This is a genomic window from Afifella marina DSM 2698 (assembly GCF_900102695.1).
GTDB lineage: Bacteria > Pseudomonadota > Alphaproteobacteria > Rhizobiales > Afifellaceae > Afifella > Afifella marina.
In genome coordinates this window covers 514,764-967,528 of record NZ_FMVW01000001.1, presented here as the reverse complement: position 1 = coordinate 967,528, position 452,765 = coordinate 514,764, and the positions used below count along the sequence as shown (strand labels likewise).

Annotated in this window: 440 protein-coding genes and 3 tRNA genes (2 of these 443 cut by a window edge); 164 read left to right on the top strand and 279 right to left on the bottom strand. The window is 63.6% G+C overall.

What is annotated here, in order from left to right; genetic code table 11:
• The 5 genes in view from BLP76_RS04535 to BLP76_RS04515 are tightly spaced (at most 7 nt apart) and all read left to right on the top strand, a layout consistent with a single transcriptional unit that may run on beyond the window.
• Positions 1-602, top strand: partial view of an amino acid ABC transporter permease gene (locus tag BLP76_RS04535; RefSeq protein ID WP_170130380.1) — the 3' portion only. It extends 547 nt beyond the left edge of the window; only the last 602 of its 1,149 coding nucleotides appear in the window; its start codon lies beyond the left edge, outside the window; the stop codon is at positions 600-602.
• 1 nt (position 603) lies between these two features.
• A complete protein-coding gene (locus BLP76_RS04530) occupies positions 604-1,728 on the top strand; it encodes an amino acid ABC transporter permease (protein ID WP_092809898.1) in 1,125 nt (374 codons plus the stop codon).
• A gap of 2 nt (positions 1,729-1,730) precedes the next feature.
• A complete protein-coding gene (locus tag BLP76_RS04525) occupies positions 1,731-2,483 on the top strand; it encodes an amino acid ABC transporter ATP-binding protein (protein WP_092809897.1) in 753 nt (250 codons plus the stop codon).
• A 7-nt stretch (positions 2,484-2,490) separates the two neighbouring features.
• Positions 2,491-3,708 carry an aminotransferase class V-fold PLP-dependent enzyme gene (locus BLP76_RS04520; protein WP_092809896.1) on the top strand — a complete coding sequence of 406 codons (1,218 nt, stop codon included), beginning with the start codon at positions 2,491-2,493 and terminating at the stop codon, positions 3,706-3,708.
• Positions 3,705-4,763, top strand: coding sequence for a threonine aldolase family protein (locus tag BLP76_RS04515; RefSeq protein WP_092809895.1), 1,059 nt, complete (start codon positions 3,705-3,707; stop codon positions 4,761-4,763). The genes BLP76_RS04520 and BLP76_RS04515 overlap by 4 nt, the downstream gene beginning before the upstream one ends.
• Before the next feature lie 70 nt (positions 4,764-4,833).
• On the opposite strand, the gene BLP76_RS04510 is transcribed toward BLP76_RS04515, so the two are convergent.
• The 6 genes from BLP76_RS04510 to BLP76_RS04485 all read right to left on the bottom strand — a co-directional run bounded on the left by BLP76_RS04510 (position 4,834) and on the right by BLP76_RS04485 (position 10,747).
• Complete coding sequence (locus BLP76_RS04510) at positions 4,834-5,427, bottom strand: hypothetical protein (RefSeq protein ID WP_139163684.1); 594 nt, start codon at positions 5,425-5,427, stop codon at positions 4,834-4,836.
• A 406-nt stretch (positions 5,428-5,833) separates the two neighbouring features.
• A complete protein-coding gene (locus BLP76_RS04505; protein WP_092809893.1) occupies positions 5,834-7,036 on the bottom strand; it encodes a pyridoxal phosphate-dependent aminotransferase in 1,203 nt (400 codons plus the stop codon).
• 45 nt (positions 7,037-7,081) lie between these two features.
• Positions 7,082-8,578 carry a tripartite tricarboxylate transporter permease gene (locus tag BLP76_RS04500; RefSeq protein WP_092809892.1) on the bottom strand — a complete coding sequence of 499 codons (1,497 nt, stop codon included), beginning with the start codon at positions 8,576-8,578 and terminating at the stop codon, positions 7,082-7,084.
• A gap of 27 nt (positions 8,579-8,605) precedes the next feature.
• Complete coding sequence (locus tag BLP76_RS04495) at positions 8,606-9,067, bottom strand: tripartite tricarboxylate transporter TctB family protein (protein ID WP_092809891.1); 462 nt, start codon at positions 9,065-9,067, stop codon at positions 8,606-8,608.
• A 22-nt stretch (positions 9,068-9,089) separates the two neighbouring features.
• Positions 9,090-10,046: a tripartite tricarboxylate transporter substrate binding protein gene (locus BLP76_RS04490; RefSeq protein WP_092809890.1), complete on the bottom strand. Its 957-nt coding sequence runs from the start codon at positions 10,044-10,046 to the stop codon at positions 9,090-9,092.
• Between the two features lie 26 nt (positions 10,047-10,072).
• Positions 10,073-10,747, bottom strand: coding sequence for an RraA family protein (locus BLP76_RS04485; RefSeq protein ID WP_170130381.1), 675 nt, complete (start codon positions 10,745-10,747; stop codon positions 10,073-10,075).
• Between the two features lie 142 nt (positions 10,748-10,889).
• Here BLP76_RS04485 and BLP76_RS04480 point away from each other — a divergent pair, with 142 nt between their 5' ends.
• Positions 10,890-11,786 (top strand): LysR substrate-binding domain-containing protein, encoded by an 897-nt coding sequence (locus tag BLP76_RS04480; RefSeq protein ID WP_092809888.1) that lies wholly within the window; start codon positions 10,890-10,892, stop codon positions 11,784-11,786.
• 12 nt (positions 11,787-11,798) lie between these two features.
• Here BLP76_RS04480 and BLP76_RS04475 read toward each other — a convergent pair whose 3' ends face one another.
• Positions 11,799-12,659, bottom strand: a complete 861-nt coding sequence (locus tag BLP76_RS04475) for an urea carboxylase-associated family protein (protein WP_092809887.1) — start codon at positions 12,657-12,659, stop codon at positions 11,799-11,801.
• A 119-nt stretch (positions 12,660-12,778) separates the two neighbouring features.
• Between BLP76_RS04475 and BLP76_RS04470 the strand changes: the two genes are divergently transcribed.
• Complete coding sequence (locus BLP76_RS04470) at positions 12,779-13,855, top strand: DUF2793 domain-containing protein (RefSeq protein WP_170130382.1); 1,077 nt, start codon at positions 12,779-12,781, stop codon at positions 13,853-13,855.
• A gap of 111 nt (positions 13,856-13,966) precedes the next feature.
• Positions 13,967-14,866 (top strand): dihydropteroate synthase, encoded by a 900-nt coding sequence (gene folP, locus BLP76_RS04465; protein WP_092809885.1) that lies wholly within the window; start codon positions 13,967-13,969, stop codon positions 14,864-14,866.
• Between the two features lies 1 nt (position 14,867).
• On the opposite strand, the gene BLP76_RS04460 is transcribed toward folP, so the two are convergent.
• Entirely contained in the window at positions 14,868-16,040 is a 1,173-nt protein-coding gene (locus tag BLP76_RS04460) for an aminotransferase (RefSeq protein WP_092809884.1), read from the bottom strand.
• A 280-nt stretch (positions 16,041-16,320) separates the two neighbouring features.
• Between BLP76_RS04460 and BLP76_RS04455 the strand changes: the two genes are divergently transcribed.
• The 3 genes from BLP76_RS04455 to BLP76_RS04445 all read left to right on the top strand — a co-directional run bounded on the left by BLP76_RS04455 (position 16,321) and on the right by BLP76_RS04445 (position 19,670).
• Positions 16,321-16,701 carry a PRC-barrel domain-containing protein gene (locus BLP76_RS04455; protein ID WP_092809883.1) on the top strand — a complete coding sequence of 127 codons (381 nt, stop codon included), beginning with the start codon at positions 16,321-16,323 and terminating at the stop codon, positions 16,699-16,701.
• Positions 16,702-16,897: 196 nt separating this feature from the next.
• Positions 16,898-18,442, top strand: a complete 1,545-nt coding sequence (locus tag BLP76_RS04450) for a GH3 family acyl-acid amido synthetase (RefSeq protein WP_092809882.1) — start codon at positions 16,898-16,900, stop codon at positions 18,440-18,442.
• 151 nt (positions 18,443-18,593) lie between these two features.
• A complete protein-coding gene (locus BLP76_RS04445; protein ID WP_092809881.1) occupies positions 18,594-19,670 on the top strand; it encodes a zinc-binding metallopeptidase family protein in 1,077 nt (358 codons plus the stop codon).
• Positions 19,671-19,770: 100 nt separating this feature from the next.
• Here BLP76_RS04445 and BLP76_RS04440 read toward each other — a convergent pair whose 3' ends face one another.
• From BLP76_RS04440 to BLP76_RS04395, 11 genes are all read right to left on the bottom strand, one after another.
• Positions 19,771-22,020, bottom strand: coding sequence for an aldehyde dehydrogenase family protein (locus BLP76_RS04440; RefSeq protein ID WP_092809880.1), 2,250 nt, complete (start codon positions 22,018-22,020; stop codon positions 19,771-19,773).
• A gap of 10 nt (positions 22,021-22,030) precedes the next feature.
• Positions 22,031-22,957 carry a deoxyribose-phosphate aldolase gene (deoC, locus tag BLP76_RS04435; RefSeq protein ID WP_244514434.1) on the bottom strand — a complete coding sequence of 309 codons (927 nt, stop codon included), beginning with the start codon at positions 22,955-22,957 and terminating at the stop codon, positions 22,031-22,033.
• A 227-nt stretch (positions 22,958-23,184) separates the two neighbouring features.
• A complete protein-coding gene (locus BLP76_RS04430) occupies positions 23,185-24,213 on the bottom strand; it encodes an energy transducer TonB family protein (protein WP_092809878.1) in 1,029 nt (342 codons plus the stop codon).
• Positions 24,210-24,611 carry an ExbD/TolR family protein gene (locus tag BLP76_RS04425; protein ID WP_092809877.1) on the bottom strand — a complete coding sequence of 134 codons (402 nt, stop codon included), beginning with the start codon at positions 24,609-24,611 and terminating at the stop codon, positions 24,210-24,212. Before BLP76_RS04425 ends, BLP76_RS04430 begins: the two co-directional genes overlap by 4 nt.
• Positions 24,612-24,622: 11 nt before the next feature.
• Positions 24,623-25,018 carry an ExbD/TolR family protein gene (locus BLP76_RS04420; RefSeq protein ID WP_092809876.1) on the bottom strand — a complete coding sequence of 132 codons (396 nt, stop codon included), beginning with the start codon at positions 25,016-25,018 and terminating at the stop codon, positions 24,623-24,625.
• Entirely contained in the window at positions 25,008-25,772 is a 765-nt protein-coding gene (locus tag BLP76_RS18740) for a MotA/TolQ/ExbB proton channel family protein (protein WP_170130383.1), read from the bottom strand. The genes BLP76_RS04420 and BLP76_RS18740 overlap by 11 nt, the downstream gene beginning before the upstream one ends.
• A 278-nt stretch (positions 25,773-26,050) precedes the next feature.
• Positions 26,051-26,539, bottom strand: a complete 489-nt coding sequence (locus BLP76_RS18735) for a hypothetical protein (RefSeq protein ID WP_170130384.1) — start codon at positions 26,537-26,539, stop codon at positions 26,051-26,053.
• Positions 26,540-26,816: 277 nt separating this feature from the next.
• Positions 26,817-30,053: an efflux RND transporter permease subunit gene (locus BLP76_RS04410; RefSeq protein ID WP_092809874.1), complete on the bottom strand. Its 3,237-nt coding sequence runs from the start codon at positions 30,051-30,053 to the stop codon at positions 26,817-26,819.
• Positions 30,050-31,129, bottom strand: coding sequence for an efflux RND transporter periplasmic adaptor subunit (locus tag BLP76_RS04405; RefSeq protein WP_092809873.1), 1,080 nt, complete (start codon positions 31,127-31,129; stop codon positions 30,050-30,052). The genes BLP76_RS04410 and BLP76_RS04405 overlap by 4 nt, the downstream gene beginning before the upstream one ends.
• A gap of 63 nt (positions 31,130-31,192) precedes the next feature.
• Positions 31,193-31,396: a YgaP family membrane protein gene (locus BLP76_RS04400; protein WP_092809872.1), complete on the bottom strand. Its 204-nt coding sequence runs from the start codon at positions 31,394-31,396 to the stop codon at positions 31,193-31,195.
• Between the two features lie 29 nt (positions 31,397-31,425).
• On the bottom strand, positions 31,426-32,718 hold the full coding sequence (locus BLP76_RS04395; RefSeq protein WP_092809871.1) for an NAD(P)/FAD-dependent oxidoreductase: 1,293 nt from the start codon (positions 32,716-32,718) through the stop codon (positions 31,426-31,428).
• A gap of 173 nt (positions 32,719-32,891) precedes the next feature.
• On the opposite strand from BLP76_RS04395, the gene BLP76_RS04390 reads away from it, so the two are divergent.
• Positions 32,892-33,212: an ArsR/SmtB family transcription factor gene (locus BLP76_RS04390; protein WP_338081678.1), complete on the top strand. Its 321-nt coding sequence runs from the start codon at positions 32,892-32,894 to the stop codon at positions 33,210-33,212.
• A gap of 118 nt (positions 33,213-33,330) precedes the next feature.
• Positions 33,331-34,476, top strand: coding sequence for an MFS transporter (locus BLP76_RS04385; RefSeq protein ID WP_092809870.1), 1,146 nt, complete (start codon positions 33,331-33,333; stop codon positions 34,474-34,476).
• A 20-nt stretch (positions 34,477-34,496) separates the two neighbouring features.
• On the opposite strand, the gene BLP76_RS04380 is transcribed toward BLP76_RS04385, so the two are convergent.
• The 5 genes from BLP76_RS04380 to BLP76_RS04360 form a co-directional block, all read right to left on the bottom strand.
• Positions 34,497-35,168: an SDR family oxidoreductase gene (locus BLP76_RS04380; RefSeq protein ID WP_092809868.1), complete on the bottom strand. Its 672-nt coding sequence runs from the start codon at positions 35,166-35,168 to the stop codon at positions 34,497-34,499.
• Positions 35,169-35,283: 115 nt separating this feature from the next.
• Positions 35,284-35,889 carry a DUF2087 domain-containing protein gene (locus BLP76_RS04375; protein WP_092809866.1) on the bottom strand — a complete coding sequence of 202 codons (606 nt, stop codon included), beginning with the start codon at positions 35,887-35,889 and terminating at the stop codon, positions 35,284-35,286.
• A 225-nt stretch (positions 35,890-36,114) separates the two neighbouring features.
• Positions 36,115-37,119 (bottom strand): 2-hydroxyacid dehydrogenase, encoded by a 1,005-nt coding sequence (locus tag BLP76_RS04370; RefSeq protein WP_092809864.1) that lies wholly within the window; start codon positions 37,117-37,119, stop codon positions 36,115-36,117.
• Between the two features lie 136 nt (positions 37,120-37,255).
• Positions 37,256-37,471 (bottom strand): tautomerase family protein, encoded by a 216-nt coding sequence (locus tag BLP76_RS04365; RefSeq protein WP_092809862.1) that lies wholly within the window; start codon positions 37,469-37,471, stop codon positions 37,256-37,258.
• Between the two features lie 66 nt (positions 37,472-37,537).
• Entirely contained in the window at positions 37,538-38,278 is a 741-nt protein-coding gene (locus BLP76_RS04360) for an SDR family oxidoreductase (protein WP_092809860.1), read from the bottom strand.
• Positions 38,279-38,385: 107 nt separating this feature from the next.
• Between BLP76_RS04360 and BLP76_RS04355 the strand changes: the two genes are divergently transcribed.
• Complete coding sequence (locus tag BLP76_RS04355) at positions 38,386-39,279, top strand: LysR family transcriptional regulator (RefSeq protein ID WP_092809858.1); 894 nt, start codon at positions 38,386-38,388, stop codon at positions 39,277-39,279.
• 52 nt (positions 39,280-39,331) lie between these two features.
• On the opposite strand, the gene BLP76_RS04350 is transcribed toward BLP76_RS04355, so the two are convergent.
• Entirely contained in the window at positions 39,332-39,646 is a 315-nt protein-coding gene (locus BLP76_RS04350) for a polyhydroxyalkanoic acid system family protein (RefSeq protein ID WP_092809856.1), read from the bottom strand.
• A gap of 68 nt (positions 39,647-39,714) precedes the next feature.
• Here BLP76_RS04350 and BLP76_RS04345 point away from each other — a divergent pair, with 68 nt between their 5' ends.
• Entirely contained in the window at positions 39,715-41,037 is a 1,323-nt protein-coding gene (locus BLP76_RS04345) for an NAD(P)/FAD-dependent oxidoreductase (RefSeq protein WP_244514411.1), read from the top strand.
• Between the two features lie 7 nt (positions 41,038-41,044).
• On the opposite strand, the gene BLP76_RS04340 is transcribed toward BLP76_RS04345, so the two are convergent.
• From BLP76_RS04340 to BLP76_RS04330, 3 genes are all read right to left on the bottom strand, one after another.
• Entirely contained in the window at positions 41,045-42,079 is a 1,035-nt protein-coding gene (locus tag BLP76_RS04340; RefSeq protein WP_092809854.1) for an aldose epimerase family protein, read from the bottom strand.
• Positions 42,080-42,297: 218 nt separating this feature from the next.
• Positions 42,298-42,696, bottom strand: a complete 399-nt coding sequence (locus BLP76_RS04335) for a response regulator (protein ID WP_092809852.1) — start codon at positions 42,694-42,696, stop codon at positions 42,298-42,300.
• Positions 42,697-42,970: 274 nt separating this feature from the next.
• On the bottom strand, positions 42,971-43,999 hold the full coding sequence (locus tag BLP76_RS04330; protein WP_092809850.1) for a TRAP transporter substrate-binding protein: 1,029 nt from the start codon (positions 43,997-43,999) through the stop codon (positions 42,971-42,973).
• A 547-nt stretch (positions 44,000-44,546) separates the two neighbouring features.
• On the opposite strand from BLP76_RS04330, the gene BLP76_RS04325 reads away from it, so the two are divergent.
• Genes BLP76_RS04325 through BLP76_RS18970 form a run of 3 tightly spaced genes read left to right on the top strand, consistent with a single transcriptional unit; the run spans position 44,547 to position 49,769 of the window.
• Complete coding sequence (locus BLP76_RS04325; RefSeq protein WP_092809848.1) at positions 44,547-45,131, top strand: PadR family transcriptional regulator; 585 nt, start codon at positions 44,547-44,549, stop codon at positions 45,129-45,131.
• Positions 45,132-45,135: 4 nt separating this feature from the next.
• Complete coding sequence (locus BLP76_RS04320) at positions 45,136-46,275, top strand: efflux RND transporter periplasmic adaptor subunit (RefSeq protein ID WP_092809846.1); 1,140 nt, start codon at positions 45,136-45,138, stop codon at positions 46,273-46,275.
• The gene (locus BLP76_RS18970) at positions 46,272-49,769 is read left to right on the top strand and encodes an efflux RND transporter permease subunit (protein WP_092809844.1); all 3,498 of its coding nucleotides are present in this window, start codon (positions 46,272-46,274) and stop codon (positions 49,767-49,769) included. Before BLP76_RS04320 ends, BLP76_RS18970 begins: the two co-directional genes overlap by 4 nt.
• Before the next feature lie 135 nt (positions 49,770-49,904).
• Here BLP76_RS18970 and pssA read toward each other — a convergent pair whose 3' ends face one another.
• From pssA to BLP76_RS04295, 4 genes are all read right to left on the bottom strand, one after another.
• Positions 49,905-50,693 carry a CDP-diacylglycerol--serine O-phosphatidyltransferase gene (gene pssA, locus BLP76_RS04310; RefSeq protein WP_244514410.1) on the bottom strand — a complete coding sequence of 263 codons (789 nt, stop codon included), beginning with the start codon at positions 50,691-50,693 and terminating at the stop codon, positions 49,905-49,907.
• An 80-nt stretch (positions 50,694-50,773) separates the two neighbouring features.
• Positions 50,774-51,499, bottom strand: coding sequence for a phosphatidylserine decarboxylase (locus tag BLP76_RS04305; RefSeq protein WP_092809840.1), 726 nt, complete (start codon positions 51,497-51,499; stop codon positions 50,774-50,776).
• A 93-nt stretch (positions 51,500-51,592) separates the two neighbouring features.
• Entirely contained in the window at positions 51,593-53,506 is a 1,914-nt protein-coding gene (locus BLP76_RS04300; RefSeq protein WP_092809838.1) for an ABCB family ABC transporter ATP-binding protein/permease, read from the bottom strand.
• A 159-nt stretch (positions 53,507-53,665) separates the two neighbouring features.
• Positions 53,666-55,033, bottom strand: a complete 1,368-nt coding sequence (locus BLP76_RS04295; RefSeq protein WP_111328805.1) for a LysM peptidoglycan-binding domain-containing protein — start codon at positions 55,031-55,033, stop codon at positions 53,666-53,668.
• A gap of 255 nt (positions 55,034-55,288) precedes the next feature.
• Between BLP76_RS04295 and BLP76_RS04290 the strand changes: the two genes are divergently transcribed.
• The gene (locus tag BLP76_RS04290) at positions 55,289-55,900 is read left to right on the top strand and encodes an LOG family protein (protein ID WP_092809834.1); all 612 of its coding nucleotides are present in this window, start codon (positions 55,289-55,291) and stop codon (positions 55,898-55,900) included.
• Positions 55,901-55,933: 33 nt separating this feature from the next.
• On the opposite strand, the gene BLP76_RS04285 is transcribed toward BLP76_RS04290, so the two are convergent.
• Positions 55,934-56,194, bottom strand: a complete 261-nt coding sequence (locus BLP76_RS04285) for a hypothetical protein (protein WP_092809832.1) — start codon at positions 56,192-56,194, stop codon at positions 55,934-55,936.
• 178 nt (positions 56,195-56,372) lie between these two features.
• Here BLP76_RS04285 and BLP76_RS04280 point away from each other — a divergent pair, with 178 nt between their 5' ends.
• On the top strand, positions 56,373-56,885 hold the full coding sequence (locus tag BLP76_RS04280; RefSeq protein ID WP_092809830.1) for a CreA family protein: 513 nt from the start codon (positions 56,373-56,375) through the stop codon (positions 56,883-56,885).
• Between the two features lie 19 nt (positions 56,886-56,904).
• On the opposite strand, the gene BLP76_RS04275 is transcribed toward BLP76_RS04280, so the two are convergent.
• From BLP76_RS04275 to BLP76_RS04265, 4 genes are all read right to left on the bottom strand, one after another.
• The gene (locus BLP76_RS04275) at positions 56,905-57,399 is read right to left on the bottom strand and encodes a GNAT family N-acetyltransferase (protein ID WP_092809828.1); all 495 of its coding nucleotides are present in this window, start codon (positions 57,397-57,399) and stop codon (positions 56,905-56,907) included.
• 9 nt (positions 57,400-57,408) lie between these two features.
• On the bottom strand, positions 57,409-57,714 hold the full coding sequence (locus BLP76_RS04270; RefSeq protein WP_092809826.1) for a type II toxin-antitoxin system TacA family antitoxin: 306 nt from the start codon (positions 57,712-57,714) through the stop codon (positions 57,409-57,411).
• Between the two features lie 72 nt (positions 57,715-57,786).
• Positions 57,787-57,924: a hypothetical protein gene (locus BLP76_RS18730; RefSeq protein ID WP_170130385.1), complete on the bottom strand. Its 138-nt coding sequence runs from the start codon at positions 57,922-57,924 to the stop codon at positions 57,787-57,789.
• 71 nt (positions 57,925-57,995) lie between these two features.
• Positions 57,996-58,679, bottom strand: coding sequence for a ceramidase domain-containing protein (locus BLP76_RS04265; protein ID WP_092809824.1), 684 nt, complete (start codon positions 58,677-58,679; stop codon positions 57,996-57,998).
• A gap of 112 nt (positions 58,680-58,791) precedes the next feature.
• On the opposite strand from BLP76_RS04265, the gene BLP76_RS04260 reads away from it, so the two are divergent.
• The 5 genes from BLP76_RS04260 (at position 58,792) to cimA (ending at position 63,913) form a co-directional block, all read left to right on the top strand.
• Entirely contained in the window at positions 58,792-59,262 is a 471-nt protein-coding gene (locus tag BLP76_RS04260; RefSeq protein WP_092809822.1) for a hypothetical protein, read from the top strand.
• 77 nt (positions 59,263-59,339) lie between these two features.
• Entirely contained in the window at positions 59,340-60,821 is a 1,482-nt protein-coding gene (gene cysS, locus BLP76_RS04255; protein WP_244514409.1) for a cysteine--tRNA ligase, read from the top strand.
• On the top strand, positions 60,818-61,786 hold the full coding sequence (pip, locus tag BLP76_RS04250) for a prolyl aminopeptidase (protein WP_092809818.1): 969 nt from the start codon (positions 60,818-60,820) through the stop codon (positions 61,784-61,786). Before cysS ends, pip begins: the two co-directional genes overlap by 4 nt.
• Before the next feature lie 31 nt (positions 61,787-61,817).
• Positions 61,818-62,306 (top strand): GFA family protein, encoded by a 489-nt coding sequence (locus tag BLP76_RS04245; RefSeq protein ID WP_092809816.1) that lies wholly within the window; start codon positions 61,818-61,820, stop codon positions 62,304-62,306.
• Positions 62,303-63,913 carry a citramalate synthase gene (cimA, locus tag BLP76_RS04240; RefSeq protein ID WP_092809814.1) on the top strand — a complete coding sequence of 537 codons (1,611 nt, stop codon included), beginning with the start codon at positions 62,303-62,305 and terminating at the stop codon, positions 63,911-63,913. The genes BLP76_RS04245 and cimA overlap by 4 nt, the downstream gene beginning before the upstream one ends.
• 51 nt (positions 63,914-63,964) lie before the next feature.
• Here the strand turns inward: cimA and BLP76_RS04235 are convergent, their stop codons facing one another.
• Complete coding sequence (locus BLP76_RS04235; RefSeq protein WP_092809812.1) at positions 63,965-64,318, bottom strand: hypothetical protein; 354 nt, start codon at positions 64,316-64,318, stop codon at positions 63,965-63,967.
• Positions 64,315-65,343 (bottom strand): fumarylacetoacetate hydrolase family protein, encoded by a 1,029-nt coding sequence (locus BLP76_RS04230; RefSeq protein ID WP_092809809.1) that lies wholly within the window; start codon positions 65,341-65,343, stop codon positions 64,315-64,317. The genes BLP76_RS04235 and BLP76_RS04230 overlap by 4 nt, the downstream gene beginning before the upstream one ends.
• 291 nt (positions 65,344-65,634) lie before the next feature.
• On the opposite strand from BLP76_RS04230, the gene BLP76_RS04225 reads away from it, so the two are divergent.
• Positions 65,635-66,882, top strand: a complete 1,248-nt coding sequence (locus BLP76_RS04225) for a DUF2865 domain-containing protein (RefSeq protein WP_139163683.1) — start codon at positions 65,635-65,637, stop codon at positions 66,880-66,882.
• Here BLP76_RS04225 and BLP76_RS04220 read toward each other — a convergent pair.
• Entirely contained in the window at positions 66,782-68,173 is a 1,392-nt protein-coding gene (locus tag BLP76_RS04220) for a glutamate--tRNA ligase (RefSeq protein ID WP_092809805.1), read from the bottom strand. The two genes, BLP76_RS04225 and BLP76_RS04220, sit on opposite strands and share 101 nt — an antisense overlap.
• Before the next feature lie 78 nt (positions 68,174-68,251).
• Positions 68,252-68,431, bottom strand: a complete 180-nt coding sequence (locus BLP76_RS04215; protein WP_092809803.1) for a hypothetical protein — start codon at positions 68,429-68,431, stop codon at positions 68,252-68,254.
• A 272-nt stretch (positions 68,432-68,703) separates the two neighbouring features.
• Here BLP76_RS04215 and BLP76_RS04210 point away from each other — a divergent pair, with 272 nt between their 5' ends.
• Complete coding sequence (locus BLP76_RS04210) at positions 68,704-69,153, top strand: hypothetical protein (RefSeq protein ID WP_092809801.1); 450 nt, start codon at positions 68,704-68,706, stop codon at positions 69,151-69,153.
• A gap of 14 nt (positions 69,154-69,167) precedes the next feature.
• On the opposite strand, the gene BLP76_RS04205 is transcribed toward BLP76_RS04210, so the two are convergent.
• From BLP76_RS04205 to BLP76_RS04190, 4 genes are all read right to left on the bottom strand, one after another.
• Complete coding sequence (locus BLP76_RS04205; RefSeq protein WP_092809799.1) at positions 69,168-70,832, bottom strand: NAD+ synthase; 1,665 nt, start codon at positions 70,830-70,832, stop codon at positions 69,168-69,170.
• A 134-nt stretch (positions 70,833-70,966) separates the two neighbouring features.
• Positions 70,967-71,404 (bottom strand): diacylglycerol kinase, encoded by a 438-nt coding sequence (locus tag BLP76_RS04200; RefSeq protein WP_170130386.1) that lies wholly within the window; start codon positions 71,402-71,404, stop codon positions 70,967-70,969.
• 34 nt (positions 71,405-71,438) lie between these two features.
• A complete protein-coding gene (locus BLP76_RS04195) occupies positions 71,439-71,831 on the bottom strand; it encodes a GFA family protein (protein ID WP_092809795.1) in 393 nt (130 codons plus the stop codon).
• A complete protein-coding gene (locus BLP76_RS04190) occupies positions 71,832-73,214 on the bottom strand; it encodes a class II 3-deoxy-7-phosphoheptulonate synthase (RefSeq protein WP_092809793.1) in 1,383 nt (460 codons plus the stop codon).
• Positions 73,215-73,406: 192 nt separating this feature from the next.
• Here BLP76_RS04190 and BLP76_RS04185 point away from each other — a divergent pair, with 192 nt between their 5' ends.
• The gene (locus BLP76_RS04185) at positions 73,407-74,603 is read left to right on the top strand and encodes a carboxylate-amine ligase (protein WP_092809791.1); all 1,197 of its coding nucleotides are present in this window, start codon (positions 73,407-73,409) and stop codon (positions 74,601-74,603) included.
• A 190-nt stretch (positions 74,604-74,793) separates the two neighbouring features.
• On the opposite strand, the gene BLP76_RS04180 is transcribed toward BLP76_RS04185, so the two are convergent.
• Both BLP76_RS04180 and BLP76_RS04175 read right to left on the bottom strand, forming a co-directional pair.
• Positions 74,794-75,141, bottom strand: coding sequence for a DUF4440 domain-containing protein (locus BLP76_RS04180; protein ID WP_092809789.1), 348 nt, complete (start codon positions 75,139-75,141; stop codon positions 74,794-74,796).
• Positions 75,142-75,245: 104 nt separating this feature from the next.
• A complete protein-coding gene (locus BLP76_RS04175; protein WP_092809787.1) occupies positions 75,246-75,830 on the bottom strand; it encodes a gamma-glutamylcyclotransferase family protein in 585 nt (194 codons plus the stop codon).
• Between the two features lie 168 nt (positions 75,831-75,998).
• Between BLP76_RS04175 and BLP76_RS04170 the strand changes: the two genes are divergently transcribed.
• Together BLP76_RS04170 and BLP76_RS04165 are read left to right on the top strand one after the other, a co-directional pair.
• Positions 75,999-77,213, top strand: coding sequence for an MFS transporter (locus tag BLP76_RS04170; protein WP_092809785.1), 1,215 nt, complete (start codon positions 75,999-76,001; stop codon positions 77,211-77,213).
• Positions 77,214-77,364: 151 nt separating this feature from the next.
• On the top strand, positions 77,365-77,994 hold the full coding sequence (locus BLP76_RS04165) for a LysE family translocator (RefSeq protein ID WP_092809783.1): 630 nt from the start codon (positions 77,365-77,367) through the stop codon (positions 77,992-77,994).
• A gap of 65 nt (positions 77,995-78,059) precedes the next feature.
• Here BLP76_RS04165 and BLP76_RS04160 read toward each other — a convergent pair whose 3' ends face one another.
• The 4 genes from BLP76_RS04160 to rpiA all read right to left on the bottom strand — a co-directional run bounded on the left by BLP76_RS04160 (position 78,060) and on the right by rpiA (position 81,648).
• Positions 78,060-78,725: a tyrosine-protein phosphatase gene (locus BLP76_RS04160; protein WP_170130387.1), complete on the bottom strand. Its 666-nt coding sequence runs from the start codon at positions 78,723-78,725 to the stop codon at positions 78,060-78,062.
• A gap of 93 nt (positions 78,726-78,818) precedes the next feature.
• Entirely contained in the window at positions 78,819-80,222 is a 1,404-nt protein-coding gene (gor, locus tag BLP76_RS04155) for a glutathione-disulfide reductase (RefSeq protein WP_092809779.1), read from the bottom strand.
• Positions 80,223-80,318: 96 nt separating this feature from the next.
• The gene (locus BLP76_RS04150; RefSeq protein ID WP_139163682.1) at positions 80,319-80,882 is read right to left on the bottom strand and encodes a DUF2059 domain-containing protein; all 564 of its coding nucleotides are present in this window, start codon (positions 80,880-80,882) and stop codon (positions 80,319-80,321) included.
• Between the two features lie 73 nt (positions 80,883-80,955).
• On the bottom strand, positions 80,956-81,648 hold the full coding sequence (rpiA, locus tag BLP76_RS04145) for a ribose-5-phosphate isomerase RpiA (RefSeq protein WP_092809775.1): 693 nt from the start codon (positions 81,646-81,648) through the stop codon (positions 80,956-80,958).
• Positions 81,649-81,847: 199 nt separating this feature from the next.
• Here rpiA and BLP76_RS04140 point away from each other — a divergent pair, with 199 nt between their 5' ends.
• Positions 81,848-82,687 carry an AraC family transcriptional regulator gene (locus BLP76_RS04140; protein WP_092809773.1) on the top strand — a complete coding sequence of 280 codons (840 nt, stop codon included), beginning with the start codon at positions 81,848-81,850 and terminating at the stop codon, positions 82,685-82,687.
• Between the two features lie 68 nt (positions 82,688-82,755).
• Positions 82,756-83,742 carry a porphobilinogen synthase gene (gene hemB, locus BLP76_RS04135; RefSeq protein ID WP_092809771.1) on the top strand — a complete coding sequence of 329 codons (987 nt, stop codon included), beginning with the start codon at positions 82,756-82,758 and terminating at the stop codon, positions 83,740-83,742.
• Positions 83,743-83,854: 112 nt separating this feature from the next.
• Here hemB and BLP76_RS04130 read toward each other — a convergent pair whose 3' ends face one another.
• Together BLP76_RS04130 and BLP76_RS04125 are read right to left on the bottom strand one after the other, a co-directional pair.
• Complete coding sequence (locus BLP76_RS04130) at positions 83,855-84,793, bottom strand: alpha/beta hydrolase (protein WP_092809769.1); 939 nt, start codon at positions 84,791-84,793, stop codon at positions 83,855-83,857.
• Between the two features lie 214 nt (positions 84,794-85,007).
• The gene (locus BLP76_RS04125) at positions 85,008-86,027 is read right to left on the bottom strand and encodes a zinc-dependent alcohol dehydrogenase family protein (protein WP_092810152.1); all 1,020 of its coding nucleotides are present in this window, start codon (positions 86,025-86,027) and stop codon (positions 85,008-85,010) included.
• Between the two features lie 142 nt (positions 86,028-86,169).
• On the opposite strand from BLP76_RS04125, the gene BLP76_RS04120 reads away from it, so the two are divergent.
• Complete coding sequence (locus BLP76_RS04120; RefSeq protein WP_092809767.1) at positions 86,170-87,096, top strand: LysR family transcriptional regulator; 927 nt, start codon at positions 86,170-86,172, stop codon at positions 87,094-87,096.
• A gap of 3 nt (positions 87,097-87,099) precedes the next feature.
• Here BLP76_RS04120 and BLP76_RS04115 read toward each other — a convergent pair whose 3' ends face one another.
• Positions 87,100-87,969, bottom strand: a complete 870-nt coding sequence (locus BLP76_RS04115) for a helix-turn-helix domain-containing protein (RefSeq protein ID WP_092809765.1) — start codon at positions 87,967-87,969, stop codon at positions 87,100-87,102.
• A gap of 169 nt (positions 87,970-88,138) precedes the next feature.
• Here BLP76_RS04115 and BLP76_RS04110 point away from each other — a divergent pair, with 169 nt between their 5' ends.
• Positions 88,139-89,044: a DMT family transporter gene (locus BLP76_RS04110; protein WP_092809763.1), complete on the top strand. Its 906-nt coding sequence runs from the start codon at positions 88,139-88,141 to the stop codon at positions 89,042-89,044.
• A gap of 212 nt (positions 89,045-89,256) precedes the next feature.
• Here the strand turns inward: BLP76_RS04110 and cowN are convergent, their stop codons facing one another.
• The gene (cowN, locus tag BLP76_RS04105; RefSeq protein WP_092809761.1) at positions 89,257-89,544 is read right to left on the bottom strand and encodes a N(2)-fixation sustaining protein CowN; all 288 of its coding nucleotides are present in this window, start codon (positions 89,542-89,544) and stop codon (positions 89,257-89,259) included.
• Positions 89,545-89,635: 91 nt separating this feature from the next.
• On the bottom strand, positions 89,636-90,259 hold the full coding sequence (locus BLP76_RS04100; protein WP_200170540.1) for a Crp/Fnr family transcriptional regulator: 624 nt from the start codon (positions 90,257-90,259) through the stop codon (positions 89,636-89,638).
• A gap of 221 nt (positions 90,260-90,480) precedes the next feature.
• Between BLP76_RS04100 and gph (BLP76_RS04095) the strand changes: the two genes are divergently transcribed.
• The 3 genes from gph (BLP76_RS04095) (at position 90,481) to BLP76_RS04085 (ending at position 92,091) form a co-directional block, all read left to right on the top strand.
• The gene (gph, locus tag BLP76_RS04095; protein WP_092809757.1) at positions 90,481-91,173 is read left to right on the top strand and encodes a phosphoglycolate phosphatase; all 693 of its coding nucleotides are present in this window, start codon (positions 90,481-90,483) and stop codon (positions 91,171-91,173) included.
• Positions 91,174-91,225: 52 nt separating this feature from the next.
• Positions 91,226-91,300, top strand: a tRNA-Val gene (locus BLP76_RS04090).
• Positions 91,301-91,470: 170 nt separating this feature from the next.
• On the top strand, positions 91,471-92,091 hold the full coding sequence (locus tag BLP76_RS04085) for a hypothetical protein (protein ID WP_092809755.1): 621 nt from the start codon (positions 91,471-91,473) through the stop codon (positions 92,089-92,091).
• 32 nt (positions 92,092-92,123) lie between these two features.
• Here BLP76_RS04085 and purU read toward each other — a convergent pair whose 3' ends face one another.
• Positions 92,124-92,981: a formyltetrahydrofolate deformylase gene (gene purU, locus BLP76_RS04080; RefSeq protein ID WP_092809753.1), complete on the bottom strand. Its 858-nt coding sequence runs from the start codon at positions 92,979-92,981 to the stop codon at positions 92,124-92,126.
• A 246-nt stretch (positions 92,982-93,227) separates the two neighbouring features.
• Between purU and BLP76_RS04075 the strand changes: the two genes are divergently transcribed.
• Positions 93,228-93,830: a L,D-transpeptidase gene (locus BLP76_RS04075; RefSeq protein ID WP_092809751.1), complete on the top strand. Its 603-nt coding sequence runs from the start codon at positions 93,228-93,230 to the stop codon at positions 93,828-93,830.
• Between the two features lie 86 nt (positions 93,831-93,916).
• Here the strand turns inward: BLP76_RS04075 and BLP76_RS04070 are convergent, their stop codons facing one another.
• Positions 93,917-94,273: a gamma-butyrobetaine hydroxylase family protein gene (locus BLP76_RS04070; RefSeq protein WP_092810150.1), complete on the bottom strand. Its 357-nt coding sequence runs from the start codon at positions 94,271-94,273 to the stop codon at positions 93,917-93,919.
• 228 nt (positions 94,274-94,501) lie between these two features.
• Between BLP76_RS04070 and moaA the strand changes: the two genes are divergently transcribed.
• The 3 genes from moaA (at position 94,502) to BLP76_RS04055 (ending at position 97,773) form a co-directional block, all read left to right on the top strand.
• A complete protein-coding gene (moaA, locus tag BLP76_RS04065; protein WP_092809749.1) occupies positions 94,502-95,491 on the top strand; it encodes a GTP 3',8-cyclase MoaA in 990 nt (329 codons plus the stop codon).
• A gap of 69 nt (positions 95,492-95,560) precedes the next feature.
• Complete coding sequence (locus BLP76_RS04060) at positions 95,561-96,481, top strand: DMT family transporter (protein WP_092809747.1); 921 nt, start codon at positions 95,561-95,563, stop codon at positions 96,479-96,481.
• 74 nt (positions 96,482-96,555) lie between these two features.
• A complete protein-coding gene (locus tag BLP76_RS04055; protein WP_092809745.1) occupies positions 96,556-97,773 on the top strand; it encodes a multidrug effflux MFS transporter in 1,218 nt (405 codons plus the stop codon).
• Positions 97,774-97,776: 3 nt separating this feature from the next.
• On the opposite strand, the gene apbC is transcribed toward BLP76_RS04055, so the two are convergent.
• Positions 97,777-98,988 carry an iron-sulfur cluster carrier protein ApbC gene (gene apbC, locus BLP76_RS04050; RefSeq protein WP_092809743.1) on the bottom strand — a complete coding sequence of 404 codons (1,212 nt, stop codon included), beginning with the start codon at positions 98,986-98,988 and terminating at the stop codon, positions 97,777-97,779.
• 282 nt (positions 98,989-99,270) lie between these two features.
• Here apbC and mobA point away from each other — a divergent pair, with 282 nt between their 5' ends.
• The 5 genes from mobA (at position 99,271) to BLP76_RS04025 (ending at position 103,138) form a co-directional block, all read left to right on the top strand.
• Positions 99,271-99,948: a molybdenum cofactor guanylyltransferase MobA gene (mobA, locus tag BLP76_RS04045; RefSeq protein WP_280139904.1), complete on the top strand. Its 678-nt coding sequence runs from the start codon at positions 99,271-99,273 to the stop codon at positions 99,946-99,948.
• 11 nt (positions 99,949-99,959) lie between these two features.
• Positions 99,960-100,475, top strand: a complete 516-nt coding sequence (gene mobB / locus BLP76_RS04040; RefSeq protein ID WP_092809741.1) for a molybdopterin-guanine dinucleotide biosynthesis protein B — start codon at positions 99,960-99,962, stop codon at positions 100,473-100,475.
• Between the two features lie 196 nt (positions 100,476-100,671).
• Positions 100,672-101,445, top strand: coding sequence for an ABC transporter substrate-binding protein (locus tag BLP76_RS04035; RefSeq protein ID WP_092809739.1), 774 nt, complete (start codon positions 100,672-100,674; stop codon positions 101,443-101,445).
• Between the two features lie 68 nt (positions 101,446-101,513).
• The gene (locus BLP76_RS04030; RefSeq protein ID WP_409976979.1) at positions 101,514-102,224 is read left to right on the top strand and encodes an ABC transporter permease; all 711 of its coding nucleotides are present in this window, start codon (positions 101,514-101,516) and stop codon (positions 102,222-102,224) included.
• A gap of 11 nt (positions 102,225-102,235) precedes the next feature.
• Positions 102,236-103,138, top strand: a complete 903-nt coding sequence (locus BLP76_RS04025) for an ABC transporter permease (RefSeq protein ID WP_092810146.1) — start codon at positions 102,236-102,238, stop codon at positions 103,136-103,138.
• 11 nt (positions 103,139-103,149) lie between these two features.
• On the opposite strand, the gene ade is transcribed toward BLP76_RS04025, so the two are convergent.
• The gene (ade, locus tag BLP76_RS04020) at positions 103,150-104,946 is read right to left on the bottom strand and encodes an adenine deaminase (RefSeq protein ID WP_092810144.1); all 1,797 of its coding nucleotides are present in this window, start codon (positions 104,944-104,946) and stop codon (positions 103,150-103,152) included.
• Between the two features lie 150 nt (positions 104,947-105,096).
• Here ade and BLP76_RS04015 point away from each other — a divergent pair, with 150 nt between their 5' ends.
• From BLP76_RS04015 to BLP76_RS04005, 3 genes are all read left to right on the top strand, one after another.
• Positions 105,097-105,999 carry an NAD(P)-dependent oxidoreductase gene (locus tag BLP76_RS04015; protein ID WP_280139908.1) on the top strand — a complete coding sequence of 301 codons (903 nt, stop codon included), beginning with the start codon at positions 105,097-105,099 and terminating at the stop codon, positions 105,997-105,999.
• Positions 106,000-106,299: 300 nt separating this feature from the next.
• Positions 106,300-106,668, top strand: a complete 369-nt coding sequence (locus BLP76_RS04010; RefSeq protein ID WP_139163681.1) for a hypothetical protein — start codon at positions 106,300-106,302, stop codon at positions 106,666-106,668.
• Between the two features lie 81 nt (positions 106,669-106,749).
• The gene (locus tag BLP76_RS04005) at positions 106,750-108,783 is read left to right on the top strand and encodes a B12-binding domain-containing radical SAM protein (protein ID WP_092809731.1); all 2,034 of its coding nucleotides are present in this window, start codon (positions 106,750-106,752) and stop codon (positions 108,781-108,783) included.
• On the opposite strand, the gene BLP76_RS04000 is transcribed toward BLP76_RS04005, so the two are convergent.
• The 3 genes from BLP76_RS04000 to BLP76_RS03990 all read right to left on the bottom strand — a co-directional run bounded on the left by BLP76_RS04000 (position 108,746) and on the right by BLP76_RS03990 (position 110,594).
• Positions 108,746-109,234 carry an Lrp/AsnC family transcriptional regulator gene (locus tag BLP76_RS04000; RefSeq protein WP_092809729.1) on the bottom strand — a complete coding sequence of 163 codons (489 nt, stop codon included), beginning with the start codon at positions 109,232-109,234 and terminating at the stop codon, positions 108,746-108,748. The genes BLP76_RS04005 and BLP76_RS04000 overlap by 38 nt on opposite strands.
• A gap of 63 nt (positions 109,235-109,297) precedes the next feature.
• Positions 109,298-109,981 carry a uracil-DNA glycosylase family protein gene (locus tag BLP76_RS03995; RefSeq protein WP_244514408.1) on the bottom strand — a complete coding sequence of 228 codons (684 nt, stop codon included), beginning with the start codon at positions 109,979-109,981 and terminating at the stop codon, positions 109,298-109,300.
• Between the two features lie 4 nt (positions 109,982-109,985).
• Positions 109,986-110,594 (bottom strand): glutathione S-transferase family protein, encoded by a 609-nt coding sequence (locus BLP76_RS03990; protein WP_092809725.1) that lies wholly within the window; start codon positions 110,592-110,594, stop codon positions 109,986-109,988.
• 123 nt (positions 110,595-110,717) lie between these two features.
• On the opposite strand from BLP76_RS03990, the gene BLP76_RS03985 reads away from it, so the two are divergent.
• Positions 110,718-112,277 (top strand): sensor histidine kinase, encoded by a 1,560-nt coding sequence (locus BLP76_RS03985; RefSeq protein WP_092809723.1) that lies wholly within the window; start codon positions 110,718-110,720, stop codon positions 112,275-112,277.
• A 68-nt stretch (positions 112,278-112,345) separates the two neighbouring features.
• On the opposite strand, the gene cobT is transcribed toward BLP76_RS03985, so the two are convergent.
• Positions 112,346-113,392 carry a nicotinate-nucleotide--dimethylbenzimidazole phosphoribosyltransferase gene (gene cobT, locus BLP76_RS03980; RefSeq protein ID WP_420867618.1) on the bottom strand — a complete coding sequence of 349 codons (1,047 nt, stop codon included), beginning with the start codon at positions 113,390-113,392 and terminating at the stop codon, positions 112,346-112,348.
• 165 nt (positions 113,393-113,557) lie between these two features.
• On the opposite strand from cobT, the gene cobS reads away from it, so the two are divergent.
• The gene (gene cobS, locus BLP76_RS03975; RefSeq protein WP_092809719.1) at positions 113,558-114,343 is read left to right on the top strand and encodes an adenosylcobinamide-GDP ribazoletransferase; all 786 of its coding nucleotides are present in this window, start codon (positions 113,558-113,560) and stop codon (positions 114,341-114,343) included.
• A gap of 19 nt (positions 114,344-114,362) precedes the next feature.
• Entirely contained in the window at positions 114,363-115,013 is a 651-nt protein-coding gene (locus tag BLP76_RS03970; RefSeq protein ID WP_092809717.1) for a TIGR02281 family clan AA aspartic protease, read from the top strand.
• A 42-nt stretch (positions 115,014-115,055) separates the two neighbouring features.
• On the opposite strand, the gene dusA is transcribed toward BLP76_RS03970, so the two are convergent.
• The 3 genes from dusA to BLP76_RS03955 all read right to left on the bottom strand — a co-directional run bounded on the left by dusA (position 115,056) and on the right by BLP76_RS03955 (position 118,261).
• Positions 115,056-116,054: a tRNA dihydrouridine(20/20a) synthase DusA gene (dusA, locus tag BLP76_RS03965; protein ID WP_280139903.1), complete on the bottom strand. Its 999-nt coding sequence runs from the start codon at positions 116,052-116,054 to the stop codon at positions 115,056-115,058.
• A 273-nt stretch (positions 116,055-116,327) separates the two neighbouring features.
• Positions 116,328-117,632 carry an NAD(P)/FAD-dependent oxidoreductase gene (locus tag BLP76_RS03960; protein ID WP_092809713.1) on the bottom strand — a complete coding sequence of 435 codons (1,305 nt, stop codon included), beginning with the start codon at positions 117,630-117,632 and terminating at the stop codon, positions 116,328-116,330.
• Between the two features lie 23 nt (positions 117,633-117,655).
• Positions 117,656-118,261 (bottom strand): helix-turn-helix domain-containing protein, encoded by a 606-nt coding sequence (locus BLP76_RS03955; RefSeq protein ID WP_092809711.1) that lies wholly within the window; start codon positions 118,259-118,261, stop codon positions 117,656-117,658.
• Between the two features lie 376 nt (positions 118,262-118,637).
• Here BLP76_RS03955 and BLP76_RS03950 point away from each other — a divergent pair, with 376 nt between their 5' ends.
• The 4 genes from BLP76_RS03950 to BLP76_RS03935 all read left to right on the top strand — a co-directional run bounded on the left by BLP76_RS03950 (position 118,638) and on the right by BLP76_RS03935 (position 123,826).
• Positions 118,638-120,197, top strand: coding sequence for an ABC transporter ATP-binding protein (locus tag BLP76_RS03950; protein ID WP_092809709.1), 1,560 nt, complete (start codon positions 118,638-118,640; stop codon positions 120,195-120,197).
• A 44-nt stretch (positions 120,198-120,241) separates the two neighbouring features.
• Complete coding sequence (locus tag BLP76_RS03945; RefSeq protein WP_092809707.1) at positions 120,242-121,900, top strand: peptide ABC transporter substrate-binding protein; 1,659 nt, start codon at positions 120,242-120,244, stop codon at positions 121,898-121,900.
• Positions 121,901-121,971: 71 nt separating this feature from the next.
• Positions 121,972-122,922, top strand: coding sequence for an ABC transporter permease (locus BLP76_RS03940; protein WP_092809705.1), 951 nt, complete (start codon positions 121,972-121,974; stop codon positions 122,920-122,922).
• A 16-nt stretch (positions 122,923-122,938) separates the two neighbouring features.
• Complete coding sequence (locus tag BLP76_RS03935) at positions 122,939-123,826, top strand: ABC transporter permease (protein WP_092809703.1); 888 nt, start codon at positions 122,939-122,941, stop codon at positions 123,824-123,826.
• Between the two features lie 101 nt (positions 123,827-123,927).
• Here the strand turns inward: BLP76_RS03935 and BLP76_RS03930 are convergent, their stop codons facing one another.
• Entirely contained in the window at positions 123,928-126,081 is a 2,154-nt protein-coding gene (locus BLP76_RS03930; protein WP_092809701.1) for an alpha/beta hydrolase family protein, read from the bottom strand.
• A gap of 197 nt (positions 126,082-126,278) precedes the next feature.
• On the opposite strand from BLP76_RS03930, the gene BLP76_RS03925 reads away from it, so the two are divergent.
• Positions 126,279-127,655 carry a class I adenylate-forming enzyme family protein gene (locus BLP76_RS03925; RefSeq protein ID WP_092809699.1) on the top strand — a complete coding sequence of 459 codons (1,377 nt, stop codon included), beginning with the start codon at positions 126,279-126,281 and terminating at the stop codon, positions 127,653-127,655.
• On the opposite strand, the gene menC is transcribed toward BLP76_RS03925, so the two are convergent.
• From menC to BLP76_RS03845, 16 genes are all read right to left on the bottom strand, one after another.
• The gene (gene menC / locus BLP76_RS03920) at positions 127,584-128,675 is read right to left on the bottom strand and encodes an o-succinylbenzoate synthase (protein ID WP_092809696.1); all 1,092 of its coding nucleotides are present in this window, start codon (positions 128,673-128,675) and stop codon (positions 127,584-127,586) included. The genes BLP76_RS03925 and menC overlap by 72 nt on opposite strands.
• Before the next feature lie 45 nt (positions 128,676-128,720).
• On the bottom strand, positions 128,721-129,557 hold the full coding sequence (gene menB, locus BLP76_RS03915) for a 1,4-dihydroxy-2-naphthoyl-CoA synthase (protein WP_092809694.1): 837 nt from the start codon (positions 129,555-129,557) through the stop codon (positions 128,721-128,723).
• Positions 129,554-131,248: a 2-succinyl-5-enolpyruvyl-6-hydroxy-3-cyclohexene-1-carboxylic-acid synthase gene (menD, locus tag BLP76_RS03910; RefSeq protein ID WP_170130388.1), complete on the bottom strand. Its 1,695-nt coding sequence runs from the start codon at positions 131,246-131,248 to the stop codon at positions 129,554-129,556. Before menD ends, menB begins: the two co-directional genes overlap by 4 nt.
• On the bottom strand, positions 131,245-132,570 hold the full coding sequence (locus BLP76_RS03905; protein ID WP_092809689.1) for an isochorismate synthase: 1,326 nt from the start codon (positions 132,568-132,570) through the stop codon (positions 131,245-131,247). The genes menD and BLP76_RS03905 overlap by 4 nt, the downstream gene beginning before the upstream one ends.
• Positions 132,571-132,694: 124 nt before the next feature.
• Positions 132,695-133,432, bottom strand: coding sequence for an aspartate/glutamate racemase family protein (locus tag BLP76_RS03900; RefSeq protein WP_092809687.1), 738 nt, complete (start codon positions 133,430-133,432; stop codon positions 132,695-132,697).
• A 73-nt stretch (positions 133,433-133,505) separates the two neighbouring features.
• Positions 133,506-133,817, bottom strand: coding sequence for a heme-degrading protein HmuQ (hmuQ, locus tag BLP76_RS03895; protein ID WP_092809685.1), 312 nt, complete (start codon positions 133,815-133,817; stop codon positions 133,506-133,508).
• A gap of 167 nt (positions 133,818-133,984) precedes the next feature.
• Entirely contained in the window at positions 133,985-134,668 is a 684-nt protein-coding gene (gene gph, locus BLP76_RS03890; protein WP_092810142.1) for a phosphoglycolate phosphatase, read from the bottom strand.
• Positions 134,668-135,219, bottom strand: a complete 552-nt coding sequence (locus BLP76_RS03885) for a thioredoxin family protein (RefSeq protein ID WP_092809683.1) — start codon at positions 135,217-135,219, stop codon at positions 134,668-134,670. The genes gph (BLP76_RS03890) and BLP76_RS03885 overlap by 1 nt, the downstream gene beginning before the upstream one ends.
• 21 nt (positions 135,220-135,240) lie before the next feature.
• A complete protein-coding gene (rpe, locus tag BLP76_RS03880; RefSeq protein ID WP_092809681.1) occupies positions 135,241-135,924 on the bottom strand; it encodes a ribulose-phosphate 3-epimerase in 684 nt (227 codons plus the stop codon).
• Positions 135,925-135,959: 35 nt separating this feature from the next.
• Positions 135,960-136,919, bottom strand: a complete 960-nt coding sequence (gene cbbX / locus BLP76_RS03875) for a CbbX protein (RefSeq protein WP_092809679.1) — start codon at positions 136,917-136,919, stop codon at positions 135,960-135,962.
• Positions 136,920-136,992: 73 nt separating this feature from the next.
• Positions 136,993-137,409 carry a ribulose bisphosphate carboxylase small subunit gene (locus tag BLP76_RS03870; RefSeq protein WP_092809677.1) on the bottom strand — a complete coding sequence of 139 codons (417 nt, stop codon included), beginning with the start codon at positions 137,407-137,409 and terminating at the stop codon, positions 136,993-136,995.
• 33 nt (positions 137,410-137,442) lie between these two features.
• A complete protein-coding gene (locus BLP76_RS03865; RefSeq protein ID WP_092809675.1) occupies positions 137,443-138,900 on the bottom strand; it encodes a form I ribulose bisphosphate carboxylase large subunit in 1,458 nt (485 codons plus the stop codon).
• Positions 138,901-138,935: 35 nt separating this feature from the next.
• On the bottom strand, positions 138,936-140,018 hold the full coding sequence (fba, locus tag BLP76_RS03860) for a class II fructose-bisphosphate aldolase (RefSeq protein ID WP_092809673.1): 1,083 nt from the start codon (positions 140,016-140,018) through the stop codon (positions 138,936-138,938).
• Positions 140,018-142,060: a transketolase gene (tkt, locus tag BLP76_RS03855; protein ID WP_092809671.1), complete on the bottom strand. Its 2,043-nt coding sequence runs from the start codon at positions 142,058-142,060 to the stop codon at positions 140,018-140,020. Before tkt ends, fba begins: the two co-directional genes overlap by 1 nt.
• 15 nt (positions 142,061-142,075) lie before the next feature.
• Positions 142,076-142,951 (bottom strand): phosphoribulokinase, encoded by an 876-nt coding sequence (locus BLP76_RS03850; RefSeq protein WP_092809669.1) that lies wholly within the window; start codon positions 142,949-142,951, stop codon positions 142,076-142,078.
• A 9-nt stretch (positions 142,952-142,960) separates the two neighbouring features.
• Positions 142,961-144,013 carry a class 1 fructose-bisphosphatase gene (locus tag BLP76_RS03845; protein ID WP_092809667.1) on the bottom strand — a complete coding sequence of 351 codons (1,053 nt, stop codon included), beginning with the start codon at positions 144,011-144,013 and terminating at the stop codon, positions 142,961-142,963.
• A 114-nt stretch (positions 144,014-144,127) separates the two neighbouring features.
• Between BLP76_RS03845 and BLP76_RS03840 the strand changes: the two genes are divergently transcribed.
• Positions 144,128-145,078 carry a LysR substrate-binding domain-containing protein gene (locus BLP76_RS03840; protein WP_244514407.1) on the top strand — a complete coding sequence of 317 codons (951 nt, stop codon included), beginning with the start codon at positions 144,128-144,130 and terminating at the stop codon, positions 145,076-145,078.
• A 7-nt stretch (positions 145,079-145,085) separates the two neighbouring features.
• On the opposite strand, the gene ureG is transcribed toward BLP76_RS03840, so the two are convergent.
• The 10 genes from ureG to BLP76_RS03790 all read right to left on the bottom strand — a co-directional run bounded on the left by ureG (position 145,086) and on the right by BLP76_RS03790 (position 151,397).
• Positions 145,086-145,730, bottom strand: a complete 645-nt coding sequence (gene ureG / locus BLP76_RS03835) for an urease accessory protein UreG (protein ID WP_244514427.1) — start codon at positions 145,728-145,730, stop codon at positions 145,086-145,088.
• A gap of 2 nt (positions 145,731-145,732) precedes the next feature.
• Complete coding sequence (locus BLP76_RS03830; protein ID WP_092809665.1) at positions 145,733-146,407, bottom strand: urease accessory protein UreF; 675 nt, start codon at positions 146,405-146,407, stop codon at positions 145,733-145,735.
• Positions 146,400-146,681, bottom strand: a complete 282-nt coding sequence (locus BLP76_RS03825) for a YrhK family protein (RefSeq protein ID WP_092809663.1) — start codon at positions 146,679-146,681, stop codon at positions 146,400-146,402. The genes BLP76_RS03830 and BLP76_RS03825 overlap by 8 nt, the downstream gene beginning before the upstream one ends.
• A 22-nt stretch (positions 146,682-146,703) precedes the next feature.
• Positions 146,704-147,144, bottom strand: coding sequence for an urease accessory protein UreE (locus tag BLP76_RS03820; RefSeq protein WP_092810136.1), 441 nt, complete (start codon positions 147,142-147,144; stop codon positions 146,704-146,706).
• Between the two features lie 80 nt (positions 147,145-147,224).
• Entirely contained in the window at positions 147,225-147,833 is a 609-nt protein-coding gene (locus BLP76_RS03815) for a LysE family translocator (RefSeq protein WP_092809661.1), read from the bottom strand.
• A 63-nt stretch (positions 147,834-147,896) separates the two neighbouring features.
• Positions 147,897-148,421 carry a GNAT family N-acetyltransferase gene (locus BLP76_RS03810; RefSeq protein ID WP_092809659.1) on the bottom strand — a complete coding sequence of 175 codons (525 nt, stop codon included), beginning with the start codon at positions 148,419-148,421 and terminating at the stop codon, positions 147,897-147,899.
• Positions 148,422-148,443: 22 nt separating this feature from the next.
• Positions 148,444-150,156, bottom strand: coding sequence for an urease subunit alpha (gene ureC / locus BLP76_RS03805; RefSeq protein ID WP_092809657.1), 1,713 nt, complete (start codon positions 150,154-150,156; stop codon positions 148,444-148,446).
• A 7-nt stretch (positions 150,157-150,163) separates the two neighbouring features.
• Complete coding sequence (locus BLP76_RS03800; RefSeq protein ID WP_170130389.1) at positions 150,164-150,559, bottom strand: PIN domain-containing protein; 396 nt, start codon at positions 150,557-150,559, stop codon at positions 150,164-150,166.
• Positions 150,556-150,972 carry an AbrB/MazE/SpoVT family DNA-binding domain-containing protein gene (locus BLP76_RS03795; RefSeq protein WP_171904366.1) on the bottom strand — a complete coding sequence of 139 codons (417 nt, stop codon included), beginning with the start codon at positions 150,970-150,972 and terminating at the stop codon, positions 150,556-150,558. The genes BLP76_RS03800 and BLP76_RS03795 overlap by 4 nt, the downstream gene beginning before the upstream one ends.
• A 17-nt stretch (positions 150,973-150,989) precedes the next feature.
• Positions 150,990-151,397, bottom strand: a complete 408-nt coding sequence (locus tag BLP76_RS03790) for a lysozyme inhibitor LprI family protein (RefSeq protein ID WP_092809651.1) — start codon at positions 151,395-151,397, stop codon at positions 150,990-150,992.
• A 193-nt stretch (positions 151,398-151,590) separates the two neighbouring features.
• On the opposite strand from BLP76_RS03790, the gene BLP76_RS03785 reads away from it, so the two are divergent.
• Positions 151,591-152,049 carry a hypothetical protein gene (locus BLP76_RS03785; protein ID WP_092809649.1) on the top strand — a complete coding sequence of 153 codons (459 nt, stop codon included), beginning with the start codon at positions 151,591-151,593 and terminating at the stop codon, positions 152,047-152,049.
• A gap of 108 nt (positions 152,050-152,157) precedes the next feature.
• On the opposite strand, the gene BLP76_RS03780 is transcribed toward BLP76_RS03785, so the two are convergent.
• From BLP76_RS03780 to BLP76_RS03735, 10 genes are all read right to left on the bottom strand, one after another.
• The gene (locus tag BLP76_RS03780; protein WP_092809647.1) at positions 152,158-152,463 is read right to left on the bottom strand and encodes an urease subunit beta; all 306 of its coding nucleotides are present in this window, start codon (positions 152,461-152,463) and stop codon (positions 152,158-152,160) included.
• A 47-nt stretch (positions 152,464-152,510) separates the two neighbouring features.
• Complete coding sequence (locus BLP76_RS03775; RefSeq protein ID WP_092809645.1) at positions 152,511-152,813, bottom strand: urease subunit gamma; 303 nt, start codon at positions 152,811-152,813, stop codon at positions 152,511-152,513.
• 9 nt (positions 152,814-152,822) lie between these two features.
• Positions 152,823-153,677: an urease accessory protein UreD gene (locus tag BLP76_RS03770; protein ID WP_092810134.1), complete on the bottom strand. Its 855-nt coding sequence runs from the start codon at positions 153,675-153,677 to the stop codon at positions 152,823-152,825.
• Positions 153,678-153,736: 59 nt separating this feature from the next.
• The gene (locus tag BLP76_RS03765; RefSeq protein WP_244514406.1) at positions 153,737-155,596 is read right to left on the bottom strand and encodes an acetyl-CoA hydrolase/transferase C-terminal domain-containing protein; all 1,860 of its coding nucleotides are present in this window, start codon (positions 155,594-155,596) and stop codon (positions 153,737-153,739) included.
• A complete protein-coding gene (locus BLP76_RS03760) occupies positions 155,583-157,700 on the bottom strand; it encodes a 3-hydroxyacyl-CoA dehydrogenase NAD-binding domain-containing protein (RefSeq protein WP_244514405.1) in 2,118 nt (705 codons plus the stop codon). Before BLP76_RS03760 ends, BLP76_RS03765 begins: the two co-directional genes overlap by 14 nt.
• An 11-nt stretch (positions 157,701-157,711) precedes the next feature.
• Complete coding sequence (locus tag BLP76_RS03755) at positions 157,712-158,998, bottom strand: acetyl-CoA C-acetyltransferase (protein WP_092809638.1); 1,287 nt, start codon at positions 158,996-158,998, stop codon at positions 157,712-157,714.
• Positions 158,998-161,286 carry an acyl-CoA dehydrogenase gene (locus BLP76_RS03750; protein ID WP_092809636.1) on the bottom strand — a complete coding sequence of 763 codons (2,289 nt, stop codon included), beginning with the start codon at positions 161,284-161,286 and terminating at the stop codon, positions 158,998-159,000. The genes BLP76_RS03755 and BLP76_RS03750 overlap by 1 nt, the downstream gene beginning before the upstream one ends.
• A 117-nt stretch (positions 161,287-161,403) precedes the next feature.
• Positions 161,404-162,726 carry a TRAP transporter large permease gene (locus tag BLP76_RS03745; protein WP_092809634.1) on the bottom strand — a complete coding sequence of 441 codons (1,323 nt, stop codon included), beginning with the start codon at positions 162,724-162,726 and terminating at the stop codon, positions 161,404-161,406.
• Positions 162,723-163,352 (bottom strand): TRAP transporter small permease, encoded by a 630-nt coding sequence (locus tag BLP76_RS03740; RefSeq protein ID WP_092809632.1) that lies wholly within the window; start codon positions 163,350-163,352, stop codon positions 162,723-162,725. Before BLP76_RS03740 ends, BLP76_RS03745 begins: the two co-directional genes overlap by 4 nt.
• Positions 163,353-163,439: 87 nt before the next feature.
• On the bottom strand, positions 163,440-163,856 hold the full coding sequence (locus BLP76_RS03735; protein ID WP_170130390.1) for a GFA family protein: 417 nt from the start codon (positions 163,854-163,856) through the stop codon (positions 163,440-163,442).
• Between the two features lie 213 nt (positions 163,857-164,069).
• On the opposite strand from BLP76_RS03735, the gene BLP76_RS03730 reads away from it, so the two are divergent.
• The 5 genes from BLP76_RS03730 (at position 164,070) to BLP76_RS03710 (ending at position 170,146) form a co-directional block, all read left to right on the top strand.
• Positions 164,070-164,783 carry a tetratricopeptide repeat protein gene (locus BLP76_RS03730; protein ID WP_170130391.1) on the top strand — a complete coding sequence of 238 codons (714 nt, stop codon included), beginning with the start codon at positions 164,070-164,072 and terminating at the stop codon, positions 164,781-164,783.
• 199 nt (positions 164,784-164,982) lie between these two features.
• Complete coding sequence (locus BLP76_RS03725) at positions 164,983-166,242, top strand: sarcosine oxidase subunit beta family protein (protein WP_092810132.1); 1,260 nt, start codon at positions 164,983-164,985, stop codon at positions 166,240-166,242.
• 37 nt (positions 166,243-166,279) lie between these two features.
• A complete protein-coding gene (locus tag BLP76_RS03720) occupies positions 166,280-166,549 on the top strand; it encodes a sarcosine oxidase subunit delta (RefSeq protein ID WP_092809626.1) in 270 nt (89 codons plus the stop codon).
• Positions 166,549-169,548: a sarcosine oxidase subunit alpha family protein gene (locus BLP76_RS03715; RefSeq protein ID WP_092809623.1), complete on the top strand. Its 3,000-nt coding sequence runs from the start codon at positions 166,549-166,551 to the stop codon at positions 169,546-169,548. The genes BLP76_RS03720 and BLP76_RS03715 overlap by 1 nt, the downstream gene beginning before the upstream one ends.
• Positions 169,541-170,146: a sarcosine oxidase subunit gamma gene (locus BLP76_RS03710; protein WP_092809621.1), complete on the top strand. Its 606-nt coding sequence runs from the start codon at positions 169,541-169,543 to the stop codon at positions 170,144-170,146. The genes BLP76_RS03715 and BLP76_RS03710 overlap by 8 nt, the downstream gene beginning before the upstream one ends.
• A gap of 128 nt (positions 170,147-170,274) precedes the next feature.
• Here BLP76_RS03710 and BLP76_RS03705 read toward each other — a convergent pair whose 3' ends face one another.
• Positions 170,275-171,453 carry an iron-containing alcohol dehydrogenase gene (locus BLP76_RS03705; protein WP_170130392.1) on the bottom strand — a complete coding sequence of 393 codons (1,179 nt, stop codon included), beginning with the start codon at positions 171,451-171,453 and terminating at the stop codon, positions 170,275-170,277.
• Between the two features lie 323 nt (positions 171,454-171,776).
• Entirely contained in the window at positions 171,777-173,504 is a 1,728-nt protein-coding gene (locus tag BLP76_RS03700; RefSeq protein ID WP_092809617.1) for an ABC transporter substrate-binding protein, read from the bottom strand.
• Between the two features lie 397 nt (positions 173,505-173,901).
• On the opposite strand from BLP76_RS03700, the gene BLP76_RS03695 reads away from it, so the two are divergent.
• Positions 173,902-174,516, top strand: a complete 615-nt coding sequence (locus BLP76_RS03695) for a YitT family protein (protein ID WP_092809614.1) — start codon at positions 173,902-173,904, stop codon at positions 174,514-174,516.
• Here BLP76_RS03695 and BLP76_RS03690 read toward each other — a convergent pair whose 3' ends face one another.
• Both BLP76_RS03690 and BLP76_RS03685 read right to left on the bottom strand, forming a co-directional pair.
• The gene (locus BLP76_RS03690; protein WP_092809612.1) at positions 174,517-175,617 is read right to left on the bottom strand and encodes a ribonuclease T2 family protein; all 1,101 of its coding nucleotides are present in this window, start codon (positions 175,615-175,617) and stop codon (positions 174,517-174,519) included.
• Positions 175,618-175,758: 141 nt separating this feature from the next.
• Positions 175,759-176,238: a DUF992 domain-containing protein gene (locus BLP76_RS03685; protein WP_092809610.1), complete on the bottom strand. Its 480-nt coding sequence runs from the start codon at positions 176,236-176,238 to the stop codon at positions 175,759-175,761.
• Between the two features lie 184 nt (positions 176,239-176,422).
• On the opposite strand from BLP76_RS03685, the gene bmt reads away from it, so the two are divergent.
• Positions 176,423-177,427 carry a betaine--homocysteine S-methyltransferase gene (gene bmt, locus BLP76_RS03680; RefSeq protein WP_092809608.1) on the top strand — a complete coding sequence of 335 codons (1,005 nt, stop codon included), beginning with the start codon at positions 176,423-176,425 and terminating at the stop codon, positions 177,425-177,427.
• 107 nt (positions 177,428-177,534) lie between these two features.
• On the opposite strand, the gene BLP76_RS03675 is transcribed toward bmt, so the two are convergent.
• On the bottom strand, positions 177,535-178,038 hold the full coding sequence (locus BLP76_RS03675; protein ID WP_092809606.1) for an invasion associated locus B family protein: 504 nt from the start codon (positions 178,036-178,038) through the stop codon (positions 177,535-177,537).
• 306 nt (positions 178,039-178,344) lie between these two features.
• Here BLP76_RS03675 and coxB point away from each other — a divergent pair, with 306 nt between their 5' ends.
• The 14 genes from coxB (at position 178,345) to BLP76_RS03610 (ending at position 190,612) form a co-directional block, all read left to right on the top strand.
• Positions 178,345-179,268, top strand: a complete 924-nt coding sequence (gene coxB, locus BLP76_RS03670) for a cytochrome c oxidase subunit II (RefSeq protein WP_092810130.1) — start codon at positions 178,345-178,347, stop codon at positions 179,266-179,268.
• 36 nt (positions 179,269-179,304) lie between these two features.
• The gene (gene ctaD, locus BLP76_RS03665; protein ID WP_092809604.1) at positions 179,305-180,954 is read left to right on the top strand and encodes a cytochrome c oxidase subunit I; all 1,650 of its coding nucleotides are present in this window, start codon (positions 179,305-179,307) and stop codon (positions 180,952-180,954) included.
• Between the two features lie 189 nt (positions 180,955-181,143).
• A complete protein-coding gene (locus BLP76_RS03660; RefSeq protein ID WP_092810128.1) occupies positions 181,144-182,037 on the top strand; it encodes a heme o synthase in 894 nt (297 codons plus the stop codon).
• Positions 182,034-182,201 carry a hypothetical protein gene (locus BLP76_RS18725; protein ID WP_170130393.1) on the top strand — a complete coding sequence of 56 codons (168 nt, stop codon included), beginning with the start codon at positions 182,034-182,036 and terminating at the stop codon, positions 182,199-182,201. Before BLP76_RS03660 ends, BLP76_RS18725 begins: the two co-directional genes overlap by 4 nt.
• Positions 182,201-182,788, top strand: coding sequence for a cytochrome c oxidase assembly protein (locus BLP76_RS03655; protein ID WP_092809602.1), 588 nt, complete (start codon positions 182,201-182,203; stop codon positions 182,786-182,788). The genes BLP76_RS18725 and BLP76_RS03655 overlap by 1 nt, the downstream gene beginning before the upstream one ends.
• Positions 182,789-182,831: 43 nt before the next feature.
• Positions 182,832-183,665 (top strand): cytochrome c oxidase subunit 3, encoded by an 834-nt coding sequence (locus BLP76_RS03650; RefSeq protein WP_092809600.1) that lies wholly within the window; start codon positions 182,832-182,834, stop codon positions 183,663-183,665.
• A 46-nt stretch (positions 183,666-183,711) separates the two neighbouring features.
• Entirely contained in the window at positions 183,712-184,101 is a 390-nt protein-coding gene (locus BLP76_RS03645; protein ID WP_092809598.1) for a DUF983 domain-containing protein, read from the top strand.
• On the top strand, positions 184,098-184,865 hold the full coding sequence (locus BLP76_RS03640) for an SURF1 family protein (RefSeq protein ID WP_092809596.1): 768 nt from the start codon (positions 184,098-184,100) through the stop codon (positions 184,863-184,865). Before BLP76_RS03645 ends, BLP76_RS03640 begins: the two co-directional genes overlap by 4 nt.
• Before the next feature lie 58 nt (positions 184,866-184,923).
• Positions 184,924-185,883, top strand: a complete 960-nt coding sequence (gene ispH, locus BLP76_RS03635; protein ID WP_092809594.1) for a 4-hydroxy-3-methylbut-2-enyl diphosphate reductase — start codon at positions 184,924-184,926, stop codon at positions 185,881-185,883.
• A 9-nt stretch (positions 185,884-185,892) separates the two neighbouring features.
• A complete protein-coding gene (gene thrB, locus BLP76_RS03630) occupies positions 185,893-186,858 on the top strand; it encodes a homoserine kinase (RefSeq protein ID WP_092809592.1) in 966 nt (321 codons plus the stop codon).
• The gene (gene rnhA, locus BLP76_RS03625; protein ID WP_171904365.1) at positions 186,855-187,343 is read left to right on the top strand and encodes a ribonuclease HI; all 489 of its coding nucleotides are present in this window, start codon (positions 186,855-186,857) and stop codon (positions 187,341-187,343) included. The genes thrB and rnhA overlap by 4 nt, the downstream gene beginning before the upstream one ends.
• Positions 187,344-187,398: 55 nt before the next feature.
• The gene (locus BLP76_RS03620) at positions 187,399-188,415 is read left to right on the top strand and encodes a magnesium transporter CorA family protein (protein ID WP_092809588.1); all 1,017 of its coding nucleotides are present in this window, start codon (positions 187,399-187,401) and stop codon (positions 188,413-188,415) included.
• Positions 188,416-188,615: 200 nt separating this feature from the next.
• Positions 188,616-190,085, top strand: coding sequence for an MFS transporter (locus BLP76_RS03615; RefSeq protein ID WP_092809586.1), 1,470 nt, complete (start codon positions 188,616-188,618; stop codon positions 190,083-190,085).
• Positions 190,086-190,189: 104 nt separating this feature from the next.
• Positions 190,190-190,612, top strand: coding sequence for an MAPEG family protein (locus BLP76_RS03610; protein WP_092809584.1), 423 nt, complete (start codon positions 190,190-190,192; stop codon positions 190,610-190,612).
• Here the strand turns inward: BLP76_RS03610 and BLP76_RS03605 are convergent.
• On the bottom strand, positions 190,569-191,000 hold the full coding sequence (locus BLP76_RS03605; protein ID WP_092809582.1) for a DUF4345 domain-containing protein: 432 nt from the start codon (positions 190,998-191,000) through the stop codon (positions 190,569-190,571). The two genes, BLP76_RS03610 and BLP76_RS03605, sit on opposite strands and share 44 nt — an antisense overlap.
• A 177-nt stretch (positions 191,001-191,177) precedes the next feature.
• Positions 191,178-191,840 (bottom strand): hypothetical protein, encoded by a 663-nt coding sequence (locus BLP76_RS03600; RefSeq protein WP_244514404.1) that lies wholly within the window; start codon positions 191,838-191,840, stop codon positions 191,178-191,180.
• 58 nt (positions 191,841-191,898) lie between these two features.
• Between BLP76_RS03600 and BLP76_RS03595 the strand changes: the two genes are divergently transcribed.
• The gene (locus tag BLP76_RS03595; protein ID WP_092809578.1) at positions 191,899-192,525 is read left to right on the top strand and encodes a glutathione S-transferase family protein; all 627 of its coding nucleotides are present in this window, start codon (positions 191,899-191,901) and stop codon (positions 192,523-192,525) included.
• Between the two features lie 537 nt (positions 192,526-193,062).
• On the opposite strand, the gene BLP76_RS18545 is transcribed toward BLP76_RS03595, so the two are convergent.
• Both BLP76_RS18545 and BLP76_RS03590 read right to left on the bottom strand, forming a co-directional pair.
• On the bottom strand, positions 193,063-193,767 hold the full coding sequence (locus BLP76_RS18545) for a hypothetical protein (RefSeq protein WP_139163677.1): 705 nt from the start codon (positions 193,765-193,767) through the stop codon (positions 193,063-193,065).
• A gap of 99 nt (positions 193,768-193,866) precedes the next feature.
• Positions 193,867-195,438, bottom strand: coding sequence for a trimethylamine methyltransferase family protein (locus BLP76_RS03590; RefSeq protein ID WP_092809576.1), 1,572 nt, complete (start codon positions 195,436-195,438; stop codon positions 193,867-193,869).
• 223 nt (positions 195,439-195,661) lie between these two features.
• Here BLP76_RS03590 and BLP76_RS03585 point away from each other — a divergent pair, with 223 nt between their 5' ends.
• Complete coding sequence (locus BLP76_RS03585) at positions 195,662-196,366, top strand: corrinoid protein (protein ID WP_092809574.1); 705 nt, start codon at positions 195,662-195,664, stop codon at positions 196,364-196,366.
• 164 nt (positions 196,367-196,530) lie between these two features.
• Here the strand turns inward: BLP76_RS03585 and BLP76_RS03580 are convergent, their stop codons facing one another.
• Both BLP76_RS03580 and BLP76_RS19025 read right to left on the bottom strand, forming a co-directional pair.
• Positions 196,531-196,680 (bottom strand): entericidin A/B family lipoprotein, encoded by a 150-nt coding sequence (locus BLP76_RS03580; protein WP_111328809.1) that lies wholly within the window; start codon positions 196,678-196,680, stop codon positions 196,531-196,533.
• Between the two features lie 95 nt (positions 196,681-196,775).
• Entirely contained in the window at positions 196,776-197,243 is a 468-nt protein-coding gene (locus BLP76_RS19025) for a BrnA antitoxin family protein (RefSeq protein ID WP_244514403.1), read from the bottom strand.
• Between the two features lie 81 nt (positions 197,244-197,324).
• Here BLP76_RS19025 and BLP76_RS03570 point away from each other — a divergent pair, with 81 nt between their 5' ends.
• The 5 genes from BLP76_RS03570 to BLP76_RS03550 all read left to right on the top strand — a co-directional run bounded on the left by BLP76_RS03570 (position 197,325) and on the right by BLP76_RS03550 (position 202,160).
• Positions 197,325-197,975: a DUF1638 domain-containing protein gene (locus BLP76_RS03570; protein WP_092809570.1), complete on the top strand. Its 651-nt coding sequence runs from the start codon at positions 197,325-197,327 to the stop codon at positions 197,973-197,975.
• Positions 197,976-198,097: 122 nt separating this feature from the next.
• A complete protein-coding gene (locus BLP76_RS03565; protein WP_092809568.1) occupies positions 198,098-198,397 on the top strand; it encodes a virulence factor in 300 nt (99 codons plus the stop codon).
• A 126-nt stretch (positions 198,398-198,523) separates the two neighbouring features.
• Entirely contained in the window at positions 198,524-199,486 is a 963-nt protein-coding gene (locus tag BLP76_RS03560) for a methyltetrahydrofolate cobalamin methyltransferase (RefSeq protein WP_092809566.1), read from the top strand.
• A gap of 60 nt (positions 199,487-199,546) precedes the next feature.
• A complete protein-coding gene (locus BLP76_RS03555; protein ID WP_092809564.1) occupies positions 199,547-200,047 on the top strand; it encodes an endonuclease domain-containing protein in 501 nt (166 codons plus the stop codon).
• Between the two features lie 58 nt (positions 200,048-200,105).
• Positions 200,106-202,160 carry an ASKHA domain-containing protein gene (locus tag BLP76_RS03550; protein ID WP_092809562.1) on the top strand — a complete coding sequence of 685 codons (2,055 nt, stop codon included), beginning with the start codon at positions 200,106-200,108 and terminating at the stop codon, positions 202,158-202,160.
• A gap of 136 nt (positions 202,161-202,296) precedes the next feature.
• Here BLP76_RS03550 and BLP76_RS03545 read toward each other — a convergent pair whose 3' ends face one another.
• Positions 202,297-202,485: a ribbon-helix-helix domain-containing protein gene (locus BLP76_RS03545; RefSeq protein WP_092809560.1), complete on the bottom strand. Its 189-nt coding sequence runs from the start codon at positions 202,483-202,485 to the stop codon at positions 202,297-202,299.
• Positions 202,486-202,971: 486 nt separating this feature from the next.
• Here BLP76_RS03545 and BLP76_RS03540 point away from each other — a divergent pair, with 486 nt between their 5' ends.
• Positions 202,972-203,829, top strand: a complete 858-nt coding sequence (locus BLP76_RS03540) for a hypothetical protein (protein ID WP_139163676.1) — start codon at positions 202,972-202,974, stop codon at positions 203,827-203,829.
• 57 nt (positions 203,830-203,886) lie between these two features.
• Here the strand turns inward: BLP76_RS03540 and BLP76_RS03535 are convergent, their stop codons facing one another.
• The 5 genes from BLP76_RS03535 to BLP76_RS03515 are packed head-to-tail and all read right to left on the bottom strand — an operon-like array spanning position 203,887 to position 209,923.
• Positions 203,887-204,504, bottom strand: coding sequence for a class I SAM-dependent methyltransferase (locus tag BLP76_RS03535; protein WP_092809556.1), 618 nt, complete (start codon positions 204,502-204,504; stop codon positions 203,887-203,889).
• 42 nt (positions 204,505-204,546) lie between these two features.
• A complete protein-coding gene (locus BLP76_RS03530; RefSeq protein ID WP_092809554.1) occupies positions 204,547-205,242 on the bottom strand; it encodes a sarcosine oxidase subunit gamma in 696 nt (231 codons plus the stop codon).
• Complete coding sequence (locus BLP76_RS03525) at positions 205,235-208,297, bottom strand: sarcosine oxidase subunit alpha family protein (RefSeq protein ID WP_092809552.1); 3,063 nt, start codon at positions 208,295-208,297, stop codon at positions 205,235-205,237. Before BLP76_RS03525 ends, BLP76_RS03530 begins: the two co-directional genes overlap by 8 nt.
• Entirely contained in the window at positions 208,297-208,662 is a 366-nt protein-coding gene (locus BLP76_RS03520) for a sarcosine oxidase subunit delta (RefSeq protein WP_092809550.1), read from the bottom strand. The genes BLP76_RS03525 and BLP76_RS03520 overlap by 1 nt, the downstream gene beginning before the upstream one ends.
• A 10-nt stretch (positions 208,663-208,672) precedes the next feature.
• Positions 208,673-209,923: a sarcosine oxidase subunit beta family protein gene (locus tag BLP76_RS03515; RefSeq protein WP_092809548.1), complete on the bottom strand. Its 1,251-nt coding sequence runs from the start codon at positions 209,921-209,923 to the stop codon at positions 208,673-208,675.
• Between the two features lie 160 nt (positions 209,924-210,083).
• Here BLP76_RS03515 and BLP76_RS03510 point away from each other — a divergent pair, with 160 nt between their 5' ends.
• The 4 genes from BLP76_RS03510 (at position 210,084) to BLP76_RS03495 (ending at position 215,252) form a co-directional block, all read left to right on the top strand.
• Complete coding sequence (locus BLP76_RS03510) at positions 210,084-210,551, top strand: MarR family winged helix-turn-helix transcriptional regulator (protein ID WP_092809546.1); 468 nt, start codon at positions 210,084-210,086, stop codon at positions 210,549-210,551.
• Positions 210,552-210,556: 5 nt separating this feature from the next.
• Positions 210,557-211,915: an HlyD family secretion protein gene (locus BLP76_RS03505; RefSeq protein ID WP_244514402.1), complete on the top strand. Its 1,359-nt coding sequence runs from the start codon at positions 210,557-210,559 to the stop codon at positions 211,913-211,915.
• Positions 211,916-211,917: 2 nt separating this feature from the next.
• On the top strand, positions 211,918-213,465 hold the full coding sequence (locus tag BLP76_RS03500; protein ID WP_092809544.1) for a DHA2 family efflux MFS transporter permease subunit: 1,548 nt from the start codon (positions 211,918-211,920) through the stop codon (positions 213,463-213,465).
• Positions 213,466-213,602: 137 nt separating this feature from the next.
• The gene (locus BLP76_RS03495) at positions 213,603-215,252 is read left to right on the top strand and encodes a tetratricopeptide repeat-containing sulfotransferase family protein (RefSeq protein ID WP_092809542.1); all 1,650 of its coding nucleotides are present in this window, start codon (positions 213,603-213,605) and stop codon (positions 215,250-215,252) included.
• 138 nt (positions 215,253-215,390) lie between these two features.
• Here the strand turns inward: BLP76_RS03495 and BLP76_RS03490 are convergent, their stop codons facing one another.
• Together BLP76_RS03490 and BLP76_RS03485 are read right to left on the bottom strand one after the other, a co-directional pair.
• Positions 215,391-216,149, bottom strand: coding sequence for an SDR family oxidoreductase (locus BLP76_RS03490; protein WP_092809540.1), 759 nt, complete (start codon positions 216,147-216,149; stop codon positions 215,391-215,393).
• 80 nt (positions 216,150-216,229) lie between these two features.
• Positions 216,230-217,900: a formate--tetrahydrofolate ligase gene (locus BLP76_RS03485; protein WP_244514401.1), complete on the bottom strand. Its 1,671-nt coding sequence runs from the start codon at positions 217,898-217,900 to the stop codon at positions 216,230-216,232.
• A gap of 281 nt (positions 217,901-218,181) precedes the next feature.
• On the opposite strand from BLP76_RS03485, the gene BLP76_RS03480 reads away from it, so the two are divergent.
• Positions 218,182-219,117 carry a GlxA family transcriptional regulator gene (locus tag BLP76_RS03480; protein WP_092810120.1) on the top strand — a complete coding sequence of 312 codons (936 nt, stop codon included), beginning with the start codon at positions 218,182-218,184 and terminating at the stop codon, positions 219,115-219,117.
• Between the two features lie 15 nt (positions 219,118-219,132).
• Here the strand turns inward: BLP76_RS03480 and BLP76_RS03475 are convergent, their stop codons facing one another.
• A complete protein-coding gene (locus BLP76_RS03475) occupies positions 219,133-219,951 on the bottom strand; it encodes a DUF1194 domain-containing protein (protein ID WP_092810122.1) in 819 nt (272 codons plus the stop codon).
• A gap of 178 nt (positions 219,952-220,129) precedes the next feature.
• Here BLP76_RS03475 and BLP76_RS03470 point away from each other — a divergent pair, with 178 nt between their 5' ends.
• On the top strand, positions 220,130-220,813 hold the full coding sequence (locus BLP76_RS03470; protein WP_200170542.1) for an HAD family hydrolase: 684 nt from the start codon (positions 220,130-220,132) through the stop codon (positions 220,811-220,813).
• 66 nt (positions 220,814-220,879) lie between these two features.
• Here the strand turns inward: BLP76_RS03470 and BLP76_RS03465 are convergent, their stop codons facing one another.
• From BLP76_RS03465 to BLP76_RS03435, 7 genes are all read right to left on the bottom strand, one after another.
• Positions 220,880-221,218 (bottom strand): chorismate mutase, encoded by a 339-nt coding sequence (locus BLP76_RS03465; RefSeq protein ID WP_092809534.1) that lies wholly within the window; start codon positions 221,216-221,218, stop codon positions 220,880-220,882.
• A 53-nt stretch (positions 221,219-221,271) separates the two neighbouring features.
• A complete protein-coding gene (locus tag BLP76_RS03460; RefSeq protein WP_092809532.1) occupies positions 221,272-221,526 on the bottom strand; it encodes a type II toxin-antitoxin system HicB family antitoxin in 255 nt (84 codons plus the stop codon).
• A gap of 15 nt (positions 221,527-221,541) precedes the next feature.
• Entirely contained in the window at positions 221,542-224,058 is a 2,517-nt protein-coding gene (locus BLP76_RS03455; RefSeq protein ID WP_092809530.1) for a GcvT family protein, read from the bottom strand.
• Positions 224,059-224,219: 161 nt separating this feature from the next.
• Complete coding sequence (locus tag BLP76_RS03450; protein WP_092809528.1) at positions 224,220-224,942, bottom strand: di-trans,poly-cis-decaprenylcistransferase; 723 nt, start codon at positions 224,940-224,942, stop codon at positions 224,220-224,222.
• A 28-nt stretch (positions 224,943-224,970) separates the two neighbouring features.
• The gene (locus BLP76_RS03445) at positions 224,971-225,393 is read right to left on the bottom strand and encodes a winged helix-turn-helix domain-containing protein (RefSeq protein WP_092809526.1); all 423 of its coding nucleotides are present in this window, start codon (positions 225,391-225,393) and stop codon (positions 224,971-224,973) included.
• Positions 225,386-225,997, bottom strand: a complete 612-nt coding sequence (locus BLP76_RS03440) for a hypothetical protein (protein ID WP_092809524.1) — start codon at positions 225,995-225,997, stop codon at positions 225,386-225,388. Before BLP76_RS03440 ends, BLP76_RS03445 begins: the two co-directional genes overlap by 8 nt.
• A 92-nt stretch (positions 225,998-226,089) precedes the next feature.
• Positions 226,090-226,521, bottom strand: a complete 432-nt coding sequence (locus tag BLP76_RS03435; RefSeq protein ID WP_092809522.1) for a hypothetical protein — start codon at positions 226,519-226,521, stop codon at positions 226,090-226,092.
• 150 nt (positions 226,522-226,671) lie between these two features.
• On the opposite strand from BLP76_RS03435, the gene BLP76_RS03430 reads away from it, so the two are divergent.
• The 3 genes from BLP76_RS03430 (at position 226,672) to BLP76_RS03420 (ending at position 230,596) form a co-directional block, all read left to right on the top strand.
• Positions 226,672-227,817, top strand: coding sequence for an amidohydrolase (locus BLP76_RS03430; RefSeq protein WP_092809520.1), 1,146 nt, complete (start codon positions 226,672-226,674; stop codon positions 227,815-227,817).
• 144 nt (positions 227,818-227,961) lie between these two features.
• A complete protein-coding gene (locus tag BLP76_RS03425) occupies positions 227,962-229,443 on the top strand; it encodes an alkaline phosphatase D family protein (protein ID WP_244514400.1) in 1,482 nt (493 codons plus the stop codon).
• Between the two features lie 214 nt (positions 229,444-229,657).
• Positions 229,658-230,596 (top strand): alpha/beta hydrolase, encoded by a 939-nt coding sequence (locus BLP76_RS03420; RefSeq protein WP_092809518.1) that lies wholly within the window; start codon positions 229,658-229,660, stop codon positions 230,594-230,596.
• 12 nt (positions 230,597-230,608) lie between these two features.
• On the opposite strand, the gene BLP76_RS03415 is transcribed toward BLP76_RS03420, so the two are convergent.
• The 4 genes from BLP76_RS03415 to BLP76_RS03400 form a co-directional block, all read right to left on the bottom strand.
• Positions 230,609-231,319: a DUF938 domain-containing protein gene (locus BLP76_RS03415; protein ID WP_092809516.1), complete on the bottom strand. Its 711-nt coding sequence runs from the start codon at positions 231,317-231,319 to the stop codon at positions 230,609-230,611.
• A 22-nt stretch (positions 231,320-231,341) separates the two neighbouring features.
• Positions 231,342-232,277 carry a bifunctional methylenetetrahydrofolate dehydrogenase/methenyltetrahydrofolate cyclohydrolase FolD gene (gene folD, locus BLP76_RS03410; protein ID WP_092809514.1) on the bottom strand — a complete coding sequence of 312 codons (936 nt, stop codon included), beginning with the start codon at positions 232,275-232,277 and terminating at the stop codon, positions 231,342-231,344.
• 263 nt (positions 232,278-232,540) lie between these two features.
• Entirely contained in the window at positions 232,541-232,711 is a 171-nt protein-coding gene (locus BLP76_RS03405) for a DUF1328 domain-containing protein (RefSeq protein ID WP_092809512.1), read from the bottom strand.
• A gap of 117 nt (positions 232,712-232,828) precedes the next feature.
• Positions 232,829-233,395 carry an NUDIX domain-containing protein gene (locus BLP76_RS03400; RefSeq protein ID WP_170130394.1) on the bottom strand — a complete coding sequence of 189 codons (567 nt, stop codon included), beginning with the start codon at positions 233,393-233,395 and terminating at the stop codon, positions 232,829-232,831.
• A gap of 191 nt (positions 233,396-233,586) precedes the next feature.
• On the opposite strand from BLP76_RS03400, the gene pepN reads away from it, so the two are divergent.
• The 4 genes from pepN (at position 233,587) to petA (ending at position 240,476) form a co-directional block, all read left to right on the top strand.
• Entirely contained in the window at positions 233,587-236,277 is a 2,691-nt protein-coding gene (gene pepN, locus BLP76_RS03395) for an aminopeptidase N (RefSeq protein ID WP_092810116.1), read from the top strand.
• A 148-nt stretch (positions 236,278-236,425) separates the two neighbouring features.
• Entirely contained in the window at positions 236,426-238,708 is a 2,283-nt protein-coding gene (locus tag BLP76_RS03390; RefSeq protein ID WP_244514399.1) for a sensor histidine kinase, read from the top strand.
• Between the two features lie 121 nt (positions 238,709-238,829).
• Positions 238,830-239,744 (top strand): LysR family transcriptional regulator, encoded by a 915-nt coding sequence (locus BLP76_RS03385; RefSeq protein ID WP_092809506.1) that lies wholly within the window; start codon positions 238,830-238,832, stop codon positions 239,742-239,744.
• Between the two features lie 162 nt (positions 239,745-239,906).
• Positions 239,907-240,476 carry a ubiquinol-cytochrome c reductase iron-sulfur subunit gene (gene petA, locus BLP76_RS03380; protein WP_092809504.1) on the top strand — a complete coding sequence of 190 codons (570 nt, stop codon included), beginning with the start codon at positions 239,907-239,909 and terminating at the stop codon, positions 240,474-240,476.
• 58 nt (positions 240,477-240,534) lie between these two features.
• Here the strand turns inward: petA and BLP76_RS03375 are convergent, their stop codons facing one another.
• The 26 genes from BLP76_RS03375 to BLP76_RS03250 form a co-directional block, all read right to left on the bottom strand.
• A complete protein-coding gene (locus tag BLP76_RS03375) occupies positions 240,535-243,540 on the bottom strand; it encodes a bifunctional [glutamine synthetase] adenylyltransferase/[glutamine synthetase]-adenylyl-L-tyrosine phosphorylase (protein WP_170130395.1) in 3,006 nt (1,001 codons plus the stop codon).
• Positions 243,470-244,960, bottom strand: coding sequence for a sensor histidine kinase (locus tag BLP76_RS03370; RefSeq protein WP_244514398.1), 1,491 nt, complete (start codon positions 244,958-244,960; stop codon positions 243,470-243,472). The genes BLP76_RS03375 and BLP76_RS03370 overlap by 71 nt, the downstream gene beginning before the upstream one ends.
• The gene (locus tag BLP76_RS03365; RefSeq protein WP_092809500.1) at positions 244,953-245,630 is read right to left on the bottom strand and encodes a response regulator transcription factor; all 678 of its coding nucleotides are present in this window, start codon (positions 245,628-245,630) and stop codon (positions 244,953-244,955) included. The genes BLP76_RS03370 and BLP76_RS03365 overlap by 8 nt, the downstream gene beginning before the upstream one ends.
• A 160-nt stretch (positions 245,631-245,790) precedes the next feature.
• Complete coding sequence (locus BLP76_RS03360) at positions 245,791-247,326, bottom strand: Do family serine endopeptidase (RefSeq protein ID WP_092809498.1); 1,536 nt, start codon at positions 247,324-247,326, stop codon at positions 245,791-245,793.
• Between the two features lie 241 nt (positions 247,327-247,567).
• Complete coding sequence (locus tag BLP76_RS03355; protein ID WP_170130396.1) at positions 247,568-248,005, bottom strand: GtrA family protein; 438 nt, start codon at positions 248,003-248,005, stop codon at positions 247,568-247,570.
• 16 nt (positions 248,006-248,021) lie between these two features.
• Positions 248,022-250,133: a hypothetical protein gene (locus BLP76_RS03350; protein ID WP_092809494.1), complete on the bottom strand. Its 2,112-nt coding sequence runs from the start codon at positions 250,131-250,133 to the stop codon at positions 248,022-248,024.
• Positions 250,130-251,107, bottom strand: a complete 978-nt coding sequence (locus tag BLP76_RS03345) for a glycosyltransferase family 2 protein (protein ID WP_092809493.1) — start codon at positions 251,105-251,107, stop codon at positions 250,130-250,132. The genes BLP76_RS03350 and BLP76_RS03345 overlap by 4 nt, the downstream gene beginning before the upstream one ends.
• 212 nt (positions 251,108-251,319) lie before the next feature.
• The gene (locus BLP76_RS03340; RefSeq protein ID WP_420867639.1) at positions 251,320-251,784 is read right to left on the bottom strand and encodes a cytochrome c-type biogenesis protein; all 465 of its coding nucleotides are present in this window, start codon (positions 251,782-251,784) and stop codon (positions 251,320-251,322) included.
• A gap of 32 nt (positions 251,785-251,816) precedes the next feature.
• Complete coding sequence (locus tag BLP76_RS03335) at positions 251,817-253,811, bottom strand: heme lyase CcmF/NrfE family subunit (RefSeq protein ID WP_092810114.1); 1,995 nt, start codon at positions 253,809-253,811, stop codon at positions 251,817-251,819.
• A gap of 8 nt (positions 253,812-253,819) precedes the next feature.
• Complete coding sequence (ccmE, locus tag BLP76_RS03330; RefSeq protein ID WP_092809489.1) at positions 253,820-254,272, bottom strand: cytochrome c maturation protein CcmE; 453 nt, start codon at positions 254,270-254,272, stop codon at positions 253,820-253,822.
• Positions 254,269-255,522 (bottom strand): c-type cytochrome biogenesis protein CcmI, encoded by a 1,254-nt coding sequence (ccmI, locus tag BLP76_RS03325; RefSeq protein ID WP_092809487.1) that lies wholly within the window; start codon positions 255,520-255,522, stop codon positions 254,269-254,271. Before ccmI ends, ccmE begins: the two co-directional genes overlap by 4 nt.
• 168 nt (positions 255,523-255,690) lie before the next feature.
• Positions 255,691-256,167, bottom strand: a complete 477-nt coding sequence (locus BLP76_RS03320; protein ID WP_171904364.1) for a glycine zipper 2TM domain-containing protein — start codon at positions 256,165-256,167, stop codon at positions 255,691-255,693.
• Positions 256,168-256,294: 127 nt separating this feature from the next.
• A complete protein-coding gene (locus BLP76_RS03315; protein ID WP_092809485.1) occupies positions 256,295-257,737 on the bottom strand; it encodes an ATP-binding protein in 1,443 nt (480 codons plus the stop codon).
• Complete coding sequence (locus tag BLP76_RS03310; protein WP_092809483.1) at positions 257,730-258,416, bottom strand: response regulator; 687 nt, start codon at positions 258,414-258,416, stop codon at positions 257,730-257,732. The genes BLP76_RS03315 and BLP76_RS03310 overlap by 8 nt, the downstream gene beginning before the upstream one ends.
• A 127-nt stretch (positions 258,417-258,543) precedes the next feature.
• On the bottom strand, positions 258,544-258,819 hold the full coding sequence (locus BLP76_RS03305; protein ID WP_200170626.1) for a PepSY domain-containing protein: 276 nt from the start codon (positions 258,817-258,819) through the stop codon (positions 258,544-258,546).
• Between the two features lie 110 nt (positions 258,820-258,929).
• On the bottom strand, positions 258,930-259,424 hold the full coding sequence (locus BLP76_RS03300) for a DUF2335 domain-containing protein (RefSeq protein ID WP_092809481.1): 495 nt from the start codon (positions 259,422-259,424) through the stop codon (positions 258,930-258,932).
• A gap of 339 nt (positions 259,425-259,763) precedes the next feature.
• A complete protein-coding gene (locus BLP76_RS03295) occupies positions 259,764-259,964 on the bottom strand; it encodes a hypothetical protein (protein ID WP_092809479.1) in 201 nt (66 codons plus the stop codon).
• Positions 259,961-260,782 carry a peptidoglycan-binding protein gene (locus BLP76_RS03290; RefSeq protein ID WP_092809477.1) on the bottom strand — a complete coding sequence of 274 codons (822 nt, stop codon included), beginning with the start codon at positions 260,780-260,782 and terminating at the stop codon, positions 259,961-259,963. Before BLP76_RS03290 ends, BLP76_RS03295 begins: the two co-directional genes overlap by 4 nt.
• Before the next feature lie 53 nt (positions 260,783-260,835).
• The gene (locus BLP76_RS03285) at positions 260,836-264,726 is read right to left on the bottom strand and encodes a baseplate multidomain protein megatron (protein ID WP_092809475.1); all 3,891 of its coding nucleotides are present in this window, start codon (positions 264,724-264,726) and stop codon (positions 260,836-260,838) included.
• The gene (locus BLP76_RS03280) at positions 264,726-265,199 is read right to left on the bottom strand and encodes a DUF6950 family protein (protein WP_092809473.1); all 474 of its coding nucleotides are present in this window, start codon (positions 265,197-265,199) and stop codon (positions 264,726-264,728) included. Before BLP76_RS03280 ends, BLP76_RS03285 begins: the two co-directional genes overlap by 1 nt.
• Positions 265,200-265,210: 11 nt before the next feature.
• Complete coding sequence (locus BLP76_RS03275) at positions 265,211-266,110, bottom strand: DUF2163 domain-containing protein (RefSeq protein WP_092809471.1); 900 nt, start codon at positions 266,108-266,110, stop codon at positions 265,211-265,213.
• Positions 266,107-266,748, bottom strand: coding sequence for a DUF2460 domain-containing protein (locus BLP76_RS03270; RefSeq protein ID WP_092809469.1), 642 nt, complete (start codon positions 266,746-266,748; stop codon positions 266,107-266,109). The genes BLP76_RS03275 and BLP76_RS03270 overlap by 4 nt, the downstream gene beginning before the upstream one ends.
• A 6-nt stretch (positions 266,749-266,754) precedes the next feature.
• A complete protein-coding gene (locus BLP76_RS03265; protein WP_092810108.1) occupies positions 266,755-267,342 on the bottom strand; it encodes a phage tail tape measure protein in 588 nt (195 codons plus the stop codon).
• 6 nt (positions 267,343-267,348) lie between these two features.
• Entirely contained in the window at positions 267,349-267,678 is a 330-nt protein-coding gene (locus BLP76_RS19230; RefSeq protein ID WP_092810106.1) for a rcc01693 family protein, read from the bottom strand.
• Positions 267,573-267,938 (bottom strand): gene transfer agent family protein, encoded by a 366-nt coding sequence (locus BLP76_RS03255; protein ID WP_092809467.1) that lies wholly within the window; start codon positions 267,936-267,938, stop codon positions 267,573-267,575. Before BLP76_RS03255 ends, BLP76_RS19230 begins: the two co-directional genes overlap by 106 nt.
• 12 nt (positions 267,939-267,950) lie before the next feature.
• A complete protein-coding gene (locus tag BLP76_RS03250) occupies positions 267,951-268,358 on the bottom strand; it encodes a phage major tail protein, TP901-1 family (RefSeq protein ID WP_092809465.1) in 408 nt (135 codons plus the stop codon).
• A gap of 174 nt (positions 268,359-268,532) precedes the next feature.
• On the opposite strand from BLP76_RS03250, the gene BLP76_RS03245 reads away from it, so the two are divergent.
• Positions 268,533-269,546 carry an oxidoreductase gene (locus tag BLP76_RS03245; RefSeq protein ID WP_092809463.1) on the top strand — a complete coding sequence of 338 codons (1,014 nt, stop codon included), beginning with the start codon at positions 268,533-268,535 and terminating at the stop codon, positions 269,544-269,546.
• A 154-nt stretch (positions 269,547-269,700) separates the two neighbouring features.
• On the opposite strand, the gene BLP76_RS03240 is transcribed toward BLP76_RS03245, so the two are convergent.
• From BLP76_RS03240 to BLP76_RS03200, 10 genes are all read right to left on the bottom strand, one after another.
• Positions 269,701-270,303, bottom strand: coding sequence for a hypothetical protein (locus BLP76_RS03240; RefSeq protein ID WP_139163674.1), 603 nt, complete (start codon positions 270,301-270,303; stop codon positions 269,701-269,703).
• Positions 270,296-270,661: a hypothetical protein gene (locus BLP76_RS03235; RefSeq protein ID WP_092809459.1), complete on the bottom strand. Its 366-nt coding sequence runs from the start codon at positions 270,659-270,661 to the stop codon at positions 270,296-270,298. The genes BLP76_RS03240 and BLP76_RS03235 overlap by 8 nt, the downstream gene beginning before the upstream one ends.
• Positions 270,662-270,797: 136 nt before the next feature.
• Complete coding sequence (locus BLP76_RS03230; RefSeq protein ID WP_092809457.1) at positions 270,798-271,211, bottom strand: DUF3168 domain-containing protein; 414 nt, start codon at positions 271,209-271,211, stop codon at positions 270,798-270,800.
• A complete protein-coding gene (locus BLP76_RS03225) occupies positions 271,211-271,543 on the bottom strand; it encodes a head-tail adaptor protein (RefSeq protein WP_170130397.1) in 333 nt (110 codons plus the stop codon). Before BLP76_RS03225 ends, BLP76_RS03230 begins: the two co-directional genes overlap by 1 nt.
• Before the next feature lie 41 nt (positions 271,544-271,584).
• Positions 271,585-272,139 carry a head-tail connector protein gene (locus tag BLP76_RS03220; protein WP_092809453.1) on the bottom strand — a complete coding sequence of 185 codons (555 nt, stop codon included), beginning with the start codon at positions 272,137-272,139 and terminating at the stop codon, positions 271,585-271,587.
• 143 nt (positions 272,140-272,282) lie between these two features.
• Positions 272,283-273,602 carry a phage major capsid protein gene (locus tag BLP76_RS03215; protein WP_420867638.1) on the bottom strand — a complete coding sequence of 440 codons (1,320 nt, stop codon included), beginning with the start codon at positions 273,600-273,602 and terminating at the stop codon, positions 272,283-272,285.
• A gap of 29 nt (positions 273,603-273,631) precedes the next feature.
• Positions 273,632-274,228 carry an HK97 family phage prohead protease gene (locus BLP76_RS03210; RefSeq protein WP_092809451.1) on the bottom strand — a complete coding sequence of 199 codons (597 nt, stop codon included), beginning with the start codon at positions 274,226-274,228 and terminating at the stop codon, positions 273,632-273,634.
• Complete coding sequence (locus tag BLP76_RS18720; protein ID WP_170130398.1) at positions 274,225-274,392, bottom strand: hypothetical protein; 168 nt, start codon at positions 274,390-274,392, stop codon at positions 274,225-274,227. Before BLP76_RS18720 ends, BLP76_RS03210 begins: the two co-directional genes overlap by 4 nt.
• Positions 274,393-274,407: 15 nt before the next feature.
• Complete coding sequence (locus tag BLP76_RS03205) at positions 274,408-274,596, bottom strand: hypothetical protein (RefSeq protein WP_092810102.1); 189 nt, start codon at positions 274,594-274,596, stop codon at positions 274,408-274,410.
• Positions 274,597-274,655: 59 nt separating this feature from the next.
• Complete coding sequence (locus BLP76_RS03200; RefSeq protein ID WP_092809449.1) at positions 274,656-275,435, bottom strand: LysR substrate-binding domain-containing protein; 780 nt, start codon at positions 275,433-275,435, stop codon at positions 274,656-274,658.
• 127 nt (positions 275,436-275,562) lie between these two features.
• Between BLP76_RS03200 and BLP76_RS03195 the strand changes: the two genes are divergently transcribed.
• Positions 275,563-276,402 (top strand): DMT family transporter, encoded by an 840-nt coding sequence (locus BLP76_RS03195; RefSeq protein ID WP_092809447.1) that lies wholly within the window; start codon positions 275,563-275,565, stop codon positions 276,400-276,402.
• A 47-nt stretch (positions 276,403-276,449) separates the two neighbouring features.
• Here BLP76_RS03195 and BLP76_RS03190 read toward each other — a convergent pair whose 3' ends face one another.
• Positions 276,450-277,601, bottom strand: a complete 1,152-nt coding sequence (locus tag BLP76_RS03190; protein ID WP_092809445.1) for a phage portal protein — start codon at positions 277,599-277,601, stop codon at positions 276,450-276,452.
• 175 nt (positions 277,602-277,776) lie between these two features.
• Positions 277,777-278,646 (bottom strand): SDR family oxidoreductase, encoded by an 870-nt coding sequence (locus BLP76_RS03185; RefSeq protein WP_092809443.1) that lies wholly within the window; start codon positions 278,644-278,646, stop codon positions 277,777-277,779.
• Between the two features lie 115 nt (positions 278,647-278,761).
• Between BLP76_RS03185 and BLP76_RS03180 the strand changes: the two genes are divergently transcribed.
• Positions 278,762-279,172 carry a winged helix-turn-helix transcriptional regulator gene (locus tag BLP76_RS03180; protein WP_171904363.1) on the top strand — a complete coding sequence of 137 codons (411 nt, stop codon included), beginning with the start codon at positions 278,762-278,764 and terminating at the stop codon, positions 279,170-279,172.
• A gap of 995 nt (positions 279,173-280,167) precedes the next feature.
• On the opposite strand, the gene BLP76_RS03170 is transcribed toward BLP76_RS03180, so the two are convergent.
• Both BLP76_RS03170 and BLP76_RS03165 read right to left on the bottom strand, forming a co-directional pair.
• Positions 280,168-281,427 (bottom strand): DNA-packaging protein, encoded by a 1,260-nt coding sequence (locus tag BLP76_RS03170; protein WP_092810098.1) that lies wholly within the window; start codon positions 281,425-281,427, stop codon positions 280,168-280,170.
• Positions 281,428-281,566: 139 nt separating this feature from the next.
• Positions 281,567-282,178, bottom strand: a complete 612-nt coding sequence (locus BLP76_RS03165) for a hypothetical protein (RefSeq protein WP_092809439.1) — start codon at positions 282,176-282,178, stop codon at positions 281,567-281,569.
• 579 nt (positions 282,179-282,757) lie between these two features.
• On the opposite strand from BLP76_RS03165, the gene BLP76_RS03160 reads away from it, so the two are divergent.
• The gene (locus BLP76_RS03160) at positions 282,758-283,342 is read left to right on the top strand and encodes a hypothetical protein (RefSeq protein WP_139163673.1); all 585 of its coding nucleotides are present in this window, start codon (positions 282,758-282,760) and stop codon (positions 283,340-283,342) included.
• Between the two features lie 173 nt (positions 283,343-283,515).
• On the opposite strand, the gene BLP76_RS03155 is transcribed toward BLP76_RS03160, so the two are convergent.
• The 3 genes from BLP76_RS03155 to BLP76_RS03145 form a co-directional block, all read right to left on the bottom strand.
• Positions 283,516-285,591 (bottom strand): putative bifunctional diguanylate cyclase/phosphodiesterase, encoded by a 2,076-nt coding sequence (locus BLP76_RS03155; RefSeq protein ID WP_170130399.1) that lies wholly within the window; start codon positions 285,589-285,591, stop codon positions 283,516-283,518.
• Positions 285,592-285,750: 159 nt separating this feature from the next.
• Positions 285,751-286,779 carry an LLM class flavin-dependent oxidoreductase gene (locus BLP76_RS03150; protein WP_244514396.1) on the bottom strand — a complete coding sequence of 343 codons (1,029 nt, stop codon included), beginning with the start codon at positions 286,777-286,779 and terminating at the stop codon, positions 285,751-285,753.
• A 129-nt stretch (positions 286,780-286,908) separates the two neighbouring features.
• Positions 286,909-287,370, bottom strand: a complete 462-nt coding sequence (locus tag BLP76_RS03145; protein ID WP_092809433.1) for a YcgN family cysteine cluster protein — start codon at positions 287,368-287,370, stop codon at positions 286,909-286,911.
• 136 nt (positions 287,371-287,506) lie between these two features.
• Between BLP76_RS03145 and BLP76_RS03140 the strand changes: the two genes are divergently transcribed.
• From BLP76_RS03140 to BLP76_RS03130, 3 genes are read left to right on the top strand one after another with little or no spacing between them, the layout of a single operon-like run.
• Entirely contained in the window at positions 287,507-289,654 is a 2,148-nt protein-coding gene (locus BLP76_RS03140) for a transglycosylase domain-containing protein (RefSeq protein ID WP_092809431.1), read from the top strand.
• A 10-nt stretch (positions 289,655-289,664) separates the two neighbouring features.
• Positions 289,665-290,240: a DUF1214 domain-containing protein gene (locus tag BLP76_RS03135; RefSeq protein ID WP_092809429.1), complete on the top strand. Its 576-nt coding sequence runs from the start codon at positions 289,665-289,667 to the stop codon at positions 290,238-290,240.
• The gene (locus BLP76_RS03130) at positions 290,237-290,848 is read left to right on the top strand and encodes a DUF1254 domain-containing protein (RefSeq protein ID WP_092809427.1); all 612 of its coding nucleotides are present in this window, start codon (positions 290,237-290,239) and stop codon (positions 290,846-290,848) included. Before BLP76_RS03135 ends, BLP76_RS03130 begins: the two co-directional genes overlap by 4 nt.
• 24 nt (positions 290,849-290,872) lie before the next feature.
• Here BLP76_RS03130 and BLP76_RS03125 read toward each other — a convergent pair whose 3' ends face one another.
• The 3 genes from BLP76_RS03125 to BLP76_RS03115 all read right to left on the bottom strand — a co-directional run bounded on the left by BLP76_RS03125 (position 290,873) and on the right by BLP76_RS03115 (position 292,207).
• Entirely contained in the window at positions 290,873-291,058 is a 186-nt protein-coding gene (locus tag BLP76_RS03125; protein ID WP_092809425.1) for a hypothetical protein, read from the bottom strand.
• Positions 291,059-291,154: 96 nt separating this feature from the next.
• Entirely contained in the window at positions 291,155-291,538 is a 384-nt protein-coding gene (locus BLP76_RS03120) for a DUF1491 family protein (RefSeq protein ID WP_244514395.1), read from the bottom strand.
• Between the two features lie 45 nt (positions 291,539-291,583).
• On the bottom strand, positions 291,584-292,207 hold the full coding sequence (locus BLP76_RS03115; RefSeq protein WP_170130400.1) for a peptidoglycan-binding domain-containing protein: 624 nt from the start codon (positions 292,205-292,207) through the stop codon (positions 291,584-291,586).
• Positions 292,208-292,548: 341 nt separating this feature from the next.
• Here BLP76_RS03115 and BLP76_RS03110 point away from each other — a divergent pair, with 341 nt between their 5' ends.
• Positions 292,549-293,073, top strand: coding sequence for a DUF5330 domain-containing protein (locus tag BLP76_RS03110; protein ID WP_139163672.1), 525 nt, complete (start codon positions 292,549-292,551; stop codon positions 293,071-293,073).
• A 40-nt stretch (positions 293,074-293,113) separates the two neighbouring features.
• Here BLP76_RS03110 and BLP76_RS03105 read toward each other — a convergent pair whose 3' ends face one another.
• Positions 293,114-293,572 carry an Lrp/AsnC family transcriptional regulator gene (locus BLP76_RS03105; protein ID WP_092809419.1) on the bottom strand — a complete coding sequence of 153 codons (459 nt, stop codon included), beginning with the start codon at positions 293,570-293,572 and terminating at the stop codon, positions 293,114-293,116.
• Between the two features lie 101 nt (positions 293,573-293,673).
• Between BLP76_RS03105 and BLP76_RS03100 the strand changes: the two genes are divergently transcribed.
• Together BLP76_RS03100 and BLP76_RS03095 are read left to right on the top strand one after the other, a co-directional pair.
• The gene (locus BLP76_RS03100) at positions 293,674-294,354 is read left to right on the top strand and encodes an AzlC family ABC transporter permease (protein ID WP_092809417.1); all 681 of its coding nucleotides are present in this window, start codon (positions 293,674-293,676) and stop codon (positions 294,352-294,354) included.
• The gene (locus BLP76_RS03095; protein WP_092809415.1) at positions 294,351-294,647 is read left to right on the top strand and encodes an AzlD domain-containing protein; all 297 of its coding nucleotides are present in this window, start codon (positions 294,351-294,353) and stop codon (positions 294,645-294,647) included. Before BLP76_RS03100 ends, BLP76_RS03095 begins: the two co-directional genes overlap by 4 nt.
• Before the next feature lie 172 nt (positions 294,648-294,819).
• Here the strand turns inward: BLP76_RS03095 and BLP76_RS03090 are convergent, their stop codons facing one another.
• Positions 294,820-295,203: a hypothetical protein gene (locus tag BLP76_RS03090; protein WP_092809413.1), complete on the bottom strand. Its 384-nt coding sequence runs from the start codon at positions 295,201-295,203 to the stop codon at positions 294,820-294,822.
• 286 nt (positions 295,204-295,489) lie between these two features.
• Between BLP76_RS03090 and BLP76_RS03085 the strand changes: the two genes are divergently transcribed.
• Positions 295,490-295,909, top strand: coding sequence for a SufE family protein (locus BLP76_RS03085; RefSeq protein ID WP_092809411.1), 420 nt, complete (start codon positions 295,490-295,492; stop codon positions 295,907-295,909).
• Positions 295,910-295,961: 52 nt separating this feature from the next.
• On the opposite strand, the gene BLP76_RS03080 is transcribed toward BLP76_RS03085, so the two are convergent.
• Together BLP76_RS03080 and BLP76_RS18715 are read right to left on the bottom strand one after the other, a co-directional pair.
• Positions 295,962-296,780 (bottom strand): DUF6456 domain-containing protein, encoded by an 819-nt coding sequence (locus BLP76_RS03080; protein WP_092809409.1) that lies wholly within the window; start codon positions 296,778-296,780, stop codon positions 295,962-295,964.
• Positions 296,777-296,929, bottom strand: a complete 153-nt coding sequence (locus tag BLP76_RS18715) for a hypothetical protein (protein WP_170130401.1) — start codon at positions 296,927-296,929, stop codon at positions 296,777-296,779. The genes BLP76_RS03080 and BLP76_RS18715 overlap by 4 nt, the downstream gene beginning before the upstream one ends.
• A 109-nt stretch (positions 296,930-297,038) precedes the next feature.
• Between BLP76_RS18715 and BLP76_RS03075 the strand changes: the two genes are divergently transcribed.
• Positions 297,039-297,929, top strand: coding sequence for an AbiTii domain-containing protein (locus tag BLP76_RS03075; RefSeq protein ID WP_092809407.1), 891 nt, complete (start codon positions 297,039-297,041; stop codon positions 297,927-297,929).
• 141 nt (positions 297,930-298,070) lie between these two features.
• On the opposite strand, the gene BLP76_RS03070 is transcribed toward BLP76_RS03075, so the two are convergent.
• From BLP76_RS03070 to BLP76_RS03015, 11 genes are all read right to left on the bottom strand, one after another.
• The gene (locus tag BLP76_RS03070; protein WP_092809405.1) at positions 298,071-299,087 is read right to left on the bottom strand and encodes a hypothetical protein; all 1,017 of its coding nucleotides are present in this window, start codon (positions 299,085-299,087) and stop codon (positions 298,071-298,073) included.
• 5 nt (positions 299,088-299,092) lie between these two features.
• Positions 299,093-299,305 (bottom strand): tail protein X, encoded by a 213-nt coding sequence (locus BLP76_RS03065; protein ID WP_092809403.1) that lies wholly within the window; start codon positions 299,303-299,305, stop codon positions 299,093-299,095.
• Positions 299,302-299,709 carry a hypothetical protein gene (locus tag BLP76_RS03060; RefSeq protein ID WP_092809401.1) on the bottom strand — a complete coding sequence of 136 codons (408 nt, stop codon included), beginning with the start codon at positions 299,707-299,709 and terminating at the stop codon, positions 299,302-299,304. Before BLP76_RS03060 ends, BLP76_RS03065 begins: the two co-directional genes overlap by 4 nt.
• 2 nt (positions 299,710-299,711) lie before the next feature.
• Positions 299,712-302,927, bottom strand: coding sequence for a phage tail tape measure protein (locus BLP76_RS03055; RefSeq protein ID WP_092809399.1), 3,216 nt, complete (start codon positions 302,925-302,927; stop codon positions 299,712-299,714).
• 441 nt (positions 302,928-303,368) lie between these two features.
• Positions 303,369-304,631 carry a GGDEF domain-containing protein gene (locus BLP76_RS03045; protein WP_170130402.1) on the bottom strand — a complete coding sequence of 421 codons (1,263 nt, stop codon included), beginning with the start codon at positions 304,629-304,631 and terminating at the stop codon, positions 303,369-303,371.
• A gap of 295 nt (positions 304,632-304,926) precedes the next feature.
• Complete coding sequence (locus BLP76_RS03040; RefSeq protein WP_092809393.1) at positions 304,927-305,403, bottom strand: discoidin domain-containing protein; 477 nt, start codon at positions 305,401-305,403, stop codon at positions 304,927-304,929.
• Positions 305,403-305,963 (bottom strand): DUF4376 domain-containing protein, encoded by a 561-nt coding sequence (locus tag BLP76_RS03035; RefSeq protein WP_170130403.1) that lies wholly within the window; start codon positions 305,961-305,963, stop codon positions 305,403-305,405. The genes BLP76_RS03040 and BLP76_RS03035 overlap by 1 nt, the downstream gene beginning before the upstream one ends.
• An 11-nt stretch (positions 305,964-305,974) precedes the next feature.
• Positions 305,975-307,534: an NHL repeat-containing protein gene (locus tag BLP76_RS03030; RefSeq protein WP_092809390.1), complete on the bottom strand. Its 1,560-nt coding sequence runs from the start codon at positions 307,532-307,534 to the stop codon at positions 305,975-305,977.
• Positions 307,535-310,774 carry a DUF4815 domain-containing protein gene (locus BLP76_RS03025; protein ID WP_092809389.1) on the bottom strand — a complete coding sequence of 1,080 codons (3,240 nt, stop codon included), beginning with the start codon at positions 310,772-310,774 and terminating at the stop codon, positions 307,535-307,537. It abuts the gene before it with no gap.
• On the bottom strand, positions 310,774-311,694 hold the full coding sequence (locus tag BLP76_RS03020) for a glycoside hydrolase family 19 protein (RefSeq protein WP_139163670.1): 921 nt from the start codon (positions 311,692-311,694) through the stop codon (positions 310,774-310,776). Before BLP76_RS03020 ends, BLP76_RS03025 begins: the two co-directional genes overlap by 1 nt.
• Positions 311,695-311,774: 80 nt before the next feature.
• On the bottom strand, positions 311,775-312,176 hold the full coding sequence (locus BLP76_RS03015; protein ID WP_092809387.1) for a helix-turn-helix domain-containing protein: 402 nt from the start codon (positions 312,174-312,176) through the stop codon (positions 311,775-311,777).
• Positions 312,177-312,342: 166 nt separating this feature from the next.
• Between BLP76_RS03015 and BLP76_RS03010 the strand changes: the two genes are divergently transcribed.
• Entirely contained in the window at positions 312,343-312,825 is a 483-nt protein-coding gene (locus BLP76_RS03010) for a hypothetical protein (RefSeq protein ID WP_092809386.1), read from the top strand.
• Positions 312,826-312,848: 23 nt separating this feature from the next.
• Here the strand turns inward: BLP76_RS03010 and BLP76_RS03005 are convergent, their stop codons facing one another.
• The 12 genes from BLP76_RS03005 to BLP76_RS02950 form a co-directional block, all read right to left on the bottom strand.
• Complete coding sequence (locus BLP76_RS03005) at positions 312,849-313,262, bottom strand: thermonuclease family protein (protein WP_170130404.1); 414 nt, start codon at positions 313,260-313,262, stop codon at positions 312,849-312,851.
• Positions 313,259-313,480 carry a hypothetical protein gene (locus tag BLP76_RS18540; RefSeq protein WP_139163669.1) on the bottom strand — a complete coding sequence of 74 codons (222 nt, stop codon included), beginning with the start codon at positions 313,478-313,480 and terminating at the stop codon, positions 313,259-313,261. The genes BLP76_RS03005 and BLP76_RS18540 overlap by 4 nt, the downstream gene beginning before the upstream one ends.
• Positions 313,455-314,201, bottom strand: a complete 747-nt coding sequence (locus tag BLP76_RS03000; RefSeq protein ID WP_092809384.1) for a DUF3164 family protein — start codon at positions 314,199-314,201, stop codon at positions 313,455-313,457. Before BLP76_RS03000 ends, BLP76_RS18540 begins: the two co-directional genes overlap by 26 nt.
• Entirely contained in the window at positions 314,198-314,731 is a 534-nt protein-coding gene (locus BLP76_RS02995; RefSeq protein WP_092809383.1) for a helix-turn-helix domain-containing protein, read from the bottom strand. Before BLP76_RS02995 ends, BLP76_RS03000 begins: the two co-directional genes overlap by 4 nt.
• Positions 314,728-315,126: a hypothetical protein gene (locus BLP76_RS02990; protein ID WP_146612143.1), complete on the bottom strand. Its 399-nt coding sequence runs from the start codon at positions 315,124-315,126 to the stop codon at positions 314,728-314,730. The genes BLP76_RS02995 and BLP76_RS02990 overlap by 4 nt, the downstream gene beginning before the upstream one ends.
• The gene (locus BLP76_RS02985) at positions 315,119-315,523 is read right to left on the bottom strand and encodes a transcriptional regulator (protein WP_092809381.1); all 405 of its coding nucleotides are present in this window, start codon (positions 315,521-315,523) and stop codon (positions 315,119-315,121) included. Before BLP76_RS02985 ends, BLP76_RS02990 begins: the two co-directional genes overlap by 8 nt.
• The gene (locus tag BLP76_RS02980; protein ID WP_092809380.1) at positions 315,520-316,155 is read right to left on the bottom strand and encodes a helix-turn-helix domain-containing protein; all 636 of its coding nucleotides are present in this window, start codon (positions 316,153-316,155) and stop codon (positions 315,520-315,522) included. The genes BLP76_RS02985 and BLP76_RS02980 overlap by 4 nt, the downstream gene beginning before the upstream one ends.
• Entirely contained in the window at positions 316,155-316,901 is a 747-nt protein-coding gene (locus BLP76_RS02975) for an AAA family ATPase (protein WP_092809379.1), read from the bottom strand. The genes BLP76_RS02980 and BLP76_RS02975 overlap by 1 nt, the downstream gene beginning before the upstream one ends.
• Entirely contained in the window at positions 316,901-319,240 is a 2,340-nt protein-coding gene (locus tag BLP76_RS02970) for a DDE-type integrase/transposase/recombinase (protein ID WP_092809378.1), read from the bottom strand. The genes BLP76_RS02975 and BLP76_RS02970 overlap by 1 nt, the downstream gene beginning before the upstream one ends.
• On the bottom strand, positions 319,237-319,722 hold the full coding sequence (locus BLP76_RS02965; protein WP_207145439.1) for a hypothetical protein: 486 nt from the start codon (positions 319,720-319,722) through the stop codon (positions 319,237-319,239). The genes BLP76_RS02970 and BLP76_RS02965 overlap by 4 nt, the downstream gene beginning before the upstream one ends.
• Entirely contained in the window at positions 319,722-320,546 is an 825-nt protein-coding gene (locus BLP76_RS02960) for a ParB/RepB/Spo0J family partition protein (protein ID WP_092809377.1), read from the bottom strand. The genes BLP76_RS02965 and BLP76_RS02960 overlap by 1 nt, the downstream gene beginning before the upstream one ends.
• 219 nt (positions 320,547-320,765) lie before the next feature.
• On the bottom strand, positions 320,766-321,077 hold the full coding sequence (locus BLP76_RS02950) for a helix-turn-helix domain-containing protein (RefSeq protein ID WP_092809375.1): 312 nt from the start codon (positions 321,075-321,077) through the stop codon (positions 320,766-320,768).
• Positions 321,078-321,326: 249 nt separating this feature from the next.
• Between BLP76_RS02950 and BLP76_RS19015 the strand changes: the two genes are divergently transcribed.
• Both BLP76_RS19015 and BLP76_RS02940 read left to right on the top strand, forming a co-directional pair.
• On the top strand, positions 321,327-322,055 hold the full coding sequence (locus BLP76_RS19015; protein ID WP_244514394.1) for a S24 family peptidase: 729 nt from the start codon (positions 321,327-321,329) through the stop codon (positions 322,053-322,055).
• Positions 322,056-322,198: 143 nt separating this feature from the next.
• The gene (locus BLP76_RS02940; protein ID WP_092809374.1) at positions 322,199-322,396 is read left to right on the top strand and encodes a hypothetical protein; all 198 of its coding nucleotides are present in this window, start codon (positions 322,199-322,201) and stop codon (positions 322,394-322,396) included.
• 169 nt (positions 322,397-322,565) lie between these two features.
• On the opposite strand, the gene BLP76_RS02935 is transcribed toward BLP76_RS02940, so the two are convergent.
• Positions 322,566-322,907 (bottom strand): helix-turn-helix domain-containing protein, encoded by a 342-nt coding sequence (locus BLP76_RS02935; protein ID WP_092809373.1) that lies wholly within the window; start codon positions 322,905-322,907, stop codon positions 322,566-322,568.
• A 165-nt stretch (positions 322,908-323,072) separates the two neighbouring features.
• On the opposite strand from BLP76_RS02935, the gene BLP76_RS19010 reads away from it, so the two are divergent.
• Positions 323,073-323,450 carry a DUF6477 family protein gene (locus tag BLP76_RS19010; protein WP_244514393.1) on the top strand — a complete coding sequence of 126 codons (378 nt, stop codon included), beginning with the start codon at positions 323,073-323,075 and terminating at the stop codon, positions 323,448-323,450.
• 144 nt (positions 323,451-323,594) lie between these two features.
• On the opposite strand, the gene BLP76_RS02925 is transcribed toward BLP76_RS19010, so the two are convergent.
• From BLP76_RS02925 to BLP76_RS02890, 8 genes are all read right to left on the bottom strand, one after another.
• Complete coding sequence (locus tag BLP76_RS02925) at positions 323,595-324,008, bottom strand: Ros/MucR family transcriptional regulator (protein WP_092809372.1); 414 nt, start codon at positions 324,006-324,008, stop codon at positions 323,595-323,597.
• Positions 324,009-324,250: 242 nt separating this feature from the next.
• Positions 324,251-324,616 carry a monovalent cation/H(+) antiporter subunit G gene (gene mnhG, locus BLP76_RS02920; RefSeq protein ID WP_092809371.1) on the bottom strand — a complete coding sequence of 122 codons (366 nt, stop codon included), beginning with the start codon at positions 324,614-324,616 and terminating at the stop codon, positions 324,251-324,253.
• A complete protein-coding gene (locus BLP76_RS02915; protein ID WP_092809370.1) occupies positions 324,613-324,945 on the bottom strand; it encodes a cation:proton antiporter in 333 nt (110 codons plus the stop codon). Before BLP76_RS02915 ends, mnhG begins: the two co-directional genes overlap by 4 nt.
• Positions 324,942-325,415: a Na+/H+ antiporter subunit E gene (locus tag BLP76_RS02910; protein WP_092809369.1), complete on the bottom strand. Its 474-nt coding sequence runs from the start codon at positions 325,413-325,415 to the stop codon at positions 324,942-324,944. The genes BLP76_RS02915 and BLP76_RS02910 overlap by 4 nt, the downstream gene beginning before the upstream one ends.
• Complete coding sequence (locus BLP76_RS02905) at positions 325,415-327,001, bottom strand: Na+/H+ antiporter subunit D (RefSeq protein ID WP_200170623.1); 1,587 nt, start codon at positions 326,999-327,001, stop codon at positions 325,415-325,417. The genes BLP76_RS02910 and BLP76_RS02905 overlap by 1 nt, the downstream gene beginning before the upstream one ends.
• Positions 327,001-327,378: a Na+/H+ antiporter subunit C gene (locus BLP76_RS02900; protein WP_092809368.1), complete on the bottom strand. Its 378-nt coding sequence runs from the start codon at positions 327,376-327,378 to the stop codon at positions 327,001-327,003. Before BLP76_RS02900 ends, BLP76_RS02905 begins: the two co-directional genes overlap by 1 nt.
• The gene (locus BLP76_RS02895; RefSeq protein ID WP_092809367.1) at positions 327,378-327,794 is read right to left on the bottom strand and encodes a Na+/H+ antiporter subunit B; all 417 of its coding nucleotides are present in this window, start codon (positions 327,792-327,794) and stop codon (positions 327,378-327,380) included. Before BLP76_RS02895 ends, BLP76_RS02900 begins: the two co-directional genes overlap by 1 nt.
• Positions 327,791-330,139 carry a putative monovalent cation/H+ antiporter subunit A gene (locus BLP76_RS02890; protein WP_092809366.1) on the bottom strand — a complete coding sequence of 783 codons (2,349 nt, stop codon included), beginning with the start codon at positions 330,137-330,139 and terminating at the stop codon, positions 327,791-327,793. The genes BLP76_RS02895 and BLP76_RS02890 overlap by 4 nt, the downstream gene beginning before the upstream one ends.
• A 534-nt stretch (positions 330,140-330,673) precedes the next feature.
• Here BLP76_RS02890 and BLP76_RS02885 point away from each other — a divergent pair.
• Positions 330,674-332,785 carry a S9 family peptidase gene (locus BLP76_RS02885; protein ID WP_092809365.1) on the top strand — a complete coding sequence of 704 codons (2,112 nt, stop codon included), beginning with the start codon at positions 330,674-330,676 and terminating at the stop codon, positions 332,783-332,785.
• A gap of 29 nt (positions 332,786-332,814) precedes the next feature.
• Complete coding sequence (locus tag BLP76_RS02880; protein ID WP_139163668.1) at positions 332,815-333,036, top strand: hypothetical protein; 222 nt, start codon at positions 332,815-332,817, stop codon at positions 333,034-333,036.
• Positions 333,037-333,094: 58 nt separating this feature from the next.
• Here BLP76_RS02880 and BLP76_RS02875 read toward each other — a convergent pair whose 3' ends face one another.
• Together BLP76_RS02875 and BLP76_RS02870 are read right to left on the bottom strand one after the other, a co-directional pair.
• Complete coding sequence (locus BLP76_RS02875; RefSeq protein ID WP_092809363.1) at positions 333,095-333,709, bottom strand: NIPSNAP family protein; 615 nt, start codon at positions 333,707-333,709, stop codon at positions 333,095-333,097.
• 32 nt (positions 333,710-333,741) lie between these two features.
• On the bottom strand, positions 333,742-334,086 hold the full coding sequence (locus tag BLP76_RS02870) for a YciI family protein (RefSeq protein WP_092809362.1): 345 nt from the start codon (positions 334,084-334,086) through the stop codon (positions 333,742-333,744).
• 111 nt (positions 334,087-334,197) lie between these two features.
• Between BLP76_RS02870 and BLP76_RS02865 the strand changes: the two genes are divergently transcribed.
• Positions 334,198-335,151 (top strand): LysR family transcriptional regulator, encoded by a 954-nt coding sequence (locus BLP76_RS02865; RefSeq protein WP_092809361.1) that lies wholly within the window; start codon positions 334,198-334,200, stop codon positions 335,149-335,151.
• A gap of 10 nt (positions 335,152-335,161) precedes the next feature.
• Here the strand turns inward: BLP76_RS02865 and BLP76_RS02860 are convergent, their stop codons facing one another.
• The 3 genes from BLP76_RS02860 to rnk all read right to left on the bottom strand — a co-directional run bounded on the left by BLP76_RS02860 (position 335,162) and on the right by rnk (position 336,303).
• Positions 335,162-335,428, bottom strand: coding sequence for a hypothetical protein (locus BLP76_RS02860; RefSeq protein WP_092809360.1), 267 nt, complete (start codon positions 335,426-335,428; stop codon positions 335,162-335,164).
• On the bottom strand, positions 335,428-335,715 hold the full coding sequence (locus BLP76_RS02855; protein ID WP_092809359.1) for a GreA/GreB family elongation factor: 288 nt from the start codon (positions 335,713-335,715) through the stop codon (positions 335,428-335,430). The genes BLP76_RS02860 and BLP76_RS02855 overlap by 1 nt, the downstream gene beginning before the upstream one ends.
• Before the next feature lie 132 nt (positions 335,716-335,847).
• The gene (gene rnk / locus BLP76_RS02850; RefSeq protein ID WP_092809358.1) at positions 335,848-336,303 is read right to left on the bottom strand and encodes a nucleoside diphosphate kinase regulator; all 456 of its coding nucleotides are present in this window, start codon (positions 336,301-336,303) and stop codon (positions 335,848-335,850) included.
• A 390-nt stretch (positions 336,304-336,693) separates the two neighbouring features.
• Between rnk and BLP76_RS02845 the strand changes: the two genes are divergently transcribed.
• The 3 genes from BLP76_RS02845 to BLP76_RS02835 all read left to right on the top strand — a co-directional run bounded on the left by BLP76_RS02845 (position 336,694) and on the right by BLP76_RS02835 (position 338,860).
• Positions 336,694-336,993, top strand: a complete 300-nt coding sequence (locus BLP76_RS02845; RefSeq protein ID WP_092809357.1) for a type II toxin-antitoxin system RelE/ParE family toxin — start codon at positions 336,694-336,696, stop codon at positions 336,991-336,993.
• The gene (locus tag BLP76_RS02840) at positions 336,990-337,334 is read left to right on the top strand and encodes an addiction module antidote protein (RefSeq protein ID WP_092809356.1); all 345 of its coding nucleotides are present in this window, start codon (positions 336,990-336,992) and stop codon (positions 337,332-337,334) included. The genes BLP76_RS02845 and BLP76_RS02840 overlap by 4 nt, the downstream gene beginning before the upstream one ends.
• A gap of 278 nt (positions 337,335-337,612) precedes the next feature.
• A complete protein-coding gene (locus BLP76_RS02835) occupies positions 337,613-338,860 on the top strand; it encodes an MFS transporter (protein ID WP_092809355.1) in 1,248 nt (415 codons plus the stop codon).
• A 124-nt stretch (positions 338,861-338,984) separates the two neighbouring features.
• Here the strand turns inward: BLP76_RS02835 and BLP76_RS02830 are convergent, their stop codons facing one another.
• Positions 338,985-341,147, bottom strand: coding sequence for an SEL1-like repeat protein (locus BLP76_RS02830; protein WP_092809354.1), 2,163 nt, complete (start codon positions 341,145-341,147; stop codon positions 338,985-338,987).
• A gap of 224 nt (positions 341,148-341,371) precedes the next feature.
• On the opposite strand from BLP76_RS02830, the gene BLP76_RS02825 reads away from it, so the two are divergent.
• From BLP76_RS02825 to BLP76_RS02805, 4 genes are all read left to right on the top strand, one after another.
• Entirely contained in the window at positions 341,372-341,971 is a 600-nt protein-coding gene (locus BLP76_RS02825) for a superoxide dismutase (protein WP_092809353.1), read from the top strand.
• A 395-nt stretch (positions 341,972-342,366) separates the two neighbouring features.
• On the top strand, positions 342,367-343,407 hold the full coding sequence (locus BLP76_RS02820) for a tetratricopeptide repeat protein (RefSeq protein ID WP_092809352.1): 1,041 nt from the start codon (positions 342,367-342,369) through the stop codon (positions 343,405-343,407).
• A gap of 139 nt (positions 343,408-343,546) precedes the next feature.
• Positions 343,547-344,029: a tetratricopeptide repeat protein gene (locus tag BLP76_RS02815; protein ID WP_092809351.1), complete on the top strand. Its 483-nt coding sequence runs from the start codon at positions 343,547-343,549 to the stop codon at positions 344,027-344,029.
• A gap of 723 nt (positions 344,030-344,752) precedes the next feature.
• A complete protein-coding gene (locus BLP76_RS02805) occupies positions 344,753-345,664 on the top strand; it encodes a hypothetical protein (protein ID WP_139163667.1) in 912 nt (303 codons plus the stop codon).
• 283 nt (positions 345,665-345,947) lie between these two features.
• Here the strand turns inward: BLP76_RS02805 and BLP76_RS18895 are convergent, their stop codons facing one another.
• Entirely contained in the window at positions 345,948-349,046 is a 3,099-nt protein-coding gene (locus tag BLP76_RS18895; protein ID WP_244514392.1) for a transporter substrate-binding domain-containing protein, read from the bottom strand.
• Positions 349,047-349,597: 551 nt separating this feature from the next.
• Between BLP76_RS18895 and BLP76_RS02795 the strand changes: the two genes are divergently transcribed.
• Entirely contained in the window at positions 349,598-351,031 is a 1,434-nt protein-coding gene (locus BLP76_RS02795; RefSeq protein WP_092809348.1) for a DUF2252 domain-containing protein, read from the top strand.
• A 35-nt stretch (positions 351,032-351,066) separates the two neighbouring features.
• On the opposite strand, the gene BLP76_RS02790 is transcribed toward BLP76_RS02795, so the two are convergent.
• The 4 genes from BLP76_RS02790 to BLP76_RS18705 form a co-directional block, all read right to left on the bottom strand.
• Positions 351,067-351,825 (bottom strand): site-2 protease family protein, encoded by a 759-nt coding sequence (locus BLP76_RS02790; protein WP_092809347.1) that lies wholly within the window; start codon positions 351,823-351,825, stop codon positions 351,067-351,069.
• A 172-nt stretch (positions 351,826-351,997) separates the two neighbouring features.
• Positions 351,998-353,194 carry a hypothetical protein gene (locus tag BLP76_RS02785; RefSeq protein ID WP_092809346.1) on the bottom strand — a complete coding sequence of 399 codons (1,197 nt, stop codon included), beginning with the start codon at positions 353,192-353,194 and terminating at the stop codon, positions 351,998-352,000.
• Positions 353,195-353,312: 118 nt separating this feature from the next.
• Complete coding sequence (locus BLP76_RS02780; protein ID WP_139163666.1) at positions 353,313-355,355, bottom strand: hypothetical protein; 2,043 nt, start codon at positions 355,353-355,355, stop codon at positions 353,313-353,315.
• A 303-nt stretch (positions 355,356-355,658) separates the two neighbouring features.
• On the bottom strand, positions 355,659-356,081 hold the full coding sequence (locus BLP76_RS18705; protein ID WP_170130405.1) for a hypothetical protein: 423 nt from the start codon (positions 356,079-356,081) through the stop codon (positions 355,659-355,661).
• A 130-nt stretch (positions 356,082-356,211) separates the two neighbouring features.
• Here BLP76_RS18705 and BLP76_RS02770 point away from each other — a divergent pair, with 130 nt between their 5' ends.
• Together BLP76_RS02770 and BLP76_RS02765 are read left to right on the top strand one after the other, a co-directional pair.
• Positions 356,212-356,691 (top strand): c-type cytochrome, encoded by a 480-nt coding sequence (locus tag BLP76_RS02770; protein ID WP_092809343.1) that lies wholly within the window; start codon positions 356,212-356,214, stop codon positions 356,689-356,691.
• A gap of 7 nt (positions 356,692-356,698) precedes the next feature.
• The gene (locus BLP76_RS02765; protein ID WP_244514391.1) at positions 356,699-357,664 is read left to right on the top strand and encodes a cytochrome c; all 966 of its coding nucleotides are present in this window, start codon (positions 356,699-356,701) and stop codon (positions 357,662-357,664) included.
• A 526-nt stretch (positions 357,665-358,190) separates the two neighbouring features.
• Here BLP76_RS02765 and BLP76_RS02760 read toward each other — a convergent pair.
• Together BLP76_RS02760 and BLP76_RS02755 are read right to left on the bottom strand one after the other, a co-directional pair.
• Positions 358,191-358,541, bottom strand: coding sequence for a hypothetical protein (locus BLP76_RS02760; protein WP_092809342.1), 351 nt, complete (start codon positions 358,539-358,541; stop codon positions 358,191-358,193).
• Positions 358,542-358,642: 101 nt separating this feature from the next.
• Entirely contained in the window at positions 358,643-359,497 is an 855-nt protein-coding gene (locus BLP76_RS02755; RefSeq protein ID WP_092809341.1) for a branched-chain amino acid aminotransferase, read from the bottom strand.
• Between the two features lie 296 nt (positions 359,498-359,793).
• Between BLP76_RS02755 and BLP76_RS02750 the strand changes: the two genes are divergently transcribed.
• The gene (locus tag BLP76_RS02750) at positions 359,794-360,453 is read left to right on the top strand and encodes a haloacid dehalogenase type II (RefSeq protein WP_092809340.1); all 660 of its coding nucleotides are present in this window, start codon (positions 359,794-359,796) and stop codon (positions 360,451-360,453) included.
• Between the two features lie 197 nt (positions 360,454-360,650).
• Here BLP76_RS02750 and BLP76_RS02745 read toward each other — a convergent pair whose 3' ends face one another.
• Complete coding sequence (locus BLP76_RS02745) at positions 360,651-363,959, bottom strand: Eco57I restriction-modification methylase domain-containing protein (protein WP_092809339.1); 3,309 nt, start codon at positions 363,957-363,959, stop codon at positions 360,651-360,653.
• 461 nt (positions 363,960-364,420) lie between these two features.
• Between BLP76_RS02745 and BLP76_RS19005 the strand changes: the two genes are divergently transcribed.
• The 3 genes from BLP76_RS19005 (at position 364,421) to BLP76_RS02730 (ending at position 367,283) form a co-directional block, all read left to right on the top strand.
• Complete coding sequence (locus tag BLP76_RS19005; protein WP_244514422.1) at positions 364,421-365,392, top strand: ABC transporter substrate-binding protein; 972 nt, start codon at positions 364,421-364,423, stop codon at positions 365,390-365,392.
• Between the two features lie 140 nt (positions 365,393-365,532).
• A complete protein-coding gene (locus tag BLP76_RS02735) occupies positions 365,533-366,513 on the top strand; it encodes a FecCD family ABC transporter permease (RefSeq protein WP_092809337.1) in 981 nt (326 codons plus the stop codon).
• Between the two features lie 5 nt (positions 366,514-366,518).
• Entirely contained in the window at positions 366,519-367,283 is a 765-nt protein-coding gene (locus BLP76_RS02730; protein WP_092809336.1) for an ABC transporter ATP-binding protein, read from the top strand.
• A 620-nt stretch (positions 367,284-367,903) separates the two neighbouring features.
• Here BLP76_RS02730 and BLP76_RS02725 read toward each other — a convergent pair.
• A complete protein-coding gene (locus tag BLP76_RS02725; protein WP_092809335.1) occupies positions 367,904-368,839 on the bottom strand; it encodes a LysR family transcriptional regulator in 936 nt (311 codons plus the stop codon).
• Between the two features lie 152 nt (positions 368,840-368,991).
• On the opposite strand from BLP76_RS02725, the gene BLP76_RS02720 reads away from it, so the two are divergent.
• Entirely contained in the window at positions 368,992-369,831 is an 840-nt protein-coding gene (locus BLP76_RS02720; protein ID WP_092809334.1) for a VOC family protein, read from the top strand.
• A 370-nt stretch (positions 369,832-370,201) separates the two neighbouring features.
• On the opposite strand, the gene BLP76_RS02715 is transcribed toward BLP76_RS02720, so the two are convergent.
• From BLP76_RS02715 to BLP76_RS02700, 5 genes are all read right to left on the bottom strand, one after another.
• Positions 370,202-370,642, bottom strand: coding sequence for a GFA family protein (locus BLP76_RS02715; protein ID WP_092809333.1), 441 nt, complete (start codon positions 370,640-370,642; stop codon positions 370,202-370,204).
• A 107-nt stretch (positions 370,643-370,749) separates the two neighbouring features.
• Positions 370,750-371,532 carry a hypothetical protein gene (locus tag BLP76_RS02710; RefSeq protein ID WP_092810082.1) on the bottom strand — a complete coding sequence of 261 codons (783 nt, stop codon included), beginning with the start codon at positions 371,530-371,532 and terminating at the stop codon, positions 370,750-370,752.
• 312 nt (positions 371,533-371,844) lie between these two features.
• Complete coding sequence (locus BLP76_RS02705) at positions 371,845-372,762, bottom strand: hypothetical protein (protein ID WP_139163665.1); 918 nt, start codon at positions 372,760-372,762, stop codon at positions 371,845-371,847.
• 338 nt (positions 372,763-373,100) lie between these two features.
• Positions 373,101-373,700, bottom strand: coding sequence for a hypothetical protein (locus BLP76_RS18530; protein WP_111328795.1), 600 nt, complete (start codon positions 373,698-373,700; stop codon positions 373,101-373,103).
• Between the two features lie 418 nt (positions 373,701-374,118).
• On the bottom strand, positions 374,119-374,697 hold the full coding sequence (locus BLP76_RS02700) for a TetR/AcrR family transcriptional regulator (RefSeq protein WP_092809331.1): 579 nt from the start codon (positions 374,695-374,697) through the stop codon (positions 374,119-374,121).
• A gap of 186 nt (positions 374,698-374,883) precedes the next feature.
• On the opposite strand from BLP76_RS02700, the gene BLP76_RS02695 reads away from it, so the two are divergent.
• The 3 genes from BLP76_RS02695 to BLP76_RS02685 are packed head-to-tail and all read left to right on the top strand — an operon-like array spanning position 374,884 to position 378,690.
• Positions 374,884-375,378 (top strand): (2Fe-2S)-binding protein, encoded by a 495-nt coding sequence (locus tag BLP76_RS02695; RefSeq protein ID WP_092810080.1) that lies wholly within the window; start codon positions 374,884-374,886, stop codon positions 375,376-375,378.
• On the top strand, positions 375,375-376,448 hold the full coding sequence (locus BLP76_RS02690) for an FAD binding domain-containing protein (RefSeq protein WP_092809330.1): 1,074 nt from the start codon (positions 375,375-375,377) through the stop codon (positions 376,446-376,448). Before BLP76_RS02695 ends, BLP76_RS02690 begins: the two co-directional genes overlap by 4 nt.
• A complete protein-coding gene (locus tag BLP76_RS02685; protein ID WP_092809329.1) occupies positions 376,441-378,690 on the top strand; it encodes a xanthine dehydrogenase family protein molybdopterin-binding subunit in 2,250 nt (749 codons plus the stop codon). The genes BLP76_RS02690 and BLP76_RS02685 overlap by 8 nt, the downstream gene beginning before the upstream one ends.
• Before the next feature lie 253 nt (positions 378,691-378,943).
• Here BLP76_RS02685 and BLP76_RS02680 read toward each other — a convergent pair whose 3' ends face one another.
• Together BLP76_RS02680 and BLP76_RS02675 are read right to left on the bottom strand one after the other, a co-directional pair.
• Positions 378,944-379,453, bottom strand: a complete 510-nt coding sequence (locus BLP76_RS02680) for a PIN domain-containing protein (RefSeq protein WP_092809328.1) — start codon at positions 379,451-379,453, stop codon at positions 378,944-378,946.
• The gene (locus tag BLP76_RS02675) at positions 379,450-380,529 is read right to left on the bottom strand and encodes a helix-turn-helix domain-containing protein (RefSeq protein ID WP_200170475.1); all 1,080 of its coding nucleotides are present in this window, start codon (positions 380,527-380,529) and stop codon (positions 379,450-379,452) included. The genes BLP76_RS02680 and BLP76_RS02675 overlap by 4 nt, the downstream gene beginning before the upstream one ends.
• A 102-nt stretch (positions 380,530-380,631) precedes the next feature.
• Here BLP76_RS02675 and BLP76_RS02670 point away from each other — a divergent pair, with 102 nt between their 5' ends.
• From BLP76_RS02670 to BLP76_RS18525, 3 genes are all read left to right on the top strand, one after another.
• Positions 380,632-380,856, top strand: coding sequence for a DUF2188 domain-containing protein (locus BLP76_RS02670; RefSeq protein ID WP_092809326.1), 225 nt, complete (start codon positions 380,632-380,634; stop codon positions 380,854-380,856).
• An 18-nt stretch (positions 380,857-380,874) separates the two neighbouring features.
• Positions 380,875-381,084, top strand: a complete 210-nt coding sequence (locus BLP76_RS02665) for a hypothetical protein (protein WP_092809325.1) — start codon at positions 380,875-380,877, stop codon at positions 381,082-381,084.
• A gap of 552 nt (positions 381,085-381,636) precedes the next feature.
• Positions 381,637-382,269: a hypothetical protein gene (locus tag BLP76_RS18525; RefSeq protein ID WP_139163664.1), complete on the top strand. Its 633-nt coding sequence runs from the start codon at positions 381,637-381,639 to the stop codon at positions 382,267-382,269.
• 223 nt (positions 382,270-382,492) lie between these two features.
• Here the strand turns inward: BLP76_RS18525 and BLP76_RS02655 are convergent, their stop codons facing one another.
• From BLP76_RS02655 to BLP76_RS02635, 5 genes are all read right to left on the bottom strand, one after another.
• The gene (locus BLP76_RS02655; RefSeq protein ID WP_092809323.1) at positions 382,493-383,038 is read right to left on the bottom strand and encodes a DUF1284 domain-containing protein; all 546 of its coding nucleotides are present in this window, start codon (positions 383,036-383,038) and stop codon (positions 382,493-382,495) included.
• A complete protein-coding gene (locus tag BLP76_RS02650; protein ID WP_200170476.1) occupies positions 383,035-383,292 on the bottom strand; it encodes a DUF1413 domain-containing protein in 258 nt (85 codons plus the stop codon). Before BLP76_RS02650 ends, BLP76_RS02655 begins: the two co-directional genes overlap by 4 nt.
• A 7-nt stretch (positions 383,293-383,299) precedes the next feature.
• Positions 383,300-383,881: an LOG family protein gene (locus BLP76_RS02645; protein ID WP_092809322.1), complete on the bottom strand. Its 582-nt coding sequence runs from the start codon at positions 383,879-383,881 to the stop codon at positions 383,300-383,302.
• Positions 383,882-383,893: 12 nt separating this feature from the next.
• Positions 383,894-385,288: a dipeptidase gene (locus BLP76_RS02640; protein WP_420867605.1), complete on the bottom strand. Its 1,395-nt coding sequence runs from the start codon at positions 385,286-385,288 to the stop codon at positions 383,894-383,896.
• Between the two features lie 160 nt (positions 385,289-385,448).
• Positions 385,449-386,234 (bottom strand): glutaredoxin, encoded by a 786-nt coding sequence (locus BLP76_RS02635; RefSeq protein WP_244514389.1) that lies wholly within the window; start codon positions 386,232-386,234, stop codon positions 385,449-385,451.
• A 389-nt stretch (positions 386,235-386,623) separates the two neighbouring features.
• Between BLP76_RS02635 and BLP76_RS02630 the strand changes: the two genes are divergently transcribed.
• Positions 386,624-388,000, top strand: a complete 1,377-nt coding sequence (locus BLP76_RS02630; RefSeq protein WP_092809320.1) for a TIR domain-containing protein — start codon at positions 386,624-386,626, stop codon at positions 387,998-388,000.
• Here the strand turns inward: BLP76_RS02630 and BLP76_RS02625 are convergent.
• Positions 387,972-389,033, bottom strand: a complete 1,062-nt coding sequence (locus BLP76_RS02625) for a UDP-N-acetylglucosamine 2-epimerase (protein ID WP_170130344.1) — start codon at positions 389,031-389,033, stop codon at positions 387,972-387,974. The genes BLP76_RS02630 and BLP76_RS02625 overlap by 29 nt on opposite strands.
• A gap of 1,013 nt (positions 389,034-390,046) precedes the next feature.
• Here BLP76_RS02625 and BLP76_RS02620 point away from each other — a divergent pair.
• The 6 genes from BLP76_RS02620 to BLP76_RS02595 all read left to right on the top strand — a co-directional run bounded on the left by BLP76_RS02620 (position 390,047) and on the right by BLP76_RS02595 (position 397,392).
• On the top strand, positions 390,047-390,427 hold the full coding sequence (locus tag BLP76_RS02620; RefSeq protein WP_092809318.1) for a DUF2267 domain-containing protein: 381 nt from the start codon (positions 390,047-390,049) through the stop codon (positions 390,425-390,427).
• A 184-nt stretch (positions 390,428-390,611) separates the two neighbouring features.
• Positions 390,612-391,022, top strand: a complete 411-nt coding sequence (locus BLP76_RS02615) for a DUF4332 domain-containing protein (protein ID WP_338081406.1) — start codon at positions 390,612-390,614, stop codon at positions 391,020-391,022.
• A 417-nt stretch (positions 391,023-391,439) separates the two neighbouring features.
• Positions 391,440-392,915 (top strand): methylmalonyl-CoA mutase family protein, encoded by a 1,476-nt coding sequence (locus BLP76_RS02610; RefSeq protein WP_092809316.1) that lies wholly within the window; start codon positions 391,440-391,442, stop codon positions 392,913-392,915.
• Positions 392,912-395,077, top strand: a complete 2,166-nt coding sequence (gene scpA, locus BLP76_RS02605; protein ID WP_092809315.1) for a methylmalonyl-CoA mutase — start codon at positions 392,912-392,914, stop codon at positions 395,075-395,077. Before BLP76_RS02610 ends, scpA begins: the two co-directional genes overlap by 4 nt.
• A 217-nt stretch (positions 395,078-395,294) precedes the next feature.
• The gene (locus BLP76_RS02600; protein WP_092809314.1) at positions 395,295-396,122 is read left to right on the top strand and encodes a glucose 1-dehydrogenase; all 828 of its coding nucleotides are present in this window, start codon (positions 395,295-395,297) and stop codon (positions 396,120-396,122) included.
• Complete coding sequence (locus BLP76_RS02595) at positions 396,115-397,392, top strand: D-mannose isomerase (protein ID WP_092809313.1); 1,278 nt, start codon at positions 396,115-396,117, stop codon at positions 397,390-397,392. Before BLP76_RS02600 ends, BLP76_RS02595 begins: the two co-directional genes overlap by 8 nt.
• Before the next feature lie 68 nt (positions 397,393-397,460).
• Here BLP76_RS02595 and BLP76_RS02590 read toward each other — a convergent pair whose 3' ends face one another.
• From BLP76_RS02590 to BLP76_RS02580, 3 genes are all read right to left on the bottom strand, one after another.
• Positions 397,461-397,760: a hypothetical protein gene (locus BLP76_RS02590; protein WP_092809312.1), complete on the bottom strand. Its 300-nt coding sequence runs from the start codon at positions 397,758-397,760 to the stop codon at positions 397,461-397,463.
• Between the two features lie 94 nt (positions 397,761-397,854).
• Positions 397,855-398,538, bottom strand: coding sequence for a hypothetical protein (locus tag BLP76_RS02585; RefSeq protein WP_092809311.1), 684 nt, complete (start codon positions 398,536-398,538; stop codon positions 397,855-397,857).
• Between the two features lie 133 nt (positions 398,539-398,671).
• On the bottom strand, positions 398,672-399,382 hold the full coding sequence (locus BLP76_RS02580; RefSeq protein ID WP_139163663.1) for a hypothetical protein: 711 nt from the start codon (positions 399,380-399,382) through the stop codon (positions 398,672-398,674).
• A gap of 237 nt (positions 399,383-399,619) precedes the next feature.
• Here BLP76_RS02580 and BLP76_RS02575 point away from each other — a divergent pair, with 237 nt between their 5' ends.
• From BLP76_RS02575 to BLP76_RS02565, 3 genes are all read left to right on the top strand, one after another.
• Positions 399,620-399,946: a heavy metal-binding domain-containing protein gene (locus tag BLP76_RS02575; RefSeq protein WP_092809309.1), complete on the top strand. Its 327-nt coding sequence runs from the start codon at positions 399,620-399,622 to the stop codon at positions 399,944-399,946.
• Positions 399,947-400,004: 58 nt separating this feature from the next.
• Complete coding sequence (gene meaB / locus BLP76_RS02570; protein WP_092809308.1) at positions 400,005-400,991, top strand: methylmalonyl Co-A mutase-associated GTPase MeaB; 987 nt, start codon at positions 400,005-400,007, stop codon at positions 400,989-400,991.
• Between the two features lie 113 nt (positions 400,992-401,104).
• Entirely contained in the window at positions 401,105-401,329 is a 225-nt protein-coding gene (locus BLP76_RS02565; RefSeq protein ID WP_139163662.1) for a hypothetical protein, read from the top strand.
• Here BLP76_RS02565 and BLP76_RS02560 read toward each other — a convergent pair.
• The 10 genes from BLP76_RS02560 to BLP76_RS02515 all read right to left on the bottom strand — a co-directional run bounded on the left by BLP76_RS02560 (position 401,322) and on the right by BLP76_RS02515 (position 414,747).
• The gene (locus tag BLP76_RS02560; RefSeq protein WP_092809306.1) at positions 401,322-402,329 is read right to left on the bottom strand and encodes an asparaginase; all 1,008 of its coding nucleotides are present in this window, start codon (positions 402,327-402,329) and stop codon (positions 401,322-401,324) included. The genes BLP76_RS02565 and BLP76_RS02560 overlap by 8 nt on opposite strands.
• Before the next feature lie 15 nt (positions 402,330-402,344).
• Positions 402,345-403,088 carry an SDR family NAD(P)-dependent oxidoreductase gene (locus BLP76_RS02555; RefSeq protein WP_244514388.1) on the bottom strand — a complete coding sequence of 248 codons (744 nt, stop codon included), beginning with the start codon at positions 403,086-403,088 and terminating at the stop codon, positions 402,345-402,347.
• Between the two features lie 154 nt (positions 403,089-403,242).
• Positions 403,243-404,601 (bottom strand): adenylate/guanylate cyclase domain-containing protein, encoded by a 1,359-nt coding sequence (locus tag BLP76_RS02550; RefSeq protein WP_170130345.1) that lies wholly within the window; start codon positions 404,599-404,601, stop codon positions 403,243-403,245.
• An 8-nt stretch (positions 404,602-404,609) separates the two neighbouring features.
• Entirely contained in the window at positions 404,610-405,362 is a 753-nt protein-coding gene (locus tag BLP76_RS02545) for an MBL fold metallo-hydrolase (RefSeq protein ID WP_244514421.1), read from the bottom strand.
• 103 nt (positions 405,363-405,465) lie between these two features.
• A complete protein-coding gene (locus BLP76_RS02540) occupies positions 405,466-405,927 on the bottom strand; it encodes a cyclic nucleotide-binding domain-containing protein (protein WP_244514387.1) in 462 nt (153 codons plus the stop codon).
• Positions 405,928-405,943: 16 nt separating this feature from the next.
• Entirely contained in the window at positions 405,944-408,670 is a 2,727-nt protein-coding gene (locus tag BLP76_RS02535; protein WP_170130346.1) for an ABC transporter transmembrane domain-containing protein, read from the bottom strand.
• Positions 408,648-409,823: an ABC transporter permease gene (locus tag BLP76_RS02530; RefSeq protein WP_092809301.1), complete on the bottom strand. Its 1,176-nt coding sequence runs from the start codon at positions 409,821-409,823 to the stop codon at positions 408,648-408,650. The genes BLP76_RS02535 and BLP76_RS02530 overlap by 23 nt, the downstream gene beginning before the upstream one ends.
• The gene (locus BLP76_RS02525) at positions 409,820-410,845 is read right to left on the bottom strand and encodes an ABC transporter permease (RefSeq protein ID WP_092809300.1); all 1,026 of its coding nucleotides are present in this window, start codon (positions 410,843-410,845) and stop codon (positions 409,820-409,822) included. The genes BLP76_RS02530 and BLP76_RS02525 overlap by 4 nt, the downstream gene beginning before the upstream one ends.
• 27 nt (positions 410,846-410,872) lie before the next feature.
• The gene (locus tag BLP76_RS02520) at positions 410,873-412,831 is read right to left on the bottom strand and encodes an ABC transporter substrate-binding protein (protein ID WP_092809299.1); all 1,959 of its coding nucleotides are present in this window, start codon (positions 412,829-412,831) and stop codon (positions 410,873-410,875) included.
• Positions 412,831-414,747 (bottom strand): dipeptide ABC transporter ATP-binding protein, encoded by a 1,917-nt coding sequence (locus tag BLP76_RS02515; protein ID WP_244514386.1) that lies wholly within the window; start codon positions 414,745-414,747, stop codon positions 412,831-412,833. The genes BLP76_RS02520 and BLP76_RS02515 overlap by 1 nt, the downstream gene beginning before the upstream one ends.
• A gap of 421 nt (positions 414,748-415,168) precedes the next feature.
• Here BLP76_RS02515 and BLP76_RS02510 point away from each other — a divergent pair, with 421 nt between their 5' ends.
• The 6 genes from BLP76_RS02510 to BLP76_RS02485 are packed head-to-tail and all read left to right on the top strand — an operon-like array spanning position 415,169 to position 421,717.
• Positions 415,169-416,365 carry a glycosyltransferase family protein gene (locus BLP76_RS02510; protein WP_092809297.1) on the top strand — a complete coding sequence of 399 codons (1,197 nt, stop codon included), beginning with the start codon at positions 415,169-415,171 and terminating at the stop codon, positions 416,363-416,365.
• Between the two features lie 23 nt (positions 416,366-416,388).
• Positions 416,389-417,642 carry a glycosyltransferase family 4 protein gene (locus tag BLP76_RS02505; RefSeq protein ID WP_092810072.1) on the top strand — a complete coding sequence of 418 codons (1,254 nt, stop codon included), beginning with the start codon at positions 416,389-416,391 and terminating at the stop codon, positions 417,640-417,642.
• On the top strand, positions 417,639-418,727 hold the full coding sequence (locus BLP76_RS02500) for a glycosyltransferase family 4 protein (RefSeq protein WP_092809296.1): 1,089 nt from the start codon (positions 417,639-417,641) through the stop codon (positions 418,725-418,727). The genes BLP76_RS02505 and BLP76_RS02500 overlap by 4 nt, the downstream gene beginning before the upstream one ends.
• Positions 418,727-419,869, top strand: a complete 1,143-nt coding sequence (locus BLP76_RS02495) for a glycosyltransferase family protein (protein WP_092809295.1) — start codon at positions 418,727-418,729, stop codon at positions 419,867-419,869. Before BLP76_RS02500 ends, BLP76_RS02495 begins: the two co-directional genes overlap by 1 nt.
• Positions 419,866-420,648: a polysaccharide deacetylase family protein gene (locus BLP76_RS02490; RefSeq protein ID WP_092809294.1), complete on the top strand. Its 783-nt coding sequence runs from the start codon at positions 419,866-419,868 to the stop codon at positions 420,646-420,648. The genes BLP76_RS02495 and BLP76_RS02490 overlap by 4 nt, the downstream gene beginning before the upstream one ends.
• A 19-nt stretch (positions 420,649-420,667) precedes the next feature.
• Complete coding sequence (locus BLP76_RS02485) at positions 420,668-421,717, top strand: Stf0 family sulfotransferase (RefSeq protein ID WP_170130347.1); 1,050 nt, start codon at positions 420,668-420,670, stop codon at positions 421,715-421,717.
• Positions 421,718-421,747: 30 nt separating this feature from the next.
• On the opposite strand, the gene BLP76_RS02480 is transcribed toward BLP76_RS02485, so the two are convergent.
• Together BLP76_RS02480 and BLP76_RS02475 are read right to left on the bottom strand one after the other, a co-directional pair.
• Complete coding sequence (locus BLP76_RS02480; RefSeq protein ID WP_170130348.1) at positions 421,748-422,695, bottom strand: polysaccharide lyase family 20 protein; 948 nt, start codon at positions 422,693-422,695, stop codon at positions 421,748-421,750.
• A gap of 151 nt (positions 422,696-422,846) precedes the next feature.
• A tRNA-Gln gene (locus BLP76_RS02475) sits at positions 422,847-422,921 on the bottom strand.
• A 192-nt stretch (positions 422,922-423,113) separates the two neighbouring features.
• Here BLP76_RS02475 and BLP76_RS02470 point away from each other — a divergent pair.
• Positions 423,114-423,190, top strand: a tRNA-Pro gene (locus BLP76_RS02470).
• 409 nt (positions 423,191-423,599) lie between these two features.
• Here the strand turns inward: BLP76_RS02470 and amaB are convergent.
• The 10 genes from amaB to BLP76_RS02420 form a co-directional block, all read right to left on the bottom strand.
• Positions 423,600-425,102, bottom strand: coding sequence for an L-piperidine-6-carboxylate dehydrogenase (gene amaB / locus BLP76_RS02465; RefSeq protein WP_092809291.1), 1,503 nt, complete (start codon positions 425,100-425,102; stop codon positions 423,600-423,602).
• 162 nt (positions 425,103-425,264) lie between these two features.
• Positions 425,265-426,269, bottom strand: a complete 1,005-nt coding sequence (locus BLP76_RS02460; protein ID WP_170130349.1) for an ornithine cyclodeaminase family protein — start codon at positions 426,267-426,269, stop codon at positions 425,265-425,267.
• A complete protein-coding gene (locus tag BLP76_RS02455; protein WP_092809290.1) occupies positions 426,266-427,570 on the bottom strand; it encodes an NAD(P)/FAD-dependent oxidoreductase in 1,305 nt (434 codons plus the stop codon). The genes BLP76_RS02460 and BLP76_RS02455 overlap by 4 nt, the downstream gene beginning before the upstream one ends.
• Positions 427,571-427,689: 119 nt before the next feature.
• Positions 427,690-429,507: an ABC transporter permease subunit gene (locus BLP76_RS02450; RefSeq protein ID WP_092809289.1), complete on the bottom strand. Its 1,818-nt coding sequence runs from the start codon at positions 429,505-429,507 to the stop codon at positions 427,690-427,692.
• Entirely contained in the window at positions 429,500-430,606 is a 1,107-nt protein-coding gene (locus BLP76_RS02445; RefSeq protein ID WP_244514385.1) for an ABC transporter ATP-binding protein, read from the bottom strand. Before BLP76_RS02445 ends, BLP76_RS02450 begins: the two co-directional genes overlap by 8 nt.
• A gap of 59 nt (positions 430,607-430,665) precedes the next feature.
• Entirely contained in the window at positions 430,666-431,730 is a 1,065-nt protein-coding gene (locus BLP76_RS02440; RefSeq protein WP_092809288.1) for an ABC transporter substrate-binding protein, read from the bottom strand.
• 648 nt (positions 431,731-432,378) lie between these two features.
• On the bottom strand, positions 432,379-433,578 hold the full coding sequence (locus tag BLP76_RS02435) for an NAD(P)/FAD-dependent oxidoreductase (protein WP_092809287.1): 1,200 nt from the start codon (positions 433,576-433,578) through the stop codon (positions 432,379-432,381).
• Positions 433,575-434,945, bottom strand: a complete 1,371-nt coding sequence (locus tag BLP76_RS02430; protein WP_244514384.1) for an FAD/NAD(P)-dependent oxidoreductase — start codon at positions 434,943-434,945, stop codon at positions 433,575-433,577. Before BLP76_RS02430 ends, BLP76_RS02435 begins: the two co-directional genes overlap by 4 nt.
• 34 nt (positions 434,946-434,979) lie before the next feature.
• The gene (locus tag BLP76_RS02425) at positions 434,980-435,294 is read right to left on the bottom strand and encodes a (2Fe-2S)-binding protein (protein ID WP_092809285.1); all 315 of its coding nucleotides are present in this window, start codon (positions 435,292-435,294) and stop codon (positions 434,980-434,982) included.
• A gap of 106 nt (positions 435,295-435,400) precedes the next feature.
• Positions 435,401-436,183 (bottom strand): IclR family transcriptional regulator, encoded by a 783-nt coding sequence (locus tag BLP76_RS02420; protein WP_244514383.1) that lies wholly within the window; start codon positions 436,181-436,183, stop codon positions 435,401-435,403.
• Positions 436,184-436,327: 144 nt separating this feature from the next.
• On the opposite strand from BLP76_RS02420, the gene BLP76_RS02415 reads away from it, so the two are divergent.
• The 3 genes from BLP76_RS02415 to BLP76_RS02405 are packed head-to-tail and all read left to right on the top strand — an operon-like array spanning position 436,328 to position 439,813.
• A complete protein-coding gene (locus BLP76_RS02415; protein ID WP_092809283.1) occupies positions 436,328-437,092 on the top strand; it encodes an enoyl-CoA hydratase/isomerase family protein in 765 nt (254 codons plus the stop codon).
• Positions 437,093-437,105: 13 nt separating this feature from the next.
• The gene (locus BLP76_RS02410) at positions 437,106-438,725 is read left to right on the top strand and encodes a class I adenylate-forming enzyme family protein (protein WP_244514382.1); all 1,620 of its coding nucleotides are present in this window, start codon (positions 437,106-437,108) and stop codon (positions 438,723-438,725) included.
• The gene (locus BLP76_RS02405) at positions 438,722-439,813 is read left to right on the top strand and encodes a hypothetical protein (RefSeq protein WP_092809282.1); all 1,092 of its coding nucleotides are present in this window, start codon (positions 438,722-438,724) and stop codon (positions 439,811-439,813) included. Before BLP76_RS02410 ends, BLP76_RS02405 begins: the two co-directional genes overlap by 4 nt.
• 61 nt (positions 439,814-439,874) lie before the next feature.
• Here the strand turns inward: BLP76_RS02405 and BLP76_RS02400 are convergent, their stop codons facing one another.
• The 9 genes from BLP76_RS02400 to metC all read right to left on the bottom strand — a co-directional run bounded on the left by BLP76_RS02400 (position 439,875) and on the right by metC (position 450,535).
• Positions 439,875-442,256 carry a transketolase-like TK C-terminal-containing protein gene (locus tag BLP76_RS02400; protein ID WP_092809281.1) on the bottom strand — a complete coding sequence of 794 codons (2,382 nt, stop codon included), beginning with the start codon at positions 442,254-442,256 and terminating at the stop codon, positions 439,875-439,877.
• A 104-nt stretch (positions 442,257-442,360) separates the two neighbouring features.
• Complete coding sequence (locus BLP76_RS02395) at positions 442,361-442,756, bottom strand: carboxymuconolactone decarboxylase family protein (RefSeq protein ID WP_092809280.1); 396 nt, start codon at positions 442,754-442,756, stop codon at positions 442,361-442,363.
• Positions 442,749-444,161 (bottom strand): FAD-dependent oxidoreductase, encoded by a 1,413-nt coding sequence (locus BLP76_RS02390; protein ID WP_092809279.1) that lies wholly within the window; start codon positions 444,159-444,161, stop codon positions 442,749-442,751. Before BLP76_RS02390 ends, BLP76_RS02395 begins: the two co-directional genes overlap by 8 nt.
• On the bottom strand, positions 444,158-444,469 hold the full coding sequence (locus BLP76_RS02385; RefSeq protein WP_092809278.1) for a 2Fe-2S iron-sulfur cluster-binding protein: 312 nt from the start codon (positions 444,467-444,469) through the stop codon (positions 444,158-444,160). The genes BLP76_RS02390 and BLP76_RS02385 overlap by 4 nt, the downstream gene beginning before the upstream one ends.
• A complete protein-coding gene (locus BLP76_RS02380) occupies positions 444,453-445,571 on the bottom strand; it encodes an NAD(P)/FAD-dependent oxidoreductase (RefSeq protein WP_092809277.1) in 1,119 nt (372 codons plus the stop codon). The genes BLP76_RS02385 and BLP76_RS02380 overlap by 17 nt, the downstream gene beginning before the upstream one ends.
• Before the next feature lie 3 nt (positions 445,572-445,574).
• Positions 445,575-446,288, bottom strand: coding sequence for an aspartate/glutamate racemase family protein (locus BLP76_RS02375; RefSeq protein WP_092809276.1), 714 nt, complete (start codon positions 446,286-446,288; stop codon positions 445,575-445,577).
• Between the two features lie 9 nt (positions 446,289-446,297).
• On the bottom strand, positions 446,298-448,211 hold the full coding sequence (locus BLP76_RS02370) for a TRAP transporter permease (protein ID WP_092809275.1): 1,914 nt from the start codon (positions 448,209-448,211) through the stop codon (positions 446,298-446,300).
• Between the two features lie 56 nt (positions 448,212-448,267).
• Positions 448,268-449,269, bottom strand: a complete 1,002-nt coding sequence (locus tag BLP76_RS02365; RefSeq protein ID WP_092809274.1) for a TAXI family TRAP transporter solute-binding subunit — start codon at positions 449,267-449,269, stop codon at positions 448,268-448,270.
• A gap of 57 nt (positions 449,270-449,326) precedes the next feature.
• The gene (gene metC / locus BLP76_RS02360; RefSeq protein ID WP_092809273.1) at positions 449,327-450,535 is read right to left on the bottom strand and encodes a cystathionine beta-lyase; all 1,209 of its coding nucleotides are present in this window, start codon (positions 450,533-450,535) and stop codon (positions 449,327-449,329) included.
• Between the two features lie 230 nt (positions 450,536-450,765).
• On the opposite strand from metC, the gene BLP76_RS02355 reads away from it, so the two are divergent.
• From BLP76_RS02355 to BLP76_RS02345, 3 genes are all read left to right on the top strand, one after another.
• Positions 450,766-451,518: a GntR family transcriptional regulator gene (locus BLP76_RS02355; protein ID WP_092809272.1), complete on the top strand. Its 753-nt coding sequence runs from the start codon at positions 450,766-450,768 to the stop codon at positions 451,516-451,518.
• A 35-nt stretch (positions 451,519-451,553) separates the two neighbouring features.
• Positions 451,554-452,528 (top strand): quinone oxidoreductase family protein, encoded by a 975-nt coding sequence (locus BLP76_RS02350; RefSeq protein WP_092809271.1) that lies wholly within the window; start codon positions 451,554-451,556, stop codon positions 452,526-452,528.
• A gap of 106 nt (positions 452,529-452,634) precedes the next feature.
• Positions 452,635-452,765, top strand: the 5' end (the start) of a protein-coding gene (locus BLP76_RS02345) for a molybdopterin-dependent oxidoreductase (RefSeq protein WP_092809270.1). The gene runs 2,218 nt beyond the window's last position; 131 of the gene's 2,349 nt are visible here — the first part of the coding sequence; its start codon is at positions 452,635-452,637; its stop codon lies beyond the right edge, outside the window.

Genomic DNA, 452,765 nt, shown 5'->3' with positions numbered 1-452,765 from the left:
CTCTCGCCTGGTGGGTGGCGCATCTCGCCGACCGTCGCCGCAGGCGCACCGGGCAAAAATGGAAGTCCGCAAAGCCGGTCCTTCTCGCCACCATCTTCGTTCCGGCGCTCCTCGTCTGGCTCGCCTTCGGCATGCCGCTCACCTGGTCGATCCCGGAACTGAAGGGATTCAATTTCGCCGGCGGCATAACGCTGTCGCCGGAGTTCCTCGCCATCTATTTCGGCCTCTCCTTCTATATCGCGGCCTTCATCGCCGAGATCGTCCGCGGCGGCCTTCTCAGCGTCGATTCCGGGCAGATCGAGGCGGCCAACGCCATCGGCCTCACCCGCATCGACCTTTATCGCCGCGTGGTGGCGCCACAGGCGCTGCGCGTCATCATCCCGCCGCTCGCAGCACAATATGTGAGCCTCTTGAAGAACTCCTCGCTCGGCGTGGCCGTCGGCTACCCGGATCTCTTCTCCGTCTCCAACACCATGCTCACCTATTCCGGCCGCACCATCGAGGTCCTGTGCATCATGGCGGCCGTTTATCTCGCCTTGTCGCTGGCGATCGGTGCGGTCGCGAACTTCGTCAACGGCTTCGTGCAGATACCGGAGCGCTGAGATGACGGAAGCACCAGCATCCTACGCAACAATCGGCGGCGCGCCGGCACGTCTGCCGCCCCTCGGCAGCACGGGCTTTCTCGCCCGCCTGCACAAGCGTTATTTCGCAACGCCCTTGATGAGCATCGTTACGATCGTGCTTGCCGCGATCACCGTCTGGGCGCTTGCAGGCCTCTTCCGCTGGGCCATCTGGGACGCCGTCTGGTATGCGCCGGAGGGCGCCGCCTGCCGGGATGCGGCCGGGGCCTGCTGGGCGGTGATTGCCGAAAAATACCGTGTCATGCTCTTCGGCGCCTTCCCATACCAGGAGCAATGGCGGGGCGGCGCCATCATCGCCCTCTGGCTCGTCTGGGGTGTCTTGACGGCCACCAACCTCTTCGCCGTCTCGCTGCGCCTTATCGGCTGGCTCATCGTCTTCATCGCCACGATCGCCCTCCTGCAGGGCGGCATCTTCGGCATGCCGCATGTCGGAACGGATCTTTGGGGCGGGCTTCCCCTCACCTTCCTCATCTTCGGCGGCACCGTCGCCGGCGGTCTGCCGCTTGCCATCCTGCTCGCACTCGGACGTCGCTCGCAGCTGCCTGCCATCCGCTTCCTGTCGGTCGCCACCATCGAATGCGTGCGCGGCATTCCGCTTCTCGTCGTCCTCTTCTTCGCGGCACTCATCCTGCCGCTCTTTCTGCCCGATCAGCTCAATGTCGATAAGCTGGTGCGGGCTGAGATCGGCATGATCATCTTCTTCGCGGCCTATGCCGCAGAGGTGGTGCGCGGCGGCCTGCAGGCGCTGCCGGACGGACAGGAGGAAGCCGCCAAGGCGCTCGGCCTCAGCTACTGGCAACGCATGCGCAAAATCGTGCTGCCGCAGGCGCTCGCGATCTCCATTCCCGCGCTCTTCAACGACATCATCCGCGCCTTCAAGAACACGACCTTCTTCTCCATCCTCGGCCTCTTCGACGTGCTCGGCGCAACCAAGGCCGCCCTGCAAGATCCGAACTGGGTGCGCTACGGGCTCGAAGGCTATCTCTTCGTCTTCCTGCTCTACTTCCTCATCTGCTCCGGCATGTCGCTTTACGGCCGGTCTTTGGAACAGGCCAACGCCAGACGTGGCCGCAAGGTGGAGCGCTAACGATGACGGCTCAAAAAGACTTCGTCGTCAGCATGCAGGCGGTCAACAAATGGTTCGGCAAGCACCACGTGCTGCGCGATGTCTCGCTCGGGCTCGCGGCCGGAGAGCGCATCGTCTTGTGTGGGCCGTCAGGTTCCGGCAAATCGACACTGATCCGCTGCATCAACGGGCTCGAGGGCTTTCAGGAAGGCACACTCACCGTTTGCGGGGCGACGCTCGACGGCACACAGGAACGGCTCGCAGAGGTGCGCAGCCACACCGGCATGGTGTTCCAGAACTTCAATCTGTTTCCCCACCTCTCTGTCATGGACAATCTCACGCTCGGCGCGATCTATGCGCGCGGCGAGCCGGAAGATGCGGCGACGGAGCGAGCCAAAGGGCTGCTCGAGCGCGTCCAGCTCACCTCGCAGACATGGAAATATCCTGGTCAACTGTCCGGCGGCCAGCGTCAGCGCGTGGCGATCGCCCGTGCCCTCATGCTGGAGCCGGAAGTGATGCTCTTCGACGAGCCGACATCGGCGCTCGACCCTGAAATGGTGCACGAGGTGCTCGGCGTCATGGAGGAGCTCGCGCAATCCGGCCAGTCGATGATCGTCGTCACGCACGAGATGGGCTTTGCGCGTCGCGTCTCCGATCTTGTCGTCTTCATGGATCAGGGCGAGATCGTCGAAGCTGCCCCGCCAGAGACCTTTTTCTCCGCCCCCGCCACTGACCGCGCCCGCGGTTTCCTCGGCCAGATCTCCCACGCGACCTAGGACCTCAATGAACGATCCGAAAGCCGAAGCCGGCCTCGTCGGCGAACACCCCTCGCCCCTTTTTCTTGCCGACGGCACGCCGAACTGGCGGAAAATCCGCGGACTCTTCCCGGCGACCGAGAAGATCGCCTACCTCGATATCGCCCGCAAAGCGCTGCTGCCGGCTTTGGCCGAAGAGGCTGCTTATGAATGGTTCGCCGACATCGCGTCCTCCGAGGCCGGCCGTCATTCCTTTTCCATGGAGGGTGTGGAGGCGACGCGCCGCCAGGTCGCCACGACTTTCGGTGCCGCCCCTGAGACGATTGCGCTCGTCAAGAACACCTCCGAAGCGATCAATATCGTGGCGCAGGGCTTCGACTGGCGCGACGGCGACAATCTCGTCATCTCCGAGGCGGAACACGAGAACAACACCTTTCCGTGGCGCCCGCTCGCACATCGCGGCATCGAAGTGCGCGTCGTCCCCGCCGACCCCTCCGGAATGGTGACGACGGAAGCGCTCACGGCCGCCGTCGATGCACGCACCCGGATCCTTTCGGTTGCCTGGGTCGCCTACGGTCTCGGCCAGCGCGCCGATCTCGACGCCTTGTCGGCATTCTGCCGGGCGCAGGACATCCTTTTTGTCGTCGATGCGATCCAGGGGCTCGGCGTCCTCGACCGACGGCTCGACGATTTCGGCGCCGATGTCGTCGCCGCCGGCGGTCACAAGGCACAAATGAGCGTCACCGGTGCCGGGCTCATGTATGTCGCGCCGCGGGCGCTCAACCGTTTCCAGCCGCCCTTTGCCGCGAAATACTCTTTCGACACGCTCGACCGAACGGTTGCCGATCCCGTCTATGCGCCGGATGCGCACCGTTTCGAATATGGCAATCCGAACTTTCTCGGGCTCGCCATTCAGCGTCGCTCGGCGGAATTCATCGCCGCCATCGGCCTCCATGCGATCGAAGAACGGGTGCACGCGCTCACCGACCTCATCATCGAGGGGGCCGACCGCATCGGCGTCAAAGTGCGCACGCCCCGGGCGTGGGACGAACGCGCCGGGATCGTAAGCCTCGATCTTGGCGGCGTTTCAGCCGAACGGGTGGAGGCGGAGCTTGCCGAGGATGGCATCCGCGTTGCCGCGAAAGACGGGCATCTGCGCGCCGCCGCGCATTTCTACAACAACGAGGAGGACGTCGCGCGTCTGTTCGACCGCCTCCAGCACCATTTGAGTAAAGCCGGACAATGACTTCTGCGACCTCCGCGATCGACATCGACCTCGTCTCCGACACCGCCACCCGCCCGAGCCGCGACATGCTCGCTCGGATGATGACGGCCGAAACGGGCGACGAACAGCGTGGCGAAGACCCGACGGTTCTGCAGCTTTGCGAACGGATCGCCGACCTTCTCGGCATGGACGACGCGCTCTTTCTGCCGTCGGGGACAATGTGCAACCAGATCGCCTTCCTCGTGCATTGCCGGCCGGGCGACGAGATCATCGCGGCTGACAGCGCCCATGTCTTCGGCTCCGAAGGAGCCGGGGCTTCTGCGCTTGCTGGCGCGCAATTCCACACCATCGCCACGCCGAACGGCATCTTCGACGCTGCTGCAGTGGCGGCGCATATTCGGACACCGCGTATGCGCCGTCCGCGCAGCCGGGTTGTCGCAGTCGAGCAGACGACGAACCGGGGCGGCGGTGCGATCTGGCCGGTCGAAGAACTTGCCGCCATCGTCGCACTCGCTCGCGAACACTCGCTTGCCGTCCATATGGACGGTGCGCGCCTCTTCAACGCCGTCGTCGCCGCCAACACACCTGCGAAAGCCTTCACCGCCGGCTTCGACAGCGCCTGGGTCGATCTTTCCAAGGGCCTCGGCTGCCCGGTGGGCGGCGTCCTTGCCGGCTCGAAAGACTTCATCGCCGAAGCCTGGCATTGGAAGCACCGTCTGGGCGGTGCCATGCGCCAGTCCGGAATCCTCGCCGCTGCCGGGCTCTACGCTCTCGACCACAATATCGAGCGCCTCGCCGAGGACCACGCCAATGCCCGGCTCTTCGCCGACATCGTGCGCGGTCTCGATGGCGTGACCGTCTCGCCGGAAAATGTCGTCACCAATATCCTGTTCCTGGAGCTCGGTGCGCGGCTCGACGCCGCCGACATTGCGGCGCGGCTGAAGGAGCATGGAATCCGCATCGGCGTCGAAGATCCGCGCCGCATGCGTGTCGTCACGCATCTCGACGTGACACGCGCCGGCGTGAAGCAGGCCGCCGAGGCTTTCGTCGAGATCGTTCAAGGCATGGCTGCCTGAATCGCCTGCGTAGGCAGCTCGTTCAAAAACCCGCTCGCGCTGCTGTTGCAGGACGGGGCGCGGGCGGTTTCTAGAACGGGCTTTTCGGGCAGTAATTCTCCTGGAAATGCGCGAAGGCCTGCCGGATCTCGTCTTCGCTTGCCGCGACATAACCGAAGCGGTTGCCGTCGAAATGCTCGCAGGCATGCCCCTTCTGCGGCTCGCAGCGCTCAACATCCGCGCCGACGACATCGATTGAGATCATACCCGGCGGCGTCGGGTTCTGATCATGGCGTATCTCAAGATCGTGCGCGCCGGAAAAATCATACTTCATCGTCACGACGGTGTCGTTGCCACGGATCTTGAGGTCGTAGCGGCAGGCCGTGACCTGCTTGAGCTCGTAATCGAGCGACATCGTATAGGTCTTGTCGCCAAAAGAGCGTGAGTATTCGAAGCGCCAGACACCTTCCTTGGTCGTCGGCGTGACGGTGCGCACAGCGTCGTCCTCGTCGACGACGCGCTTCGTCTCCCCGCCCGGCCGCACACCGGCCAGCAGGAACTCCACCGTCGCCTCCGCCGATTGCGCCTGCGCGGTGCCGCTGAGGCCTGCGACCGCCAACATGGCGCAAGCCAGATGCGCGCCGCGCCGGCGGACCTGGCCCAGTCGAAGATTATGCGTAGGCATGACGCCTCCATCGTTGACGGGAAGCGGGAGCCGATCCGTCTTGCTGCGGATCCGATTACGAAGTGACGGACCGGATTGCGCTTGCCGCATATGTTTGTCCCACGAGGGATAACACGGCCGCTCATCGCATTCAGCCGGTCTTAGCGTCGCCCTTCAATCCGGGGACGTCTCATGTCCAAGGCGCCCCGATCTGGGCAGCTCGTCAGGAGCGGATGGGTGCGGGGGAAACGAAAGCCGACAGCTGACGCCTCCTCGATGAGGGCGGCGTCGGCGCGGGTCATGTCGAGACAGGGCGTCTGTGGGGGCAACACCGCTCGTCTCGACGAACCAACCCGCGCCAACCTCTTCGATCACATCGGAGGGGCCTTCGGGGACGCCCCTCCGACAAATCTCGCCGGACCGTGTCTCAGGCGTGCAGCGCCGCGCAGGTGCGGGCGATGCGGTTTGCCGCTTCCGTCAGCCTGTCGTCATCGACGGCAAAGCTCAGCCGCACATAACCCGGCGCGCCGAAAGCGGTGCCCGGAACCATTGCCACCTCACCCTCTTCCAGGATGACGCGGGTGAAGTCGGCATCGGTCTCGATCTTCGTGCCGGCGGGTGACGTCATGCCGAGGAATTTCTGGCAGCCGGCGAGGATATAAAACGCCCCCTCCGGTGCCTCGCAGGCGAGCCCGGCTTCGACCAGTTTCGGCAGAACGAGGTCGCGGCGACGGCGATAGACGGCACGGTGACTCTCAAGATGATCTTGCGGGCCTTCGAGTGCCGCGAGCGCTCCAGCCTGGCTGATCGAAGAGGCGCAGGAGGTGCTTTGCGATTGCAGCTTGCGCACTTCGCGCATCACCTCGGCCGGGCCGCCGCCATAACCGAGCCGCCAGCCGGTCATGCAATAGGCCTTGGACACGCCGTTGACGGCGACCGTGCGCTCCAGAAGCCGCGGCTCCACCGCCGCAATCGAACGGAACGAGGTCTCGCCAAAAACGATGTGCTCGTAGATGTCGTCGCTCAAAACGCCGACATGGGGATGGTCGAGAAGCACATCGGCGAGTGCACGGAGATCGGCCTCGCCATAGACCGCGCCGGTCGGGTTGCAGGGCGAGTTGAGAACGAGCCAGCGGGTCTTCTCGGTGATCGCGGCCTTGAGCGTCGCAGCCGACAGCTTGAAGCCGTCTTCTGCCCGACATTCGACGACCACGGGCGTGCCTTCTGCGATCCGCACCATGTCGGGATAGGAGACCCAATGCGGCGCCGGGATGATGACCTCGTCGCCGGCATCGAGGGTCGCCAGAAGCACGTTGAAGATCACTTGCTTGGCGCCGGTCCCGACGACGATCTGATTGGCCGCAAAGTCGAGGCCATTCTCGTCCTTGAACTTGCGGATGACGGCGGCCTTCAGTTCCGGCGTGCCATCGACATTCGTGTAACGCGTCTTGCCGGAGGCCATCGCCTCGCTGGCGGCGCGGACGATATGCGCGGGCGTATCGAAATCCGGCTCGCCCACCGAGAGATTGATGATGTCGCGGCCGGCTGCCTTGAGCTCACGCGCACGGGCGGAGGCGGCGCTGCTCGCCGAAGGCAGAACAGCTGCCATACGAGAAGAAATCTTGTTCATGGATTCTCTCTGGATGCTTGAAGAAGAAAGGCGACGGGGAGAGCGCTAGCTCGCGTCTTGCTCGCGCTTTTTTTGCTGCCTGCGCGCGAAGATCGGATAGGCGAGCGTCAAAACGATCAGCGCCATGATCGCGTAGGAGAGCGGGCTCGTGAAAAAGATCATCCAGTCGCCGCCGGAGATCTGCAGCGAACGGCGGAGATTGGTTTCCAGGATCGGACCGAGCACGAGCGCGATGACGAGCGGCGCACCGGGAATGCGCCAGCGTTCCATGAAGTAACCGAGAACGCCGAAACCAAGCACCAGCCAGACATCGAAGAGACTGTTGCGCAGCGCGTAGGAGCCGATGACGCTGAAGACGATGATCGTCGGTCCGAGGACGGCGCTCGGCACTTTGACGACGCGCGCCACCCAGGGTGCTGCGAACAAGCCCAACGCCGCGAAGGCGAGGTTCGCCAGGAAGAGCGACAAGATCAGCGTGTAGACGATCTCCGCGTGATCGGTGAAAAGCCTCGGCCCCGGCACGAGACCATGAATGGTCAATCCGCCGAGGAAGACCGCGGTGACGGCGTTGCCCGGGATGCCGAGCGTCAGCGCCGGCACGAGCGAACCGCCGGTGACGGCGTTGTTGGCCGCCTCGGGTGCGGCGACGCCCTCGATTTCACCCTTGCCGAAGGCTTCCGGCGTCTTGGAGCGCCGGCGCGCCTCGTCGTAGCTGATGAAGGCGGCGACGCTGGTGCCCGCTCCCGGGAGAATGCCGATGGCGGAGCCAATGAGAGAGGATTTGAAGAGCGTGCGCCCGCAGCGTCGGATCACCGACCAGGCGGGCAAAGTCCGGCCCTTCGTCTTGATCATATTGCCGGCGCCGATATCGGCCTCGCCCGTGCACAGCGAGATCGCCTGCGAGACGGAGAAGATGCCGATCAAGGCCGGAAGCAGCGGCACGCCTTCGAAGAGTTCGTCCTGGCCGAAGGTGAGCCGCGGATATCCGGTAAAGAGATCGAAGCCGACCGTCGCCAGCAACAGCCCCAAAGCGGCGCTGATGAAGGCCTTCGTGGGGTTGCCGCCCGAGACGCCCAGGATCGAGATCATCCCGAAGATCGTCAGATAGACGTATTCCTGCGGACCGAAGAGGAGCGCCAGACGCGACAGAGGCGGGGCGACGAAGAGGAGGACGCAGACGGAGAATACGCCGCCGACGAGGGAGGCAACCAGCGCCATACCGATCGCCTGCGCCCCCTCCCCGCGTTGAGCCATCGGATAACCATCGAAGGTCGTGGCGATAGAAGCGTCGGTGCCGGGCGTTCGCAACAAAATCGCGGTGATCGACCCGCCGAAAACCGAGCTCGTATAGATCGCTCCGAGGAGCACGAGCGCGTTCGCCGGGTCCATGCCGAAGGTGATGGGAATGCAGAGCGCAACGCCCATCGTTGAGGACAGGCCCGGCAACGCACCTACGAACAGCCCGACCACGGTGCCGATCCCTAAGACGAGCAGGGTCGAGGGCTCAAAAATATTGGCGGCTGCCGCGAGGATCGCTTCCATACGCTCAGTTCCGTCGGGATCAGGGGATTAAAGATAAGGGGCGAGCGGCCCGACCGGCGTCGGAACCGCAAGAAGCAGCGAGAAGATGACGTAGATCAGCCCGGTCATGGCAACGGCCACGGCAAGTCCTGCCGGTCGGCTCAACTCCGAACGAAGCGCGAAGAAGACGGCGAGATAGAGAAAGGTCGCCGGATAGAAGCCGATCCACGGCATCGCCAAGGCGAAAAGCGCCGTCAGGACAACCACTTCCACGAGCGGCAACCAGATCCGCTTCGGTGCTTCGTCGGTTTCAGAGCCTTCCTGTGCGACCTCGTCTTGCGCCTTGCGCGTACGCAGGCTCGACACGAAGAGAACGGCACCGCCGAGAAAGAGCGCAGAGCTCATCAACAAAGGAAAGAGCGCGGCGCCTCGCTTGAGGCCGTAGACGTCCCAGGCGGCGAAGGCTGCGACCGCCATGACGGCGATCGCTATCCATGTATCGCGTTTCATTGCGCCTGAAATCGCCAGGAGCTTACTGCCACGGGCTTTCGGCCCAGAGCTTCTTATAGCCCTCGTCCTGCTCCTGCATGAAGGCGCGATAATCGTCACCCACGAGGACGTCGAGAGGCATGTTGAGCTTCTTCAGGTCAGCCTGGAAGTCCGGATCTTCGGTCACCTTCACCATCGCATTGCGAAGCTTGGAGAGCGCATCCTCGTCCATGCCCTTCGGTCCGCCGAGGCCACGCGAGGAGGAAGCGACGATGTTGTAGCCGAGTTCCTTGCCGGTCGGGGTGTCCGGCAGATCCGCATTGCGCTTGGAATCCCACACAACGAGCGGCTTCAGCTGACCGTCCTCGACGAGTTCCACCTGCTCTGAGACGTTGCCTTCGATGGCATCGATATGGCCGCCCATAAGCGCGGCTTTGGCCTCGGCATCGCCGTTGAAGGCAACCAGATTGAATTCGACGTCGGCTTCACTTTCCAGCTGCAGAACCGCCAGATGATCGCCACCGCCGACGCCTTCGTGGCTGACGGTGAGCGTCTTTTCCTTCGCGGCTGCAAGGAAATCCTCGAGAGAGGCGTAATCTGAGGTGCCGGCCACCGCAAGCACACCCGGATCGGTCACGATATTGGCGACGTAATCGAAGGTGTCGATGTTGAAGGTCACGTCAGGACGCACGATCGGGCTCGTCAGAATGCCCGAATTGATCCAGCCGATCGTGTAGCCGTCGGGCTTGGCGCTGGCGATCGCCGCAAAGCCGATCTGGCCGCCGGCGCCCGGGCGGTTCACGACCACCATCGGCTGGCCCAGATACTTCTCGCCATATTCGGCGACGAGACGCGCGAGAACATCGGTGCTGCCGCCCGCACCGTAAGGCACGATCATCTCGACCGGCTTCTCAGGATATTCCGCGTAGGAGGGAGAGGCAAAAATGGCGAGCGAGGAGGCCGCGAGGGCCAAGGCCGCCAGACTGGACTTGAGGTGCATAAGAGTTCCTTTCCTCTTGAATATGCTCAGGGACGACCGCTTTTGCGGATCTTTTTGCGCCGGAGGAGATCTTCGATCACTTCCAGCGGGGCTTGGGAGGCGAGCGCAGCTTCCTGATCGCGCTCGAGCTGTTCGATATCCTCGATCTCGACGAGAACGGCGTCGATGAAATCCTGCGGAATGACGACGACACCGTCGGCATCGGCGACGAGATAATCACCGGGGCAGACGCGGGTGCCGGCGCATTCCACCGGCACATCGACATCGACGAGGACGATTGCCGGGGGGCGGGCCGAGATGCCGCGCGTGAAGACGGGGAAGTCCATTTCCCGGATGAGGCTCGCGTCACGCGCCAGAGAATCGGAAACGATGCCGCCAAGCCCCTGGAAGAAGGCTGCATGAGCCACGTTCTCGCCGAGGATCCAGGTGTTGGCACATCCTGTATCGAGCACGAGAATACGCCCCTCAGGCGTGCTGCGGATGGCGGAATAGATATTCGTTTTGGCTTTGGCCGCGCCGGTCTTCGGAGCGTATTTGACGGTGCGGGCACGCCCGACCAGTCGGTTCGCTTCGCCGAGCGGGAGGACGCCGTCCATCCAGCCGCTCAGGCCGAGACGAACGAGTGCGTCGGTGACTGCGCCCGACTCCACATTGCGCAGGCGCTCTAGGATTTCCACTTCGGTCCAGCTGCTTTCCGTCATTTTCCGGTTATCGCCTCTCACATCGTCATGGGAGCGTCTTTGCTCCTCATTATTAGCGTAATTCCATCCTGAAATAGTGTTTGGGCAGCTTGCAAATATCGTCTTGCCATGCTCCGATAACCTGTAGTTATTGGATGCATTCATGAACTTTCGGCAGATCGAGGTCTTCCGTGCGGTGATCGAGGCTGGTTCGATGACCGGGGCTGCGGCGGCGCTCAACATCTCACAACCTGGCGTCACGAAGACGATCGCCGCCCTGGAAGCTTCCTGCGGCTATCCCCTGTTCACCCGCAGCGCCGGGCGTATCACGCCGACACCGGAAGCCCGGCAGCTGCATCAGACCACCGAGCGCGTCTTTGTCGGCATCGACGAGATCAAGCGCGCCTCATCGAATATCCGCGACCGGGTGGCGGGCCATCTGGCGATCGCCTCCTTTCCGGCGCTCGCCTCCCGCTATCTGCCGAGAGTCCTGTCGAGCTTCCTGCATGATCGCGGGGGCGTGAAACTCTCCCTGCAGGGGACCGCTTCGCGGCAGGTCATTCTCGCGGCCGCGGCACAGCAAATCGATGTGGGCATCTCGATCCTGCAATCCGACGATGCCGCGATCGAAACGGAACATCTCCACCGCCTCGAGCGCGTCTGTGTGCTGCCGGCCGGCCATCGCCTCGCCTCTGCGGAGCGCATTCGTCTCTACGATCTGCGCAACGAGCCCTTCATCTCGCTCGACGCTTTCGATCCGGAGCGCCTCGCGATCGAAAAGATGTTTTCAGATCTCGGCGTCGGGCGTCACGACCAGATCGAAACGCGCCATTCCGACAGCGCCTGCGCCTTCGTCGCCAATGGGCTCGGCACGACCATCGTCGATCCGTTCACCCCGCTCGCTTTCGGCGACGCGGTCGTTGCGCGGCCGCTCACGCCGCCGGTCTATCTCAACGTCTGGACGCTGTGGCCGAGGCACCGCATCCGCTCCAAGCTCGCCATCGAATTCGTGCAGACGCTGCGCCGCTCGCTTCAGACGCATACGCCCGGGAGCTTGTGAGGCGGCAACCCCTCACATGCCGTGGCGTCGGCTGTAGGCGTTCGGCTCGGCCGGCCGCCATCCATGCGGCTTGTTCGCGGGCGCGTAGACTTCAACAAGAAGCGGATGGCAGGTCGCGGCATCGCTTGAATGCTCGCTTGCACAATCGCCACCCGGGCAGGCGGAAAGCGCCCCAAGCAGGTCGATCTCGGCGAAGAATTCCAGATAATCGCCAGGCCGCACCGGCGTCGCCTTCATGAAATACTGCCCGGTGTCGCGCGTGAAGCCCGTGCACATGAAGACATTGAGGACGTCATGCACATGCCGCTCCGCCTCATCCATTCCGATTCCGGCCGCTTGCGCGAGTGCACGGATGAGATTGGAATGGCAGCAGAAATGATAGTCGCCGCCGGACAAAAGCCGGTTGGTATAAGGGTCACAGCGCGTGCCGATGACATCATGGACGGACCCGCCGAAGCGGTCGAAGCCATACCAGTCGAGCGTGTCGTCGGTGATCGTCGCCATCGGCCGCAGAAACGGCAGGCAGGACCAAAGCCGATCGCCGGTCGACAAATGCGTGCCGTGGAGCGCGCGCGTCTTGCCGGAATAGAAGCGCTCGGTGAGATCCGCTTCGTGCCAGAGGTTGAGATCGCCGACCTGCGGGCCCTCGACCGAAACGATGCGAAAGAAATGCCCGGCCGGCACGCGGAATGTGCGGGCATCGCGCGGCGGCACCAGCGTTTCTGCAATTTTTCTCCAGCCGTCCCGCGCCGCGCGATAGGCCGTGAGATCGACGGCCGGTAAAGTCGCCGTCGGATAGCAGATCACCGGTTCGACATCCCGGCGCGCCACGGCATCATCCGGTGCCGCATGCTCTGGCTCGTTCAGCTTCATCGCATCCTCATCGTCAGAGAAGTCCCACCGCGCTCCGAGTTTCTCCAATTATCCCCGTCGCATCCGCCGCGATTAGCTTGGACGTCCTTCGGGCTCAGGCCAACCCAGGGATGGCGACGATGGACACAGAAAATCTCTCTCTTCCGACGATCCTTTCCGCACAAGCACAGAAGCATGTCACACACAACGAAGCGCTCAGGATGCTCGATGCGCTGGTACAGCTCGCCGTAACCCGCGGGGATCTCACGGCCCCGCCGGCCGATCCGTTGCCGGGCGCCCGCTATATCGTGGCGGCAGGAGCCGAAGGCACCTGGTCGGGCCACGACAACGAAATCGCCGCGTTCCAGGATGGCGCGTGGACATTCTATACGCCCAGGCCCGGTTTCCTCGCTCTTTCGATCAACGAGATGCTGCCGCTCGTCTTCGATGGCGTTGCATGGGTGGCGTTCACGGCCAACCCGCCCGACAGCCTGCCCTCTCTCGGCATCAATACGGGTTCGGAGATCAGCAACCGCCTCGCCGTCAAATCCGACGCCATTCTCTTCAGCCACGACGACGTGACCCCGGGCAGCGGCGACATGCGCGTCGCCCTCAACAAGGCGACCGCGGGAAGCGACGCCGGCTTCACCTTCCAGAGCGATTATTCGGCACGGGCGCTCTTCGGGCTTTTGGGCACAGACGATCTCACACTCAAAGTCTCGCTTGACGGGTCGAGCTACCGCACCGGCTTCGTCGTCGATCGCGCAAGCGGCGCCGTCACCATGCCGGCGAATGCCCGTTTCAGCGCCTACCTGAACTACGGGCAGAATTATGCGGCGGGCGCCTGGCGGGACATGTTCTTCAACAATTTCCGTCACAACGATCAGCTCGCCGCCTCCGTCGCGAGCAACGTCCTGACCTTCACGGCCCCAAGCGACGGGATCTATCTGTTCGGGCTCGCAGGCACCTTCGAGGCGGGCGCGGGCACACCCTCGAAACTGCAGGTCGGGCTCTCCGTCAACGGCACGTCACCGGCCGCCGACACGATCGGCACGACGGGCGATGCCACCTTTGTCTCCGGAGAAACTCAGGTGCAGGTGAGCGCCCTCCTCAAGCTTGCCGCCGGCGATACGATCAACCCGAGGATTTTTCCCACCGGCGCGGCCGCACGTATCCTTGCCAACGAGAATTTCTTCTGGGGGACGCGGCTTCCCTGAACCGCCGCCCAGTCGGGAGAAGCGCGTTGGCAGACATTCGCCGGCCGGGGATCGTCAATACTCGCGACTCGATGTCTTGTGTGCCCGTCGCCGGCGTGTACCATCGCACAAATGACACACTCTGCCTCGTCCGCACGCGCCCAACCTCTCGACCATGGCGTCGGGGACGGCTTTGCAAACCTCCTCAGATCCTGGCGCGAGGCGGGGGATGCGCGGGTGCCGATCGTCATGGGCATCGTCAACGTGACGCCCGATTCCTTCTCCGACGGCGGGCAATTCTTTCGCACCGAAGCCGCGATCGAGCACGGACTGAGACTTCATGACGAAGGCGCCGTGATCCTCGACGTGGGTGGAGAATCGACCCGCGCCAATGCTGAACCGGTCGCGGCGGACGAAGAGATCCGGCGCATCCTCCCCGTGATCGAGGCGCTGACCGCAAACGGCATCCTCGTTTCCGTCGACACCATGAAGGCCGAAGTCGCCAGGGCCGCAATTTCGGTCGGCGCGCAAATTCTCAACGATGTGCGCGGCCTTCTCGGCGATCCGGAGATGGCGGCGGTCGCCGCACGCAGCGGTGCCGGCGTCATTGCCATGCACAATCAGGGCGTCTTCGGCTCTGCCAAGCCAATGGAGATCGATCCGGTCGCAGGCTGCATCGCCTTCTTCCGGCGCGCCCTGGACGTGGCACGCAAGGCAGGCGTTGCCGAAGACAGGATCGTCCTCGATCCGGGCTTCGGCTTCGGCAAATCGCCGGAGCAGAACCTTCAGCTTCTTGCGCGTTTCGGCGAATTGGAGACGCTGGGTCTGCCGCTCCTCGCCGGCACCTCGCGCAAATCTTTCATCGCCAAGATCGCCGGTGCCGACGACACCGACCGGCTTGCCGGAACGCTTGCCACCAATGTCGTGGCGGCGCTGGCGGGTGCTGCGATCGTGCGCGTTCACGATGTGACGGAGCATGTGGCGGCGATGCGCATCGCCGCCGCCATTCGCGGAGCCGACACCAGCAAATGACCTAGCCGACGGCGGCCAGCCTTTCCCGCTTCTCCCGCCAGGCGACGATCCGTTCGACGGCCGCGCGCAACGTTTCCTCGCGCTTGGCGAAGCAGAAGCGGATGTGCGAGCGCATATCGCCTTTGCCGTAGAAGGCGGAGAGCGGCACGGCGGTCACGCCCGCCTCAAAGGTCATCGCCCGGCAGAAGGCGACATCGTCGGACTTCGCCTCGCCGGTCGCTGCGATGGCGAAATAGGTCGCCTCGACATTCTCGACATCGAAACCGGCGGCACGCAGACCACCGACCAGAAGATCACGACGCCCCTGAAGCTCGGCGCGCAGCCCGTCGAAATAGGCGTCCGGCAGATTGAGCCCGAAGGCAACGGCGGCCTGCAGCGCCGGCGGCGTCGTGAAGGTCACGAATTGATGCGCCCGCATGATCGGCTTCAACAGCGCCTCGCAGGCGGTGATGTAGCCGACTTTCCAGCCCGTGACCGAAAACGTTTTGCCGGCGGAGCCGATGCGCACCACCCGGTCGCGCACCTCCGGCAGGGCAAAGAGCGTGCGGTGCTGCCGGCCGTCGAAGACGAGATGCTCGTAGACCTCGTCGCAGATCGCCACGAGATCGTGTTTCAGCATGAGATCGGCGAGGAAGCGCAATTCCTCATCGTCCAGGATTCGCCCGATCGGATTCCACGGCGTGTTGAGAATGAAGGCGCGCGTCTTCGGCGTGATCGCGGCTTCGAGGCGCTCAAACGGCACCCCCCAGTCGGGCGGGGCGATGCGCACCGGCACGGGCACCGCACCGGCCCGGCGGATGATCGGCTGATAGCTGTCATAGGCGGGCTCGAAGACGATCACCTCGTCGCCCGGCTCCAGGAGACCGAAGAAGGCATCCGCCAGAGCTTCGGTCGCGCCGGAGGTGACGAGCACCTCCTTTTCCCAGTCGACGTCGAGGCCGAGAAAGCGCCTGGCATTTTCTGCCACCGCCTGGCGCAGAGCCGGCAGGCCGGCCATCGGCGGATATTGGTGCGGGCCTGAGCGCAGGGCGGCAATTGCGGCCTCGACCACCTCCTCCGGCTCGAGGCCTTCCGGGAAGCCCTGACCGAGATTGATGGCGCCGGCCTCGGCGGCCATGCGCGACATGGTTTCAAAGATGGTGGTGTCGAGCGCACCGAAGATGGAATTTGCCATTGATTGTCCGCCTGGCTGCGAAGGAGGTTGCGGCGGGATGCCCACCAGCAGCGCATCGCTCCTTCTAATTGCCTGAGGCTGATCAAGAAAGAGCGCCCACGCCGCACTTTTGGCGCGAGGGGATGCGCGCCTCACGCGCAGAGGCTGATCCTCTCCAAGGCTTGGATGCGCCCCTCAGCCGCAGAAATCTGGGCTCCTGGCATTGAACAAAAGCCCGTCCCGACCGTTCGTCCTCCGTATCATTCGAAGGGCAAAGCCCGACACCCGTGGAGAAGCATTCATGAGAATCAAACTCGCCGCCATGTCCTCTGCCGCCTTCTTGCTGGCGACTGGCCTCGCGTTTGCGCAAGGCGCCTGGGTCGAGGTCGACGACGACGATATGGCCGTCAACATCCCGGTCGATCCCCCGACCTATACGGTCGGAGATCTCGACGACATGGAGATCGTGGGTCAGGACGGCGAGGAGATCGGCGACGTGGATGAGATTCTCGCCTCCGGCGACGGATCCTCCATGGCGGTCGTTACGGATGTCGGCGGCTTCCTCGGGATAGGCCAGCGCAATGTCGTCATCCCGCTCACCGACGCCCGCATCCACAACGACAAGATCATCATCAACATGACGAAGGACCAGATCGAGTCCCTCGACGAATGGTCGAAATAAGCCTGAGATAGGCTATGATCCGGTTCCGCGGCGGCGATGTGCCCGCCGCGGAGCAGCGCCCACTTCTCTCATCGACCGGTGAGCCGACGAGGACCGGTGAGCAGACGAGAAAGCGGGTATATGTCTTGGCGAAGGCCGCGCCCAAGCAAATTTCGGGTACCCTCGGGCGGCGGCCGGCTGTAAGCAGCGCGCAGCAATGCTCGACGCCACTCCCCTTTTGCGCATCTATGCGCGCCACCGTCTTTCTCAGCTTTCGCGGCAACATCCGGACGAGGTCCAGGGCCGGCAATTGCTCGCGCTCACACGCCATGCCCGCGAGACACGTCTCGGTCAGGCCCACAGCTTTGACGAGATCCGGTCGGTTGAAGATTTTCAGGCCCGCGTGCCGCTCCGCCGCTATGAGGATTTCTGGACCGAATACTGGCAGGCGGCATTTCCCGTTCTCAAAGGCCTGACCTGGCCAGACCAGATCGCAAACCTCGCCGTGACGTCCGGAACGTCGACGGGGCGCGTCAAATATATCCCAATCAGCCAGCAGATGGCGCGCTCCAACAACCGCGCCGCCGTCGATCTCCTCGTCCACCACGTCGCTCATCGGCCGCAGAGCCGCGTCATGGCTGGCAAGAACTTCATGCTCGGCGGGACGACGGCCCTCAAAGACCATGGCAGCGGTGTCGTGAGCGGCGATCTCTCCGGTATTGCCCGCCTCGAAGTGCCGCCGCTTCTGGCAGGCTTCGTCTTTCCCGATCCGGAGTTGGCACGCGAAACCGACTGGGCACGCAAGGCCGAGGCGATGGCGCGCGCATCGCTGTCGGAACCAATCCGTAGCATCGCCAGCATCCCGAGCTGGATGCTTCTCTTCTTTGAGGAACTCGCCAAAATCACGGGCAAGAGGCGGCTCGTCGACATCTATCCGGGCCTTGAGCTCGTCAGCCATGGCGGCGTGGATTTTGGCCCTTACCGGGAAGCCTTTGCCGAATGGATGGAGGGTAGCCATGCGGAGCTGCGCGAGGTCTATCCGGCAAGCGAAGGTTTTATCGCGCTTGCCGACGAAGCCCCGGGGGACGGTCTCCGCCTCTTCCTCGACAACGGCCTCTTCTTCGAGTTCGTGCCGGTGGAGGAGCTTGGGCGCCCCGATCCCACACGGCATTGGATCGGAAACGCCGAGATCGGGCGCAACTATGCGCTCGTTCTTTCCAACAATGCGGGACTTTGGGCCTACATCCTCGGCGATACGGTTCGCCTCGTCTCGCTCGATCCGCCGCGCATCAAAGTCACGGGGCGCATCTCTGAGTATCTGTCGGCCTTCGGCGAGCATCTGACGCCCGAAGAAATCGCCAAGGCACTCCTCGGTGCCGCGGCCAATGCCGGATTGCAGATCAGCGATTATTCCGTCGGTCCGGTTTTTCCCTCACGCGGCAACGCCTCACGCGGGCGCCACGTCTACGTCATCGAATTCCGCGGCCGGCAGCCTTCGGAAGCCGAGCTTGAGAGCTTTGCGGCCGAGTTCGACTACACGCTCATCCTGAACAACGACGATTACGATTCACACCGCCAGGGCGATTTCGGCATGGACGCGCCGGAGGTGATCGCCGTTGCCCCCGGCACCTTCGCGGAGTGGATGCGTCGCCGCGGCCGGTTCGGCGGCCAGAACAAGGTGCCGCGCATCATCAACGATCCGGAGATCCTCACGAGCCTCGTAGGCCTCGCCCGCGAGAGCAAGGTCGCCCACCGGCGCTGAGCGGCTTGCATACCCGCCGGACGGGAACCACAGCGGCGCTCATCCATTCATGGCGAGCCGGGCATTCATTGCGAACCAGCCTTCAAAGCGAGCCGGGCGTCGATTGCGATCCGGCGGTGATCGCGCGCGCCCGCAATCCAGGTCATTGACGATGAAGCTCTTCTCCTGCCCCGTCTGTTCACAGATCCTCTTTTTCGAGAACACGATCTGCGAGCGCTGTCGTTCCACGCTCGGCTACGAACCTTATTCCAACGCCATGTTGGCGCTCGAAGATCGCGACGGCGATTTCGAGGCGGTCGGGGACGGCGCGCCAGAGGGACGCTGGAGATATTGCGCCAACGCGGCTTTCGGCGTCTGCAATTGGCTGCTCCCGGCCGACAGCGGCGAGACATTCTGCGCGGCCTGCCGCCACAATCTCACCGTTCCCGATCTGTCGAGGGTGGAGAATCTCGCGTTATGGCGACGGATGGAGGCAGCCAAGCACCGCATGATCTATACGGCCATGCGGCTTCGCCTGCCGCTTTTGACGCGCGCAGAGCATCCGGAAGGTCTCGGCTTCGCTTTTCTCGCCGACACGCCAGATGCCGATGCGCCGGTCATGACCGGCCACGACAATGGCGAGATCACCATCGCGCTTGCCGAAGCGGACGATGCCGAGCGCGAACGCCGCCGCGTCGTCATGGGAGAACCCTATCGCACGCTCCTCGGCCATTTCCGCCACGAGGTCGGGCACTGGTATTGGGACCGACTGGTGCGAGACGGCAATACTTTGGAGGCCTGCCGCGCCATCTTCGGCGACGACCGCGCCGATTACGGCCAAGCACTCAAGATCCATTACGCCCGGGGCCCTCGTCCCGACTGGCAGGATTATTTCGTCTCCGCCTATGCCGGCGCTCACCCCTGGGAGGATTTCGCGGAGACCTGGGCGCATTACTTCCATCTCGTCGACACAGTTGAAACCGCCTCACATTGGGGGATCTCGACGGCGCCTTCAGTCGATGCCGACGGGCATCTGTCGGTCACGGTCGATTTCGACGTTTTCGCCGACGACGTCGCCATCACCACGATCATGGAGGCGGGGCATGCCGTCACGGCGGCACTCAACGCCTTCAACCGGGCAATGGGCCTGCAGGATCTCTACCCGTTCGTGCTCTCGCCCACGGTCATCGGCAAGCTCGGCTTCATCCACGACCTCGTGCATGGCCGGGCGGGCGACGTCGCCCATTGAACCTCATGGTTATCAGAAGGTTAACGGGAGATCTGCACATCTTGAGTCAAGATCGTGGGGCGAGTCGTGCTTTCTTCAGAAAATGATTCAAGTGCCGCGGCTAGGCCCCATAAGGCACGCAGATATTTTTCACCTGCGTCGCATGGACGAGATAGTGGCGTCCCTGCCCCTCACCGGCATCGCGCCAGTCGATCCGGCGACCGTCGACGGACCAGATTAACTTGAGATTGCCCGCGGCCTCGCGCTCGCAATCGGCAAGTCCGTCCGGGCCTGCGAAATGCCAGCACGCGGCGACATCATCATGCCCGCCAAGTGTTGCCGAAACCTCAAGAGGATCGCCGGCGACGACATTGACGACGCCTGCCGGCACGCCGCTCGCATCAAGCATCTGCGAAAACTCCAGCGCCGCGAGCGGTGCCGCCGCCGAGGGAACGACGACGACACGATTGCCCATGGCGATTGCCGGCGCCACCAGCGAAACGAGCCCTAAGAGCGGAGCCTGCGGCGGGCACAAAATGCCCATCACGCCGACCGGCTCGTGGACGGCGATCGTCACATGGCGCGCCAGCGTGGAATGCACCGCACCGTCAAATTTGTCGGCCCACGCCGCGTAATAGGCGATGCGCGCGGCCGAAAGCGCCACCTCCTCGGCAGCGGCGTCGGCGCTTCCGCCGCTCACGGAGGCGAGACGGGCCGCAAGCTCGCTCGCACGTGTTTCCAGCTTTTCGGCAAGGCGATAGAGCCGCTGCGCCCGCTGATGGCCGCTCATCGTCGCCCAGCCCCCAGCCTTGGCCGCGGCGTCGACAGCGCTGTTGATATCGTTGGTTTTCGCAGTCCCGGACAAATCGCTCTTCGGCAAATCAGCGGGGACGCTCCCTCTCGGCCATGCCGGTTTCAAATAGCCCGCAAACCCTTCGCGGCCGCCATCGCGACCGAAGCCGCTTTCCTTCACACCACCGAAACCGACCGCCGCATCGAAAAGGTTCGTCCCATTCACCCAGACGAGGCTCGCCTGAAGCTTGGTCGCCATATCGAGCGCGAGGCCGACATTCTCCGAGAAGACCGCCGCGGTACGGCCATATCGAGAGTGGTTGGCAAGCTTCAGCGCCTCATCCGGCGTGCGGAAGGTCGTGGAGCAGATGAGCGGACCGGCGATCTCCGCGTCCGCCACGCCCATGGCGGGCGCCACATCGCTCACAAGCGTCGGCGGGAAAAAGCGGCCCTCTCCCGGCATGTCGGCGTCCGCCTGCCAGACATCTGCGCCTTCGGTGCGCGCCGTCTCCACCAGCGTCGTGAGACGCGCAAGATCAGCATCGTCTGCGAGCGGTCCGCAATCGGTCGATGTCTCCAGCGGATCACCGAGTTGCAGCTTCGCCATGCGCCGCTTCAGCTTTGTGTGAAGCCTCTCGGCCACGCCTTCCTGGACGAGGAGCCGTATGCCGGCACAGCAGCTCTGTCCCTCGCTCAGAAAACTCCCGTCGACGAGGCTTTCCACGGCCGCATCGAGATCGGCATCCGCGCAGACGAGGAATGGCGTCGTCGCACCGAGGTCGAGGGCGAGTTCCTTGCCGGTTCCGGCCAGGGCCTGGCGGATCTCGCGGCCACGCGCCACCGGCCCGACGAAGCCGATCCGCGCGACATCCTCGTGGGCCAGCAGTGCCTCGCCGGCCGCCTCACCGCCCGTGACGATGTTGACGACGCCGCCCGGCAACCCGGCCTCCGCCACGACCTCGGCAAAGGCGAGCGCGGAGAGCGGCGCACACTCAGACGGGACAACGACAACACTGTTGCCGGCGGCGAGTGCCGAGGCGATTTTCCCAGCAAGCGTCGCGAGCCCGCCGGCACGGCTGCTGATCTCGGCACACACGCCGAGAGGACGGTCACCGGCAAACTCACTATCGACGAGCTCCGCCCATCCTGCAGCATAATCGAAATGCTGGATCGCGAGCGGCAGATCGATATCGCGGCCGTCGCGGAGCGGACGTCCCGTCTCGATCGCGATGAGCACGGCGAAGAAGCCCGCCCGCTTCTCAAGACGACGCGCCAGCGCATGGAGATGGCGGGCGCGCCGATGGCCAGGCAGCCCCGACCAGGCCTCGAAGGCGGTTTTGGCCGCGCCGACCGCCGCTGCGATCTCCGTCGCTCCTCCGGCCTCGACCCGCGCCAAAACCTCGCCCGTCGCAGGATTGCTCACGACCAGGCACTCGCGATCCGCGGATGCGGAGAAGCCGCCATCGATAAACGACCCAAACGCGCCATCGTGGCGAGCGAGCCAGTCGCGCGCGGCCGCGTCGCTCTCGCGTGCCAGGCCGTAATCCATCGTCTCCAGGATGTCGGTCACCGCTGCCATCCTCGTCTCCTCATCCCACCGCGTGGCGCATCGCAGACGAAGGGCGCCCGGTGAGGAATTGTTCGATGTGCCGTTCGATGTCGCCCAGAAGTGAGCTCGCGCCGATGCGGAAGAGATCACGCTCCAACCAGTCCCGGCCGAGTTCTTCCTTCATCAGGATCTGCCAGGCGAGCGCATCCTTCGCCGTCTTCAGCCCGCCCGCCGGCTTGAAGCCGATCTTCACCCCCGTGCGCTCCAGGTAATCGCGGATTGCACGCACCATGACGAGCGAGACCGGCAGGGTGGCGTTCACGTCCTCCTTGCCGGTCGAGGTTTTGATGAAATCGGCGCCGGCCATCATCGCCACCATGGACGCACTGTAGACATTCTGAAACGTCTTCAGATCGCCGGTCGCCAGGATCGCCTTCATATGGGCAGCGCCGGAGGCCTCGCGCATCGCCGCCACCTCGTCGTAGAGCGCCTGCCAATCCTGCGCGAAGACGTGGGCGCGGGTGATCACGATATCGATCTCGCTCGCCCCCTGTGAAACGGCATAGCGGATTTCCTCAAGCCTGAGCGGCAGCGGCATCAGCCCGGCAGGAAAGCCCGTGGCGACGGAAGCGACGGGAATGCCGGAGCCGTCCAACGCCTTCACGGCCGGCCCGACCATGGTCGGGTAAACGCAGACGGCAGCAACCTTCGGCATTTCGGCAAGCCCGAGCGCCTCGACGAGATCGGTGCGGAGCGGTCGCCGTGCCTTGGCACAGAGCCGCCGTACCCGCGCCGGCGTGTCGTCGCCCGCCAAAGTGGTGAGATCGATCGACATCAGCGCCTTCAAAAGCCATGCCGCCTGCCATTGCTTTTTCAGACCGCGACGCGTCGCCAGGGTCCCGGCTCGCCTCTCCACGGCCGAGGCATTGATGCGCATCTCCTCGAACCAGTCGGTCTTAAGCGGCATGCCCGGATTGCGCCCGTGGTCTTGCGACGACGTGCTCTCCTCAGCGCCGTCCGCTGCGGGCACCCGCCCGATGGCGAAAGGGGCGCCGAACGGAAAGACGCGCTCTTCAGACATTTCTCGCTCCCGGTTTTCGCAGGCACAGCCGCGTTACGTGCCCACATAAGGCGGATCGGAGCTGCGCCGAGCCCTTTTCGGACCTCGCCAGCTTTGACCGCACTCGGACGACCTTAGCGGCGCGTATAGCTGACGGGAACGGTAAAGGTCATGGAGCTGCGCCCGAACTCGCGCGGGATGCGCGGGAAGGGCGAGGCACGAGTGACCATGGCCACGGCCGCCTGATCGAGCGCGGCATCGCCCGAAGAACCCGTGAGGCGCACGCCTCCGGCCGCACCCGAGGCGGAAATGGTGAAGCGCACGGTCACTGTGCCGTTGCTGCGTCCGCCGGAAGGATAACGCTTGTAGCGCGCCAGATGGGCGTAGATGCGGCTGTTGTAGGTCGCCACGGCGCGTCGGCTCGGCCCCTGCGCCTGGCTGCCGCCGCCACCGGCGCGGGCCCCGCCACTCGGCGCTGGACGGCTGCGAGCGGCGTCCCGGCGCGCCGCCTCCTGCGCCTCCTCGCGGCGACGGGCTGCCGCCTCGGCGCGCTCACGTTCACGCCGTTCGGCGGCTTCGCGCTCGGCCTGCTTTTCGGCGCGATAGGCTTCCAGTACCTCCTGCGGCACGGCGTCGGGTCGCGCCTGCGGCATCGCCACCTCGGGCTCCGGCGACAGCGCAGACATCTCCGTCACCTCCTCGACCGGCTGCAGCACCTCTTCGACCGGCTCCACTTCCTCCGCCGGGCGCGCCTCTGCGACCTCATCGGGCTCGCTTGGCAAAACCTGTTCTGGAGGCACCTGTTCCACGGTCTCCGGCGCGGGCGGCTCGGCCGTTTCCTCGTCTTGAGACGGCGGCACCTCTTCCGGCACGACCTCCTCCAGCGTTTCCGGCGCAACGGCTTCGACGACCTCTGTCTCCTCCACCGGATCGAGCGGCTCGCCCGTTTCGACAACGTCGCTCGGGCTTTCCGCGTCGTTGGCGCTCACATCGCTCATCATCTGGAAGAAGTCCGCCTCGGCGATGCCGGCGACGGCTTCGGGCTGGCCGGCGCCGCCATCGAGCGCGGATTCTGGCGAAGCCATAAACGTGACCAGAACCGCCGCATGCAGTGCGACGGCGACAACAGCCGCGACGATCCAGGCCACCCGGTCCTTCGTCACCGTGCGCTCCCTCGCACCGTCATCAGTTCGACCTTCGCAAGTCCCGCGGCGGTCAGATCATCGAAGACAGGCTTCAATCGCTCCATGGTCACGCCGCGATCGAGCACGAGTGGAATTTTGCCGGCACCGGGCTCAGCGGCCGCAAGACGCCGGCGCAGGGCTTCGCCCGTCAGCTGCTCGCCGTCGAAATAGGTGAGACCCTCCGCATCGACATAGACGGCATTGGCCGGGATCGATGGCGCCGGCTCGGCACCCGCCCTCACGTAGTCCACCGGAGCGGAGGGAGCCGGCATCAGCGTCCCGGCGAGCAGGAAGAAGATCAGAAGCAGAAAGACGACATTGATGAGCGGGACGAGGTCATCGCCCGGCGCGGATTTGCGTGGTTGGGTGAGCCGCATCGCCGCCCCGCTCAGTGCACCAGAAGGACCGGGCCGATCGCCGCCCGGCGCGCCGCATCGACGGCCGAAACGATGTCCTGCGCGACGGCACCGGAAGAGGCACGCACGATCACCCGGGCTTCGTCGTCACCGCCCTTGTCCTTCAGCCGCCCACCGAGTGCTGCAAGCTCCACCGGCGCCCCATCGACGGCATAAAAGCCGTCTTCGCGGACCGAGATCAGAACATTGCGCATCGGCGCCGCCTGGCGCGACGAGGCGCCCGTCTCACGCGCTAGGGTGACATCGACCGAGCCGAAGCGCGCAAAAGTCGAGGCCAGCATGAAAAACAGGAGCAGCAGAAAGACGACGTCGATCAACGGCGTCATGCTCATGGCACGGTGGCGGGGCGCCCTGGCGCTAATGCGCATGAGCGGGCTCCGTCAGATGCGCAGAGAGTGCCTCTTCCTCACCCGCCCGTTCGCCCAGATGAAGACGCGCCTCGGCCGTCGTCAGTACGGAGGTGGCGAGGTTCTCGATTGCCTGCCGTTCCTGGTCGATACGTCCTTCGAACCAATGGAGGGCGAGGTTGCACGGAATGGCGACGGCAAGGCCGACCGCCGTCGTCAGAAGCGCCACCCAAATGCCGCCGGCGAGCATCGCTGGATCGACATTGGAACCCGCCACCTGCAGCGTCTGAAAGGCCTCGATCATACCGAGAATGGTGCCGAAGAGACCGAGAAGCGGCGCCACCTGCGCGATCGCCTCAAGCCCGCGCAGATGCCGGCGCAGACGGTAGAGCTCCTCGTTCGCCACCCTCTCCACCTCTTCGCGGAGGACGGAGGGCGCAACCCGCTTCATGGAGAGCGCCATCGCTGTTGCGACCACCGTCGCCGTCGGTCCCTTGAGGTCCCGCACCTTGGCGAGCGCCTCGCGCCGCTCGCCCTGCCGCCAGTCGCGCACGGCACCGGCGACACGGCCGCGCCGGCCGCCGGCCAACGGCAGAATGTCGAAGAGCTTACGAATGATGATGGCGAGCGCCACGATCGACAGGACAACCAGGATCGCCACCACCGGCCCGCCGAGATCGAGGAGCCCGAGCGCGCGGTCGAAATCGAGGCCTAAGAAATGATGGCTGCCGGCGGCCGTCATGTCCGGCGTTAGAGCGTTATCAGCTGCGCCCATCGGCGCCGCCGCTGTCCCAGGATCGGCGCCGAACGCATCGGGCCCCGTGCCATCCGGGGCTCCGGACGGCGCGGCCGCATCTGGCGCCGGCATATCCGGAGAGGCAGTTTCAGGAGTGGATACCGCCCCGTCGGCGCCTGGGGCGTCAGCTGGAGGTGTGGCCCCATCCATCGAGGGCGTCGCATCGGACGGCGCCGTTGCACCGGGCGAGGCAGCGTCCGGGGTCGCTTGAGCGAGGCGCATCGGGGCTTCGAAATCTGCGGGATTCGTCATCGCATTCACTGTGTTGCCTCCGCCCCATCCGTGGCGGTCTTGCCTTGATCGGAAACAGTCAGGATCAATGCGGCATCGGTGCGGCTCGACGGCGCCAGCTTGGCAAGGCAGGTGGCCGGTCCGAGCCCCTCCCCCTTGCAGCCGACCACGTCGTTGATCAGCACCGAACCGACATCGCTGCATTGCGTATCGGCGAGATCATATTGCGAGACGCGGATCTTGCCGGGGATGAGCGGCTGCGATTTCAGGACAAGAAAGCGCATGGCGCCCCCGTCCGGATCGAAGAGCACGGTTTCCAGTTCGAGCTGGTCGATCGTCACGTCGAGGCGGTTGGTGAAGACGAGCGACAGGCGGCAGGTCGCGTCCATCTGCTGCAACCGGTTGAGCTCGACCCCGATCTTGCCGTCGGCGGCGGAAGCCGAACCGGCGAGCCCGAAAGAGATGAGAGCCGCACCCAGCACAACCCTCGTTCCCGACCATGTGGTTTTCGACACCGGCAATTCTCCAAGAACGTCTCGCACGCCGATCGAGGCTCGGCCCCGACCGCTGACCTCACGCGCTACATAAGTTGACTATAAAGGTCAACAATTTGCGACATGACCTTTCGGCCCGGCAGGGATCGCTCATCCAAAGATGCTCGCAAACAGGCAGTCGCGTGCTTCGCAACGCCCGGTCCCTTTCGCCCGCGCGCCCAAAGCCGAATCCCTGCCGAGACTTAAAAGACGCGGCTCAGGATTCGATTCATGGGCTTCACACGCCGATTCAGATCCTTCAAGCGTCCTGTGAAGCAATCTCCCGTCTCGGCCGACGCTTGTGGCCTTTGAGTGCCACATAGATCGCCGGAATGACGAGAACGGTGAGCGCCGTCGAGGAGGCGAGGCCGAAGAGAAGCGAGATCGCCAGCCCCTGGAAGATCGGATCGGCGAGGATCACGGCGGCCCCGATCATGGCGGCGAGCGCCGTCAGAAGGATCGGCTTGAAGCGGATCGCGCCGGCCTCCAGGAGCACGTCGAGAAGCGGCCGTTCGGGGTCTGCCGCCTGCGCGTGTCGGATGAAGTCCGCGAGCAGGATCGAGTTTCTGACGATGATGCCGGCGAGTGCGATGAAGCCGATCATCGAGGTCGCCGTGAAGGGCGCATGAAAGAGCCAGTGGCCGAGCATAATGCCGATGAAGGTCAACGGGATCGGCGTCAGGATGACGAGCGGCAGCTTGAAGGATCCGAACTGCGCCACGACCAGGATGTAGATGCCCAGAATGGCGACGCCGAAAGCTGCGCCCATGTCGCGGAAGGTCACCCAGGTCACCTCCCATTCGCCGTCCCATAGAAGCGTCGGATGGGCTTCGTCCTGCGGCTGACCATGCAGCTTGACCGTCGGCTTCGGCAGATCACCCCAATCGGTCTCGTCGATCTTCTTGTCGACGGCGAGCATGCCGTAGATCGGGGCTTCATATTCGCCGGCAAGCTCCGCCTGCACCATCACCGCCGCGCGGCCATTGTGGCGGAAGATCGGATAGGAGGCCTGCTCCTCGGTGACGTTGACCACATCGCCGAGTTCCACGATCGAGCGGTTGCCAGGGAGCGCATCGGCGGCCACCGGCGTCGACAGGGCGCGTTCATCGAGCACCTTGTCGCCCTTCGACAGGCGCATGACAATCGGGATCGGATGCCGCCCGCCGCCGCGATGCGAATAGCCGAGCGTGGAGCCCGAATAGAGCGCGCTAATCGTGTCGTACACGTCGCCCTGCTCCACCCGGTAATATTCCAGATTGTCCTGATCGATGGCGATGCGGCTGCGCTCGGCCGGAGTGCCGAAGCTGTCGTCGACATCGACGATGAAGGGCACGTCCTCGAAAATCTGGCGGACTTTTCGTGCCACCGCACGACGGGTCTCGCCGTCCGGCCCGTAGATCTCGGCGAGAAGCGTGGACAGGACCGGAGGCCCGGGTGGCGGCTCGACGACTTTGAGCACAGTGCCTTGCGGCAGATCGAGACCGACAAGGGCCTCGCGCATGGCAAGCGCGATATCGTGGCTCGAACGGTCACGCTCATCCTTGCCAAGGAGATTGACCTCCACGTCGCCCTGCTCGGGATTGGCGCGGATATAATAATGGCGCACGAGCCCGTTGAAATTGAAGGGGGCAGCCGTCCCCGCATAGGTCTGAAAGGAAACCACCTCCGGAATATCGGCAAGCCTCGTGACGATCTCCAGCAGCGCCCGATCGGTCGCCTCGACGGACGATCCTTCCGGCAGATCGACGACGACCTGAAGCTCGGTCTTGTTGTCGAACGGCAGGAGCTTCACCGTCACATGCTTCGTATAGAAGAGCGACAGCGAGGCGAGCGTGGCGATGCCGACGACAATCAGGAAGACCCAAGCGCCCGCGCGGGTCACCAGGATCGGCCGCGCCACGGCGATATAGAAGCGGCCGAGAAGACCGATCTGATGGCCGGCATGTGCGCTGGCCGCGCCCTCGTCGCGGCGCCCGAGCTTCATCATCAGCCAGGGTGTCAGCGTCACCGCGACGAAGAACGAGAAGAGCATGGCACCCGACGCATTCGCCGGGATTGGGCTCATATAGGGTCCCATCATGCCGGACACGAAGAGCATCGGCAGAAGGGCTGCCACCACCGTCAAGGTCGCCACGATCGTCGGATTGCCGACCTCCGCCACCGCTTCGATCGCGGCCTGACGTTTCGACCGGCCGTCGCGCATCGCCCAGTGGCGGGCGATGTTCTCGATGACGACGATCGCGTCGTCGACCAGGATGCCGATGGAAAAAATCAGCGCGAAGAGACTGACGCGGTTGAGCGTGTAACCCATCAGGCGAGAGGCGAAGAGCGTCAAAAGGATGGTCGTCGGGATGACGACCGCGACCACCATCGCCTCGCGCCAGCCGATCGCGATCGCCACCAGAACGACGATCGAAATCGTCGCCAGGCCCAGATGGAAGAGAAGCTCGTTCGCCTTCTCGTTCGCCGTCTCCCCGTAATTGCGGGTGATCGTCATGGCGATATCTTCGGGGAAGATTTCGCCCTTCACCTGATGCAGACGATGGACGATCTCATCGGCGATGACGACGGCATTCGTGCCGTGGCGCTTGGCAATCGCGAGCGACACGGCCGGCACGCGCGTCAGACCGGCATCGGTCTTGGCAATATTGGCGACACGCGTCTCGTTCGGATCGGTCGCGAGCGTGATGTCGGCGACGTCGCGCACATAGACGGGGCGGCCGTCGCGCGCCGTCAGAAGCAGATTGCCGATCTCCGGCAATGTCTGCAGCGTCTGGCCGCCGACGACAACGCGCTGCCCGCCATCGGCACGCACGGTTCCGGCCTCGAAGGAACGGTTGGCACCTTGAAGCTTGCCGGAAAGCTGTTCCAGCGTGATGCCGTAAAGCGAGAGTTTTTCGGGATCCGGCTCGATGCGGATCTCTTCCGGCTGTTCGCCGACGATATAGGTCAGGCCGATATCGGGAAGCTTGGCGATCTCCACCTGCAATTCGCGCGCGATGCGGGTCAGGTCGTTCTCCGACCAGCGCCCGGCCGCATCGGGCTCGGGCGAGAGCGTGACGACGACGATCGCCACATCGTCGATGCCGCGGCCGACGATCAAAGGTTCGGGGATCCCGGTCGGGATCTCGTCCATATTGGCCCGGATTTTTTCGTGAACACGCAGGATGGCCGCATCCGAAGACGTGCCGACTTCAAAACGCGCCGTCACCATGGCGGCGTCGTCACCGGTCTGCGAATAGACGTGTTCGACACCGTCGATGCTTTTGACGATCGTCTCCAAGGGCTCCGTCACGAGCTTGACGGCGTCTTCAGCCTTCAGCCCGTCGGCCCGCACATGGATGTCGACCATCGGCACGGAAATCTGCGGTTCCTCTTCGCGCGGCAGGGTGACGAGGGCCACCAGGCCGAGCGCGAAGGAAGCGAGCAGCAGAAGCGGTGTGAGCGGCGATGAAATGAAGGATTTCGTCAGGCCGCCGGCAAGGCCGAGCTTCATGGCAGGACCACCCGGTCGCCCGCTTCGAGGCCGCTCAGGATTTCGACCGTTTCGGCGTTCGCGTCTGGGGCGCTCGTATCGGCGGCCTCATCTTTCGCCTGCGGCGCAAAACGCCGGCCGAGAACCACGGCGACCTCGACGGGCCCCTCTTTCGTCTGAAGCGTGACGTAATCGATCCCGTGACGGGTCGTCACCGCCTGGCGCGGCACGGTGAGAACCTCCCGCGTCGCCACCGGAATCCAGACGAGCGTACGCTCGCCGACGAAATAATTGCCGAGGCCGTCAACCTCGACATCGGCCTTCACCTTGCCGTCCTCGATCTCCGGATAGACTTTCACGAGACGGCCGATGCGCGGCTCGATTTTCCGGGCCGCCCCGTCGGCGCTCAACACCCGATCGCCGACCTTGACCGTGTCGCCCTCGGAGATCTCCGCCGCGTGGCGTTCGGGCAACGACAACCTCAGGAAATAGCCGCCGCCGGCGACGGTCGCGATCTGATCGCCGGCCATGACGACGGAACCCGGCGTCACCGGCACGTCGAGCACGCGCCCCGAGGCGGGAGCAAGCACTTCGCCTTCGCGGGCATTCTGTTCGATGACGGCGCGTTCAGCCTCGGCCGCCGCGAGCTGGTTGGTATAGACCTGGACCTGGGTCGACGCCTCATCGAGACGCGATTGCGAAACGGCACCGGTGGTGCGCAATTGTTGGGCGCGCTCCAGATCCGTATTGGCGTTGGCAAGCTGCGAGCGCAGGACTTCGATCTTCGCGTCGGCCGCCCTCTTCTGGATCGGGATCTTGTCGTCGATGATGACGGCGATGACCTCGCCCTTCTCGACCTCACTCCCTTCGTCGACGGAGATCTTCTCGATCGTTCCACCGATGCGTGCCCGCGCCGCGACGACATCGCGGCTCTTGACCTGGCCGAACACGGCCTTGGTCTCCGGCACGATACGCGGAGCCAGCTTCATTTCGGCAGCGGCCGCAGCTGAGGCCGCCATGGGCAGGGCAATCAGAGCGAGGACGATCGCGGCAAAGGCTTTCGCAGCAGCAGAACTCTGCCGGGCAACATTCAGCATGACGGTCTCAGAGAGGGAGGGTTAAAGCCGCCGGCTTGAGCCGGCGGCAGGATTGAATAAGGCTTATGAGAAAGCGACGCCCGGCTGCATGCCCATCTTCTTGAAGATGAAGGCGGCCGGGCAGAAGCCCGTAAAGGATGCCTGCAGCAGGTTGAGGCCGATGAACGCCGTCAGAAGGTACCAGTACGGCGAGGCCGCATAGCCCAGAAGCAGCGACAAAAGGATCACGCAGCCAGCAAAGGCGAGAACGGCACGGTCGACTGTCATTTCACTTTCTCCTTCGTTGGGCCGCTGATCTATTCAGCGGCCTCCATGTGGATTTCTTTGAGTTTCTTGATGCCAAGAGCATCGAGCACGACGTTTTCGAGGAAGCTCGCGCTCTGCCCCTGGCGGATCTTGCGCAGGAAGTAGCGCTCGAAGCCGATCTTCGCGGCGTGCACCCACCGCCCCTGCGAAGACCAATTGACATTGCGCGGCGGGATCTGGGGTTGAGCGATGAAGGCGATGCCGTCATCGCCGAAATCGGCAAGGCAGACGGCATTCCAGGAGGCAATGGCATGCGGCTCCTGACCTTTCAGGAGGGCGGAAATGTTCTCCGCCGTCGCCGTCACCATGGATTCGATCATGAAGCCGGTCTTGGGCACGCCCACCGGCAACGCCGTCTTGCTGACGGGCGGGATCGCCACGCACACACCGATCGCAAAGACATTCGGATAGGTCTCGTTGCGCTGGTGGCGGTCGATGGTGATGAAGCCGCGCGGATTGGTGAGGCCTTCGATGCCGTAGACAGCGGGCACGCCGCGGAAGGCCGGCAGCATCATGGAAAAGGTGAAGGGCAGCTCGTGCGTCGCCTTCATGGTGCCGTCGTCGTGGAGTTCCTCCACGACCATCGTGCCACCTTCCGCCTTCACCGTGCGCGCATTGGTGATCCACTTGATGTGGTGCTCACGCAGCGCGCTCTCCAGAAGGCCCTTGGTGTCGCCGACGCCATCAAGGCCGAGATGGCCGATATAGGGTTCCGGCGTGACGAAGGTCATCAGCACCTGGTCGCGCTTCTTGGCGCGGCGGAGCGCCGTGTCGAGCACGAAGGCGAATTCGTAAGCCGGACCGAAACAGGAGGCGCCCTGGACGGCCCCGACGACGACCGGGCCCGGCTTCTTCACCAATTCGTCGAAGGCCGCCTTCGCCTGGACGGCATGTTCGATCTGGCAGATCGATTGGGTCCCCGCCTCAGGCCCCATTCCTTCGATTTCGTCGAAGGCGAGATCCGGGCCGGTGGCGATGATGAGGTAATCGTAATCGAGGAACGTCCCGTCGTTGAGCTCGACACGGTTTTCTTGCGGGTGGACGCGGCGCGCACCTTCCGGCCGAAAACCGATCCCTTTGCGCGCCAGAACCGGCCCCACCTCCACCGTGATCTCGGACGGCTGCCGCCAGCCGACGGCCACCCACGGATTGGACGGCACGAAGGAATATGTGCCGCCGAGATGCACGACGGTCAGTTCGTCTTCCCGATTGAGCTTTGCCCTCATCTCGTAGGCCATCACGATGCCGCCGAGGCCGGCTCCCATCACCACAATCTTCGCCATTAAACCCTCCCTCTCCGGCCCTGCGGCCTGTGCTCCCTCGCAGGCGGCAAAGCCCTGAAGGCCACCGCCACCGGCCGCCAAGCGGTCCGGTGCGAGGTGAGACGGCTCCCGATTTTTCGGTGTCATCCGCCCCATCTGTCTTGCGTTTAACATTCAAACATTCTAATTTCAAGATGATGAATGTAAACGACATGATCCCAGCATCAGAGCGCGCAGCCGACCTCATGCGCAGCCTCTCGCATCCGCAGAGGTTGCTCGTTCTGTGTGCGTTGGGGCGGGAAGAAAAATCGGTCAGCCAGCTGCGCAAAGAGCTCGGCGGCATCGACCAAGTGCCTATGTCACAACATCTTATGCGACTGCGGGCGGACGGCCTCGTGCTCTCCAAGCGCAAAGGCACGAACGTCTTTTACCGCATTGCCAGGCCCGAGGTTCTCGTCGTGATCGAGACCCTGCACGGCGCCTATTGCACCCCGCCCGTGTCGGCGGAGGACTAGGCGCGCCCGTCTTCACCGTTTTGTGTTGAAGGCGTGAAAGACCCGCCTGCGATTGACCGCCTGTCGGGCGAAAGTTAGGACGGCCAAGGGTCCCCCACCCCTGCGGCAGCATTCCCCGATGACCATATCCATTCCGTCCGGCGACACGCCCGGCACCCGCCTTGCGACGCGGCTCTCTTTCTTCATCGCCGGCTTCGGCACCGCCTGCTGGGCCCCGCTCGTGCCCTATGTGAAAACGCGCCTTGGCGTCGACGAGGCCGGGCTTGGCCTGCTGCTCTTATGCCTCGGCGTCGGCTCGGTGGTGACCATGCCGGCGGCGGGCGCTTTGTCTGGCCGGATCGGGGCGCGCGCGGTCATTCTCGCCGGCTCGCTCGGGCTTGCCGTCACCCTGCCGCTTCTCGCCGTCGCACCGACGAGTGCGGCAATCGCCGTCGTGCTCTTCGCCTTCGGCGCCTCCATCGGCGCTGTCGATGTCGGCGCCAATGTCCATGCCGTCGAGGTGCAGGAGGCCGCCGGCATTCCCCTCATGTCGAACTTCCACGGGCTTTACAGCGTCGGCGGCCTGATCGGAGCGGCCGGCATGACCGGCGCCTTGTGGATCGGACTTGCTCCCTCCGTCGCAGCTCTCGCCGCCGCTTTCATTCTGGCACTTGCGATCGTCGTCGCCTCTCCGCGGCTTCTGCGTACCCGCGCCGAGGATCAGACGCCCTTGTTCGTGCGCCCGCGCGGCATCGTCCTTCTGATCGGCCTTCTCGCCTTCGTCATGTTTCTGACGGAAGGGGCGATGCTCGATTGGGGTGCCGTCTTTCTTACCGAAAACAAGGATTTTCCGGCCTCGCAGGCGGGGATCGGTTATGCCCTTTTCGCCGGTGCGATGACGATCGGCCGCTTCACCGGCGACCGTTTCACGCGGCTCGTGGGCGCGCGCAGCATGCTGCTTATCGGCGCAACGCTCGCCACGATCGGGCTCCTCAAGATCATTCTGCTGCCGGCGCCTTTGTCTTTGATCGGCTTCCTCTTCGTCGGCCTCGGGGCCGCCAACATCGTGCCGCTGCTCTTCACCCAGGCCGGCCGCCAGAAGGTGATGCCCGCGGGCCTCGCCATCGCCGCCATGTCGATGTTCGGCTATGCGGGCGTGCTTCTCGGACCCGCCCTCGTCGGCTTCGTCGGCAAGGCTTTCGGGCTCCCCATCGCCTTCGGAATGCTCGCCGCAATGGTCACCGTGGTCGCCGCCTGCTCACAACGGGCCACGCAACCGGCTTAAAGAAAGCGCTCGGAGCGGCCCTATCGCACCGGGGTGACGAGGATCTCGCCGACATTGACGTGTTCGGGCTGCGAGACCGCATACATGACCGCGGCCGCCACATCTTCGGCTTTCAAGGCGTCAGGCTTCCTCTCGTCAAAGAAGGGGGTGTCGACCATGCCGGGCTCGATCAAGGTCACGCGCGCACCGGTGCCTTCAAGCTCCTCGCGCAGGTTCTGGCCATAGCCCGTCACCGCCCATTTGGTGGCGCCGTAGACGGATCCGCGCATGGTCATGCGGCCGGCGCGCGAACCGGTGATGAGGATATGGCCGCGGTTCTTCTTGATCTCCGCCAAGGTCACCTTGGCGGTGAGCACAACGCCCAGAACGTTGGTCAAAATCATCTCGCGGAAATTGTCCGGGTCGCCGCCTTCCGTGCCGGAGCCCTTGGAGCCGACGCCCGCATTGGCGAAGACGACGTCTATGCGTCCGAAGGCTTGAAGCGTCTTGTCAACCATCGCCTGTTGGTCTTCCAGGCTGGTGACATCGCAGGAAACCGCAAGCGCCCGCTCCTTGCCGAGCTCGGCGACGAGGCCTTCGAGCTTGTCCTTGGAGCGTGCGGCAAGTGCCACGTTGTAGCCGGCCTCAACCGCCGCGCGCGCCGTCGCTGCGCCGATGCCGGTCGAGGCGCCAGTGATGAGAAAGGTTTTCATGAAAACTCCCGGAGGATGTGAAGTCAGGAAGGGTGCGCGCTCAAAGGCGCGCTTCACCCCAACCTAAGGCGGCAATCGCCGGGGGCGATAGCCAGGGGCGATTGCCGCCTTAGCTTCACCGTGGAGATCTCGCGGGTTCGGGTCGCATGCCGAGCCGACCGATCAAGGCAAGCGCCTCCACCGGAGGTTCAAGCTCCACGCGGCGATATTCACTGCCGTTGCGCGTGCGCCAGACAAGGCCGAGATCGACGAGCGAACGGCGCAAGAGCGCAGGGTCGCCAAAGGCGTGCCGCGCCACCAGGAACGCGTTCACCTCCGCTTCGGTGAGGCTCTCGCCGGCCGGAAAGAGCGACCAGATGAGCCAGAGGCAGAGGTTGCGGTCGCTTTGCCGCTTCGGCCAGCGCACGAGCACGGCATTCTGGTCGAACTGGCGCAGCACGCGCTTCAATCGCCGTTCGTCAGCGGGCGGATTGTCCGCCGCACGATCTATCTCAAGATCATCTGCCGACGGATCTCCAGGCGCCGACTGATCGCCGGACACCTCCGGGCCGAGCATATTCGCCCGCAAGTGTTGAAAGTTGCGATGCCCGGCCGAACGGGCAAGCATATTGAGCAGCTCAAGATGGCTCGGTGGAGCCTCATGATCGGCAAGCTGTCGACGAAGCGACTTCGCAAACGTCGACATATCGCGTGTGGCGAGTGGAATGGGAGTTCTGGACATGACCAACCCTCAAGCGTGCCGTTCCAGAATGGAGGTCGAGGGTCACCGGCTTGCGACGCGGCACGAGGCTTGGTGTCGAGCTTTATTCTCTGACAGGTTTAGCTTCCCTCGCGGGACGGTGACGCCTGGGTGAACTGCGGACCCTCGCCGCTCTATGCTCCAGTCAATTGCACTTTGCAAGAGGCGACCATCGTCCATGCCTGGACCGGACCGCCGACAACTGCCTTACCGGATTGCCTCGACGGACACCTCAAATTCAGGCCGCCCCTGCTTCTCGAAGCCAGTGAGATTGGCGATCGTCGTCTCGGCGATGGCGCTCAAGGCCTCCTCGGTGAAGAACGCCTGGTGGCCGGTGATGAGGACATTCGGGAAGGTGAGAAGCCTTGCGAAGACATCGTCCTGCAGCATGTAGTTTGAGAGATCCTCAAAGAACAGATCGGCCTCTTCTTCATAGACATCGAGACCGAGGGATCCGATCTGACCGCTCTTCAAGCCGTCGATCACGGCGCGCGCATCGACCAGCGCGCCACGGCTGGTATTGATCAGCATGCACCCGGGCTTGAGGGACGCGATGCGATCGGCATCGACGAGATGGCGCGTGTCCGGCGTCAGCGGACAATGCAAGGTGATGATATCGCTTGCCGCAAAGAGCTCGTCCACGGAGACATATTGGGCGCCATCGGCCACGCAGTCGGGGTTCTGCCTCAGATCGTAGGTCAGGACGTGCATGCCAAAACCCTTGAGGATCTTGACCACGGCAGCACCGATGGCGCCGGTGCCGACGACGCCCGCCGTCTTACCTTTCAGATCGAAGCCGAGCAGGCCTTCGAGCGAGAAGTTCCCCTCGCGCACGCGATTATGGGCGCGGCAGAGCTTGCGATTGAGCGCCAGGATGAGGCCGATCGTATATTCGGCGACCGCATGCGGCGAATAGGCGGGCACACGCGCCACCGACATGCCGAGCCGGTGCGCGGCGGCAAGATCGACATTGTTGAAACCCGCGCAGCGCAGGGCGACAAAGCGCACGCCCTCCTCCTTCACCGCGGCGAGCGTCTCCGCATCGGCGCTGTCGTTGACGAAGATGCAGACGGCGTCGGCCCCGCGCGCCAAAGGCGCCGTCTCGCGCGTCAGATGCGGCTCGAAGAAGTGGAGTTCGTGGCCGGACCCCTCGGCGGCTTTCTCGAAGAAGTCTCGATCATAGTTCTTCGTGCTGAAGACGGCGACTTTCATGGCCCTTCACCTCCTCGGGTTCGTCCTGTCGGTGTCGGGCTGCAATTGGGAACGATCGACCGGAATTCCAACCGATGGCTGGTCTGCGCGAATGAAGGGCCGGGCATGCCTGACAGGTAGAGGCCCGGCCTTCGCATCAGTCATCGCTTGCCCGGTATTCCTCCGGGACCGTGAAGACGACGTCGGCGCGGCCGTAGCCACCGTCCGGTACTTCCTCGATCAACACCATCGTATGGGGCCGGGCGGCCTCGCTAAAATACTCGACCAGAAGGTCCGTCGTGCGGTGGATGAGCTCTTCCTTCTGAGCGCGCGTCAGAGCCGCTTGAGGGACTTTGTAATTGGCAAAAGGCATGGTTTTCACCGTTGCGTTTGGATTTCGGGGAAAGGGACTGCGGTATCGCGGCGGAAAAATCGCCACCTAGATCACACCGCCATTGGCGCGGATCACCTGGCCGTTCACCCAGCCGCTGTCAGGCCCGGCGAGGAAGGCGACGACATCGGCGATATCCCGAGGCCGACCGAGCCGGCCGAGCGGGTTCATCCGCGAGATCACCGCGATCTGCTCGTTGCTCTTACCCTTGGTGAAAAGCTCCGTCTCGACGGGGCCCGGAGCCACCGCATTCACGGTGATCGCCCGCTGTCCGAGCTCCTTGGCGAGAATATGGGTCAGCGCTTCCGTCGCCGCCTTGGTCGCCGCGTAGATGCCGTAGCTCGGCTGATAGAGGCCGACGACACTCGACGAGAAGCTGATGATCCGGCCGCCATCGCTGAGCCGCCGGGCGCCTTCCCGCATACCTCTGACGACACCGCCGAGATTGATTGCAATCTGGCGTTCCAATGCTTCGTCGCTGACGTCGGCAAGAGGCGCAAACTCCATGATGCCGGCGTTGTTGACGAGAATATCGACCCCACCGAAGGTTCGTTCAGCGGCATCGAAGAGCAGCGGAACGCCATCGGTGGATGCGACATTCGCCTCGACGGCAAGGGCCTTCCCTCCGGCTCTTTCGATCTCGGCGGCAAGCCTTTCCGCCGGCTCGCGGCTATGGGCGTAGTTCACGATCACGGCCATGCCGTCGGAGGCAAGCCTCTCTACGATCGCGGCGCCGATTCCTCTCGAGGCCCCGGTCACGATCGCAACGCGCTGCTTTTCGTCGGTCATTGCTGTCTCCTTCGCGTCTCATTGCTCAGGAAGGAGATAAGCGTCCCAAAGACAGGAATAATCGCTTCTATCTTGCCATCAGAATTCACCTGTGGCGAACAATAGGCATGGACCGCCTCGACAGCATGCGCCTCTTCGTTCGCGTGGTGGAGCGCGGGAGCTTCACCGCGGCAGCGGCCGATCTGGAACTCCCGCGCTCAACCGCGACCTCCGCCATCAAGCAGCTTGAGGCTGCGCTTGGCACGCGTCTTCTTGAACGCAGCACACGCCATGTCGCGCCGACGCTCGATGGAGAGGATTACTACCGCCGCTGTCTTGCCATTCTGGCGGACATCGAAGAGGCCGAGGGGCTCCTACGCGATGCCAAGCCGCGCGGTGTGCTCCGCATCGATTCCCATCCAAGGCTCACGCGGACCTTCATCCTGCCAGGCCTTCCGGACTTTCTTGCGCGCTATCCGCTGATCGACATTCATCTTGGACAAAGCGACCGACTTGTCGATCTCGTGCGTGAGGGGGTCGATTGCGCCATCCGGGCCGGCGAACTGCCCGACAGCGGTCTGATCGCACGACGCCTCGCCACGATCGACGAGATCACCGTCGCGAGCCCCGGATATCTTGAGCGGCATGGCGTACCGCCCTCCCCCTCTCAGCTCGATGGCCATCTCATGATCGGCTTCGTCTCGTCCCGCACGCGTGAGATTCTGCCGCTCGAATTCATGGTCGACGGCAGGCTGGTTCACAAGGCGCTACCCGCCCGCGTGACCTGCAACAATTCCGATACGATGGCGGAGCTTGCACGCCTCGGCCTCGGTCTGGTTCAAGCGCCTCGCTATCGCTTCGCCGAGGATCTCGCCGCCGGACGGCTCGTCGAGGTGCTGGCGGAGACACCGCCCTCGTCAACGCCGATCTCCGCCCTCTATCCGCACAACCGTCAAATGGCACCGCGCCTGCGCGTCTTTCTCGATTGGGTGAGCGAGGCCTTCGCCAACACTAAAGTCTGAGACGACAGCAGGGATCCTGCACCCAGCTGACAAGCGCGCGGGAAAGGCGAGCCTATTTCTTTTCCAGAAGCAGCGTGCCCGTCTTCTTCAGTCGGCCCTGCACCTTGTCGGCGATCGCCGCCAGGAACCAGGGCAGATCGACCTCGATGCGCACCACCTCTTCGAAGACATCGACGCGGCCGGAAATCTTCTGGCCCATCGTCGCCGCATCGAAATAGAGCCTCTCGCCCTCCCAGCGTTCCTCAAACTGCAAGACGCGGCCGATCCCCATATCGTCGCGCACGCGATCGAAGCCCTTTTCCAAGCGACGTTTGGCCTCTTCGCGGCCGAGCTTATGCGGAATATTGACGGTAACGGGCGTGGACATCTTCTCTCCTCGAAGGAATTTCGTCTGGATGTGGTGGCTCGCGGGATGGAAGACAACTTGGCTTGCGGATGACCGCCGAAATCGTCACAGCCCAGCCCTATCAGGCGAGCCTGGAGAAGGAAGCGAGGATGCGAGACGGAAACATGCAGGCTGAAAAGAAGAGTGCGATCGTCGTCGGAGCCGGCGTGGTGGGTGTCGCCGCCGCGATCTGGCTGCAACGCCGCGGCCTCGACGTCCTCCTGATCGACCGCGAAGGCCCCGGGGCCGGCGCCTCTTTCGGCAATGCGGGCCTCCTCGCCTCGTCGGCCGTCGTGCCCGTCACGGAACCGGGCCTGCCCCTGAAGATGCCCGGGATGATCTTGAGCCCGGACGAGCCCGTCTTTCTGCGCTGGCCACATCTGCCGAAGGCCATGCCCTTCTTTCTCCATACGCTTCGGATGTGCACGCGGCAGAAGACCGAAGAGATCGCAGCAGCCCTTGCCGGGATCATCTCCGACAGCCTGGAGCAGCATCAGGCGCTCGCCGAGGGAACCGGGGCTGAGAGTTTCGTCGTGCCGTGCGAGTACCTCTACGCTTACAAGAACCGGCGCGATTTCGAAGCCTCCTCGTTCGGCTTCGGGCTGCGCCGCAAACACGGCTTTACCTGGCGCGAGCTGAACGACGCCGAACTTCACCGCCTTGAGGCAATGCTCGCCGCCGACATGACTTTCGGCGTCACCTTTCCCGACCATGGCTATATCCGCGATCCCGGCCGTTACGTGGAGGTACTCGCGGCCCATTTCACGGCATCGGGCGGCCGCATCGTGACGGCCGAGGTCACCGATATCGTGCGCGAGAACGGCCGCGTCACGGGCGTGCGTGCCGGAGGGGAAACTCTCGCCTGCGATGCCTGCGTGCTGGCGGCCGGTATCTGGTCCGGGCCGCTTGCCAAATCCCTCGGCATGCGCGTGCCGATGGAAAGCGAACGCGGTTATCACATCGAGATTGAAGCGCCAGAAGAGACGCTTAAAGGCCCGGTGATGATCGCCGCCGGCCAGTTCGTCGCGACCCCGATGACGGGGCGCATCCGGCTTGCAGGCGTCGTCGAATTCGGCGGACTTGAGGCACCGCCAGACGAGAAGATTTTCGATTTCATCCGCCGGGTTGGAAAGGCGGCTTTGCCGCATCTCCCCTGGCGTGAGAGCGGGCAGTGGATGGGCCACCGCCCGGCGCCGGCCGATTCCATCCCCTTGATCGGCGAGTTTCCGGCCGCGCGCGGCGTCTATGCCGCCTTCGGCCACCACCATCTCGGACTGACGGGCTCGGCGAAGACCGGACGGCTCGTCGCCGATCTCATCGCCGGCCACACCCCCAATATCGATCTCACGCCTTATCGGCCCGACCGGACCTGAGGCGCGCTCATTCGGCAACGGGGTCGTGGCGGAAGTGGAATTCCGTGACCTGGCGATAGGTCTCGCCCGGCCGCAAAACGGCGCTCGGAAAACCCTCATGGTTCGGCGCGTCCGGCCAGAGCTGCGGCTCCAGGCATAGCCCGGCATGCGCGGCGTAACGACGGCCCTCGAGGCCCTTCACCGGCAGATCGAGCTTGTAGCCGTCATAGAGCTGGACGCCCGGCTCCGTCGTCCACACCTGCATTTCCAGCTCGCCATTGTCGTTCCAGACGCTGGCGGCATGGCGCGGGTCCTCGTGGCGGTACTCGGCCAGGCAGAAATTGGCGTCGTAGACCGTCTTTTCCGGGCCGCGGCGGTCGGCGATCTTCGCGCGCTTTCTGAAATCGTAGGGCGTGCCTTCGACGCCTCGCACCTCGCCCGTCGGGATCTCGTTTTCGTTCGCCGGCAGATAGGCCTGAGCCGGGATCATCAGGGAGTGATTGAGGATGTCGTCTGCGCCGGAGAGGTTGAAATAGGAGTGGTGCAGAAGGTTGAGAAGCGTCGGCTCGTCGGTGCGGCCGAGATAGGTGATGCGCAGCGTCGCCGGCGGCAGAAGCTCAAAGCGGCAGGTCACCTCCACCGTTCCCGGATAACCGGATTCCCCCGCGCGCGAGACGAGGCCCAGAATGACGCTCGTCTCGTCATGGCTCATGATGCGCCAGGGCCGACGCCCGAAACTCGCCTTGCCGCCATGCAGGTGATTGGGCGGATCGTTGACGTCGAGTTCGATCTCGCGCCCGTCGAGCATGAAACGTCCGCCTGCAATGCGGTTGCCAACGCGCCCCGCCGTCGCGCCCAGGAAAGCATTCGTGGCGAGATAGCCGTCGAGATCGCAAAAGCCGAGGACCAGGGGATGCGGCATGTGCAGCAATCTGAGGTCGCGCAGGATCGCGCCATAAGTGATGATGTCTGCCGACAATTCGCCTGCGGCGATCGTCACCGCCTCGATGGTCTGCCCCTCTGGCGTCGTCCCGAAAACCCGTCTCGTCCCGGCGGCTTCCATGGCACGTCTTCTTTCTGCTGGCGTTTCTCCCTCGCCGGCTATGACAGCCCCCAGGCGCCGGTTCAAGGTGCCGGGAGGAAGCAGCTCTTGTCCCGCATGCGCACGTTTTAAGGGGTACGCTTAAAGGCACCGACCGCGAAGGCGCCGCGCAGCGGGGAACGGGCTCGCTCGCTTCCGCTTGCAGAACCGATGCTGCGACTGCCCGCTCAGACCGCCGCTCAGGCCGACATGGCGGATCGGCGTGTCGTCGACGTCAGCTGCTCGACGATCGTCAACAGGTCGTTCTCGCCAAACGGTTTGGACAGATGGTCGACATCGCCGAAATCGCTGCGCACATCGTCCAATTCGTCACCAGAGCAGATGCAATAGGGGATGCGGCGGGCGCTCAACCGCTCGGCGACCGAGGTGCTCAGCCTGTGCTCAACATTCGCATCGAGAATGGCGACATCGATCGTCTCGGTATCGGCGAGGCGCATGGCATCGTCGAGCGAGGCGGCGGGACCGACGACTTCGTGGCCCGCATCTTCCAACAAGAGTTTCATCGTGCCGGCGATCATCGCCTCATCGTCGAGCACGAGAACGCGCAGCTTGCGCGCACCTGCCTCCATGCCCAGCATCCTGGGCCTCCCTCATCGATTATTCGGCGATCCTCCTGCGGGACAACCGGTGCTTGAGCGCATGCTACTCGAACAAGGGCATTCACGACAATATTTTCGAGACGGCAGGAAAATGCAGTAATCGCTGCATTGGCCTGCCGCCAATTTATAATCACACCAAAGTGAAGCACCGCCGGAGGCTGGAAAACGCCACGGCAGAAATCGTCTCGCTGCGGCAGAACTCTCTAAAACACGGTTGCCGGACCTCGACCGCGAGCGGTCTAGAGACCGGCCGTCATTGTTTGTCGGCGTATTTTTCAACGAGCGCTTTCGCGTCCTGCACGAGCAACTCGCCGTCAAAACCCTTCTGCGTCATGTCGGCAATCCAGGCCGTCTCCACGTCCTTCGCTTTGGTCTTCCAACGTTCGGTTTCGGCCTCGTCGAGGACGACGATTTCGTTGCCCGCCTCCTCCGCCGCCTTGCGGCCGGGACCGTCGGCCTCGTCCATGACGCGCCCGGCCCAGGCAGCCGTCTCACGGCCCGAATTGTCGTCGATCACCTTCTTCAGATCGTCCGGCAGGGCCTCATAGGCCGCCTTGTTCATGAGGAAGACGCAGGTCGCAGTATAGAGCGCGCGGTCGCCCGCAAAGGTCGTGTGACTGTCGACGAGCTCGGCGATCTTGAGCGGGCCCGTCACCTCCCAGGGAAGCGCCGCACCGTCCAAAACGCCACGCGCCAGCGCCTCCGGCACCACCGGGACGGGCATGCCGACAGGAACGGACCCCAACGTTTCCAAAAGCTTGGTGACCATGCGCGTCGACCCACGCAGTTTCAGCCCCTGCATGTCCTCGAGCTTGTGGACGCCCTTCCCCTTGAGATGCAGGAGGCCGGGGCTGTGCACGTGCACGGTGATGACCTTGAAGTCCTTGTACTCATCCTGAAGGTGGTTTTCGTAGAAATCGTAGAAGGCGCGGGACGTCGTCTCACCATCGACCGGAAGGAAGGGGAGCTCGAAGGCCTCCGTCTTCGGAAAGCGCCCGGGCGTGTAGCCGGACAGGGTCCAGATGATGTCGACGACACCATCGCGCGCCTGGTCGATCAAGGCGGGAGGTTTGCCGCCGAGCTGCATCGACGGATAGAGCTCGAAGGCGATCCGGCCGCCCGACTCCTTCGTCACTTTGTCCGCCCACGGCTTGATGAAGTCGGCCGGGATCGCCGCCTGCGCCGGCAGGAATTGGTGGATCTTGAGGGTCACCTCCTGGGCCGCGGCGGATGCGCAAAACCCCAGCGCCACAGCAAGCCCCAAACACACAGCGCGAAGCATGTCGTCCTCCCGTTTTCTTCTTTCCTTCCAGCGACGCCGGACGGGGCCGAAAGGATCGCATCGCGCCCTGAATGGCAACCGGATTTGGCGGCTGAGGAGCGGGTACCGCCGAAAAACTGAATTAAAACGCGGCTCGGCAGTTCGGGAGGAATAAAGCCAGACACAACTCCTTGTTGAAATTCCGGCCATTTTTTGGCATAAGGGAATCGATCTTTGGTTGGTAGCTTCGATCTATTCGATCCCTCCTCCCGTCGATCTGTTCCGAGCCCCTTGCCGCCAGATCCCCCCTGGCGGCATTTTTTTGGCGGATGTCCGGCTCCTCCTGGAGAGGTGGTCGCGGCGCATCCGGCCTCCCCACACGGTCGCTCAGGCCCACACCGTCGCTCAGACATCCGAAGGTCTTTGGGGGCAAGGCAACGCCTGGTGGAATCCCGCCGCGCCAGCGCCATCGGCTTGCCGGTCTTGGCCGCCATCAAATGGCGCTTGTATCCGTCTTCCGTTCGATTATATCGCACTCCAGCATGTATCGAACGAGAATAGGTCGCCCGTGAACGTGAGAACTTTGTGCCTGGCAATTCTCTTCGCTGGGGAAGCCACAGGCTACGAGATCAAGAAGCTCTCCACGGAAGGGGAATACGCCTATTTCGTCGATGCGAGCTTCGGCTCGATCTATCCCGCGCTAGACCGGCTGGAACGCGAAGGCTTCGTCACCTGCCGCAAAGAGGACGAGCCGGGGAAACCGTCACGAAAGGTCTATGCCATTACGGATGCAGGACGGGCCCACTTCGTCGACAGCCTGTTCGACCTTCCTGCGCCCGACGTGTTTCGTTCGGAGTTCCTTCTCGTCGTCATGCACGCCGATATTCTCCCAAAGCCTGTCATGCGCCGCGCAATCGACCATCGCATCGAGCAGATCGAGGCCGACATCGCGAAATTGCGCCAGATCGCGCAAGGCAATCACAAAGGCGGCCCGCAATGGGCGATCGATTACGGCCTCGACTGCATGGAACACGCCCTCGGCTATCTGCACGCCCATCGCGACGAGCTTGAAAACTGTTCCGATCTCGGCACCGCGTCAGATCCCTCGCAACCTGGCACCTCGCGGCATGCCGCGCGCATTGCGGCGGAGTAGATAAATGCACATCCGCTTCTCCTACGTCCTCGCCACCGCGCTCGCCGTCGGTATCTCGGCCTACATGCTGAGCGGCACGATCATCATCGGCGGTGAACCCAAAGATCCGCCCGACAGCGTCGCCGAGAGGGAAAAGGCGGGCGCATCCGAGCTCGTCAAAGTCCAGGTGGAACGGCACGTCGCCCAGGAGCGCACGTCGCGCCTTGAAATTCGCGGACGCACATCCGCCGACCACCTCGTCGAGGTGAAAGCCCAGACCGGCGGCATCGTCGAAGAGCGCCCCATCGAGAAGGGCAAGAGCGTCAAGCCGGGCGATCTTCTTTGCGTCATCGAACGAGGAGCACGACGCGCCCAGCTCGCTCAGGCGCGCGCGCAACTGGAACAGGCGAAAGTCGATCTCGAGGCGCAGCAGGCTCTGGCCGGCAAAGGCTATGCGGCGAAGAACCAGATTCCGGCCCTCAAGGCCTCCGTCGACGCCGCCCAGGCACGCGTCGAAGAGGCCGAACTGGAGCTGCAACGCACCGAAGTGCGCGCGCCGATCGGCGGTGTCATCCAGGACCCGATTGCCAATGTCGGCGATGTCGTGGCCCTCGGCGGCACCTGCGCCACCATCATCGATGCCGACCCGATGAAGGTCATCGGCCAGGTCGCCGAGCAGGAGATCGGCCATGTGAAGGTCGGGCAGACGGCCGACATCACGCTTATCTCCGGCGAAACCCGCCAGGGCAAAGTCAGCTACATCGCGCCGTCCGCCGATGAGGAAACGCGCACCTTCCGCATCGAGATGACGATGGCCAATGCCGATCGTTCGGTGCGCGACGGGCTGACGGCGCGCGCATCGATCCCGCTCGGCGAAGGCCGGGCACAGCTCCTGTCGCCTTCTTATCTCACCTTGAACGATGCCGGCGAAGTCGGCGTCCGAACCGTCGATGCCGACAATGTCGTGCATTTCCTGCCTGTCGAAATCATCGCTCCGGCAGATGAAGGCGTGTGGGTGAGCGGCCTTCCCGACGAAGTCGACATCATCACGGTCGGCCAGGAATATGTCGTCGGCGGGCAGAAGGTGGAGGCGATGGGGCCGAAGAGTGCGGCCATGAAGCCCGCAGCGTCCGACACGGCCAGCGCCGCGGGGGCCATTCGATGATCTCGCTTCTGGAGGGCATCCTGAGGCGGCCGCGCACCGTCCTCACCTTGATGCTCGTGTCGCTTCTTGCCGGCATCGCCGCCTATCAGGCGGTGCCGAAGGATGCCAATCCCGACATCGACATTCCGGTCTTCTACGTATCCGTCGTGCAGCAAGGCGTCTCGCCGGAAGATGCCGAGCGACTTCTGGTGCGCCCGCTCGAAAAGCAATTGCGCGGCCTCGACGGGCTCAAGGAGCTGACGGCCATCGCCTCGGAAGGCCATGCCGCCGTCATTCTGGAATTCAATGTCGATTTCGACAAGGACGAAGCGCTCGCCGATATTCGTGCCAAGGTCGATCAGGCCCAGGCGGACCTGCCTTCCGAAGCCGAAGAGCCTTTCATCGTCGAGACCAATTTCGCGCTCGTTCCCACGATCACCGTGGCGATCTCCGGCAACGTGCCCGAGCGAACCCTCGTCAAGCTCGCCGAAAATCTGCAAGACGAGATCGAGAGCATTTCGACGGTTCTGCGCGCCGACATCAACGGCAACCGCGAGGAAGTGCTCGAAGTCGTCATCGACATGGCGAAGCTGCAATCCTACGACATCACCCAGGAAGAGCTTCTCAACGCGCTCAGCGCCAACAACCAGCTGATCCCGGCGGGCTTCCTCGACACGGGCCGCGGGCGCTTCTCCGTCAAAGTGCCGGGATTGATCGAAACGGCGGCCGACGTCTATTCGCTGCCGATCAAGCAGAAGGACGAGGGCGTCGTCACGCTGGGCGACGTCGCCACGATCAAGCGCACCTTCAAGGACGCCACCAATTTCACGCGTGTCGACGGTGAGCCGGCGATCGCCATCAACGTCGTCAAACGTCTCGGCACCAACGTCATCGAGAACAACGAGAGTGTGCGAGAGGTCGTCGCCGAAGCGACCAAAGACTGGCCCAAGAGCGTCCAGGTCCACTATCTGCTCGATCAATCGGGCTTCATCTACGAAGTGCTGGGCTCGCTGGAATCGTCCATCATGACGGCGATCCTGCTCGTCATGATCGTGGTGCTCGCCACGCTCGGCCTGCGCTCTGCGCTCCTTGTCGGGCTCGCCATCCCGACCTCCTTCATGATCGGCTTTCTCATCGTCGGCCTCGTCGGCATGACGGTGAACATGATGGTGATGTTCGGCCTCGTCCTCACGGTTGGCATGCTCGTCGACGGGGCGATCATCATCGTCGAATACGCCGACCGGAAGATCGAGGAGGGCATGGACAAGCAGGAGGCCTATATCCGGGCCGCCAAGCTCATGTTCTGGCCGATCGTCTCGTCGACCGCGACGACGCTCGCCGCCTTCCTGCCGATGCTTCTGTGGCCCGGCGTCTCCGGCGAGTTCATGAGCTATCTGCCGATCATGGTGATCATCGTTCTGTCCGCCTCGCTCGTGACGGCGATGATCTACCTGCCGGTGACCGGCGGCTTTGTGGCGGGCGTCGCCGATTGGGTGGCGCCGCGCGCTGCGGGTCTGCTCGCCCTCACCGCAGCTCTTGCCACCGCCGTCATCACCCTTCTCCTCGTATCGGAGCCGCTTGCAGCCGCTCTTTCCGGCATGCCGCAGATCGCCGTGACGGCACTTGGCCCTCTGTTCGCCCTCCTCCTCGGTGGTTTCGTTTTCTGGAGCTCGCGCGGCCTTGCCCGCCGCATCGTGCGTTTTCGCCGTTCACATGCCCATCCGAGCACAGCCGCCCATCTTTCGACGGAAGCCGACCTCGATCCGGAAAAAGTCCCGGGCTTCACCGGCGCCTATGTGCGCTTCCTGCACGGGCTGACGGGCTCGCTCGTCGGCAATGTCGCCGTCATCCTCGTCATGGCCGGGCTGATCGTTTCGATCTTCATCGGCTTTGCCCGCCACAATCAGGGCGTGGAATTCTTCGTCGACGAGGAGCCGGACGTCACGACAGTTCTCGTCTCCGGGCGCGGCAATCTCTCTGCCAAAGAGGCGCTGGCACTCGTCTCGCAAGTCGAGGCCGTCGTGCTCGATCTGCCGGGTGTGGAAAGCGTCGTCACCAACGCCTATCCGAACGGCGGCGGCGGCGGCGAGAGCCTCGACGGGGTGAGCGACAAGCCGGAGGACCTCATCGGGGAGCTCAACCTCGAACTTCTCGATTTCTCAAAGCGCCGCCCCTGGCAGGAAATGGAGGCGGAGCTGCGCCGGCGCACCGCGTCGATCCCGGGCATCAAGGTCGAACCGCGGCTCATTGAGGGCGGCCCGCCGACCGGCAAGGACATCAAACTGGAAGTCACCGCCCACAGCTATGATCAGGTGCTGGCGGCGACCCGGCAGCTGCGTGCCGAGTTCGATCGGTTTCCCGGCCTCCTCGATGTGGAGGACGACACACCCCTGCCAGGCATCGAATGGGAATTGTCGATCGACCGCGAAGAGGCCGGCCGCTTCAACGCCGGCATCGCTTCCGTCGGATCGATGATCCAGCTCGTCACCAACGGCGTCCTGATCGGCAAATATCGCCCAGATGACGCCGACGACGAGCTCGATATCCGCGTGCGGCTGCCGGAAGAACAACGCTCTCTCGACCAGCTCGATCAGCTGCGCCTCAGAACGACAAACGGCCAGGTGCCGATCGCCAATTTCGTCACCCGGGAAGCGAAACCGAAAGTCTCTTCCATCACCCGCAAGGACGGGCTCTACGCCATGAGCGTAAAAGCCTCGGTCGACAAAACGGGCGGGGCCACGGTCGACGGCAAGGTCGCAGAGATTCAGGCCTGGCTCGACCGGCAATCCTGGCCGGAGGGCGTGCATTTCCGCTTCCGCGGCGCCGACGAGGATCAGGCGGAAGCCGAGGCCTTTCTCGGCAAGGCGTTCGCCGCCTCGCTGTTTCTGATGGCACTCATCCTGATTACCCAGTTCAATTCGTTCTGGCAGACGGGGATCACGCTTCTCACCATCATTCTGGCGGCGGCGGGCGCCCTCATCGGCATGGTCATCACCGGGCAGAAACTCTCCGTCATCATGACGGGCACAGGCATCATGGCGCTCGCCGGCATCGTGGTGAACAACGCCATCGTCTTGATCGACACCTACAACCGCATGCGAGCGGACGGCGTCGAACCGCAAGAAGCCATCCTGAAGACGGCGGCGCAGCGCCTGAGGCCGATCCTGCTCACCACCATCACCACCATCGCCGGTCTCATTCCGATGGCGACTCAGGTGAATTTCGACTTCTTCAACCGCGTCGTTGCGGTCGGCTCGATCACCTCGGTGTGGTGGGTGCAATTGTCGACGGCCGTCATCTCCGGCCTCGCCTTCTCAACCGTCCTGACCTTGATCCTGGTGCCGGTGCTGCTTGCGCTGCCGCTCAATCTCGCCCGCTTGTTCAAGACGGATCAAGCGAATGAGACGGGATCACCGGCGGCGCAGGAAGAGCTTCCCCTCGCCCCGGCGCGGCCAAGGCGCAAGCGCAAACCCGGCGACACGGGCAGCTATTCTCTTCCCGACGCGGCAGAGTGAGAAATGAACAACGGATAGAGACGGCGAGGATTTTACGAGGGACCCAGGCGACGGTCCGCAAAGACGCAAGAGAGACGGGCTGCGAACAGACCGCCTCGCAGGAGATCGCTCGCCGGCGATCTCACGGGCGACTTCTTAGTCTTTCGGGCTTTGTCCCTCGCCCGCTGCCGGCCGTTCAGCGCCCCCGGCAGACCCGTTTTGGCCCTGATGGCCGCTGAAGGCGCGGCGGCGCTGCTCGAAGCGCTCCCAGGCGAAGGGCAGATGCACGAGATAGAGGATCGCGCCGATCGCCAGAACGGACCACGTGTAGCTCACCAGAAGGGCGATCACGAAGACGCTGACGACAAGAACCGGCAGGACGGATTCGCGCGGGATCGCCGTGCCGATCTTTTTGCCGGACAGCGTCGGCAGGCGGCTCACCATCAAAAGCCCGATCGCCACCGTATAGATGGCCACCAGAATGGCCGCGCCGTCCGGAACCGGCATCCCAATCTTCCACAAGGTGAGAGGCAGGAGCACCGTGACGGCGCCGGCGGGCGCCGGAACGCCCACAAAAAACTCCGAATGCCAGGCGGGCGGCGGCTCTCCAACGAGCGCCGCATTGAAGCGCGCCAACCGCAGCGCCCCGCAAATGGCGAAGATCAGTGCGGCGATCCAACCGAGCGAACCGAGCTCGTCCATACGCCACGAATAGAGAATGATGGCCGGGGCGACGCCGAAGTTGACGAAATCGGCGAGCGAATCGAGCTGCGAGCCGAAATCGGATTGCGAGCGCAAAAGCCGCGCCACGCGACCGTCCACCCCATCGAGAATGGCGGCCAGGATGATGGCGCCGATGGCCAGCTCAAAGCGGCCCTCGACGCCCATCCTGATCGCCGTCAACCCCGCGCAAAGCGCGAGGAGCGTGACAATGCTGGGCAACATGACCCGGAACGGGACCGGGCGCGCCCTGAGCCGGCGCCTTCGCCTTCTGCGGCGGGCGGGGTCGACCGGCAGGAATAACCTCATACTGCCGGCGGCGTCGTTGTGCCGACACCCGGCTCGACCGGAGCGCGGGCAATCGCTGTGCCGAGGCGCGCAATCACCGTCTCACCGGCGATGGCCCGCTGACCCGGCTTGCAGACGACTTCTGCACCGGCCGGCAGGTACACATCGAGGCGCGAGCCGAAGCGGATCATGCCGATGCGGTCGCCCGCCTTGAGCACCACGCCTTCGTTCGTCCAGCAGACGATGCGCCGGGCGATGAGGCCCGCGATCTGCACCACACCGACATCCTGGCCGCCGGCATCGACGAGAAGCGAGTTGCGCTCGTTCTCTTCGCTCGACTTGTTGAGGTCGGCGTTGACGAATTTGCCGGGCTTGTAGGCGATGCGGGTGACCTTGCCGGAAACCGGCGTGCGGTTCACGTGGCAATCGAAGATCGAGAGAAACACCGATACCCGCGTCATCGGAACCGTGCCCATTTCGAGCTCGGCCGGCGGGACCGCCTGCGTGACTGGTTCGATACGACCATCGGCGGGGGACAGGACGAGGCCCTCCCCGTCGGGCGGCACACGCTCAGGATCGCGGAAGAAGATCACCAGCCAGATCGTCAGGCCGAGAAGGGCCCAGAACAGGAAGCTCGAGATCAGGCCGGCAACGATCGCGATGACAAGCGCGCTGCCAATAAACGGATAGCCCGCCGAATTCACGGCCGGGATCGACTTCTTGATAGTCCGCCAAATTTCCATGGCCACCCCCTTACGTCATTCGGGCCGGATGGTTAAGCCCGCACTGCAAGCTGTCCATGCGGTCGTGTGTAGCGGTGACCGATTGTCCACACCTCACAGGCTGTCGGCCTCCGGATCGGTGCGCAGGCTGGGAAGATAGTCCTCTTCCGCAACGCCGCTCTCGCGCAGGCGCTCCGCCGCCTCGTCGGCCTCGCGTTGACGCGCCCACATATCGGCGTAGACGCCGCCGCGCTCCATGAGCTCGATATGGGTGCCGCGCTCCACCACTTCGCCCGCCTGCAGCACCAGAATCTGATCGGCGGAAACGACGGTCGACAGGCGATGCGCGATGACCAGGGTCGTGCGGTTCTGCGAGACACGGTCGAGCGCCGTCTGGATATCCTGCTCGGTTGCCGTATCGAGCGCCGAAGTCGCCTCGTCGAGAATGAGGATCGGCGGCCCTTTCAGGATGGTGCGGGCGATCGCCACGCGCTGTTTCTCACCGCCCGAGAGCTTCAGCCCGCGCTCACCGACGGGGGTGTCGTATCCTTCCGGTAGGCTCTCGATGAAGCCCGCAATCTGCGCCATGCGCGCGGCGTCCTTCACCTCGTCGCGGCTAGCGTCGTAACGCCCGTAGCGGATGTTGTAGCCGATCGTGTCGTTGAAGAGGACCGTGTCCTGCGGGACCATGCCGATCGCGGAGCGCACGCTGTCCTGCTCGACATCGCGCAGATCCTGGCCGTCGATCATGATGCGCCCGCCGGTGACGTCGTAGAAACGGAAGAGGAGCCGAGAGATCGTCGATTTGCCGGCGCCTGACGGCCCAACGATCGCAAGTGTGCCTCCGGCCGGCACTTCGAAGCTGACATTCTTGAGGATCGGGCGTTCCGGGTCGTAGGCGAAAGACACGTGTTCGAAGGCGATCGCGCCCTCCTCCACACGAAGGGGCGGCGCGTCCTTCTTGTCGCGGATTTCCGGATCGACATTGAGAAGCTGGAACATCGCTTCGATGTCGACGAGCCCCTGCTTGATCTCACGGTAGACAAAACCGATAAAGTTGAGCGGCACGGAGAGCTGCATCAACAACGCGTTGATCATGACGAAGTCGCCGACCGTCTGCGTGCCCGCCATGACGGCGCGCGCCGACAGGATCATGGAGACCGCCATCCCGATCGAAAAGATCACCGTCTGGCCGAAATTGAGCCAGGCGAGCGACGTCCAGGTCTTGGTCGCAGCCATTTCGTAGCGGCTCATGGCGCCGTCGAAACGCTCCGTCTCCATCGCCTCGTTGCCGAAATATTTGACGGTCTCGAAGTTGAGGAGCGAATCGATCGCCTTGGAATTGGCGTCCGTATCGGAATCGTTCATCTCGCGGCGAATGGAGATGCGCCAGTCGCTCGCCCGCACCGTGAAAAACACATAGGCCCACAGTGTCACGGCGATGATTGCCACATAGACCCAGGAGAAATTGTACCAGATCACGGCGGCCGTCAGCGCGAACTCGATCACCGTCGGGACAGAATTGAGGATCGTGAAGCGCACGATCGTCTCGATCCCCTTGGTGCCGCGTTCGATCACCCGCGACAGGCCGCCGGTGCGACGCGCCAGATGAAAGCGCAGCGAGAGCTGATGCAGATGCCGAAAGGTCTTCCAGGCGAGCTGGCGCACCGCATGCTGCCCGACGCGCGCAAACAGGGCGTCCCGCATCTGGTTGAAGGCGACCGTCAGGACGCGGCCGAAATTGTAGGCGACGACGAGCATCACCGGCGCCGCTAAGAAGGCGGGCAGATAAGCGGGGCCACCGCCTTCGCCCGCCAGCGCATCCGTCACCCATTTGAAGGTATAGGGCACGAGGACGGTGATGATCTTGGCCGCAAGCAGCGCCAGCACGGCCCACAGCACCCGCTTCTTCAGATCGGGCCGGTCGGCCGGCCACATATAGGGCCAGAGATTGCGCAGGGTGTGAAAGGTATGGCCGCGAGCAGCCGAAATGCGCGGCTGGCCGGCTGGCGTATTGGCGTCTGACATCGTGTGATCGGGTTGGGCCGCTGCTGTTCGGCGGGCGGCGTTCGTTCTGAGGACGGCTCATATAGGCCGGAACATGCCGAGGTCCAACAAGTGTCCGCGCGTTTGCGAGCGGTCCTACGGCGGGAACGAACGGCGCTCCGATCTTGTCTTGACCGAGGACTAGCCCGCCTCGTCTGCCTCTTTGTCCCAGCTCTTGTCACGCGTCGGCAGGGTGAAAACCTGGCCTGGATAGATGAGATCGGGATTGCGGATCTGATCCTGGTTCGCCGCATAGATCGTCGTGTAGCGAATGCCCTGCCCGTAATTGCGGCGCGACAACGTCCACAGATTGTCGCCGCGTCGGATGATGATGGAGCGCGGCGCAGCAAGTTCGCCATCCACGGCAACAGATCCATCGCTCGCGGTTCCGGCCGCCGGAACCAAAGCGCCATCTTCGAGCGTCCGCGTGAACGCCACTTCGGAGCGCGCAGTCACATCTGAGCCGGACGGGGCCAGCTGATCGGCGCGCACAGCCACCTCGCCTTCGGCCAGGTCTTTCGGCGACTGCACCACCCAGCGGCCGCCTTCGTTCACCTGCGTCTCGGCGAGCGGCGCATTGTCGACATAGACACGCACCGTGGTGCCGGGCTCGCCGGCGCCGGCCACATACATCGTTCCGGAATCGGTTTCGACCGCCTCGACCGTAAGCTCCTGCGCATCCGTGCCGACCGCACCGGCAGCATCCTGCGCCGTGCGCTCCGCATCCGCGGGTGCATCCGTGCCGTCACGCCCGTGCTCTTTTGGGGCGCCCGCATCTCCGCTCTCGGAAGGCCTAAGCGCCGCAGGGTTGTCGGCGCCACCCGAAGACCCGGATGCGATGTGCCTGTCTCCATCGGGCGCCTCGCCCCCCGCCGCGCGAGGTGCGACCAGAATTTCACTCGCCCGGCCGGGCGCTTCGGCGACGACCAGCACATCCCCATCCGATGTCTCAGGCACGACGATCGCAACGCGCTCGTCCGCCTCTTCAGAGGACGCGCCCCCTTCCTGCGTCACCCGAAGGCTGAGATCGTGGCTGCCGGGTGCGAGCGGTTGTTCCGGAATGGCGACGAAGGAACCCGTTGCATTGGCTTTCGCAGAGGCAACGACCTTACCGTTTGAGAGGATTTCAACGCGTGCATTCGGACGCGCGCGGCCGGCGATCACCGCCTCGCCCGTCGGCTCCACACGCACCACGTCGAAGCCGATGCCGTTTTCTGTCTCGGAGGCTTTGCCCGAGAGGCTTCCGGTCAGACCAAGCGGCGAAACCGCTGAGGGAGACGTCGCCTCCTCTTCCCCGGCCAGCGCCGCGGCGCTTTCTTTGTCCGCCTTGTCGCCCGGAGGATTTTGGCGCTCTGCACCTTCGTTGGTGTCCTGCCGGGCCACGTCTGTCGCCTGCCCCGCCTCGCGTGGGAGCGAGCCTTCGAGCGATTGATGCACGAACAAAGCCCCTGCGCCGAGCGCGATGAGCCCTGCAAGCACGGCAGCAAGAACGATATGCGGTGACGGCATGGCGGCGTTCCCGGCTTCGTACAAAAGCACAGCCGCCCCCCGCGGCGCACTTTGGCGAAGCTTATCCTTACGGAGGAAAGCTATGGTCAACAAGACGTTGCCGCTCCTTCTCCGAGAAGAAGCCGGTCACATACGTGTCTGACGCGTGATCACGTGCATCCTTAAATCCAGTTGCCAAGCTAATGGTTTTGCCAGAAACGCAAACCGCCGTGCGATGCGCTTGACGGTTTCCTCCGGCGGTGCAAAGCGGGACATATGAGCAAACTTGAAAATGTCTGCGTTTATTGCGGCTCGGCCCCCGGCCGCGACCCTTCCCATGCGGAGGCCGCACGCACCTTCGGGCGCATCCTGGCGGAAGAGAACATCCGCCTCATCTACGGGGGCGGCTCGGTCGGACTAATGGGCACACTGGCCCGCTCGGTCCTCGATTGCGGAGGCGCCGTCACGGGCATCATTCCGCAGTTTCTGGAGGAGCGGGAGCAGCTTTTCGCCGACGTGACCGAACTCATCCTCACGACGGACATGCACGAGCGCAAGCGCACCATGTTCGAGCGCGCCGACGCCTTCGTCGCCCTGCCCGGCGGCATCGGGACGCTCGAAGAGGTCGTCGAGATGATGACCTGGGCGCAGCTCGGCCAGCACCACAAGCCGGTTCTCGTGGCCAATCTCGGCGGCTTCTGGCAGCCCCTCATCAACCTCCTCGACCACATGCGCGGCGAAGGCTTTATTCGGGAAACCTCCGACATCCGCTTCCTGGAGGCGGAGAGCGTGGAAGACATTCTGCCGAGCCTGCGCACGGCGCTTGCCGGCGAGGCAGAAAACGGCGACCGCAAGGCGGCCCACGCGGAGACCGTGCGCCGAATGTAACCGCGCACTGTCCCGCCGCGTCTCGTCCCCCGGTCAGTCATCCCGGCTGAATTCCTCCGGCGGGCGGCGCGGCCTTGTGGTGACGAGAAGCGCCAGCCAGCTCAGCCCGGCGACCAGCAGGGCGATCTCGAAGACGACGATGCTGATGCCGAGATTGGTGCTCGTATCGCCAAAGACGAGCAGCGGATCGAGCAGCATCATCACCGCGCCAAGAACGACGAGACCGCCGATGAAGAGCCAGAAAAGAGCCCTACGCCAGCGCCCACGGAGATCACGGCTGCGTATTTCCGCCATTGTCGGCCTCTCCCAAAGACTTTCATGTCTTTGAAAACGTCGGCCGACACGCTTCCGGTTCCGTCATGGAAGGGGGTTTTCATTAGCCGCCACAGCGCATTACCTAGTGCGCGCAAAACCGCCTCGTAAACCGCCTGTGCCGCTCCTATGTAATCGCCGCCACGTTTCGGAGGTTTTGATGCGCGCCCTTTTCGTCTTCCTTTTCGCTCTCGCTCTGACGGCCCCGACCTTCAGTGCCGCCAATGCTGAAGAACCGGACCTCATTTTCAGGAAGTCGACCGTCTTCAAGCTTTTGACGCCCGATCATACGCTTGCAACCTACGGCCTCGACGATCCGGCCGTGGAGGGCGTGGCCTGCCACTACACCGTCCCGGAAAAGGGCGGCATCGGCGGCCTCTTCAATGTCGTGGAAGAGCTCTCCGACGTGTCTTTGGCCTGCCGACAGGTCGGACCGATCACGTTCAAAGAGAAGTTCGAGCAGGGTGATGAGGTGTTTCGCCAGCGCCGCTCGCTGATCTTCAAGAAGATGCGCATCGTCCGCGGCTGCGACGCCAAACGCAACGTGCTCGTCTATCTCGTCTATTCCGACAAGATCGTCGAAGGCTCGCCGAAGAACTCCACCTCCACCGTGCCGATCATGCCTTGGGGCAATTCCCCGGCCCCGAAATGCGGCGACTGGCTGGAGGATTGAGCCCCTCTTGGCCGCAGACCTAGAGAGCGGCTCGGATCGTTTCGGTCGGCAGGTAGAGAGATAAAGAGGCGGCGGGAAATTCCACGAAACCGTACTGGGCGTAGAAGCTCGCCGCCGCAACGTCGATAGCGTGCACCACGAGGCCGCGGCAGCCGATGATCGACGACGCTCTCAGCGTGCGCTGCAGGGCATCGCGCAAAAGGCCGCCGCCGAGGCCGCGGCCGGCGAAGCCCCGATCGACGGCAAGCCGGCCGAGCACCATCATCGGCACCGGCTCCGGAGCGTTGCGCCTGAGCTTGGAGGGCAGATCCTGCCGCGTCACCGCGCCGGCCGCGAGGCAGTAATAGGCGATGGTCCGGCTTTCGAGGCAGACGACATAAGTCCGCGCGGTGCGCCCTTCGGCGCGGTGGGCGACATTCTTCAGCCAGGAATCGAGTTCGGAGCGGCCGCACTCGAAGTCGTTCGCCTCATCGTCTGCCGCGATCGGCCGGGGGGCGCACGGCCTCTCCGCCATCGGGGCCTCTCACTTATCCCACGGCGCAGCGCGCGCCATCAGTTCCTTCAGCCTGGCATTCGCTGGCGGCGGGTTGTCGAGGACGTCGCGAAAGGCGTCGAAGGCTTCCGCATCGAGCGAAAAAACGGTCTTGTCGAGAATGACGTCGATCGCCCGCGCCCGCGCCGTCTCAAGAAGAAATTCCGTGCGTGTCTTGCCGCTCGCTGCCGCCGCTCGGTCGATCAGGCTCTTGTCTGATACGGGCAGGCGCAGGTTGATCGTCGTGCTGCTGGGCGCCTTGCGATCCCCGCCTTCCTTTGCGTTTGAACCGGCCATCGATCGCCCCTCGCGGCTTGCCTCGCATGTCGCCTTACCTGGCGCTCATGTCATTACAATGTCAATACACACTCAACGTTGCAGCGAGCTGATCAGGACGAAGCCGACGGCACCGCCGAAGCGGTCGGGCTTCGATGGCATATCCTGCGCCGTCACCACGGATGCCGAGATCAGGCCGACACAGGCGAGTGAGAAAAGAATGCGCGTCATCGTTGCCTCCAGCGTTGAAGCCAGAGGTACCAAGACGGCTTTGAACCCGGCCTGATCCGGCCGTTCAGCTGCTATTCAGATCGATGAAGCGTTTCTGACCGTGCGCGCTGCGAGCGCGGTCCGGCGCGGATCGCCGCCGCCACTAGAATGGCGAGCGTCACCGCGTTGAAGACATGCCAGAAATAATGCGTTCCGATCGGCAGCGCGCCGCAAATCGGCAGATCGGTCATCCGCAGGCTCAGCGACAGCGCGAAAACACCGGCTGCCGCAAGGATCCCGCCTCCGGCAGGATGGCCTTCGCGCCTCAGTAAAAGACCGACGCCGAGCATGGCCAGAAGCGCCGGCGCATAACCGGCCGAGCTCCCGAATAACGGTCGCAACACCGGCTCCACCCCGAAAGAGAAAGCGGCAAAGCCGATCAATCCCACGCCCGTCCATGGCCAGGAGAGCCCGAAAAAGCGGCGAAGAGCGAGACCGAAATAGACATAGATGAAGACCGAGATCGGCACGACGTCGGCCATCACCGACCAGCGATTGGCGAAGGTGTGGAAGAGGAAGGAGCCGATGCCGATGATCGCAACGAGCACAATCAAGAAGAGCGCCGGACCGTCCTCGCCGCCCGCGTGCCGCCAGCGGCGGAAGGCCCAGAGGGCCGCGATCAAAAACGCGATATTGGAGACCGCGTTGAGCGGCTCCGCCCAAAAACTCGGGTCGGTGCGCTCGCAATAGATGTCGATCGGCTCGGTCCAGTTCATCGCGCGAAGCTAATCGGTTCGCGCCAGACGCGAAACGGATTTGGCGAGACGTTCATTTGCAGTACTATCCTGTCAAGATATCATCCTGGCACCGCGATGACGGATAAGATCAATGCCGGACACTGTTGTCAGCCTCGAATTTCTAGCCAGCCAAGTGGGCCACCTGATCGAGGAGACCAGGCATCTGCGGCACGAAGTGGCCGACATTCGTACACTGACGCTCAAAACAAGCGAATTCACGCGCCGCGTCGAGCGTCGTCAGGCGGAATTGCGTGACGATCTGGAAATGTCGATCAAGATGGAGATCGGGGGAACGTCGGCAGCTCTTCAGACATCAATCGAAGGGTCTCTCAGCCGGATCGAAGCGAAGGGTCTCTCAGCCGGATCGAAGCGAAGATTGGCGACCTCGCCGATCGCGTCAAAATGCTGGAAAGCGGAAGATAAAGATATTCGGGCAGCGGCGCACCTTCTGCCTCAACCTGCGCTCTTGACCCGAAAGCCCCACTTAGCGATAAGCGCAGCCATGAACGGCGACAGCGCGCTCTTTAGCGCAATCTGCATCTGCGGGATTATTATCGACTAGCGACAATCGCTGGTCAGGCCGTTCTCGTCTAAAAAATTCCGCCACGAGCAACGCCCGGCCAGCCGGACGGGATACTCATGGCTGAACACGACATGGCTGACGGCGACAAGTCTGAACAGGACAAAGCCTTCCGCGGGCTCAAGCTGCACAACACGCTGACGCGCAGGAAAGAGGATTTCTATCCTCTCGATCCCGACAATGTACGCCTCTATGTCTGCGGGCCGACGGTCTACGACTTTGCCCATATCGGCAATGCGCGCCCCCTCCTCGTCTTCGACGTCTTGTTCCGGCTCCTGCGCCATCTCTATGGCGACGAGCACGTCACCTATGTGCGCAACATCACCGATGTCGACGACAAAATCATCGCGCGCGCTGCGGCCGAATATGGCGAGCTTCCCTTGAACGAAGCGATCCGCAAGGTGACGGAAGTCACCGAGCGCCAGTATCACGAAGATGCGGCCGCCCTTGGCGCCCTGCCGCCGACGCACGAGCCGCGGGCGACGGAAAACATCGAAGAAATGAAGACGATGATCGACGAGCTCATCGCCAAAGGCCACGCTTATGTGGCCGAGGATCATGTGCTCTTCGACGTGTCATCGATGCCCGATTACGGCGCCTTGTCCAACAGGCGCCTCGACGAGATGCGGGCCGGCGCCCGCGTCGAGGTGGAAGCCTATAAGCGCGACCCGATGGACTTCGTACTCTGGAAGCCGTCGGACGACGGGGAACCCGCCTGGCCCTCCCCGGGCGGCGTTGCGAGGCCCGGACGTCCCGGCTGGCACATCGAGTGCTCGGCCATGTCGGCGCGCTATCTCGGCACGACCTTCGACATCCATGGCGGCGGGCTCGACCTCATCTTCCCGCATCATGAGAACGAGATCGCGCAATCGCGCTGCGCCCATGGCAGCGCGGCGATGGCGCGCTTCTGGATGCACAACGGCTATCTGCAGGTGGAAGGCGAGAAGATGTCGAAATCTCTCGGCAATTTCATCACCATCCGCGATGCCGTCAGCGAATGGCCGGGCGAGGCGATCCGCCTGGCCATGCTGACCACGCATTACCGCGCGCCGCTCGATTTCACCCACGACAAGCTCTCGGCGGCCAAGCGCACGCTCGACCGCTGGTACGGGTATCTGGGCGACATCGAGGCCTATTCCGGCGGCCCGAACGCGCTTCTCGACGGCGAGGGCTCCGTCGGCGCCGCCCTCAAGGACGATCTCAACACGCCCGAGGCGATCGCCCTCCTCCACCGCATCGGCGAGGGCGTCGCCGACGATCACGAGGGCGAGGAGAAGGCGCGTTTCAAGGCGGCCCTCAATCTCCTCGGTCTCGGCCGGCTCAGCGAAACCGAATGGAAGAGCTGGCGCCCGAAGACGATGGCGCTCGGCGAAGACGAAATCGCAGAGCGGATCGCCGCACGGGCGGCTGCGAGAGCTGCCAAAAACTGGGCGAAAGCCGACGAAATCCGTGACGACCTCGCAGCCAAGGGCATTCAGCTCAAGGATCAGCGCGATCCGGCAAGCGGCGAGCTCGTGACCAGTTGGGAGATCAAGCGATGAACGATCCGCGCGGGCTCAGAACACTCTATCCGCCGATCTCGCCTTACGCGTCGGGCACGCTCGACGTCGGCGATGGGCATTCCGTCTATTGGGAGATCTCCGGCAATCCCGAAGGCAAACCGGCCGTGTTTCTGCATGGCGGGCCGGGCGGTGGCTGCTCGCCCGCACATCGGCGCCTCTTCGATCCGGAGCGCTACCGCGTTCTCCTCTTTGACCAGCGCGGCTGTGGGCGCTCGCGCCCCCATGCCGAGCTTGAAGCCAACACCACCTGGCATCTCGTGGAGGATATCGAGCGGTTGCGCGCCGTGATGGGCGTGGAGGAGTGGCTTGTCTTCGGCGGCTCCTGGGGCTCGACGCTTGCGCTCGCCTACGCGGAGACGCATCCCGAACGCGTTACCGAACTCGTGCTGCGCGGCATCTTCACCATGCGCAAGAGCGAGATCGACTGGTACTACCAGAAGGGCGCCTCGATGATCTTTCCCGATCGCTGGGAGAAATTCGTCGCGCCCATTGCCGAAGACGAGCGCGACGACTTCGTTGCCGCCTATCGCCGCCGGCTGACGCATGAAGACCGTGCCGTACGGGTCGAAGCAGCGCGCGCCTGGAGCGTATGGGAAGGCTCCACGATCACGCTCCTGCCGGACGAGGCTGGCATTTCGCGCCACGACCAGGCCGATTACGCCCTCGCCTTTTCGCGCATCGAGAACCATTATTTCAGCCATCTCGGCTGGTTCGAGGAAGGCCAGCTGATCCGGGACGCACACAAGCTGAAGAATATTCCGGGCGTCATCGTGCAGGGCCGCTACGACATGGCCTGCCCCGTGCAGACCGCCTGGGAGCTGCATCGCGCCTGGCCGGAAGCGGATTTGAAGATCGTCGAAGGAGCCGGCCACGCTTTTTCCGAGCCTGGCATCCTTCACCACCTCGTCGAAGCGAACGATCGCTTTGCAGAAAAGCTCAGATGATGAGCGACCTCGCCATAAGGGAGGCAGTCGAATGCCCGAAGACACGATGAGCGGCGGTTGCCAATGCGGCAGGGTGCGTTTTCGCGTGACGGGACCGCTCGGGGCCGGCTCCATCTGCCATTGCCGCATGTGCCAGAAGGCTTTTGGCGCCTTTTATGCGCCGCTCGTGGCGGTAAAGCCCGACACGCTTGAATGGACGCGCGGCATGCCGGCCTATTTCCAGAGCTCCAACCATGTGCGGCGCGGGTTCTGCAAGGATTGCGGGACGCCCCTCACCTACGAGGCGCCGGACGGCATCGCGCTCGCCATCGGCGCTTTTGACGAGCCTGCAAAGATTCCGCCCAAGGTGCAGTTCGGTGTCGAGGCGAAGCTTCCTTTCGTCGATCACCTTGCCGGCCTTCCGGGCCATCGCACCGAAAACGATCCCGAAGCTCCGGTCTTTCTCGCCGACATCGTTTCCTATCAACACCCTGATCACGACACGACCAGCTGGCCCCCGGAAGGAGGCGCGCAACAATGACCAAAGAACGGCTCTACCTCTTCGACACGACACTCCGGGACGGCCAGCAGACGCCGGGCATCGATTTTTCGCTTGAGGAAAAGGCAGCCGTCGCGGCCATGCTTGACCGGCTCGGCATCGACTATGTCGAGGGCGGCTATCCGGGCGCCAATCCGGCCGATACGGAGTTCTTCCAGCGCCGACGCACACATCGTGCAGTCTTCACAGCCTTCGGCATGACCAAGCGCGCCGGCCGTTCGGTCGACAACGATCCCGGCATACAGGCTCTCCTGCAGGCGGATTCGGCGGCGATCTGCTTCGTCGCCAAGAGCTGGGACTATCACGTGCGTGTCGCGCTCGGCGCGACCAACGAGGAAAACCTGCAAGGCATCCGCGAGAGCATCGCTGCGGCGAAAGCCGCCGGACGCGAGGCGATGCTCGATTGCGAGCATTTCTTCGACGGCTTTAAGGCGAACCGCGACTACGCGCTCGCCTGCGCCAAGACGGCGCTCGAGGCCGGGGCGCGCTGGATCGTCCTGTGCGACACCAATGGCGGCACCCTGCCTGACGAAATCTCGGAGATCGTCAAGGAGGTGACCTCGGTGGTGCCGGGCGAGAAGCTCGGCATCCATGCCCACAACGACACCGGCAATGCGGTGGCGAATTCGCTTGCGGCCGTCGATGCCGGCGTTCGCCAGATCCAGGGCACGCTGAACGGTGTCGGCGAGCGCTGCGGCAATGCGAGCCTCACCACCTTGATCCCGACCTTGATGCTGAAGCCCGCCTATCACGAGCGCTTCGAGATCGGGGTGACACGCGAAGCGCTCGCCACGCTGACCGACGTATCGCACGCCTTCGATGAAATCCTGAACCGCACGCCCGACCGGCAGGCGCCTTATGTCGGCGCGTCGGCCTTCGCCACCAAGGCGGGCATCCATGCCTCGGCGATCGTCAAGGAGCCGGAAACCTACGAGCATGTGAAGCCCGAGGAGATCGGCAATCGCCGCCGCATGCTGGTCTCCGATCAGGCCGGTCGCTCGAATCTTCTTGCCGAACTCGCCCGGTTCGGCCTCGAGGTCGATCGCAAAGATCCGCGCCTCGACGGCCTCCTCGCCGACATCAAGGCGCGCGAGGCTGCGGGCTACGCCTATGAGGCGGCCGATGCCTCCCTGGAGCTTCTCGCTCGCCGGCGTCTTGGGCACGTGCCGGCCTTCTTCGAAGTGGAAGGTTTTCGCGTCGATGTGGAGCGCCGCTACAACGCCGTCGGCGACCTCGTCACCGTGTCGGAAGCCGTCGTCAAGGTGAAGGTCAACGGCGAGCGACGCATGTCGGTGGAGGAAGGCAACGGTCCCGTGAACGCGCTCGACCGGGCGCTACGAAAGGATCTCGGCGACCTTTCCTCGGCGATCGAGGATCTCGAACTCGTCGACTTCAAGGTGCGTATCCTCAACGGCGGCACGGAGGCCGTGACCCGCGTTCTCATCGAAAGCCGCGACGGGGAAGGCAATCGCTGGTTCACCGTCGGCGTCTCGCCCAACATCATCGACGCCTCTTTCGAAGCGCTTCTCGACGCCGTGGTCTTCAAGCTCGTGAAGACAATGCCGGAAATGCAGGCAGCAGCGGAATAACAAGCGCCGGCGCGGCGGCCATGTCGCCGCGCCGCGTCCTCTCGCCTGCGATCAGGGCGTTGCAGGAGCCGGACCCGGCAGCACCAGATGCAGCATCATGGTGATGGGCGAGGCCGCTCCCATGACGATCGCCGTCGCAAGGCACAACAGGATCCAGACCAGGATCAGCCAGTGCTGCGTGAGCTTCATACGGCGCGCCGACAGCCAGATGGTGAAATTGCCGATCACGCCGACGAGCGTGACAAGATAGGCGAAGAAGAGCTGCAGCCCCGGCCCGGCGAAATCGCCGTAAAGGGTCGCGAGCATCGCAAGCGCCGGTACGATCAAAAGATTGAGGATCAGAAAGCCGCGCCACAACTGGGCGGCATTCGCAAACAACGGCGGTCGCTCGCCCGTTTCGTTCATATCCGCTTCACCTCCTGTTCGATTGCCCCGAAAGCGGATTGGCCGCGCGGATCCACCATCTCGATACGCAGCACATCCCCGTCCGTCAAAAAACGCGTATCGGGATGGCCGTAATCGACGGTTTCCATCATGCGCATCTCGGCGATACAGGCATAGCCGTTGCCACCCCAGGAGATAGGTCTGCCCGCGCCGCGCGCCCGATCGCCGTTCGAAACCGCCCCTGCGCTGATCAACGAGCCGGCCGGAAGGCGCCGTGTGCAGGCGGCATGGGCGATGATCTGTCCGTAATCGAAGGCCATATCGAGCGCGGGGTTCAGATCGCCGAAACGGCGCGTGTTGATGGTGACGAGAAGCCTGCCGGCGAGCTTGCCCCCCTGCCATTGGCGGCCGAATTCATCGGGCGTGACGGCGATCGGCGCAAAGCTTGCCGCCGGCTTCGATTTGAAGAAGCCAAAGCCCTTGGCGATCTCGCTGGGCACGAGATGGCGTAGGGTGATGCCATTGACAAGGACGACCAGCTTGATGTGGCGGAGAGCGTCCGAGGCGCTCACCCCCATCGGCACATCGTCGGTGATGACGGCGAGGCTCGCCTCGAAATCGAGGCCGAAGCCGCCGTCGAGTTCCAGCGCCTTTTCCGGAAGCACAATCGGTTCGCGCGGCGCCAGAAAGTGGCTGGACGAGCCCTGCGAGATCAAGGGATCGACCCAGAAGCTTGCGGGCATCTCCTGCCCGCGACCGCCATGCATGAGCTCAAGATGGCGCGTATAGACGGAGGCTTCCGCCCATTGATAGGCGCGCGGCAGAGGTGCAAGGCAGTTCGCTTCAACGAAGGGCCGCCCCTCGATCTGGCCGATATCGAGCCTGACGGCGAGCGCCCGCAATTGCGGCTCCACCTCCTGCCAGCGATCGAAGGCCTCTTGCAGCGTCCCGGCGATTCCGCCTGCAGGCGTGTAGCGACGGTTGTCGGCGGAGACCACGACAAGGCTACCATCACGGCTGCCGTCATTGAGCGTGGCGAGCCTCATCGTGCGCTATCCCCTTGTCTCTGCGCCAAGTCCGATACCGAGGCCATCACGGTGCGAGGTCAATGCTCGCAACGCAACCGTTTCGGCCCTCTCACATTCCTCATCCCGCACTCTCGCTCGGTGCTGCAGCCACGCGGCCTATCCGTCTCTCCGTCATGTCCCTCGCGAGACGGCGCGACCCCGCACGTCCCGCACCTCATCTAAGCCATTCACGCGCAGTTCAGGTGACTTCTTCTAAGTTTGGCCAATCTTTGAGAATTATAAAACGCTCAAGTAGGTCGGAGACAGGCATTGCGAAAAGCAACCCGTTTGATCGCGGCGTCTTTTGCCGCCGTGGTTCTTGTCGCAGCGGCGGAACCTGCCGCCGCGCTCACCTGCGAGGGCCTCGAAGCTGAGCTTGCGCGGCTGGAAAGCCAGGCGGCCACACCCGATCCGCGCGCGCAGGAATATCGTGAGGCCTGGCAGGAGCAGGCGGCCGTTCTGCAACGGGCAGAAGACCGGGCGGCGGCGGCCGGCTGCCTCGGTGGCGGCTTTCCCTTCGCGCCGGGCCCGGCATCACGCCAATGCGCCGATATGATCGGCCAGATGCAGCGGATGCGTGCCAATCTCGACAGGCTCGAGGCTCTCAGCATGCGCTATGACCGACCGCAGGATCTGCGCCGGGCCGACCGCGTGCGCGAGCTTCTCGTCCGACGTGGTTGCGGCATCGAGCCGTTCATGGCGCGGGAGCCTGCATATCCCGAGCCCGCGCCCGGCATCCCTGAGCCGAATTTTGCGCCGTCTTTCGGAGGCAGCTACCGCACATTGTGTGTGCGCCGCTGCGACGGCTATTACTTCCCGATCAGCTTCGCCACGACGGCCGAGCGTTTCGCGCAGGACGAGGCCGCCTGCCAGTCCATGTGTCCGGGTGGCGATGCGGAGCTCTATTATCAGCCAAGCGGCGACGACAATCCGGCCAATATGATGTCCTTGTCGGGCGAGCCTTACGCGGCCCTGCCCAATGCGTTCGAGTATCGCAAGGAAGTGAGCGCCGCCTGTTCGTGCCGGAACGGCGACAGCAATTTCTCCATCATCGCGACGCCACGCCCCGACGCGGCGCCTGGCGCGCAACCGCAGATGTCGCGGCCCGAGAGCCTGCCGCAGGCACGTCCGGACGCCCCCGATATCGCAACCTTGCGCGGCCCGTCTGCCCCCACCGCGGCAGAGCCGTCCGAGGACGGCAACGACACGCCCGCTGCGGCAACGGAAGAAACCGTGCCCTCAGGACCGGACACGACGGCGCAGACGCCATCCGAAAACGAGGAAAGTGCAGGCAGCACCGCCTCGGAGCCGGGAAACGGCGACACGAATGAGACGGCCGCAAAGACCACTCCCACACCGGACGAAGATCTCTCCAGCTCAGGCTCCGGCAAGGCCGCAACCGGCAAGAGCGACGAGGCTACGGGGTCTCAGTCCCGGAGCAAGGTGCGCATAGTCGGGCCAGTGTATTGGGGCGGCCCAAAAAAGGAAGGAGTTCTCGTAGCTCCGGTCCAGAAGTAGCGCCCGTCAGGGCGCGGCGGAGCGGCAGGAAGAGACCTTTGCCGCGGCGGCCGGTCTTCTCCTTCACGGCCTGTGTCCAGGTTCCCCAGGTCGTCTCGTCGAAGGGTTCCTCGGGCAGCAGTTCGGCCGCTTGCCGCAGGAAGTCCGCATCCTCCGGCTCGATCGCCGGCTCGATCGGATCCCGCACCACGCGCCACCAGAAGGCGGCATCGGCGAGCTTTTCGATATTGCCCTGGACGGCATGCCAGAAGGTCTCGCCACCCCTGACGCCCGCCTCCTCCAGCCGTTCGGCGACGGCCTCGTACGGCAGATGCGCGAGGATGCGCGAATTGAGGTTCTTCAACTCCCCGACCGAGAAGCGCGCCGGGGCGCGGTTCACCTTCGTCGGATCGAAAAGCTCCACGAGCTCGGCAAGACCGTTCACCGGCTGCACCGACTGGCCGGTGCCGATGAGGCTCGCATAGGCGGCAAGCGCCGCCGCTTCGATGCCATCGCGACGGAGAGCGGCCAGCGACAGAGATTCGTAGCGTTTGGAAAAGCCCTCGCCCGCCTCCGTCTGCAACAGATTGTGGTGACCGAAGGCCGGCGGCGTCGCCTGAAGCGCCTCGAAGAGCGCAAGCTGCACGCCGGTATTCGTCACATGGTCGTCGCCGCGCAGGACATGGGTGACGCCCATGTCGCGATCGTCGACCACGGAAGGCAGCGTATAGAGAAACGAACCGTCACCGCGCACGAGCACGGGATCGGACAAAGACGCAAGGTCGACGGATTGCGGGCCACGGAAGACGTCGTCCCAGCTCCGCTCGGTCCGCACCGTCGCAAAGGGGTCATCGGAGAAATTCGGCAAAAGGAAGCGCCAATGCGGCTCTCTGCCCTCCGCCTCGAGCGCAGCCCTTTCCTCCTCGGTCAGCTTCAGGGCTCGGCGGTCGTAGACCGGAGGCAGGCCGCGGCCGAGCCGGCGTTTTCTTTGCCGCTCCAGCTCTTCCGGCGTCTCGTAACAGGGATAAAGCAGTCCGGCGGCCTTCAGGGCTGCGGCCGCCTCTTCATACGATGCCAGCCTCAGCGACTGGCGTTCGATGCGGTCCGGCGAAATCCCGAGCCAGGCGAGATCTTCCTCGATCGCATCGGCAAATTCGCGCGTCGAGCGCGCCTCGTCGGTGTCATCGAAGCGCAGGATGAACCTTCCGCCCTGTTTCTGGGCGAAGAACCAATTGTAGAGCGCAGTGCGGGCATTGCCGGCATGAATGCGGCCCGTCGGCGACGGCGCGAAACGAACGATCGGAGAAGCCATGGCGAGGGGACTTAGCTTTTCGTCTGCCACGGCGCAATCGCGACGAAAGCTGTTCTGACCTGCAAAGGGCGTCGAAGACTATTCCGCATCCTCGTAGGAGCGCTTCGGCCCTTCGATCGCGAGGCGGTCTTTATCCGTCTCATCGTCATGCTTCGAACGACGACGCGCCTCTTTCATGCGTTCGCGGATTTCCAGCATCGCGCGGATCCGCTCGACCCGGTCGATCCTCGATCCCGTCACCTTCATGTCGCCCGACATTTTCGTCTCCTGGTCACGCCGCCCCGGCCCTCGGGCTTGCGGGCGGAAGGGCGATGACGAAGCAAACGATACAGGCTGAAGATAGATCTGAGCCTGCCGTTGCACCGTAATCGTGGAAGCTTGTGCGAGGCTTGCAGCAACCGCTGCGGGACCACAGCGACCTTGCTTTATCCACCAGCCGTTTTGAGCTTGAACAATTCAAGATAGGGTGAGTTGTCACTGCTGCACGGGCATTATCTCGACAAAGTTGCAGAGCGAGAGGAGATCAGACGATGTGGAGCCGTAGCCTATGTCTTGCCGCAGGCATCCTCGCCGCCACGTCCTCGGCCTCTTTCGCCGATGATTGCACCGACCCGAAGGCGCCCTGCCCGGTCGACGAGAGCCTCGACATGACCGGCATCGACAATCCCGCCGAGGCGCGCGACTTCCTGAGCCATTTGCAGGAGGCGACACGATCTGACGATCGTGACGCGCTTGCCGACATGATGCGCTACCCGCTTCATGTCTACGGGCCCGACGGTGCCCAGACCTATGCCGATCGCGACGCGTTTCTCGTCGCCTTCGACGACATTTTCACGGCGGGCGTGCGTTCGGCGATCGAAGATGCCAGCTACGGCGCGCTCTTCGTCCGCGATCAGGGCGCGATGATCGGCAATGGCGAAGTCTGGTTCGACAAAAGCGACGGAAAAATTCTCGTCAAGACCATCAACCCCCCGGGCTGACCCGAGGCGAGCCCTCACACCGCGTCGCGCCAGCCATTGACGATCGGATAGCGCCGGTCCCGGCCGAAATTCTTCGGTGAGATTTTGACGCCCGGAGCCGCCTGCCGCCTTTTGTATTCGGCGACATAGAGAAGCTTCTGCACACGCTTCACCGTATCGGCCTCGTAGCCCTTTTCGATGAGTTCGGCGGCGCTTTCCTCGCGCTCCACCAGGCCCTGCAGAATGCCGTCGAGGATCTCATAAGGGGGAAGCGAATCCTGATCCTTCTGCCCTTCGCGCAACTCCGCCGTCGGGGCCTTGTCGATGATGTTCTCCGGAATGACGACGCCCTCCGGCCCGAGCAGACCGTCGGGGCGGTTGTCATTGCGCCAGCGCGACAGGCGATAGACCTCCGTCTTGTAGAGATCCTTGATCGGGTTGAAGCCGCCGTTCATGTCGCCATAGAGGGTCGCATAGCCGACGGACATTTCCGACTTGTTGCCGGTCGTCACGACCATGGAGCCGAACTTGTTGGAGATCGCCATCAACAGCGTGCCGCGCACGCGCGACTGGATATTTTCTTCCGTCACGTCGGACGGATGGCCGGCGAACAATTCCTCCAGCATCCGGTCAAAGCCCTCGACCGCCTCGGCGATCGGCACGATGTCGTAGCGAACGCCAAGCGCCTCGGCGCATTCCTTGGCGTCCTTGAGGCTCTCCGACGAAGTGTAGCGGTAGGGCATCATCACGCAATGCACGCGCTCCGGCCCCAGCGCATCGACGGCAATCGCGGCACAGATCGCGGAATCGATGCCGCCGGAAAGACCCAGCACCACGCCCGGAAAACGGTTCTTGGTGACGTAATCCCTGAGGCCCAGAACGCAGGCGCGCCAATCGGCCGTCATCTGATCCGACAGCCGCGCCATCGGGCCTTCACGGCAGGTCCAGCCCGCGTCGCTGCGCTCCCAGACGGTAAGCGCCACAGCCTCCTCGAACTGCGACATCTGGAAAGCGAGCCGGCGATCTTGCTCGAAGCCGAACGAACCGCCATCGAAGACGAGCTCGTCCTGGCCGCCGATCTGGTTCAGATAGATCATCGGCAGGCCGGTCTCGACGACGCGCTCCAGCGCCACCTGCATGCGCACATCCGGCTTGACCCGCTCGTAAGGCGAGCCGTTCGGCACGATGAGAAGCTCAGCGCCGGTCTCGGCCAGACATTCCGTCACCTCGTCGGTCCAGATGTCCTCGCAGATCGGCACGCCGAGGCGCACACCGCGAAAACCGATCGGACCGGGCAGCGGACCCGCATCGAAGACCCGCTTTTCGTCGAAGACAGCGTAATTGGGCAGGTCTGCCTTATGGCGCAGGCCGATCAATTCGCCGCCATCGGCGAGTGCCACGGAATTATAAAGCTTGCCGTTGTCGCGGTAGGGAAGCCCGATGAGAAGTCCGGGACCGCCGTCCGCCGTGACAGCCACGAGTTCGTCGAGTGCCTCCAGGCAGGCGTCCTGGAAGGCACGGCGAAGCACCAGGTCCTCCGGTGGATAGCCGGAGAGGAAGAGCTCGCTGTAGACGATGAGATCGGCGCCCGCTTTCGCAGCTTCGGCGCGCGCCTTCAGCGCCTTCTTCAGGTTGCCGGAAACGTCGCCCACGATCGGGTTGAGCTGCGCAAGGGCGATGCGCAGGGTGTCGGTGGTCATGAAGCCCCTCTCCTTCTGACCCGTGTCAGTTAATCCGGCGGAGCTTCAGCAGCAATGGCTGAAACGGTTGGGATGGTCAGGAGCCGAGCGGACGCATCCCGCATCGGCCGGGAGCGTGGCGGAGGTCGGCAGGATCAGCGCAGCCAGCCGAAGCGCTCGACGATGGCGACAACCCAGATGAGCCCGCCAAGGGAGAGTGCGAAAAACACGGCAGCGGACGCGATGTCCTTGGTCACGCGGATCGCTTCGTGATGCTCCGGCGTCACGTGGTTGCACAGGCGTTCGATCGCCGTGTTGAGAAGCTCGACCGTCAGGATGAAGAACAGCGAGCCGACCATGGCGAGCCAGATCCAAGGGTTGCTGGCGATGAAGAAGGAGAGCGGCACGCCGATCGCGAGCACAGCCATCTCCTGCTGCACGGCCGCCTCGGTACCGATCGCGTTCTTCAAGCCGCGCATGGAGTTCGAGGATGCCGACACGATCCGCTTCAGGCCCCCCTGTCCGGGAAGGGCGGCCTGGCGTTTTCGGTTTCCGGCGACGGAATCGCGGGCCTGTCTCGGCGTCTCGTTCACGGGCATCTCATCTCGGCTATGTCGACTACCCGCGTTAATCGCGACCGTCGAACTGGGGTTCCTCGGGAGCTATCTGGTAATAGTCGCCCTTCTCCGCCACAAAAACATGCGCCTCGGTGGTGAGACCCGTCTTGCCGTCGAGCGCTCCGGCAGAAAAAGCCACGTCTTCACGGCCCTTTCCTTCAAAGAAGAGAAGCGAGCCGCACAATTCGCAGAAGCCACGGCGCGCCTCCGCCGTCGCCTGATACCAGCGCACATATTCCGTGCCGACGATGTCCATGTCGGCCTTCCTGGCCGCACTCGTCGCCCAGAAATGTCCCGATTGCTTGCGGCACTGAGTACAGTGGCACGAGACGACCTGGCGCACTTCTCCGGAGACGGAGAAGCGCACCGCGCCGCACAGGCAGCTGCCGGAAAGCTCGGTCATTCAGGCCGAAGCGCGCTGACGCGCTTCGCGGCTCACCCGATCCTTACGGAGCAATTCGGCAATCAGGAAAGCGAGCTCCAGCGCCTGATCGGCGTTGAGACGCGGATCGCAATGCGTGTGGTAGCGGTCGGAGAGATGTTCCACCTCCACCGGGCGCGCACCACCAAGGCATTCCGTCACGTTCTTGCCGGTCATCTCGATATGCACGCCGCCGGCATGGCTTCCTTCCGCCGCGTGGATGGCAAAGAAGCTCTCCACCTCGCCCAGGATCGAGCTGAAGGGGCGCGTCTTGTAGCCGTTCGCCGCTTTCACCGTGTTGCCGTGCATCGGGTCGCACGACCACACGACTTTGCGGCCCTCGCGCTCCACCTTGCGGATGAGCTTCGGCAGGTACTTGTCGATCTCTTCCGACCCGAAGCGGGTGATGAGGGTGAGTCGGCCCGCCTCGTTCGTCGGGTTCAGGATATCGATGAGCCGCAACAGGCCGTCGGCATCGAGCGAGGGGCCGCATTTCAAACCGATCGGGTTCTTCACGCCCCGGCAGAATTCCATATGCGCATGATCCGGCTGGCGCGTGCGATCGCCGATCCACAGCATATGGCCTGATGTCGCGTACCAGTCGCCGGAGGTGGAATCGACACGCGTCAGCGCCTGCTCGTAACCCAAGAGCAGCGCCTCGTGGCTGGTGAAGAAATCCGTCTGGCGCAGCGAAGGCGTCGATTCCGCGTCGAGCCCGATCGCGTGCATGAAGCCGAGCGTCTCGCTGATCTGATCGGCGAGCGCCTGGTAGCGGGACGCCTGCGGGCTGTCCTGGATGAAGCCCAGCATCCACTGATGCACATGCTCCAGATTGGCGAAGCCGCCCTGGGCGAAGGCGCGCAGAAGATTGAGCGTCGCGGCCGACTGCCGGTACGCCATTTCAAGGCGCATCGGATCCGGCTGGCGCACGGAATCCTCAAATTCGATGCCGTTGATGATGTCGCCGCGATAGGTCGGCAGCTCCACATCTCCCTGCTTCTCCGTCGGCGCGGAGCGCGGCTTGGCGAACTGGCCGGCAATGCGGCCGACCTTCACCACCGGCGAGCGGCCGGCGAAGGTCAGAACCACGGCCATCTGCAGGAAGACGCGGAAGAAATCGCGAATGTTGTCGGCGCCGTGCTCGGCAAAGCTTTCCGCGCAATCGCCGCCCTGCAAGAGAAAAGCGCGTCCCTCGGCCACTTCGCCGAGATGCCGCTTCAGCTTGCGGGCTTCGCCTGCAAAAACGAGCGGCGGATAGGCAGCAAGGCGGCCCTCGACACTGGCGAGAAGCTCAGGATCCGGATAATCCGGCACCTGCTCGATCGGCCGGGATCTCCAGCTCGACGGCGTCCACTTCGTTTCCATCGCACCAACTTTCAAAAAGACGGCCCATATGGCCGGAACCCCGGTCCTCGTAACCGGCGGCAGTTCGCCGCAACGCTATCGCCCCTTCGGCCTTGAGCGTCAACCCAAGCGATCGCGACCCGCGACGCCGATACGCGGTATAACGTATTGGTTGTGCTTGCGCAGCGGCCGGCGAGCCCGCACAATCCAAGGATGGATCGCGACGAACCACGCTTCACCATCGGTATCGAGGAGGAATACCTCCTCGTCGACAAGACGAGTCGCGATTTGTGCGTCGATCCGCCGGCGGAACTTCTTGCCGCTTGCCAGGAAACTCACGGCAATTCGGTGGCGCCGGAATTTCTGCGTTGCCAGATCGAAGTCGGCACGCCCGTCTGCGCCGATCTTCCGGCCGCACGCGCCGCCCTTGCCGAGCTTCGTGGCACGATCGCCGAGGAGGCCGACAAATACGGCCTCGCCCCGATGGCGGCCTCCACACACCCCTTCGCCCAATGGCGGGACCAGCGCGCCACCGACAAGCCGCGCTACCGGGAAATCGCCGAAAGTCTGCAGGTCGTCGGCCGGCGGCTCATCATCTGCGGCATGCATGTGCATGTGGGCGTCGAGGACGACGAGCTGCGCATGGACCTGCACAACCAGCTCGCCTATTTCCTGCCGCATCTTCTGTGCCTCTCCACCTCCTCGCCCTTCTGGCAAGGGCGCAAGGCGGGGCTCAAATCCTTCCGCCTCACCGTTTTCGATGCTTTGCCACGGTCCGGCCCGCCGGAGCGTTTTTCGTCTTTCGGCGAGTTCGAACGCTTCGTCTCGGTTCTGACGGGCGCCGGCGTCATCGAGGATGCGACCAAGATCTGGTGGGACCTGCGCCCGTCGGTGCGCTTTCCGACGATCGAGATGCGGATCACCGATGTGTGCACCCGCCTCGACGATGCCATTGCGATCGCCGCCACTTTCCGCTGCCTCGCCCGCATGCTCTGGCGTTTGAGGCGCAAGAACCAGCGCTGGCGGCATTATCCGATGGCACTCATTGCGGAAAACCGCTGGATCGCGCAGCGCCACGGCGCGGCCGGGGACCTCATCGATTTCGGCCGAGGCGCCGTCGTTCCGTTCGTCGATCTCGTCGGCGAGCTGATCGATCTGATCGCCGAAGATGCCGACCATTTCGGCTGCACGTCGGAGGTGGAGCGCATCCGTGCCATCGCCTCGGGCGGCACCAGCGCCGACAAGCAGATCGCCACCTACGAAAAGGCTCTGAAAGACGGGGCCAGCGAAGACGAGGCGCTGAAGGCCGTCGTCGACCATCTCGTGGCCGAAACACTGGTCGGCTGCCGCCCGGCACGTCCTGGCGACAAGAAACCCGAAATGTCGGTCATGCCGCGACCAAATCTCTGAACGCGTGCCGGCATCAAGCCGGCTTTATCGTGAAAAGCCGAGACCTCACGAACGGCTTCGGCAGGCCGCCGATAGCAGCGATTGCCGGTCTCGCTCGCCTCTCACCCTTTCGCCCCCGGGCTCATCCTCTCCATGACGGAGAGGCGTGCGCACCGGAGGCGATCTTTTCCGCTAGAAGAGTGTCAGCCCGTCACCGCAACGGCGTCTGCTGGTGCTGCACGAGCTTCCATCTGTGGTCGTGGCAGCGATAGGTGGAGCTGCAATAGGCCCGGTACGGCGTGTCACCGTCACGATGGCCCTCCGCCTTGTAGGCGAGCACCAACGTATCGGCGTCGGGGCGGGCGATCTTGCAATCGGCGAAGTCGACCGAAGACCAACGCGGTGCGTGGCGCAGGGCATCGCGCGTTTCCATCGCGGGCATCACGCCCATACCCGGAAACACCATCAGGCATTCGTCGTCCATAAGAGCGTCGAAGGCCTCCGACCCTTCCAGCCAGAAACGTTTCTCGCCGGACCAGACTTTTCCATCGTCCATCATTGGCTATGCCTCCCAGGTTTCGGCCGGCTCTTATGGCCAGCTCTCCGCATCACCTTCTATACAGAAGATCCTCCAAACATAGAAGTTCTTCTATGTGTATAACACTAAAGCGAGATCTTCGTTGCACCGGCGGCGGCGATGGCTTCGTCGACGAGCGCATGTTCGCGCTCATCCAAAGCGAGTGCGCGCGGATAGCGCGGGGCGGTGCGGTCATCGAGGATCGGCACCTGCCAATCCGCCGTCGTCTCCAGGAAATGCGCGATTCCCGCCTCGCCGTAGACGGCATGAAAGCCCGACAGCACCACGTCGAGATAAGACAGCATGATCGGATTGTCGGCGTCGCCCGGCCGCCCATACTCTTCGTGGCCGACATAAAGATGCGGGTCGGGCCACCCCGCTGGTCGGCCGGCAAGCCAGGTCACCGCCGCCTCGGCGGGTGCCACCACGGCGTATTGCGCCTCTCGTCGGTCGAGCGCCGGGCGCTCCTGATGCGGCAAAGCCACGATCGCACCCCAGATCTCGCAATCCGGGTCGGGCACTACGGTCAGGGTGCAACGGCCGCCATAACTTGAGGCGCCGGAATGCCGCCAGGCCCGTCGCCAGCCAAGGAGCTTGCCGGGCACGGCGACGACCTCCGCGGTCAACGTGGCGGCATTGACGAGTGAGCCGTAGCCGAAACAGGTGAACACAGCGCCTCTCCTCTGTCGAACAATGAGAAACAGTCGGAGAAATTAATATAGGCAAGAGAAAGCGACCGTCTCGACGATGCGGCCATTCCCCTTTAGGTCGCGATAAAGATACGGACCGCATGCTCTCGGCGACTTCCCGCATATCCGAGGCAGCAACAAGGACAACCCATGGCCCAATCCGTCGGACGGTGGACGATCTTCGTCTGCCTGTCGCGCGTCTTCCTCTATGCCAGCTTTATGACCGGCGCCGCCTCGATCCCGGTGTTGCAGGGCGCCTGGGGCATTTCGGCCACCCGTGCCGGTGCCGTGGTCTCCGCCTTTACGCTGTCCTATTCCGTCTCGCTCTTCCTCTTCGCCTGGGCCTCCGATTATTTCGGCGCCAAACGCATGGTGCAGGTCTCGGCGGTTGCGACCGGCATCACCTCGCTCGCCTTCGGCCTCTTTGCCCGCGACTGGTCGAGTGCCATCGTGCTCTACGCCCTCAACGGGCTCGCTCAGGGCGGCATCTATACGCCGCTGGTCATGGTGTTTTCGGAGATGTCGACAGACCGACGTCGCGGCACGGCGATGGGCTGGCTCATCGGATCGACGTCCGTCGGGTATGCCTTCTCACTCGCTCTGACGGGGGTCGCGCTCTCGCTCGGCGGCTGGCAGGTCGCCTTCATCGTCTGCGGCGCGACGCCGGCGATCGGCGCCGTCCTCATTCTCCTGCTTCTCAGAGAAACGTCGAACACCATCCACAAACGGCCGAAGGGCGAAGGCCTCTTCGATGCCATCTGGCGGGCGCGCGAAACCCGGCTTCTGACCGCCGGTTACGTCTTCCATTGCTGGGAACTTCTCGGCGGCTGGGCATGGATGCCGGCGCTTCTCGCCGCCGCCTTCGCGCTGTCGGGCCACGGCATCGGGCTCGCCAGCGGGCAGAGCGCCATGCTGATCGCGGCGATGCACCTTCTCGCCTCCGGCGCCACCTTCTCCATGGGCGGCCTCTCCGACCGTCTCGGCCGCAAGAGTGTGCTCGTCGGCGTCGCAGCGCTCTCGACCGCGCTCTCCTTTTCGATCGGCTGGCTCGTCGCCGCGCCGCTCGCAATCCTGATCACGCTCGCCATGATGCAGGCAGTAACATCGATCGCCGATTCCCCGGTGCTGACTGTCGCGCTCACGGAGACGACGACGCCCGGCATTCTCGGAAAGGTGCTGGCCGTTCGCTCCCTCCTCGGCTTCGGCGCGGGCGCCGTTGCGCCGATGGCCGCCGGAAGCGTGCTCGATCTGGCGCGCGGCCAGGCGCTCTCCCTGCCGACCTCCTGGGGCCTCACCTTCTCGCTTCTCGGCCTCGGCGGCCTGTTGGCTACCTGGAGCGCGGTGCGGCTCAGGCTGCGCAGCTGAGGACATCACCGGCGGCCCAACTCGCCATGGCTCCCCCGTCAACGATCGCATCAATGCTTTTCGAGCACCCAGGACATTTCGCGCCAGTTGAAGGAAACCGAGCCCCGCTGCATGATCGACCGCGGCGGCAGCCCTGAGGGGTGGGGTTCCCATGGATTTGCACGACTGGATCATCTTCGCCGCTACGGTCCTGGGCGTCTCCCTGGTTCCCGGGCCAAGCACACTTGTCGCGTTTGCCCACGGGGCGGCGCATGGGTGGCTACGCTCCATATCGACGGCGTTCGGTAACGCCCTGGCGTCGACGCTTCAGGCGACCGCCGCCTCCGTCGGGCTCGGACTTCTGATTACCAGCTCGGGCAGCCTCCTCCTCGTTCTCAAATACGCGGGAGCGGCCTATCTCATCTATGTCGGCGTTCAGATCTGGCGCAGCGCATCCCGCCGGCTTCACGTTCACGCCGACGCTGATCGGTGCAAATCGGCCCGTCGGAAACTCTTCTTGAGCGGCTTTACCGTGGCCATCAGCAATCCCAAGGCGATCGCCTTCTTCACAGCCTTGTTTCCTCAGTTTCTTTCGCTTGAGGGGAACAGCTTCGCGCAGCTTGGCGGAATGGTCGCGGTTGTTGCGTTCGTCGCGTTTTCCGTTGCGCTGTTTTACGGCTGCGTTGGAGCATGGGTGCAGGGCCTCGAACTCTCCAGGAAGGTGATGAGCCGCATTCATAAGACGACCGGCGGCCTGTTTGTGGCGAGTGGCGTTGGCCTCGCCCTCTCCCGGAACAGCTAGGCCGCAGACTTACAAAGTAAGAAGTTGCGTGGGTTTGCGCCCTCTTCGATACGCCGACGCCGGCTTCACGAATCGAGATAGCCGAAGCCCGGCTCTGCCGCCTCGAAGGAAATATCCATGGCGTAGAAGGGCGAAAACCAGAGCGGCACATGGCCATACCAGAGCGACAACTGGCTTTCGGCTTCCTCTTCTCCCGCCTTGTTAACACTTGCGAGATAATAGGCGGAGGCGATGCCGCTGCGGTCGGCGCCGCTCATGCAATGGACGAGCGTCGGTCCGTCCAGCCCGGCGAGGAGCGACACGAGCCCCGAGGTCTCTTCACCCGACAGGACGCGTTTTGCCGAGATCCTGTAATCGATGAGGCGAAGCCCGAGGCGAGCTGCTGCCGCCTTCTCCGCCTCGTACCAGGGGGCGCCGGGATTGGCGCCGCGCAGGTTCACGATCGTCGTCAGCCCGTAGCGCTGCTTCCATTCCGCCAGAAGCTCCGGCGTCGGCTGCGCCGAGCGATAAAGGCTCCCGGCCTTCACCACATGAAAATTGTCGTTGAGATAGGTGTAGCCGGCGTAACTGCCTGCGCCTCCCAAGAGGAGGACCGAAAGCCCGAGGCAAAAAACGCCCAGGCGCCGACCCCAGGCGCCCCTCAGGCGAAGTTTCGGCAATCTCGTCATCCCGCCTTCGCCCTCCCCGGCCGTCGCAATCCCCGCAGTTTTGTGCGCGGTCTTCCGTTCCATGCTGCCGTCCATCGATGTCGATGGCGTTCTTATGTCACTTGCCTGAAGCGGAGCTTACGGCGAACGAGACGGGAAGATGGGATCGGCGTGCTCTTACGCGGCCTCGACCACTTCGCCTTTGCGCACCGTGTAGGAGGGCTTGTACATCGTCACGAGCTCTTCCGCCGCGGTCGGATGCACGGCCATGGTGCGGTCGAAATCGGATTTCGTCACACCCATTTTGACGGAAACGCCCAAAAGCTGTGCCATCTCGCCGGCATCCGGGCCGAGCACGTGCGCGCCCAGGACCTTGTCGGTGTCGGCATCGACCACGAGCTTCATCAGCATACGTTCGGAGCGTCCCGACAGCGTGTTCTTCAGGGGCCGGAAGACCGACTTATAAATCGCCAGATTGTCGATGTCGCAGCGGGCCTGGTCTTCCGTCATGCCGACGGTGCCGAGCTCCGGCTGCGAGAAGACGGCCGTGGCTACGCTGCCGTAATCGGGTTTTGTCGGGCGGCCGCAGAAGACCGTATCGACGAAGCACATCGCCTCGTGGATGGCGACCGGCGTCAATTGCATGCGGTCGGTCACATCGCCGATCGCCCAGACATATTCGACATTGGTCTTCGAATATTCGTCGACGCAAATCGACCCGCGCTTGTCCTGGCGGATACCGAGCTTTTCAAGCCCAAGCCCCTCGGTGTTCGGCAGGCGGCCGACGGCGAGCATGATCTGTTCGGCGTCGTAACAATCGCCCCCCAGAAAAGTCCCGCGCAGCCAGCCATCGCTCTTTCGCTCGATGCGGCCGAGCACGTCCTGGCAGCGGATATGGATGCCCTTGTTCTCGTATTCCGCATGCAGAAGGCGCCTCAGATCCATATCGAAGCGCTGCAGGATCTCCTTGCCGCGATAGAGGATAGTCGTCTCCACGCCCAAGGTGGCAAAGATCCCGGCAAATTCCACCGCGATGTAGCCGCCGCCAGCGATGACGACCTTCTCCGGCAGCTTTTCAAGTTCAAAAGCCTCGTCGGAGGTGATGCAGAGCTCATGCCCGTGCAGCGCCCTGTGCGGATTGGGCCTGCCGCCGGTAGAGATCAAAATCCGTTCAGCCGAGACCGTGGTGCCGGTGCGCTTCAGCTCAATCTCATGACCGCCGGCGAGAACCGCGCGGTCATTTATCAGTTCGACGCCCGATTTTTCGAGATTGCTGCGATAGACGCCTTCAAGGCGGGCGATCTCGCGGTCCTTGTTGGCAATCAGCGTGGGCCAGTCGAAGCTCGCCTTGTCGTAAGACCAGCCGTAACCGACGGCGTCTTCGAAGGCCTCACCGAATTGCGAGGCATAGACCAGAAACTTCTTCGGGATGCAGCCGCGGATGACACAGGTGCCACCGACGCGGCTTTCCTCCGCGACGGCCACGCGTGCGCCGGCTTCGGACGCGCGGCGGGCCGCGCGGACCCCGCCTGAGCCGGCTCCGATCACGAAAAGGTCGTAGTCGTAGCGCCGCTCAGTCATCGCAAATCCCGTTTGTTTTCCTGGTCGGTCGGCGAGCGTCCTCGCCGCATCCGCTCACGCGTACCAGCGCACGCGTGTCGCTTCACGCGTCTCCGCTCATTGCGGAGTCGTCTCGCCCTGCAGGCTCTTCGCCTCGTTCTTGGAGATTTCCTGCAGCTTCTGCGTCGAACGGCGCAGCATCTCGTCGCCGATCTCCTTGGCCCAGGCCTGGCTCACGGAAACCTGAGCGCTCAAAAGGCCGACGAGCGTGCCGGTGAATTTCTCGCCCGTATCCGTTTCAAAGAAGGTGAGAAGATCGTTGAGCTCGCCTTCGGTGAAATTGATCGCCCAAATCCGCGCCAGCCGCTTCTCAAGCTCCGCGCGGCGGTCGACCATATCGAGCGCCACCTGGTCGACGATCTCGATGATGCCGAGCTGCATCTGCGGATTGGAGCGGATGAGCGTCATCTTCGCCTGGTCTGCGACCTCGGGAAGGATCTCGTCGAAGCTGCGCGACAGATCGGAGGCCGACAGGACCTTGCGGGCAAGCTCCATCTGCGCATCCGAAGGTTCGGCCGGCGCGCCGGTCGCCGGGGCCGGGTTCGCGTCCTGGGCTGCAGCGGGAGAAACTGGGACCACCGCCCCGAGCAGCAGCAGGCAAAGCGCGGAAAGCCGAAACATGAAGAACTCCTGATGTGTGACGGCGCGTTGGATGCCGTCGATAACGGAAAAGCCGGGCGACGTCACGCCCGCATCACGCGCGGGTGAGCCTCTTAACACCCTCGGGCGTGGCAATCAGCGCCGTCTCGGCCAGGTCGAGAAAGAGCCCGTGCTCCACGACGCCGGGGATCTCCGACAGGCCGCGCGCGAGCGCCTCTGGATCAGGAATGAGGCCAAAAGATGCATCGATGATGACATGGCCTTCGTCGGTTGCAAAAAGCTCTCCGCCGCGTATGCGCCAGGCGAGTTCTGCGCTGAGGCCAAGCTCCGAAATCAGCTCCGCAACGGCCCTTTCGCTCGCCTTTTTGCCGAAGCGCACGACCTCGATCGGCAGAGGAAAAGCCCCGAGATTTTCGACATGCTTGCCGGCATCGGCGATGACGAGCATGCGCGCGGAGGCGGCTGCCACGATCTTCTCACGCAACAGCGCGCCGCCGCCGCCCTTGATCAGGGCAAGATCCGGGCCGATCTCATCGGCGCCGTCGACGGTGAGATCGAGCCGGTCGATCTCGTCGAGGGAGGTGAGCGCAATCCCCTCGTCCTGCGCCAGTTTGGCTGTCGCCTCCGATGTCGGCACGCCGACGACATTCACGCCGGCGCGAACCTTCTCGCCCAGAAGTTTTACGAACCAGCTCGCCGTCGACCCCGTGCCGAGGCCGAGCTTCATGCCGTCCTCGACAAACTCAATGGCCGCCTCGGCCGCCTGGCGTTTCAGATCATCCGTCATTGTTGCCCCGCCTGCCGCTTATCTTCAAAGCGCGTTCAGTCCGCCGCGCCGTTATTGGATCCTGTCGTGCGACCCGTTTGCGCCAGAGCCTATCGGATGACAACCCACGGCCTCAAGCGATCAACCTCAAGCGAGGAGCCTGCGGGGCGCCGCAGCACCGGCTGCCGGGCCGAAAGAGCTGTGCTAGTAAGCCGGCGGCATGACACAAAAGAGCACCGATCCGGCCGATTATCAGGTCTCCCCGCAAGCCATCGTCGGGATGCCGAAAGACTATCCGGCGGGTCTGCACATCGCCTCTCACAGCCACGCGCGCGCCCAGCTCATCTATGCGAGCGCAGGGACCATGGAGGTCGCGACCGCCGACGGGCTGTGGCTGGTGCCGCCGCAGCGGGCGGTGTGGATGCCGGCCGGCATCGTCCATGAGATGCGCGCCCGCGGTGCCGTCTCGCTGCGCACGCTCTTTATCGCGCGCGACGCCTGCCCGCCCCGCTTCCCGCAGGAGCCGCAGACGGTGCGCGTCTCCCCCCTCCTGCGCGAGCTTATCCTGCGTGTGGTGGCGATGCCTCTCGCCGAGACGCCGAGCGAGCCCGACCGACGGGTTCTCGATCTGGTGCTCTACGAAATCGCCTGGGTGGATGACGGGCTTCCCCATCTGCCGATGCCGCGGGACAGGCGACTTGCTGCAATCTGCCGCGCACTTGTCGATCGGCCAGGCGACACGCGCAGCCTTCAGGAATGGGCGGCAGAGGTCGGCGCCTCCTCCAGAACGCTTGCCCGCCTGTTCAAGCGCGAATTCGGCAGCAGCTTCCTCATATGGCGCAGGCAGGTGCGCGCGCTCTCCGCCATCCCGCGTCTGGCGGCGGGTGAAGCCGTCGGCGTCGTCGCCGCCGATCTCGGCTATGAGACCCCCGGCGCCTTCGCGGCGATGTTCCGGGACATCATGGGCGAAAAGCCGAGCCGCTATTTCGACGATGGCACATCACCGGCAATCGGATCGCATCCGGCGCTGTCCGATCCAGCGCTGTCCGATCCGGCGTAGAATCTGGCAAAACTCGCGACGCGCGACATAGCGTCGAAGCATAGATTCCGCTCTTTTCGGAGAGGATCATGTCCGCCATTTTCCCTTTGAGACGACAGCGCCGGCTTCGTCATTCCGCGCCCCTGCGCTCTCTCGTTCAAGAAACGCACATCTCGGCCAACGACCTCATTTATCCCCTCCTCGTCGAAGAAGGGATTTCCGAGCCGGTGGCGATTCCGACGATGCCAGGCATCCACCGCGTGCCGGAAAAATCGCTGGCGCGGGAGATCAACGCGATTGCCGAAGACGGCGTCAAGGCCGTCATCCTCTTCGGCATCTCGCACCACAAGGACGCCGAGGGCAGCGACACCTGGAACCCCGACGGTCTGATGGCGCGGATGGTGGCCTCTGCCAAGCGCGAAGTGCCGGAGCTTGTGGTCATCACCGACAATTGCTTCTGCGAATACACAGACCACGGCCATTGCGGCGTCTATGGCCCCAACGGCGTCGACAACGATGCGACGCTTGAAAATCTCGCCCGCCAGGCGCTCGTCGCCGTGGAGGCGGGCGCCGATATGGTCGCTCCCTCCGCCATGATGGACGGACAGATCGCCGCCATCAGGCGCGGGCTCGACGAAGGCGGCCACCCAGAGGCGCCGATCCTCGCCTATTCCTCGAAATTCGCCTCTGCCTTCTACGGTCCCTTCCGGGCCGCGGCGGGATGCGATCTCGTCGGCGACCGCCGGGCCTACCAGATGGACCCCGCCAATGGGCGCGAGGCGCTCTTGGAATCCCTCATCGACGAGGCGGAGGCCGCAGACATGCTCATGGTCAAGCCGGGTCTGCCCTATCTCGACGTTTTGACGCGCCTGCGCGAGCGTACCCTCCTGCCCCTCGTCTGCTACCAGGTCGGCGGCGAATACGCGATGATCCGCTTCGCGGCCGATGCCGACGCCCTCAATGAGGCTGCGAGCGTGCATGAGAGCCTGCTGGCGATGAAGCGCGCGGGAGCCGACCTCATCATCAGCTATTACGCCCGCCAGGCTTTGCGGGAAGGATGGGTCAGCGCTTCATAGGCGACGCATGCGTTCCGGCAGACGGGTAGCGGCAGACGGGCAGCGGCAGAGACCGCTTCCTTCACGGAGCCAGGCCGGCCCAGGCCAGCCGGCCGCTATGAGCCCGCAGCCGTCAGTGCGGCTTCGACATTTCATCCAGAAAGCGGACGATGCCAGGCACAAGCTCTTCGTGAAGCGGAAGAGTGCGATCCGTGTATGTGGCAAACGGATCCCCCTTCACGGAGGCCTTCAGCATATGCGTGCCGCCGGCAAGGTCCATGCGCTGCGCCTGCGGCATGGCACGTTCGAGCAGATCGGCATCGCGCGGGCGAACCTGCATGTCGTCGTCGCCCTGAACGATCAGCACGGGGCCTTGCCAGTTTGCGGCGACAGTCACGGGATCATAGGAAAACAGGTCGATCATGTAGCGCTGCACGCCTGCGGAAAAGAGCGGTTGCAGAACGGGCGGCAAAGAAGCCGGATCGCGGCTTCGGCCGGCCTTGAGATCGGTCACGATCGCCCTGATCTCGGGCATCAGAGGGCCATTGGCCGGGTTGGCCGCAAATTGCTCGATCATCAAGTCTCCGATCGGTCGTCCCGAGCTCGCCAGGAGAATGAGGCCGCAAAGGTTTTTGGGCGCCTCCTGTGCCGCCACGAGGGCCACCAGCCCGCCTTCGGAGTGCCCCGCGATCCACACGCAAGGAGCCAGGCTGGACGCATAATCCACCCAGTTGCGGGCATCGTCGGCATAAGCCTCGATGGTGACGTCGTTCGGATCGGCAATGGCCTCGGCACTGCCGTAAAAACCCCTCTTGTCGATGCGCAGCGATGCGATCCCACGCTCGGCCAGCCCTTCGGCCAGCAACTTGTAGGCATCCGTTGAAACGCCCATCCGCGGGGAATTCCCGTCCCTGTCCGTGGGCCCAGATCCCGGAATGATGACGACGGCGTCCGTCGCCGCGTCGACGGCGGTCCGTTCCGCTTCGAGCGGCCCCTGCGGCCCGGGGATATGAACGGGTTCGGCCATCGCCATCGCGGGAAAAAGCAGGGAAAAAATAGAGAAAAGGCGCATGGTACTCGTAAGTAGCTCGCGGATGCCTGTCAGCGCTTCGCACTTACGCGGCAATGACCGACTCGGGCCGAAAAAGGACCGGCGGCTTTCAGGGCGGTATGGCGGAAAGCCGCCATATCGCACCCGACCGGTTCCCTGTCGTTTCTGCCCGTGACGGGTCATTTCCAAGCGGACGTGTGTGAAGGTCCTGCGCGGCGGCTGATTCGTCACTGTGCTACCGCATGTCGATGACCACCTTGCCGAAGGGACCGCGAGCGAGATGCGCGAAAGCGGCGGGCAATTCGGCGAGCGGATATCGTGCGTCCACCACCGGGCGGATGCCGGCGCGGTCCACCGCCCGCACGAGGCGCTCCAGCGCGCTGCGACTGCCTGTTCCAATGCCGTGAATGGTGACGTTCTTCAGCATCAGGGGCATTGCGGCGGAGCTGAATTCGAAGCCATCAAGAGCGCCGATTTGACAGACATGGCCGCCCACGGCGGCAAGCTCGACCGATTGGCCGAGATGCGCCCCGCCGATCACCTCCAGGACGATATCGGCGCCGCGATCGCTGGTGATCCGGTAGACCTCATCCATCCAGTCTTCCGCACCGGCATTCACGAAGTGATCCGCGCCCAGAGCGCGCACCCGCGCTTCATTGTTGGGCTGGCCGCAGACGATGACCTCCGCGCCGCTTGCCTTGGCGATCTGCAGACCAAACAGTGCGACACCTCCGGTGCTGGGGATCAGCACAGTGTCGCCTGCGCGCACCCTTACACTTTCCGCGAGCGCCGACCACGCCGTCAGCCCGGCTACCGGCAGCGTCGCCGCTTGCCATGGTTCGAGGCTTTTGGGTGCCTTCGCAAACCAGACTTCCGGCATTGCGACATATTCGGCGAGCACGCCCGGATAATATCCACCAAGCGTCTGGTAGGCGGGAGTGCGGGCCGTGCCGGGACGAAGGCCGTCGATCCAGTCCGGCGTCGGTGTCGAGACGACCCGGTCCCCGACAGCGAACCGACAGGCTCCCTCGCCGAGAGCTGCGACTTCGCCGGCGAGATCCGATCCCGGCGTGAAGGGGAAGCGGAGCGGCAGGCCGCGCCCGGTTTCGACCACCATCTTGTCGCGGTAGTTCAATGCGACGGCTTCCGTCCGCACGAGTATCTCGCCAATGCCGGGCGTCGGCATCGGACGTTCGTGCAGTTGCAGTCGATCAAGCCCGACCGCATCGATTTCCCAGCGCTGCATTTCCGTCATGCTCATATCCTCGTTGGTCGGAGCCGGAGGCCGCCCGATCGATCGGCGATCGGTGCGCTCCGGTGTTGAGGGGAATGTGCATCCTGGCATCGTGCAGAAAAATAGTGTTAATCCGGCATCATTTGTTGCGCGGGAATGCACAATGACGCCAAGCGAGTTTGCCGAGCTGCGTGCCTTCGCACTGGTGGCGGAAGAGCGGAATTTTCGCCGCGCCGCCAAGCGGCTCGGGCTATCGCCCTCCGCCCTCAGCCGCGCCGTTCGCTCGCTGGAGGAAAGACTGGGCGTCCGGCTCCTCAACCGTACGACACGCAGTGTCGCGCCGACGGAGGCGGGCCAGGGCCTCTACGCCCGCATCGAACCCACCCTTGCTGAGATGGACGCCGCCCTTCGCGAGACAGGCGCCTACCAATCGCAACCCAAGGGCGTCGTGCGGATCAATCTGCCGAGCATCGCGGCCAAGCTGGTGGTGATGCCGCGCCTCGGTGCTTTCGCTGCGGCCTTTCCGGGGGTCGAGCTCGACCTCGTGATCGACAACGAGATCACCGATATCGTGGCAAGAGGCTTCGACGCCGGCGTGCGCATCGGCGGCGAAGTGAACCGGGACATGATCGCGGTGCGCCTGACGCCGGACATCCTGACGACCGTGGTCGGCTCGCCGGACTACTTTGCTGCGCACCCACCGCCAAAGACGCCACGGGACCTTTCCCGCCACCGCTGCCTCAGCTATCGATTTGCGGGAAGCGGCGCCCTTCTACCGTGGCGCTTCGAGGGGGCCGGCAGGGCCTCGGAAACGATCGCGGTCGAGAACGCCTTCACCACCAACGATACCGATCTCCTGCTCGCAGGAGCCCTGCAGGGAATGGGCCTCGCCTTCCTGCCCGAAGACTTCGTCGCGCCGCATCTCAAACGCGGCGAACTGCTGCGGGTCCTGGCCGATTACGGCGAGGAGCTGCCAGGCTTTTATCTTTATTATTCAAATCGAACTCGGATGCCGGCTGTGTTGCGAGTCTTCATCGACTTCATCAAACTCGGGACGGATCCGGGGTGGGGCGTAACCGGACGAGACTGACAATTATTGCAATCGTTGACCTCGTTGCCATTCACCCGGCGTCATGCTTGTCGCCGACTTAAAGGCGCGCGTGAAGTGGCTTTGCGAGGAGAAGCCACAGGAAAGGGCAATGTTCGCGAGCGGCAACTCTTTCAAGCGCAGGAGAAGTTTCGCACGCTCGATCCGGCGGGCGCCGATGTAGCGATGAGGTGGCAGCCCGAAGCTGACCCGGAACATCTTGGCGAAGTGGAACGTGCTGAGCCGCGCTTCCTCGGCCATTCGATCGAGAGTCAATGTTTCGCCGAGATGCGCTTCGATCAGATCGCCGATCCGTGCCCGTGTCGCGGGAGACAGGCCGCCACCGACCGCCCCGTCCCGGTCCACGTATTGGCGCAACAGGCGATGGACCAGGACGTGGCAGGCAGCGTCGAGCGCCGAGTGCTCGCCTGGCTCCGTCCAGTCGAGCGGCAGTACCGCGCCACGCACTATTGCCGCCATCGCCGGATCGTCGCTGAAGGTCGTATCGCGAAGGTCGATCCGGCGAGGGTCGACATCGAAGGCCGTGAGCGCACGGTAGGCCAGCGCCTCGTGTTCGAGGTAGAGATGGAACATGCGCACCGGGCCGCCGATGTGCCAGCGGCTCTCGTGCCCCGCAGGCAGGAGACAGAGCTTGTCCGGCGCGCCGCCGGACAGACGGAGGTCCTCCCTCACTACACGTTCCCCGCCCGTCAGATAGACGCTGAGCGTGTGATGTCCAGGGCGGTCATAATGTGTCTCGCTGCCGCGATTACTCCATTCGGCGAGCGAGATGCCGCGCCCGACCGTGCCCGCTCGCTCAAGCCGCGCCCCGGTGCGGGCAAGGGCGTCGGCGACACTGGGTGAGGGTTGTTCCATTGGTGACCGTCTGGGTGATGACGCTCATTAATGACGGGCTCTGGAAGCAGACGCAACACCACGCCAAGAAAAGCCCAAGATCGTGCAACGGCGCCGCCGGATCGTGGAAGCGCAGATCGGCCTCTCGGTGTCTCTTAGAACTCCAAGACGACACCTGCAGGATCGGACCGTGACCGCCTTTCTCTATGCCCTGACCGTCCTCATCTGGGGGACCACCTGGATCGCGATCGCAAACCAGCTCGGACCCGTTCCGGTCGAGGCCTCGATCGCCTATCGCTTCGCGCTGGCTGGATCGGTGCTGTTCGTGGTGCTCGCTGTCACGCGCCGTCTCCAGCTGATCCCTGTGCGCCAGCAGCCTTTCGTCCTTCTTCAGGGCGCGCTTCTTTTCTCATGTAATTTCCTGTGCTTCTACACAGCGACGAGATTCATGCCGAGCGGACTTGTTTCAGTAGTATTTTCGGCGGCTACGATCTTCAACATGGCCAACGTGTTCCTTCTTTATCGCCGCCGCCCAGAAGGTCGCGTCCTCGGCGGCGCGATGCTCGGCGTCGCGGGCATTGCCTGCCTGTTCTCGGAAACGGTGACAGGGGCCAAGTTCAGCGCGGATACAGCCTATGGCCTCGCTCTAGCGCTTCTTGGGACATGGCTCTTTTCGGCGGGCAATCTCGTTTCGGCCCGCAACCAGGGCAACGGGTTGGAGGTCGCTTCGGTGAACGCCTGGGCAATGCTCTACGGTGCCGCGATCGTGTCCCTGGTCGCCTTCGTGCAAGGCGTTCCTTTCGAGTTCGATCCCTCGCCGGTCTATGTCGGATCGCTCGTCTATCTCGCGATCCCTGGCTCGGTGATCGGCTTCACGGCCTATCTCATGGTCGTCCATCGCCTCGGCCCCGAGCGGGCCGCCTATATGACCGTCCTCTTCCCCGTGGTAGCCCTGACGATCTCCGTCTTTGCCGAAGATTACCGCGTGACGCCGCTGGCGGGCGCTGGGCTTGTGTTGATCCTGATCGGCAATCTCCTCGTCTTCGCGATTTGGCCTCGACGCGATAAATCCGTGGTCCCCCCTGCGAAGGTCTAGAAAGAACCGACAATAACGCCCGCTTACGAGACAAAAAATCGAGATCTAATCGTCTCGTTTGGGCGCATAGCCGACCTACGCCGTCGGTCGATCGACTCCAGAGGTCAGGCGAGAGCAGTCATCGACCGGCGCCGGCGTACAACCTCATGCCCTGCGGATAGCCTCATGCGCGGCGCCGACGGCGTCAGCCCCAAAAACTCACCCCCGCCCGTTCAGCAGCATTTGTCTTCCAGCTCGGAGAGGAGCGACAGCGCCTCCTCGTCGCCCTCCTCCTCGAAGAAGGCGGAGAGCGCGTTCACCTGGCTGCCGACGAAATAGAGGTTGTCGCGGCCCATTTTGTGGTTCTCGGCGAGTTTTTGCTCGAAATAGCCGACCCATTGCGAGCTGCTGGTGCGCATCGCGTCCGACAGCATCGCCATCATGGCGTCCGCCTTGGCATCGCAATCGAGCCCCAGAAAACTCACGTAACGGTCGCCGCGATCGGCGGCTTGACTGGCCATCGTCTGCTGATCCTCTCCCCTGGCCTTCCGAAAAAGGCCGTTCCCCCGAGTCAGAGCGCCGTATCATAGGGCAGGCGCGGGCGCCGCGCTGTCAGCCGGGCGACAGCGCGCTCAATTCTTCAAGCCGCGGCCGATCGAGGATCAGGAGGTGATCGCGCCCGTCACGGATGACGATGCCGTCGCGGATGAGCTTGTTGACGAGCGTCGACAGCGTCTGGCGCGAGGTGCCGAGAGCGCTCGCCAGCGCTTCCGTATGATCGATGAGGCGGATGCGGGCGCTTGCCTGCCTGGCGCTTTCCAGAAGCAGAAAACGGGCAAGCCGCGATTCGACCGGCCGGAAGGCGAGATCCTCGATCAGGTCGAGAGCCCCCGCGAGCACCTGGCCGATATCGCGCAGAGCCTCCACACCGAGCTCCGGATGGCGGGAGACAAGTGCCAGCATCTCGCGAACCGGCCAGCTCACGATCTCGCAATCCTCAAGCGCCTCCACCCAGGCGCGCGTATGCGTCACATAGATGCCGCCGGGACGCAGATAGGAGAGCGTCAGCGCCTTCGTCGCGCCGTTGAGGCAGATGCGCGCCAGACCCGTCTTGAGCACGAAGAGCTGGTCCGTCCCCGCGTCGGGATACGAAATCGTGGTGCCTGCGCCATAACGGCGCCGGTGACCGTTTTCGAGCCGGTCGAGCCAATGCGCGGACAATGGTTGATCGGTCACGCACACCCCCTCATGCCGGTCTTTCCTCATGCCGGTCGTCGCGCCAGGCTCGGGCGACCCAAGACCTTCCGTTCGCTCCCAACGGGAGAGCAACGGCGGATTTGGCAAGATATCACACCACCTCAACAAGCCCCGCAATGTCGGCCATTCGCCACACCCGACAAGGGCTCGGCCTTGCCCTCCTCCTTGCACCCGCCTCGCGCCTCGGCTAGCCCGACGCCATGGCCCTCATCGTCTTCGATCTCGACGGCACTCTCGTCGACACCGCCCCCGACCTTCTTGCCACGCTCGACCATGTGCTGGGCGGGCGCGGCCTGCCACCAGCCCCGCGCGAACGCATCATGCCCTGCATCTCGCGCGGTGCGCGGGCCATGATCGAGGAGGGTTTGAAGCTCTCGGGGCGCAAGGTCGATGCGCAAGAGCTCGACCGATTGCTGGAGGTCTTCCTCGCCCATTACGAAGAAAATATCTGCGTCGACAGCCGGCCCTTTCCAGGACTTGTGAGCGCGCTCGACGCGCTCGATGCCGTCGGCTGGAGCTTTGCCGTGTGCACCAACAAGCGCGTCGGCATGTCGAAGCTGCTTCTCGATCAGCTCGGGCTGCTCGGCCGCTTTCAGGCGGTGCTCGGCGCCGATTCGGTCAGCAAGCGCAAACCCCATCCGGCCCACCTCCTTGAGACGATCGAAGCCGCGGGCGGCAAACCGGATGCGGCCTTGATGGTCGGCGATTCGGCGGCCGACATCGCGGCGGCGCGAGCGGCCTTCGTTCCGGTCATCGGCGTGCCCTTCGGCTACACCACGAAACCGATGGCTGAGCTTCGTCCCGACGTGATCATCGACAGCTATGCGCAACTCACACCCGAGCTCGCCGCAAGGCTTCTTGAAACGGGCAGTGGATCGGCAGCCGTGGAATGAGCACGCCGGCTTGACCGCGGCGCGGCTCCGTGCCAAATCGCTGCTTCGAGTCGGGCGCGTAGCTCAGCGGGAGAGCACTGCCTTCACACGGCAGGGGTCACAGGTTCAATCCCTGTCGCGCCCACCATTTTTCCGGCTCATTCGCTATCTTTCAGGTGCTCTCTTCAGGGCGCTGTCTTCAGGCCTTTGCGCGCGATCTCGCAGAGAGACGATGAATAGCAAGTGATGCGACGTCTCAGCAAAGAACGGACGTCCCTGCTCTAGACCTCCGACACGTGTCGCCTAATTTCGGCGCGCATGTGGTCATGGGTCCAGCAATATTCCGGCGCTTTGTCGGCCCTGACGAGCCTGCTCATGCTGCTCGTCTGGTTCGTCTACCTGCAGCTTTTGCTCGTCGCCTACAGGCGCCGCTGGCGCTCGACCGTGCTGATCAACCGCGGTGGCAGTCTCGGCACGGAAGCCCGCTGCCTGATCAGCAATATGAGCTCAGAAGCGATCTACCTGACGAGCCTCATCGCTTTCGTCACCACCGACGATGGGACCTACCGGCAGGAGCTGACGGACCTCCGCGACCTCGGCGACGGCCTCGACTCCGATCCTCGCTCGCGCATGAAGCAAGGGCCGCTGAAACCAGGCGAATATCTCGACATCGGCACGTTCCACGACCTGATTTTGACGATCGGCGACAACGAGGGGTTGGGATCGGACGAGAAATGGGTCGCCTCGGTCCGGTCTCTCGAGCTGACGGCTGTGATCGTCTATGGCGCCGACGATCTTCTCGCAGGGGCCCGCCGGACCTTCGAGATCAGGCACACGGACGACGACATCCAAATCTGCCCGACGACCAGCGGATCGCAGCAAATCCGCTCGCGCCGCGAGCGACGCAAGATCGAGCAACTGCTGCAGGATTCCCTCTAAACCTGGAAGACCGCCTAATCGGAGAAGACCGCTTAGTCGTAGAAGACCACCGTCTTTCGCCCGGAAATGATGACGCGGTCGTCAAGCACATAGTGCAGCGCCCGTGCGAGTACCCGACGTTCGATGTCGCGGCCCTTGGCGATGAGATCGGCCGGGGTGTGGCGGTGCGAGATGCGCTCCACGTCCTGCTCGATGATCGGCCCCTCGTCGAGGTCGGGCGTAACGAAATGCGCCGTTGCCCCGATCAGCTTCACGCCCCGCTCATGCGCCTGATGATACGGTTTGGCGCCCTTGAAGCCCGGCAGAAACGAATGATGGATGTTGATGCAGCGCCCCGCGAGCTTGCTCGACAGCTCGTCTGAAAGCACCTGCATGTAGCGGGCGAGAACGACGAACTCCGTCTCCGTCTCTTCGATCCGATTCCAGAGTTTCGCCTCCTGCTCGGGCTTCGTCGCGGCCGTCACCGGCAGATGATGAAACGGCACCTCGTCGAGCTCCGGCAGCTGCAAGGCCTCGCGCGGATGGTTGGAGACGATGGCGGTGATCTCCATCGGCAATTCCCCGATCCGCCAGCGATAGAGAAGGTCGGCCAGGCAATGGTCGAATTTGGAGACCAGAAGCATGACTTTCGGCTTCTCGCTGCGGTCGCGCAGCGTCATCTCCATTTCGAAGCGTTCGCCGATCTCCGCGAGCTTTTCGCGAAACTCTTCGATGTCGGCCCCCTCCAGCACCGGGTTGAAGAGAACCCGCATGAAGAAGTGGCCGGTTTCGGCGTCATCGAATTGCTGCGCCTCCAGAATGTTGTAACCGCTGGAGACGAGCGACGTTGCGACGGCTGCGACGATGCCCGGACGATTGGGGCAGGAGAAGGTGAGGATGAAATCGGCCATGACCTGTCCGTTGGCTCAGCTGAGGTTGCTTTAGCAATCAATTGCGGCAGCGCAAGACGCGCTGCTGGCGGCGCGGTGGGAAGGCTTGCCGACGATGCCCGGGGTCGGGCGTGGCAGGCGAGCCACATACGTTCGCAAAAGCGTCAAGGCGCCGCACCGCGGGCCGCCCGGTGCTTGCCTTTTGAGAGCGATTCGACACAGAGGTTAAAGTGACACATCAACTCGCCAGCCTTTCCGGGGACGGTAATGAGAAAGTTTGGATTACTTGCGACTGCGGTCGCTGTGGCGCTTGTTAGCGCCGTTTCTTTTGCTGCCAACGCCTCGGCGCAGCCGACGGCAAGATTTTTTGATCCCGTTTCCAAGCAATGGCTGAGCTTCGGCCCGGGTGCGCGCCACCATGGCAAATCCCCGGTGCAGCGTGAGGTCGTCGATTACACCGGTCCTTACGGCCCGAATACGATCATCGTGGATACGGGCGAACGCCGCCTCTACTACGTCATGGATAACGGCAAGGCGCTGAAATACGGCGTCGGCGTCGGCCGCGAGGGCTTCCAGTGGGCCGGCACGCACCGCGTCACGCGCAAGGCGGAATGGCCGGGCTGGACGCCGCCGCCGGCCATGCGCAAGCGTCAGCCGGGCCTGCCCGCGCATATGGAGGGCGGCCCCAACAATCCGCTCGGCGCCCGCGCTCTCTACATCGGCAACACCTACTACCGCATCCACGGCTCGAACGAGCCCTGGACGATCGGCACCGCGGTCTCTTCGGGCTGCATTCGCATGACCAATGACGACGTCACCGACCTCTACGAACGGGTCAATGTCGGCACGAAGGTGGTCGTGCGCCGCTAACGCGCTTCACGACACGATTTATCGACGGCCGGCGCCTGCGCCGGCCGTTTTCGTTTCAAGCTCTGAGAAAAACCCCACCTGCCCATTCAGCGGCGGGAGAGACCGTTTTCGGAAAGCTCTTCCAGATAGCCCGCCCACAGGGAGCCAAAGTCCTGTCCAAGCCGGTAGAGATAGGACCACGTGAAAATGCCGCTGTTGTGCAGGTCGTCAAAATGCAGACGGACGGCGTAATTGCCGATCGGCTCGACTTCGATCACCATCACGTCGGCCTTTCCCGAGACGAGCTTGCGTTCGGATGGCGAATGCCCCTGCACCTCGGCGGAGGGTGAAAAGACCCGCAGATATTCCGCCGGCAGCTCGAACGTCTCACCGCTCGCAAAACTGACGGCCAGCATGTGCCGGTCCTTCTTCAGACGGATTTCGGTCGGCCAGGGTTCGGCCATCATGCCTCCTTCATGGGTTGCGGAGCCGCACGGCATTTGACGCAGCCGCCAGCGCCGTTACATTCTCGTCTATATGGGGGGGACAAAGGCTTGCCAACAGCATGTGCCGAAACCATCGGCAAGTGCGAGGCAGGCAAACGGAACAATGAGGCGTTAGTGAACCCCATCGCGCAACACTCCAATCTTGCGACCAGCGCTCTCCTTGAGCCTACGTCAGAGACATCGCCGATGATTGATCCATTCGGGCGCACGGTCTCGTATCTGCGCGTTTCGGTGACCGATCGCTGCGATTTCCGCTGCGTCTATTGCATGGCCGAGGACATGACCTTCCTGCCCAAGCGGGATCTCCTGTCGCTCGAGGAGTTGGAGCGTCTGTGCACCGCCTTCATCGCCAAAGGCGTCCGCAAGCTGCGTCTGACCGGCGGGGAACCGCTGGTCCGCCGCAACATCATGTGGCTGATCGAGGCACTCGGGCGCCATCTCACCACCGGGCGGCTCGAAGAGCTGACCCTGACGACGAACGGCTCGCAGCTGGACCGTTACGCGCACGATCTCGCAGCACTCGGCGTGCGCCGCATCAACGTCTCGGTCGATACGCTCGATCACGACAAGTTCAAAGCCATCACACGCTGGGGCGATCTCAGCCGCGTCATGGCCGGCCTCAAGGCGGCGCAGGACGCAGGGCTGCAGGTGAAGCTCAACGTCGTCGCGCTGAAAGACGTCAACGAACACGAAATCCCGGAGATGATCCGCTTTGCCCATGGCCAGGGCATGGATCTGACGCTCATCGAGACGATGCCGCTCGGCGAGATCGAAGGTGATCGCACAGAGCAATATCTGCCGCTTTCCACGGTGCGCGAGCGGCTTTCAGAACGCTTCACGATGACGGACATCCCCTACAAGACCGGCGGTCCGGCGCGGTATGTCGAGGTCGAGGAAACGGGCGGCAGGCTCGGCTTCATCACCCCGCTCACGCATAATTTCTGCGAAAGCTGCAATCGCGTGCGGGTGACCTGCACCGGAACGCTGTTCATGTGTCTCGGCCAGGAAGATGCCGCCGATCTGCGGGCACCGCTGCGCGCCTCTGAAGGCAATGAACTCCTCGCGCAGGCCATCGACGAGGCGATCACCCGCAAGCCGAAGGGGCACGATTTCGTCATCGATCGCCGCCACCGCCGTCCCGCGGTTACAAGGCATATGAGCATGACGGGCGGCTGAGCCCTGGTCGCGGCCTAAGAAGCCGCCTAAGCATTAGCTTCGATCAACCCGCCAGAAGCCCTTCCCCCGATGCCGCCTGTGCCTGCCCTGCCGAGCGAAAACCAGCGCGGCATCCTCCTGATGCTCGCAGCGATGGTGACGTTCATCGTCAACGATACGCTGGTGAAGGTTGCGAGCGCCGACCTGCCGACCGGGGAGATCATTTTTCTGCGCGGTCTGATCGTGTCGCCGATCGTCATCGTGCTCGCGGTGCGCCGCGGCGCCTTCGCCAACCGCAGCCTGCTTTTTCACAAGACGCTCATCTGGCGCACATTGGGCGAGGTCGTGGCAGCGGGGCTCTACCTCTCCGCCCTGTTCCGGCTGCCGCTCGCCAACGCCTCGGCGATCCTACAGGTCGTGCCGCTCGCCACCACGGCGGGTGCGGCACTCTTTCTCGGCGAGACCGTCGGACGGCGGCGCTGGACTGCGATCGCGGTCGGCTTCAGCGGGGCGCTCCTCGTCATTCAGCCCGGCCTCGACGGCTTCAACATCTGGTCGCTGGTCGCGCTCCTTAGCGTCTTCGCGGTCGTTCTACGCGATCTCGCTTCCAAGCAACTCCCTAAAGGTCTGCCGACGCTCGCCGTCACGACGGCCGCCGCAATCTCCGTCGGTCTCTTCGGCGGCTTTCTCATGCTCTTCGAAGAGCCCGTGATGCCCGATGCGGCCGTGCTTGCCACCATCTTCGCCTCCGGGCTGTGCACAGTCGCGGGCTACACCCTGATCATCGCCGCAATGCGCACCGGCGACATCTCGGTCGTCGCGCCATTTCGCTATTCCTTCATGATCTGGGCGGTGCTTGCGCAGGTGCTCGTCTTCGGCGATTGGCCGGGGCCGCTCCTTTTCATCGGCACCGGCATCTTGATTGCGACCGGCATCTACACCTTCTATCGGGAGCGCCAGGTCGGGGCCTCGGAGGCCCGCAAAGCGCTGACGGCACCGCCGGCACGCTGATCGCGCCCCTTCTGCCGGGCGCGGTTGGATGCTATCGGGTCATCCACCCCTCCCCTCGCCTCCGCCGAGATCTTATGCCGTCTTCAATATCCGAGGCCCCCGCCCTGTCACCTGAGAGACGGCGGCCAAGCCTCCTGAGCCTCGTCGTCATCTCGACGCTCAGCCCGTTCGCGATCAACGTCATCGTGCCGTCCATGCCGGCACTGGAGAAGGACTTTCACGCGAGCTTTGCCACCGTGCAGCTCGTCCTGTCCCTGTTTCTGGCATCCGTTGCAATTTCGCAGATCGTGATCGGGCCGCTATCGGACCGGTTTGGACGAAGGCCCGTCCTTCTCAGCGGGCTCAGCATCTTCACCGCCACCAGCGCCCTGGCGAGCCTTGCAAACGACATTGAAAGCCTCCTCGCACTCCGCGTCCTGCAGGCCGCCGGCGGCTGTACCGGCATCGTTCTGGCCCGCGCCATCGTGCGCGACCTCTACGATCGACGCAAAGCCGCAAGCGTCATCGGCTATGTCACGATGGGGCTTGCGATGGCGCCGATGGTGGCGCCGCTCTTCGGCGGTCTTCTGCAACAGAATTTCGGCTGGCGGGCGCAGTTCGTCATGCTGACGATTTTCGGAGCCTTGGTCCTCGCGCTCGCCTGGCGCGACGTCAGCGAGACCCATCACGCGCGGACCGAGCGGATCGCCTTTGCCACCTTGTTTCGGGATTTCGGCTACCTTCTCAAGGAACCCGCCTTCCTCGTCTACACCGCCGTATCGAGCCTTGCGACGTCGGTCTTCTTCGCCTTTCTGGGCGGCGGCGCCTATGTGGCCGGCACGATCCTCGGACTGTCTCCAATTGCCTATGGGAGTTGGTTTGCGGTCCTCTCGATCGGCTATGCCTTCGGCAATTTTCTCTCCGGCCGCTTTGCCGAAAAGGTCGGAGTCCGGCGGATGACGCTCGCCGGGTCCAGCCTTCTCCTCATCGCCCAGCTCGTGCTTCTCGCTCTCATCGCGAGCGGCCATCTGAGCGCGCCCGCCCTCTTTCTGCCGATGTGCGTGGGCGGCATTTCCAACGGCCTCGTCCTGCCGAGCACGATTGCCGGCGCCATCAGCGTGCGCCCGGAAATCGCCGGCACGGCCGCCGGGCTCCAGGGCGCGACGCAGATCGGTTCGGGCGCGATCTCTTCGGCGATCGCAGGAGCCGTGCTCGCCGGCGGCATGTCGGCCCTGCCCCTCTCGGCCGTCATGCTGACGGGCGCGGTCGCGGCTTTCGCCTTCTCCGTGATCCTGTTTCGGATCGTTCGCTAGCTTTTATTCCACCACCACTCTCGGGGCCTGACGGACGCCCGCGGCTTTTTCCACGTTGAGGCGCTTCACGACGGCATCGGCAATATGGCGATAGATGCGCGCATGCTCCGATTGCGGTTCGGAGGCAACGATCGGCCGGCCCTGATCTGAGGTTTCGCGAATATCCATGTGAAGGGGCACGGCTCCGAGGAAGGGCACGCCGATGCGTTCCGCCTCGTGTTCGGCCCCGCCATGTCCGAAAATGTCGGAACGCTCGCCGCAATGCGGGCACAGGAAATAGCTCATGTTCTCCACGATGCCGAGCACCGGCACGTTCACCTTGTTGAACATGTTGAGACCCTTGCGGGCATCGATGAGGGCGAGATCCTGCGGTGTCGATACGATGACGGCACCGGCGAGCGGCACCTGCTGAGCCATCGTGAGCTGCGCGTCGCCGGTTCCGGGAGGCATATCGACGACGAGCGTGTCGAGTTCGCCCCAGGCGACCTCACGCAGCATCTGGGTCAAGGCGGACATGACCATCGGCCCGCGCCAGATCATCGGGGTCTCTTCCTCCACGAGGAAGCCCATCGACATCACCTTGAGACCATAGCCTTCCATCGGTTTCAGGATGCGCTCCGACACTGATTCCGGCTTGCCCTTGATGCCCATAAGGCGCGGCAATGAGGGCCCGTAAATGTCGGCATCGAGGATGCCGACCTGAAGCCCGTTCGCCTTGAGGCCGAGAGCGAGATTGACGGCGGTCGTGGATTTGCCGACGCCGCCCTTGCCCGACGCCACGGCGATGATCGCCTTGACGCCGGGAACCCCCGCTTTTTGCGGCTGCTGCGGCGCCTGGCCCGGCGCACGCTGCGGCTGGGCGGGTTGCTGCGGGGCGGATTGCGGCCGTGGCGGAGCACTGCGTGAAGCTGCCGTCTGAGGCATCGCATTCTGCACCATACCCTGGCCCGGCCGTCGCTCCGCAGTCAGGGCCACCATGGCGCGCTCCACCCCGGGCAGGTCCGAGATGACCTTTTCGGCCGCCTGGCGCAAAGGCTCCAGATGTGCTGCGGCCTCCGCCGGCACCGTGATCGACACGATCACCTTGCCATTCGAGATGATCGGATCGGAAACGAGTTTCTGAGTGACGATATCGCTTTCGAGGTCGGGGCCTTTGACGCGGCGGAGCGCATCGAAGACGACGTCTTTCGTAATCGTGGGAGTGGTCTCGGGCATTGCCATCCTTCAACCGCTTAAGCGGTGGTGCATTTAAGCCGGCGGTTTCGTCCGGCGGGCCTGCCGTTGACATATTGCCCCCTCGCCCGAAGTTCAAATGCCACACGCTGCGATCGGCTGAGGAAGACGCCGTTTGGCGGCTTCACCTGCCGGGCCACGACAGGTATATAGGTTAAGAGGAAACGAACCGATGGCCGAAAGCCCGTTGCCGAGACGACGCTCCTTCATCACCGGGATACCGGCGCGGAAAATCCCGCAGCCGAAGCGTTTCTGCGGGGTTTCGTGAGCGAGACGACCGACCAAGATCGTCCTGCCCCGCGCACGATCACGGGGGTTATTCTCGCAGGCGGACTGTCCCGTCGCATGGGCAACGACAAGCCGCTCGTGGAAATCGCCGGCCGGCCGCTCCTCTCCTACGTGGTGGACGGTCTGCGTCCGCAGGTCGACGAACTCGTCATCAACGCCAATGGCGACGCCTCGCGCTTCAGCGAATTTCTTCTTCCCGTCGTTCCCGACGGCATCGACGGAAATCCAGGGCCGCTCGCAGGCATTCTCGCCGGGATGCGCTGGAGCCAGGTCTTCTGTCCGCAGGCGCGTTTCATGGCGAGCGCAGCCGTCGACACACCCTTCTTTCCCGGTGATCTCGTCACGCGGCTGTCCGAAGGTTGCGGCCACGACGAGACGACGATCGCCGTCGCAGCGTCGTTCAACGGCGTGCATCCCGTCTTCGGATTGTGGCCGATCGCGCTTGCCGACGATCTCGAGGAATGGCTGAAGAAGGCGAAATCGAGCAAGGTTCTCGACTTCGCCGACCATTACGTGCGTCTCAACGTGCCCTTCGACCATCTGGAAGCCGACGGCCGCCAGATCGACCCGTTCTTCAACGTCAACACGCCAGAGGACGCGGCCGAGGCACAGGCGATGCTCGAGGCGCTCAACCGAACTCAGGCCGCCGAATAGCTCGCCCGCGGATGGCACCCCCGATCTTTGGCATCACCGGCTGGAAGAATTCCGGCAAGACGACGCTCGTCACCCGCCTTGTCAGCGAGTTCTCGGAGCGCGGCCTCGTCGTCTCCACGATCAAGCACGCCCATCACGCCTTCGATATCGATCAACCCGGAACCGATTCGTTTCGCCACCGCGAGGCCGGGGCGCGTGAGGTGCTCCTCGTCTCCGGTCATCGCTGGGCCCTGATGCACGAGCTCGGCGACGAGGCGGAGCCGTCTGTCGAGGAGATGGTGTCGCGGCTTTCGCCCTGCGATCTCATTCTCATCGAAGGCTACAAGAAAGCGCCTCACCCGAAGCTCGAAGTGCGCCGCCGCGATGGACGCCCCGGCCAGGCGCTCAGCGACAGCGATCCCTCGATCCTCGCCGTCGCCGCGGATTATCCGGTGAGGAACGTCGAGCTTCCGGTCTTCCATCTCGACGACGTTGCGAAAATTGCCGATTTCATCGCCGGCCAGCTGTCACTTGATGCCGCCAAATGAGGCAGTCTGCACGTCTTCGCCCGTCTCGCGGCTATGCCGGAAGGCGCAGAACCGGCCAAACCTGCATTGCCTGTGACCAAGTCCCCTTGCCGCAGGCACGGCGCTTGCTAAAGAGTTGCACAGGCTCAAAGTTTGGGCCGATTATAGGTCCAGCGGCCTTCTGCGGCCGCATCCAACAAGAAATTCGGGAGACAGCATGAGCTTGTTCAAAAAACTGGCGGCTGCAACGGTCCTCGCGGTCTTGGCCACCGGCGCGGCGCAGGCCCAGGAAACCTTGCGTATCGGCACGGAGGGCGCCTACCCCCCGTTCAGCGAAATCACGGCCGACGGTAAGCTCGTCGGCTTCGATATCGACATCGCCAACGCGCTCTGCGACGAAATGAAGGTGAAGTGCGAGTTCATCTCGCAGGATTGGGACGGCATCATTCCCGCCCTTCTCGCCGGCAAGTACGACGCCATCGTCGCCTCCATGTCGATCACGGAGGAGCGCAAGGAGAAGGTCGACTTCACCGACAAATATTACGACACGCCGCAGGCGATTGTTGTGCCGAAAGATTCGGACATCACGGAAGCGACCGCCGAATCGATGGCTGACAGGAGCGTCGGGGCCCAGAGCTCCACGACCCACGCGCAATATGCGGAACAGATCTTCCCGGATTCCGACATCCGCCTCTACCCGTCGGCCGACGAATACAAGCTCGATCTGTCGAGCGGACGTCTCGATGCAGCCCTCGACGACGTCATCGTTCTGTCGGAGTGGGTCGACAGCGAAGACGGCTCCTGCTGCAAGATCCTGACGACGCTGCCGGGCGATCCGAAGATCTACGGCCCGGGCATCGGCATCGCGGTGCGCAAGGGTGACGACGAGTTGCGCGAGAAGCTCAACGCCGCGATCAAGGCGATCCGCGAGAACGGCACCTACAAGAAAATCAACGACAAGTACTTCGACTTCGACGTCTATGGCGGATAAGTCGGCGTGCATGACGCATCGGATGGGGCTCTTGAGCCCCATCTTTTTGCCGCGCCAGGGATGACGGGCTGATGGAGTTTTTGGACCTCCTGTCGTTTGGAGGCGGCGGCTGGGGAGATGATCTTGCGGCCGGGCTTGCGGTCACGGTCGCGCTGGCGCTGACGACGCTGCCGATCGGGCTCGTGCTCGGCTTCCTGCTTGCGCTCGCCAAGGACAGCGACGACCCCGGCCTCATCCGGGCAGCCACGATTTTCACGACGATCTTCCGCGGGCTGCCGGAGCTTCTGACGCTGTTCATCATCTATTATGGCGGACAGATCGCGCTGCAGAAGCTCTTCCGGCTTCTCTTCGACACCTATGTGGAGTTCTCGTCTTTCACGGCTGGCGTGATCGCGCTGTCGCTCGTCTTCGCGTCCTTCGCGAGCGAGGTCTTTTTGTCCGCCTTTCGCGGCATTCAGAAGGGCCAGTATGAGGGGGCCTATGCGCTCGGGCTGAGGCCGACGACGACGATGCGTCTCGTCATCCTTCCACAGCTCATTCGGCTCGCTTTGCCGGGCCTCTCGAACCTCTGGCTGATCTTGCTCAAGGATACGAGCCTCGTCTCCGTCATCGCCCTCAACGATCTTCTCCGGAACACCAACGTCGCCGTCGGCGTGACCAAACAACCGTTCTTCTTCTATTTCGTCGCCTGCATGATCTATCTGGTGCTGTCCATCATTTCGTCCTTCGGCATCAACGGCATCGACCGCTGGTCGCGGCGCGGCGAGGCCACGAAATGACGATGCGCGAGATGAGCGCCAACCAGGCCGCCAACCAAGCCTATGTGTCCGACCGCCTTCTTCCGGCCGAGCCTCCGCCCGCGTCCGTCCGGCATTGGAGCAAGGCGCGTATCGCCGGCATCGTCTTGATGACGCTGTGGGCCGCGATCGCAATCGCGCTGGTCGTCTTCTTCATCAGCGCCTGGAACCCAGCACTTCTGACGCGCTACGGGCCAAAGCTCCTCGACGGCCTCCTCGTCACAATAGAGCTCGTCGTCTTGTCGGTCGCGATCGGTGCGGTTCTGGCCGGCATCGTCGCAGCGGGCCGGCTTTCGAAGAACCGGTGGACGCGCGGGCTGGCTTTTGCCTTTGTGTATTTCTTTCGGGGAACACCGCTGCTTGCCCAGACCTTCCTCGTCTATTACGGCGCCGGGCAGTTTCGCGAGGTGTTCGAGGCGGCAGGTTTGTGGTGGTTTTTCCGCGATGCGTTCAATTGCGCCGCCCTCACCTTCACGCTCAACACCGCCGCCTATCAGGCCGAGATTTATGCCGGGGCCATCCGCGGCATCTCCGTCGGGCAGTGGGAAGGCGCCCGCGCGCTCGGGCTCTCGCCCGTCGTCATTTTCATCAAGGTCGTCGCCCCGCAGGCGCTGATCACGGCTTTACGGCCGCTCGGCAACGAGATCATCTTCATGATCAAGGGCTCCGCGATCGCTTCCGTCATCACCGTCTATGATCTCCTGGGCGAGACGCGGCTTGCCTTTTCCCGCTCCTTCGATTTCCAGGTCTATCTCTGGGCCGCGGGGCTCTATCTCGTCGTCGTGGAAGCGCTACGGCGCCTCTGGGATGCGGCCGAACGGCGGCTGACGCGGCATCTCAAGCCGGCGCAGGACAGCTCCGGCCAGCAGGTGGTGGCGGAACAGCTCGGCGCATAAGCCTCAAAGGCTCACACGAAGAGCTCGGTCTTCTCGAACTTCGTCACGTCGATCAGACCTTTGTCGGAGATCCTGAGCTCGGGGATGACAACGAGCGCCAGAAGCGAATGCTGCATGAAGGCGTTGTTGAGACGGCAGCCGCAGCTTTGCATGGCAGCGCCCATGCGTGCGGCCTTGGCGGCGACGGCCTCGGCGCGTTCCTCCGAAAGGAGGCCCGCAATCTTGAGCTCGACGAGCGCCAGTTCCTCGCCTTCGGAGATCACCACGACACCGCCGCCGACTTCGCCGAGCCGGTTCGCCGCCATCGCCATATCGGCGCGGTCAGTGCCCACGACGATCATCTGGTGGCTGTCATGGGCCACGGTGGAGGCGATGGCACAGCGGCGGTTATAGCCGAAGCCTGCCACGAACGCATTCTGGACGGCGCCTGTGCCGCGATGGCGTTCCACCAGAGCGAGATGGGCGACATCGTTGGCGATATCGGCTTCAACCAACCCGTCGACGACGCTGAGCTCTCGCTGGAGAGCCTTCGTCGGCGCCTGATTCTCGATGACGCCGACGACGCGAACGCCGACACGGTCCTTCCCCTTGGGCGCAGGCACGGCGAAATCGTCCGCCGTCAGCTTGCGGCCCAGGCGGACGGTGTTCTTCGCCTCTTCCGGATAGCCGTAGAGCGGAATATCGGCGACGAGCGCACCCTTCTCGGCGAGCAGGCGGCCGCGGCCATAGACGGCATCGATTTTGAGTGATGGCAGGTCCGACACGAGAAGGAGATCGGCGCGGCGCCCCGGTGCGATGGAGCCGAGCTCGCGTTCCAGGCCGAAATGCTCTGCCGTGTTGAGCGTCGCCATCTGGATCGCCGTCACCGGCTTCAGTCCCTGGGCGATGGCGTGGCGCACGACGCGGTTCATATGCCCGTCATGGACGAGCGTGCCGGAATGACAGTCGTCGGTGCACAGAATGAAAAAACGCGGATCGAGCCCTTTTTCGGTGACCGCCTTGATCTGGGCGGCGACATCATACCAGGCGGAGCCGAGCCGCAGCATCGCTCGCATGCCCTGGCGCACGCGCGCAATCGCGTCCTCGACGCGCGTACCTTCATGGTCGTCGGCGGGGCCGCCCGCCGCATAGGCATGAAAGTCCACCCCGAGATCTGGGGACGCGTAATGGCCGCCAACGGTCTTGCCGGCCGACACCGACGCGATGATCTCGCCCAGCATCCGCTCGTTGCCGGCCGCGACGCCCGGAAAGTTCATCACCTCGCCGAGGCCGATGATGCCCGGCCACGACATCGCCTCGGCGACCTCCTCCGGCCCGAGCTCGGCGCCGGCCGTTTCGAGCCCCGGTGCCGATGGCACGCAGCTCGGCATTTGCACAAACACGTTGATCGGCGCCGTCAGCGCTTCGTCATGCATGAGACGAACGCCATTAAGACCGAGCACGTTGGCGATCTCATGAGGATCGACGAACATCGACGTCGTGCCGTGCGGAACGACAGCCCGCACGAATTCCGTCACCGTCACCATGCCGCTTTCGACATGCATGTGAGCATCGCACAGGCCCGGCACCAGATAGCGCCCCTTGGCCTCCACCACTTCGGTCTCCTCGCCGATCGTGTGGGAGGCATCCGGCCCGCAATAGGCGAAGCGCCCCGCAGCGATGGCGAGATCGGTGTTTTCGACGATCTCGCCGGAATGCACGTTCACCCAGCGGCCACCGCGGATGACGAGATCGGCCGGCGTGCGCCCGGCCGCCACATCAACGAGGCGGGGTGCCACCTTCTGCCAGGACGGGAAACGATCAGTCATTTTCACCTCCAAACGGCCGCGTGACGCCAACAGCCGGGCAAACACCTGACCAAACATGTGGTCAAAGGCTTGGGATACGTCGCTGACCAGGGCATGTTGGAAAAGCTCTGCCCCTGACAAGGCCTTCTTGATTGTCTAGAACCATGAGCAATCGCCGCGCAAAGCAAAAGGGAACGGAACATGGCGAAAGTTGCATTCATCGGCCTCGGCGTGATGGGATACCCGATGGCCGGGCATCTCGCCCATCGAGGCCATAAGGTGACCGTCTACAACCGCACGCAGGACAAAGCGGAAAAGTGGGTCGCTGAGCACGGTGGTCGGCATGCTCCAACGCCCGAGCGAGCGGCCGAGGGCGCAGAATTCGTTTTCTGCTGTGTCGGCAACGACGAGGATCTCAGATCCGTTACGCTCGGACGCGGCGGCGCTTTCAAGGGAATTGCGCCCGGGGCGATCTTCATCGACAACACGACGGCGAGCGCGGAAATCGCCCGCGAGCTTGCGCATGAGGCGCATGCACACCGTTTCTGCTTCCTGGATGCGCCGGTTTCCGGCGGCCAGGCCGGCGCAGAGAAGGGTCAGCTGACGGTGATGGTCGGCGGCGAGCCCAAGGTCTTCGAAAAAGCCCGGCCGGTCATCGAATGTTACGCCAAGATGGTCGGATTAATGGGACCGGTCGGTTCCGGCCAGCTCACCAAGATGGTCAACCAGATCTGCATCGCGGGCCTCGTCCAGGGCCTCTCCGAAGGCATCAATTTCGCGCAGAAGGCAGGCCTCGACGTCGAGAAGGTGATCGACGTCATCTCCAAGGGCGCGGCACAGAGCTGGCAGATGGAGAACCGCTGGAAGACCATGACCGAGGATCATTACGATCACGGTTTCGCGGTCGATTGGATGCGCAAAGACCTCGCCATCTGCCTCGATGAGGCGAAGACCAACGGCGCGCTCCTGCCGGTGACAGCGCTCGTCGACCAGTTCTACGGCGAAGTGCAGGCGATGGGCGGCAAGCGCTGGGACACGTCTAGCCTGATGAAAAGGCTGCAGCGCTTCAAGTGAGGCTGAGTTTCGCCAAGAGCGGTACGGACGGCGCGATTGCCGTCCGTTAACCATTCTTCCGCCGCAAAAGCACCCTAAGGTTGCATTTAGCGCAGCCGCATTATGGCTTTTACCCATTTCAGATCAAGTGTTTGGATCTCCCACACAACTCTTTCTCTCCATTATTCAGAAAATCCTCCTAATATCTCGCCTGCTAGAAGCATCTTTTTCGTATTGAAGCCTCCCTTTAAAGTTGATAATCTACTTCTGCTTCTGAAATGAAGGTTCTTCTGTGAATTTCAGGAGAGAGGGAGGTGTGTCGTGGATAAGACAGCACTCATTACCCAATTGAAAGAGAAGCTTCACCCTGAACTCATGCGTCAAATCGAAGGTGGCCTGCCTGATGATTTCGCGCTCGCCGACAACCAGAACCAGAACCAGGGTGACATGGCCGCTCTCGCGGAGATGAAGCCGGAAGTTTTGCGCAGCATCGGCGTCGGACGCGGCATGGGTGAGACGGCCGAAGACAACCAGAATCAGAACCAGGGAAAGCTGGAAGATCTCATTGCCATGAAGCCGCAAGCCTTGCAGAGCCTGCGTTCTGTTCTGCTCGCGCCGGGCGACGAAGTCATGGACAATCAGAACCAGAACCAGGGCGGCAACGTCCGCGGCATTGCCAAGCCGGAATAGGCGCGGCCAGGCTTTCACCCCTCGTTTCGCCAGCAAAGGGACCGGCGTGCTGCACGGCGCGCCGGCACAGGGAGGCTGCCCATGACGGCACCCGACCTTCACCTCATCTTCCCGCCGCAATGGTCGCCCTTCCAGCCCTTTCTCTCGACGCCTTCGCTCAAGGCCTACCTCGAGAGCCATGGCCATCGTGTCCGGCAGTCCGACTGGAACGTCGAGTTCTACGAGTATTTCATCGACCGCCGCAGGCTGGCGAAGGCCTCGGCTCGGCTGATGCGCTACATACGCGAGCTGCCGGAAGAGAACGAGATCTACCGCAACTCGGCCTATCTCGCCCTCGGCATCCTCAGCAACTACGAGACAAAGCGCTCCGCGGTCGACCGCCTGCGCTCGCCCGCCTGCCTCGATCGCGTGGAAGATTTCTATGAGAGCGTCACCGCGCTGAAGCGGCTCCTCTACGCATTCTCGGTCGCCGAGCCGGTGGTGGAGGTGGGCACGTCATCTCTGTCGACGGCGCGGGTTCTCCGCTCCGCGGCCGCGGTCGACGCCTTCTGCGAGAGCGAGGAGGACAATCCGTTCCTGCCGTTCGTCCGTTCGAAGATCGCAGAGATCGACGAGGTTCCGCGCTATTTCGGGATTTCGGTGATCGGAACCGAGCAGATCCTGCCCTCTCTCACCCTCGGCGCCGCCTTGAAGGCGCGCTTCCCCGGCGTCCCAATCCTCGTTGGCGGCAGCGTATTCTCGCGCCTGCTCGACCGGGCGGATGCCCTGCAACCCCTCTTCGGTCGCTTCTTCGATATCGTGGTGCGCTACGAGGGTGAAATTCCGGCCGATCGTCTCCTGTCGGCCACCGATCCGTGCGGTGAACGCACCCCCGGGATCGCCTTTTACGAAAACGGCCGGATCATCATGACCGATCTCGCGCCGCAGCTTCCCATGGAGGAAATCCCGACACCCGATTTCGGCGACCTCGATCTCCGCCGATATTTCTCGCCGGACATCGTGCTACCGCTCCTCTCCGCCCGAGGATGTTACTGGGACAAGTGTGCCTTCTGCTACCACGGCATGATCTACGGAGACCGCTACCGGGTGCGCGATCCGAAAGCCATCGCCGCCGACGTCGAGCGCCTCAACGCCCGTCACGGCGTGACGCATTTCGCCCTCAATGACGAGGCGATCCCGCCAAAACTCTTCAAGACGCTGCCGGCAGCATTGCCGAGACGCACTTACTTCTTCACCGGCCTTTACAAGTTCGAGCGCTTCTTCCGGGCCGAGCATTATCGCGACATGTACGAGGCGGGCTTCCGCTCTCTCTACATCGGTCTGGAAAGCGCCAGCGAGCGCGTGCAACGGCATATGCGGAAGAACAACACGCGCGCCGTCATGCACGCCAATCTCGCGGACGCCGATGCCGCCGGCATTTGGAACCACACTTTCAACTTCTTCGGCTTCCCGACGGAAACGGAAGCCGAAGCCATGGAGACGGCGCACTTCCTCATCGACAACTCCGCCATCATCCACTCGGAGGGGACGGGGACGTTTTCCTTCGAACACAATGCCCCGATCGCGAAATCACCCGAGGCCTTCGGCGTGAGCCGCGTGGTGGAGAAAACCGATAGCATTCTCGAGCTCTACTACGATTACGAGGTGGAGAGCGGCCTCACCCAAGCAGACGCGACCAGGATGCTCGAGCGTTTTTCGGAGATGAAGCGACAGACAGGCGCCTACCGCTACGGCGGCTGGATTCCGAGGGAGCATCTTCTTCTCCTTCTCGCCCGACACGAGCGTGACGCCCTGCGCACGAAGCTGGCCGACCTCGACAGCCGCCTCGACGAAGATGCCCGCTGGCGGAGGGACATCGCCTGGTTCGCGCTGCAGAAGGAGACAGGGTCGGAGCTGCGCTTTTTCGTCGTGAACACGCATGCCGGGACGATCCTCGAAACGAACCGCGACGCCGTGCTCGTCCTGGAGTTCATGCCACAGGATGTGCCGCTCAAGACGATCGTGGAGAGCTTTCCGGCTCTCGCACCCGTGCTGACGCACCGAGCGGAGCCTGTCTCACAACCGGCGCTCGGACCTCTTACCCCTTCGTCTTCTGCGGCGGGTCGAGCTGCATGAAGTTGAGCGGCAGGGCCGTCGTGTCCTTGATCCTCTCCATGGCGAAGGCGGAGGAGACGTCGGTGATGTCGATCTTGGAGACGAGGCGCTTGTAGAAGGCGTCATAGGCGGCGATGTCCGGCACGACCACCTTGATGAGGTAATCGACCTGCCCGCTCATCCGGTAGAATTCCACCACTTCGGGCATATCCGAGATGATCTTGGCAAAGCGCAGAAGCCAGTCCTCGTTGTGCTGATTGGTGGTCACGAAGACAAAGACCGTGACATGCGCGTTGACCGATTTCGGATCGAGCACCGCCACCCGCTTCTTGATGACGCCGTCTTCCTCCATTTTCTGGATGCGTCGCCAGGCCGGCGTCGTCGACAGGCCGACACGCCGGGCGATCTCGGCAACGGGAAGCGTCACATCCTCCTGCAGGACAGACAGGATCATGCGGTCAATGCGGTCCATTCAGGCCTCGGGCAAATTTTGCGCCGTTAGACCATTGTTGGCGCGCACGAGGCAAGCGCTGCGTCAACCCCCGCCTGTCTCTCCACCCTCCTTCTCTCGGCTCTGCGGCTTTAGAAGCGGGCGCACACGCGCCTGCAAGAACGGCAAGACCTCGCTTTGAAAGAACGGATGGCGCTTCAGCCAGGCGTTGTTGCGCCAGGAGGGGTGCGGCAGCGGTAGGACCGGCGGCGGGCCGGATTGCTCGAGGACCTCCCGCCAGTCGGCGACGGTCTCCGTCAGCGTGCGGCGGCGGAGCGGGCCGAGATGCCAGGCAATGGCGTATTGGCCGATCGCCAGCACCAGTTCCAGCTGCGGCATGGACTTGAAAACCTCTTCGCGCCAGGAGGGCGCACATTCGCGCCGCGGCGGCAGGTCGCCGCCCTTCTCGTCCTGACCCGGAAAGCAGAAGCCCATCGGCACGATGGCGATCTTCGAGACGTCGTAGAATTCCTCGCGCGTGACGCCGAGCCACGCACGCAGGCGCTCGCCAGAGGGATCGTTGAACGGCGTCGTCGTGGCATGCGCGAGCGTGCCTGCCGCCTGGCTCGCGATGCACAAGCGCGCGGTGGAAGAAATCCTCAGGATCGGATTCGGCTCATGCGGCAGGGGTGACGCGAACGGCCGCTCCACACAGATGCGGCAGAAGCGGATGCGCGCGGCAAGCGCCTCCGCTGTTTCAGGCGTCTCTTTGGAAGGCGTTTCAGCCACGCGATCAGGCAGACGCGCTTGGACGGGCCTTGAGACGCGCATGCCAGTCGCGCAGAGCGGCAAAATCTTCCGGAATGTCCACTCTTGCCGGCTTCATGAAGTCGAAAGTGACGAGCGCGGTAATGTCGGCGACGGAAAAGCTGTCGCCCGCGATGAACTCCCGCGTTCGCATCTCACGGTCGAGGAAGGCCAAAAGCTCCGGCAGCCGCTCGCGGCAGGCTGCCGCCCATTCCGGCACTTGTCTTTCGAGTTCCGACATCGCGGGGTGTGAGTGGCGGAAGATCCCGGCCACGAGCGTATAGAGATCGAGCTCGATGCGGCGGTTCCACATTTCCACCTGCGCCTGCTCCAAAGCGCTCTTTCCGAAAAGCGCCGGTTCGGGATGCAGAGCCTCCAAATAACGGCAGATCGCCATCGTTTCCGAAAGAGCAGTGCCATCGTCGAGATCAAGCACCGGCAGGCGGCGCATCGGATTGAGGCGAAGAAAATCGAGCGAATAATGCTCCTTCTTGCCAATATCGACGGGCTCGAGAGGTATTTCGAGGCCCTTTTCGGCCAGGAAAATCCGTACCCTGCGGGGGTTCGGAGCACGTCCACCATCGAATAACTTCACTCTCACCTCCGTCTCGGCCCTTCTGCCCGGACCGCGGCCTTACGGCCTCTTAACCATCTTCGCTCGCCCGATCTTAACCGCGCTCCACTACGAAAAAGCGGGAAAAGAGTTGGGGACGAACCCATGGTGGATGTGGCACAGGCGACGATTTTGCAGGCTTCGCCCGACGAGTCCCGTGCCGCACGCCGCAATATGATCACCCGCGCGCTGGTGCGCAATGTCACGACGGAGAGCGGGCCGAGCGACGCGCTTTTCCACTTCGAACAAGAGATGGCGGATCAATACGCCAGGAACCGCATCTCGTTTTCGCCGATCGTGCTTGCGCTCATCCTCGTCCTTGCCGTGATGATGGGCTTTATCGGCAACCCTTTATGGGCGGCCGTGTGGGGCGCGGGCGTGCTCGCCCTGCATCTCGCAGCGACCGTCGTCTGCCGCCGCTATGCGGCACTTGCCCCCAATCAGCGCTCGCTGGTCGACTGGAAGAACCGCTTCGTCGTGGTGGAAGCGCTCTACGGCCTCGGCTGGGCGGTGTTTCCTTTTCTGTTTCCGATGGCGGCCCCGGCCGAAACCTTGATCGGCCTCGACGTGGTGCGCTTTGCGACCGTCATCGTCTTTATGTCCTTGAGCGCCCTCGTCGCGGCGCCCCTGCCTGCGGCCTCCGTCGCCAGCACGCTGCCGATCGCCATCGGCCTTGGTGCGGCGCATATGGTGTCGCCCAGCCTCATCGACATGATGGTGGCCTTTTGCGCCCTCGGCGCGGAAGCGATGCTTCTTTACCTGACCGGCCAGCTCAACGAGCAATATGCGCAGAGCCTGGTGCTGCGCGCGGAAAAGGACGCCGTTCTCGCCGAGCTCGAACAGGGCAAAGCCGTCTCCGATGAGGCCAGGCGACGGGCCGAAGCGGCCAATATGGCGAAGTCGCAATTTCTGGCGACAATGAGCCACGAGCTCAGAACGCCGCTCAACGCCATTCTCGGTTTCTCCGAGGTGATGCGCAACGAGATGCTCGGTCCGATCGAGAACGATGCCTACAAGGACTATCTCAACGACATCTACAATTCCGGCCAGCATCTCCTGAAGCTGATCAACGAGATCCTCGACCTCTCCCGCATCGAGGCGGGCAAGCGGGAATTGCGTGAAGAGCTCCTCTCTCTCGTCAGCATCGCACAGGATGCCAAGGGGCTGCTTGACCTCAAAGCGCGGCAGAAGAATATCAAGGTGTCGGAAGCTTTCGAGGAGCACATGCCGAAGATCGTCGTCGACGAGCAGGCGATCCGGCAGGTGACGCTCAACCTTCTCGCCAATGCGCTCAAATTCACGCCTGCCGGTGGCGAGGTCGCGCTCAAGGTCGGCCGCACAGAGGGCGGCGGCCAGTATATCTCGGTGCGCGACAACGGCCCGGGCATTCCCGCCGACGAACTGCCGATCGTGCTCTCAGCCTTTGGCCAGAGCTCGATCTCCATCAAAAACGCCGAACAGGGGACCGGCCTCGGCATCCCCATCGTCCAGGCGCTCATTCATCTTCACGGGGGCCAGTTCGTCCTGCGCAGCAAGGTCGGCATCGGTACGGAAGCGATCGCCATCCTGCCGGCGAAGCGCGTCGTTTCGGCCTTCACCGACGACAACCGCACCTGGGCGTTGATGCGGGCGCGCAAACCCGCGCAGCTGCGCAAGGCGAGCTGAACGGAAACGGCATAAGAGCATCGCCATCAGAGGGGCGATGCTCTCTCGTAAATCTCAGACGAGGAAGCTCAGCCGCCAGCGCGATCGACGTTGACGCCTTCGCCCGACACGCCGGCCTCGTCGAAGGTCGCCATATTGGAATGGGTGAAGGCGGCGGCACGGACGATGGCGGCTGCAATCGCCGCACCTGTCCCCTCGCCGAGCCGCATGCCGAGATCGAGAAGCGGCGCGCCGCCCATCGCTTCCACGGCCTGGCGATGCGCCTTCTCCGCCGAGCGATGCGCGAAGATGCAGTGATCTGTGGCACCCGGCGCCATCTTGTGGACCACGGCAACCGCGGCGCTCGTGACGAAGCCGTCGACCACCACCGGAATCCGCTGCATGCGGGCGGCCAGAACGGCGCCCACCATGGCGGCGAGCTCGCGGCCGCCGACGCGTTTCAGAATGACGAGCGGATCGGTTTCGCCCTTCACTCTCTCGCAGGCGAGCCTCACCGCCTCGATCTTGGCCTCCAGGACCGCGCCCGTCGAGCCGGAGCCGTAGCCCACCCATTCCTCGGGTTCGCCGCCGAAGAGCGCGCAGAACAACGCCGAAGCGACGGTCGTGTTGCCGACGCCCATCTCGCCGAGGCAGAGAAGGTCGATGCCCTCGATCGCCTCCATGCCGTAGGCGATGGTGGCCGCGCAGTCGCGTTCACTCAGCGCATCCTTCTCGGCGATATCGCCCGTCGGAAGTTCGAGTGCGAGCTCGAAGACCTTGAGGCCGACATTGAAGGAGTTGCAAAGCTGGTTGATTGAGGCCCCGCCGGCGCGGAAATTCGCCACCATCTGCTGCGTGACATCGGCCGGATAGGGCGCAACACCGCGTGCCGTCACCCCGTGATTGCCGGCGAAAACGGCAACCATCGGGCGCTCGATGACCGGCTTTTCCTGCCCCTGCCAGCCGGCGAGCCAGATGGCGATCTGCTCCAGACGGCCCAGGCTTCCCGGAGGCTTCGTCAAACGTCCCTGGCGGGCGCGGGCGGCTGCGAGCGCCTCGGCATCCGGAGCCGGAAGGTTTTTCACAAGGTCACGAAAATCGTCGAACGGCGCAGCACGTGTGCCGGCATCACGGATGGACAATGGAATTCTCACTTCTTTTAGGAGCCATTGGGGAGGAAAGGTCCACTTTACAGCCGCTTAAAGCGACGATCAAAGGAGTGCAATGCGTCAGCCCGCCCTGTTTCAACGCCCCCCTCGCAGGCCTAATGGTAGCCAGGTTTTATCCTGCCGGAGGCTCGCATGAGCTCGCTCGCCCAACATTTCACCCGCCTGCCGCAGGACCTTCGCGCCTGCCTCGCCTTCCTGTCCCGCCTGCCGATTCGCGCCAAGCCCGAGCCGAGCGAAGAACGCCCGCTTTCGGTCTCCGCCGCCTGCCTGCCGCTCGCGGGGATGCTGATCGCGCTCACCCCGGCGGTCGTCTTATCGCTCATCATCTCCTTCGGCGGATCGACGGTGCTCGCGGCCGCAGTCGCGCTCGGCTCAATGGCACTGATCACCGGCGGGCTGCACGAAGACGGGCTCGGCGACACGGCCGATGGTTTTGGCGGTGGCAAGACGCGCGAACAGCGGCTTGAGATCATGCATGACAGCCGCATCGGCACATACGCGCTCCTCGCCCTCCTCTTCACCGTGATCATCAAGGTGGTCGCACTCGGCGAAATCTCGCAGAGCGTCGGCGTCGGCGCCTTTTCCATCATCTGCGTCGCCGCCCTTTCGCGCGCCCTCGCCTACACCCATTGGACGAGCCTTCCGCCGGCTCGAACAGACGGCGTCGCCAGCTGGGCAGGCTGGCCGAAGACCAAAGATCTCGGCTTCGCGGTTCTCCTGAGCGTGCCCGCAATCCTCATTCTCATCGTCATGTTCCCGTTCACCGGCATCCTCGCCATCATTCTGGCGACACTCGGCGTCTTCACCTTCAGCGGCATGGCGCGGCGGCTGATCGGCGGGCATACCGGCGACACAATCGGCGCCTCGGAACAGATTGCGGCCACAATCCTGTTCGCAACTCTGGCACTCGGGGCATGAGATCCCCATTTGGGGGCCCATGCTCGACCAATCGCTTATCATCTTCGGTTCCGGCGACGCGGAGTGGCCTCGCGTCGTCTATCTTCTTGGCGTCCTGATCCTCGTCTTCGGCGGCCTCACCGCCTATCGTGGACGCCTCGGCACGGCCGCGAAACACGCCCTCATCTGGGTCGCCCTCGTCGTCGGGCTGGTCGTCGTCTATGCCTATCGCGAGCCTTTGACGCGCTTTGCCGGACCTGTGATCGACGTTCTGGCCCCCGGCCGCATGACGGTGAGCGTCGACAACAGCGGGCGACAGGTGCTCAATGTCGGCCGCAGCTCCAACGGGCATTTCAAGCTGACCGCCGATGTCGACGGTCATGAGCTCGACTTCCTGGTCGATACAGGCGCTTCGAGCCTCGTCCTGACCTATGAGGACGCCGCACGGGCGGGCATCGACGTGACGGCCCTGCGTTTCGACCGGATGGTGGAGACGGCGAACGGCATCACGCTGCAGGCGCGCGCCGAAATCCATACGCTCAAGATCGGCCCCCTCACCTTGAACAACGTTCCGGCCGGCGTGGCGCAGGAGGGCCAGCTCTTCTCCAACCTTCTCGGCATGAACGTGCTCAACCGCTTTGCCTCATGGCGGGTGGAGAACGGCGAGCTCATCATCACACCGCAGAGCTGAATCACGCCTCAGAGCTGATCGGGCTCCGCTCGGGTTTCGCGCTCAGGCGGCGAGACTTTCAAGCCCGCCGGCTTCCGCAAGGCCTGCGAGAGCGTTCTCAATGACCTCCGGCCCGGCGCCCGCCTTCACGCCTTCGACGGTCAGGATGCGCCGCCAGATGCGCGCGCCCGGCCGCCCGTGAAAGAGGCCGATCATCGGCTTCGTCACCGCCGCCATGCGCCCGCCCGCGGCGCAATGCGCCTCGGCATAGGCGCACATCCGCCGGGCCGCGGCGATGAGGTCGGGGGCGGACGCATCAACCCCATAAATCTCGCGATCGACGCCGGCGAGAAGGCCCGGATCCTGATAGGCGGCACGGCCGAGCATGACGCCGTCGACCTTCTCCAGATGCGCCTTTGCCGCCGCAAGATCCGTGATGCCGCCATTGATGCCGATGAAACGATCCGGCCAGCGCATCTTCAGCCGATAGACGCGGTCGTAATCGAGCGGCGGCACGTCGCGATTTTCCTTCGGCGACAGGCCCTGAAGCCAGGCCTTGCGCGCATGCACCCAGAGCACATCGGCTCCCGCCGCAAAGGCCTGATCGGCGAGCGCATCGAGCGCCGTCTCGATATCCTGATCGTCGACACCCAAACGGCATTTCACGGTGACCGGCAGATCGACGGCCGCCTTCATCGCGGCGACGCCGCGTCCGACGACCTCCGGCTCGCGCATCAAACAGGCGCCGAACGTGCCCGATTGCACGCGGTCGGACGGGCATCCGACATTGAGATTGATCTCGTCATAGCCGAAATCGGTCCCGATGCGGGCAGCCTCGGCAAGCTTCGCCGCGTCACTGCCGCCAAGCTGCAGAGCGACGGGATGTTCTTCAGCATCGAAACCGAGCAGCCGATCGCGATCGCCATGAATGAGGGCATCGGCCGTCAGCATCTCGGTATAGAGAAGCGCCCGCCGCGTCAGCCCGCGATGGAAATAGCGGCAGTGCCGATCGGTCCAGTCGATCATCGGGGCAACTGCAAATTTGTGCAGATAGTCAGTCACTTAATTTCCAACACAGAACACTGTCGGCATCGAACGGACAGGAGCCGAAAGCCCTATCTAGCGATCTGCGAGATCGCCACCTCGCCTATGTGATTGTCCGTCCCTGGAGCAGAATGAAACGATTTCCTGGCTCTTTTCAATGCTAAGCCCTGATTGAGCACGGGAAGCGGCCAGATGGCCGGGCCGCTCTGCAACGGCCCGGTCCAAGATGTGCGCGTCCGCGAGCGGCACAAAGGCCAGCTTGCAGAGCGCGGGGAGAACCCCCGTCCCTTCTCAGCGCGTGGCACGCGCCAGGGACAGCCGGTCGCGCAGACGATAGCCTTGGATGAGCGCGGGAAGGAAATAAGGTTTGCCGTTGTAGAAGGGTATCGCCGCCGGGGGACGGAACTCGAAGGCGCTGCGGGCCTGATCGTCTCCCAGCAGCTTGTGCGCCGCGCGGGTTCCAAGCCAGGGCGCCCAAACGACGCCAGAGCCACAAAAGCCGGTGGCATAGGTCACGCCTTCGCGCTCGAAAACGCGGGGAACCATATCCCAGTTCATGGCGACATGGCCATACCAGCTGTGACTGAGGCCCACGGTCTTCAGCTCGGGGAAGATCCGCAGCAAGCCCTGGCGGATCTTCTCCGTCGGCCCAGCTTCGTCGGTACCGCTCGAGGCGTCGCGCCCGCCCAGAAGGATGCGCGTGCCGTCCGGCGTCGGACGGAAATAATTCCCGAGGATCAGGCCTTCGCTGTACATCATCCGGCTCGGCATCAACCGGTCCATCACCTCCGTGGGCAGCGGATCTGTCACGATGATCCGGCTACGAACCGGGATCAGACGACGCCGCAACCAGGGATCGGAGCCATCGGTGTAGCCGTTGGTGCAGACGAGAACCTGGCGGGCCGAGACGGTGCCCGCTGAGGTCTCGACGGAGAATTCGGCGCCGTCGCGACGAACGCCCTTCACCTCGGTCCCGGAGTGCACGGCGGCACCGGCCTCCAGTGCGAGGCGCAAAATCTCTGCGGCGAGCTTCGCCGGGTGCACCCCGCCGATGTCCATGCGCACATGGCCGCCGCGATAGAAATCACTGCCGATATAGCGGGATTGCTCGGCCTGCGGCACGGCGAAGGTTTCTATTCCCAGCCGCTTGTGCAGCGTCTCTGCCGTGCGCGCACCGGCTTCATATTGCTCCCTTCCGATGGCGCCACCAAACTTGCCCACCGGCTGAAAATCGCAATCGAGCTTTTCGGTGCGAATGAAGTCGTAGAGAAATTTCCGGGCCGTCTTGCCTTCGGCCTCGATGGCAAGCGCGCGGTCTTCGCCAAAGCGGCGAGAGAGCTCGTCGAAGCTCGGCCGAATATTGCCGCTCGTGATGCCCCCGTTGCGCGAGGAGGCGCCTTCGCCCGGCATCATCTTGTCCACGACGACGACAGACCGGCCTGCACGGGCGAGGATCACCGAGGCGGTCAGCCCCGCAAAGCCGGCCCCGACGATCAGAACGTCGGTCTTTTGCGGAAGGGGCTGCACCGGCAGCGGCCGCACAGGAGCGGCGACCCACCAATAAGGGCTGTTCTGAATTTGAGCAGTTTTCGACATTGGCCTATCTCTGAAGGATGGTTTTACAAATGGCGATCGAACTGAACCGCGCCGATAATCCAGAGCACTGAAGCCGGCTCGGAGCTCACATTGCTCAAGCTGTGAGGACGCATCCCGTCGAAGGCGAAACTATCGCCCTGCGAGAGAGCGACGTTCCTGCCGTCGACACTTAAGATAACCTCTCCGGCGAGGACGAGACCGCCCTTTTCGGCAGGATAACTGAGCGCCCATCCACCCGATTCAGCACCCGCATCGATGTGAATGATCATCAGCTGCAGGTGTGGCTTATCCGTCGGGGTCAGCAATTCCTTCTGCAAATCCCCGAGATCTATGACCGGGCGATTGTCAGCGCGCCTGACAAAGTCGGCATCGCCTTCGTGCTCCGTCTCGGATGCAGGCTTGGCGAAGAGCTCCTGAAACGAGACGTTCAGCGCCCGCCGCAAAGATGTGAGCAAACGCACCGAGGGATTGGCGAGACCGCGTTCGACCTGGCTGATCATGCCCACGGAAACGCCCGACGCCTCGGCGAGCGCCTTCAGAGACATTCCCTTCTGCTTGCGCAACAGGCGCAGAGTGGCCCCAACATGTTCTTCGGAATGCTCGGCGCTAAAGCCGGACTTCTGATCCATAGACGGCTCCCTTCCGGCAAGCGTGTGTCAGCAGAAGGCCGGATTCAGCAATGTCTGACGGCGTCCTCGCAACTTGCACAGTGCACGCAAAATTTTGAAATTTCAATCGGAAATGCCTCATTTCTACCGGCGCCTGAAAATTAGCCGCAACCTATTTTCTCTTTATAAATCCATGACTTGCGCATAAAAATCACGAGTAAATGACCCTGTCGATAGTAGCCCACCATCAAAATTCTTGCAGCTAATTTCAATATATGCTCCCCTGCGTCAAGCATGGCAGGAGGAGCGTTTCGTGACAATCGAGCCTAACCCGCGCCCGCTCGGCCAGGACGCCGCGCTTTCGGTCAGAAACCTGACATTGAACCTCCCCGAGGGGATGGAGCGCTCCCACGCTGTCTCACAGATCTCGTTTGATCTCGTGCCGGGCAAGATTCTCTGCATCATCGGGGAATCGGGATCGGGAAAGTCGATCACCGCGAACGCCATCATGGGGCTCCTTCCCTTCAGTATTCGCATCAGTGAAGGCAGCATTTACGTGGGCACCACGGAGATTCAGTCCATGAATCCCGCGGCGCTTCGCGACATGCGCGGGCGGAAGGTTTCCATGATCTTCCAGGACCCACTCTCGGCGCTCAATCCTCTGATGACGGTCGGCGATCAGATCGTCGAAGTCATGTCCGCGCACGGGGTCGGCACCAAGGCCGAACGCAAATCCCGCGCTGTCGAGCTTCTGAAAGAGGTCGGGCTCCCTGAGCCTACGACGATGTACCGGCAATACCCGTTCCGGCTGTCCGGCGGCCAGCGGCAACGCGTGATGATCGCCATGGCGCTCGCGCTCGAGCCCGGCATCCTGATCGCCGACGAACCGACCACCGCCCTGGATGTCACCACTCAGGCGCAAATCCTGACGCTTATCAAAGACATCCAGCACCGCAAAAATATGAGCGTCGTGTTCATCACCCACGATTTCGGCGTGGTGGCCGAGATCGCTGACAACGTCGTGGTGATGGAAAAAGGCAAGATTGTCGAACAGGGCGATGCGGACACGGTCCTCAAGACGCCCTTCCATCCCTACACCAAGCACCTGATCGCAGCGGTTCCTCACATTATCGGCCAGGACCGCACGCCTCATGTCGCCCGCAGCGACACGCCCATTCTGAGAGTTCGCAACCTCGTCAAGACCTATCGCAGCGGCAGTCGGATGTTCGGCACCGAGCGCGTCGTCAAAGCGGTTCAGGGCGCGAGCTTCGACCTGCTGCCGGGTCGCACGCTTGGCGTCGTGGGAGAAAGCGGTTCGGGCAAGTCTTCGATGGGTCGCCTTCTGGTCAAGCTGATCGAAAGCGACGGCGGTGAGATTTTCTTCGAGGGCACGGATATTGCCCCGATGTCCGAGGCCGAGTTCCGCCCGCTTCGTCCGCGGATCCAGATGATCTTTCAGGATCCGTTCGCCTCCCTCAACCCGCGCTCGACCATCGGCCAGATCCTGACCGTCGGTCCGTGCGCGCATGGCATGTCGTTTTCAAAAGCAAAGGCCGAGGCGCTCGCCTTGCTCACCGAGGTCGGCCTCGATCCTGGTGCTTTCGATCGCTACCCGCACGAATTCTCCGGGGGCCAGCGTCAGCGTGTCGGCATCGCCCGGGCACTGATGTTCAAACCACGCCTCCTCGTTGCAGATGAATCGGTCTCGGCACTGGATGTGTCCATCCAGGCACAGATCCTCGAGCTGCTCGACCGGATCCAGCGGGAAACCGGCGTTTCGATGGTGTTCATCACCCACGACCTGCGCGTCGCCTCGCAGATCAGTGACGAAATTGCCGTGATGCAGAAGGGCCGCATCGTCGAGATGGGGCCGCCCTCGCAGATCTTTCTCAATCCCCAGAGCGACTACACGCGAGAACTGGTGGCAGCAATTCCAGGGGAAAAGGCGGCCGCCTGAAGCCGCCAACCCACCAACCCGTTCATTTCAAGAGGGAAGTGTCGATGACCAAGAAGACGAGTATCACTTTGACGCGGCGCGGGGCGCTCGGGCTTGTGGGCGCCGCCGGCGCCACGCTGATGGCACCCAACCTGCTCGGCAAGCCGGCCTTTGCGCAGACCGAGGGCGCACCGGAGGGCCGGGTGATCGTGGGCCTCGTGCAGGAACCCACCGTCTTCAACCCGTTGATGGTCAAAATCGAAGTCGATGACGGCGTTCACTTCTCGCTCTTCGACGCCTTGTTCCGCTTTACGCCGGAAGGTGAGGTCGTGCCCAACCTCGCAACCGAGGTCCCCACCCAAGCCAACGGCGGCATTTCCGAGGATGGCACCGAGTGGCGCGTCAAGCTGCGCGACGACGTGAAATGGCACGACGGCAAGCCGTTTACGGCAGAAGACGTGAAATTCACGCTCGAGCTGATCGTAAATCCCGATTTCCGCGCCTGGCGAACGGCCGGACACGCGTTTGTGCGAGACATCACCGTGGTCTCTCCGACGGAACTGACGTGGAGGATGGAAGAGCCGTTCTCCCCCTACCTGTCCTTCCTGACAGAAACCTTCATCATTCCCAAGCATGCCTTCGAAGGCGTCGAGGATCCCAACAGCGCTCCCTTCAATCAGAGCCCGATCGGCACCGGTGCGTTCAAATGGGACCGCCGTCTCGCCGGTGACCGCGTCGAGCTGGTCGCCAATGCCGACTATCACGGCGAAGGCCCCTACCTCGAACAGCTGGTCTTCAAGTACATCCCCGACATCACTGTTCACTTCACCCAGTTCCGCAGCGGCGACATCGATCTGCTCGGCCGGATGTACATCACGCCCGACAATTACGAGGAAGCCAAAACCCTTCCCGACCGGACCTTGATGCTGCAGCCGGCGCCATCGATTGAAACGATCGCGCTCAACCTGGAGCGTCCCCAGTTCAAGGAACTCGCGGTGCGCGAGGCCCTTTACGCGGCCATCGACAAGCAAGCGATCATCGACGCGATCTATTACGGCGTGCCGAGCTCGGTTGAAAACTACGTACCGCGCAGCTCCTACTATTATTATGCTGACCTGCCGCTGCACGAATACTCGCCCGACAAAGCCAATGCGCTTCTCGACGAGGCCGGCTGGAAACGCGGCGCGGGCGGTATCCGCGAAAAGGACGGCGTGCGGCTTTCCTTCAAGAACTCCACCACGTCCGGCAACCATCTGCGCGAGCAGATGCAGCAATTCGTCCAGCAGATGCTGCAACAGGTCGGCGTGGAGATGACGATCGAAAACATGCCGGCTGCGGTCATGTGGGGCGATTTCTGGATGCAGTCGCGCTTCGATACAGCGGTTGTCGGCATCACCTTTCTGATCGGCTCGGACCCGGACGTCACCAACCGCTTCCATTCTAAAGCGATCACCGCGCAGGGCGGCTCTGGCTCGAACAACTGGCAGATCAAGAACGCCCGCATCGACGAGCTTCTGGAAAAGGGCACGCGCATCTTCGACCCGGCTGAACGCAAGGCCATCTACGACGAGGTGCAACAGATCGTCCGTCACGAGTTGCCATACCTGCCGCTCTTTGCAGAGAACTACATTCACGGGCGCAAATCCGAGATCGAAGGCTTCGAGCCCAACGGCAACACCCGAACGGAATCCTGGAACGCCGCCAGCTGGTATTGGGTCAGCTAACCTCTCTGGCGCCCGTCGCCGCCTCTGCGGCGGCGGGCTTCACGCCCACGTCGCATCTCCGAGACCGCTGAATGCTCCCATTTCTGCTCAATCGCCTATGGCAAAGCTTTATTCTCCTTATCATCGTGTCGATCATCGGGTTCACGATCCTCAACCTCATTCCGGGGGGACCGCTGTCGCAATACGCGCTTGATCCGGGCATGACCGCTGCCGATCTGGAGCGTCTCAAAGAGCAGATGGGACTGAACCGACCGCTTCCGATCCAGTATCTGGACTGGGCCTGGCGGATGCTCCACGGCGATTGGGGCACCTCCTACCGTGACGGCGCGCCGGTGACCGAAGTGATCGGGCGCCATATATTCGCGACCTTCATCCTGATGGGGTCGTCTATGGCCATTTCCATCGCCATCGGCACCTGGATCGGGATCCGCGGGGCGACCCATCGATATTCGCTCTTCGACTATACGGCCACCGTCGGCGCCATGGTCGCGCTGTCGATCCCGACCTTCTGGTTCGGACTGGTCTCTATCTACATTTTCGCCTTGAAGCTCGGCTGGTTTCCCGCCGGGAATATGTACACGATCGGCGATGAAACGGTTCTGGGCTATCTGCATCATCTGATCCTGCCCAGTCTCGTCCTGTCGCTCGTGCATGTCGCCGTGTGGAGCCGCTACATGCGCACGGCGACGCTCGACGTCATCCATCAGGACTTCGTCAAGACTGCCCGCGCCAAGGGCGTCCGCGAAAAACGCGTGCTGATGAAGCATGTCGTCGGCAACGCCCTGCTGCCGATGATCACGCTCGCCGGCATGCAGCTGCCGCAGCTTCTGAGCGGCGCACTGGTGACGGAGACCGTCTTCACCTGGCCCGGAATGGGACGGCTGTTCCTCGATAGCCTGAGCTACAGCGACTATCCGGTCGTGATGGGGCTGCTGATGCTTTCGGCCATCCTGACGCTGCTCGGCAATCTCATCGCCGATATCGTCGTGTCGATGGTCGACCCACGCATCCGTCTTGCCTGACCCAAAGGAGAGCGACATGACCGCACTCTCGGCCACCCCTCATTCTCGCCGACGCGAACGGTGGTGGCGAAGCCGGACCGCCAGGCGCTTCATGCAGCACAAGCTGGCGCTGGTGGGCGCGGTGATCATCGTGGCGCTCGCGCTGGCCTGCATCTTTGGGCCTTGGCTGCTGCCGCACGATTCGCTGCAGATCGACATCCGCGCGCGCTTTTCCCCGCCGTTCAGCGGCGACCATTATCTCGGGACCGACCCCCTCGGGCGCGATCTTGCCGCGCGTCTGCTGGAGGCCGGACGAATCTCCCTTCTGGTCGGGCTGTTTGCGATGCTTCTGTCCACCTTCGTCGGCGCTCTCGTCGGCGTGGTTGCCGGCTATCGCGGTGGGTGGATCGGTTCCGTGCTCATGCGCCTCGTCGACGCCTTCCTGGCGTTCCCCTCGATCTTCCTCGTGCTCGCCCTGGCTGCGGTCCTCAAACCCAGTCCCGCGGTGATCACGGTGATCATCGCACTCACCAGCTGGATGGAAGTCTCGCGCATCGTCGAGGCCGAAGTGCGCTCTCTCCGGGAACGCGAATTTGTCCTGGCGGGCAAGATGCTTGGCCTCAGCGGCAGCCACATGATGTTCCGCGAGGTGCTGCCGAATGCCATGGGGCCGATCATCGTTGCGGCGACCCTGACCGTGGCTCGCGCGATCCTGACAGAAGCCTATGTCAGCTTTCTCGGTTATGGCATCCAGCCGCCGCTGCCGAGCTGGGGCAACATGCTGAACGGCGCACAGCAATATCTGGAAACGGCGCCCTGGCTCGCCATCGTTCCAGGCATTGCGATCACGCTCGCCGTGACCGGCTTCAACTTCATCGGAGACGGGCTGCGCGACGCGCTGGATGTCCGCTCCGAGGGGGGATGACGGGAGGCGGCCATGCCGCGGCATGGTTCGCCCGACACGAGACGCATGGGCCGCGCTGGAATGTCGCCGCGCGGCCCAACTTTATTGAACCGGCGCAGAGCTCAGACGTAGAGATCGAGGTCGAACGTCTCCATCGTCTGTCCGACAAAGACGACGCTGCCGCCACCCGACAAGGCGAGGACGAGATCGCCGTCGTCATTTTCCGAGGCGGTCGCCGTCTGGCCCTCAAGATCGATTGTGTCGCCCTGATCCTGATGGAAGTCGACGACGATATCGGCACCGCTGCCTGCTGCGAAAACGAAGACGTCGCCGCCTGAGCCCCCATACAGGAGATCGGCACCATCACCGCCGATGAGCGTGTCGGCGCCGGCTCCCGCATAAAGCGTGTCGGCGCCGTCGCCACCGTCGAGACGGTCGTTGCCCTCGCGCGCACCGATGACGTCGTTGCCGGCGCCGCCATAGCCCGTGTCCGCGCCCGCCCCCAACCAGATTTGATCGGCGCCATCACCGCCATAGACGATGTCGTCGCCAAGGCCGCCGAAGGCGAGATCCACGCCAGAACCACCGCCGATGTCGTCGGCCCCGCTGCCGCCAAAAAGGGCGTCGGCGCCGCTCCCACTCCAGAGCGTGTCATCCCCGTCGCCGCCGCCAAGCTGGTCATTTGCGGTTCCGCCATAGACGAGATCACTGCCGGTGCCGCCATAGAGCGTGTCCGCGCCGGTGCCGCCCGTCATGGTGTCATCGCCGCTGCCGCCGAAGACGAGATCGAGGCCGTCTCCGCCGTTCATATCGTCGTCCGAACCACCGCCATAGACCGTGTCGTCGCCGGCACCCGAGGCGATGATATCGCGGCCCGACGATCCCGGCACGTCGCCCATGACGACATCGTCGCCTGCGCCTGCGTTGAGCCGATCGTCACCGGCGCCTCCGGTGAGAAAATCGTCACCGCTGCCGGTCGTGATCGTGTCGCTGCCATCGAGCCCCATGATGAAGATATCGTCGGTGGCAGAGGCGTAATTGCCTTCGTCGTCGATCGGCACGTTCCAGCCGTTCACCTGATTGTCGTCGGAGACGCCCTCGAGGCGCTCGTTGGTGCCATTCAAGGTGATGTAGCGGTCGTAATCGAGCGTCGGCGCCACGCCGGCAACAAGCGCAAACTCGCCTTCGACGAGCTCATAGAAACTCGCATAATGCTCGGCGAGAAAGTTCGTATCGAAGGATTTCGAGATCGCATACTGGTCGATCAGGGGCGCATCGAACTGGACGCGGTTGTCCTCAAAGTGGATCTGATCGCCAAGGGTAGCCACCGCCGCTGCAGTGATCGGCGCCTGGGTTGGATCCTGGAACAGATGCTCGACCGCATCGTAGGCGCCCGGATTGCGCACGATATCTTCCGAATGGTCGAGCTGCGAATACCAATCCGGCGTATTGAACGAGACCGAGACCCCGTCGATATCGACGATCGACGTGTCGTAATCGCTCATCAAGGTGAGCGCGATCGGATCGACGCCGGCTGCGGCGAGCGCCACGACTTCAAGCTCCACACCGTCGACGGCCGCAAAGCGCGCCCCGTCGTAGATGGTGAAGAGGTCCGCCACGGTGCCGCCCAGGCTGTGGCCCGAGACCACGACCTTGGTCACGTCGTTGGCCGAGTCCTCGACATATTCCAGCGCCTGATCGATGAAAGCCCGCAGCTGCTCGTAGTAGCGCGCCTGGCCGATGCCGGTGCCGGCCTCTCCGTCGGCGAAGATGCCGTCCGCGTCGGTGCCGCGAAATGTCAGATAGAGCGTGTTGCCGGCATCGTTTTCTTTGATCGCTGCGAGTGCAACCGCCCCCGCCGGCGTGAAGACGCTCTCATCGCCATCCTCATCGACACGGTAATTGTTGCGATAGAGGTCGCCGGCATAGGTGTAGTTCTGGTCGTAGCCGTCGCTCGTTTCGCTGGCGCCGATATCACCGGCCTCGAAGCCGAGTTCTGACGAGGAAAGCGTCTTGAAGCCGAACTGCGCCAGATAAAGGTCGTAGCGGTCATAGACATTGAGGTCCGACCGCAAGCCGACGTCATCGGGATCGCGGCCGGCGCTGTAATCGGCGAGATATTCATCCGGAAGAGCATCCGCTCCCCCGTAGATCGCACGATTGAGAAGAACGACATCGCCCAGGACATCAACAGCGCCCTGTGAAAGGTCGGTCTCTGCAGATGTTACCGCAGAAGAAACCGCGTTTTCACTTCCACTCTCCCAAACCGGGCCCATGCTCGCGCCCCTCCCTGACGGCATCGACGAAACTTGATCTTAGGCGCGAGCAGATGACGAACGAAAGACGGAAAGATGAGCTGCCTGTGTAACCGCGATCTCGCGATAGAGGCGGCGGCGGGCGGAGCGCTGCGATGCGTCAGTGCGTATCGGCGGAACCTCTTCTTCCGGCGTCGCGATTGCTGCCATAAGGGGCCATGTCCTTTTTCTTCGCTTCAGAGCTTGCGGCCTTTACGCCGGGCGATGCCCGTCTCTTGAGAGAGGCGGGCGCCAAGCCGGGCCGGCCGATCGTGGCGCGGACCGCCTCGGCGGAGATCCTGGCGCGGCTTGCCTTCGCCGCCCCGCATCTGCCGGCGCCACTCTTTCCGATCGATCCAGCCCTTCCGCAGGCGGTCGTCGCCGATCTCATCGCCCAATCGGGGGCCGGGCTTGTCGTCGGCGAGCGGCCGGTCGAAGGCATGGACTGTCTGCCCGCAGACGCCTTTCCATCGTCGGCTCAGACCGAGGCACGCTTGCCGTCCGCCCGTTGGACGCCGCCTTGCGGCATCGCACTTCTCGTCGCCACCTCCGGCAGTACGGGCCGGCCAAAAGCGGTGATGCTGTCAGGCGCCAATCTTGAGGCCGCCGCGCACGCAGGCGCGACGGTGGCGCCGCTTCGGGCCGGCGACATGTGGCTTGCCTGCCTGCCGCTCTTTCATATCGGCGGGTTTTCCATCCTGGTGCGCACCGCGCTCGCTGGCGCGGAGGCGCTGATTGCCGAGAAGTTCGAGGCTGCCACCCTCCTCGCCGCTTTGCGCACACGGCCGGTCACGCATCTCTCATTGGTGCCGGCGATGCTTTCCCGCCTTCTCGATGCCGACGGAGAAGACGCGCCCGAAAGCCTGCGCCATGTGTTGATCGGCGGGGCGGCGCTTTCGCCGGAACTCGCTGAACGGGCGGCCGCTCGCAGCTGGCCGATCCAACCCACCTACGGCATGAGCGAGACGGCCTCGCAGCTTGCCACCCTCCCCGCTTTGCCGCGCCCATGGCGCGCCGGCTTAGTCGGAAAGCCGCTCGGCGAAACCGAAGTGGCGCTCGATCCGTCTGGCCGGCTCAAGGTGCGCGGGCCGAATGTCATGGCGGGTTATGCCAATCGGACACTTGCCCCTGGCGACGGGCTTTCGGACGGCTGGTTCACCACGGCCGACCTTGCCGAGATCGACGAAACGGGGGCAATCACCATCCTCGGGCGCGCCGACGACGTCATCGTCACCGGCGGCAAGAAGATCATGCCGCAAAGTGTGGAGGTGCTGCTCGCCAAGGCGCCCGACGTTGCGACCGTTGCCGTCACCGGGCGGCCGGACCCGATCTGGGGCGAGATCGTCACCGCGATCTATGACGGCACGAGCGACGAAGCGGCGCTGCTTGCCTGGTGCCGCGATCATATCGAAGGCGCGCTTCGCCCGCGCGCGGTCGTGCGGGTCGAGGCAATGCCGCTGCTTGCGAGCGGCAAGCCGGACCGTTCAACCCTGAAACAGATCGCCGCCGGGCAGGTGGTCGAATGGAGTAAGGCCGAGGCCCGGACGCTCCGCTAGGCGGATTACGCCCATCTCGATCGGCGGCGGCGCAGCCACGTCTTCGGCAAGCCAGGCGAGCGTGCCGAGACCGTGTGCGAGGCCCTGTCCCGTCGGCAGAGCTGCCGCAAGATGGGCTGCCGCCATGACGCCGATGGCGGAATCGACGACGGAGGTCAGAACGAGTTCTACACCGGCCTGTTGCGCGCGGCGGGCGAGATCAAGCGTCGCGTCCATGCCGCCGATCCGCGCCGGCTTGACGACGAGGCGCCGAACGGCGCGCGCCTCAAGGAGAGCATCCGCCCCCAGGACGGGGACAGATTCATCGGCGGCGAGTGGGAACGGCAACTCGGCCTGCAGGAATGCGAGCGCATGCGGCGTCGGCCCGGCGAGCGGCTCCTCGACGCCATCGACGCGCAGGCCATCCATCTTCACCAGCGCGTGCAGGAAGCGGTGCGCCTCAGCCGGAGCCCAAGCGCGGTTGGCATCGAAACGGAAGGACAGCACGTCCCCGCTCGCTCCGACCAGCTCTTTCAAAGCTTCGAGCTCGCGCTCCACTGGATCGACGCCGACCTTGATCTTGGCGACGGCAAAGCCCGCCTGGGCGGCCTTCTGTGCGCGGTCAACGCAGCCTGCATCAAGGCGGCCGAGAGCGGCGTTCACAGGCACCTCAGAGACCGAATTCTGGCGCAAAAGCCGGTGCAAAGGCAGGCCATTCTGCTTTGCCTGAAGATCGAGGAGCGCCGTCTCAACGGCCCAGCGCACCTGCGGCTGAGCAATCCTTTCGCCAAGGCCGCCGGAGAGCGGCTCAAGCTCTTCGCCCGCAAGCGCGCGCAAAGCCTCGTCGAGCGCGCGAAAGGTCTCGGCATGGCCTTTCTCGCCGGAACTCGGCAGCGGCGCACAATCGCCGAAACCGACGATCCCGTCCGAGGCAAGCGCGACGAGGCGGCCATACCGCGTCGTCATGGTGGCGCTGGCCGCCACCCAGGGCCGGGCGAGCCTCAGCGCATAAGGGCGTGAGCTGGCCTCATCGATGCGCATTCGGACACGTCCGGCGGAATGCTCACACGGGGTGATCGGGCCGCCTCAGGGACGCGGCGGAAAGCGCGAGAAATCAGGCGCGCGCTTTTCGTTGAAGGCGTTGCGGCCTTCCTGGCCTTCATCGGTCATGTAGAAGAGCGCGGTCGCATTGCCGGCAAGCTCCTGCACACCCGACAGCCCGTCGGTGTCGGCGTTGAAGCCGGCCTTCAGGACACGCAGCGCGGTCGGCGACAGGCGCAGCATTTCTCGGCACCACGAAACGGTCTCCTCCTCCAGCCGGTCGAGCGGCACGACGGTGTTGACCATGCCCATCTCGAGCGCCTGTTGCGCATCGTACTGGCGGCAGAGGAACCAGATTTCCTTGGCCTTCTTCAGCCCCACCGTGCGCGCCATCAGCCCGGCGCCGAGGCCTGCATCGAAGGAACCAACGCGCGGGCCGGTCTGGCCGAAACGGGCGTTGTCGGCCGCGATCGTCAGGTCGCAGACGAGCTGCAGGACATTGCCGCCGCCGATCGCATAGCCCGCCACCATCGCCACAACAGGCTTCGGCAAGGTGCGGATCATGCGCTGCAGGTCGAGAGCATTGAGATGGTGAACGCCCGCCTGGTCCTTGTAGCCGCCATCGTCGCCGCGGATTTTTTGGTCGCCGCCGGCGCAGAAGGCATCCGGCCCGGCGCCGCACAGGATGATGACGCCGACTTCCTGGTCGAGACGCGCAAGATGCAGCGCCGTCATGATCTCTTCCAGCGTCTCCGGCCGGAAGGCGTTGCGCACATGCGGACGGTTGATGGTGATCTTGGCGATCCCGTCCGCCTTGTCGAAAAGGATGTCGGTGAAATCCTGCCCCGGCACCGTCTGCCAGGCGATCTTTGCGTCACTCATCGCGTTTGTCCTTGGGTCACGGGCGCCGCAGCGGCGGCGAAGAAAGTCTTGAAACGGGCGAGGCTCTTCTCGCGCCCGATGGTCGCGCGGATCACCGTCGTCCCGGGCCGATCGAGCGCCGCATTGACGGCCGCCATCGCCTCGTCGAGGCCGTCGACATCCTGTGCGGCGAGGCCGAAAGCGCGCGCTGCCGCCACATGGTCGAGCGATTGCGGCGTCAGCCAGCCGGTCTCGAATTCCGGCAGATCCGCCTGCGCCAGATGATCGAAGATGCCGCCGCCGCCATTGTCGAGAAGCAGGATCGCGAGCGGCAGATCGCGGCCGAGCGCGAGCGCCCCGAGATCGTGCAGGAAGGCGAGATCGCCGACGACCGCGACGCAGTTTTCGGAGATGGCGGAAATGCCGAAGGCCGTCGACAGATTGCCATCGATGCCGCTGACGCCGCGATTTCCGTAAACCCGCAGCTTCGATGCGCTGCGGCCAGCGAGCCAATCGGCGGCCCGCACGGCGAGCGAATTGCCGAGGAAAATCGCGGTCGACGGCGGCACAGCACGCACGAGCCGGCGCATCAGCGCGCCCTCGAAAACGCGGTCGCCGTCGCACACGGCATCCGCCGCCCGCATGGCCTCGCTGTCGAGGGCAACGATGTCAGCACGCCATTCCGGCGGCCCGGCGGGCGCATCGAGCCCCGCACAGACGAGCGCCACATCGGCGGTGACGACATGGCTCGCCGTCCCTGCCGGGTCCGCAAGCCGCGGCGTTTCGGAGACGACGATCTGCGGTTTCGTATGCGCTTTCTCCATCCAGGTGGAGACGGCTTTGGAGACGGGCGTGCCGCCGAACCGCAGGATCCAATCGGGCGTCGGCGCGGAACGCGCCACCTGATCGGGATGGGCAAGGATTTCCGGCTCCTGCGTGCCGAAGCGCAGACCGGAGAGAACGTCGGCGAAAACCGGCACGTCGAGCCGTCTCGCCAGGTCGAGAATCGCACGGCGCGCGGCGTCGCTCAGCGCTTCGCTGCCGCAGACGATGGCCCCGCGCCCTTTGCCGATGATGCCGGAGATGCGATTGAGGGTTTCGCCCGTCGGCTGCAAATGTGTCGGAAGCGTCAGCGGGATCGGCGCTCCGGCCGTTTCGTCCACAGCGATCGAGGCTGACGGGACGAGCGGCTCGCGCAACGGCACGTTGATGTGAACCGGGCCCGGAAGCGGGCCACGGCTCGCCGCCACCATCCTCGCGGCGAAATTCGCGAGCCAGCCCGTCTCGGCCTCAGCCGGCGGCAGCTGGAAGAACTTGCGCACATGGGTGCTGAAGAGCCCCGCCTGGTCCATCGTCTGATTGGCACCGCAATCCTGCAGCTCGGGCGGACGATCGGAGGAAAGAAGGATGAGTGGCACGCGGGCCATATCGGCCTCGACGACAGCCGGCAGCCAATTGGCGATCGCCGAACCGGATGTTGCCGCAAGCGCCACCGGCTCGCCGGAGGCCTTGGCGAGACCGAGCGCGAAGAAGGCGGCCGAACGCTCATCAACCACCATGCGCACACCGATTTCGGGATGACGCAAGGCGGCAAGCGTCAGCGGCGTCGAGCGTGAGCCCGGAGAGGCAACAAGCCGGCGCACGCCGGCTGCAGCAAGCCCGGATGCAAGGGCCGCAGCCCAGTGAAACGTCTGTTCGGCGGGTCCGTTCATTTGTCTGCGAAGAGATCCAACATGGTGGCAAGCTTCATTTCCGTCTCCATCCATTCGGCCGCCGGGTCCGACTGCGCCATGATGCCGGCACCGGCCCACAGGCTTGCCTCGCGCCCGGCAAAGAAAGCCGTGCGCAAAACGACGGCCGCCTCTCCGTCTCCGTCCGCGTCGATCCAACCGGCAACACCTGAATAGAGGCCGTCGCGCTCCTCGCCCAGCTCGTTCAGCCAGGCAAGTGCCGTTTCGCGGGGAAATCCCGAAACGGCCGGGGTCGGGTGAAGCCGTTCCGCCACGTCGAGAAGTCCGACACCCGGCTTCAGCCGCCCGGACAAGGGCGTCCACAGATGCGTGACGCGCGACAGATGCATAAAGCCCGGAGCCGACGGTCGCTCAAGCGTCTCGCAGAAATCCTCGAGGTCGGCTGCGATCGCATCGACGACGATGGCATGCTCGCTGCGCTCCTTGGCCGAGGCAAAGAGGGCCGATTCGGCGGCGTCATCGACCGGTGCCGCACCGGCATTGCGGGCCGTGCCGGCGAGCCCGTCGCTCAAGATGTCCCGGCCTTTCTTCACGGCCAGGCGTTCCGGGCTCGCGGCGACGACATGACCGCCGCCGTGGGGCAGCGAGAAGATGTTCGATCCCGCATTGTAAGCAGCGAGGCGGTCGACGAGACGATTGGGGTCGACCGGTTCTGCAAGCCGTAGGGCCAGACGGCGGGCAAGGACCGCCTTGTCGAAGCGGCCGTGGCGAATCGCGGCGCTGGTTTCGGCGACACGCGCCTTCCAGGTCGTCTCATCCGGCGTGGCCTCTGAGCCTTCGATGCGAGCCTCGCCACCCAGGCCGGCCGGCGAGAGAATGCTGTCGGCGAGCGTCAGCCAGTCGCCGGCGATCTCCTGCGGGGAGCGCCCATCATGGCCCGCGGACAAGATCACGCTCCAGGCGTCACCCTCGCGGCGAAAGAGGACGCGCGGCACAAAGAAGGAAAGGTCCTGCTTCGCCGTGGCTGGCGGCAGGGTGAAAAAAGCCAGCGGCAATGCGAAAGCACCACCGATGCGGCGCCAGACGCCTGCTTGAGACAACAGGCGGTCGAGCGCGTCACGCGAGCCTTCGACGGCTTTTCCGGCAGCATAGAAGGCACGGCCCGTCGGAGGAGACACCCACCGACAATCGCCCGAAAAGCCCTGACAGCGCGCAAGTGTGCTGCCCGGCAGATCGATCGCGAGGCTTATGACTTCGCCCGGCGCAAGCGTCGCCAGCGTCTCGCCCGAAGCAGCGATCGCCCTTTCCAGGAAACCGGGTATGCCGTTGTTATTAGCGTTCATGAGAGATGCTTACGCGGGCCTTCGGGCTCTTGTGGAGACGCAGAAAAGACGCGCCGCCTTGCCGGGGCCTTGCGGCCCAGCCGATCGACCTGCAGCGCCATGCTCCTTTTCCAGGCTCTCCCGTTCACTGCGCCTCTAGCGCGTTTGCCAGCGCATAGTCCACGGCCGCTTCGCAATGCAGCCGCGTCGTATTGAACATGGGAAAGTCCGGGCGATCCTTCTGGTCGATCAAAAGAAAGATCTCCGTGCAGCCGAGGATCAGGCCCTCTGCCCCCTCTTCGCGGGCCAGCCTTTCGGCAATCTCCAGATAACGGGCTTTCGATTGCGAACGGATTTCATCCTTGACGAGTTCGTCGAAGATGATGCGATCGATCTCAGCGCGCTCGGCCGCGCTCGGGACGACGATCTCCAGCCCGAATTTTTCCTCATAGCGGCAGCGGGCGTAATCCATTTCCATGATCGGCTTGGTGCCGAAGAGAGCAACGCGTTTCAGCCCTGCCTTGCGGATCGCCTCGCCCGTCGGATCGACGATGTGGATATAATCGATGTCGCGGGAAGCAAGGATCGCCTCCATCGGCTTATGCAGAGTGTTGGAGACGCCGACGATCACATCGGCGCCTGCGGCAATCAGCGCATCCACCTTCTTCGCCATATAGGCCTCCAGCGAGGTCCAATCGTCGGCATGCAGAAAGGCTTCGATATTGCCGAAATTCATGCCGACGATCACCGTCTCGGCGATGTCCCAACCGCCGAGACGTGCATTCACGATCTCATTGAGAAAGCGGTAGTAATGGCCGGTGGCGATGTTGCTGGAACCGCCCAGAACACCGATCGTCTTCTGAGCGAGCGGTCGTGTCGTCACGCTGCGTCCCCCGTCTTGCCTGTCCTTTCAGGACATAGCAGAGCCCGGGCGGCGCGCCCACCGGCTGCGGCAATCAGCGAACGTCTTGGACGACCTCGAAACCTTCGAACTGCGGATGCTCGATATAGAGAGGCTTGCGCTCGCCGGCGCCCGCATGGGCATTGCGGAAATGCTCAGACTTCGTCCAGTTCTCGAAATCTTCGTAGGAGCGCCAGACCGTGTGCGAGGCATAGAGCACGTGATCTTCCCGCTCCGGCCCCTTGAGGAGATGGAACTCGACGAAACCCGGCACCTTGGAAAGCTGCGAATCGCGGCTGCGCCAGACTTCGGCAAAATCCTCGGCCGATTCCGGCTTCACCTTGAAGCGGTTCATGGCGATGTACATTTTTCGCTGCTCCTATGGGATTGGTTCGGCCGATCGGGCTCGGCCAAAAGATGAGAACGATTTTCACCTTATAGCGGAAAGCCGTTGTCGCGCCAGGGGCAGCGCCGGTCACGCGGCGGGTTTCGCCCTTCCCTTCGGCGGCAACCCTCGCCGAGATACGCCCGCCCTCAGGCTGCGGCGCGCATCATGCGGATGGCTTCGACGATCTCGGAGAGGGAATCGATCACCTGGTCGGCCCCGAGCTCTTCCGGCGGCAGCTTGGTGTAACCATAGCTCATGACGAGGACCGGCAGGCCGGCCGCCCGCGCGGCCCCCACATCGGCCGGGCTGTCGCCGACCATCAGCGCGTCGTCGGTGCTGATCCCAAGCTGCTGCAGCGCCGCCAGAAGGACAGCGGGCTCCGGCTTCTTCGGCAAACCGCTGTCGCCGCCGATGACGGCGCCGAAACGTTCGGCAACGCCGAGACCTTCCAGGATGAGACGCGTCGCCTCGCCGGGCTTGTTGGTGACGACGGCGAGCGCGATGCCGCTTTCTTCAAGGCCCGCCAATGTTTCCACGGCGGTCGGGAAAAGCACCGTCTTCTCGGTTGCTCGCGGCTCGTAAAGCGCCAGGAAACGCGCGACCAGGCTCTCGAGCTCGATTTTGTCGAGTGTGCGCCCGCGCGCCTCAAAACCGCGCTCGACGAGCTTTTCGACGCCGTCGCCCACCATCTTGCGGACATTGTCTTCGCTGACGGCGGGGAGCCCCTCCTCGACGAGGAGATCGTTCAAGGCATCGGTCAGATCGGGAACGGAATCGACGAGCGTGCCGTCGAGATCGAAGATGATGGCCTTCGGCCAGGACGAGGCCATCAGGCGGCCTTCCATTTGATGGAGCAGCCCATCGAGGGGATCTGTTCCCTCGGCCCTTCGCCGGTTTGAGCGACCTTTTTCATCGCCTCGAAAAGCTCGCGCGGCGCATCCGACACCGCCTCTTTCCGGGATGCGTCGAGCCGGCCGCGAAACTGCAGCTCCAGGTCCTTGTTGAAGCCGAAGAAATCCGGCGTGCAGACGGCCTCCCAGGCGCGCGCCACCGACTGATCTTCGTCATGCAGATAGGGAAAGAAAAAGCCGTGCTCTTCGGCGAATGCCTGCATGTTCTCAAAGGAATCGTCGGGATAGGCCTCTGCATCGTTGGAGCAGATGGCGATCGTCTTGATGCCGTAGGCCTCAAGCTCCCTGGCGTCGCGCACGAAACGGTCGATCACGGCCTTCACATAGGGGCAGTGATTGCAGATGAAGGCGACGAGCGTGCCGTTCTCACCCGCGCAATCGGCGAGCGAATAGGTTTTGCCGTCAGTGCCCTTGAGGGTGAAATCCTTCGCCTTCCAGCCGAAATCGCAAATCGCGGCGGTTGCAGCCATGAAGCTCTCCTTGTCTGCGTCTCAGGCGGCCGCCTTCAGCGCCCCCTCCGCTGCCGTGCGAATGGCAGTGATGTTCTGACGATATGTTTCTTCGCTGCCGCCTTTAAAGACCGCGGAGCCCGCAACAAGCACATCGGCCCCGGCCGCGGCGAGCGCCGGCGCGGTCTCCGGAGAGACGCCGCCATCAATCTCGATGCGGATGTCGCGGTCGCCGATCATTTCCTTCACGCGGCGCGTCTTCTCGATGATCGCGGGAATGAAAGCCTGACCGCCGAAGCCGGGATTGACACTCATCAGAAGGATGAGGTCGAGCCGGTCGAGCACGTATTCGAGCGTCGTTTCCGGCGTCGAGGGATTGAGAGAGACGCCGGCCTTCTTGCCGAGCCCGCGGATCGCCTGCAGCGAGCGGTCGAGATGCGGTCCCGCCTCCTGATGCACGGTGATGTAATCGCAGCCGGCGGCGGCGAAAGCCTCCAGGAACGGGTCGGCCGGCTCGATCATCAAATGACAGTCGAAGACTTTTTGCGAGGAGCCGCGCAGCGCCTTGATGATGGGCGGACCGAAGGTGATGTTGGGCACGAAATGCCCGTCCATCACGTCGAGATGGATCCAGTCGGCGCCGGCGCGGTCGACGGCGGCCACTTCCTCGCCGAGCCTGGCGAAATCGGCGGAAAGGATCGACGGGGCAATCAAGATATCGTTCATGGCGGCTCTCCCTGTGCCCGCGCGGGCTATTTCGCTCACGCCCGTTCTTCGGCGCGTTCACTGTCCGTGGGAATGGAAAACACCCGGCTGACATTGATGTCCTCGGGGGAAATCATCTTCAGATCCTCCACCGTCACCGGGCCGGTCCCCGCCTCGAAGAGACGGTTCGCCTGGCGCAGACGCGCGCGGTCGAGGGCGTTTCTGACCGAGCGGGCATTGGCGAAGTGCGGCTGCTGACGGCGGCGGTCGATGTAGCGGATGAGCGTCTCGCGCGCATCGGGCGACAATTCGTAGTTCTGCTCGTTCAGCATCATCTCGGCGATCCTGAGGAGCTCCTCGTTGTTGTAATCTGGAAAATCGATGTGGTGCGCGATGCGCGAGCGAAAGCCCGGATTGCTCTCGAAGAACTTATCCATCTTGTCGGCGTAGCCGGCCAGAATGACGACCAGATCCTCGCGCTGATTTTCCATCACCTGGAGAAGGATTTCGATCGATTCCTGACCGTAATCGCGCTCGTTTTCCGGGCGGTAGAGGTAATAGGCCTCGTCGATGAAGAGGACGCCGCCCATCGCCTTCTTCAACACTTCCTTCGTCTTCGGCGCGGTGTGGCCGATATACTGGCCGACGAGGTCGTCGCGCGTGACGGAGACGAGATGACCCTTGCGGATATAGCCGAGCCTGTGAAGGAGGCTCGCCATTTTGAGCGCGACGGTCGTCTTGCCGGTACCCGGATTGCCGGTGAAGCTCATATGCAAGGTCGGCGCCTCATAGGCGAGGCCGAGCTGCTTGCGGGCGCGCTCCACCAGGAGGAGCGCTGCGGTTTCGCGAATGCGCTTTTTGACAGGCGCAAGGCCGACCAGGGTCTCATCGAGTTCACGCAGGACGTCGCCGACGCCCGATTCCTCGAATTCGCGCTGCAGATCCACCGAGGTGACCGGCGCAGCAGTTTCCGCCTCGGCGGGATTGGCATTCTCGGTTTTGACCTGGTCGTTCATCGCAGCATCCGCTCACAAACTCTGATCGGCGCCGCGCCCGAGGCGCGACGCCAGTTATTCGAATAGGGTCGCTTTAGTACCGCGCGCCTTCCGGCTTGTCGGACGCGTAGCCCCGGGTCGTGTAGCGGGTCATGCGACCGGCACACTCCTGCCGCTCCAGGCTGAAGCCCGGCTCTTCCGCAGGCCGATTGACGATGAAAGAGATCTTCACCGATTCCCAGCCGTGCGAGGAATCGAAGGCCGATAGGCGGATGTAACGGTCGCCATAGACCTTACGGCAATCGTTGAGCTCCATCATCACGCCCGCCGCATCCTCGATATCGAACATCGGGTGGCCCCACATGTCCCAATAGGTGTTGCGCGGATGCGGGTCGTCGGTGAACTCGATGTTCACCGCCCAGCCATTGTCGATGCAGTACTGCACCTGCTTGGTGATCTGCTCGTCCGTTAAATCGGGCAGAAACGAAAAGGTGCCTTGGGTAATGCGCATGGATGCGTTCTCCAAATAGTCTCGGTTCGGGCTCTAGGCGGCAGTCGCCGTCGGCACGAAGTCCGGCGTGTCGGTGGAGGCGTAGTTGAAGGTGACATCCTTCCAGGTCTCGAGCGCCTGCTGCAGCGGCTGGCAGGTTTTTGCCGCGGTCTGCAGGATCTCCGGACCCTCGTTGACGATGTCACGGCCTTCGTTGCGGGCGAGAACCATGGCTTCGAGCGCCACGCGGTTCGCCGTCGCGCCGGCCGCGATACCCATCGGATGGCCGATCGTGCCGCCACCGAACTGCATGACGCAATCCTCACCGAGCAGGTCGAGGAGCTGGTGCATCTGGCCGGCATGAATGCCGCCGGAGGCAACCGGCATCAGCTTGTTGAGCGAGGCCCAATCCTGGTCGAAGAAGATGCCGTTCTGCAGCGCCTGGGGATTAAACTCCTCGCGGCAGATGTCGTAATAGCCCTTCGTCGTGGCCGGATCGCCCTCGAGCTTGCCGACGACCGTACCCGCATGGATATGGTCGACACCGGCCAGCCGCATCCATTTGGCGATGACGCGGAAGGAAACGCCGTGCGTCTTCTGGCGCGTATAGGTCGAGTGACCGGCACGGTGGAGGTGCAAGATCATGTCGTTCTTGCGCGCCCATTTGGCCATGGACTGAATGGCCGTGTAGCCGATCACGAGGTCGATCATGACGATGCAGGAGCCGAGTTCCTTGGCGAATTCGGCACGCTCGTACATGTCTTCCATGGTGGCGGCGGTGATGTTGAGGTACGTGCCCTTCATCTCACCGGTCGCCGCCTGCGCCTTGTTGACCGCTTCCATGCAATAGAGGAAGCGCTCACGCCAATGCATGAAGGGCTGCGAGTTGATGTTCTCGTCGTCCTTGGTGAAGTCGAGACCGCCTTTCAGCGCCTCGTAGACGACGCGGCCGTAATTGCGGCCGGACAGGCCGAGCTTCGGCTTCACGGTGGCGCCGAGAAGCGGACGGCCAAACTTGTCGAGACGCTCGCGCTCCACAACGATGCCCGTCGCGGGACCCTGGAACGTCTTCACATACGCGACCGGCAGCCGCATGTCTTCCAGACGCAGGCCCTTCAAGGGCTTGAAGCCGAAGACGTTGCCGATGATCGACGCGGTCAGGTTGGCGATCGAGCCACCCTCGAAGAGGTCGAGATCATAGGCGATGTAGGCAAAATACTGGCCTTCGGCGCCCGGCACCGGATCGACGCGGTAGCATTTGGCGCGATACTTCTCCGCCGCCGTCAGACGGTCGGTCCAAACCACGGTCCAGGTCGCGGTGGAGCTTTCACCGGCAACGGCTGCAGACGCTTCGATCGGATCGACACCGTCCTGCGGGATCACCCGGAAGACGCAGATGATGTCGGTATCCTTCGGCTCGTAATCGGGCTCCCAATAGCCCATCTTCTTGTATTCCATGACGCCGGACTTGTAGCGGTCCTTGCCGGTGACGGTCTTGGATTCCGTATCCATCCCACTCCTCGCTTTCTCTCGTTGAAGCTGGCCGATTACTCGGCAGCCATGGCCATGTCGGTCTTCGGATCAAGCGCGCCGCTTTGGTAGCGCTTGGCCATCTCCTCGAGCGGGATGACCTTGATCTTGGAGGCGTTTCCGGCGGTGCCGAACCGTTCGAAACGATCGCGGCAGAGCTCGCGCATGGCCTCCATCGCCGGCTTGTTGAACTTGCGCGGATCAAATTCCGCCGGGTTTTCCTGCGCGATCTTGCGATACTGTCCGGTCATCGCCATGCGGCAGTCGGTGTCGATGTTGACCTTGCGGACGCCGTGGCGGATGCCGCGTTCGATCTCTTCCACCGGCACGCCGTAGGTCTGCGGCATCGCCCCGCCATAGGCATTGATGATGTCCTGCAATTCCTGCGGCACGGACGAAGAGCCGTGCATGACGAGATGCGTGTTCGGCAGGCGGCGATTGATCTCTTCGATCACATGCATGGCCAGAATCTCGCCGTCCGGCTTGCGGGTGAATTTGTAGGCGCCGTGGCTCGTGCCCATGGCGATCGCCAGCGCATCCACCTTCGTCGCCTTGACGAATTCCACCGCCTGATCCGGGTTAGTCAGAAGCTGCTCCTGGGAGAGCTTGCCTTCCGCGCCATGGCCGTCCTCGGCCTCGCCTTCGCCCGTTTCGAGCGATCCGAGCACGCCGAGTTCGCCTTCCACCGAGGCACCGACCCAATGCGCCATCTGCGCCACGCGGCTCGTGATGGCGACGTTGTACTCATAGGAGGCCGGCGTCTTGGCATCGGCCTCGAGCGAGCCGTCCATCATCACGGAGGTGAAGCCGTGCTGGATGGCCGTCAGGCAGGTGCCCTCGTTGTTGCCGTGGTCCTGATGGATGCAGATCGGGATGTTCGGATAGATCTCGACCAGGGCTTCCATCATCTTGGCGAGCATGATGTCGTTGGCATAGGCGCGGGCACCGCGGCTCGCCTGGATGATGACCGGCGCGTCGACGGACGAGGCCGCCTCCAGGATCGCCAGAGCCTGTTCCATGTTGTTGATGTTGAATGCGGGAACGCCGTAGCCGTTCTCGGCAGCGTGATCCAAAAGCTGACGCAGCGTGATGCGGGCCATTATTCGCTCTCCTTGCCAAGGTTGATGAAGGTCCGGGCCGCATCGACGATGGCGTCCGGGGTGATACCGAAATGCTCGTAGAGCTCTTGATAGGGCCCGCTCGCCCCAAAGCCCTGCATGCCGATGAAGATGCCGTCCGGGCCGAGCCAGCGATCCCAGCCATCGCGCACCGCAGCTTCGACACCGATCCGTGGCGCCGTGCCCAGAACCTTGGTCTGATAGGCTCGGTCCTGGGTCTTGAAGATGTCGAAGCACGGGGCAGAGACGACGGCTGCGGCGATGCCGTCGGCTGCAAGCTTCTCCGCCGCTTCGACCGCGATCGGCACTTCCGAGCCGGTGGCGATCAGGGTCACGTCGCGGTCGCCCTCCGGTTCGCGGAGCACATAGGCCCCCTTCGCCGACAGGTTCTCAGACACGTGCTCGGTGCGCAGCGTCGGCAGGCCCTGGCGCGTCAGGCACAGAACCGAAGGACCCGAAGCGTTTTCGATGGCGCACTGCCAGGCTTCCGCCGCTTCCACCGCATCGGCGGGACGGAAGACGTTGAGGTTCGGCATGGCACGCAGGGATTCCAGATGCTCGACCGGCTGGTGCGTCGGGCCATCCTCGCCGAGGCCGATGGAATCGTGGGTCATCACGTGGATGACGCGCACGCCCATCAGCGCCGCAAGACGGATCGCCGGGCGCGAATAATCGGCAAAGACCAGGAAGGTGCCGCCGAAGGGAACGAAGCCGCCATGCAGCGACATGCCGTTCATCGCGGCCGCCATGCCGTGCTCGCGGACGCCGTAATGCATGTAATTGCCGCTGAAATCGTCGGGCGTGACCGGCTGCTGCGCCGCGACACGCGTGCCGTTGGAGCCGGTGAGATCGGCCGAACCGCCGATCAATGACGGCAACAGCGGCACGAGCTCTTCCAAAACCTTCTGCGAGGATTGCCGCGTGGCGAGCTTCGGCTTCTCGGAGGAGAAGCGCTGCTTGATGCTCTCGATCGCGTCGCGCAATTCACTGCCCGTAAAGTCGAGCTCGAGCGCGGCGTGGAAGGCGTCGCGACGCTCTTTCGGAGCCTCCGCCAGACGCTTCTTCCAATCGTCATGCAGCGCGGTCCCGCGCTTGCCGGTCTCGCGCCAATCCTTCAGAACCTCTTCTGGGATGACGAAAGGCTCATGCGTCCAGCCAAGCTCCTCGCGGACGGCAGCGACCTCTTCGGCCCCGAGCGGCGAACCGTGCACGCCATGGGTGCCCTGCTTGTTGGGAGCGCCCCAGCCGATGATCGTGCGGCAGGCGATCAGCGAAGGACGATCGGTCTGGCGCTCGGCCTCGATCGCAGCCTCGACCGCCGCCATGTCGTGACCGTCGACGCGGCGCACCGACCAGCCGGCCGCCTCAAAACGCTTCAGCTGGTCGACGGAGGTCGCAAGCGATGTCGGCCCGTCGATGGAAATCTGATTGTCGTCGAAGAGGACGATCAGCTTCCTCAGCTTCAGATGGCCGGCGAGATCGATCGCTTCGTGGCTCACACCTTCCATGAGGCAGCCGTCACCGGCGATCGCGTAGGTGTAATGGTCGACGATCTCCTCACCGAAGCGCGCCGCCATCAGCCGTTCGGCGATCGCCATGCCGACCGAGGCACCAAGCCCCTGACCGAGCGGACCGGTCGTCACTTCGACACCCGCCAGATGGCCGTATTCCGGATGGCCGGCCGTGCGTGCGCCGAGCTGGCGGAAATTCCGCAGCTGGTCGATCGTCGCTTCCGGATATCCCGTCAGATACAGCAGCGAGTACAGAAGCATCGAGCCGTGGCCGGTCGACAGCACGAAGCGGTCGCGGTCCGGCCAGGCAGCGTCCTGCGGATCGAAACGCATGAACTTGCTGAAGAGGACGGTCGCCACATCGGCCATGCCCATGGGCATGCCCGGATGTCCCGATTTCGCCTTCTCCACCGCATCCATGGAGAGCGCGCGAATGGCGTTCGCCATCGGCTTGAGATCAGCGGCCTCAGCGTTCGTCGAAGCGGCCAGTACGGTCGTCTGCAAAGGGGCCATCAAGAAACCTTTCGTTTAGGAGACGCGGCGCTTTCGCTCGATGAGCTGCAAGATCAGCGGCGTCAAAATCAGCTGCATGGCGATATCGAGCTTGCCTCCAGGGACCACGATCGAGTTCGCCCGCGACATGAAGCTATCGTGGATCATCGACAGCAAATACGAAAAATCGATGCCACGCGGATCCGCAAAGCGGATCACCACCATGGATTCGTCTGCTGTCGGAATCCACCGTGCCACGAAGGGGTTGGAGGTGTCGACGATCGGCACGCGCTGAAAATTGATCGTCGTCTCGGTGAATTGCGGGCAGATGTAATGCACGTAATCCGGCATACGGCGCAGGATCGTGTCGGTGACCGCTTCCGTCGTATAGCCGCGCGTGGAACGATCGCGGTGGATCTTCTGAATCCACTCCAGATTGATGACCGGCACGACACCGATCTTCAGATCCGGATACTGGGCGATGTTGCAGTCGTCGGTGACGACGGCGCCGTGCAGACCCTCATAGAAGAGAAGGTCGGACTCGGCCGGGAACGGCTCCCAATCGGTGAACTCGCCCGGCGGGCAGCCGTAGCATTTGGCCTCGTCGTCATCGTGGACGTAATGACGGGTCTTGCCGGTGCCCTTGCGTCCGTATTCTTCGAACATCGCCTCCAGCTCGCCGAGGAGGTTCGCCTCCGGGCTGAAATGGCTGAAGGAATAGTCGCCCTCCGCCTTGTGGCGCTCCGTCTCTTCGCGCATCTCCACGCGATTGTAGCGGTGATAGGCGTCGCCTTCGATGAAAACGGCGTCGACCCCTTCCCGACGGAAAATCTGCTCGAAGGTCCGGCGCACGGAGGTGGTGCCTGCGCCGGACGAACCTGTGACTGAAATGATTGGGTGCTTAGCTGACATATCCTGGCCTCAGACGCGAAACAGGCCGCGATGGGTAAACAAGGGCGCGCGTTCGCCGATCAGGCTCGGCGCCTCGTGGTAACGAAGGATGCGCTCCACTTCCTTCTTCGAACCGAAGATGAAAGGCGTACGCTGGTGCAGGCTCGCCGGGATCTGATCGAGAATCGGAAAGCCGCCATCGGTGGCGAGGCCACCGGCCTGCTCGATCAACATGGCGATCGGATTGGCCTCGTAGACGAGCCTCAACCTTCCCTCGCCGTAGCCGCGGCGATTGTCGCGCGGATAAAGAAACACGCCGCCGCGCGCGATGATCCGATAGGTGTCGGCCACAAGCGAGGCGATCCAACGCATGTTGAAATCGCGAGCGCGCGGGCCTGCCGAGCCCTGCAGGCAGTCGTCGATATAGATGCGCACGGCTTCGTCCCAATGCCGGTAGTTCGACATGTTGATGGCGAACTCATTGGTGTTGGGAGAAATCAGCACCCCGTCGAGAATCTGCTGATAGCCGCCGATGCGGTGCGAATAGACGAAGACATGCGTGCCCTCGCCCACCGTCAGCACCATGGCGAGCTGCGGGCCGTAGATGAAGAAACCCGCGGCGAGCTGATTGCGTCCTGGCTGTGCGAAATCCGTGCCGACACCATCGGCCGCATTCGGCGCATGCGGCAGGATGGAAAAGATCGTGCCGATCGAGACGTTCGTGTCGATGTTGGAGGAGCCGTCGAGCGGATCGGTGGCGACGGCGAGAACGCCTTCGGGATTGAGAAGTATCGGCGAGCCGATCTCTTCCGACGCATAGGCGGCAACGGGGGCTTCCCGCATCTCGGCGAGGACGATCTCATCGGCACGCACATCCAGAAAGCGCTGACGGTCGCCATCGGCATTGGTGGAACCGCGTGCGGCGCCAATGTCGCCACCGAGCTGTCCCTGGGACACGACATCACGAATCTGTCGTGAGGCGCGGGCGAGAGCCCGGATCGTTTCCACCACCGCGAGACGCTGCGGATCTTCTGTGCTGCTATATGCTCTGAGAAATGCCTCGAGCGTGCTCAGGCCGGCCATATGCTGCCCTCCCCCCTGACCGAGGTTTCCCTGTCGGTCTTGATTGGGTGTGAGATACACCCTGGGGTGACTAAGTAAATTTAATTCTTGTAAGGCGCACAGTTAGGAATTCTAATGAGCGACATGGACTGGCTCACCCTCCGGCAGCTGCGCGCCGTCACAGAAATTGCACGACACGGAACAATCGCGAGTGCCGCCAAGGCCTTGGGACTGACGGGTCCGGCCGTCACGTTGACGCTGAAACAGATCGAATCCGCGCTGGGTCTGCCGCTTTTCGACCGCACCGCGCATGGCATGCGACTGACTGACGCTGGCGAGGCGGTGCGCAACACGGCGGCCGAGGTGGAGCGTTCGATTTTCCGGCTCTCCGACACCATCAACGAGGTCAAGGGTCTGGGCACCGGCGCCGTGCATGTGGGGGTCGTCTCGACGGCGAAATACTACGCACCGGCCCTCGTCGTCGGCTTCAAGCACGAGCATCCGATGATCGATGTGCGGCTGACCGTCGGCAATCGCCAAGAGGTGGTGCAGGCGCTCACAGATTTCGATGTCGATTGCGCCATCATGGGCCGTCCGCCCAAGACCGTGCCGGTGGAGGCGGCGGTGTTTGGCGACCATCCCCTCATCATGATCGCCTCGCCCGCCCACCGGTTGGCGGGTCAGATCGATCTCAGCCGCAACGAGCTTTCCGGCGAGACCCTGCTCGTGCGCGAGCCTGGCTCAGGCACCCGCACGTCGATGGAAATCTATCTCGGGGATCTTCTTGCCGATCCCTCCATCCATTTCGTGGAGTTCGGCAGCAACGAGACGATCAAGCAGGCCGTTATAGCCGGGCTCGGGATCGCCTTCCTGTCCGCGCACACCGTCGCCGTGGAGATCGCCGCCGGCCGTCTCGTCGCACTCGATATGGAAGGATTGCCGATCCGCAGACAATGGTTCGTCGTGCGCCGCGGCGACAAATCCGTCTCTCCGGGCGCCCGCGCCTTCCTGCAATTCGTCGTGCATGCCGGCACGCAATTCCTGCCGCATTTTCCAAAACTCTACGAAGAGGCAAGCGGCGAGTGACAAGACCTCAGGCGGGCAGCCCGCCGGTCTTTGCCAGGAAGTCGACGATCCGGTCGACGCCTTCATTGCGGGAGAGATCGGTGAAGACGAACGGTCTTCCCTCGCGCACCCGCTCCGCATCGCGGGCCATCACATCGAGGTCGGCGCCAACATAGGGTGCGAGATCGGTCTTGTTGATGATCAGAAGATCGGAACGGGTGATGGCGGGTCCGCCCTTGCGCGGGATCTTTTCGCCTTCCGCGACGCTGATCACGTACAGCGTCAAATCGGCGAGATCGGGCGAGAAAGTCGCCGCAAGATTGTCGCCGCCCGATTCGATGAAGACGAGATCAAGATCCGGGTGGCGGGCGTTGAGGTCGGCGATCGCGGCAAGGTTGATGGATGCATCCTCGCGGATCGCCGTATGCGGGCAACCGCCTGTCTCGACCCCGACGATCCGGTCTTCCGGCAAGGCCTGCAGCCGGTTGAGGATGAGCGCGTCTTCCTTCGTATAGATGTCGTTGGTGACGACGGCGAGCGAATGGCGCTCGCGCATCGCCTTGCAGAGCTTTTCGGCAAGCGTCGTCTTGCCGGAGCCCACCGGCCCGCCGATGCCGACGCGAAGGGGGCCGTGCGGCGAACGCTGCATCGCAGGAGCGGGCTCGGCGGTCATCGTCATGAGCGGAACAACCTCGTCTCCTGCACCTCGTGCTGCATCGAAGCGATATCGGAGAAAAACGTGGCGCTGCCAAGCTCGGCCAGATCTGCGGCGGCGGCCCAGGCGGCAGTTTGAACAGCGTCCCCATGCAGCCCCATGACAACCGCCAGCGCATCCGTCTGGCCGATCGGAACGCTCCTTTGCGCCGCCGAACAGAGATTGACGATGGCAGCCTGCAGGAAGCTCGCAACGGCGGTCAGAAGTCCAATGTCAAGATCGGCCGCTTCCGCCCCGATCGCGACCGGCCAGGGCCTTGCTGCGCCGCCCGTCGCCTCGGCGAAGGCACGCCCCTGCGCCATGGTTTCGAGATGCCTCTCCTGCGAAGGCGCCAGCGCCTCGGCAAGCTCGGCTATCTGGGAAAGCTCGGCCGCGTTGCCTGCCTTTCGGGCGCGGAAGGCTGCTGCGAAGAGAACGGCGTCTGCGCGAAACGAGCCGCAGAGCAAAAGAGCGTCGAGCCATGCCTTCAGGCTTTCGCGGTCATGCACCCAGCCGGCGGCGACAGCCCGCTCGAGCCCATGCGAATAGGCGAACGCCCCGACCGGGAATGCAGGAGACAGCCAATACTGGAGCGTCACCAGAGCAGCGGCCGCATTTTCGCTGCCGCTTTCGACCTCGCTCGCGCCCTCAGCCATGCGCCGCCTTGTCGACATCGTCAAAATCTCCAAGCGCCAGATAGTGGAGCTCGCGAACGATGCGAATCGTCGGCTTCATGGCAAAACAGATGGACCCGATGAGAAAGCACCAGATCGCCGGCGTTTCCAATTCTGGGTAGAAGAAAAGCCAGGAGCCGACGATGAAAAGCAGGGCTGCGCTCACATCCACAGTCGTGAAGGCGACTTCGTAGAGCGCGTAGAGAGTGCGGTGACGCTCGCTCTTCGTGTTGTTCCTAGGGTCGAAGAAAGCCATTCTGCCTCGGGGTCCGTACTGTTCATCCTGGCCCATGAGAATGGGGCGGCTCGTTGCCATGACCATGGCCGTGATTGTGCGGATCACCATAAGCGCCACCTTCCGGATCGAAAGCCTCCTCCACTTCGAAGGTTTCTCCGCCGAGCCTGCGGATCATCTCGGCGAGCACGTGATCGCGGCGAATGAGAAGACGCTCTTCCTCAAGAGCAGCCGGCGTGTGGCGATTGCCGAGATGCCAGGCGAGCCGCAAAAGCGTGCCGCGATCAGGCGCCCGCACCTCCAGAAGCGGTTCAGGCTTTGCCCGCACGTCGATGCGGCGTCCATCTTCGAGAACCAGCCGGTCGCCCTCGCGCAGGAGCCGCGCTTCGGGAAGGTCGAGCAGAAAGGTCAGCCCGGTTTCCGTCGTCATCACCAGACGGCGACGGTGACGCTCATCAGAGGTGAGACAGACGGTTTCGGTCATGCCTTCCAAGCGTGGACCTGCCTCTTCGACGGCCGTGGCGCGCGGCCAAGTTTGCGGGCTGCCGGACATCTGCTCGCTGTTCATCGGCTCGACACCGCCATTGAACCACCCGAGACGATCAGCGCCGAGCCGACGAAACGATTGAGCCACACGAAGATGCGCTCCGAGCGCAGCAAGCCTTTGAGGAGCGCACCAGCGGCCACATAAAGCGCGACGGCCACGATCTCCATGACGAGAAAGGCGCCGCCGAGCCGCGCAAGCTGCGACCAGGCCGGAAAGGCCGGATCGATAAACTGCGGGAAAAAGGCGGTGAAGACCGCGATCGCCTTCGGGTTGGTGATGGCAATGGTGAAGTCGCGGCGCATCAACGTCTTCAAACTGACTGCGGACGGATCGACCCGTGCCAGATGACGCGCATGGCGCAGGATCCTGACGCCGACATAGATGAGATAGGCGGCGCCCAGGAGCTTGATGACGACGAACGCTTCGGCGGCGGCCGACAGGATCGCGCCAAGGCCTGCGACGGTGACGCCGATCAAAATAGCGAAAGCCGGCATACGGCCGAGACCACCCAGAAGAGCGTAGAGCGGCCCGACCTTCGCAGCATTGGCGAAGGCCAGCATGTTGTTGGGACCGGGCGCGCAATTCACGGCAAAGCAGGCGGGAATGAAAAGACTCCAGGCGATCATCGCAAAGCTCTCAGGGCGTTCCGGATAAAACCCTAGAGAAAAAAACAGCGCTGCGGAAGGAAATCAGGCCTCTTCGGGAAGGGCCACCGACAAGGCAAAATCGTGTCGCGGAGAAGCGACGGGTTTCGTCATGGTGATGCTGGTCGGGCGGTCATAGCCGGCATGGGCCGTCTCCCCGACCTTGACGAAGCCCAGCCGGGCGAAGGCGGCGTGGTTTTCGGTGAGTTCGACGCGCGTCTGCAGCTTGAGGAGGGAGCGGCCGTTCGCCCGCGCCCGCTCTTCAGCGAGCGCAAAAAGCTGTCGCGCCAACCCCGCGCCGCGAAAGGCCGGATCGACCGCGACCTTACCGATATAAAGGCAATCCGGCTCGAGCTTGAGAAAAGCGCAGCCGACGATGCGCCGCTCCTCCTCGGCAAGAAGAAGCGTCTCGCTCCCGGCCTTTTCAGCAAGCTCCGCCGGCCCCATGCGCAGGAGCGAGGACGCCGGATCGATCCGCGCCGCCATATAGGCGAAGCAATCCATCAAGAGGCGGTGCAGTTCGTCCCAACGATCAAAATCAGGATCGGCTTGGCGACAGATCACGGCCATCGGGGCGCGCCTTCGAAAGCGATCAAAACAGAAAATACCGCTGCGCCATCGGAAGCACGTCGGCCGGTTCGCAGGTGAGAAGGTCGCCGTTCGCGCGCACCTCATAGGTCTCAGGGTCGACCGCAATCTCCGGCGTCGCGTCGTTTAAGAGCATCGAGGCCTTGGAGATTTCGCCGCGGGTGTTCTTCACCGCCACGAGGTCCTTCGCGACGCCGAGCTTCGCCCTCAGCCCGTCATCGATCGCCGCCTTTGAGGCGAAGGTCACCGACGAATTCGTCAGCGCCTTGCCGTAGGCGCCGAACATCGGGCGGTAATGTACCGGCTGCGGCGTCGGGATGGAGGCGTTCGGATCGCCCATCGGTGCGGCAGCTATCGAGCCGCCGATCAGCACCATGAAGGGCTTCACGCCGAAGAACGCCGGGTCCCAGAGCACGATATCGGCACGCTTGCCGACTTCGACCGAACCGATCTCATCGGCCATGCCATGGGCGATCGCAGGATTGATCGTCACCTTGGCGATGTAGCGGCGTACGCGGAAATTGTCGTTGTCGCCGCTCTCCTCGGCAAGGCGGCCGCGCTGCACCTTCATCTTGTGCGCCGTCTGAAAGGTGCGGATCAAAACCTCGCCGACGCGCCCCATCGCCTGGCTGTCGGAGGCGATGATGGAAAACGCCCCCATGTCATGCAGGATGTCTTCCGCCGCGATCGTTTCCTTGCGGATGCGGCTTTCGGCGAAGGCCACATCTTCGGGAATGTTGGAATCGAGGTGGTGGCAGACCATGAGCATGTCGAGATGCTCGTCGATCGTGTTCCGCGTATAGGGCCTCGTGGGATTGGTCGAGGACGGCAGGACATTCGCCAGTCCGCAAACCTTGATGATGTCCGGCGCATGGCCGCCGCCCGCCCCTTCCGTGTGGAAGGCGTGGATGGTGCGGCCCTTGAAGGCGGCGATGGTGTTTTCCACGAAACCGGATTCGTTGAGCGTGTCGGTGTGGATCATCACCTGCACGTCGTAATCGTCGGCGACGGACAGGCAGCAATCGATGGCGCCCGGCGTCGTGCCCCAATCCTCGTGCAGCTTCAGCGCGCAGGCGCCGCCCTTCACCATCTCCTCCAGCGCGGCCGGCAGCGAGGCATTGCCCTTGCCGGCAAAACCGATGTTCATGGGAAAGGCGTCCGCCGCCTCGATCATCCGCGCCATGTGCCAGGGGCCCGGCGTGCAGGTGGTCGCAAGCGTGCCGTGGGCTGGGCCGGTGCCGCCGCCGAGCATCGTCGTGACGCCCGACATCAGCGCCTCTTCGATCTGCTGCGGGCAGATGAAATGGATATGGCTGTCGAAGCCGCCGGCAGTCACGATCTTGCCTTCGCCGGCGATCGCCTCCGTTCCCGGCCCGATGATGATATCGACGCCCGGCTGCGTATCGGGATTGCCGGCCTTGCCGATCGCTGCGATGCGGCCGTCCTTCAGGCCGATATCAGCCTTGTAGATGCCGGTGTGGTCGACGATGAGCGCATTGGTGATGACGGTTTCAACGGCGCCGTCTCCGCGCGCATGCTGGCTCTGGCCCATGCCGTCACGAATGACCTTGCCGCCTCCGAATTTCACCTCCTCGCCATAGATGGTGAAATCCTTCTCCACCTCGATGACGAGATCGGTATCGGCAAGGCGAACCTTGTCGCCGGTGGTGGGGCCGAACATGTCGGCATAGGCGGCGCGGGAAATTGTGGCGGGCATGGTGACCTCAGACAGGCACAGGCAGAAACAGAGAGGCTTCGACCGCTCGTCGGTCGAAGGAAAAAGTTGCTGCAGCGCCGAAACGAATACCACGCAGCGCGATCATGCAATCGGGAAAATCGGCCCGCCCAGCAGCAAAAAGTTGGGTTGCGCGGCGGACGTCCTGTCGGCTTTCCAGAACGAAGGGAGAGCCATCCAGAATACGGTCGAGAACATCAAGGATGGCGTCTTTCGAGGCTTTGAAGCGGCTCGTCAGGGTCCAAACCAGTTCCACGAGCACGATGTCCGATACGAAAAGCCCCTCGCTCGATGCGCTCTCAACCAGACGACGTGCTGCAGAGACTTGATCAGAATTGTCGTCGATGAAGACACGGATCAGGACATTGGTGTCCAGGCCGATCATGCCGCGGCATCCCGTTTGGCCCTCCGCCATGCCTGAAAATCACGCCACTCGTTCCATTCACGCAGAACCCTCTCATCCTCTTGTGCGAGATGGCCAGCAATGAACTCGTCCGCGTGCTCCGGCACGAACTCTTTGACGCGACCGATGCGATTGTCGAGGAGACCGAACAGCTCACTAATCGGCTTGTTGCGAGCGACGATCTCCACGCTGCCTTGTTCCTCATCAATGTAGAAGTCGACGATATCGCCGGCTTTCAGCGAAAAATGCTCACGAACAGCGACGGGAATCGTTACCTGGCCTTTGGAGCCGACTTTCCCTTCATAGTGTCTCATGGCCGCCTTCCCGACATTGTGAAAACAGTTCGACTTATAGCACGGCGCCCAGTCTTTCGCACATCTGCCGACCGCTTTCACTTTCGCCGACTTGCCGTCTATTTGTCGCCCAAAAGCGCCAGAAGCTGATCCGTCCGCTCGCGTGTCAGATCGGCTTTGCACGACGTCACAAGAAGCGGCTCCATGGTGCCGCCGCGGGCGGCAAAGCCGACAGAGGCACAATGCGCATCGCGGAAGACGATCCAGGTGCGTTGTGCTTCAAGGAGCGCTGCTTCCGCGCCCTTCAGGTCATCCGAAAGCTCGGCATCGAGCGCGCGGTAATACTCCAGAACCTTCGGCCACGCCTCGTTGAGAGCGGCGTCGGCCGCTTCGAATTTCTGTGCTGCACAGGCATTCATGTCGGTCTGCGTCTGCGGATCGGCGCACTCGGCCGCCCGTGCCGCGCCCGCGGCCGGCAGAGTCAGAAGGACGACAAGGGCGGCCAGGAACGTCTTCGATCGCGCCATCACATAATCTCTCCACATGCCGCGCTTCCACGGCTTCGAAACATCATGAAAGACAAGATGGCACAGCCGCAGCCACCGCGAAATGGTCCCTGAATGATCACATTTTCGGCCCCTCGAAACGCAGACTGGCTGAGCTTCCGACGCGCCCGCCGCATGGTGGGCCTGTCCCAACTCTGATGAAGAGGAAAGACCGATGCGAAAGATCGTTTCAACAGCAGCTGCGGCCGCTTTCGCCCTCCCGCTTCTGGCGCCCGCCGCCTTTGCGCAAGACGCAGGCACGCCCGCGGCCAAACCCGATCAGGCGCAGGCCGCTCAGCCGGCAGCGCCGGGAGAACAGGGGCGCACGCCGATTACCGTCGACAGCGTCGTCGCTTCGGTCGCCGATTCCGGCAACGCTGCCGATGCCATCTCCGACACCGACATCAAGCAGGTCGGCGTCGTGACCATCGACGAACGTGCCGGCGCGGACGCGGCCGCACGCGTCGATCAGGCCGTGGCCGAAAACCAGGACAAGGTGACGGAGTTGCGCGACACGCTCTCGCATCACCAGCAGCTCGGCCCGCGGCTTCGCGAAGGCGGGCTCGATGTCACGAAAGTGGTGGCCGCGCAGATGATGCCCTCGGGCGACCTCCTGCTTTTCGTGCGCAGCTGACGGGAGCACAAAAGGGCGCGGCCGTCTGAGCGACCGCGCCCTCTTTCATGGAATTAGATCCGGCGATTGTCGGCCGCACCACCTCGCCGGCCGAATGTCCGATCGCGCTTACAGCGAACCCATAACTTTCTGAGTGAAGCCGTAGACTTTGCGGGCGCCACGAAGCGGCACGAGCGTCACCTCGCGCCTCTGGCCCGGCTCGAAACGCACGGCCGTGCCGGCCGCGATATCAAGGCGCATGCCGCGGGCTTTCTCGCGGTCGAATACCAGAGCTTCGTTCGTTTCATAGAAATGGTAGTGCGATCCCACCTGAATGGGGCGGTCGCCCGTATTGGCGACCTCAAGGCTGACGGTCTCGCACCCTTCGTTGAGAACGATGTCGCCCGCAGCCGGAATGACCTCTCCAGGGATCATGGCACCATTACCTCTCTTCTCGCCGAAAGCCTCGTTCGGCCTCGTGTTCAGCGAACCGGCTGGTGGACCGTGACGAGCTTGGTCCCATCCGGGAACGTCGCCTCCACCTGCACATCGTGGATCATCTCCGCCACGCCTTCCATCACCTGGTCGCGGGTGACGACATGGGCGCCCGCCTCCATCAGATCGGCGACGGCGCGTCCGTCGCGCGCACCTTCGACCACGAAGTCCGTGATGAGGGCGATCACCTCCGGATGGTTGAGCTTGACGCCCCGTTGAAGCCGCTTTCGGGCGACTTCGGCCGCCATGGCAACAAGCAGTTTGTCCTTTTCGCGCGGGGTGAGCTGCATGGTCCTGTCTCAAAGCGTCCAGATTTTGGGCAGCGGACAATCCGCCAAGAGAATTCTGAGTGCGGGCACAAGGCGGCGTCGCAGCGCAAGGCCGTCTTCTGCTACCAGTCTAGCAAGTATTTTGCCATTGAAGGCGCTCGCCCCGCCTCCGGGCCCGAGTGCTGCTCGCAACGGCTTCACCATCCGCTCGCAATCGTCCGCCACGAGGAGAAGGCTCGCAAAAGCGCTGCCGCCCGCCAAGGTGGCACGTGCGCCGCCGAGCTCCGCGACGTCGCCGCGCAACGCCAGTTCGTCGGCATGCACGAGACGTCCCGCGCGGCGCGCCCGCCAGCTTTCCCGCAGATCGGCCCGCGTCACTCTTTCGCCCATGGCGCGGCGCCCAAGAAGCGTCGATTCCAGCGCCAGAAGCCGGGCGCCTTCGCCGAGCTCGGCCGTGATACGCCGGTGACAGGCCGCGCCCTGAAACGCGATCGTCTCCTGCGGCAGCCAGTAGAGAGTGGCGCCGGGCGCGAGATCGACATGTACGTCGATTTCGGCAACCCCGCTCTCCGTGCGGTAAAGCCGCTCGCAAGCGGGCGTCATTAGAACCGCCGTCGTCCCCTCGCCCATCGTCACCGAAATGGCGAAACGGTCGCCGCCGGTCAGACCGCCAGCGGTGTTGATGACGACCGCTTCGGGCGGCATGCCCGCGGGCACCTTCGGCAGGCGCCACTTCACCGATCCCTGGTGGAACAAACGGTCAAGACGGGTCGAACCGCCCGCGCGCTTGAAGGCAATCCGCGCCTCTGCCTCGACGCGCTGGAGGCGCGCAGGCGCTGCGGCATGCTCATCGGTGTCGACGTAATGTGAGGCTGGAGCACCCATTTCGTGGAGCATTCCCGCATGCGCGCAAGAAGTCGAGCTCCGATGCGGCCTGCACAAGATCAGTCGCGCCTTAGCGCGCCCAGAACGAGGGCGGCGAGCACCGTCTCCTTGAGGCTTTTCGGTCTGGCGAGCCCCATGCGATCGAGAGCCGCCTTTTCGGCAGGGCTCGTCTCACCGGCTCTCCACCCCTCCCGGAAGGTACGGGCGAGCTCGAGCCAGGCCCCCTGCTGCCGCTTCAGAAGCGACAAGGCTGGCAGCAGAGTTTGTTCGGCCTCGGTGAAATCGGTGCCGAGCGGGAAGCGCGGCAGATGCCCGGCTTGGCGGAAAGGCGAGAGAGCCGAAACAATGCGCTGCGGCGTGTTCTCCGCGGAAGAAATCCGGAAATCGCGCTCGATCTTGCCGGCCTTGCGGGCACGCTTCACGAGCCCGTCCTGAAAACGGCTGTCGGTGATCGCCAGCATGGCGGCAACCGTGTCGCGGTCGCTGCGGCCTTTCAGTTCCGCGATCCCATATTCCGTGATGACGACGTCCTTCAGATGCCGCGGCACGGTGGCATGGCCGTAGGTCCAGACGATGTTCGAACGCGGCGCGCCCTTGGCCATGCGCGAGGCCCGAAGCGCCATGATGGAGCGCGCGCCTTTGAGCGCGAAAGCCTGGGCGACGAAATTGTACTGGCCGCCGACACCCGAGACGACACGGCCATCCTCCAGCTGGTCGGAAACGACGGCACCGAGAAGCGTCGCCATCATCGCATTGTTGACGAAGCGCGCGTCACGGCGGTCGCGGCGCTTCTGCTCTTCACCGCCATAGAGATCGTTGACGAAGGAGATCTCGCGCATGGAGAGCTTCGCCCGCTCCGCCTCCGGCAGGGCCTTCAAGCGGTCGTAAAAACTCTGTGGTCCGAGAAAGAATCCGGCATGCAGGACGGCGCCATCCTCGGCCGGCCGCTTCAGGATGCCGGCCTCGAAGAGATCGAGAAAACCGTCGACGAACATTTCCGAGGCGGCATAGAGGCCTTCGCGAAACGGGTCGCAATGGCGCTCGCGTCCCGCAGGCGTCGGACCAAGCGCCTCGAGCGCGGCGCGGAAAACCTCCGGCTCGCGATGGCGCAGTATGAGCGCATGGGTGAGCGCATCGCCGATCGAGCCAATGCCGATCTGCAGCGTCCCGCCATCGGGCACCAGGCTCGCCGCATGCAGGCCGATGGCATAATCGGCGAGCGAAACGGGCGGTTTCGGTGTGACGAAAAGCGGATAATCCCCGCTTTCGAGGATAAAATCGAACTCTTCCGGCGCCAATTCGGCCGCGCCCGGCATGAAGGGGAGCTCGTTGTTCACCTCGCCAACCAGAGCGAGCCTTTCGCCGGCGGCCCGCCGCGCCCGGATCGTCGGCAGAATGTCGAGCGTCACATCCGTATTGCCGGAGATGCTGTAACGGGCGCTCTCCCCCTCGCCTTCGCGCGCCACCATCTGGCCAACGACGTTGACGCCGCGCTCCAAAAGATAGCCGACGGCGTGAGTGTAGTTGGCGGAGATGTATGTCTGCTGGGCGTGCGGGCTCGACAGGTACTTGCCGGCGAGAAAGAAGAACTCGTTGACCTCGATATTGGGCGGCAGAGTGCCCGCCCGCATCGGCCGCGCATAAACAAGGCGCGGAACGCCGGCATAGAGCCGCTCGGCGAGCGGGCCCATGAACCGCTTTTCGATCTCCGAGGAGCCGGAAGGCGGCTGCAGCGTCAAAGCGGTGAAAATCCTCAGGCGGATCGAGCGATCGGCTTCGGCCCGCCTGTACAGCGCATTGGCAAAATGGTTCGCCTTACCGAGACCGAGCGGCAGGCCGAGAACGATGTCGCGGCCTACATGCTCGATAACCCTGTCGGCGAGGGCGTCTGCGTCCGAGGAAACCTCAGGCGGCCGCACGCTGTTCCTGTCGGAGTTTTGTCCAGCCGTCGTCCGGCTTGAAGCGATCGCCATATTTTTCGGCCAGCTTGTCGAGCGCCGCCACAACATCGTCCACGCCACGAGCGCGGGCGTAATGGAGCGGTCCGCCCCTGAAAGGAGCAAAGCCCGTACCGAAAATCATGGCGCCGTCAAGAACATCCTCGTCCTCCACGACGTTCTCACGCAGACATGCCGCACAGGTGTTGAGGATCGGCAGGACCAGGCGATCCTTAAGATCCGCCGGCGGGATGGCCTCGTGCTTCTTGCCTCGCTGCGGCTTTCCGTCCTTGTCGTAGGAATAGAGCCCCTTGCCGGTTTTGCGGCCGAGCTCGCCCTTTTCGACCTTGTCCTTCAGCCATTGGGGCGCTTCGGGAATCGGCACAGGCAGGCGATTGCGCAACTCGTCGGCAACGGCGAGCCCGACATCGAGGCCGATATTGTCCATGAGCTCCACAGGGCCCATCGGCATGCCGAAATCCTTCGCGGCCTCGTCGATCACCTCCTTGTCGACGCCTTCGTCGAGCAAGAGCATGGCCTCCAGGAGATACGGCGTCAGAGCCCGATTGACGAGGAAGCCCGGCGAGGATTTCACCGGCGCCGGCAGGCGGTCGATCGAGGTGACGTAGGACATCGCGGCCGAAAGCGTCTCGTCCGACAGGCGGTCGTGTTTCACCACCTCGACGAGCTGCATCTTCGACACCGGGTTGAAGAAGTGGATGCCGACGAACCGGGAGGGATCTTTCAGGTCCGCCCGCAAATCCTCGAGCGGGATCGACGAGGTGTTGGTGGCGATGATCGCACCAGGCTTCATACCCTCTTCGAGACCCGCATAGATCTTCTTCTTCAGATCGAGCTTCTCCGGCACCGCCTCGATGACGAGGTCGGCACCTTTGAGCCCATATCCGTTCGGGTCGGGGATGAGCCGGTCCCAGGCATCGCGCGCTTTGACGCTGTCTTTGAGCGTCTTTTCCATCATCTTCCACGCCGGCTTCATCGCCTTGGCGATCGGCTTGATGGCAAGATCGGCGAGCGTCGCACGCATGCCGCTGCGCGCCGACCAGGCCGCGATCTCGCCGCCCATCGTGCCGGCACCAACCACGTGCACATGGCCGATATCGCTCTTCTTGGGGGCGAGACCCTTCATCTTCTCGCGCAGGAAGAAGACGCGGATGAGGCTTTGCGCCGTATCCGTAACGAGAAGATCGGCAAAGGATTTGATCTCGCCTTCGCGCATATTGTCGACGTCGCCGCCGGACGTCTCCCACAGATCGATGAGCGCGTAGGGCGCCGGATAATGCTCCTTGCGCAGCCGCTCTTCGACCTTCGACCGCATGCGGTTGGAGGCAAAACGACGCCCCGGGCCGCTGCTCAAGGCCTTGTCCTTCAGCCCCTCATGGGCGGCGGAATGAAGCTCGCCCCTGGCGACCGCGGCAACGGCAGCCGCCACATGGCGTTCTTCCGTGGCGAGATCGACGAGACCCAGACGCTTTGCCGAGCGGGCCGATTTGTTGCGGCCGGTCAACATCATGGTCATCGCCTCGGTCGGGTCGATGAGTTCGGTGGAGCGGAAGGTGCCGCCAAGGCCCGGATGCAGGCCGAGCATGACCTCCGGGAAGCCGAGCTTCGCCTCGCCGACCGCGACGCGGCGCTCGCAGGCGAGCGCGATCTCAAGCCCGCCTCCCAGGCAATTGCCATGAATGACGGCGACGGTCGGATAAGACACCTCGGCGAGCCGATCGACGACTTTGTGGGCACGGCGCAGCGCCGCCTCCACCTCTTCCGCCTTCGTCAGATTGCGGAACATGTTGATGTCGGCGCCGACGATGAAGCCGGATTTCTTCGCCGAGCGGATGACGAGCGCCTTCGGCGGATTGGCCTCAAGCTCCGTCAGGATGGCGTCGAGTTCCGTCAGCATCGCCTCGTCGACGACATTGACGGAGCGGCCCGGCATGTCGAGGAGAAGCCATTCGACATTGTCGGCGTCACGGCCGCGCTTCCACATTTTGTCGGCGGGCGCCATCTTCAGATCGACGGGCCCGGTTTCCATAAGGCGCGGCGACAGCGCGCTTAGCATGCGTCCCATGTCTTCCGTCCTCACATTACGCGTTCGATGAGCATGGCGCCGCCCTGGCCGCCGCCGATGCATTCGGTTGCAATTCCGCGGCTCTTGCCGGTGCGCCTCAAGGCGTTGGCGAGATGCAGCACGATGCGGTTGCCGCTGGTGCCGACCGGATGGCCGAGGCTGATGGCGCCGCCGTCGATGTTGAGCTTGTCGCGTTCGATGCGCCCGAGCGGATGGTCGAGACCAAGAACGTCGCGGCAGACGGTTTCGTCTTCCCAGGCGGCGAGACAGCCGAGCACCTGCGCGGCGAAAGCTTCGTTCAGCTCCCACAGATCGACATTGTCGAGACCCATGTCATGGCGCTGCATGAGCCGCGTCGACGACACGACGGGCCCAAGCCCCATGATGGCGGGATCGAGGGCCCCCCATTCGGAATCGACGATTTTCGCGATCGGTTTCAGCCCCCATTTCTCGACCGCCCTCTCGGAGGCGAGGATGACCCAGCAGGCGCCATCGGTGATTTGCGAGGCGTTGCCGGGCGTTACCTTGCCGAAAGGCCGCTCGAAAGCGGGCTTCAGCTTGGCAAGTTTTTCCACCGAACTGTCGGGCCGCACGCCGTCGTCGTGATCGTAGGCGACGCCGTCGCGATCGAAGGCCGGCGTCACCTCGTCGGCGAGCCAGCCTTCATTCTGTGCCCGGGCGAGCCGATGATGGCTTTCCGTCGCGTATTCGTCGGCCTGCTCGCGGCTGATGTCGAAGATCTGAGCCAGGATTTCCGCGGTCTGACCCATATTGAGTTCCGTGATCGGGTCGGTGAGGCCGCGCTCCAGACCGATCTGCGGCTTGAAATCGCCCGGACGGAACGACGTCGTCTTGCCGAGCCGGTCCCAGATGGACTTCGAGGAATTGAACTCGCCCAGCCATTCCACCGCATCGCGCTTCAAGATCATCGGCGAATGGCTGAGCGCCTCCGTGCCGCCGGCCAGGATCATGTCGCGGGTGCCGTCCTGGATGTAGCGGAAGGCCGTATCGATCGACTGCATGCCGGAGCCGCAATTGATCTGCACGGTGAAGGCCGGCATCTCGTCACCCATGTCGAGACGAAGGGCTGCGACACGCGCCGGGTTCATCTCATCGGCAATGACGTTGACGCAGCCCAGGATGACCTCGTCGAATTCCTTCGGCGAGAAAGGCTGGCGCATGAGAAGCGGTCGCCCCGCCTGCACGGCGAGGTCGACAGGCGTGAACGGCCCGGGCTTTCCCCGGGCTTTGATGAACGGGGTTCGGGCGCCGTCCACCAGATAAACTGGCTGGGTCATTAAGCGGTCCGTTTCAGGTCGTGAACATTGTTGGCAGCTTTGGACGGAGCATTGTCGCGCTCGTCCGGCAGTGCGCTGCCGTGGGTAAAGGCCTCGCCGGGGAAGGCATCGACGGCGATCACCAGATCGGCCGCGGCCTCGGCTTCCTTGAGGCGGCTCGCTTCTTCCTCGGAGATGAGGCTCTTCTTTGCGGCTTCGTCGGGGTTTCTCACCTTGGCCTCACGCAGCTTGCGGCGCAGCGGCTCGACTTCGACGACGAGTTTGAAAGCCCGCTCCAGATGCGAGATCGCCGCGTTCGGCTGTCCCTCGCCGAGATAGAGGCCGGAGGTCAGACGCTCGCGCGTCTCCGAGGGCTCGAGCAGGATTTCCGCACAGGTCTGGGCGAGTTTGTCGGAGGGGCCGGAGCGGCGGGCACCGAACGGGAAGAGCATGAATTTTGCGAGCCACGCCGCCGGTCGCGACGGCAGATTGTCGAGAAGCTCGGCAAAGGCCGTGCCGATCGCCTTGGTGCCGCGCGCGAAGGTATAATCGACGAGCGGCCGGTCGGCTGCGGGTTTTCCGTCGACCTCGAAGCGTTTCAACGTGGCCGACAGGAGATAGAGCTCCGACAGAATATCGCCAAGACGGGCCGACAGGCGCTCCTTGCGCTTCAGCGAGCCACCGAGGGTGAGGAGCGCCAGATCGCTCACGACAGCAAAGGCGGCCGAGTAACGCGACAGCTGGCGATAATGCACGGCGAGATCGCCCGCCTCCTCCGGCGCCGGCGCGAAGCGGCCAAACGTCCAGCCGCGACCCATCGCGCGGAAAGCGTTCTTGATGGCATGGCCGACATGGCCCCAGAAGGCCTCGTCGAACTCCTTGATGCCCTTGTCGCGGTCGGTTTCCGACAGCGCCATCATCTCCTTCAAAATAAAGGGATGAGCGCGGATCGCGCCCTGGCCGTAGATCATCAGATTGCGGGTGAGGATGTTCGCACCCTCCACCGTGATGCCGACCGGCACGGCACGATAGAGATTGCCGAGATAGTTTTTCGGTCCGTCGATCACCGCCTTGCCGGAATGGATGTCATAAGCGTCGTTGACGGATTCACGCATCCGATAGGTCGCATGGGCCTTCATGATGGCGGCGATGACGCCCGATTTGTAGCCCTGGTCGAGCGAGGCGCAGGTCATGCGGCGCGCCGCGTCGAGCTGATAGGCCGTGCCGGCGAGCTGGGCGAGGTGCTCCTGCACGCCTTCGAACTTGCCGACGGGCAGATTGAACTGATGGCGGATCCTGGAATAGGCGCCCGTGGTGCGCGCGGCAAACGAGGCCGCGGCGGACGACAGCGAGGGAAGCGAGATGCCGCGCCCGGCGGCCAGCGCCGACATCAGCATCTTCCAGCCTTTGCCGATCTGCTCCTCGCCGCCGATAATCGCAGACAGAGGTACGAAGACGTCCTCGCCGTGGACCGGACCGTTCTGGAAGAAGGTCATCGCCGGGATATGCCGCTCACCGCGCGTCACGCCCGGCGTGTCGGCCGGAATGAGGGCGACGGTGATGCCGAGATCTTCCTTGCTGCCGAGGAGATGGTCAGGATCCTTCATCTTGAAGGCGAGACCGATCACCGTCGCGATCGGCGACAGCGTGATATAGCGCTTGGAGAAGTTGAGGCGGATGCCGAGCACCTCCTCGCCATTGTGCATACCCCGCGTGACGACACCGGTATCGGTCATGGCGGCAGCGTCGGACCCGGCGTCAGGGCTCGTCAGGCCGAAGCAGGGAATCTCTTCGCCACGCGCCAGGCGCGGGAGCCAGTAATCGCGCTGCTCCTTGGTGCCGAACTGCATCAAAAGCTCGCCCGGCCCGAGCGAATTCGGGACCATGATGGACACCGCCCCCGTCACGCTCGCGGTCGAAACTTTGCGGATCACCTCCGAATGAGCGAAGGCGGAAAAGCCGAGACCGCCATATTCCTTCGGGATGATCATGCCGAAGAAGCGCTTCTCGCGGATGAAGTCCCAGGCCTCCTGCGGCAGATCATGGAGCTTCCAGTTGATGTGCCAATCGTCGAGCATCTCGCAGAGCTCGGCCACCGGGCCATCCAGGAAGGCCTGTTCTTCCGGCGTCAGCGTCGCGGGAGGCGTCGCAAGCAATCTCTCCCAGTCCGGCGTCCCGGTGAAGAGTTCGGCGTCCCACCAGACATTGCCGGCCTCGATGGCTTCGCGCTCCGTCTCCGACATGGGCGGCAGGATGTTGCGCGCCCAGCCGAAGAGGGGGCGAGTGATAAAACGGGCGCGAAAAGACATGTCTTGCTCCTCAATGCATGCGGTGCAAACGCGGCCGGACCGACCGGGTTGCAAGCCCCGCGAATTCGGGGATCGCGCGGCGGCGCCCCCTCCCACATATGGTTGTCGTTTTTCGTCTCAATAGAGAATTCGAAGCATAACGAGGGTGATCGAAGGGAAGGCAACTAAAATTATTATGCGCAAAATGTCGCTGGCGACAAAGGGGATGACGCCACGGAAAGTGGCGCTCATTGGAACATCTTCTGACAATGAGTTGATCACGAATAGGTTCATGCCAACCGGCGGCGTGATCAGCCCGACCTCTACGACGATCAAGACTAAGATACCGAACCAGATAGCGAATTCCTCTGGGCCGAGGCCGAAATCGAGACCACTCACGAGCGGAAAGAAGATCGGGATGGTGAGGAGGATCATCGACAGCGAATCCATCACGCATCCGAAAGCGAGGTAGCAAAGCAGGATCGCGGCAAGCACCGTCCACGGATCGAGCCCCGCCTCCATCACGCTTTGCGCGAGCTCCTGCGGCAGTTGCGAGAAGGCAAGGAAGGTGTTGAAGACGGCCGCGCCGAAAACGATGAAAAAGATCATGGCGGTGGCGACCGCCGTCTCCAACAGCGCCTCGATCAGGGCGCGAGGACCGAGGGCACCGTTCGCGAGCGCGATGAGGCCCGTGCCCAGGGCGCCGACGGCCGCCCCTTCCGTCGGCGTAAAAATGCCGAGATAGATGCCCCCGATCACGGCAATGAAAACGACAAGGACTGGCCAGACGGCGATGAGCGCGGCGACCCTCTCCTCCCGATCGGCCTTGTCGCGACGCCCCGCCGCGTCCGGCCGCAGGCGCACATAGACGGCGATCGCAAGCATATAGCCAAGTGCCGCAAGCACCCCTGGCAGGACGGCGGCGAGAAAGAGCTTGGCGATGTTCTGCTCCGTCAAGATGGCATAGATGACGAGGATGACGGAGGGCGGGATGAGGATGCCGAGCGTGCCGCCGGCGGCAAGGCAGCCGGTCGAGAGCGCCCCCGAATAGCCGAAGCGGCGCATCTCCGGGATCGCGACCTTGGCCATGGTGGCAGCCGTCGCAAGGGAAGAGCCGCAGATCGCCCCGAAGCCGGCGCAGGCGCCGACCGCCGCCATAGCGACGCCGCCCTTGCGGTGGCCGAGCAGCGCGGCCGCCGCATCGAAGAGCTGCCGCGACATGCCTCCACGCGTCGCGAACTGCCCCATCAGAAGAAAGAGCGGCACGATCGACAGCGAATAGCTCGAAAAGCTCTCGTAAGTGAGCGATTTGAGCTGCGCCAGAAGCGGCGTCCAGGAACCGTTGACGAGGACGTTGCCGACGAGGCCGACGACGAGCATCGCAAGGCCGATCGGCATGCGCAGAAAAATGAGAAGCAGGAGGACGGCGAAGGACCAGCCGCCAAGCGCCACATCGCTCACTCGCCGGACTCCGTGCCGCGCGGGTGCAGACCCGCCTGCTCGCCTGTCGTCAGCGTCTCGTTCAAGGAGCGCCAGACGGTGTAGGCGGAGACGCCGGCGAACATCCAGACGCCGGCGAGAGAGGCCGCATAGGGCCACCAGATCGGAAATTGCAGGATGAAGGTCGTCTCCGAGTAGAGCCTCTTGTCCTGCATGCCGAGGCCCAGGCGCCAGGCGAGCAGGCAGGCGACCGCCGTCATGACGAGATTGGACGCGAACGCGCAGCCCGCCATGCCGCGCGGCCCGAAGCGTTCGGCCACGAGGTCGACGGTGACGTGGCCGCGGCGAAACTGGCACCAGGGCAGGAAGGAGAAGACGGCGAAGGCAACACCCGCTTCCACGAGCTCGAAATCGCCCGGGACAGGCCCGAGCCCAAAGGGCACCAGGGCCCGGCCCGCGATCGAAACGACGGTCATCACCGTCAAAACGACGAGGACGAGACCGCCGACAATAGCAAGAGCGGCGCAGAGCCCACCGACGAGGCGGCCGACGCGCGCTTCGGCTTCGGGAAAAATCCCTCCGCTCACGATGTCGTCATGCCTTCCCTCTCTCCCGGCGGCGCTTTGCGGCAGCTTGCGCGCGACCATGCCATTCTGCCGCGCGCGCCGGAAGAGGCTCGGCGCCGCTATTCAGTGCTTGTTCCCGTCGGGCTTGTTCGGGCACTGAGCTCGAGCTCAGGCATCCGGCGGCTCCTTTCGGGAGCCATGATGATGGGGAAGGTCCGGATCCACGACCCCCCATGGCAGGGCGTCATCAAGCCAGCTCTCGCGCTCAGGCGGGAAATCCTCCGCATGGTCGAGTGTGACGAGATTGACCTCGATCACGTCCGGATCATGATCGCTCTCATAGGTGAGCGACGTGCCGCAGCGGCCGCAGAATCCGCGCTGAACGCCCGGCGAAGAATGATAGATGACGCGCTCGCCCGCCGAAAAGGTCACATCTTCGCGGGCGAAGAGCGCCCAGGGGACGGCGGCTGCCCCGGCCGCCATCCGGCAGGAGCGACAATGGCAATTGGTGGTGGCGCTCGGCGGCCGCGTCGCGCGGTAACGCGTCCGCCCGCACAGGCAGCCGCCCTCGATCGCTTCGTCCATTTTATTCTCCATCACCCGCACGTCACACCATAGGGTGACATCGCCTGCGGCAGGGTCAATCGGAGCGCTACGCTTCACCAAGTCGTGTTCGCAGATGGCTGCTCGATCGGCGAAGGTCGGGAGCTGGTCGCGCACGCCGCCACGGCTATCTATCTTATGATGGGGGGCCGAGCCGCATTGCCATGTTCTGGAACACACGAGGACACGACGCCGATGGCTTCCCCCGCGATCCCGACTGACCCCGCTAGCCGACCCACATACGTCCGTCCCGACCTTTTCCCGACGCTGCGCTCACGCCGCGCCCTCCGCAGCTTCGCTCTCGTTCTGACGCTCGCTCTTTCGGCGGCCCTCACCCCGCCCGCTCCGGCCCGGGCGGCAGGCGAAACCGACGACCGGCATCTCTCCGCCTCCGAACGGAAGGCGGAACTCTCCCGTTTCTACGATGAGCTCAAAGACGCCAAGACGGAAATGGAGGGCCGGCGCATCGAAAACCTGATCTGGCAGACCTGGATGATCGGTCCATCTCCGGCGATTTCGCAGATGATGCAGCAGGCGCTCACCGCCCGCCGCGTTGCCGATTACGACAAGGCGACGGCGATCCTCGATGACGTGATCGCCCGGGCACCCGATTACGCCGAAGCCTGGAATCAGCGCGCCACCTTGCGCTTTCTCCAAGGTGATCTCGACGGCTCGCTTGAAGACATCGACCGCGTCATGGAGCTCGAGCCCAAGCACTTCGCGGCACTCTCCGGACGCGGCCTCATCCTCCTGCATCAGGGGCGCACGCGGCTTGCCCACAAGGCGTTGCGCGAAGCCGTCGCCATCAATCCCTGGCTCAGAGAGCGTTCGCTGCTTCCAGCAACGCCGGATGGCGATGGGCCAGCAGACAAACACGATGAGAGAGACACCGGCGGTCGCGACATCTGAGTTTTCCCCCGTCGCCCACAGCTTCCGCAAGCTCCTCAACGTTCAACAAAAACGCAGGACGGTACCGGCCGGGCGGCAATCTGTCGGTGGAGAAAACCGCTCCCGACGCTTTCGAAACGCGGCCGATTGAGTCAAAGCTTTAACCTTGTTGGAGGGGGCCCTCTCCAAAAGCGTGCGGCAACAGCCCGGATCAATGGCGATGGCGGAATATTCGGCCCTGCGGGTCCTGACCCAGGGCATTACGGGAAATCGCGGCTGGCGTCCGGCGTGGCGCAAGGCGGAGCCGAAGCCACGCTATGACGCCATCATCGTCGGCGGTGGCGGCCACGGGCTCGCCACAGCCTTCTATCTCGCCAAGAACCACAAGCTCACCAATATCGCGGTCGTCGAGCGCGGCTGGATCGGCCAGGGCAATGTCGGGCGCAACCAGACGATCGTGCGCTCCAATTACCTCCTGCCGGAGAACCATCGCTTCTACGAGTGGAGCCTGAAATTGTGGGAGGGCCTGTCGCAGGAGCTCAACTACAATGTCATGTTCTCGCAGCGCGGCGTCCTCAATCTCGCGCATTCGCCGGAACAGCTCGACCGCTTCGCAGAGCGCGGCAATGCGCTCAGGCTCGCCGGCATCGATGCGGAGCTCGTCTCCCGCGAAGGCGTGTCGCGGCTCTGCCCGGGCCTCGACATCTCACCCGGCGCACGTTTCCCAGTCATTGGCGGGCTTCTGCAAAAACGCGGCGGCACCGCCCGTCACGACGCCGTCGCCTGGGGCTATGCGCGCGCTGCCGATCGCCTCGGCGTCGACATCATCGAGAACACGCCCGTCACCGGCTTCATCAAGGAGGCGGGCAAGGTCGTCGGCGTGGAGACACCACACGGACAGATCAAGGCGGCCAAGGTCGGCGTCTCCGTCGCCGGCATGACATCCGACGTGATGCGGCTTGCCGGCGTCGACAATCTGCCGATCGAAAGCCATCTTTTGCAGGCCTTCGTTACCGAGCCGGTGAAGCCGCTCATCCACACGGTCGTCGCCTATGGCTGCGGGAACATGTATGTCACGCAATCCGACAAGGGCGGCCTCGTCTTCGGCGGCGGTCTCGATCTCTACAATTCCTACGCCCAGCGCGGCAATCTGCCGGCCGTCCACGAGATGACGGAGCAGCTTCTGGCGCTCTTCCCGAATGTCTCGCGCCTCAAGCTCCTGCGCTCCTGGGGCGGCATCATGGACATGTCGATGGACGGCAGCCCGATCATCGACAAGGGTCCTCTGCCCGGCCTCTACCTCGATTGCGGCTGGTGCTATGGCGGCTTCAAGGCGACACCCGCGGCCGGCTGGTGCTTTGCCCACACAATCGCCAATGACGAGCCGCACCCGCTCAACGCCGCCTACCGGCTCGACCGCTTCAAGGACGGCCGGACGATCGACGAGGCCGGCGTCGGCCCAACCCCGAGATTGCATTGATGCGCCGCCCTCTCTCAACGCGGCGCGGGAGCGTGCCATGCTGATCCCATGTCCCGTCTGCGGGCTGCGCGATGTCGGCGAATTCACCTATTGGGGCGATGCGGGCGTGAAGCGCCCATCGCACCGTGAAAAAGAAGCCGGACCGTGGGTGCCCTACGTCTATGAGCGCAAGAATTTGCGCGGCAAACACGAGGAAATCTGGCAGCACGAACATGGCTGCCGGCAGTTCCTGATCGCGACCCGCAACACCGAGACGCATGAAGTGCTGGACGCCAAACTCGCCGGCCCGTTTGGGGGAGACGAGTGATGGCGGGCTTTCGCACAGACACATTCGGCACACGCATCGACCGCGACAAGCCGCTTCGCTTCACCTTCGACGGCAAGCCGGTAGAGGCGTTTTCCGGCGACACGATCGCGTCCGCACTTCTCGCCTCCGGCCGCTCGATCGTCGCGCGCTCGTTCAAATATCACCGCCCGCGCGGCGTCTTCGCCGTCGGCAGTGAAGAGCCGAACGCGCTGGTGACGGCCGGCACGGGCGGCGAGACGGAGCCCAACGTGCAGGCGACGACCCGGCTCGTCTCCGATGGGCTCGTCGTTAGCGGGCAGAACGCCTACCCCTCCGTCGACCGTGATCTCGGCGCCATCAACCAGATCCTCGCGCCGTTCTTCGGCGCCGGCTTCTACTACAAGACCTTCATGGGGCCGATGAAGCGCTCCTGGATGTGGTACGAGCCGTCGATCCGCGCCGCTGCCGGCATGGGCCGCGCGAGCCTGTCACCCGACCCGGCGCGCTACGAACGCGCCAACGCCTTTGCCGATCTTCTCGTCGTCGGCGGCGGCCCGGCCGGACTTGCCGCGGCGCTGACGGCGGGGCGCGTCGGCGCCCGCGTTCTCATCGCCGATGAAGGACACGTCTTGGGCGGCGCGATCGATCTCGACGACGCACGCATCAACGGCACGGCGGCGCTCGACTGGGCGAAGGAAGCGGCGGACGAGCTCGACGCCATGCCCAATGTGCGCGTCCTGCGGCAGACCGCTGTCTGGGGTTATTACGACGCCAACGTGCTCGCGGCCTTTGAGGATTGCAGCGCCGGCGGGCTCACACGGGCGCGCCACTGGCGGCTGCAGGCCCGCCAGGTCGTGCTCGCGACAGGCTCCTACGAGCGTCCGATCGTCTTTGCCGGCAACGACCGGCCGGGCGTGATGCTCGTCTCGGCGGCGCTTGCCTATGCACGCCGCTTCGGCGTCATGGTCGGCCGGCAGGCGGTTCTCTTCTGCAACAACGATCAGGCATGGCTCAATGCGGCCGCCCTTGTCGAAGAGGGGCTGCAGATCGCCGCCATCGTCGATCCGCGCGAGGACTTGCCGGCTGAGCTGACGCAACCGCTCGAACAAGCGGGCGCGCGCCTTCTCACAGGCCATGTCGTCCTCGCGGCGCAAGGCAAGAAGCAGGTCGAAAAAGCCGTCATCATGGCCGCCGATGGCAGCGGCGAGACGGTCACGATCGAGTGCGACGCGCTGCTTGTTTCCGGCGGCACAAACCCCGTCATCAATCTTGCGAGCCAGGCCGGCGGCGCCCCCACCTGGAACGCAGACGTCGCCGCCTTCGTGCCGGGCACCCAGCGCGAGGCCTGGGTGCCCGCCGGCGCGATGATCGGCGCGGCGCGCCTCGGCGAAGTTCTGAAACAAGGCGCGGTCGCGGGTCAGGCCTCCTGCGAATTCCTCGGCCTGCGCTGCCCACTCCCCTCCTTCAAGGTGGACAGCCGCGGCGGCAATCTGCGCGCCTCGGTGGAGGATGGCGGGCTCAAACCCCTGTTTGAGGTGAAAGCCCCGGCAGGTCGTCGCTTCGGCAAATTCGACAAGGCCTTCGTCGACCTTCAGCACGATGTCACCGCGGAGGATATCCGGCTTGCCGCGCGCGAAGGCTTTGAGAGCCCGGAGCATGTAAAGCGCTACACCACGCTCGGCATGGCGAACGATCAGGGCAAGACCTCGAACGTCACCGGCCTTGCCATTCTGGCGGAGGCTCGCGAGGTGCCGATGTCCGAGGCCGGCACGACGCGCTTCCGCCCGCCTTTCGTACCCGTGCCGCTCGGCACCCTCGCCGGACGCGCCCGCGGTGCGCAGATGCGCCCGGTGCGGCGTTCGCCGCTGCATGCCACGCATGCCGCAGCCGGAGCGCCGATGGCAGCCTCAGGCTTGTGGATGGAGCCCCGCGCCTATCCGCGGCCCGGTGAAGCCGCGGAGAAGGCCGCATTGCGCGAGGCCGCGCATGTGCGCGAAGCGGTCGGCATCGCCGATATTTCACCCACCGGCAAAATCGACGTCGCGGGGCCCGATGCGGCGGCCTTCCTCGACCGCGTCTATACCAACCTCTTCTCCAACCTGACGACCGGGCAGACGCGTTATGGCGTCATGCTGCGCGAGGATGGGCTGATCTTCGCGGACGGCACGGCCTTGCGTCTCTCCAAGGACCATTTCCTGCTGATCACTCAGGCCGCGAAGGCGGAGAGGGTGGTGACGCATCTGGAATATCTTCTCGCCATCGCCTGGCCGGATCTGCGCGTTACCGTGACCTCCGTCACTGAGCAATATGCCGGCATCGCCGTTTCTGGCCCGAAATCGCGCACGCTCGTCAGCCGCATCGTCGACGGCCGCGACATGGACAATCGCGCCTTCCCGTACCGGGACGTGCATCGTGCCGCCGTCAGCGGCCTTCCCGTCGTCGTGGCGCGGCTCTCCTCATCCGGGGAGGACGGCTACGAGATCTATATCGGCGCCGATCACGGCGTCTTCCTGTGGAAGCGTCTTCTGGAGACGGGAAAGGATCTCGGCGTCCTGCCCTATGGCATTGAGGCGACGGATATTCTGCGCATCGAAAAGGGCTATCCCGGCGCGGCGGAGTTCGACGGGCGGCAGAGTCTCGAGGATTTCGGCATGGAAAAGATCCTGTCGAAAAAGAAGAACTGCGTCGGCCGGCCGCTCGCCTTGCGCGAGGCGCTGACCTCGCAAGACCGCCTGCAGCTCGTCGGCCTCCAGGCGCTCGAAGGGGCGGCGGTCCAGGCCGGCGCGCATCTCGTCAAAGGCGAAAGTGCGGAAAAACCGGGCGAGTCCGAAGGCCACATCACCTCGGCGACCTACAGCCCGGCGATGAAGAGCCATATCGCTTTGGCGTTCCTGCGCGGCGGACGGGAGCGGCACGAAGAGGTTCTCTACGCGGCCGACCCATTGCGCGGGACACATAACCGGGTGCGGGTCGTGGACCCGCAATTCTACGATCCCGACGGGAGCCGCTCCAATGGCTGAGGAAACCAACACCGCCAAAAAGCCGGTGCCGATCGAACGGCAATCGGCGCTTCACGCATTGGCACGCGCCAAGCCGGCGACGTCTGCGACCCTCACGCTCACCGAATTTCGCCCGGCGGTCATCGTGCAGATGCAGGCCTGGCTTTCCAGCGCGATCGACTTCGCCAATGCGTTGTCGGACGTGACCGAGCTGCCGATGCCCGACAACGGCATGTTCGTCGACAATGCCCATGGCATGCTCGTGTCGCTCGGCGTCGGCCGGCTGATGCTGTTGAGCGATACCGACGGCATCGCCGACCAGCTCAAGAAGGCGATCGGCCGATCCGGCACGCTGACCGATCTCAGCCACGGCTTCAGCATCGTGCGCCTGGCCGGAGCGCAAGCGGCGAACCTCCTCGCCCATGGCATCGCGCTCGATTTCGACGCGCTGCCGCCGGGCGGCGCCGCCCAGACCAAGATGGCAGCCTTCGACGTCCTCGTGCTGCGCCAGGCGGACGATTGCTTCGACATTGCGATCGCGCGCAGCTACGGCGAGGCCATGGTCGACTGGCTCGTCGATGCCGGCAAGGCCTGGGACCTCACCCTCAGCGCAAAGTGACGCGCGGGCGTCTGCTGCGCCTCTGACGCATCATGAAATGCGTTTTAAAGACCGTGAAAACCGTCGCGAAACATTCGTCGTGCTCCTTTGTCAGCAATGGTGCAGGATGAAACTGAACTTGGCTTCTGTCACGCTGCGTTTCGGGCCGCCTTCTGAAGCACTCTTGCGGCCAGCTGCGGCAGGTCGCGATCGCCGATGAAGCGGGTGTTCGCCTCCAACATCGGGGCATTTTCTTCGGCACCCATACGCGCAACGAGCGCTTCGACGGAAATGCCGGACAAAGCCGGTGGATCGAGCGACAGGCCGATCTCGGCGCAAAGGGCCCGAAAGGCCGGCGCAAAGGCCTCTGGCTTTCGTTCACTCCCCATGGCCTCGGCGACCGCAGCGAAACCCTCCGGATTTCCTTCCACCGCCCAATCCGCGGTCGCCGCCATGCCGATGGCGACCGCAAGACCGTGCGTGATCGGCGCGAGGGTGCCCAGCGCATAGCCGATATTGTGGGCAAGCCCGGTTCCCGTTTTCTCGATCGCGATCCCGGCCAAGGCCGCACCCTGCATCATGCCGGCACGGGCCGCGAGATTGTCGGGCTCGCGCGTCACAACAGGCAGATTCTCGCAAATGAGCCAGATGGCGGAGAGCGCAGCCGCCTGGCTTTCGCGGCTCGCCCGACGGCCCGTCGCCGCTTCCACCGCATGCACCAGGGCATCAATGCCGGTTGTCGCCGTCGCACATCCCGGCAGCGTGCAGACGAGTTCGGGATCGAGAAGCACGAGCGCGGGCATCAGCTCCGGCGCGCGGTACCAATATTTGCTGCCGTCACTGGCCAGAAGATCGGCCGTCGCGGTGAACTCGGCACCGCTGCCGGAGGTCGTCGGCATGGCGATCAAAGGAACGGCCTTGGCGGCAAACGGCATCTCCGCCATGCGGTGGCGCGTCACCTCGCCCGGATTGGCGAGCATCGCCGCAGTGATCTTCCCGAGATCGATCGCTGAGCCGCCACCAAGCGCGATGACGAGCTTCGTCCAGGCGCCGGACCCCGCGGCAACGGTGTCTGCCACCTGAGCCTCCGTCGGCTCGCCGGAGACCTCGTCATAGATCGCGAGCTGATGGCCGGCGCCCAGGAGCGCCTCTTCGAGGCAGAGAATATGGCCGTGCGGACGCAGGCCGGCATCGGCGACCAGCAGGACGTTCGTAGCCTCGCCGGCAAGCGCCGATACGTTCTGCGCGATGCGCGTCGCACGTCCCTGGCCGAAGGCGACCGGAATGTCAGCAAAATCGGCGACCTGATTCATCGTAGTTCCCAGCATTGGTGCCCCTCCCATCGTCGTCTGATGCGACATTTTGGCAGGATAACACTGCAATCCTCATTTCGGGAGCATCGATGCGGCCCTCACGCCGCGCTGCTGCAAGTCACGGCGGGAACGGCGTTCGGCTGCTCGTTCAAACCCTTCGAAGGCGGCCGCATAGCGCAGATTGGCATCGCAGGCACCGCGGCATTCGATGCCGAGATGCGCCTTCAGCGCATGGCAGATCTCAGCGGACCTGAGAAATGCACGCGCGACGTGAGGCGGGAGCAGCCCGCACCCGCCGCCTCAGGGGCCCACCGCCTGTGCCCGCCCCCTTCAGGGCCTCAATGCTCGATCCAGACCTTGTTGAACTGATGGTACTGGCTCGGATGCGCGGGATAGCCGTGCACTTTCTTGGAGGAGATCGTGTAGACCGGGCGGAAGATCGGCTGGACCATGACCGCATCGTCCTGAAGGATCTTCTCCACCTTCTCCATGGCCGCCTTGCGCTTTTGCGCATCCAGGATCGTTTCCGCCTCGTCGAGCGCGGCATCGAATTCCGGATTGGAATAATGCGTCTCGTTCCAAGGCACACCGGTTCGGTAGCCGAGCGACAGAGCCATGGTGCCGAGCGGGCGGTGCGTCCATTGCGTCGCGCCGAAGGGCGTGTCCTTCCAGATCTCCCAGTATTTCGTCGTCGCCATGATGTTGATGTTCAAGGTGATGCTGGCTTCCTTCACCTGATCGCGGACGATTTCGCAGACCGTCTGCTGCCACGGGCCGTCGGTCTTGCCGCAAGCCACGGTGACTTCGAGGTTCTCCTGCCCTGCCTCGGCGAGGAGAACTTTCGCAGCCTCGACGTCGCGCTCGAGCTTCGGCAGCGGAAAATATTCCGGATGGATCGGCGAGACATGGTGGTTCCAGCCGACATCGCCGCTCTCAGGGAAAACCTGCGGAAGCATCGCGGCATTGTCACAGGCTTTGACGAATGCCTGGCGCACTCTCTTGTCGGTCCACGGCTCCTGATCGACCTGGAAGCGCAGGCAGAGTGTCTGTGCCGTACGGGTGGAAAGAATATTGCCGTCGAGCGCCTGCGCGAGCTCCATCTGCTCGACGCCGAATTCAAAGATCGCGTCGATATCGCCGGAGGCAAAGGAGGTGAGCTGCGTGTCTTCCGGCACATCGTAGTAGTGGATCTCATCGAGAAACACCGCTCCACCCCAGTACTGGAACGGCTTCTCGTCGATCTCGCGCACGCGCTTCAGGATGCAGCGCTGGCCGACCACAAGCTCTGCCAGACCAAACGGGCCTGTGCCGATCGGATTGTCCGAAAAAGGCGCCTTGAAGCTCGGATGCACGATGGCCGTCGGGTAATTGTACATGTCCTCCGGGAAGGAGAGCACAGGCCGCGACAGCTTGAATCGGATGGTGTGGTCGTCGACCACCTCCACGGCATCCTCGCGCAGCCTCTTCACGCGCTTCGGCGGACCATCCTCATCCTCGTCCTTTTCGTCGGATTCCACCTCCTCGAGCATGGCCGCGATCGAGGCGAGCCCGAGATTGGAGGAGCCGAGCGCCGGATCGCACCAGCGCTCGACGTTGAAGCGGATATGATCGGCGATAAGCTCCTCGCCGTTGTGCCAGCGCACACCGCGACGAAGGTAAAACGTCCATTCGGTCAGATCGTCGGAGACTTCCCAACTTTCCGCCAGCATCGGGTGGGTGACGTTGTCCGCCGTCGTATAGGCGAGATATTCGAGAATATGCCGGGTCTGGTTGGATGCCTCCGTCCAGGCATAGGTGGCCGGATCGTCCATTTTCTGGACCTGCATGCCAACCTTGAGGATGCCGCCTTCCTGCGGGTCGTCGTCCGGGCTCTGAAAGGGCACGTTGCCGATCGTCTGCGCATAGACCGGGGTCGGCAGGCCTGCCATGGCGTAAGCGGCGGCCGCCGACATTCCCGTCAAGGCGGCGATGCGGATGAAGGCGCGCCGGCTCAGGCGGCCACGCGTCATCAGCTCCTGCGCTTCCAAAGCCTTGGGGTGGGGCCGCATCTCGGTCTCACGCGTCATGACAATGCTCACTCTCTCTCCGCCTGGGCGGCACATAACCCTCGGGCGACGACGCCCGGCAAAAGCTCGCCGGACGGCAACTGGCCATCCCAACGAGCAAAACTCTTCCTGGACAGCAAATTTAGCATGGCTGTGACGGGAATCACCTAGCTCGCCATGACAGTCGTCAAGTTACGGGCAAGGCACGGCCGCAATGGGGCGTTTCGGCGCGAAAGGTTCTTGCTCGCTTCACGCATCACGTCTAGCGCAAAAACTTGCATCCTTGCCCCGCAACGGATGAGGAACTCGTACCGGAAGAGGCCGGACGGAAGAGGCCGCAACGGACCGGCACGTCGCTTGCTTGACCGAGAGAGCGGAACCGACCTCCCCTGCCTCGAAACAAGGCTCAGAACCTCATATGACCGATCAGCCTCCAGCCCATAAGCACCGGCTCTACGAAGACGCTCTGGCGCTCCTCATCGGTACGCTGCTCGTTGCGCTCGGTCTTTCGATCTATTCGACAGCGACACTCCTGACGGGCTCCACCGCAGGCATCTCGCTTCTCATCCAATATGCGACGGGGATTCCGTTTCCGATCGCCTTCTTCGTCGTCAACCTGCCGTTTTATGCGCTCGCCGTCGGGCGCATGGGATGGCGCTTCACCATCGCCACCTTCATCGCGGTGGGCCTCGTCTCCTTGTTTGCGCGCATGACGCCGCTATGGATCGAACTTGGCGAGATCAACTCGATCTACGCCGCGATCATGGGCGGCATCCTCATCGGCACGGGGCTTCTGGCGCTCTTCCGCCACCGCGCTGGGCTCGGGGGCGTCAACATCCTATCGGTCTATCTGCAGGACAATTACGGGCTGCGGGCGGGCTATGTGCAGCTTGCCATCGACGCGACGATCATGGTCGTCGCGCTGTTCGTCGTCGATGCCGATCGCGTGCTCCTGTCGCTGCTTGGCGCAGCCGTGCTCAACTTCATCCTCGCCATCAACCATCGGCCGGGGCGGTATGTCGGCGTGAGCTGATCATTCCACTTTGACGATCAGACCATTGGGACAGCTCTCGTCCCGGCTCGAGGTCGCAGCAGGCGGAGCCGCTTGAATCAGCTTTGCGAGATCCGGCTTCTCATCGATGTGGCCCGTGAGCGAGATCCTCAATTCGGTGATGTCGCCGGTCCCCTCATCGCAGCGCACGATGACGCGCTGGCCCGCGCCCTCGCCGAAAGAGTGATCGAAGGCGTCCTCGATCTCATCGCGCGACAGCTTCTTGCCGGCATTTCGAGCAAACAATTCCCAGACCCGTGAATTGTTGAGCTGCGCCATCAGCAAGAGGGATTCGCCATAATATTCGTTCGGGTCGGAATCCCAGTCGTCGCCCGTCACGTCGTCCTCGTAACAGGTGCCGTGCTTGCTCCATTCGTGGCGATGCAGCCCGGATTGAACGCCCGGCATGACCACGGCAAGGGCTGCCAGGAGATCCGGATCGAGCTCTATCGTCTCCGCCGGAGGCCGGTTCTGCGTACAGGCGACGGCAGGGCCCGGGTCGCAATAGCAGGGATAGATCGCCTTGTCGGAGAGATCGTCCGGCCACAGACCGTGCAGCGAGAAATGCAGGGCATCGAAGCGCCCAGGCCGCAGAAGCCGGCATTCCGGCTTGTCCTGTCCGGCCTTGGTCTTGCAAAAGCCCGGCTGCCAGGACGCCGCCAGCACATATCCGAGACTGTCGGGGGCAAAGCCGCTTTTCGCCTGTGCGGGCGTCTCCTCTCCCGCGGTCGTGTCTTTTGCGCTCTCAGTCGCGCCTGTTTGAGGCAGAGGCGCACTGACAAGCGCCGTCTCGGGCGCGAAAACTCCGCAATCCATCGGCACCCAGCGCGCCTCGCTCTCCGGCGCGCCCGGCACCTCGACGCGGTAATGCGTTCCCGGCGTATCGTTGCGCGCCAGCATTTTATAGGCACGCATAACCTCAAGCCGGATGGCGCCCGGATTGTCGCTCGCCTTTTTCTGCGTTGCCTCGCAGGCGTTCAAGGCGATGAAATATCCCTTGAGATCGACCTGCTGGGCGAGTGCCGGCCGGCCCATACCCAGGCCCAGGCACACGAGCGCAAAAAGCACGACGATCTTCCGCATGGTCCGTCCCCGGCGCGTCTCATCTCTGCCACCGCCTCAGCATAGGACGCGGCAGATGTCAGCCCCGTGAAGCGTCGCAGTGGACATGACAAGGCCGCCGGGAACGATCCCCGGCGGCCTCGAAAAACCCGGCGTAAAAGATTACTGGATCAGCGGACGCAGCGTGAACGACTGGAACCCGACTGCGAGGTTCAGGCCCTTCTGCGCCTGCACGCTGACCGGCTGCAGGGTGATGCTTTTCTCAGAACCGCCGACCAGAACATTGGCACCGACACCGCCGCCGACCGTCGCCTCGACGCCGACACCAGCATAATCACCGGCGAGCGCACCTTGCGTGTAGTTGTAGCCCGTCGGAGCGAAAACGAGCCATTTGATGAAGCTCTCCTGAGTGACGCCGACGTCGAGACCGAACTTCTTCACCGTGCCGGCATAGGTCTCCTTCTGGCTGCCATCCGTCGGCGTATAGGCACAGGTAAGATTCTTGGTCGAGCCGATGATGAAACCGCCGCCACCTTCGACGACGCAATCGAGCGAGCCGATTTCCACGCCATCCTGCGCAAGAGCGGCCGTCGGCATGGCGAGACCAGCAGCGATCGCCAGCGTTGTCAGAATCTTCTTCATTGATGAAATTCTCCTTGGGATGCGGCGCCGCCGGAGGGCGCCCGTCGCTGCGCCAACGCAGGCCGGCCCGCACCGTTCCAGAGCGATTTGAGACCCAACACGGGATCAAATATGGCGGGGCGCCCCTTGCCGATGACGGGCGGAGGTGTTTCATGCGGTCCGCAAAGCAAGCGTGAGATCGAAGATGGCGAAACTGCAAGAGCTTCTTGCCCGCAAAGACGTCCTCATGGCGGACGGCGCGACCGGCACAAACCTCTTTCAGATGGGGCTGACGGCCGGCGATCCGCCGGAATTGTGGAACGCGGACCATCCCGACCGGATCCGCAAGCTGCATGACGGCTTCCTCGGCGCGGGCTCCGACATCATTCTCACCAATACCTTTGGTGCCAATCGCTTCCGGATGAAGCTGCACAATGCCCAGGACCGCGTCTTCGAGCTCAACAAGCTCGCGGCCGAGATCGCGCGCGAAGCCGCTGATGCGACCGGCCGCGAGATCGTCGTGGCGGGCTCGATGGGGCCGACAGGCGAGCTTTTCACGCCGCTCGGCGAGCTGACGATGGACGTGGCGATCGAAGCCTTCACGGAGCAGGCCAAGGGGCTGAAGGCAGGCGGCGCCGATATCTGCTGGATCGAGACGATGTCGTCCGTCGAAGAGATCCGCGCTGCGGCCGAAGGCGCCATCAATGCCGGCATGCCCTATACGGCGACGGCAAGCTTCGACACGGCCGGACGCACCATGATGGGGCTGAAGCCCGAAGATCTCGCGAAGGTCTTCGACGGCCTGTCACAGGCGCCGGAGGCTTTCGGAGCCAATTGCGGCGTGGGAGCCTCGGATCTTCTCGTCTCCGTTCTCGCCATGGAGGCACAGAAGAACGGCTTCACGGTGATCGCCAAGGCCAATTGCGGCATCCCGCAGGTGAAGGGCGACCATGTGCATTATTCCGGCACGCCGGAATTGATGGCGAGCTACACCCATCTCGCCATGGATGCCGGCGCACGCATCGTCGGCGGCTGCTGCGGCACCACGCCGGAGCATCTCGTCGCGATCCGCACGGCCATCGACAGCCACAATCGCGGCGAGCGGCCGGACCGCGCCCGTATCGAAGAGCTGATCGGTCCGCTGGTCGCTCCGCCGCGTGCGGAAGGCGGGGAAGGCCGGAAACGCACGGGCCGGCGCGAACGCGCCTGACGTCGCTCCGCTCTCGGATCACACAAAAAAGGCGTCGCTTAGAGCGACGCCGCAATCACCGTTTGAGCCCGCCGCACCTGTCGGCGGCCTCCGGAAATCATAGAGCTTCAGGGAAGCTCGGCGTAGCCGTCCTTGAAGCCGGCAAGCGCGATCGGAATGCCGATCCCCTCCTCCGGCGTCTGAAAGATGATGAACGTCGCGTTCTTGCCGTTCTCCATCTTTTTCAACAGATCATCGTCCATGATGACCTCGGCCACGCAGCCATTGGGCAGGCAGCGCACGAAACCGGCAGAGCCCAGATCATCGTCATCGATCCTGAGACCAAGTCCTCGCGGCAGAAGCACGCCGAGCGGCGCCAGCACACGCAGGATACGGGCCTGCTTGTCGGCGGTCTTCAGCACGATCACCGTGAGGCCGACATTCGGCCGATCCTCGGCGGTGACGAACTGCATCACGACGCATTGCTCGTTCTGTGCGCCAGGAGGCGTGTCGCAACGCACCTCCCAGTCACCATGCTTGGATTTGACGGTGCCCTGAGCTTCGGCCGCGGCCGGAAGCAAGACGGCAGCCCCAAGAACAAGGGCGGACAGCAGGAAAGCGGGAAAGCGCAACTGAGATCAACCTTCTCAAGGTGGCGGGCCCCGACCGCCGGTTCCGAATCGGGATTGAGCGGTACCAGACCGCCGATGGCCATTCAAGAAATGGCTGCGCGCAGCATCGCCTCTTGAGCCGCAGGCCAAAATGCCGCACATGATGGCGAAAATGCCGCAGATGTGCGGAAGTTGGCCTCCTTGGCGCTGACGGAGTTTAGGTCTGTTCCAAACAAACCTTGCAGCCGAGGCCGTTTCTTGCACTGGCTGATGAACGGACCCCGCCTAGATGGTCTTTCTGTGGCGGAGAAAGATGAAGAGGTGTTCATGAGAGCTCTGGCTCGAACTTTCGGCGCATTGTCGGCGCTTTTCGCCCTCGGTTCACAGGCGCTGGCACAGGCGGTCGACAGCGGACCATTCAATTGGCAGGTCAATCTGCAGGAAGCGGCAAGCGAAGTCGCACAATATGTCGACTGGTTCGCCTGGTACACGCTCGCCATCATGCTGGCGGTCTGCGTCTTCGTCTTCGGGTTGATGGCCTGGTGCGCCGTCCGCTTCAACGCCAAGCGCAATCCCGAGCCCGCCCGCTTCGCCCATAACACCACGGTCGAAGTTTTATGGACGGTGTTGCCGGTTCTGATCCTCGTTTTGATCGCCGTGCCGTCCTTCCGGCTCCTCTACGGCCAGTTCGACCCTTCCAAGATCTACTCCGAATACAATCCTGAGACGGACAAGTTTCTCACCGTCAAAGTCACCGGCCACCAATGGTACTGGGGCTACGAATATGGCGTCGACGATGACAGCAAGTCGAACGGCATCACCGACGAGATCAGCTTTCAGGCCTTCATGATCCCGGATGAGGATCTGCCGGAGAACGGGCTGCGCAACCTCTCCGTCGACAACCCCGTGGTGGTGCCTGTCGACACTTTTGTGCGCGTGCAGGTGACGTCGGCCGACGTCATTCACTCCTTCGCCATGCCGCCCTTCGGCATCAAGATCGATGCGGTGCCGGGACGCCTCAACGAGACCTACTTCAAGGCCAACCGCGAAGGCCTCTTCTACGGCCAGTGTTCGGAACTCTGCGGCAAGGATCACGCCTTCATGCCGATCGCCATGCGCGTCGTCTCGAAGGATCAATTCCAGCAATGGGCGAGCCAGGCTTCGGATGACATCGAGGGGGCCAACCAGTCTCTCGCCCAGGCGATCCAGCAGGAAAAGCAGAACAACGACGACAAAGTGGCGCTGCGCTGAGGCGCGCCCGCGAACCAATTAGAGGACACGACCCCTATGGCGAACGCTGCTGCGGTACATGAGGCGCACGACCATCCGACCGGGTGGAAACGCTACGTCTATTCCACCAATCACAAAGACATCGGCACGATGTACCTGATCTTCGCCATCATGGCGGGGATCATCGGCGGCGGCCTCTCCGTCGTCATGCGCATGGAGCTGCAGGAGCCGGGCATCCAGATCTTCCACGGTCTCGCCCAGATGGTCTACGGCTACGACGCGGGCGCCGCCCTCGATGGCGGCAAGCAGATGTACAACGTCTTCACCACCGCGCATGGCCTGATCATGATCTTCTTCATGGTCATGCCGGCGATGATCGGCGGCTATGGCAATTGGTTCGTGCCGATCATGATCGGGGCGCCGGACATGGCCTTCCCGCGCATGAACAACATCTCTTTCTGGCTCCTGCCGCCAGCCTTCATCCTCTTGCTCATCTCCATGTTCGTGCCGGGGAATCCTGGCGGCTACGGCGCCGGACAGGGCTGGACCATCTACCCGCCCTTCTCCACCTATGGCTCGCCTGGCCCGGCCATGGACTTCGCCATTCTGGCGCTGCACATCGCCGGCATCTCCTCGATCCTCGGCGCCATCAACTTCATCACCACGATCTTCAACATGCGCGCTCCGGGCATGACGCTGCACAAGATGCCGCTGTTTGCCTGGTCGGTGCTGGTGACGGCCTTCCTTCTGCTTCTGTCGCTGCCGGTGCTTGCAGGCGCCATCACCATGCTTCTGACGGACCGCAATTTCGGCACGACGTTCTTCGACCCGTCGGGCGGCGGTGACCCGATCCTCTACCAGCATCTCTTCTGGTTCTTCGGCCACCCGGAAGTCTACATCCTCATCCTGCCGGGCTTCGGCATCGTCTCGCACATCGTCTCCACCTTCTCGCGCAAGCCGATCTTCGGCTATCTCGGCATGGCCTATGCCATGGTGGCGATCGGTGCGGTCGGCTTCATCGTCTGGGCGCACCACATGTACACGGTCGGCCTCGACGTCGACACGCAGGCCTATTTCACCTTCGCCACGATGGTGATCGCGGTGCCGACTGGCGTGAAGATCTTCTCCTGGATCGCCACGATGTGGGGCGGCTCGATCTCCTTCCGCACGCCGATGCTGTGGGCGGTCGGGTTCATCTTCCTCTTCACCATCGGTGGCGTGACGGGCGTGCAGCTCGCCAATGCGGGCCTCGATCGCTCGCTGCACGACACCTATTTCGTGGTCGCCCACTTCCACTACGTTTTGTCGCTCGGCGCGGTCTTCGCCATCTTCGGGGGCTGGTATTACTGGTTCCCGAAAATGTTCGGCTACATGTACAATTCGGTGATCGCGAAAACCCATTTCTGGGTGACGTTCATCGGCGTCAACATGGTGTTCATGCCGCACCATTTCCTTGGTCTTGCGGGCATGCCGCGCCGCTACATCGATTATCCAGACGCATTCGCCGGTTGGAACTACGTCTCGTCGATCGGCTCCTATCTTTCCGGCATCGCCGTCCTAATCTTCCTCTATGGGATCTTCGAAGCCTTCTCGAAGAAGCGGGTGGCAGGGCCCAATCCGTGGGGGCCGGGCGCGACGACCCTGGAATGGCAGCTGCCGTCTCCGCCGCCCTTCCACCAGTGGGAAGAGCTGCCGCGGATCAAATAACGGCATGAGCGTCCGGCCCGTCCCTTTGCGGGGCTGAGGGCCGGACCTCCGGCAAGCGGGCGAACCGCCTCTGCCTTGCGAACGGACCGGCCCGGCAACAACGCGGGGCCGGCACCAGCAAGAAACGACGAGGAATGCGTGGCCAGAGCAGCGAACGAGACGAGCCCGGCGGTCGATCCCGCCCTGTTGATGACGGCGGAGCCCGCCGATTATTTCGCCCTGATGAAGCCTCGGGTGATGTCGCTCGTGATTTTCACCGCGCTCACCGGCATGGTGGTCGCGCCGGGGCATCTGCATCCGGTCCTCGCCGCGATCGGTGTCGTCGCCATCGCGGTCGGCGCCGGTGCCTCCGGTGTTCTCAACATGGCCTACGAGGTCGATATCGACGGGCTGATGAAGCGCACGCGCTCCCGGCCGATCCCGATGGGGCGCGTCAGCACGGCGGAGGCCTATACGTTCGGCCTCACGCTCTCGATCTTCTCCGTGATGACGCTGGGGCTCGCCGTCAACTGGCTCGCAGCCGCACTTCTCGCCTTCACCATCTTCTTCTACGGCGTCGTCTACACGATGTTCTTGAAGCGGTTCACCGCGCAGAATATCGTCATTGGCGGGGCGGCGGGCGCTCTTCCCCCGATGATCGGCTGGGCGGCCGTCACCGGCGACGTCACGCTTTATCCCGTCCTTCTCTTCCTCATCATCTTGCTGTGGACACCGCCGCATTTCTGGGCGCTCGCCCTCTTCGTGCAGGAGGATTACGGTCGCGCCGGCGTGCCGATGCTGCCCAACACGCATGGCGAGCGAGCCACGCGGCGGCAGATTTTCGCCTATACCCTCATTCTCGCGCCGCTCGGCGTCGCGCCCTTCGCGCTCGGTTTTGCGAGCCCTTTCTACGGCGGCGCGGCGATCGTGCTCGGCGCCCTCTTCATCTTTCACGCCTTCAAGGTGCTGCGCGAAAAGGAAGCCGAGCATGGAGCGGCGAAGAAGGCCTTCGGCTATTCGATCGTCTATCTCTTCGTTCTCTTCGCCATGCTGATGCTCGACGCGGCGCTCGCCCCGGCACTTGAGAGGCTCGTCAGCGCATGAGCAACATTTCCATGTCCGAAGATCGCATCCAGCTCACGGAAGAACAGAAGCGCAGCCGACGCCGCCGTTCGGTCGCCATTGGCCTCATTCTCGCGGCTCTCGTGGTCGTCTTCTACGCCATCACCATCATTCGGATCGGCCCCAACCTCACGGGAGGCGGCTAATGGCTGACAAGCGAAAGAACCGTGGCAACCTCTTCGTCGGCCTCGTTCTCGCCGGCGTCGCGGTCGGAATGGTGGGGGCCGCCTATGCGGCCGTGCCGCTCTACTACATCTTCTGCTCGGTCACCGGCTATGGCGGCACCACGCAGCGCGCCAGCGCCGGGTCGAAAGAGATCGTCGACCGCGTCATCACCGTGCGCTTCGATTCCAACGTCGTCGGCCTGCCGTGGAGCTTCAAGCCGGAGCAGGCTTCGATCCGCGCCAAGGTCGGCGAGACCTATTTCATCAAATATCGCGCCAAGAATCTCTCCGACAGCCCCACGGTCGGCACGGCGGCGTTCAACGTCGCGCCCGATCAGACCGGCGCCTATTTCAACAAGATCGCCTGCTTCTGCTTCACCGAGCAGCGCCTGGAACCGGGCGAAGAGGCGGAAATGCCGGTGCAGTTCTTCCTGGATCCCGCGCTCGTGAAAGACACGGACATGGATCCGATCACGACCGTCACCCTGTCCTACACCTTCTATCCTGAGAAAAACCCGACGGAGCCGGTGGCGCAGGCGCCCGCCGACAAGCCGTCGGCACAGCTGTAACCAATCGGGCGCCCGAAGCGGCGATCCTGCAAGAGAGGAAACGATGGCAGAGGCCCACGCCAAGAACCACGACTACCATCTGGTGGACCCCAGCCCGTGGCCGTTCGTCGGCTCCGTGTCGGCTTTCGCACTCGCACTCGGCGCCATCGCCGCCATGAAAGGCGCGGGCGTCTACTGGATTGCTCCAGGCCTGCTCGGCGTCCTGATCACGATGATCGGCTGGTGGAGCGACGTCATCAAGGAAAGCCACCAGGGCTATCACACCGGCGTCGTCTCCCTGCATCTGCGCTACGGCATGATCTTGTTCATCGCCTCGGAGGTGATGTTCTTCGTGGCCTGGTTCTGGGCCTTCTTCGATGCGAGCCTTTATGCCGGAGAAGCCATCCAGCCGATGCGCGCGGAACTGACCGGAGGTACCTGGCCGCCGGAAGGCATCGAAGTCTTCGACCCGTGGCATCTGCCGCTTCTCAATACGCTGATCCTTTTGACCTCGGGCACGACGGTCACCTGGGCGCATCATTCGCTGCTCGTGAACGATCGCCGCGGCCTCAAATGGGGCCTCGCCTTGACCATCGCTCTCGGCATTCTGTTCTCCTGCGTGCAGGCCTACGAATATTCCGAGGCGGCCTTCTCCTTCGGCGGCAACATCTACGGCGCCACCTTCTTCATGGCGACCGGCTTCCACGGCTTCCATGTCATCGTCGGCACCATCTTCCTCGCCGTCTGCCTGTGGCGGGCGACGCGCGGCGACTTTACGCCCGAGAAGCATTTCGGCTTCGAAGCGGCTGCGTGGTACTGGCATTTCGTCGACGTCGTCTGGCTCTTCCTCTTCGCCTGCATCTATGTGTGGGGAACGGCCGGCGCGGTCACGCACTGAACGCACACGCAAGGAGGGATGGTCCGCCGGACCATCCTTTGATGTCATGACGCCCGAGGCAATCCCGACCACATCTCCCGATCCGGTTTCAGCCGGACTTCGGGGGCGCTGCCCGCGCTGCGGTCAGGCGAGCATCTTCGACGGCTTCCTGAAGCTCAAAGAGGCCTGTCCCGCCTGCGGGCTCAGCTACGGCTTTGCCGATTCCGCCGACGGGCCGGCGTTTTTCGCCATGACGTTCGTCGGCTTTCTGGTGGCGGGCGCCGCCGTCATCGTGGAACTCGCCTATACCCCGCCCTTCTGGGTGCACATCGTTTTGTGGCTGCCGATCGTTCTCGTTCTCTGCCTCGTGCTGCTGAGGCCACTCAAAGGCCTGGCGGTGGCGCTGCAATACGCCAACAAAGCGAAAGAAGGCGAAATCGACCGCAGCGGCCAATGACGCGCCTCCGCCGCCTCCTCGTCCCCGGCGTTCTCGTCCCCAGTGTTCTTGTGGTCGTCGCCGTTGCCATCCTCGTCTCGCTCGGCAACTGGCAATTGCGGCGTCTCGCCTGGAAAGAGGATCTGATCGCGCAGGTGGCGGAGCGGCCTTCGCTGCCGCCGGTGCCGGAGGAGGCGATCTTCACCGGCGACATCGCCGATCTGCATTACCGCCGCATCGGGCTGGCGGGCCATTACCTGCCGGAAAAGGAAGTGCGCGTCTTCACCAGCCTGCCGCTCGGCGATGCGCGCGGCCCCGCGTCCGGCCCCGGCGCCTGGATCATGACGCCGTTTGCCCTCGATGCCGGGGGGACGGTTCTCGTCAATCGCGGCTTCGTGCCGGATCGGGCGGAGTGGGCGCCGCCACCTGAGGGCACCGTCGAGATTTCCGGCCTCATCCGCCCCGACGATCCGCCGACCTGGCTCACACCCGACAACAAGCCGGGCGAGGATCTCTTCTTCTCGCGCTCCATCGCCGCGATTTCGGCGGCCAAAGACCTCGCCCGGCCGGTCGCGCCGATGACGCTCGACCTTCTCGCCTCGCCCGACGGGCCGGCCCTGCCTCAGGCAGGCGAAACGCGCATGTCTTTCCCCAACGACCATTTGCAATATGCGCTCACCTGGTATGGGCTCGCGATCGCGCTCGTTGCGGTTTTCCTCATGTTTGCCGCCCCGCGTCTGCGCGGCGAAAGGGCTGAAAACGATATGCAATCGGGCCTGCGGTGATGGCGACGCTTGACTTCACCCCACCCTCGGACCTACCTCGCCCTGAACGGGACGGCCCATGACCAAACCTCAGATCACACTTCATCTTTGCGCCCCGCGCGGTTTCTGCGCCGGCGTCGATCGTGCCATCCAGGTGGTGGAAGAAGCGCTGAGGCGCTACGGCGCTCCGGTCTATGTCCGCCACGAGATCGTGCACAACCGCTTCGTCGTGGAGACGCTCAAGGAAAAGGGCGCCGTCTTCGTCGAGGAACTCGACGAGATTCCGGAGACCGAGCAGCCGGTGATTTTTTCCGCGCATGGCGTGGCGAAACGCGTGCCGGAAGCGGCGACCGCCCGGAACCTCTTCTATCTCGACGCCACCTGCCCGCTCGTTTCCAAGGTGCACAAGGAAGCGATCCTGCATGAGCGCCGCGGCCGTGAGATCGTGCTCATCGGTCATGCCGGCCACCCGGAGGTCGAAGGCACGATGGGCCAGCTCGAGCCCGGTACGGTCACCCTAATCGAGACGCCGGAGGACGCGCGCGCCTTCACGCCGAAGGATCCGGAGAACCTCTCCTGGATCAGCCAGACGACACTCTCGATCGACGATACGGCCGAGATGGTGGAGATCCTGAAGGAGCGCTTCCCCTCGATCGCCGGCCCGCAGAAGGGCGACATCTGCTATGCCACCACCAACCGGCAGGAGGCGGTGAAGGCCGTCGCCCCGACGGTGGAACGCATGCTCGTCGTGGGCGCGCCGAATTCCTCCAATTCACGGCGCCTTCGCGAAGTCGCCGAACGTTCGGGCTGCCCCAAGGCCATGCTAATCAACCGCGCCGCGGAGATCGACTGGGCCGATTTCGACGGCATCAGCCGCGTCGGGCTGACGGCCGGCGCCTCGGCTCCGGAAGTTCTGGTGGAGGAAGTCGTCGCCGCCTTCCGCGAGCGCTTCGATCTCAAGATCGAGCTCGTGACGACGGCGGAGGAAGACATCACCTTCCTGCTGCCGCGGGCCCTGCGCGACCAGGCTGCAGCGTAAACGCCACGGATGGCAGTCTATACGGAGATTGGGGACGGCGAGCTTCAGGCGTTCCTCAAAGACTACGAGCTCGGCACGCTGCTCGCCTTCAAGGGCATCGCCGAGGGCGTCGAGAACTCGAATTACCTTCTGCACACCGATGCCGGCTTCTACATCCTGACGCTCTATGAGCGGCGGGTGAAAGCCGAGGATCTGCCCTTTTTCCTGTCGCTCCTCGAACATCTGGCGGCCCGCGGCATCGTCTGTCCGACGCCGCTCAAGGGCCGCGACGGGGTGGCGCTGCGCGAACTCGGCGGACGGCCCGCGGCGATCTTTTCATTCCTCGACGGGATGTGGGTCCGCCGGCCGCAGACCGTTCATTGCGCCGAGCTCGGGCGGGCGCTCGCCCAGATGCACGAGGCGGGCCGCGATTTTCCGATGCATCGCGCCAATGCGCTGACCGTCGCCGACTGGCGGCCGCTGCATGAACGCGCTTACGAGGCGGCAAGCGAACCCGACGAGAGCCTGCACGCCTTCCTCTCCGACGAACTCGATTTTCTGGAAAACAACTGGCCGAAAGATCTCCCGTCAGGCGTCATCCATGCCGATCTTTTCCCCGACAACGTCTTCTTCCTCGGCGACGCGCTGTCCGGCCTCATCGACTTCTATTTCGCCTGCAACGACTTCTTCGCCTACGACCTCGCCATCTGCCTCAATGCCTGGTGCTTTGAGCCGGAGACGACCTTCAACGTCACCAAGGCGCATGCGCTCTTGTCGGCTTACGAAAAGAGCCGGCCACTGACCCAGGAGGAGCGCGAGGTGCTGCCCATTCTGGCGCGTGGCGGGGCGTTGCGCTTTCTCCTCACCCGTCTCTACGACTGGAACACCACACCGCCCGGCGCCTTTGTTACGCGCAAGGACCCGGGAGAATTCGTGCGCAAGCTGCGCTTCCACCGCAGCGTCCGCTCGAGCAGCGAATACGGCTTCGACCTTTGAGCGATAAAGACACCGATAAAGACGCCATCGTCATCCACACCGACGGCGCCTGTTCCGGCAATCCGGGACCGGGCGGCTGGGGTGCCATCCTGCAATATCGCGGGGTGGAAAAGGAGCTCTGCGGCGGCGAAGGCGAAACCACCAACAATCGCATGGAGCTGACCGCCGCGGTGGAGGCGCTCGGCGCTCTCAAGCGGCCCTCGCGCATCGCGCTTCACACCGACAGCGAATATCTGCGCCAGGGCATCACCAGCTGGGTGAAAAACTGGCAGAAGAACGGCTGGAAGACAGCTGCCAAGAAGCCGGTCAAGAACGTCGATCTGTGGCAGGCGCTGACGGCTGCGATCAAGCAGCACGATGTCGAATGGCATTGGGTGCGCGGCCATGCCGGCGACGAGATGAACGAGCGGGCCGATGCGCTTGCGCGCAAAGGCATGGCGCCGTTCAAGAATGGCGGAAGGGAGGCCGGCACACCACGCTCTTGAGCGGATCGAAACGGGGCGCTAGGCGTTCCCTTCCCCGTCCGCAGAAGGAGCCAGGATGCTGCAGATCTACAAGACCCAGGGTGATCGGCTCGTGCCCGTGGATGGCGCAGACCTCACCTCTCCGCCTTCCGTAGACACCGCCCGCGCGCCTCTCTGGATCGATCTTCTGGAACCGACCGCGGCCGAGGCCGCAACGGTCGAAAACTATATCGGCATCGACATCCCGGCCGTCGCCGACCTCGAAGAGATCGAACCGTCCTCTCGCCTCTATGCGGAGGAAGGCGCCGTCTTCATGACCGTCACGACGGTCGTCGGCGTGCAGAGCGGCGAGCCGGCCAAGACGCCTGTCGCCTTCATTCTGCGCAACGGCCATCTTGTCACGGTGCGCTATGCCGAACCGCGTCAGTTCCGCACCTTCCTCGCCCAGGCCCAGAAAGGCACTGGCGAACGCTATGATACGGCCGAAGCCATCATGCTCGGGCTTCTCGAAGCGCAGGTGAACTGGCTTGCCGATCTTCTGGAGCTGATCGGCCACGACATCGATTCCATGTCGCAGGGCGTGTTTCAGAGCAAGGTGAAGAAGGTGAGCCGCAAGACCGCCGATCTGCGTTCGACCATGGGTGAGATCGGCCGGCAGGGCGATCTCCTATCGCTCGTGCGCGAAAGCCTCGTCTCGCTGTCGCGCCTCCTCACCTACCACCATACGCTGTCGCCGCGTGCCAAGGGCGACAAGGCGGAAAAGGCCGACAAGGAAGCCAGAAACCGCACCCGTATCCTGGTGCGCGACGCCCAATCCCTGAGCGAACATGCGAGTTTCCTCTCCACCAAACTCAGCTTCATGCTCGACGCGACGCTCGGCCTCATCAATCTGGAGCAGAACCAGATCATCAAGATTTTCTCCGTCGTCGCCGTCATCTTCGTGCCGCCGACGCTCGTCGCCTCCATCTACGGGATGAATTTCGAAGGCATGCCGGAGCTCGGCTGGAGCTTCGGTTATCCCTTCGCCCTCATTTTGATGCTCATCTCCGCGGGTCTGCCGCTTCTCTACTTCAAGCGCCGCGGCTGGCTTTGAAATCCATTCGGCAGGCGAACACCACTCCTCTCTGAGGCGTATTTTCCACGGTTCGATCACACCAGCCGGCCCTTTTGCCCGCGCCGAAAGGCGTTCGCACCGCGTTTTTGACGGCTTTTCGTCATTTTTGCGCCGCGATACGAGGAACCGGCTCTGTCTACCAGGGGTTTTCATCTCCGGAAAAACGGAGGTGACAGGCCGTGGCAGACGCACAGGCGGGTAACGCAAACACGCAAAAACCAGAACCCCTCGAGACCTTGATCCCGGCGCGGCTCGATCGGCTGCCATGGAGCCGCTTCCATTGGCTGATCGTCTTCGCGCTCGGCATCACCTGGATCCTCGACGGGCTGGAAGTCACCCTCAAAGGCGCCATCAGCGGCGTTCTGCAAGAACCTGAAACCCTCAACTTCACCAGCGCGCAGATCGGTGCGATCGCCTCGTTCTATCTCGCAGGTTGCGTCGCAGGCGCCATCTTCTTCGGCTATCTCACCGACCGTTTCGGCCGAAAAGTCCTCTTCTTCGTCACGCTGACGCTCTATCTCGTCGGCGTGCTTCTGACCGCTTTTTCCTGGAACTGGTGGAGTTTCGCGCTCTTCCGCTTCATGACGGGTGCCGGCATCGGCGGGGAATATGCCGCGATCAACTCCGCCATCGACGAGCTCATTCCTGCGCGGGTGCGCGGGCGGATCGACCTTTTCATCAACGGCTCCTACTGGCTCGGTGCGGCCGTCGGCTCGCTGTCCACCCTCGTGCTCCTCAATCCCGATATCCTGCCGACCGATATCGGCTGGCGCGTCGGCTTCGGCATTGGTGCGATCCTCGGCCTCTGCATCCTCCTGGTGCGCCGCTATGTGCCGGAAAGCCCGCGCTGGCTCGCCACCCATGGCTATGAAGATCAGGCGGAAAAGGTCGTCAAAGGCATCGAGAATGAAATCGAGAAAGAGACCGGCAAAAAGCTCGACCAGCCCTCAAAGGATGAAGCGATCACCATTCACCCGCGCCGGGTCTTCGGCTTTGGCATCATCTTCAAGACGATGTTCAAGACTTACCCGAAACGCTCCGTCCTCGGCATGTCGCTGATGGTGTCGCAGGCGTTCCTCTACAACGCCATCTTCTTCACCTACGCGCTGGTTCTGACACGCTTCTACGATGTGCCGTCGAGCGATACGGGCATGTATCTTCTGCCCTTCGCCATCGGCAATTTCCTCGGCGTCCTGGTGCTCGGTTCGCTTTTCGACACGATCGGACGGCGGCAGATGATTTCCGCCACATACGGCATCGCCGCGACGCTTCTCGTCGTCACCGGCATCCTTTTCGTTCAGGACGCGCTGACGGCGGTGACACAGACGGCGATGTGGACGGTGATCTTCTTCTTTGCCTCGCCGGCGGCGAGCTCGGCCTATCTCACCGTCAGCGAGGTTTTTCCGCTCGAGATGCGCGCCATGGCGATTTCACTCTTTTACGCCATCGGGACGGCCACAGGTGGCGTGTTGGCACCGTGGATCTTCGGTAGTTTGATCGGCACCGGCAATCCGATGGACGTCTTCTATGGCTATTGCTTCGCCGCGGCCCTTCTCTTCGTGGCTGCGGGCATCGCCATCGTCTTCGGCGTCAAGGCCGAACAACGTGGCCTCGAAGAGGTGGCGGAGCCGTTGTCGGCTCAGGCCTGACGCGCCCTTCCAGGGGCGATCTCAAAAAGCCAAGGGGCGGTCCCGCCCCTTGGTCTTGCACATCACCCGCCTTACGCTGTCTCATCCTTTGAACCGGAGCCTCAATGCCGCTCTTCCTCGTTCTTTTGCCCACCTTCATCCAGGTCGGGCTCACCTTCTTTCTCGCCATCCATATGGGGCGGGTGCGGTTCGCCGCGATCCGCCGCGGGGAAGTAAAGCCCGACGAGATCGCGCTCAACGAGCCGAACTGGCCGGCAAAAGCCCTGCAGGCCGCCAATTGCTATCGCAACCAGTTCGAGCTGCCGGTCCTCTTTTATGCCCTCACGGCGCTGGCGGTCCTGACGAACAAGACGGGCTTCGTCTTCGTCATCTTGAGCTTCATCTTCGTCGCGAGCCGCCTTCTGCACGCCTATATCCACATCGGCTCCAACGAACTTCGCTCCCGCTTCCGCGCCTTCACTTTCGGCCTCTTCGTCCTTCTCCTCATGTGGGTGATCTTCGCGCTGCAGATCCTGTTCGCGATCTGAGGCGGGCCACCCGCCTCTGCCAGACAACGAGACACGGCACCACCGCGAGCTCCATGACGAGGCCGCCGACATGACCGGGCGAAGGCGAGCCCGCAAGCACCAGCGAGAGAAGCCTGGCGAGGCCGCCGAGAACGATCAGCATGGAAAGGAGTCGGAAGCGCTCCCCCTTCCTCTCGATCGCCGGGACGCAGGAGAGAAAAGCGAGGCCGACGCCGAAGAAGACGCCGGAGAGAAAGCGCAGATGGCTGTCGAGGTCGACCGGCCACGGGGCCGACGCCTGCAGGAAGCCGGGTCCGAGGACGACGCACGCTGCGCCGGCGGAAAGCGGGATCAGCGATAGGATCGCAACGACAATCTGGAGAAGAAGGCGTTCTCGCGAAGTGGGCAAGGGGATCCGACCTTTCTCGCGCGGGCTCGGTCACGCGCCGCGGCTGACCGGACAAAAACCGCTCCCCTCTCCCGGTGTTCCCTCGGCGAGACGGAACCGTACCCGCGCAACCGTGCACATCGGTCCTCGAACAGCCTTCGGAGCGCCAACGAACCGGTGTCCCGTGCTCGTCTCTCCTCAGGCGGTTGCGGCGCGGGGCAGGAAGCGCGCAAAAGCCCGCATGTGAAACGCCGTCTCCGCCGGTTGATAGCGATAAGCGGCGCCGACCGGACAGGCGTTGCGGGCATGGCAGCCGATGGCGAGACAATCGGCCCCGCGTCTCACGATATGGGCGGCGCAGGCCGCCACGTCATAGGCCGCTTCGCTGACGGCGCCGGCCGGGCAGGTTTTGAGACAGGGTTTTTCGGCGCAGCTCTCGCACGGCATGTCTGGAGCTGGACGCGGCGGCAGATCGAGACGTTCGGCGAAGAGCAGAGCGGCGCGGTAGGCGTGCCAGAGCCCATATTCGGGATGAATTAGGATGCCGAGCGGCGACGGCTCGAGCCCTTCCGCTCTCCCTGCCCAGCGCTGGAACGGCTGATGCGGCCGATCGAACGGGTAGACCGCCTTGCCGCCGAAAGCTTCCGCAAGCGGCTCCACGACGTGCTCAGTCCAGCGGTCGAGCGGGTCGCCGCCCTCCCCCGCATGTGGCGCAAAGGCCTTCCACATCGCCGGCCCGGCATTGCCGACGAGGAGGACCGTGCCACAGCCGTCGAGCCCCGCCTCGTCCTTGTTAGGGTGAAATCCGCCGCGCAGGATGAGGCCGTGACGTCTCAGCCTCGCTGCGATCTCGCTCAGCACCAGCTTGTCTCCATCTCGCTGCGCAGGTACCTATTCCTGAGCTTTTCAGGGGGCAAGCATGATCCTCATCGGCCAATATGATTCCCCTTTCGTGCGGCGCGTCGGCGTCGCGCTCACGCTCTACGACATACCGTTCGAGCACCGGCCCTGGTCCGTCTTCGGTGATGGCGACAAGATCCGCGCCTACAACCCTTTGATGCGGGTGCCGACGCTCGTCCTCGACAATGGCGACGTCCTCATCGAAAGCCACGCCATCCTCGATTATCTCGACAATCTCGTCGGGGCCGAACGGGCGATGTTCCCGATCGAAGAGCCGGCGCGCCACCGCGCGATCAAGATCGCCTCGCTCGCCTCAGGGCTCGCCGACAAGGCCGTCAGCCTCATCTACGAATTGCGCCTGCATGGGGAGAAATCCGACGTCTGGATGGAGCGCTGCCGCAACCAGATTGCCGGCGTGCTGGAGGTGCTGGAGACCGACCGCAAGCGGCTCGAGGCGCCCTACTGGCTCGGATCGTCGATCGGCCATGCCGACATTTTCGTCGCGACCGCGTTGCGCTTCTTGAGCGAGGCGCATCCGGGTCTCGTCGACATGGACGCCTATCCGGCGCTCAAGGCCCATGCGCAACGGCTCGAAGCGCTGCCCGCTTTCAAGACGATCTATCAGCCCTTCGACGCGCCGGTGTGAGACAATTCAAAGCCTCTGCTGCGTCGCCATCGCTTGCCAGAGGACGAGGCACGTCGCGACGCCAAGCCCCATGACGAGGCCTCCGAGATCGCCGGACGACGGCGCCCCCGCGCGAACGAGTGAGAGAAGCCGCGCTAGCCCGCGAGTGAAGACGAGTCCGAGACCAGCCGGAAGCGCCGCGTCTTCGTCTCGATCCACGGCGCACGGGAGAGTAAGGCAACGCCGACGGCGAAAACACGCCCGACAGGAAGCGCAGATGACTGTCGAGGTCAGCCGGTCAGGACGGATCGACCTCAAACAGAGGCCGAGCCGAGGACGATTCCCGCCGCGCCGGCGGAAAGAGGAATCAGCGACAGAATCGCGACGACGATCTCAAGAGGGTGGCGGGATCGAGCAGAGCCTTCGACATCCCCAATCCGCTACCATTCCGAAGGCAAAAAGCCAGCGAGATAGCTAGCGAGAATACCCAACAGCAGTGCTCCAAATACACCTGCCGCCCAAAACCGTACGCGCGCCCTCCTTTTCTCTATTATTTTCTCATTTTCCCCGATCGAAAAATTGAATGGATGGAATAACTTGCTGACTATATATCCAGATGCAAGATAAGAACCCACAAAAAAATACCATAACAACTGGATAAAATTGGATAAAAGCTGGCACGCTACTCTTAGTTTCTTTCATAAATTCGATAATGTTTCTTGGAGTTATATTATCTCTCATCAGAAATGAATCAGCAATTGACTTGTATTTTGCGGGCTCATCCATTAGCACAATAGGAACCCAAGACGCAATCAGCATAATTATTAATACCACTAACTGAATATACTGTTTTTTTAATTTTATTACGGATACTTTTTTGATTCTTTCATCTAACTCAGAGGAAAGAACAAACAATGCATCCCTATTTGTTCCTATAAATTTGTATCTTATAGATTTTCCTGCGTCTTCGTCGTGGTGCAAATTTATAAATTCTATCTCTCCTCTCTCTTCTTCAGCATCTCCGAACCAATATAGTCCAATACTTATTATCTTTTTAGTGCCTATATTTTCTTCATTAAATAAATTATCAATTTTATCTGGCTCTAGAATTGCACCGTTTGCCAACTTATATTTTAACCTGAATCTTAAATCATCCTGATATGCTAATTTTTCTATTACTATATCTATAATTCTTCTTATTTCTTTCTCATCAATAAGAAATCCTTCCGAGGTTCCGCCAGAGACCTCGATCAGAACAGCCATTTTCTCCCCCCCTCAAGAAAGCGCTCTCTATCTTAGAGTGAACGTTTGCGGGCTGCCAATACGCTTGAAATGCTCGCATCAGCCTCAGCTGAAGGGATCTTACCCGAACGCATCCGGCATCGAGGCCTTGGTTGTCTCGATGAACTCCTTCAGGGCTTCGTCGATGCCCTCATCGAGCGGCGGGGCCTCATACTCGGCGAGCCATTTCTTCCACAGCCCGTTGGCGCGTTCCTCCGCCGTCTTTGAGCCTTCCGCCAGCCATTGCTCGAAGGAATTGTTGTCGGCGACGGGCGAGCGGTAGAACGCGGTCTCGAAATTCGCCTGGGTATGGGCGCAGCCGAGATAATGGCTGCCCGGTCCGACCTCGCGGATGGCGTCCATCGCCTGACCGTTTTCCGAAAGGTCCACGCCGCGCGAGAGCTGCTGCATCATGGCGAGCTGGTCGCAATCCATGACGAACTTTTCATACGACGAGACGAGGCCGCCTTCGAGCCAGCCCGCCGCGTGCAGCACGAAATTCGTGCCGGCCATCACCGTCGGCGTCAGGGTCTGCGCGCTTTCATAGGCCGCCTGCGCATCGCAGACTTTCGATGCGCACAGCGAGCCGCCGGAGCGGAACGGCAGATTGAGGCGGCGGGCGAGCTGCGCCGCGCCATAAAGCACCAGCGTCGGTTCCGGCGTGCCGAAAGTCGGTGCACCCGATTGCATCGAGATCGACGACGCGAAAGTGCCCATGATGACCGGCGCGCCCGGCCGGCAGAGCTGCGTGAAGGCGGCACCCGCCAGCACTTCGGCCAGGACCTGGGTAAGCGTGCCCGCCACCGTCACGGGCGACATCGCGCCAGCCAGGATGAACGGCGTGACGATCGTACCCTGGTTCGCCCGCGCATAGGTCTTGAGCGCGCCCAGCATGGTCGCGTCGAAGACCATCGGCGAGTTGACGTTGATCAAGTTGATCAACACGCAGTTCTGATCGACGAACTCCTCGCCGAACACCATGCGCGCCATCGCCACTGAATCGGCCGCCCGTTCCGGCGCCGTGACGGAGCCCATGAAGGGTTTGTCGGAATAGCGGATATGGGCATAGACCATATCGAGATGGCGCTTGTTGACCGGGATATCGACCGGCTCGCACACCGTGCCGCCGGAATGGTGCAGCGCCGGCGCCTGATAGGCGAGCTTCACGAGGTTCTGGAAATCCTCGATCGTGCCGTAGCGGCGGCCATTGTCGAGATCGCGCACGAAGGGCGGGCCGTAGACCGGTGCGAACACCGTCGCCTTGCCGCCGATTTCGACGGAACGTTCGGGATTTCGAGCATGCTGGGTAAACGTCTGAGGCGCCGTCTTCAGAAGCTCCCGGCACAGCCCCTTGGGAAAGCGCACGCGCTCGCCGGAGACGTCTGCTCCCGCTTCGCGCCACATCTTGAGCGCTTCAGGATCCTCGCGAAACTCGATGCCGATTTCTTCAAGCACCGTGTCGGCGTTCTTTTCGATGAGCGCCAGACCTTCTTCGTCGAGCACCGTCTGCTCGGCGAGCGTGCGGCGGATGAAGGGCAACTGGACGCTGCGCGAGCCGGAGCGCTTCGCCCGCCTCGCCTCCGCTCCGCCGCTTGCCCGGCGGCGCCGTCCGCCACGCTCGTCCACACCGGCCGTTTCGTCGGTCGTGCCCATCCTCAGCGCTCCTGCCTCAGCGGAAATCGTCATCGAAGGCTAGAGCGCCGCTTGCCCGCATGGTCTTCCGCCTGCGGCAGAGTGTGACGCGGCGGGAAAACTCGAAACATTCCACGTCGCAGACAAAATCATCTCAGGTCGTGATCAAAGCATTGGCTTGCCCTAAATGTCCGCATGATGCGATGACGCTTCCACGTGCAAACGCTTGGCAAGGAGCCTGTCTGTGGCCGAAGAGGAAATTGTCCTGTCCGAACTCAGCGATGAGGATCTCGTCGCGCAGATGCACGACGACCTTTACGATGGGCTCAAAGAAGAGATCGAAGAGGGCGTGAACATTCTCCTGGAGCGGGGATGGGCACCCTATGACGTCCTCACCAAGTCGCTCGTGGAAGGCATGCGCATCGTCGGCGAGGATTTCCGGGATGGAATCCTGTTTGTGCCGGAGGTGCTTCTCTCCGCCAATGCCATGAAGGCGGGGATGGGGATCCTGCGCCCTCTGCTTGCCGAAACCGGCGCGCCCAAGATCGGCAAGATGGTGATCGGCACCGTCAAGGGCGACATCCACGACATCGGCAAGAACCTCGTCGCGATGATGATGGAAGGCGCCGGCTTCGAGGTGATCAATATCGGCATCAACAATCCCGTCGAGAACTATCTCGCCGCGATCGAGGAACATCAGCCGGACATCATCGGCATGTCGGCGCTTTTGACGACCACGATGCCTTATATGAAGGTCGTCATCGATACTCTGAAAGAGAGAGGTGTCCGCGACGATTACATCGTCCTCGTCGGCGGTGCGCCTTTGAACGAAGAATTCGGGCGCGCGATCGGCGCCGATGCCTATTGCCGCGATGCCGCCGTGACGGTGGAGACCGCCACGGATCTCATCAAACGCCGGCACAATCGGCGGGCGTCCGCGGCCGGCTGAGCCTGGCAGGTGCTGGCCGAGAGCTCCGGGTTAAAAAGCCTGAGCTTCGGAACGATCCGCACATAGAAAGAGCGGCGCCCGGGCGCCGCTCATTGCTTTCAAGGGATTGCTCGGCCCGCATGGCCGCCCCATTCGGGACGCGGCCATGCGGGCCGAAAAACTGCTTACGGGTTGCCCTGCACCGTGTCTTCGACGGCGTTGCCGGTGTCCTGAACATCGCGCCCGACACCGCGCACCGTATGTTCGCAGGCGGCCAGGCTCAGGCCGAAAGACGCGAGGACCACGAAAAACACACCACGACGCACAAGATTCATCACACAACTCCCTGAGGCCGCCACATCAGCGGCTTTCCTGTGCAACGGTGCCTGGGCTCGATTGGTTCCGGCTCTCATGCGTGCTCGAACACGTCTCAAGGCTCGCGATGGTGCTCGTAGTATTGCCGCAGAACCGCATTAATGCGCGTCTGATAGCCACGACCTTGCGCCTTGAACCATTCCAGGACGTCCGCATCGATCCTGATCGAGGCGTGGGTTTTTGTGCGAGGCAACGGCATCTCGGTCATGACCCAGTCCGGCGGGACCGCATCGAACGCGTCGTCCGGATCGCTTCCATCCGGCACGCCCTGCCGGGCGGCTCGTTTCCAATCCGAACCGGCCTCGCCTTGATGACGCATCTTCTGCAGGTCATTCGCCGTGAATCGTACGATGCGCTCTTTCTTCTCCGGCATGGGCTCTTCTCCATCTCTCGGCGACGGAATGACGACGATCTTCCGGCCATCGAAGAAAAGAGGCGCATCGGCAAAATCGAGACCTCTGTCGAGCCGCGTTCTCTCTCGCTTCGCCTCATCCCACTCAAAGACGAAATCGCCACGTTTCATGTATATACACTTTGTAGCACGCCAAGGTCCACTGAATAGCAGACTTTGCCGGAAGAGCTCAGAAGCTCTATAGAAAGCCCGATGAGCGACATTCGCGCAGATGGCCGAGCGCCGCAGCCGGGCGCGGGAAAAGCCGACGAGCTCCTCGTCATCGCCTGCGGTGCGCTGGCGCGCGAGATCGGCGATATCGTCGAAGCGAACGGGCTCGCCCATGTCCGCCTCACCTGTCTCCCCGCCATCCTGCACAACCGGCCGGAAAAGATCCCGGAGGCCGTCCGAGAGGCGATCCGCAAGGCCCGCGCCCAAGGCTTTGAGCGCATCCTCGTCGGCTATGGCGATTGCGGCACGGGCGGGCACCTCGATGCGGTCTGCGCGGCCGAAGGCGTCTCACGCATCGACGGACCGCATTGCTACGCGTTCTATTCCGGCAACGCCCGCTTCGCCGCCCAGGGCGACGCCGATATGGACGCCTTCTTCCTGACCGACTTCCTCGCCCGTCAGTTCGAGGCTTTCGTCATCGAGCCGCTCGGCCTCGACCGGCATCCGGAGCTCAGGGATGCCTATTTCGGGCATTACCGCCGCCTCGTCTATCTGGCCCAGCGGCCGGATCCCGCCCTCGAAGCGAAGGCGCGCCAGGCGGCAGACCGCCTCGATCTCGCCTTTGAGATGCGCGTGACCGGCTATGGCGATCTCGCGGGCTTCCTCGGCGCGGCACCGGCAGACGCCGGCTGAGGCACCGCAATTTCCCGTCGATGTTGCGCAAATCGGCAGAAAGTCGCAATTCGGAGCCGACCTGTCGCGGCCAAGCTCGCTTGCGGCCGGGGCGCTGCAACAATCACCCAGGAGAACAACGAATGGCGCAACGCATCATCCTGTCATGGCGCGATATTCCGGCTCAGGTGATCATCAAGGCGGGGCGGAAAAGCGCCAAGCGCGAATTGCCGATCCGCTTCACGGAGGCGATCGACCGCTGCGCCATGAAGGTGGGAGCCCGCGATTCCGACGCCTATCTCGCCGAATGGCGCCGCGGCGAGCCGACCTCCTGCGGCGACGATCTCGAGGCGGAGGCGGATGCCGCAGCTGCGGCGATCGAGGCCGATTATCCGCCCGAGCGTCTCAAGGCGCTCATCGATCAGGACGGCTTCGAGCGCTGAGATCGCAGGGCGCAGACGGCGCGATTTTGACGCGCCGGGCGCCGGCCGCTACAGACCAGCCCGGAACGACGGGCGACACCGCCCGAAAACGGGCCCCGCAACGGGACCAGTGAAGGAAGAGCAGGTATGACACGCACCATCGTCGCTTCGGGCAAAAAGGAGATCGCGATCGGCTTCGACCAGCCTTTCTGCGTCATCGGCGAGCGCATCAATCCGACCGGCCGCAAGAAGCTCGCGGCGGAGATGGTGGAGGGCAATTTCGAGACCGTGAAGGCCGACGCGCTCGCCCAGGTCGCAGCCGGCGCCACCATGCTCGACGTCAATGCGGGCGTCACCGCGGTCGACCCGAACGAGACCGAGCCGCCGCTTCTCGTCGAGACGCTGAAGATCGTGCAATCGCTCGTCTCCGTGCCGATCTCCATCGATTCCTCCGTTCCGGCCGCGCTGAAGGCGGGGCTCGAGGTGGCGGAGGGCCGGCCCCTCGTCAATTCGGTGACGGGTGAAGAGGATCGGCTCGAAGCGATCCTGCCGCTCATCAAGAAATACAACGTGCCGGTGGTGGCGATCTCCAACGACGAGACCGGCATTTCGGAAGATCCGGACGTGCGTTTCGCCGTCGCCAAGAAGATCGTGGAACGCGCCGCCGATTACGGCATCAAGCCCGAAGACATCGTCGTCGATCCCCTGGTCATGCCGATCGGCGCCATGGGGACGGCCGGATTGCAGGTCTTCGCGCTCGTCAGGCGGCTGCGCGAGGAGCTCAAGGTCAACACGACCTGCGGCGCCTCCAACGTCTCCTTCGGCCTGCCGCACCGCCACGGCATCAACGCGGCCTTCCTGCCGATGGCGATCGCCTCAGGCATGACATCTGCGATCATGAACCCGGTCCGGCCGCAGGAGATGGAAGCGGTGCGCGCAGCCAACGTCCTCATGGGCACCGACAAGGACTGCATGACCTGGATCCGCTCCTACAAGGATTACCAGCCGGCAGCGGGCGGTACGCCGGCCGCATCGCCCGCCCCGGCAGACGGTGGCGGTGGCCGCCGCCGCGGTGGCCGCGAGGCGAGAAGGGCTAGGACTGGGGGGTGACAATGGCACGGCGGAACTCCCCTCCCCCTTGCGGGGAGGGGCTGGGGGAGGGGTAGCTCCGTGCCGCGCTCGGTGATCGAGCCGGAGGTCCGGGACCGGGCCCGCAAACAGCGCAAATCGCCGACGCGCGGCGAGAAGGCGATGCACGAGTATCTCCGGAGCTTCCGACCGTATGGCGCGCACTTCCGGCGCGAGGCGCCGATCGGCCCCTACGTCGTCGACTTCGTCTGGCTTTCGGCGCGGATCGTCATCGAAGTCGATGGCGCCTCGCATGATCTGCCGGGGCGGCCTGTGGAAGATGCGCGCCGAGATCGGTTCCTCGAAGGACGTGGCTTCCGTGTCTTCAGGGTCCGCGATGCGGATGTGATCGCAAATCGCCGAGAGGCGTTCGAAGCGATCGAGGCGGCGATCCTCTCACACTTGAAAGTTCCAGGGAGCCGGTTCGACGCAGACATCAAGGGTGGGCGTGACCCCTCCCCTAACCCCTCCCCGCTAGGGGGAGGGGAATCCGGCTTTGCCGATCGGCAGCGCTTGCGCCCCCTCAACAGGCGCTCCAAGTGAGCGGCATGCCTTTGCTGCGTCGACCAGCGGCCACCAAACCCGAAACACTCAGCCATCCATGACCGAACCTCAAAAAGACCCCCTCGTTCTCTTCATGCCCTCCGGGCGGCGCGGGCGCTTTGCGAAAGGCACACCCGTCCTCGATGCGGCGCGGCAGCTCGGCGTCTATATCGAGAGCGTCTGCGGTGGGCGCGGCATCTGCGGGCGTTGCCAGATCGAGGCGCAGGAAGGGCATTTCGCCAAGCACGGCATCTCCTCCGCGGCCGACCATCTCTCCGGCGTCACTGAGGCGGAAAACCGCTACGCCGAGAAACGCGTGCTTGTCGAAGGCCGCCGCCTTTCCTGTCAGGCGCTCGTCGAAGGCGATCTCGTCGTCGACGTGCCGCAGGACGTGCAGATCAACCGACAGATCGTGCGAAAGCGTGCCGAGACGCGGGTGATCGAGCGCGATCCGGCGACCCAGCTCTGCTATATCGAGGTCGAGGAGCCCGACATGGAAAAGCCGCTCGGCGATGCCGACCGGCTCCTTCATGCGCTTGAGAAAGAATGGGGCTTTCAGAAGCCGCGCATCGCCGCGCGCCTCCTGCCGCAGATACAGAAGCTCTTGCGCGACGGCGAGTGGAAGGTCACCTGCGCCGTCTATACCGACGGGCGCGTGGAGGGCGGCGGGCCGATCGTGACGGCGATCTTCCCGGGCTTTCACAATGTCGGCTGCGGCCTTGCCGTCGACATCGGCTCGACCACGATCGCGGCCCACCTCACCTCTCTCCTTTCCGGCCGCACGATGGCGTCTGCCGGCGCGCCCAATCCGCAGATCCGCTTCGGCGAGGATCTGATGAGCCGCGTCTCCTATGTGATGATGAACCCGGAAGGCCGGACGCAGATGACCAAGGCGGTACGCGACGCGATCGGCGTTCTCATCGCCGAGCTCGTCCAGGGCGCCGGCATCACTCCCGATGATGTTCTCGAGGCGGTCTTCGTCGGCAATCCGATCATGCACCACCTCTTCCTCGGCATCGATCCGACGGAGCTCGGTGGCGCGCCGTTTGCTCTCGCCGTCTCCGACGCGGTGAGCCTGGACGCACGCGAGATCGGCCTGCCGATCAACGACGGGGCGCATGTCTATGTGCTGCCCTGCATCGCGGGCCATGTCGGTGCCGATGCCGCCGCGGTGACGCTCGCGGAAGGCCCGCACCGTGCCGACGAAATGACGCTCGTCGTCGATGTCGGCACCAATGCGGAGATCGTGCTCGGCAACAAAGATCGGCTCGTCGCAGCCTCCTCGCCGACGGGACCAGCCTTCGAAGGCGCCGAAATCTCCGGCGGTCAGCGTGCCGCCCCCGGTGCCATCGAACGTGTCAGGATCGACCGCGAGACGCTGGAGCCGAAGATCAAGATCATCGGCGGCGATGAATGGTCGAACGAGGAAGGTTTCGAGAAGGTCGCGCAGGATGTCGGCGTCACCGGCATCTGCGGCTCCGGCATCATCGAGGTCGTGGGCGAGATGTATCTTGCCGGCATCATCGACGAAGACGGCGTCATCGACGGCAGTCTTGCGGCAAAGTCGGAGCGAATTCAGCCGACGGGGCGCACCTTCTCCTATCTTCTCTGGCGTGGCGACGAGGCGGCCAAAAGCCAGGAGATCAAGATCCTGCAGACTGACATCCGCGCCATCCAGCTCGCCAAGGCCGCGCTCTATGCGGGCGTGCGCCTGTTGATGGACAAGCTCGGGCTTGAACAGGTGGAGGCGATCAAGCTCGCCGGCGCCTTCGGCTCCTATATCGACCCGACCTACGCCATGGTGATCGGCCTCATTCCCGACTGCCCGATCGACAAGGTGAAGGGCGTCGGCAATGCCGCCGGCACGGGTGCGCGCATGGCCCTCCTCAACCGCTCCTACCGGCGCGAGATCGAGGAGGTCGTCAGAAAGATCGAAAAGATCGAGACGGCGATGGAGCCGCGCTTCCAGGAGCATTTCGTGGCGGCGATGGCGTTCCCGAACAAGGTCGAAGCCTTCCCGAACCTTGCCGGAGCCGTCACGCTACCGCCGCGCAAGGTGCTCGGCGGAGGCGAAGACGGACGTCCGCGTCGACGCGGCGGGCGCCGGCGCTGAACCGCCGCCCCGCTTCTGCCCTCGCGCGCCGGGAGAGCATGCATGCGGCAAAAGCCGGACATACGCGTCCCGTGACGATGCGGCAGCGCCGCATCGCCGGCAACGAAATCGACTGTGTTGGAAGCTTTAAAGCGCGTCAGCCCTCAGCGCGGCGCGGAATCGCATGTCGCGTCGGACCGGCCGTTTCGCGTCGCTCACGCCACTCCAGAAGCGCCTCACGTACCACGTCGTTCATCGATTCATAGAGACCGTCCCGAACGGCTTGCTGCAAGATCACAGCGAGCTGCGGCGGAAGAGCGATACTTATCTTCTCGATGGCACTCATGGCTGACTGGCCTTCCTCCAGGACCACCCCGACTAGCCCCTGTTGAGGGGGGTCCGACCTACCGCCTAAGCGACGAGCGGAGATTTAAGGGCGATCATGGTCGTATTAGGGCGGATCGACGTCCATTTCCGCCATCTGCTATTTGCCCCTGCGACAAGATTCCTCAAGTATTCATGCGGTCATTCACAGTGCCGCCCGCACGTCTCAAGCCACCCTGCGACGCTTGAGAAATTTGCGTGAGAGCAACCAGCAGAGTAGCGAGCAGCATCGCCGCTTTGCGCGGTCGCTCGGCGCATCTCGGCGGATACCGACAGGCCCGTTCTTAGCCGTCTTGACTGTCCGGACACGCGGCATGCACGGCCGCTCTTTCCCCCACTTTAGAATCAACTTACTTCGCGGAGTGCTGTCGCTCTGGCAGCACTTGATCGCTTCGTTCGCCTGGTACGCCGGGCTGTCGACACATCCCGAGACGATCTGGAGACAATCTTGAGTTCTGAGCAAGCTATGAGCGTGGGTACGCTGCTCACGTCGCTGGTCATCGGCTTTCTTGTTTTTATCGCCTACGACACCTTCAAGAAGACGGGGCCCCTCGATGAGGAGACGATCACGTCGAATAAGGGCTCGATCATGATCTACATGATCTGGCAGGCCGGGATTTCTCTCGTGCTAACGTTCGGCGCGACGCTTCTGGTGATCGAAACCTATGGGGTATTCGATGGCGAGCCGCCTGAAGCGGCTTTCTGGAGCTTACCAGCCATGTTTGCGCTGGCGGGCGTCGCCTATGCATATGCGGCACTGCTGCGCGCAAAAGATGCGGGGCGGACACGTGGTTTCGCGCTTCTCGGGATCGTGCCGGTCGCCAATCTCTGGCTCATCTTTGCCTCCCCGAAGAAAGCTCCCGAACGGCCAGCCTATGTCCCGGCCTCGCGCATCGTGCGCATCGCCATCGCTCTCGTCGCGGTCGTCATCAGCGTCGGATTGCGCACATTGCAGGACGAGGCCTCGCGCATGCTTTTCCAGGCACAGGTCGCCGATCGCGTCGAAGAGAGGGTCGCCATCCAGAACGAGCGTCTGCCCAAGCAATTGAATGAAATGACGACGCTCGAAGAGGTGAATTTCGATGCCAGCGAAAAGGAGATCGTCTATCGATATTCGTTCGCATCGACCGACATCGATGCCGCGTCCATCCGAACCTGGCTCGCGAACACGATGAAACCGCGAGTGACGCCATCAACATGTCAGGATCCGGTCGTGGCCGAATTCGGCTGGGTGACGCGCTTCCGGTATCTCGATGCAGACGAAAATCTCGTCGCCGAAATGTCGATCTCGAACGAGGATTGTTGAGGCCACCGGCGCATCAGCCGCGTTGCCTGCACGCTAACGACCTTTGGCGAGGGGGTCTCAGCCCTTCCGTGCGACGATATAGGGGCCGTGTGGGTTCGTGCCGAAGACGCGTTCCTCGACGATCTCGAAACCCGCCTGGCGGATCGCTTCACGCAGAGCCGCTTTCGTCAGCGCATTCGCCTTTGGGAAGAGCCCGAAGGTTCGCAGCCCGAGAAACAGGGCGCGCAGCTTCAGGCTCATTTCGGCAAAGCACCAGGTTTTGGCGATCATCATCCCGCCGGGTTTCAGATGCGCATGGATCTCAGCCAGCGTGCCGTGCAGATCGTCGACCAGATGCAGCACCTGAAAGGCACAGATCGCATCGAAAGGCCCGCCATCGAAGGCGCTTTGCGCATCGGCGAGGACGAAGCGCAGATTGTCCGGCGCGGGCTTCGCCTCGGCGATGCGCAGCATCTCGGGCGAGAAATCGGTCGCGATCCACTCCGCCACGAAGGGCGCAAGGCGGATCGCCGTTCCGCCCGTGCCGCAGCCGATCTCCAGGACGCGGTCCGTCGGCGCAAAGCGGCCGGACGCGTCGGCCAGCATCGCTTCATAAGCTTCCGGATCCTTGATCGGCCGCGCCGCATAGCGCTCGGCGATCTTGTCCCAGAAGCTCGCATGTGCCGTCTTTGCCATCGCCTGCCCCCCGCCGCGATCACGCTGTGGCGCCGAAGGCGCTCACGCTTTCTTTGAATGCACGCTTTCAGTGAGGAAGGTTTCGTCGGCTGCCGGGATCTGTTCCGGCACGCCCCATTCGCGTCCCGCATCGGCGAGCACGCACCACAGATAATCCGCCATCGACCAACGCACATAAAGGCGGAAGCGTGCGGTCTCCTCCTCCCCGTGCTCCAGCCACAGCCAGCCCTGAGCCCGGGCGAAATTTGAACCCGCGACGCAGCCGACGGGAAAGCCGCGCGGATGCAGATCGAGCGTCGTCAGCTTCATCAAGGCTTCGCGCGCCTTGCGGCCGGAGATCTCGATGGCGGTGTAATAATCGCTGACATCGACGAGCTGGTGATGCTCCCCGGCGAGGCCTTTCTCCACCCCTTCGGCAAAGGCCGCAGCCTCCGCCTCCGGCACCAGAAGCAGAAATTCATCAGGCCCGAGCCAAAAGACGACACGCTCGCCGTTGACGACGGACATCAATGGCGCGGCCGGCAGATCGAGACCCGCGGCTTCGCGAAACGCCTCTCCCCCTCTCGCCGGATCGAGCCGCAGAATGAACTTCCCGGCAAACGGCGTTTCGGCCAGGCGCAGTGTTCCCGGCGCTCCTTCCACGGACTGACGCAGCGCCAGCGGCGTGCGCCTCTCCGGCGGTGTCAGCCCCTCGGACGGCTCCAGGCCTTCAGAGGGCTTTTTCGCATTCTCAGCCATGGCCGCCCTCCCGGCGCACCGCCTGCGGCAGCGCACCCTTTGCCTTCAGATCCAGGAAGTCGATCTCCGTCACGCGCACCGGCACGGTCGGCTCGCCGCCGCGGGTCGCGAAAATCCGGTCGCCGATCCGCCCGCCGCCCCCGGAGACGAGCGCAAGCGCGATCGAACGGCCGATATTGGGACTGTAATAGCTCGACGTGACATGCCCAAGGACCGGCACGGGCGGCTCGGGCTCGTTGCGCCGCTCGATCAGATGGGCGCCTTCTTCCAGAACGAGGTCGGGATCTTCCGTCAAAATGCCGACGAGCTGGCGGCGATCCTTCCGTGCCGTATCGGAACGGAACAGAGACCGGCGGCCGATGAAATCGCCGCTCTTCTTGACGATCCAATCCATCCTGAGATCGCCGGGCGTGACCGTGCCGTCGGTATCCTGGCCGACGATGACAAAACCCTTTTCGGCGCGCAGGAGATGCATCGCCTCCGTGCCATAGGGCGTGATGCCGTGCCTGGCGCCCTTCTCGATGATCTGGCGCCACATCCAGCGCCCATAGGTCGCCGGAATATTGATCTCGTAAGACGTCTCGCCGGTGAACGAGATGCGGAAGACGCGCACCGGGATGCCGCCCATGGTCGCGTCTCGCCAGTCCATGAACTTGAAGCGCTCGGGATCGGCGTCGAAATCATCGAGAAGCTCGGCGATCAGCGCCGGGGATTTCGGTCCGCAGATCGAGGCGACGGCCCATTGTTCGGTGACGGAGGTGAGGAAGACCTTCAGATCTGGCCATTCCGTCTGCAGATAATCCTCGAGCTTGGCGAGAACCGAAGCCGCGCCGCCCGTCGTCGTCGTCATGTGGAAGTGATCGTCGGCGATGCAGGCGGTCACGCCATCATCGGCGACCATGCCATCCTCGCCGAGCATCAGCCCATAGCGGCAGCGGCCGGGCGCAAGCTTCGACCAGGAATTGGTGTAGACGCGGTTCAAAAACTCGCGCGCATCCGGCCCCTTCACGTCGATCTTGCCGAGCGTGGAGGCGTCGAGAACACCGCAATCGGTGCGTGCCGCACGCGCCTCGCGCTGCACCGCCTGGAAGAAATCCTCGCCCTCGCGAGGATAGGCCCGCGGACGCAGCCAGTCGCCGACGGGCTCGAAGACGGCGTCGCGGCGGCGGTGCCAGCCATGCATCGGCGTCGTCCGCCGCGGGGCGAAATGGGGCCCGACATGCTGACCGGCGATCGCCGCAAACGTCACCGGCTTATAGGGCTGGCGGAACGTCGTCGTGCCGACGGCCGGCAGTTCCTCGCCGCGCTCGTTGGCGATGAAGGCGAAGGCGTTCAGATTGGCGATCTTGCCCTGGTCATTGCCCATGCCGGTGGTGGTGTAGCGCTTGGCATGCTCCACCGCCTGATAGCCCTCTTGCAGAGCGAGCCGCAGGTCTTTCGTGGTCACGTCGTCCTGGAGATCGATCCAGGCACGGCGGCGATGCGGCGGCAGATGTGAAGGCATCTCCGGCATCACCTTCAACTGGCCCTGGCCGAGTTCCACGCCATCGACGTCGGGAACCGTCACATCGCCGGAATCAAAGCCCGCCTGCGCCGCCGCTTCCACACCGGCGCGTGCGCCTTCGGCCAGGACGTCGGTGAGCGCGTAGGTGCCGTTGCAGGCGCCGGCGGAGCGCTCCTTCTGCCAGGAGCGGCCGGGACGGAAGGCGGCGAGTTCGGGATCGTAGCGCAGCTTGCCGCGCGATTGCGAAAACAGCGCCGCGTTCGGCGCATAGCCGCCGGCGACCGCCAGAAGATCGCACCCGATATGGGAAAAACTCGTGCCGACGCTGCCGTCGCGATGCAGCGGGCGCACCTCGACCTGACTGACTCGGTGGCGTCCGGAGGTGCCGACCACCGTCGAGCTCGCATGGATCGGGATGCCGAGACGTGCCGCCTCCGCCATATGCTCGCCGGAGAGATCGGAGCGCACATCGATGATGCCGGCGATCTCGGCGCCGTTGGCGGCAAGATCGAACGCCGTCACCCAGCCGGTATCGTTGTTGGTGAAGATCACGGGCCTTTTGCCGGCGAGGACGCCGTAGCGGTGCAGGAAGGTGCGCGCCGCACTTGCGAGCATGATGCCCGGGCGGTCGTTTTCGTGGAAGACGAGCGGCCGCTCCAGCGCGCCTGTCGCAAGCACCACCTCCTTCGCACGCACCCGCCACAGGCGCTGGCGCGGCAAATGGCCGAGACGCTTCTCTTTCGGCAGGTGGTCGGAGACCTTTTCCCAAAGCCCCAGGAAATTGTTGCCGTAATAGCCGAAGGCGTTGGTGCGGGTGAGGATCGTCACCTCGGGCAGCGCGGCAAGCTCGTTCTGGATGTCGGCCACCCATTGCGCCGGCTGCACGCCGCCAAGCGACAGCTTCTCGGGATCACGCGACAGAATGGAGCCGCCGAGACGGTGCGTCTCTTCGACCAGGATGACGCGCGCGCCGGATCGTCCGGCGGCAAGCGCCGCCATCAGGCCGGCGGGGCCGGCTCCCACGACGACGACGTCGCAATGGCGGTTGACGGTCTCATAGCGGTCGGGATCGCCGGCGTCGGGGGCGCGGCCGAGGCCCGCGAAGGCGCGGATCAGCGGCTCGAACAGCGCCGTCCAGGTGCCCGGAGGGCCCTTGAAGGTCTTGTAGTAGAAGCCCGCCGGCATGAAGCGCCAGAACGGATCGAGGGCGCCGCCGATATCCGTGCCGAGGGACGGCCAGCAATTCTGCGAGCTCGCCACCAGCCCATCATAGATTTCCTGCTCGGCGGCGCGGGTGTTGGGATCGAAGCGCTTGGCATCGACGCCGATGGCGACAAGGCCTGCCGGATCGGCGGAGCCTGCCGCATAGATGCCGCGTGGACGGTGATATTTGAAGGAGCGCGCCACCATGTGGCGGCCATTGGCGATCAGGGCCGAGGCGAGCGTGTCGCCCGGATGGCCGTGATAGGAAATCCCGTCATAGGTGAAACGGATGGTGCGCGAGCGCTGAACGAGACCACCCTGCGGTGTGCGGAACGGCTGTTTCGACATCACTCGGCCTCGCCCGGCTGCATCACCTTGACGGCATCATTGCCCGAGCCGATCGGCGCCTCGCCGCACGGCGTTGCGGGCAGCTTCGCCTGCACTTGTGGAGCGGTCTCGCCGATCTTGTAGACGGCGAGAATTTCATCGGTCGCGGTGTTCCTCAGCATATTGAAGAACCGGCGACAGCCGGCGGAATGCACCCAACGTTCGGCGAGGACGCCTTTCGGGTTCGACCGCATGAAGACGAAATCGGCCCATTCGGCATCGCTCATATCCTCGCGCCATTCCGGCCGGGCGATATGGGCCTCGCCGCCATAGGAGAATTCGGACTGGTCGCGCGCGCCGCAATAGGGGCAGGAGATCACAAACATCGGGCTTCTCCTAATGCGCGACGGCTGCCGCGCCGTGCTCGGCCACGAGGTTGCCGGTGACGAAGCGCTCCAGCGTGAAGGGCGCGGCGATCGCGTTCGGCTCGTCATTGGCGACGAGATCGGCCAAAGCGTGACCGGACCCCGGCGTCGCCTTCCAGCCGCCGGTGCCCCAGCCGCCGTCGATATAGAAGCCCTTCACCGGCGTCTTTGAAATGATCGGCGAAGCGTCCGGGCAGACATCGACGATGCCGCCCCACTGGCGCATCATCCGAACCCGCGACACGAAGGGGAAGAGTTCGATCAGCGCCGCCATCTGGTGCTCGATGATGTCGAAGGAGCCGCGCTGCGTATAGGACAGATAAGGATCGATGCCCGCGCCGATGACGAGCTCGCCTTTCGAGGACTGGCTCATATAGACATGCACGGCATTCGACATGACGACACAGGGCAGAACCGGCTTCAACGGCTCTGAGACGAGCGCCTGCAGCGGATGGCTTTCGATCGGCAGGCGCAGGCCGAGCATGCCGGCGATCACCGAGGTGTGGCCGGCCGTGACGCAAGCGACCTTTTCGGTCGCGATCGTGCCGCGCGTCGTGCGCACGCCCGTGACTGCCCCCTTGTCCGTGTCGATCCCCGTCACCTCGCATTGCTCGATGATGTCGACACCCATATCGGAGGCGGCGCGCGCAAAGCCCCACACGACCGCATCATGCCGATTGACACCGCCGTCGCGCTGCAACGTGGCGCCGATCACGGGATAACGGGCATCGGCCGCCACCGAGATCGGCGGGCAAAAGGCCTTCACTTCCTTGGCTTCCAGCCATTCGGCCTGGACGCCGTTCAAGCGGTTCGCTTCCACGCGACGCTTCAGCTGGCGCGCCTCGCCCTCGTCATGAGCGAGATTGAGAACGCCGCGATGGCTCATCATGATGTTGTAGTTGAGCTCGCGCGACAGATCCTTCCACAAGGTCAGCGCGTGATTATAAAGCGCGGCCGACGCATCGTAGAGATAGTTGGACCGGATGATGGTGGTGTTGCGGCCGGAATTGCCGCCGCCGATCCAGCCCTTTTCCACGACGGCGATGTTGGTCATGCCGTGGAGTTTGGCGAGATAATAGGCGGTCGCCAGCCCATGGCCGCCGCCGCCGATGATCACCGCATCGTAGGAGGGTTTCGGCTCCGCTTTGCGCCACGCGGGCTGCCAGCCCTTGTGGCCGCTCAGGCCTTCGCGAATGAGGCGGACGACGTTGTAGCGCTGCATCAGAGCCGTTTAGCCGTCGCAGGCGTTAAGGGCAAATGCACGAGCGACGTCCGATTGTCGCTCTACGCCCTTTTTACCTCCTCCGACTAAGCCATTTGGATGAGGCACCTGTCGAACATTTCATTTGCACATTATAAGCACGCTTATTATATGCCGGGCCATGGAGCACAAAACCTCTCTCGGATTTCTGATTACGGATGCGGCCCGCCTGCTCAGGCGGCGCTTCGAACAGAGTTCACGACAGTTCGGCATGACCGCGGCGCAACTTCACATCTTGGGGCGCCTTTCCAAGATCGAAGGCATCAACCAGGCGGGTCTTGCGGCGCTTCTCGACATGGAGCCGATCACCGTCTGCCGTCACGTCGATCGCATGGAGACCGCCGGCCTCATCGAACGCCGGCAGGATCCGAACGATCGGCGCGTCCGCACGCTGCACATCACCGACAAGGGACGTGAGCTTTTGCCGGACATGCGCAATCTCGCAAACGAGATCTTCGAGGAAGCACAAAACGGGCTGCCGGAGGGGACGCGCGCGACACTGATGACCGCGCTTGAGAAAATTGTCAGCAATCTGTCGGAACGGCCCGGGGAAGAGGTCGAACCGCAGCGTCAGCATGTGGAAGCTTGAAGCCTATGAGTGAAGATTTAAAGCCACGTGAGGAGCCGCTCTTCCCCGACGACGACGTCGCGGAGACGCGCAGGACCCCAATCCCGGCACAGCATGGCCCGGCACAGCATGGCCCGGCGAAACATGGGCCAGCGCAACCCGGCAATGACGAGACGCTCGAGGAAGACGAAGGCTCCAGCGAAGTGCTGGAAGCCTTGGAAACACGCGAGCAGAATCCGACCCCGCCCGACTCCGAACCCGAAAAGAAGCGCCCGCGCAAGAAGCGGGTGGCTTTGATGATCGCCCTGCCGCTCGTCCTTGCCATCGGCGGCGGCTATTTCTGGCTGACCTCGGGTCGCTACATCTCGACCGAAGACGCCTATGTCCAGCAGGACAAGGTCAATGTCGTACCGGAAGTCGCCGGGCGCATCGTCAAGGTCGGGGCCGGCGAGAACCAGCCCGTGAAGACCGGCGATCTCCTCTTTGCCATCGACGATGCGCAATATCGCGTCGAAGTCGACCAGGCCAAAGCGGCGGTTGCCTCCGCTCGCCTCGAGGTGGAGCGCATGAAAGCCGCCTACGCCTCGGCGCTCGCGGACAAGGAATCGGCGGATCAGTCCCTCACCTTCGCGGAAGACACGTTCAACCGGCAGGACCGGCTGCACGATCGCGGTTTCGTCTCGCAATCGGCTCTCGACAAGGCGCGCCTCGATCTGCAGCAGGCGCAGGCGAAGGCGCGTTCAGCCGAGCAGAGCGTGATGAGTGCCAAGGCGGCGCTTGCCGGCAATCCCGACATCGCGACCGACGACCATCCGGAAGTGATGCAGGCACTTGCAAAGCTGGAAGCAGCCGAACTCGACCTCGATCACACCGTGGTGACGGCGCCGGCCAATGGCATCGTCAGCCAGACGGACCGGTTGCGCGTCGGCCAGTACGTCACCTCCGGCACGTCGGTTCTGAGCCTCGTGGAGACCGACGAAGTCTGGGTCGAAGCGAATTACAAGGAAACCGAGCTCACCTATATGCGTGCGGGCCAGCCCGTCGAAATCGACGTCGACACCTATCCCGATCATCCGCTGAAAGGCCGGGTGGCGAGCGTCGGCGCGGGCACAGGTTCGGAGTTTTCGCTTCTGCCGGCGCAGAACGCCACCGGCAATTGGGTGAAGGTCGTGCAGCGCATCCCGGTGCGCATCGCCATCGCCGATCTGCCGAAAGACGCACCCCTGCGCACCGGCATGAGCGTCAGCGCGACCGTCGACACCGGCCGCTCGCCGGAGATGCCGGACTTCGTCGAAAAAGGCCTCGCCTTCCTCGGCTTCAGTTTTCCCACTGCCACGGCACAGGCGCATGAAACCGTTGCCGCGCAGGGTGTGACGCAGCACTGACCATGGCCAATTCCACGACCCAGGACGCGGCGGCCCCCGCGGCGCCGCGCGAGATCAATCGCCCCATGGTGACGGTGTTCATCATGCTGGCGACGATCATGCAGATCCTCGACACGACGATTGCCAATGTGGCGCTGCCGTCCATGCGCGGCAGCCTCGGGGCGACGCAGGATCAGGTCACCTGGGTTTTGACCTCCTACATCGTCGCCGCCGCGATCATGACGCCGGTCACCGGCTGGCTGTCGGATCGCTACGGCACGCGCGAGCTGTTTCTCGGCAGCGTCGTCGGCTTCACGGCCACCTCGATGCTGTGCGGTCTTTCGACCAGCCTCGAAATGATGGTCGTCTTCCGCATCCTGCAGGGATTGTGCGGCGCCGCCCTCGTGCCGCTCTCACAGGCGGTGCTCCTCGACATCAATCCGAAGGAGAAGCACGGCCAGGCGATGGCGATCTGGGGCGCCGGCATCATGATCGGCCCGATCATCGGCCCGACGCTCGGCGGCTGGCTCACCGACACCTTCGACTGGCGCTGGGTGTTTTTCGTCAACCTGCCCGTGGGCATCGTCGCCTTCATCGGCATGCTGGTCTTTCTCCCGGATACGGAGCGCCGGCATCGCGGCTTCGATTTCTTCGGCTTTGCGATGCTCGCCATCGCCATCGGCGCCTTGCAGATGCTGCTCGACCGCGGCGAACAGGTGGAATGGTTCTCCTCGCCGGAAATCTGGATCGAACTCGGCCTGACCATCTCGGGGCTGTGGATTTTCATCATCCACGCGCTGAGCACGGAGCATCCGTTCCTCGACCTCAAGATCTTCAAGGACCGCAATCTCGTCACCGGCCTCGTACTGATCTTCATGGTCGGCATGATCCTGCTCGCAGCCCTCGCCCTCCTGCCGCCGATGCTGCAGAACATCATGGGTTATCCGGTGGTGACGACGGGCCTCGTTCTCGCCCCCCGCGGCGTCGGCACGATGATCTCTATGATCGTCGTCGGGCGGCTGGTGCAGCGGGTCGATCCGCGCATCCTGATCTTCTCCGGCCTCTGTCTCACCGCATATTCGCTGCATCAGATGAGCAGCTTCACCCCGCTCATGGACAACCATCTGCTCATCTCGAGCGGCATCATCCAGGGATTGGGGCTCGGGCTCGTCATGGTGCCTCTGTCCACGGTCGCCTTCGCGACCCTGGAGCCGCGCTTCCGCACGGACGGCGCCAGCCTCTTCAGCCTGTTGCGCAATATCGGCTCGAGCGTCGGCATCTCCGTCGTCACGACGGTTCTCGCCCACAACATCCAGATCAATCACGCCGAGCTCGGTGCGCATATCACCCCGTTCAACCCGATGCTCGATCAGGCGGCGAGTTCGCTCGGGGCGAGCCGGGAGACGGCGATCGCCGTCCTTAGCCAGAGCATCAACCAGCAGGCCATGATGATCGCCTATATCGACGACTTCAAACTGATGATGTTGATCACGCTCGCTGTGTTGCCGCTTATCCTCTTCATGCGCAAACCGCAGCATATGGGCGGCGGCGGGATGGTGGCCGCGGACTGATGCGGCCCCGACGGCACCGGCACGCTTGAGGCGCCTTCCTGGCGGATTCCTGAGGGGAAACGTGCGGTTTCCAAAAAGCCAGTACGGCCTCCGGCCCGTCGATTGACAAGCGGGCCGGGATACATGTTCATAGATCCATGACCCACGACAATTCGCATTCGACCGACGGCAAGCGGCGGCGCTCGCCGGAGGAAAAGCGTGCCATGGCCACCTCCATCGTCGCCAAGGCCGCAGGCTTTGAGCGCGCCGGGCGGCTCGATGCGGCGCTTGCCCATTATCGCCAGGCGCAGACGCTTCTGCCCCGCGATGCGCAGATCAATTTTGCGATCGGGCGCATCTTCGTCAGCGCCGGCCGGCCGGCGGATGCGATCGAACCGCTGAAGACGGCTGTCGCCGCCAAGCGCAAGGAGCCGGAACCGCGCCATCTCCTCGGCCTCGCCTATCTGGAAAGCGGCGATATCGATGCCGCCCTCCGCCAGCTCAAGGAAGCGGTTTCGCTCGCGCCCAAGGCGCCGGCGCTTCTGTCCGCCCTCGGCAGCGCCTATCTGCGCGCTGGCGACGCCGACAAGGCGGAAGAGATGCTGCGCCGCGCCGCCGAGCTCAATCCGCGCGACCCGACGGCAAAGCTCAGGCTCGCGGGCCTTGTGCTCTACCGCGGCCGCAACGCAGACGCCGAAAAACTCTACCGGGAGATGCTCGCCTCTGGCGACAAACGGCCCGTCGTCTATGCCGGCCTCCTCGAAGCTGCGCGCTTCGAGAAAGAACCGCCGGAATATGCCGACATCGAAGCGATGGCCAAGGACGCAAAACACCCGCGCGTCGAACGACGCATGCTGCATTTCGGCCTCTCCGGCCTCGACCGACGGCTGAAGCGGGAAGAGAAATCCTTCGCCCATGCGACCGCCGGCAATGCCCTGCTGCCGGAATTCGATCTCGGCTATTTCGCCGAGATGGTGGCGGCCTTCAAAGAGGCGGTGACGCCCGACTTCTTCTCAGAGCGCAGCAGCATCGGCCATGACAGCGAGGTGCCGGTTCTCATCTTCGGGATGCCGCGCTCGGGCACCAGCCTCATGGAACAGATCGTCACCGCGCATCCGCAGGCGGCTGCGGCCGGTGAGCTCCCGTTCTTTCAGCGCGCCGTCTCCGAGCTCGGCATCCGCTTCACGCGAGAGCGCAACGCCGTACCCCCGGAAAAACTCGCCACGCATCTGCAAAGCCTGGACGGGGCACACTTGTCGCGCATCGCACCGGTCTATCTGGAGCGGCTGAAGCAGATCGCAGGACCCGCCGCGCGCATCACCGACAAGACGCCGCACAACTTCCTGCATCTCTGGCTGATCGCCCTCCTCTTCCCCAAGGCGCGCTTCATCCACGCCAGGCGCGATCCGATGGCGACCTGCTTTTCCTGCTTCACCACCGATCTTGGAGATTGGCACGCCTATCGGCGCGATCTCACCACGCTCGGGCGCTATTATGGGCTCTACGAAGAGCTCACCGCGCACCTCACGGCGGCGCTGCCGCAGACGGTTTTCGAATGCCGCTACGAAGAGCTCGTCGGCGATCCGGAAAACGCCGCGCCGAAGCTCGTCGATGCGGCCGGTCTCTCCTGGGATCCGCGCTGCCTCGCCTTCCACGAAAGCAAACGCCTCACGCAGACCGCCTCGCATGCGCAGGTGCGTGAGCCCGTGCATACAAGGCGGGTCGAAGCCTGGCGGGCCTACGAAGCCTATCTTAAGCCGCTTGAAGCGGCCCTTTCCGACACGAAGGCGGGTTCGCGCGCGGCCTGAGCCGCCACACCCGCCGCCTTCATCCGAGAGGGGCCACGCACGTCCTTCCCTGGCCCCGAGATAGCCGAAGCCAGGGAAAACTTCGCGACGACTGCCGACGGGCGCGTGTCCGGCGGGAAAGCGCCCGACAGAAGCCGGTCAGCCGCGGCCGACGAACGGCATCTTGGTCGCCATCACCGTCATGAAGAGGATGTTGCTGGACAGAGGCAGCGACGCCATGTGCAGGACGGCATCCGCGACCTCGCGCGTATCCATGAGGGGCTCGACGGCGATACTGCCGTTCGCCTGGGGCACCCCCTTTGCCTGGGCTGCCGCCATATCGGTCCCCGCATTGCCGATATCGATCTGGCCGCAGGCGATATCGAAAGGTCGGCCGTCGAGGGCGAGCGTTTTGGTGAGGCCGCTAATGGCGTGCTTCGACGCGGTATAGGGCACGCTGCCGGGCCGCGGCGCATAGGCCGAGATTGAACCGTTGTTGATGATGCGTCCGCCCTGCGGCTTCTGCCGCCGCATCAGGGCGAAGGCACCACGTGCGCAAAGGAAAGAGCCGGTCAGGTTGATGTCGACGACCTTCTTCCATTCTGCGACCGGAATCTCGTCGATCGGCGCCCCTGGCGTATTCGCACCGGCATTGTTGAAGAGAAGATCGAGCCGGCCGTAGACCTCTTCGATCTTCGCGAAGAGGGCATCGACGGATTCCGGGTCCGCGACATCGGCGGGTACGACCAGCGCGTCCCCCTCCTCGGCTTCCGCAAGCGCAACCGTTTCCTGCAAGGGCGCCTCGCGCCGGCCGGTCAGAACGACCTTCCAGCCCGCCATCAAAAAGGCCGTGGCGGTTTCCCTGCCGATGCCGGACCCGGCGCCGGTGACGAGTGCGATCTTTGCGGCTTCCGCCATGCTGTTTCCTTCCCTGAGATGATCGTTTTTATCGTTTTCTTATGGCTGGTGCGGTGTCCGCACCAGCCGCTTTAAAAGCTTCAAAACAGACCTTCGATCAAGCCTTCTGCATTCAGGCGGATCTTTTCCGCCGCCGGCTCTTTCGGCAGACCTGGCATGGTCATGATCTCCCCGCAGATGGCGACGACGAAGCCGGCACCGGCTGAAAGCCGCACCTCGCGCACCGGAACGGTGTGGCCCGCCGGCGCGCCGCGCCGATGCGGATCGGTGGAGAAGGAATACTGCGTCTTCGCCATGCATACGGGAAGATGGCCGAAGCCTTTCTCCTCCCACTCGGCAAGCTGCGCCAGAACGGTCTCGCTCGCGGCGACATGCGCACCGCGATAGATGCGCCGCACGACCGCCTCCATCTTCTTGAAGAGCGATAGATCGTCCTGGTAGAGCGGCGAAAAATCCGCCGTGCCGCTCTCGGCGAGCGCCACCGCTTCGCGCGCCAGATCCTCGATGCCGGCCGAACCTTCTTCCCAGTGGCGGGCGACGATCGCCTTGGCGCCGAGCTCTCCCACATAGGCTTTGACGCAATCGATCTCGGCCTCGGTGTCGCTGGTGAAATGATTGATCGCAACGACCGCCGGCACGCCGAACTGGCCGATATTCTCAAGATGCCGGCCGAGATTGGCGCAGCCGCGCTCCACGGCCGCCACATCTTCGCGGCCGAGGTCTTCCTTCGCCACGCCGCCGTTCATCTTCAAGGCCTTGATGGTCGCAACCAGCACCACCGCATCGGGCTTCAGTCCCGCCATCCGGCACTTGATGTCGAAGAACTTTTCGGCACCGAGATCGGCTCCGAAGCCTGCTTCCGTCACCACGTAATCGGCGAGTTTCAACGCCGTCTTGGTGGCGATGACGGAATTGCAGCCATGGGCGATGTTGGCGAACGGTCCGCCATGCACGAAGGCCGGGTTGTTCTCCAGCGTCTGCACCAGATTGGGCTTCACCGCCTGCTTCAGGAGCGTCGCCATGGCGCCGTCGGCCTTCAGGTCGCGCGCCGTCACCGCGCTCTTGTCGCGGCGATAGCCGACGATGATGTTGCCGAGCCGGCGTTCCAGATCTTCCAGATCCTCCGCCAGGCAGAGAATGGCCATGACTTCCGAGGCGACGGTGATGTCGAAGCCCGTCTCGCGCGGATAACCGTTGGCCACGCCACCCAGCGAACAGACGATGTCGCGCAGCGCCCGGTCGTTCATGTCCATGACGCGCCGCCAGGTGACGCGGCGCGGATCGAGATCCTGCTCGTTGCCCCAATGGATGTGGTTGTCGATCATCGCCGCCAGGAGATTGTGGGCGGTCGAGATCGCATGGAAATCACCTGTAAAATGCAGGTTGATGTCTTCCATCGGCACGATTTGCGCATGGCCGCCGCCGGCCGCGCCGCCCTTCACGCCGAAACAGGGGCCGAGCGAGGGCTCGCGCAGGCAGATCACGGCCTTCTTGCCGATGCGATTGATGCCGTCTCCGAGGCCGACGGTCGTCGTCGTCTTGCCTTCGCCGGCCGGCGTCGGACTGATCGCCGTCACGAGAATGAGCTTGCCGTCCGGCCGCTCGTGCAAGGATTCGATGAAAGGGGTGGCGACCTTGGCCTTGTCGTTGCCGTAGGGCTCCAGAAATTCTGCCGGAATACCGAGCCCTTCGCCGATCTCCCAGATTGGCCGGCGCGCAGCCGCCCGCGCAATCTCGATGTCGCTCTTCAAAAGTCTTCCCCTTTGCCTGTCTGCCTCGTTCGATCGAAACGGCTTTGCCTCAAAAGGAAGGAAAGCCGCCGGCGGGCGCGTCATGCCATTGTCACGCGAGCAAAGACCTACTAGCGTTTCCAATCTGGGCCAATGGCCCGTTTGCGACATAGGCGCCCGACCTGATCGGTCGGTGGGAGGTGCCATTGCACGGACCGTCGGTGAAAGAAAAGCCGCACAAGCCTGTCTCACCGGCGTCCCGGACGCATCACTACGCCTTTTTCCTGCTGCCGAACTTCACGATGCTCGCCTTCGCGATGGCGGTCGAGCCCCTGCGCATCGCCAACCGGATGAGCGGCCAGGCATCTTACCGGTGGAGCGTCATCTCGCTCGACGGCGCGCCGGTCCCCGCCTCCAACGGCATTGCGATGAACGCCGACATGTCGCTCAAGGAAGCGAAGGAGCGGGCCCGCACCGACGACCGCCCGGACGTCGTCTTCGTCTGCGGCTCGCTCGGGGTGGAGCGTTTCCACAACCGCGAACTCAACAGCTGGCTCGGCACGCTCCACCGGCAGAAGATCGGCATCGGCGCCCTCGACACCGGAGCCTGGGTGCTCGCCGATGCCGGCCTTCTCGACGGCAAGCGCTGCGCCATCCATTGGGAATCGCTGCCCGCCTTCCAGGAGCGGTTTCCGGAAGCCGACGCCTACGCCGATCTCTTCGAAGTCGACGACAACATCTATACCTGCGCTGGCGGCACGGCCGCGCTCGACATGATGCTGCATCGCATCGGCGTCGATCTCGGCGACACGACCGTCACCAAGGTCTGCGAACAGGCGCTGACGGACCGCATGCGCGGCTCGCAGGATCGCCAGCGCCTGCCTTTGCGCGCCCGCCTCGGTCTGCAGAACTCGAAGCTTCTCTTCATCATCGAATTGATGGAAGCCAATGTCGCCGAGCCCTTGTCGCTGCTCGACATCGCCCGTTACGCCGGGCTGTCGCGGCGCCAGATCGAGCGGCTTTTCCGGCGCAATCTCGGGCGCTCTCCGGCGCGCTATTATCTGGAAATCCGGCTCGACCGGGCCCGCCATCTCCTCATCCAGTCGGACGTGCCGATCGTGGAAGTGGCGGTCGCCTGCGGCTTCGTCTCCGCCTCGCATTTTTCCAAATGCTACCGCGAGCTCTACGGCCGCTCGCCGCAACAGGAACGCCAGGGGCGCGAGAAGGTGCTGTCGTAGCGGGCTGACGACGCCTCAATAATCGTCGTTCATACGGCGCCAGCGCATCCACATCTTCTCACCGATCATGCAGTCGACGCGCGGGGCGTCCTGCGCATCCTGCACGAGCGTTTTTTCGGGTGGATAATCGGCGATCTCCAGAAGCAGTTTCTGCCGGATGGCCGTCGAAAACTCGCTGACGTCGCGGATCGGCAGAGCGAAAGCGCCGGTGCCGCCGATGACGCAATCCTCGTAATAGACGTCGAGGTTCGGGATCGACATGAAGCCGCGGCCGCCAGAGCCTTTCAGCAGGATCGGCAGGCCGTTGATGATGACGCCTTCAGAGACGAGGCGGTCGCGCTCCACCGTCACCGGCAGGCCCTGGTTGTTGGGCCCGTCGCCGGACACGTCGATGACCCGGCGCAGCCCCGCATAACCGCTGTCGTCGAAGGCGGAGAAGGAAAATCCCAGCGCACCGGAAATGGAGGTGCGGCGCAGGCGGCCGGTCGTCGTCGTATCGAGCTTATCGGCGAAGGCATGGGCGCTCGCCGCATCCTCGATCAAGGTCCACGGCACGATGACCTCTTGCAGGCTCGAACCCGCCCATTCGACATAGGTGACGGCGATGCGACCCCAGCCGCCGGAACGGATGGCTTCAATCACCTCCGGATCGCGGAAGGCGGCGACATAGCCCGCGCGCTGGAACACCTGCTCGTCGTAATCCATCGACCAGGAGACATCGACGGCGAGAACGAGTTCGAGATCGACGGGCGTGTCATCGGCCGCAAAGGCCTGTGTGCCCGCGCCGGCCAGCGCGAGTGTCAGCCACAGACACAGGATCGAACGAGGCCGCATGAGACGAGCATCCGGCATCGGCCGCGCGCATCCAAATCACATTTGCCGGATTGCGGCACAGCGGAAGCTGCCCATCGAGCGCAGGGAAGACATGCCGGCCCGGCCGCGCGGATTGACAGATGGGCAGGCCGCCCTCTTTCCCCTGCAGCGCCCCTCCCCGCCCCCAAGCGAGCGCAGCATGGAGACACCCTTGTCCAACGCCTTCCTCTTCGATCTCGACGGCACGCTCGTCGACAGCGTCTATCAGCACGTCCTCGCCTGGCGCGAAGCGCTCGACCATGAAGGCATTGCGCTTTCCGTCTGGCGCATCCACCGCAAGATCGGCATGAGCGGCGGGCTCTTCACCCATCAGCTTCTGCGCGAGATCGACAAGGATGTCGGCCCGGACATGGCCGAGCGGCTGCGCGTCCTCCATGCGGAGGCCTATCAGCGCCTCGTGCATTCGGTCGTGCCGCTCCCCGGCGCCTCGGACCTTCTCAAGACCTTGAGCGAGCAGAACATACCCTGGGCGATCGCCACCAGCGGGCGCATGGAAACGGCGGGGGCGAATTTGAAGGCGCTCGGCGTCGATCCCGACATAGCGACCGTCGTCACGCGCGACCAGGTGCAGCACGCCAAGCCGGATCCCGATCTCTTCGTGGAAGCCGCGCGCCGTCTCGACGTGCCGATCGAGCGTTCGATCGTCGTCGGGGATTCCATCTGGGACATGCTGGCGGCAGCGCGCTGCCGGGCGCTCGGCGTCGGCTTTCTTTCCGGCGGCTACGGCCAGAACGAGCTCGAACGCGCCGGCGCGCTCCGCGTCTATGAAGACCCGGGCGACCTTCTCCACCATCTCGACGAGGTCGCTTCACGGTCGAATTGAGGGCGCCCGCGGCTTTCGTCGGCATCCGGCCGCCGACAGAGGCGGTCGGCCTCCTTCGCCAAGGCGTCAGGAGCTCTTTTCCACGGCCGCTGAGCGGTGGCGGTCCCAGACCTCGTGCTCATGGTCGATCGAGCGATCGATCAGTTCGCGCCAGACCGGCTCGGCGATCTTCTCCGAGAGCCCTTGCGTGCGGGCTTCCGCAAGCACCTTCGCGACGACATCCTCGATCCGCCAGGGCAGCCGAACCTCATCGGCGCGCGGTTTGATCCGCCCGGCGGCTTCGATGTAGCGCTGGCGCTCGGCCAGGAGCGTCACGAGGATCCGGTCCAGCCGGTCGATTTCGGCGCGCACCTCGTCCATCGTGGTGCAGTCTTCGGGGGGCGTCTGAGCGGTCGGAAAGGTCATGGCGCCCTCTCTACAGCCACCCGAGAAAGCCCGGCAAGACGCTTTCGCCGCCCCTATCCCCTGAGCCTCTCATTGTTCGGATCGAACGACACGGCGAGATTGCTTCGACCGGCCCTGGCCTCAGGCAAGCTGCGACCGAGGCGTCTGCACTCCTCGATCCATTCCACGATCGCCAGCTGCGTGTTCCTCAGCGCCTCTTCGGCGCTCGCGCCATCCGACATGCAGCCTGGAAGATCAGGGACACGCCCGACAAAGCCGCCTCCATCCTCGTTCGACAAGGGAGCAATCACGATCGCGTAGTCAGTCATTTGCTCCTCCTTTGTTTACCCCCGCAATCTCCCATTGTTCGGATCGAACGGGCTCTCCTCAATGATCGTCACGCGCTTGCGCTCGCCGAGAATCTGGATCTCCAGCTCGCCGCCGAGATCGGCCTCTTCGGGCCGGACCATGGCAAGCGCCAGCGAGGTATCGAGCCGCCAGCCATAGCCGCCGGAGGTGGCCCGGCCGACGAGTTCGTTGGTTCCCGGCTTGAAGATCGGTTCAGAGCCGCGCGCATCGGCATCGGTGACGCCTGCGACCTCCATCGTCACGAAGGTCCAGCGGTCGCCCTTCTCGCGTGCCTCCACCAGTTGATCGCGGCCGATGAACTGGCCCTTGTTGGGATGCACGAAACGGTCGAGCCCGCTCTCATAGGCGCTGTATTCGACCGACAGCTCGCGCGGGATGAGCCGGTAGCTCTTTTCGAGCCGCATCGTGTCCATCGCGCGGATACCAAAGGGCTTGATGGCGAATTCTTCGCCCGCCCGCATGAGAAGATCGAAGATCGTGTTCTGCATCTCGATCGGATGATGCAGCTCCCAGCCGAGTTCGCCGACGAAGTTGACGCGCAGCGCATGCGCCTGCGCAATGCCGATATTGACGAAGCGGCCCGACAGCCACGGGAACGCGGCGTTCGACAAATCGGCGTCGGTGAGCTTCTGCAAAAGTTCGCGCGAGCGCGGCCCGGCGACGACAAGAACGCCCATCTGCGTCGTCAGCGGGCGCAGCCTCACTGTCCCGTCCATCGGCGCGAGCTTCATCAAAACATCGTGGTCGTGGCGCTCAAAGGCCCCGGCGGAGACGAGATAGAAGCGGTCCTTCGCCCATTCGTAGACGGTGAATTCCGAGCGCACCCCGCCCGACGGCGTCAACAGATGGCAGAGCGCGATGCGCCCGCGCTTCTTCGGAATGCGGTTGGCGAAGATCGCTTCGAGCCAGGCGCGCGCGCCCGGTCCCCAGACCTCGATCTTGGCGAAGGCCGACATGTCGAGCACGCCGACGCCGTTCGTCACATTCTTCACCTCTTCGCCGACGAAGGGGAAATAATTGGAGCGGCGGAAGGACCAGCGCTCGCGGATTTTTCCCGTATGGTCGGCCGGCGGGTGGTTGTCGTTGGTCAGCGTCTCGTCGACGTCGAGCTCTTCGGCCGGCACTTCATAGCCCTTGGGCGCGAACCAGTTCGGCCGCTCCCAGCCATAGACGGAGCCGAAGACGGCGCCCAAATCGGCCATACGCGAATAGCACGGCGCGGTCTTCAGGGGCCGGCCCGCCGCCCGTTCCTCGTCGGGATAATGCATGGTGAAGACGTTGGCGTAGGCCTCTTCGTTCTTCGCCTTGAGATAGCCGCGCGAGGCGTAGGGGCCGAAGCGGCGCGGATCGACGCCCGTCAGATCGAGCGAGGGCTCGCCCTCGACGATCCACTCGGCGAGCTGCCAGCCGGCGCCACCCGCCGCGGTCACGCCGAAAGAATGCCCCTCGTTCAGCCAGAAATTCTTCAGGTCCCAGGCCGGACCCACCATCGGCGAGCCGTCCGGCGTATAGGCGATGGCGCCGTTATAGACCTTCTTGACGCCGACCTCGCCGAAATAGGGCACGCGAGTGATCGCCGTCTCCACATGCGGCATCAGGCGGTCGAGATCTTCCTGGAAGAGCTCGTATTCGGAATCGGGATCGGGGCCCTCGACATAGCAGACCGGCGCGCCCTTTTCGTAAGGTCCAAGCAGAAGGCCGCCCGCCTCCTCGCGCATATACCAGGAGGAATCGGATTCTCTCAAAACGCAGAGTTCGGCGCCGCCGCTCTTGCGGAATTCCTGGATCGCCGGGATGGGCTCGGTGACGATATACTGGTGTTCCACCGGGATGACGGGGATTTCGAGCCCCACCATCTCGCCGGTCTTGCGCACGAAATTGCCGGTGGCGGAGACGACGTGCTCGGCGTGGATGTCGCCCTTGTCGGTCTTCACGATCCAGGAATGATCCGGCTGCTGCTCGAGCCCCAGAACCGTGGTGTAGCGGTTGATCTCGGCGCCGAGATTGCGTGCGCCGCGGGCGAGCGCCTGGGTGAGGTCGGCGGGCTGGATATAGCCGTCGTCGGGATGGGCGATCGCTCCCAAGATCCCGTCGGTTTCGACGTAGGGCCAGCGCTCCTTGATCTCTTCAGGAGTCAGCTCGACGACATTGACGCCGATCGTGCGTGCCACGCCCGCATAATATTGATATTCGTCCCAGCGGTCCCTGGTGCGGGCAAGGCGCACATTGGAGACTTTGCGGAAGCCGGTATCCATGCCGGTCTCTTCCGCCAGTTCCTGGTAGAAGCGCACGGAGTATTTGTGGATCTGGCCGACCGAGTAGCTCATGTTGAAGAGCGGCAGGAGGCCGGCGGCATGCCAGGTGGAGCCGGAGGTGAGCTCGCGCCGTTCCACCAGAACGACATCCGACCAGCCCTTTTTCGCCAGGTGATAGAGGGTCGCCACGCCGACGACGCCGCCCCCGATCACCACCACGCGCGCTTTGTCCCGCATTCCCGGCTCCCTTGAACACCCGATCCTCAAAGAGGAGCTTAGGGCGCGTCATCGCCCGATCATGGCTCTTCCGCGACACGCCGTAATCTCTGTGAGGCACGCAGGCGCGTGCGGTGCGAATGTCGGCGCCCAAACTGGACGGGTTTCAGGACGCTCGGGTCTCAGGCGGCGGAGCGGTCCTGAAGAGCCTCGTCCGGCAGCCCGCCGAAGCGGCGCTCGCGGCAATGGAAGGCGGCGACGGTCTCCGCGAGATCGCCGGCGGAGAAGTCCGGCCACATCACCCCGGTGAAGGCAAGTTCGGCATAGGCGCATTCCCAGAGGAGAAAATCGCTCAGCCGCTTTTCGCCGCCGGTGCGCAGAAGAAGATCGACGTCGGGCGATGCGACGGCTCCGCAAAGCCGGCTCGCCATCGCGTCCTCGGAGATGTCGCCCGCCGCGGCACAGTTTCTGGCAGCCTCCGCGATCGCCCAGCGGGCGGAATAGTCGAAGGCGATGCGGAGATGGAGTTTCCTGCCCGAAGCCGTCGCCGCCTCCGCCCTTGCGATCGCCGCACCAAGTCCGAAGGGAAGCCGGTCGCGCCGCCCAATCACGGAAAGCCGGACACCGTTGTCGACGAGTTCGTCCACGTCGCCGGCGAGATAGCGCCGCAAAAGCTGCATCAGCGCCGCCACCTCCGTCTTCGGGCGACGCCAGTTATCGCTCGAAAACGCATAAAGCGTCAGCGTGCCGATGCCTTCCGAGGGCGCCGCACGCACCACACGGCGCACCGTCTCAACACCCGCCTCATGGCCGACTTTTCGGGGAAGGCCGCGCGCCGTCGCCCATCGTCCGTTCCCGTCCATAATGATGGCGACATGAAGTCCGTCGTCGCGACCACTTTGCATTACAAAGCCTCCTGGCAAAAAACAGAATTCAGGCGAGCTTCGGCCGAAGCCGTCCCTTCGCAGCATCGGCGTCGGCGGGCTCTGTCTCCTCGTCCGCCGCCGCTCCCGACGCACCCGCCGCATCGCGCACGACGCGCTCCAGAACCGCGAGATACTCGACGAAACGGCGGCGCCCCTCTCCCGTCATACGGCAGGTGGTGAGCGGACGCTTGCCCTCGAAGCCCTTGTCGAGGCGCACGAGCCCCGCCTCCTCGAGCACCTGCAGATGCCGGCTCAGATTGCCGTCCGTCAGCCCGCAGAGTTTTCTGAGATCGGCGAAGGCGAGACCCTTCGGATGCGTGGCGAGCGAGGTCAGAACGCCGAGCCGCGCCTTTTCGTGGATCACCCGATCGAGCCCTTCGTAGGAATAAGGCGCAGCAGATTGGGCGGAAGCGCCCTTCGTCTCAACCATCGGCCTCTCCCGGCGCGCAATAGAGGATCGCGGCAATCGCCACCTGTCCGACCGAAAAGGGAATGCCCATCATCCAGGGCGACAGATGCGGACCGTCGCTCGCAAGCGCGAAGACGACGAAGCCCGACACGAAATACCAGACCCCGGCGAGGTGAATGCCGCGCGGCAGCGACCGCGCCGAGGCGAAGACCCCGAGACTGACGAAGACGAGCCACAGGCCGGGGAGCATCCACAGAGCCTGCGGTGCGACCCGCGCGATGGCGAGGGTAAAAAGCGCGCCCGCCGCGCCCGCCGGCAGAAATTGCTGCACGGCATTGTAGAGCATGGCGTCGGCAAGCCCGGCATGATGGCGCCGGGTTCGCACCGCCATCTCCACGCCGATAATCGTCGCGGAAATCACGGCGGTGGCGATCCAGCCGCCGAAAAAGGCAATGGGATGCGCAAGCGGCGCGCCGATCAGAGCCTGCTGCGCCGCCGCCATCAGAAAGGCGAGCACGCCCGTCGTCGCGAGCGCGCCCGGGCCAAAACCACGGAACGCCGTCGCCGCCGCCATCTGGTTGCGGATCTCATCGATATCGGCAAGGGCCTTTTGAAGGTCGCGCATCAGCGCCTCCGATTAACTCTGCAATGCAAAGTATACGGATTTGCAAAGTGGCGCAAGTTCGACCTGTCCGCCGGACATTCCGCGCGCCAGACCTATTCGGCGAGCTCGACCAGAGCGCGCTCGATATCGCTGTCGGAGATGACTTCCACCTCCTCGAATTCGCGCAGGCCCGCCTCCTGCGTGAACTGGAACTGCAGATCGGTGAGTTTTTGCGTGCATGCCTGGTCTTCGGATGCGCGGGCCGTCGTCACGCGGATCTTCAGGACGCGGGCAATGCCCGCCGTCTGGCTCTCCCCCTCGCCGACCGCTTCGGCCGTCGCGACCTGACAGGGCTCCGGCGCCGTGATCAGGCCACGCACACGCAGCGTCGCCGGGGAGGAATCGGGCGTATCTTCCAGCGTCGCCTGGACGCTCGTCAGTTCCCCGACTTCATGCGCCCCGCTGAGCGTCGACTGGGCCGCCGCCCATATTGGAAACATCGCCACCGAAAGGCTCAAAAAGGTCGCGGCTGCGGCAGGCTTCATGCTCTTCTCCGAACTTGTTCTCATACACGCAAGGTGGCACGCCTCATCGGGTCGTGCCAGATTCCGCCCTGGCACGCCGAACGGGCGAGGGTCTCCGACGTTCCCTCGCTCAGCGCTCTCGCCTCGTCTTTTCCTTGTCCGGACCCGCCCATGACCCTCTCCAATCGCGACATCGTCGAACTGACGGAATGGCGGCGAAAACTCCACCAGCGGCCGGAAATCTCCGGCGAGGAGGAGAAGACCGCCGCGGATGTCGGAGCCTTTCTCGCACCGACGAAGCCCGACCGGCTCATGAGAGGGCTCGGCGGGCATGGGCTCGCGGTCTTTTATGAATCCGGCCGGCCCGGCCCCACGGTTCTGTTCCGCTGCGAGCTCGACGCGCTGCCGATCATGGAATGCACGCAAGCGCCGCACCGCTCGCAGATCCCCGGCAAGGGCCATCTTTGCGGCCATGACGGGCATATGGCGATCCTCGCCGGGGTCGCCCGCGGCCTTGCCTGTCGCCGCCCCGAAAGCGGCCGCGTCGTTCTGCTCTTCCAGCCGGCGGAAGAGACCGGCGCGGGCGCGGCCGCCATCCTCGCCGATCCGCGCTTTGCCGAGATCGCGCCCGATTTCGGCTTCGCGCTCCACAATTTCCCGGGCCTCCGCCTCGGCCATGTCGCGCTGAAGGAAGGCGCTGCCGCCTGCGCCTCGCGCGGCATGAAGATCACCCTCACCGGCCGCACTGCCCATGCCTCGCAGCCCGAGACCGGCATCTCGCCGATGCCGGCCGTCTCGCGGCTGATGCCGGAGCTGACGGCACTCGCGGCAGGCGGCGCGCTTTCAGAGGATTTCTCGCTCGTGACCGTCACCCATGCGGCGATGGGCGAGCCGGCCTTCGGCATCGCCCCAGGCGAAGCGGAGATTTTTACGACACTCCGCACGCTTCAGGATGCGCGGATGGAGGCGCTCGTCGCGCGCGCCGACGCGCTGGTGGCGGAGACGGCCGGCGCCTGCGGCCTCTCCTTCGACATCGCCTATGAGGACGTCTTCTTCGCCTCCGACAACGATCCGGACGCGGTTGCGCATCTCCGCCAGGCGCTCGACCATGAGCGGATCTCCCACGCCCCCGGCGAACCGATGCGCGCCTCGGAGGATTTCGGACGTTTCGGCGCAAGCGCGAAATCGGCCCTCCTCTTCCTCGGCGCCGGCGAGACGCATCCCGCCCTGCACGATCCCGAATACGATTTCCCGGACGATCTCATTCCCATCGGCGCACGGATTTTTCTGCGCACGGCCTATGATATTCTCGGCTGAGGATCCGGCACCCGCGCGACGATGGCACCGTTGACAGGGTCACGCACCGATTTACCACGGTAGACGCTCAGCCGCCGAGGTTCCCATGCTCGATTCGCCCGCGACAGCTGCCCGCGCGACGGGCGCGCCGAAAGACGACACGCCATGACCGGCCGCGTCACAGACATCGCCGACAATGCCGAATTGCAACGCCTCGCCGGACGGCTGAAGCCGCTTCTCTTCCTGCGCGGCATGGAGGGGGACCGGGTGCGGCTCGCCGCGCTCCTCATCCGCCCGTTCATGCCGGAGCTTCCCAACCTCGTCACACGCAACGGTGCCGTGGAGCCGGAGCTTCTCCTGTCGCGCTACGGCCTCCTCGCCATCCGCTACACCTTCACCTTGCCGACAGGCGCCGACGTGCAGAAAGCCGCCTGGTACGAGCTCGAAGGCACGCGTTATGTCGTCAACACCGCTTATGACAGCGACCTCGCGATCGCCTTCGTCTCCTGCAACGGCCAGGAGGAAGGCGACAGGGAACGGCCTGAGGAAAGCCGCAATGTCCTCTGGGCGCGCCTCGACGCGGCGCATGCGCGGAAGCCGCTGCATCTTCTCCTGCATGGCGGCGACCAGATTTATGCCGACGAAATCCTCGATGCGCATCCGCTGACGCGCGAATGGGGCCGCGAGCGCGGCGATCCGGGCTCCAATTCCGGCGCGGAAGTGCCGGAAGTCGTCGCCGCCCTGCGCCGGGTTTTGCTGCAGCGCTATCTTGAGCTCTACGGCCAGCCGGCCATCGCCGACATCCTCTGCCGTGTGCCCTCGCTCGCCATGTGGGACGACCACGACATTTGCGACGGCTGGGGCTCGCTGCCGAACAAAAAACTCGATTCACCCGTCGGCAACGCCGTCTTCGCGGTGGCACGCGAGCACTTCTTGCTTTTCCAGATGGGTGCCGTGGAAGGGGCGCTGCCGGACGTCTGCCCCGATCCCTCCGGCCTCTCGCTCACCTGGCGCGTAAAATTGCCGGGGCTGATGCTCATCGCGCCGGACCTGCGCTCAGAACGACGGCGCGACCGGGTCATGGGTCCGGCCGGATGGCGCACACTCGCGACGGCGCTCGCCGACGCCGAGGATGGCCGCATCCTTCTGTTGTCGAGCGTGCCGGCGCTCGGGCCGCGGCTGTCGCTCATCGAGACCGTGATGCGGATCACGCCGATCGCGGAGAAATACGAGGACGATCTGCGCGATCAGTGGCAAAGCCGCACGCATCGCGAGGAATGGTGCAAGTTCCTGCGCACGCTTCTTGCCGCGCATGAGCGGGACAATACGCGCCTCACCGTTCTTTCCGGCGAGATCCATCTTGCAACGCGCGGCACGCTCGCCTCCGATACCGGCGAGCTCCATCAGCTCGTCGCCTCCGGCATCACCCATCCGCCGCCCCCAAAAGCCTATGCGGCGGCACTCGGCGCGCTCGCAAGCCTCGGCTCTGCGCCCTTGAAACAGCACAAGATCAAGCTGCTGCCGCTTCCCGGCAAAAGCACGATCTATACGGCGGAGCGCAACTATCTCATGCTGGCTCGCAGACACGGCACCTGGGAGGCCTGGTGGGAGCTTGAATCGGGCGCAACCGAGAAGCTGGTCATCTGAGGCGGGCGGACGGATCGGTCCGCCCTCGCCCGCCATCTCCCCCCCGCCCTCGCCAGCCATCTCCCCCATGCACTCGCCGGCCATCTCCTATGCCGGGCCGGGTTTTTCCTCGCGGCGCTCTGGAACCCACCTAAATCCGACCTGACAGCCGACGCTCGGCAGCCAGAGGCAGCGCCTCTGCGCCAGGCGCGTCGGCAGACAGGAAAGGACGAACATGCCCATCGATCCGCAAGTCGAAACGGTGCTTCAACGCATGGCCAAGGCCGGCGGGCCGCCTCTGCACACAATGAGTGTCGCGGAGATGCGCGCCACCCAGGGCGTGCTGCAGCACACATTCGGCGGCCCGATCATCGATATGGCGGAGGTGAAAGACGTGGCGGCCGACGGGCCGGCCGGGCCGATCCGGCTCAGACTCTACACGCCTCACGGCGTCGACGAGACCGGACCCGCGATCATCTATCTGCATGGCGGCGGCTGGGTGCTCGGCACGCTCGACACGGCGGACACACTCTGCCGACGTATGGCCGATACCGCCCGCTGCCGGATCGTTTCCGTCGATTACCGCCTCGCCCCGGAAAATCCGTTTCCGGCGGGCCCTGAGGATGCGATCGCCGCCACGCGCTGGATCGGCGCCCATGCCGGCGAGCTCGGTATCGATGGGAACCGGATTGCCATCGCAGGCGACAGCGCCGGCGGCAGCCTTGCCGCCGTCACGACGCTCGCGCTTCGCGAAGACACGCCGAAAATTGCCTTCCAGGTGCTTCTCTATCCCGCGACCGACAACAGCGAAGCCTCCAATTCGCGCCCCTCACGCATCGCCAATGCCAAGGCGCCGCCGATCACGCTTGAAGACATGATCGCGCTCGTCACCAACTACCTGCCCGATGCCGAGGCAGGGCTCGACTGGCGCGCCTCGCCGCTTCTTGCCGAAGACCATCACGGCCTGCCGCCCGCCCTTATCATCACCGGCGGCAATGATCCGCTGCTCGATGACGGCGCGGCCTATGCGCAAAAGCTCCGCGATGCCGGCGTCGAGGTCCTGCACCGGCATTTCCCCGGGCAGGTCCACGGCTTCATGGAGCTCGGCGGCGTCGTCGACGCCGTCGGCGAGGTGATGGAAACGATCGCGCTTCTCGCCAGACAGCGCTTCTGAGGAAACGCCTCCTCAGCGTCCGTAGACCAGAATGTGGTTGTTCGCCGGCATCTCGATCTTGTCGACCGGCTTCAACCCGTTCGCGCCGGCAAGGACGCAGAGCGCCTGCACGTCGCGCAGGCCCCATTCCGAGTTCGCCGCCCGCAATTGCGCGTCAAACTCGGCATTGCTTTCGCTCATGGCGCCATCATGGGCGAACGGGCCATAAATGAAGAGAAGCCCGTCGTCAGCGAGATAACGGCCGGCACCCGCCATCAAATGTCCCGACACCACAAAAGGTGTCACATGCAGGATGTTGATGGCGAGGATGGCGGCAAGCTCCGCCGGCGGTCGCCCCGCTGCGCCGTCACTCTCCCCGAGACGCCAATCGTCGCACAGATTGAGATCGACGACATCGCGCAGATTGGGCTGCAGGTCGAGCTCCGCCCAGGCGGCGATGCTCGCCCGATGCACGGGCTCTATGTCGGAAGGCCAGAAGGTGAGCTGCGGAAAGGCCTTGGCGAAGCCCAAGACATGCTGGCCGGAGCCGGAGCCCACTTCCAGAACATCGCCTGAGCGCGTCTTGAGAAAAGGCGTCAACGCCTCGCGGATCGGCACGTGGTTCTTGTGAAAGGAACGCGTGTCGAGGCGCTTATCGCCCGCGGCCACGGGGCTCGTGCTTTGACGGCCAGGGATGAAATCGGTCATTTCCAGAAAATAGAGAAGGCGGGCCGCCACGACCATACGGCCCGCCGTCGCGGGAGGCTCAGCCTTTTAGAATTCCCGCCCCGATCTCCGGACGACCCGCCTTGCGCGATGCCGCAATCACCGTATTCGCCATCAGCATGGCGATGGTCATCAGTCCGACGCCGCCCGGCACGGGCGTGATGGCGCCGGCAACCTCCGCGGCCTCGTCGAAATCGACGTCGCCGACGAGCCGCGTCTTGCCCTCGCCCTTTTCCGGTGCGGGAATGCGGTTGATGCCGACATCGATGACGGTCGCGCCCGGCTTCACCCAATCGCCCTTGATCATCTTCGCCCGTCCGACGGCCGCGACCAGGATATCGGCCGAGCGGCAGACGGATGGGAGATCGCGCGTCCTGGAATGGGCGATGGTGACCGTGCAGTTTTCCGCCAGAAGCAGATGCGCCACCGGCTTGCCGACGATGTTGGAGCGGCCGACGACGACCGCGTTGAGCCCGCTCAGATCGGGAGTGACCGATTTCGCCATGACGAGACAGCCCGCCGGCGTGCAGGAGACGAGCGCTTCATCGGCCAGACCCGACACGAGCCGGCCCACATTGATCGGGGAAAGCCCGTCGACATCCTTGTCCGGATCGATCGCAGCGATCACCGCCTTCTCGGAAATATGCTTGGGCAGGGGAAGCTGCGCCAGGATGCCGTGGATCTTCGGGTCCGCATTGAGCCGTGTGATGAGGGCCAGAAGCTCGGCCTCGCTCGTTGCCTCCGGCAGACGGTGCGTCTCGGAATGAAAGCCGCATTCCTCGGCCTTCAGCCCCTTGTTGCGAACGTACACCTGGCTCGCCGGATCTTCGCCGACGATGACGACGGCAAGCCCCGGCTTCACGCCGGTTTCCGCTTCGAGCGTCTCGCGTGCCGCCTTCACCTTGTCGATCGTCTGCGGCGCGATCACCTTGCCGGCGATGATCTGAGCTTTGGGGCGCGCTTGGGGCTCGGACATATGCTTCTCCGTCAGGGTCGCGCTCACCGCGCGTGAGGGCCTGATAGCGTGCACGCATCGCGAGCGCAAAGGGGCCTTTCGGCGAGGCCCAGGATCGCGAGACCCCAGGAGCTTCGCCGGACATCGAACAAAGAAGCGCATAGAAAAAGGCCGCCGCCGGTTCGCCGGCAGCGGCCTCTCTGGTTTACCGCCCGATCTTGCGAGAGGTCTTGGAGAAGACACCCCCGAGACCTTTCGGCGAGATGTTCTGGCTCAGGCGAGCGTCAGATACGACGCCCGCGAATGCCGCCGAAGATGGCCGAGATCAGGAACAGGACCACAGCGACGAAGAAAATAATCTTGGCAATGCCCACTGCCGTACCGGCAATACCACCAAAACCAAGAACCGCGGCAATCAGCGCGATCACGAGAAAGGTCAAGGCCCAACCGAGCATGACAAATACTCCTGTCTTCTGCGCCAAGAGGCGCTTTCGAGACAGATAACGCGGGACAATCTGTTCGGTTCAATTGGACGCTTGAAAAAGTTTGCTGCCCGGCAAGAGGACGGAGCGTCACAGACCGCGTAAAAGCAGCGCCTGGGCCAGGATCAATGTCTTGGCATCGTTGATCCCCGCTTCCCGCACAAGGGCGAAAAGCCGGTCGAACGACATCTCCACGACCTCGATCGCCTCGCCTTCCTCGTCCTTGCCGCCACCCGCATTCTTGCGGTCCTCCGGGCGATAGGGCGCCAGGAAGAGATGCGCGAATTCGGTCAGGCAGCCGGGGGCGGGATAGACGCTCGCCACATGCTCCGCCTTTTTCAGCTTCACGCCGAGCTCTTCTTCCGCCTCGCGCAGCGCCGCTTCCGCGGGCGTCTCGCCCGGGTCGATGATCCCGGCGCAGGCCTCCATGATGAAGCCGCCTTCGGGGCGGCCGGCAAGCGGCGCGCGCCATTGATTGACGAGGAGGATCGTGCGGCGCTCGACATCATAAGGCAGAAGGCTCGCCGCATCGCCATGGTCGATGACTTCGCGCTTATGCGCCTGGGACGAAAGCCCCGTCACCGTCAGCTCGTCCATCTGGTTCCAGCCGTCATAGACCCGGCGACGCTCGACGATTTCTGGCAGCGGTTTCTTCATGGCGGTCCGAGGCTCGGCTGTGACGGGAGGAGACTTTTGCCGCGGCATGGACGATTGCAGACAGGCCGGCAAGGGCGAAAGCCGGAAAAGGCGCCGCAAATTCCGCGAAATCGCAGGCAAACCGCGGCCTCCTGCCTTTTCGTCGGCTCATTTCGTCTCTACATGCGGCAGCGAGATGCAAGGAGCCTATGATGCAACGTGAGGGCGCCGCAGTGGTGCGGCTCGAAGATTACCGACCGACCGATTACGCCATCGACACCGTCGATCTCGATTTCCGCCTCGATCCGACGGCGACGCAGGTCACCGCCTCGCTGGCCGTCCGTCGCCGCGAGCCCTCCCCCACACAGGCCGAGAACCCGCCCCTCATCCTCGACGGCGACGGGCTGAAACTGAAGCAGGTCTTCGTCGACGGCCGCACGCTCAGCGCCGACGAATACGAGGCGACGCCGAACCGCTTCACCCTGCACACACCGCCGCACGAGCCTTTCACCCTCAAGATCGTCACCGAGATCGATCCAGAGAACAACACGGCCCTGATGGGGCTTTACCGCTCGAGCGGCGTCTACACGACACAATGCGAGGCGGAAGGCTTCCGCCGCATCACCTATTTCTACGACCGGCCCGACGTCCTTGCCGTCTACACCGTGCGCATGGAAGCGCCGCGGGCGGGAACGCCCGTCATGCTCTCCAACGGCAATCTCATCCAGAGCGGCCCGGTGGATGGCAGTGATCGCCATTACGCGGTCTGGCACGACCCGTTTCCGAAGCCGTCCTATCTCTTCGCCCTCGTCGCCGGCGACCTCGGCTCCATCCACGACGAATTCGTCACCGCCTCCGGCCGGCGCGTGCGCCTCGGCATCTTTTGCGAGCACGGCAAGGAAGAGCGCTGCCGCTACGCCATGGATGCGCTGAAGCGCTCGATGCGCTGGGACGAGGAAGTCTTCGGGCGCGAATACGATCTCGACGTCTTCAACATCGTCGCCGTGTCCGACTTCAACATGGGCGCGATGGAGAACAAGGGTCTCAACGTCTTCAACGACAAATACGTGCTCGTCGATGCGGAGACCGGAACCGACATGGATTACGCCCATGTCGAAGGCGTGATCGCGCACGAATATTTCCACAACTGGACCGGCGACCGGATCACCTGCCGCGACTGGTTCCAGCTCTGCCTCAAGGAAGGCCTGACCGTCTTCCGCGATCAGGAATTCTCCTCCGACATGCGTTCGCGCCCGGTCAAGCGCATCTCCGACGTGATCGGCCTGCGTCAGGCGCAGTTCCCGGAAGATGCCGGTCCGCTCGCCCATCCGGTGCGGCCGACCGCCTACCGCGAGATCAACAACTTCTACACGGCGACCGTCTACGAAAAGGGCGCCGAAATCTGCCGCATGCTGAAGCTCGTCCTGGGCGATGAAGGCTTCCGGGCCGGCATGGACCTTTATTTCGAACGCCACGATGGCGGCGCCGTCACCATCGAGGATTTCATCGAGTGTTTTGCCGAGGCGACCGGCAGGGATCTCACCCAGTTCTCGCTCTGGTACCACCAGGCCGGCACGCCGAAGGTGACGCTCAGCCACACCTATGACGAGAAGGCGGAGACTCTTTCGCTTAGCCTCGCCCAGGAGCTTCCGCGGACGCCGGACAACAAGCCGAAAGAGCCGCAGCTCATTCCACTCTCCTTCGGTCTCGTCGGCCCCGACGGGCAGGATCTCTCCTGGGAGGATGTCGACGGCCCGGCCGCTCTCGGCGAGGCCGGCAAGGACGCGCTCGGGCGCGGCCTCATCCTTCTCTCCGACAAGGAGATGAACCTCACCTTCCGTGGCGTGCGCGCCGAAGCCGTTCCCTCGGTGCTGCGCGGGTTTTCCGCGCCCGTGCATCTCGAGGCGGATCTCACCGACGACGATCTCTTCTTCCTGGCACGCCAGGACACGGATGCCTTCAACCGTTGGGAAGCGCTGCAAAGTCTGGCCCGGCGCGCCATCCTCTCTGGCTATCAGACGCTTGCGAGCGGCGGTGCCGCCTCCTTCGACCCGAGGCTCGCGGCGGCGTTCGCCGAACTTGCCGAGAACACCGATTTCGACCCGGCCTTCCGGGCGCTCGCCCTCGCTTTGCCGTCGGAAAACGAGATCGCCCAGCTGATCGCCAAGGATGTCGATCCCGACATCGTCTACGAGACGCGGCAGGCGCTTGCCGGCTTCATCGGCGAGAAGTCGGCCGAGCGCATCGTCGAGGCGGCCAAGCGCGAGCCCGCAATGCCGGCCTATTCGCCCGATGCCGACAATGCCGGGCGCCGCGCCCTCACCTTCGCCGCCTGGCGTTATCAGATCGCCGCCGGCAAGGCGCGCGGACAGGACGAAGGCACGCAGGTGCGCAGATCCTTCGAGACGGCGACCAACCTCACCGAGCGTCTCGCGGCGCTCAGGCTTCTCGTGCACGAGAACCTCACCGGCTCCTCGGCTGCGCTCGACGCCTTCTTCGAGCGCTACAGCGACAATCCGCTCGTTCTCGACAAATGGTTCGCCGTGCAGGCGATGCAGCCCGGTCACGAGACACTGAAGAAGGTCGAGGCCCTCACGCAGAATCCGGCCTTTTCCTGGAAGACGCCGAACCGGGTCTATTCGCTGGTGCGCACCTTCGGGGCCGGCAATCCTACGGCCTTCAACCGTCCCGACGGCGCCGGCTATCATTTCCTCGCCAATGCGATTGCCGATCTCGACAAGAGCAACCCGTCCGTCGCATCGCGGCTCGCCACCTGCTTCCGCAGCTACCGGCTGCTCGAACCGGGACGGCGCACGCATGCGGAGGCCGCTTTGCGGGCGCTTGCCGACCGTCCGGACCTCTCCACGGACGTGGCCGATATCGTCATTCGCACGTTGGGGTAGAAGCCGATCGTCCTGCGGGTCTGGACAATCTGATTCGGTAAGATTCAAATGAGGTGATTCGGGGGGTGCGGCTGCCCCAAATCACTGGAGGTACTGCATGGCGCGGGCTCATCAAGCCATCGCGTCCGCGTTCAGGCGTCTACCCAATGTGAGACGCCTCGACCGGCAAGCGCTGGCGGGCCATGCGCGCCTCTTCATCCACCCTGCCTATGCGCGGCTGGTGCGAGCGGAGCCGCTCATCCGCCGCCTCATCCCGTTCCTCATCGTTCTCTTCATCGTCACGCTCGGAATGATGCGGATCGTGGTGTTGAGCGATGCGCGCGGCGATATCGAGAACAAGGCCAAGCTGACGCTCGGCCTGCTCGCGGGCGCAATCGCCACCAATCTCGAAGAGATGCGCGGGCAGATGCCGGCAACGGCGATGTCGGAGACCTATCACGGCATCCTCGCCAACGCGCTGCCGCCGGGCGCGGAGGATTCCGGCCGCGTCACCGTGCTTGCCGATCCTCTCGGCAAGATCGTCGCGGTCGATCCTTATGCGGTCGAACTCGTCGGCCGCTCGCTCGATGATCTTCTCGGCCCCGGCCAGCCGCTCACCACGCTCGGCGAGCGCGCAGGTGTTCTGTCCATCCGCCTGCCGGACGGCAACGACGTGCTCGCCACCGTCCACCATATCGGCGAGGCGACGGGCTCCGTCGCCATCTACCAGCCTCTCTCCTCCGTCTTCGCCAACTGGCGCAGCCAGGTCTCGCGGGAGGCGACGGTCTTCGTCGGCACCTCGATCATCCTGTCGATCCTGGGCTTCGCCTATCAGGCGCAGACGACGCGCGCGGAGGAAGCCGACTATATCTACAGTGAAACGCAGAACCGCGTGCATATGGCGTTGATGCGCGGCCGTTCCGGGCTCTGGGACTGGGACCTGTCGCGCGGGGCGATCTTCTGGTCGCCGTCGATGTACGACATCGTCGGTCTTCCCGCGCTCAACAACCTCCTCTCCGCCGGGGAGGTCTCGTCGCGCATTCACCCCGAAGACGGCGATCTCATCGAAATGGCGAACGCCCTCATCCAGGCCGAGGGCGCCCAGATCGACCGCGAATTCCGCATGCGCCACGAATCCGGGCGCTGGATCTGGGTTCGCGTGCGCGGCGAAGTGGTGCGCGATGCCGACGGGCCGCATTGGATCGGCATCGCCGTCGACGTGACGGAATCGAAACTCGCCGCGGAAGCCTCCCGCACCGCCGATCTGCGCCTGCACGATGCGGTGGAGGCGATTTCGGAAGCTTTCGTCCTGTGGGATGCGTCGAACCGCCTCGTCCTGTGCAATTCCAAATATCAGGAGCTCTATCAGCTCCCGGACAATCTGGTGCGCCCCGGCACCGCCTATGCCGATGTGGTGGCAAGCGGACGGCGCCCGCAATTTGCAAGCCTCCTGCCCGCGGCCGAAAGCCCGCAGCTCGGCGGCCGCTCCGTCGAAGCGCGCATCGAGGACGGGCGCTGGCTGCAGATCAACGAGCGGCGCACCAAGGATGGCGGCTTCGTCTCCGTCGGCACCGACATCACCGCCTTGAAGCAGCATGAAGCGCAGCTTCTGGAGAACGAGCGCAAGCTGACGGCGACCGTCGCCGACCTCCGCGGCTCGCGCCAGCAGCTCGAAAAGCAGGCCCAGCAGCTCGTCGAACTCGCCGAGAAATACGCGCTGGAGAAGGAGCACGCCGAAGAGCTCTCCCGCGTCAAATCGGAATTCATGGCCAATGTCAGCCACGAGCTCAGAACGCCGCTCAACGCCATCATCGGCTTCTCCGAGATGATGCAATCGGGCGCCTTCGGCCCGCTCGGCAACGAGAAGTACGAAGAATACTGCGCCGATATCCGCGATTCCGGAGGGTATCTCCTCAGCGTCATCTCCGACATTCTCGACATGACGCGGCTGGAATCCGGCCACATCTCCCTCGATCCGAGCGAGGTCGATCTTGCCGAACTCGCCGAAGAGGTGGTCGCAAGCCTCAGCAAGGAAGCTGCCGAAAGCAACATCGACATCCGCCTGGATGTGGAGAAGGACTTCCGGCTCGATGCCGACCGAAAGGCGTTGCGTCAGGCCCTGCTCGCCGTCGTTTCCAACGGCGTGAAATTCACGCCCACCGACGGCAAGGTGAAGATCAGTGTCCGCAGGCGCGGCGGCGAAGCCCTGATTGCGGTGGAAGACACCGGCATCGGCATTCCGAAAAAAGCGCTCGAGCGGCTCGGTCGGCCTTTCGAGCAGGTGGCCCGCCAGATGACGCGCGACCACAAGGGGTCCGGTCTCGGCCTCGCCATCACCCAGTCGATCGTGCAGCTGCACGGCGGCGCGATGCGCATCGATTCCTCAGAGGGCGTCGGCACACGCGTTACGCTGTCCCTGCCCTTGCACCAGCAGACGGCCAACGCCGCCTGAGCCATCCGCAATGGCGCGTGACAGCCGCGACGTTCCGCCCGCCGATCACGGCTTAATCCTGCGATCGCGCTCCTTATATGCAAGTTGCATCATGTGATCCCCGCAGCAGCAAGGCAGGCCGTTGGAATTTCACCATTTGCGCAGCCTCGTCGGCGTTGCCGAGACCGGTTCGATCTCGCGCGCGGCAGAACATCTCGCCACCAGCCAGCCGGCCGTCAGCGCACATATCAAACAGCTCGAGGAAGAGCTCGGCTTTGCCCTCTTCGAGCGTTCCTCGCAGGGCATGCGGCTTACGGCGGCAGGTGCGGAGATGCTGGTGCGGGCACGTGCCGTTCTCAAAGCCCGTGAGGCATTTCTCGATCATGGCCGCTCGATCGGCGGCACCCTCAAGGGCGTGATCAGTCTCGGCATCTCGCCCTGCGCCTGCGAGCATCGTCTTGCGGGTCTCATCGCCGGCATGGCGCTGGCGCATCCCCTCACCCGGCTCGACATCTGCGAGGCCTCCTCGACGGATATCCTGGAACGCATCCGCTCTGGAGAGCTTCTGGCCGGCTGCGTCTCCACCGAGCCCGATCTCGAAGCCGGCCTTGCCGCGGTGGAGATCGACACGATCGTGGTGCGTGCGGCCATTCCGAGTGCCTGGCAGGAACGGCTCGCGGGCGCCGACAGCCAGGCGCTCTCGGAAATTCCCTGGCTTCTGCCGCCCCCCGGCACCCAATGCCGCAGGCTCGCCGAAGCAATCCTGCGCGAGCGCGACATCCATCCCCAGGCGATCGCCGGCACGGTTCCCGAAAAGACCGCCCGCGAGCTCATCGCCGGCGGCATGGCCGGCGGCTTCCTGCACATCTCCGCCTGCTCGGCCGAAACGCCCGGCATCTCCTGGCTGTCCGACATGGAAGGCCGGGCGGCGCAGCGTCTCGTCTATGCGGACCGCAAACCCCAGAACGCGCTTCTCACCGGCCTCCTCGACGTCGCGCGAAGCGCTTTGCCTCAGCTTTCGGCGAGACCCTCGCAAAAGCTGAGTATGCCCCTCTGATATTACTATTTCTGCGGTCGTCGGCGCTCACCTACATTGAGTTTGCCGGACCATCGGATGGCCTGCGGCGGCGGCTGTACCGACACGACCTCGTCCCCACTCCGTCGTTGACACGCTCTCCGAAGGGCCGGCGTCCTTTTTATCGGCAAGGGAGCAAATTCCATGACCGCAGCTGTAACGAGCGGAGGCGGCGAGCCTACGCGACGCGACTTCATCGTCGTCGCGACCGGCGCCATGACGGTCGCGGCTGTCGGCGGCCTCGCCTGGCCGTTCATCGACCAAATGAACCCCGACAGTTCGGCGCTCGCGCTGGGCTCCATCCAGGTCGACGTATCTGGCATGGAAGCCGGCCAGTCGATCACCGTCATGTGGCGCGGCAAACCGGTCTTCATCCGCTACCGCACCCCGGAAGAGGTGGCGGCAGCGCGCGACACGCCGCTTGAGGATCTGAAAGATCCGGTGGCACGCAACGAAAACCTCGAAGCCGGGGCCCCGGCGACGATGGAAAACCGCAGCCCGGCGGGCCGCGAAGAATTCCTCGTCATGATCGGCATCTGCACCCATCTCGGCTGCGTGCCGACCGGTGAAGCGGGCGAATTCGGCGGCTGGTTCTGCGCCTGCCACGGCTCCGTCTACGACACCGCTGGCCGTATCCGCCACGGGCCGGCCCCGCGCAACATGGATATCCCGCTCAACAATTTCGTCGACGACACGACGATCAAGATCGGCTGATATCTTTATCAGGCTCGGCGCTTTCTCAGCGCCCTGCCTCCCCCCGGGAGATTCTCTCTCAGGCGCCGTCGCCCTCGTCGGTCGCCTGAGAGCCCTCCTGGCGCAAAAGTGCATCGAAGCTTCTGTGCACCTCTGCCTGCGCCTGATCGAGGCGCGCCACCAGCCCGTCGAAATCGCCGATCATCTGGCTCGGCGGCAGATCGCCCGCTTCGGCGACGATCTCCGCCTGCGTGGCGAGCCGCAAGAGCAGGCGCTTCGTGCCCTCGGCCGTCGCCTCAGGATCGCGCGCCGCGTCCTCGCCGATGAGCCGGAGCCCCTGCAGCAAAGCCGCCTGCAGGCGCGAGGCTTTGGCCAGCACCTTCCACGTCCCGTCTTCCCCCGCATTGCCCCGCTCTTCGTCCCCTGCATCGTGCAGGCTTTCGAAGATGCGGTGAGGCGGCGCCGGCTGCGGGGCCGCGCGCCCGGCCAGGATCAAATACTGCGCCAGGAATTCAAGCGCCGTCAGCCCGCCCGGCACCGTCTTCAGCTGCCAGCGCGACGTGCCGCCTTTGGCCGCCTGCACGCGGTCATACATGGAGGCGATGTCGTCCTTGAGCTTTCCATCCTCGCGCCTGGTCGCAAGCACCTCGGAAATCACCGTCTCGACGCGTGTCCCGAGATCGTCTTCGGAAAAGATGCAGCGCGCCCGGCACAGCGCCATATGCTCCCAGGTCCAGGCCTCTTCCCTTTGATAGCGTTCAAACCCGGAAAACGGCGTCGCCAGCGGACCGGCCCGCCCGGACGGGCGCAGCCGCAGATCCACTTCGTAGGCGGCGCCTTCCGCCGTCTGCGCGGAGAGCGCCGTCACGAAACGCTGCGTCAGCCGCGTATAATACTGGCTCGGCGCAAGCGGCTTCTCGCCGTCCGATTCCTTGGTGTCGGGGGTGAAATCGTAGACGACGATGAGATCGAGATCGGAGGTTGCCGTCATTTCGCGGCTGCCGAGCCGGCCCATGGCAAGAAGCGCGACATCGCCCCCCGGCACCTCGCCATGGCGGCGGGCGAATTCCGTCCTGGTCGCCACGAACAGCGCCTTGATCACCGTTTCGGCGAGATCGGCAAAGGCGCTGCCGGCTTCCGGCGCATCCATCGCACCCGCGAGCACCTTGACGCCGATCAGAAAGCGCATCTCGCGCGCGAAGATCCGCGCCCGGTCGAGGCGGTCCTCGTAGCTGCGCGCATCGGCAAGGCTCGTGCGCAGCTGATCGTCGAGAACTTTGCGACCGATCGGCTCGGCCAGCAATTCCGGGTCCGTCAGAATGTCGATGACATGCGGCCGCTTGGCGAGCGTCTCCGCCAGCATCGGCGAGGCGCCGAGCACCAGCGCCAGAAGCTCGAGCAGGCCCGGATTGGCGGCCAGCAGCGAAAACAGCGGCACGCCCGCCGGCAATTTCCGCACCACCGCATCGAAAGCGCGGAAGGCGGCGTCCGGGTCCGGCGTCTCGGCAAGGGCAGCCAGAAGAGCCGGCGTAAATTCCGTCAGTCTCTCGCGGGCGGTGGTGGACCGCGTCGCCTGATAGCGGCCGAAATGCCAGGCACGCACCGTCTCCGTCACGTTCGCCGGCTGGCGGAAGCCGAGCTGCGACAAGGTCTCAAGCGTGCCCGGATCGTCCTCGCCGCCCGTAAAGACGAGATTGCCGAGCTCGGTCGAAAGCGGCGCCGCCTCCTCGAACAGCTCCTGATAGCGTGCGGCGACGGCGTTGAGGTGCCGAAGAAGCTCCGTCTCGAAATCCGCAAGCTCGGCAAAGCCGCAGAGCCTGGCGATACGCTGAAGCCCTTCTCTGTCTTGCGGCAGGGTCTGCGTCTGCTCATCGCGCACCATCTGCAGCCGATGCTCGACGCCGCGCAAAAACACATAGGCGCGGTCGAGCTCGGCCGCCTCCTCGCCCGTGACCCAGCCCTTTTCGGAGAGTTTTGCGAGCACGTCGCGGGTGCGCAGGCCGCGCAGATCGGCGTCGCGGCCGCCGGCGATCAATTGCTGGGTCTGGGCGAAAAGCTCGATATCGCGAATGCCGCCACGCCCGCGCTTCAGATCGTGGCCGCCGACGCGCACTTTGGCGTGGCCGCGATGGATATGCACCTGCCGCTTGATCGAATGGATGTCGGCGATCGCGGCGAAGTCGAGATGCTTGCGCCAGATATAGGGGCCGAGCTCGCGCAGAAAGTCCTCGCCCACCTTCCTGTCGCCGGCGGCCGGGCGCGCCTTGATGAGCGCGGCCCGCTCCCAGTTCTGGCCCATGCTCTCGTAATAGGAGAGCGCCCCCGGGATCGACAGCGCGACGGGGGTCGCCCCCGGATCGGGACGAAGTCTCAAATCGACGCGGAAGACATAGCCGTCGGCGGTGCGCTCCTGCAGGAGCGAGACGAGCCGGCGTACGATCCTGACCCAGAACACGGAGCGTTCGACACCCTCGGCCGGCCCCGGCGTCTGAGGATCGAAGAGCACGATCAGATCGATATCGGAGGAATAATTGAGCTCGTGCGCGCCCTGCTTGCCCATGGCGAGCACGACGAGACCGCAATCGCGCGGCCCGCCCCCCTGCCATTTGCCCTGCCTTTCGGCCTCGCGCAGCAGAAAGGCGAGCGCGGTGTCGATCGCCTGGTCGGCGAAATCGGACAATGCGCCAACGACGCCTTCAAGCTCCAGCGCACCGCCGAGATCGGCAAGCCCCAGCGTCAGCGCGACCTTCTGCTTCGCCTGCCGCAGCGCCGCCATCAGCGCCTTCTCATCCGCGGCCTCCAGATCGGCAAGAGCTGCGATCGTCTCCTGAAGCAGCGCCTCCGGCGCCGCCTCGATGATCTCCGCGAGCCGGTCGATATCCTTCGCCGCCAGATCGAGGAGATAGGGACAATCGCCGAGGCTCGTCCCCAGGAAGGCTTTCAGTCCGTCATCGGCGAGGAGTGCCTGAAGCGCCGCCTCCTTCTCCTGGCGTCCGGCGGAATGGGCGAGGCGCTCAAGCGCCTTTTCCGCCTCCGGAGACGGCGGCAGCGGCTTGATCCTTTGCCTCAGAGCTTTTTGCATCATCGGTGAGCGCTCTTTCGTTGGGCAGGGCCAGTACAGCTCTAAGGCCTGGCGCGGCATCTTCCAACCTCAGCTCGCCATGATGCAGTTTGGTCACGGCCGCAACGAGGGCGAGGCCCAGGCCGAAGCCCGGGCGCGTGCGGCTTTCGTCGAGACGCACGAAGCGCTCGATGACGCGCGGGCGGTCGGCTTCGGGAATGCCCGGCCCGTTGTCGGCGACGGAAAGCTCGACGCCCTCCTTCACGCGCGTCAGCTCGATCGTCACATGCGCATCCTCCACCACCTCGCCGGCATGCTTGACGGCGTTGTCGACGAGGTTTGCGAGAGCCTGGCTCAAAAGCTCGCGATTGCCGTAGAGCATCACCGGCTCATCCGGCAGATCGGCGCTCAGCGAAACGCCGGCATCCTCGGCGAGCGGCTCATAAAGCTCCACCACGTCGGCGACGACGGCGCTGCCGTCGATCTCGCCGAAGGCGAGCCCCGAAGAACCTGCCTCGGTGCGCGCAATCATCAGCAGAGCATTGAAGGTTCTGATCAGCTGGTCGGCGTCTTCGAGCGTCGTCACCAGCGCCTCACGGCCGCCGTCATCGGGATGCGCCAGCGCCGCCTCGACGCGGTTGCGCATGCGCGTCAGCGGCGTCTTGAGGTCGTGAGCGATGTTGTCGGAGACCTGTTTCAGCCCGATCATCAAGGCTTCGATGCGGGCCAGCATGGTGTTGAGGCTGAGCGCCAGACGGTCGAATTCATCGCCCGTCCCCGTCACTTCCAGACGCCCTGACAGATCGCCGGTCATGATCTGACGGCTCGTCGCGGAGATGGAATCGATGCGTTTCAGGACGCGTCGCGACACGAACAGCCAGCTCGCGAGCCCGAGCACCACCATCAGCCCGACAGTCAGGATCAGCGCCTGGCGGATGATCGCCACGAAACGCTGTCGCTCGCCGATGTCGCGGCCGACGAGAAGCCGGAACCCGCCGGGCAGCGCGAAGACGCGCACCAGCGCCACATGGTCGGCGCTCGTATCCTCTTCCAGCCGGCGATAGGGGATCGGATGGAGGTCGGAATCCGGGCGCGCCAGCACTTCCGGCGGCACCGCGGCGACATTGCCGACGATGATGTCTCCATTCGGATCGGTGACGAGATAGAGGCTCGCGCCCGGCTGGCGGCTGTGTCGGTCGATGATGCGGGCGACACGGCTCAAGCCCCCGACTTCGTATTGGCGGGCCAGCTCGCGCGTTTCCTGATCCACCGCCTCGGCGAGCTGCGTCGTCAACAGCTGCGTGGTGTTCTTGGCGATGTAGAAGATCAGGAAGGCGGCGAAGATCGTGAAGACGGCGAGATAAACGGCGGCGAGCTTGAAGGCCGTGGTGCGCAAGAGGCGCAGCCGGCCGCCGGCCTTGCCCGCGGGAGACCCTTTAGCCATCGTCGCGGATGACGTAGCCGGCGCCGCGCACGGTGTGCAGGAGCTGCTTTTCGAAGTTCTTGTCGATCTTGCCGCGCAGGCGCGACATGTGCACGTCGATCACATTGGTCTGGGGGTCGAAGTGATAATCCCAGACATTCTCCAGGAGCATGGTGCGGGTGACGACCGTGCCGGCATTCTTCATCAGATATTCCAGAAGCCGGAATTCGCGCGGCTGCAGGAGGATCGTCTCGCCGCCGCGTGTTACCGTGCGTGCCAGACGGTCGAGCTCGAGATCGGCGACCCGGTAGCGGGTTTCCGCCTCGTTCGGCGTGTTGCGCCGCGCCAGCACCTCGATGCGCGCCAGAAGCTCGGAAAACGCATAAGGCTTGGCAAGATAATCGTCGCCGCCGGAGCGCAGCCCCTTCACCCGATCGTCGACCTGGCCGAGTGCCGACAGGATCAGCACGGGCGTGCGGTTTTCCTCCTCCCGCAGTTCCGAAATCACGGAGAGCCCGTCGCGCTTCGGCAGCATCCGGTCGACCACGAGCACGTCGTAATTCTCGTGCGAGGCCATGGCATAGCCTTCGTCGCCGTCGCTTGCATGGTCGGCGACATGGCCGGCCTCGCTCAGCGCCTTGACGAGATAGGCGGCCGTTTCCTGATCGTCTTCAATGACGAGAATACGCATGAGAGGGAGCTTCCTTTCCGTCTCCTTGGTGGGGCTGAGACGCGAAACGGCGGATCGCTCAGCGATCCGCCGTTCCGGACGGCCGGCGGTGGGGGCGACTTTAACCGCCGAAAGGCCGTTTCTGAAGTCGGGGCCGGAGAGGAGGCCCCGCTTCTTATCGTCAGCCCTGGTCGTCGGTCGGCAGAGCCACGAAGCGCGAATTGCCGTTGCGCTGGACCTGCATGAGCACCGCCTTGCGGCCCTGCTCTTTCACCGCAGCAATCTGGTTCTCGAGATCGGAGCCGTCGCGCACGGCCTTACCGCCGGCGCGCACGATCACGTCGCCTTCCTCGAAGCCTTTCTGATCGGCCGCCGAGCCTCTGTCGACGCCTATAACCATGACGCCGTCGCCGTCCTGGTTGGGCTCGACCGCAAGACCGAGGCCTTCAAGGCTCGTCGGCGCGGCCTGGTCGCCGCTGTCCTGGCTGTCGGCAGACGCCGTCTGCTTGCCGAGCTTGCCGAGCTCCACGTCGATCGTGCGTTCGCGACCGTCGCGCAGAACCGTCAGCTCCACCTTGGTATCGGGATCATAGGCGGCGATCATGCGGGCGAGTTCACGCGGGCCTTCGACCTTGTTGCCGTCGACTTGCGTGATGATGTCGCCGGCCTGGATGCCGGCCTGTTTCGCAGGACCGCCGTCCTGCGGGTCCGCGACCAGGGCACCGGTCGTGGAGGAAATGCCGAGACCTTCGGCGATGTCTTCCGTCACCGGCTGGATCTGCACGCCGAGCCAGCCGCGCGTCACCGAACCGTCCTTGCGCAGCTCGGAGACGACGTCGGTCACGACATTCGCCGGAATGGCGAAGGCGATGCCGACATTGCCGCCGGAGGGCGAGAAGATCGCCGTGTTCACGCCGACGACCTCACCCTTCATGTTGAAGGTCGGGCCACCGGAATTGCCGCGGTTCACCGGCGCGTCGATCTGAATGAAATCGTCATAGGGGCCGGCGCCGATGTCACGTCCGTCGGCGGAGACGATGCCCGCCGTCACGGTGCCGCCAAGCCCGAACGGATTGCCGACTGCGACGACCCACTGGCCGATCTTCGGCGCATCCTTGGACAGGTTCACATAGGTGTAATTGTCGCCGTCGACCTTGAGGAGGGCGAGGTCGGTGCGTTCATCGACGCCCACGACCTTGGCCGGCAGTTCCTTGCCGTCCTCCATCACCACGGTCACTTCGGAGCCATCCTCGACGACATGATCGTTGGTGACGATGTAACCGTCCTGCGAAATGAAGAAGCCGGAACCCTGGCTCATGCCAAAGCGCGGATGATTGCGATGGTGGGGGCTGCGGCCGCGGTCGTTGTTGTCGAAATCGAAGCCACGCGGGCCGAAGCGCTTGAAGAATTCGTTCAAGGGATTGTCGTCAGGCAGATCCGGCATGGAAAAGCCACGACCATCGCCTTGGAAGGTCACCGGATTGACTTCGGATTTCACCCGCACGCTCACGACGGCGGGCTTCACCTTCTCCACGAGATCGGTGAAATCGGCCGGACCTTGATTTTGAACCTGCACCTGCTCGGCGCGGACCGGCTGCGTGTCGGACAGGATGGCGCCTGAGGCAGCCACACCCGCTACGCCAAGCGTCACAGCGCTGGCGAGAAGCGCATTCCGGAACTTTCCAAGTGTCGAAACGCGGTTCTTGTTGTTCGTCATATTGCTCGTTCTCCAGGGCGTTAACTCGTTGTCCGCTCCGCGGGGGGGCGCGCGGAGCGGACTGGAGGCCGCAGCAGGGGGACAGGGGCAATGAGGTCCTGCTGCACGCTCACAGATAGGAGAGCACGGCTTACCGCGCAGTGACCTTGGAATTAAAACTTGGTAATCCGAAGAAGATCTGCCGGGATCCGCATCCCGCGCCGCAGCTTGCGCGCCCGCATCGCCCGGGCCGCCTTGCGCTTCAGCCCACGCGCCGCGTCTCGCCGAACGTCCAGCCGCGATTGAGCGCGAAGACCACGATCGGCACGACCCCGACCATGAACGGCAGCACCCAGAGATAAGACAGCGCCATCGCCTCGACGATGATGAAGATCGCCAGGCTATTAAGGGCAAAGCCGATCAGACTGACGACGGCGAATTTCAGAAAACTCGCCCAGCTCCGGCGCGTCGCACCGAAGGTCCAGCGGTAATTGCCGAGATAGGAGACGATGACGGCGCAAGCGAAGGCGAGCGTATTGGCGAGCATCGGCTCGGCACCGAACACCTCGATGAAGAGGACGAAGAGGACGCTGTGAAAGGCCGTCGCCAGGCCGCCGACGATGCCGAACTTCAGATATTGGACGGCCGTCAGCGGCAGACGCGCGACAAGCGCATCGAGGCGCGGCTGCAATCTCTTCACGCGCCCCGCCCCGCCATCACCGCGCCGGTCCTTCGAAGCGAGGATCGATCCAGGCCGCGGTCTTGCCCTCGGCGCTTGGCTGAAAGATCACCGTCACCGGCCCCGTGCCCGCGGGCATCGGGATTGAATCCGCCGCCGCCCCGGCGACAAGGCGCATCCGCGTCACGTTCTCGCCGCGCATGAGCTCCACGTCCGCCTCGCGGGCGCAGTCCGGACATTCCAGAAGCGCTGTCGTGAAGACCCAGTCGTCGGCGACCGCTAGGCGATGAGAAATCCGCCCCTTGGCGTTCAAAACCAGTCGCGCGTCATCTTCGCCATCGCCGGCCGCAGCACCAGCTCCGGCGCCATCGATCGCCCGAAAGCCGACCCGGCCGCGATTCTCTCCGGCGAGCTGACGATAGCGGTCCATCAAACGCATCGTGGGGCGCACCTCATCGCGCAGCAGACGGAGCTCCAGGAGCCTGCCCTCTCGGTTGAAACGCACGGTGCGGTAATTGGAGGCGATATAGTCGGCGAGCGGATAAAGCACGGGCCTCGCCCGCAGCATCTGGCCGACATCCTGCACGATCGCATCGGCGGGCGCGATCTCGAGATCGCTGATCAGGCCGGCGACTTCCGCGTCCGTCGTCTGCGGCTCGAGATAGGTGAGCCGCGTCGCGTGCTCCGCCGCGAAGGCATAATAGACCGGCCGGATCGGGTAGCTGAAAATGCGCTGAGGGCGATGCTCCTCGAAGAAGGCCTCGACACCCCTCAGTTCCTGATCCTGATCCGGACGAAACTGAACACCGCCGATGAGCGGGCGCGACGGCACGGAGTAAAAGAGCGCGTCCGTGCCGAAGCGAAAGGCCGCCGTCGAATTCGGATAGAAGACCGCAACCATCGCGCCCAATCCGATCACCCCGGCGGCGAGGTTCGTCAGGGCCGAGGCTGCCCGATCCCGCGCGGGCGCCGGCGAGCCTTGCAGCCATGTGCCGAGGCACAGAAGCGGCGGCGCCAGAAGCAGAACCATCGACGAGGTCCAGATCGCGGCAGCGAAAAGCGTGAGGATCGCAAGCGCAACGACGAGAGCCTCGGCGAGGCGCCGCGGCGAGCGCCAATCGATCGCGCGAGCCACCTCGCCCCGCCTCGCCCAGATCATGGCGATGGCGATCGGCGTCAGGACGACGAGTTCGGAGATCGAAAAGACGAGATGGAGGTAATCGGAGCGCCCGAGGGCGGAGACCATCCGCAAGATGGCGTAGCTCATGAACGCGATAGAAGCGGGCTCGGCGAAGACGCCGCTTAAGACGAACAGAGCTCCGATCAGCGCGATCTCGAGGAAGAAGATGTAATAGACGAAATTCTCGATCGCGAAGGGCGGGAACGGCAGGTCCATCCCGACAGGCTGGATGAAGAGCGCATAGATCGAGGTGTAATAGAGATATTCCCCGACCGGCATACCTTGCAGCGCCAGCGCTCCGATCCCTGCCGCCAGGACCGCAAAACTACTGCCGGCGATCCAGACAAGCCGCACGAGCCGCTCTCGGAAGGGCTCCTTGCGCGCGGCGAGCTCGACCCAGAAGATCACCCAGGCGAGAAGAATGAAGACTTCCTGGCCGACCCAATAGGTGAGGCCGAGAAGGACGCCGGCGGCGAGGCTCCAAGCCCGATCCGCACGCGGCGTCGTTCCACCCATCGTCATGAGATAGGCGGCAAGCGCCAGCGCCGGGATGGCCGTGCGCAGTTGAAAGATCGGCGTCAGGAAGAGGAAGGTTGCGGCAACGAAAACCGCGATCGCGAAGGATGCGCGCCCGAGAAGGGCGCGCGTGGCGGCAATGGCCAGAGCGAAACTCGCAGCAATCTGGAACAGATAGGGTTCCAGCAGGATCGAAAACGACGTGGCGCGAAAGGTCTCGCCGAAAAGCCGCTGCCCCAGCGCCAGATAATAATACGAGCCCGGCGTGCGGAAATGGATGAAGTCGCGAATGTAGATTTCGCCGTGGTTGATCCAGCGTGCGAAATTGTGAAACAGCGCCTGATCGCCGAACTGAAACGAATAGATCGATTTGGCCCAGGCGAAGGCGACCCCCACCGACAGGATGCAAAGGAGGAGGAAAAGCGCCGCCGGGGCGCGGAGACGAGCCGTCACGCCTCGACCTCGCTCTGCCGCGTCGCCTCTTCGGCGTGGGCATCCGGCTCATGGATCTTTCGGACGATGTAGAGCGGGCGCTGCTTCGCCTCGATGAAGATGCGCGAGAGATATTCGCCGATCGCGCCGAGGCTCAGCATGGTGAGGCCATTGAAGAACATGATGGCGACGATGAGGGACGGATAGCCCGGCACGTCACGGCCGAAGAGCAGCGTGCGCACGATGATGACGATGGCATAGACGATCGCAAGTCCCGCGATCGCCCCACCGAGATAGCTCCAGATGCGCAACGGGACCGAGCTGAAGGAGGTGATGCCGTCGAGAGCAAAATTCCACAGCCGCCAGTATTTCCACTTGGTCTCGCCGGCAAAGCGCGCCTCGCGGGAATATTCGATGCTGGTCTGGCGGAAACCGACCCAGGCGAACAGCCCCTTGTTGAAACGGCTGCGCTCCGGCAGCGCGCAAATGGCATCGACCACTTTGCGGTCCATGAGGCGGAAATCGCCGACATTCGGCGGGATTTCGATTTCCGAGAGCTTGTTCGCCGACCAATAGAACAGACCCGCCGTCCACCGCTTCATCGGCGTATCGGTCTGGCGCTCGGAGCGCACGGCATTGACGACCTCGTAGCCCTCGCGCCACTTCTCCAGCATTCGGCCGATGAGCTCCGGCGGGTCCTGCAGATCCGCATCGAGCGGAACCACGCATTCGCCGCGCGAGGCGTCGAGGCCTGCGGTCAGCGCCGCCTCCTTGCCGAAATTGCGCGAGAGGTCGATCACCCGCAGATAAGGTGCGTGTTTCTGGCGCTCGATCAGGGCCGCCAGCGTCCGGTCGCGGCTGCCATCGTCGACGCAGACGATTTCGTAGGAGATGCCAAGCTCGCCCAACACGGCTTCAAGACGTCGAAAGAGGCCGTCCAGGCACTCTTCCTCGTTATGCATCGGGATGACGAGACTGAGGCAGGGCTTGGTCATGGGGGCCCGTTGTGGCTGGCGAAACACGGGAATCGATCGCTCTTCTGATCGATCCGCGATCTTCCGGCAAGGCGGCGGCCGCCCTTGCTGCGGCTGCGGCTGCAAGCTTTGAGCTTTCAAGGCGCCCTGCGACCCGCGGGCCACACCTGCCGCAAAGCAAAGACCGCCCGAAGCCTATCGGCTCTTTCCCGGACGATGGAGGTACGACGGCGCTAGTACTTCTTCAAAATATCGGCGAGCGCCCGCTCCTCGGAGGCGGAAAGCTTCGATTCCGACAGGGCGCCCGTTCCGCGGAAGCGCATGAAGAGCGCGATGCCGCCGATCAGAAGCACGATCACCGGCGCCGCCCACAAGAGCAGGTTCTTCCAGTCGAAGACGGGGCGCAACAAGACGAACTCGCCGTAGCGGTCGACCAGAAACTTCTTCACCTGTTCGTCGGTGTCGCCGGCCTTGATGCGCTCGCGCACGAGAACGCGCAGATCCTTGGCGAGATCAGCGTTGGAATCGTCGATCGATTCATTCTGACAGACGAGGCAGCGCAGATGTTCCGAAAGGTCGCGCGCGCGCGCCTCCAGCTTCGGATCCTTCAGCATCTCGTCGGGATCGACCGCCCAGGCCTGCGAGACGAAGTCGAAGCTGCCGCCACTTTGCAGCGCCCCTCCTGCGGGAAGGAGCAGCGCCGTAAGAGCAAGCGCAATCAAGAAGCGTTTCACGCCTTTGCCTCCTGCAGACGCTTGGCGCGTGCGGGTTTGGCGACACCGATGCGGAAGCGCCTGTCGGACAGGGACACCGTCCCGCCGATCGCCATCAAGACCGCACCCAGCCAGATGAAGGTCACGAGCGGCTTGTAATAGGCGCGCACGGTGAGCGAGCCGTCATCGTGCTGATCGCCGATCGACACGTAGAGCTGCGAGAACCAGAAGGTCTTGATCGCCGCTTCCGTGGTCGACATCTGACGCGTGGAATAGAAGCGCTTCGCCGGCGCTATGGCGAGCAGGGCCTCGCCGTCGCGTGATACGACAAAGCGGTACAGTTCCTCACGGTAATTGTTCTCCGTATGCGGCACGGAATCCTGATAGGTCAGCGTGTAGCCGCCGGTCTCCAGAGATTCGCCGGGCTTCACGGAGACGATCGTCTCCGTCTGATAGGTGGTCGTCGCCACGATACCGATCACCGTCACACCGAGCCCGGCATGGGCGAGCGCCGTCGCAAAGGCCGTCCGCGGCATGCCCGTAAAGCGCGCCCAGGAGGTCTTCAGCGGCATGCGCCCGATACCGGAGCGGTCGATAATCTCGTTGGCGGCACCGGCGATCAGCCAAATGCCGAGACCGATCCCGAGGGGCGCCAGCGGGTGCTGCACGCCCTCGATGATCAAGGTCGCCACCAGCGCCACGACGGCCAGCACCATGGCGAAAAGCAGGCGCTGCGCGGCCGCGGCGAGATCGCCGCGCTTCCAGGCGAGCATCGGCCCGAAGGGAACGGCCAAAAGCAGCGGCACCATCAAAGGTGCGAAGGTGATGTTGTAGAACGGCGCTCCCACCGAAATCTTGTCCTTGGTGAGCGCTTCCAGCACGAGCGGATAGAGCGTGCCGGCGAAGACGGTCGCCGTTGCCGCCACCAGAAAGAGATTGTTGTAGAGAAGCGCGCCCTCACGGCTGATCGGCGCAAAGAGGCCGCCCTGTTTCAGCTCCGGCGCCCGCCAGGCGAAAAGCGCCAGCGACCCGCCGATGAAGAGCACCAGGATTGCCAGGATGAAGACGCCGCGCGTCGGGTCCGTCGCAAAGGCATGCACGGAGGTGAGCACGCCCGAGCGCACCAGGAAGGTGCCGAGCAGCGACAGCGAGAAGGTGAGGATGGCGAGAAGGATCGTCCAGATCTTGAGCGCCCCCCGCTTCTCCATGACGATCGCCGAATGCAGAAGAGCGGTTCCCGCCAGCCACGGCATGAAGGAGGCGTTTTCCACGGGGTCCCAGAACCACCAGCCGCCCCAGCCGAGCTCGTAATAGGCCCAGTAGGAGCCCATGGCGATGCCGAGCGTCAGGAAGATCCAGGCCATCAGCGTCCAGGGCCTGACCCAGCGCGCCCAGGCCGCGTCGACGCGGCCTTCGATCAGCGCGGCCGCGGCGAACGAAAAGACGATCGAGAAGCCGACATAGCCGAGATAGAGAAGCGGCGGATGAATGGCGAGGCCGACATCCTGCAGGATCGGGTTGAGATCGCGCCCCTCGCCCGGCGCCGGCGTCAGGCGCAGGAACGGGTTCGAGGTGGTCAGGATGAAGAGCAGAAACGCCGTCGCGACCCAGCCCTGCACGGCCAGAACGCGCGCCTTCAAGGTCACCGGCAGATTGCCGCCGAAGGCCGCCACCAGCGCCCCGAAGAGCGACAGGATCAGGACCCACAGCATCATGGAGCCTTCGTGATTGCCCCACACGCCAGAAATCTTGAAGAGAAGCGGCTTCGCCGAATGCGAGTTCTCCCAGACATTCGCCACGGAGAAATCGGAATTGATATAGGCGACGGTGAGCGCGCCGAAGGCAAAGGTCACATAGAGGAAGCCGATGAGGGTCGAGACGGTGCCCACCCGCATCAGCCGGTTGTCACGCGCCGAAGCTCCCCAGAGCGGCACCGTCGACTGAATGAGCGACAGCGCCAGCGCCAGAACGAGCGCGTAATGGCCGAGTTCAGCGATCGAAAAGCCAGACATCCAGGACATCACTGCGTCGCTGTCTCTTGGTTATGCTTCCACAGACCCTGAGACTTCAGGGAATCGGCCACTTCGCGCGGCATGTAATTCTCGTCGTGCTTGGCAAGCACGCTGTCGGCATGGAAGCTGCCGTCGGGCTCCATCCGGCCTTCGGCCACGACGCCCTGCCCTTCGCGGAACAGATCCGGCAGGATGCCGCGATACATGACAGGCACGACCTGCGCCGTATCGGTGATGGAGAAGAAGACTTCGCCGTCCTTCTCGCGCTTCACGGATCCTTCGGCGACGAGACCGCCGAGGCGGATGCGGGAGCCCGGAGCGATGTTTTTTTCGGCGAGCTCGCTCGGCGCATAGAAGAAGACGATCTGGTCGTTGAGCGCATAGGCCACCAGGCCGAGGGCGCTCGCAAGCACCAATCCGGCTCCGGCAATGAGCGACAAACGGCGTTGCTTGCGGGTCATTGCGTCATCTCCTCCATGCCCGGGAGACGCAGGTCCTGGGCGAGCTGAGCGATTTCGCGCCGCTTCTCCTTGTCGGAGATCGACGCAAGGGCCGTGCGTGCGGCCTCGGCGGCATCTTCACGCCGTCCGAGCACGGCATAGGATCGGACGAGCTGCAACCAGCCGTCCGCATCGTCCGGCTTTTTCTCGAGACGATCGGCCAGATTATCGACCATCCCCTCGATCATCGCCATGCGATCTTCAGGAGCCATGGCGCCGGCGGCGTTCATTTCCTCCTGGCTCGGCCCACGCGTGGGCGTCGCAGCAGGCGGCGGACCGGCATCGGCCTGCGCGCTCGGCGCGTTCTCGCGCAAAGGTCCGAGCGCCGGCTTTTTCGGCTTGGCAAAGAGCGCTGCGGCGGTGTCCTTCTCCGCCCGCTCGATGCGTGCCACGGTCTCTTCGATCGCCGGACGCCAGGCGGCATCGGCCGGCGCATCGTCGAGAAGCGCGTGCAAGGCGGTCGTCGCGCCCTTGCTGTCGCCTTCCTGCTCCATGGCGAGAGCGAGATAAAAACGTGCCTTGGCCGTATCGCTGTCGAGCTCGGCACCCGATTCGGCGGAGGCCTCGAAAGCTTCGCGCGCTTCATCGGTGACGATGCCGCCAGAGGCCATGACGAGCGCTTCGCCGAGCGCCGTCTGCCGGGCCGGCGTGGAGCCGCCGAGGCGGATCACGTTGCGATAGGCACGCGCGGCGTCGCCCGGGCGTCCGAGACGCGAATAGACGGGTGCCAGGACCTCCCAGCCGCGCGTATCATCAGGATTGCGCGCCAGATGGTCTTCCACTTGTCCGACGAGAAGCGAAATGTTCTTGCCGTCCGGCGCATTGCCGAGACGTGCCTGCAAGGGCTCGTCGGGAAGGCCCGGGGAGCCCTGCGCCAGATAAAGCCCGAGGCCGATGAGCGGAATGCCGACGAGTGCCACGGCAGCCGTCGCCGCGCGCCGGAAGCCGCCACCTGCGGCGGCCACGCGCGCTGCCTCGCGGCGGTCTGCGGCGATCAGCCGGCGGCCGATCTCGGCCCGTGCCGCTTCGGCCTCTTCCGGCCCGATCCGGCCGGCTTCGCGATCGCGCTCGAGCTCGTCGAGCTGGCGGCGATAAACTGCCGCATCATGGTTTTCACGCGAATCGACGGGTTTTCCCTCCCGCAGGAGAGGAAGAACGACGGCCAGAACAGCGATGACCGTGAAAATTGTAATCGCCAACCAGAGAAGCATGAGATCTCAAGCTCTTAACTTGGGCTAGATGTACCCGTCCAAAGCCCGGGTCACAATGCGACGAACACGCTTTCGTCTAGATAGGATGCCCAAGAACCTCGCGGCAGGTCACTTTTATCGGCCGCGGCAGAACACCGCGGCCTGTTCTCACATCGGGATCTGCCGAGCTCAGCTGACCGGACGCCAGGTGCCGTCCGGCTGGCGGCAGGCCGTGCCGCGGGCCACCTGCGGCGAACCCTCGATATAGATCGTATGCGCGTAGTCGCGGCAATCGACGGAATTGATCTGGTAGGTCTGCCCCGGGACGATCTCGCCGCGATAATTGCCCGAGTTCGCCTGCCACTGGACCGGACGGCCCGGCGCGCCGTATTCGAGCGCCTGGTATTCGGCCGCGAGCGCCTGCTGACGGGCCTGCTGGTCCATGTTGGCGCCGACGCGGTTGCCGATCAGGCCGCCGGCGAGCGCGCCGATCGCAGTTGCCGCGACGCGACCCGAACCATGACCGATCTGGTTGCCGAGAACGCCACCGACGACGGCACCGCCGAGGGTACCGATGCCTTCGCGCTGCCCCATTCCGCCGGGCTCGGTCTGGCAAGCGGTGAGAAACAGAGCACCAATCGCGGCACTCGTCACTGCAAGTCTCATTGAACAATCCTCTCGAAAAAACCCCTCGGCCAATCCATGGCAGATCGCGTGAACCGGTTCCAGAGCAGGATGGCAAAATTGCGGTCGGAGGCCTCTTCACCTTTCCCGGAGCAGAGGCTGCGACGCTCTATCCGTCCTTTTCCGCCACCGGCAGATCGAGCACCGCCTTCACCCCTCCTTCGGGCGCCGCCTCCAACGTCAAAGCGCCGCCGTAGATGCGGGCGAGTTCTTCCACGATCGACAGGCCGAGACCCGAGCCCGGCTTCGTCTCGTCGAGCCGCATGCCGCGGGCCAGCACCTTCTGGCGCTCGTCCGGCGAAAGCCCCGGCCCGTCATCGGTGATGATGAGCCGCGCGCGCCGCGCATTGCCGTCGCCGGAGGGCAGGCAGGAGAGCGTCACCTCAGAACCCGCCCATTTGCAGGCATTGTCGAGGAGATTTCCGACCATCTCTTCAAGATCCTGCTTCTCGCCGCGGAAGACGAGCTTTGCAGGACAATGCACGCTGATCTTGAGCGGACGATCGCGGCCATGCACCTTCTGCATGACGCGCGCCAGGGCCTCCACAACCGGCGCCACCGGCGTCATCGCACCAATGACGTTCGTCTGCGCGGCGATGCGCGCCCGGTCGAGATGATGGCCGATCTGACCGCGCATCACGTCCACCTGACGCCCGACGCGTTCGGCAAGCTCGCCCTCGCCCGCCTCCGCCTCGTTCTGCAGGATGGCAAGCGGGGTCTTCAGCGCATGCGCAAGATTGCCGACATGGCGGCGGGCCCGTTCCACGATCTCGCGATTGGAGAGGATGAGCGCATCGAGATCTTCGGCAAGCGGGGCAATTTCGTCGGGCCACTGGCCGCCGAGGCTGACGCGTTCGCCGCGTCGCACCTCCTGCAAGGCGGCGCGCACATCGCGCAAGGGTCGAAGCCCGAAGCGGATCAAGACGGCCGCGCCGATCGCAAGGAGCAATCCGAAGATCCCAAGCGTGATCGCCACGATGGTAGTGAACCTGGAAATATCGCGTGCCACGCCGCGAGCATCGCCGGCCACCAGCACCGCAAGCCGCTTGCCGTCCGGCTTCGTGATCTGGCGTTCAACGGCTCTGAGGCCCCGCCCTCCGGGACCGTCGAAAGAGAGGCGGCGCGGCCGCCCGTCCGGGTCGGGCAGATCGGCGACGGCGAGATGATCGCCGAAGAGCGACGGCGAGGCGGTCAGAACCTCGCCGGTCTCCATGTCGCGGATCTGCCAGTACCAGCCCGATTGCGGCAGGGAAAAGCGCGGCTCGCCGAGCGCCACCTGTGTTTCGTTCGGCCCCTCGCCCGAGGCGACGACGGCACCGACGAGCGCCTTGTGCAGCGCCACCAGACGGAAATCGAAACTGCGCTGCAGGCTGTCGCGGAAAAGGGAAATGAAGAGAATGGCGGCGAGAAGCAGCGCAACCGTGGTGCCTGCCGCCGCAATGACCGCAAGGCGGAGGCTGAGCGAGCCCTGCCCCTTGGCGTGCTCCTTGCCCCGTCCATAGGGCGTGCCGAAGCCCAGCCCCCAGCTTCTCGGATGCAGCCGCTCAAGCATCGGCGCCGTCGGTCTCGCCCCCCGGCGGATCGATGCGGTAGCCAAGGCCGCGCACCGTCTCGATCAGATCGATGCCGAGCTTCTTTCTGAGCCGTCCGACGAAAACTTCGATCGTATTGGAATCGCGGTCGAAATCCTGATCGTAAAGATGCTCCGTCAGCTCCGTGCGCGAGATCGTCTTGCCGCGATGGTGCATCAAATATTCGAGCACCTTGTATTCGTGCGATGTGAGCTTCACCGGATTGCCGTCGACCGTCACGCGGCTCGCCCTCAAATCGAGGCGCACGGACCCGGCGGTGAGGTCGTTCGAGGCATGGCCGGCGGCGCGCCGCACGAGCGCACGCACACGCGCCAGAACCTCCTCCATATGGAAAGGTTTGGCGACATAATCGTCGGCGCCGGCGTCGATCCCCTGCACCTTGTCGGACCAGCGGTCACGCGCCGTCAAAATGAGGACGGGCATGGTGCGCCCCTCGCGGCGCCAGGCTTCCAGAACCGAGAGCCCATCCATCTGCGGCAGGCCGAGATCGAGGATCACCGCGTCATAGGGCTCCGTCTCGCCGAGAAAATGGCCGTCCTCGCCATCGAGCGCGGCATCGACCGCATAGCCCTGCTCGGTGAGCGCGCTCACCATTTGCCGGTTGAGATTTTCGTCGTCCTCCACGACCAAAATGCGCATCGAAGCCTTCGCCTTTCGTCTCTATCGGGGTGTGTCGCCCGCTATCCGCCGGCCCTTATTTGCCGGCCCTTGTTCGCCGTCACTTGTTCGCCGGCCGCTATTCGTCTTCGGGAATTTCTTTCTCCGCCTAACGCGCCGGAATGTTGACGCGCTGAAGCCTCCCGTCCGGGCCGAGCACGGAGGCCTGATAGACATAGCCCCCGCCCGCCTCGCACAATTTGACGTCGACGACCTCGCCGGAAATGCCGGCGCGCCTGAGCGCCTGCGACAGCGGCACGGCCTGGCCGGACGCCACCACCTGGCGCGCCTCACCGGGTCCGAGACAGGCGGCGGCGGCTTCTCCCGCCACGAGAAGCGACAGGAGAAGGACGGAAAGGGAAAGAAAGCGGCGCAACATCATCATGCCTGTCTCATAGCACGAGCGGCTGAATGCGGGCTGAATGGGGAGGAGAGAGACATACTTTGGAAGGGCCACCCGTCGCACGGGGCACAGAGTGATACGAAACGGCTCGGTCAATCGTGATCGGAGGCTGATGCTCCCATCTTCCCTCGAATGAAGATGCCCACGGTGCCGAGCGCGCCTGTTCCGAGAAACAGGCCGGCAAGAACCTCGTGCCCTGACAGGCCGCATGCCAGAGCGCCTCCTATCAGCGCCATCAACGCCCAGAAGCCGTATTTGCGGCCATCTCTCGTGTCTTGGATATCCGCGTCAAGTGCCTGCTTTTGCATCGTCTTTTGATGCTCCAGCGCAGCTTCGGCCATCTTGATGATGCGATCGGCCGACCCAGGCAAAATATCCTCGTATTCGCGCAGATGCTTGGGATGAGCGATCGGGCCCTGGAAGCGCTCTTCATGATAAAGAGCGAGAACCTGCGCGGTAACCTTCGTCGCCTGCTCGCGACCAACAATAGCTGAAACCCGCTTGCTGAGCTCTGCAGCAAACGGGTCTTCAAAATTGCTAGACGCGCTCTTTTGAGACGCCACCTTTTGCTGAGGTTGCTTGGCCACGCCCCCGCTCTATTTTAATAGAACTATAAAGCGCAGACTCTACCGCGTCCCAAGCCGAATTCATAGTGACGGAAAATTTCCGAGCACGCCTATAGTTCGCCGGCGCGAAAAACGACAGCGGAGCGCCAATTCCCTGGTAAACACCGCGTCTGAAGTCGCGCGAGCGGAATTTTGCATGTCCCATCATGTTTTGCATATTAGTTGACGATTGTGACCGTTCAACATTGACTTGCGAAGTCACGCTTTGATTGATGCGGATGCGACCAAATGGCCACATTTGTGTTACGCTATCCGATGGATAGGTCCGAGCGAACCGACGGCATGCTTTCGCTATCCCCCTCACACATTCGCCCGGTCCTTCACGAAATAGCCGACGATCAGCGCCAGCGCCGGGGCGAGCGGGGCCCAGATCTCCGGATCGGCGAATTCCGGAAAATGCCGCGCCACGAGAAGCTGCGCGAGATTGGCGAGAGAGGCAGCAAAAGTCGCCGCGGTCAGCTTGTTGGTCGGCAGAAGCGTGGGCTGGTTGACGGTGGTCATGAGATTTTCCCTCCAGACAGAAAAACGGCCGCTGCGAGAGCGGCCAGAACGAGAAATGTGAGCAAAATCAGCCCCCAGGGCGGGGCCGCGCGACCCGCCTGAGGCACGGGCCTCGTCTTGCCGCCTGGCGCCGACAGTGCCGGCAGTTCTGCGAGCGCGGCGTGCAGTTCCCGAAGCGTCTTCGCTCCGGCGATGTCGTCGGGGGTGAGGCCGCGCGCGGCCTGAAAGCGCTTGACCGCCCCCTTCGTCAGTTCCTGGCCGAGAAGGACGAGCGCGGCGCGCACATAAAGCCGCCGCCGGTCGGCGAGGCCGTTCATCCCGCCATTGATCGCCCGCGTCAGGCCGATCAGATCGCCCACCGCGGCGAGGCGGCCGAGATCGCGGCTTTCCCAATACCAGAGCGCCGACAAAAACGCCCAGGGAAAGGCGGCCAGGAGGTCGGGCTCGACTAAAAAAACCGGCGCATCGGCAAAACGTTCTTTCGCCCAAACCGAGAAGGCTGCAACGTTCGCCCGCCCCGTCACCTGGATGAGACCCCGGCCGCGGTAGCGATAGCCGTCGCCGTCCGCCTCCGCCGTGTTGCCGAGATCGGTCCGCGTGTCGTAGCGCCGCTGCGCCGCCGTCGGCCCCCAAATCTCTTCCAGATAGTGAAAGCGCCCACTCTCATGGCCGATCTGCGCCAGAAACGCGGCGAGCATCTCCGGGCGGTCGAGCCCGAAAGCGGCTCCGTGCCGGGCGAGCCCCTCGGCGACACCCTCCAGAATGCCGGCGCGCGCTCTCGCGCCCGCGATCACGCGCAGGTCCTTGACGGCGATCATGCCGCTCTCCCTCTCTGTGCTCGAAAAAAGCCTTGTCTCGGTGCCGTCGCCCGTCAGAGGCGAAGCGTCGCCTCGGCCGCAAAACCCGGCCCGATCGTCTCGGAGAGCTGCGCGACGCGCACGGTCAGCACCTCCGGCAAAGCGCCAAAATCGGCGAGCTGCGCGGCGGCGGCATAGGCAAAATTCGGGGCTGCCGTCTCCGCCTCGCGCCGCACCGTCCCGGCGTCCAAAATCTCCACGCGGTAGGCTTCGCGTGTCTCGTGGAGCGGCACATCGGCAAGCGCCCAGCTGTCGCCGCCAAAGCGCGTGCGCCGGATCCAGGACAGCGCCACATCGCCCGTCGCGGGATCGCGTCTTGCCCGCAGATGCACCGGGCTCGCGGGTCTGAGCCCCCGCCCCTCGGGCGTGACGGCGATCTCGACGAAACTCGCCGCCGCATGGCTTTCGGCGATCGGCCCGATGCGCAGACGCTTGTCCCGCCCGATCGCGTCGAGCCCCATCGGCAGAACGGCGACGGCGTCGTTCAACAGCACGAAAGCATTGCCGGCGCTCGCACCCGCCGCCATAGCCGCCTCGCTGCCGCCCTGCCCCCGCAACAGATGCGTGAGACGATAGCGCCTCGTCCCGATCAGCTCGGCCGCGGCGAATTGCAGAACTTCCCAGCTTCCGTCGTCGGCTTTGACCGCCGCGAGGTTGCCGCCCGCCAGCACATCGATCTCGGGCAGCGAGGCGAGCGCGCCGCCGAAAAGTGTCACCTCCGGCGCATTGGCGCGGTCGAAGCGGCCGAGAGGGCCGGGCCGCAGCGGCGTCACCAACCGGCCGCAGGTCGCGCGCGTCGCGATCGTCGACAGAAACGAAAAGCCACCCCCCGCCTCGCCCTGATAGACCGCAAGCGTTCCCGGCCATGGCTCGGCGAAGGCGGCAAGCCGCGGCTGGTGCGCCTTCTCGCCATCGGCCGGCGCCGGCAGCTCCATGACATGGACGAGCGGCGGCCCATAGGCCGGCGGCGTCACGATCCCCGGCGGGGTCGGCGTCGCAGGCAGCATCGCCTTGCGCCGCAGCGTCACCCGCCGCGCCTCCACTTCGCGCGTCTCGCCATCGGCGATGCGCGTCACCAGAAACGTGTCGGAGCGCCCCTCCAGCGTGAGCCGCACCGCATCGCCCGCATCGAGCGCGGAACAACTCGGCGGCAGCGCGAAGGAAATCTCCTCGCGCCCCCGCCAGAGATCGGCAAGCATCGCCTCGGCGAGCGCTTCCGCCTCCGCGTCGCGTGCCACGATCGGCAGATCGAGCGTCAGGACGCGGCGGCTTCCCCCGGCGAGCCGGCGCGAATGCGCCGCCGCCATGCGGTAATCGTTGTCGGGCGAGAGCGTGCGCAGCGCCACTTCGGCGGCAAGCTCCGTCTCCTGCGCCCGCCGTCGCGTCGTCAGCGGAGCATCGGCCGCGTCGATCAACAAAGTTTCCGACAGCGTGGCATCAAGCGGCCGTGCGCGTCCGCGAAAGCGGATCGTGGTGCCGGCATCGGCCGCATCGACGCCATAGGCGGACAAAAGCGGTTCGAGCGTCGCGCGCGCCGACGACCGCTCGCCGACGACGAAGCCCTCGACGAGCCCATGCACGTCGACGACCTCCGCAGCCTCAAAGCCATGATCTGACAGCACCGCCTCGATCAGCCGGGCAAGATCCATGGCGCCGAGCCGTCCGTTGAGCCAGTGCCCATAGCGCCAGTTCGGCGCATCGCCCCAGACATCCTCAAGCGCGGGAAACCAGGGATAAGGCCTGGCATCCCAGGTCCAGAGCGTCAGATGCGCCGGATCGACCATCGGACCGTTCGGCCCATCCCGGTTCATCCCCGCATAATCGGCGTGGCTCGGGTCATAGGCGGACAGAAGCGCCTCGATCGTTCGGCGCTGAATGAGATCGTCCCGCTCGCCGGCAGAAAAATGCGGCAGCGCGCCTTCCGAGGATTTCGGATCGTAAAAGACGTTCGGCTGGTTGGCGCCCTTGTCGACGGCCGGACAACCGAACTCGGTGAACCAGATCGGCTTCGACAACGGCAGCCACGCGGTCGGCGTCGCCATCTCCACGCCACCCGGCCGGTCGTAATGCCGGTTTGTCCACCAGCTCTCGATGTCCTTGAAGCGAAACACCCAGGGTTTGCCGGCCGTCCCGTCGGTGACCCTGCTGCGCCGCTGCGCCTTCCGGTCCTCGTCGGAGGCGTAATACCAGTCGAAGCCTTCGCCGGCGGCGAGGTTCTTGCGCAGGTAATCGAGCCGGTAGATCGACCTCCCTTCCGCCTCGTCGGCATGACCCGGCGCGTCGCGCCAATCGGCGAGCGGCCAGTAGACGTCGATGCCGACGAAATCGGCCTCCGCCCAGAACGGGTCGAGATGGAAGAAAACGTCGCCGGAGCCGTCCGCCGGCTGATGGCCGAAATATTCCGACCAGTCGGCCGCATAGGAGATTTTCGTCGCCGGCCCCAGCACCTGCCGGCATTCGCCGCGCAGCACGCGCAGCGCCTCCACGAACGGATAGCGGTTCGCCTGCACGCGGATCTGGCTCAGCCCCACCATTTCGGAGCCGACGAGAAACGCGTCGACCCCGCCCGCCGCCTTCGCCAGATGCGCGTTGTGCAAAATGAAGCGACGATAGTGCCAGTCCGCAGGCCCCGAATAGGAAACACCCCCCGCGCCCGCGGAAAACTGGCCGAGCGACGCCCCGCCCAGAAACGCTGCGATCTCGCCTGCCGCCGCCGCGCTCTTGTCGGGCGAACCGGCGCGCCCCGGCGCCACCGACAGCGTGATGCGCCCGCGCCAGGGATAGGGCGGCTGCCCCACCCCGCCGCTTCTCGGATCGGGAAGCTCGTTGCCCGCCGCCACATCCATCAACACGAAAGGCAAAAGCGCCACCTTGAGGCCGCGCACCTTCAGTTCGCGGATCGCCCGGACGACCGTCTCGTCGCTCGGCGTGCCGCCATAGGCCGCCCGTCCGTCGATATAGGAGACGACCTCCGCCTCGCCGCGGGAAAGCCCCGCCACGGACCAGTCGCCGCCGGAGATCCGCTTATGGGCGTCGTCGACCATCGGCTGGATCAGGCAATCTGGCGCACGCAGATCGTTGCCGAACCAGGCGACCACCAGCGTCACCCATTCAAGCCGCGGGCAGAGATCCACGAGCTCGTCGAGCGAGGTCTCGAAATCCGCCTCCTCGCGGCGGGCAAAGGTGTTGGCGGTGGCATAGGTGCCGGGATCACCTTCGCTGAGGCGAAGCGCGGTGTCGTAGACGAATTCGCCCGCGCCCGGGATCATGCAGACGGCGCGGATATCCTTTTCGATGCTGCCGACGGGCCGCAAAATCTCAAAGGAGAGCTGCGGAATGCGGTTGCCGAATTCCGCAAGCGCTAGCCGTTCGAAGACGACATAGGCGGTGCCGCGATAGGCGGGCGGATCGATCTCATGCGCGGCGATCAAGGGATCGGGCAACTGGTCCTCGCTGCCTTTATAGATGCGCAGGGTGACGCGCGAGGGATCGAGCGGCTTGCCGTCCGCCCAGATGCGGCCGATATGGGCCACCTCGCCTTCGCACAGCCCCACGGCGAAATTGGCGAAATAGCTGTAGGTGGTCGTCGTCACCTTGCTGCCGCCACCCTTGCCGCCCGCGCGCTGCGTGTCGGTCGTCGCGACTTCCTCGAAATCCGTCGCCCAGATCACCTGGCCGGCAAGGCGCACGCGCCCATAAACGCGCGGGATCGGGGCACCTTCGGTCGAACTCTGCACGGTCAGGTCGGAAAGCCGCGCGCCTTCCGCCTTGCGCTCGGTGGAAAACAGGCTGCGGTCGATCGCATAGCCCGCAAGCGCGCCGAGCGCGCGTCCGGCGATCGCCCCGACCCCGCCGAAAAGGCCGCCGAGGCTCGCGCCCGCGGCACTCAAGAGAAGCGTCGCCATCAGCCCTCCTCCGCTTCGCCATCGCCGAGGTTCGGAAACGCAAAGGCATAGGCGATGCGCCGCCGCCAGGCGGGCACCAGCGCGACTTCGGCGACTGCCGCCCCTTCATGCGCATGGATCATCGTCGTCTCGCCGGAAAGGATCGCGGCATGCTTTGCCGGCAGCCCCCTTCGCCAGCGGAAGAGGAGCACGTCGCCGGCCCGCGCCTCGGCAATCTCGATTTCGCACAGATGCCGGCACGCGGCGTCTCTCAGCGTTTCCTCGCCCCGCGCTTCCGCCCAGTCGGGCGTATAGGCGGGCGGCGTCTCCGCCTCCGTGCCGTAAAGCTCTCGCCAGACGCCGCGGACGAGACCAAGACAATCGGCACCGACACCGCGGAGGGCGGCCTGATGACGGTAGGGCGTGCCGATCCAACCGCGTGCCGCCGTCACGATTTCGGCTCGGCGCACCGGCCTCACGCTCGCCTGTCTCATGCAGGCGGTCCTCATTCGTTTGGGCCCGGGCGCCCGATGAAGGGCGTCGTGGTGCTGACCTCGCCGCCGCTTGCCACCGACCAGACGAAATCGTTGCCGGGCATATGCGGAAAGCCGCGGAAATTGAGCGTGTTGGCGAAGCGTTCGCGGCAGGTCGCAAGCCGCTTGTCGCAGCCGGGCGTCACCGCAAACCGGTCGCCGACGGCGATCGGCCGCTCCATCTTCTGCCACAGCGTCAGGCGGTGCGCCGTCTCCTCGACGGCGTGGCGCGTCACTTCGATCGCGCGGCCCTCGTTCGCACCGGAGAGAAACGTCAAAAGCCCGCGCGCCAGACTGCCATCTTCTGCGCCAAGCGCACCGGCCTCGATCCAGCCCATCCCGTCCGTCGCCGTCACCACCGCCTCGACGCGCCGGGCCGCAAGATCGACGCGGCAGCGGCCGTCGCCGAGATCGGCGTCGCAGAGATGCGCAAAAAGCCGGCCGCTTTCCTGGTCGAGCGCGTGCGCGAGCCCGCGCAGCTCCGCCTTGAAGGCATGGTCCTCGCGCGTCACCTCGCCGATCGAAGCGATCCGCATCAGATGGCGCATCGCGGGCGCCGCCCAATTGACGAGCCACATCTCGACCCGGGCATTGTCATAGAGCCCGGCGAGAAGATCGTCTTCCGACAGCCGCTCAGAGCTCAGCGCCCCGGCAACGTCGAGGCCGCCGACTTCGAGCCCCGCATGGGCGACGCCGCCCGACGCCGTCAGCCCGTTCTGCGGCTCGTAGGTGACGCCGCCGAAAACGAGTTTGCGGTCGTGATCGGTGAAACCGAGCCTCACCCCGTCGCCACGGATCAGCGTCCAGCAGGCGCACAGGCTCGTGACGCCCGCCTGAAGATGCGCCGTCAGCGCAGCGGAAAAATCCTTCACGGCTTGATCTCCACAATCGGGACGGAAGGCGCCTCGCCCGCCTCGAAGGCGGCAAGATCGATGTCGAGACGGTCGGTGTCGAAGCGCACCGGCACGTCGAAGAGGAAGCCGGCGGTGATAACCGCTCCCGCCGCCGGCACATGGCCGGAGGAAAAGGCGATGCGCCCGGTGGCGACGTCGAGCGAGAATGCTCCCGCCGCCTTCTCCACCCCGCCGACGCCAATTCGGATGGTGCCCTCAACCGGCTTTTCGATCTCGCGCAGCCACGGGGCGAGCCCGTCGCCATAGCGTTTCACGAGAAGAAATTCTGTTGTCGTGCCGTCGCCCGTGCCGATCCGCTGATCGAAGGGGCCGGGCTCGGCCGGCGCCGGTGCGGAGGAAAAATCGCTGCGGTCGCGGAAGCGGAAGCCATAAAGCCGGCCGCGCCGCTCCTCGAAGAAGGCGATCAACCTTTCCATATCGGCGCGCGAACGCACGCCCGAGCCGACATTGTAGCGGCGTCTGGAATCGGCCCAGCGCTGGTTGCGCTCCTCGCGGCCGGAGGCGAGCGTCACCACTTCGGTGCGCCGCTCCGGCCCGCCGGACGAGCCGAAGGCGAGCGCCAGCGGGAACGAAACCTCGTGAAAGCCTGCGGACATGACGGCTCAGAGCCCCCGCCGGCCGCGCGATACGGCCCGCGCCAGCATCGCCGTCATTTCGGCTTCAGAGCGGCGGAAACTCGCCGCATCTTGCGTCGTCACGTTGAAGGTGACGTTGACGGGCTGCGCGCCGGCGCCGGCGGCTGCCACGCCGAGCCTTCCATCGGCGCCGCGCCGCAAGGGCAGGATCGCCTCCGCCCCCGCCTCGCCCATCAACCCGATGCCGTGCCCCGTCTGAAAATAGCTCGGCGCGGCGACGACCCCGCCCGCCGCAAACGGCGTGACCTTGCCGCCCGCAAACACGCCGCCTTGGGCGAAACCGCCCAGAAATGATCCGAACACCGAGGTGAGCGCGCCGGAAAGTCCGCCGGCGATCGGCGCCAGCGCCGCATTGAGGGCGCGCCGTGACAGGCCGAGCGCCAGGCTCTTCAACACGCTGTCGAAGCGCCTTCCCTCCACCGCCGCCTGGCGGAAGGCGCTCGTCATGGAGCGCCCGAACCCGTCCGCCAGATGCTGAAGATCGCCGAGCGTCGCCGACAGCGCCTCAGCGCTCCCGGAGAATTCGTCCGAGCCGAAGTCGAAATCGTCTGCCATCATGTCCTACCGATCGGGAAAGCGCGCCATCAGCCGCGCGAGCTCGCCCGCTGTGAGCGGCGTCTTGCCCGCCCCGCACAAAGCCGTGCGGCAGGCCGAAAATTCGCGCGGCGTCATCGCCCAGAAATCGCGCGGGGAAAGCCGCAGAACGGCAAGGCCGAAGGTGATCGCCTCCTGCCAGGGGAAGGGCTTTGCGCCCTCTCGCCTGCCGTCTCTTGTTCCGTCTGCGGCTAAAGAGGGTTTTTTGCGTCTTCTCCCAGAGTGTCGGAACCTCCGAGGTCCCCCTGCGGCGCACCGAACGTCGCCCGCAAAAGCTCCGCGGCGATCTTTGCAAATCCCGCCGCGCCTCCCTCGGCACGCAGCACCGCCACCTCGTCGTCGGAGATCGCCTCGCCGGCGCCCCTCAGCCCCGCCCCCAGAATGCGGATGAGATCGCGCGCCGAAAGCCGCCCCGTCTCGAAGCGCCCGGCGAGCGCCACCAGATCCTCGACCTTGAAGGCGGCTTCGAGCTCGGCGAGCGCACCGAGCGTCAAACAGAGCCTGCGCGTCTCGCCGCCGAGCACCGCATCGATCTCGCCGCGATGGGAATTTGCCATCTCCGCCTCCGCTCACAATGCCGCAAAAGCGAGTTCACCGGCCGATTCCAGTGCCAGATCGTAGGCGACCTCGCCGTCATGCTCGCCGGAATATTCAAGCCCCGTCACCTGGAACGGCCCCGTCACCGTGCCGAAATCGGGGATCACCACCTGCCAGGCGACGATCGTGCCGGCAAAGAAGATCTCGCGGATCGTCATGTCGCTCGCCTGATCGCGAAACACGCCAGAGCCGGAAAGCCCCGCCCGTTTCACGCCCGCCCCCTCCAGAAGCTCGCGCCAGCGCCCGGCGAAATCGGTGTTGGTGATATCGACGCTCGCCTGGTTGAACGAAATCCGCCTGGCACGAAGCCCGGCAACAGTCACGAATTGTCCGTCCCGCTCCAGTTTCAGGAGCAGGTCCTTGCCTCTCTGAGCACTCATGATGGGTTCTCCCGCTGATTTCAGGCAGACGTGTCGGGGCACCGCTGGGGCGACGCCGGGGGAGGTCGGCGAAGAAGCTTCGCTCAAGCGGACAAGCAATTGACAGGATCAGGCAAGCCGCAGCCCGGACGAGACCCTATCTCCCGCTCTCATCCCAAACGGAGTTCTTGTCCCATGCCCAGTTCCCAGGCCCCGATCGGCTCCCGTTTCGGTGCCGCTTCCACCGCCGAAGAGGTCGTTGCCGGCATCGATCTTTCCGGCAAAACGGCCATTGTCACCGGCGGCTATGCCGGCATCGGTCTTGAGACGGTGCGCGTGCTTGCCGGCGCCGGTGCCGAAGTCGTCGTCCCGGTGCGCGATCAGGCAAAGGCCGAGCGCGCCCTCGCCGGTTTCGAGCGCGTCTCCTCGGCGCCGATGGACCTCATGGATCCCGCGTCGATCGATGCCTTCGCCGAGACGTTTCTTGCCTTCGGCCGGGCCCTCGACATTCTCGTCAACAATGCCGGCATCATGGCGCCGCCTTTGGCGCGCGATGCGCGCGGCTACGAATCCCAGTTCGCCACCAACCATCTCGGGCATTTCCAGCTCACCGCGCGGCTCTGGCCGGCGCTGAAGGCGGCCGGCGCGGCCGGCGGCGCACGCGTCGTGGAGCTTTCCTCGCGCGGCCACCGCTTCTCGCCCGTAATGTTCGACGACGTCAATTTCGAGCGGCGCGACTACGACCCCTGGCTCGGCTACGGCCAGTCGAAGACGGCCAACATCCTCTTCGCGCTGGAGCTCGACCGGCGGGGCGAAAGCCATGGCGTGCGCGCCTTCTCGCTGCATCCGGGCGGCATCGTCGCGACCGATCTCGGCCGCTATCTCGATCCGTCGAGGCTGCGCGATATGGGCGCCATCGACGAAAACGGTGAACCGGTCATCGATCCGGCTCGCTCGCTGAAGACGATCCCCCAGGGGGCGGCGACCTCCGTCTGGTGCGCTGTCAGCTCCGAGCTCGACGGCATGGGTGGCGTCTATTGCGATGATTGCGACATCGCTCCGGTCGCACCGGAAACCACCGAAAACGCCTCAGACCCCTCGACGCGTCTGACGACCGGCGTGCGCGCCTATGCCGTCGATGCCGATGCCGCCAAACGCCTGTGGACCCTCAGCCAGCACCTCACCGGCCTCACCTGGGAGGCCGAGTGAGGCCGGGCTTGCCTTGGCTGGTTACACGATGTCTCTTTGTGACGGCGTCTTCTCGTTTCGCCGGTGCCGGCCATCCAGCCAAGGCGTAATCGCCCATGTGCGGCTCTTCGGAGCAAAGCCCCGTCAAAGCCTTTGCCGTGCCCGGCCGATCGCCTCACGCAGCGTCCGCGCATCCAGCTGATGGCCCTGGACGATTGGATGTGTCGCCATCGCTCAAGCGCACACCGTCAGGACCTGAGAAGAACTTTTCAATCATCTCTACGAGGCGCATCAGGATCGGATAGCGGGCGGAGCGGACAACCGTCACGCTCATCTTGCGATCGAAACCAGCATGTCCGAGGAGGATTGCGGCCAGACCGGCCCGAAACGCTCCTTCGGCATTCTCGTAAAGGTCGCTGCGGTGCCGCCTCAACTGGTCCATAGCCGTGGTGAGCCCGCCTTTGGCCCGCGGCCGCAGCTCCTCTTTCAGAGTGCTCTGCAAGACGAGCTGATAGATCTCGTGGCCGGCGTCCTGTTCCGTCACGGCGCGCGCAACATCGTACAGCGCTCGCTTGACCTCTTCCGGTGCCGCAGGGTCGGAGAGCACGCTTTCAGCCATATCGTAAAAGTCTTCGCTCGCCTCTCGCGCGAGATCGAGAACGTCTGCCCGTTGCTCCAGCCGCCAGACTCTCCAGTAGGCAGCCACGAAAAGGGCGACCAGAAGCGGCAACCAGATTCCAACGTCCCGGAACAACGCTCCTCCGATCATCTCAGTCATTGTCTCGACTCTCTGTCTCGGATGAAGACTTGCCTCCTTTGAAGCGAAAGCGTGCCTGCTTCTCGGAGTATTTCTCCAAAAGCCTAACGCCGCGTTCTTGCCTGAGTTGCAACAGGCGGCGCGCGGCCGCGCGCTCGCGAAGGTAGGCGTTGACCAATTTATTGACAAGCCAGCCCAAGAGGAGAAGCGTCGCGACATACGCGACGGCCTTTTCGTCGGCACCGAGAGACATCGCTCCGAAAGCGCCAACCGCAAGAACGACAAAGACGAGAGTATCTCTTCCGAGCCGGCTACCAAACTCAGCCAGGGCATGCGCAAGGTGGGCAAGTGTCCCGATTTCTTTCGGCTTCCGCGCCATGCGACCCTGCATACTTCTCGTTGTATACAGATTTACATGATCCATTCAGTCGCGGTGAATGGCCCACATCGCCACAGACACCGTCGCTAGAACCACTTCGCGAGGGCCTGATCTCGCGACACGCATGACCTTGCGCTCACGCCTCCTCCACCACCGCGCGAAATTTCAAGACCGCGCGCCGGCCGCTCGCCTCGCCGGCGCCGCTCGTCTTCATCTGGACGAAGCGGCAGCCGACGAGCGTGAAGCCGGCGAGCGCGAAATCGGCGTCATGCAGCAAATCGCGCAAAGCCGCGGCAAGCCCGAGCGTCTCGCGACGGCCGCGACCGCGCGAAAAGGCGACGAGCGAGAAGATAATCTCGATGAGCTCCCCCTCCGCGCCGCTGCCGGCGGCCACGGGCGTCACCTCTATCTCACCGAGATGCACGTAAGGCGCAGCGATATTCCGCGGCACATGATCGAAGACCTTGTCGGCCCCGATGAGGGCGGTCAGCGCCGCATCTCCCGAAAGCCTTTCATAGATCGCCCGCTGCAGGGCCTCTTCGGCGCCCATCAGACTTCCTCCACAGCTTCGGCGCGGGTGAAGCGGCCGCTCGCGTCGGGATCGTGGCAGATGACGCAGAGAAACACCCGCGCCCCGAGTCGCAGCCGGTCGCCGGCCGCAAGTCCCACCTCGCGCCGCACAAAAATCTCGTGCGTCACCTCGCCGACCCGCCCTTCGCCGAGCGCCACGTCGCGCGCCGTCCCGGGTCGGAGATCGGCCCAGACATGGCCGATCGGCAGATAGGTGGTGGTTTCGCCGCCGAGCCCGTCCGGCGCGGTCACCGGCCGTTCCCAGACCATGCGCTGGGAGAGCCGGCCCGGCCTGGTCACAGGCCTGGTCATGGGTCGCGTCACAGGCCGCCTCGCCCTCCGGCGCGCCGCGCTCATGCCGCCACCAGCTCGCGAAATGGCGCGATCAGCCGCTCGTAGCCGGCCGGCAGCGCGCCGGGCCCGTCGGCTTCAAGCGCCGCACCGCGATGCTCGTACCAATGGGCGGCGCGCAACAGGATCGCCTGGCGCAGGGGCGCCGGCACCTCGGCTGCGGTCTCGCCGAAACCCGCCGTGACGTCGATCTGAAGCCGGATCATTCCCCAAAGCCTGGCATCGAGCCGGAGCTCGTCCGCCGCGCCCCCAAGCGAAATCTCGTCCTCTTCGAGGAGCCTTTCGCCGGAAGCCGTCATGAGGCGCGCCCGATCCACCGACAAAAGCGGGCGGATCGGCAGCCGCAGACGCCCGCCATGCGGGTGTTCCGTCAGGACGAGGCGCCATCCTTGCGCGATCAGAACTTTGCGGAGATCGCCTTCGAGCGCCACGCGCGCGGCGACCAGGTAAGCGGAGATGAGCTCGTCTTCGGCCTCGTGCTCGACGCGCAGATGCGCCTTCGCCTCGGCGAGCGACACGGGCTCCACCTCCGGCCCTTCCAGAAGAATGCGTTGCATATGTCACCTTGGGGAAAAAGGAGCGGCCTGCCCGAAGGCAGGCCGCAGGCCGGGGCCCCGTCGGAGGATGGGGGTGCAGGAGCGGGACCCCGGATCACATGAGGGCAGCACCCTCAGGTCGGTGACGACCTGTCTTCGCACGCCTAGCTTGCGCTGAACTTGACAAGTTTGATCGCGTCGAAGTCGAGAACGCCGCCGCCGACCCGTTTCGTCGTGTAAAAAAGCACGTAGGGCTTGGCCGAATAGGGATCGCGCAGGATGCGGATGCCCTGGCGGTCGACGATCAGATAGCCGCGCGAAAAATCACCGAAGGCGATCGACAGAGAGCCTGCCGCGATGTCGGGCATGTCTTCGGCGTCCACGACCGGGAAATTCATGATCGTGGCACGGCTGCCGAGCCCCGCCGGCGGCGCCCAGACATAATTCCCGTCGGCGTCCTTCAATTTGCGGATCGCCGCCTCGGTGCGCCGGTTCATGACGAAATGGGCGTTCTGGCGGTAGCCGGCCTTCAGCGCATAGACGAGGTCGATCAGAAGATCGCTCGGCATGTCGGCGGGAAAGGCACCTGAAACCCCGGTCGAAAGCGTGCCGAGCTTGCCCCATTCCCAGGCGCTTTCGGCGATATTCGGCACGGCGAGAAATCCCGTCGGCTTCTTGTTGCCGTTGCCTTTGACGAAGGCCGCGCTCTCCTGTTCGGCAAAAGCCTGGTCGACCTCGCCGGCCAGCCAGGCAGACAGATCGACGATCGCATCGTCGAGAAGCGCACCCGTCGCGGCGGGCATCGCGTAAAGCTCCATCACCGGATATTCGAGCGCATCGAGAACCGGCGTATCCGTCTCGGGCCGCGCCTCGCTCTCGCCGACCCAGCCGGTCGCCGGCCCGCTCACCGCAAAGGGTTTCTTGTAGAGGCTGCCCGACACGGTGATGCTGCTCGCGATCGCCCGGATCGGCGAGACCTGGACGAGCCTGCGGCCGATCTCCGCTTCCGTCTCGTCCGGCACCAGATAGCCGCCATCCGCGCCGTCGGAGGTGCCGATCGCCATCGCCTTTCGCTCAAGCCTTGCAAGAGCCGCCGTCTCGCCCGCCCGCAGATAGCGCGAGAAGGCGGCGCCATGGCCGGAGAGATCGGCACCGGCACGCTCCAGAAACGGCTCGGCTCCGTTGCTGCCCGCAAGCCGCGGTCGGCGCCCCTCGATCGTCAGGCGTTCGATCGCCCGTTCCTGCCGGTCGAGCACGTCGTTGAGCCGCGCCACCTTCTCTTCGGTGACGACGTCGGGGGCAAGACGCCGCTCGATCTCGCCGAGCCGCTCGTCGTTCGCCTCCTTGAAAGCCTCGAAGGCGTTCATGAATTCGTCGAAGGCGACGCCCACTTCAGGGGGCGGCCCCGCCTTGGTCTCGGCGAGGGGATCGCCATGCATCTTGTTTTCCAGCGCCGGGCTCGCCCCGGCATTACGGCCAGACATCGTCATTTCGTCCTCTTGGTTTCGCATGTTCAGGAAAAGGCCGGTTTTCCGCCGGCAATCCGGGCGCCTTTCGGCCGGGCGGGCGTCAGGCGCCGCGCGGCGGAGAGGAGCCTTGCGGAAAGCCCCGGCTCGTCTGTCTTGACGGAGGCGATGCGTGCCTCCGTCAGCATCGGAAAGGTGACGATCGAGACCTCCCAGAGGTCGATCTCGTAAAGGCGGCGGATGCCACCCCGCCGGTCCTTGCGCCCGCGCAGCGTGCGGTAGCCGATCGACAGCCCGTCGAGCCCGCCCGCCTTCAACAGCGCATGCACCTCGCGCGCCCGCACCACGTCGAGCGTCAGCCGCCCGCGCACGAAAAGCCCGCGCCGATCCTCGGCAATCTCCTCCCACACACCGATCGGCTCGGCCGGATCGTGCTGGAAGAGCATGCGGATGCCGGCCGCCCCGCGCGTCTTCAGAGATGTCGCGAAGGCGCCCGGCATGACGATATCGCCGGCCAGATCGCGCCGGCCGAAAAGGCTCGCATAGCCGGAGAAGCGCCCATCGGCGCCGATCTCTTCCAGGCTTTGCCGCAAGGTCGCGGTGGCGGCGAGGATGTCCGGCCCGTGCCGGGCGCGCGCCCTCATCGCACCACCCGGAAGCGCGGCCTTCCGTTCTCACCGGCAGCGCCATTGCCGTGGCGGGCCCATCTCTGTTCGGCGATCGCCCCCAGAAGCCTGACGGCGAATTCCGAAAACACGGCGCGATGGTCCGTTCGCGCCGGCACGAGCGCGTTCCAAAGTCTCTTCATCGTGGCCTCGAAAGTTCAGGAATGGTCGCGGAACAGCCGGTTGAGCTGTGCGATCTCCTTGACGAAATCGTTGAAACGCCGGTTGGAGGCGGCGAGCTCACGCAGGCTCCAGACGAGCAGTCCGGAGGCGCCCGACGCCCACAGAAACAGCGCCAGATGCGCCAGATCGCCCCGTTCGGCGAAGGTCTTGGTGAGCTCAGGCATCGTCACCCCTTCGCTTCCTGTCATGTCCGCCCGGCCAGAAAACCGGCAGGCGCCCCGCATCAGCTTGCCGGGCCGGGCGTCATCGCCGCGTCTTCCAGCCAGGCGATGAAAAGCTGCGCATCGCGGTTCGGCCGGCGCGGCCTGAGCGCGACATAGGCCTGTCCCGTCGGGGCAAAGCCGAAAGGCGCCAGAAGCCGCCCCGCAGCAACATCGTCGCGCACCAGCACTTCGGGCGCGATCGCCACGCCGAGCCCGGCCGTCGCCGCTTCCAGCAGGAAGTAGAAATGCTCGAAGACGCGCCCGCCCGTCGGCGGTACCAGATCCTTTTCCCGGCACCAATCGGCCCAGGCCGCCGGCCGAGTCTTCGTATGGAGCGCCGGCAGCGTATGAAGCGTTTCCGGCGCGTCGAGATCGACGCTCGCGGCAAGCTTCGGGCTCACGACCGGCCCGTATTCGCCGGTCAGCCGCACCTCGATCTTCGGATGCGCCGTCTGGAAGTCGACGAGCCGCGGGATCAGCCAGCGCATGGCGAGCGTGCCCGTGCAGGAGACGTCGAGAAACCGGCTCTCGCGCTGCATGGCGCGGGTGACAGCCACCTCGATGCCGTCGAAGGCCTCCGTCAAGGCCGGTTCGAGCTCCAGTGCCGTCTGCGTCGGCACCAATTTGTTGCGCGGCCCTTCGAAGAGCGGAACCTCAAGGATCTCCTCCAAAAGCCGCACCTGACGGCTGACGGCGCCATGCGTCACGCCGAGCTCGTCGGCGGCAAGCCGCATCTGGCCATGCCGCATCGTCGCCTCGAAGGCACGCAGGGCATTGAGCGGAAGAGCTCCGCGCTTCATGTGCGTTTTCCTCACACCAAGAACCAAAAATCATCGTTTTTCCAAGAAAACGCAATCAGCCAGAAGAGGAAACGACACATCACGCCGCGCTGCGTGCGACCTCAGACCCCTCTCCTGGAAAGCCTGCATGGACAATCACGTCTTCGCCGCGGTCATCCTCGCCGCCCTTCTCCATGCCGGGTGGAATTCCGTGGTGAAGGTCGGGCTCGACCGCGTCTCCACGATCCTGCTCCTCGCCATCGCGCAGGCGGCGATCGCGGCATGCGCGCTGCCCTTCGTCGCCCGGCCGGCGGCCGCGTCCTTACCGATGATCGCGGCCGCGGCCGCCCTTCATGCCGGCTACAAGCTCTTTCTCATCGAAGCCTATGCGCGCGCCGATCTCAGCCAAGCCTATCCGCTCGCCCGCGGCGCCGCGCCGATCTTCGTCACGGTCATATCTGTCTTATTCCTCGACGCATCCTTTGCGCCGTCCGCCTTTGTCGCGATCGGCGCCATCTCCGCCGGCATTCTCCTGATGGCGGCGAAGGGCTCGACCTCCGGCCGCATGGACGCGCATGCCCTCTTCTTCGCCCTCGGCACGGCCGGCTTCACCGCCAGCTACACGCTCGTCGACGGCCTCGGCGCGCGCGTCGCCGACACACCCTCAGGCTTCGTCCTGTGGATGGTGATCGGCGATGCCGCCCTCCTCACAGCCTTCATCGCCGTGCGGCATGGGCGCTCCGCCTTCGTCGCCCTCCGTCCCGCCTGGAAAAGCGGCGTGGCGGCCGGGGCGATGTCGCTCGGCTCCTATTGGATCGCGGTCTGGGCTTTTACCCAGGCGCCGATCGCCCTCGTCGCCGCCTTGCGCGAATCGAGCATCCTCTTTGCCGCGCTGATCGCCGCCTTCGTCCTGCGCGAACCCGTCAGCCGCTGGCGGTGGATCTCCGCCGCCTGCATCGCCTGCGGTCTCGCCCTGATGAAGGCCTGAGACGCATCATTCTGGCCCCATCATTCTGGCCGCATCTTGCTGGCCCATCATGCCTCGAGCGGCCCGTAGCCCAGCGCCTCGCGCTTTTCGTCGTCGCTCAAAAAGCTCGCCTCCGACAGCCGCTTCCAGCGTTCGGCGCGATCGGCGGCGAGCGCATCGATCTGATCGGCGTCATAAGAAAGGCGCAGGCGCTCGCCAAAGGAAGGTGCCAGCCAGTTCGAGAGCGCGCCGGTCATCCGTCCGATCAGCGGCAAGACCGTCTGGCGCCACAGCGCCCGGTTCGCCTCCTGGTAATTGGAATAGGTGTTGTCGCCCGGAATGCCCAAAAGCATCGGCGGCACGCCGAAGGCGAGCGCGATCTCGCGTGCCGCCGCGTTCTTCGCTTCCAGAAAATCCATGTCCTTCGGCGACAGGCTCATCGCCTGCCAGGAAAGCCCGCCCTCCAGGAGAAGCGGCCGTCCCGCATTGGCGGCACCTTCGAAATTCTCTGTGAGCTCGCCTTTGAGCCGGGCGAACTGATCTTCCGACAGGTTCGCGCCTTCCGGCCCCTGATAGACGAGCGCACCGGAAGGCCTCGCGGCATTCTCCAGAAGCGCCTTGTTCCAGGCCGACGCCTCGTTGTGGAGGTCGAGCGCCTTTTGTGCCGCTTCGAGCGGGGCAAAGCCGTAATAATCGTTGAGCGGATGAAAGAGCGTCAGATGCAGGATCGGCGACAGCCCCTCCTCCGGCATCTGAAAGCGCAGGCTCTGTCCGGCGACGGAATATTCATACGCCTGCGCCCAGCCGTCAGGGCCCGCAATCACCTTCATCCGGTCCGGCCGCAGCGCATAGATTTCACGGATCTCACCATCTGAGCCCGTCACCGCCTCCAGATAGGCATTGCCCGAGGTCAGGAGATGGCCGTAAGCCGCCTCGAAAAGCTCCGCCCCGGCCTGGCGCGGATTGGGGCGGGCGAGGAGCGCCAAGAGCGGATGCTCGGCGAGCTCTCGCGCCCCCTCATAAAGAAGCAGCGGCACGGAGGCCGCCGCCTCGGAAACCAGCCGCACGGCGCGGTAGACGATGGCGTTTTCCATATAGCCGCGTCGGGCGAGCGCCGCGTAATGGCGCGGCGTCCATACCGGCGCGCCGGTGTGCGAAAAAGCGATCAGCGGTCCCGTGCGCGAGGCTTTCGCCTCCAGCGCTTGTCTCCACCAGCGCATGCGTCTCTCCCTTGGTCAGGCGGCATTTCGAGACGCGCGGCCACTCCCGGCGCCGCCCTGCCCCGGATGCGGCCCGCACCCGTCCTCTCCCCGACGGGGAGAGGGTGGCCGGCGAACCCGGCCGGGTTAGGGCCACGTGCGGGAGGGTTTGCCCGATCAGGGGAGACCCGCCGGATCAGCCCTTCAGAGCCGCCTCGATCGTTGCCGCGAAAGGCGTCGTCGGCCGGCCGATCAGCCGGGACAGTTCGTGTGTGTCGTCGAAGAGATCGCCCCTGGCGGCGCCGGCATCGGAATCGGCGAGCATCGCGGCAATCGCGTCCGGCAGGCCGGCGCCTTTGAGCGCCTCGCGATACTCCGCTTCCGGCATGTCGGCATAGGCGACAGCCTTGCCCGACTGGCGCGAGATCTCGGCAGCGAACTCCGTCAGTGTATAGGCCTCGTCGCCGGCCAGCTCGTGGACGCGGCTGGGCTCGGTATCGTCGACCAGCGCGGCGGCCGCAGCTTCCGCATAATCGGCGCGTGCGGCACTTGAAATGCGCCCGCCATCGGCGCTTCCCATCAAGGCGCCATGCTCCAGCGCCGGCAGGATCGAGGCGGCGTAATTCTCCGTGTACCAGCCGTTGCGAAGGAGCGTGACGGCGAGGCCGCTTGCGGCCAGAGCCGCTTCGGTGTCGCGGTGCTCCTCCGCCAGTCCGAGCGTGGACCGGTCGGCGTGCAGGATGCTCGTATAGGCGATGCGCGACACGCCGGCGCGCTTCGCAGCCTCCACGACATTGCGGTGCTGGCCCGCGCGGCGCCCGACGGCGTTCGATGAAATCAGCAACAGCCGCTCCACTCCGTTAAAGGCGGCATCGAGCGTTTCCGGGCGCTCGTAATCGCCCTCGCGAATGGTGACACCCTCAGGAAAAAGCTCGGCGGAGCCCGCCGGATCGCGAACGATCGCGACAACTGCCTCGGCGCCGACGCGGCGGACGAGGGCTGCAATGACGAGGCGCCCGAGCTGGCCGCTCGCGCCGGTGACGGCGTAACGTGGGTTGGTGCTCATCAAAATTCTCCGGTCTCAATCGTTGACATAGTCTCATTTAGAGACCTTATATCGACGAGAGAAGACGGCACTTTCCCGTCACCAGGTTACCGACAAGCCCCTTATGGAGGTCGAGATGGCACAACAGCTGGAACCGCACCGCGCGCTCGGTGAAAAATTCGAAAGCTGGATGCAATTCGATTTCGACGCGACGCGCTGCCCGGTGCGCAACCTCCTCGACCATATCGGCGACCGCTGGTCGATCCTCATTCTCTCAGCCCTCGCGGGCGGGCCAAAACGCTTCAGCGCGCTCGCCCGCGCCGTGCCCGACATCTCCAAGCGCATGCTGACGCAGACATTGCGCCGGCTGCAATCCGACGGCTTCATCGACCGCGACGTGCAGCCGACCGTCCCGCCGCAGGTCACCTATTCGCTCACCCCCCTCGGCAAAAGCCTCGCCGCCCCCCTTCTGACCCTCATCGACTGGGCCGAAACCAACTTCGCCTCCGTGGTGGAAGCGCGCCAGAAAATGGCCGAGGCGGCGTAACAACCTCCGCCCCATCGGAATCGCGTTCTTCGGAAACCCGTCTGTCGGCACGCCCGCGCGGCACGCTCCCCACCTCCCTTGTGGGGAGGTCGACGCTCCGCCAGGAGCGGCGGGTGGGGGTCGCTGAGGATCCGTCAGATCGCAACGCCGGTCGTCTTCCCAGACCCCCACCCCTAACCCCTCCCCACAAGGGGGAGGGGAAAAGTCCGTGCCCGCCCTCAAATCCGTCTTCGCCACCTTCGCAGGCCCGGCACCGTTCAACATTCACCGGCGCTCGTTTCCCGGCACGCCCGCGCCGCGCACTCCCGCCTCCCCCTTGTGGGGAGGTCGACGCGCCGCCAGGCGCGGCGGGTGGGGGTCGCGGACGTGGATCCAATCACGGCAATGCCGGTTTCCTTGGTCGACGCCGGTTTCCTCGGTCGACCCCCACCCCTAACCCCTCCCCACAAGGGGGAGGGGAACGGCCGTGCCCACTCTGAAATCTGTGCCCGCTCTCAAATCCAGGAACGCAGATCCATTCCCGCCGCCCTCGCGGTCCGGGCGCCGCTCCGCCCTCCCCGGCGCCCATTTCTCCAGCAAGGCCGTGCCGCACGCTCCCACCTCCCCCTTGTGGGGAGGTCGACGCTCCGTCAGGCGCGGCGGGTGGGGGTCGCGGACGTCGATCCAATCACGGCAACGCCGGTTTCCTTGGTCGACGCCGGTTTCCCTGGTCGACCCCCACCCCTGACCCCTCCCCACAAGGGGGAGGGGAAAGTCCGCGCCCGCCCTCAATCTGTCTTCGCCACCTTCGCAGGCTTGGCACCGTTCAACATTCATCGGCGCTCGTTTCCCGGCACGCCCGCGCCACACGCTCCCACCTCCCCCTTGTGGGGAGGTCGACGCGCCGCCAGGCGCGGCGGGTGGGGGTCGCCGAAGACCCGTCAGGCGCGAGACGTCGTTTTTTCCTCCGGCGCCTCACCCTCCACGCCACGAGGAAGGGAAACCTCCGCGCCCCCTCAAATCCGCCGCACGCGCGCCTCGCCGCCACCCGTCAGCATCAGCTCCGTGAGCGCCCACACGAGCGCATCGACCCGGTCCGGCGAGCGCCCCGAGGACAGCCCACCGAGGCCGAAATCGGCCATTTCGTCTTCGAGCTCCGGCAGCGCGCCGACATGGCGGATGCGCCCCTGTTCGTAGAGGGCGGCGACCGGCTCCGCCCGCACCACCTTGCCGCGGCTTGCATGGACGAGGCGCACGGCGACACTCGGATCGGCCTGGCGGATGACGGCGGCCACCATGTCGCCGCCCTGGTTCGCCTCCGCCACCAGCCGGTCGGCGGAGAGCGCGTGAAAGAGATCGACGGCCCGCCCCGCCCAGCCGGCGGGCGAGAGCCCCTGCGCCGTCTTGTCGGCGAGCACATAGCCGAACCCGTCCGCCCCGCGGCCGGCCGCCACGATCCCGCAGGAATCGGCCTCGCGTCCCGAAGAGGCCGGCGGATCGACGGCGACGACCACGCGGATCAGTTCCGGCGCCGCACCGACCCGCTCCGCCTCGATATCGGCGCGCTTGAAGAGCGCATCCGGCCGGTCGGAAATCAATTCCGCATCGAGCTCCTGGCGGCCGAGCCTGGTGCCGCGATAGCGCCCGACGACGGCCTCCAGAAAACCCGGCGCCAGATTGTCGGCGTTCATCGCCGTCGTCGCCTTGGTCACGGCCGTGCGCGGCGCTGCCAGAAGCCGTTTGACGAGCGGCACGTTGCGCGGCGTCGTCGTCACGAGCTGGCGCGGATTGATCCCGAGCCGGAGCCCGAATTGCAGCATGTCGAAGGTCGCCTCGGCATAGGTCCATTTGGCGAGTTCGTCGCACCAGGCGGCGTGAAACTGCGGCCCGCGCAGGCTTTCCGGGTCCTGCGAGGAGAACATCAGCGCCTGCGCCCCGTTCGGCCATAAGAGCCTGCGCCGCGTCGCCGAAAAGCTCGGCCGCTCGCTCGGCCGGTGAAGGCCTAAAAGCCCCGACGGCCCCTCCACCATCACATCGCGCACATCGGCGAGCGTCTCGCCGACGAGCGCGATGCGCTCCAGCGGCTCGCGCGCAAACGGGCGCTGACCGAGCGCCAGCCCTTTGACCCATTCCGCCCCGGCGCGCGTCTTGCCGGCGCCGCGGCCCCCGAGATAGAGCCAGACCGTCCAGTCGCCCTCGGGCGGAAGCTGATCGGGCCGGGCCCAAAGCCGCCAGTCGAGAAGCCGGGCGAGCTCGTCTGAACTCCTCTCCGACATCGCCGCGTCGAGATCCTCGGCGCCGACGAGCGCATGCCATTCGGCGCGCAGGCCCGGCGGGCATTTTTGGCGCATCGCCGCCTCCCCGGCGGCCAGGCCACCTTTTTGTTGTAGTGGCCGCGAACCGGTCCGCGCCGCGTCAGCCCCGCTCGGCCCGCTTCTTCAACGACACGATCCGCCGCGACAGCTCGGCGCGCAGCCAGTCCTGATCATCCGTCTCGCTCGGCGCTTTCTCGCCGCCCTTGCGCGCCAGCGCCTCGGCGCGGTCGAGCATGCGCGCAGCCTCCGACAGAAGCCGCACATCCTTTTCTGCCACCTCGCCCTCCCTGGAGAACCGCGCTTCCAGCCGCCCGAGCTCGGCATCGACGAGCCGCAGAAGCCGTTCGACCCGTCCTGGCGGCCGCTCCGGCGTTTTGGAGCGCGACCCTGAGGCCGACTTGCGCCCGTTCCCGCGCGTCCCAACCACTCGCGCCCCAGAGGCGGCAGCACCGCCCCGCCCACCGGCCGCAATCTTCGCCGACCTTTCGGCGGACCCGGCCTCGTTCTCGGCCTTTGCGCGGTCTTGCCGTGCCGCCGCCCTCTGGCGGCTGATCGCGCCCAGATCGCTGGAGCGCGGCGTCCAGCCCTCGCGGCGACGGCGCTCGGCGATCGCGCCGGCACTCACATGAAAGCGCCGGCGGATGGCGGACAGCGGCTCCGCGCCGTCCTCATAGGCGGCCCGGATCGCGGCCCAGTCAGCTTCCTCGGCCAAAACCCCTCCGCATCTGAGTGTGATATCTCGAAAACCGCGACCGGGCTCTCCCCGCGCCCGCAACGCCGGAGCACACGGACAACCCCGCCCCTCGCCGCCCGCCCGTAGACCAGACGCGAAGCCGCAAAGACGCTCCGGCCCACCGCAAAGGCGCCGCTCAAACCCCAAAAATCTCGGAAAACGATCGGCTCCAGACCGTGCGTCAGCCGCACATCTCCGACCGTGCCTGAACCCTAGCAAAGCACCGTACGGTCGTCAAGGAATTTTTTCCTAGATCGGGCCTGACATAGCAAAGCCCATCTGGCGTAGATGCGACAGACAAACTTGCTTTCATCAACCCCGAAAGTGGGATTGTCACCAATTGGTGATCACCCCATCGAGGCGATAAACTCCATCTGGTTGCAACCATAGAGCAACGATAAGATCACCAACCAAGAGATATCCTTTGTTATTCGGGGCGACCCTGCCGGTCACTCAAAGGCTCCCTTTCCTTCCCGAGATTAGGTTCGGGTAGGTTGTCAACAAGCGACGCAAACCTCGCCGCCGTTCTCCTGCTCTTTGTATTTAACGGTGTCTGACATGCCACAACTCCAAAAGTCGATGTTTTTCATGCCGATTGATCGATCATACGCGACAGAAGTCGGTAATGTCATTGTTCAATGGTCTTTTTTGGATCAAGGCTTCCACAATCTTATTGAAGCCGCCTACAACGTTACGAACACTGCGCAAGAAGAGAACTGGCGGAGGCTACGGCCAAAGCAGAAACGCAAATTGCTTGCAGGCCTTGCCGAAGAGGCCTTTCTCGAATTCCCCCGCATCAAGGCCGCGATATCCAGAATCCTTGACGAACTCGCGGACCTCTCAATTGATCGAAATTTGTTAGCTCATGGTGAGATCGCTCAGACCTTCCCCGCACAGCCCGGCCCCATCCGCTTAACTGTGTGGGGGCGCTATAACGGTAAAGATTATGTGCGGGAATATGATGTCAGCCATTTGAGATCGATAGTTACAAGGCTTGCGGAAACTCACGGGGACGCCAGAATGCTCATGCCCGACGATCTGGCAGAAGACTATTATCCAGGCTGGTCGCCAGACGAAATATCTGCTTTACGAGGCTTCCGACCGAATAATCTCTCGAGTCGTGCCGCCTCAAGTAGATCTTGACTCCTTCCTTGATCATCTCAGGCATATTATCAATTCTTCGGTTTCTTCCACTGGCCCGCTATGTTCGCGAAGCACAAGAAAACAGTCCTTGGTAAGTCAATTATATAATTGGGGTTTTTCCTGTTTTCGAGCAGTAGCTATTTTGACGGTTGAGGCTCGTGCCCTGGAGCCCCTCACGCCCGCCGCACCGCCTCTTCCGCGGCGTCCCATTCGGCGATGAATTCCGGCACGTCGTCGGCCGGCATAGGTCGGCCGAAATAATAGCCCTGGCCATAGCGGCAGCCGGCGCGGTGCAGGAAGGCGGCTTCCGCCGCCGTCTCCACGCCTTCCGCCACGATGTGATAGCCGAGCTCGCTGCCGAGGCCGATGAGCGCGCGCACGATGGCACGGTCGCCGGGCGAAAACGTCAGATCCTTCACGAAACTGCGATCGATCTTGAGCACGCCGACCGGCAGGCTCTTCAAATGCGTCAGGGACGAAAAGCCGGTGCCGAAATCATCGAGCGCCACGCCGATGCCCGCCGCCCGCAGCGCTTGAAGATGCGCGCGGATCGCCTGGTTGTCCTCGTCGATGACGCTCGTCTCCGTCACTTCAAGAACGATGTCGCTGGGTGAGAGCTCCGCTTCGGCGAGCGCGCTGAGCAGTTTCGGGGCGAAATCCTCCTGCTGCAGATCGGCGGCGGTGACGTTGTAGCCGATCCGGCCGAAATCGATGCCGGCCTTGCGCCATGCTTTCAGGTCGCCGACGATTTTCCTCAGCATGTATTCGCCGAGCTCGACCGACAGCACCTTGTCTTTGAAGACCGGCATCAATTCACCGGCCGGCACGACCCCCTTCTCCGGGTGGCGCCAGCGCATCAGCGCCTCGAAGCCCGACAATTGGTTCGACGAAAATTCAACGAGCGGCTGATAGAACGCCTCGATCTCGCCGAGAGCGAGCCCTTCACGGAAATCGGCGAGAAGGCGGAAACGGTTCTGCGCCTGGCGCAGCAATTGCGGCTCATAGCGCTCGATCGTGCTGCGTCTGCCGCGCTTCGCCTCGTAAAGGGCGAGGTCCGCATGGCGCAGAAGGTCTTCGGCCGTCGTCCCGTCATCGGGAAAGACGGCGATGCCGGCGCTCAAGCTATAGGTGATGGAATGGCCGAAATCGCTGCGGCGCACGAGAGGCTGCAGACGGCGGCGGATGGCCTCTTCGGCTTCGGCGGCCGTTGCCGCGCTCGTCAAAAGCGCAAATTCGTCGCCGCCGGAGCGCGCCGTCAGATCGCCGGGCTCGGCCGTTTCGCGCAGCCAGTCGGCGACTTCGCGCAACACCTTGTCGCCGATGTCGTGTCCGAAGAAATCGTTGATGTCCTTGAAGGCGTCGAGATCGAAGATGCACAACGCCGCCTCGCGCTTGCGCGCGCCGACCTTCTTCAAGGTCTCCGTCAGCTCCATGCGGAAGGCGTTGCGGTTGCCGAGCCCGGTCAGGGGATCGCTCACCGCCAGGCGTTGCCGCTCCTCTTCGCGGCGTTTTTCGCTCGTCACGTCCTGGATCGTGCCAAAAACGCTGACGGGTTTGCCGTTGCGCCTTTCGCATTCGCCGAGCACGCGCACATAGCGCTCCTCGCCGCGCGTCGACAAGAACGGCAATGTCAGGTCGAAGGCGCGCTCACCGGCCATCGCCTCGTCGATCGCCGCGTGCAGCACCTTCGCCACGTCGGGCGGAAAGACGCTGAGCCCTTCCTTCAGCGTCACCTTGGCGCCGACGGGAATGTCATAGAGGCGATAGAGCTGTTCCGACCATGTCAGCACGTCTTTTTCGGGGTCGTAGCGCCACGCCCCGATATTGGCCATGCGTTCCACATGATTGAAAAGAACGTTCAAGATGCGCTGCTCGCGGCCGAGCTCCTCCAGCCGCTCCTGATCGCGCACCTCTTCGGTGACGTCGCGGGCAATGCCCTGATAGCCGCGAAAGCGGCCCCGCCGGTCGAAGGTGGGGGTGCCGCTCGTCTCGAAGCAGCGCGTACCGCGCTTATCGTTGAATTCGTAGCGCAGGCCGACGAAGGGCAGCCGCTTTTCAAGCTCGTGGCGATGCCGGCGCGCCATCGCGTCGCTCATGCCGGCCGGAATCACCTCATAGCGAGACATTCCCACGAACTCTCCCGCGGGAAGCGAGGTGATCCGCTCGAAATTCTCCGAAAGATAAGTAATGTGCAGATCCTTGTCCGTCGCCCATGCCCAGAATTCGGCACAGCTCAGGACGTCGTCCAACGCCTGCTGCAAGATTGCGGAAAAAGGTTGTCTCGGACTGCGCATCATTTCGGAGCGTACGCTTTCATCAATCCGGTTCTCAATTGGTGAACGCCTTTCGGACAGTTTTCATCTTCGCTGCTATTTTCTCCTTTTACGCGAAAAAATTGTCGCACGCACCTACCAAGCGAGTTGCGTCTCGACCGCTGCGCGTGAAGGCCGCGGCAGATCGAAGGCACGCGCCAGCAGATCGAGGCTTCGCACTCGGGCCTCGGGATCCCAGACATTCGTCGTCACCATCACCTCGTCGGCGTCGCAGGCGACCGCGCGCGCCTCGATCTCCCGCCGCACCTTGTCCGGCGTTCCGGTGATGGCAATCCGCCGATAGGCCTCCACGGTGGCGTGGTCTTGCGGCGTGAAGGCGTAATCGGCCGCCTCTTGCGGGCTTGCAAGCTTGCGCAGCCCGCCCTGGCGCAGACGCAACCAGGCCAGCTCCATCGAGCCCGCGAGATAGGCCGCCTCCTCTTCGCTCGGCGCGCAGATGGCGGCGAGGCAGAGAAGCGTCTTCGGCCCCGGAAAATCGTCCGAAGGCTTGAAGGCATGGCGGTAGGCCTGAAAGGCCGGGGCTGCCGGGGCTGGCGAAAAATGCCCGGCAAAGGCGTAGCCGAAGCCGTTGAGGCCAGAGAATTCCGCACTCGCGCCCGACGAGCCGAGAAGCCAGATCGGCGGCAGCGACACCTCGCCCGGCACCACCTCGATCGCCTGATAGGGATGCCCGTCGGGAAAACCGCCCGTCTCGAAGGCGATCAATTCGGCCATCTGCTGGGCGAACTGGCCGCCATCGACCGCCTTCAGCGCCGACAGCGTGCGGCTGTCGCTGCCGCCCGCCCGGCCGATTCCGAGATCGATGCGACCCGGATAAAGCGCTTCCAGCGTCCGGTAGGTCTCCACCACGCGCAAGGGCACGTGGTTCGGCAGCATCACGCCGCCGGAGCCGACGCGAATGCGCCGCGTGCGCTCCGCCGCATGGCCGATCAGGACTTCCGGCGAGGCCGACGCGATATTGGGAATGCCGTGGTGCTCGGCGTACCACAGGCGGTGATAGCCGAAGCGGTCGGCGGCCTCGGCGAAGGCTGCGGTGGCACGCAATGCGTCCGCGGCGCTCGTCCCCTCCGGCACGGGCGCCAGATCGAGAACGGAAAGCTTCAAATTGTCTGACATTCCGGAGGAGATGGAAGCCCACCGCGCCCGGTCAAGCGTCAGCGGCCGCAAGCGACCTCAAGACCGTGCCTTTTCAACCTGAGACCGAAAAAGATAGGCGCGATACACCCACGAAAACTACCGCGGCGGCGTCTCTTCGGGCCATTCGACAAGAAAATCTTCCCATTCGTTCACCGGCACGTGCCGTTCCGACACCGTGCGGCCGCGCGTCGAAATCCCCGCCTCGTGCACGGTCTCGCGCGATCCGGAGACGAGATGGTGCCACCAATAGAGATCGCGGCCTTCCGCGACGAGACGGTAGGCGCAGGAGGGCGGCAGCCAGGAAATCTCGCGCACCGCCTCCGCCGACAGCGGCAGGCAGTCGGGCACGATCGCGATGCGGTTCTCGTAATCGCGGCAGCGGCAGGCGTCTTCGTCGTAGAGACGGCAGGCGACATTCGTCCACGAGATCTCGCCCGTGTCGTAATCCTGCAGCTTGTTGAGGCAGCAGCGGCCGCAGCCGTCGCACAAGGCCTCCCATTCCTTTTCAGTGAGTTCTTCGAGCGCCTTCTTGCGCCAGAACGGCTCTTTTTCGAGCATCCCTGCTCCTGTGACCATCGCGCACCGCTTCCTCGCCGATCGGCGGCAACACCCTGCCGCCACTTATCAAAGACCCAAATCGTGCTAGAACCGTGCCTGACAAGGCTCGCGGCCGAGCCTCTTGTGAAAACACCCAATGCGCGATCCGTTTACACCGAAGAAGAAGCTTCCGCACTGGCTGCGTGCGCTGGAGATCGATTCCGCGATCGACACCTTCTTCTTCGAGCTCGGGCAAAGCTCCGGCATGGCCTGGGAGCGCACCATTCTGTTCTTTCGCCGTTTCCATGCCACCGGCTGGAAGCGGCCCGTCTTCGAGCTCCTGTCGGAAAGCGTCACGCTCGGCTGCGCCGGCCTCATCGTCATGCTGGCGCTCGCCATCCCCGCCTTCGATGCGGTCAAGCGCGACTGGCGCGCCCAATCCGATTATTCCGTCACCATGCTCGACCGCTACGGCAACGAGATCGGCAAGCGCGGCGTCCTGCAGGAGGTGCAGTTCTCCCTCGACCAATTGCCCGACCATCTCGTCCAGGCCGTGCTTGCCACCGAAGACCGACGCTTCTTCGAGCATTTCGGCATCGATGTCATCGGCACCTTGCGCGCCCTTGTGGAAAATGCCCGCGCCGGCGGCGTCGTCCAGGGCGGCTCCTCGATCACCCAGCAGCTCGCCAAGAACGTCTTCCTGTCCAACGAGCGCACGCTCGACCGCAAGATCAAGGAAGCCTTTCTGGCGCTTTGGCTGGAAGCCAATCTGACCAAGCGCGAGATCCTGAAGCTTTATCTCGACCGCGCCTATATGGGCGGCGGCGCCTTCGGCGTCGGGGCGGCGTCGGAATTCTATTTCGGCAAGCCCGTCACCGATCTTCGGCTCGAGGAATCGGCGATGCTCGCCGGCCTCTTCAAGGCACCGACGCGCTATGCGCCGCATATCAACCTGCCGGCGGCGCGCGGGCGCGCCAACGAGGTTTTGACCAATATGGTCCAGGCCGGCTTCATGACCGAGGGCCAGGTGATCAGCGCCCGGCGCCATCCGGCGACACCGGTGTCGCGCGAAGCGACGCCGTCGCCGGATTATTTCCTCGACTGGGTGTTTGAGGAGGTGAAGCGCCTCGCCCCCTCGGGCCAACGCAATCTCATCGTGCGTACGACGATCGACATGCGCCTGCAGCGCGCGGCCGAGCTCGCGGTGGAATCCTCTCTGCGGGAATCGGGCGACGCCTATGGCGTCAAACAGGCGGCGCTCGTCTCCATGGATCTCTCTGGTGCCGTCCGCGCCATGGTGGGCGGCCGCGATTACGGCGCCTCCACCTTCAACCGTGCCACCAATGCGCAGCGCCAGCCGGGCTCGTCCTTCAAGCCCTACACCTATGCCGCCGCCCTCGAACACGGCTATACGCCCGACAGCGTCATCCTCGACGCGCCGGTCTCCATCGGCAATTGGTCGCCGCAGAATTATTCGCGCCGTTACCGTGGCCGCATCACCATGATGCAGGGCCTCACCCATTCCATCAACACCATCCCGGTGCGCCTTTCGATCGCCTTCGGGCGCCAGCCGATCGCGGAAATGGCGGAGCGTCTCGGCGTGCAGACGCCGATCCGTGTCACCCGCTCGCTCCCCCTCGGCACGTCGGAGGTGACGGTCCTCGATCAGGCGACGGGGTATGCCGCCTTCGCCTCCGGCGGCTTTCGCGCCCGCCCGCACGGCGTCGCGCGCATCCTCACCCCCGACGGCGAGGTCATCTACGATTTCAACCGCGCCAACGGGCCGCCCAAACGCGTCCTGTCGGAAGAGGTCGCGCGCGACATGGTCAAGATGATGCACAACGTCGCCGAGCACGGCACCGGCCGCCGCGCCCTCATTCCGGGCGTCTCCGTCGCCGGCAAGACCGGCACCACGCAGGCTTATCGCGACGCCTGGTTCGTCGGCTATACCGGCGATTTCTCCACCGCCGTGTGGCTCGGCAACGACAATTACAAGAGCACCAACCGTCTCACCGGCGGCACGCTGCCGGCCATGACCTGGCAGAAATACATGCGCGTCGCGGAAGCCAATATCGAGCATCGCCCGCTTCCGGGCATCCCACTGCCGCCGCCGGCGGAAGACGAGGTGCCGGTCGCGGAGGGCCTGCCGGCGGGCGGCGAGCTTCTGGGTTCCGGCCGCCTCGCCCCTCCGACGGAAGACATTCTCGATCGTCTCGAAGAGCGTGCCAAAACCGCCGAGGCCGCTGCTCCCGCCCTGAAGCGCGAGGCCTCCGCCGCCGCCCCGGGCGGCACGGCCACCCGCTAGGCCAACTGCCTTGCGCGCCCTCGTCATCATTCTCGGCGTCGCCATCGCCTTCGTTCTGGGCGTCGGCAGCGCGTTTTTGAGCCTGCGCGACCTCACGCCGATCGACACGATCGAAAGCGGTGCCTGGAAGGGCTGGCCGCGCGCCGGCACGGAGGACGAGGATCCCTATTCGCGCGCCCGTCTTGCCCGCACCGGAGAGCTCGCGCTCGGGCCGAGCGAAGGCCTGAAACTTCTCGCCCGCTCCGACGATACGGGCGGCGATCTCAGCGGCGCCTGCAGCTACGAGATCTCCGGTCAGATGCCGGCGGCCCGGCTTTGGACGATCGCTGTGGAAACCGCCGCGGGCGGACATCTGCCGCCGGCAGAACGCGGCGGTCGGGCGCTCGGCAGCGACGAGATCGTGCGCAAGGCGGACGGCACCTTCACCATCACGCTGGCGCCCGATCCGCAGCCGGGCAATTGGCTTTCCTCTGAAGGCGCCGGCCAGATCCGGCTTGCCGCGCGCCTCTACGACACCACGGCCCGCACGGTGACGGCGCTCACGCAATTCACCGTTCCGGCGATCACCCCGAAGGGCTGCCGATGATCTACGAGGAGCGCATCGGCCGCCGCCGTCGTCTCATTCCAGAAGGCTTCTTCGGCGGCCTTCTCGCCTGGCTGCTCGCGATTTTCCTGCTCGCCGCCTCGATCCATATCGTGGTGATTTTCCTGGTGCCGCGGCTTGCCTCGAGCGACGGCTGGTCGAAGCTTGCGGCCGTCACGACGGAAGCCGGTTTCACGCTCCTGCCGCCCGACGGCAAGGGGCCGGCGATCGCCGGGCTCGATCCGCTCTTCGTGCACGGCGCCTGCCGCATCTCAGTGAAGGATGCGCCGGCTTCTCTGTCCTTTTCGGGGCCGAACAGTTTCTGGTCGCTGGCGCTCTACCAGCGGCGCGGCACCGTTCTCTTTTCCGTCAACGATCGCACGGCGATCGACGGACGGCTCGACATGTTGATCGTCGATCCGATTCAGAATGCTCAGTTGAAGGAAACCACGTCCGCAGGTCTCGATGAGACCATCGTCGTGGAATCGGCACAGCCCGATCTCATCGCGCTCGTGCGTTTCTATGCGCCGACCCCGCGCGAACGCCAGGTCGCGATCGAGCACCTTCAGGCGGCAGAATGCCTGCCGGCCCCGCTTGAGCCGGCCGGCTGACACGCAGGCGCCGCCGCAGATATCTTAGCTTGCGCGGCGCTTCTTCGGCTTCGTCGCCGCCCGCGCCCGACGCGAAAGCGCCACGCTGCCCGGCTCGTCGCGGTATTCCACCCGCACGCCGGTAAACATCAGAATCTGGCACGGGCCGCTATGTGCAGGCTTGCGCGCCTCGCTTTCGCTCAACGTCGGAAAGTTCAGGATTTCGGCCATATCCACCTCCTCAGAAGGGCCGTCCGTTGATCCGGCGAACCCACTGTCGCCGCAGTATGGTTAACAACTGCTGAACGGGGATAAAGCGATTCTGGGTTAGGGCCGCCCCGACGAAGCGTCGCTGTCTGAAACCGCGACGAAGGAACGCCCCTCCCGATCCTCGATCTCCACCACCCATAAGTCAGGATCGAAACGGCTTTCGCTCACCAACCTTTCCTCAATCTTGCCGCGTTCGCTCTCGCGCACAAGTGGCATGAAGAAACGATCGGCCGGCATCTCCGTCTCATCCATGAAAAAGCTTTGTGGTGCAGGGCCATAGAGATCGAGGCGGCCGTCCAGGCGGTCGACGATGATAAACAGCGCGCCGGCTTCGAGCGCGCCTTTGCGCGCCACGGTGGCAAAGGCGCCCGTGGCGGACACACGGCGAATCAACGCCTGCACGAAGATGTCGGTGCGCAGTCTCACCATGATCGCGCCCATGCCCCCTGTCGCGCGATGGCGAGAGAAATGGAAAAGGACACGCTCTTACGGATTGTCCGGCATGGCGCCGATCGCGGCCAGCCGGTCGAGCGTCTCGCGGTCGATCTCGCCGTTCACCTGGAGCCCCTGATCGAGCTGGAAGCGTCTCAGCGCCTCGGTCGTTTCATGCCCCTTGAGACCGTCGGCCGTCACCGGGCCGTAGGCCGTATCGGCGAGCGCCTGCTGCACGGCGAAGACCACCGGGTCGGGGGCCGAGCCGGGTGCCGAGGCTTCCGACGAAGAGGCCGCCGACGCCTCCTGCGAAGACCCCGCACCTTGCGCCACGGCCGCCTGCGGGCGTTCGCGCGGCACGACGAGGCCGGTGCGGATGATCATTTCAAGATCGCCCTTCTCTCCCGCCTCGAGCGTCGGGGCGGGCCCCGTATCGCGCGTGGCGAAGAGCGGATCGGGATGGCGTCCATGCTGCAGGACGAGCGCATTGACGATCGCGGCAACGGCCAAAAGCCCGAGTGCGGCGGCTGGGGCGTGGCGCAGGAGGAAGCCAAGCCGGGTCCGCTCGCCGAGGGCTGAGGTCGCCTTCGTCGCGGCCGGCTTCGTCGACGCGGTCTTATCGCCCCGCGCCTGTCGCTTCCGGCGTTCGCCTGTCGCCCGGCTCGTCGTCCGGGCCATCGGTCGATCCGCTTCGGAGGCCATCACACTCACACACCAACCCCATCGTCGACCGGTCTCCTTCGGACCGGCTTGTCGTGCCTCAACTTCGCCGCTTTGGCTTAAGGAAACTTGAACTCTGCCAAACCGCGGCCGGCCGTCGCGCCGCTCCCTGGCACAAAGCATGTATTAACCACCGCAACAAGCTTTCGGGAACGCACCGGTGGAATAGCGCCTTAGTGCCTGGAATGCGCCGGATTTGCGTCGAATTGTAGATACCGAATGAACGCGATTTTGGAGCCTTCATGGTTCCTTCGCGACGCTGGATCGGAAGAATCCGCAAACAGGGTATGGTTATGTTCTTGTTCCGATCAATCTTCTGGTTGACGGCACTGATCTTGGTTCTGCCTCCGTCGCCCGATGGCGGCCCGCCGCCCCGCGTCACCCTTTTGGAATCCGCCCTCGCCTTCCAGGTTCTCGCCAAGGATGTGAGCGGCCTGTGCGATCGCCATCCAGAGGCCTGCGCCACGAGCCGCGAAACCTTCACCCTTCTCGGCCGCAAGATCGCCACGGGGCGCGACATGGCCTCCGCCGCCCTCTCCGCCGGCACCGGCGGCAGCGACGACGATAGCGACATCAATCACGGCAGCCTGAGCGCAAGCGACCTCTCCGTGCCGTGGAGCGGCCGGGGCGCCTCGCCCATCGAGCCGATTCCGGCAAGCGCCAGCCTTCCAATCTCGCAGCCTGAAGCGGACAGCTCCGAAATAGGGCCGGGCGTGACGCCTCCCCAGAGCACGGCCGATGGGTCGGCGAGCGACGGCCTCGGCCCCGACCCCGCAAAGCGTGTGGAAATTTCCCTGCCGCAGCCGCGCCCTCGGCTTCTCTAGAGCGCGTCGCCAAGGTGGCCGTGGCGAGCGCGGACCTCCTTCACGCCAGGATTGGATATTCTGAACTCGCCTTCTCCGTCGAAACCACGATGGAGGTCCGGAACTTGCGCACATTGGCATCGGCGAAAAAGAGCCTGTGCGTCAGGGCCTCGTAATCCGCCATGTCGCGCGCGACCGCGATCACCACGAAATCCATCTCGCCGGCGATACAGTAAAGATGCAGGACCTGCGGTTCGGCCCGCGCCTTGCGTTTGAAGGCGTCGATCTGATCGAGCCGGTCGCGCTCCAGGTCGACCAGAATCACGGCAGTCACCCCGAGACCGATCTTCTGGCGATCGAGCATCGCCACCTCGCCCTTGATCACGCCGTCCTCGCGCAGCGTCTTCAACCGGCGCTGGACAGATGCCGTCGACAGCCCCGCCCGATCGGCCAGTTCGGCGATCGGCAGTCGGGCATTGCGCTGCAGTTCGACGAGCAGCGCACGATCCTTGTCATCCATGATCTTTCTCGATCCTTATTTTAGAAAATATGATCCGATCGTATCGCAGATGGCGCGTTGAGTGCATTCATCGCCTCGCTTCATCCGGATAAACCGATGGCATGACACGAGGCATGCTATCCATCCTGCCGCTCGCCGTCGGCGCCGCTCTTTACGGCCTCGCCTTCGGCGTTCTGGCGGCGCAGGCAGGGTTTCCCTGGTGGGGCGTCGGCCTCATGGGCGCTGGCGTCCATGCCGGATCCTCGCAGATCGTCGCGGTCGATCAGTTCTCCACGGGAAGTGGGTTGGTCGGAGCCGTCTTCGCGGGTGCGATCATGAACCTGCGCTATCTCGGCATCACCGCTTCGCTTGCCGGCATCCTGGCAGCTCTGCCGCTGTGGCAGCGTCTCGTGGCCCTGCACCTCACCTCCGATGAGAATTGGGCGCTCACCATGTCCGAACGCCGCAAGGATTCGGGGGTCGGCGCCGCCTTCCTCCTCGGGGCCGGCAGCGTCATGTTCGTCACCTGGTCCGTATCGACGGCGGTCGGCGCCCAGATCGGCACGCTCCTGCCCGACCTCGATGCGGCGGGGCTCGGCTTCGCCTTCACCGCGGCCTTCATTGCGATGGCAAGGAGCATGGCGCCCCGGCGCATCTCCGCGTTCCTTCCCTGGGGCGTGACCTTCGGGCTGGCGATCGGCCTCATGTCGGCGGGGATGTCGCGGGCGCTGGCGATCCTTGCCGCGTCTCTCGCTGGCCTCGCCCTTGCGGCCTTGCTGCGCAAGTCCGGGAGGCACGCATGAGCCTTTCGCAATGGCTCTTGATCGCCGGGCTCGCCGCGGCCACCTTTGCGACGCGCCTTTTGGGCTATCTCGCCGGCGACCGTCTGCGTCAGTCCCGCTTCGCTTTCGTTCTGGAGGATCTGCCGGGCCTGATCGTCGTCGCTCTGGTGGCGTCTTCCCTGGCCGGCACCGAACCGAAGACCTGGATCGCCGCGGCGCTGGCCGTTGCCATCGCCTGGGTGTCCAACAACGTCGTCGTCACGATGAGCGCCGGTCTGGCGGCCTATCTCGCGCTCGGTGTTGTCATCACTTGAGGTATGGGGCGGCGGAAGCATGCGAGGCCGACACATGCGGCGTCCGCAAATTCGGCTTACTCAACCGCATTCGCGCGGCGGCTCAGACCCCCGCGCGGACAGCCGGCGAATATCTGTTCGGCGAAAACCTGTTCGCCGAAAGCCTGTTCAGTGAAAGCCCGTTCAACGAAACTCAGTCGGCGGTGCAATCGATGAGGCGCAGATGCGAGCGCGCGGCCGGCCTGCCGATCGTCGAGGCGAGGTCCTGCGCCACCTGACGCTCCTGGCGGACGGGGGCGCGCGCATCGATATACTGGGTCAGAACGTCGCCGTTCAGAGGCTCATCGAACATGACGCCGGCGAGCTTGCCGCGCTGCCAGACGAGTTTCGCCGAAGCGGTGCCGCAATTGGGCATCGGCAGGCGCACGCTGGCGGGCAGAACGGCCCGGCTCACGAGCTCGATGCAGGCGCCGGTCGGGCTGATGTTGCGCACCTGGCAATTGGCATAGAGCCGATGCGACATGACGGTCGACCGCTTGTCCAAATGGTGCCGCCTCAGGGCGCGCTGCTCTTGCATGGGTTTCGCTCCGGCAAAACGTAAAACTTAGCTTCAACAATAAGCCAAAACTTCACAAAGCGGTAATCATGTTTTGGATTGCCGTTAACGCGGCCGTCTCGTGCGGCGCGTACCCGCGCCGAAGGCCGCATCCGGCCTTCGGCGCTTGTGCCCCGGCCTCATATGCCTATTTTGCTTTGCAACACCGTTTTGAGACGCCGGCGACGCTCGGGGGCACACCTCCCGGCGGACACGCAAGCCGGCGGACACGCAAGCCGGCGGACACGCAAGAACGCGACAGGCCTTCATGAGCATTGAATCCATCATCGACGATTTCGCCTTCCTCGACGAATGGGAGGATCGCTACCGTTATGTGATCGAGCTCGGGCGGGCCCTGCCGGAGATGCCGGACGAGGAGCGCACGGAGGCCACCAAGGTGCGCGGCTGTGCGAGCCAGGTCTGGCTCGTCAGCGAAGACGCGGTGAAGGACGGCGAAGCGGTGCTCATCTTCCGCGGCGACAGCGATGCCCATATCGTGCGCGGCCTCATCGCCATCGTGCTTGCGCTTTATTCCGGCACGACGCCCGAGGAGATTTTGAAGACCGATGCGGAAGCCGTCTTCGCCCGCATGGGCCTGCGCGAGCATTTGACGGCGCAGCGCTCCAACGGCCTCTCCGCCATGCTGCAGCGCATCCGCCGCGACGCGGAGAGCCGGCTCGCGCAATAGCCGCCTCGCTCGCGGCTCGCATTTTCCTCTCCTCCTCGTCTCACTTGCCGTCTCAATCGCCGATCGTCGGCCGATAGCCGTCGGCGCCCCAATGGCGCATGGCGACCCGCGCTTTGCCTTCGGCCTCCTCCTCGATGCCGTAATGGCGGGCGAGCGCCTGCAGCGCGAGTTTCAGAACGAGCTTCGCCGATCTTGCCGGATAGCCGCGTTCGCGCTCCACGCTCGACAGACCTTTGAGGAAACAGGCGACATCGACGAGCACGCCCGCAAGTTCGGGGCCGACCGCGTCCATGGCGGTGTGAAAGCGGGCGCGGGCGGCGATCGCCGTCTCCGTCAGATCCGCCTGACCGCCCCGCTGGCGGGAGCCCTTCGGCGCCTTGAGGTCGGCCTGCCAATTGGCGGTGATGCGCGGCTGCAGGCTCGCGCGTTCGAAATCGCGGCGAAGCCGCTCCGCCGCCGCCACCAAAGGGGCACCGAGATAAGGTGCGCCCTCCTCGCCGCCCCTGCGGGCGAGGAACCCGATCGGGCTCTCGTCGAGATCGGTGAGCGGAGCGGGCGCCGAAGGTGAGCCGCCCTTCTGCCGTTCCAGGTGCTTGTGCTGCGCCAGAAAGGCGGGCTCGCCGGCTTTCGTGCGCCGAAGCCATGCCGCGGCCTCGGTGCTTGCCACAAACCCCTCCTCTTCGGCCTCGCAGAGGAGACCCGCCGCCAGGAGTTTCTTGACGAGGGCGGCCGGGATCTCGCGCCGCCGCCCCGGCACGCCCTCACAGCAAAAGGTCGCCGCATCCGCCTCCAGGAGCCGTGCATCGGCATGCGCCAGCAGCGTTTCGATCAAGCTTTCAAGGGCACCGCCGCGCCTCTTGCCACGGCTCATCTCGCATCCTCGCCGAAAATCTCCATCCAGCGCCTCAGCGCGAATTCCAGGCATTCCATCACCTGGTCGAAGACGGGTTCGTCACGCCTTTCCTCGATCATCCGGCAGCCATGGGCGACGGTGGTGTAGCGCGCAAAATCAGATGGCATGACGCGCAAGATCAAATGGCAGCCGTTTTGCTGTGGTCACCACGCGCCGAATGCTCTCAAATCGCTCTCTAACTGATACGGTGATAGCCGCAGAATGCGGGGGCGAAACATGACGGGCTTGATCTCCACCATCCAGCAGGAAGCTCTGGATCCAAACGTCGACGTGACGACTTTGCTGCGGAAAGTGAAATTGGCTGCTGTGAAGCTCGAGCTCGGAACCGTCGAGGAATGGGTCACATGTGAACTTTCCGGATACAATGACGCCGAAGTCCCGGAGTATCGGCTAATCCGAGGTCGGCTGCGGGCACTCAATCCGATACATGGCCTCATCCCGCTTAACATTGAGGACCCGGATTTGCACCAGGAGCTCGCAAAAAGGGAGATCAGGACCGCAACTCCTGTACTAGAAAGATTGCTCCAGAACGACGATAGCGACTCGTTTAAGATCGCGTTTTCGCCCGAGATCCTCGCGATACTAAACCGAAGTTCGGCGATCAAATGGCCTGAAATGTACGCTCTGATTCCACGAGGCGCGGTTGTCAGCATTCTCGAAACCGTCAGGGAAAGGATCTTGGATTGGTCTCTGGAGCTTGAACGGCAAGGCATCCGCGGAGAGGGCCTTCGATTTAGCAACGAAGAAAAATTCAAGGCTCAGACGCAGACGTCTGTTCTCAAAATCGCTCACGTTGGAGCGATCTACGGCAATGTCGGGTCCGGAAATGTCGCCCGCGACATCAACGTGCACGGTGTCGATACCGGAGCCGCAGCAAGGCTCGTGGAGCAACTGTCGCCTAAGGTCGACGAACTGGTTGAAGCCGGTGCCGATCGGCACAAGCTGGAAGAGACAATCGAGACGTTACGAGAAGAGCTCAGAACGAGCGCCCCCTCTCAAAGCCGTCTGAAGCCCCTTCTGAACACCTTAAAAAGCGTCCTTGAAGGCGCGACAGGAAATCTCGTTGCGGTGGGCGCCTTGCAAGCCTTAGCGCAGTTGGGCGCTTGAGCGCGGTACTGCGCAAACCTCGACTATCTCCCGCAAGTCGAGCTCTTCTGCACGAGGAGCTCCCCAGCGCGCCTTGGGCGCCCTTCCGATAAGGAGTAGGTCGTTTCAACCGACTGGAGATCGGCACGCGCCCCCCGCTCGTCACCATGCCAGCGCCGCCTCGACGGTGGTGATCCAGCCCCGATCTGGCCCTGCATCGTGGTAGACGGCAATCGCCTCCCAATTGACGCCGTCGATGTCCGGGCCGAAGCCTTCGGGCTTGACCGGCGCGCCGGCGACGGCTGCGGCGTTGCCTGCCATCTCGAAATAGGCGGTGGCGCTTTCGGCCTCTAGCTTTTGCGCGGCAGCTTCGGCCGAGGCCTTTGCAAACGCCTCGGAACCGGCAAGATGCGGCAGCGCCAGGCGCGCGAAACCACCAGACAGAGCGTGCACCAGATCGGCCGCCCGGCCGGCCCGATCATCGAACCAGCCGGCCGCGACCTCAGAGAAGCCGTAGCGCGGCTCGATGTCGGCCTGGAAGGCGTAGTTGGGATCGAAGGGGATGGCGATCGCCGGCAGCTCGCCTCCGGATGGCGAGGTGAACGACCCGCGGCGACGAACGGTCAGCTTGCCCGCCTGCAGCTTGACGATCGCCCCGAGATCATCGGCAATCTCGGTTGCAAGCCCGATCGCCGATTGTTTCCAGCGCAGAAGATAGCCGCTCGGAAGGGGAAGCGCATCGAGCGTCGCATCAATCGCCACGTCGACTCCGGCCTTGCTGGCCAGCGTCCGCAGAACGTCGCCGTAGGTTTTGTGGCCGGTCTCATCGTCGAAATGTTCAGAATCCACCCGCTTCCAGGCATCGGTGAGATCGGCCGCCCGGCAGACCAGGATCATCTCCTGACCGCTCTCCGGCTCGCCGCTGTAGAGCGTGCGCTCATAGGCGAACTCACCCATCATCTGCGCACGCTCGGCCTCCCAGCCGAGGCGGGCCGTGAAAACGGTCCCAGGGGGCGGTGGCATCAAATAAGGCTTCTGTCGGCGAAAGATGATGTGCAACTCGTCGACCTCGCCCCCGGCGAAGTCACTCACGCGGATGCCCACGAAGACGTCGCACAACCGCTCCGCCAGATTGACGCCGTCCGGGCCCGTCACGGAGATATGGGGATCGCGCCGCATCGGCCTCAATCCCAGGGCCGCACGAGCGCGGGCTCCTCGGCCGCCACCTGTTCGGGGATCACGAGTTCAGTCCCGGCCGGCACGATCATGCCTTTCGCGGCAAGCCCCGGATTGGCGTTGAGGAGTGCCTCAACCGTGCCGCCCTGCTCCGTGCCGTAGATCGCCTTTGCCAGCCGATCGAGCCGCTCGTCTTCGCTCACCGTGTAGACGGTCTTCATCGCACGCTCCGATGCACGATGAGGTCAATCTCTACGTCGACGATGCGGCCGACGCCGTCGAATGGGTGGAGATGGGTCTCATTGTAATAGAGCGCCCTGATGGAGACGGGCCCGCCGACGGTGCAGGCATAGGCCGCTCCCAGACGGTTGTAATTTACCCGCTCTGATGCCTCGTGATGACGGATCAGCCAGCCCAGGGCATCCAAGCCCTTGAAGACATGCGGGGCGGTCCGCGCCTCGATGACGAGCCGCTTCTCGCCCAGCCCCGTCGCCTGATAATCCATGCCTTTCCAGGTCGCAGCGGCGGGGAACCTGGCCTCGCTCTCGGTGGAAATGCGCTGCGGACTGAGCCCCGGCACTTCCAGTTTGGCGTTGCCGATTGCGGCCGTGATCCGGATGCCCATGGTCAGGCGACCGGCACGGAGGTGTCGTGCATGGCGCGCGCTTCCGCCATGGCGATCGCGCGGCGTTGCGCGCGTGCCGCACGTGCCGCCATCACCTGCGGGTCGACGCCGTGGAAATGCTGCGTGACATTCATCGATCCGGCCGGTTGTGCGGCAGGCTGCGACAGGCTCGTCGGTTTCCGTCCCGGCCCGGCCCCGGCGCCCGGGCGCGGTCTCGGGCGCTGCGTCTCGTCCTTCGCCCAGCCGTCCTCGGCAAAATTCTCCGGGTCGAGCGCTCGCGGATTGGCGTATTCGGGCGGTTCGCCGGCGAGACCGCGCCGCATCATGGCCGCCTGCTCGGGCGAATAGATGCCGTAATGCCAATGCCGCGCGCGATCGCGATGCTGGTCGAGATGGATGCCACCGCCGCCCATCTCCAGACCGACACCGCCCAGGCCTTGCGCGACCCAATGTTGGCCAAGGCGCGCGAGATCCGCACCGCGAACTTTCTTGCCGTCCGGTCCATAGACATAGAGGTCGGGCGCTTCCCCGCCATGCCCATGATCATCGTGACGGGTGGAGCCCGTGCGCCGTCCGCCTGTGCCCTTCGCGGGCTGACCGCCGGAATAGATCTCGGCACGGTAGCCCTCACCGTAGACCGCGGCGACACCGCGCCGGATATCCTCTTCGAGCTGTGGCGTGACCGTCCTGTTCCGGATCGCCTCAGAATTGGCATAGGACAGATCGGCGAGCGGCCCGCCAGCTCCGAAATGCGCAGCTTCCGCCCGCTGCCTGAGCGCCCCGTCGCCGATCGCCGCTTCGGCCGCGCGGCGCGCCTGCGCATGGCCCCGAAATCCCTCCCACGCGCCGAGCCCCTGGTTCTTGGCGATCCAGAGCGCCATCCGGTCCTGGGTTGTCTTGTCGAAGCGTGTTTTGGCCGGGTCCATGCCGAGCGCCTCGGCTGCCGTGCGCATGGTGGAACCCACAATCTGATAGCGCCCAAGGGCCGACGAGTTCGGATTGCCGGGCTGGCGACGCATGTAATCGCCGAGCGCGCTCACCTCATCGAGTGTCATCGAGGTGAGATCGTGCTCCTGACCTCCCGGCAAAAAGCGCCCGTGCCCGAGAGACGTGTTGTAGCCGCGCGTGCCCTCTGCCTCCGCAACCGCATTGAGAAAGCGCGTGGACGCATCACCTCCGACAAAAGGCGCGGCTCCTGCGCCACCGGCGCCATAAGCGCGCGCCGAGCGGCGGCGCGGCGCACTGCCCCGGCCGTAAGCCCCGCCGAACGACGTCGGATGCAAGAGCCGATCTCCGCCGGCACTGCCGCCGAGATCTTCGTCGCTGCCGCCACCGCCGATCTCTCCGCTGCCACCGTTGCCTCCACGAAGTCGTCTTTCGAGGCTCTCGATAGCAGCACGCAGTTGCGTGATCTCGATCGTGAGCTTCGACGCAGTCGCATCAGGAATAGCGATGCCCTCATATTTCGGCTTTGGAAGCCCCGAGAGCTCAGTCTCCTTGGCAAGGAGGGCCGCTTTCAGCTCTTCCAGTTTAGCGGAGACAGCCTCGCGCGACGGGGCCTCGGTCTCGCTCTCGTCGTACGGATCCTTGCTGCCGAAATACCGCTTGAAGAGCGACTGTTCTCCTCCGAGAAGCGGGTGATGTCGGATCAGGTTCAGGCCGAAGGCCGCCGCTCCCTTCTCTTCCCATATCCGCGCGCCCTCTTCGATATCCTTCCAAACCCGCGTGTAAGCTTCGGAGAGATGCTGTGAGGCGGGATTGGCGGATTGGCCGACGGCGATCTGCGCAGCTTCCCGTTCTGCCTGTTGGCGTTTTTCGAGGCCCGCTGGGGTCTGCCGATAGTAGTCAAAATCCCGCTGCACCGTGCCAGCGGATCCCGTTTGCAGCTCCGTTTGGTACTGCGAGAGCAGCTCGCGGTTGTCCATCAAGGGACGAAGCGCCGCCATCACCTGTTGATCGGCGAAAAGCTCCCCCATCTTGAAGGGATCGCCATCCGTGAGCCGCATAGCCTCATCGAGAACAGCAAGCGCCGGATGTTTGCCTTCCTGCCTCGCATTCCCGACGAGCTTCGGGAGGTTGACGCGCTTCTCCTTAAAGTTCCGCACGGTTTCCGGGGAGAAGAGCTTCGACAGAAAATTCTGAAGATTGTTTGCCGCCTGGTCTTCGCTTGCCGCGCCTTTGGCTGCGACCTCTGCAAGCGCCACGAGTTCGGAAAGCCCGTTAAGGCCTGTGCCGCCGGCAGCCGCATATTGCGAACCGAGCGCTGGCAGGTTGCGGGCGAGAGCCTCCAACTCGAAAGTCCCGAGCTTACCGCCCTTCGCCATGATGTCGTAGGCGGCAGGGAGATCTGCGGGCGTTCCCTTCATGGTCTGCAGATATGCGCGCCCCGCGCTCGCGATCGTCGCCGAGCTTGAGCCGGAGCCAACGGCCGCGCGCAACGTCGGACCGAGAGATTCGTCCTGGCTCGCCAAATCCATGTTGGCGCCGATGAAAACGCGCCGGGCGGCATCGACCTCCGCCTGGGTCACACCATACTTCACGCCGAGCTGTTTGTTGGTTTCCAGGATCTTCTGGCGCTGACCTGGTCCATACATCTCGGCCGTCATGGCGGCCATGGCGTATCGTCCCTGCGGATACATGGCGATCACGTTGTAAGAGGTCGCGAAATCGGCCGCGTATTCGGCGGCCGCCTCGCGGCTCGTCTCCGGCGTGTTCACGACCGCCATGCAATCGATGATCTTCTCGCAGACGGCATCGAGCGTCGTCGCGACCGGATTGGGCGCCTCTCCGAGGCGCTGTGAATCGAAGCCAGGCGCGATCACCAGCCCCGGCTCGATCTGCAGCTCCGACAGCGCTTCGGCGAGCGCCCATGCGCCGGTCACCGCATTGGCATCGCCGGCGATATGGCCAATCTGGGTTTCGAGATCGTCATCATGGCGTGCCCGCACGAAGATGATGTCGGTCTCGATCCCCTCGGATTTGATCTGGCGGATGGCATCATAAGCGATGCCAGGTCCAAGCCTGGCGAGCTGCTCGGGATTGTCTGTTGCCAGGCGGACCGGCTCGTCGATCGGGAACGCCGTCTCGTTGGCGGCTTCGATGTTGGGAAGCGGCAGACACATGCCGATCGGCGTCGAATCGCGCGTGTCGATCGAGACCGTCGTGTTGCGCAAGTTCGAAAAAACACGGACGCCGACGAAGTCGGTGGTGGCAGCCATTGGGCGCTCCGGCAGGACAAGTTCTGCTGGCAACGCTAGCTGCGGGTGTGGGATCAGATCAGACTGACAGGTGTCAGGGGCGGCCGCGGCAATCTCTCACTCGACTTTTGCGCGCGTATCCGCAACCCTTCGCGCGGGGAGGGAAACCGATATGAGAGCCCTATTTATCGTCAGTCTGGTGCTTTTGACCAGCATCTCTCAAGCTGCCCCGACGCTTGATATCGCCGCCGCCTTGAAAGGGCCAGCCCACGAGGCCCAGACGAACATCACGCCCCTACCGGTCCAGCCAGCTGCGTGCTGCAAGCACTGCAGCAAGGGGAAACCATGCGGCAACTCCTGCATCGCCCGCAACAAGACGTGCCACAAGGGCCCGGGCTGCGCCTGCTGACGGCGCGCCCGCCAAACGAACGCGACGCTTGGTGACTGGTCCCGACGTCCTCCTCAAGTAGACCCCGGCCTCGCGGACGATCCGCGTTCGTCGGAGATCACGACCCGGTTTCGGCCCTGTGTCTTTGCAAGGTAGAGGGCGTTATCAGCCGTGCTCATCGTCACTTCCTGAGGAAAGCGCGCTAAAACCTCGGCGATGCCGATGCTGATGGTCGTCCTAATCTCCGCACCTTCGTACTGGATTGCCGTCGCTGCGATCGCTTCACGGAGGCGTTCCGCCACCTCATGCGCCTCTTCCAAGCCAGTTTGTGAGAGAAGTACAGCGAACTCCTCCCCTCCCAGTCGAAAGAGACTGTCGGAAGTTCTCACGTGCTGTGCCATTAACTCAGCCACGGTGCGGAGAACCTCGTCTCCTGCCGCATGGCTGTGCTCATCGTTTGTCTCTTTGAATTTATCAATGTCGATAGCCAGGAGGCTAGCGACCTCCCCATGACGCAACATGCGCGCCTGAAGCTCGGGAAAGGCGTCGTCGAAAGCTCTTCGGTTGAGAAGCCCCGTCAAGCTGTCTCGATGCGCCATCTCCGACAAGACTGCCTCGGACTCATGGATACGTTCGATCATATGATTGAACTCATCCGCCACGCGGCGAAGCTCCGGAGGAACGTGCACTTTGATGCGATGGAGCCGGTCACCTTCGGCGAAGCGAACCGCACCATCGACAAGCCGATCAACGCTCGCCTTGAGAATGCGCCCAATGATGACTAAGCCACCGATAAGCATGATGAGCGAAATGACCCCTGCAATTGCAGCGATCCACAGAGATTTCTCGTAAGATTTGAGAGCTATATCGTGATCGCGTTCGATCACCGTAACGAGCTCTCGATAAGCGCCGGCCAGCTTATCATTCGCAGCCAAAACGTGAGCGTGGAAAAGCTGCAAGGCTCGTGGGTTTGTCGTGCCGTCGGCATTTAGATCTGCAGCGAGCAGGTCGGTGGCATGAACGTCCGCCTCAGACCAGTCAGCCCGAGCCCTTTTCACCAACGCCTGAAGAGCGGGCTTGTCGCCTAGCACTTCAAGAAGACTTGCGAAGCCCGACTCAATTCGCTCGCGAAGATCGCGATAGGCGGGAATGTGGGATGGATCATTCTCCTCGATATACTCATCGATCGGCTTGAGGGTTTCCCACAAAAGGAAGCGCAACTGCTGCACCGGAGCGATCTGATGACGCTGCCGATCGGCCACGTCATCGAACGGCATGATGACCCCGCGCTGGAGCAGGAAGTATCCTCCGACGCCGGAAACGATCAGCGGCGTCAAGGCAAGACACATCCCAAGGGCAACCCAGAACCGCAGAGACTTAGCCCTGAGAGACTCCATCAATAGATCAACTCCCGCCGCAATTTCGGACAAACTATTGCGCCTCAGAGGGTAGTGGAGGCCGATGGATAGACGCTTAAGAACGATTCGGGCACCGACGACCCTCACAAGACCATCTGCATCGCAGCAATGGTGGCTCGAAGCGGTTTGCACACCGTCGCGTTGAGCCTGCCCACCCCTTTATCCATGAGCGCACGGGGCAGCTGAATATCAGGGTGAACGTAAGACCGTCCTGTTACCGTCTCTCGAAATTAACCCAGGCCCTATTGGTGGATGTGCCCGGCTGCTCGTCGAGGACGATCCAGTTGATCCCGTCCTCAGAGCCCTCCCAGGCGATGAGATTGGCATGGTGACCTGGACCTGAATAAACCGAGAAGCGAGCTGACAGCACGATCGCGGCCTTGGGCAGCGTGATCTGAAACCACTGATCCACATTCGCGGCGCGGCTTGTGCGTGCACCCCAATAGGTTTCGAGATTGCCATCGACTGCTCTAGCCGGAATTTCACTTGTTGATTTCTGGCTGCTTGCAGAGGCCGTCCCTATGAGCTTGGTGCCAGCAAGTCCGCTCTCAGGATAAAGTTCGAACTCTCGCACGCGCCACCAATAGTTTGCGGAGAAGCTTAAGCACCGAATGCGGTAATATTTGTAGGCGGGGACCGTTGGCCCCCTCCTCCCGCCGAGGAGCGTCAACGCGGCCCCGTTGAGCGCCATCACAGATCCCCAAACTCAGCGCGCACCTGCGCCTTGTTGGTGATCGATCCGTTTGAGATCGCAGCATAAGCTCGATCCTTAGCGTCGAAGCACGCCTGCATGCGATCAACGACGAGATCTGCCAGCGTGATCGCCGTCTCTGCATCGATGGACACGAAGACCTTGTCGGTCACCTCCCAGCGAAAGACATGCGCCGGATCACGCGAGGCTTTGAGCGCGGCGCCGGTAATGCGCGAGACGAACTTCTCGTCGATCGCGATTTGGCGGCCCTGCCAGTTGATTCCCGCAGTAAGGCTGTCGCGATGATGCTCTGCGACATAGGCATCGAGCTCCGCGGTCGTCAGCGCCCGCTTTCCGCGCGCACGCACGACGCGATCAACCTCGACGGTGACCGTCTCTTCCACCTCCACTTCGCTGTCGGGGTCAACCGCGGCGTCTTCGCGGATCTCGACCAACCAGCGCCAGCCGGGACGTGTCGCAGGGAGATTTTCCGGGTCTTGTAGTCGGCGGTCAACGATTTCGCCCTCGGGAGACACGAGGGCATGCATGATCATGTTCATGGTCATCACCCTCAATTGTCCGTCGGGGTCGCGGTCGGGTATTTGATCTCCGGCCCGAGCAGATGCGCCAGCACGCCAAGATTGTCGGCCGCATTGGCGACGGCGCGATCGACGCGGATCGTGAGCTGGTCGCCTGGCTGCGACCCCGGTAGTGGTAGATCGATCTCCGCTGTGCGCCAGCGGCCACCGGCGACAAGGCTGCAAGCGCCGGTGGAGACAACGGCTCCGCCGAGCGCACCGAGCATGTCACCATCGCCGGCGGTGCCGGCCGAGAAGGCGAACGCAACGCCAGGCGTTGTGGCGACCAGATAGAGAGCGCCGTCCGGCCCCCCGGAAATGATCAATCTGCCCTGCAGATCAAACGTCATCCCACGAGGGCTCGTCGTGGGTAAGTCAAAGACAGCGGCAACGGTCGCAGTCACGCCGGCATGGCGCCGCAACTTTCGTGGTTCATCGGGAGCGGCTACAGCGCTGCACGTCCATAGATTACCCTCCAGATCAATCGCGATGCCCCAGACAGAGTGGGTTGGAGCAGGAAAACTGTCGATGACATTGAAGGAGCTATCCAACTCATAGATCATGCCTGGATCGGACGCACACGCGTAGAAACGGCCGCTTGCAGCATCGACAGTGATGTCCCGACAAGCGACACCAGCCTCGACAAGCCGCGGCCCATCTTTAACCTTCCGACCAATGCCCTCATGCCGAAAGATCGACCCAACCCCATCGATGCAGACCAGGTCGCCCGTGCTCGGATCCACGACGAGGCCACGTGGATCTGAAACGGAAAAATGATCAAGAACATCGCCATTGAAGCCACTGGTGACATAAACGGAAGAGCCAACCTCTGAGATGAGCAAGTTGCCCGTTGCGGGATCGACTGCCACGCCGCCTAGCTCCCAGGGCACGGCATCTTCATCGACATCGACTGTCTCTGGAGCCGCCCCCTCATGCGTGAACACAACCCCGCATTTCAGCGTGCCCCCGGCGGCGAACGAATTGGGGAGGGGAAACGTCAGGTAGGCGGTTTCTTGCGAATTGGGATCGAATGCGAGGGTGTCATACGGCACGCCATTGATCGTGACGACGGAAGGCTCCGGCCCGCTCGTTTCGTCGGGCAGAAGATGCCCAGCCCCCGCCGCGATGGTCTGATAGCCGATGACATCCGCTAGCGTCAGCATCCCGGTCGTGGCCCCAGCCACCAGCCCCTGGACTTCCGTCTTTGTGTACCGGGCGGCGAGTGCTGCCAATGTCTCGTCCGCATCCGCCTTCGTTGATAGCTGAGTGATCAAAGCCGAAACGACATCGTCTTGATCGCCGAGCTTGGCAGCGATCTCGACCAAGGTGTCATAGGCCGCCGGCGCATTGCCTTTGAGCTCATCGATCGCGGCCGCCACCGCCCGGTCGATGTCAGCCTGAGTGACCGCCGCCGCAATATCTGACTGCGCTGCCGCGATGGCATCAGATATGATGATGAGCGCCGCTCGGATGCGATCGACATCGACCGCATAGGGATCGTTCTCCTTGTGCGGGAGCGGAAGGGCGAGAGCGGACGTGCGATCGTCGTGCATTTAGACCTCCGTCGCCCGCACCCGAAGATTGCGCACCAGAGGCCGATAGCGGGGCGTACCGGTCAGCGTGATCCGCTCGCGGAGTTCGGGCGCAGAAACCGGGCCGTCCAGATATTCCCGCTCTATCCACCCATCCCCGAGCGAGACCGAGGCCGGATCGGCCTGCTCGCTCCATGCCTCATCGTCGCCGACTGCAACCGCCACCGATGATGTTCCGGGCGCACTGACCTCAAGCACCGAGCGCACCTTGAGGTCGCCGTGCGTCTGGTCGAGCGCGATCGCCTCTGAGATATAGCTTGCCGTCTCCGCAAGCCGGCCGAAGAGGATCTGACATTCCGGCATGACGACCGGCGACAATGTCTCTGTGCCGGTCAGCACCATCCGGAGCGTCACCTCTTCCGTCAGATAATCGTCGAGCTCGAGCCGCGTATTGGGCTCAAAGGCCACGATCTCGCCGGTTTCCCGCACCAGCTCGATCGTCACTTTCGTCTCGACCGTCGGCTCCTCGTAGATGAGCAGGACGACGAGGTCAGAGATCCCCGCGGCATCGATCTCGGAGAGATCGTAGCTGCCGATGACAAAGGTGCGGCTCGTCGCCGTGTAGCGCGCCACCATGATCTGATGCGTCATGTCGGCATCGGGCATCGCAAGCCATGTCTTGCCATTCGAGCCTTTGAAGAGATCACCGCCGGCGGGGTTTTCGCGCACCCATTCCTGGCGTCGCGGATCGAAGCCGGTCGGCGCATCACCCGATTGATCGCCGAGCCGTGCAATTGCGACCGCATGATCGGCGTCGTCGGTCAACAGCGCAAAGGCTCGCCATTCGCCGGCATCCACCAAGACAGGATATTCAAAGGGCAGCAGCGTCCAGTTGGTCTCCCGGTCGGTCTGCGGATCGCCAAGCGCAAAGTCGCCGGTGATCCGTCCCGCCGCCAGGATTTCCGTGCCAGGTGTCGAGCCATCCATATCGCGGAGTTCGATCGCGACGGGTTTGCCCGCATCTCCCTTGCCCGCGAATTCGACGCGCACGCCCGTGATTTGTCGCATCGCCGGCATCAAGAACGACTGCGCGATCGGGTCGATGGTCGTGTAGGTCGTGGTCGTGTGGACGCGGCGCACATAGACTTCCGTCGTCAGCGTGCCTTGCCCCGTGAAGGAGGTCTCGCCCCGGCTGCCGCCTTTTCCGGTGACGACAACGGCCTTGGTGCCAGCCTTGACGTTTTCCGGGATGGTGAAAGTGCCGCTCATCTCGCCGTTGGCATTGGCCACACGGGTTCCGGTGACACTCTCCGTCACATCGAGCCCGTCGAAGGTCACGCTTTGCAGCTCCTCACCCGGACCGAAGAACGTCACGTTGAACGCGATCTCGATCGCGCGCAGGAATTCGAGATCTTCGACCGATCGCGACGCGAGCCGGGTCGAAACCGACCGCGATGTCGAGCGGGAGGTGGTCCCGTAAAGCGACGTCCCGAGGAGATCGGGCCGATAGCTGTTCACCCGCTTGACCGAACTCGACGAGCTCGACCGCGTCGAGCTCTGTGTGATGTTCCAGCGATCAACGGCCGGATCGATCGTCAGAGGTGACGGCAGAGGCGCGAACGCCTGGAACTCGTTGATGATCTGGCTCGCCGTCCGGTAGGGCTGGCTCATCAACGCTTCGCTCACATAGGGAAGCGTGATGGCCTCGCTGCCGAGGTCGGCAAAGATTGGCGTGAAATCGACCGGCAATTGCAGGATGCCATCGGCGATCGCCGCGTTCTGCGCGATGCCGAGATCGCGCTGCAGATCGTCCAGGAACGGATCGACGAACGATCCTCGCCGGCTTGCAGGGTCGCGCTCCTGGATGTCGCGCTCCAGGGCGATTTGGCTCAGAAGGTCGCCGAAGTCGAGCAGCGTGCGCAGCATGGCCCGCACATCCGCCTCGGTGAGCTTGCGCTGGTCGACGTCCTCGATGTTCGGCTCGATGCCCCACCGGTTCGAGATCCGAACCAGCGGCGCAAGCGGTGCCGGCACGCGCGGCGGGGCCGGATTGTAGCGGCTCGAAACGCCCTCGATGTAAACGACGGCCCCGTCGAGATCGATCGCGATGATGTCTATGCGCGGCAGCTTCCAGCGGTAACTCGCTGTCACCGGCTGCCCGACGACGGCCGCCTCCAGCGCGATCGTCGATCGTCCGATCGCCTGCGGGATCACCGTCTCGATGTAGCGGTAGGTGACAGAATAGGTCGACCCGGCTGACGGCTCGGCCCCGTTCGGGCTCCAATCCACCTTGTCTGCCGTGAGCCTGTAATCGGCATTGGCGGCATAGGTGTTGCCACCCTGAGCGACCGACATGATGGCGTAGACCGGTGTGTCAGGCAGGGCGTCGGAACCACCCGCGAGCTGATGGGTGACGCTCTTCGTGACCTCCTTGATCACTGTGACGGTCTGAACGCTGTCGATCGGCCCGTTGTTGAGCGTCACCACCCCGCCATCGGGATAAAGATGCGTCTCACCATTCACCTCTACGAGGGTGGGATTCTCCACGCGACGGTATCGCTGGTCGACCGTGCGGGACACGCGGCGCCCTTCCGCGCGCAGGACGCCTGCGCCGATGACGTAGGTCTGCTCGCCCGTCGCCGCATCGTAGCCGCCGGCCGACACCTGAAACCCGTCGACGACGTGGCTGCCATGATCCTCGCGCACATGGCGCTCGACAGTCATCTCGGCGGCGCTGTCCTGCGGCGGCGTCACTTCGTTCGGAAGTTGACCATCGACCAAAGTGAAAATCGGATAGAACGGATCTCCGTCGAGTGCCCAGACCGCGTCATAGCGCAGACGGGCAGCCAACGGCTCGCCATGGCTGGCCGTGTCTGGAACGATGCCCTTCAATTCGGGGTCGTCGACATCCGTCACGGCAACATCCGTGACCGCCACCCCGATCGCGACGCTCCCGACCATCGGCACACCCACGAGCGTTGCCGCCGGCACCCGGTGCATATAGCCCCCCGCCCAGACCCGCGACTCCGATAGGCGGACGGTCCCGGCCGCCTGATCGACGATGAGCGTCCCGCCTTCGCGGAGGCTGATCGCACCGAACGCTCCGTCGCCCACCTCACCCAGCCGTTCGTAGGCGATGTCCTGCGCCTCGTTGGCCTCGGCGCTCTCGACAAACTGCTTGCCGCGGTGGCGGAGGGCGGCATAGCGCTTTGCGACAAACCCGGGGAGACTCCTGCGGTTGAAGTAATTGGCGAGCTGCATCAGAGCCTCATGATGACGTTGCGGGCGTAGCTGGTCCCGGCAGTGATGGGTTGCGGCTCCATCCAGATGAGACGCATCAGGTCGCCCGGATCGGAGACGTCTGCCGGATCGATGAGTGTCTGCCCGGCCGGGACAGACGGGGCGATGGTCGGCGAGGCAAACAATCCGATTTCGCGGATCATTTCGCCGTCATAGGTGCCGGGCGGCAGCGACAACCGCACCCGCAGCCAGCGGGTCCGCTCGGCCGAGACGGCATATTTCGTCCCGTTGTCGACAACGATGGCACCCGCCGCATCCGGCTCCAGAAACCCGACGATCGTGGCGCGTGCGTAACCGAGAAAGACGAGCGCGGCGCGCGTGTAGAGTTCGAGCCGATCAGGAAGCCCGGTTGTGCCGCCATTGATGCGGCGGGTCACCATCTCATTGTTCCCGTCGTCGGCGTAGACGTTGAGACTGCGCCCTTCGGGGTTTCCGACGTCCCAGTACCAAATCGGGGCGAGCCCCTCCCAAGGGTCCGTGTTCACCGCGGCGGGATCAGCAACAAAGTCTGGGGGATTGAGGCCCTTGGCGAGGCACCACTCAAAGAACTTGGTGTAGTTCCTGCGCCCGGTGAGTTGCATGGTCGTGCGACCGCGGTAGAGGTAACCATCCCCATCCGCGTCGGCTGTGTTGCCGAGATCGGTCCGCGTATCATAACGGCGCTGAGCGGCCGTCGGTCCCCAGATCTCCCGGTCGTGGATGAACCGCGCGCTTTCGTGCGCGACCTGGGCGATGTATTGCGCCAGACGGTGGGGCAGCAGGAGGCCCGCCTCCTCGCCGTAGACGTCGAGACCCGCGACGATTGAGGCCATATTGGCGCGGCGTGCGCTCGTCGACACGCCGCCTGCAATTGTCTCCAAAAGATCTATGGTAGGTGTCATGGCTGAGCGCGGCGCCGATCAATTGTTCGGCTTCGGTTGTGCGCCGCGGAGCTTTTCCCTTCGACCCTGACAGATGTCAGCTAGAAGAGTTCGCCCTGATCAGCATCTCGATCTTTTTGGAGTTTGGCTCGCATCCGCCAGGCGGTGCGTTCATGCATCCCGACCGCGCGGGCTGCCTCAGCGACGCTCGCCCCGCGTCGGAGCTCGGCAGCGAGGGCGCGGCGGCGTCCCTTGGTCGATCCGGCCTGACCGAGAGGTATCAGATAACTCGCACCGCTGGAACCATCCGGGCCGCCCGCCGCAAAATGCCGACAGATCGCGTCGGCGGCCTCCCGCCCGACGCAGCGGGTGAGCCAGTGATCATCGTCCGCGCGCCCCGGCAGATAAACTCGCGTTCCGCCGCGCGCACGGGCGATCGCATGCGCCGCTTCTTCGCCCGCGACCTCGGCAATCTCCGCAAGAATGCCCGGGAGGCGCGTCATGTGGCGCCTCCCCCTCGCGGCATTCTTTTTCGTGTTGCCACGGCGCGGCAGAGGCTCATCGGTGGCCTCCTGAGAACGGTGGGCGCCGCGCCCGGGCGTCGCGTTGCTCGGCCTCTGGGCAAGCGATAGAACTCTTTATCTCAGGTTGAGCGCGGGGAGAGACTAGATGCTGAAAGCAATCTTGATTGGGGCGCTGCTCGCCGTATCGAGTCCTGCGTGCGCAGCCTCTCTCAGCAGCACAAGCGCAGAGGATTTGGGGAGTGTTCTCAGCCGGAAGATAGGCACAAATGCCAAAGTTTCTGACTTGGGCTGCGAGATTGATGGCAACGCTCTCTGCCACACGCTTCTGAACTACTCGATCCGCGTTGTCGCTATCGCGAAAAAGCCTTCGCAGGCACCGGAGCTGGTCGCAATATATATTCCGACACCGCTCGACAAAACGAATCTTGTTCTTACGATGGCGGTGACATCTGCGCTCTTGCCCGAAGTAGAAACGCCGAGGATTAGAGATGCATTTTACGATCTCTTCAAGAAAGCTGCACGCTTGTCGAGGGATCCATCGGTCGTGATCGACCAAGCACGCCTTACGGTCGAGATGAATGAGGGCAGGATGCTCGTCACTATCGCCTCCAGCACTCTTGGCGAGTGATAAGGTAAGGACAACCAGCACCCTCATCTCCCACACCAGGAGCGGCGGCGGCCCCCGCTATACGGTCGCGCCAGACCCTCGCTAATCATCACTTCTGCGATGTCGTGACCGCCGACGCTGACACGGGCAAGCGTACGCTCGTAGCGGTCGCAGCCGCGTCGATCGAGTACCAATTGGCCCGAGCCGAGGAGCTCTCGAAGCCTTTCGCGCGCAACCCTCGCGAGCCGGTTTTCCAACTCGCAGCGTCCGTGCATTTCCGGTGCGTCGATGCCGAGAATGCGGATGGATTCCCAGCGCCCCCACCGAAGACGAGAACAGAACGGCGTATCAGCTGCCGGTGCGACGTAGAACGTGTCACCGTCATGGGCGGGTGGCGGCACCTCGCCAGCGAGTGCAGACGAAACCATGACGAACAGAAAGATGAGCCCGTTCCTCATCGCTCGCGCTCCTCTGCACGCACCAGCTCCCCGAACCGGTTCATCACGGTAATCCATTCCGCGTCGGTCGGCTTTCGGGAGATGAGGGGGCGACGGAGGATTGCCGACGCGTCGCGCCAGAAATCGGGCATCGGCGCGCCGGGATGGAGCTTGCGCCACTGCGCCAGCGCGATCTTGTAGCCGTAGCGGCGCTTATGGTCCTCGGTGGCGCGGCCCACGGACCAGTCGACGCCCTCGCGCTCGCACCACGCCTTGAGCGCCTCCACGACGGCGCGGGCATGCGCTCGCGAGATCGATGGTGACCGCCCGCCAGGCGGCGTCCGGCGCAGGGCGCTCGTAGAAGCGAATGTAGGTTTTCGAGCCGATCACCCGGATGGAATCGCGGATCGCGTCCATCGCGCGCATCCAGCGCTCGTCTTCGATCGCGACGCGCAGGAGCATGAACAGCTCCGAGCGGTTGATCTGACCTTCTTTGTCGACCGAGAAGGCTCGGTTGACGATGGCGCGCAACTCGTCGCGCGAGCCTTCCGCCCATTCCGACAGACATTGATCGACCAGCTTCTTTGCCGCCTGCAGTTCGGGGCCGAATTCGATCTGGTCGGCAACCTGGATCGTCACCTTCTGCGTCCCGTCGACGGTGGTGAGCGTCAGGTTGCCCTTCCGTCCGCCGAGTGTGGCTCCGTATTCCTGCTCGACCAGTGCCTGCAGGCTCCCGACATCGTCGAAGCAATGTCCTTTGAATCGGGCGATCTGCCCCGACAGGTCGCGGGCGTAGACGATCATCTTGCGGACCGTCTCGTCCTGCAGCCGGTCGATCGGCTTGACCAGATCGACCGGCACCAGACTGCCTTTGGCATCCTGCATATAGGTCTTTCCGCCAACCTGGATGGTACCCGGAGGCGTAGCGGTATCGCTCGAGGCATCAACGGTCGTGGTCATCGCTTTGTCTCCTGCATGCCGCGCGGCAGCGGCAGATTGTGGCGAGCCGCATGTGCCCGCACGCCGTATTGGATGGTGGAGTGATCACGCCGCAGAAGCCGGCCGACCACGGTGAGAGGCAGGTCCGTTTCGCAGGCGATCCGGTACATCGCCTCCTGCCGGGCCTCGTTGATGCGGGGGTTGCGTGCGACCGATTGCAGATCCCTCACACGCACCCCGTGCGCAGCCGCGACCTCCACGACGATCCGCATCCCCGGGCGATCGAGGTTTGTCTCTTGGCGGCTCCGCACAGGGGCGAAGGGGACAACCACGTGGACGCTATAGAACTCGCGGATATCCCGTTCCTTTGCCCGCTTCACAGCATTTCGCCGGGCGGCGAGGACCAGCTCGATTGCAGAGAGCGGTTCGCCGGTAGCCTCGCAAATGGCGCGGGGTGGCATCCCCTTCCCAGCGAGGGTTTCGATAAGGCCGATCCGGGCACGAGGTATCTCGTCGAGGCCGCGGTCACCATGGCAAGCAACCGCGTTCATGCCTGCGGCTCCGCGCAAGCGATGCTCTGCGCCTTTGCAATCGCCGCAGCCGCGCCTTTGAGCCAATAGGCCGCCTGGCCGGCTGCATCCCGCTTTTCAGACAGCATCACGGCGATCAGCGTGGTGCGGCAAACCGTGAGGGCGGTCAGCGCTTTCTCGACCTCGTCGACGGCCTCTTTTGCGGTTGTGTTGATCACCAGCTCCGGGCCGCACTCCAGCCCGGCGGCATCCCGACGCAAAGTGGTAAGATGATCGCGGACGGCCTCGACGTCCTCGCGCGACATGCCGGCACCTTCGCGGAGGAGATTGTCGAAACGCTCTTCAAGCGCTCCGATCCGGACCGAGAGGGTCGTCTCGGGGACCACAGCGGTGCTTTGAGACATGACACTATTCATCGCAATCTCCCTTGTGCTGTTTGGAGTGAGGGCAGCGGCCGGCGCACCAGTGGTAGAGCTGGGCGCGGTGGGTTGAGGTCGCGGCAAAGGGGCGGGCTTGTTCGTCGAGACACCGGTCGCGGCCGATCTCGCCGAGGACGGGACAATCGACGGTCGACGCCATCAGCGCGCCTTCGACCATTTCTTGGACTCGGCCGAGATCGCCGCGATATGTGTTTGAGATCACCTGACTGAGCGTCGCCGGCGAATAATTGATGCGCCGGGCGGCTGCCGCACCTGTGGTCCGGGTCGCTTCTTCGGCAAGCGTCACCACCCAGTCGGGCGGTTCGCCCCAGGCTATGCGGGCGCGTGCCACGAAATCGGCTTTCTGGTTGCCGGAGACAGGACCGCGGTTCATCTGTCCCCTCCTCGGCCATCGATCGTTGCGACGATCTCGCCTGCGTTGGAGTCAAAAACGACGAGGCCTTCCGGCGTCGAGAGGACGCGAGGCGCACGCGCACCGAGATTGCGAATAAGCCGCAGCTTGGCAGGCGCCCTGCCTCTGCCCGGCCCCTTGACGCGGCTCGCTTCGACAATGACCAAGACACCGGCAAGAACCAGGCGACGAACGTACAGGCGAGCCGCCTGTTCTTTTGTCCGCGGACACTCGAAGGTCGAAGTGAGATCATTGACCGTGAAGACTGTGAGCATCTTCATTGTCCGCCAAAACGTCTCGATATCGGGTTCCTGACGCACCGAACCATCCAGATTGAGGCGGGGCGGCAATGTCGGCCGTCGCACCAGGCGGTAGAGCTTGGCGGGGCTGAGCCAGGGCCGCGGATGTGTCCGTTCGCCGGCTGCAGCGAGGTAGCCCCCACGGTAGAGCCGTGCCACATATCTGGAGACTGCGCCGACCGACAGCCGCGTTTGGCCGGTGATATCGGAGACGCTGAAAGGGCCGTGGCGATCCAGTCGCAGCACGATCTCCCAGAGGCCGTCCTCGCCAGGGCGCAGCTCCTTCAGATCACGAAAATGAGGTTTGGGCGCCATCACGCCATCCTCCGTGGCGTAGGCGCTCGGCAGCCGACGATCTCCACAGCTCCACCGAAAGCCCCAAGGCCGATCTCAGACAGACCTTCGCGCGCTGCGATCTCTTCGGCTTTGGCGAGATTGACGACGATCCGTCTCGTGTTGCCGTGCGTCACCTCCAGCATCTCGCGCGCGAGGTCGTCGGCGATTGTCAGCCCCGGGCAATAGCTCGAAACGAGGAGTTCGAAGTCTCCCTTGTTGCAGGGCTCGGCGGCGACCCAATCGAGCATGCGATTGTGCACGCGTTCGTAATGTTCGAGCGCAGCCGGCAACGTCTCCTCACCGATGAGGATGATCGGGGCCAGCGACTTGTCATGCAGTTCGCGCAAAACATCGACGAAACGCCGATTGGCAATGTGGTGCGCCTCATCGACGATGAGCGGTTTGCTGATGTCCGCCGCCATCAGCCGGATCGCCTCGGCGATGAGCTCTGCAACCGTGCCCCGAGGCCGCGTGAGCCCGAGCTCCGTCAGGATCGAGACGAGCAAAGATTTCGCGGTTGTGTACTGACCGCACTCCACATAGGCGGCGCGATAACGGTTGGCCCCGTAGATGGCGCTCTTCGTTTTTCCGAGCCCGGAAGGGCCGTAGAACGTGGCGAGTCCTGGCAGCGACAGGTCGCGCTCCACCACCCTGGTGATCAGAGCCGAGAAGGCAGCGACGTTGCGTGTCGGCGCGGCTTTCTTGACTTTGGTGAGATCCTGCATCAGCTTCCTCTTTGCACTTGGCCGCTGCTACGCGGTCCGTCTTGGCCCGGCCCCAATCGAACCTTGGGAGCCGGGTTTTCTTTGATCTGTGAACGACCGAGGTAGACGTCGCCGAACTCCTCATGGAGATCGCGGTGGGCGCGGTATTCGGGCGTCGTCTCGTAGCGGCCGAGCCAGACGGCATCGCGGGGGTCGGCCTCTCCGGCATCGACGGCCTCGCGCACAGCGACGGCGCGCAGATATCGTTCCTTCGGGCTCTCCGGCAGCCGCGTGACGTTCTCTGGCAGCCCCGCCTCACGCTCGGCGGCGCGGGCACGCTCATGCGCGGCCATCGTCTCTTCGTAGCGGGCATGGACCTCGGCCTCTTCGGCCACGCGCATCTCTTCGATCAGACGGAGCTGCTCCGGCGTCCGCTCGCTGTCTTCGGTGCGCACCGGCTCGCCGGCCTTTGACGCCGCGATCGCCGCGTCGATCTGTGGCGTGGTGTGCTGCTCAGAGCGTGGTGGCAGCGCGACCACGTTGGGGGCGCGAGCCTCGCGCACAGCCAGGATGCGCTCGTGGTAGGCGCCGTTCTTTTTGAGGCGTCGGATCTCCGCCTTGATTACGGCAGCGCCGTTGGCGGTGATCTCGTTCTGCAACGATTTCATCGCCTTCGCGGCCGCGGCCGGATCGATGCCAGAGAGCGAGGGACAGATGCCGCAGCCGAGATGCTCCGCGCCATCGGGCGTGAAGGCATAAACGAGCCCGAGATCGGACGAATCCATGCGCACGAGCACCTCGGTCCCAGGCAGGATCGTCGGCGTCATGTAATAGGCACCATTGACCCGGATGCCCTGCGACGTGACCCGGCGCGTCCCACCGCCGGGGACGCTCATCAAAAGGAGATCGAGGGCACGCTCGTCGACATGACGGATAGGCCGTGCCGACTGGGCTGCGGCAAGCGCCGGTGTCGCTCCCTTGAGCCCACTATGGGGCCGCTGCTCATAAGTCCCCACCCAGCGGTCGACGACTGCCTGCAAATCCTCGCCCGACAGGCTGACGCCGAAGGTGGCTTCGTCCTTTTCGCCAAGCCTGGCGGCAAACGATTTGCGGCTCTCGATCGCGCTGCGGTCGGCAACCGAATGCCCGACGAAGCCCGGCAAAAGCGTTGCGCAATCATGTTGGAACGTCCCAATGGCGCGCTCCACATGCGCCTTTTGCTGCGGCTGGTAGGGGTCGGAGAGTTCGATCTCGATCCCGAGCGAGCCGAAAAGGCGCTTGGTATCGCGCGCCACGAAATCCGAACCGTTGTCCGTTTTGATGAGATCGGGCACGCCCCAGGCCAGGATCGCCTTGCGGATGAGGAGTGCGACCGCGGAGGCACGCGGCGTGCGACTGACGAGGAGCGTCATCCGTCGCGTGGCGATATCCAGACAGACATAGATGGCGTGGCGTCCGTCCGTGCAGAGCGCATCGACGGGCGACGCGTCGATCTGCCAAAGTGCGTTCGGCTCTTGCACATGGGCGAGGCTGTTGGTCCCACGCGGCGCGGCGATCGACCGGAACCGATCGGGGTTTTGCACGCGCAAAAGCGTCACCGCTTCCGAAGTTCGAAGCGCCTTCAAATGGTGCTGGAAGGTCCGGATCGGCGGCAGAGGCACGCGCTTCTCCCGCCCCGGCATAGCCAAGGTTTCGCCGTACTCGGCGGCAATGAGATCGCGGATGTGATGAGCCGAAAAGTGCTGATTGTCCGCCAGAAGCGCCAGGATCGTTGCGCGCACGCGCCCGCCCTCCGCTTGGTCGAGCACGCTCTTACCCTTGCGGGCCTGACCTTTGTCAAAACCTAGCCTGGCACCGCCGGTCTTTGCCTCGGCCCGCCAACGTGCAAGCGAGCGCTTGGAGATCCGCGGCACGGCCTCGACGATCCAATCGTCGATGGCCAGGGAGCGGTTGTTGTACTTGTCACAGTACAGTTGCGCCGCGGCCGTCCGGCCAAGCGTTATGCCGCCCGCGAAACGCCCAAAGTGATGAACGATGGCAAGCCGCGCGTCCCGCTCCTGTGCCGCCCGGCCAGAAGGAGCGAGATCATGTTCCGTCGGTCGTGAGCCGGCAGCCTGCTCATCATGCACGGCAGGAGCCGTGCTAAGTCGCGCGTGCCGTTGGAAATACGCGATCTGCGCCAGTGTTGGCAGGATGCGGTAGTGATACTCCATCCCACCCCCGCGCCCTTGCCGGGTGCGGGCCAACGGATGGTCGTTCCAGCCCTCCCGCTCAGCGAGCCGCTTAACGCCCATCTTCGTCTCCGGGAGGTCATAAAGCCGCTCGTTTGCGATCTCCTGGGCGGTCAGCCACTCTTTCATCGCCGCCCCCGCATCCGTGTTTCGAGCGCGGCAATCTCCGCGTCGATCGCGCTGCTGTGTTGCGCGATCTTCTGACGGTGCTCTCGCATCTGATGGAGCCGAATGATCTCCCGGCAATCGTCGGAAACCACGGCATAGCCGTAGAGACCCGGCAGGAACCCGAGGAGATCCCATCTCTCGGTCACCGCGATGAGCGCTGCGAAAGCGTCGAGCGTGATCCGATGCTCGCTTGAGCCGGGCGACGACCATTTGTAGAGCATTTCCTTGGACACCGAGCGTCCGAGATGCTCGCTCATCCGGAGCGCGATCTCGCCACGATCGACCCCTTCGTCGCGCATATCCTGCAGCGCTTTCGCAAGCAGACGTGCGATGCGCAGGTCGAGCGGTCCACGCCCCGTGACGTCTTCGCCGTAGCCCACGGTCACGGCCGGTGGCTCCCAGTCGAAGAGGTCGAGAGTGAGCGTGTCCCGCGGGCGTGGCATCAGCGCGTCTCCGCCAGCCAGGCTTCGATCGCGTCGCGATGGAGTGCGAAAAACGCGTGCTGCTCGCGCGGCTTCAGTTTCGCAAATTTCTCCGAGAGCTTTTCGTAAGCGGGGGCGATGCGCGGCTGGGGGACCTGGTCGAGAATTGCGATCGCTTCGGCGATGCTCTGCACCTCGGCATCCTCAGAGAGGAGAATATCGGCAATCGCCCCCTGCCGGCCCTCAGGTTCCGCCGCGAGCGCCAGCAGCTCGTTCTGCTTGCTGGCAACTGCGTGATCCGCGATGCGCTCACGGATTTTCTCAGAGATGCCCTTGGCGATGGAAATTGCGCGACGGATGTTCCGATCGGAGCACCCGAGCTGCTCGGCGGCCGACTCGGTGAAGCCGACCGAATTAGCGGACATCTTGTCCGCTAATTCGGCTTCCTCTTTGGGTTTGCGCCCCCGCTTGGGCAGGACCTCTCGGGCTTCGTAGAGCTCCTTCCAGAGCGCCAGCGCGACCGCTCTTTCGAGCGCCGTAGGCTCAAAACGCACGAGGTTTTCGACGATCTCGCCGATTTGTCGCTCGGCTTCGGAGGCGACCTCTTCCTGAGTGCGGAGGATCGCGTCGATCTCATTCCAGCCGAGATATAAATCGCAGGCGACGAGGCGGTGCTCGCCGAAAACGAGCCGGTAAGCATCCTCGCCGGTCTCGACAACCTCGATCGGCGTGCGCAACCCGTGCGCGGCAATGCTCTCGGCCATTGCAGCGGCCTTTTCCCGCCGCACATGCCGGATGCGGCCCGAAGCATCGATTTTCGCGATCTTTATACGCTCAACACGCATTCGCTCTCTCACTCGTTTCGAAAAAGTCAGCTTCAATCTCTCTCGCCTCCGCCCTCCGCGTATGCCGATCGATGATCAGCCGGGCCGTCGTCTGCATGCGCCACCGCGCGCATTCGCGTGTGGATCGGAGATGATGGGCAGGCGCCCCTGGATCGATCGCAAGCTCTGGCTCCGGCATCGCAATCACCTCGTCCTGGTGGCGGCAGGCGGCTGACGGAATCATGAGGCTTGCGCGCTCGCACTGTCCGTGGACGGCCGACGCTTTTGACGCGACTCACGGGTGCCTTCCGGGTTAGCTTTGCGGCGATTGGATCGAGCGCGGAGATAGAGACCGGGAAAGAGATCACCCACTGGCACATCGAGGAAGGCGGAAAGCGCCTCAGCGCCAGCGCGGGACGTGCCGTAAAGAGCGACGCGGCAAGCGCTTTCGGACAGGCCAGCTTCTTGGGCGACCTGCGTCAGCGTGTAGCCACGCCGCTGCACCTCGGCCTTGATCGTGAAACGGTCCCATTGCTGCTTCGGCTTGGCCATTCTCGCTCCTTGAACCGGCTTCACAGAGCCGGCTTTTTTGGGAGGTCCGTTAACGTTTTGTCTAACGTCCGTTAGGGCCGAATCTACGGTTTTTCGTTAATCGGTCAACGGAAAAATGGGAGATACGCCCAGTTTACTGTTACCTGGCGCTTGGTCGGCTGGCTCAGGAGTCGAAAACTCCTGTTTTTCAGGCACTTATAAGGGATTTTCCTTCAAGCTCCGGTTTCGTAAACAGCGTTTACGCTTTGCATGGATGCAGGTTCCGGCTTTGCAGATCGTCTGAAAGAACTCATGCCCGACGGGAATGTGTCCGCATTCTCCAGAAAAGTGGGAATCGGCGCGACTACCCTTCAAGGCTATCTGGAAGGGTCTCTTCCCCGCATCGATAAGGCGGCACAGATCGCGCGCAGCACCGGCGTTACGCTTGAGTGGCTCATCAACGGGGAGACAGCGCGTGACTCGGCATCGGATGTGAGTCAGAGTGCCACCAGAACGCAGCAAGAACATTCTGGGGGGCCGATGTTGCAAGTCGTTGATCCACAAGCACTGGAGGCGGGCGCGCTGTTGCTTGTTCCCCGTCTCGACGTAGAAGCGTCGGCAGGAGCAGGAAGAGTCGCGGAAATAGAGGAAGTGACAGGCTTTTTCGCCTTTGACGCCAGCTACTTGCGCGAGATAGGCGTCAACCCGCACTTTGCGCGCTCGATCCGCGTCGCAGGGCGCTCCATGCTGCCCACATTAGGCGACCAGGATTGGGTGATCGTCGATACTTCGATCGACAGTGTCGTCGACGAGGCACTCTACGCCGTCAATTATGGCGGTCTGGCGCTCGTGAAACGCGTCCGGCTGCGGCGTGACGGTTCGGTCGTGCTGTGCAGCGACAACAAAACCGAGGGCTATGTCGACGAGATTGTCCCGCCCGCAGAGCTGCCCGATCTCCACATCGTCGGCCGCGTGAAGGGCCATTTCCACGTCACGTGATCCGGTAGGGCCCACTCCCCTGCATTATCCAGCACGTCTCTAGACGCCACTCGGCCTTTCTTTAAACTCGCAGTATCTCGTGAGGCTTTCTTTTTGTTTTCCGGCTAATGCTTTTTTCGTGAAGCATTATCTCGGAGGGCGGAATGGCGATCTCTGATTTTTCATCCAATTTAACCCAAGACATGCGCGACGAGATCGGCGAGCTTGCGGACGAGCTTGCCCGACTGTCTGCCATCGCGAGGGAATATAATTTGCACTTCTTGGTATATCTGATCGAGGTTGCTCGATACGAGGCGCTGCTGATCGAAGCCCTGGGCGAACGTACCGGCGTGGCAGCCTGAGCCATCCGCTCATGCCATTTGATCTTGCGCGACGGCTCGCTCCGTCCGCATCTTTTGCCATTTGATGTTGCGCGCAGCGCTCGTCTCCCTTCGGAGACTTCGAGCCGTTAACTCCCCGTCAGAGCAGGATTTTCCCGCGCAGTCCCGTCTATTCCCGCCTATTCCCGCCTCATGCCAACCGTTCTTGCGCGTTACAGGTGGTGCGGTCGCGACCGAAATGTGTGCCGACCTTGGTCAGTGTCAGGCCGGAGCCGACATGAACGAGATACATCGCCGCCTGCCGCGTCTGTGCCACGCGGGCGACGCCCCGTCCGGCCTGGCGCAAGTCATGTCGCCCGACCCGGAACACCGCGCCGAGGGTGGCCTCGGCGAAGCGGCAGACGGAACTCTCCGCATCCGTCTCCCGATCTCTGACGAAGGTCAGTTCGGCGGCGGCCCGGCCGGCCTCGCCCCGATATGCCCCCAACCGCGCCCGCGGCCCCCGCAAATCGTCGTAAAAATGGTTCTGCATGGCCCCTCCTCCGCTAATAGGATTTATTTCCTATACTGCGAAGAAGCGCAACCGGGGATATGTTTTTAAGCTTACCGCACACCTTGGCGCGCCGGGAGGCGCCGAACTTATCCCCGCCGCTCCTGGCCCTGCGATCGTGCCGCAAAAGCTTCAGGAGCTCCCGGCATGGTCGATGCGCAGCGCTTTTACGCGACACACTTCTTGAACGGGGCCGCGAGACACCCTCGCCCGCAACGGCGCCCCGCCTCGACGCGCACCGCCGCGCCCAAAAGCGGCGCCGGCACCTATCGCCGCGACAGCGACCTGCCGCGGTTGATCCATCGTCTGCCGCAAGAGCTGGGGAAAGATGACATGGAGCGCGCGCGCAGCATCGTGGCACATCTCAAATGCGCCCTGCGCGCGGAACGCAGGAAAGGCCGGGCCGGCCATTGGAGCTACGATCTCAATCGCCACATCGCGCTCAAGACAGCGCTCGACGTCGAAAGCGGCGACCTTGCGCGGCTCAGCCAGGCCCGGTCCCTGACAAGCAAAACGCCGGCATGAAAGCCGGCGCCCATGACAAGCAAAACGCCGGCGGGAAAGCCGGCGTCAGGGAAACGCAAAACGCCGGCGGGGGAGCCGGCGTTCGGGAAAAGTAAAACGCCGGCGTAAGGGCCGGCGTCTGACACGTTCGGAAGAAAACGTCGTTTAGCGGCGGCCGCGCTTTTGGCCAAGACCCATCTGCTTGGCAAGCTGCGAGCGAGCCTTCGCATAGTTCGGAGCGACCATGGGATAGTCGGCCGGCAGGCCCCACTTCTCGCGATACTCTTCCGGGGACAGGTCGTAGTGCGTGCGCAAGTGACGCTTCAGCGACTTGAACTTCTTTCCGTCTTCCAGACAAATAATGTAGTCCGGATTGATCGAGCGACGGACCGGCACAGCCGGCTTCTGCGGCTCCGGCTCAGGCTCAGCGCCGCCATCGGCGGTCGTCTGCAGCGCCTGATAGATATTGCCGATCAGACCGGAAATATCGCCAGCCGCAATTGTGTTGTTGCTCACATAAGCAGATACGATGTCTGCTGTGAGCTCGATCAGGTTGTCGTTCTGGATAGCCTCTGCCATTGAATCCTCGCTATGTGACCTTTGCAGCAACACACTGCAAGTCATCAAGTGCGCCTTGCTACTGCTGGTGGCGCGGTCTGACAAGAAGAAAAAACCTTACATCACAGCAATCTCAGCGGCGTTTCACCGCGCGCAACAAGAAGGTGTGAAATTATGTCAGCACTCGCTCGCTCATTCCTGGAAAGATAGGAATTCGCCAACAAAGCGCCATCCTGCTTTTACGGAAGATGGCAGTCTTTGTTTCAGCGCTCGCCTTCCGGATCGGACCGCGTCACCCCTATAGCCCGCGAATAGTCATCGGGTTCCGTCTCAGGGACCGGCTTTACACCAGTGAGGTAGGCCGCCCGGGCCAAGAGATGCGCGGAAACCGGAGCGGTGAGAAGGAAGAACACCACACCTGCCACGGCGCGAGTGAAGATGTCTAAATGGGGCGCTTCTAAGGCAAGGGCCAACAACATCAGTCCCGAGCCCAAGGTTCCGGCTTTGCTGGCCGCGTGCATGCGCGTGTAAAGGTCAGGAAAACGTAAGAGGCCGACGCTCGCAACGACTGCGAAAAGCGACCCGATCACAATCATCACACCGACCAAGACGTCGAGAAGGCCGCTCATCGCTGCTTCTCCGAATCGGAGCCGTAGCACATTGCTGATTCGCCGCCGAGCACGTCTCCGCAATGCATCACGAAGCGGGCAAACGCTACGGTTGCAAGAAAACCGACGAGCCCAAGAGCAATTGCAATGTCGATATAAAGATAGAAACCAGTTTTCACGCCGATCACGGCAATGAAACCGATGCCGACGGACACCAGCATGTCGAGCGCCAGAACCCGGTCCGCAAAAGTCGGCCCGCGCACGATCCGAATGGTGATCAGCGCAAACGAAAGCACGAGAAGCGCCAGCGAAACCGCCACACAGATCTCGAGAAACTCGGTAGCACTCATCGGAACGCCTCCAGTATCTTTCGCTCAAAGCCTTGTGCGATATCGCGTTTCAGTTGATCCGGATCGGGCACGTCGATGGCATGAATGTAAAGCGTGCGCCGGTCCTCCGACACGTCGACCGACAAGGTGCCGGGTGTCAGCGTGATGAGATTGGCAAGTAACGTGATCTCGAAATCGCGGTTCACCCTGAGCGGATAGGCGATCAGCCCCGGCGAGATCGGCATCTTCGGCTGCAGCACGATCCAGGTCACTTTGAGCGCCGACATGACCAGTTCATAGATGAACAGGAAGAACAGATTGATCACCCTGAGCGAGCGGCCGATATAGCCGCGCGTGCCGATCTGCTCGCGAATGAGCCACAGCGCGATGGCGCCGAGCACGAAGCCGAAGAGAAGGTTCGGCAGCGTGAAGCTGCCGGTGATCGAGGCCCAGGCGAGTGCCAGAAGCACGTTGACGGGAAACAGCACCATCAGGAAGCGCCTCCAAACACCGCGCGAATATAAAGGGTCGGATCAAGAAGCCCGGCCGCGCCGGCTTCCGCAAGCCGCATCAGCGGCGACGGCCACAGGCCGATGACGAGGCTCATCAAGGTCAGAGCGGCGAGCGAGCCGAAGAGCACCGCGCGATCCTCGCCGGGGATTTCGCCCGGCACGCTCTTCTCCGCGCCGTCCGGCGTGCCCGAAGGCCCGCCGCGCCAGAAGATCTGCGTGAAGGCGCGCCCCGACGCGAGCGCGTTGAGGAGGCCCGTGCCAAGGACGATGCCGGCAAGCCACCAGCGCCCGTCCACCATCGCCGCTTCGGTCACCAGGATCTTCGCCCAGAAGCCGGAAAACGGCGGCAGCGCGGAGACGGAAAAGACAAGCGTCAGCGTCAGGCCGGCCAAAAGCGGGCTTGCGCCATAAAGCCCGCCCAACTTGCGCAGATCCTGGCTGCCGCCGAGCTGGCCGATGAGCCCGGAGGCGAGATAGAGCGCCGACATGACGATCATCGAATGGAAGGCATAGAAGATGCCGCCCGCCAGCCCCTCCGCCGTGCCGATCGCCAGCCCCGCCAGGATGACGCCGATGCCGGAGATGACGAGATAGCCGAGGATGCGGCGGAAATCGGAATGTCCCATCGCGCCGAGCGAGCCGAGAAGCATCGTGCCGATGGCGATCGCCGTCAGGAACGTGTCGTAGAGTGCCTCTTCCGACGGCATCAGCATGATCAGCGTGCGCAACAGCGCATAGGCGCCGACCTTGGTCAAAAGCCCGGCGAAGACCGCACCCGCCGAAGGAGACGGCGTGTGGTAGGAGGCGGGCAGCCAGAACGCGACCGGAAACGCCGCCGCCTTCATGCCAAAGCCCAGAATATAAAGCGCCGTGATCGTGTTCACCGGCATTCCGGGCACGCCTTCGCGCAGCTTGATCGCGATCTCGGCCATGTTGAGCGTGCCGAGCGCACCGTAGAGATAGCCGGTCGCCGTCAGGAAGAAGGCGGCCGCCAGGAGATTGAGCACGGCATAACGCACCGCGCCGTCGAGCTGCTCCTTAGAATTGCCGAGCACGATGAGGCCGAAGGAGGCGATCAGCATCACCTCGAACCAGACGTAGAGATTGAAGATGTCGCCGGTGAGGAAGGCGTTGCAGACGCCCGCCATCATCAACAAAAGAAAGGGATAAAAGCCGTAGCGGCTCTCCACGCGTCGCAGGCCGCGGCTTGCGAAGACGCCGACGACGAGCGCCACCACCGACGAGACGAGGGCAAAGGAGGCGCCCAGCACATCGACGGCGAAGGTGATGCCGAAGGGCGGCAGCCAGCTTCCCATGGTCATGGTGAGCGGCCCGCCCGTCACCACGCGCGCCAGAATGCCGGCCGTCGCCGCCGTCAACAACAAGAGCCCGGCGATGCCGAGCGGCGCCTGCGTCTCAGGGCGCTTGCGCGCCATCAACAGGACGGCACCGAAAAGAAGGGTGATCAATGTCGGCGCGACGATGATCGCGTCCAAGGGCGCGATCGGCGCCGTCACCATGGCGGACGCGACGTCCACCGCTGCATGGCCTGCACTCTCTGCCATCAATAGCCCCTGGGCGGAACCGGATCACCCGGCTCTTCGGCCATGTGCATCTTCCCGGTCTTGTCCGTGCCGAGCCCTTGATAGGTGCGGAACACCAGAACGAGCAGGAAGGCGAAAAACGAGAACGAGATGACGATCGCCGTCAAAATCAGCGCCTGCGGCAGCGGATTGGCGGTCGCGATCGGCGGCACCATGGCATCTTCGGGAATGATCGGCGGCACTTCCTTGACGATCCGCCCGGCCGTGAAAATCAGAAGATTGACGGCGTTCGCGAGGATGGTCACGCCAAGCAGGATGCGGATCAAGGAATCCGACAGCATCAGATAGATGGCGGATGCGAAAAAGCAGCCGACGAGAAGCGCAAGCGGGCCTTCCATCAGCGCTCCCTTTCTTCCAGCGACAGCGCCACGGAGGTGATCGTCCCGAGAACCACGAGATAGACGCCGATATCGAAGAACGTGGCGGTGGAGATGGCGACCTCCATGCCGAAAATCTTCGGATAGGCCCACAGCGCCGTCAAAAACGGCTTGCCGCCGATCAGCGACGGCACCCCGGCAAGGGTCGCCACGACGAGCCCGAAACCGGCGATCCCCATCGGATGAAAGCGCAGAGCCCGGCGCACCGGCGGCACACCATAGGCGATGCCGTAGATGGCAAAGGCGGAGGCCGCGATCAGCCCGCCGATGAAGCCGCCGCCCGGATTGTTGTGGCCGCGCAAGAGTACGAAGACCGAAAACAGCACCATCAAGGCCGTGAGATAAGGCGCGATCGCGCGAAAGATGACGGTGCTCACTTCTCCTCCTCCACGGCTCTCGTCGGCCGCCATGGCGCCGGGAAGCGCAACAGAGCGAGAATGGCGAGGCCGGTGATCATGACGACCGCGATCTCGCCCAAAGTATCGAGACCACGGAAGTCGACGATGATGACGTTCACGATGTTGCGGCCATGGGCGATGGTTCGCGAATGCTCCGCAAAGAAATCCGACAGGCGCGAATCGAAGGGCTGGTTGGTCACGGCGATGAGCAAGGCCGCCGTGCCGATGCCGCAGGCGAGTGCGATCGTTCCGTCCTTGGCGCGCTGGAAATAATTGCGCCGATCGGCCGTCATCAGGGACAGGCGCGTCATCACGAGCGCCAGGATGACGACCGAAAGCGTCTCCACCATGAATTGCGTGAAGGAGAGGTCCGGCGCGCCGAAGAGCATGTAGATGAGCGCCACGGCAAAGCCCTGGATGCCGAGAGAGACGATTGCTGTCAGCCGGTTCTCCGCCACGATGACGGCGACGAGGCCGACGGCCGCAAGCCCCATCACCGCCCATTCATGCGGCGCGAGCGCGAAGGTCTCCGGCACGTGTGGCCATTCGCCGAAGACCACAAGCGGCACGATCAAAGCGAGCGCCAGCACCGTGAAGGTGATGGAAAGATAGCGTTCCAGATCGCCGTTCTGGATGAAGCGCGTCACCGCGGCCGAGCCGTTCGTGAGCCCGTTCACGAGCTGGTCGAAGCCCCGGTCGGGACCCCAGCCGATCGCATCCAGACTTGCCGCAAGCCCGCGCCGCACCGGCCGCAGGGCGAGAAGCGCCAGGATGCCGATCGCCCAGGTGACGCAGGAGGCGGCAAAAGCCTCGTTCACATGGATGGCGTAGGAGAGATCCGGATGCGGCCTTGCCCCCGCGACGGCGGCGAGCGTCGGGCCGATCAGAGCCTCTTGCGTGAAGGCCGCAAAAACGATGCCGGCGACGCTCAGACAGGCGAGAACGAGCGGGCCGATCCACAACCCGATCGGGCCTTCATGCGCCCCGGACAAATTTTCCGGCCGCTTGCCGATGAAAGGCAAAAGTCCGACCGCGAAGGCGGCCGCGAACATGAGGCCGTTGCCGACGACGGCGACGCCGAGCGTCACGGGCGTCGTGCCCTCCCCGTGCAGAAGCCCCTCATACATCGCTTCCTTGGCGAAGAAGCCGAGCGTCACGAAAAGCCCGCCCATCGCCCAGGCGAGAACGAGGCCAGACAGGAAGGTGACCGGCATTTTGAGCCCGAGACCGCCGAGCTCGCGCAGGTCGCGCGTGCCGGCCTCGTGGTCGACCGAGCCCGCCATCATGAAGAGGCCGCCCTTGAAGAGCGAATGCGCGAGAAGATAGACGAGCGCGCCCAAAATCGCCGTCTCGTTGCTCGTCCCCGTCAGCATCACGAGAAGGCCGAGCGAGGCGACCGTCGTATAGGCGAGGATGAGCTTCAGATCCGTCTGGCGCAGCGCCAGAAGCGTGCCGGCGAGAAGCGTCGCGCCGCCGAAGAGCGGCAGGATCGTCATCCACGGCACCGTCTCGCCCATGAAGGGGTGGACGCGCAGAAGCAGATAGACGCCCGCCTTCACCATCGTCGCCGAATGCAGATAGGCCGACACCGGCGTCGGCGCCTCCATGGCGTTGGCAAGCCATGAATGGAACGGAAACTGCGCCGATTTCGTGAAAGCACCGCCGAGAAGCAGGATCAGCACCGGCAGGTAATAGGGGTTCTCCGCAAAGCTCGAACCGAGCGCGATCGCCTCCGTCATCGAATGCACGCCGACGAGCCCGGTCATCATCAAAAGCCCGGCGAGCAGACAGAGCCCGCCGCCCGCCGTGATCACCAGCGCCTGCAGAGCCGCGCGCCTTGCCGCCTCACGCGTGTGATCGAAGCCGATCAGCAGGAAGGAGGTGATGGAGGTGAGCTCCCAGAAGACGAAGAGCGTCATGAAGTCGTCGGCGAGCACCAGCCCCTGCATCGCCCCCATGAAGAGGAGGATGAAGGAGAAGAAGCGGCCTTGATGCGCATGGCCTTTGAGATAGGCACCGGCATAAATCAGGATGAACGTGCCGATGCCCGAGACGAGAAGCGCAAACAGCAGCGAAAGCCCGTCGAGGCGATAGGAGAAATTGATCTGAAGCGACGGCGCCCAGGCAAAGCCGTTGGCGATGACGCTGCCGGACGCGACCGGCGCGATCAGGCCAAGGAAATAGACAAACATCGCCGCCGGTGCCGCCGCCAGAATCCAGGACGCGCCAGAACCCAACAGCCGCTTCAACAGCGGCGCCACGAATGCCGCCAGAAAAGGGGCGGCCATGACGAGGAAAGTCCAGTCGATTTGGGATTCTTGCATCAGCGGGGTGACGTTCGCGGGACCAGGAACGGATAGCGGGCGATCCAGAGCGGGGCAAGCTGCCAGCTTTGCCGCCTCAGCCGGACAAGCTAAGCATTTGGGCGCTTCTGGCAATCCTTAGAGAGCGGCGATTTTCAAGCATGACCCATGCTTTCCGGTAAATCGCGACAGGAAAAAGACCGAGCCACGCCTTCCTTGTCCAGCTGCCGCCGCCGATGCTCGCAGAAGTGTGATCCAGACGACAGTCGAAATCGCGCGATCGCAAGTATGTCGGGCGGCGGACGTGTCGCAAGACATCGCGCTTCTCGCCGAGCTCCAGCCATTCCTGGCGGCGGAAACGCTGACGTCATGGGTCTTTTATCCGAGCGCTTGTTTCTCCACGCGCAACGCTCGACTTTGTCTTCGATCCACTGCCCCGTGCGCGGATGCCGCAGGGGCAATGCAGGTCGGCGCCATCGCGCCCGCGGGCCCCTCGGTTAACGCCGCGTGGCCCATTCCCTTGCCCCGGAAAACAAACCGGCCTACCTCGCGCCCATGAACGACATTTCTTCCTTCCCGCCGCGCGCCGCAAAGCGGCCGCATGAAATCACCCGCCACGGCCACACCCGCAACGATCCCTATCACTGGCTGCGTGCCGACAATTGGCAGGAGGTGATGCGCGATCCCTCCGTGCTCGATCCTGAGATCCGCGCCTATCTGGAGGCCGAAAACGCCTGGTTTTCCGCCCAGATGGCCGACACGGAAAAGCTTCAGGAAAAGCTCTTCACGGAGATGAAGGGGCGCATCAAAGAGGACGATTCCTCCGTGCCGGCCCCTGACGGACCATATTCCTATGCGGTGCGTTACATCGAGGGTGGCCAGCACCCCCTCTTCGTGCGCCAGAAGCGTTCGGGCGGCGAAGAAACGATCCTTCTCGACGGCAACGCGCTTGCCGAAGGCCATGCCTATTTCAAGATCGCCGGCGCGGCACATTCGCCCGACCATTCCCGCCTCGCCTGGGCCTTCGACGATGCCGGCTCGGAATTCTACACGCTCCACATCCGCAATGTGGAAACGGGCGAGGACATCGCCGACGTCATCCCCGATACGAGCGGCGGAGCCGTCTGGGCGGCCGACAACACGCATCTCTTCTATGTGCGTCTCGATGCCAATCACCGGCCCTCGAAAGTCTTCCGCCACAAGCTCGGCACCGCGGTCACCGAAGACGTTCTCGTCTATGAGGAGGCCGATCCCGGCTTCTTCGTCGGCCTCGGCGCGACGCATTCGCGCAATTTCATCCTCATCGACTGCCACACGCACGAAACCTCCGAGACGCGGCTCATCCCGGCCGACCGGCCGGAGGCGGAGCCGGTCCTCATCGCTCCGCGCCGCGACGGCGTCGAATATTATGTCGACGAGGCGGACGGCACGCTCTTCATCCGCACCAATTCCGGCGACGCCAAGGATTTTCAGATTCTGACGGCGCCCGTCGCCTCGCCTTCGCCGGAGAACTGGCAGCCGCTCGTCGGTCATGTGCCGGGGCGCCTTCTCCTCTCGCATGCCCTCTTCGCCCGCCATCTCGTGCGTCTTGAGCGCGAGGCCGGTCTGCCGCGCATCGTCGTGCGCCGGCTCGAAAACGGCGAGGAGCACGAGATCGCCTTTGCCGAAGAGGCCTATTCGCTCGGCCTCGATCCCGGCTACGAATTCGACACGACGACGATCCGCTTCTCCTATTCCTCGCCGACGACGCCCTCGCGCGTCTTCGATTACGACATGGAGAGCCGCACCCGCACGCTCCTCAAGGAGCAGGAGGTGCCGTCGGGCCACGACCCCGCGAAATACGTCTCGCGCCGCATCATCGCCAAGGCGCCGGACGGCGAGGAGGTGCCGGTCTCGCTTCTTTACCGCGCCGACACGCCGCTCGATGGCTCCGCCCCCTGCCTCCTCTACGGCTACGGCTCCTACGGCATCGCCATTCCCGCCGGCTTTTCCGTCACCCGCCTGTCGCTCGTCGATCGCGGCTTCATCTATGCGATCGCGCATATCCGCGGCGGCAAGGACAAGGGCTTTGCCTGGTACGAAGAAGGCAAGCGCGCCAAGAAGGCCAATACGTTCACGGATTTCATCGCCGCCGGCGAGCATCTCGTGGCCGAAGGCTTCACCAAACGCGGGCAGATCGTCGCCCATGGCGGCTCGGCGGGCGGCATGCTGATGGGCGCCGTCGCCAATATGGCGCCCGATCTCTTCGGCGGCGTCATCGCCGACGTGCCCTTCGTCGACGTCCTCAACACCATGCTCGACGACACTTTGCCGCTCACCCCGCCGGAATGGCCCGAATGGGGCAACCCGGTCGAAAGCGCGGCCGATTACCAGACGATCCTCGCCTATTCGCCCTATGACAACGTGACGGCCCAGGCCTATCCGCCGCTTCTTGCCATGGCGGGCCTCACCGATCCGCGCGTCACCTATTGGGAACCGGCGAAGTGGGTCGCCAAACTCCGCGAGACGAAGACGGACGACAACCTCCTTCTCCTGCGCACCAATATGGATGCGGGCCATGGCGGCGCCTCCGGCCGCTTCGACGCCCTGAAGGAAGTCGCCATCGAATACGCCTTCGCCCTCAAGGTCATGGGCCTCACCGAAAAAGCCCCGCTCCCGGCTGTGTGAGGATCACGGGTCCGGCCGAAGCCCACGCGGTGATCGGCCGGCGCGGCTTGATTGCGGATCTGCCGGGCTTTCCTTATTTTTGGGCCCTTATTTTAGGCGAAGTCCGGCAGGAGGTGTCGATGATCAAGGTGACCGCGGATGAGTTGCAGCGCCAGGCGGTCTATCCGTGGGAGCTGCCGCCCGATCTTCGCGAGGCACTCGACACGGCCGAACCGCCCGAAGACAGCCGGCGCTTTAACGACGAGGTCTGATGGCCACCTTGCCGGGTCATCGGCCCGGCCTTGTCATCCGCGACCCCTACCTATCGCCCTACCCGATCGGCCAGCCCTCTTCCGCCTTGGCGATCGTCGAGGTCGCCTCGACAATCTCCTCCGGTCCACCCTTGGGCGGCCAGAGACCGGCGGCGTAGTGCTCGGCGCGCAGGCGCGCCCGCTCTTCGAGGCTCGAAAAGCCCCAGATATGCGTGATGCGCGGCGGCCCGTCCAAGGCGTAAAGGTTCGTCACGAGGTGATCGGTATAGGCCGCAGCCGGGCCGATCGCCGCCTCCCAGCCGGCAAGCGTGCGCGGCAGCCCGCCTGGCCGCAGGTGATAGGTGCGAAACTCGAAGAGACCGCCATATTGCCGGGGCTTCATCGCCGGCAGGAAGGGGAAGGGCGCGAAACTCTCCATCCGGAGCGTCCTGGCCGTCTCCCGGCTGAAGAACGGGTCCTCGCTCATCAAAGCGCGCTCGCGCTCGGCGCGCAGCTCCTCCTCCGCCTCGAAGGATCGGAGCACGAAAAGCTCGCCGATCGTGCCGATATCGGAGCGCCACATGCCGAGCGGCGTGCCGAGCGCGTCCTCATCGCCGATCCATCGCCGCGCGCCTTCGGCCGCCTTGGTGACGCCCAGCACAGGGCAGGAGAGCGTCGCAATTTCATAGAGCATGTCGCGCCCTCACCTCATTGATAGCCGAGCTTTCATTCATAACCGAGCCGGGCTGCGAGCGGCTTCATGTCGGGCGGCAGCACCTTGCTCGATTCCGCCCCGAATGCGCCGAAGAGCGGATCCCATTCCTCGATCGTCAAGTCCACGATCAGATCTTCGCGTGCAAAGGGATCGCCCGCCACGATCTTCTCGATCTCTTCGCGGCTGTCGGCGACCATGATCAGGAAGCCGGCGCGAAGCGGCGTGCCCTTCAGCGGCCCCGACGCCTTCAAGGTGCCCTCGTCGATGAGGTCGAGCAGATATTCCACATGCTCCAGCACATGTTCGTTCCAGCCGGGACCGTCCGGATGCGTCATCGTCACGATGTAAAAGGCCATGCCTCACTCCTCGAAAACCAGGTTCCTGAAAATCAGGATGCCGAGTTTCGGTGACCAACCAGGAGTGATAAATGCCTCTCCAGTTGTTCCTGTCCCAAGTGTGAGTGGCGAATGCCCGATCGGCTGGAAAGCATGTCCGTCTTCGTGCGCGTCGCCGAGCTCGGCTCGTTTTCCGCGGCCGCGACCGCCCTTTCCATCTCGCCCCAGATGGTCGCCAAGCATGTCGAGGCGTTGGAAAAACGGCTCGGCACCCGTCTCATCCACCGCACCACCAGGCGTCACAGCCTCACCGATTTCGGCCGGCAGTACCGCGACCGCTGCAAGGCGATCCTCGCCGAGGTCGCGGACGCGGAAGCGCAGGCATCGGAAACCGGGGCCGAGCCGCGCGGCCTGTTGCGGGTCAACGCGCCGGTGACGTTCGGCGCCCAGGTGCTCGTGCCGCTCGTCACCACCTATCTCCGCACCCACCCGCAAGTGAGCTGCGACCTCGTCTTGAGCGACCGCTATGTCGATCCGATCGAAGAGGGTTTCGATCTCGTCTTCCGCATCGGCCCGCTCTCCGGTCCGCTCTCCGGTCCAATGGCCGGCCAGGCGACGCAGACCCACGCGCTTCTCGCCCATCCGCTCGCGCCCTACCGGCTCGTCGCCTGCGCCGCCCCCGCCTATCTCGCCGAACACGGCACGCCCGAAACGCCCGAGGACCTTCGCAATCACGAATGCCTCGGCTTCAGCCCCTGGTCGGGGCCGCTCGGGCGCGAATGGCCCTTCTCGAAGGGCGGAGAGACGGTCGAGGTGCCGAGCGCGAGCCGTCTGTCGATCAACGACTGGCGGGCGATCCACCAGGCGGCTCTCGACGGATTCGGCATCACGCTCGGCTATGAAAGCGCCGTCGCCGACGATCTCGCCTCCGGCCGGCTCGTGCGTCTCCTGCCGGATTGGGAAGGGCCGGCGCGGCCCTTCCATCTTCTTCATGCGCGCGATCGGCGAATGAGCGCGAAGCTCTCAGGCTTCCTTGCAATCGTTCTCGCGCGCTTCTCCTCAAAGTCCGAACCCGGGAAGTCGTGACCCGTGAAGCTCAGGCCGCCGCAGGCCCGGGATCGTCGTCACGCGAAGACATGAGCATCGTGCTGGAGGCACCCGGCCTTGCGCCGGAGGGCGTCCCGCTTGTCGACCCGCTTTTGCCCTTGGCACTTCGCACGGGCACCAGATACGGGCGCGTCATACGTGCCCAGTTCCGGCGTTCCGCCTCCGGCTGATAAAGGACTTTCAGGACCTCCACGCGTTCGATCCGGTCGAGGTGATCGACCTCGACGCTCTCGCCTTCCTTCAGCCCGAGCAACATCACGCCGCGGGGGTGGCGATCGACTGATGACCCACGCCCGGGATGTAATGGGCGGCAGTCACGAGGGTTCGTTCCTCCGGCAGCCGCTCGTCGACCCGCAATAGGATGCGCGAATCGATCGTTGCGACATCGGCAGGCAGATCCTCGGCGAAGACGAGCTGCGCCTCACGCAGCTTGCGTCGCAATGCGGCCACGAGGAGCTCGTCGCTGCCGAGGCGGGCCTCGAGCAGGTTCTCGAGGATGGAGAAATCACGCGGAGTAACTTTGGGAAAAATCGCATCTGGCATGTCTGGTGTCCCGGTTATGTCGTGTTGTGAAGGACCCACGGCCGGGCTGGCTGATGCCGGCCCGGCCAGACGTGCAGAATTTCAGAACCTCCGCTCCGCCGCAGGCGCGGACATCACGGCTCAACATCGGGCTCATCCCTCGTCCGCGAGATTGAGGACGGTGAGCGACAGGGCGCGGCCGTCGCGTGCCTCCCAGGGGATCGTCTGGCCTTCCGAAAGTCCGATGAGCGCGGCGCCGATCGGCGTCAGCACCGAGATGCGCGCCTGCGCGACATCGGCCTCTTCGGGATAGACGAGCTTGTAGGTCCGCTCGAAACCGTCGCTCGTGGCGAAGGAAACGGTCGAGCCCATGCGCACCGTCTTGGCAGGGACCTTCTCTTGAGGAACGATCCGCGCGCGTTCGAGCTCGCTCAGGAGCTTTTCGCCGAGCTCGGCGAGCGGTCCGCCGAGGGCGTTGGCGATCGCATAAAGGCGCGCATGATCTTCGCTGCCGATGACGAGACGCGGCAGAGCCTTCGGTTTCCGGGCGCTGGACTTCTGGACGACGGATTTCTGGATGATCTGGGATTTTTCGGCGATCTGAGACATGGTTACGACCCTTCGGCCGACGAGACATCTCGCCGGACCACGCAAACGAGTTTTGAAGAAAACGCCTTCGCGCCGATCGTTCAAATCGCCGATCGTCCCGGTCGCAGACCGGGTCAAAGATCAAAGCTGACGGATCATGGAAAATCGCTGCGCACCCCCGAAGCTCGGAAGGCGCAACGGCCGAGCTTCGGGCTACAGTCCCGTGACGGGCTGGCCTTGGAGCATTCGCAGAATGGAAAGAAGCGCTCGGGTCATGATGCCCTCAGGCTAGGCCTTCCGCCCCCAAAGTCAAGCGAGCGGGCCGACGCCCGGAGACGCCCCGGCAGACCGACCACGCCGCGCCTGATAACTTCAGTTGGCAATTTCTGTCCCGCGCACTACACTTGCCAGATGAAGCTGCTCCGCACGCCCGTTTTCATGGACTGGCTCGCGCGCCTCAAAGACGACAGAGCCGCGGCGCGCATCACCGTCAGAGTGGAACGGCTGGCTCAGGGCAATCCCGGCGATGTGAAGCCCGTCGGCGGAGGCGTCTCAGAGCTCCGGATCAATTACGGCCCCGGTTACCGCGTCTACTTCATCGAGCGTGGGTCCGTCGTGATCCTGCTTCTGTGCGGAGGCGACAAAAGCAGCCAGGCCAGCGATATCAAGAAAGCGAAGGCCTTGGCTCACAAGTGGAAAGATCAGATATGACCGAGGAAACACTGCGCCCGTTCGATCCTGCTGACGTTCTGACGAACGAGATCCGGATCGCGGAATACCTCGAAGCCGCGATGGAGGAAGCCGACGACGATCCGGCCTTCATCGCGCATGCCCTCGGCGTCGTCGCGCGCGCCCGCAATATGAGCCAGCTCGCCCGCGACACCGGCATCAGCCGCGAAGGCCTGAACAAGGCTCTCTCGGGGGAAGGCAACCCGACGCTCGACACCATCATGAAGGTCGCCAAAGCGCTCGGCCTGCGGCTCAGCTTTCAGCCCCGCAATGCGCCGGCCGAAAAGGCGCCACGGGAGCTGACGACGGCAGATGAGGAATAAATTCCGCCTGCCGCAGTTCGCCTATAAAGGCGCGCATCGCCTATAAAAGACCACGCCTCGACCAGCCACGCGGGAGGCGGCCGCGCAACCTGGCGTCCATAGGTGCAAGAGAAGTCTCATGCGTTTCAGGGCGCGCGCGCCGGCCCAGTAAGGTCGTCCGGTCCGGCACGCAAGGCCTCGCAGCCTCCAAAACCTTGCCGCAGCGGCGTCTCCCCCTAGCTCCGCTGTATCTCCCGCGGACGTCCGTTCGCCCGCCTCCGCCAGAGCACGATCCCGCCATGCCCTCTTCGTCCCAGCCGCCGGCCGCGACCCCCGCCGGTGCCGCCGCCCCTTCCGCCGCATCTGCAGAACCCACCCTGCCGCTTTTTGCCCTGATGGCGGCGGTTCTCGTCGTCTTCGCGACCGCCAATGCGCCGGTGCCGATCTATCCGATCTGGCAGCACGCGATGGGTTTCGCTCCGGGCACGATCGGCGTCATCTTCGTCTTCTACAATCTCGGCGTCTTACTCGCGCTGTTGTGCTGCGGCCGGCTTTCCGACCTCTATGGCCCGCGCCTCGTGCTTCTGCCGGCGCTCGTGCTTGCGGTTGCGGCCGCGCTTCTTTTCGCCTTCGCGCCCAATGTCGCCGTCTTGTGCGTCGCGCGCTTTTTGATCGGGCTTGCCTCCGGCGGCTGCGTCAGTGCCGGCACGGCGGCCATACTCCTTGCCGGGCGCCGGCGCGGCATCGGCCATATCTCGCTTTACGCCACTTTGTCGGTCGTTCTCGGCTTCGGCCTCGGCCCCCTGACGGCCGGCGCGCTTGCAAGCTTCGCCCCCGCACCGAGCCGGCTCGTCTTCGTCCTCCTCGCCGGCCTGCTCGCGGCGCTCCTTCTCGTCCTCGCCCGCAATCTGCCGCCGCTCCGGCGACCGTCTCAGAGCGCCCGCATCTGGCAAATGCCGCGCCTGCCGGCGGAGAACCGGCCCATCCTTGTGACGGCGATCGTCATCTTTGCCGGGCCGTTCGCGCTCTCTGCGCTCTTCATCTCGCTTGCGCCCTCCATGCTCGCCGATCTTCTCCATAACGCCAGCCCGATCGTAGCCGGCGCCGCCGCCTTTCTGGTCTTTGCCTCAGGCGGTTTGGGCGGCGTCTTTGCGCGCAAACTGACGGTGTGGCGCTCCGCCTGGCTCAGCCTGGCGCTGGCGCTTTCAAGCCTCGCGCTCGTGCTCTTGAGCGAACTTTCCGTGTCGCTGCCGCTCTTCGCACTCGCCGCGGCGGCGGCCGGCATCGCCCAGAGCGTCGGGCAATATACCGGCGTCCAGCTCGTCAATCGGCACACGCCGGAAGAAATCCTCGGCTCCGTCAACGCCACCTTCTTCCTCGGCGGCTACGGCACGGCGGGGCTCGCCGTTCTGTCGATGGGCTTTGCGTCGAACGCCTTCGGCCTCTTTGCCGGCAGCCTCGTCTTCGGTGCGATCTGCCTCGTCATGTTCATCGCCGCCATCTTCGGCGTCGCCACGACACGGCTCATCCCCGCCGACGGGACCTGACACGGGCGATCGCCCGAGCGCTCGCATGCACAAAAAACCCCGGGGCACAAAAAACCCCGGGGCCCAAAAAAGACCCCGGGGCTCACAAGAAAATCCGAGGCGCCGAAGCGCCCCGGGATTCGTCTCAGCCGCGCAGCTCCTGGAAGCGGCGCAAGGCCGCCTGCGTGCCGCGCCCCAGAATGCCGTCGATCGGGCCGTTATAAAGCCCCTTGTCCTGCAGCCGCTCCTGCACGGCGCGCCGGAAGGCGGCAGGCTGGCCGCGGGCATTGTCGTCGATCAGGAGCCGTTCGGCCCTGTCTTCGCCCTGCGCCAAGGCTTCCAGCATCAGATTGGCGGCGCGCAGCGGGTCCGCCTCAACGCCATTGCCGCCTTCCATGTACATGAAGCCGAGATTGGCGAGTGCCACGGCGTTGCCCTGGTCGGCCGCCTTTTGCAGCCACGAAACCGCCTTCTCGTCGTCCTGCGGCAGGCCGTTGCCGTCGCGGTAGAGAACGCCGAGATTGTTCTGCGCCGAGCCCTCGCCGGCGAGCGCCGCCTTGCGGTACCAGCGCGCCGCCTGGACCATGTCTTTCTCCACGCCCTCGCCGCGCTCATAGGCCAGGCCGAGCTCGTTCTGCGCCGAGGCGTTGCCGGCATCCGCCGCCCGCCGCAGCCAGGTGAGCGCGAGCTTCGGATCTTTGTCCACGCCGCGGCCTTCGCGGTAGAGGTCGGCGAGCTCGCTTTGCGAATCCGTGTCGCCCGCTTCCGCCGCACGCGACAGCCACAGGGCGCCCGTCACCGGATCCTGTGCCACGCCGCGGCCATAGAGATAGGCAAGGCCCAGATTGTGCTGCGCCGTGCGATTGCCCTTCTCCGCCGCCTGCCGGTAATAGGTCGCCGCCTGGATGTCGTCCTGCTCGACGACGCGGCCGGTCTCGTAGAGCCAGCCCATCTCGTTGAGCGCGAAGGCATCGCCCTGTTCGGCGGCGAGGCGGTACCATTTCGCGGCCTCATCCCAATTCTCCTCGACGCCCTCGCCGTTCCGATATTTCGTGCCGAGATAGCGCTGCGCCAGCGCATCGCCCGCCTCCGCCGCACGGCGGTACCAGCCGATCGCCTCTTCATCTTCCTCCGGCACGCCCTCGCCGAAATCGTACATCGTACCGATCAGCGTCCAGGCATGGGCATAATCGGCATCGGCCGCCTTGCGGTAATGCGCCATCGCCTCTTCGTCGCGCCCGGCCTTGTCGAGCGCATAGCCGAGCTGAAACTCAAGCCGCGGCTCGTCGGGATTAGCCGCGATCGCCGCCTCGCAGGCCTCGATCGCACGGGGCGCATCGAGGATCGCAAACGGCACGCCCGGCACATCGGCCGGCCTTTCGGGATCTTCCGGAGAGGCCGCCAGCGTATCGCAGGCAAGCGCCAGGAAGGGCGCCTGCTTTTCCGCGGCGGAAGCAGCCCCTTTGCGGGTTTCGTCCCGAAGCTTTTTCTCCATCTCGGAGATGCGGCTTTCGGCTTCGCGCGAGACGCGCTCCACCTCCTCTGCCGCCGCCTCGCGCCGGTCGATCTCCTTGCGCGCCACGTCGCTCAGGCTGCACTCGGGAAAATCCGTCACATAGGCTTCAAGCGCATCCGCGCCGTTCTCGCCGATCGCCTTGGCAAAGGCCTCTTCCGCCCCGGCACAGGCCGCATCGGTGCTCGCGCCCTCAGCCTCAGCCGGCACCGCCTCGTCGGCCGGTGCGGCCCCCTCTTCCGTCGAAAGACCGTCTTCCGTCGAAAGACCGTCTTCTGCCGGGCTTTCGGCCGTCGCAGGCGCGCCGCCGGCTTCGGAGGCCTCTTCCGCCTTCATCTCGGCTGGCGCGTGCTCCGCACTGCCTGAGGCCTCGCTCTCCGAGGCTTCGCTTTCCGGCGCTTCGTCCTCCGGCGCGTCGCTTTTCGCACCGTCGGTGACGCCCTTTTGCGTCTCTGCGGGTGCCGCCGCGCCACCCTTGTCGTTGGGCCCATCGGCGGGCTCATCGGCGGCCTCTTGGGCGGCCTCCTCGCCGGCCGCACCATTGTCCGTGTCGGCAGCCTTATCCGGCGCCGTTTCGCCGCCCGTGGCCTCGCTCTCCTCCGCCGGAGTGACGGAGATCTCAGCCTGCGCCAGGCGCAGAAGGGGCGTCTTCGCCCCTGTCGGGGGGGCGCCCAGACGTTCGCCGGCGACGCTCGCCGCCTCGCTCAAAATTCCTGTAAACTCAGATGCTTGGGTCGTTCCAGCAAAACACACGGAAGCGAGAAGTGCTCCCAGGACGTGGAATTTCTGCGCCATATCCGATTCGATTCCCTCGGCCGCTCGATGGTCGCCGGGACGTTAGCGATGCGGCCAAGCCGGGACAAGCGGTCCAGCAGGCGACCGCGGCCCGTATCAGACGCCTTCCCTTGCGGCAAGCCGTTGTCAAAGGGGCCATCGCCCTTATGTAGCCTGGAACCGGCCCCGGGCCGGTCGTGTTGACTAAGCACCCGACTGCAATCTCAAGACAAGGAGATGGATCGATGGCATTCACCCTGCCTGACCTGCCCTATTCCTACGACGCACTCGCCCCTTACATGTCGGCCGAGACGCTCGAATTTCATCACGATAAGCACCACAACGCTTATTGCACGACGATGAACGACCTCATCAAAGGCACCGAATACGAGAACATGGACCTTGAGGAGATCGTCAAGAAGAGCCACACCGACAACCCGAAGCTCTTCAACCAGGCCGGTCAGTTCTACAACCACCTCCATTTCTGGAAGTGGATGAAGTCGGGCGGCGGCGGCACGTCGCTGCCGGGCGGCCTCGCCTCGCAGATCCAGTCCGATCTCGGCTCCTACGACGAGTTCCGTTCCAAGTTCATCGATGCCGGCAAGGGCCAGTTCGGCTCCGGCTGGGCGTGGCTCGCGATGAAGGACGGCAAGCTCTCCGTCATGAACACGCCGAACGGCGAGAACCCGCTCGTCCACGGCGCCACGCCGCTTCTCGGCGTCGACGTGTGGGAGCATTCCTATTACATCGACTACCGCAACGCGCGGCCGAAATACCTCGAGGCCTGGTTCGACAACCTCGTCAACTGGGACTACGTCACCGAGCTCTACGAAGCCGCGAAATAAGCTTTTCGGCTGAAGAGGCCGCCGGCTGACGCAGCCGTCGGCTCATTGAATTTCAAGCTCCTTGCGGGAGCTCTGCCCCGGCCCCTGTGGCCGGGGCTTTTTTGTGGGGAGCGAAGGTGAGGCGGCAGCTGCGCATCCATGATGCTCAAGCTGGAAACTGGCCGTCGCGCCTTTCACGAACGGCTTGTCCGCATCGTTTAATCCCCGTTGGCGCTCTCTCGTTCGTCGAACAAACCCGGAGCGGGAAATTTGCTCCGCCTGTCTCGATCGTTCAAATTACTCGCGCCGCTGGATCGCGAGTTTGGATCGCGCCGCTGGATCGTGAGGTTGGATCGCGCCGCTGGATCGTGAGGTTGGATCGTGAGGTCTCGTGGGTTGGACAGAGGAAGCACCGTATGATCGGACATGACCGGAGCGGAGCGAACGTCGTGCCGCCGGCGGCAACGGCGCAGAGCGTCCAGCGTTTCCTCGCCAGGGGGATCCGTTTCGTCCTTCTTCTGTCCGCTCTTCTCTTTGCAACTTTACCCGGAACGCACGCCATGACCGCTGGGGCCAATGTCGAATTCGAGCAGGTATCGCCTCACAACGATGAGGTTTTCGTGGAACGCGTTGCCGACATGCGTCGGCACCTTGACGATCCTGATGCACGCTTCAGCGCCTCCGAGGCCATGCAGGCGCTGCGCGTTTTACGCAGCTATGCGGGCGAGCGCGAAGACCTGCTTGGGCAGCGCCGGGAAATCCTGTCCATGATGGGGCGTATCGTGAATAGAGCGCCGCTGATGGAATTCGAGGACGGGCTCAAGCCGCTCGCCGAATTGATGGCGATCGGGATCGGCGAAGACCGTCCGCCGCAGCGTCGCTTGTACGACCATTTCACCTACGCGGAACTCGCCAGCGGTTATGCGACGCTGCCTGGCAACAAGGCATGGCATTCTTTGGCCGCCGATCAATATGGCGCAGCCGCTTTGATCGCCGACACGCTCGCAACCTTTTCGGAGGACCAGAGTGCGGGCCTCAGGCAAGACCAGGCTTATGAATTGCACGAGGCGGGACGCTACGAGGAGGCATTGGCCATCAATCGCTCCGTGCTGGCGATCGGTGAGCGGCTTCATGGGCCGACGGCGTCCGTTCTCGCATCCGTTCTGACCAACATCGCCCAGAACCTCCATGCGCTCGAACGACGCGAGGACATCGAACCCTATCTCATCCGTGTCCAGGAGATCGGAGAAAACGACAAAGACCTCGATCGCGTCCAGGACATGCTGTTCCAGCGCGGAGTGCTCGCCTACGAACGTGGAAACCCCGAGAAAGCGCGCGCCCTGATGCTGGAGCGCATCGCACGTCTTGAGGAGGCAGAGGATCAGGAACATCTTGCCGAGGCGCGGATCGATTACGAAGAACTGGAGCGCCGCATTCGCGTCGGTGATCGACCGTAGCGGCGACGGGAGATGGGACGAAGTTCCACCGAAGACCGAACGACACACGCAGGTGATGAGCAAAACCCCGCTTTTGGGGTAGGCTGCTGATCGAGCCGACACCATCGGCGCAACCGCCAATCGAGCGCTGAAAAACGTCATGGATGACCCCGCCACACCCCCGCCTCAGATCGAGTTCGTGCAAGCGGCCCCCGCAGCCGAGCTCGATGAGGCCCTGCATCAACGGATTGTCGAGCTCTCCCGGCGCGGCGACGAATTCGCCGAGGCCGGCCGCTTCGCCTCCGCTCTCACCGCATACGACGAAGCGGTCGCCCTTCTGCCCGAACCCAAGAGCGAATGGTCGGCATGGACCTGGCTGCAGGCGGCGCGCGGAGACGCCTTCTTCTACGAAGGTGACTGGCAGGCGTGCCAAGACGCGTTTCGCAAGGCCGTTGCCGGCCCCGACGGGCTCGGCAATCCTTTCATCCATCTCCGCCTGGGCCAATGCGCGCTCGAGCTCGGAGACGAGGACCGAGCCAAAGACGACCTGATGCGCGCCTATATGGGCGGCGGTTCTGAGATCTTCGAAGACGACGACCCCAAATATCTCGCATTTCTGAGGCGCTTTGCCGACATCGACTGAGCCGGACCGGCGCGAGCGCCCGATACGCTCGCTCGGCTCATCGCCAGGGGTATCGCCTTGCTTGCCGCCACAGGACGAGCGCATGCGGCAGCCGGCATGTTAGATCGGCAAGCTTTGGCAGGCCCCTGACGGCCGAGACTGTCGCCGGCCCGGCAAGGTTCGACCGATAGTCCGGCGCCCGGCTGAAAGCTCGGCACCCGGCCGGGCGATGAACGAGACGGCTCTTTCACGCGAAGCCGCGCAAGCGATCTCGTCCGCGCCCGCATTCCCTTCCGCGAAATCGCGGCGCACTCCGGGACCGGAGCGTTCGGCGACCGCCGCTCGCCCCTCGCCCGCTCCCTCGACGACAGCAACGCGCGGCCGAAATCATTCGAGGTCTGGTTCGACAACCTCAAGCTCTCGACAGCTTCCGTGCTCCGTGCGGGAGCTCAGCCTCAGTCCACGTACCTGGGGCTTTTTTCGTAAGGAACAAACGGTCCAGAAAGATGCGCGTCTACGCTATTGCCAAGTGTGGAGATCGAACTGGCCGCGCGCCACGAAAAAATATAGCACTCCACCCTAACGCAACAGCAAAAATCACAAATAAATACGCTTTATCTAAGAAGCGACACGGTATTACAAACAGGCTCAATAACGTATGGTGACGGCGACCAATATACGCGAAAGCGCCTCCAGGGAAATCATGCTGACCTTCCTGCTCCCGATACCTTCCATCATATCGCGATGAACAACTGCGTCGACTTTGGATGGTATCCCGAACCTCTCGACGAAGGTGTTGGACCTATCACCCTGGCCACCCTTCCGGACATCGAGACGGCCGTCTCCAGCGTGCGTGATGACCCCGGCGTAGACGGTGACTGGATTTATGCACCGCTGGCGCGCACTCACGTCATGGGCCACGGCGTGGTTGAGCGCCCATTCCCTAGCCGGGTATTCGGGATGCCAAAGACGCATCGACTTTGTCACGTAGCTGCACACGACCGAGAACATCTTGAATTTCTGGTCTGGGGACTGAGCTTTTTCGTCGGCATGCGACTGACTACGACCGACGCGGGATTTCTGGACGCCACAACGGTCAGGCCTCGTAAACTCGTGGACTTTGTGCTCAACCAACAAGAAACGATCCAAGCGCTCGGGCTAGCCGAATCCTTCTGGCAGACTAACAGGCGGGAGCCCTTGCACGCACGTCGTTGGATCGCAGCCTTGCATGCCCTCTACATCGCTCAAGCACCTCAGGCGCTACAGTTCGAGCAGTTTCTCTACCTTTACGGCGCGCTCGACACCTGCTTCAAACTGGCTACAGATTTGCATTCACCTCAGACACGCAGGTTGCCTCACCATAGTCGGACTCGGTGGCTCTGTGACCACTTCCAAATCCCGCTGCCTACTTGGGCGGATGACTCGACCGGCGCCCCACAGATCGCCAAAATCCGCAATACAACGATCCACGAGAGTCTGTTTGTGGACGCGCCACTTGGGTTCGCAGTGCATGGTCGCGGCACCAACCAGAACTTACCGCTGGAAATGAAGGCTCTGGTGTGCCGGCTGCTGGTCGCACTGCTCGGCGCGCCAGATTCAGACTATGTCCGATCCCGTCTAGATACCCGCCAAATGCACCGTTGGACGCCATCATGAATTCACTTGAAGAGGCGCTTGTCAGGTATCAGGTAGAGTAAGGAAAGCCTCTTATAGAGAACCAACGCATAAAGACAGCTGGCGCCAAGTGTCGGGTGGTTGTCGTCGAGCGTCATCGCGATGTCGGGACGTTGCCGTCGCACCGCGTTCCAGAGATCGTCCAGTCGGATTAGGTGGGCCCACGAAATCCGGGCAAGCCGTTGATGGCCAAAATTGATCTGGCGCTGATCGTAATCCCGGTCCGTTTCACTGAAGGCATAGGCCTCCGTCGGGCCTCTGCCCCCTACCCCGCTTCCTCCATCTCCCCGCGCCCTTCCGCCTTCACGTCGGCGCTCTTCTCCGCCCGTGTCTCCCCAACCACCCGGTTGCGGCCGCGGGCTTTCGCCTCATAAAGCCGCGCATCGGCTTCGCGCACGAAATCGCTGAGCTTCGCCTCCGGCGCGGGGATCGCGGCATAGCCGCCGAGGCTCACCGTCAGGCGCCAGGTCTCCTCGCCGGCGGTAAACGGCGCCTCTTCCACGCGCCGGCGCAGCACCTCCAGACGCTCGAAGAAATCCTCGCTCCCGCCGCCGAGCGTAAAAATGATGAATTCCTCGCCGCCATAACGGCCCAGAATGTCGCCGTCCTCGCCGAAAACCTCGCGCGCCAGCCGCGCGATATGGCGCAGGCATTGGTCGCCGAAGAGGTGACCATGCCCATCGTTGACGCTCTTGAAATGGTCGACATCGATCATCGCCACCGAAAACAGCCAGCGATTCCTCTGGCACAGCCCGAATTCGTCGGCGGCGCGGGCGTCGAAATGGCGGCGGTTGTAAAGGCCGGTCAAGGCGTCAGTGATCGACACGTCCTGAAGCTTCTGGTTGGCGCGTTCGAGCGCGGCGTTGAGGCGCCGCAGCTTGCGGTTCCAGTAGATGACGAGAACGAGGGTGATGAGCGCCACCCCGCCGAGAAGGAGAAGGCGGCTGTAATCCACCCTCTCGTCGATGCGCACCAGCATCTGCCGGCTCAGCATCGTCTGCACCTCCTGCTCGTCGAGGCCGGCGACGAGTTTTGCAAAAATCGCCGCCAGCATCGGCTCGTCGGAGCGGGTGGCGATCGAGGCGCGCCAATCCTCAAAAATGCGGCCGGCGACCTTCACGTCGTAAAGCCGTTTGGAAGCCAAGAGATAGCCGAGGCTCGGCAGCGTGCCGAGAGCGGCATCGAGCTCGCCGCGGCGCACGCCGGTCAAAGCCTCCGCCTCGCTCTTCACCTCCACCAGGTTCACGTTCGGATAGCGCTCCTGCAGGACGCGCAGCGGGCTTTCGCCGGGGGCGATGCCGACGCGCTTGCCGGCCAGGTCGTTCATCGTGCTGACGATCGGCTCGTTGAGCGAGCTTGCCACGGCCATCGGCAAAACGAGATAGGGCAGCGTGAACGTCCAGAGGTCGTCGGCCGCCGTGCTGTCGGTGACGAAGGGGAGCACGTCGCATTCGTAATCTTCGGCCATCTTCAGGCCGCCGCCCCAGATCGGCACCGGCACCACCTGCCAGGAAAAGCCGCCCTGGCGCGCCAGCCTCTCCATCACGTCGGAGGCGACGCCGGTGAAATCGCCGGCCTTGTCGACGGAGGTATAAGGCGGCGTCAGAGGATCGACACAGACCTTCAGGACGCCCTTCCGATCGAGATAGGCGCGCTCTTCGCTCGTCAGAAGCGGGCGCTGGCGCTCCATTCCGGCAACGGTCGGGCCGAGCCAGCGGGTTTCGAGCTCGTTCCAGCGTGTCGCCGACATGGCGCTCATCGCCCGGTCGATGATGCTGCGGGCATAGGGATAGCTCGGAGATACGCCGAAGCGCAGATCCTCGCGCTGCACACCCTGCATCAGGAATTCGCCGCCGATCTCGATGTTGATGAGCCCCAGGCGCCGGATGATGGCGCGGCCGTTCGACAGCGCCATGATCGCCGCATCCACCTCGCCGCGGGCCAGCGCCTGCAGGATCTCTTCCTGCGTCGCATAGGTGCGCACATCCTCAACGCGCGCCTTTAGCGCGTCGGCATAATAGATCTCTTCGGCGATGCCGACGCTGCGGCCATCGAGCGATTCAAGACCGCGATAGGGGCCGAAGCCGGAGCGCACGAAGACGGCGTTCGGGATGCGGTGATATTCGCGCGTGAAGAGCGTGTAGTCTTCGCGCTCGGCCGTGCGCGACATGTTGCTCATGATGTCGATGTCGCCGTCGCGAAACGCCTGCAGAATGTTCGCCCCGCTGTCGTAGACGGGGATCATGGCAAGCCCGGTGGCGGCAGAGATCTCATGCATCAGATCGACCGCAAAGCCCTGTCCCCTGCCGTCGCGCAGAAAACTCAAGGGCTCGTAATCGCTGATGAAGCCGACCTTCAAAGGCGGCGCATTGGCGACGAATTGCTGCTCCTCCGGCAGGAGGCGCAGGGGCCCGGCGGAAAACACCCGGCCGCTGCGATAGCTGAGCCAGCGCTCGGTGATGGCGGCGAGCTCTTCCGTCGGCAGCGCGGCGACGGCCTTCGCCAGGATCGCGTGCAGCATCTCCCGGTCGCGGTCGCGCGCGGCCGCAACGACCACGTCGCCGTCGCCACGTTCTGAAGCACTCCACGCCGCGCCCCCGGTGGCGTCCCCTGTCGTATTTCCAGCGCTCCCCCCGACAGGCTCAGCTTCCGGCTTCAGCACGCCGAGGCGAAAATCTTCAAGCGACACGCCGGTGAGCGGCACCGGCCCGCCCGCTTCCACATTGGAAAAGCCGTTCTCGCGGGCGAAGAAATTGCCCGTCATCTCGGCTGCGATCACCGCATCGACCCAGCCGAAGGCAAGCGCCGCCATCAGGTCCCGGTAGGTGTCGTAGTCGACGGGCTCGATGCCCGCCTTGCGCAGGGCACCGCCGTAATAAATATCCTTGATGACGCCGATGCGCTTCTTCGCCAGCGCCTCCGCATCGATCGGTTGCGGGAGGGGGTGATCGACGTTCTGGAAGATCACCGTGCGGCGCTGGTGATAGGGGTCGGTGAAGGCGATGAAGGGCTGGCGCGCCTCGGTCAAGGAGATGTCGGCGACGACGTCGAGCCTGCCGGCGCGGAAATTGCCGTAAATCTCCGGCCAGGTGCCCATGCGCGGCACGAAGGTGAGACCGCTTTCCACCTCGATGCGGTCGAGCACATCGAGCGTCCAACCCATCATCGAGCCGTTGCGGAAAAACGAATAGGGCTCGTTGTCGGCGACGACACCCACGGTAACGGTCGGATGCTCGGCCACCCATTGCCGTTCGGCGTCGCTCAATTCGACGGCGCGGCCCGGCGCGCCCGAGGCGATGACGATGAGGGCCGCCACGATCAGTGCGAGGCTGCTTCGAACAATCCCCATAAGGCGAGGCGACATTCTCGGGTTCGGTCCCGTCAACATTCTCATCCCACTGCATCCGGCCCGCGAATGCCGACCTGCCGAATCCGGCGCTCGCGCCGGCTCTCAATCCCGCCCCCTCGATTGCGGTCCCGATGTCGCCGTCGGGTGCGGCATGCACCTCCGCCAGATGCATCCGCGGCGGGGGACCGAACCGCCATTTCTCCCCCGCCTTCGCTCCATCACGTCCTCGAACGCAGAACGCAATCCGTAGGCATCACCTAGTGACACGCCTGCGAACTTGGAAAGCATCCAAAGCCTGCTTGAGGCTGAAAACGCAAGGCAGAGGCTGCCGGCAGGCGGACATTCCCCGGCGGAACGGCACATTTCACAGAGATTGGTGCAGGAAGCCCACAGCCGGCGCCACGGCGCGGGCCTCGCGACAGCAGGTCCCCAGGGCAGGTTCAGGGGGCAGATTCACGGGGGCCCGAAGACGGCGTCAGGCGGAGCGGCAAGCGCACAGACCCGCCTTCTCGGAACGGCAACTCCTGGTTTGCGTTTTCAAGCTGACGCCAGAGGAAAGAGCGACCATGGCCGACGCGAAGAAAAAGCCGGCGAAAGATACGGCCGATACGGAAACCAAATCCGCCGACATCAAGCCCGCACGCAAAGCGAGCGGCCAGCGCGACGCCTTTCGCACTCTCTCCCAGCGCATCGCCGGGGGCGAACATATCGTGCCGCCCGTGCTCCTCACCGGTCAGGCGCGGCGCGAACATGTGCGCTCCACCTTGCGCGAGGACCACGCCCAGCGCATCGAGCAGCGCAACCACGGCGCGCGGGCAAAATTCGACGAGCTCGCCAATGACTTCTTCAAGTTCTTCCGCGGCACGGCGCTGCTCTTCTACCGCGATCTCGCGGGCCAGGATGCCAACATGCCCTCCGTCATGGCGCTCGGCGACGTGCATCCGGAAAATTTTGGCGTCATGCCGGATGAAAACGGTGCGCCGATCTTCGGCGTCAACGATTTCGACGAGACGATCTATGCGCCCTTCACCTTCGACATCAAACGCGGCGCCGTCGGCTTCTGGATCGCGGCGCGCGAGGAAGGCGGTCTCACCCGCAAGAAGCGGCGCAAGGTCGTCAAGAAATTCGTCAAAGGCTACCTCAAGGCGATGGAAGCCTATGCCGAGCACGCGACGGAGAAGAACGACGATTACCGCATGGACAATTCGCCGAAAGTCATCCGCCGTCTCTTCAAGGAAGCCTGGGAGGACCGCCAAGACTGGCTGCGGGACGATTATCTCAAGAGCTCCGGCCGCGGCTTCAAGGCGAGCGACGAGCTGCAGCCGATCTCCGGAGAGGTGAAGAAATTCCAGAAGGCGGTCGACGATCTGGCGAAATCGAACGGGATCGACGCGCCCGACCGCGCCGGCGAGCTCAAGGTCAAGGATGTGTGCGTGCGCCATGGCCAGGGCACGGCCTCGCTCGGCCTGCCGCGCTATTACGTCCTCATCGAGGGCCCGTCCAAGAACGCCACCGACGACATCATCATCGAGTTCAAGCGCGCCCGCCGCTCCGCCCTCGACGGGCTCGCCCCGCCCTCCGAATTCGATGCCGGCGCCAAGGCCGACCGCATCGCCCACGGCCAGGCGGTGCAGCTCGCCCATGGCGACATCTTTTACGGCGCCGTGGAGATCGACGGCGACAGCTTCATGAGCCGCGAGCGCGCCCCTTTTCGCGACGACATCGATCTCGACGAGTTAAGCTTCGGCACCTGGAAGGATTATGCTGAAGTCTGCGGCGCAGCACTTGCCAAGGCGCATGCGCTCTCAGACGATCTCGGTCAGATCGACTATGACGTCGAACCCTCGATCATCGCCGCGGCGACGCCGCGAAAACTCTTCATCGCCGATCTCGTGCGCTTCGCCGAAGAAGCCGCCGACCGCCTCCAGGCCGATCACCAGCATTTCCGAGAAGACCACGCGCTCGGCGCCTTCGACTGCATCGACATGGTTTATCGGTAAGGAGAGAGCGGCCATAAGGCCGCCGCGGCGGAAGCTCAGGCGCCGCCTTCCGCCGGCGCCATCCGCCAGGCGCGGCGGAACTCGCGAAAATTGTCGCCGAAGGACGGCGGCAGATAGAGCGGCACCATCGCAAGAACGCTCGCGATCAGCACCACGGTCGAGACGACGGCAAAGACGAGCCCGAGTGCTGAGACGATCAGGCGCGCAGTCCTTTCCGACACCCGTCGTGGCAACGCGGACCAGAGAATGACGCCGCCATCGGTTGGGACGGCCGGCGCGAGATTGGCGAGCCCGAAAGCCAGATTGAAGAGGCCGAGAAAGAACGCCGCCTCGTGCGCGAGCGTCGGGGACGCGGGCAGCGGCGTCGCAAAGCCCGGCAGATGCTGTACCGGCGCAGACGGGCTCAAGCCCCAGATCGCAAACGCGACGCCTGCGATGACAAGGTTCGCCGCCGGGCCGGCGAAGGCGATCGCGATGATACTTCTCCGCGACTTCGGCTCTTCGAGAAAAACGAAGGCCCCGTCGACCGACAGGACGATCCGATTACAGGCGAGCCCGAAGCCGCGCGCGGTGATCAGATGCGAGAGTTCGTGCGCCAGATCCGACAGAACGAGACCGACGAGAAGGATGATCGCGAGCGCGACGGGCTGATGCGCATGGTGATAGGCAACGAGCGCGCTGAAGACCACCGCCACGACCAAGGCGGAGGGATAGATCCACGCCTCGACGCCCGCGGGAAGCTTCAGCCGAAACGCGAACGGCCCCTCCGCCGCGTTTGCGCCTCCCGTGGTCATGATCGAATGCCCCTTCCCCTGGCCGTCGAGACACCGGCACGCGCCCGCATCCCCTGGCATCGCGAAACCCGCATCATAGGCGCCCGTGCATGATTGGCGAGAGGTCCGGGGAGACCGCGCATGTCCGTCGGCCTGCACGCGACCGAGACGCAGGGCGCCCCGAAATGACTGTTCAGCGCTCGATGGCGGGCGCGTCGCCTTCCCCCGTCTCCTCTCGTCGCTCGGGCTCCGACATGACGACCATCGTATGCACGACCGCGTTCGCCATGTCGGCCGCGGCCGCAACACTCTCGCTCCGATCGGCCGCCAGCATGTTGACGATGAAGGGCACGCCCCGCACGAGCGTATAGGCGTTCGCCAGGTTGATGGCCGAGCGACCGTCGCCGCCCGGATTTTTGTGGACGACGACCACCGCCTCGTCGGTGTGGCCGAGCCGGCGCGACCCCTCCCACTCCGCATCGTCATTCTCCCCGAGCGGCGCCATATCGGAAAAACGCGCCCTCATCGTCTTCAGGAATTCCTCGCGCGGCGTCTTGTCGTCGACGACGATTGTGCCGGCACCGTCGATCATCGCGACGATGGAGATGAGCCGGCGCGGCTTGACGTCGGCACCGGCCCGCGCCGCTTCAAGCTCATCGCAATCCGCTTCGAGCGCCACCAGGGTCGCGCCGCGCCCTTTCGGCGGCTCGAGGCGCTCGAGCAAGACCGCGTCGTAGGGTGAAATCGCAGCCTCGACCCGGCAGAAACCGGGCGGCACACGATAGCCAAAGCTGCGTCCTCCGACCTCCATCCTGCGCGCGGCCGACAGGCCTGCGCTGTCGGCGCCGGGGGTCGCGTCGGTGCCAGTGTTCGCATCGGTGGCCGTGTTCGCATCGGAGGCAGTGTTCGCATCCGCCCCTGCGTCGGCATCATCGCCGCCGCCGCCTTCGGCCACGAACACGAACGGCGCCCTGACGGTCTCGCCCGGCGGGATCTCCGGATAGGGCGCGCAGTTGCGAACGGCACGCACCGCGGAGAGCGCAAAAGCCTGGTCGGCCCCAGAGACGCCAGCGCCCCCCGAGGCGGCCCCAGATGCGGCACCTGCATCCGCCTCCTCGACGTGCGGCTCGCCGACGAGCCGTCCCTCTTCCCCAACCTCAAAGGAGACGACGGCGCGCGCGCCTGACGAGGCCAGCGGCGGGTTCCAGCAGGCGCGGATGCGCATCCCGACAGCCCGCACCGCCTCGACCAAGGCGGCGTCCGCCGAACGCTCCGCCCGCGCTCCGGCGGCCGCCCTCTCCGCCTGCTCACCCGCACCGGACTGCGCCGCCGCCGGAAGACACCCGGCCGAGGCGACGAATGCCGCAAGCGCAAAAACAACCCGTCTCATGAGCCCGCCCTTCCCAAAATGCCGAGGGAGAACCCGGAACGGCCGCGGTGGTTGCATCCGGCCCGGGCGGCACCTGAGCTGGCGCACTCACTCTGCGCTTCTTCACACTCCTCCCCACTTACTGAGGTGGGCTCATACCCGGGATACCCGTAGAAACAGGGACCCGGAGCAACAGAGCCTCTCCCGAACTAGTTGGGAACGGGATCAACTCCCACTCGATCCGATCGAGCTCGGAGGCCAAGGACGGCGGAGACACGGCAACTTCGGCAAAACGCCGCTCAAGATCTGCCTGATCGCGATAAACGGTCCGAATTTCCATCGAGGCACGGCGCCCGCGTTCGAAGAGTCCGCTCACTGAAATCTTAGGGGACCCCAGAAACGTCGACAACCAGTCGACATCAGTGACGGCGCAGCCATCTAATGTGAGGCCGGCCCCATAGGCGGTGTTAAGCACCACGAGAGGCACGAACCGCCAAGGACGATCTCGTTCGCCTTTCGGAACTGATAATGCACTAAGGATCGAGGTCGGATTGCCTCGGGCCCACTCGGCCTTGCGGTTTGCCTGAGAGACTGCTCCCTTGATCTTCCTTAAATGATTGTACCGATCGAGGGGGCTGAAAGGCACATTGAAACATTTCACTTCGCAGACGGCGATTGTGGAACCGAACTGCAACAGAAGATCGATCTGCTCCGCGCCATCGCCACGAGCAGATAATTGAGCGACGCGGAAGCCCCTAAGGCACTCGCTGGTTACACGCACGGCTTCTAGCCGTTCGCGCACGACCCTTTCGAACACCCTCCCGCGCTCAGTCTTCTTATAGCCTTTTCCCGAGTCGTCCGTCATGCCGGTGCGCATCATCCAACGCTCCATTGTCATGACGGGGTTCGGTGATCGAAGAGAAGCAAGTACGATCCGACCTCGGTCTTCGTTGGGTGACCGCACGATAGGTCGCCCCCACGTGTTCTGCTGAAACAAATCGTTTGCGTTCTTACTGTCCATCAAATTCGGATCGGTCGTAAAGATCTCCATCACGGCCTCTGCTGAAGACGGCGGGAGCCCTAGTGCGCTCGCGATCGCCTTGGTTGCACGCGACACAGAGAACCGTAGAGCGTAGGAATCAACATGTTTCCAAGTAAGCATCCCTCGGCTGGGCATACGAGCTTGGTGGACATTCGCGATCTCCTGAAGAACCCACCAAGCCTGCCAGAGATTAAGGTAAGTCAATCCAACATGCTGATACGCCGGAAGAACCTCATCGAGGAACGAACTTAGGTAGGTCGCCTTAATCGCGCCAAGCGTCGATGCCTGTTCGCTGCCGCCTCGGCGTGCTTTGCCGATGCGGTATTCCTGTTTGCGTCCCGATCGATCATCAATGCAGACAACATTATGGGTGAGAATAGGCTGACGAAGACGACGTTCGTCTTGCACTATAGCTTGCCCAAACCTAAGATGCTCCTCCTGCAGGATGACAGTCTCAAAACGACGCTGCCAGGCGAGCCAAAGCTTAGCCAACGCCTCATCATTTGCAGCAAAAACAAATCCATTGCCGTATTTTTTAAGTGTACAGCCATCCCATACAGCCCGGTCCCACAACTCCTTGAGTCCATGTTCTATCGAACCGTACCCCACGAGGACCCGCGCTCTGCAGAGTGCATTTTTTCGGCTATTCGGCGAAGGAGAACGATCGACGTCGCTTACGCGATACAGAATAGTTGCTATGCTATCAACTATTTTTGACATCATATCATCGGGGCTAATATATTGATTTCCAATATTATTTACCTTAATTTCTCCCGTATCTCCAATATATCTAATATTTAAATCTCTATTTATTTTTTTGCTTTTTTTCCTGGAAATGCCTATCACCGTGTTAGCCTGAATGTTTGCCGCAGCAACAACAAAATCTACTGCGTCCGCTATGGTCAGCTTGGGAAGGTTGCCTTCAATGTACGAACGAAGTTTTTTGAACTCAGACCCAAAATACAGAGCGGCGTGCAGAAGAGTAAAATCTCGTGCCGTGGGGTTTGAGGTCGCAGCCATGGCATCGATCCAATCTCTCGGATCATACGCGAGGGCATTCGGCCCTTTCAGATTCTTTCTTTTAAAGTCTTCGAATAACTCGCTATTTTCTATTTTTTGTAGAGAAAAATTATTTTTCATTTTAATTATTCCACTAGTTTTATCATCCGTTGTATAAATAATCGTGCGACTGCGGATAAAATTCTGTGGTCGATATTTATTTATTAATCCCCAGACAAACAGCAACAAGACAAAAGGAGGCAGGACGGATGTACTCAGGCGCCCGTGGGATCACCCCTACGACGTGATCACCATCTTCAACACCCCGTCGTGCTGGTTTCCGAAAAGCTCATAGACCGCATCAATCTTGTCGAAATTGACGCGGCAGTTAACAAGCGGCCGCGCATCCAGCTCACTGATGCCATCAGCGACCCACCTCGCCCCCTACCGCCCCAGCCTCTCACACCGCATCAGCCCCGGCGCTTCGGCCCAGGTCTGCACCGAGTTCACCCAGCGGCGGCAGGTGTATTCGTTCGGAAAGCAGGCGCGCAGGAAGACCGGGCGGCGCCAGTCGTTCATCGGGTCTTCCCTCGTGCCGGAAAACGTCCCGACCCAGCTCCAGCCGCCCGCCTCGCAGGCGCCGCCGCCTTCGGGTGCCGGCGGATGGCCGACCACGGCCGCCGCGGGCGTCGCCGTGAGCGCACCCGCCACCACGAGGGTCGCCAGGACCCCCGCCAAGACCGCCACCCCGGCCGTCGCCCCGACAGCGGCAGAGACCCCGGCCAAAACCCCGGCCTTCGCCGCCGCGCGTGGTTCACCTTGCGCCCCGCGCCCCTGCGCCGCCCCAAAGCTTCTCAATGCCGCCATCACGAAACCTCCCGATCGCTCGCGCGCCGTCACGCCTGCGTGAAGGGGCGCCGTCGCGGTCTCTGCCGCTGGCTGCCGCGAAACCGCCCCCTATAACTAGACCTGTCCAAGACAAACAGGAGGCAGCCTCATGCTTCGCAGCATCTCCCTCGCCATCGCCGGCGCCCTCACCGCGGCCTCTGTCGCGGGCTTCGCCGCCCATGCCCAAGATGCGGCATCCGGCACCGCCGGCACCGACGACCCCATCAAGACGCGCCAGACGATCATGGAATCCTTCGGGGCCTCCGCCAAGGTCGGCGGCGGCATGATCAAGGGCGAAATCCCCTACAATCCCGCGGTCGGCCAGCTCGTTCTCGCCACGCTCGATGCCGGCGCCCACACCTTTGGGCATTATTTCCCGGAAGGCTCCGACACCGGCGACACCGAAGCCTCGCCCAAAATCTGGCAGGATATGGAAGGCTTTCACGCCAAGATCGGCGATCTGCAAGAGGCGACCGCCGCGGCCGTGAAAGCGAAGCCGCAGGATCTCGACGCCTTCAAGGCGACGTTCGGCAAGGTCGCGAAGAACTGCAAATCCTGTCACGAAGATTATCGCGTCGAAAAGGACTGAGGCTTTCGTGGCGAAAAAGCTTCTGGCTGCGGCCGTCGTCCTGGCGGCCGCGGCATGTGCGGGCTTCTATGTCGTGACCATGCCGCAGCCGATTGCGGCCGCGGCGCTCCCCGCGCACGAGCCCGATGTCGCCAACGGCGAGCGCCTGTTCCTGGCGGGCAGCTGCGCCTCCTGCCATGCCGCGCCCAAAGCGGAAGGCGAGGCAAAGCTCGTGCTTTCCGGCGGGCTCGAGCTCGACACCGATTTCGGCCTCTTCCGCGTGCCGAACATTTCCTCAGACCCCGACGCCGGCATCGGCTCCTGGAGCGACATCGATTTCGTCAATGCGATGAAGCGCGGGCTCTCGCCGTCCGGCGCGCATCTTTATCCGGCCTTCCCCTACACCTCCTACGCCAAGATGCGCCTCGCCGATCTTCTCGATCTCAAGGCCTATCTCGACACGCTTCCGGCGAGCAGCAACCGGGTCGCGGGCCACGATCTCTCCTTCCCCTATTCGCTGCGCCGCGGCATCGGCCTGTGGAAGCGGCTTTATCTCTCCGAAGATCCGGTGATTGCCGTCGATGAAAACGACGCGGAGCTCATGCGCGGGCGCTATCTCGTCGAAGGCCCCGGCCATTGCGCCCAGTGCCACACGCCGCGCGACGCCTTTGGCGGGCTTGAGACGGACCGCTGGCTTTCCGGTGCGCCGAACCCGGAGGGCAAGGGCCGCATCCCCAACATCACGCCGTCCGATGATGGCATCGGCAGCTGGAGCCTTTCCGACCTCACTTATTATTTCGAAAGCGGCTTCACGCCCGATTTCGACAGCGTCGGCGGCCCCATGGTGCCGGTGCAGGAAAACCTCGCCAAACTCCCGCCCGAAGACCGCGCCGCCATCGCCGCCTATCTCAAAGCCGTCCCGCCCCTCGGCGACGCCAGCGACGGCGGGAACAGCGGAGGCGGGAACGGCGGCGCGGACAACACCGGAGGATAAAGCGGGGACCGGAAAGGCAGCCCCGAAAAGCTCAACCGCGCCCAGGCGAGACCTATCCCCGGATCATCCCCTTGACCGGCCAACCCCTTGACCGGGCGGCCCGACGAAACTCCGGCGTCAGCCGCACGGTCCCCCTCCCCCTTGTGGGGAGGGGCTAGGGGTGGGGGTCCCCCCAAAAAGTGGGAGTCTGCCCAAGTGTTGACTTCGGAGAACGGCCATCAGCGCCGTCACCCCCACCCGACGCTTGCGGCTTTCGCCGCCGCGTCGACCTCCCCACAAGGGGGAGGTGGTGGAGCGCACCGATCCGCCGGGCAGAACCATCCGCCGAAACGACGACATCTCGAACGCGAAGAGGGTCGGTCAAACCAGAAGAGGGTCGATCGCCCCCCGCAGAGGGCCGGCCCCTCCGCAAGCCCGCAGCGGCGCACCAAAAACTCCGGCGTCAGCGGCACGGTCCCCCTCCCCCTTGTGGGGAGGGGCTAGGGGTGGGGGTCTCCTTAAAACAAGTAGGCGGCCCCCAAAAACCTCAGCGCAGCGCGCGGGGCGGCACGCCCGGCTCGCATTGCATGTTGATCAGCCGGCCGCGGGAGAAGCTCAGCCCCTCGTTGACGAAGCGCTGGCATTCGATCTCGGTGCGGAAACAGCCCTCGGCATAGAAGCGGCGGCTGCCGCGTTCGCCGCCCGCCGGCCCCTGGCCCTGCGCGGCGACCCAGCCGAACCACAGGCTTTTCGGATCATAGCGCGCCGTCAGCGCCTTGCAGGTCCCCACCCCCTTGTCGAAACGCAGCCAGGTGGCATCGGCCGGCACCGTCCCGCCGACGACGAGAAGCCCGGCAAGGGCGGCCGCCGAAACGGCGGCAGGCAGAAAGCGGGACATACACAACTCCCTTGAAAATCACGGTCAGCTTTATCTGGGGCTTTGGCCGGCCGCTTCCAACACCGGTCGCAAACGACAGCCGCCAATAGCAGGGGGCAGGCTCAGGCGTGCGCCCAGTCCCAGTAGAGCGTGCGGGCGCGGTTGCCGATCGGGCCCGGCTGCAAATCGCGGTCCTCGATGCGGGTGACGGGCACGACCTTGGAATAATTGCCGCTCGAAAAGATCTCGTCCGCCGCCGTGAAATCGGCGATCGTCAGCGCCTGTTCGCGCACCTCCACGCCCGCCTGGCGCAGAAGATAGATGACGCGCTGGCGCGTGATGCCGTTCAAGAAGGTGCCGTTCGGCGCCGGCGTGAAGACGACGCCGTCCTTCGCCATGAAAATGTTCGAGGTGCCGGTTTCCGCGATATTGCCCAGCATGTCGCGCACCAGCGCATTGTCGAAGCCGCGCGACTTCGCCTCCAAAATCGCCCGCCCGTTGTTAGGGTAAAGGCAGCCCGCCTTGGCGTTCGTCGGCGCGCATTCGATCGTCGGCTTGCGATAGGGCGACAAGGTCAGCGAAAAGCCCTTCGGCTCCAGAACCGGCGTCTCGTGAATGCACAGGCAAAAGCGCGTGGAGGCCGCAAGCGGCGGCACCGACATGAAGCCGCCCTCCTCCGCCCAATACATCGGGCGGATATAGAGCGCCGTCTCGTCGTCGAATTTCTTGGCGCCCTCTTTGGCGAGCCCCACCATCGTCTCCACGTCGACCTTCGGCTCAAGACCGAGCGCCGCGGCCGACGCGTTGACGCGCGCGCAATGCAGTTCGAGGTCGGGCATCACGCCTTCAAAGCGCCGCGCCCCGTCGAAAACCATCGAGGCGAGCCACATGGCATGGCTGCGCGGGCCGATGAGCGGCACATTGCCCTCGTGCCAGTCGCCATCCACAAAGGTCCAGGTTTTCGACCATTCCGCCATGTCGTGCCTCTCGTCTGTCGCTTTTTGCGGCGAACGGCCCGCGCCTTCAAAACGTCTGTCCCGGCCCCGTCTGAACGAGGTTGCGCCACGTCCTGCGCGGCGCGGCCGGGGCGCGGCGAAGACGCCCGTCGCAGCCAATATGAACTCCTGGCGGTAGCCTGAATGCCGCCGTCTTGCTAGACCCTATCTCGTCACAAGCCGCCGACGGGCGGCATCTGCGGGCGGGCCCGGAATGCGGGCGCGCCGGCGATTTGGCGCCCGAAAGCCGACGGCGCGCGAGAGAAGGGGGAAGCCGCATGCAGCCATCGATCTTCGTCTTCGATGCCTATGGCACGCTCTTCGACGTGCATGCGGCCGTGCGCCGGCATGCCGAAGCCGTCGGGCCGGATTGGGAAAAACTCTCCCATCACTGGCGCGCCAAACAGCTCGAATATTCCTGGGTGCGCTCGTTGATGGGGCGCTATGTCGATTTCTGGACGCTGACGGAAACCGCGCTCGACCACGCCTTCCAGTCCTATCCTTCGCTCGATTCCTCCATGAAGCCGACGCTTCTTGCCGCCTATCGCAGCCTCGACTGCTATCCGGAGGTGCCGGAGACGTTGAGCCGGCTGCGCGCGGCCGGGTGCCAGCTCGCCATTCTCTCCAACGGCACACGCGACATGCTCGATGCGGCGATCGCGGCCGCCGGCCTCACCGGCCTCTTCGATGCCGTCCTCTCCGTCGACGACATCCGCCTCTACAAGACGGATGAGCGCGCCTACGAGCTCGCCACCACCTATTTCCGCGTCTATCCGGAAGCGATCTCGTTTCAATCCTCCAACCGCTGGGACATCGCCGGCGCCACCGCCTATGGCTTCCGCACCGTGTGGATCAACCGCGCCGGCCAGGCCGACGAATACCACGACCTCCCCGCCGCCGCCGTCCTGCCGGATCTGAAGGCCCTGCTCAGGGTGTGAGGCGCGCGGATGCGCCCTCACAGTTTTTCATAGCCTTGAGGCGGAGAGCTCGTTACGTCCCGACGGCTATGCGTTCATTGCAGTAATTGGCGCGGTATTTGCACTCATCTAAAAGCAGACATTGTAAGCTTTGACGCCATACCTGCTGACGCCGTACGACACGAAGCGTTTAAGAGGAAGACCGCTCCTACGCTGTTCTACGTGTTCGTCTCTAGCAGCGCGATCTCGCCGTCCGTTAGGTCGAACAGTCGGTAGATGAGCGCGTCGATCTCGTGCTCGGCCGCAGTGATGGCGGCGGTTTGTTCGTTGATTTCCCGTCGCGAGGTTTCCAGCCAGTCCTCCCAATCGGAGCGGTCGGCGAGCGGAATGTCCGATTTGAACCGCCTCTTGATCTCCGCGCGGAAAGCGGGGAAGTCGAGTTTCCACCATTCCTCCAGCTTTCGCCCGAGCTTCACCGATCCGTCCGTCTCGCGTTGGTTGGGTGGGCAGAGATCAGGGATGCGGCGGGTGACGGCAGTTTGCTGGGTCAGGCGGTTGGCGGCGGCGGACTGGGCGGTGCAAGAGAGAGTACCGAGTTCGAGGTTGCTCAGTAGGGCGTCGGGGATTGGGATCGTGCCGACGAACTGGCTTTTGAAGCGGGCGAAGCCACCGCGAAACTCCGGCGTCAGCGCCTTCATTAGGAACCAAACGACCCGGGAGTTTAGAAACGCGAGTAGTATTTCGCTATCGTTAGGTACGAAAAAGCAAGTCGAGTCCACAAACGACCCCGACCTATCAAGCGAAAAGGCACATTCGTCGGCTACATCACGGTAGGCAATTTTCGCTTTTTCCAGCGCCGGTACATATGCCTCTTGTGCCTGCTGCAACTCGAACCATTCCTGTTCGGTAGCTCGGTGCTCTAGCCCCTTCATGACAACATTGCCGGATTTTGTGCGCTCTTCCCATTCCCGGAACGGCGCGAGGTGGTTGCGGATCGCTGGGTAGTCATCGATCGAGATCCGATTTTTCGGGATATAAATTATGAACAGGTCGCGCGGCTCGACGCGCCAACGGCGCATGTCCTTACCTTCCAACCACGGCCGCAAAAGTTTCTCCGAGCGCGGGTCCGCCGCCACCAAGCGGTCACGTGTGGCCCGGTCGATCACAAAGGCAGCGTTGAGGCCCGTCTTGATGCCGTAGAGGGGCGCGCCGTACACTTCCTGAAGCGTTGGGTGGTTTCCCATGATCTTCGCACGAAGCTCGCGCAAGGCCGTTGACTCCAACTCCCACGAGCCCTCACCGAGCGCGCCCTGGGGATAGGGTAAGGCGCCCGCGTCGAAGGCACCACCGAACTCCGTATCCGGCACCGCAGGCACGTCCCAGTAGCTGATTTCGTGGTCTTCTTCCGGTTCGCCAGCCCGGGCGATCATGATGACAGGGTAGGTCGTCACTCCCTGGAAGATCTGCAAGTCGCCGAAGTCGGCCACCGTCTCGATGGTGGCCTCGCGCGCAAGGTAGCGCCGGAGCGGTGCGCCTGAACCCGTCTTGAAGAAAGTGTTGCTGGAGATGTAGCCGAGCCGCCCGGCGTTCTTGCCGCGCCGTAGCAGCCGCAGTCCTCGCTCGTAAAAGTAGCAGTAGAGGTCCGCCCGATCCGATACGACTTCGTAGCGCGTCTCGAGGTAGGGCTTCATGGCCCTGATCAATTCCATGCGTACGTAGGGCGGATTGCCGAGTACGACGTCGAAGCCTGCCTCGCCCTCGTCTGGATCGAACACTTCCGGAAACGCTTCCGCCCACGTAAAGCAGTGGTCGAGATAGGCGTAGTTGGCGTCCTCGATCAGCGAGTCGCCGACTCGGATCGTGTGGTCGAGCCCATCGAGCGGCTTGCCGCTCTTGGCGGTCTTCAACCACAGCGACAGCTTTGTGATCTCGACGCTTTCGGCGTTTACGTCAACGCCATAAAGGTTCTTGGACAAGATCTCGGAGTCGATGTCGAAAAGGTCGGGTGCGTTGGCATCGCCGCGAAGCTCGGCGATCTTGGCGTTGGCCCGGTCGTACTCGGCGCGCAGCCAGTCGAAGGCGGTAACGAGGAAGATGCCCGAGCCGCAGGCAGGGTCGACCACGCGTAAGTGTTGGAGGCGGTCGAGATAAGCACGCCATGCGGCCAATTCGTTCTTGCGAGCCTTGGCCGAACCTTTGCGCCCCTCGAATCGCAGTGTGTCATATTCGCTCGGATCGCCCGCAACCGCGTGCTCACGCATCACGGTTTGGAAAGTGTCGCGCACCTGCGCACCCAACGTGCGCTCGGTGATGAAGCGAGCCACGAAGGACGGCGTGTAGACAATACCGTCCTTCTTGATCTTGGAGTGAGAGCGCCCGAGCGAGCGGAAGTCGCCTTCATCCTCACCGCGGGCGATGGCGAGATGCTTCTCCAGATCGCGGAGCGACTGTTCGAAGATGTGGCCAAGGATAGTGACGTCGACGTCCTCAGCGAAGTCGTAGTTACCGATCGTGCCAAGCCCGGCGCACGCTTCGTCCGACAGCTTCAATGAGCGGATGGCGGGATCGCGGCGGAATAAGCCGCCGTTGTAGGCGGAGATGGTCTGCGGGCGCCCCCTGATCGTAACGGTCCCCCCGCCGTCGATCATGGAGAACAAACCTAAGTAGTTGTCCCACTTCGGCACTGGCGCGAACTCGTTGGCAGCGGCCGTGACGTGACGGAGAAGGTTAGCCGGCAGGAGCTGCCGGTCCTCAGCGAAGGCAATGAAGAGGACGCGGTCCATGATGGTTTGTGCCATGGATACGACGCTCTCTGGCGCGTGCGGCTCGCGGTTCCCGTCGCCGGTGGCAGCGATCTCAGTGATCAATCGCTCGCGGACGTCCTGATAGTTGGCATAGAAGGCGTTGCCGATCTCCTTGTCCGCCTCCAGGCTCTCGCGCAGCAACTCTTCGGTGCGCCCCGTAAGGAGGTTGTCAGCGTGCAGAAGGGTGACGAAACGGCGATACTCGTCCATCTCACCGAGCCGAGCGATATCAAAACGCTCGTAGTCCCTCGCGCCCTCGCGATAGGAATAGAGGCGGATCTCGACGTAGTTCGTGACCAGCACCCAACGCACCGTTCTGCCGGTGAGCAATGCGTAGTCCCAAGCCTGCTCAACAGGTGTGATGTTGCGCCCCTGCATGGGTGCATCAAGATCGCGTGTTCCCGCGCCCTTAAGCTCGAAGGGTGCGACGACCTCGTCCGATCCGCCGCCGAAACGTCCGAGTGCGAGGTCGACTCTGCCCGCGCCGATCGGATGCTCCTTGTCTACGGTCTGCCCATCCGCGTGTCCCGCCGGACGGTAGCCGAGCACACCCTCAACGATGCCGGTCTTGAAGTCCCCGTCGAGCGCGGTCTCTTTGTGCCGGACGATCTCGCCCGAGCGTATCATACCCGCCCAATGCGCGAGGATAGCCGCGTGCGTCTCCGGCACGGTCTCGATCACCGCACCCGCCCGCGCCAGAACCTTAGTGTTGAACAGTGCCACTGAACTCCCCCCGCCTCCTTCAATCGGAAAGACGTGAAATGTTCAACCAATAAGGGCGTCGGCCTTTGTACAGTCCTGAACTGCCGCGATAGGAAACGGCTGGTTCCTCTCGGAGCCGAACGGCAGCTATGCGAGAACGAAGGCTGAAAGCCGACCATCCCCCTTTCGGCCCATTGCGGTAGTCTTTCGAATGGCAGCAGAAAGCCGCCACGGCATCCGCCGCACCCCACGCCCCTGTCACCCGACAGCCCTCAAGCCCACCTTCCGCAAGCCCTATACAGAGGCCATGGCACTGGCAGCCGACACAGGCCCGGGCGCCCTCCAACCCGCGCAACCCCACAAAATCATGAGCGCGAGAGTCTTGTTTTCTCCAACATGTCCGAATAGGCAGGCGCCACGTTCCCCGGTGCACAATGGACCCGACAATGCCGAACAGGATCCTGCTCTCGCTCGCCGTTCTCATGGCCGCCTTCAGCACATCGGTTCGCGCCGAGCCGACGAGCTATCCCCTCACGATCGAAAATTGCGGCCGGGAGGTCACGTTCGACAAGGCGCCCGAGCGCGCCGTCGCGCTCGGTCAGAACACCGCCGAGATCATGCTCCTGCTCGGTCTGAAGGACCGCATGGCCGCCACCGCTTTCTGGCCGAGCGAGGTTCTGCCGGAACTGCGTGCGGCAAAGGACGAGGTCGATGTCCTGACCGTCGAATTTCCGACGCTTGAATCGGTCCTGTCGAAACAGCCGGATTTCGTCGCCGCGATGTTGACGACCCTGATGGGGCCGGACAGCAAGGTCGCCAAGCGCGACGATTTCGAACGCCTCGACATCCCGACCTATCTTGCGCCGAGCGCCTGTTCGACGACGCTTAACGCCAACGACGCCTATGGCAGCCGCGACGCGCTGTGGACCATGGATCTCCTCTATCAGGAGATCGACGACCTAGCGCGGATCTTCGACGTCGCCGATCGCGGCGAGGCCCTCATCGCCGATCTGAAGGCGCGCGAGGCGGCTCTGCGCGCCGAATTCTCCGGTTCGGAGCACCCGACCTTCGTCTTCTGGTTCTCCAGCCCCTCGCCCGCGGACGATGCCTATCTCGGCGGCGGCAACGGCCCGTCGGGCTATATCGCCGATCTCCTCGGCGGCTCGAATGCGATCAAGACCGAAGCCGACTGGCCGACGCTCGGATGGGAAGGCATCATGGCGGCCGATCCGACCGTCATCGTGGCCTCGCAGGTCGATCGCAAGCGCTGGGCGCTCGACGCGGCGGACGCGAAGATCGCCTATCTGACGTCCGATCCGACCGTCAGCCAGATGGAGGCGGTCAAAAAGGGCCGCATCGTCGTCATGAGGGGCGCGGCCATGAATCCGAGCATCCAGACCCTCTACGGCGCCGAACAGGTCGCCAGGCAATTGCGGACGCTCGACCTCAAGTGACGACACCAAAAGCATCGCCAGCGGCACCGCCCGAGACACCGCCAGAAACCGCGCCAGAAGCCTCGCCCGAAACCTCGCCAGCAACATCGCCAGCCACATCGGAAGACGGGGCCGGCTGGCTCGCCCTCTTCCTCGCGTTCATGCTGGTGGCGCTCGCTTTCGTCGTCGCCCTGGCAACGACGATCGGCGACTACAGGATCGGGTTCGGGACGGTGGTTCTGGCGATCAGCAACGGTCTCGGGCTCACCGGCGCCGACATTCCGCCCATTCAGGAATCCGTCGTCTGGGATCTGCGTCTCAGCCGCGCGCTGGTGGCGGCCCTTTCCGGGGCGGGTCTCGCGCTCTGCGGCGCCATCCTGCAGGCGCTCCTGCGCAACCCGCTCGCCGAACCCTTCGTGCTCGGCGTCTCGGCCGGCGCCTCGACCGGGGCCGTCTGCGTCATCGTTCTCGGCATCGGCGCCGGCAGTCTGTCCCTGTCGATGGGCGCCTTTGCCGGCGCTTTTTCGGCCTTCGCCCTCGTTGCGCTTCTCTCCAACGGCGCCACCAGCGGCCCGAACCACACGATCCTCGCGGGCGTCGCGGCGGCGCAGCTCTTCAACGCGCTCACCTCCTACATCGTGACGACGTCGGGCAACGCCCAGCAGGCGCGCGACGTGATGTTCTGGCTTCTCGGCAGTTTCGGCGGCGTGCGCTGGCCGGACTTTCAGCTTCTCATCCTCGTCATTGTCTTCGGCCTCGCCGTCTGCCTGTGGATGGCCCGCACGCTCGATGCCTTCACCTTCGGCGACGAGGATGCGGCGGCCCTCGGCGTGCCCGTGGCGCGCATTCGCCTCGTTCTCTTCGCGGTGACGGCGATGATCACGGCCACCATCGTCAGCATGGTCGGCGCGATCGGCTTCGTCGGCCTCGTCGTGCCCCATGCGGCGCGCTACATCGTCGGCCCGCTGCATCTGCGCCTTTTGCCGGCCTCGGCCGCGCTCGGCGCCGTCTTCATGGTGCTCGCCGATATCGCCTCGCGCGTCGTCGCCACGCAGCAGACGGTGCCGATCGGCGTCGTGACGGCGCTCGTCGGCGTGCCGTTCTTCGCCATCATCCTCTATCGCGCGCGGCCATCAACATGACGAGCATGACGATCCGCGCCGACAATCTCACCTGGGGCGTCGGGCAAAAAACCATCGTGCGCGACGTCTCCCTGCGCGTCGAAAAGAACGAGACGCTCGGCCTCATCGGGCCGAACGGATCGGGGAAATCCTCGCTCCTGCGCCTTCTCGCCGGGCTCAAACGGCCGCGTTCGGGACAAGTCGAGATCGAGGGGCAGAACATCGCGAGCCTGTCGCGCCGGGCGCTCGCACGCCAGCTCGCCTTCGTTCAGCAAAGTGCGGCATCCGACACCAATCTCAGCGTCCGCGACGTGGTGAAGCTCGGGCGCACGCCGCATCGCTCGGCGCTGTCCGGCTGGTCGTCTGCGGACGAGGCGGCCGTCGCCGCCGCCATTGCGCGCGTCGACATGGTCGCGCGGCGCGGCCAGGCCTGGCAGACGCTGTCGGGCGGCGAGCGCCAGCGCGTCCACATCGCACGCGCGCTCGCCCAATCGCCGACGATCATGTTCCTCGACGAGCCGACCAACCATCTCGACATCCACCATCAGATCGAGATCCTGCGCATGGTGCGCGATCTCGACCTCACCAGCGTCGTGGCCCTACACGATCTCAATCTCGCATCCATGTTCTGCGACCGGATCGCCGTGATGCAGAACGGCGCGCTCGTCGCCTGCGACCTGCCGTCGAAGGTGATGACCGAAAGCCTGCTGCACGAGGTCTTCCGCATCAAGGCGGAGGTGAGCCCCGACGAAAGCTCCGGCCGCCCCCATATCCGCTTTTGCAGCGAATGAGGCTTTTGGGCATCTGACCGAGCCCCAAAACGCTCACCTCGCCCCCGGCCCAGCCAAGCCCCGGCCGCGCCGCACGCCCCCACCTCCCCCTTGTGGGGAGGTCGACGCGCCGCCCGGTGCGTCGGGGGGGGGGGCGCCGAATTCGTTCCAACCACCCTGCGCCGGTTTCCTTAGCGGCCCCCCACCCCTAACCCCTCCCCACAAGGGGGAGAGGGACGGCCGTGCCACTCTCAAACCCATGCCCGCTCTGAACTCTGTGCCCGCCCTCAGATCCAGGCACGCCCTCGAATCCGGTCGCGCTACGTCGCGCCCCCAACGCCGTTCCAGCCTCCTCGGTGCCCGCTTCTCCAGCAAGGCCGCGCCGCACACGCCCACCTCCCCCTTGTGGGGAGGTCGACGCGCCGCCCGGCGCGTCGGGTGGGGGTCGCCGAGGATCCGTCAGATCTCAGACGTTGTTTCTTCTAGCAGACCCCCACCCCTAACCCCTCCCCACAAGGGGGAGGGGAACATCCGTGCCCACCCTCAAAACCGTGCCCACTTTGAAATCTGTGGCCCCCGCAACGCCCCCCTTCGGCGCCCGCTTCTTCAGCAAGGCCGCGGCGCACGGCACACCTCTCAGATCACGCCCGCCCCCTCAGCCGCGCGAGATGCTGCCTGAGGACCGACGTAAAAGCCTGGACCTTGTCGGAGCGGAAGGCGCTCGGCGCCGTCAGGAGATGGATCGCGCGCTCGCCTGCCCTGTCGCGCGCCCTGTCGCGCACCCTGTCGCGCACCGTGAAATCGTCGAGCACGGTGACGAGATCGCCGCGTGCGAGATGCGGTTTGAGAAAAATATCGGGCGCACGGATCAGCCCGTGGCCGGCGATCGCCTGGCGGATCGTCGCCGAGGCGCTGTTGACGGCAAGCCGCCCCGCCACCTCCACCACCTTCTCTTTCTTGCCGTCGCGAAAACGCCAGCGCCGCGGCGGATCGTCGTTCAGATCGAAGATCGCCTGGTGATCGGCGAGATCGTCGGGGCGTTGCGGCGTGCCATGCGCTTCAAGATAGCCGGGGCTTGCGGCAATCTGCGATGTGATCGTCCCGATACCCGCCATCTTGTAACTGGAATCCCGCGGCACGCTGATGCGCACCGCAAGGTCGAAGCCGCCGGCGACGAGATCCTTCATCTCGTCCGACAAAACGAGATCGACGCGCATTCCGGGATAGGTGTCGATGAAACTCTGTGCGGCATCCGCCAGGCACAATTCGCCGAAGGTCGTGCCGGAGGTGATGCGCAGCCGTCCAGAAAGCCCGTTCGCCGGCTGATCGAGCGCCGCATCGGCCGCTTCCAGAGAGACGAGCACGTTTCGCGCATAGGGCAGCCAGCGCTCGCCATCCTCCGTCAGCGAGACGGAGCGGGTCGTCCGGTAAAGAAGCGCGCGCCCGAGCCTATCTTCGAGCGCGGCGACATATTTGCTCGCAAGCTTGTTGGAAATGCCGAGCCGCTCTCCGGCCGCCGTGAAGGAGCCCGTCTCGACCACGGCGACGAAGGTCCGGATACCGTCCACATAATCCATATTGTCCACGATACGGCGACAGTCATTCGCCCATCAAGCCCGTTATCGCGAAAGATCGCCCACCCTAAATTCCCTTCATGACCCGCGCCCCCCAAGCGCACCCCAGCCCCCCAAGCGCCCACCATCTGACGGCGCGCCCCAGGAGATATCTCATGGCGACCAGCGACGCCCCTCTTTCCATTGACCGTGTTGTCCTCACCGTCCGCGATCTCGACACGGTCGGCGATTTCTATGAGCGTGTGATCGGCCTCGACACCATCGCCGGCGACGGCGAGAGCCGCATTCTCGGCCAGGGCGACCTGCCCCTGATCGAGCTCCGCCGCGACGCGCAGGCGCGCTCTCTCCCCTTCGAGGCCGGCCTCTTCCACACGGCCTTCCTCGTCCCCCATCGCGACGATCTCGGCCGCTGGCTCCGCCATTACGGCGAGGCGGGCGGCCGGCTCGACGGCGCCTCCGACCATGTCGTCTCCGAGGCCGTCTATCTGCAAGACCCCGAAGGCAACGGCATCGAGATCTACGCCGACCGGCCCCGCTCCGCCTGGAGGTGGAACGGCCAGATGGTGGCGATGGACACGCGGCCCCTCGACATTCAAAGCCTCATCCAGGCGCCGGGCCGCTGGGCCGGCGCACCGCAAGGCACCGTCATCGGCCACGTCCATCTGCAGGTCGGCGATGTCGGCGACGCGGAGACCTTTTATGGCGGCGCGCTCGGCTTCGATCTCTCCGCGACGCTTCCCGCCGCGCGCTTCTTTGCAACCGGCGGCTACCACCATCACATCGGCACGAATGTCTGGAACAGCCGCGGCGCCGGCCGGCGCAGCCCGGATGCCGCCGGCCTCGCCGAACTCGTCCTCGCCGCCACCCCGGACGAGGCCGCCCGCCTCGGCGCGAAAACCCGCGCCGATCCCTCTTTCATCGCCCCCTCTTTCACCGATCCATGGGGCAACCGCATCACCATCCAACCCCGCCCCGCCCAAGCCGCCGCCGCGTAACGCCGCCGCCTGACGCCGCAAGGCACGGCCACGCCAAGAGCGCCGCCCACTCCCAGGCAAGGCGTCAGCCCCACCTCCCCCTTGTGGGGAGGTCGACGCTCCAACGGAGCGTCGGGTGGGGGTCGCCGAGGCCCCGTCAGATCTCACACGTTGTTTCTTCCAGCGGACCCCCACCCCTAACCCCTCCCCACAAGGGGGAGGGGGACGTCCGTGCCACTCTGAAATCCATTCCCGCCGCCCTCGCGGTCCGGGCGCCACTCCACCCCCTTCGGCGCCCGCTTCTCCAGCAAGGCCGCGAGGCGCGTCGGGTGGGGGTCGCCGAGGCCCCGTCAGATCTCAGACTTTGTTTCTCATCTCGCTCGCCGCCCGTTCACGACGTCGCGTCGTCTTCCGCGGGAATGAAGCGCAAAACGCCGGCGAGGCGCGACGGCCGACCGGTGTCAGACGGATGCTCGACGCCGTCCGTGACCGGCACCTCGGCGAAATCGAACGGGCTCAGCCCCTGAAGACACGCGACGTTGACGCCATACTGAAGCGGGTCGGAGCGCCGCTGATGGTGCGTGTAGATCCCGCAGCGCGAACAGAAAAAATGCTCCGCCGTCCCGGTGTTGAAGCGATAACGCGTCAAAAACGCCTCGCCCTCAAGAATCCTGACGCCGCCCGTCACCGCCGAGACGGCGACCGCACCGCGCATCCGGCAAAAAGAGCAGGTGCACCGGCGCGCCGTCGCAAGATCATCGACCAGCTCCGCCTCAAAACGCACCGCCCCGCAATGACACTGCCCGCTCCGCATCACCCGTTCCAACGCCATGATCTGATCTCCAAGAGCCGTGTATCGGGGCAAGGTTTGCGGCCGGAAACGGGCGGCAGCGCGGCGAATGCTCTGCGAAGCGGGTGAGCCAGAAGCGCAGCCGCGGATCAGCGCTTCGCTCCAGTTTCGTCAATCAACTTGCGGTCCTCAAGGATTGCCTTTTCAAACCACTGCGGCACGGTCGATATGCTGGAGCTGAAAACGCTTTCTGGAACGTCGCCCCAGAAAGCTCGTATCGCTCCATCGAAGCCCTGGAACTGATGATCGTCTACTCGAAGGGCGGTATGATCGCGCAGAGCCACATTTGAAAGGCTACTGCCCTCACCACCAAATGGGTCGTGGAGGTACTCGGGATAGCGTCGTTTCAGGTCCTGCAGGGACGGTCCTTCTCCATGCTTGTAGACGTTAACGACCAAACGGCATGCGTCGAGCGATTTGAAGTAATCGGCCCTCCGAACTGGCCACCCGAAACTCTCCAACAGATCAACTATCCGAATGAAATCGCCCCCCCACACTTTTGCCGGCACACAGTCACCGCGGTGCCAATGTTGAATTTCGCGAACCAGCCAATCGCGCAGCTGTTTGTCCCATTGATGGTACATGCCTGCCACGACACTCAGACGGGTCTGTTCTCGCATGTCGCAGAGCATCTGGTAATGCTGAATGCCAACATCATTGGCGACTTCGTAATATCTTCCAGGGTCGTCGTCGGGGTTAAACCACCTTCCGCCCTCTTCCAGCCAAGCGTTTGCCGCCCTGTCTGCGTCTGCTTCAATGTTCTCGAATCTCGAGAGCAACCGACTGCGAGCTTCTCTGACATAGAAATCATGCTGCTCTATCAGAGAGACGCGGAACGGCTCCCACATCTGGAATAGTACGTAATCGCTCATGTCGTTGACTCGCATCTAAACGGGAGTCTAACGCCGGCTTGCACTCCAAAGAGCCCTCCACCGACTTGATCTATAATTTGTAGGCTGGATCTTTTTCTATAGTCTATTCTGATTTTTAACTTTGATACAGCAAGAGGAAGTCCTATTACGCGCGGCAGGCAAAGGTAATGTAGTTTCTCAAAGATGCCCTTTCGGCCAGCGCGGACGATAGCGACCTCAAGCCGTGAACCAACACAGGAGCGTTGGTCACCAGCTTACGTGCTTTCCCGGCGCTGGCATCCTACACGTACCTATGTCCGCCACCTCATTGCCTCAAATGACCTCGTATATTTCAGCGATGCCATCAAGCGGACCGAGCTCGACGAAGAACGTAGACAGAGAGGAGCCTTCAGGCACCAACCAGGCGAAGCGATATTCATTTTGATATAAATATCTTATATTTTTACTGAAAATCGGAATAATTTGACTATAATCAGCTGTATAATTATCATAATATTGAATCGGTCTATCAATGGACTTAGCTTCTGGCAGCTGCTTCTTTACCGCTTCATGTAGACGCGCTCGGAAGGCTTCCTTGTTTCGCACAACGAGCACCGCCTCCGCCTCGAAAGGCTGAAACAAGCGCGCGTCATAGCCGAGGCTGCAGCACCAGACGTAAAAATTCCGCGTCATCAAGGTGCGGAATAGCTCTTTGCAGTGCACTGGACGCTCGACCTCCTCTAGCTCGGCGTTCAACCCGTACAGCCGGACCATCAGATGCTCGTTCGGCGTGACACTGAAATGCTCGAGCTCCTTGTCAGCCTGGGCAGCGTTTAAGGAGGGATCATCATAGGCAGCGGCCGGCGTAATCCTCAGGATTCCCCGCTCGAAAGCGGCGCGGATATGAGGCCGCTTGCCGAATTTCGCAAAACACGAGGGCGAGCCCGTGAAGGGAGATCGAAGTCTAGGGGGTAGATAGTCTGCGCTAGCCACCTCACGTAGCTCGCGCTCATCGAAGTCGCGAAAAATCAGTTTCGCTCGCTCCATCTGCTCCAGCATCGTGTGTAAAATCAGTCGAAGGAGGCCCCGCCGGTTTTCAAAACTCCGTGGCGGCGTCACATTGCCGGCAGCATCGGTGGACCACAGATTACGAATAAGAGCATCAAACCGCGTCTTGAGGGCGACATCCGGCAACTCACGCAGGTATCGCTCCCGCTCGTATTCGGCCCTCCACTCATCTATCATTCCCAATGCAGCCTCCCATCGCAGAGTCCTGCGCCCTCTCGGAGAGTTTAGGCATCGCTTTCCGGCCCTTGAGTCGCTCCGAATAGCCATATCTGAAGACGGTCACCACATCCGCCAGCAATAGCCAAGATGGCCGGTCTGAGCTGAGCCAAGATCAACCCTCCCCCCTTCCCCCTTGCGTGATTTGGTCACTCAGTAGCGAGAAACGTGAGAACATATACCAGCCATAGCTCGAAGATATGCATCTTCAGATGCTCGCCGTGGTCGCGGGCAGCTAGGTCATACCCACAGATGGATGTGGGGCCCGCGGACCCGGCGAAGCTCGCGCTATTAGCCCGTTGCAATTAGCCGTCCCGCAGAGTTCTGTTTAAATATATACTTCTTTCCTCAAATTTCTCTGTCACATTATCAATATATTTCTCTATAGAATAAATCATCTCATCAACAAAAATAATTGATTCTCCATCATTTTTGCTTATGATAAAAATCACCATCCTATCTCTGTATTTTATTTTTCTAATTTCATTCACCAGTCTATATTTATCAAAAAGACTAATTTCGTCTAGATAACCAATAGAAACCGTTCCGTCGGAGTTAAATTCCGTTACTGCCGAGTGCAAAATTCGGCTCAAGGCACTATACAAATTAACGCAGCTCTTATCGCCGCGGGCCGCTCGAAAAAACGGAGGCTCTGGCGGAATTATTGGTTCAAGCAAAGCAACCGACTGTTGGCGAAGTTGATATACTGTGCGGGATGCCTCTGCAAAATTCCGGAGGCTCGCCGCAAGCATGAGCAAGTCACGCCGAGCGAGGAGCCTTGCCACGTGATCGACGTCTTCAACAGCTCCACCTCCGTCGTCTCCGTCTATCCAACGGCTATAGGCGCGCACTCGCACTAACCCCTCCAGCACCTGATCGTACAGAAAATTGAGTTCGCTGCTCACCTACCGACTCCAATAAAGGTCACCACACTCCCCTCACTCACACGCCTATCATTATTCACATTCCCCTACACTGGGGAGGAGTTCCCTTATCTTCAGGTTTTCTATTTTAGGATAGATCATACTCAGATATCCGAAGGGGTGGAGGAGAGCGGCGGGCGCCTTTCGCGTACTAGTGTCTCTGTTGCCGCTCAGCCATTCGTAATCTGATGCCGGTATTTGCTCCCACCAGAAGCTGCTAGGGGGACGTGAGCGTCGACTAATGTCTTTAGGACGGGCCGCAGACACTTGGCTTCACGGATCTGAGCGCCGCCTCACACCACAGGCAGCCCACGCGCGTCAGAGCAATTCATGCGCCCAGCTTAGCCGATCCGGGCGCTGTCTTTCGGAAAGCGAAAGAGCCGACCGTACTCCGTCTCCCTCACCCCCGCGTCAGCCCGTCCAAAAATAGATCCGCGAGCCGGGTCACATCATCTTCAAACTCCGGCCCGGTGCGCACCAGGCACATGCCGATGAGGGTCAGAAGCAGATCCTCGGGCGTCACGTCTTCGCGCATGCGCCCGGCCTCTTTGGCGCGGGTCAGCAGGCGCGCGATCGCGCCGGTGAGGCTCTTGTAGGAATAGCTGTAGATTTCTGAGGATTTGTCGACGGCGAGCGCCAGCGCCGTCAGCATGCCCTGTTTGGTGGCGATGAGGCGGATGCTGGCGTGCACCCATTGGCGCAGCGCGGCGACCGGGTCCGCCTCGCCTTCGAGCCGTTCGGCGAGCGCCACCATCTGGTCGATCTCGCGGCGATAGACGGCCTCAAACAGCGCCTCGCGCGTCGGGAAATGCCGGTAGAGCGTGCCGATGCCCACCCCAGCCGCCTTCGCCACGCCTTCCAAAGTCGCCTGCCCGCCATGGGTGCGAAACACCTCGGCCGCGGCGGTGAGAAGCCGCTCGCGGTTGCGCAGATAATCGGCGCGCGGCCTGCGTCTTGGCTGTTCGGTTTTCCGTTCCATCTAATCTTTTACGCCAATCTTTTGACGGCACCTCCCTTGAAAGCGGAGGCACCCTCCATATAACTCATGCGAGCCAGGCCCGGCAGCGCGGATATCGCCTCGCTGAGCCTGCGTGACGGAAAACCGCCGAATGCGTCATCGGCACGGCGGCGTTTCCGGCCCGACCTCTTGTCCAAAGGTGGCCGCATGACCCTCTCTATCAGCCTCACCATCAATGGCGAGCCACGATCCGTCGCAATCGACGATCCGCGCGTCACACTCCTCGATCTCTTGCGCGAGCGCCTGCATCTCACCGGCACCAAAAAGGGTTGCGACCGCGGCCAGTGCGGCGCCTGCACCATTCTCGTCGATGGCGAGCGGGTGAATTCCTGCCTCGCGCTCGCGCTCAGCCATGACGGTGCCGAAATCACCACCATCGAAGGCCTTGCCGAAGAAGGCCGCCTGCATCCCGTGCAGGAAGCCTTCATCGCCCATGACGGCTTTCAATGCGGCTATTGCACCCCCGGCCAGATCATGAGCGCCGTCGGCCTCATCGCCGAGGGCCATGCGCACGGCGATGCGGAACGCGTGCGCGAATTGATGAGCGGCAATCTCTGCCGCTGCGGCGCCTATCGCGGCATCACCGAAGCGGTGCTCGAGGCCGAAGCGAAGCTCGCAACCCGTGAAAGGGACGCCGCATGAACCGCTTCGTTTGTCTCCGCCCGACCAGCGTCGCCGAGGCGGTCGCGGCCGCGTCCGAGCCGGGCTCCGCCTATCTCGCCGCCGGCACCAATCTTCTCGATCTCATGAAGGGCGGCGTCGCGCGCCCCGCCCGCCTCGTCGACGTCACGCATCTGCCGGGCCTCGGTGCCATCGAAACGCTCTCCGACGGCGCCATGCGCATCGGCGCGCTCGTCAAGAATTCCACACTCGCCTACGACGCGGCGTTCTCCGCCCGCTTTCCGGCCGTCGCCGAAGCGCTTCTCTCCGGCGCCTCGGCGCAGCTCAGAAATGCCGCGACCGTCGGCGGCAATCTCCTGCAGCGCACCCGCTGCCCGTACTTTTACGACACCGCCAGCGCCTGCAACAAACGCGCGCCCGGTTCCGGCTGCGACGCGATCGGCGGCGCCAATGAGGGCCACGCGGTTCTGGGCTTCAGCGATCATTGCATCGCCACCCACCCCTCCGATTTCTGCGTCGCGCTAACGGCACTCGGCGCCATCGTCGAGATCGAGGGCGAGGGTGGCCGCCGCGACGTGCCGATCACCGATTTCTATCGCCTGCCCGGCGACACGCCCGAGAAAGAGACCGTCCTCTCCCCCGGCGAGATGGTCGTCGCCATGCGCCTGCCCGCAGATTCCACCGCCTTTTCCGCAAACCAGCGCTATCTGAAAGTCCGCGAGCGCACGTCTTATGCCTTCGCCGTGGTCTCGGCCGCGGCCGCGCTCCGGCTCGAGGACGGGCGCATCGCCGAGGCCCGCCTTGCGCTCGGCGGCGTCGCGGCCAAACCCTGGCGCGCGGAAGAGGCGGAAGCGCGCCTCGCCGGCCGCCACGCCAATCGCGCCGCCTTCGAAGAAGCCGCAGACCTCACCTTCGCGGCCGCAAAACCCTCCGGCGACAATTCCTACAAGATCACGCTCGGCCGCCGCCTCGTCACACGTGCACTCCTCCTCGCCGCCGCCGGCACGCCCGATCATCTGCCAGCGCTCCCCGCCTCGCCTTTCGCCGAAACTCCCGCAGGTGTCCTGCCAGAAGGTGTCGCCCATGTCTGAGATCGCACAGCTTTCCCCCGGCCCGCGCCAGCGCCACGGCTCCAGTATCGGCCAGCCCCTCACCCGCGCCGATGGCCGCCTCAAAGTCACCGGCGAAGCCATCTATGCCGCCGACAACCACCCGGACGGCCTCCTCCACGCCGTCATCGTGCCGGCCAAGATCGCCCGCGGCCGCGTCGTCTCACTCGATCTCGACGCCGCCAGGGCGCATCAGGGCGTCGTCGAGATCATGACGCCGGAAAACCGCCCGCCGCTCGCCATGGACCCGTTCGAGAAGTCCAATCCGCTGATGTTTCGGATGCATCTCCTGTCGGATGCGACGGTGCGCTATGCGGGCGAGCCGGTCGCCGTCGTCATCGCCGAGACTTTGGAAGCGGCGAAAGAAGGTGCGGCCCTCCTCGCCCCGCGCTACGAGGCGGAAACACCCGAAGTCACGCTCGACGCGGCGGCCTATACGCCCGAGACCGTCGGCCCGGGCCAGCCGGCGGAAGCCGCGAAGGGCGATGTCGATGCGGGCTTCGCCGCGGCCGCCCAGGTGATCGAGGCAGTCTACGAGACGCCGCCGCAATACCACAACGCCATGGAGCCGCATGCCGTCGTCGCCCGTTTCGACGGCGACAGCCTCTTCCTCGACATGCCGACCCAGGGCCTTGCCATGTCGCGGATGCGCCTTGCCGGCCTTTTTGGCCTGACCCCTGATAACATCCATATCCGCAGCCCGTTTCTGGGCGGCGGCTTCGGCTCCAAGGGCGCCGTGTCGAGCCCGGAAGCGCTCGGCATTCTCGCGGCCAAACTCACCGGGCGCCCGGTGAAGCTCGTTCTCGCCCGCGAGGAGATGTTCGGCCCCGTCGGCCATCGGGGCCAGACGCGGCAGACGCTGCGTCTCGGCCTCGACGCGGCGGGCGCCCTCACCGCGCTCACGCATCACACCCGCGCCTCCACGAGCCGCTTCGATGAGTTCATCGAGCCCTCTTCGGGCGTCGGCCAGTCCCTCTACAAGGTCCCCGCGCTCCACACCGCGCATGAGGGCGTGCGCCTCGATATCGGCACGCCCTCCTTCATGCGCGCGCCCGGCGAGGCCTCAGGTTCGATCGCCCTTGAAAGCGCCATCGACGAGGCGGCCTTCGCGGCGGGCATGGACCCGCTCGCCTTCCGCCTTGAAAACTATGCCGAGGTCGAGCCGATCTCCGGAAAACCCTTCTCCTCGAAGGCGCTCAAGCAATGCTACACAAAGGCGGCGGAGCGCTTCGGCTGGGCGGGCCGCCCGCTTCGCTCGCGCCAGATGCGCGATGAGGCCGGCCGGCTTCTCGGCTGGGGCATGGGCACGGCGATCTTTCCCGCTCTCATGTTTCAGGGCAATGCCCGCGCCGTCATCCGCCGCGACGGCACCGGCGTGATGGAGGCGGGCGCCCACGATATGGGCCAGGGCGCGTGGACGGCGCTCGCCCAGATCGCCGCCGATTCTCTCGGCCTCACGATCGAAACGCTCGATTTCCGCTCCGGCACGTCGGACCTCCCCGATGCCGGGATCGCCGGCGGCTCGACGCATACGGCGACCGCCGGCAACGCCATCCACCGCGCCGGCACCGCCGCGATCGACAAGCTGACGGCGCTTGCCGTCAATGACGAAAGCTCCCCCCTCTTCGGTGCCGGCAATGTCGGGGTCGTCGCCAGCGAAGGCCGCCTCACCCGCCGCGACGACGAAACGGCGAGCGAGAGCTTTGCCGACATTTTAACGCGCGCAGGCCTTGAGGAGATCGCAGCCGACGGCCAGGCGGCCGCCGATCCGTCCGCCCAGGAGGCCTATGCCATGCATGCCCATGGCGCCGTCTTCGCGGAAGTCGCCGTCGATCCGGAACTCGGCCAGATCCGCGTCACCCGGCTCATCGGCGCCTTCGCCGCCGGGCGCGTCATCAATCCGCGCATGGTGGAAAGCCAGTATCTCGGCGGCATGATCTGGGGCCTCTCCTTCGCGCTCCACGAAAAGGCCGTCCACGACCGCCGCAGCGGGCGCATCGTCAACGCCAATTTCGCCGAATACCGCGTGCCGGTGAATGCCGACATTCAGGGGCTGGAAGCGATCCTGGTGCCGGAGGAAGACCCCCATGTGAACCCGCTCGGCATCAAAGGCGTCGGCGAAATCGGCATCACCGGCACCGCCGCCGCCATCGCCAACGCCATCTTCCACGCGACGGGAAAACGGGTGCGGAGTTTTCCGATTGGATTGGCGGAGGTGTTGTAGGGAGGTAGGAGGTTGAGAGAAGCATCGGACGCGGGTCGCCTGTTCGCGCTCCTTTTCTCTTACAAGATCCTTAAGGACGAAAAGTCGTGACGAGCGGCCGCTATGCGCCTTTGACCGTCGTTCCGGTCATCGTGTCTGCCGCGAGAAAGCGGACGCTCTTCTTGCAAGATGCGTAGGGGCCAGTATGGAATAAAGCGCCTTGGTGTTCAGACAACACCTGAAGCCTCGAACTTTGGACCGGTTTTGAGTTTGGCTACACACTACGGAGCTTTCGTAAGCGCTTGTCGATTTCTGCAACCGGCAGGAACACAGCGTCATCCGCGAGCCAGCGTTCGAGGGCCGAAATCAGCAATTCGATATCGCAGGCGCCTGCCGCTTCCAGCTCGTCGATAATCCAAAGGACGCCATGAACCCGCACGGCGCGCGCAACGGCGACGCTTCTAAGAAGCCCGTCTCCAGTTAGGAGAATTGCATCCTCGTGGCAGGTCGTCGTCACCAAGGCGAAGCAATCGTTGGCTGACAATTGGCTGTGCTGACGCTTAAGCGCGCGAACTTGGGCAACTTCCGTTCCTGGCAAATCATATGTACTGAACCCGCCGTCCTCGAGCATTCGCCATTCTTGCGGCGTGAAATTCAGGAGCTCCTCCTCACGGATAGGTAAGGGGACGATGAACTGATAGGGCAGCCGCAGCAGGACATGCAGCAACTCACCCTTCTTTAAGTCGATCAGGCAAGACGCATCATTGACGACGACGCAAGTCACAGGTCACGCGGCCCCCTGATGTCGCGTTCGACAACGCTCAATGGGAGTCCGAGCATTTGTGCTGCGCGAACAGGAGAGATCATCTCTTCGCCGAGCGCACGCCAGACAAGGCGCTCGAAGCGCTGCGGCTTCTCAAAGGCTGCAAAACCCTCGCCCGGCATGATGGGCTCCGGTTCTTCACGCCGCCAGCTTCGCGCATAGGTCTTGAAGGCATATTCCAAAGCACTCTTCGACAGGATGCCAACCTGGCTAAGGCGCACAAGCATCGCTGCGGCCGAGACGCCGTAGGTGCGCTTGAGCCGCATGATCTCGATCCAGGTCATGCCATGCCGATTCCGGCCAGCTTCCCCTTCCAAATGCTCACGCGGAATGAGGAACGCTCCCGCGAAGCGGTGCATAGAAGGTTCCTTTTTCAGCGCGGCATTGCCGGTGGCGATTATAATGCGGTGAGCGAGTTCATGGGCGAGGTTGAAGCGCTTGCGCTCGACATTGGTGTGCCGCGAGACGACAATCACTTCAGTCGGTGAACCTTCCACCCGCTCGACATGGCAAGCTAGACCGTTAATGCGTTCAGGGAGATCAGCCTCGATGACCTTGAGCCCCTTGTCTTCGAGCAGGGCAGTCATGCTGGGTATGGGGTCGATCCCGAGCTTCCACACTCGCCGCACTTCCCGCGCCTTGGCCTCGATGGCGTCTTCATCGACAACATGATCCACACGCAGCGTAGCGAAAGGATCTTCTCCGCGGTGCAGGTCGAGGATGTCCTCGATAGCGAGATAGTCTTCGAGCTTATCGATCACGATGGCTTCCGCCATCGCCCGATCCTGCGCTGAGGCAGTCGAGTTCTTCCGCCACTCGACGCTTTCCAAAGCTTTGACTTGCCCGCCGAGCAGGAAGTCCAGCGACACGCCGAGCGCCTTGCCGAGGCCGACCAGCACCGACGAGGAAGGCATCATCTTGTCCGCTTCATATTTGCTGATGGCCTGCGCCGACACGCTGGGGGTCGCGCGGTCGGCAAGAGCTTGCATGGATAGGCCAGCCCGTTTGCGGGCAAGCTTGAGCCTTTGTCCGAACATGGTTCTCCCCATATTTTATGGTTGATAAACGCCGTTTTATGGGTTAAATATAAACACTAGGTTGGCGCATTTGTCAATCAACATCGACATATGGAGATTTAAATGTCTAAGAAAAATCAACACGTTGTTCCTCATGACAGCGGCTGGGCCGTAAAGGGAGCAGGAAACTCCCGTGCATCTTCCGTCCACCACACCCAGCGCGAGGCGATCGCGGCCGCGCGTGAATCCGCCATTCGCCAGAGCAGCGAGATGCTGATCCACGGCGAGAACGGTCGCATCCGCGAGCGGAACACCTATGGCAAAGATCCGGTCCCCCCGAAGGGCTGACACGAAAGGAACAACGCGATGGCTCGCATCGAAATGCGGTTCAATGGCCGCACGATCACTTCCGCCTCACAACTTCAGAGAGAGTTGACGCGCAGCGTGGAGAAGCATGTCGAAGATAACCTCAAGAAGGCCGCCGGTCCCGGCATGCGGATGAAAAGGACCCGCGAAGGCTACACCTTCGAGGGTTCGCCCGAGCAGATCAAGCGTATGAAGAACCGGCTGCGCTGACGTTGCCGCCGAAGCCATAGATAGCGTCTTCACCTCCCGATTGGATTGCCCTTCGGATGGCGATCATCAACTCCGGTCGCTGAACCGCCAATAGCAGCGGGAGACCGGAATTTGTCCCAAGCCTAGCATATGTTCCGCGCCTCTGCCGACGGAAGCCCAAAGGATATTGTAATTCGAATCTATCGTAAACCTCGTCCCCGCATGGCACGACACGGATACTGCATTTTGCCAGCAGCTCTTGAAAGACCTTGCCGGGACGCCGGAGCCGTAACTGCCCCTCTAGCCCCCACCTGTGAGGCCGCCGGGGTCAATGGTGAACATCTAAAAAAGAAATGCTAATTCCGTTTCAGAATTGACAATCGCGGGCACCCACGCTTTTCAACCCCTCTTTACGGTTCCCAGCTCCTCAGGTGCTGCACCCGTACTCGGCCGTTATCAGCTCATCCCCGCCCCCTATCTGCCTTGCCCCCCCCAGCGATCTGCCAATACTTGCAACTCCTGCGAAATTTCAAACTAACCTTCATATTCGACGGGAAATCTGCGTAATACATTATGGAAAAAATTTCAAAAATAGATGCTGCGAGACGGCAAATAGACACTGCGATCGATTTGTATTTCTCGAATGGAGATTTACTTTCAATATACTCTATATCATTTTCAGCGCATCAAATTCTAAATGATATTTATAGACATCATCAGGATTATGACTTCTTACGAACTTTGACAGATAAGCTGCCGCCTGACTTTCGTAGATATTTAGCCGGTCCAGCAAATTTCCTGAAACATGCGGATCGGGATCATGATGCCTATCTGCCTGAGATAAGCTATGTCCAAATTGAAGCTGTGCTGTGTGTTGCCACCATCCTCTACAGACGGATTACAGGGGATTTAACACTCAAGATGAAGGGATTTGACTTTATCCTTGAAGAGTTAGCATACGAGGAGATCGGCATTGAGGAAATTGATACAAATATAGATCGCATCAAAGAGTACGCTGCCCACCGTAATAGACTAAAGAATTTGCCCGCCGCGGAGCTGCTGGCTGAGAAAAGTAAGATGTATAGAGGGTTTTTGGAAGCGTTCCCAAGACTCGAGTCACTTCAGGAGAAAATGGCAGAGGAAGGGAAAAGCGCGACCGATATCCTGGATATGCTTGAGGACCTGAAGGGACGACGGGACTCGTAAATTACAGCGGAGCTCCGGGAACGTCCGCGTTCTACCCCGTTTCCTGTCCTTCGAACGCTCCGCTTTGAAACACTTTAATTGTATTCTGTTTCACCACCCATGTCCGATGGGTCGAGTGAACAAGGACATTTGCCGACTGGAAGCTTTCAGCCTGCCTATCCCCAAAACCGACAGTCCCCCTTCCGGCTCTTCGCGGTCATTTTCCCGCCGGCACATCCTCCCCCTACACCCCCTTCACCCGGCACCCCTCAAACCCGCCATCGGCGAGCCGCGTGCACAGCGTGTCCCATTCGCAGCCGGCGCAGGCGGGGCGGGTGGTGCCTTGTTGGAACCAGGTGCGCATCTCGTCGACGCGCGTGCGGGAGAGCGGGATCACCGTGCCGGCCTTAATCGTCAGGCCGAGTTTTTCGCCGACATCGCGGGCGGCCTTGCGGTCGCGTTCGGTGACGGACGCCTTGAAGCAATGCGGCTCTTTTTCCGCCGCGATCACGCAGGCGCAGAGCGGGTCGGGGCCGTCGACGATTTTCACGGCAGCCCCCGCATTGATCGCCGCCGCCACCTCCTCGAAGCGGGCGACGAAGCCCGGCGAATAGCCTTTTCCCGCAAAGGTCAGCATGCACAGGAGATGATGGGCGCGCAGCTCCACCACGGCCGTGTCTCCCGCGCCCGCATCGCCGGCGCCCGCCCCCTCCCTCTGTGGCCCTTCGCCCTCAGAGCTCTCCGTGGTGCGGCTTGCCCTTTCCACGGGCTGGGTCATCGCCCGTGTCATCGCCCGTTCCAGCGATAGACCCGGCCGCTGTCCTGCTTGCGGCCCGTATCCTCGACGCCCGGAAAGTCGCCGGCGCGCACGGCGTTCAAGAAGGTGCGGCCGAGTTTCACCCGGTCGCCGATATAAAGCCGGTCCCAGCCCTCCCCATAGATTTCGGGGAAGTGGAACGCGCCGGGCGCGCGGGCCTGAAGCGCCCGTTCAAGGCGCGCGCGTTCCGCCTCGTCGAAGCGCATCTCGGCCCCCATGCCCGTCATGGCACGCTCACCTCTCGCGGCCGGCGATCCATTTCTCCACCTGCGGCGGCTCATAGGTCTTGAAGCGGTGGAGAAGCGTGCCGGGATCCGCCTCCACCATCAGCATCGCCCGGTGTTCGGGGCGCATGAAATGCTCCGCCGCCTGGTGGTCGAGGAAGGCGGCGAGCCCGTCATAAAACCCTGCCACATTCAACAGCCCGACCGGCTTTTTGTGATAGCCGAGCTGGCCCCAGGTCCATACCTCAAACAGTTCTTCGAGCGTGCCCGCCCCGCCCGGCAGCGCCACGAACCCGTCGGAGAGGTCGCCCATCAGCGCTTTTCGCTCATGCATGGAGCCGACTTCGTGGAGTTTTGTGAGCCCCTTATGCGCCACCTCCTTTTGCACGAGCGCATGCGGGATGACGCCGATCACCTCGCCGCCCGCCGTCAGCGCGGCATTGGCGACGGCGCCCATCAGCCCGACGCGCGCCCCGCCATAAACGAGGCGGAGCCCCGCCTCGGCAATCGCCGCGCCGAGGCCGCAGGCCACGCGCGCATAATCGGCGCGCGCCCCGGCATTGGAGCCGCAGAAAACGCAGATCGCCTGCATGATGTGCCCCGCCTACGCCCCGAGCGCGGAAAGGATCCGCGCCCAGGAGCGGATGCCGTGGTGAAAGCTCGTCAGATTGTATTTCTCGTTCGGCGAGTGGATGCGATCGTCATCGAGCGCGAAGCCCACGAGCACCGTGTCCATGCCGAGCACGCGCTTGAACTGCGCCACGATCGGGATCGAGCCGCCCATGCCAATGAGCTTCGCCTCCGTGCCCCATTCTTCCGTGAGCGCCGTCAGCGACCGCGCCACCCATTCGCTGTCCGATGGCTGGGTGATGGCGCCCTCGCCGCCATGGCTCTTGAACGTCACCTTGCAATCGCCCGGCACGCGCGCCGCCACAAAGGCGCGGAACGCCTCGCGGATCTTGTCCGGCTCCTGCTCGCCCACGAGTCGGAAGGAGACTTTCGCCGAGGCCTTCGCCGGGATCACCGTCTTGCTGCCGTCGCCGGTATAGCCGCCGATGATGCCGTTCACCTCCGCCGTCGGCCGCGCCCAGATCTGTTCCAGAACCGAATAGGCCTTTTCGCCCCCGGGCTCCTTCAGGCCGATCTCGGCGAGAAACGCCTGCGGGTCGAAGCCGAGGCTCTCCCATTGGGCCTTCTCGTCTGCCGTCAGCTCGGCGACGCCGTCATAAAAGCCCGGGATCTGGATGCGCCCCTCGTCATCGCGCAGATCCGCGAGAACCTTCGTCAAGACATGGATCGGGTTCCTCGCCGCAGAGCCATAATGCCCGGAATGAAGGTCATAGGCCGGCCCCTCGATGAACACCTCCTCATAGAGAAGCCCGCGCAGGCGCGTCGCGATCGCCGGCGTCTTGGCGTCCCATTGCGAGGTGTCGCAGACGAAGGCGACGTCGGCTTTGAGCTCCTCGACATTGTCTTTGAGGAACGGCAGCAGCGACGGGCTCGCCGATTCCTCCTCGCCCTCCAAAAGCACCGTCACATTGACCGGCAGAGCGCCCTCTTCCTCCATCAGCGCACGCGCCGACTCGATGAAGGTCATGAACTGGCCCTTGTCGTCGGAGGAGCCGCGGCCCAAAATCTTGGCGGCGTCGCCCTCGCCCGAAACCTGCGGCTCGAACGGCGGCGTCTCCCACAGCTCCAGAGGGTCGGCCGGCTGCACGTCGTAATGGCCGTAGAAGAGGATATGCGGCTTGCCTTCGCCCGCGCCCTTATAATGGCCGACCACCATCGGATGGCCGATCGTGTCGCGCACCGAGGCCTCAAAACCGATCTCGTTCAGCTGCGTCGCGCACCAGGAGGCGGCGTTGCGGCAGGCGGCGGCATAGGCCGGATCGGCGGAAATCGAAGGGATGCGGATCAACTGAAAGAGCCGTTCCAGCGCCTCGCCGGAAACGGCCCGGTCGATGCGGGCAAGCGTGTTTTGAAGCATGTGAGCCTTCATGTTTTCGCGCCGGCCGGGCGGGCTTCACGATCGCCGCATCACAAAAACGATGCGGCCTCCCGCCCCGGGCGCGCCAGGGTTTCCCCCGTCCCTAGCCGATCGCGCCCCCGCTCGGCAAATCACAGCCGCATGGCGGACCCGCATAAAAGCCGTGCGCCGATCACCAGCCCAGAACCAGCATCCGGTAAGGCATCCAGATCCCCATCGCGAGCATCATCAGGTTCTCCGTCAGCGACACGAAGCCGAGCGGCACATTGCTGCCGCCACCGACACAGGCACATTTCAGTTCCCGCTTGTCGATATAGACGGCCTTGAAGACGGAGGCCGCCCCAACCCCGCCGATGAAGAGCGCGATCGGCGCGGAAACGAACGTCAGCGCCCCGGCGATCATCAAGATCCCGGCCGCCGCCTCGCCGAAGGGGTAAAAGTAGGCGTAGCGCACATATTTCGGCGCCAGGAGATCGTAGTTCAGGAACATGGTGGAAAAGCTCTCCACGTCCTGCAGCTTCTGCACCGCCAACAGGCACATCGAAATGGCAATGAACCATTCGAGCGCGCGCGCAGTAAGGATGGTCCCGAAGGCGGCAAAACTGACGGCGAGCGCCATCAAAAAGGCGACGGAAAAGATGGCGATCACCGGCCGGTAGCTCGTCTCGCCTTCCTTCGTCACATGCTCACCGAAATGCTCGCGCAATTCGTCATAACCGCCGATGCGACGGCCCGCGATGAAGATCTGCGGCGTCGTCTCAACATCGTGCTCGCGCTGAAAGGCGTCGGTCTCCGCGCGGGTTTCAAGCCAGTGATCCTCGACCGCAAACCCTTCGCGTTCGAGCAGATCCTTCGCCTTGATGCCATAGGGGCAGACATGCTCCTCCATCACCATGCGATAAACGGCAGCCCGCTTCGCCCCGCTCGCCCGTTCCTGTCCGTTTGCGCTTGTCTGCATCCCACTTTCGGGCGCCCTGCCCTCCGCCCCTTTCTCAGGGGCCACTCTTTCCGCTGTCTCCGACATGCTGTTCCCACGTCTCCTGGTCCTCATGTCGAAGGCCAACGCCTTGAGCGCATTGGGGTTCACACGTGGAGGAGGAAGAACGGGCAACTTTCGGCACAAACCCACCCTAGTTGCACTACGTCTTCCTCTCCCCTGGCGGGAGCGGGTGCTGCGCGAGAACGCCCGCGAGCAAACTAAGGAACATAAGAAGATCCGATCAGCCCTCCTTCTACTCACCCTTGCCGAAAGACAAAGGAGCGACAGCAAACGCATTGTCTACGTCGCCATCTTGGAGTCTTATGCTCTAGACGAAACCGCGCAATTTCGACTGGTTTGGGGGGACGATGCGCCACGCGGGGCACATTTTCGTTGTCTGGGGTGGGAACAGGGTCCTCGCCAGCGCGGTCGTCGACCGTTTGCGGAAGGCAGGTCGAACCGCTGTGCTCGGCGGCGATGAACGCGTCCCCAACCAATCATCTTTCCTCGGGGAGAGAGTCCGCCAGCAGATTATGACTGCAGGCGCCGTGCTTGTCCTAGTGGAAGACACACAATGCAACCGCCTGCCTCACTTCCCGGCTTCAGGGCCTGCGTTTCGTCCAAATATGATGTTCGAATGGGGTCTCGCTCTTGCAACACTACCCCGCAACCTCGTTTCCCCCGCCTTGATCGGCATCAATAGAAGTGAACTACCAAATGACCTCGTAGGCATCTGGGCTCCTACTTTCTGCTCATACGACGCAAACTCAATGGATAGCGTCCACTCTACAGCCGACTCTATAGTCGACAGTTTCGTCTCATACCTCACCTCAGTCAAACCCGAACTTCCTACTTCTCCTTGGGATGGGCTTCTTAGATGGCCTAAAACAGAATCCTACCTTAACAATCTCTTGTCAAACAACCGATCAATTCTTGTAGATCATCTTCAGCTCGTAGTTCCGCACATCGTTATTCCCGCGATTTACGATGGACGCCTGCACGAGCTATCAAAACTTCTTGATTCTTGCATCGTCACCGGCTCTCTTCCGGAGATCGCCCTCGCCAAGAGCATCATTAATTACTATATTTCCTGTCAGACCAGGCCCGAGAGACTTGATGAACTGCGATATCTAAGACAAATTTTTAAAGGGCTACGTGACACGTCTTTTTCCTCGCCATGGGGAAGGGCGATATCATTAAATTTCTTGGGAGTAATTGAACGCAAACTAGCCAGAAGAGATATATATGGAAATACACACGCATCAATAGGTGCATCTCGAGACTATTTGCTTGAATCTGAACGAGAGCTCTCGCACCTCGAACACTCTTACCCCGATGACCCAAAATCTACTTCTCTATGGAAGGGTTTCGTTTATTTTAATATATCTAGGACATATGACAGCCTCGAAATCCCCGCGAATAAGGATATTTTTCTCGATTTTATTACGAGAGCCACCGAACATCGCAGAGAGATATATACTTCTTATAAGAGTTGCGGAGACAGCTGGCGGATTGAATCTGAGTTTCTTGCCGAATGGTTGGCGGCCGAATTAGCTACCCGACGCGCGCAAGGGAAGCCCGACAATGCCATCATAGAAGATGCTCTAGCACAAGTTCGACGACTCTTAAGGGATAATGCTCGCGCCGTCGGGAGACTTCTTTCTCAGCTTGATAAGCATATTGGAGAACATACCGACAATGTTATCCGCCAAAATATTATCGACCTACAGAAGATATTTTCTTAAAAATAAAATTAGCGATTTTTTCGCTTCCCCCAGCCCACTCCTGACGAAGCTTCCTTACTCCAATCTGCTCTCGAGCATAGCGCGCCACCCCACGTATTATAGGTAAACTCGCTGCCGGGTCATGACCAATTAGCCACGCAGGCGCATTGTGCGATAACAGGTATGGTCGCTCTGTTTCATTTCGAAAGACAAGGTGCGGCACAGAGAAAGCTGCACACTCCTCCTGTAAAGTTCCGCTATCACTAACCACGAAACGACTAGACGCAATCAATCTCAAAAACTTATGCCTTTCAATTGGGTTTATTAATATAATATCTTTAATTTTTTTTAATTTTTCCTCTGCGCAGGCATATCTACGATTATTCACCACATAAATATCGTCAACATAATTGCCAATAATTTTCTCTCGTAACGTATTTATTAAGCAAATAAGAGCCGATAGGGGGGTTTCGCGACGATGTACATGCACCACCGCGTGCTCTTTTATAGGTGACCACGTCTGTCGACGCAACATATCGTCATAAACAGTACTATTTGTGAGAATTGCGCAATCATCACGCAGGCACCCTTCTCTCCAAAGATTCATTAAATCAACTTTATCGAAAGCTATGTGAAAGGTAGACAATAAGTCTATTGATCTTCGAAACATCTCTTCTGGAAACGGTGAGGTAATCGAGGGAGCCCTCATACCAGCTTCAATATGGAATAATGGTATACCCTCTTCCTGTGCGGAGATCGCTGCGCTCCAGGCCGTCGTCGTGTCTCCAACACAAGCTATGGCCGCACTTCCGGACTGTCTTGCGGCCGCGCTCACTTGCCCAACAAGCCTTCTTGCTGCTGTTAATATTCCTATTTCGTACTTATTATCGCTATAATCTATCAGATCAAACCGCGACAATTCTTCAGCTAATCTGAATTTTCCTTGAGACGTTCGACATATAATGGGATTTATATTATACCTTTCAAGATATAATATTACGTCTATTAACTTTACCTCTTCGGCTAAAGTTCCTATAGGTATCAGTATTTTCATTGTGAGCCGCATCTTATCATGAATACGTCAATTTCCGTTCGTGCCATATTGATATCGCACAAGCGGGCGCGACCTTTGGACGTCTTCATATTTCCGATCCATCCTCGCAACCACACCCGGCGGATGACCCAGTTTAACGATCCACCAAGCACGATGCGACGCCACAGCCAGTCTTCACCCTGCATTTCTGAACGAATCTGCACATATCGCAGCTCTCCCCGAGAAACTCGATATCTCCGTTTGCCGGGGTAAGTTGCGCGTCGCTTAGAGCTCCTCTAACAACCGCGCACTCATAACTCTACACACAGGCGTACCAGCAACCGAGAGGTCACTGCGTTCGAGGCCTTTCCGCGCTCCCCTCATTATCAGAGGGCCTCGCGGACAACGTTCACCCAAAAGACGCCGGGCTCGCACTCTAATTATCTAGGTTTCCATATATTATTCGATCACTCGATCTGTCTAGTATACTATATAGAGCCCCATTATTCCGATAGCATATAATATCCGATGCAGATAGATAGAATTCATCCACTTTATTTATGCCTTTATACGCCCACATCCTATATATAGCCGGCTCTCCATCTTCGAATGATATCGCCTCACCAAAATATACGTTTCTTTTTCGCTGTATTATGTTTTTTCTACCTATATCCTGAAACGCAGAAAAAACTTCTATCTTCCAGTGAACTCCTATTTTACTCGGCAATGCCATATTTAGCCCCTCCACCTGTGGATAAAGTATTTTTTTAGGTTTTTACCACGTTATGTTGTTACATTCAATTGCGGCGCACTGCTGCACTTTGAACCGTCCATTCGAACTCAACCTAGTGATTTCAATGAAAAGAAACACTCGCAATCCTTGCAGTTAAAACGCCTGAGAGAGACTTTTCGATGGCAGTTCGATCAACAGTATGTAGTACCGGCCCTTCGATCAGGCGAGTGACGATAGCCCCCTTGCCTCCCCTCCTCCCCGCGGCCATAACCCCTCGCCGAAACCTCGCGGGAAAACCCTCATGGAAGAGCTCGTTCAGCGCGTCAGGCGCGCCGTTGATGTCGACGGGGAGACGGCAGAGGCCGCCATCCGCGCCGTGTTCTCCTTCCTCAACCGGGAGGGCCCCGAGGCGGAGATGGCAAAACTCGTCGCCGCCATCGACGGGGCGGAGGATTATGTCGGCCCCCCCCCCGATCAGGATGCCGTCACGCTCGGCGGCCTCGGCGGGCTGATGGGCGGCGGCATCATGGAAATTCTGGGTGCCTTGCAGGGGCTCGGCCTCGACATCGGCCAGATCCAGGTGCTCGGCGAGGAAATCTTCGGCTTTGCCCGCGAAAAGGTCGGCGCGGAGACGACCGACCGGCTGGTGCGCGGCACGCCGGGCCTCTCCCAGTTTCTCTAACACCCCGCAAAAACCCGCCTCTCGGCCGTCCGCCCCATCCCGCATCCGGCCACCCGCGGACCGCTCATATGAGCGCATGTCCGCGCCGCGACCCGTGGCCGCTCACCGCCGCCCGATCTCGGCGCTGGCGTCGTGGGCGAGGATGCGGCTAAATGATGGCGGAGGGGGCTCTTGGAGGACAAGCGTGCCGTCCTATTCCATCTCGGCCATGGAATGCCTGTCGCCTGAGGAATGCGCGGCGTTGAAGCGCGTGCGCATCCGCACGACGGCAAAACTCCTGGAGCGTGCGTCGACGCCGAAGGGGCGGCGGATGCTCGCCCAGGAAACCGGTATCTCGGAAAAATTCATCCTGCGGCTCGCCAATATGGCCGATCTCATGCGCATCCGCGGCGTGGCGGAGGAATATTCGGAGCTTCTCGAAGCCGCGGGCGTCGACACCGTCAAGGAATTGAAGCGGCGCAACGTCGCCAATCTCGTCAAGCGCATGCAGGAGGCGAACGCGGCGCGGCCGATGGTGCAGCTTCTGCCGAGCGAAAAGCGCGTCGCCGGCTGGGTCGAGGAAGCCAAGACGCTGCCGGTGATGCTGACCTATTGAGCCCGCCGGGTTGAGCCCGCCGGGGCGCCCGATCCAAGGTACGGCCCCGAGGCACGGCCCCTCATCTCTCGCCGAGGCGGACCGGCGACGCGGCCCGCCCGCTACCGGGGCCGCCCCTGATCCCCGCGATGCGGCACAATCTCAAAAACCTTTCGACCGAAGATCGGGCGCCACCGCCATCCACACGCCGTTGCCGCCCACATGCCGTTGCCGCCCACATGCCGTTGCCGCCGAGGCTCTTGAGCGATAACGACTATTGGCGAATGGGCGCCCGGCCTTTCAGCCGGTAAGACGCCTCACAAAAGGGGTGCTGCGGAAAGCGGCCGGACCGTGCGGGCGAAGTTTCCCGCCTGTCTTGCCCGCTCGCTTCGCCCAAGAGTAAAACGGCCGCAGCAAAAAGGGCCGGGAGGATCCATCATGTCATCGAGCCAATCATCTGAGGCCTCTTCGCCCGGAACCGGGGCATCAGAGACCGGGCCACAGCGCCCGCCGCTCAACATCTTTCCGCAGCCCTCAGCCGAAGACTGGCGCACACTCGCCGACAAGGCTCTGAAGGGCGCGGATTTTTCCACGCTCCAATCGTCGACGCGCGACGGCATCGCCATCGAGCCGCTTTATCCCCGCGCCGCCGACGCCGCGCCGATCGCCCCGCGCAGCGGCCCCTGGCGGATCGTGCAGCGCATCGACCATCCCGACGCTGAAGCCGCCTCGCGCCAGGCGCTCGCCGATCTGTCCGGCGGCGCCGACGGTCTCGCGCTCATTTTCGATGGCGCACCATCTGCCGCCGGCTTCGGTCTGCCGGCCACCGAGGAGGCGCTTGCCACCGTCCTTGAGGGTGTCGAACTTCCCGCCATCCATCTGCGGCTTGAACCGGGCGACCACGGCGTTCGGACCGCGCGCCGCGTCGCCGCGCTCATCGCCCAGAAAAATGTCTCCCCGGCCGATTGCTCCGTCTCCTTCGGCGTCGATCCGATCGGCCGCATCGCCCGTTTCGGCGGGGATATCTCGTCGGTCGATTTTTCCGCCCTTGCTGCTCTTTTGAACGAACTCAAGACAGCGGGCTTTGCCGGTCCGGTGCTGGAAGCCGACGGGCGCATCTATCATTCCGCCGGTGCGAGCGAGGCGCAGGAGCTTGCCGCCGTGCTTGCGACGATCGCGGGCCTTGTTCGCGGTCTTGCGGGCGAAGGGCTTTCACCCGGCGAAGTCCTGCCGAAAATCGGCGTCACGCTCGCCGCCGGCCACGACCAGTTCGCCACCATCGGCAAATTCCGCGCTATGTCGCTTCTCACCCGCCGGCTCGGCGAAGTCTGCGGTGTGGCGGACTTTTCCCCGCGCCTTCACGGCGAGACGGCGTCGCGCATGATGATGGCGGCGGACGCTCACAACAACCTCATCCGCACCACAATCGCGGCCTTTTCGGCGGCCGCCGGCGGGGCTCAAACCCTTGCTGTGCTTGGCTTTTCGTCCGCTCACGGCCTGCCCGATCGCGCTGCGCGCCGTTATGCCCGCAACATCCAGCATTTGTTGATGGCGGAATCCGGCATACATCATCTTGATGATCCCGCCGCCGGTTCCGGCGCCGTCGAAGCGTTCACAGACGCCCTTTGTGAGAAAAGCTGGGCAGAGTTTCAGGCGATCGAAGCCGAAGGCGGAATTCTGAAAAGCCTTATCGATCAAGTCTTTACCGGGCGCATCGCGAAGGCGCGCAAGGCGCTTCTTGACAAGATCGCGGACGGCGCCTCGCCCTTTGTCGGCGCGACGCTCTACCCCAATCCGAAGGAACCGGAGGTTTCCGTGGAAGCTTCTGAGATTAAACCACAATCCGGACTTCTCACGCCGCTTTCGGCGGCCGAAATCACCGCCCTCACGGCCAAAGAAGAGGTGCCGGCATGAGCCCGCTTCCCGATTTCCGCCAGATCGCCTGGCAAAAGCCCGAAACCGCGCCGAAAACTCACGAACAGGGCTCCTGGACCGCGCCGGAAGAGATCACGCTTTCCCCGCGGCCCGGCTCGGACGAGATCGAAAACGTCGATTTTCTAGAGACTTACCCGGGAATCGCGCCGTATCTCCGCGGCCCCTACCCGACTATGTACGTCCAGAAACCGTGGACAATCCGCCAATATGCCGGCTTCTCCACGGCGAAGGAGTCGAACGCCTTCTACCGGCGCAATCTCGCCGCCGGTCAGAAGGGCTTGTCGGTCGCCTTCGATCTCGCCACCCATCGCGGCTATGACTCTGATCATCCACGTGTTTCCGGCGATGTCGGCATGGCGGGCGTGGCCATCGATTCCATCCTCGACATGCAGGAACTCTTCGACGGCATCCCGCTCGACAAGATGAGTGTGTCGATGACGATGAACGGCGCCGTGCTCCCGGTGATGGCTTTATACATCGTAGCGGCTGAAGAACAGGGCGTCGCCCAGAAGGATCTTTCAGGAACGATCCAAAACGACATCCTGAAAGAATTCATGGTCCGCAACACCTACATTTACCCGCCGACGCCGTCTCTTCGCATCATTTCTGACATATTCTCCTACACTGCAGAGAATATGCCGCGCTTCAACTCCATTTCGATTTCCGGATACCATATCCAGGAGGCCGGGGCGACGGCGGATCTTGAGCTCGCCTACACGCTCGCCGACGGCATCGAATACGTCCGCGCCGGCGTCAAAGCCGGGCTCGACGTCGACAAATTCGCACCGCGGCTGTCCTTCTTCTTCGGCATCGGAATGAATTTTTACATGGAGGTGGCGAAGCTTAGGGCGGCCCGCCTCCTCTGGGCGAAGCTCATCAAGGAGAACTTTTCTCCCTCCGATGCGCGCTCCTTGTCGCTGCGCACCCATTGCCAGACCTCCGGCTGGTCGCTTACGGCGCAGGACGTCTTCAACAATGTCGCGCGCACGGCGATCGAGGCGATGGCGGCAACGCAGGGCGGCACGCAAAGTCTCCATACGAATTCACTCGACGAAGCCCTTGCGCTGCCAACGGATTTCTCCGCCCGCATCGCCCGCAACACGCAGCTCATCCTCGCGCTTGAATCCGGCACCACCGACACGATCGACCCGTGGGGCGGCTCGTTTGCGGTCGAGAAATTGACGGACGATCTCGCGCGGCGCGCCCTTTCCCATATCGAAGAGGTCGAAGCCCGCGGCGGCATGACGAAGGCGATCGAAGCCGGCCTGCCAAAACTCCGCATCGAAGAAGCCGCCGCGAAAACACAGGCGCGCATCGATTCCGGCAAACAGGCCGTCGTCGGCGTCAATCTTTATCCAAGCGACGAAGAACCGGAGATCGACGTCCTCAAGGTCGACATCGAGGCCGTGCGTCGCGAGCAGATCGACAAACTCACCCGCCTCAAGGCGGAGCGCGATCCGGCAAAACTGCAGGAAGCACTCGCCAATCTGACGAAAGCCGCCGAAAGCGGCGAAGGAAATCTGCTCGCCCTCAGTGTCGAAGCGGCCCGGGCGCGCGCCACGGTCGGCGAAATCTCCGACGCCATGGAGAAGATCTTCGGCCGCCACATGGCCGAGGTGAAGACCTTGTCGGGGGTCTACAAACGCGAGGTTGGCTCAATGAATCAACCCGTCGAAAAGGCTCTGAAAATGACGGCCGAATTCGAGCGCGCCGACGGAAGACGGCCGCGCGTTCTCGTCGCCAAGATGGGCCAGGACGGGCACGACCGGGGCCAGAAGGTGATCGCCTCGGCCTTCGCCGATCTCGGCTTCGACGTCGATGTCGGCCCCCTCTTCTCCACGCCGGACGAAGTGGCGCGCCAGGCGGTGGAAAACGACGTGCACGTCGTCGGCGTCTCCTCTCTCGCCGCGGGCCATCTGTCTCTCGTACCGGCGCTCCGGCAGGCGCTTGATCGCGAAGGTGCCGAAGACATCATGATCGTCGTCGGCGGCGTGATCCCTCCGCAGGATTTCGAGGCACTGAAGAAAGCTGGAGCTTCAGCAATTTTCCCTCCAGGAACCGTGATTGCGGAATCGGCGGCGAAGCTCTTGCAAGAGCTCAATCACCGGCGGGGCTATCATAGCCAGGAAGCGGCTGAGTAAAACCTAGGGCCCGCAGGGCAGTTGCGAGCGGTTTGAAGCCGCCTCGCAATCCGCTTGAAAACAAATCGGGGCGCCGACGCCTGGCCGCGCCCTGCAGATATCGCTCGGCATGACAGCGATCATGCAACGGGCTCGGCATTTCTCCGTTGCGTTATTGATCCCATAAACAACGGAGGGTGATCCCTTGACCGAGATCCCACCGCAAAGCCAAGACCGCATGCCGGGCCGAGAGAGCGAACTCACGCCACCGGCCGAGCATATCCGAGACAGCTACAGGGGTGCCGGCCGCCTTGCCGGAAAGCGTGCGCTCATCACCGGCGGCGACAGCGGTATCGGCCGCGCCGTAGCATTGCATTTTGCCCGCGAAGGTGCAGCTGTCGCGATCGTCTACCTGCCGGAAGAAGCCGATGACGGGCGAGAGGCGGTCCGTCTGATTGAGGCGGAGGGGGCACAGGCTCTTGCCGTCGAAGGGGACCTGCGCCGGCCGGAATTCTGCAAAGACGCGGTTGAAAAGACCGTCGAGACCTTCGGAGGTCTGGACATTCTGGTTGCAAATGCCGGCATTCAGAAAGTGGCCAAGGATGTGACCGAGATCTCCGATGCCGACTGGAACTGGCATTTCGACGTCAACATACATTCGATCTTCTATCTCAGCCGCGCAGCCATGCCGCATCTCGGCAAGGGCAGTTCGATTATCAGCTGCACCTCGGTCAACGGCTTTCTAGGAGACGAGGATCTCGTCGCCTATTCGAGCACCAAAGGGGCGATATCCGGGTTTACCCGGGCTCTGGCCAAGCAAATCGCCAACCAGGGCGTGCGGGTCAACCAGGTTGCGCCAGGCCCAATCTGGACGCCCATCCAGCCCGCCAGCTGGGGCCGCGTGGATCCGAAAAGCATGCCCGAGATGGGTAAAGATACGCCGATGGGCCGGATCGGCCAGCCCGCTGAAGTCGGCCCTGCCTTTGTTTACCTGGCAAGCGAAGACGGTTCCTACATTACCGGCCAAACGATCCACGTAAACGGCGGCATGATCGTCAATGGTTGAACCTCTCGCACTTTTCGGAGCGGAGCCCGGCAACTGGCTCGTCCAACGCCAGCACCAGGCCTGGCTCCGAGCGGAAGGTCGCCGGCTTCTCGACTTTTCCAAGCCTTCTCTGGTTCCCCATGGCTTTGCTGCGCTCGATCTCGATGGCCGCCTGCCGGACAAGCCGGTTGCCGAAACCATCGTGACTGCGCGCATGGTGCATTCTTACGGGCTCGGCATGCTGCAGGGCCTTCCCGGGTGCATTCCCCTTGTGGATCACGGTCTGGCTTCGCTCGCATCGGGGCCATTACGTGACAGTGAAAACGGCGGATGGTGGCTGCGGGAACCGGATGCGGGTGCGCCCAGACGTAAGCAGGCCTATGCGCATGCCTTTGTTGCGCTCGCAGCCTCAACAGGTTTCATCGCAAAGCGACCGGCCGCAAAGCAGCTGCTTGAGGAAGCGATCGATGTGATCGAGACGCATTTCTGGCATGAAACGGAAGGTGCGATGCGAGAGAGCTTCGCCTCAGACTGGAGTGACGAAGAGGACTATCGCGGCGCCAACAGCAATATGCACTCCCTGGAAATGTGCCTCGCGCTTGCGGACGCCGTCAATGCACCGAAATGGCGTGAACGCGGGCTTCGCATCGCCAACCGCCTGATCCACGATTATGCGCGCGCCAATGATTACTGCCTCCCGGAGCATTTCGACCGCAACTGGCAGGTCTTGCGCGATTACAACCGCGACAAACCGGAGGACGACCTTCGTCCCTATGGCACGACGCCGGGGCATTCTCTGGAATGGTCGCACCTGCTTCTCAAGCTGGAAGCAGCACTTCTCACTCATGGAGAGACGCCGCCTAGCTGGCTCCTGGAGGATGCCATCGCTCTGTTTGAGACAGCGATGCACCTCGGATGGGCAGCCGATGAACGGCCGGGCATCGTCTACACGCTCGATTGGAACGGCCGGCCCAGCGTTCCCGAACGAGCTCATTGGGTGCATGCGGAAGCGGTCACTGCCGCGGCCACGCTTTTCAAGCGAACGGGCAGAAAACTCTACAGCGAGTGGTACCAACGTCTCTGGGATTATATCGATCTTGCCATGATTGACCGCGAACGCGGGGGATGGCTGAACGAAGTCGATGCCGAAGGGCGCGACAGCGAGCGCATCTACGAAGGCAAGCCAGACCTCTATCACGCGTTTCAGGCAACGCTGACGCCCCTCCTGCCCGCAACGCCGAGCATCGCTGTCGCGCTCGCGCAGCAAGTGGACAGATTTGGGCAAGAGTAGAAGCGGCGACGCAGGCGCCGCCGCCTCCGGGTTTCAAGCAGCAAAGCAGCAGTGCTCAGCCGTCCATTTCATTGGCAGGCCACGTTGTGGTTGGCAGAGATCCACGTCAGCGCATTGCGGTGCGCACAACAGGCCGGGCAATTGAGGTTGTTGAGAACCTCCGGCGGATTGTCGAGCGTGCACCGGCCGAGCTCGCTCGTCGGGATGTTGGCGCAGGCACTCGCATCGTCGGCCTGAGCAAGCTTTTTCAACGCCTGCGCCACCACCTGTGTCGAGCCCTCGGTCTTAACCTCGCTTGAAACCGCGGGCACAGCCGTTGCGGCCAATATCGCGAGAGCGGCAAAGCCGGAAAGAATATATTTTTTCATTTCCGCATCTCCTTCGTCCTACAAGTTGACTTGCAACATCCATTATATTCTACTTCCCTCATGTGGCAATATTTTTTTCAGACGTGCTTTATTTCTATGACTTACTAGCAAATATCACTTGACTTGGAATGATTAGCTTTTCTTGAAGTTTTTCTCCAGCAGCAACCAATTCGAAATTTGCAGAAGATTCTACACTCCATCCTGAGTTAATGTCGAAAATCAAACTTGTATTTCCAGCGGGCACATCGACAATTATTCCTGCACCGAATGACTGCAAGATGATCGTCCCAACATCGAACTTCTGAGATGCGAACATGAAGAACGCCTTGTCGGTTGGCGTGATGACGACGAGGCCGCCGACCGTGACGTGAAAGGCGCAATAATTGCCGCCGACAGCGGAATCCCCAATGATGCCGCAAGTGTAAGCCGTCTTGCTCGAATTCTCGATCTGGAACCGCCCCTCAAGATCGCCGGTTTGGGTGGTGAGCGTGCCCGGCTCCGAAATGACCGCCACCTGCGAGGGCGCGATCTTGGTTTTCGATTGGGGGCGGACGACCTCGTAGGGGGTCAGCGGATCGGTCGAAATATAGGCTTCGTAGGTCGCGTCCCAGCTGACGTAGTTGGACGAGAGAAGCGACGAATTCGTGCACCAGACCGTTGGTTGGCCGGTTCTATCGGCTGAGGTCACTGCGCGAAGCACGTAAAGCCGGGCTCCCTGCTTGCTCAACTGGGTGAGTGTCGCGTTATCAAGTTCGATGGTGACGTCACGCGAGGCCATGCCATTATCCGATTAGAAAGCCCGGCACCTGGCAACCAGGCGCGAATTTTAACTGCGCAGTAGAAAAAGGAAGGGGCGCAAACGCCCCCTCCCGATCGCAGTCGGCCAAGCTGTCGCGAAATGCCACAAAAGCTCAAGCGGCAGCCGCAGCAAGCCGTCTGGCGGCCTTGCTCTCGCTGACCTGGGGGAGGATCAGGAGAGGCTGCAGGGGGCTGTTGGCTGCGATCTTCTTCATCCACGTCGCGCTCGCCGCATCCCAGCCCTTGTTGATGTCGAAGCTCAAGGAGCGCGAGCTCACACCGGTCAGGTCAATCAGGGCGCCCTGCGCAAAAGCCTGGGCAATCACCGTCGCGGTCTTGACCGGCTTGGTGGCGAACATGAGCAGCACCGTCTCGATCGGCACGATCAGGTCGAGGCCATTGCCGTAAAGCGGGAAGGCGCACAGGGTCGTGTAGTCCCCACTCGGGTTCTGCTGGGACATGCCGCAGGTGTACTGCGTCGTCGAATTGTTCATGATCGAGATCGCACCGGCCGTACCTTCGCCGGTCACGCTGACATTGCCGACATTGTCGACATTCATCGTCTGGCCGAGGTCGATGTCGGCTTTGGCCGAGGCGTGGATCACGACATTCGATTCGATTTGATCGTTCGAGATATAGGCCTGGTAGTTCTCCTCCCAGGTCAGCGTTGTGTCGGTGAGGAAGTTCTGACTTGAGAACCAGACCGTCGGCATACCTGAGGATTGCCCGCGCACAGCTTTGAAGCCATACATATAATATCCGGAATCCTTAAGGGCCTTGACGGTATTCTGGTCCATTTCAACAGTAATTGAATATTCAGCCATTTTATCCTCCGTTTTACAGGTGCGAACTTGTGGTCGCCGCATCTCCCAGGCGACGGTTTGAGGCTACTATTGCAATTTCTGATTGCATAGACGCAGCATTCGCAAGCGTAAACGTTGTCTTTCGACGACACTCTGAATTGAAACAAATCCGTGCGGCCCGCCCACATCGGGAAAACTCGGGCTTCTCAGCTGTCAGCGCTTACGGCAGATTGCGTTCATCCCCTGAAGGAGCCCGATATGCTCGTCACCACCACGCCCACGATCGAAGGCCGTCGTATCCGCGAGTATTTCGGCGTCGTCACTGGCGAAGCCATCCTTGGAACCAACGTCTTTCGTGACTTCTTTGCCGGCATCCGCGACATCGTCGGCGGACGTGCCGGGGCATATGAAAACGCTCTGCGCGAGGCCCGCGAAACGGCACTCGCCGAAATGCAGGCGGAGGCCCGCGCGCTCGGCGGCAATGCGATCATCGGCGTCGACATCGACTATGAAACGATTTCGATCGGCGATCGCGGCGGCATGATGATGGTCTCCGCCTCCGGCACCGCGGTTTTCGTGGAGTAGCGAGTAAGAAAGCCGCTGGGGCATGGACCCACGTCCGCCTGCCAGCTACCACAGCGCCATGGGGGACACGAACAAGACAGAAGCGATCAACGCTCTTGCGCAGGCCGTCCTTGCCGGCGAACGGCGGGCACTCGGGCGCGCCATCACGCTCGTCGAATCTCGACGGGAGGACCATCGTCGCGAGGCAGCGCTGCTCATCGAACAACTCCAGCCCAAAACCGGGCGCAGTATCCGCATCGGCATGACTGGTTCACCAGGAGCCGGAAAATCGACCCTCATCGACACGTTCGGCAGCAATCTGACAGCGGCAGGCCATAAGGTCGCCGTCCTTGCCGTCGATCCGACTTCGACGCGCACCGGCGGCTCGATTCTCGGCGACAAGACCCGCATGGGCCGGCTCGCGCAGGACACGAACGCTTTCATCCGTCCCTCGCCGACCGGCGGCACACTCGGCGGCGTTGCGGCCCGGACGCGCGAAGCCATGCTCGTCTGCGAGGCTGCTGGATTCGACGTGATCATTGTGGAGACGGTGGGCGTCGGCCAGTCAGAAACCACCGTCGCCGACATGGTCGATGTCTTCGTGGCCCTCGCCCTGCCCGGCTCCGGCGACGAATTGCAGGGGTTGAAGAAGGGCGTCGTAGAGATTGCCGACATCCTTGCCGTCAACAAGGCTGAGGGGACAAATGCCCCGCGCGCCCGCGAGGCGGCCGGCGATCTGCAATCAGCCTTGCGCATTCTCGGAGCGAGGCCGGATGGCTGGGTCGTGCCAGTGCTGGCAATTTCGGGGCTTGCCAATGAAGGGCTCGACGAACTCTGGCAGACGATCAACGACTTCTGCAAAGAAGGTGCGAAAACCGGCAGCCTTGTCGCTCGGCGGCATCGGCAGGCGGTGATCTGGTTTCACGCCATTCTCGACGAGCGCATTCGCGAACGCGTTCTGGCGGGCTTCGAAGACGAAATCACAAAGCTCGAAGAGGCGGTCAGAGGTGGCGGCAAGAGCGCAGCGGCAGCAGCCGAAGAGGCGGTGTCGCATCTCCTGCGCTGAGGCTCCCAAATGTCCTAATGCCAGCAGCAGATATCACAAAGCTCGTGCGGGACATTAACTCTGGCTTAACCAAACAGAAGCTGTGCGGGCGGTCTTAGGCCATGGTCGACGCGATGTTTCGATTCTCATTCTTCCGCCGACTTGCGGTTGCAGCCTTTGCTGCCCTTCCCGCCTTTTTGATGCCCGTCGGCCATGCTCCGGCGCCGGCGCAATTGCGCGGCCCGATCGAACCCCCGACGGACGGAACGCAGTCGCCGGAGGGCTGGCGCGATCGCACGATCTTCCGCGAGGCCCGGCATATCGAATTCCCGGAAGACGCGGAAAAACGGCTCAGCTAAGGCCGGCAAAAGCCTCTTCGATCACGCGCACCTGACCAGTCGGGATCAGACGGCGGTTGACGAGTTGTCTCGGGCGCCAGGGGTCAAATGAGGCCGCACATTCCGGCACCAGCCGGGCGAGGATTTCCGCGATCACGGCCTCTGAGGCGCGCGTTGCTCCGTCGTCGACCTTTAGAGCGATACCGAGACCGGTCTCCGGCAGGGTGGCGCAGAAGACGCCCTCCGCGCCCGCCTTGACCAGCGCACGCCCGCCGAGTGCCTGCATGGCGAGGGTGCAGAAGCGACCGGTGCCTGCAACGTACCAGGGATATTCGGTGGCGGCGGCAAAGAGTGCTTGGGCTGCGGCCGCGCGCTCAGGAGAAAGGCCGGCGCCGGTGCCGAAACGGGCGAAACCCCGCGCAAGGGCGCGCAACGGCACCGAATAAGTCGGCAGAGAACAGCCATCGATGCCCGACCGTCCCTCGATATGGGCAACGTCCGTCACACGTTCCAGAGCTTCGCGGACAAGACGCTGGACGGGATGATCGGGCTCTACATAACCCGCAGGATCAAAGCCACAGCCGACAGCAACTGCAAGCATGCCGGCATGCTTGCCGGAGCAATTGTTATGAAGGGGGCTCGGCACGCCGCCGCTTGCGGCGAGATGCAGCATCGATTCTTCGTGGCTCGGCCATTGTGGACCGCACAAGAGCGCCGCCTCTGTAAGGCCACAGCGTTCCAGCATGGCGCGGGCGAGCGCCACATGAGCCGGCTCTCCACCATGTGAAGCCTGCGCGAGCGCAAGCTCGGCCGGGCCGAAGCCATAGGCATCCGCTGCCCCCGTCTCGACCAGCGGCAACGCCTGCAACGCCTTGACGGCAGAACGCGGAAACACAGCCTGTTCGGCATCACCAGCACAGGCGCGCATGTTCCCCTGCGCGTCACACACAACGAACGCACCGCGATGACAGCTTTCGACGCGCTCGCCGCGCGTCACTTCAACGAGAATGGGATCTTCCATGGTTCAGCTCACGGCCTAATCGGGACGCAAAATACCAGCAGCCAGAAAGCCGCCGTCGACACAGAGGACATGGCCGTTGATGTAGCCGCCGGCCTCCGACAGCAGAAAGTGGACCGCCGCCGCGACCTCTTCGGGCTCTCCGTAGCGGCGCTGGGGAATGTGGTCGCGCCACAACCTGCGCATTTCCGCGTCATGAAGCTGGTGGATATGGGGCGTATCAATGGCCCCGACGGCAACGGCATTGACGCGAATACCCTTCGGGCCGAGCTCGGCCGCCATCGCTTGCGTCATCGCAATGAGGCCGCCCTTGGCTGCGGCGTCGGCGATGCGCCCCGGAAAGCCCCGCAGACCGGACACCGAGGAGACGTTGACGACCGCACCCCCGTCCACCATGCGCAACACGACGGCCTTGGCGGTGATGAAACATCCCGTAAGATTGACCTCGAGCGCCTCACGGAAGCCTTCCGCATCGGTCGCCTCAAAGGAAAGGTCGCGGGCAAAGCCAGCCGAATTAACGAGGCCAACCGGCGGACCAAAAGTCTCTTCCGCCTCGTCGAGCGCTTCGTCGACGGCGTCTTCGTCGGTGATATCAGCTTCCAGAAGGAGGGCATCTCCGCCCCGGAGCTCGGCATCGGCTCCAGCAAGGGATTCTCGGCTGGCATCAAGCACGCTGACTTGGAAGCCGCTATGGGCGAGAAGCCGGGCTGTTGCGAGCCCGATCCCCGAGGCGCCTCCGGCCACGACGACATGGCCGCTCACAGCCTGTCTCCAGGCGGAAGCGTCTCTCGTCCGCTCAATTCCAACCATTCTTTCACGATTGCCGCCCGCCACCAGCTCATGCATCTGAGGTTAAAGCGCCACTATTCGGCAGACAAGTGAGGTTCGAAGCGCGTTGCGGCGTGCGAAAGGCCGTTCACCCGTACGACAAAGCCGTGATCGGATCAGTCTCCGCACTCGCTGACGCGCTCTTCAGAACGATCAGATCGACGCGGCCCGATAGACCGGCGACATGTCGCTTTCTGCGGAGTTCGAGGCGATGTGGCGTGACGAAGCCCTGGCGCTTGGCGAGTTTGAGCGTCGACCTCGTGGTGAGGCCAGCAGTACCCTCGACGCGATTGGCATCTTCCAGTTTGGCCGCCAGATTGACAGGAACACCGATGACGGTGTGTTCAAGACGGTCCGCACCACCGACAACGCCGACAAGGGCTGATCCAGCGGCAACTGCACAGCCAACCCGCAGTTGAACAGCACGCCCCTCGCGCCGCATCTCTTCATTCAAGGCATCGACCGCCGCATGGACGCCAAATGCAGCATGAAGCGCATCCGCCGCGTAAGACGGAGAAGCATCGACCGCGCCGAAAGTCGCAAGAATGCCATCCCCCAGATATTTATCGATATGGCCGTTAAAGCGTCCAATAACGCTCGCCATCGCACTCTGGTAACCGGTCAGAAGCGCCATCACGTTTGATGGCTGCATTGCCGCCGCCATGGCCGTGAAACCTCGAATATCGATGAAGAGTGCAGCGATATCGCGCGTCGTTGCTACGCCCGACACGAGTTCGGCCGGCTCCTGTGCACCGACATTGCGGGCAATCTCCGGGGCAAAGAAGCGGGAAAGGTTGCCGGCAATCACGTGGTCACGAACCGCCGAAACAAGAAGTGCTCGCGAGCGCATCAAGACATAAGCGAGCAGGAAGGTCGTCGCGGAGATGACGATGATTTTGTCGAGCTCGGCCCCCACGAGGACTTTCGAGCCATTGGTGTATTCCACATAATTGCGGGTGATACCCGCAAACTCTGAATCAAAATAGATCGCGTAGACGACGAGAGACACCCAGCTTGCGACAGCAAGCACCCCAGTCAAAATGAGAAAGGTCGGATCAAAGCGCAGAGCACGCAGTGCGATAAATAGAAAGAAATAGAGAACTGTCGGCGACTTTAGCACGAAGGCCGCGGGCTCGTTATATTGAACGTGGTACGAGAAAATAATTGCCGTTAGGAGCGCCACGTCAAAGACGATCGAGGCAACGATCAGCCAAGTCCCAAGACGGCGCCGGTAAGCCAAACCAAGCCGAAGGACTGTGAACACGGCGTAGCCAGCAAGAGCGTATGGCACGAAGTTGAAGCCTGCCGAGCCCTCGGCACGGGGCAGAAATGCGTAAGCCGAACAGAAAAAGACGATGAGAGCCAGCTGCGCCCAACCAATGCGGATCTCGGCCCGTTCATCGAGTTCGTCGATCCGCCGTTTGAGGGCAGGCGGGAGCGCCTTCATTGTTCGGCTCATGCAACTGGTGCCGTCACCTCCCCAGCATGGAGCACCATGCCTTCGCGCGCGATTTCTGCAGCCGGACAGACCTCCCGCATCTGCGCGCGCAGAAGATCAAGGGCGTCATCCGAGCGTTCTGGATGGTGATGGAACATCACAGGCCTGGAAACTCCGGCCCGGCGCGCAAGAGCCACTCCCTCCTGCCAGGTGGAATGCCCCCAACCAACGTGTTGTCGGTACTCCGCAGCCGTGTAAGTGGCATCGTAGACCATGATATCGCAACCGCAGACGAAACGTTCCACGGCCTCGTCGACCCCTTGGTCACCGTGCTCGTGATCGGTGATGATCGCGACCGAAGCGCCTCTATAATCAAATCGGTACCCCAGCGCGCCGCCCGGATGATTGAGGCATTCAGTGGTCACACGCAGCCCATCGCCGAAGATCAATTCCTCTCCAACACTCAGATCGTGAAAAGCGCAATCGCGGAAGACCGCCGGCTGAACCGGAAAGAGCACAGGGTTCATCAAGCGCTCGAAAATATCGCGGAGCTTGATATCCGCCAGAAGATGGCCGGCGACGAAGCGGACTTCGAAATTCTCGCAGTATGCCGGCCTGAAGAAGGGCAGGCCGCAGATGTGATCGAGATGGGTATGGGTGAAAAGCACGGTCGTGCGACGCCTTCCCTCCCTCAGAAAAGCTTCGCCGAGGTCGTGCACACCGCTCCCGCAATCGACAACGAGGCTTTGCCCACCTGCCTTGATTTCCATGCATGACGTATTGCCGCCATAGCGCACGGTCTTCGCGCCGGGCACCACGTAGGAGCCCCGCACACCCCAAAAACGGATCGAAAGCCCCGTATGATTTTCCATTTTACACCGTTTCGCCTGCCAACCGCCCCCTCAGTTCTGCGAGATCCTGCGTCGTGCGCTCCAGGCGATGGGCGAGCACACGCATGATATCGAAGGCCACGTCCGGAAATTCTCGAAGCAGCGAGAACATCTGATCACGCGACAAAGCCAGGGCCTCGGTCATGTGCGTCGCCACAACCGTTGCCGTGCGCGGCACCTCAAACAAGACGGCAATTTCGCCAACGATATCCGTGCTGCCGAGCTCGGCAATTTTCTTCCGACCCTGACCGGTATCGACAAGCACATCACAATCCCCGGACAGGATGATGAACGCCGTGTCACCTTCCTCGCCTTGCCGGCACAAGACCTCTCCGGGGTGGAAAACCACACGTTCGCTGATGAAAGCGAGAAGCTTCAATTTCGCGACATCGACGTTAGCGAAAATCGGCACCCGCGAAAGGGCCTTGACTTCCTCATCCATCATGACCGCGCGTTCCTCATCATTCAGCAGCGACCGCATCCGGATCGTCTTCGTTCCGGCCGCTGGCTCCTGGCCGAGAGCGTGACGGAGGCCGCTCGTCAGCAAGAATTGCGCCACCGCGCAACCTAAGGCAATGATCGAATTGATCTAAGAGGGCTGTTCCCGTCATTCCGACGATCACCGTGCGGCCTTCTATCATCTGCAAGAGCTTGCCCAGACGCGCATCTTCACCCTCCTCGCCATTGCCTTTGAAAAGATCGTCGACAACGAGAATCTCCGGACGACGCATCAGCCCACGCAGCAATCCGATTTTGACCCGCTGCAGTGAAGACAGACGCGATCCGCCAATACCGACGCGGAAATCAAGCCCGGCCCGCAGAATAAGAGGACGGAGCTCGAAGCGCTCGACAGCGTCGGCAATGACAGCCTCCGCCTGTTCGCGACTTTTCCTGCGATCGGCGCGCAAGTGCCCGAAAAGGAGATTCTGCTCCACCGTCAGAGCCTCGTTGAAGGATTCTCGCGAGAAGAAATGGAAGGCACCCGGCGCTTTGCGCCGCAGCGCTCTCACGAGTTCTGGGCGGGCGGCGACAACGCGAGCCTCAAGTTCAGGAGTGACGATACCTAGCCGATGCTTCGCTGGGACAAGTTGCAGCGCGTAACCCAACAGTCGGGCGCGGTCGCGCGGCTTCAGACGGCCGATCCCATCCTTGGCACGCCGTAGAACCGGCGCGACTTCCGGCAACTCGTCCATCGGAATGAAAGAGTAATTCGCAAGAGCATCGCTCTGCCCACTGACATTGGAAAAAAGCTCGACCATTGCAGCGGCAAGATCGCGGCCTGCCGCCACCAAAGCGTCCTCGAGGCCCGCCTCTCTTACAGCCTCACGAAAGGCCGGGACGTCCGCCAATTCGCGCGTTGTCACGTCAGGGTCGCGCGGCACGCCGAAAAGCAGATTCTCCGCCAGTGTGGCGCTGCGGTTGAAGCTGTCTTCGGACCAAAACTCGACGAAATCCGCTTTTGCACCAGCCGCCCTCACTTGCTCGGCGATCATATTGCGGGCCGAGAGGATACGCTGGCGGGCCTCCTCGCCGAGCGCCTCCGGCAAACGCGCTTGGAGACCGAGGCGATATACCTCGTCACTCATGCCGAAGGCTTCGATGTTCTCAATGATGCGGTGGTCGAGTTCTTCCACCGAACCAACACCCGCCTCGGCTAGATCTTCCCATGAGCTCAGATATTCGTAAGACGCGTTACCGGTTAGTTCTGCTTCGGCGAGACGGGTCCTCAGAAGAGCCTCGTCGATGCCGTCGGACGGCGCGATCGGGCGATGCAGGAGCCCATAAACCAGATTGAAGCGGATCGTATCGTTGAGAATGTAAGGATGCGCCGAGGCATAGGCGACGCGCCGACCGAGCACAGATTGAGGCAACGCCTCAAGGTTATACCCACCAATCTCGATGCGCCCCGAGCTGGGCGACAGAAGGCCCGCCATCATCATCAAAAGTTGCGTGCGGCCGCTTGCTTCAGAACCAAGCACCGCGAGCTTTTCACCGAGCGGGATCTCCGCCGAAACGTCGTTCACCTCCTGCCCGGCCCCCTCACCGGAATAGGAGACATGGGTGAGAACGAGGCTTTGCGCAGCTGAAAAATCGAGTTCCGGGTCGGCGTGCAGGCGCTCCACCGGATAAAGGTCGGGCGGATCAAACTGCTCGACCACGGCGACATACTTCACCTGGGTGTCGGCAAAATTTTGATAATAATCGAGAAGCTCCTTCCAGGGAGATGCGAGATCCTTATAAGCCGCGAGCACGGCGACAAGCGCACCGAAGGAAATCTGCCCTTTGATGACCAGATAACCGCCGACAGAATAGAAAAAGAAGGGCGTAATTTGATTCATCAGATTGTTGATGAACTTGATCATAAATTTCCGCTTGAAGATTTCGTAGCGGATGTCGAAATTTCTCTGCAGCCGATTGGTGAATTCGGCGAGATGATAAGCGGCTGTGTTGTTGGCGTGGATATCGCGAATGCCGGCGATCGAGGCTCCGACATCCTCCGACAATTCACGCAGATTGCGCACACGCTCGCGCGCCAGCATGTTCACACGCTTCTGCAGGCGCGGAATGAGCCATCCCTGAAAGGGATAGAGCGAGACGGCAGCCGCGCCGAGGAGCGGATCCTGCATGAAGATGAAGGAGAGGTAGACGAGGAGCGTGCCGCCCTGGAAGATCGGCACGGCGATGGCATCTGCAATGAAGCCGCCGAGCGGCTGCACTTCAGAGGCGATCATGGCAATTATCTCGCCCGACGAAGCGCGAGAAAAATGCGGCAGGCGAAAGCGCAGAACGCGCTCGAAAAGCTGGTAGCGCAGGCGTCTCAAGGTGCGCTCGCCAGCAAGCCCCTTATAGACGTTCATCACGTATTTGACGACGCCGTTGAGCCCTACAGCCAAGAGAAAGCCCAAGGAGAGAAGGATCAGATATTCGATCTGATCGAACTCTCTCCCGAATACGATTTTGGGGAAGTTCTTGCCGCCGATCGCCTGATTGACGATCGTTTTGGGGAGCTCCAGCGTGACATAGAGGATCGGGAAGGAAACCAGCGTAATCGCCAGAATGACGAGCTGTTGGCGCCTGGAATAGCGCCAGATATAGCGGAAGAAATTGCGATCGAGACCGCCGTCCCGCGCCTTTCTCTCCGTGTTTGCCGCGTCCGGCCCAGGACTATTTGTATGGGTCCGCCGCATCCCGCAAACCATCTCCAAAGAAAGAGAATGCTAGCACGACGATGATAACCGGCACCACTGGCGCGACGAGCCATGGATAAACGGTGATGATCGTCACCGACTGCGCCTCGTTGAGCATCACACCCCAGGAGATGATCGGACGTCTCAGACCGAGATTGAGGAAGGAGAGCGCAGTCTCGCCCAAGATCATCGAAGGGATCGACAAAGTGGCACTGGCGATCAAATGGCTCATGAAGCCCGGCACGAGATGGCGGCCGATGACGCGGGCGGGCGACGCGCCCATAAGAACTGCCGCCTTGGCGTATTCCTCCTCGCGCAGAGCCAGAAGTTTGGAGCGCACGGCGCGCGCCAGGCCCGGCCAGTCGAGAAGTCCGAGAATGATGGTAATGCCGAAATAAATGAAGATCGGGCTCCAGGTGACGGGGAGCGCCGCGGACAGAGCCATCCACAGCGGGAGCTCCGGCAGCGACCGAAGAATCTCGATCACACGCTGGGATGCGGCATCGACCCAGCCGCCAAAATAGCCAGCCGCTCCGCCGATGACGACGCCAAGCAGCATGGAGATCGCAACTCCGACGAGCCCGACGGTCAGGGAAATGCGGGCACCATAGACGAGCCCCGAGAAGACATCGCGACCGAGGCGGTCGGTGCCGGCAAGGAAGAGCGTTCCGCCCACCGGCGGACAGACGAGATGAAAGCGGGCCTGAAACAGACCCCAGAACCGATAAGGCTCGCCCTGGCAGAAGAAGCGCAGCTTCTGCGCCTCCTCAGGAGCGCGGGTGTATCCCCAACGGAGGAGATCGAGATCGACCTTGGCAACGTAAGGATGAACATACGGGCCGATGAGACTTCCGTCGTGAAAGAGATGCACCCCCTGGGGAGGCGCGTAGAGATAATCGATATGCCGCGCATTGGGCGCATAGGGCGCGATCACCTCCGCGAACGGCACCGTCAGATAGAAGATCAGGAGAACGAAGCTCGCGAGGACTGCGAGACGGTGCCGGCGGAACTTCCACCACATGATGCGCGCGGCGGAGGCGGCATAAAACCGCTCCTGTTCGGGCGTCAGAACTTCCGCCACAGACGGCTCAAAGGGCGCCTGATCGACGTAGCGTGGAAAAACTTCGCTCTCGGAGGATGACGGCTCCCTCATTTGCGGGCGGCCCCGCCAAGCCGAATCCGGGGATCGAGCACGGCGAGCAGGAGGTCAGAGACAAGCATGCCGATCAAGGTGAGGATGGCGACGAATAGGAGGATAAAGCCTGCCAGGAACTGGTCCTGCGACTGCAGCGCATCAAGGAGGATCGGCCCGACGGTTGGCAGATTGAGCACCACGGAGACGATCACCGAGCCGGAGACGAGTGAAGGAATGAGATTGCCGATATCGGCAACAAAGGGATTGAGCGCCATCCTGAGCGGATACTTCGCGACGAGGCGTTCCTCCGACAGCCCTTTGGCGCGAGCAGTTTGCACATATTGCTTGTCGAGCTCGTCGAGGAGGTTCGCCCGCAGCCGTCGGATCATCCCGGCGGTTCCGGCTGTGCCGATGACGATCGTCGGTACGATCAGATGCGACAGCAGAGAGCCGACCTTGGCGAGCGACCAAGGCGCGTCGACATAGACGGGATCCATGAGACCGCCGATCGACATGCCGAACCAGACATTGGAATAGTAGAGAAGAGCAAGCCCCAAGAGAAAATTGGGCGTTGCGAGGCCTATATAACCGAGAAATGTGAAGAAATAATCCCCGAATGAATATTGCTTCATGGCCGAATAAACACCAATCGGCAAAGACACCGCATAGACGAAAATTATCGTCGCGAAATTCAAGATAATGGTGAGAGGCAGAGCCGGGCCGATAACGGTCTCGACCGGAGCGTTATATTCAAACGACCAACCCCAATCACCTTGCAGAAGGCCGGAGAAGCCCGAAGGGCCCGGCCAGAGGCCGATCCAGATGAAATAGCGCTCGAGAAACGGACGATCGAGCGCAAATTCGCTCCGAAGGAAGGCGATCTTATCGGCACTCGCCCCCTCGCCGGCCGCGCGCAAGGCGGCGATCTGATTGGTGAGGTAATCGCCCGGCGGTAGCTCAATGATCAAGAAGATCAGAAACGAAATGACGAACAGCGTCGGGATCATACCGAGGAGGCGACGAAGCATATAGCGCAGCATCAGCCCTTCCTCTCGCAGATGATCCGTTCAGTCGCCTGACGCAAGGCTTTTCGTCTTGCCAAAGATGGGCGCATTCACCACCCTCGGCTTGTCGTCAAACCAAAACGCATCCATGCGGTGAAGACCGAACTGAGCGCCGGGATCCCACCCATAGATACCAGCGGGAGGGACATTCCGCAGATAGTTGGAGCGCACCACAGGCTGAAAAACATCGGCGACAATGCCGATAGAGAACGTCTCAGCTGCATTAATCTCCAGAATCTGTCTCCAGATCATCTGACGCTCCTGCAGCGTCTCCGTGTGCTGCCAGGCCTCGTAGAGCTTGAGGAGGTCGTTCGCCGGCTTATAATCCACTGGCTCTCCCTTGGCGCCGCGATGCGCATAATACTCGCCCCAGGCAGGCCAGATGAAGCTTTCAAAAGAGACAGGCGCAAAATCGTCAGGAGGCATGTCTGCCGTCGGGATGCCGTTGTCGAAGCCTGCATCGGCTACCATCTGCACGAGCCCAGCATTGGCCCGGCGGCGGATGTTGTCACGCTCAGACGGCTTGATGACAAGATCGACGCCGATCTCGCGCCATGTCTCGCGGATGAGCTCCAGGGCATCGACGATCTCCGGGTTCTCTCCCGCCGTTTCCACGATGATCTGAAGGGGCCGTCCGTCTGGCATGATACGAATGCCATCGCCGCGGCGCTCCACGAGCCCGATATCCTCGAGAAGAGCTTCCGCACTCTTGGGCTCATACTGAGTCCAGGCACTTCGGTAGGGTGGACGAAAGAGCGGGCTAAGCGGTGTGACGGAATTGTTGGAAGGCTCGGCGAGGCCGAAGAAAAGAACACGATTGATGAGCTCACGGTCGATTCCGAGTGAAAGCGCATGGCGGAAGCGCACATCGCGAAAGAGTTTTCGCCAAGCTTCGTCTTCGACATTGAGATTTGGATAGAGCGCGATCCGCGCGGCTCGGGCATCGGGCCAAAACAGCGTTTGATACTGACGCTCCTGCTCTCCATCCTTCAACACGGTAATGTCTGAAAAACTCAGGCCCCGCGCCTGCAAGTCCGCTTCACCCGCATGCACCTTCGCAGCAACGAGGCGGGCATCGGCGACATCCATCACGATGCGGTCGATATAGGGAAGCTGACGTCCGTTGCGATCAATGCGGTGATAGTAGGGATTGCGGATGAGGATGAAGCGGCGGCCGGAGCTGGGCTGGATGACCCAGGGCTGCAAGGTCGGCATCCCGGCATGCTCGTTGCCGTACATGTCATCCATCAGATTGTGTTCGGCCGCCCAGCTCCTTTTGCGGTCGCGCGCCATCTCGCTCTCGATGAATGCCTTATCCCCATAGCGCTCATGCCATTTCTTCAGGAAATGCGCCGGCCGGTAGATGAAGGGCGGCCGTGCCTTGGCGAGGTTCTGCAGAAAGCCCGGATTGGGTCTATCCCAGGAGTAACGCACCGTGAGCGGATCCAGCACCTCAAAGCGCGGCCCCTTGCCATCGACCAGGAGAAAGCTCGGAAGCCCTGTCGGCATCAACTGCGGATTGGAGGCGATATCCTCGAAATAATACCGAAAATCTTCGGCCGTGAACGGATGCCCGTCGGACCATCTGTGCCCCTTGCGCAGATGGAAGGTGAAGACGCGATCACCTTCGATATCGACGGACTTCAGGATGTCCGGCACCAGGGTCAGGTTCCGGTCGAAGATGACGAGACGGGCATAACCCCAGACATTGGCCAGCCGCACGTCCTTGGACCGCGTGATGATCGTTCTGAGATCTCCGCCATGACGACCAGGTCCGCCGCCTTCCGGGAAATCGTCGTAGATAAGCGGCTCGTCGGGCACGCGATCTTCGATCGGCGGCAACTTCGCCGGGTCATGCGTGTTGCCCAAGGTCTCCGTCTCGATCAATGGCGGCTGGGCATGCGCCGGAGCGACCGAAACCGCGGCAAAAACAACGAGCAAAAGAAAACCCAGGACGCGCATCAGGCGACCTTATCGCGCGCTTCGGGAAGGCAGACGAGATGGCCCGGCGCGACCTCGCGCAGGCGTGGCTCCATGCCTGGGAGGAGCCGGTACGGCTCCGGCCAGCAGGATGGCTCGCTCGCACCGTTCTCCACCAGCGCAGAGAAATCGAGCTTCTGGTCGAGGCTCGGCGTCGGTATCGCTTTCAGAAGGGCCTGCGTATACGGGTGGCGGGCATCCTCGACGATCGCCTTCTTTGCGGCGACCTCCACGACACGACCGGCACACATGACCGCGACCCGATCGGCGATGTAATCGACGACGGCGAGATTGTGGCTGACGAACAGGAAAGTGAGGCCGAGTTCGGCCTTCAGATCCTTCAGAAGATTGAGGATCTGAGCTTGTACCGAGACGTCGAGTGCCGAGACCGGCTCGTCGCAAAGCAGGAGTTCCGGCGAGAGCGCCAATGCCCGGGCGATCCCGATCCGCTGGCGCTGACCGCCGGAAAAAGAATGCGGATAGCGGCGGAGGTGACTGACGTTCAGCCCCACCATGCGCACAAGCTCCTTCACCCGCTCGTATCGCTCCGCCGCCGTACCGATGCCATGGATGGCGAGCGGCTCCGTCAGAATCTCACGCACCGTCATACGCGGGCTGAGTGAGGAAAAGGGATCCTGAAAAATGATCTGCACCTTGCGACGGAAGGCAAAGCGCTCCTCTTTCGACAGATGCGCCAGATCACGCATCTCGCCGCCAAGGCGGTAAAGCACGTGTCCTTCGTCGGGTATTTCAGCACCCAGGACGAGCTTCGCCGTGGTCGTCTTGCCCGAGCCGGATTGGCCGACGAGACCAAGACATTCGCCGCATTTCACGGTCAGGTCGAGCCGATCGACTGCCCGCACCGTGCGGGTCAGCGCGTCTCCCATCTTGCGCAACTGATAGACTTTGCTGAGCTGTCGCAATTCGAGCAACGGCTCGGAGCCACGCGCTCGCTTGTCCTGTGACGGACGGTGCAGGAACGTGGCCGGTTGGGCCTCAATCGGGCGGATGGGCTGAAGGCGCTCCTCCGGCCCCATATCGAAGCGGGGAACAGCGCGCAGGAGTGAACGCAGATAAGGATGCTCTGGCGAACGGAAGACGGTCTCGCTCGCACCCGTTTCCATGATGCGGCCGCGATAGATGACCGCCACGTAGTCGGCGATATTGGCGACGACGCCGAAATCATGCGTGATCAGAAGCACCGCCATATCGAGCTCGGCCTGCACCGTGCAAATGAGGCTCAAAACCTCGGCCTGGATGGTGACGTCGAGCGCGGTCGTGGGTTCATCGGCGATCAAGAGCGCCGGGCGGCACATCAAAGCCATGGCAATGACGGCGCGTTGGCGGAGGCCTCCGGAGAGCTCGAAGGGATACGCAGACAATGCCCGCTTCGGATCCGGAAAGCGAACGAGCCCCAGCATCTCAGCCGACAGGGCCCGCGCTTCCGCCCGGCTGGCGCCACGATGCAATCGCACCACTTCACCCAGCTGGTCACCGATCGTGTGAAGCGGCGAAAGCGCCGTCATAGGCTCCTGAAAAATGATGGAGATACGATCGCCGCGGATCGCTCGCATCTTAGGGCTGCGCGGATCCTTGGCCGCAAGATCCACGCTGATGCCGTCGCGGGGGTCGGTGAAGACGATCCGGCCGCCTGCGACACGGCCCTTTTGCGGCAATATTCCCAGAATCGCCTGTGAGATCACGGTCTTGCCGGAACCGGATTCCCCGACCAGAGCGACCGTAGAGCCCGCGGGCACTTTCAAAGAAACGCCGTCGACGGCGCGTGTGCGACCTTCGTCTCCGGCAAATTCCACAACGAGATCAGCAATCTCGAGCACCGGGCAGGGAGCAGCATCGAGACGCAACGACGGAGAGTGAGGGGCCTTTACATCGTCCACGGGTCGCAGCTTGGCGGAGCCCTCAATAGCAGGCAAGCGCTTTCGCTGTCCTTTGATACGGTTGCGCAAGGCGGCCGAGAAGCTACGAAACCGGGTCGGCAGCCCGGGGGGCGAAAACCCTCATAAGACCGGTCGAGCCGAAAGCAGCGTTCTCGCCTCGGGCACGGAATTCCCGTGGATGAGAACGGCCGCATAGAGCCGATAGGGTAAGGTCCCTCACCTCGTCTCGCCCGCGGCTATCATAAAGCGCTGCTGCTTTTCGCTTGCCATGGGCGGTCAATGAAGGCTTCAAAGCGCCGGGGCAATCGGCCCTTCCTCCCCTCTCTTGTTGGACAAGACCGGGCACGATACGTTTCTCCGGGGCAAGTTGGTACTTGGGGAATGGTCATGCCCTTTCGTGTACGGCGGGCTCAGCAGTGGCATGACACAGAAATCACGCGTCCTTATCTATAGCCACGATACGTTCGGGCTGGGTCACCTCAGGCGATGCCAGGGGCTCGCCGAAGCGATCGTTGAGAATTTCGAACACGCATCGGTGATGATCCTGTCCGGATCACCGATCATCGGCAGCTTCGAGTACCGCTCGCGCGTCGATTTCGTTCGGGTTCCGGGTGTCATCAAACTCAGGAACGGCGAATACACCTCCCTCAATCCAAAGATCGACATCGACGAGACATTGTCGCTGCGCTCTTCGATCATCGAGCATACGGCCTCGATCTATCGGCCGGACATCTTCATCGTCGACAAGGAACCCTATGGTCTGAGAGGCGAAGTGCGACCCACGCTGTCTCTTCTGAAAAAGCAGGGCACTCGCCTCGTTCTGGGCCTCCGTGACGTGCTCGACGATCAGGAGATCCTGGCGCAGGAATGGGCGCGCAAGGATTCCTACCGTGCTCTGAGCGACCTCTATGACGACATTTGGGTCTATGGGCTGCCTTCCATCTATGATCCGCTCGCCGGACTGCCGATCAGTGAAGCTGTCCGCGATAAAATCGTCTTCACCGGCTATTTGCGACGACAGCTGCCGAGATTCGATCCGAACCATCCGCAGCCTTTCGACGGTGATCCCTTCATCCTCGTCACACCGGGCGGCGGAGCGGACGGCATTGAGCTCGTCGATTGGGTGCTGCGCGCCTATGAGGCGCAGGAGCGGCCGCTCTTTCCGGCATTGATCGTGCTCGGACCTTTCATGGCGCATAATGATCAGCTGGGGTTTTTCGAGCGGGCACAATCGCTGCGCAACGTCAAAACGATGCGCTTTACGCCCCAGCTCGAACCGCTCATCAACGATGCCGTCGCACTTGTCGGAATGGGGGGCTACAACACGTTTTGCGAGGCCCTTTCCTTCGACAAGCCGACGCTCCTCATCCCACGCGTCGTTCCGAGGCGCGAGCAGGCGATCCGAGCCGAACAGGCGGAGAAGCTCGGCCTGTGCACACATCTGCCGATCGACGATTACCCGGATGTGAACGCCATCACCGAGGCGCTTGCGGATTTGCCAGAGCGACCATTGCCATCCCAGCATTTCGTTCCGGGCCTTCTCGATGGCTGGGAGACGATCCGCGAATTGCTCACGCCCTTTCTGGAAGCCCCTGCACTCAAGCGCAGCCTGCCGTGAGCAAGGCTTCTCGCGGGTTCAAAATGCGCGTCGCGACAATCCTCAAGGGCTATCCGCGCCTGTCTGAGACTTTTATCGCCCAGGAGATCCGGGGGCTGGAGCGGCGCGGCATCGCGCAACGTATCGTCTCACTGCGCCATCCCACCGATCCTTATGAACACGACATCCACCGCGAAATCGAAGCTGAGCGCTACTATCTTCCGGAATATCTCAAAGACGATCTGAAGCGGGTGTCACGGGCGCGGAGGAAGGTGGAGAAGCTCCCGGGTTTTGCGGCGGCGAAAACCGCATTTGCAAAGGACTTCGCCAGCGATCCGACAGCCAACCGGCAGCGCCGCTTCGGCCAGGCGGCTGTGCTGGCTGCAGAAATGCCGGAAGATATCGGGTGGATGCACTGCCACTTCCTGCACACCCCCGCTTCCGTCGTACGCTATGCAAGCCTGATGACCGGCATCGGCTGGTCGTTTTCGGCTCACGCCAAGGATATCTGGACGACTCCGCCGCAGGAGCTTGCAGACAAACTCGCAAGCGCCGCGTGGGGCGTCACCTGCACGAAGGCGAACCTCGAATATCTTCGAAGCCTGACGGATGATCCTGAGAAGATCGAGCTCGTCTATCACGGTCTCGATTTCTCCCGCTTTCCCAAGGAGCCGCGTCGTGAGCCTTCGGACGCCAGCTGCTTTACGCTCATCACCGTCGGTCGAGCCGTCGAAAAGAAAGGCTTCGACGATCTTCTCACGGCGCTTTCACGGCTGCCTGCGGAGCCGCGGTGGCGGCTCGTGCATATCGGCGGCGGCGCGCTGATCGCATCCCTCAAGGCACAGGCCGAGCGGCTTGGGCTTTCAAAACGTATCGAGTTTCGCGGCCCGCAGCCGCGAGCCGCCGTTCTCGCCGCCTTGGATCAGGCCGATCTGTTCGTCCTACCGTCACGCGTGATCGCAAATGGCGATCGCGACGGCCTGCCGAACGTAATTCTGGAGGCCGCCGCCTACGCCCTGCCGATCATCGCAACGCGCGTCTCGGCGATCCCCGAATTCATCGAAGATGGCGTCACCGGCCGGCTCGTGGCGCAACGGGACACGGAGGAGCTTGCGACTGCGATCACAGCTTTGATGTGCGACGGAGACTTCCGACGCCATCTTGGTCTTGCGGCCTTCCGCCGAGCACACGCCGATTTCGCCGCCACACCCGGGATCGACAAGGTGGCAGCGATGCTGCGGTATTCTTTGGTCGGCGATCAGGGGGATCGAGAAGCATCCGCCGCGAGCGCCAGATGAAGATTGCCTTTTACGCGCCGATGAAACCTCCGGACCATCCGGTTGCGTCCGGCGACAGGACCTTCGCCCGCGCCATTCTTGCCGCTCTCAGGGCTCTTGGCCACGAGGTCGAGGTGGTTTCACGCTTCCGCAGCTGGTGCCGCGATCCTGGAGAGCAGACGGCACTCGCGCAGACCGCAGAGGCAGAGCGCAGGGCAGTGCGTGGCCGGCTCGAAACCGCACCGCCGGATCTCTGGCTCACCTATCACCTTTATCACAAGGCGCCGGATTGGCTCGGACCTGAGATCAGCACAGACCTTGGAATCCCCTATGTCGTGATTGAGGCCAGCTTTGCAGAAAAGCAGCGTTCCGGCCCCTGGCGCGCGGGGGCTGCGGCTGCGGAGGCTGCGCTCGCGAAAGCCAGCATGGTCGCGGCGATCCAATCCGAAGATCTTGCCGGACTTCGCAAAATCGTGCCGCAGGAGCGGCTTACCCATCTTGCACCCTTCATGGAGCTTGGCCCGTTCCTGCGCGTCGAAAGCGGGAGGGATCCTGGGCCCCTGCGGCTCCTTGCTGTCGGCATGATGCGGGCAGGCAGCAAGGCCTCCACATACCAGGCCCTCGCCAAAGCACTGACGGCTTGGGTGGAGGCAGACTGGACGTTGACCGCCGTGGGTGACGGCCCAGAACGATCCACGCTCGAACCGCTCTTCCCCGAAGATAAGAGACGCTTCATCGGCGCGGTCGCGCCGGACGCGATGCCCGCTCTTTATGCAGCGGCCGATATTTTCGTCTGGCCCGCACTCAAAGAGCCCCTCGGCTTCGTCTTCCTGGAAGCGATGGCGAGCGGCCTTCCGATCATTGGAGGACGTGGCGGCGGCGTGCCGGATCTGGTGCAGGACGGCGTGAATGGCTTTCTCGTCGAGCCGCAAGAGCCGCGGAATGTCGCTGCGGCGCTTTCCCGACTCGCCGATCCTGGGCTGCGGGCGCGGATGGGCGCGGCGGGTCGGCTGATCGCCGCCGAAAAGCACAGCCTCGAAGCGGGCATGACGGGACTGTCCTCCCTCATCGCGCGCGCCGGAGCCACAACCCGCGAGACCGCCTGATGCGGGCGCTGATTTGGGTTCAGCACCTTCTGGGTGTTGGCCATGCCGTACGCGCCGGCGCGATCGCGCGCGCGCTCTTTGAAGAAGGCGTCGCCGTCACCCTCGCGACCGGGGCATCTTTGCCAAGTTCCGTCGATACAAAAAGCATCGACGTCGTCACGCTGCCGGCCGCGCGAGCCTCTGATCCGGCGTTCAGCGCCATCATCGATGAAGATGGCCGCCAGGTGGATGACGCCTTCTGGCAACGGCGACGTGAGATCCTCCTCGCGCTCGCCGATGGGCTCGAGCCCGAGATCGTATTGACGGAGGCCTTTCCCCTGGCAAGGCGCGGCTTTCGGGCAGAGCTCGTCCCATTTCTTCAAACGTTGCGGGCAAAACCCAGGCCGCCTTTTATCGCAGCCTCGGTGCGCGACATCCTGGTGCGTAAGCCGCCCGACAAGGAACGGGCGATGGCCGATCTCGCCCTCGCCTATTACGATGGGATCCTGATCCATTCAGATCCGAGGCTCGTACGGCTGGAGCACAGTTTCGGGGAAGCAGAAAGGCTTGCCCCTCTCGTCAGCTATACGGGCTATGTCAATTCGAGTTCAAACGTGCCCGCGCCGGCCGGCGATGGCGAGGGCGAGGTGATCGTCTCTTGCGGAGGTGGAGCGGTGGGACAAGCCATCCTGCGGGCCTCGCTCTCGGCGCGCTTGCATAGCTCCAATGCAGCGACATGCCTTTGGCGGGTGCTCGCTGGTCCCCATTTAAGCACCTCAGATTTTGCCGCTCTTGCGAAGGCTGCCCCGCCGGGCGTTATCGTGGAACGAGCAAGACGCGACTTTCCAGACCTTCTGAAACGTGCGCGACTTTCGGTGAGCCAGGCCGGCTATAACACCGCCGTCGACATATTGCAGGCCGGGGTGCCGGCGCTCTTCGTGCCCTTTGCGGCAGGATCTGAGACCGAACAAACGCAACGCGCCGAGTTGTTTGTCATCAATGGGCTTGCCGTGACTTTGCCAGAGAGAGGCCTTTCGGCAGAGAGCCTTGCCAAGGCCGCGGACCAGGCGATGCAGCTTGAGCCGAAGGTTCTCGAATTTTCGTTGGATGGCGCTCAAAAAACCGCCAAGCTTTTGATTGCTGCGGCAAAAAGAGGATCATGATGGAAGATGCGGAGCGGTTTTGCGCGCGGTTGGACGCGGCGGCAGAAACCGGAAGGACGCTCTCCTTCTGGTGGCGCGACGACGACGCCACGGAACCGACGCCCGAACTTGACAGGCTGGCGGGCCTTTTCGGCGAGATCGAAAAGGAGAGGCGTCCGCCGCTCGGCCTCGCCGTAATTCCGGATGGCGCACGTCCCGCGCTCGTCGACCGGCTCGCGCGCGAACCCCATATCGCCATCCTCCAGCACGGCCTAGCGCACAGAAACCACGCGCAGGACGGCGAGAAGAAGTCGGAGTTTCCGCTCTCCCGTCCCCTGACGAATTGTCTTGCCGACGTGAAGACCGGGCGCACACGCTTGCTGCAACTCTTCGACGGCAAGCTCCTCCCCGTCTTCGTCCCTCCCTGGAACAACGTCTCAGCGCCCGTTGTGGAGGGTTTGTCCGCACTCGGGATCCAAGGCCTATCGCGACTTGGTCCGACGAAGGGCGCTCGTGGAGAATGCAACACCCATCTCGACATCATCGAGTGGCGGAAGACACGCGGTTTCATCGGCCGCGAGGCGGCCTTCCGTCTTCTCACCGAGGAGGCGGAGCGTCGGCTCGCAGGCGTCAGTGAACCGATCGGCGTCCTCACCCACCATCTCGCCCAGGACGAAGCCTGCTGGGACTTCTGCCGCGAATTGCTGACGCTCCTTTCAAATCATCCCGGGGCAGGCTTCCCCCCTCTTCAGGAGCTTTTTGCGCTGGAGGAGCCGGAATGCCCTTCGAGCCATGGGTGAACCGCCGAGCCCGCGAGAGTTGTTTCGCGCTGTCAAGAAGCTCAAGCTCTTGCAGCGCTTTCAGGAAGCGGGAGATGTGCGCATCGCGGCAGATCCGGGCTGCGCCGATTTTCTGAGGAGTTACCGAGGGGGGGCCTATGCCGCCCTTCTTCTTGACGACAGGTCGTCGCCATCCGGGCAGATCCATGGTGGCCACCTCATCGCCATATCCACTGACGACGAAACGCGCCTGAAGCAGCGTCTGGCAGAGCGCTTCCCGCATGCAACCGTCGCCGGCTTCATCGGCGATGTGGCTCTCAGAGCGGCGGCACACGCCGATCCCCTCGCCGACGACACCGGCATCCGCAGAGAGAGCGAGCCGAGCAAGCTCTATGCTGTCGTCTGCGGCCCCCGCACCGGATCGACCTGGTTCGTCAATCTCCTGCGGGAAACGGGACGTCTCGGACGGCCGACGGAGCATCTGCGTCCGCTAACCGTTTTCATGGCCCGTCACCGCGACCGCTTCGCAGTGGATCTCAGCCGTTGGCTCGCCCTTCTTGTGCGGCAGGAGCAGAAAAACAGGGTCTTCGGGACCAAGATCATCGACGATTTCGCCATTTCGCTTGCGCCCCTTCTCTCCGGCAACGAACGGGCCATGGTGCAGAGCCTTGCTGCGAAGACACGCATTGTCCGTCTCCATCGGCGCGATCGGGTGGCTCAGGCGGTTTCGGAATATATCGCGGACGCGACCAAGGTCTGGCATGTGCGCACCAACGAGGCGATGGCCGCCTACAGCGAGGCCAAAGAGACAGTCTCCTACGATTATGAGCACATCCTCGCCTCCTACCGCCGTCACAGGGCCGCAGAAGCCACCATCGACGGCTGGTTGGTGAGGACGGGACAGCCGGTGCTCAACGTCGTCTACGAGGACGTTCTTGCCGCGCCGGAGACGCATCTGCGGGAGATCTACAGCTTTCTCAGGAGCGAGCCTGCCCCCATCCTGCAGGTTTCATCCACGCGCTATCAGCGGTTGGGCGACGCGGTGAACGAGGAGATGGCTCGCCGCTTTCGCGCCGAATCGGGTCTCTAGACGTCTTCTTCACAGACCGCCGGCCGGTCTTCACAAGCCGAGATCGTGGCAAATCTTCTCCGCCAACATATCTGTGCAATTCTCGCTGCGCGCGAAATCATCGAATAAGAGCGACCACGTGCCGTCGCCGGCATCGCGGTAAGGGCCGAATTTGAAATATTGATTCGGACCGAGATGGTGATGGCCGATGCGGCCGGTCACCTGCGCCACCCGCTCGCCATTGACGAAGAGTTCGATGCGGCCGTCACCGTCGGGCCCGGCGCGCGTGAAAGCGACGATATTGAACCAGCCATCCTTCGCTTCGGGCAAAACCGGCACGAAGCGGGTCACATGGATTTCGTCCGTGCACGCATCGTATTCCTCATGGCGCGCGGGCCGATCTCCCCCTTCGGCAATCATCCAGCCACGGCTCTGACCATCATAGGGACGGTTCCAGACCTCCGTCTCACCCGGCCGACAGGGGTAGATCTTGGTCCCGTCAGCGGAGAGGAGCGGCTTCAGCAATTCGGTCTCGACGGTGAAGAAGAGCTTCCCGTCTCGCAGTCTGAGAGCCAGGAAGGGGCTTGAATTCCCCGGGACGCCCTTCGGAATCGTACGCTTCCATTGCGCTAGGACATGTCGGTGATCGCCATCCGGGCGGGGACCGACGAAACGCACCGAAAAGCGGTACCAGACGGGCGTTCCGTAAGGCAGATGAGCGTTCTTCGATTCCCACAATTCGGCACGCTCGCTGCAGTCCTGCGCCTTTGGCGGACAATGCTCTTTGAGCGTGAGTTCAATCGCCGTCGAGCCGTCCCGTCCAGCGCCAGGCACAAAACGATAGCTGCCGGCACGCTGCTCGAAATTGTCCTTGTAATAGAGCACGGCGGGATCGAGTTCGCCGCTTTCGAAGTCCTCTCGCAGCATTTTCGCCTGTCCGACGGAAGCAAAGAGCGAGAACCAAAGGCCGGCAAACAGGAGCATTAGGAAAAAGCGCATCGGTCTCATCACCAGAGGCAGGGATCCCGGCAAGGCTTACCGGTCACCGTTTGCGCAAGCAATCCACGCTCTCCGGGCGGTTGCCAGCCAATGGCCGGCCTACGCCCGATCCGACGAAAGCGACCAGTAGAACAACGAGACATGAGGGAATTGGCTGGGGCGGCAGGATTCGAACCTGCGAATGGCGGCACCAAAAGCCGCTGCCTTACCACTTGGCTACGCCCCAATGCACGCTCGCAAGAGCAGTGCATGCGCCTATAAGGGCTTTGACGAAGTTGGGCAACATGTCGAACCGATCATAAGCCTATGAAGGTGGCTGCGACATAGGTGCAGGCCTTTTATGCCAAATCCATTGCATCACATTGAGAAGATGGCTTGAAGCCGAAGCGGTGCAAGGCTATAAGCCACCCCGCTTCGGCGGAGTGTAGCGCAGCCTGGTAGCGCACCTCGTTCGGGACGAGGGGGTCGCAGGTTCGAATCCTGCCACTCCGACCATTTTATCCCGAGGCCTTGGGACCGGATCGCGGTTCCGGGGCTTTTGCCGGCCTATGATGCCGGCCCAGTCTGAGCCAAAGAGCCAGACCGCGACGTCGTTCCCGCGAGACCCTGACCTAGTTTTCGCTTCAAGTGCGAATCGCAATTTTGATTCGAACCCTGTCGGCCTGCCGAGCGGGTGATCTAACGATCACGACATCGAATCGAGAGTCAGGCGTGACGCATCTGAAGACGTCGGATCGTTCAGGCGGCTTCTTTCGAATCCCGGACCAGAGGCGCAGATCCGCAAGCGCGTCGAGTCGCGCGGTTGCGGCGACGCCGGTCGCTTAAAGCAGAAGCGAGTGTCGAGGCCACCGACGCTTCGTGAAACAGGCAGCGGCGAGAAAACCGCCGCTGCCCGAAAAGCTGATCAATCGATATCGAACGAGACGCCCTGAGCGAGCGGCAAGGCATTGGAATAATTGATCGTATTGGTGGCGCGCCGCATGTAGCCCTTCCAGGCATCGGAACCGGATTCGCGCCCGCCACCGGTGTCCTTTTCGCCGCCGAAGGCGCCGCCGATCTCTGCACCCGAGGGTCCGATATTGACATTGGCAATGCCGCAATCGGAGCCCGCCGCCGAGAGGAAACGCTCCGCCTCACGCAGATCGGTCGTAAAGATGCACGAGGAGAGGCCCTGGGAGACGTCGTTCTGGATGGCGATCGCCTCGTCGAGCTCGCGGTACTTCATGCAGTAGAGGATCGGCGCAAACGTCTCCTCGCGGACGATATCGGTCTGCGCCGGCATCTCGACGATCGCGGGATGCACATAGGCCGCATCTGGATAAGTGTCGACGAGCGCGCGGCCACCGCCATGCACCGTGCCGCCATCGGCGGCTGCCGCCTTGAGGGCCTTGTCCATCGCCTCCGCGGCGGCACCGTCGATCAACGGACCGACGAGCGTTCCGTCGGCCAGCGGATCGCCGATCGGTAGCTTGGCATAGACCTCGGCAAGCCGGGGCACGAGCTTGTCGTAGACGTCTTCATGGACAATCAGCCGTCGCAGCGAGGTGCAGCGCTGGCCGGCCGTGCCGACCGCCGCAAACACAATGGCACGTACGGCAAGCTCGAGATCGGCGGACGGGCCGACGATCATGGCGTTGTTGCCGCCGAGCTCGAGGATGAGCTTGCCGAAGCGGGCGGCGACTTTCGGTCCGACGGCCCGGCCCATGCGCACGGAACCCGTGGCCGAGACCACGGCCACGTCGGGGCTTTCCACGAGCACATTGCCGGCTGCGGCATCGCCAACGACGACCTGCAGGAGCCCCTCCGGAGCATCGCCGAAACGAGTGAGCGCACGCTCAAAAATCCGGTGCGTGGCAAGCGCCGTCAGAGGCGTCTTCTCCGATGGCTTCCAAAGGATCGGATCGCCGCAGACAAGCGCGAGCGCGGCATTCCATGCCCAAGGCGCAACAGGAAAGTTGAAGGCAGTGATCACGGCGCAGGGACCGGCCGGATGCCAGGTTTCGCGCATCGAATGGCCGGGGCGCTCAGATGCGATCGTCAGGCCGTAGAGCTGCCGCGACAGGCCGACGGCGAAGTCGCAGATGTCGATCATCTCCTGCACTTCACCAAGACCTTCCTGATAGATTTTGCCGCATTCGAGCGCCACCAGGCGTCCAAGGTCTTCCTTGGCAGCACGCAGCTCTTCACCAAGAAGACGGACAAGCTCGCCACGACGCGGCGCGGGCACATCCCGCCAGGCCTTGAACGCCGCCGTTGCCGTTGTGACCATCGCCTCGACGTCACTAGGGGCATGGGTTTCGAGGCGGGCAATCTCCGATCCGTCGACCGGCGTGGTGACGACAAGCGAGCCTGAAGACGTCTGCCCGGTCGAGAGCCCGCAAGCTTCGAGAAGCGTCTGATACGTCATGGAATGAATTCTCCGCGTGTTCTTGATGTAATCGGGCGATGCAGTGGCCATGCCTCCTTACGACATGCCCGCTTGCCAAGGGCAAGAGCCGTCATGAGGTGAAAGCTTTGGCCAGACTGAAACGATCGACGGTCCGCCCATCCGGGACAGTTCCGCAAGTCCTCATGTTCTGTTGGAAACCTCTGTAATCCTGGCGTCACTGGCAATGATGCCGGGCCACGCCCTCTCTACCACCAGCGCGCTCAGCGCGAGGTCGGCCAGGGATGACCCCTTGAAGCAGAAGAGCCGACGGCCGCGCGTCTCGGGACTTGTCGCCTCCTGGGGTGCCGTTTCCCGACACATCGCCAGAAGGTCGGTGGTGAACTCAGCCGTGTCGACCTCGCGGCCGTTTACGTCCCAAGGATGCGTGCCCTGTGCCAGATCGTCGGTCGCCAGAAGATCGAAAGCGGCAAAACTCTCAGGCAGCCAGGCGCGGCCCAGATCGACAGCGGACACAAAACAGTCGCGCTTCAAGACGCGCGCATCAAGGAACGGCATCAGCTCAGGCGAGGCCGGCACCATCGAGACGACGATATCGGCGCGCTCAAGCAGATCCTGCGGCGAAGACACGACCTCACCGGCAAGGCCGCGCGCCTCCGCGGCCTCGACGAGACGCGCGGCCGAGGCCTCGCTTCGACTGAAGGCCAGAAGGCGATCGAGATCAGGTCGGAGGGTGCAAAGGGCCGCGAGATGTTGATGGGCCTGCAGGCCGCAACCGATCATGCCGAGCGTCTGCGCGCCGGCTGGGGCGAGATACGAGCCTGCAACCGCAGAAAGCGCCGCCGTGCGGATAAGCGTAATCTCGTTGCCGTCGAGGACGGCCATGGGTTTGCCGGTTTCATAATCACTGACGATAATGAGGCTGTTGATCCCGGGCCCCTCGCCTCCCGGGGGCACCGTCGCGATGCCCGTCCATTTGACAACAGCGAGGCCGGCGGATGCCGAAGCCGCAGCCATCGCCTGGAAGCCGTGACCAGGCGAAAGCGCGAGCGCCGTCTTGGGCGCCCTCACGGCGCGGTCTTCGCTTGCAGCCCGGAAGATCTCGGTAACGGCGCGTCGCGCTTCATCCGGAGCGATGGCGAGCCTCCTGATATCGGCCTCACCCAGAAATCGGGGAGCTTCGTTCACGCGCCAAATCTCCGCGGAGAGAAAGCCTCGTCCTCCGGGGAGACCACGCCGGCCGCCAGGAGACGTGAGACGATCTGCGCCGTCGCCGGTGCCTGGATCATACCGGAATGCCCATGGCCGAAAGCGTGCACGATATCGGCGCAATCCGAGGCCGCGCCGATCGAAGGTAGCCCGTCGGGCGTCGACGGCCGGTGGCCCATCCAGCGCTCCACGCGATCGGGAGACTGCACCCCCGGGAGGCCGGGAAGCAGCTTTTTGCCGAAGGCGAGGAGGATGTCGGCACGGCGCCAGTTTGGCGGGGCATGGAGCGAAGCGAGTTCGACCTGCCCTGCGATACGCAAGCCACGGTTCGTCGGCGTGACCGCCATCTTTCCGTCGGCCGGCATGACCGACATCGGCGGATGGCCGATGACGCTGGGCAGGACCACATGATAGCCGCGCTCGGAGATCAGCGGAACATTGTCGCCCGCCTGGCGCGCGAGCTCGGCCGACCAGGCACCGGCGGCGATGACCGCGCGGTCGCAGGCGATGCTTTCGTCGTCGCTCACCACATGCGTGAGACGGCTATCGGCCATCTTGAAGCTGCGGGCGGTGCTGCGGACGAGGCGGCCGCCTTCGGCACAGAAATGCGCCACAAGGCCTTCGCAATAGCTACGCGTGTCGCGGATGAAGGCCCCCTCGTCGACCCGGATGCCGAAGCCGTATTCCGTTGACAGGGCCGGCTCCCGCTCGATCAGCGCTGCGCGATCATGTTCGCTGAAGCGGACGCCGAGTTCCTTGCGCATCTTCCATTCTCGCGCCTCGCGCTCGATGTCGGAGCGGTCGCGATAGAGGAACCAGACACCTTCGCGGGCGATAAGATGCTCGGTGCCGGCTGACCGCGCCCATTTCAGATGCCAGTCCACTGTGCTGCGGCACAGCCGGTAACGATGCGCGGCACAGACCTCGACCTTGCGCCAGCTGCTGCCGGCGCGCAGGAAGCGGACAAGCCAGGGCAGAAGCGACGGCAGGTGGCGCCAGCGGATGACGAAGGGGCCGGAAGGATCGGCGAGATAGCCCGGCACCTCTTTCCACAAACCCGGAACCGACATCGGCATGATCGAGGCTGGGCTGAGCCATGCGCCATTGCCGTATGAAGCCGCCTGGTCGCCTCCCGGAGGGCCGCAATCGACGAGGATCACGTCGTGACCGGCCTCCTGGAGCTCCAGGGCGCAAAAAATCCCAACGATGCCAGCACCGATCACGACAGTGCGGAGAGGCTTTTCCGTCGGGCCGGGCGCGGTCCCTCTTGCGTCAGCCAATGTCACTGCCGTTCGTCCCCAATAGCGTCACGACAATCGCGTGGGACAGCAGGCCTGGAAGCTGCCGGGCGCGATATTGCGGCAAACTCACATCCATCACCGCTCCACCGTCTCCCCTATTATTTGGCAACGCCGCGCCTGCGCAGGATCTCCGAACCGAGGATCACCGCCGTCATGAAGGCGAGGATGAGCGTCGCGACGGCTGCGAGCGCCGGGCTGACACGCAGGAGCGCATCGTCCCACATCTGCTTCGGCAAGGTGGTGACCTGTCCACCCGTCACGAACAATGAAATCGTCAGCTCGTCGAAGGAGATGATGAAGGCGAACATGAAGGCGGCGATGAGACCGGAACGGATCAGCGGGAAGGTCACGTTGAGGAAGGTTCGCACGCCGTTCGCCCCGAGAGTCGAGGCGGCATGATCGAGCCGGATGTCGTAGTTCTTGAGAACCGCGACAACCGTCACGACGACATAGGGAATGGCGAGGACCGTATGGCCAATGATGAGGCCGATGGTCGTCCCGACGAGACCGATCTGCGCGAAGAGATAAAAGAGCGCCACCGCGATAATGATATGCGGCATGATCAGAGGCGAGATCAGGAACGCCATGATGGCGGTCGTGCGTCGGGCGCGCCGGACCAAATAGAAGGCCGCAGGGACGCCGAGCATGAGAGCCACCACGGCGACGCTGAAAGCGACGACGAAGGAGCGCCAGGCCGCACCGATCCACAGGGGATTGTCGAAGACCTCGCGGTACCATTGCAGCGAAAAGCCTTTCGGTGGCCAGGTGAGGAACTGGGATTCGCTGAACGAGACCGGGACGACGAAGAAGGCCGGAACGGCGAGGAAGGCGATACCGGCGAGCGCGACGAAGCGTAAAACCTTACCGCCGATGCGGCGCGGCTTGCGGTCCGGCCGGGCCGGCATGAGGGCACCCAGCGCGCGGCCAATGGCGTCGGATACCTCCGAGATCGCCGTCAGGAGAAGATTGCCAACCTTCGAACCGAGCCAAGAGAGAGGATTCCGCGACGAGGCTCCCCCTCGCACATCGCCACCCGAAAGCGTCGAAAGGCCGACGAGCCGGTCGTAGATGTAGAAGATGACGAGCGCGACGACGAGAAGCATGATCGCGATCGCACCGGCGAAGCCCCAATTCAGCATCTCCTTGATCTGGAAAATGACGAGCTGGACGATGACGGTCTCACGCTCGCTGCCGAGGAGAGCCGGCGTGATGAAGAAACCGAGCGAGGTGATGAAGACGAGGAGCCCGCCCGCCGCGGCGCCTGGCAGGGATAGCGGAAAATAGATCCGCCAGAAGGCCGCTGCCGGCCGAGCGCCAAGCGTTCCCGCCGCATCGGTGAGACGCTTGTCGATATTTTCCATGACGGACAGCATGGTGAGCACGCAAAGCGGCATCAGCGCATGCACCATGCCGATCATGACACCGGAGAACTGGTAGAGAAACGACGGCGGATCGCTAACACCGAGCACCTGAAGCAACTGGTTGAGCGCACCGTTGCGCCCGAGAAGCACAATCCAGGCGAAGGTTCTGACGAGGAAGCTCGTCCAGAACGGCATCAGAACGAAGATCGCCAGGAGATTGCGCCGACTGGCAGGCAAAGTTGCCAGCAGATAAGCGATCGGATAGCCGGCGATGATGGCGAAGAGCGTCGTCCAGCCGGCAATCTTGAAGGTGATGAGCATCACCCGGACAACGACGGTGGATTCGCCAAGGCGGGCATAGTTTTCCGCACTGAGCCCGCCATCGGAGCCGACGAAGCTGCGTCCGAGCAACAGCGCCACCGGATAGACGAAGGCGACGGCAAGAAAGAGGGCCGCCGGGATAAGAGGCCAGCTGCCGCGCAACGTCGCAAGCGCTCGGCCAAGTGGACGCGCAGGAGCGGGCGGCGGCGCCGCAGAGCTGGACATGTCAGTCATGGGCCAGCACCACGCAGGAATCGGGTTCCCAGGAGAGAACCGCTTCCTTGTTGGGAGCAAGGCCGTCGCGCGGCTGGCCGGTGAGGATCTGTGCCTTGAGCTGCTGCCCCTGATGACCCTCGAAGAAGCACTTCGTCGTCCCGCCGGTCATAACGGCCTCGATGAAGGTGGCAGTGACGGAATTGGCGCCTGCCTCTGCCGCATTGATGCGGATGGCTTCGGGGCGGATCATCACGACCGCCTTGTCGCCGACATTCAGCTTCGTGGTGGTCGGACCACGTACGGGACGACCGTCATTCAGCGCGACCTCGCAGATACCGTCTTGGAAGCCGATTACTTCGCCTTCGAGAAGGTTCGATTCGCCCAGAAAATCGGCGGCGAAGCGGGTTTTCGGGCGGAAATAGAGTTCTTCGGGCGTGCCGATCTGCTCGATCCTACCCTGCCGCATCAGACAGATGCGATCGGACATGACGAGCGCCTCTTCCTGATCATGCGTCACGTAGAGCATGGCGAGACCGAGACGCTCGTGCAGACGCTTGATTTCGTATTGGAGCTGTTCGCGCAGCTTCTTGTCCAGCGCACCCAGGGGTTCGTCCATGAGGACGATCGACGGCTCGTAGACGAGGGCGCGGGCGAGCGCGATGCGTTGCTGCTGGCCACCTGAGAGCTGGCGAGGATAACGGTTTTCCGTGCCGGGAAGCTGCACGACGTCCAAAATCCGGCTCACCGCTTCGTCGATTTTCGAGGCCGACCAGCGGCGCATGCGCAGCGGAAAGCCGATGTTCTCGCCGATCGTCATGTGCGGAAACAGAGCATAGTTCTGGAAGACCATGCCGATGTCGCGCTGATACGGTGGGAGATACGTCGCAAGATCGCCATGGATCCTGATCTCGCCGCTGTCGGGCTCGTTGAGACCCGCGATCGCCAGGAGGAGTGTCGTCTTGCCCGAGCCGGAAGGGCCGAGAAGAGTAAGAAATTCGCCGGCGCGGACCTCGACGGAGGCTCCCTCGAGCGCCACGAACTCTCCAAAAGTCTTGCGGAGGTTGCGGACTTCGAGCTTCAGCGAATCGGAGTTTGACGAACCGTCAGCCATCTTCATGAAGGAAACCTTGGATAGGGGGCCGTCCTCCCGCACAGAGGCGGGAGGACGGGTTCACATCAGGACAGGAGCCACTCGTTGAAGCGCTGTTCCGCCTCTTCCTTGTTCTCACCCCACCATTCCTGGCTGGCGAGAATGAGCTTGTCGAAATGCGCAGGCGCAGTCGGCAGAAACTTCGCCCGCTCCGGCGGGATGTAGTCGTAGGCCTTCGGATTCGTCGGCCCGTAGGCCAGCGTCTTCGTGTATTCGGCCTGGCGCTTCGGATCGGCACAAAAGGCGATGAACTTCTTGGCCTCGTCGCTGGCGGGGCTGCCCTTGGGGATTGCCCAGCCTTCGATCGAATAGAGCCCCTGGTTCCAGACGATCTCGACGGTGCCATCCGCGTCGATGACGGTCTGAGCGCGGCCGTTCCAGGTCGGCAGCATGTCGACCTCGCCGGATTGCAGCATCTGGCTCGTCTGGGCACCGCCCGTCCACCACACGTCGATATCCGGGCGGATCTCGGTGAGCTTCTTGAAGGCCCGATCCAGGTCAAGCGGATAGAGCTCGTCCGGCGTCACGCCGTCAGCGAGAAGCGCGATCTCGAGCGTATCGATCGGACTCTTACGCAGCGCACGCCGGCCGGGGAAGTTCTCGACGTCCCAGAAATCCGCCCACGAGGATGGCTTCTTGTCTTTGAAATGGTCGGAACGGATAGCGAGAATCGTGGCGTAGACGTCGACACCCATCCAGTCGGGCGCCCTCGCCTCCTTCATGATGTCGCCCATATGCTCCAGATCCCAGTCGAGGGGCTCAAGCAGATCGCGGTCATGCAGGAGAACCTCGTCGCCCTGAGTGATCGTGACGACGTCCCAGCTGTAATTGCCGGTGTCGACGATCGCCTGAACTTGGCTCGTCGGCTGGTGCTCGCGGGCGACGTTGACGATCTGAAGGCCCGTCTTCTCCTCATAGGGTTTGTAGAAGGCTGCCCCATAGGCGTCCTTGAAGGGGCCTCCGGGATCGGCGACAGTCAGGGAATCCGCGGCGCGCGCTGGGCGAATGGAAAGGCCGACTGCACTGACGGCGACGCTCGCCGCACTCCCAAGGAGAATGCTGCGGCGGGAGATCTTCCTGTTGAACGGCATGGTTCTGTTCCTTTCCTCTCGTGAGACGTGCTCATAGGCTGGACAGGCTGCTGGTGTTCTGTGTGCGGGATCTGAGAGCCTGCCCAAACGCAGTCCCGTCTTGAAGAAAAGCGCTATCCACCTCTCGGGCCGGCCGGGTCATCCGCCACTCGCCCCTCGCTGGAGAGAACGGCGATGCCATGTCCGGGCATGCGATATGCGGCATGCGTGCTGTCGACGTCGTCGCGCTCGCCCGAAGCCCTTTACGGTCGCTCCGGCAATGCCTCAGCTGATCCCGGGAGGGAGCGGAGTGCGTATCCAGTCGTCTCGAAGTTCGGCCGGGCGCGTCTCGCCGGGGCAGACGATGGTCGCGCGGCGGCGCCGGGGTCAGCTGCCCGATGCCGTCTGCCAATTCGATCACCAGGCTGTCGCCCAAACGATCCCTCTCCGAACACTGTACTATTGGATTTCAATAGTACTTATTGAAATGAACCCCAGCAGAGGCCGACCTGTCAAGCGCGAGCTCACGCGGGAACGGCAAGAGCGAGCAGATTTTACAGGCGCCACACAGAAAGCCGAGCGACCTCAGGAGCTTTGCCTCCAGTCTGATTGTCGGCAATTCGTGCAAATGCTCATGTTGCGGCCGGAGTGCAGGGGCATCTTGGCCTGCTACCCCGCCAAGATGCCCTCGCCTGCGCCTCTCTCATCCGCGCGGTCGAACTCCGTCAGGAGCTTCTCGCTCTCTTCGAGATGACCATCGAACCGGCCAATGCGGTACGGATGAAGCGACGTGGGCGGCGGTTCGCCGACGATGGTCGCGGCCAGGCATTCGCCCACGGCGGGTGCGATCTGAAAGCCGCCGCCGCTTCCTCCGAAGGCATGGAAGAGGCCTTCTGTCGTCGCGCTCGGTCCTACGACCGGCAGCATGTCGGGCAGATAACCTTCGACGCCCGACCAGCTTCGGATAACCTCGGCGTGGCGGAAGGCCGGCAGGGCGGAGACGAGCGCCGCCATGCCCATGCGGGTCTTCTGCGGCGGCACGAAGGTGTGCTTTCCGTCGCAGGTCGATCGCGTGCGCGGATAGCCTGCGAAAATGACGTTGCCACGCGGGATCTGGCGAACGATCACATCGCCTTCGACGGCCTGAATGGTGGGGCGCAGGATATAAGGCAGCGGCTCCGTCACGAATTGCGGGGGGCCGGCAGCGAAGATCGGGACTCTCTCGCCGAAAGTCGCGGCGAGAGCACCGGCCCAGCCACCGGCGGCATTCACCAAGATGGGCGCAGAATGCACCCGCCCGTCCGCTGAGACAGCCGTGAAAAGCCCGTGCTCATGCCCGACCCCGGCGACCGAAAATCCCTCGTGAAGCACGCCTCCCGTCCGCAGGAAGGCTCGGCAGACGGCCGGTGTCGCCAGCCGCGGATTGGCGGTCGCGCAACGCTGCGAATAGCTCGCGATCGCAATCTCGGGCGCGAGCAGGGGCAGCCGGGCGCGGAGCGCATTGCCTTCCAGGATTTCAACCGTGAGGCCAGAGGCTTCGGAGGTCGCGGCATATTTCAGGAGTTTTGCCCTGCCCTCGCGCGTTCGGGCAAAATAGACATGGCCGGCCCGGTCGTACTCGCAATCCTCGCCGACGAGCTCGACGAAGCCTTCCCAATGGGTCTGAGCGCGCAGCGCCAGGGGATACTGAGCGGGATCACGGCCCTGCAGCCTGAGGCCACCGAAATTCGCACCGCTCGACTGCGCACCGACAAAGCCGCGTTCGAGGAGCACCACTTTCAGGCCAGCGCGCGCCAGGAACAAAGCGGAGAAGGCGCCGAAGAGACCGGCCCCGATCACCATCGCATCGAAGGCGGCCGGCCGGGTCATTCGGCGGCGTCCCGCATCGCCGCCGACATCGGGATCGGGCGGATCGGGGCCTGGGCTCGCAGGCGCCCGACCTCTGCAAGATCGCGCCCCGTGGCTTCCGCCACCACTTCGCCGAGCGCAACGCCGCAATAACGGCCCTGGCAGCGCCCCATGCCGCAGCGGGTGATCGCCTTGACGCGGTTGACTTCCACCGGACCGGATGCCCGTGGTACGGCCGCACGGACCTCACCAAGTGTGACGCGCTCGCAGCGACATAAAACCGTCTCGCCAGGCAGTCGCGAGAGCATCTCACCGGGGAGCCGGAAGGCTTTCGCGGCCGCGAGCTGGAAACGCCTCGCATGCTCAAGCCGCCGCCGCAAACGCCTCATCTCATCCGACTTCACCGCTTCACCGCGGCCCATTGCCTGAAGCATCGAGAGCGCCGCAAGGCGGCCGGCGAAACGGGCACCTTCCGCCCCCATCGTGCGGGCGCCATCGCCGGCAATCCACAACGCCGGCCCGGCCTGCCCGTCCGGCGACACGCGGGGAAACCAGTGCCGCAGCACCGGATCGAATTCGAAGGCAGCACCGGCGAGCTCGGCCAGCTGCGTCTCAGGCCGCAGCCCGAAGCCGATCGCCACTGCGTCGCAGTCAAGACGTTCCTCACGACCGGCGGCGTCGCGAAAACGAAATGCTTCGACGTGGTCTTTTCCTTCGACTGCGAGAAGCTCCGCAGCCGCGCGAATACGGACGCCGGCCCGCCGCAGCTCCGCCATCAGCGAAAGACCCTGGCGGAGCGTTCCCGCTGCGTATCTGGCCATGCCAATGGCGGCGTGCAGCTTGCCGCGTAAGGGTGTCGTATCGAGGACGGTGATCTCGCGCAGGCCGAGGCGGCAATACTGGGCCGCAGCGAGATAAAGGAGTGGCGAAAAACCTGCGAAGACGATCTTGCGGCCGATGAAGCTGCCGTGACGCTTCAAGGCCACTTGCGCCCCGCCGAGCGAATAGACGCCGGGCAAGGTCCAGCCGGGCAGCGGAAGAATGGCGTCGGTCGCACCAGTCGCGAGAAGGAGATGCGCATAACGCAAGTCCTGACACGCCCCCCCGCTCAAGAGCTCAAGACCTCCGTCGAAAGCGCCCCAGACGACAGTGTTCGCGCGGTAATCGCAAAGTGACAGGATGTGATCTTCCCGTGCTTCGCGCTCCTGCCGGCGCCTCGACGCACGCGCCCCGAAGAGAGGCTCGGCCTTGTCGCAAAGAAGAGGCGTCAGACGTCGTGTGCCCTGGCCGCCGGGCCGGTCGGACTCGTCGAGCACGATCGGATGGATCCCTGCCTCGACGAAGGCCCCGGCGGCAGCAAGACCCGCAGGGCCTGCTCCAACGATCACGGGCGGAGCGTCTTGGGAAGGGCCGCTCATCGCATCATGTCTCGGCAAGCGGCGGCGCCGTCACCAGCGCCATGCCGTCCTCCACCATGGTCATGCAGGCGCGGATGCGACCCCCATCCTCGCTCCAAAGGCTGCAATCCTGGCAGGCGCCCATCAGACAGAAACCCGCGCGGGAACGACCATCGAATTCTGAGCGGCCAAGAGCTGCCGCGTTGCGGAGCAGCACCGCTATCACGGTCTCGCCGCGCCGGGCCGGCATGCGAAGCCCGTCGAGGCTGATGAAAAGCTCAGTGGAGACCTCGTAGATCGGAACGAAAAGCCCCGAAGAGGACGCGGCGGATGCTGTCATTTCATTGCGATAACATCTATTGCATTAAGGCTGAACGCAGCCCACGCCCCTGTCAAGCAGGACCTCGCTCGCGCCCCAGACATGGGGCATCGGAAACCTCACGCTTTCAGGGGATCGAGATAGACCGTCCCGCGGCAATGATCAGATTGGCGTAGTTTTCCGTTACTTCTTCAGGAGAAAAACGTGCCAAAGAGGTGGCGATGCTGACTGCACCCGTCACCTTGTCGCCGGGGCCGATGATCGGCGCAGCGATCGAGGCATCGCCCCGATAAAGCTCTTCGAAGCAGACCGCGTAACCCTGCACGCGCACCTCGGCGATCAACTGCATCAGCCGATCAGGATCGGTCACCGTCGCCGGCGTGTGCATCTGCAGATCCGATTTCGCGATCACCGCGCGCGCGTCCTCCTCGCTCATTTGCGAGAGGATCGCCCGCCCCGGTGACATACAATACGCCGGCAGCCTTGTGCCGGTGGTCACGTCGGCATTCAACACATGCCGGCTCTGGATGCGGGCGATGTAGACGATCTCGGTGCCGTCGAGGATCGTCAGATTGACGGTCTCCTCGGTCTGCTTGCTGAGATGCTGAAGGACAGGCATCGCACGGCCGACAAGTTCCGAGGATTGCCGGTAATTGTAGCCAAGATCGAGTGTCTTGAGGGCCAGAGAGAATTGCCGCGTGACCGGGTTCTTCGTCAGATAGCCGAGATGCTGGAGCGTGTACGCGAAACGCTGCGCGGCACTCAGATCCATATTCGTCTGCTCGGCGATCTCCGACAGGCTCATCGACGGATGCTTGGAATCGAAGGCCTGGAGAACGCGAAACGCCTTCGCAACCGACTGCACCATCAGCGGGTTGGTTTTCCGCCCTTTTTGCGCCTGCGTACTCATCTTAGCCCCTGATCCGCGGTTAGCGTTTTACATCCTGAAGGCGTGCCGTCCAGTGCGATCACTCGTCATGTAGCCCCCCATTGGTTGACAGAGCGCTGCCGGCTGCATTATTACAATAACAGTTATTGCAATATAATGGATACAATGGCAGATTCCATCCTCACCGAGACAATCGGCCAAGTCCGCCGCATCACCTTGAACCGGCCGGACAAGCTCAATGCGTGGAACACGCAGATGCGTGACATGCTCAACGAGGCCCTCGACGAGGCCGAGGCCGATCCCGGCATTCGCGCCATCGTCCTGACGGGCGCCGGCGACCGTGCCTTCGGGGCGGGGCAGGATCTGAGCGAAAGCAAGACCTTCGACGCGGACCGCGCCGAAACCTGGATGGGCGAATGGAAGGCGCTCTACAATCGCTTCCGCCTCGGCTCGAAGCCGATCATCGCAGCGCTCAATGGCCTGGCCGCCGGATCGGCTTTCCAGGTGGCTCTTCTGTGCGATCTGCGCGTTGCGCATCCGGGCGTCAAAATGGGACAGCCGGAGATCAATTCCGGCATTCCGACGGTCACCGGCAACTGGATCATGCGCGAGCATCTCGGTCTCGCCCGCACCATCGACCTCACATTGACGGGCCGGATGATCGAGGCGGAAGAGGCGTTCTCGTTCGGGCTGATCAGCCGGCTCGTGCCGGCGGACGAGGTCCAGGCGACGGCGCTCGAACTGGCCGAACTTCTCGCCGCGAAGCCGCCCGTCGCCATGCGTCTCGACCGTCAGCGCATCGCCGAGGTGACGCAGGCCGGCTTCGATGACGCCATGAACTCAGGCGTCCGCGTCCAGGTCGAAGCCTATGGAACCGGCGAGCCGCAGGCCATGATGGAAGCTTTCTTCGAAGCGCGCCGCAAGCGCTGAGCCGGACGATGCGATGACAGACGGCGCGACGACAGACGGCGCCATGCCGCCCGAGAACACGCAGGGGCCGGCCGGGCCGCAGAGCGCCGGCATGTCCGCGCCCAGCTCCGATGTGCGTATTCATGGCCTGGCGAAAAACTTCAACGAGCTGTCCAACCGCGTGCCCGAACGCGTGTTTGCGCACACGCCCGAAGGACCGCTGACCTTCGGCGAGCTATCGTCGCGCGCTGACGCGATGATTTCGCATCTTTCGGCGCAAGGCGTGCGGGCCGGCGACCGTGTGATCGTCATGATGCGCAACAGCCCTGCCTCGCTGGCGCTCATCTTCGGCTTGATGCGGGCCGGCATGATCTGGGTTCCGACCAATCCAGCCCTTGTCGGCGACGGGCTCGCTCATGCGATCAAGCTCGTCGAAGCCGCGATCGTGGTCTGCGATCCCAATCTCGTGGAGACCGTCGAACACTGCGGCGCGACAGCCGAGAAAGGTATCCTGCCCTTGGCCGGGCTGCCGCCGGCAGTCGAGGCCGCAAGCTTGCAAGAGCCCGTTCTGGCCCCCGACGACCTCGTCGCTTTGATGTTCACCTCAGGCACGACGGGCCCGTCCAAAGCGGTCATGGTCACGCATGCCATGCTGGAATTGTCGGCCCAGGCGGCGGCGTTCTGCGCCGGGCTGAGGCCGGGCGACAACCTCTATGTCTGGGAGCCGTTCTACCATATCGGCGGCGCGCAGGTGATCGCACTGCCGCTCCTGCACGACGTCGTTCTGACGTTGCGCGACCGGTTCAGCGCCAGCCGCTTCTGGGCCGATGTGCGCGAAGCCGGCTGCACGCACATCCACCATCTCGGCGGCATCATCCAGATTCTCCTGAAACAGCCCCCCTCTCCGCTCGACCGCGACCACGATGTGCGGATCGCCTGGGGCGGCGGCTGTCCGGCAGATGTCTGGAAGGCCTTCGAGGATCGCTTCGGCGTAGAGATCCGCGAATGCTACGGCATGACGGAATCCTCGAGCCTGACGACCTGCAACACCGAAGGCGCCGTCGGCTCCGTCGGCCGTCCGCTGCCTTGGTTCACCGTGACGGTGAAGGACGAGGCCGGCAAGGTGCTCGGCGCCGGCGAAGGACGCGGCGAGATCATCGTGAACACGTCGCTGCCAGCGGCGATTTTTCCGGGCTATTACCGCAACCCGGAAGCGACGGCGAAGGCGCTGCGCGACGATGGCTTCCACACCGGCGATCTCGGCTCGTGGAACGAGGACGGGCTCCTCTTCTTCCACGGGCGCATGGGCGACAGCATCCGGTGCCGCGGTGAGAACGTCTCATCCCATGAGGTGGAATCGGTCGCCCTGCGCCATCCCGACGTCGAGGAATGCGCCATGGTCGGCGTGCCCGCCGAGGTCGGCGAATACGACATTCAGCTCTTCATCGTCCGGCGCAAGGGCTCCGAACTGAAGCCCGACACGCTCCATGACTGGCTTGCCGGCCGGCTCGCACCATATCAGCGGCCGCGTTACATCGCCTTCGTCGAGGAATTCCCAAAGACGCCAAGCCAGCGGATTCAGAAACACCGTCTCCCGCAAGCGCCCGAGGGCCGATGGGACAGTGCAACCCATACGGAGCGCAGAAAGCCATGAGCGTCGACGTCCTGGTGACCGGAACCGGCATGTTCGCTGGCCGGATCGTTCTCGATATCGCCGCAACCGCAAAGCACCCCGTCACCGTCATGGTCGCCGGCCGCAACACCGAGCGGCTCGACTGGCTGCGCACCGCCGGCAATGCCCGTGCCCGCATGTTCGGCACACCCGCGCGCGTCGTCACACACCGGCTCGACCTTCTTGAAGAGGCGGCGAGCGAGCAAATCCTGGAGATCGCCGCACCGCGCATCGTCGTGCAGGCCGCGTCGATCCAGACCTCGGCCGTGATCGCACAAACGGGCAATCGTTGGAGTCAACTCGTCGCAGATGGCGGGCTGTCCGCGACGGCGATTTTTCAGGCACTCATTTCCAGCCGCATGGCCGCCGCGATCAGCCAAAACGCGCCGGGCACGCATTTCATCAACTGCTCGTTTCCCGACGTCGTGAACGGCCTGATCGCCGCCATGGGCCACCGCGTCCTGTGCGGCACCGGCAATGTGGCGATCCTGTCGAATGTCTTCGACGGTGCGGAGGCTCGCGGCGCACTCGGTGACGGTGCCCTTCGGGTGCTCGCGCATTATCAGTGCCTTGCCCCGTGGCGGCGCAAGGCGGAAGACCGCAAAGGCGCTCCCGCCCCGCGCGTCTTCGTCGGCGACAGCGAGATCGATGACGTCTTCGCCACCTTCGCCGATGTCCGCCTGACGCCCGAACCCGCCATCGAGGTGTCCGGGGCGAGCGGCGTGACGCTTATCCTGGCGCTTGCCGCCGGCCTTCCCTGGTCGGGCCATGTGCCGGGGCCGAACGGTCTGCCCGGCGGATATCCCGTCGCACTCCGGGGCGACGCTCTATCGCTCGATTTGCCCAACGGTGTCTCGGAGGACGAGGCGGTCGCCTGGAACGACGCCTTCGAGACGCAAAGCGGCCTCACCGTGGAGGGGACGAAGGCGGTGTTTCATGGGCGGCTCGCGGAGCTTCTGGAACGCGAAGGCTTTGCCCATGCGCAGGGCTTCGACGTCCAGGCACTCGAGGCCGTCTGCGAGGACATGCTCGGCCTGCGGGACAGGCTCCTGGCGCAGCCGCAAGACTGAGGCGGCTTTTCATCCCGCGATCCGAAGCGCTCGCCGAGAACGCGGCGAGCGATCTTGCGCCTCAACTCGTCAGCACGCTGCGGATCTGACGACCGGGCGTGAGCGCCGCCACGCTCTCCACGATGCTTGCCGTGTCAATGCCGTAATGGCGGTAAAGGTCGGCGATCGTACCGGTCTGACCGAAATGTTCCACACCGAGCGGCACCGTGCGGTGACCGGCGACGGCACCGAGCCAGGCAAGCGTCGCGGGATGTCCGTCCGTCACTGTCACGACGGTGCAGTGGCGCGGCAGAGGCTTCAGCAGCGTTTCTACATGACCGGCGGCATGGCGGTGACCGCGCCGGCGGGCGCGCTGTGCCGCCGTCCAACCGGCATTGAGGCGGTCCGCAGAGGTGACGGCAAGGACGCCGATATCGCGCCGCCCCTCACCCAATTGTCCGGCCGCTTGGATCACTTCTGGGGCGACTGTCCCCTGATAGGCGAGCACCACGTCGGCGTTGGGCCCCGGCTCACGCAGCCAATAGGCGCCGTCGATGACACCGCGCGTGAAGTCTTCGTCGGTGCGCCGGATCGGCTGTTCCAGCGGCCGGGTCGTCAGCCGCAGATAGACCGAGCCGCCAGTCTCGTCGCGCAGCCAGGTCCGCTCGTCGGGATCGCCTTCACCATCGCGCTGCAGATAGTCGAAGGCCCAATCCATGATCACCGAGAGCTCGTCCAGGAAGGCCGGTTCGAAGCTCGCCAGCCCATCCTGGCTGATGCCGATGAGCGGCGAGCCGATCGACTGATGCGCGCCGCCCTCCGGCGCCAGCGACACGCCTGAGGGCGTGCCGACGATGAGGAAGCGCGCATCCTGGTAACAGGCATAATTGAGAGCATCGAGCCCGCGTGCGATGAAGGGATCGTAGACAGCACCGATCGGAATCAACCGCTCGCCGAACAGCGCATGCGAGAGACCTGCGGCTCCCAAAAGCAGGAAGAGATTCATCTCGGCGATGCCGAGCTCGATGTGCTGACCCTCCGGCGAAAAGATCCATTTCTGCGCCGAGGGCACGCGCTCGTCGCGAAACGTGTCGGAGAGCGCCCGGCGAGCAAAGAGGCCGCGGCGATTCACCCAGGGGCCGAGATTGGTCGAAACCGTGACGTCGGGGGCAGTGGTGACGATGTGATCTGCAATCTCGGAGCCGGCGCGCGCCAGGCCATCGAGGATCTTGCCGAAGCCCGCCTGGGTGGAGAGCATCTTGTCGTCGAGAAGAATTGGCCCGGGCGTTGCAATCTTCTTCGCCTTGTAGCGGCGCGTTCCCTTCTCGAAGAAAGGGACTGCAGCCAGGAAGCGGCGGAGCTCCGGATCATCGCCACAGGTCGCGAAAGGCCCCCATTCGGCGCCGTCGGCCACACCAAGGACGGATTTGAGCTCGCCCATCTGGGCGCCGGTCATCAGCCCGGCATGATTGTCCTTGTGGCCGGCGAGTGGTGTGCCCCAGCCCTTGATCGTGTAGGCGAGGAAGACCGTCGGCGTATCGTCTTTGACGGCATCGAAGGCGTCGGCGAGCGAGCGCACGCAATGACCGCCGAGATTGTTCATGAGCTCGCCGAGTTCGGCATCAGAGCGCCGCTCCAGAAGCTGGCTCACCTCCCCTTGATCGCCGATATCGTCCATCAGCCGCTTGCGCCAAGCCGCCCCGCCCTGGAAGGCGAGCGCCGAATAGAGCTGGTTCGGACAGGTGTCGATCCAGGCCCGCAGTCGGTCGCCGCCCGGCTCCTCGAATGCGGCGCGTTGCAGGGCGCCGTATTTCAGCACCACCACATTCCAGCCGAAGGCGCGGAACACCGCCTCGATGCGCTGCCACAAGCCTTCGCGTACCACGCCGTCGAGGCTCTGGCGGTTGTAGTCGATGATCCACCAGGTGTTGCGCAGCTCGTGCTTCCAGCCTTCCTGCAGACATTCGTAGACATTGCCTTCGTCGAGCTCGGCATCGCCGACGAGGGCAATCATGCGCCCGCGCGGCACATCGCGGCCCCAGCTATGGGCGGTGATGTAGTCCTGCACCAGCGAGGCGAAGGCCGTGATGCCGACGCCGAGACCGACCGAGCCGGTGGAGAAATCGACGTCGTCCACATCCTTGGTGCGGCTCGGATAGGATTGGGCGCCGCCATAGCCGCGGAAGGCTTCGAGCTTGTCGCGCGTCTGGTTGCCCATGAGATATTGCATCGCATGGAAGAGCGGCGAGGCATGCGGCTTCACCGCCACCCGGTCCTCGGGGCGCAGGGCGTGGAAGTAGAGCGCCGTCATGATCGAAGCCATGGAGGCGCAGGAGGCCTGGTGACCCCCGACCTTCACGGCATCCTTCTCGCGCACATTGTTGGCGTGGTGGATCATCCAGGAGGAGAGCCACAAAAGCTCCTTCTCCACCGCCTTCAGATGCCGGATTGTCTCCGTGTCCATGGTGCTTCTCCCCTCCCTGGCCGCGACCGTCACCGGCGCGTTTCTTGGCCGTTCCAGCCCCCTGCACACGTCTTATGCGTCGACGCGCTCGTCGTTGCAGATGTCTACTTCTCGTAGGCCGGATCGATCGGCACACGGTAGCCGTTGACGAGCCGGTTGGTTTCGTTGGCCATACCCACAACCGCCATCAGCTCTCCGAATTGTGCCTCCGTCATCCCCGCCTTTTCCGCGGACGCGGTGTGGCTGGCGATGCAATAACCGCAATTGTTGGTGACACTGACGGCGACATAGATGAGCTCTTTGACGAGCGGATCGAGCGCACCGGGCGCCATCACTTCCTTGACGCTTTCCCAGGTGCGCTTCAGCGTCGTCGGGTCGTTGGCGAGATACTTCCAGAAATTGTTGACGTCGGGAACATTGCGAGATGTCTTGATGTCGTCGAAGACCGCCTTCACCTCCGGCGACGCGTCCGCATATTCGATCGGCTGCGGTTTACCCATGGCTTTTCTCCCTCAAGTTGTTCTCAAACGATAGGCCGGCGATCTCGCCGACCGTGACCGGTTTCACCGGCATACGGCTGCGATAATAGCCGACCGCTTCCGGCGCGGCTCCGGTCAATGCAGCGATCGTCTCCACCACCGTGTGGCCGCACAAGCGCCCCTGGCACGGACCCATGCCGGCGCGGGTAAAGCTCTTCAGCTGATTGGGGCCGGGACAGCCTTCGGCGACGGCGCGCGCGATCTCGCCCCGCCGCACCTCTTCGCAGCGGCAGACGACCACGTCATCGTCCTCCGGCACGCGCATGCCCTGCGCCGGGCGGTAAAGCGCATCGAGGAAGGGGCGCAACGCAAGCTCGCGGCGACGCGCATTGAGGGGCAGCCGCGTCGCCGCCTCGAAGGATGGCGTGTCGAGGCGCTCAAGGTCATACGCCACCGCATGAGCGGCGATTTCGCCCGATAAGGCAGCAGTCTTTGCTCCGGCGATACCGGCGCCATCCCCGGCGGACAGAAGCCAGGCAAGGCTGGTGCGGCCGAACACATCGGTCTCGGGTCGGAAGGCGAGCTGGCGTTCGTCCCAGACATGCCGGCATCCGGCCGCCATGGTCATATTGAGGTTTGGAATGATGCCCTGGTGCAGGAAGGCGCGTTCCGTCTCGATTTCGTGGGAGCCTTGCGGGTCGCGCCAGCGCACGGCGGCAAGATGCCCTTCGCCCATAAGTTCGACGCTTTCCACGCGCCGGGACACAGCGACGGGCGAGGCTGCGATGCGGGCGAGCATGCCGACCCCCTTGGCGAGCATGCCCGGCGCCGCGAGCGCCCTCGGCAGATGCGGCAGCGCGGCCATACGATTTTGTGGCGGCGTCGTGTCGAGAATCGCTCGGATACGGACGCCCGCATTCAGATACTGGCAGGCGACGAGTGCAAGGAGCGGCCCGCACCCGATGAAGACGGCATCGTCTGCGACCACCCCTTCGCTCTTCAGGAGGATCTGCGCCGCGCCGGCCGTCATGACGCCGGGAAGCGTCCAACCTTTTACAGGGAACGGCCGCTCCATCGCGCCACCGGCCACAAGAATGCGCTCGGCCGCGATTTCACCCCCACCCGCAGGCGCGCTCCACGAGAGACCGTCGGATGCAAGCCGCCAGACCGTGGCGCTCGGATAGTAGCTCGCGCCGCTTTCCCGAAACGCCTCGGCAAGCGACCGGCCGGCAACATAGTCCGCGCCTAGAATTGCGCCGCGACCCGCGTCCGCAGTCTCCACATCGCGGTAGATCTGGCCGCCCGGCGCCGGCTGCTCGTCTACGACGGCGACCTTGAGCCCATGCCGACGCGCCGCAATGGCCGCAGCCATGCCGACCGGACCTGAGCCAACGATCGCGAGATCGACACAGTTTGCGTCGCTCAAAGCTCCTCCTCCGCCTTAGCGACGGCCGCCGCCCCGTCCTGGATCTCGACCGTCATGCCGGCGCGGACCCTCTCCAGACAGGTCTGTCGGTTCGGAACGTTATCGACGATCGCGAGGCAGTCGAAGCACACGCCCATCATGCAATAAGGTTCGCGCGGTGCGCCGCTCGCCGGCGTGGTGCGAAACGGCGAGAAGCCGGCCTCCAGAAGAGCGGCGGCAAGGTTGGCGCCCTCCTCCATCTCCACCGGACGCCCGTCGACATTGACCGTGACGCGCCCGCGGGCGCCTGTCTCAAGCCGCCTGAACATGGAAGCGCTCCGGCGAGAAGGGATGGTAGGCGGGAGTCGAGAAACCTTCGCCCATGAGGGTCTCCACCAGCGGCCCGGCATGAAAGGAGGAGAGCGTCACGCCGCTGTGGACACTGACGAGGAAGGCGCGGCCATCCTGCGTCTGTTGGTAGATCGGCGCGCCGTCGGGGCTCATGATCCGGAGCGCGCCCCAGGCGCGAACCACCTGAACGTGGCGCAGGAGCGGAAAGGCGGCAACGGCCCGCGCAGCGGTCTCCCGCAGCACCGGCAGCGTCGTTCCCTCGTCGAAGCCAGCCTCCTCGGAGGATTCCCCGAAGACGCAGCCGCCTTCCACCGTCTGGCGGACGAAATTGGTGCCGCAATCCAGGAAGGGCCGGACCTTTTCTGTCACGAGAATCTGGCCGCGGACCGGGCGCACCGGCGCGTCGAGACCCAGAAGAGGGGCAAGCCGGGCATTGCCGAGGCCGGCGGCGAGCACCACCCGCTCCGCCCGCACGGAGCCCATCGCCGTCGCGATCTCGACGCCATTTCCGGTGAAGGTGATATTCTCCGCCCTTCGGCAGGGAAGGTATTCACCGCCGAGGGCGACCGTGCCTTGGATCAGGGCGCGCAAGAGCCGCAAGGGGTTAGCAGTGCCATCATCGGGCGAGAAGATGGCGCCGGCAAGCGCGGGACCAGCCGCCGGCAGCCGCCGCCTCAGCTCGTCGCCCTCCAACACCTCGAACCGGCTCTTCACCGTGGCGGCATCATTGAGGCGCGCCATCATGGCGCCGCGCTTCTCAAGCTCTTCTGGCGAAAAGCAGAGAAAGAAGGCGCCCGGCCGGCGGAAGTGCACGTCGATGTCCGTCACCTTCTCGAGTTCTTCGGCGAAGGCGGCCCAGTCATTGGCTGCGCGGCGGCTGAGATCGGCATAGGGAGGGAGAGCGGCCCCCTTCCCTTGCACCCAGACATTGCCGAGATTGCCGCGGGCCGCCCGATGCGCGACATCGCCCTCGTCAAGAAGGAGCGGCTTTTCGCCGGCGCGGGCGAGCCCATAGGCGATGGCGGCACCGACAATGCCGCCGCCGATCACTGCCCATTGTGTGGAACGCACGCCGCTCACGGCTCAGTCTTGCACGTAACGGCGTGGCCGCAGCCCGGCATGGAAGAGGTTCACCATCGACACCGTGTCGTAGACCGGAATGCCGAGACGATCGGCGATGTCGGCGGTGAATGGCGCGAGATTGGTGCATTCGAGCACCAGAGCACCGACATCCGGGTGGTCGGCGAGGAACTTCTCCGCCGTCGCCACGACCTCGCCGCGCAACGTCTCGAAGGTGACGGAGTTGTCGCCCTCCCGGATCCAGCGCACGAAATTGGACGTCTGCGGCATGCCGCCGACGGGCGTTGCCGGATCGACGCCGACTGCCTCGAGATAAGGTCCGTTCAGCACCTCGCCATTGTAGGTGAGGATACCGACCTTCTTGCCGGTCGGAAGCATACGCTCGACCATCGGCACCTGCAGGAGGCTGCTCGTCGCCACCGGCACGCTGCAATAATCGGCGAGCTCGCGCTGATAGATCGACAGGAAGCCGCAGGTCGTGGTGATGCCGTCGACGCCGGCCTCGATAAGCTCGTCCGCTGCCTTCTTGAAGGGCTCAAGCAGGCTCGAATTGTGCAAGTCCGTCATCATCGACGGCACCGCGCCCGTCACCACCTTGTACTGCACCGGGAAGTTCCAGGTGCCGGCATGGCCGATATCGCCCATGTAGCGGCGGAAATAGGAATGCACCATCAGGATGCCGACGGAGACACCGTAATAGGTTTTCTTTCTGTCCATTGAATTCACCTAAGCTTCGTTTCCGAGTTCGGAGGCAGGCTTGCGCTCGGCCGTGACGGCGAAATAGCGCCGCCCTCCAAGGATGACGGTGGCGACGAGGGCAAAGCCGAAGAGGCTGCGATAGAGCTCCGGCACCGTGTGCAGGAGCGCGCAGCCGATGCCGGCCACGATCAGGAGCCCACGCAGCCACAACGGCAGGCGGCCGTCGGTGTAGCCGACATAGCCGAGGCTGATCAGCACGATGCCGCTGGCGATCGCCGCCGTAGCGGTGACGATCTCGTAGAGCGAACCATCAAGCGTGATCGCAGGCTCGTAGATAAAGGCGATGCCGACGATGAAACCGCCGACGGCCATGCGGAAGGCATGGAATCCGGTCATGATCGGATTGGCTCCCGCAATCGCCGCAGCCGCATAGGAGGCGGCCGCGACTGGCGGCGTCGCGTCGGCAAGGACCGCGAAATACAGCACGAAGAGATGGATCGACAGGAGTGGCGCCACGCCGTGCTCGGCGATGATCGGCGCTCCGATGGCCGCGGTGATGATGTAGGCGGGCGTGGTCGGCACCCCCATGCCGAGGAACAGGCAGCTGATCGCCACCAGCACGACGAGCAGGAAGAGGGAATCCCCGGCCAGGTCCTTGATGATGCCGGTGAAGGCGAGCAGGAGCCCGGTATTTGTGAGGGCTGCGGTGATGATGCCGGCAGCCGTAACGGCGACAGCGATGACACAGATCGTTCGCCCGGCATTGACGAGCGCCGTCCAGATCTTCATCGGCCCCATGCGCGTATGCGTGCGCAACCAGGCGCTGACGACGACGGCGACCGTTGCCCAGAAGGCCGAAAAATACGGCGAGAAATGCATCGTCATCAACGTCAGCAGCACGACGATCGGGATGACGAAGTGCACGTCGAAAAGAACGTCCCGGAAGGTGGCTATCTCGTGCTTCGGCAGCGAGGCGATGCCGAGCCGCTTCGACTGGAAGTGCACGGCGACGAAGATGCCGAGATAATAGAGGACGGCGCCAATGAAGGCGGCGGAGATGATGTCCACGTATGGCACCGAGATCATCTCGGCCATCACGAAGGCCGCGGCGCCCATGATCGGCGGCATGATGAGACCACCGACGCTTGCCGCCGCCTCGATGCCGCCGGCCATCGCCGGCGGGAAGCCCATGCGCTTCATCTCCGGGATGGTGACGGAGCCGGTGACAACGACATTGGCGACGGAGGAACCGCTCGTCATGCCGAAGAGGCCGGATTCCACCACGACGACTTTCGCCGGTCCTCCCTTGTAGCGCCCGGCGAGGAAGGTGCCGAGATGCATGAAGAGCCGGCCCATACCGCTTGTCTGCAGAAATGCGCCGAAGACGAGGAAGGCTGCGACGATGGTCGCAGAAATACCGGTGAGCTGGCCGTAAAGGCCACTGCCGTTCATCAGATAGAGGATGTCGATGATCTGATTGTACGGTAGGTCGCGGTAGTACCAGACGCCGGGCAGAAGATCGCAGATGAACATATAAAGGATGACGAGGCCGGTCAGGATCGAGAGCGCAATGGAGAGCGCGCGCCGCACCGCCTCCAGGATCAGGACGACGAGGATGGTGCCGAGCACCGTCTCCAGAAGCGTCGGCGGATCGATGAAAGCGCTCCGGTCGTAGACCCGGCCGGGGTCGAGATAGATATAAAGGCTCGGCAGAAAGGCCGCGACGGCGAACATGCCGTCCACAACGCTCGGGCGATGGCGCGGCGAGTTCTTGAAAGCAGGGTAGAGCAGGAAAATCGGCGGCACCGCAAACATGAGGTGCAGGCTCGCGAGCTTCAACGGCTCTGGAAAGCCGAAGCCCGTGAAATAGAAGTGCAGGGCCGCCATCGCGGCCAGCCAGACGGCGACAGCGATGCCGATCGGTCCTTTGAGGTCACGCATGCTTCACCACTCCGCTGCGTAGCAGGAGCGCCCGGGGCGTGGGCGCTCCCGGGTGGTCATTTCATGAAGCCGAGTTCCTTGTACGCCTTCTCGGCGCCCGGATGCAGCGGCACCGGCTGGTTCTTCCAGGCCACGCTCGGATCGTACCGGCCCAGCACCTTGTAGATGTTGCCGAAGCGGTCGCGGTTCTCGATCAGCGTCTTGGTGATCGTGTAGGCGGTGTCCTCCGACACATTCGAGGACATCAGGATGAGCGCTTCCATGGTGGTGACGGGGACATCGCCCTCGCCCGCCTGCAGCTTTTCGTACGACCCGGCGGGGATCGTGCCCCTGCCGTAGCCATAGGTGTCGGAGAGGTAGGTCATCAGATCGTCGCCGAAGGGCACGAGCCGCGCGTCGCGGCGGCCGGTCTCGGTCTCCAACGCAATCCCTGTCGGCGCGCTACCCGCGCCCCAAAGGACGTCGATCTGTCCGTCCTGAAAGGCGGAGATGAGCTGCGTGTAGGTGCCGTTGATGAGCGTCCCGCCCGCCTCGGAGATCTTTTCGGAGGAATTGTCGTAGAAAGCGAGCGCCCGCTGCAGCGTCAGCTCCTCCGAGGTGGCACGCGGCGAAGTGCCGATGCGGATTTTCGGATCGGCGAGGATCTCGGCAAGTGGACGCTCGTCATCTGATGCGACGATGACGTGGAACTCCGCCGGCGCCCAGGTGCCGCCAAGCGAGCGCAGAGTCTCGTGCTTGCGGTCATAAGGGTCTTCGCCCTTCATCGCCGCGGCGGCGAGAAAATCGATGCCCATGCCCATCTGGCTGATACCGCTCTCGATGCGCGTGGGGTTGTCGCGACCGCCACCCGGCACGACGCGGATTTTGATATCCGGGTTCTCCTCCATGACGATGTTGGCAAGGCCCGTCACGATCGTGAACCAGCTGCCGCCCGGCGAGCCGGCGGCCCATTCGAGGTTCTCAGCCGCCCGGCTCGGCGCCGCTGAGAGGAGCACTCCCGCGCCGAGAACGACGGCGGCTGCGAGCCGTGCTCCGTACGCTGCAATTCCTGTCTTCATCACGTTCCCCTTTGCTTATGGCAGGCAGACGGACCGGAGCGGAAAGCCCCGGCGCCGCTACCCGCGGGTGAAGACATCGAACCGGTCGAGACCGGATCTGAGATCCGCCTTCAGGTCGTCTGCGTCCTCCAGCCCCGCATAGAGACGCACGAGACTGCCCTCGGCCTCCCAGCGCGTCGCCGTGCGGGCATGTCCCGGATCGGTGAGGAGGGCGAGGCTTTCAAAGCCGCCCCAGGAGAAGCCCTGGGAAAAGAGCTGCAGCGCTTCCACGAAGACGGTCGCACCGGCCTTGGTGGTGTCGAGCTCGATGGCAAAGAGGCCCGAAGCACCGGAAAAGTCTCGGCGCCAAAGGGCATGATCAGGATGGGAGGCAAGGGCGGGATGCAGGACGCGTCGCACCTGCGGCTGGCTCTCCAGCCATTCGGCAAGAGCGAGCCCCGTGCGGTAATGCCGTTCCAGCCGCACGCCGAGCGTGCGCAAGCCCCGCGCGGCGAGATAGACGTCGTCAGGGGAGATGCGGTAGCCGAGCCAGTTCGCAGCCTGCCGCAGCAGCCGGTGATGGTCCTCGCGCGCCGTAGTCACCGTACCGATCATGGCGTCCGAGTGGCCGACCACATATTTGGTCGCGGCCTCCACCACCAGATCGACGCCAAGTGCGAGCGGCTTCAGAAAAAGCGGCGATGCCCAGGTGTTGTCGCACATGGTGAGCGCGCCGCGGGCTCGGGCCACTGCCGCGATCGCCGGCAAGTCCTGAATTTCGAAGGTGAGCGATCCCGGTGATTCAAGATAGACGAGGCGTGTGTTGGGCCGCATCGCCTCCGCAATCGCCGCGCCGGCCCGCGGATCGAAATAGCTCACCTCGACACCGCTGCGGGCGATGAAGGCGGAGAGCGAGGTCCGCGCCGGCTCGTAGACACTGTCGGTGACCAGCACATGATCGCCGGGCTTTAGAAAGGCGACGAGCGGCAGCACGCAGGCGGCGAGACCGGACGGGACGGCGACGGTGCCGTAGCCACCCGAGAGGGTAGCGATCGCTTCTTCGAAGGCAAAGACATCCGGCGTGCCGAAGCGGCCGTAAAACAAAGTGCCCTTATCGAAGCGAGCGCTCTTGGCCGCTTCCAGTTCTTCCAACGTATCGAAGACGATGGTCGAGGCGCGATGCAGCGGCATGTTGACCGGCCCAGGATGGGCGACCGGCCGGCCGAGCCGGCTCAGGAGCGTCTCCGGGCGGGGCTGAGAGCCTGACGAACCGCTATCGGGCATCATGTCCTTTCCGCTTCAAGTAGAACAGACGAGGCCAGCGTGGCGTATTGCATGCCATCCGTCAATATTGTATGCCAACATTCTTCTATCAGAGCATTCCGCTCCCCCGGTTTGAAGCAACAAGAATCTGCTGCGGGACGTGCCGAAAGAAAGCCGTTCGGTCTTTGGCCCGCCGCGAGAAACCGCCTTTCAGGCGCCGGGGATGAGAGAAGGACGAGGAGCGCCAGAGCAAGATGGACGAGACCAGTTCCGACCTCCGATTCCCTTCGAGCAGAAATGGCGAGGCCGGCGCCCATGGCGTGGCGCCGAGGCCCCTGCCCCAACAGGTCGCAGAGTATGTTCGTGACCTGATAATCCATGATCACCTGAAGCCCGGCGAGCGCATCCGCGAGCGCCGCATCGCCGAAGAGCTCAACGTCTCACGCACACCTCTGCGCGATGCGCTCAAGATCCTGGCGATGGAGCGGCTCGTCGATCTGACCCCGAACAAAGGAGCGGTCGTCGTCCATTCCACGGATGCCGAAATCGCGGAAATGCTGGCGGTCTATTCCGAGCTCGAAGCGCTCGGGGGGCGCATCGCCTGTGGTGCAGCAACCGAGGCCGACCTCCTGCGCGTCGCCCATTACGACAAGGTGATGGCGCGCGCCTTCGCCGAGGAGGACAGGGCCGCCTATTTCGCTGCCAATCAGGGCTTCCACCTTGCCATCGTCGCGGCCTCCCACAATTCCACGCTGATGGAGATGCACAGCCATCTCAACATCCGCCTCTATCGCATCCGCTATCTGGCCGTGATGAGCACGCAGGAATGGACGGCCGCCGCCGGCGAGCACAGCGAGCTTCTCAACGCCTTGAAGGCGCGCGACGCCGATCGCCTCACCTATCTTCAGCGCGAGCATCTCGGTTTCGCATGGCGCCTTCTCGGCGCATGGAACCCGCCGATGACCCTCCGGGGCCCGACGAACCTGCCGCGGCCGGGCAAAGCCTGAGCCCTCCCGAAGATCACAGCAAAAAGAGGATTTTCATGTCGAAAGCGATCATCCAGACCGACAAGGGCGGACCAGAGGTGCTGGAATGGCGCGAGCGCGAGGATCCGACGCCCGCCGAAAACGAGGTTGCGCTTCGCCATACCGCCATCGGCGTCAATTTCATCGACATCTATGTGCGCGAGGGCGCTTATCCGATGATGACGCTGCCGGGCACGCCCGGCATGGAGGCGGCCGGCGTCGTCGAAAGCCTCGGCCCCGGCGTTGAAGGGCTGAAGGTCGGTGACCGCGTCGCCTATGTCACGACCGCCCCCGGCTCCTACAGCGAACGTCGGGTGATGCCGGCCGACCGTCTCGTGCCGCTTCCCGACGACATCAGCGATGATACGGCCGCAGCCCTCATGCTGAAGGGAATGACGGTGGAGCGCCTCCTCCACAAGACGGCAGTGGCAACGGCGGACGATACGATCCTCGTCCATGCGGCGGCCGGCGGCGTCGGCCTTCTCCTCACCGCCTGGGCGAAAGCCATCGGCGCCACCGTGATCGGCACGGTCGGCTCCGATGCCAAGGCGAAGCTCGCAGCCGACGCAGGCGCCGACCATGTCATCGTCAGCACCAAAGAGGATGTGGCGGAGCGCGTCGCCGAGATCACCGGCGGCAAGGGCTGCCGCCTCATCTATGACGGCGTCGGCAAGGACACCTTCGAGACCTCCTTGAAGGCCGTCTCGAAGTTCGGCCATCTGATCAGCTTCGGCAACGCATCCGGCGCCGTGCCTCCGGTCAACATCGCGGTTCTGGCACCGAAATGCATCGCGCTGTCGCGCCCGCAGGTGTTTCCCTACATCGCCGACCGCGCCGACCTTCTGGAGACGGCAGAAAACCTCTTTGCCGCCATCCGCAAGGGGATCGTGCGCAGCGACATCAACCAGACGTTCCCGCTCGCCGAGGCAGCCGAGGCGCACAGAGCGCTTGCTGCCCGCCGCACCACGGGCCAGATCGTCCTTCATCCTTGAGCCAAACCGGGGCGGTCGCGGCCGCCCCTCCTCCCTACTAAAGCCCCGTCCCAAGGCCCGATCCCAAGGCCTTGCCCCGGGGCCACGTCGATGAGGATTCCGCCGCATGCTGCCAGAGCCCGAGAAGCCGACCGTAGCCACCCATTGGGGCACCTACCGCGCCCGCTGGGAGGGTGGCCGGCTCAAAGCGCTCGATCCGGTGGCGGAGGATCCCGACCCCTCCCCGATCGCCGGTTC

Bases quoted from the DNA above. Each gene is read 5' to 3' on its own strand.
- BLP76_RS04530 (WP_092809898.1), top strand. From the start codon at position 604: ATGACGGAAGCACCAGCATCCTACGCAACAATCGGCGGCGCGCCGGCA.
- BLP76_RS04525 (WP_092809897.1), top strand. From the start codon at position 1,731: ATGACGGCTCAAAAAGACTTCGTCGTCAGCATGCAGGCGGTCAACAAA.
- BLP76_RS04520 (WP_092809896.1), top strand. From the start codon at position 2,491: ATGAACGATCCGAAAGCCGAAGCCGGCCTCGTCGGCGAACACCCCTCG.
- BLP76_RS04515 (WP_092809895.1), top strand. From the start codon at position 3,705: ATGACTTCTGCGACCTCCGCGATCGACATCGACCTCGTCTCCGACACC.
- BLP76_RS04510 (WP_139163684.1), bottom strand. From the start codon at position 5,427: ATGCCTACGCATAATCTTCGACTGGGCCAGGTCCGCCGGCGCGGCGCG.
- BLP76_RS04505 (WP_092809893.1), bottom strand. From the start codon at position 7,036: ATGAACAAGATTTCTTCTCGTATGGCAGCTGTTCTGCCTTCGGCGAGC.
- BLP76_RS04500 (WP_092809892.1), bottom strand. From the start codon at position 8,578: ATGGAAGCGATCCTCGCGGCAGCCGCCAATATTTTTGAGCCCTCGACC.
- BLP76_RS04495 (WP_092809891.1), bottom strand. From the start codon at position 9,067: ATGAAACGCGATACATGGATAGCGATCGCCGTCATGGCGGTCGCAGCC.
- BLP76_RS04490 (WP_092809890.1), bottom strand. From the start codon at position 10,046: ATGCACCTCAAGTCCAGTCTGGCGGCCTTGGCCCTCGCGGCCTCCTCG.
- BLP76_RS04485 (WP_170130381.1), bottom strand. From the start codon at position 10,747: ATGACGGAAAGCAGCTGGACCGAAGTGGAAATCCTAGAGCGCCTGCGC.
- BLP76_RS04480 (WP_092809888.1), top strand. From the start codon at position 10,890: ATGAACTTTCGGCAGATCGAGGTCTTCCGTGCGGTGATCGAGGCTGGT.
- BLP76_RS04475 (WP_092809887.1), bottom strand. From the start codon at position 12,659: ATGAAGCTGAACGAGCCAGAGCATGCGGCACCGGATGATGCCGTGGCG.
- BLP76_RS04470 (WP_170130382.1), top strand. From the start codon at position 12,779: ATGGACACAGAAAATCTCTCTCTTCCGACGATCCTTTCCGCACAAGCA.
- folP (WP_092809885.1), top strand. From the start codon at position 13,967: ATGACACACTCTGCCTCGTCCGCACGCGCCCAACCTCTCGACCATGGC.
- BLP76_RS04460 (WP_092809884.1), bottom strand. From the start codon at position 16,040: ATGGCAAATTCCATCTTCGGTGCGCTCGACACCACCATCTTTGAAACC.
- BLP76_RS04455 (WP_092809883.1), top strand. From the start codon at position 16,321: ATGAGAATCAAACTCGCCGCCATGTCCTCTGCCGCCTTCTTGCTGGCG.
- BLP76_RS04450 (WP_092809882.1), top strand. From the start codon at position 16,898: ATGCTCGACGCCACTCCCCTTTTGCGCATCTATGCGCGCCACCGTCTT.
- BLP76_RS04445 (WP_092809881.1), top strand. From the start codon at position 18,594: ATGAAGCTCTTCTCCTGCCCCGTCTGTTCACAGATCCTCTTTTTCGAG.
- BLP76_RS04440 (WP_092809880.1), bottom strand. From the start codon at position 22,020: ATGGCAGCGGTGACCGACATCCTGGAGACGATGGATTACGGCCTGGCA.
- deoC (WP_244514434.1), bottom strand. From the start codon at position 22,957: ATGCCGCTTAAGACCGACTGGTTCGAGGAGATGCGCATCAATGCCTCG.
- BLP76_RS04425 (WP_092809877.1), bottom strand. From the start codon at position 24,611: ATGCGGCTCACCCAACCACGCAAATCCGCGCCGGGCGATGACCTCGTC.
- BLP76_RS04420 (WP_092809876.1), bottom strand. From the start codon at position 25,018: ATGCGCATTAGCGCCAGGGCGCCCCGCCACCGTGCCATGAGCATGACG.
- BLP76_RS18740 (WP_170130383.1), bottom strand. From the start codon at position 25,772: ATGGGCGCAGCTGATAACGCTCTAACGCCGGACATGACGGCCGCCGGC.
- BLP76_RS04410 (WP_092809874.1), bottom strand. From the start codon at position 30,053: ATGAAGCTCGGCCTTGCCGGCGGCCTGACGAAATCCTTCATTTCATCG.
- BLP76_RS04405 (WP_092809873.1), bottom strand. From the start codon at position 31,129: ATGCTGAATGTTGCCCGGCAGAGTTCTGCTGCTGCGAAAGCCTTTGCC.
- BLP76_RS04400 (WP_092809872.1), bottom strand. From the start codon at position 31,396: ATGACAGTCGACCGTGCCGTTCTCGCCTTTGCTGGCTGCGTGATCCTT.
- BLP76_RS04395 (WP_092809871.1), bottom strand. From the start codon at position 32,718: ATGGCGAAGATTGTGGTGATGGGAGCCGGCCTCGGCGGCATCGTGATG.
- BLP76_RS04390 (WP_338081678.1), top strand. From the start codon at position 32,892: ATGATGAATGTAAACGACATGATCCCAGCATCAGAGCGCGCAGCCGAC.
- BLP76_RS04385 (WP_092809870.1), top strand. From the start codon at position 33,331: ATGACCATATCCATTCCGTCCGGCGACACGCCCGGCACCCGCCTTGCG.
- BLP76_RS04380 (WP_092809868.1), bottom strand. From the start codon at position 35,168: ATGAAAACCTTTCTCATCACTGGCGCCTCGACCGGCATCGGCGCAGCG.
- BLP76_RS04375 (WP_092809866.1), bottom strand. From the start codon at position 35,889: ATGTCCAGAACTCCCATTCCACTCGCCACACGCGATATGTCGACGTTT.
- BLP76_RS04370 (WP_092809864.1), bottom strand. From the start codon at position 37,119: ATGAAAGTCGCCGTCTTCAGCACGAAGAACTATGATCGAGACTTCTTC.
- BLP76_RS04365 (WP_092809862.1), bottom strand. From the start codon at position 37,471: ATGCCTTTTGCCAATTACAAAGTCCCTCAAGCGGCTCTGACGCGCGCT.
- BLP76_RS04360 (WP_092809860.1), bottom strand. From the start codon at position 38,278: ATGACCGACGAAAAGCAGCGCGTTGCGATCGTGACCGGGGCCTCGAGA.
- BLP76_RS04355 (WP_092809858.1), top strand. From the start codon at position 38,386: ATGGACCGCCTCGACAGCATGCGCCTCTTCGTTCGCGTGGTGGAGCGC.
- BLP76_RS04350 (WP_092809856.1), bottom strand. From the start codon at position 39,646: ATGTCCACGCCCGTTACCGTCAATATTCCGCATAAGCTCGGCCGCGAA.
- BLP76_RS04345 (WP_244514411.1), top strand. From the start codon at position 39,715: ATGACCGCCGAAATCGTCACAGCCCAGCCCTATCAGGCGAGCCTGGAG.
- BLP76_RS04340 (WP_092809854.1), bottom strand. From the start codon at position 42,079: ATGGAAGCCGCCGGGACGAGACGGGTTTTCGGGACGACGCCAGAGGGG.
- BLP76_RS04335 (WP_092809852.1), bottom strand. From the start codon at position 42,696: ATGCTGGGCATGGAGGCAGGTGCGCGCAAGCTGCGCGTTCTCGTGCTC.
- BLP76_RS04330 (WP_092809850.1), bottom strand. From the start codon at position 43,999: ATGCTTCGCGCTGTGTGTTTGGGGCTTGCTGTGGCGCTGGGGTTTTGC.
- BLP76_RS04320 (WP_092809846.1), top strand. From the start codon at position 45,136: ATGCACATCCGCTTCTCCTACGTCCTCGCCACCGCGCTCGCCGTCGGT.
- BLP76_RS18970 (WP_092809844.1), top strand. From the start codon at position 46,272: ATGATCTCGCTTCTGGAGGGCATCCTGAGGCGGCCGCGCACCGTCCTC.
- pssA (WP_244514410.1), bottom strand. From the start codon at position 50,693: ATGTTGCCCAGCATTGTCACGCTCCTCGCGCTTTGCGCGGGGTTGACG.
- BLP76_RS04305 (WP_092809840.1), bottom strand. From the start codon at position 51,499: ATGGAAATTTGGCGGACTATCAAGAAGTCGATCCCGGCCGTGAATTCG.
- BLP76_RS04300 (WP_092809838.1), bottom strand. From the start codon at position 53,506: ATGTCAGACGCCAATACGCCAGCCGGCCAGCCGCGCATTTCGGCTGCT.
- BLP76_RS04295 (WP_111328805.1), bottom strand. From the start codon at position 55,033: ATGCCGTCACCGCATATCGTTCTTGCTGCCGTGCTTGCAGGGCTCATC.
- BLP76_RS04290 (WP_092809834.1), top strand. From the start codon at position 55,289: ATGAGCAAACTTGAAAATGTCTGCGTTTATTGCGGCTCGGCCCCCGGC.
- BLP76_RS04285 (WP_092809832.1), bottom strand. From the start codon at position 56,194: ATGGCGGAAATACGCAGCCGTGATCTCCGTGGGCGCTGGCGTAGGGCT.
- BLP76_RS04280 (WP_092809830.1), top strand. From the start codon at position 56,373: ATGCGCGCCCTTTTCGTCTTCCTTTTCGCTCTCGCTCTGACGGCCCCG.
- BLP76_RS04275 (WP_092809828.1), bottom strand. From the start codon at position 57,399: ATGGCGGAGAGGCCGTGCGCCCCCCGGCCGATCGCGGCAGACGATGAG.
- BLP76_RS04270 (WP_092809826.1), bottom strand. From the start codon at position 57,714: ATGGCCGGTTCAAACGCAAAGGAAGGCGGGGATCGCAAGGCGCCCAGC.
- BLP76_RS18730 (WP_170130385.1), bottom strand. From the start codon at position 57,924: ATGACGCGCATTCTTTTCTCACTCGCCTGTGTCGGCCTGATCTCGGCA.
- BLP76_RS04265 (WP_092809824.1), bottom strand. From the start codon at position 58,679: ATGAACTGGACCGAGCCGATCGACATCTATTGCGAGCGCACCGACCCG.
- BLP76_RS04260 (WP_092809822.1), top strand. From the start codon at position 58,792: ATGCCGGACACTGTTGTCAGCCTCGAATTTCTAGCCAGCCAAGTGGGC.
- cysS (WP_244514409.1), top strand. From the start codon at position 59,340: ATGGCTGAACACGACATGGCTGACGGCGACAAGTCTGAACAGGACAAA.
- pip (WP_092809818.1), top strand. From the start codon at position 60,818: ATGAACGATCCGCGCGGGCTCAGAACACTCTATCCGCCGATCTCGCCT.
- BLP76_RS04245 (WP_092809816.1), top strand. From the start codon at position 61,818: ATGCCCGAAGACACGATGAGCGGCGGTTGCCAATGCGGCAGGGTGCGT.
- cimA (WP_092809814.1), top strand. From the start codon at position 62,303: ATGACCAAAGAACGGCTCTACCTCTTCGACACGACACTCCGGGACGGC.
- BLP76_RS04235 (WP_092809812.1), bottom strand. From the start codon at position 64,318: ATGAACGAAACGGGCGAGCGACCGCCGTTGTTTGCGAATGCCGCCCAG.
- BLP76_RS04230 (WP_092809809.1), bottom strand. From the start codon at position 65,343: ATGAGGCTCGCCACGCTCAATGACGGCAGCCGTGATGGTAGCCTTGTC.
- BLP76_RS04220 (WP_092809805.1), bottom strand. From the start codon at position 68,173: ATGGCTTCTCCGATCGTTCGTTTCGCGCCGTCGCCGACGGGCCGCATT.
- BLP76_RS04215 (WP_092809803.1), bottom strand. From the start codon at position 68,431: ATGTCGGGCGACATGAAGGTGACGGGATCGAGGATCGACCGGGTCGAG.
- BLP76_RS04210 (WP_092809801.1), top strand. From the start codon at position 68,704: ATGTGGAGCCGTAGCCTATGTCTTGCCGCAGGCATCCTCGCCGCCACG.
- BLP76_RS04205 (WP_092809799.1), bottom strand. From the start codon at position 70,832: ATGACCACCGACACCCTGCGCATCGCCCTTGCGCAGCTCAACCCGATC.
- BLP76_RS04195 (WP_092809795.1), bottom strand. From the start codon at position 71,831: ATGACCGAGCTTTCCGGCAGCTGCCTGTGCGGCGCGGTGCGCTTCTCC.
- BLP76_RS04190 (WP_092809793.1), bottom strand. From the start codon at position 73,214: ATGGAAACGAAGTGGACGCCGTCGAGCTGGAGATCCCGGCCGATCGAG.
- BLP76_RS04185 (WP_092809791.1), top strand. From the start codon at position 73,407: ATGGATCGCGACGAACCACGCTTCACCATCGGTATCGAGGAGGAATAC.
- BLP76_RS04180 (WP_092809789.1), bottom strand. From the start codon at position 75,141: ATGATGGACGATGGAAAAGTCTGGTCCGGCGAGAAACGTTTCTGGCTG.
- BLP76_RS04170 (WP_092809785.1), top strand. From the start codon at position 75,999: ATGGCCCAATCCGTCGGACGGTGGACGATCTTCGTCTGCCTGTCGCGC.
- BLP76_RS04165 (WP_092809783.1), top strand. From the start codon at position 77,365: ATGGATTTGCACGACTGGATCATCTTCGCCGCTACGGTCCTGGGCGTC.
- BLP76_RS04160 (WP_170130387.1), bottom strand. From the start codon at position 78,725: ATGGAACGGAAGACCGCGCACAAAACTGCGGGGATTGCGACGGCCGGG.
- gor (WP_092809779.1), bottom strand. From the start codon at position 80,222: ATGACTGAGCGGCGCTACGACTACGACCTTTTCGTGATCGGAGCCGGC.
- BLP76_RS04150 (WP_139163682.1), bottom strand. From the start codon at position 80,882: ATGTTTCGGCTTTCCGCGCTTTGCCTGCTGCTGCTCGGGGCGGTGGTC.
- rpiA (WP_092809775.1), bottom strand. From the start codon at position 81,648: ATGACGGATGATCTGAAACGCCAGGCGGCCGAGGCGGCCATTGAGTTT.
- BLP76_RS04140 (WP_092809773.1), top strand. From the start codon at position 81,848: ATGACACAAAAGAGCACCGATCCGGCCGATTATCAGGTCTCCCCGCAA.
- hemB (WP_092809771.1), top strand. From the start codon at position 82,756: ATGTCCGCCATTTTCCCTTTGAGACGACAGCGCCGGCTTCGTCATTCC.
- BLP76_RS04130 (WP_092809769.1), bottom strand. From the start codon at position 84,793: ATGCGCCTTTTCTCTATTTTTTCCCTGCTTTTTCCCGCGATGGCGATG.
- BLP76_RS04125 (WP_092810152.1), bottom strand. From the start codon at position 86,027: ATGACGGAAATGCAGCGCTGGGAAATCGATGCGGTCGGGCTTGATCGA.
- BLP76_RS04120 (WP_092809767.1), top strand. From the start codon at position 86,170: ATGACGCCAAGCGAGTTTGCCGAGCTGCGTGCCTTCGCACTGGTGGCG.
- BLP76_RS04115 (WP_092809765.1), bottom strand. From the start codon at position 87,969: ATGGAACAACCCTCACCCAGTGTCGCCGACGCCCTTGCCCGCACCGGG.
- cowN (WP_092809761.1), bottom strand. From the start codon at position 89,544: ATGGCCAGTCAAGCCGCCGATCGCGGCGACCGTTACGTGAGTTTTCTG.
- gph (WP_092809757.1), top strand. From the start codon at position 90,481: ATGGCCCTCATCGTCTTCGATCTCGACGGCACTCTCGTCGACACCGCC.
- BLP76_RS04085 (WP_092809755.1), top strand. From the start codon at position 91,471: ATGTGGTCATGGGTCCAGCAATATTCCGGCGCTTTGTCGGCCCTGACG.
- purU (WP_092809753.1), bottom strand. From the start codon at position 92,981: ATGGCCGATTTCATCCTCACCTTCTCCTGCCCCAATCGTCCGGGCATC.
- BLP76_RS04075 (WP_092809751.1), top strand. From the start codon at position 93,228: ATGAGAAAGTTTGGATTACTTGCGACTGCGGTCGCTGTGGCGCTTGTT.
- BLP76_RS04070 (WP_092810150.1), bottom strand. From the start codon at position 94,273: ATGGCCGAACCCTGGCCGACCGAAATCCGTCTGAAGAAGGACCGGCAC.
- moaA (WP_092809749.1), top strand. From the start codon at position 94,502: ATGATTGATCCATTCGGGCGCACGGTCTCGTATCTGCGCGTTTCGGTG.
- BLP76_RS04060 (WP_092809747.1), top strand. From the start codon at position 95,561: ATGCCGCCTGTGCCTGCCCTGCCGAGCGAAAACCAGCGCGGCATCCTC.
- BLP76_RS04055 (WP_092809745.1), top strand. From the start codon at position 96,556: ATGCCGTCTTCAATATCCGAGGCCCCCGCCCTGTCACCTGAGAGACGG.
- apbC (WP_092809743.1), bottom strand. From the start codon at position 98,988: ATGCCCGAGACCACTCCCACGATTACGAAAGACGTCGTCTTCGATGCG.
- mobB (WP_092809741.1), top strand. From the start codon at position 99,960: ATGGCACCCCCGATCTTTGGCATCACCGGCTGGAAGAATTCCGGCAAG.
- BLP76_RS04035 (WP_092809739.1), top strand. From the start codon at position 100,672: ATGAGCTTGTTCAAAAAACTGGCGGCTGCAACGGTCCTCGCGGTCTTG.
- BLP76_RS04025 (WP_092810146.1), top strand. From the start codon at position 102,236: ATGAGCGCCAACCAGGCCGCCAACCAAGCCTATGTGTCCGACCGCCTT.
- ade (WP_092810144.1), bottom strand. From the start codon at position 104,946: ATGACTGATCGTTTCCCGTCCTGGCAGAAGGTGGCACCCCGCCTCGTT.
- BLP76_RS04005 (WP_092809731.1), top strand. From the start codon at position 106,750: ATGACGGCACCCGACCTTCACCTCATCTTCCCGCCGCAATGGTCGCCC.
- BLP76_RS04000 (WP_092809729.1), bottom strand. From the start codon at position 109,234: ATGGACCGCATTGACCGCATGATCCTGTCTGTCCTGCAGGAGGATGTG.
- BLP76_RS03985 (WP_092809723.1), top strand. From the start codon at position 110,718: ATGGTGGATGTGGCACAGGCGACGATTTTGCAGGCTTCGCCCGACGAG.
- cobS (WP_092809719.1), top strand. From the start codon at position 113,558: ATGAGCTCGCTCGCCCAACATTTCACCCGCCTGCCGCAGGACCTTCGC.
- BLP76_RS03970 (WP_092809717.1), top strand. From the start codon at position 114,363: ATGCTCGACCAATCGCTTATCATCTTCGGTTCCGGCGACGCGGAGTGG.
- BLP76_RS03960 (WP_092809713.1), bottom strand. From the start codon at position 117,632: ATGTCGAAAACTGCTCAAATTCAGAACAGCCCTTATTGGTGGGTCGCC.
- BLP76_RS03955 (WP_092809711.1), bottom strand. From the start codon at position 118,261: ATGGATCAGAAGTCCGGCTTTAGCGCCGAGCATTCCGAAGAACATGTT.
- BLP76_RS03950 (WP_092809709.1), top strand. From the start codon at position 118,638: ATGGAGCGCTCCCACGCTGTCTCACAGATCTCGTTTGATCTCGTGCCG.
- BLP76_RS03945 (WP_092809707.1), top strand. From the start codon at position 120,242: ATGACCAAGAAGACGAGTATCACTTTGACGCGGCGCGGGGCGCTCGGG.
- BLP76_RS03940 (WP_092809705.1), top strand. From the start codon at position 121,972: ATGCTCCCATTTCTGCTCAATCGCCTATGGCAAAGCTTTATTCTCCTT.
- BLP76_RS03935 (WP_092809703.1), top strand. From the start codon at position 122,939: ATGACCGCACTCTCGGCCACCCCTCATTCTCGCCGACGCGAACGGTGG.
- BLP76_RS03930 (WP_092809701.1), bottom strand. From the start codon at position 126,081: ATGGGCCCGGTTTGGGAGAGTGGAAGTGAAAACGCGGTTTCTTCTGCG.
- BLP76_RS03925 (WP_092809699.1), top strand. From the start codon at position 126,279: ATGTCCTTTTTCTTCGCTTCAGAGCTTGCGGCCTTTACGCCGGGCGAT.
- menC (WP_092809696.1), bottom strand. From the start codon at position 128,675: ATGCGCATCGATGAGGCCAGCTCACGCCCTTATGCGCTGAGGCTCGCC.
- menB (WP_092809694.1), bottom strand. From the start codon at position 129,557: ATGAGTGACGCAAAGATCGCCTGGCAGACGGTGCCGGGGCAGGATTTC.
- menD (WP_170130388.1), bottom strand. From the start codon at position 131,248: ATGAACGGACCCGCCGAACAGACGTTTCACTGGGCTGCGGCCCTTGCA.
- BLP76_RS03905 (WP_092809689.1), bottom strand. From the start codon at position 132,570: ATGAACGCTAATAACAACGGCATACCCGGTTTCCTGGAAAGGGCGATC.
- hmuQ (WP_092809685.1), bottom strand. From the start codon at position 133,817: ATGTACATCGCCATGAACCGCTTCAAGGTGAAGCCGGAATCGGCCGAG.
- gph (WP_092810142.1), bottom strand. From the start codon at position 134,668: ATGGCCTCGTCCTGGCCGAAGGCCATCATCTTCGATCTCGACGGCACG.
- BLP76_RS03885 (WP_092809683.1), bottom strand. From the start codon at position 135,219: ATGGCTGCAACCGCCGCGATTTGCGATTTCGGCTGGAAGGCGAAGGAT.
- rpe (WP_092809681.1), bottom strand. From the start codon at position 135,924: ATGAACGATATCTTGATTGCCCCGTCGATCCTTTCCGCCGATTTCGCC.
- cbbX (WP_092809679.1), bottom strand. From the start codon at position 136,919: ATGAACGACCAGGTCAAAACCGAGAATGCCAATCCCGCCGAGGCGGAA.
- BLP76_RS03870 (WP_092809677.1), bottom strand. From the start codon at position 137,409: ATGCGCATTACCCAAGGCACCTTTTCGTTTCTGCCCGATTTAACGGAC.
- BLP76_RS03865 (WP_092809675.1), bottom strand. From the start codon at position 138,900: ATGGATACGGAATCCAAGACCGTCACCGGCAAGGACCGCTACAAGTCC.
- fba (WP_092809673.1), bottom strand. From the start codon at position 140,018: ATGGCCCGCATCACGCTGCGTCAGCTTTTGGATCACGCTGCCGAGAAC.
- tkt (WP_092809671.1), bottom strand. From the start codon at position 142,060: ATGGCCCCTTTGCAGACGACCGTACTGGCCGCTTCGACGAACGCTGAG.
- BLP76_RS03850 (WP_092809669.1), bottom strand. From the start codon at position 142,951: ATGTCAGCTAAGCACCCAATCATTTCAGTCACAGGTTCGTCCGGCGCA.
- BLP76_RS03845 (WP_092809667.1), bottom strand. From the start codon at position 144,013: ATGGCCGGCCTGAGCACGCTCGAGGCATTTCTCAGAGCATATAGCAGC.
- BLP76_RS03840 (WP_244514407.1), top strand. From the start codon at position 144,128: ATGAGCGACATGGACTGGCTCACCCTCCGGCAGCTGCGCGCCGTCACA.
- ureG (WP_244514427.1), bottom strand. From the start codon at position 145,730: ATGACCGCCGAGCCCGCTCCTGCGATGCAGCGTTCGCCGCACGGCCCC.
- BLP76_RS03830 (WP_092809665.1), bottom strand. From the start codon at position 146,407: ATGGCTGAGGGCGCGAGCGAGGTCGAAAGCGGCAGCGAAAATGCGGCC.
- BLP76_RS03825 (WP_092809663.1), bottom strand. From the start codon at position 146,681: ATGGCTTTCTTCGACCCTAGGAACAACACGAAGAGCGAGCGTCACCGC.
- BLP76_RS03820 (WP_092810136.1), bottom strand. From the start codon at position 147,144: ATGACCGAAACCGTCTGTCTCACCTCTGATGAGCGTCACCGTCGCCGT.
- BLP76_RS03815 (WP_092809661.1), bottom strand. From the start codon at position 147,833: ATGATCGCCTGGAGTCTTTTCATTCCCGCCTGCTTTGCCGTGAATTGC.
- BLP76_RS03810 (WP_092809659.1), bottom strand. From the start codon at position 148,421: ATGGCCGTGATCTGTCGCCAAGCCGATCCTGATTTTGATCGTTGGGAC.
- ureC (WP_092809657.1), bottom strand. From the start codon at position 150,156: ATGCCCGCCACAATTTCCCGCGCCGCCTATGCCGACATGTTCGGCCCC.
- BLP76_RS03800 (WP_170130389.1), bottom strand. From the start codon at position 150,559: ATGATCGGCCTGGACACCAATGTCCTGATCCGTGTCTTCATCGACGAC.
- BLP76_RS03790 (WP_092809651.1), bottom strand. From the start codon at position 151,397: ATGGCGCGATCGAAGACGTTCCTGGCCGCCCTTGTCGTCCTTCTGACT.
- BLP76_RS03785 (WP_092809649.1), top strand. From the start codon at position 151,591: ATGCGAAAGATCGTTTCAACAGCAGCTGCGGCCGCTTTCGCCCTCCCG.
- BLP76_RS03780 (WP_092809647.1), bottom strand. From the start codon at position 152,463: ATGATCCCTGGAGAGGTCATTCCGGCTGCGGGCGACATCGTTCTCAAC.
- BLP76_RS03775 (WP_092809645.1), bottom strand. From the start codon at position 152,813: ATGCAGCTCACCCCGCGCGAAAAGGACAAACTGCTTGTTGCCATGGCG.
- BLP76_RS03770 (WP_092810134.1), bottom strand. From the start codon at position 153,677: ATGGGTGCTCCAGCCTCACATTACGTCGACACCGATGAGCATGCCGCA.
- BLP76_RS03760 (WP_244514405.1), bottom strand. From the start codon at position 157,700: ATGGGACGCATGCTAAGCGCGCTGTCGCCGCGCCTTATGGAAACCGGG.
- BLP76_RS03755 (WP_092809638.1), bottom strand. From the start codon at position 158,998: ATGACCCAGCCAGTTTATCTGGTGGACGGCGCCCGAACCCCGTTCATC.
- BLP76_RS03750 (WP_092809636.1), bottom strand. From the start codon at position 161,286: ATGTCTTTTCGCGCCCGTTTTATCACTCGCCCCCTCTTCGGCTGGGCG.
- BLP76_RS03740 (WP_092809632.1), bottom strand. From the start codon at position 163,352: ATGGTCGCGCGCAAGCTGCCGCAAAGCGCCGCCGGGAGAGAGGGAAGG.
- BLP76_RS03735 (WP_170130390.1), bottom strand. From the start codon at position 163,856: ATGGACGAAGCGATCGAGGGCGGCTGCCTGTGCGGGCGGACGCGTTAC.
- BLP76_RS03730 (WP_170130391.1), top strand. From the start codon at position 164,070: ATGGCTTCCCCCGCGATCCCGACTGACCCCGCTAGCCGACCCACATAC.
- BLP76_RS03725 (WP_092810132.1), top strand. From the start codon at position 164,983: ATGGCGGAATATTCGGCCCTGCGGGTCCTGACCCAGGGCATTACGGGA.
- BLP76_RS03720 (WP_092809626.1), top strand. From the start codon at position 166,280: ATGCTGATCCCATGTCCCGTCTGCGGGCTGCGCGATGTCGGCGAATTC.
- BLP76_RS03715 (WP_092809623.1), top strand. From the start codon at position 166,549: ATGGCGGGCTTTCGCACAGACACATTCGGCACACGCATCGACCGCGAC.
- BLP76_RS03710 (WP_092809621.1), top strand. From the start codon at position 169,541: ATGGCTGAGGAAACCAACACCGCCAAAAAGCCGGTGCCGATCGAACGG.
- BLP76_RS03705 (WP_170130392.1), bottom strand. From the start codon at position 171,453: ATGCTGGGAACTACGATGAATCAGGTCGCCGATTTTGCTGACATTCCG.
- BLP76_RS03700 (WP_092809617.1), bottom strand. From the start codon at position 173,504: ATGACGCGTGAGACCGAGATGCGGCCCCACCCCAAGGCTTTGGAAGCG.
- BLP76_RS03695 (WP_092809614.1), top strand. From the start codon at position 173,902: ATGACCGATCAGCCTCCAGCCCATAAGCACCGGCTCTACGAAGACGCT.
- BLP76_RS03690 (WP_092809612.1), bottom strand. From the start codon at position 175,617: ATGCGGAAGATCGTCGTGCTTTTTGCGCTCGTGTGCCTGGGCCTGGGT.
- BLP76_RS03685 (WP_092809610.1), bottom strand. From the start codon at position 176,238: ATGAAGAAGATTCTGACAACGCTGGCGATCGCTGCTGGTCTCGCCATG.
- bmt (WP_092809608.1), top strand. From the start codon at position 176,423: ATGGCGAAACTGCAAGAGCTTCTTGCCCGCAAAGACGTCCTCATGGCG.
- coxB (WP_092810130.1), top strand. From the start codon at position 178,345: ATGAGAGCTCTGGCTCGAACTTTCGGCGCATTGTCGGCGCTTTTCGCC.
- ctaD (WP_092809604.1), top strand. From the start codon at position 179,305: ATGGCGAACGCTGCTGCGGTACATGAGGCGCACGACCATCCGACCGGG.
- BLP76_RS03660 (WP_092810128.1), top strand. From the start codon at position 181,144: ATGACGGCGGAGCCCGCCGATTATTTCGCCCTGATGAAGCCTCGGGTG.
- BLP76_RS18725 (WP_170130393.1), top strand. From the start codon at position 182,034: ATGAGCAACATTTCCATGTCCGAAGATCGCATCCAGCTCACGGAAGAA.
- BLP76_RS03655 (WP_092809602.1), top strand. From the start codon at position 182,201: ATGGCTGACAAGCGAAAGAACCGTGGCAACCTCTTCGTCGGCCTCGTT.
- BLP76_RS03650 (WP_092809600.1), top strand. From the start codon at position 182,832: ATGGCAGAGGCCCACGCCAAGAACCACGACTACCATCTGGTGGACCCC.
- BLP76_RS03645 (WP_092809598.1), top strand. From the start codon at position 183,712: ATGACGCCCGAGGCAATCCCGACCACATCTCCCGATCCGGTTTCAGCC.
- BLP76_RS03640 (WP_092809596.1), top strand. From the start codon at position 184,098: ATGACGCGCCTCCGCCGCCTCCTCGTCCCCGGCGTTCTCGTCCCCAGT.
- ispH (WP_092809594.1), top strand. From the start codon at position 184,924: ATGACCAAACCTCAGATCACACTTCATCTTTGCGCCCCGCGCGGTTTC.
- thrB (WP_092809592.1), top strand. From the start codon at position 185,893: ATGGCAGTCTATACGGAGATTGGGGACGGCGAGCTTCAGGCGTTCCTC.
- BLP76_RS03620 (WP_092809588.1), top strand. From the start codon at position 187,399: ATGCTGCAGATCTACAAGACCCAGGGTGATCGGCTCGTGCCCGTGGAT.
- BLP76_RS03610 (WP_092809584.1), top strand. From the start codon at position 190,190: ATGCCGCTCTTCCTCGTTCTTTTGCCCACCTTCATCCAGGTCGGGCTC.
- BLP76_RS03595 (WP_092809578.1), top strand. From the start codon at position 191,899: ATGATCCTCATCGGCCAATATGATTCCCCTTTCGTGCGGCGCGTCGGC.
- BLP76_RS18545 (WP_139163677.1), bottom strand. From the start codon at position 193,767: ATGGCTGTTCTGATCGAGGTCTCTGGCGGAACCTCGGAAGGATTTCTT.
- BLP76_RS03590 (WP_092809576.1), bottom strand. From the start codon at position 195,438: ATGGGCACGACCGACGAAACGGCCGGTGTGGACGAGCGTGGCGGACGG.
- BLP76_RS03580 (WP_111328809.1), bottom strand. From the start codon at position 196,680: ATGAATCTTGTGCGTCGTGGTGTGTTTTTCGTGGTCCTCGCGTCTTTC.
- BLP76_RS19025 (WP_244514403.1), bottom strand. From the start codon at position 197,243: ATGAAACGTGGCGATTTCGTCTTTGAGTGGGATGAGGCGAAGCGAGAG.
- BLP76_RS03570 (WP_092809570.1), top strand. From the start codon at position 197,325: ATGAGCGACATTCGCGCAGATGGCCGAGCGCCGCAGCCGGGCGCGGGA.
- BLP76_RS03565 (WP_092809568.1), top strand. From the start codon at position 198,098: ATGGCGCAACGCATCATCCTGTCATGGCGCGATATTCCGGCTCAGGTG.
- BLP76_RS03560 (WP_092809566.1), top strand. From the start codon at position 198,524: ATGACACGCACCATCGTCGCTTCGGGCAAAAAGGAGATCGCGATCGGC.
- BLP76_RS03550 (WP_092809562.1), top strand. From the start codon at position 200,106: ATGACCGAACCTCAAAAAGACCCCCTCGTTCTCTTCATGCCCTCCGGG.
- BLP76_RS03545 (WP_092809560.1), bottom strand. From the start codon at position 202,485: ATGAGTGCCATCGAGAAGATAAGTATCGCTCTTCCGCCGCAGCTCGCT.
- BLP76_RS03535 (WP_092809556.1), bottom strand. From the start codon at position 204,504: ATGGCAAAGACGGCACATGCGAGCTTCTGGGACAAGATCGCCGAGCGC.
- BLP76_RS03530 (WP_092809554.1), bottom strand. From the start codon at position 205,242: ATGGCTGAGAATGCGAAAAAGCCCTCTGAAGGCCTGGAGCCGTCCGAG.
- BLP76_RS03525 (WP_092809552.1), bottom strand. From the start codon at position 208,297: ATGTCGAAACAGCCGTTCCGCACACCGCAGGGTGGTCTCGTTCAGCGC.
- BLP76_RS03520 (WP_092809550.1), bottom strand. From the start codon at position 208,662: ATGTTTGTGATCTCCTGCCCCTATTGCGGCGCGCGCGACCAGTCCGAA.
- BLP76_RS03515 (WP_092809548.1), bottom strand. From the start codon at position 209,923: ATGCAGCGCTACAACGTCGTCCGCCTCATTCGCGAAGGCCTGAGCGGC.
- BLP76_RS03510 (WP_092809546.1), top strand. From the start codon at position 210,084: ATGGAGCACAAAACCTCTCTCGGATTTCTGATTACGGATGCGGCCCGC.
- BLP76_RS03505 (WP_244514402.1), top strand. From the start codon at position 210,557: ATGAGTGAAGATTTAAAGCCACGTGAGGAGCCGCTCTTCCCCGACGAC.
- BLP76_RS03500 (WP_092809544.1), top strand. From the start codon at position 211,918: ATGGCCAATTCCACGACCCAGGACGCGGCGGCCCCCGCGGCGCCGCGC.
- BLP76_RS03495 (WP_092809542.1), top strand. From the start codon at position 213,603: ATGACCCACGACAATTCGCATTCGACCGACGGCAAGCGGCGGCGCTCG.
- BLP76_RS03490 (WP_092809540.1), bottom strand. From the start codon at position 216,149: ATGGCGGAAGCCGCAAAGATCGCACTCGTCACCGGCGCCGGGTCCGGC.
- BLP76_RS03480 (WP_092810120.1), top strand. From the start codon at position 218,182: ATGCTCGCCTTCGCGATGGCGGTCGAGCCCCTGCGCATCGCCAACCGG.
- BLP76_RS03475 (WP_092810122.1), bottom strand. From the start codon at position 219,951: ATGCGGCCTCGTTCGATCCTGTGTCTGTGGCTGACACTCGCGCTGGCC.
- BLP76_RS03470 (WP_200170542.1), top strand. From the start codon at position 220,130: ATGGAGACACCCTTGTCCAACGCCTTCCTCTTCGATCTCGACGGCACG.
- BLP76_RS03465 (WP_092809534.1), bottom strand. From the start codon at position 221,218: ATGACCTTTCCGACCGCTCAGACGCCCCCCGAAGACTGCACCACGATG.
- BLP76_RS03460 (WP_092809532.1), bottom strand. From the start codon at position 221,526: ATGACTGACTACGCGATCGTGATTGCTCCCTTGTCGAACGAGGATGGA.
- BLP76_RS03455 (WP_092809530.1), bottom strand. From the start codon at position 224,058: ATGCGGGACAAAGCGCGCGTGGTGGTGATCGGGGGCGGCGTCGTCGGC.
- BLP76_RS03450 (WP_092809528.1), bottom strand. From the start codon at position 224,942: ATGCAAAGTGGTCGCGACGACGGACTTCATGTCGCCATCATTATGGAC.
- BLP76_RS03445 (WP_092809526.1), bottom strand. From the start codon at position 225,393: ATGGTTGAGACGAAGGGCGCTTCCGCCCAATCTGCTGCGCCTTATTCC.
- BLP76_RS03440 (WP_092809524.1), bottom strand. From the start codon at position 225,997: ATGCGCGACCTTCAAAAGGCCCTTGCCGATATCGATGAGATCCGCAAC.
- BLP76_RS03435 (WP_092809522.1), bottom strand. From the start codon at position 226,521: ATGAAGCCTGCCGCAGCCGCGACCTTTTTGAGCCTTTCGGTGGCGATG.
- BLP76_RS03430 (WP_092809520.1), top strand. From the start codon at position 226,672: ATGACCCTCTCCAATCGCGACATCGTCGAACTGACGGAATGGCGGCGA.
- BLP76_RS03425 (WP_244514400.1), top strand. From the start codon at position 227,962: ATGACCGGCCGCGTCACAGACATCGCCGACAATGCCGAATTGCAACGC.
- BLP76_RS03420 (WP_092809518.1), top strand. From the start codon at position 229,658: ATGCCCATCGATCCGCAAGTCGAAACGGTGCTTCAACGCATGGCCAAG.
- BLP76_RS03415 (WP_092809516.1), bottom strand. From the start codon at position 231,319: ATGGTCGTGGCGGCCCGCCTTCTCTATTTTCTGGAAATGACCGATTTC.
- folD (WP_092809514.1), bottom strand. From the start codon at position 232,277: ATGTCCGAGCCCCAAGCGCGCCCCAAAGCTCAGATCATCGCCGGCAAG.
- BLP76_RS03405 (WP_092809512.1), bottom strand. From the start codon at position 232,711: ATGCTCGGTTGGGCCTTGACCTTTCTCGTGATCGCGCTGATTGCCGCG.
- BLP76_RS03400 (WP_170130394.1), bottom strand. From the start codon at position 233,395: ATGAAGAAACCGCTGCCAGAAATCGTCGAGCGTCGCCGGGTCTATGAC.
- pepN (WP_092810116.1), top strand. From the start codon at position 233,587: ATGCAACGTGAGGGCGCCGCAGTGGTGCGGCTCGAAGATTACCGACCG.
- petA (WP_092809504.1), top strand. From the start codon at position 239,907: ATGACCGCAGCTGTAACGAGCGGAGGCGGCGAGCCTACGCGACGCGAC.
- BLP76_RS03375 (WP_170130395.1), bottom strand. From the start codon at position 243,540: ATGATGCAAAAAGCTCTGAGGCAAAGGATCAAGCCGCTGCCGCCGTCT.
- BLP76_RS03370 (WP_244514398.1), bottom strand. From the start codon at position 244,960: ATGGCTAAAGGGTCTCCCGCGGGCAAGGCCGGCGGCCGGCTGCGCCTC.
- BLP76_RS03365 (WP_092809500.1), bottom strand. From the start codon at position 245,630: ATGCGTATTCTCGTCATTGAAGACGATCAGGAAACGGCCGCCTATCTC.
- BLP76_RS03360 (WP_092809498.1), bottom strand. From the start codon at position 247,326: ATGACGAACAACAAGAACCGCGTTTCGACACTTGGAAAGTTCCGGAAT.
- BLP76_RS03345 (WP_092809493.1), bottom strand. From the start codon at position 251,107: ATGACCAAGCCCTGCCTCAGTCTCGTCATCCCGATGCATAACGAGGAA.
- BLP76_RS03335 (WP_092810114.1), bottom strand. From the start codon at position 253,811: ATGTCTGGCTTTTCGATCGCTGAACTCGGCCATTACGCGCTCGTTCTG.
- ccmE (WP_092809489.1), bottom strand. From the start codon at position 254,272: ATGACCCGCAAGCAACGCCGTTTGTCGCTCATTGCCGGAGCCGGATTG.
- ccmI (WP_092809487.1), bottom strand. From the start codon at position 255,522: ATGCTTCTCTGGTTGGCGATTACAATTTTCACGGTCATCGCTGTTCTG.
- BLP76_RS03320 (WP_171904364.1), bottom strand. From the start codon at position 256,167: ATGAGACTTGCAGTGACGAGTGCCGCGATTGGTGCTCTGTTTCTCACC.
- BLP76_RS03315 (WP_092809485.1), bottom strand. From the start codon at position 257,737: ATGCTTGAGCGGCTGCATCCGAGAAGCTGGGGGCTGGGCTTCGGCACG.
- BLP76_RS03310 (WP_092809483.1), bottom strand. From the start codon at position 258,416: ATGCGCATTTTGGTCGTGGAGGACGACGAAAATCTCAACCGGCAAATG.
- BLP76_RS03305 (WP_200170626.1), bottom strand. From the start codon at position 258,819: ATGATGATGTTGCGCCGCTTTCTTTCCCTTTCCGTCCTTCTCCTGTCG.
- BLP76_RS03295 (WP_092809479.1), bottom strand. From the start codon at position 259,964: ATGACCACCGTCAACCAGCCCACGCTTCTGCCGACCAACAAGCTGACC.
- BLP76_RS03290 (WP_092809477.1), bottom strand. From the start codon at position 260,782: ATGATCGCCGTCAAGGACCTGCGCGTGATCGCGGGCGCGAGAGCGCGC.
- BLP76_RS03285 (WP_092809475.1), bottom strand. From the start codon at position 264,726: ATGGCGACGCTTCTCTTGAGTGCCGCGGGCGCGAGCCTCGGCGGCCTT.
- BLP76_RS03280 (WP_092809473.1), bottom strand. From the start codon at position 265,199: ATGAGACAGGCGAGCGTGAGGCCGGTGCGCCGAGCCGAAATCGTGACG.
- BLP76_RS03270 (WP_092809469.1), bottom strand. From the start codon at position 266,748: ATGTCCGCAGGCTTTCACGAGGTTTCGTTCCCGCTGGCGCTCGCCTTC.
- BLP76_RS03265 (WP_092810108.1), bottom strand. From the start codon at position 267,342: ATGGCAGACGATTTCGACTTCGGCTCGGACGAATTCTCCGGGAGCGCT.
- BLP76_RS03255 (WP_092809467.1), bottom strand. From the start codon at position 267,938: ATGGCAAATTCCCATCGCGGCGAGATCGATGCGGTGCTCGGCGGCGAG.
- BLP76_RS03250 (WP_092809465.1), bottom strand. From the start codon at position 268,358: ATGAGTGCTCAGAGAGGCAAGGACCTGCTCCTGAAACTGGAGCGGGAC.
- BLP76_RS03245 (WP_092809463.1), top strand. From the start codon at position 268,533: ATGCCCAGTTCCCAGGCCCCGATCGGCTCCCGTTTCGGTGCCGCTTCC.
- BLP76_RS03240 (WP_139163674.1), bottom strand. From the start codon at position 270,303: ATGACTGAGATGATCGGAGGAGCGTTGTTCCGGGACGTTGGAATCTGG.
- BLP76_RS03235 (WP_092809459.1), bottom strand. From the start codon at position 270,661: ATGGCGCGGAAGCCGAAAGAAATCGGGACACTTGCCCACCTTGCGCAT.
- BLP76_RS03230 (WP_092809457.1), bottom strand. From the start codon at position 271,211: ATGGGCGCCGAAGAGGCCCTGCAGCGGGCGATCTATGAAAGGCTTTCG.
- BLP76_RS03225 (WP_170130397.1), bottom strand. From the start codon at position 271,543: ATGACCAGGCCTGTGACCAGGCCGGGCCGGCTCTCCCAGCGCATGGTC.
- BLP76_RS03220 (WP_092809453.1), bottom strand. From the start codon at position 272,139: ATGCAACGCATTCTTCTGGAAGGGCCGGAGGTGGAGCCCGTGTCGCTC.
- BLP76_RS03215 (WP_420867638.1), bottom strand. From the start codon at position 273,602: ATGTCTGGCCGTAATGCCGGGGCGAGCCCGGCGCTGGAAAACAAGATG.
- BLP76_RS03210 (WP_092809451.1), bottom strand. From the start codon at position 274,228: ATGAGGGCGCGCGCCCGGCACGGGCCGGACATCCTCGCCGCCACCGCG.
- BLP76_RS18720 (WP_170130398.1), bottom strand. From the start codon at position 274,392: ATGAAGAGACTTTGGAACGCGCTCGTGCCGGCGCGAACGGACCATCGC.
- BLP76_RS03205 (WP_092810102.1), bottom strand. From the start codon at position 274,596: ATGCCTGAGCTCACCAAGACCTTCGCCGAACGGGGCGATCTGGCGCAT.
- BLP76_RS03200 (WP_092809449.1), bottom strand. From the start codon at position 275,435: ATGAAGCGCGGAGCTCTTCCGCTCAATGCCCTGCGTGCCTTCGAGGCG.
- BLP76_RS03195 (WP_092809447.1), top strand. From the start codon at position 275,563: ATGGACAATCACGTCTTCGCCGCGGTCATCCTCGCCGCCCTTCTCCAT.
- BLP76_RS03190 (WP_092809445.1), bottom strand. From the start codon at position 277,601: ATGCGCTGGTGGAGACAAGCGCTGGAGGCGAAAGCCTCGCGCACGGGA.
- BLP76_RS03185 (WP_092809443.1), bottom strand. From the start codon at position 278,646: ATGAGCACCAACCCACGTTACGCCGTCACCGGCGCGAGCGGCCAGCTC.
- BLP76_RS03180 (WP_171904363.1), top strand. From the start codon at position 278,762: ATGGCACAACAGCTGGAACCGCACCGCGCGCTCGGTGAAAAATTCGAA.
- BLP76_RS03170 (WP_092810098.1), bottom strand. From the start codon at position 281,427: ATGTCGGAGAGGAGTTCAGACGAGCTCGCCCGGCTTCTCGACTGGCGG.
- BLP76_RS03160 (WP_139163673.1), top strand. From the start codon at position 282,758: ATGCCACAACTCCAAAAGTCGATGTTTTTCATGCCGATTGATCGATCA.
- BLP76_RS03145 (WP_092809433.1), bottom strand. From the start codon at position 287,370: ATGCTCGAAAAAGAGCCGTTCTGGCGCAAGAAGGCGCTCGAAGAACTC.
- BLP76_RS03140 (WP_092809431.1), top strand. From the start codon at position 287,507: ATGCGCGATCCGTTTACACCGAAGAAGAAGCTTCCGCACTGGCTGCGT.
- BLP76_RS03130 (WP_092809427.1), top strand. From the start codon at position 290,237: ATGATCTACGAGGAGCGCATCGGCCGCCGCCGTCGTCTCATTCCAGAA.
- BLP76_RS03125 (WP_092809425.1), bottom strand. From the start codon at position 291,058: ATGGCCGAAATCCTGAACTTTCCGACGTTGAGCGAAAGCGAGGCGCGC.
- BLP76_RS03120 (WP_244514395.1), bottom strand. From the start codon at position 291,538: ATGGGCGCGATCATGGTGAGACTGCGCACCGACATCTTCGTGCAGGCG.
- BLP76_RS03115 (WP_170130400.1), bottom strand. From the start codon at position 292,207: ATGGCCCGGACGACGAGCCGGGCGACAGGCGAACGCCGGAAGCGACAG.
- BLP76_RS03105 (WP_092809419.1), bottom strand. From the start codon at position 293,572: ATGGATGACAAGGATCGTGCGCTGCTCGTCGAACTGCAGCGCAATGCC.
- BLP76_RS03100 (WP_092809417.1), top strand. From the start codon at position 293,674: ATGACACGAGGCATGCTATCCATCCTGCCGCTCGCCGTCGGCGCCGCT.
- BLP76_RS03095 (WP_092809415.1), top strand. From the start codon at position 294,351: ATGAGCCTTTCGCAATGGCTCTTGATCGCCGGGCTCGCCGCGGCCACC.
- BLP76_RS03090 (WP_092809413.1), bottom strand. From the start codon at position 295,203: ATGCAAGAGCAGCGCGCCCTGAGGCGGCACCATTTGGACAAGCGGTCG.
- BLP76_RS03085 (WP_092809411.1), top strand. From the start codon at position 295,490: ATGAGCATTGAATCCATCATCGACGATTTCGCCTTCCTCGACGAATGG.
- BLP76_RS03080 (WP_092809409.1), bottom strand. From the start codon at position 296,780: ATGAGCCGTGGCAAGAGGCGCGGCGGTGCCCTTGAAAGCTTGATCGAA.
- BLP76_RS18715 (WP_170130401.1), bottom strand. From the start codon at position 296,929: ATGCCATCTGATTTTGCGCGCTACACCACCGTCGCCCATGGCTGCCGG.
- BLP76_RS03075 (WP_092809407.1), top strand. From the start codon at position 297,039: ATGACGGGCTTGATCTCCACCATCCAGCAGGAAGCTCTGGATCCAAAC.
- BLP76_RS03070 (WP_092809405.1), bottom strand. From the start codon at position 299,087: ATGCGGCGCGATCCCCATATCTCCGTGACGGGCCCGGACGGCGTCAAT.
- BLP76_RS03065 (WP_092809403.1), bottom strand. From the start codon at position 299,305: ATGAAGACCGTCTACACGGTGAGCGAAGACGAGCGGCTCGATCGGCTG.
- BLP76_RS03060 (WP_092809401.1), bottom strand. From the start codon at position 299,709: ATGGGCATCCGGATCACGGCCGCAATCGGCAACGCCAAACTGGAAGTG.
- BLP76_RS03055 (WP_092809399.1), bottom strand. From the start codon at position 302,927: ATGGCTGCCACCACCGACTTCGTCGGCGTCCGTGTTTTTTCGAACTTG.
- BLP76_RS03040 (WP_092809393.1), bottom strand. From the start codon at position 305,403: ATGGCGCTCAACGGGGCCGCGTTGACGCTCCTCGGCGGGAGGAGGGGG.
- BLP76_RS03035 (WP_170130403.1), bottom strand. From the start codon at position 305,963: ATGAACATGATCATGCATGCCCTCGTGTCTCCCGAGGGCGAAATCGTT.
- BLP76_RS03030 (WP_092809390.1), bottom strand. From the start codon at position 307,534: ATGCACGACGATCGCACGTCCGCTCTCGCCCTTCCGCTCCCGCACAAG.
- BLP76_RS03025 (WP_092809389.1), bottom strand. From the start codon at position 310,774: ATGCAGCTCGCCAATTACTTCAACCGCAGGAGTCTCCCCGGGTTTGTC.
- BLP76_RS03020 (WP_139163670.1), bottom strand. From the start codon at position 311,694: ATGACACCTACCATAGATCTTTTGGAGACAATTGCAGGCGGCGTGTCG.
- BLP76_RS03015 (WP_092809387.1), bottom strand. From the start codon at position 312,176: ATGACGCGCCTCCCGGGCATTCTTGCGGAGATTGCCGAGGTCGCGGGC.
- BLP76_RS03010 (WP_092809386.1), top strand. From the start codon at position 312,343: ATGCTGAAAGCAATCTTGATTGGGGCGCTGCTCGCCGTATCGAGTCCT.
- BLP76_RS03005 (WP_170130404.1), bottom strand. From the start codon at position 313,262: ATGAGGAACGGGCTCATCTTTCTGTTCGTCATGGTTTCGTCTGCACTC.
- BLP76_RS03000 (WP_092809384.1), bottom strand. From the start codon at position 314,201: ATGACCACGACCGTTGATGCCTCGAGCGATACCGCTACGCCTCCGGGT.
- BLP76_RS02995 (WP_092809383.1), bottom strand. From the start codon at position 314,731: ATGAACGCGGTTGCTTGCCATGGTGACCGCGGCCTCGACGAGATACCT.
- BLP76_RS02990 (WP_146612143.1), bottom strand. From the start codon at position 315,126: ATGAATAGTGTCATGTCTCAAAGCACCGCTGTGGTCCCCGAGACGACC.
- BLP76_RS02985 (WP_092809381.1), bottom strand. From the start codon at position 315,523: ATGAACCGCGGTCCTGTCTCCGGCAACCAGAAAGCCGATTTCGTGGCA.
- BLP76_RS02980 (WP_092809380.1), bottom strand. From the start codon at position 316,155: ATGGCGCCCAAACCTCATTTTCGTGATCTGAAGGAGCTGCGCCCTGGC.
- BLP76_RS02975 (WP_092809379.1), bottom strand. From the start codon at position 316,901: ATGCAGGATCTCACCAAAGTCAAGAAAGCCGCGCCGACACGCAACGTC.
- BLP76_RS02970 (WP_092809378.1), bottom strand. From the start codon at position 319,240: ATGAAAGAGTGGCTGACCGCCCAGGAGATCGCAAACGAGCGGCTTTAT.
- BLP76_RS02965 (WP_207145439.1), bottom strand. From the start codon at position 319,722: ATGCCACGCCCGCGGGACACGCTCACTCTCGACCTCTTCGACTGGGAG.
- BLP76_RS02960 (WP_092809377.1), bottom strand. From the start codon at position 320,546: ATGCGTGTTGAGCGTATAAAGATCGCGAAAATCGATGCTTCGGGCCGC.
- BLP76_RS02950 (WP_092809375.1), bottom strand. From the start codon at position 321,077: ATGGCCAAGCCGAAGCAGCAATGGGACCGTTTCACGATCAAGGCCGAG.
- BLP76_RS19015 (WP_244514394.1), top strand. From the start codon at position 321,327: ATGGATGCAGGTTCCGGCTTTGCAGATCGTCTGAAAGAACTCATGCCC.
- BLP76_RS02940 (WP_092809374.1), top strand. From the start codon at position 322,199: ATGGCGATCTCTGATTTTTCATCCAATTTAACCCAAGACATGCGCGAC.
- BLP76_RS02935 (WP_092809373.1), bottom strand. From the start codon at position 322,907: ATGCAGAACCATTTTTACGACGATTTGCGGGGGCCGCGGGCGCGGTTG.
- BLP76_RS19010 (WP_244514393.1), top strand. From the start codon at position 323,073: ATGGTCGATGCGCAGCGCTTTTACGCGACACACTTCTTGAACGGGGCC.
- BLP76_RS02925 (WP_092809372.1), bottom strand. From the start codon at position 324,008: ATGGCAGAGGCTATCCAGAACGACAACCTGATCGAGCTCACAGCAGAC.
- mnhG (WP_092809371.1), bottom strand. From the start codon at position 324,616: ATGAGCGGCCTTCTCGACGTCTTGGTCGGTGTGATGATTGTGATCGGG.
- BLP76_RS02915 (WP_092809370.1), bottom strand. From the start codon at position 324,945: ATGAGTGCTACCGAGTTTCTCGAGATCTGTGTGGCGGTTTCGCTGGCG.
- BLP76_RS02910 (WP_092809369.1), bottom strand. From the start codon at position 325,415: ATGGTGCTGTTTCCCGTCAACGTGCTTCTGGCACTCGCCTGGGCCTCG.
- BLP76_RS02905 (WP_200170623.1), bottom strand. From the start codon at position 327,001: ATGGCAGAGAGTGCAGGCCATGCAGCGGTGGACGTCGCGTCCGCCATG.
- BLP76_RS02900 (WP_092809368.1), bottom strand. From the start codon at position 327,378: ATGGAAGGCCCGCTTGCGCTTCTCGTCGGCTGCTTTTTCGCATCCGCC.
- BLP76_RS02890 (WP_092809366.1), bottom strand. From the start codon at position 330,139: ATGCAAGAATCCCAAATCGACTGGACTTTCCTCGTCATGGCCGCCCCT.
- BLP76_RS02885 (WP_092809365.1), top strand. From the start codon at position 330,674: ATGAACGACATTTCTTCCTTCCCGCCGCGCGCCGCAAAGCGGCCGCAT.
- BLP76_RS02875 (WP_092809363.1), bottom strand. From the start codon at position 333,709: ATGCTCTATGAAATTGCGACGCTCTCCTGCCCTGTGCTGGGCGTCACC.
- BLP76_RS02870 (WP_092809362.1), bottom strand. From the start codon at position 334,086: ATGGCCTTTTACATCGTGACGATGACGCATCCGGACGGTCCCGGCTGG.
- BLP76_RS02865 (WP_092809361.1), top strand. From the start codon at position 334,198: ATGCCCGATCGGCTGGAAAGCATGTCCGTCTTCGTGCGCGTCGCCGAG.
- BLP76_RS02860 (WP_092809360.1), bottom strand. From the start codon at position 335,428: ATGTTGCTCGGGCTGAAGGAAGGCGAGAGCGTCGAGGTCGATCACCTC.
- BLP76_RS02855 (WP_092809359.1), bottom strand. From the start codon at position 335,715: ATGCCAGATGCGATTTTTCCCAAAGTTACTCCGCGTGATTTCTCCATC.
- rnk (WP_092809358.1), bottom strand. From the start codon at position 336,303: ATGTCTCAGATCGCCGAAAAATCCCAGATCATCCAGAAATCCGTCGTC.
- BLP76_RS02845 (WP_092809357.1), top strand. From the start codon at position 336,694: ATGAAGCTGCTCCGCACGCCCGTTTTCATGGACTGGCTCGCGCGCCTC.
- BLP76_RS02840 (WP_092809356.1), top strand. From the start codon at position 336,990: ATGACCGAGGAAACACTGCGCCCGTTCGATCCTGCTGACGTTCTGACG.
- BLP76_RS02835 (WP_092809355.1), top strand. From the start codon at position 337,613: ATGCCCTCTTCGTCCCAGCCGCCGGCCGCGACCCCCGCCGGTGCCGCC.
- BLP76_RS02830 (WP_092809354.1), bottom strand. From the start codon at position 341,147: ATGGCGCAGAAATTCCACGTCCTGGGAGCACTTCTCGCTTCCGTGTGT.
- BLP76_RS02825 (WP_092809353.1), top strand. From the start codon at position 341,372: ATGGCATTCACCCTGCCTGACCTGCCCTATTCCTACGACGCACTCGCC.
- BLP76_RS02820 (WP_092809352.1), top strand. From the start codon at position 342,367: ATGATCGGACATGACCGGAGCGGAGCGAACGTCGTGCCGCCGGCGGCA.
- BLP76_RS02815 (WP_092809351.1), top strand. From the start codon at position 343,547: ATGGATGACCCCGCCACACCCCCGCCTCAGATCGAGTTCGTGCAAGCG.
- BLP76_RS02805 (WP_139163667.1), top strand. From the start codon at position 344,753: ATGAACAACTGCGTCGACTTTGGATGGTATCCCGAACCTCTCGACGAA.
- BLP76_RS18895 (WP_244514392.1), bottom strand. From the start codon at position 349,046: ATGTCGCCTCGCCTTATGGGGATTGTTCGAAGCAGCCTCGCACTGATC.
- BLP76_RS02795 (WP_092809348.1), top strand. From the start codon at position 349,598: ATGGCCGACGCGAAGAAAAAGCCGGCGAAAGATACGGCCGATACGGAA.
- BLP76_RS02790 (WP_092809347.1), bottom strand. From the start codon at position 351,825: ATGACCACGGGAGGCGCAAACGCGGCGGAGGGGCCGTTCGCGTTTCGG.
- BLP76_RS02785 (WP_092809346.1), bottom strand. From the start codon at position 353,194: ATGAGACGGGTTGTTTTTGCGCTTGCGGCATTCGTCGCCTCGGCCGGG.
- BLP76_RS02780 (WP_139163666.1), bottom strand. From the start codon at position 355,355: ATGAAAAATAATTTTTCTCTACAAAAAATAGAAAATAGCGAGTTATTC.
- BLP76_RS18705 (WP_170130405.1), bottom strand. From the start codon at position 356,081: ATGGCGGCATTGAGAAGCTTTGGGGCGGCGCAGGGGCGCGGGGCGCAA.
- BLP76_RS02770 (WP_092809343.1), top strand. From the start codon at position 356,212: ATGCTTCGCAGCATCTCCCTCGCCATCGCCGGCGCCCTCACCGCGGCC.
- BLP76_RS02760 (WP_092809342.1), bottom strand. From the start codon at position 358,541: ATGTCCCGCTTTCTGCCTGCCGCCGTTTCGGCGGCCGCCCTTGCCGGG.
- BLP76_RS02755 (WP_092809341.1), bottom strand. From the start codon at position 359,497: ATGGCGGAATGGTCGAAAACCTGGACCTTTGTGGATGGCGACTGGCAC.
- BLP76_RS02750 (WP_092809340.1), top strand. From the start codon at position 359,794: ATGCAGCCATCGATCTTCGTCTTCGATGCCTATGGCACGCTCTTCGAC.
- BLP76_RS19005 (WP_244514422.1), top strand. From the start codon at position 364,421: ATGGCCGCCTTCAGCACATCGGTTCGCGCCGAGCCGACGAGCTATCCC.
- BLP76_RS02735 (WP_092809337.1), top strand. From the start codon at position 365,533: ATGCTGGTGGCGCTCGCTTTCGTCGTCGCCCTGGCAACGACGATCGGC.
- BLP76_RS02730 (WP_092809336.1), top strand. From the start codon at position 366,519: ATGACGATCCGCGCCGACAATCTCACCTGGGGCGTCGGGCAAAAAACC.
- BLP76_RS02725 (WP_092809335.1), bottom strand. From the start codon at position 368,839: ATGGATTATGTGGACGGTATCCGGACCTTCGTCGCCGTGGTCGAGACG.
- BLP76_RS02720 (WP_092809334.1), top strand. From the start codon at position 368,992: ATGGCGACCAGCGACGCCCCTCTTTCCATTGACCGTGTTGTCCTCACC.
- BLP76_RS02715 (WP_092809333.1), bottom strand. From the start codon at position 370,642: ATGGCGTTGGAACGGGTGATGCGGAGCGGGCAGTGTCATTGCGGGGCG.
- BLP76_RS02710 (WP_092810082.1), bottom strand. From the start codon at position 371,532: ATGAGCGATTACGTACTATTCCAGATGTGGGAGCCGTTCCGCGTCTCT.
- BLP76_RS02700 (WP_092809331.1), bottom strand. From the start codon at position 374,697: ATGGAACGGAAAACCGAACAGCCAAGACGCAGGCCGCGCGCCGATTAT.
- BLP76_RS02695 (WP_092810080.1), top strand. From the start codon at position 374,884: ATGACCCTCTCTATCAGCCTCACCATCAATGGCGAGCCACGATCCGTC.
- BLP76_RS02690 (WP_092809330.1), top strand. From the start codon at position 375,375: ATGAACCGCTTCGTTTGTCTCCGCCCGACCAGCGTCGCCGAGGCGGTC.
- BLP76_RS02685 (WP_092809329.1), top strand. From the start codon at position 376,441: ATGTCTGAGATCGCACAGCTTTCCCCCGGCCCGCGCCAGCGCCACGGC.
- BLP76_RS02675 (WP_200170475.1), bottom strand. From the start codon at position 380,529: ATGTTCGGACAAAGGCTCAAGCTTGCCCGCAAACGGGCTGGCCTATCC.
- BLP76_RS02670 (WP_092809326.1), top strand. From the start codon at position 380,632: ATGTCTAAGAAAAATCAACACGTTGTTCCTCATGACAGCGGCTGGGCC.
- BLP76_RS02665 (WP_092809325.1), top strand. From the start codon at position 380,875: ATGGCTCGCATCGAAATGCGGTTCAATGGCCGCACGATCACTTCCGCC.
- BLP76_RS18525 (WP_139163664.1), top strand. From the start codon at position 381,637: ATGGAAAAAATTTCAAAAATAGATGCTGCGAGACGGCAAATAGACACT.
- BLP76_RS02655 (WP_092809323.1), bottom strand. From the start codon at position 383,038: ATGACACGGGCGATGACCCAGCCCGTGGAAAGGGCAAGCCGCACCACG.
- BLP76_RS02650 (WP_200170476.1), bottom strand. From the start codon at position 383,292: ATGACGGGCATGGGGGCCGAGATGCGCTTCGACGAGGCGGAACGCGCG.
- BLP76_RS02645 (WP_092809322.1), bottom strand. From the start codon at position 383,881: ATGCAGGCGATCTGCGTTTTCTGCGGCTCCAATGCCGGGGCGCGCGCC.
- BLP76_RS02640 (WP_420867605.1), bottom strand. From the start codon at position 385,288: ATGAAGGCTCACATGCTTCAAAACACGCTTGCCCGCATCGACCGGGCC.
- BLP76_RS02635 (WP_244514389.1), bottom strand. From the start codon at position 386,234: ATGCAGACAAGCGCAAACGGACAGGAACGGGCGAGCGGGGCGAAGCGG.
- BLP76_RS02630 (WP_092809320.1), top strand. From the start codon at position 386,624: ATGCGCCACGCGGGGCACATTTTCGTTGTCTGGGGTGGGAACAGGGTC.
- BLP76_RS02625 (WP_170130344.1), bottom strand. From the start codon at position 389,033: ATGAAAATACTGATACCTATAGGAACTTTAGCCGAAGAGGTAAAGTTA.
- BLP76_RS02620 (WP_092809318.1), top strand. From the start codon at position 390,047: ATGGAAGAGCTCGTTCAGCGCGTCAGGCGCGCCGTTGATGTCGACGGG.
- BLP76_RS02610 (WP_092809316.1), top strand. From the start codon at position 391,440: ATGTCATCGAGCCAATCATCTGAGGCCTCTTCGCCCGGAACCGGGGCA.
- scpA (WP_092809315.1), top strand. From the start codon at position 392,912: ATGAGCCCGCTTCCCGATTTCCGCCAGATCGCCTGGCAAAAGCCCGAA.
- BLP76_RS02600 (WP_092809314.1), top strand. From the start codon at position 395,295: ATGCCGGGCCGAGAGAGCGAACTCACGCCACCGGCCGAGCATATCCGA.
- BLP76_RS02595 (WP_092809313.1), top strand. From the start codon at position 396,115: ATGGTTGAACCTCTCGCACTTTTCGGAGCGGAGCCCGGCAACTGGCTC.
- BLP76_RS02590 (WP_092809312.1), bottom strand. From the start codon at position 397,760: ATGAAAAAATATATTCTTTCCGGCTTTGCCGCTCTCGCGATATTGGCC.
- BLP76_RS02585 (WP_092809311.1), bottom strand. From the start codon at position 398,538: ATGGCCTCGCGTGACGTCACCATCGAACTTGATAACGCGACACTCACC.
- BLP76_RS02580 (WP_139163663.1), bottom strand. From the start codon at position 399,382: ATGGCTGAATATTCAATTACTGTTGAAATGGACCAGAATACCGTCAAG.
- BLP76_RS02575 (WP_092809309.1), top strand. From the start codon at position 399,620: ATGCTCGTCACCACCACGCCCACGATCGAAGGCCGTCGTATCCGCGAG.
- meaB (WP_092809308.1), top strand. From the start codon at position 400,005: ATGGGGGACACGAACAAGACAGAAGCGATCAACGCTCTTGCGCAGGCC.
- BLP76_RS02565 (WP_139163662.1), top strand. From the start codon at position 401,105: ATGTTTCGATTCTCATTCTTCCGCCGACTTGCGGTTGCAGCCTTTGCT.
- BLP76_RS02560 (WP_092809306.1), bottom strand. From the start codon at position 402,329: ATGGAAGATCCCATTCTCGTTGAAGTGACGCGCGGCGAGCGCGTCGAA.
- BLP76_RS02550 (WP_170130345.1), bottom strand. From the start codon at position 404,601: ATGAAGGCGCTCCCGCCTGCCCTCAAACGGCGGATCGACGAACTCGAT.
- BLP76_RS02545 (WP_244514421.1), bottom strand. From the start codon at position 405,362: ATGGAAATCAAGGCAGGTGGGCAAAGCCTCGTTGTCGATTGCGGGAGC.
- BLP76_RS02540 (WP_244514387.1), bottom strand. From the start codon at position 405,927: ATGATGGATGAGGAAGTCAAGGCCCTTTCGCGGGTGCCGATTTTCGCT.
- BLP76_RS02535 (WP_170130346.1), bottom strand. From the start codon at position 408,670: ATGCGGCGGACCCATACAAATAGTCCTGGGCCGGACGCGGCAAACACG.
- BLP76_RS02530 (WP_092809301.1), bottom strand. From the start codon at position 409,823: ATGAGGGAGCCGTCATCCTCCGAGAGCGAAGTTTTTCCACGCTACGTC.
- BLP76_RS02525 (WP_092809300.1), bottom strand. From the start codon at position 410,845: ATGCTGCGCTATATGCTTCGTCGCCTCCTCGGTATGATCCCGACGCTG.
- BLP76_RS02520 (WP_092809299.1), bottom strand. From the start codon at position 412,831: ATGCGCGTCCTGGGTTTTCTTTTGCTCGTTGTTTTTGCCGCGGTTTCG.
- BLP76_RS02510 (WP_092809297.1), top strand. From the start codon at position 415,169: ATGACACAGAAATCACGCGTCCTTATCTATAGCCACGATACGTTCGGG.
- BLP76_RS02505 (WP_092810072.1), top strand. From the start codon at position 416,389: ATGCGCGTCGCGACAATCCTCAAGGGCTATCCGCGCCTGTCTGAGACT.
- BLP76_RS02500 (WP_092809296.1), top strand. From the start codon at position 417,639: ATGAAGATTGCCTTTTACGCGCCGATGAAACCTCCGGACCATCCGGTT.
- BLP76_RS02495 (WP_092809295.1), top strand. From the start codon at position 418,727: ATGCGGGCGCTGATTTGGGTTCAGCACCTTCTGGGTGTTGGCCATGCC.
- BLP76_RS02490 (WP_092809294.1), top strand. From the start codon at position 419,866: ATGATGGAAGATGCGGAGCGGTTTTGCGCGCGGTTGGACGCGGCGGCA.
- BLP76_RS02480 (WP_170130348.1), bottom strand. From the start codon at position 422,695: ATGCGCTTTTTCCTAATGCTCCTGTTTGCCGGCCTTTGGTTCTCGCTC.
- amaB (WP_092809291.1), bottom strand. From the start codon at position 425,102: ATGACGTATCAGACGCTTCTCGAAGCTTGCGGGCTCTCGACCGGGCAG.
- BLP76_RS02450 (WP_092809289.1), bottom strand. From the start codon at position 429,507: ATGACTGACATGTCCAGCTCTGCGGCGCCGCCGCCCGCTCCTGCGCGT.
- BLP76_RS02445 (WP_244514385.1), bottom strand. From the start codon at position 430,606: ATGAAGATGGCTGACGGTTCGTCAAACTCCGATTCGCTGAAGCTCGAA.
- BLP76_RS02440 (WP_092809288.1), bottom strand. From the start codon at position 431,730: ATGCCGTTCAACAGGAAGATCTCCCGCCGCAGCATTCTCCTTGGGAGT.
- BLP76_RS02435 (WP_092809287.1), bottom strand. From the start codon at position 433,578: ATGACCCGGCCGGCCGCCTTCGATGCGATGGTGATCGGGGCCGGTCTC.
- BLP76_RS02425 (WP_092809285.1), bottom strand. From the start codon at position 435,294: ATGACAGCATCCGCCGCGTCCTCTTCGGGGCTTTTCGTTCCGATCTAC.
- BLP76_RS02420 (WP_244514383.1), bottom strand. From the start codon at position 436,183: ATGAGTACGCAGGCGCAAAAAGGGCGGAAAACCAACCCGCTGATGGTG.
- BLP76_RS02415 (WP_092809283.1), top strand. From the start codon at position 436,328: ATGGCAGATTCCATCCTCACCGAGACAATCGGCCAAGTCCGCCGCATC.
- BLP76_RS02410 (WP_244514382.1), top strand. From the start codon at position 437,106: ATGACAGACGGCGCGACGACAGACGGCGCCATGCCGCCCGAGAACACG.
- BLP76_RS02405 (WP_092809282.1), top strand. From the start codon at position 438,722: ATGAGCGTCGACGTCCTGGTGACCGGAACCGGCATGTTCGCTGGCCGG.
- BLP76_RS02400 (WP_092809281.1), bottom strand. From the start codon at position 442,256: ATGGACACGGAGACAATCCGGCATCTGAAGGCGGTGGAGAAGGAGCTT.
- BLP76_RS02395 (WP_092809280.1), bottom strand. From the start codon at position 442,756: ATGGGTAAACCGCAGCCGATCGAATATGCGGACGCGTCGCCGGAGGTG.
- BLP76_RS02385 (WP_092809278.1), bottom strand. From the start codon at position 444,469: ATGTTCAGGCGGCTTGAGACAGGCGCCCGCGGGCGCGTCACGGTCAAT.
- BLP76_RS02375 (WP_092809276.1), bottom strand. From the start codon at position 446,288: ATGGACAGAAAGAAAACCTATTACGGTGTCTCCGTCGGCATCCTGATG.
- BLP76_RS02370 (WP_092809275.1), bottom strand. From the start codon at position 448,211: ATGCGTGACCTCAAAGGACCGATCGGCATCGCTGTCGCCGTCTGGCTG.
- BLP76_RS02365 (WP_092809274.1), bottom strand. From the start codon at position 449,269: ATGAAGACAGGAATTGCAGCGTACGGAGCACGGCTCGCAGCCGCCGTC.
- metC (WP_092809273.1), bottom strand. From the start codon at position 450,535: ATGATGCCCGATAGCGGTTCGTCAGGCTCTCAGCCCCGCCCGGAGACG.
- BLP76_RS02355 (WP_092809272.1), top strand. From the start codon at position 450,766: ATGGACGAGACCAGTTCCGACCTCCGATTCCCTTCGAGCAGAAATGGC.
- BLP76_RS02350 (WP_092809271.1), top strand. From the start codon at position 451,554: ATGTCGAAAGCGATCATCCAGACCGACAAGGGCGGACCAGAGGTGCTG.